This window comes from Actinomadura litoris (genome assembly GCF_009733595.1).
GTDB lineage: Bacteria > Actinomycetota > Actinomycetes > Streptosporangiales > Streptosporangiaceae > Spirillospora > Spirillospora litoris.
The window spans coordinates 56,349-513,352 of the sequence record NZ_WOFH01000006.1; the positions used below are offsets into that span (position 1 = coordinate 56,349).

Genomic DNA, 457,004 nt, shown 5'->3' on the forward strand with positions numbered 1-457,004 from the left:
GGACGATCCGGTTGTCGGTCGAGGAGGTGTAGTAGGCGTAGACGTAGCCGTCCTTCGCGTAGTCGGGCGAGACCGCGAGGCCGAGCAGGCCGCCCTCGCCCGTGGACGCGACGCCCGACAGCTTCGCCACCTCGGTCGGCGTCGTCGAGCCGGAGGTCACCTTGAGGATGCGGGCGGTCGTCCGCTCCGAGACCAGCGCGCTGCCGTCGGGCAGGAACGCGAGGCCCCACGGCACCGTGAGGTTCGTCGCGGCGGTCTGCGGCTTGGAGAAGTCGAACGCGGGATTGGCCCGCGCGGCTTTGTGGGGGGAGACCTGCGGCGTCGCCGACGCCGGTGCCGCGACCAGGGACGCGGCGGTGAAGACCGCGATCGGGAAGGCCATCGCGCGTGTTTTCCGGGGCATTTTCCACTCCATGTCGCTTGGTGCTGCCGGTTGCCCCCGGTTACGCCTCCGCAGTGGCGAAATGATCGGATCCAGATCACTCCGTATCGCCTTGTAACGTACCTGTCCCACTGTCCGCTGTGAAGGTTCGATTTTTCACCTTTAACAGCAAGGCCCCTCAAATGAATCAGAAACGACCGCGATGACCAGCGTCATCAACCGTGCCTTGGCGGCCCTTCATCAAGATCAACTCTTGGCCGCGCATTGCGCGCCTCCAATGCCGCCGAACACCGGTGGCAGTGGTCAGCGGGCGGACGGGCCGGTCGAGTCGAGGCTCATGACGGCCGCGTGCAGGGACGTCCGGACGTCCGCCGATTCGAGGCTGACGCCGAGGACGCGCTCGATCGCCGCGAGCCGCTGGTACAGGCTCTGGCGCGACAGGTGCGCGGCGGCGGCCGCCTCGGACTTGTTGCCGCCGTGCGCGACATAGGCGCGCAGCGTCTCCAGCAGGTTCGTGCCGTGCCGGTTGTCGTGGTCGAGCAGCGGCCCGAGGGTGCGCTCGACGAACGCCTGCAACCGGGGGTCGTCGCCGAGGATGTAGAGCAGGCCGCGCAGCTGGATGTCGGGGAGTTCGTAGTAGGGGCGGTGGTGCCCGGTCCCCGGCGGCGGGGCCGCGTCGGCGACCTGGTGGGCCTCGGCGAACGAGCGCCGGACCTCGGCCAGGTCGCGGGCCGTCGTCCCGGCCGCGACCGTCGCGGGGCGGCCGAGCCGCTCGTGCACGCCCCGCGCGAACCGGTCCAGCACCCCGGGGCGCCCCGCCGGGCCCGGCAGCGCCAGCAGCGCCCCGACGCGCCGCCCGTCGAGCGCCCCGACCAGCGCCCGCGCCCCGGCGGCGCGGGCCGCCGCCGCGACGGGCTCGGCGGCCAGCGGCCCGGCCGCGAGCGGGCCGACCGGCTCGTCCGGCCCGTGCTCGGGCTCGACGATGACCGCGACCAGCGCGCTCTGGTCGATCGGGACGCCGAGCGCGGCGGTGCGCGCCGCGATGTCCTGCGGTGAGGCGTAGCGGCCGTCGATGATGTCCGACAGCGTCGAGCGGTGCGCCTGCCGCTCCAGGCTCTCCCGGTTGCGCTCCAGCAGCCGGTTCAGGGTGAGCGCCGTCGCGCCGCGCTCCAGCACCAGCAGCTGGATCTGGGACGGCTCGCCGGACGGCAGCAGCACCAGCCGCCCCCACGCCTCGCCGCGCGCCTCCACGTCGGTGACCGCCCAGCGCTCGTCGCCGCAGACCGCCGTCCGGCCGTCGGCGCGGGCCATCCGGGAGCGGGCCTCCCAGTTGCGCAGCAGGTCGTCCACCGGCATGTCGGCCGCCGCGTGCGCGACGACGCGGTGCATGAGGTCCTCGAAGATCACCGGGCAGCCGGCCAGGTCCGCGACCTCGGCGACGATCTCCGCCGGGGACGCGCCCCGGACGCACAGCGCCGTGAACCGCTCGTGCGCCCGCTCGGACGCGCGCAGCACCTCGAACTGCTGCTCGACGATCCAGGTGTGGATCGCCTCGGTGATCCGGACGAAGCGCACCTCGCGGTGCAGCGCGACCAGGGGCAGGTTGCCGCGTTCCATCGCCTGGACGAGCGGCGGCGGCAACCGCCGGAACCGGCGCCCGAGCTCCACCACCAGCCCGGCGGCGCCCGCCTCGACCAGCCCGGCGGCGTAGCGGCGCAGCTCGTCGTCGCCGTCGGGCAGCCCGATGCCGGTGGACAGGATCAGCTCGCCGCCGAGCAGCAGCCCGGCGATGTCGGGGATCTCGCCGACGTGCACCCACCGGACCCGCCGGTCCAGGTGCTCGCCCCCGGCGAGGACCTCGGGCCGCCCGACCCGCAGCGCGGGCAGCTCCAGCGCCTCGGCGACGGTCGGCAGCGCCACCCGGACGAGCGGGCCGTCGCCCTCGTCACCCATCCGTGCTCCCTCCGCCTGTCCGCGATCTCCGAAGAACCTGGTCAGGTCCATTGTCGGTGAACAAAGTGTCAGCGGAGAACACCGAGCGTGGGCAGTCTGCTCGTTGTCCCGGCGGCCCCCGGTGCGCACACTCGGTGTCACCGCCGGGGACACCCCGCGCGGGCGCCGAACCGCCACCCGCCACCGACGAGCCGCGGAGCCCGCCGACCGCGCGGGTCCTCACCGCCATGTGGGGTGTCTGGTTGCACGCGGACGGTGGGCGCGGTACGGCTGGTATCCGACCTTCGTGCCCGTCGTGTCGCCCGCCCCGGCGGCCGGCCCTCCACCGGCGCGGGCCGTCGCCGCCGGCCGCCCGCCGACCTCCACCCGTTCCTAGGGAGTGCCATGTCGATGACCGCCATCAGCGCGCCGGGGATCCCCGCCTTCACCTCGCTCGACCCGGCGGGTCCCGTATGAGCCGGGCGGAGGGCGCCCGCCACCCGCTGCGCCTCGTGCGGGCGAGCCGCGTCATCACCATGGACGGCGCGTCCGACTCCAGGGGCGGCGTCGACGCGTTCGTGACCCTGGGCGAGCGCGTCATCGCGGTGGGCGACGCCGGCGACCTGCGCGGCCGGTTCCCGGAGGCCGAGACGGTCGACCTGGGCGGCGGCGTGGTCGTGCCCGGGTTCAACGACGCGCACGCCCACCCGTCGCTGCTGGCCGACGGCGGCCTCTACATGGACCTCGCGCCCGCGGTGACGCGCAGCGCCGAGGACGTGCGGCGGGCGCTGGCCGAGCGCGCCGCACGCACGCCGGACGGCGGGTGGGTCGTCGGCCACAACTTCGACGTCTCCCGCACCGAGGACGGCGGCGCGGTCGACCGCGCCCTCCTGGACCGGGTCTCCGCCCGCCACCCCGTGCTGATCATCCACTACTCCTACCACGGCGCGGTCGCCAACTCCGCCGCGCTCGCCGCCGCCGGATACGACGAGCACACCCCCGACCCCGTGGGCGGCGAGCTGGTCCGCGACGGCGGGCGGCTGACCGGCGTCGTCTGGGAGCGGGCCTGGATGGAGGGGTTCCTCGGGCACGGCTCGCGGCCGCCGCTCGTCCCCGCCCCGACGACGGAGGCGCGGGTCGGGTCGCTGCGGCGGGTGATCGGGGAGATGAACGCGGCGGGCATCACCTCGATCTGCGACGCGATGGTCCACCCGCACGACTGGAAGCTGTACCAGACCGCCCGCGACCAGGGCGTGCTCACCGCCCGCGTCGGCATGCTGCTCTGGTACGAGTTCTTCGACCCGGCCCCGGGCCCGGCCACCGGTTTCGGCGACGAGTGGCTGCGGTTCACCGGCGTGAAGATGATGAGCGACGGCGCGGTCTCCGGCGGCACCTGCCTGTGCTCGCGTCCCTACCGGGGCGCCCGGGGCGAGCCGACCGGCGGCATCCAGGTCATGCCGGACGAGGAGATCACCGACGTGGTCCACCGGGTGCACGCGGCGGGCGCCAGGCTCGCCGTCCACGCCAACGGCGACCTCGCCATCGCCAAGGTGCTGGACGCGATGGAACGCGCCACCGCCGCGACGCCGCCGCGTCCCGGCCAGGCGCACCGCATCGAGCACTGCTCGGTGGTGGACGGGCGGCTCGTGCGGCGCATCCGGGACCTCGGCGTGATCCCCGTCCCCTTCGGCGCCTTCGTCCGCTACCACGGGCGCAACCTGCTCGACCACTACGGCCCCGAGCGCGCGGCGCGGATCAGCCCGCACCGCACGTTCCGGGAGGCGGGGATCACCGTGGCGGGTTCGTCCGACCACCCGTGCGGCCCGCCCGAGCCGCTGTACGCGCTCCAGTCGCTGACGACCCGCCGCAGCCTGGACGGCACCGTCCTCGGCGAGGAGGAGCGGCTGACCCCCTACGAGGCGCTGGAGGTCTACACGGTCGGGTCGGCCGCCGCGTCCGGCGAGGAGCATGTCAAGGGCCGTATCGCGCCCGGCTACCTGGCCGACTTCACCGTGCTCGCCGAGGACCCGCTGCGCGCCGACCCCGAGCGCCTGGCCGAGGTGCCCGTGACGGGCACGTGGGTCGGCGGCCGTCCGGTCTGGGGCGGCTGACCCGTTCGGTCCGGCGCGCACGGCGGACCGGGGGCACGGGCCGTCCGTCCGGCGTCCAGCTCATCGCCCCGCATCACGGTGAACGCGGCCTCCTTTCCTCGCCGCCGCCCTGGCGGCCCGGGGAAACTGAGTTCGCGATAATCGCCTGCATTAGCGGCCGATCCGGCAATTGGGGTGTCGATCGGCAACAATCGCTGCTATCTGTTAATCAGCGTCACTTTCTGGCGGCTTCCGGGGACGAGGGCGATGGCGGCAGGCGGTTCGGCGGGCGAGCGGGGGCGGCGGGCGCGCGAGCAGGCGCTGGAGTTGGCGCGGCGCTCGCGCGAGGCGTACGCGGTGGCGGCGCGGTGGGAGGCCGGTGCCGAGGCCGAGCGGGTGGTCGCGGCCTCGCTCGTCAGCCTGACCGCCGTCGGCTGGCGGTTACTGGTGGACCGGCACTGGCCCGGCACCCGCGCCGCGAACATCGACATGATCCTCATCGGGCCGGGCGGCGTGTTCGTCATCGACGTCAAGCGCTGGCGCGAGCCCCCGGCCGTCGCCGACGACCACCTGACCACCGGCGGCGAGAACCGGGACGGCGAGGTCGCCAAGCTGCTGGCGATGACGCGGACGGCCGACGAGCAGGTCGCCTCGCTCGGGATGTCGCCGGTCGCGCTGCGCCCGCTGATGGTGTTCGCGGGGCACCGCATCGACGCGCGCCTCGGCCGGGTGCGCCTGCTGGGCCATCCCGATCTCGTCCACGCGCTGGTCGCCGAGCCGAAACGGCTGACCCCGGCCCTCGTGGGCATTGTCGGCGACCATCTGGCCCAGGTGTTCCCGGCCTACGATTCCGCCGCGCTCAAGGAGGACGCCGCCGCCGCGCCCGCCGCGCCCGTGGAAATCGAGGGCGGCGCCCTTTTCCAGACCGAGGACGTCGAGAAGGCGGCGATGGAATCGCTGCTGCACGCGCCGATCGAGCAGTGGATGACCTTTCTCGACCCCGACCAGGTGGGCCTCGCGCGCCGCGACTGGAGCGGCCCGGCGCGCATCACCGGCCCGGCCGGAACGGGGAAGACCGTCGTCGGGCTGCACCGCGCCGCCCATCTCGCCGGACGCTCCTCGGGCCGCATCCTCTACGTCACGTTCGTCAACAATCTGCCGCGCGTACAGAAGAACCTCTTCGCCCGGATGGCCTCCACGTTCCTCGACCGCGTCGAATTCCGCAGCCTGCACGGCTGGGCGTCGGCGTTCCTCGCCGAACGCGGCGCCGGCCTGACGTTGAACCCGCCGCGCGCCGACGACGCGTTCTCGCGCGCCTGGTTGACGGTCGGCCGCGACAGCGCGCTCGCCGAGATCGACCCGAGCCCCGGCTACTGGCGCGAGGAGATCGACCACGTCATCAAGGGGCGCGGGCTGACCTCCCTGGAGGAGTACCGCACGGTCGCCAGGCACGGGCGGCGCACCGCGCTCCAGCCCGCGCACCGCGAGGCCGCCTGGCTGCTCTACGAGGAATACGAGATGCTGCGCGAAGCGCGCGGCGTCGGCGACTTCAACGACGTGCTGCTCGCGGCCCTGGAGGAACTGCGCGAAAGGCCCGCCGACCCGCCCTATTCCGCCGTGATCGTGGACGAGGTGCAGGATCTCACGCTCATCGGCGTCCGGCTGCTGCACGCCCTTTCCGGCGACGGCCCGAACGGCCTGCTGCTCATCGGCGACGGGCAGCAGGCGGTCTATCCGGGCGGATTCCGGCTCGCGGACGCCGGGATCGCCGTGAAGGGCCGGGGCGCCGTGCTGCGCACCAACTACCGCAACGCCGCGCGCATTCTCGAAGCGGCGATGGAGGTCGTCTCCGACGACCCCTTCGACGACCTGGACGGCCCCAACCCGAACGGCCGCCGCGCCGTCGATCTCACCTATCACGAGGGCGAGGTGCTCCGGGTCGACGCGGCCGGCGCGGAGGAGCACGACCGCCGCCTCGTCGAGGCGATCAGGGCGCTTCCCGAGCGCGACGGGGGCGGCGCCACCGCGCTCGCGGACTCGGTCGTGCTGTGCCGCTCGCGCCGCGAGATCGAGCAGTACCACCGCCTGTTCGCCCGCGAGGGGATCCCCGTCCTGCGCCTGGAGAGCTACGACGGGCGCCCGGTCGAGGCGATCAAACTCGGCACCTACCGCCGCGCCAAGGGCCTGGAATTCAAGAACGTCTTCCTGCCGCACCACGACCACGACCTTTCGCCCGGTCTGGAAAAGGGCGCGGGCGCCGCCGAGGGGGAACGCGCGGAACTGGCCCGGCGGCAGTTGTTCGTCGCGATGACCCGGGCCCGCGACCTGCTCTGGCTCGGTTCCGCCGACAAGATCCACGAACCCGGGCGAACGGCGGACAACACGGAGCTATAGTGCACGGCGATAGGGGTTGGCCGAAACAGCGGTTCCCGGCAACCCGCGAGCGAGAGGCAGGATTCCCGACATGTCGGACGCCCCGCAGGGACGACGCCCCGACCAGCAGGAACGGCTCGACCAGACCGATCTCCAGACCGACCGGCCGCATTCGGCGCGCGTCTACGACTACATCATGGGCGGCAAGGACAACTTCGTCGCCGACCGGGAGACCGCCGCGACCGTCCTGGCCGACTGGCCGGGCCTGCGCACCTCGATGCTCGCCAACCGCGCCTGCATGCACCGCATGGCCCGCCACCTCGCCGACCTGGGGATACGGCAGTTCATCGACGTCGGCACCGGCATCCCGTCCTCGCCGAACCTGCACGAGGTGGTGCAGGAGGCGGCACCCGACGCGCGCGTCGTCTACGTCGACAACGACCCGATCGTCCTGGCCCATGCCCGGGCCCTGCTGGTCGGCTCACCCGAGGGCCGGACCGCCTACATCCAGGCCGACATGCGCTCGCCTGGAACGCTCCTGGAGGACCCGGCGCTCGCCGCGACCCTCGACCTGACCCGCCCGGTCGCGCTCACGCTGATCGCCGTCCTCCAGTTCGTGGAGGACGCGCAGTCGCTGGTGGAGGCGCTCGTCGAGCCGCTCCCGTCTGGCAGCTACCTCGCGCTCACCATCCCCACCGGCGACCTCGCGCCCGAGTCCGCGCACCTCGCCGGCGAGTACACCCGCCGGGGCATCCCCATGTACCTGCGCGACCGCGCGCAGGTGGAACGGCTGATCACCGGACTGGAACCGCTGGAGCCGGGTGTCGTCCCGATGCCGCGCTGGCACCCCGCCCCGGGCGAGGAGATCCTCCCCGACACCGCCACCAACATGTACGCCGTCGCCGCCCGCAAGCCGTAGCCGATGTGCGCCCGGGGCGCTTCCGGGCATGAAGGCATCGCGGTCACTGGAACAGCCGAAACGCGGGAGAGCTCCGACATGCGCGGCAACGGCATTACCCCCTCGCAGATCCCCGGGCCGTCCACGGAGGGCGACGGCGCGCAGGCCATCCTCGACGCGGGCGGGCTGCACACCTACCAGCTCGGCCTGCATGCCGAGTACGGGCCGGTGGTGCGCTTCCCCCTGCCCGGCGCGGGCCTGGCGGTCTCGATCGCCGACCCGGTGCTGCTGGAGGCCACCGCCAAGATCAACAAACGGCCGGAGAAGCTGTTCGAGTTCCTCGCCCCGCTCCAGGAGTCGGGCAACCTCCAGACGCTCCCGGCCGACGAGCACGGCCCGTGGCGCCGGGTGATGCTGTCGGTGCTGGCCGGACGCCCCTCCCACGAGGCCCACTTCGCGCACTTCACCGCGCTCGCGACCGACCTGGCCGACGCCTGGCAGGCCCGCGCCGCCTCCGGGCCTGCTTCCGGTGGGGGGACGACCCCCCACACCCCCCAAAACAGCACCGTGACCTCCCAGAAGGACCTGAGCGAACTCTCCCTGCGCATGATCTGCCGGTACGCGCTGGGCAGCGGCCTGACCCCCGAGGAGTCCGCACGGGTCGTCGCCGCGTTCGAGGCCGTCCTCACCGAGCACCTGGGCCGCCTCTACCAGCCCGACGCCCCCGACACCTCGGACGAAGCGGAGGAGGGCCTCGCCTACCTGCGCGCCACCGTCGACCGGGTCCTCGCGGCCCACCGCGAGAGCACCGGGCGCAGCGACATGATCGCCGCACTGGCCGAGTCGGGCGCGTCCCCCGCACGGATCCGCGACTCGGTGCTGATGGCCATGCTCGCCGCCCACCACACGACCGGCGTCGCGATCTCCTGGGTGCTGTACACGCTGTCCCAGCACCCGGACGCGGCCGCGCGCGTCGCCGCCGAACTCGACGAGGTCCTCGGGGACCGCGCCGCCCCCGACTACGCCGACCTGAGGAGGCTGACGTACCTGGACAGGGTCCTCAGGGAGACGATGCGCCTCTACCCGCCGGGCCCCTACGGCGCCCGCGAGGCCACCGAGGACATCACGGTCGGCGACTACGAGATCCCGGCCGGGACGACCATCTTCTACCCCTTCTGGGCCGTTCACATGAACCCCCGCTACTGGCCCGACCCGCACGTCTTCGACCCCGACCGGTTCACCCCGGAGGCGTCGGCGGGCCGCCCCCGGCTCGCCTACATCCCGTTCGGGATCGGCCCCCGTAGCTGCGAGGGCGCCGCGCTCGCGATGGTCGAGGCGGAACTCGTCCTCGCCGTCCTGCTGAAGCGTTTCGAGTTCCGCCTCACCCCAGGCCGGCCGGTGACCCCCACAGAACGCTTCGTCCTATGGGCGGCCAACGACATTCACCTGGACATCACCCTCCGCGAATGACCCCGAGGAACGGTGCCCTCGCGCTTATCGGCTGAAGACGGCCGGGCGGACCCCACCGCCGGTGCGGGCGCCGTCCTGGTGCCCGAAGAGGGACGGGCCGCCCGCCGCTCCGGCCGGTTCCGTTGTTCCCGGTCCCCCGTCCGAGGGACCCGGGGTGTTTCTGGAGTACACACTGCCGGAAGCGTCGTCGCCGTTTCTTCGTCACCCCGCGAAGAACGCGCGGGCGGTCCCTGTGAGACCTCACAGGGGGCGGGACGCGTCCGCATGAGGCCAGGGGCGCGGGTCATCCGCGCGGCCACGGCACGCGAACAAGGGGGTGACGGCGCGTTCGCGCCGCAGGGGGGAAGCGCCATGGGGGACCTGTTCAAGCTGCTGGAAAGCCGGATCTGCGCCAACGCCCGGCGCTCGGTGGAGGTCTACGCGCGCGAGGTGCCCGAGTTCCGCGCCGTGGCCGCCACGGGGCCGCAGCGGGACGCGCTGGTCGAGTTCGCGGTGCTGCTGCGGCGCCGGACCGTCGAGCTGGCCGCCGACGAGCGGCCCCTCGGCGGCGACGACCTGGCGCGCATCGTCGCCGCCGGACGCGAGCGCGCCCTGGCGGGCATGTCGCTGGCGTCCCATGACCACGTCCTCGGCCTGCACTCCGCCCTGGCGGTGCAGGAGCTGCACGAGGCGGCCGGGCCGGGGGAGGCGGACGCGCTCATGCGGCTCCTCGGCTGGCTCGGCCCCCAGGGCACGGCGGCCAAGGACGCCTACACCCACGGGTTCCTGGACGGGCAGGGCAACGTCCTGACGTTCACCCACCGCGTCCAGCAGCTCGCCACGGCCCTGCTGGGCGGCGACCCCGTCGCCGCGGGGCTGGCCGAGGTCCTCGGCATGACGCTCGCCCCCCGCTACACGGTGACGGTCGTCCGGATCGCCGAACGCGGCGCCCCGCCGCCCGCCGGGGAGCGCGAGCGGATCGTCGGCGCCCTCACCGCCGAGCGCCCGGTGCCGCTGCGGTGGCGCGAGCCGCTGGAACTCGTCGCGCTCGTGCCCGGCGACAGCGCCCAGGCACGCGTCCGGCGGCGCGCCCTCGACCTCGCCCGCGCGGTGGCGTCCGCGGTCGGCCGGCCCTGCGCCGTCGGGGCGTCGAGCGCGAACCGGCACGCGCTGCCCGACGCGCTGGCCATGGCCCGGCGGATCAGCGCGGCCGCGCCGCTGCGCGCCGTCCCGCGCGAGGTCAGCACGCTGCAGGACGTCTTCGTCGAGCTGGGCGCGGGCCGGTTGCCCGAGGTCGAGCGCTGGCTGCGCCAGGTGGCCCAGCAGCTCGCCCGCGGGCCCGACCTGGTCGCCACCCTGGACGCCTACTACCGGCACGACATGAACCGGCTGGCCACCGCGTCCCACCTGCACATCCACCCCCGCACCGTCGACTACCGGCTGCACCGGGCCCGCGAGCTGACCGGCATCGCGCCCGCCACCGCGCACGGCGTGCGCGTGCTGACCGCCGCGGTGGCGCGCGTCCTCGCCGTCAGCGCGTGATGGCCTCGATGATCCGGGGCCGCAGCTCGGCGGCGCCGATCACGGCGTCGACCGAGCCGACCTCGACCGCGCGCCGGATGTCGTGGATGCGGTCGAACTCGGCGGCCACCTCGTTGAGCTTCTCCGTCCGCACCGACGAGCGCAGCTCGTCCAGCTCGGCGGTCAGCGACGCCCGGTCGGCGCCCGAGGCGGCCGTCACGCGGGCCTCCAGGTCGCGGACGCGGGGGTCGGCGGCCGTGCGGGCGTTGACCTCACCGGCGAACACCGCCGCGGCGGCGGGCGCGCCGCCGAGCACGGACGCGAACGAGCCCTCCAGCGCGAGCACCGTCATGTTCGGGTTCAGCGCCTTGGAGAACACCACGAACGCGCCGCCGTGGTACCGCGAGATCACGCAGAACACGATGGGCCCGCGGAAGTTCACGATCGCGCGGCCGATCTCGGCGCCGTACTCCAGCTGGAGCTTGCGCATCGACTCCGGCGACCCGTCGAAGCCCGACAGGTTCGCCAGCACCACCAGCGGACGGTTCCCGCTGGCCGCGTTGATCGCGCGGGCGGCCTTCTTCGACGACTGCGGGAACAGCGTGCCCGCGGTGTAGCTGTCGGGGCCGTTGGTGGGCGGGAACCCGCGCCGGGGCACCGCCTGCGACTCGATGCCGAGCAGGCACGCGGGCCGCCCGCCGAGGTGGACGTCCTGGACGACCGCCGTCTCGGCGTCGGCCATGCCCGCCCAGCGCTCCAGCACCGGGTGGTCCTGGTCCGACAGCGCCCGCATGACGGTCCGGATGTCGAACGGCTTCTTGCGGTCCGGGTTGGCCTCGGCGGAGAAGATCTCCCCGACCGTGGCGAAGTCGCTGCCCGCCACCGTGTGCGGGAAGGACGACACGTCCCGGTCGACCGGGTCGGTCGTGCTCGCCCGGCGCGGCCCGTCCTCGCCCGGCGCGACGTAGGTGTGGTCGTAGTGCGCCATCAGCACGTCGCGCGCGGCGGCCAGGTTCGGCGCCCAGTACTGCGCCTGCCCGTTCGGGCCCATCACCCGGTCGTAGCCGCCGATGCCGAAGTTGTCCTCGGCCGACACGCCGCCGGAGAAGTCGAGCGCCTGCTTGCCGGTCAGCACCATCGCCGAGTCCGGTGTCATCACGAGGATGCCCTTGGTGTGCATGAGCATCGTCGCCTCGGCGTTCCAGTACGGCTGGGCGCCGACGTTGATGCCCGCGACGACGATGTTGATCTCGCCGCCGTCCTGGGTGAACTCGACGATCCGCTTGAGCGCGGCGGCGACCCAGTCCATGTTCTCGGTGCCCGACTCCATCGAGACCCGGGCGCCCGACGACAGCGCGTACCACTCCAGCGGCACCCGCATCCGCTCCGCGAGGTCCAGCGCGGCGATCACGCGGCGGCACTCCGGCTCCGACAGCGCGCCGAGCGACTTGGTCGGGTCGCCGAGCAGCACGACCCGGCTGACGCCCTGCGGGTGCAGCGCGGTCCGCGTGGTGACGACGCCCGCGACCATCGCGGCGGTGTTGCGCCCCTTCGGGCGGTCGACCGGCACCAGCGCGTGCGCGTCGTCGAGGTCGTGCTCGACGAAGTCGCCGAGCAGGCCCGTCAGCTCGTAGGGGTAGACGGTGCCCCGGCTGCTCGCGCGCAGCACCTTCTGCCGGTAGCCGTCGATCGGCTCGACCGGCGCGTCGGACGGCTCGCCGATGTGCAGTTCGCTGCGTCCGGCCGCGTCGAAGGTGACCCGGACGGCGATCTTGCGCAGCGCGCCGGTCGCCTCGTCGCGGCGCCGGGCGATGAACAGCATCTCCTCCAGGCCCGCGCCCGCCGCCGTCGGCAGTACGCGGCCGGCGATCATCTCCAGCTCGGCGCGGGTCATGGGGCTCGGCGGCCAGACGTAGATCACGATCCGGTTGGTGGGGAACAGCTTCTTGGACGGCCGCCGCGACCGCGCCCGGCGGATCGAGTCCAGGCACGCGGCGATCGTGTCCTCCGCGGTCGGCAGCGCGACCAGCCTGCCGTCCAGGTCGCGCAGCTCGGTCAGGTCGCGGACCTGCGCGAACGCCACCAGCCTGTCATCGGAGGGGTTGCCCCGCGCCACCGCCCGGAAGAGGTAGACCTCCTCGTCGGAGGACGGCAGCCGGGTCAGGTCGAACTCGCTGAGCCGCTCCAGCTGCATCCGGTGCGCGATGTAGGGGTGCAGGCCGCGGATCAGCCGCTCCTCGGCCATCCCGCCCTCGGACGGCCGGAACGTGAAGTGGTGGTGCATGACCGCGCCGCCGGAGCCCGCGACGGTCGCGGTCACCCGCCGGACCCGCTCGGGCAGCGGGTGGGCGTCGATGACCTCCTGGAGCGCCTCGGCCATCGCGCCGAAGTCCTCCGGCTGCCGCTCCCAGGCGAGGTAGATGTCGGCGTCGAGGTCGTCCTCGCCGCGCGCCAGCTCGGCGAGGCCGTCCAGCGCGCCGCCCAGCGCCTCGAAGCCCACCGCCGCCGACACCACCGACGAGCCCGCGCGCTCGGCGACGACGAACGTGCAGCCCGCGGCCTCGCGGGTGCGGACGCCGGTGATCCCCTTGTTGCCGTAGTAGCGGCGGGTCAACACCTCCAGCAGGATCGAGTTGTCCCGCCCGTCGCGGCCGAGCCGCTGGCCGAGCAGCCGCACGAGCGGCTCGGTGCTGCGGACCATCTCGGCGATGCGCTCGCCGCGCTCCGGCGCGTCCGGGTTGGCGTCCAGGTGCCGCAGGTGCTTGCGGACCTCCGCGTAGACGCGGGCGCGGTTGCGGCGCAGCAGCGGCTGCGCGAACCAGGCGAACACCACGCCGCGCGCGAGGTCGCACACGGCGGGGAAGCGCACCTGCGTCGCCGCGACCAGCCGCTCCAGCGCGAGGCCCACGTCCTCGCGCAGCGTCAGGTCGGGCGGCGGCTCCCGCAGCCACGTCCGCAGCAGCGCCAGGATCACCGCGGTGTCGGCGGCCGCGCGCTGCTGGGACAGGAAGATCCGGAAGACCGCCGCGTCCAGCTCGGGCGAGCGCTCCAGCTCGGTGACGCCGTAGTGGCCGAGGGCCTTGGCGAGCTTGGCCTGGAACGCCTCGGGCAGCCCGGCCCGCTCGACGTCCAGGCTCTGGAGGTAGGTGTGGAAGTACTCGCGGGCGCTGTGGACGTGGCCGCCGTCGGTGCCGTCGCCCTGCTCGGGGCGGTCGCGGCTCAGCTCGGCGAGGTCGGCGAACACCTCGACCAGGCGCAGCTCACCGGCGAGCGGCTGGTGGCCCTCCCGCTCGGCCGCCTGCCGCGCGCCCAGGTAGTCGTCCAGGACGCGGCGCTCGTCATGCGGGTCGACGTCGAAGCCCAGCAGCAGGCTGCGCAGGTCCTCCTGGCCGCGGACGGCGCGGGTCCGCGCCGGGACCGCGCCGGGCGCGGCGGGCAGGTCCAGCTCGACGGCGTCGCCGTCCGCGGAGCCCTCCTCCCGCGCGCCGTCGGCGAGCGGCTCCAGCCGCAGCAGCGGCGCGCCGGTCTCCACCTGGCTCCCGACGGACACGACGCATTCCTTCAGCCGCGCCCGGAACGGCGCCCGCAGCACCGTCTCCATCTTCATGCTCTCCAGCACCAGCACCGGCGCGCCCGCCTCGACCTCGTCGCCCGCCTTCAGCGGGGTCGCGACGACCAGCGCGGGCGCGGGGGAGCGGACGACGCCGCCCTCGTCCCGGCTGACGCGGTGCGCCACGCCGTCCACCTCGACGAGGTGGATCGGCCCGTGCGTGCCGGTGAGCAGCCGGTACCGGACGCCGTTGACGGCGATCTGCCCGGTGTGCCTGCTGAAGCGGTCGAGCTCGACGTCGGCGGTGCGGACGTCCTCGCCCACCTCGAAGCCGACCCGGAACCGGTGCGCGCCGACCCGCGCGACCCGCAGCCGGTAGCCGACGCCGCGCAGCTTGAGGTCCAGCGGGCGGCCGCTCTCGTGCCGCGCCTGCGGGCGCCCGCCGAACGCCGTGGACAGCAGCCGCTGCCGCTCGGCGCGCTCCTCCTCCTCGTAGGCCTCGATGGCGGCGGCGGCCAGCGCGACCGCCGAGTGGCGGTGCGAGACCAGCCCGCCCTCGCCGCGCACCCGGTCGATCCAGCCGGTGTCGGCGCTGCCGTCGATCACCTCGGGCCGGTCGAGCAGGTCCAGCACGAAGCTCTTGTTCGTCGCGCCGCCCTCGATGATCACGGTGGTCTCGGTCATCGCGCGGCGCAGCCGGCCGAGCGCCTCGTCCCGGTCGCGGCCGTAGGCGATGATCTTGGCGATCATCGAGTCGAAGTCGGCGGGGATCGTGTCGCCCTCGCGGACTCCGGTGTCGACCCGGACGCCGGGCCCGGCGGGCAGGTCGAGCCGCGCGATCCGGCCGGGGGAGGGGGCGAAGTCGCGGTCGGGGTCCTCGGCGTTCAGCCGCGCCTCGACGGCGTGCCCGCGCTCGACCGGCGGCGCGCCGTCGAGCCGTCCGCCGGAGGCCACGTGCAGCTGGGCCTTGACCAGGTCGAACCCGGTGGTGGACTCGGTGATCGGGTGCTCGACCTGGAGCCGGGTGTTGACCTCCAGGAACGCGAACAGCCGCTCGCCCGGGTGGTAGAGGAACTCCACGGTCGCCGCGCCCCGGTAGCCGACCTTGAGGGCCAGCCGCTCGGCGGAGGACTTCAGCTCGGCCGCCTGCTCGGCGCTCAGCACCGGCGAGGCCGACTCCTCGATGACCTTCTGGTTGCGCCGCTGCACGGAGCAGTCGCGGACGCCGAGCGCCCACGCCGTGCCCTGCCCGTCGGCGATCACCTGCACCTCGACGTGCCGCGCGCCGGTGACCAGCCGCTCCAGGAACACGATGCCGCTGCCGAACGCCCGCGCGGCCTCCTGGCCGGTGCGCTCGTAGGCGTCCTCCAGCTCGGCCGGGTTCGTGACGACGCGGATGCCGCGCCCGCCGCCGCCCGCCGTCGCCTTCAGCATCAGCGGGTAGCCGATCTCCGCCGCCGACGCCAGGGCGTCCTCCAGCGTCTCGACGGCCCCCCGGCTCCACGGCGCGACCGGGACCCCGACCTCCTCGGCGATCAGCTTCGCGCCGATCTTGTCGCCGAGCTTGCGCATGGCCTCCGGGCTCGGGCCGACGAAGGTCACCCCGACGCGCTCGCACAGCTCCGCGAAGGCCGGGTCCTCCGCGACGAAGCCCCAGCCGACCCACGCCGCGTCCGCGCCGGTCTCCACCAGCGCGCGCTCCAGCACCTTCAGGTCGAGATACGGGCGCGCGGACGCGGGGCCGAGATCATAGGACCGGTCGGCCTCCCGCACGAACGCCGCCGCGCGGTCGACGTCGGTGTGCAGGGCGACGGTCTCGATCCGGGTCCCGGTCTCCGCGGCGAGGTCCCGCACGGCGTGGATGAGCCGCATCGCGGCCTCACCACGGTTGACGATGGCGACACGACTGAACACCGTCCGAACCCTCCTCTGGACCACCGATGTGCGCGCCGTGGACATGGTCGGCCCCCGGCCATGCTCACCCTTCCGCCTCCGGGGCGGCAGCGCCATGCCGCTGACAGGGCAGGCTGGGCGCCCCCAATTTGTGGGAAACATCCAAAAGCCGCCGCCCACCTGCGCACCCCCCGAGCATGCACGGCCCTGGCAGTGGCAGGCTTGTCCCTGCCTAAAGCCGCGGCTCTGACCAGGCGAAACGCCCGCTTGACAAGGGGTTTCGGGGGTTCGGGCAAGGTGGGCCAAGGGTGGCCGCCGCGCACGGGGCCCGCCCGCCGGAGCCCTGCGCGCACGAACCGTCGCGGACCGTGCCCGGCGTGCGTCCGCCGCGTTCCGCGCCGCCGGGACCCGGGGGCGGCGCGCGCACTCCGACGCTGGCGGGCGGAAGTTTTTCGCGCCGGTGGGCATAACCGCTGAGCTATCCCCTTGAATGGTCGAACAGGACCCATCCGCGCCATCGGAAATGCCGCCTCAGCTTGCCCTTGCGCAAACGTTGCCGATTGCCGCCGGGACGCTGGTCAGGTATCAACGAATTTGGGATGCCGCGGGCTGGTCCGGTCGCTGAACTGCGCTGGTCTATTACGCTGCGAATCGGCGGCGCCGGATCGGCACTTGCCCGCTATTCGGAGCGGCGGCTATCGTATAGCAAATCCGATAGGAAGATTTCCTGTCGGACGAAAGCAATGCCCCGCCCCCCGCTCCCCGCTCCCCGCCATGGACGCGGCCGCCGACGAGAGTCGCGGCCCCACCGTCCAGGACCACATGGCTCCGCAACGCCATGCCCGACCGCCCACCCCTAGCCCGGGCGGTCGCGACGAAAGCTCGCCTCCAGGGCCCGGAGGCGGCCTTCGTCTCCTGACGAACCCGCCATCGCGGGGTCGCGTACCCGCCCTGCTCCGGTCCCGAGAGCAGGGCTGGGGGTCGTCGGCGGCATGACGCCGATTGGAGAAACTGCCATGCGCAAGCTGATGCAAGCGACGCTGGGCGCGTGCGCCCTCGCCCTTGCGATGGGTGGCGCGACCGCCGCGAACGCGGCCCAGCCCCCCGCCCCCAGCGGTCCCGCGCCCATCATCGGCGGGCACAACGCGACCGAGACCTACCCCTGGATGGTGGCGCTCAGCAACGGCTGCGGCGGCAGCCTCGTCGCGCCCCAGTGGATCGTGACGGCGAACCACTGCGGCTCCGCGTCCTCGGGCCGGATCGGCTCGAACAGCAAGAACTCCGGCGGCGAGGTCCGCTCGATCGACCGGCGGACCACCCGCTCGGGCACCGACCTCACGCTGATGCACCTGTCCACGCCCGCGACGGGCACGCCGGTGAAGATGGCGCAGAGCCAGCCCGCCGCGAACACCCCCGTCCGGCTGCTGGGCTTCGGCTGCATGAGCTGGCCGAGCTGCCGCAACGCCACGACGCTCCAGGAGATCGACCTCACGATCCTGCCGAGCAGCAGCTGCGCGGCCGGCGGCGGCACCGCCAACGACGTCTGCGTCTCGGGCGACCGCGGCCACTCGGCCTGCCACGGCGACTCCGGCGGCCCGGCGGTCACCGGCACCCGCGGCGACTGGACGCTCGTCGGCGAGACCCACGGCCCGGGCGACAACCGCGGCGAGTGCGCGACCAGCACCCTCTACACCGGCATCGCGCCCTACCTGTCCTGGATCAACCAGCAGATCGGCCGCTGACCCAGGCTCCCCTCACCCGTAGGAGTTCCGATGTCCTTCCGCAAGATCATGATGACGCTCGCCGTCACCCTCGGCCTCGCGATGCTGCTGCCGGCGCTGGTCGTCGACACCGCGTCCGCCGCGGCCCCGGCGGCCGTCCGCACGATCTACTACGACGCCAGCGCGTCGCAGGAGTTCAAGGCCGCCGTGGACGAGGGCGCAGAGGCGTGGAACGTGGCCGTGCCCACGATCAAGCTCGTCGCCGCCACCGGCGGCCAGGCGACCATCCGGATCTACGCCGACAACGGCTGGCCCCGCACGATCTCCAACGGCTTCGGCCGGGGCACGATCTACATGGGCCGCCAGGCCGTCCAGGACGGCTTCTACCCGCCGCGGATCGCCGCGCACGAGCTCGGCCACGCGCTCGGCCTGCCCGACAACCGCAACGGCCGCTGTGACTACCTGATGTCTGGCCACAGCTCGCCGACCTCGTGCAAGGTCACCGCCCCGCACGCGACCGAGGCCGCCACGGTCCGCCGCAACGCGGGCGGCGGCTGGGTCACCACCCTCACCAGGCAGCACGCCTACGCGGACTGCTACACCTTCTAGTCCGCTGGACCCCGCACCGCGGGCACGAGCCAAGCCGTGCCCGCGGTGCGGCCCGTCCGCGCTCAGGCGGCGGGCTGCTCCATCGCGTGGTCCAGGTGGGTGATGACCGCGGGCACGTCGTGGCTCTCGGTGGCGCGGATCAGCTCCAGCGCCGGACGGACGAGGCCGCCGGGCCGCGCGATCAGCCGGGCCAGCACGGCCGCGCGCACGTCCATGCGCTCGATCGTCGCCTCGCGCCCGGCGTCGTCCTGGCCCGCGAGCAGGACGGCGTTGTGCCACGCCTCCTCGCGCGACCGCCGGATGCTGAAGTCCAGGATCTGCTCGTCACCGCGCCCGCCGACCTGGTCCAGGAGCCACAGCAGCGGTGAGACGTCGCCGACCGCCGCCTGCACCGCCAGCACGACGCGCGCCAGGATGTCGTTGATCAGCAGGAAGTCGCGGCGCAGCGCCTGGATCTCCGCCCCCGGGCTCGTGCGCGCGGCGGCGACGGCCAGGTCGAGGCCGATGTGCGCGTTCACGCCGAGGATCAGGTGCGCGACGATGACCGTGTCGCCGTCGGGCAGCAGGCCGAACGTCTCGCGCCAGCAGCGGGGCCCGCTCCGGTCGCGCCGCCAGGCGGCGTGGGCCTCGAAGTAGCGGTTGCCGAAATGGGTGTCGAAGCGGTCCATGCGCGGGCCGTCGTCGAACCGCCCCTCGTGGATCGCCCGGCGGACCTCGACGGTCACCTGCCGGTACAGCGCGGCGAAGTACCCGACCCGGTCGCCGGTCTGGACGGCCCTCGCGACGATCTCGGCGAGTCCGGCGATGACGTCGTCGATGTTCTCCGCGGCCATGTGCCACCTCCTCAGAAAGGCGTCGACAAGAGCGTCAATTGACTCCCGGCGGGCGGGAGCCGAAGAACCATCCGCCCTCTTTCATGCGATCGCGAATAGGCGCGAATTCGAGGACCTTGGCCCTGTCGTCTTTCGACAGCGAGTTGTTGAAGGCGCCGAGGAAGACGACGTAGCCGATGGCGACGGCGATGAGGACCGCGATTCCCAGGCCGGTCAGGCCGGCCGCGAGGGCGCCGATGCCGAGGGCGGCGCCCCCGGCCGCCGTCCCGAAGGCGGAGCCGTGGATCCTCACCCGCCGCTTCCCGTGCCCCGACCGGCAGGACGCGCAGCGCGGCACGTTCACCGTGAACACCTGCCACGCGACGCGGCCCACCTGGTGCTGGATGTCGCCGCTGAGCTTCAGTTCGAGGAAGCTCCCCTCGTCCGACGGCTGCTCCTCGCAGAACAGGCAGGTCCCGCGGGCGAGGTTGCCCTTGGCGATGTCGAGGTTGTCGGAGAGGTGCTCGCGCACGGCGGTCGTGGCGGCGACGGGGAGGGCGCGTTCGAGCACCCGGACCGCGGGCGGCCAGTCGTCGGTCGCGTTGGCGTAGGGGATGACGCAGCCGAGCACGCGGTTCGCGACGTCGTCGCGGGCGCCGCGCAGGACCGGGCCGTCCTGCGGATGGGCGAGCGCCAGGACGTCCAGCAGCGGCGCCGCCTGGTCGAGGAGGCGTTCGGCGGCCTCGGCGCCCCGGGCCGGGTCGGCGTCGGCGGTGTGCTCCGCGTGCTCCCCGATCGTCCGGAGCCGGGCCGCGTCGGGCTCCACCGCGCGGCGCAGGGCCTCGGTGCCGTCGAGCCGGTCGAACCCCGAGCCCGTCATGGCGGCGACCTGGGCCTCGGCCTCGGCGCGGCGGCCGTCCCGGAGCGCGGTCACCGCGAGGCGCGCGTTGATGGTCAGCAGGGCCTCGGGGAGGTCGTCGCGGATCCGGGCGGCGGTGCCGGGGCCCAGGCGCGGGTCCGCGAGGTCGCGGGCGCGGGCCTCCAGCAGCGGCCAGAACTCCTCGTCGTGGACGACCCGCAGCCACGCCGCGAACGCCTCCGGCCAGGGCGCGGCGCCGGAGTCGTCGAGCGCGCGGGCGTGGGCGAGGACCGCCAGGTTGTGCCTGCCCGCGGGGGACGCGGCGTCCGTCCAGACGCGCTCGGCCTCGCCCAGGTCGCCGCGCCGCACCGCCGCGACCGCCTGGTCGGGACGCCCCGGCTGGAGCGGCCAGAACCAGAACAGCTCGTCGAGCAGGCGCCGGGCCGGGTCGCGCAGCCGCTGCGCCGCCTGCCGGGCCTCGGTGGCGTCGGGAGCCGCGCCGAACAGGGCGCTCCCGGCTGCGCTCTCGGATGCGCTCCCGGATGCGGACTCGGCTGCGGACTCGGCCCCGAAGCGGCTCGCGACCCGCAGCTTCTCCGCGTGCCGCCGGATGTCGCGGGCGCTCGCGTGCACCCCTAACCCGGTGACGCGGAACGCGTTCTCGCGGTACAGGTCGGGGCCCAACTCGTCCAGGAGGGGGCCGATCACGTCCTCGGTCATGGTGCTCACTCCTGACCGGCCGGGGAGATCCGCAGGCCGACGGTCCGGTTCCGGGCGGGGGAGCGGTCGCCGCCGAGGGCGGATGCGGCGCCGAGGCTCGACACCGTGAACCTGCCGGTCGGTATCCCCGCGCGGTCATGGAGGAGTTCGCGGACGACCATCGCCCGCAGCGTGCCGAGCTCGGTGTTGGTAGCGTACCCGCGGCCGGGCGGCACCGGACGGTCGTCCGTGTGCCCGATCACGGCCACCGAGATCCGCGTCGCGTAGGGACGCAGCCGCGCACCGAGCGCGGACAGGACCGCGCGCCCGTCCCGCGACAGGCGCACCCCGTCCTGGAACAGGCCCTGCCTGAAGCTGACGGAGATCTCCCCCTGGCGGCGCCGCGCGACCGCGCCCGGCACCCCGAGGTCCATCCCGGCCGGCACGTCCGGCGCGGGCGACGGGCGCGCGGGCGCCGGAGCGGCCGGAACCGTCCGCACCACCACCGGCGCGGACCTGTCGCCCTCCTCCCCGGTACCCACGACGACGAGGACGGCGACCGCCGGCGCCACCACCGCCACGGCCGCCGCGTAAGGCCAGGCCGGACGGGTCGACCGGCGGGCGCGGGCCTTGGCGACGCGGCGGCGGCACTCGGCGATCTCCGGGCTGCCCGGGGCGAGGTGCTCGGCCTCGTCCCAGGCCGCGTCCGCCTCGTCCAGCCGCCCCTGCTGGGCGTGGACGCGGGCGAGCAGGTCCAGCAGCGGGACGCTCGGGTCGGCGTCGCGCCCCGCGTCCGTCAAGATCGCCTCGGCCTCGGCGTAGCGGCCGTGCCGGGCCAGCGTGCGGGCCTGCGCCAGCGCCAGCTCGCGGGCCGCGAGCGGCAGCGCCGCCCGATCGGCCCCGTCAGCCCTGTCGGCCCCGTCGGCCATCAGACCTTCCTCACCGTGCTCAGCAGGTCGAGGCCCGCGCGGTCGTCGGGCAGCAGGTCGGCGAGGACGCGGTTGATGTCGCGCAGCGTCCCGGCGTCGCCCTTGGCCGCCGCGCGGCGGCCCGCCGCGATGAGGTCGCGGGCCTCGTCCGGGTCGCGCATGTCCGACCGGTGGGCGCACAGGTTCTCGAAGATGATGAACGGCAGGTCGCCCGACTCGTCCAGCACCCGCATCGCCAGCGTGCGCAGGTCCTCGATCCGCTGCCGCAGCAGCGGCGCGTCCCGCGCGGCGCGCGCGGCCTGCACCGACGACTCGGCGATCGACAGCGACCGCCGGTGGTCGCCGTTCCCCTTCTCCCGGACGACGTCCTGGACGACGGCCAGCAGCTCCTGCGACTCCCTGACCAGCTCGGGCCATTCGAGCGCGTCCTCGATGTCGTCGACCGCCGCCCGCAGGACGAGGATCAGCTTGCCGCCCTCGATCGCCTCGGTGGTGTCGCCGCGCGCCGCCTCCACCTTCGACTCCACGTCCCGGACGAGCCGGTCCCGGTCGATCCGCAGCAGCAGCTCCGTCGCCCGCGCGTCGCCGATCTCCGTCAGCCGCCGCCGCACGGTCTCCAGCCGGTGCTTCTCGGCCTTGGAGTCGCGGACCAGGTCCTCGTGCTTCGGGACGGTCTCGGTCCGCATGTTGATGACGTGCTCGAACTCCTCGTCCAGCAGCGGGACGTAGGCGCGCGCGACGACCAGGCGCGACTCGTCCACCACGATGGTGAAGTCGACCGCGCTGCCCTCCGGCACGTCCCGCCGCACCTGGTTCGGCTCGACCACCAGGCGGCCGATGCGCAGGTTGCGGTCGGCGCGGTCGTGCTCGCCCTCCATGACGGGGATGCGGATCATCCCCTCCCCGGTGCCCCGGTTGACGGCGACCGTCGTGCGCATCTCGACGTTCCGCCGCGCCGGAAGCGGGGTGTTGCGCGGGAGCAGCGGAAGGAACTCGTTGCCGTCCAGCCCGACCCCGAGCGTCTGCTGGAGCAGCGGCTGCGTCTCGACCGCGCCGACCGTGTAGTCGAGCCGGTCCGGGCTCACCCCCAGGGCGGTGCCGGACGCGTCGGTCAGCTCGATGCCGAAGGTGTTCCGGCGCCCCCGCTCCGCCCAGAGCGTGGCGGTGAAGGTGCCCTCGTCCGACAGCGGGATCCGGCCGCTGCGCCAGGCGGGCCTCGCCTCGGCGTTCACGAACTCGACCGCGAGCCCCGCCGCCTCCGGCCCGGTCACCCTCCCGCCGACGAACGGCTCGGTCTCCGGCCCGGTCGGGCTGTACTCCAGCTCGATCGAGTAGGCGCCCGGGTCCGGCCGCGCCGGGGAGGGCCGGGCCTCCAGCCGCTTGGACCCGGCGAAGATCGCCGCGCCCTTGGCGACCACGGTGAGCGGGTCCTGGCTCTGGTCGATCGCGATCCCGAGCCCCTCCCGCGGGTCGGCGATGCGTTCGCGCAGGTACGGCGACAGCGTGGTCCCGCCGACCAGCAGCACCTTCTCGACGTCGCCGGGCCCGAGCCCGCTCTCCTTCAGGGCCCGGCGGCACAGGTCCACCGACCGCGCGATGTAAGGTTCGGCGATCCGCTCGACGTCCCCGCGCCGCAGGTCGAAGTCGAACTCGAAGCGCTGCTCCCGCGCGTCCACCAGCACGACGTCGATGTCGACCGACTCCCGCCGCGACAACTGGATCTTGGCGGCCTCGGCGGCGAGCTTGAGCGTGTTGACGGCGGCGGGCCAGCGCGGGTTCCCCCGGGTGAAGTCGGCGAAGCCGTACCGCTGCACCACCGCCGGGATCAGCAGCGTCTCGACGATCTTCCAGTCGATGAGCTTGCCGCCGAGCAGGTTGTCGCCCCGGTGGTTGACGACGTTGAACTCGCCGTCGCGCATGTTGACCACGGCCGCGTCGAAGGTCCCGCCGCCGAAGTCGTAGACCAGCCAGAAGGCGTTCTCCACCTCCGCCTGGAACCCGTAGGCGAGCGCCGCCGCCGTCGGCTCCTGGAGCAGCGGGGCCTGCGCCAGCCCCGCCAGCTCGGCGGCCCGCTTCGTCGCCTCGCACGCGCTCAGCTCGAACGCGGCCGGGACGGTGATGACGGCGGCGGCCACCTCGTCCCCGACGCTCTCCACGTCGCGCTTGAGGGATTTGAGGACCTCGGCGGAGAGCTCCTCGGGCTCCATGGACCGCCCCGCGTCCCGGAAGACCTTGGGCCGGCCGGTCGTCCCCATCCGGAGCTTGAACTCGACGCAGGTGTTCTCCGGGTCCTGCTCGCTGCGCTCCTTCGCCTCGCGCCCGACATAGAGCCGGTTCCGCTGGTCGACCCGCACCGCCGACGGCGTCGTCTCGCTGCCGTCGACGTTCTTGAACACCTTGGCGTCCACGCCGCCGAGCACGGCGATCGCGCTGTTGGTCGTGCCGAGGTCGATCCCGAAGTCGATCGTGGTCCTGGTCATGGACGCTGCTCCCTCGCTCCCTCGCGCGGCGGCATCTGGTCGGCGGAGTCCGGGGTGCCCACGATGACCTCGGCCATCTGGATCCGCCGGTCACCGAAGTAGACACTCGGCCGGATGGTCTCGATCACCCGTTCGCGCTCCAGCCCCGGCGTGGGCTGGAACGCGACGACGCTGATGCTCAGCCCCGAGTCGAAGGGCTCGCCGAGGTGATCCTTGATCTCGACCCCGGCCTGGACGAGCGTGTCCCACGCCTTCTCGACCTGCCGGGTGGTGGAGCGCATCGCCTCGGGCAGGCTCGCGGTCCGGACGTGGAGCCGCCACACCGACGTCGCCACGTCCGCGAGCGACCGTCCCGCCAGCCCGGGGGCCTGGTCGGGCACGGGCGGAGGCGGCTCGGCGTCGGCCGCCGCGGGCGGCGGCTCGGCGGAGGCGGTCAGGTCGGCGAAGGCGGCCAGGATGTCGTCCGGCCACTGCGCCCGGTGGATCCGGAACTCCCGGGGCCAGCGCCACTGGCGCAGCGCCGCCCCGGCCTCCCCGGCCCGTCGTCCCCTCACGACCGGACGGTTCGGTCGGCGCGGACGGTGGACGAGGGTTCGGGAGGCATGGGGCCGAACCTAGACACAGCCCAGCGGGACCGGTCCCGGACCGAATATGAAAGGCCCTGTCCCTAATCCCCGAGGACCCGCGCGGCGACCGTGCTCGCCGTGTGGACGAACCCGGCCAGGGCCTGCGAGCGGCGGTGCCGGGGCCACGCCAGGACCATCGGGGTGTGCGGGGCGTCCTCGACCGGGACGTGGGCCAGGTCGGCCCGGATCTGCCCGCGCACGGAGGAGGGGACCACGGCGACGAGCCGTCCGAGGGCGATGAGCTGCATCAACTCGCCGACGTCCCGCGCCGCCGGGCGCTCGTCCCGGCCCGCCTGCCAGCGGGGCAGCGTCTCGTCCTTGAGGTCGGCCAGGGTGAGGCTCGTCCGGCCGGCGAGCCGGTGCCGCCGGGGCAGGACCGCGATCTGGGATTCGACGAGGAGTTCGGCGGTGTCGAGACCGTGCAGGTCGGCGAGCGAACCGTGCAACAGGCTGACGTCCGCCCGGCCGTCGCGCAGGACGGCGGTGCGCTCGTGGATCCCGCACATGACGACGTCGACCGGGACCGCGTCCGCCCGCGCCTCGTACGCGGCGAGGATCTCGGGCAGGAGGCCGCCGTCGCTGCCGGGCTTCAGTGCGAGGGCCAGGCGGGGGACGCGCCGTCCGGCCCGCCGGGTGCGGCGCTCCGCCGCCGTGACCGCCTCCAGCGCCTTCCTGCCCTCGGAGAGCAGGACCTCACCCGGCTCCGTGAGCGCGACCCTCCGGCTGCTGCGCTCGAACAGGACCACGCCGAGCCGCCGTTCGAGCCGCCTGATCGCCCTGGACAGCGGCGGCTGCGCGATCCCGAGGCGATCCGCCGCCCGACCGAAATGCAGTTCCTCGGCCACGGCGACGAAATAGACGAGTTCCCGTGTTTCCAAGCGATCCACATTCCGAGGGTATACGGCTCAGCGGTATCCATACCGGCGAGGTATCGGCCGATGTCGCGAACGTCATTGCCGACCCCTGCCCGCTGCGCTCGAATATGCGCGAGACCGGGTGATCGGAAGGTGTCGTCAATGATCGTTCTTGTGACCGGCGCGAACAAGGGGATCGGCCGTGCGGTCGCCGAGGAGTTCGCGGCCCGGGGCCACACCGTGCTGGTCGGCTCGCGGGATCCCGAGCGGGGGAGCCGGACCGTCGACGAACTGCGGATGCCGGGCCGTGACGTGCGCCTGGTCGTCCTCGACGTCACCGACGGGAAGTCCGCGCGCGAGGCCGCCCGCTCCATCGGGACCGACGTCGGCGGGCTCGACGTCCTGGTGAACAACGCCGGGATGACCGGCGACCTCACGCGCCAGGCCCCGGCCGAGGCCGACCTGGACGTCGTCCGCCAGGTGTTCGAGACCAATGTCTTCGGCGTCATCGCGGTCACCAACGCCATGCTCCCGCTGCTGCGGCGCTCGCCCGCTCCGAGGATCGTCAACATGTCGAGCAGCGTGGGCTCGCTGAGCAGAATGTCGGATCCCGCTCACTACCTGGCCGAGATGCCGGGCTACGCGGCCTATCCGACCTCGAAGACGGCGCTCAACTCATTGACGGTGCAGTACGCCAAGGACCTGCGTCACGAAGGCATTCTGGTCAACGCCGCCGACCCCGGCGCCTGCGACACCGACCTGACCCGCCCCCTCGGGCGCCCCATTCTCCGCACCGCGGCGGACGGGGCCGCCATCGTGGTCGAGCTGGCGTCGCTCGGCCCGGACGGCCCGACCGGCGGACTGTTCAACGACGACGGCCCGGTTCCCTGGTGACGGCTCAGTCCTCCCGGCGCGTGGCGCCCTGCGCGAGCAGCTCGCGGACGGCCTTCTCCGGATAGCGCCGGTGCCCGCCGAGCGTCCAGACGTAGGGGATCTTCTCCAGTTTCGCCCACCGCGTGACGGTTTTGGCGTCCACGCGGAACATCGTGGCGACCTCCGCCGGGGTAAGGAGAACTTCGTATTCGGGTGCCTGTCGTGGCATTGGGGGATCTCCTGTGCTGTCTTGGGGGGTGACCTCCGGGCACACCGGCGGGGCCCCGTTACGCGAACTCCCCAGCCGCCTGTAACGGACGCGGTGTGCCCGGAGGAACTCATGGGAGGTCGGGCCGCCGGACCGACGAGATGCGCAGAACGGCCCAGACCGTCTTCCCGCTGTGCTCCGTCCGCACGCCGTGATCCTTGGAAAGGGCCTCCACGATGCCCATGCCCCACCCATGCGGATCGGGCGCGTCATCGGGCACCGGCTCGGTGGGCATGGCCAGATCGGGCACGCCCTTCCTGGGCCTTTTCCTGGAAAGGTCGCGGACCTCGATGTGGAAGCCGTCCTTGGAGACGAACATCCGCAACATGATCGGCTTGCCCGTGGCCCGGATCGCGTTGGTGACCAGTTCGACGGCGACGAGCACGGCGTCCTCGGTGGTCTCGGCGCCGATGTTGTAATTGACCGCCGCCGCCCTCACCAGGCACCGGACGTCCGGGACCACACTCGGCGTAGCGGCCAGTTTGTGCCGCACCGCCACCGCTGTCTGGGCTCGCAATGCCTTCGGGATCGCGGTCATGTCCGGCCCCCGGGCGGGCGGTACGCCGGTAGGGGATCGGTGTGACTGATTCGCGGGCTTTTGGGAGACCTGTCAACGCTCATGGGACCGGATCGCTTTCGCTTTGTCCTTCTGTTTGAACCCCAGATTGGCCCCGCGGTCGTATTCTGGGCTAGACGTGCCCCCGGTACTTCACGAAATACCAGCCACGGAGGATGGCATATGCCCCCTTCTGCCCCCATAGATCCGTGCCAGAGCATGAGGGCCCAGCTCGCCTACACGCTTCGCCTGATGAGAGAGGCGAAGGGGCTGAGCCAGGACGCCCTGGCCAAGGAGCTGTACTCGACCCGCGAGTCGGTCGCGGCCTACGAGTCCCAGCGCAACTTCCCCAACAAGGAGTTCTGCAAGAAACTGGATGAATTCTTCGAAACCGGCGAGCTGTTCCAGGGGCTCCGCCATCACGCCCAGCGCGAGCATCTCCACGAGTGGTTCGAGGCGTACGTCGCGCACGAGAACGAGTCGTCGGAGATCCGCAGCGTCCAGCCGCTCTACATCCCTGGCCTGCTCCAGACCGAGGGTTACATGAGAGCAGCGTCCCCCAAGGGTCGGGTGGACGAGGAGCAGATCCGCCAGCGACTGGCGCGACGAGAAATCCTGACGCGGGCCGAGAACCAGCCGCACCTGTTCGTGGTGCTCGACGAAGCCGCGATCCTCCGCCGTAGCTCCGACGAGAGCATCATGCGCGAGCAGCTTCAGTATCTACTCGACGCAGGCGAGCTGCCTCGGATACATATCCAGGCGATGCGCATCACCGATGGTTGGCACCCAGGGCTCGACGGAGCGCTGGTCGTCCTCACCAAGTCCGACCGAGACCGAGTGGGGTATGTCGAGGCCCAGTTCGGTGGGAGACTTGTCCAGGATCCAGCCGAGGTCACTCGGCTGGGCCTTCTGTTCGATGAGATCAGGGGCCATGCGCTGTCGGAAGAGGACACTCGGGCCCTGATCCAGAAGACGATGGAGGCGATGCAGCATGATCCAGTGGCGTAAGAGCAGCCACAGCCAGGGCGGCCAGGGTGAATGCGTCGAGGTCTCGACCAACACCGTGGACACCCTGATCCGGGACTCCAAGAACCCAGATGGCCCCCGTCTATCCCTCAGCCACACCGGCCTGACCGCGCTCCTCCACCAGATCAAGGCCGGAGACCTGGACCTGAGCTAGCTCCTTCGGCTCCGATCGTTCAACGATGGAGAGGATGCAGCATGATCCAGTGGCGCAAGAGCAGCTACACCGGCCAGGAGGGTGGCAACTGCGTCGAGCTGGCCTCCCTGGACAGCTCGGTCGGCATCCGTGACAGCAAGGATCCCCAAGGCCCCCACATCAGCGTTGGTCGCGAGGCCCTGACCGTGCTCCTCGGTCAGATCAAGGCCGGTGACCTGGACCTCTAGTCCGCACAGAGAAGCCCCCCGACGCGCGTCGGGGGGCTTCTCGCTGCGGTCGGTTCGCCGCACACGCCATCGGCGCGAGGTTCACCAACTGACCTTGGCCGCCACCGGGCGGTGGTCGCTGCCGGTCGCCGGCAGCACCCATGAGCTTCTCGGCTGCATCCCGCGAACCAGGATCTGGTCGATCCGCACCATCGGGAAGGACGCGGGCCAGGTGAAGCCGAAGCCGTCCCCGGCCACGTCCTGCGCCGAGCGCATCCGCGAGGTGATGTCGTTGAACGCGCGGTCGGCCACGGAGCCGTTCATGTCGCCGAGCAGCACCACCCGCTTGTTGCGCTCGGCGGTGACGGCCTCCGCGAGCGCCTGCACGCCCCTGTCCCGCTGGGCCGTTCCGAAGCCCGCCCTCGGATTCACCCGCACGGACGCCAGGTGGGCGACGTACACCACCAGCGGTCCATGATCCGTTTTCACGGTGGCGCGCAGCGTCCGGTTCTCATCCAGCCTGGGCTCGGCCTGCTTGGTCTTCGCCAGCGGCCCGTAGTCCATCCTGATGTCCACCGGCCGGACGTCCGACACCGGCAGCTTGCTCCACAGCCCGGCCGTCCCCTGCACCGCGTGGTACGGGTACGCCTTCGCGAGCCCCTTCTCGTAGATGCCCTTGGCCTCCTGGCTCAGCTCCTGCAACGCCAGCACGTCCGCCCCCGACGCGGCCAACTCGCGGGCGGTGCCCGCCGGGTCGCGGTTGGCGGCGCCGACGTTGTGGCTGGCCAGCATGAGGTCTCCGCCCGAGTGGGACTTGCCGCCGAGCGTCCCGCCGAAGAGGCTCAGCCACACCAGGACCGGCACCAGCAGCGCCACCGCCGCGGACGCGGACCGGCGCGCCAGCGCCCCGACCAGCAGCACCGGAACGCCCAGGCCGAACCACGGCAGGAACGTGTCCACCAGGCTGCCGAGGTTCCCGACCTGGTTGGGGACGAACGAGTGCAGCATCATGAACAGGCCCAGCGCCAGCGCCAGGGCCGCGAGCACGAGCCCGCGCCGCCACGGCCCCGGCCACGAGCCGATCACCCGGCGCACGCCCGTGCGCGAGGTGTCGGCGCGGTCGGGGAGCCCCCGACCGGCCACCACCGTGTCCACCCGCGTCATCGTCGATCCCGACTCACTGCCCGTCACACCGGTCCCATTTCCCTCACGGCCACGCACCGATCTGGCCCCCTACCGCAATTGAAGCCGGACGGGCGTCGCGGTGGCGTATGCGGTTTTCGATACGCCCGCAATACACCCGATCCGCTACCCTTCCCAGGTGGCGTACCTCTGACCGGCTCCGGCCTCCTGGCTCGGGCGTCTCCGTGATAGGAGAAGGTCATGCGTCGTTTCTCATCGGTGTTAGCCCTTGCCAGTTCGGCGGCCATTCTGATCAGTGCGCTGACCGCCGCGCCCGCGCACGCCTCGCGGACCGCGCAGTCCCCGCCCGGCACGGAGTGCGTGCAGGTGGTCCCCAACGCTTGGATCGCCCTGGTCTGCATGGTCGTCAGGGACGGCCAGGCGCAGGGGACGCTCATCTTCATCAACCCCGCGAATGTGAGGGGGGCGAAGTACTACGTGACCGAATGCGCGAACGGGAATTGCACCCGGATCGACGGTCCGGGCAGCGGGATCATCGTCCCCGCCGTGCCCGGGAGGACCTACGCGACCTGCGGCGGCGTCCTTCTCAGCGGCCAGCGTTTTGACGCCTGCACGCAGCCGGTGACCGCATAATCCCCTGACCGCCGGTCTTCACTGGGCGGAGCGTCCGGGCCCAAGGCGGGATGCTCCGTTCAGTGACCAGAAGGCCGAAGCGGGCGGTTTTCGATACGCCCGCAATACACCCGATCCGCTACCCTTCCCAGGTGGCGTACCTCTGACCGGCTCCGGCCTCCTGGCTCGGGCGTCTCCGTGATAGGAGAAGGTCATGCGTCGTTTCTCATCGGTGTTAGCCCTTGCCGGTTCAGCCGTCACCCTGGTCGGTGCGCTCAGCGCCGCGCCCGCGTACGCCTCGTCGATGAGCGGCACGCAGTGCGCGCAGGTGGTCCCCGGCCGCTCCGTCGCCCTGATCTGCATGAGCGTCGCGAACGGCAACGCGCGGGGGACCTTCTACTTCATCAATCCCGCGGATGTGACGGGGTCGAGTTTCTACGTGAACGAGTGCGCGAACCAGAACTGCACCGTCATCCAGGGTTCGGGCGGTGAGATCAACGTCCCGGCGGTGGCCGGGAGGACCTACGCGACCTGCGGCGGCGTCCTCCTGCGAGGCCAGCCCTGGAACGCCTGCACGCAGCCGGTCGCCGCATAGCCCCTCACCGGAGACCGTCCTCGGCGAGTGCCGCGGTCGACGGCGGTCCGCTCAGGCGGGGGCGGGGAGGCCGAGGGACCTGATGAGGTCGATGATCTCGTCGCGGTAGATGGCGGCGGACTCGTGGGTGAGGCCGCGCAGGTGGCCGTAGATCTCCAGGGCCATCAGGCCGTGCATGCGGCCCCACACGCGGAGCGAGAGCGCGACGGCGGCCGGGGGAAGGCCGGGGAACTTCACCTTCACGTTGGCGACCAGGCCGGAATCGAAGTCGTCCCACGAGTAGCGGCGCAGGTCCCGGTGCAGGGGCTCGGCCTGCGGCCAGGCCGCGGCGACGAGGCCGGTCAGGCCGGTGCAGGCGCGCTGCTCTGCCTCGTGCGCGGGCCCCTCGGCGGGCGCCTGGTAGCCCGACACGGGATCGCCGTAGATCAGCCGAAAGCCCTCCGGATTGGCCAGGGCCCACTCGCGGACGGCCTGGGCCCACGCCAGGATGCGTCCGCCGGGGTCGCCCGCGGGCACGGCGTCGCGGGCGGCCTCCGCGGTCTCCACCAGCGAGGTGTACACGTCGCTGATCAGCGTCGTGACCAGGTCGTCGCGGGTGGCGAAGTAGCTGTAGATCGCGCCCGCCGTCATGCCCATCTCGCGTGCGATGGCCCGCAGCGAGATGGCGTCGGGGCCGCCCTCGGCCATCAGCTTGAGCGCGATCGCCTTGATCTCCGAGCTGGCCTGCGCGCGCAGCCGGTCGCGTCGGCTCGTCGTCTGGTCCTTCACCCTTGACACTCTACAGCGTTGCAGTACTGTTCGCCGTGGCTAGTTTGAACGGCGTGTAGTAAATCAACGCTGTATAGGAGATCTTGTGGAACGGACCGCCTCCGGACCGCCGTCCCGTACCGGCCCCCGGCTGGTGCTGCTGGCGTTCACCCAGCTCATCATTGCTCTCGACTACAACATCGTTTACGTGGCGCTGCCCGACATCACCCGCACTCTGGGCTTCACCGCCGCCTCGGCGCAGTGGGTGGTCAGCGCGTACGCCGTCGGCCTCGGCGGGCTGCTGCTGTTCGGCGGACGCGCCGTGGACCGGCTCGGCGCGCGCCGCATGTTCATGCTCGGGCTGGTGCTGTACGGGGCCGCCTCCCTCGTCGGCGGCCTCGCGCCGACCGCCGGTGCGCTGGTCGCCGCGCGCGCCGTCCAGGGAGCGGGCGGCGCGCTGCTCACCCCGGCGACGCTCGCGCTGATCTACCGGGGGTTCGCCGAAGGCCCCGAACGCAACCGGGCGCTGGGCGCGTGGGGCATGGCGGGCAGCGCGGGCCTGGCGGCCGGGTCGCTGCTCGGCGGCGTCCTGACCAACTACTGGGGCTGGGAGTGGGTCTTCTTCGTCAACCTCCCGCTGGCGGTGGGCGCCGCCGTGGCCGCGCTGCGGCTGCTCGCCGCCGATCCGCCCCGCACCTCCGGCCTGGGCGGGTTCGACCTGCCGGGCGCCGTGCTGGCGACGGCCGGTTCGGTCCTGCTGGTGTTCGGCCTGGCGAGCGCGCCGGAGCACGGTTGGACGTCGCTCCGCGCCGCCGGTGCGCTGGCCGCCGGGGTCGCCCTGATGGGCGTGCTGCTCGCCGTCGAGTCGCGCACCCGCGACCCGCTGATCCCGCTCCGGCTCCTGCGCAACCGCAGCCTGGTCACGACGATGGTGGTGATCGCCATGTTCCAGGGCACGCTGGGCGGCGGCTACTACGTGCTCACCTCCTACCTGCAACCCGTCCTCGGCTACAGCGTCCTGGAGGCGGGACTGTCCTTCCTGCCCCTCACCGTCGTGTGCATGGCCGCGGCCGTGAGACTCGCCCCGGCGATGCTCGGCCGGTGGGGCGTCCGCACGACGCTCAGCATCGGGATGTTCGGCGCCGCGGCCGGGATCGCCGTCCTGGTCGCCGGGATGCCGTCCGGCGGCGGCTTCTGGACGCTCGTGCCCGGCAGCGTCCTGTGGGGCACCTTCGGCGGCGTCGCCTTCGTCTCGCTGTTCGTCTCGGCCGGTGCCGGGACCGCGCCCCACGAGCAGGGCGTCGCCTCGGGCCTGGCCACCACGGCCAAGGAGGTCGGCGGCGCCATGGGCCTGGCCGTCTTCGTCGCCCTCGCCACCACGGGCCTCCGGGCCGCGCCCGCCGCGTCCGACGTCCTGGACGGCCTGCACACCGCGGGATGGGTCGCCGCCGCCGTCACCGCCGCCGGCGGGTTCATCGCCCTCGCACTGAAAATCCCCGCGGCGAACACCGCGCCGCGAGAAGAATCCGATTCCGCAATTCTGGAGGAAGTCACCCCATGAGCACGGTCAACGACCTGATCCAGCGGTACATCGCCGTCTGGAACGAGCGGGACTCCGCCGCCCGCACCGCCCTGATCGCGGCCGCCCTCACCGAGGACTCGGTCTACAGCGACCCCGACCACGCCGCGCTCCGGGGCCACGCGGAACTGTCCTCCGTGGTCGCCCAGGCCCGGGAGAGGTTCGGCGACCTGGTGTTCACCCTCGGCACCGTGATCAACGTCCACCACGACGTGGCGCTCTTCACCTGGAGGCTGGGCGCGCCGGACGGTGGGAACCCCGTGGCCACCGGCTACGACTTCGTGGAGATCGCCGGTGACCGCATCCGAAGGGTGGTCGGCTTCTTCGAATAGCACCCGGAGTAGGGCCGTCCGTCCCTGGACGGGCGGCCGCTCACCATTGGGACGCGCGGGTGTCCAGGCTCGACACCCTCAGGCTCGCATAGCTCGTCGATCCGTCCTTGTGCCGCTGTTCCAGGGAGATCTCTCCGCCGTCCGACATACTGATCCAGCGGTTCTCCTCGCCCGGGACGAACTGCCGCTGGTAAATACCGGACTCCGCGAACACGGCGCCGATCCGGGGGACGTCGAAGTTCCCATTGCATACCTGGAGGCCGCCTTCGGGGAAGGTGATCCATCCCGCGCGGGTGGCCGTTCCCTGGACCCGGTCGGCGTACACCCGCTCGGCGACGACCGAGAAGGACTGGGCCACCCCGCGGGTGCCGGTGTTGCTGAAGACGTCTATCCCGACGGAGGTGAAGGTGAGGGCCCCGGTGTTCCCGATCCCCTGGACCCGGAGGGCGTGGACACCGTTCTCGAAGGTGGGCGTGCGCACCTGGACGGTGGTGGTCAGGAAATGCTTCTGCCCTGTGCCGGGGTCGGTGGCGACGAGGGTGTAGGTGCTGTCGCGTTTCGGGCCGGTGCCGGGTGCGGGCTTCCATTCGAGCGGCCCCGGAATGGTGACGGGCGCGCTCGTGCCGTCCGGCAGGCTGATCGTGTAGGCCCAGTCGGCGGGCCCGTCCCAGCACAGGACGACGGCGTCCCCGTTCTCCACCATGGCCGGGACGGGGCGGAAGTTGCCGGGTGCCGAAGCCGGTTTCGCGGCGGTCTTGACCAGCGGCACCACCGCGACGCCGGTCGTCGGATTGGCGTTCGCCGTCCTGGCGGCGATCTCCTTCACCTTCAGCACCGCCAGCCCGGCGGCCGCGGCGACCGGTACGCCCTCCAGTTTCAGCACGAGATGGTCACCGGCGGCAAAGGCGATCTTCTTGCCGGACGGATCGGTGACCACGAAGGGGCCGGTGGCGGCAGGGGGCTGGACCTTCAGCTTCCGGGCGGCGCCCGTTTTCAGATCGTGGAACGTGGCCGTCGCGGTGACCTTGGAAAGGTCGGGGGTGAGGTCGTCGGCGCCGTCGCCGACGGGCACCGCCACCTCGTTCCTCGACCAGTGCGCCGCGGTCGGCCCGGTGTTGGTGACCATCAGGTACACCGTGCCCGTGCTCCGGGCCTGCCCGGCCGCCGAGGCCGCCAACGGCGCCGGGTCGCTGAGCAGGGCGTAGGTCAGCATGGTCACGGTCACCACTCCTCGGCCGGGAGAACGGAGAATCTTGGAACGTGCCCCCGGCGGCGCCCGTCGAAGATCACCCCCTAGATACAACCGAACCCAGCAAACCGCGCCAAGAGCCTCATAGAGCCCATAAAGGGGCGATCCGGCAATGAAGTCGTCATCTTGACAACCGGCCGAACCGCCAGTGACGGCGGGGGAATGGTCGTTCCCGCCCGTATTGGCGAGCCTGCGGAGGGGAGGGCGTCGGCGGGGCCGCTGCCCTCCCCGGCAACTAGATCGCCGCTTCCACCAGGTGCAGGTAGGAGTTCACGGGCTGCCTGTTGACGATGCGCAGGTCCGCGTTCTTCACCACCGCGGTGATGGTCTCCGCCGTGTGCTTGCGGCCGTCGGAGTTCAGCAGGAACAGAAGGTCGGTGCCGGTGGTGAACTTGATCTCCGGGCTGCCGTCGATCATGTTGGTGATGATGAAGATGCGGCTGTCCTTGTGGCCCGCCTTGGCGGCGTTCCGCAGGGCCCTCACCGACTTCTCGTCCGCCCATTCGAGGATGTTCTTGAACAGGTAGACGTCGGCCTGGACGGGGATCTCCTGAAGGCAGTCGCCGCCGACGATGCGGGCGCGGGAGGCGAACTCGCCGCCCTCGCGCAGCCGCGGGTCGGCGTCGGCGACGACGGGCGGGAGGTCGAACAGGATGCCGTTCAGGTCCCGGTTCTTCGCCAGCAGGGACGTCAGCGTGTAGCCGTGGCCGCCGGCGATGTCGACCAGCGAGCCGACACCGCGCAGGTCGAGCGCGGCGGCGACGGCGTTGTTGGCGAGCCTGCTCAGCTCGGTCTGCGCCTTGTTGAACACCTCCGCCGACTCCGGCCACATGGCGTGCAGGTAGGAGAAGAAGTCCGTGCCGTACTTCTCCTCGAACCCGCCGCGGCCGTTGCGGACGGCCTCCTCAAGGTGCGGCCACAGCTCCCAGGTCCAGGGCTCGGTGACCCACAGGACGTAGTACTTGAGGCTGTTGGGGTCGCCCTCCCTGAGCAGGCGGGACGTGGAGGTGTGCGCGTACCCCCGCGGCGTCTCGTTGAAGACGCCGTGCTGCGTCAGCGCGCGCAGGAGCCTCGCCAGCATCTCGGCGTTGACGTTGAGCGCCTTGGCCAGGTCCGCCGGCGACTTCGGGTCGTCCTCCAGCACCTCGGCGACGCCGATGCGTACGGCGGCCCGGAGCGCCGCGGCGCCCGCGGCGCTGAGCGCGAGCTCCCGCACGCCGATGACCGCGCCGTGATCGGCGATGTCCTTCTCCTGGATCGTCATCGCTCTCTCCATTCGACAATCTTCGTTTTCTGGCCTCCGCAGGTTTCACGGTAGAGGGGCACCCCTCAAGGAGCGCTGGAGAAATCTTTGAATGGGCCGCCGGTGATCATTTGACTTGACCGCTCAAGGCGTCCTCAGCAGCAATTCAAGGCGAGCACCGGACGATGGAGGACAGAAACCAACACGACCACCCAGGAGAACACATGGCAAAGGAACTCGGACGTGTCGCTCTGGTCACCGGCGCCACGAGCGGGATCGGGCTGGCCATCGCCAATCGGCTGGCCCGCGCCGGGCACCGGGTGTTCATCTGCAGCCGGGACGCCGCCGCCGTCAAGGAAACGGTGGAGGAGCTGCGCGCCAATGGCCACGAGGCCGACGGCATCGCGTGCGACGTCACCGACGTCGCACAGATCGAGCAGCTGGTCAAGGCCACCACGGACACCTTCGGGCCCATCTCCGTGCTGGTGAACAACGCCGGCCGCAGCGGCGGCGGCCCGACGGCGAAGGTCCCGGACGAGCTGTGGTTCGACGTGATCAACGTCAATCTCAACAGCGTCTTCCTGACGACCAAGCGCGTCCTGTCGGACGGCGGAATGCTCGAACTCGGGCGCGGCCGGATCATCAACATCGCCTCCACTGGAGGAAAGCAGGGCGTTGTCTTCGGCGCGCCCTATTCGGCGTCCAAGCACGGCGTCGTCGGCTTCACCAAGGCCCTCGGCCTGGAGCTCGCGCGGACGGGCGTCACCGTCAACGCCGTCTGCCCCGGCTATGTCGAGACCCCGATGGCCCAGCGGGTGCGCGAGGTCTACGCCAATATCTGGGACATCTCCGAGGACGCGGTGCTCGACAAGTTCAACACGAAGATCCCCATGGGCCGGTACGGCGACCCGGAGGAGGTCGCCGCGATGGTCGACTATCTGGCCGGCGACGACGCGGCCGTGGTGACGGCGCAGGCGATGAACGTGTGCGGAGGGCTCGGCAACTACTAGGCCCCGCGACCACCAGGCCCCGGCCCCCGAGCCGTGGGCCGCCGGGCCGCCGACCGTGGTGCCTGGACCTCGCCGGTGGGAGCGACACCCTCCGGTGAGGACCAGGCCCGCTGGTCACGATTCGCTCGTCGGATCCGCGGCCCCGCCGAACCAGGCCGCCGGGAGCGCGGCCGCCGTTCAGGAAGCAGGCCCGCCTGTCAGAACTCGCCGGTCGGGAGCGACTCGCCCGCCCACTAACAGGGCCGGCCGGGCGACGGCGACACGCTTATGGAAAAGCGTTCGGGTGGTCATTCCCTCTGGTGGTTCATGACATTTCGAACTGCATTCCGAACCTGCCGGCGGCGGTCTCGTGCGTCCGCCTTCGATCCACGCGCCAGTCCCCGTCCAAGGACGGTTGGGGCGCCGGATCATCCGGCGCTCAGTTCGTCGAGAGCCGGTGCCCCGTCCAGGGCGGGAGCGCCGTCGAGCAGGGCGTGGTGCAGCCTTTGCAGACGGGGTGACGGCTCCAGACCGAGTTCGTCCCTCATCCACTTGCGCAGGCTTCGGTAACGCTCCAGTGCCTTGCTCCGCCGGCCCGCCCGGTAGAGCGCCAGCATGTACAGGGCGTGCAGGTTCTCGTTGTCGTCGTAGCGTGCGGTCAGCGAGGCGAGCTCGCTGAGCGACTGGCGGTGCCGGCCGCGCCGCAGCTCGGTCTCAAGGCGACACTCCACGACCGTCAGGCGCGACTGTTCGAGCCTGGCGACCTCGGGCTCAAGAACGCGCCCGAGTTCGACGTCGGCGAGGGCCCTTCCGCGCCACAACGCCAACGCCTTGTCGAAGATGTGGACCGCGCTTTCGTGGTCCCGTGCCTCGAAGGCCGCCATCCCGGCCTGTTCCAGCGACTTGTACTCGTACAGGTCGACATCGGCGTCCCGCAGCAGGAGCATGTATCCGCCGTTCCGGGTCAGCAGCACACTGCTGGCGACCTCGGCGGCGGGAATCTGAAGTGCCTTCGCGAGGTGTTTGCGTACCTGGACCACATAGGTCTGCAATGTGGTCTGCACGCTCTTGGGTGGTTGCGTGTCCCAGATCTCGCTGATCAACGAGTTCGTCGACACGACGTCACCCTCGTTCAGCAGCAGGAGCGAAAGCAGTTGGCGCGGCTTGCGCGCCGACGGTGTGGCATCGCGATTGTTATGCGATACCGTAAGTGGTCCCAGAATTCGAACGTCCATCCGTGGCTCCAGATCTCGTGCGCGAATCGAACCCTTCCGGCAGGAGGCGCGTATCGAAGGCGCGGCCCTCCTCGACCCATGGAACGAAGAACGGGGGTGCCACCACATTGCGAAAGACTCATTCCCGGCCACGACCATCACACCGTGTTCGTGGTGATATACGCCGCGCAATTGAGTACAGGCAGGGGTGCCCTCAACCCGCGACCGGTGGCCAGGTACGGCCATTTCTGCCAAACGATGTCAGTGTGGCACGTTGAGCGCGCCGGCGATGGCCGTCAACAACGTCGTCTCCTCACTGAACTCCCCCCTAAGTGCGTCCTGGCCTCGGCAAACTAATGCCGATAATTCATGTTACATGAGCATCCCTGCGAACTGTGGTATCGCTGGGAGGGATGTTGACGTTGCAACTGAACGTGTTCCCAGCGTCATGAACGGCTTTGAGTGCCGCCAGCCTCTCGAAGGCGGCGGGCTCGTAGCATTCCCGGGCCAGCTCGGCCGCGCCCTGGTCGCCCTGGACGAACCCCGGCGCGCGGCCGACCGTCCACGGCTTCACCGCGCCGATCACGCGGTCGGCCGTCTCGTGCGCCGCGTCGCGTCCGGGCCCCTGCGGCAGGGTGACCAGGCGCAGCACGTGTGAGGCGTCCCGGTGGCCCACCGCGTTCGCGACCTCCGGCGGCCGGGGCAGCACGCCGCCGAGGTGGTTGACCTGCACGACCCCGAAGACCCCGGAGCCGGGGCCGACCAGGTCGAGAATGGCGTCCGGCGCCGCGGCGTCGAATTCGCTCAGCATCGCGTTGGTGCAGAGGAAGTTCCGCGGCTGCTTCGGCTCGTTGTGAATGGTCCCCGAGGCCGTGAAGGGCATTTCCCCGAGGGTGTCCACGATGCGCGGGCCGAGCGCGCGCAGCGGTTCGACCAGCCGCTCCCCGTTCTGGACGGTTCCGACATAGGCGATCCGGACGTGCGCGAGATGCCGTCCGCGCAGCGGCGCGGGCACGGCCGGGACGTCCGGCATCGGAATGAGGCCGATGCTCGACCCCATCGAGTCCGGCACCGTCGCGGTCCATTCCCGGTAGGTCCTGAACACCGCCGGGAGCAGATCCGTGTCGAAGTACAGGCCGCCGCCGAACAAACGGTCGACCGGGAACAGGTCGAACTCGATTCCGGTGACGACGCCGAAGTTCCCCCCGCCGCCCCGCAGCGCCCAGAACAGGTCGTCGCCGGGCGCCACCGTCGCGCACTCGCCGTCGGCGGTGACCACCTCGATCCGCCGGACGTGGTCGGCCGCGTAGCCGAAGGTGCGGCTGAGCAGGCCGAGCCCGCCGCTGAGGATGTAGCCGACCACGCCGACGTCGGGGGAGGACCCGCTGAGCGGCGCCAGCCCGTGCTCGCCCGCGGCGTCGATCACCTTCTCCCAGCGGGTCCCCGCCCCCGCCCACGCGGTCCGGGCCGCCGGGTCGACCCGGACGCCGGACATCCGCGAGGTGTCGATCAGCACGCCGCCCTCGGTCGGGACGTTCAGCCCGTGCCCGGTCGCCTGGACCGCGACGGCCAGGCCGTGCTCGACCGCGTGCCGGACGGCGCGCACGACGTCGGCGACGCCCTCGGCCCGCACGATCACCGAGGGGCGGTGCAGGTAGGTGCGCTGGACGCCGCTGCGGGCCTCGTCGTAGCCGGTGTCCCCCGGACCCAGCGCGACGCCGTCCAGCCCGTTCATCAGTTTCATCAGCCCCCGCAGCGTCATCAGGCGCTCCCGGCCTTCGATTTCGCGAGCAGGTCGTCGCGCGTGACGGTGCGGTACCGGACGAGCAGTCTCCCGTCCAGGTCGAGCAGTTCGTCGCGCATCACCGTGCTCGTGGTGAGGGTCGTGACGCCGTCGATGGTGTCGAACACCGGGACGTAACACGTCGTCCACAGACTTCCGCCCGGAGCGGGCTCGACGATGACGTTGAAAACGAAATGGCGCCGAATGGCGCCCTGCTCGTCGAGCCGGGCCACGGCCCCGCTGCCGAGCGCGGTCAGCCCTTCCCGGCCCTCGACCGGATCGGGCAGGCCGTTGGAGACGAAGACGCCGTCCTCGGTGAAGGTGTCGACCCACGCGGCGATGTCGCCGTCGTCCAGGGCCTGCATCTGCACCGCGTAGAACTGGTCGATCCGGGAGTAGATCTCGGCGGAAACGGTCGTGTTGGCGGTTTGGACTCTCTGGCTCATGGCTCCTTCTCTCAACCTAGGGGCACGTTCTGCGGCGCGGCGTTGCGGCCGAGGTCGTCCCGCTCGATCTCGCGGGACATCACCCGCCAGGTGGTGCCGTGCCGGCGCAGGACGTCGGAGATCATCGCCGCCGACTGGAGGCAGGAGCCCCGCTCGGCGTCGATGACCAGGAACAGGCCGTAGAACCGCGACACCACGAGGTCGTCGCGTTTGGTGAAGGTGAAGGACTGCACGCAGTGGCGGCGCTGGATCCCCTTCTCGTGGAAGGACGCGTCGAGCTTCCAGACCTGGGGGACGAAGTCGCTCTTCTTCACCGGCGTGCTGCCGTCGCCGATCACCTTGGTGGTGATCGTCGCGTCGTCGTCGAAGACGTCCAGCCAGACCTGGGTGTCGCCGCGGTCGCGGGCGTCCAGCTGGTCGAGGTAGAACCTCCTCAGTTCGTAGTAGGTGTCCAGGGAGACGGTGTCTCCCCGGTGGGAGCCGACCGGTGTCATTGTTCGCTCCTCCTCGAATTTCCCGTTCCAATCACCGCGCCGCTCACGCCAGGCACGTCGGCAGGCCGCCGTTGTACTCGATCACCTCGTTGAAGACGGCGTTGACGTCCACCTCGGCGCCGAGCGGAAGGTCCGGCCGCCGCACCTCCAGAAAGGCGCGGTGCAGGTTCGCGGCGAGCCGTTCGGAGTCGAGCCATTCGGCGAATTCGCCGGGCCCGTGCTCGCGGGCGGCCTGGAGCGGGGTGATCCCCGCCGCCACGCCCTCCTCCGCGATGGCGAGGATCCGCCGCATGTAGCGCTCGGTCTGGTCGAAGACCTCGGGGCCGCTGACCCGGCCGTGCCCGCCGACCACCGTCTCGGCCCCGAAGCCGCGGAGCCGGTCGAGCGTGAGGAGGGTGCCGCGGATCGAGCCCATCATGCAGAACGGGGTGCAGCCCGGCAGCGCCACGTCGCCGACGAACAGCACCCGCGCGTCCGGCACCCAGACGACGGTGTCGTTGGTGCTGTGCGCGGGGCCGAGGTGGTGCAGCTCGACCGTCCGGCTCCCGACCCGCAGCGACATGCTCCGCGCGAACGTGACCGTCGGCTTGGCGAGGGACAGCTCGCCCCACTCGACGTCCGGCCAGATCTTCGTCAGCCCCATCCCGATCGCCTCGACCTCCGCCCCGAGCAGCTCGTGGGCGATGATCGTGGCGGACGGCGCGAACACGCAGTTGCCGAAGACGTGGTCGCCGTGGCTGTGGGTGTTGACGACCGACCGCACCGGCCCGTGCCCGAGCCCCTCGGCCTGCTCCCGCAGCGCCTCGGCCCGCGCGCGGGTCGCGGCCGTGTCGATCAGCAGCAGCCCGTCGGGCCCGGCGATCACCCCGGCGTTGTTGAGGCACCAGGTGCCCGGGGGCTGCAAGAAGGCGTGGACGCCGTCCGCCACCTCGTGCAGCCGCCCGAGCGGGGCGCGGACCGCCGTGCTCATCGCGCCGCGCCGATCGACGCGGAGTACAGCGACGCGTGCTCCATCGTGACCCGGCTGTTGGCCGACAGCGCGGCGCGGACGCGGCTCGCCGCCTCGTGCGCCGTGACGTCCGGCCCGTACACCTCGGCGACCCCGGCGGGGTCGAGCAGGAAGGTGTGCGTGGAGCTGATCGAGGCGCCCGACCGGTCGGAGCGGAACTCCCACCGGCCGCTGTGCCCGAGCAGCACCTTCGGCGGCTGGGTCTGCTTGTAGACGATCGAGCCGTCCGACAGCATCACCCGGATCGAGCGGGTGGTGTGGACGGCGCCGTCGGGCGCGCGGGTCCCCATCGTCATGTCCTGGACGCCGCCCGGCTTCTCGATCAGCTCCAGGTCGTTGACGTGGGGGAGCCGCTCGGGCCAGCGGCCCGCGTCCCAGACGAACTCCCGCGCCGCCTTCGCCGAGCCGGCCAGCTCGATCGTCTCGTCGAAGGTGAGCAGCCAGGGCTCGACGCCGCCGGGCAGCGCCGCGACGGTCCGCAGCGCCTCCAGCTCCTGGGCGCCGTTGTGGTCCAGCTCCCGGGCGATCCGGTCCCGGGCGTCGGCCTGGTCCGGCGGCGGGTTGAAGCGGTGTTCGAGGACCACCCGCGTCCGGTCGCCGTCGAGCGGGGCGCAGGTCCAGCCGCCGCCCATGAGGCCGAACAGCGGATTGTCGTGGTCCTGCCTGAACGACACCCGCCGCGCGGCCGCGTCGAACGCGCGGCGGGAGCGCCAGGTGTTCACCTCGCCGTTCGACACGGTCGCCCAGATCTCGAACCGGTCGCCCTCCGCCGAGCGCTCCAGCACCCGCGTGTGGACGGTGGGACGGAAGATCACGGGCCACAGCGCGACATTCGTGATCAGTTCGTACACCGTCGACGGCGGCGCCTCTATCTCGGTCTCATGGTGCGCGTTGATCTCCGCAGCGGTCATTTCGCACTCGCCCTCATGTGGTCGCGGTCGGATTTTCCGTCAGGTGGTCGCCTCGATCGAGGAGTTCACCCTGCCGAGGATGAGCCGGAAGGTGCGTAGATCGGTCACCTCCTCGTCGGGGATGTCCACCGCGAAACGCTGCTGGATTCGGGCGGCCACCTCCATCAGCGCGAGCGAGTCGTAGCCGAGGTCGTAGAGGTCGGTGTCGATGATCTCCTGCTCCCGGTCCATTCCCTCGACCGCGCCGGCGGCCTCGATGAGAATCGAGCGCAGATCGTCGTAGTTCATCTGGTCAGCCATGTTCTCCCCGTGCTTTCCCTTCGCTTCGGCCCTGGTCGAGCGGGCGCTCAGGCGGCGACGGCGACGACGACGCTGGACGGCGAGGCCAGCCCGACGGTCTCCGACAGGCGCAGCCCGGCCTTCTCGAAGACCTCGACGAATTCGAACTCCGTGCGGTCCCGGCCCTCGCTCAGCGCCATCATCGTGATGTCCATGAACTTCCCGGGGTGCGGAGCGTCGCCCTCGGGAATGAGCGGGTCGATGATCAGCACCCGCGCGCCCGGTGCCATCACCTTGCGGATGTTCGTGAGAATGGTGATCGCGTCGTTGTCGCTGAGCTGGTGCAGGACGTGGGAGATGGTGTAGACGTCGCCGCCCGCCGGCACCTCCCGCAGATAGCTGCCGCCGACCAGTTCGGCCCGGTCGAAGACGCCCGCCTCGGTCAGCACCTTCTCCGCGCCCGGGACGACGTGCGGCTGGTCGAAGACCACACCCCGCATTTCCGGGTACTTGCTCAGAATCGCGGACATCAGATGCCCGTGCGCCCCGCCGATGTCGACCAGCTTGCGCACTCCGGTGAGGTCATAGGCCGCGATGGCGGCCTGCTGGGTGTCCCCGGCGGCGTTTCCCATCGCGCCGCTGAAGAGCTTGTTCATCTCCGGGTGCTTGGCGAGGTAGGCGAACATCTCCTCGCCGTTCACATAGTCGAAGGCGGGCTTCCCGGTGCGAATGCAGTAGCCGATCTCCGCGTAGGAGTTCCGCATGAAGTCCTTGCCCTGGAGCCGGAAGACGTCGCGCATCGAGCCCGGCGAGTCCGACCGCAGGATGTCCGCCAGCGGGGTGAGGCCGAAGGTGCGGCGCGACACCTCGGTGAAGACGCCCTTGCTGGCCATGGCCCTGAGCACCCGGTACAGGGAGTCCGCATGGCTCCCGGTGCGCGCGGCCAGCTCGTCCGCCGACAGCGGGCCGTCCGCGAGGTGGTCGGCGACGCCGATCTCCGCGATGGCCGACAGCATGAATCCCATCCGCAGGCCGCTGTGGAAGTCCCACATCGCGCGGCGCAGCGCCTCGGTCTCTTCGCTCGTGGTGCTCACAGTTTTCTCGGACATCTCCGGTCCTTCCTCGAATCGGGTGGCGCCACGAATCAGGCGGGCAGTGCGATGATCACGCTCGACGGGAGAGCGCGGCCGGAGATGACGTCCAGCCGCAGGCCCGCCTTCTCGAAGAGCTCGGCGAACTCGGCCTCGGTGCGGTCCTTGATCGGCCCCATCAGGAGCATGGTGGCGTCCAGGACCTTCGCCAGGTGCGGGACGTCGCCCTCGGGCAGCACGGGGTCGATGACCACGACCTTGCTGGTCGGCGACATCGCCTGGCGGATGTTCTTCAGAAGGGCGAGCCCCTCGGCGTCGCTGATCCGGTGCAGGACCTGCGGAAGCAGATAGGCGTCGGCCTCCGGCGGCACGGACTCCAGGTAGTTCGCGCCGATGATCTCGGCCCGGTCGGCGACGCCCGCGCCACCGAGGATCTTCTCCGCGACCGGCGCCATGAAGGGCAGGTCGACGTAGACGCCGTGCAGTTCCGGGTACCGCTTCAGAACACCCGCGAGCAGGCTCCCGTTCATCTCGCCGATGTCGACGATCGTCCGCACCCCGGTCAGGTCGTAGGTCTCCAGGGCGGCGTTCTGGATGCGCCGGGCGGCGGCGCCGGTGAAGGAGTCGAACAGCGGCTTCTTCTCGGCGTTGCGCGCGAAGTACTGGAACATCGGCGCGCCGTTCACGTGGTCGAACGCCGGCTGCCCGGTGCGCAGCGTGTGCCGGACGGAGGTGAAGGTGTCCCGCATCTCCTGCTGCGCGTGCATCCGGAACGCGTCCCGCAGCGAGTTCGGCTGGTCGGACCGGAGGATCTGCCCGAGCTGGGTCAGGCCGAAGACGCGGTGCGCGACCTCGGTGAACACGCCCCTGGTCGACACGCCCCGCAGGATCCGGTAGAGGGCGTCGGCGTCGCTCTCGGTGCGGCGCGCCAGCTCCTCCACCGAGAGCGGGCCGTCCACCAGTTCGTCGGCGATGCCGAGTTCCGCGATCGCCTGGAGCATGCACGCGAGCGGCATTCCGCTGAGCAGCCAGATCATCTCGCTGAACAGCGAGTCGCTGTGCAGTTCCGCCGCGTTGCTCGTCGCCGGCGCCGTTCCGGCGCCGTTGGCGGCCGCACGCGTTGCCTGTTCGGTCATGATGACTCTCCGCTTCTGTCGTATGGGTGTTCTCGGTACCGGTCCGCCGGCCCCCCGATCCGCCGACCGGGCGGGCCGCCGGTCCGCTGGTCCGCCGGTCAGGCGGTGATCACTACCGCGGAGTTGAAACCGCCCCGGCCGCGCGCCAGCACCACGGCGACCTCGACCTCGGCCTCCCGCGGCGCGACGACCACGTCCAGGCCGTACCCGTGCGGAACCGCGCGGGTGTGCGGGGTCGGCGGGATCACACCGTCCCGGATGCTCAGCAGCGCGGTGACCACGTCCAGCGGCCCCCCGCCCGCGAGAAGGCGCCCCACCCCCGCCTTGGGGACGGTGACCGGAACCCCCCTCGGCCCGAACACCTCGGTGATGGCCCGCGCCTCACTCCGGTCGCGTTCCGGGACGCCGGCGCCGTCGGCGAAGACGACGTCCACCCGGCCGGGCTCGACGCCCGCGTCCGCCAGCGCGAGCCGCAGGGCCCGCCCCAGGTTGGACGGGCGGCCGCTGCCGGGCGGCGGGTCGAACGTCGAGGCGTACCCCGCGACCCGCCCGTACCGCTTGGCGGACGGGGCGACCGCGTCACCGCGCTCGACCACCAGCATCGCGCCGCCCTCGCCCGGGATGTAGCCGTGGGCGTCGGCGTCGAAGGGCAGGTAGGCGTGCGCGGCGTCCTCGGCGATGCTGACCTCGCCGCCGGAGATGTGCGAGAGCCACCCCCACGGGTCGAACGCGGAGTCCATGCCGCCGGTCACCATGAGCTTGGCGCCCCGGCGCAGGTTGCGGCGGGCCTGGCCGATCGCGTCCAGCCCCCCGGCCTGGTCGGCCACCAGCACGCCGCTGGCGGCGCGCAGCCCGTTGCGGATGGAGATCTGGCCGGTGTTCGCCGCGTAGAACCAGGCGAACGACTCGTACACGCTGACCTTCTCCGGCCCCTCCGTCCACAGCTTCTTGAACTCGTGGTGGGTGAACTCCCAGCCCGCCGAGGCGTTGGACGTGACGACCCCCATCTCGAAGTCGTCGTAGCCGCGGCCGGAGAACGCCGCGTCGGCCAGCGCCTGGTCGCTGGCGACGAGCGCGAGCTGCGTCACCCGGTCGGTCTGCGGGATGAGGCGGCTCGGCAGGTGCTCCGTCACGTCGAAGCCGACGATCTGGCCGGCCAGCCGCGCGCTGTAGCGCGAGGCGTCGTACCGCTGGATCGGCCGGATCCAGGACCGGCCCTCAAGGACGCCCTTCCAGTGCTCCTCGATGCCGGTGCCGTCCCCGACCATCGTCCCGATCCCGGTCACGACGGCAGACGCGGTGCCGCCCGCCTCGCCGACCGCCTCGGCCTCGCTGGGTGCGTTGGCGGGGGCGCTCATGCCGCGAGCTCTGGAGATCGCAACACGACGGCGCTCTGGAAGCCGCCGAAACCGCTGCCCACCGACAGGACCGTGTTCACCGGGACCTCGCGGGCCTCCAGCGGGACGTAGTCCAGGTCGCACTCGGGGTCCGGCTCGTGCAGGTTCGCGGTCGGCGGGATCACGTCGTTGTCGATGGCCAGCGCGCACGCGGCCACCTCGATCGAGCCGATCGCGCCCAGCGAGTGACCGATCATCGACTTGATCGAGCTGACCGGCGTCCGGTAGGCGTGCGCCCCGAGCGCGTCCTTGAACGCGGCCGTCTCGTGGCGGTCGTTCTGCCTGGTGCCGGAGCCGTGCGCGTTGACGTAGTCGATGGACTCGGGCGCGCACCGGGCGTCGGCCAGCGCGTGCCTGATCGCCTCGGCCATCTCCCGGCCGTCCGGCCGCAGCCCCGTCATGTGGTAGGCGTTGCAGCGGGTCGCGTGGCTCGCGACCTCGGCGTAGATCCGCGCGCCGCGCGCCATGGCGTGCTCGCGCTCCTCCAGCACCATGACCGCCGCGCCCTCGGCGAGGACGAACCCGTTCCGTGTCGCGTCGAACGGGCGGGAGGCGTGCTCGGCGTCGTCGTTGCGCGGCGTCGTCGCCTTGATCGCGTCGAAGCACGCGACCACGATCGGCGAGACCGGGGTGTCGGTGGCGCCCGCGAACATCACGTCGGCGCTGCCGTCCATGATCTTCTCGTAGGCGCGTCCGACCGCGTCCAGGCCGGCGGTGCACCCGGTCGCGACCATCGCGACCGGCCCCTCCGCACCGGTCCGCCACGCGACCTCGGCGGCCGCCGCGCTCGGCACCATGTAGTCGTACATGTGCGGGGAGAGGTGGCCCTCGTCCATCAGCCACTCGCGCCCGCTGTCGGAGAGCACGAGGTACTCGCGCTCGATGCTGGTCGTCGCCCCGACCGCGCTGCCGAGGCTCACCCCGACGCGGGTGGGGTCGACCGTGCCCATGTCGAGGCCGCTGTCGGCTAGGGACTCGCTGGCGCACGTCACAGCGAACTGTGTGGCGCGATCCATTCTCCGGATCTCGCGCGGCTGCAAGCCCACCGAAGCGGGGTTGAAATCACATTCGCCCGCAATTCGCGAACGAAATGCACTGGGATCGAAAAAGGAAATGTCCCTGGTCGCGGTGCGGCCCGAGGTGAGCAGATTCCAAAACTCTTTCTTGCCTACCCCCCCTGGCGCGATCACGTCGATACCAGTGATCACTACTGCCCGGTTCACAAGCACTCCTCTGGAGTCCGCCAGCCACCGCTCTTTCCGATGGCAATACTTCAACAGCGGACTTGAGAGCACCTTGAACGATACTAGACCGAGCAGGTTGGAATTTGATCTTAGATGACGTCGGCGCAGGTCACAGGTCGAGGCGGTCGCAAGCGCCGTCGCCGGCGGGCGAGTCGAACACCGGGCGCGCCTGCGAACTCGGCTGGATCAGTCCCGTTTCGTAGGCGATGACCACGAGTTGGGCGCGGTCGTGCGCGTCGAGTTTGGTGAGCAGTCGGCTGACGTGTGTCTTGACAGTGGCGACGCTGATGTGCAGCCGTCCGGCGATGTCGCCGTTGGAGCGGCCCGAGGCGACATGGACGAGGATCTCCCTCTCGCGCTCGGTCAGCGGGTCGAGCAGGGAGGGCAGCGCGCGGGGGACGGCGGCGGGGCGGTTGACGAAGTCGCGGATGAGACGGCGTGTCACGCTCGGGGCGAGGAGCGCGTCCCCGGCGGCGACGGTGCGGATCCCGGCCAGCAGCAGCTCGGGCGGGGTGTCCTTGAGCAGGAACCCGCTGGCGCCGGCCTTGAGTGCACCAAAGACGTAACTGTCCAGATCGAAAGTGGTCAGGATCAGGCTGCGGATGGACTTGGTCGCCGGGTCGTCAAGGAGCTGCCTGGTGGCCTCGATTCCGTCCATGGTGGGCATTCGGATGTCCATCAGGATGACATCCGGCAAATGGCGGCGCCCGGCGGCGACGGCGTCCGGGCCGGTTCCGGCTTCGGCGACGACCTCCATATCCGTCGCCGCGTTGACGAGGACGCTGAATCCGGCGCGCACGAGAACCTGGTCGTCGGCGATGACCACGCGGATGGTCATGTGCGCCCCCCGCGCGCCGATCCGGAATCTGAATCCGGTTCGATCTCGGAATCTGAATCGGATCCGGTCGGGATTGGCGCCGGGAATGATCTTGGCTCCGGCCTGGAGACCGGGGCCGCGGACGCCCCGTCGGCGGGCGGCGCGGTGCCGTTGGTCAGGTGGCTGGATTCGTCCGTCCGGAGCATCGCCCGGACGCGGAAGCCGTCGCCGTGATGGTCGGCGCGCAGGTAACCGCCGTAAAGGGCCGCGCGTTCCCGCATGCCGATGAGCCCGTGCCCGGCGGGGGCGCGGGGCGCCTCGGCGGGGTCGGGGTCGAGGGTGGGGTGGAGGTTGACGGCGGTGTGGGTGTCGGGATGGATGACGGCGTGGATGGTGGATCTCCGGCGGGGTTCGGCGGGGGCGGCGTTGGTGACCTCGATGAGCACGTCGTCGTCGCGGTACTCGATGCGGAGCGTGGCGGGGACCGGGCCCGCGTGGCGGACGACGTTGGTGAGCGCCTCCTGGGCGATGCGGTAGGCGGACAGGTCGACCCCGGGGGGCAGCGGACGCGCCGTCCCGCGGATGTCGAGGCTCAACTCGACGCCCGCGGTGCGGACCTGGTCGGCGAGCGTGGCGATGTCGCCGAGCCCGGGGGTGGGGGCGAGCGTGGGGTCCACGGCGTCCTCGTGCCGCAGCACCTGGACGAGCAGCCGCATCTCGTGCAGCGCCTGGCGGGTGGTGGTCTCGACGATGCCGAGCGTCTCGCGCGCCTGGCCGGGATCGGTGTTCATCACCATCCGCGCGACCCCGGCGCGCACCGCGATGACGCTCATCGAGTGCGCGACGATGTCGTGCAGCTCGCGGGCGATCACCAGCCGCTCGTCGATCGCGGCCTGCCGGAGGCCGGCCTCGTGCTGGCGCTCGCGCTCGGTGCGCTGCTCGTCGATCGCGGCGAGCCGCTTGCGGTGCTCGCGGGCGGCGAGGCCGGCGAACCAGCCGACGCAGATGATCGCGACGTTGGCCATCAGCACGGCCTCCCAGCTCGTCGCGACGCGTCCGATGCCGATCCCGGCGGCGGTGATCAGGCTGGCGGCGCCCGGACGCGCCCACCAGAACACGAACCCGCCCGTCTCGGCGACCGTGTAGGCGGTGACGGCGACGCAGATCGACACCTGCGGCGCGCCGCCCACCGCGGACACCACGAAAGCGCAAAGTGTCGCGACGGCGAAGGCCAGGCGCGGGCGCAGCCGGCGGACCGCGACGGTGACCGAGGCGAGGACGATCCCCCCGGCCCGCAGCGCGGACTCGGCGGCGGGCGCGTCGTGCAGGCCGCTGCGGGCGTCGGCCATGAGGAGGCCGACGCACAGCAGGGCGGCGACGGCGATGTCGAGCAGGACCAGAGGGTGCGGGTGCCTGGTGACGAATCGCCGTATCGGTCGCGTGAGCGCGGTGCCGGACACGCCATCAGGCTACCCACGGTGGGGATCCCCAGTCGTCACGTCACGGTCGGGTCGGCCGCGTACATCCAGCGCTGTACGCGGCGGGTAGGTACCGCTGTGGGCGGACGCCGATTCCATCCCCGAGCCTGACGACCGAGGCGTCCGATGACCGCCAGTCTTGGTGGAGCGGAGTCCCGCCCGTTGTACGAGTGGCCGCGTCAGCGCGAAGCGCGGCCACTCGTACCTGGGCGAACCGCTGAACGCCGCTGTGCGCGCGGCCCCGCGCGCGGGCGTTCCGCAACGCGGGCGTTTCGAAATCCCGCCCCGTTCCTCGACCACAATCCGTTCCAGTCCATGGGGGGACCCGATGAGCGTGATCGCTCGATGGTGCTTCCGGCACCACTTCATCGTCATCGGTGCCTGGCTGTTGACCCTGGCGGTCCTCGGGGGGACCGCCGTCTCGGCCGGCGCGATGTTCTCCGACCGGTACTCGCTGCCGGGCACCGAGTCCACCCGGGCCGCCGACCTGCTGGAGACCCAGTTCCAGCGCAGCTCGGGCGACCGGACCACGATCGTGCTGCACACGACGAACGGCAAGGTCACCGACCCGGCCGTGCAGGGCAAGGTCAACGCGATGCTCGCCGAGGTCGCGAAGGTGCCCGAGGTCGGCGCGGTCGTCAGCCCGTTCAGCTCGCGGGGCGCGGCGCAGATCAGCCCCGACCGGCAGACCGCCTACGCGACGATCACGTTCACCAAGCAGAGCCAGAGCCTCGACACCGGGAACATCCAGAAGGTCGTGGACCTCGGCTCGGACCTGCGCGGCGACGCGCTGGAGGTCGAGTTCGGCGGCGCGGCGATGGCCCAGCTGGAGAAGCCCTCGACGTCCACCGCGGAACTGGTCGGCATCGTGGCCGCCGCCATCGTCATGCTGTTCGCGTTCGCGTCCGTGCTGGCGACGGCCATCCCGCTCATCGCCGCCATCCTCGCGCTCGGCAACGCGCTCTTCTGCATCGACCTGCTCACCCACGTGATGGACATCGGCACCACCGCGCCGATCATCGCCGCGTTCGTCGGCCTCGGCGTCGGCATCGACTACGCGCTGTTCGTGGTCGCCCGGTACCGCAACGGGATCATCTCCGGGCTCACGGCGGAGGAGGCGGCCGTCGAGGCCATGAACACCTCCGGCCGCGCGATCGTGTTCGCGGGCGGGACGGTCGCGGTCGCGATGCTCGGGCTGCTCGTCCTCGGCATCAGCGTGCTGTCCGGCATCGGGCTGGCCGCCGCGATCATGGTGGCGTTCGCCGTCGCGGTCGCCGCGACCCTGCTGCCGGCGCTGTTCGGGATCTTCGGCACCCGGGTGCTCAGCCGCCGCCAGCGCGCCCGCCTGAAGAACGAGGGGCCGCGCGGCGCCAGCGCGTCCGACGCCTGGGCCCGCTGGGCCGGGTTCGTGCAGAAGCGGCCGGTCACGCTGACGCTGGCCGCGACGCTGGTCATGGTGGTGCTGACCGTCCCGTTCTTCTCGATGCGGCTCGGCGCCGCCGACGCGGGCAACAACGCGCCCGACACCACGACCCGCAAGGCCTACGACCTGCTCGCCGAGGGGTTCGGGCCCGGCTACAACGGCCCGCTGCTGCTGGTGGCGAAGGTCCCGGCCGGGGGAGCGGCCGAGGCCGACCTCGGACGGCTGGAGCAGAACCTCCGGAGCGTCCCGGGCGTCGCCTCGGTGCAGCCGGGGCCGGTCGCGCCGGGCGCGACGGTGCGGACGCTCCAGGTCACGCCCACGACGGCGCCCGACACCAAGGAGACCGCCGACCTCATCGACACGCTGCGCGACCGGGTGATCCCGAGCTATGAGAAGGACGGGCTCGTCGTCCACGTGGGCGGCCAGACCGCCGTCTTCAAGGACTTCGCGTCCGTGGTCGGCGGGAAGATGCCGCTGTTCGTCGCGATCGTCGTCGCCTTCGGGTGCGTGCTGCTGATGCTCGCGTTCCGCAGCCTCGTCATCCCGCTCACGGCGGCGGTGATGAACCTGCTCTCGACCGGCGCCGGGTTCGGCGTCGTGGTCGCGGTGTTCCAGTGGGGCTGGGGCGCCTCCGCCCTCGGCGCGGGCTCGGCCGGTCCGGTGGAGTCGTTCCTGCCCGCGATGATGCTGGCGGTGCTGTTCGGCCTGTCGATGGACTACGAGGTGTTCCTGGTCAGCCGCATCCACGAGGAATGGCTGCACACCGGCGACAACGACCTCGCCGTCCGGCGCGGGCAGGCCGCGACCGGCCGGATCATCACCGCCGCCGCGATCATCATGATCTGCGTGTTCATGGCGTTCGTGTTCGCGGGGATGCGCACCATCGCCGAGTTCGGGCTCGGCGTGGCCGTCGCCATCCTGCTGGACGCCCTGGTGGTGCGGACCATCCTCGTCCCGGCCGTCATGCAGCTGTGCGGCAGGTGGAACTGGTACCTGCCGAAGGCGATCGACAAGGTGCTGCCGCACGTCTCGGTCGAGGGGCCGTCCAAGCCCGCCGCCAGCCGGAAGCCGGAACTCCAGGGGGTGGACGGCCGCACCTGACGCCCGCGCGACAGTAGCCCCCTTCGTGCCCCCCTTTGCCGCCGGATCGGGCCATGTCCGGCGGCAAAGGTGTGTTCTCCGACGTCCGGGAGACCACGCGGCGGCGCCAACGGGGCAGGGCCCGGGACCCCTCCCGTCCTCCGGAGAGGACCATCTGCCCGGTCGACCGCCCCGGACCGTGCCGGACCCCCGGGCACGGACGAGGGCCGCGATCTCAGGGAGGTTCCGATGTCGTGGACCCGCATGGCCTCGTTGGCGCCGCTCGTCTCCTTACTCCTCTTACCGGGCCCGGTCTCCACGGCCGAGTCGCCCGCATCGCCCGCCGCGAAGGGGATCGCCTGGAAGCCGTGCCCCGAGGATCCGTGGGCGCAGTGCGGCAAGGTGCCGGTCCCGGTCGACTGGGCCCGGCCCGCGGGCGCCAAGATCGATCTCGCGGTGGCCCGGCGCCCGGCCCTCGACCCGCGAAAGCGGATCGGATCGCTGTTCCTGCTGCCCGGCGGCCCAGGCGGCTCCGGTGTCGGTTTCGTGCTCTTCGGCGCCGACGATCTCGACCCCCAGATCCTGCAGCGGTTCGACGTCATCGGAGTCGACGCGCGGGGAATCGGCGATAGCCGGCCCTTGAGGTGCCCTCCCATTTCCGACTCCCCATCGGAGTACCCGCGGGACGCCAAGGCGTATGCGCAATTGCTGCAATGGCACAAGAAGCGCGCCGATGAATGCCGGCGGCTGACCGGGCCGGTGTTCGACCACGTCGACACCCGCAGCAACGCCCGCGACGTCGACGCCGTCCGCGCGGCACTGGGCGAACGCCGGATCTCCCTGTACGGGGAGTCCTACGGGACGCTGCTGGGCCAGCAGTACGCCGAGGAGCACCCCGGCCGCGTCCGCGCGCTGGCGCTCGACGGCAACATGAACCACAGCGCCACCGACGTCCGCCGCTATCTGCTCACCGGATCGACCGGCCTGGAGCGGCTCTACCGGCGGTTCGCAGCCTGGTGCGAGGAGAGCCCGCGCTGCGCGCTGCGCGGGCAGGACGCGTTCAAGGTCCTGGACGGCCTGCTGGCCAGGGCGGACCGGGGAGAGCTGAAGGATCCCGCGGGGACCGTGATCACGTCCATCGACCTGGTGGAAACGATACGCGAGGCGATGTACGGGCCGAACTCCAGGAGCGGCTGGCCGGCCCTGTCCGTCTATCTCACCCGCCTACAGGCGCAAAAGCCGGTACGGCTGACGGAGGATTTCGGGGACACCTTCCAGCCGATCTTCTGCACCGATTTCAGCTTTCCGGTACGCGACTTCGCGCATCTGCGAAGCCTCATGGCCGCCTCCCGGCACGCGGCGCCGCACACCCGGGTCGACAATCTGCGCTGGATCGCCGTCGCCGGCTGCCAGGGCTACCTGCCCCGGGCCCGCAACCCCCAACGCCCCTACCGGATCAAAGGCGTCCCGCCGGTCCTGCTGGTCAACAGCCGCTACGACGTCTCCACGCCGTACTCGGACGCCGAGAGCGTGGCCCGCCAGATCCCCGGGTCCGTACTGCTCACCTATGACGGGATCGGCCACACGTCCTACACCCGCAACCCCTGCACCACCGCGGCCATCGACCGCTACCTGCTGACGCTGCGCACCCCGCCCCCCGACACGCACTGCCCGGCCGAGCCGGCACCGCTCACCGAAACGAAGCTCGAACCGGACACCCGCCAGCCTCAATGGCTCTGGTGAGCCGCTCCCGAGGGCGGCGGCGACGCCGCCCTCGGGCCCCCTCCTCAGCGGCGGGTCTCGACCCTCATGCCGCCACGTGTCTGGGCGCGGCCGAAGTCGCCGGCCAGGAATTCGTGCGGGACGCCGAGACCGGTCGCGCTGACCTCGTCCAGGCGGGCCAGTTGGGCGGCGGTGAACTCGACCTCCAACGCGCCCAGGTTGTCCTCCAGCTGCGCGGGGGTGCGGGCGCCGATGATCGGCGCCGCGACGCCCGGCTGCCGGAGCGTCCACGCGAGCCCCACCTGCGCGGCTGTGCGGCCCAGTTCCGCGGCGGTCTCCTTCACCACGTCCGCGATGGCGAGGCTGCGTTCGGTGAGCCAGCCCAGGGACAGGTTGAGGTCGCGGCGGGCACCGCCGCCGGACGGCTCATTCGCGCCGTCCAGGTCGTCGCGGCTGTACTTGCCGGTGAGCACCCCGCCGGCGAGCGGCGAATACGGGACCACCCCGAGGCCCATCTCGCGCGCCATCGGGATCAGGTCGCGCTCCCCGGTGCGCTCGGCCAGGTTGTACTCGATCTGCAGGGCGACCAGCGGTGACCAGCCGCGCAGGTCGGCGATCGCCTGCATCCGCGACACCTGCCACGCCGGGGTGTTGGAGATCGCCACGTAGAGGACCTTGCCCTGCCGCACGAGGTCGTCCATACCGCGCAGGATCTCCTCGACCGGCGTCGTGAAATCCCAGACGTGGAGGTAGAGCAGGTCGAGATAATCCGTGCCCAACCGGCGCAGGCTGGTCTCCACCGAAGCGAAAAGGTTCTTGCGGTGGCCGCCCCCGGAATTCGGATCCCCTTCGCGGCGCAGCGTCGTGTACTTCGTCGCCAGCACCAGCCGCTCGCGCTCGGCACGGGCGAACTCCCCCAGCAGACGCTCGGAACTCCCATCGGTATAGGTGACGGCGGTGTCGATGAAATTGCCGCCGCGCTCGACGTAGAGGTCGAACAGCTTGCGCGCCTCGTCCCGCTCGGCGCCCCAGCCCCACTCGGTGCCGAAAGTGGCCGCGCCCAGGGCCAGCGGCGAGATCCGGAGGCCGGACCGCCCCAGCAGCCGGTAGGTGTCAAGGGTGAGGGACATCGTTTCCTCCCGTGCTCATGATGCGTTGTCACGAGAAGCCTGCGACCAGCGCGGGCCGCGGAAAAGGGAAAGAAGTGCCTGGGAACGCCAGTCCCACCCTGCTATAGAATCGGACGCGATGATCCGGGCCCTGGACACGACACAGGAGCTGGCCGCGTTCCTGCGGAGCCGCCGCGAGCGCTTGGACCCGCACGATTTCGACCTGCCGACGCGCCGCCGGACCCGGCGGACCCCGGGCCTGCGCCGCGAGGAGGTCGCCGAGCTCGCCGGGATCAGCATCGACTACATCGTCCGGCTGGAACAGGCCCGCGGCCTGCGCCCCTCGGCGGAGGTGCTGGGGTCACTCGCCCAGGCCCTGCGCCTGACCTCCGCCGAACGCGCCTACCTGTTCGACCTGGCCCGGCAGCGTCCGACCACCCCCGGCAGGCCCGCCGCCGCGGCGGCCCCGCCCCTGGCCCGCCTGGTCGCCGACCTGTCGCCGCTGCCCGCCATGCTGACGAACCACCGCTACGACATTTTGGCGTGGAACACCGAAATGTCGAGGCTGCTCCTGGACTTCGACACGCTCCCGCCCCACCAACGCAATTCGATGTGGCTGTGCCTGATGCGCCCGGAGATGCGCGACTTCTACGTCGACCGCGAACGCATCGTGCGGGAGGGGATCGCCCACCTCCGCACCGTGTGGGCGGCGCACCCGGAGGACGAGGCGCTCTCCGCCCTCATCGCCGAATTCGCCACCGACCCGGACTTCGCGCGGCTCTGGGACGAACGCGACGTGAAGGTGCACGGCCGGGGCCGCAAGCAGATGCGCCACCCCGAGGCCGGCCTGGTCGCCGTGGACTTCGAAACGCTCACCCCACTGGACGACCCCGACCTGCAACTGGTGATCTTCCGTGCCGCGGACGGCGAAAGCCAGTCGGCACTCGACCGGTTGAACGCCGGATAGGCTCCCGGCCGAGCGCCGGAACCCTCGCGGGTCAGCCCTGGAGGCGCCTGGCGAGCATTTCCTTGCTCTGCTCCGCGCCCTTGCGGCTCTCGGTCTGCGCGCGGCGGAAGAAGTCGGCGAGCTGCGAGTCGCCCGCGCGCTCCGCGTCGGCGATGTAGACCTCCAGGCGCAGCGCGTTGCTCAGGCACTGCTCGGCGAACCAGATGAGGTTGTAGTCCTTGTCCTTGGTCCCGGTGACCTCGCCGGTCTCCGGATGCGCCGCCACCATGACGACCTCCCTGCTGGTCGGATCGGTTTCGTCGCCCTGCTACCCGACGTTCCGGCGCTCATGCGGACCCGGGGACCCGAAGGCGGCGCGCCGCACGTCGCGGTGATGACGTCCGCCCCCTGCGGCCTGGCACCTCGCGGCAGCGGGAGCCCCGGCCCCGGTGCTCCCACCGGCGGGAAAGTTGGACAAACATGGAAAAAGGCTGGCGTATAGGACGCGTTTTGGCGGGTACCGAAACCGGACGCTCGCAAGGTCACGGAGGAGATATGACCGTAGGACACGTCCCGGGCCGCACCGCCGAGCGGCCCTCGGAGCGGGCGAGGACCCCGGCGCCGCCCCCTTCCCGCGGCCTGCTCTCACGCACGGTCGCCGACGCGCTGGCGGGGGGCCCACCGGGCACGTTCGTCCGCTCGCCCGACCTCTTCGCCGCCGTGGTGTCCGCCGATCCGTTCGGCGACGACCTCCAACTGGCCCTGCACATGTGCCACGAGCTGCACTACCGCGGGTTCGCCGGGGTCGACGCGGACTGGGAGTGGGACGCGGGGCTGCTGCGGCTGCGCGGCGAGATGGAGTCGGTCTTCCTGGACGCGCTGCGCCGGGAGACCGTCCCCGGCACCGACGTCGAGGCTGCGCTGGAGGACCTGCTGGTCGAGCCGGTCGACGGGGAGGGCGTCAGCCACCATCTGCGCGACGCCGGTGAGCGCTGGCAGCTGCTGGAGCACGCCGCCCTGCGGGCGGTCTACCACCTCAAGGAGGCCGACCCGCACGCGTTCGTGGTGCCGCGGCTGCGGGGCCGGGCCAAGACGGCGCTGGTCGCGGTGGAGAACGACGAGTTCGGCGGCGGCCGCCCCGAGATGATCCACCAGGACCTCTACGCCGGCCTGCTGGACGACCTGGGGCTGGACCCGTCCTACGGCGCCTACGTGGACGCGGCGCCCGCCGCGATGCTGGCGACCGTGAACATGATGTCGCTGTTCGGGCTGCGGCGGTCGCTGCGCGGCGCGATGGTGGGCCACTTCGCGGCGGCGGAGATCACCACGGCGCCGTCCGCGCGGCGGATGGTGGCGGCGCTGGAGCGGCTCGGCGGCGGCCCGCGGGCCCGCCTGTTCTACACCGAGCACGTCGAGGCCGACGCCGTCCACGAGCAGGTGCTGCGCCACGACGTGATCGGCGGGCTGCTCGCCGACGAGCCCGAGCTGGCCGCCGACGTGGTGTTCGGCGTGCGGGCCACGGTCCTGCTGGAGGACCGCCTCGGCGACCACCTGCTGGAGTCCTGGCGATCAGGCCGCTCCGCGCTGCGCCGACCGGTGACGGAGGGACGATGATGCTGCTGCGCCCGCCGGGCGTCTACCGCCCGCAGTCCGACACGCACCTGCTGACGTCGGCGCTGCGCGCCGCCGCCGTCCCGCCGGGCGCCCGGGTGCTGGAACTGGGTACCGGAGCGGGCGCGGTCGCCATTTCGGCCGCCCGGAAGGGCTGCGAGGTCGTCGCGGTGGACGTGTCGCCCTGGGCGGTCCTCACGGCGCGGATGAACGCGCGGGTGCGGGGCCTGCCGATGCGGGTGCTGCGCGGCGACCTGTTCGCGCCGGTGGCCGGTGAGAGGTTCGACGTGATCCTCGCGAACCCGCCGTACGTCCCCGGCGACGTCGACCCGGCGGCGGCGCGGGGCCGGGCGCGCGCCTGGGAGGCGGGCCCGGAGGGCCGGATACTGCTGGACCGGATCTGCCGGGCGGCCCCGCGCCATCTGACGCCCTCGGGGACCCTGCTCATGGTGCATTCGGCGCTGAACGGGGTGGCGGCCACGCTGGTGGCGCTGCGCCGGGAGGGCATGGACGCCTCGGTGGTGGCGCGGCACCGCGAGCCGTTCGGCCCGGTGATGCGTGGGCGCGCCGAGTCGCTGGCGGCCCGGGGCCTCCTGGACCCCGGGCAGGCGCACGAGGACCTGGTCGTCGTACGCGCCGGCCATGTCGCGGAGGGGCGGGGACATGAGCGCGGCAGCCGAGCGGCCTGAGCCCCGCCCCGCCCGGGAGCCACGTCCCGCCCGGGAGCCGCGGCGGGTGCGGATCGTCCCGGGCGGCCCGATGCTGGTGGAGGGCCCGGTCGAGATCGTCCTGGAGGACGGCTCGACGGTCGCCTCCGACCGCTTCCAAGTGGCGCTGTGCACCTGCCGCCGCAGCGCCGCCTACCCCTTCTGCGACACCAGCCACCGCCGCCGCACCCGCCCGCGCCGCCGCGGCGCCGAGGAGTGAGCCGCCGCCCCCCATCGCCGAAGGCCGGGCGAAAGTCCGAGCGCTGGGAGGGCGCCGCGGCTTCGGCCGCGCCGCGGTGATGACGCGCTGACCGATGGCGACGCCCCGCCATTCGGGATACGCGCGCGGGCTCTTCCGGCCGGGTGACCGGGCGAATTCGAAGCGATATCATTCGCCTCCGGACGAAAAGCGAAGGCGCCGAAATCGTCGACCCCCGGCTTTGCCTTGCGCTTGGCCAGGCAACTCCCGGATGGCCATGTGCGGCCAAAACCGACGATGGTCAGGTCTTGTTTCGGCGTGCCACACTTCAGGCGGCTTATCCAAAGGATCATGAGGGCCGGATCCTGGCCGGGTTGAGGGAGCATTCTTCGCCCGCGGAGCCGGCCCTTCGGTGTTCGGTCCGTGACATGTAGTTGTTTGCAATCCTCCGATGGACAGTGCGAGATCTTCTGTTCTTCGGCGGTGCGGCGCCGCTGGTCGCCCCATGCCCAATGGCGCCTGCCTCCCGGTGGCGCCGCCGCTCACATCCCCCGATTGCAAGGAGCTCCATTGAGATCTCGAAGAACGGCCTATGGCGCGGTCGCCATAGGCGCCGCGTCGGTGGTGGTCGCCGGGCTGCTGCCGGGCGCCGCCGACGCCGCCCCGCGACCCGTCCAGCAAAGGGAACCGGTTCGATCCGCCGGCGCGGACGATGGGCAGCGCTCGATCGCCCCCGCCCAACGGAACTCCTTAATGGGAAAAGGATGGGAGAGGTCCCGGGATCGCGCGTGGACCACCTCCGGCGACGCCCAGGGCTTTCATCTCCTCGTCGCCGACGGAAGGTCGGGATACGCCTGGCGCACCGCCGCGTCACTGTCGGAGCCGGGTTTCGACGCCGACGCCTGGATCGGGAACGCATGCGTGACCGGATCGGGCAGGCGGGCCCTGGTGGCGTACGCGCCGCGCACTTTTACCAACAAGGCCGAACTAATGGCGCGCGGCGCGTTCGCCGCCGTGGTCGACCTTAAGACCGGCAAGGTGACCAAGCTGAACCGGCAGGTTTCCCTGGCCTATTTCAGCCCGGGGTGCGGCACCGGTGAGACAGGGGTGTTCACCCAGGCGGGAGGCGAGAGCAGGAACGCCACCCGGCTGATCACGGTGGACGCCGTCTCCGGCAGGCCCGCCAAGCCGATCACGCTCAAGGGACAGGTGACCTCGGCGGTACCGGTGGGGGACGACGTCGTCGCCGCCGATTCCGCACGCCTGGTGCGGATCGACCGTTCGGGCCGGCGGACGGTGCTGGCCCGCACCGACCAGGTCCCCTTCCAACTCAAGCCGGACGCCGACGGCGGTGTCGTATTCCTGGACCGTCCCGCGGTCGGCTCGTCCGGCGAGCCGCAAGGGCAGGTCAAGCGGCTTGCATTAGGAAAGGGAAATGCAAAAGCGCCCGCACCGCAAGTGCTGGCCCAAGGGCCGCTGACGAAACTGGACCTGTCCGCCAGCGCTACGGGACAGGTGTTCGTCACCGGCCAGGCCAAGCCCGTCGCCGCGCTGCCCCGTATCGTCCAGATGCGCCCGCACATCCCCATGGACGCCGTCGCCACCACCCGAGGCGAGGCCATGGTCACCAGGACCATGTGGGCGGACGGCAAGGATTCACGGATCGGCCCGCGCGAGGCCACCGACGTCCGGCCAGTGAAGATCGGCCTGCGAATTCTGAGCACCGGCAAGGACACCGAATTCCAGGTCAAGCCGGGCGACCAGGCCATCGCCAGGGGGGTGCAGGGCACCCGGCGCTCCCCGGCGCTCCCGGCGCCGTCCACCGCCCGGAAACAGAGGCGCCAGGCCACCGGGACGGTGGAACCGGACCGGACCTGCTCGGTGCCGCGCAACGACCCCGGAAAGCAAGCAATGCAGCCCAAGCCGCGGCAGGTCGAATGGGCCGTGGACCAGGCGATCACCGGGAACCTCAACAAGCACATCTCCCGGCCCGCGAACTGGAAGAACCTGGGAATGGGCGCCTACCAGCCGCAGACCCTGTTCCCCTTGCAGGGGCTGAGCGGCGGCGGCCGGATTCCGGCGCAGATCATGCTCGGGGTCACCGCCCAGGAATCCAACATGTGGCAGGCGTCGCGCACCGTGGTCCCCGGCGTCACCGGAAACCCGCTGATCGGCAACTACTACGGGATCCACTACACCCCTGACGGCCAGCAGACCGACCCCTGGGCCATCGACTGGTCCAAGGCCGACTGCGGCTACGGCATCGCGCAGGTCACCGACGGCATGCGGATGCACGGCAAGGAGAAGGACCACGAAGAACCCAAGACCGACCTCCAGCAGCAGGCCGTCGCGCTCGACTACACCGCCAACATCGCCGCCGGGGTCAACATCCTGGTGGAGAAATGGAACCAGACCCGCGCCGACGGGCTGATCATCGACAACGGCAAGCCCGAACATCTGGAGAACTGGTTCTTCGCCCTGTGGGCGTACAACTCCGGCTACCACACCAAGGGCGAGGCCCCCGGCAACGGCGGCACCTGGGGGCTGGGCTGGACCAACAACCCCGCCGATCCGCTGTGGAAGGCCAACCGGCCGCCTTTCCTGGAAGGTGCGAACGGCGGGGACGACTACACCCACGCCAAGAACCCCCAGGACTGGCCCTATCAGGAGAAGGTCCTGGGCTGGGCCGCGCGTCCGCTGGAGGGTTTGGAATCACCCGGCAAGACGGTCGCGGGATATCGCGCGGCCTGGTGGACCAACAACGACCTGCGGCACAACATCAAGCCGCCCGAAGGGCTGTTCTGCACCTCGGCGAACCAGTGCGACCCCGGCAAGATCAGCAACAGCAACAGCAACGACCCGGGAATGGGCCCCTGCGGCCGCGCCGACCTGCACTGCTGGTGGACCCAGCCGGCGTCCTGGCAGATCTGCAACCTCGGCCGCTGCGGGCACGAGATCCTGCGCTTCGACAGCACCTATGCCGAGGAGGCCGACGGGACCGCCTATCCGCCCAACTGCACCACCGCCGGACTGCCGGCCGGGTCGCTCATCGTCGACGACCTCCCCTCCGGAACACCGGTGCACCGCCCCGGCTGCGGCGGCCCGGCGTCCACGGGCAGTTTCACCCTGGACTTCGCCACCGCGTCGTCCAGAATCGACCTCCACCAACTCGGCGCTGGGCTGGGCGGCCATTTCTGGTTCTCGCACACCCGGAGTACCACGACCCATCCGGACGGGAACCGGATGAAGACCACCGGCACCTGGAACCTGGGTCAGAACATCGGCGGATGGGCCCGCGTCATGGTCCACCTGCCCGACCACGGCGCCCACACCCGCCAGGCCGCCTACACCGTCCACGGAACCGATTCCAGCAGCCCGGTCCGGGTGCGTCCCCAGCGCATCATGGCCAACCGCTGGGTCAGCCTCGGGGTATTCCGCTTCACCGGGGCCCCGAAGGTCTCCCTGTCCACCGACACACCCGACGGAAACGGCGACGAGGACATCGCCTGGGACGCCGTCGCCTTCCACAAACTGTCCGGCAAACCGCGCCACTCCGTTGTCGCCATGGGCGACTCCTACTCATCTGGTGAGGGCGCCTCGGTCAGCGGCGGGGGCGACTACTACCGGGAGACCGACATCGACGGCGGACGAGGCTACTGGCGCGACGCCTGCCACCGCTCCCGCCACGCCTGGTCCCGCCGCGCCACCCTCAACGACTCGGGAACCTCGATCGGACAACGCGCCGACGACTGGGACCCCTCCCTCGACTACCAGTTCATCGCCTGCTCCGGCGCCAGAACCAAGAACATCCTGCCCGTGTCGGTCGACGGCCCGCGCGGATCAGGGCAGTCGGAATTCGGTGAACCCCCGCAGCTCGACCAGGGCTACCTCGACAACAACACCACCCTCGTCACCCTTTCCATCGGCGGCAACGACGCGGAGTTCTCCAATATCGTCCAGAAATGCATCTACGGCTCGTTGGGCCTCTGCCAGGACTCGACGCTCGACGGGGACGACAAGCCGCTCAAAGACGCCGAACCGGAACGCATCAACGGCAGCGTCCGGAATTCGATCGAGGTGGTGCTGAGTACCGTCCACAGATACGCGCCCAATGCTAAAATCGTCCTTATGGGGTACCCGCGTCTGCTGGACGGCAACGGCCAGTGCATCCCCGGAATCGGGACCTCCGAGGCGCCGTGGATGAACGAGATGGCCGACGTCCTGGCGGGAGCGATGAAGACCGCCTCCGAGAACGCCACCAGGTCCGGCGCGCCCACCTGGTTCTCCGACCCCCGCGCCAGGTTCGCCGGCCGGGCGATCTGCGGCGACCCCGAGACCATCCACGGAATCGTCCTGGACAAGACACCCGGTGACGATCCGTCCCCGCTTCCGCCCAACTCCAACCAGTCGTTCCACCCGAAGATCGAAGGAACGGCCCACTACGCCGAGGCGCTGAACGCGACCCTGCGCCAGATGGGCCTGTAGCCGATGACGCGGCCCAGGGCGTTAGCGGGCATCCTGTCGATCCTGCTCACCAGCGCCCTGGGCGCCGGCTGCGGCGGCGCCCAGGACAAGGCCGTAGAGGACGCCGCCGACCGGGCCCGCGACGCGGCGACCGAGCTGAAGCAGACGATCGGACTTCGCCTCAGCCGCTCACCGGACCACCGGAGCGCCTACGACGGGCTGCTGGCAGGGCTTCCCCGCTACACCCCCCAGCGGGGCGGGTTGCTCCTGAGAAGCGACCTCGCAGCAGACCAGGCATGGTTCGACATCACCGTGGTCAAGACCGCGACCGCCTCTGGCGGATTCAGCCACGAGACCCGCACCGTACGGCTCTGCGCCCACATCACCGTCAGATTCCCCGCCGGTCAGCGCCCCGCGTCCAGCATGACCGATCTCAACTGCCCCGGCGACCTCGCCAAGACCGACCCGCAATTGGGAACGATCGACAAAGTAGTCCGCCTGGGCTCCTGAAAAACAGCATTCCGGCCGCAGCGATATTACGCGGCGGCCTTGGTGACGCACGCCCTGACGAGCACGAGCCGATGACCGGATACGGACGCCAAAGATCAATTGACGAAGACCATTCATCGTGATCAACCTTCAATAAGAGGTTCACTTCGCAACCTCGTCGTCCGCGCATCAATCCAGGAGTAGCCCATGAAAAGGATCCGTCGTCGAATGCTGAAAAAGGCCCTGCTGCTGGGATTCCTGACCCCGGTGTCCTTCGTCCTGCTCGGCGCCGCCGGCCAGACCGGCGCCTACGCCGACGGCAAGTTCACCTGGAAGAACATCTACGTCAACCGGCATCTGGAGGTCTACTCGTCGAGCAAGGCGAACGGGGCGTATGTCGGAACGTGGCCGTGGAACGGGACAGCCACGCAGTACTGGTACGCGAGCAAGCAGAGCGACGGTTACTTCCGGATGGACAACTACAACAGCTGGAAGGCGCTGGACCGCTGGGACAGCGGAAGCTGCGACGCCACCCAATGGTCCTGGTGGGGCGGCTCCCAGCAGCGCTGGAAGGTCCTCCAGAACAACAACTGGACCAAGGAGTACGGAACGCTCTACGAACTGATCAACAAGAAGGGGTGCCGCGGGGACGCCTACCACGACCACCTCGCGGCGAACCAGAACCGGAACATCTACCAGGCCTACCTGTGGCCGGACTCCGTCTGCGGCGGCGGGCGCCAGTTCCTGGACACGAAGTGCTTCTGGAAATAGGACGGACGTGATGGCTACCATGAAACCCCGGTTCTCCAAGAAATGGCGGCTGCCCCTCGCCGGTCTCGCCGTGACCGGCACGACCCTGGCGGGCGTCGCCGCCGTGGGCCTGCTCCCGGAGCCCGTGCATTCGGCGGCGGAGAGCGCCGGCACACCGAGCCCCGAAGTGCCGGTGACCGTGTCCCCGGGCCCGCACGACCCCGGCCCGCCCCCGACCACCCAGCCTGAACCACCGCTCGGCGAGATCCCCAAGGTCGTCAGCGCGGAAAGAATCCGAATGCCGCTGGACGCCTACATGACCTCGGCGGGCGATGTGCAACTCATCGAGCAGGCCGGCAACGTCGCCGCGGGCCTGTGCATGAAGCGCCTCGGCTTCACCGGCTGGAACGCGCGAACCCTGGCCACCCCGTCCAGCAACCCGGCCGCAGACGGTGACGTCCTGGAGTACCTCGACCCCGAAAAGGCCGCGTCAACGGGATATCCTCCCACCGCGCAACCCAAGCCGTCCTCGATGATCTCCCGGCCCGGCATGACCGCCGACGAGAGAAACGCCTTCTACGGATACGCGCCGCGTACCCGATCGGGCGAGGACGTCCCCAAGGGCGGCTGCCAGCGCGCCGGCGACACGACGATCCTCACGGGCGAGATGCCGTCCGACCCCCGCGCCCTCTCGGCCGACGCCAGAGTCCTGGCCCTCCGCGACAGCCGCGTGGTCGACGTCTTCGGCGCATGGAGCCGGTGCATGGCGGCCCGCGGGCTGACCTACGACATCCCGCTGAGCGCCCCCATCGACCCCCGCTGGGGACAACGCGACCCGGGCGCCCCGCCTTCCGAGGCCGAACAGAAAACAGCGGCCAGCGACGCCGAATGCCAAGCATCGGTCAACGTGGTAGGCGTGTACAAAGCCGCGAAATCCGCCTACGAGACCCAACTGATCGAGCAGAACAACTCGCAACTCACCAAGGGCCTCGAAGTGTTCAAACAATGGGTAGAGAACGCCCAGAACCTCATCAACGAGAACTCGTGACGCCGTCGGCCCGTACCGACCCCTAACGCGACGAACCAGTTCCTCCGTGCGGCCCTCCCGCTCTCGCAACCATTCGGGAGCGGGAGGGCTACAGGCGGCCTTCGCGTGCTACGCGCCCACATGAATGAACGCCCATAGCTCAGGATGCCCCGGCCAGCGGTCGCGCAGCCGGTGCATGGTCGCGTGCAGCGCGCGGGCGGTATGCCCGTCCCCTCCGCGGCGATCGCCTCGTAGACTCCTCAAGCGAAACGAACGGCTGGACGGTCGGCGACCGGCCACAGGGTTCCGATGACGCCGCGGTATCCGGCGAGCTGGAACGCGGCGGCCAGGTGGATCGCCTCGTCGGCGAGGGCCCCCACCCGTTCGGGCGGTCGAGCAGGCGGAAAGGTAGGCGGGTTCCGCGTCCTCCAGCCGCAGGCCCGCGATGTCCAGCACGGTCAGTGGCCGTTCCGCGTGGTCGCCGAGCAGCAGGTGGCTCGTGGACGGGTGGTCGGAGTCGCTGAAGGCGTGGCAGGCGAAGTGCGCCACCTCGTGGCGGGGGAGTTCCGCCAGCACCCGCCCTCGCCGAGCGCCGCCCTGAATACCGGCCGCCATCGCACCCCGCGGTGAGCACCGTTGTGTGACCGGCGCGGGGCCCGCGATGTCGTTCCGCGGTGTGGCCGACCTCAATGAAGCGAGCTTACGGCGCTGGGAGCGGAGTCGCCCGGAATCGTCCTCCAGATGGGGACGGCTCATCCACGGTCGACACGGAAGACCTCGTGCGCGGACGAGCATGCGGGGCGATCGACGTGATCCCTATCCCCGTCGCGGTCTCGCGGTCACCGAGTTCCTCCGACGCCCGGGAAGCGGCATCGACAGCCCTTGGACCGGCGGCACACTGGTCGCGGGCGTTCGCCCGTCCTGAACTCGGCTCATGGGCGACGCGATCGGACGGTTTCGGCGATCCTCGTTGCGGCCTTGAGCACATCCTCGTGTTCCCAGACACGTATCACCTGCCAGCCCGCCTCGCCGAGCAGGCGATCGGTCTCGGCGTCACGTTCCTGGTTGCGGGTGACCTTCTCCGCCCAGTAGTCGGCGTTGGTACGGGCCTTGGTGTGGTGTTGGGGGCAGCCATGCCAAAAGCAGCCGTCGAGGAACACCGCGACCTTGGCCTTTGTGAAGACCAGGTCGGCCGTCCTGCGGACGGGCGTCAGCGGACGCATCGACACGCGGTAGCGCAGTCCCAGTGCGTGGACCGCACGTCGCAGGGCGAGTTCGGGTTTGGTGTCACGCCCCTTGTTCGCTTGCATGCTCTTGCGGACGCCCTCGCTGGACGCTCCGACCGGTCTGACCGCTCCCATGCTCCAACCGTATGGGGGTTGGACTTTTCCTGCTGCCCGAACAGGAAGATCCTTGATCACGTGATGAGACTCGACCCGATCGTCGGACGTTACGGATAATGTCCGTCAGGACGGAGGGGGAGACAGTGGCCAGGTTGACCAGTCTGGAGATCTGCGCGGGGGGCGGAGGACAGGCGCTGGGCCTGGAAAGCGCCGGCTTCGATCCGGTGATGCTCATCGACAATGATCCGGACGCCTACGCGACCCTGCGGAGCAACCGTCCGAACTGGGATGTGAGACAAGGCGATCTTCTGAGCTTCGCCGGTAATGATCATCCACAGGTTCTGGACGTCGACCTCCTCGCCGGCGGTCCCCCCAGGCTGCCCTATTCCGTCGCCGGCAACCGGAAGGGACCGGAGAGCGACCGCCGTGATCTGCTGCGGGCGGCCGTGTGGCTCGCGACGGAGGTCCAGCCACGGGCACTGATGTTGGAGAACGTCCCCGCCCTGGTGAAGGAGCCCAGGTTCGTCAAGACGCGGAGCTTTGTGGAAGAGGAGTTGAAGAACGCCGGTTACGAGGTCCGGTGGAAGATCCTCGATGCTCAAGACTTCGGTGTCCCGCAGCGACGGGAACACGGTGTGATCGTGGCGATGCGTCCCGATGATATGAACCGGTTCGAGTGGCCTGAGCCCACCGGCGGTGCCATCACGGTGGGTGAGGCGCTCTGGCGGTCGATGGCGAGTCGTGGCTGGGGTGGTGCGGCCGAGTGGCGGCTGATGGCGAATGAGGTCGCACCGACGATCGTCGGAGGCTCGAAGGACCGGGGCGGCGCCGACCTCGGCCCGTCGAGGACGAAGCGGATCTGGGCCAGGTTGGGCGTCAACGGTGGCAGCCTCGCCGACGAGGTTCCCGGGCCGGAGTTCGTCCTGGACCCGGAGGGGGAGGGCGGGCTTCCCAAACTGACCGTTCCGCAAGCGGCCGTCCTGCAGGCATTCCCCGACGACTGGACGTTCGCCGGACGGAAGACCTCCCGCTACCGGCAGATCGCCCAGGCCATACCACCACCCTTGGCGGCCGCTCTGGGGCGGCGTATCGCGCAGGCCATCGCGACCTGACGCCCTCGATTCAGTTCCAAGATCCTCGCTCACGGCCGGATTGGCCCCGGCCCGCGGCCATGCCCCGATAGGGTGACCATCCATGACCACCAGTCCCACCGGCACCATCAACGTGATCGACCTTTTCGCCGGCTGTGGTGGTTTCACGCAGGGTTTCCGAGGGCTCAGCACGACTCCGCGGCGCTCCTCGTCACCGTTCCGAACCGTCGGCGCGGTGGAGTTGGACGTCGCCGCCGCATCGACGTACGCGGCCAACTTCGCGGATGAGGCGGGGGGCACGGACCATATCTTCTCCGGTAAGGAGAACGGGGACATCACCAAATGGGACCCGGGCCAGGTCAATGCCGACGTCGACGTGATTCTCGGCGGCCCCCCTTGTCAGGGGTTCTCGGGCCTTGGGAAGGAGGATGAGGACGACCCGCGCAACAGGCTCTGGCGAGAGTACATGCGCGTGGTCAATGCCCTGCACCCCAAGATATTCGTGATGGAGAACGTCGACCGGTTCTCCAAATCACGTGAATACACGGAACTGCGTCAGGCACTGAAGAACGCGGTCGAGCGGCCGGACGGGCAGCTCCGTGACTACCATTTGGAATCCATGGTGCTGAACGCCGCCGACTACGGGGTGCCTCAGGCGCGCAGGCGTACGATCATCCTCGCCACCAGGCGCGACCTGATCGACAAGCACCCGGAGAAGAAGCCTCTGACGCACCCCGTGGCCACCCATCGGAAGCCCGAGAAGGTCCGCAGCGGTTCGCTCATCGACGTCGATGAGATCTTTCCACCGTGGGTTCCCGCGAGCACGGTCTTCGAAACGACACCCAAGAACACCGCGACCACCGAGCTTCCTGAACGGAGGATCTCCCCTTTGGGGACCGAGCTCCCTGGCGCGTTCAAGACCATGGACCTGCATATCGGACGCAATCCCATGGCGTTGTCCTTGGCCAGGTACGAGGCCATCCCGCCTGGCGGCAACCGTCACGACCTGCCCCGCGCTCTCTCCACGGAGAGCTGGTGGAACCATCACAAGGGCAGCGGGGACGTCATGGGCCGGATGCACTGGGACCAGCCTTCGGTGACCATCAGGACCGAGTTCTTCAAGCCGGAGAAGGGACGTTACCTTCATCCCTTTGAGAACCGTCCGATCACACATCTTGAGGCGGCCCTGCTCCAGGGCTTTCCACCTGATTTCCTCTGGTGCGGGAGCAAGATCCAGATCGCCCGCCAGATCGGGAACGCCGTTCCCGTCGGCCTTGCCCGTGCCATAGCGAATCAGGTATATGCCTACCTCAAGGCCACCGGCCAGGTGGAACAGCCCATACGCAGGTCCGCCTGAACCGCGCAGAGCGAACCGATCAAGAGTCTTTGGCCTCCTTCTGCTCCTTGCCGCGGACGGGGGCCTCGGCGAACAACCGTTTGAAGATCGGTACAAGGGTGTTCACGGCGCCCAGGGGCGCACGGCCGTCGTCCGGGCCATCCGGCATCCCATCCAGCGGTACCAGCGTGCTGTCGAGGGCCTCGATCCAGGCCAGGTAGGCGTCCGGATCGGGTTCCGCGTCGGGTGCGAGCGCCTCGAAGAACAGGGTCGTGCCGGCCGTGTTGACCGCCTGTGCGAGCGCGTTGACGTCTCGACCGGTTCGTAGGGTCCCGTCGGCCAGGAGCTTGAGCATCGCCTGTGCGGTGGGCCGGTGGAGGATGACTTCGAGACGGAGCACCGTGTTGAGGACGTCCTGATTTTCGCAGGCCAGGACGACAGGCGCATAGTCGTAGCCGTCGCGGAACAATTCGGCGGCCCACCACAGTCGGGCGAAGGCGTGAGAGTAGAAGGCGCCGGAGAAGCGGCTCCTGTTGACCGTGGGGATCGGTTGCGTCTTCGTCGCTCGGCCCATGTGGCGCCAGAAGACGTAGTCCGGGGCGATGCGCAGCGCCAAGTGGTTCCACATCCGGTTGTCCGCCGCCTCACCCCGCGTGATGCGCAGTGTGGAGTGGAGGCGCGTGGAGAGCCAGGCATCGGCCTCGGTTCGCGGCCCGTCGAAGCGTTTCATGGCCTCGTCGACCAGTTCACGGATGGGCTCGGCGGACCACCTGAGTTCGTGGGGAAGGGCCTCGCACGCCTGGTCGATCGCCGCCACGGGCAACGGCTCGCGGTCCTGGAGCACGGGCGTGGTCAGGAACCTGGCCGAGGCCTCGTCCGGTAGCAGCGCGAGACGTTCCGGTGCGGTGCTCATTCGTTCTCCTGCCCCGATCGGCGAACCGTACGAATGAAGGCGCCGAGGTTGCGCGGTAGTCGTGCCTGTTTAGCGGCGGCGTGCAGCAGACGTGTCTGGAGGTCGCTTCCTCCGTCCCCGGTCCTTCTCCGGTTCGCGAGTTCGGCCAGCGCGTCGTCCGGGGAACGGTCGGGAAAGACGTCGGAGAGCAGTCGCTTGAGCACGGACTCCTGCCATCCGCCAGGCCAGTCGGGAGGCCCGGACTCGAAATCTATCGCGTAGACCGCCGAGTTGAAGAGTGAGGTCCACACGTCCTGGGCGATCTGAGCCGAGACCGCGTCACGTGCGGCGCGGTCAACCGACCGGCTGCTTTCGAGCATCGTACTGAGACCCTCGAACCCCTTGTTGAGGTAGAGGACGGGCTCCTCCCCGACGGACTCGACCGTCCAGGGGTCCGCGCTGAACGGACGCAGGCGAGCGTTGCCCTCGTCACCGAAGTCGGCCCAGACGGTCCTGATCGTGGTGCTCTTGACCGGCGTGCGCGCCTTGAGATCGATCGTCCATGTCTCGTCCGCCGTGCCGATCTGCCGCCCCGCGGTGCCGTCGACGGTCGCGACCACGTGGCCGGTCAACTGAACACGACCGACGTGCCGGTCCCGGTGCACTACGACGTCACCGGTCCAGATGCCCGGTTCCTCCTGATGAAGGCGTGCGGTGGTCCGTACGTTGGTCCGCCGTTCGGACAACACCGCGTAGCAGCCCTCGTCCCTCCAGGGCCCGGACGCCAGCTCCTGGCGCGGCGTGCGGAGCCGTACCGAGAGCCGGGCGGTCTCCCAGCGCTCGCGTTCGACCTGGTGGAGCGCCACCATCCGTTGCGGGACGGAGATCATGGCGAAGGGGAGGGAGATGTCATCGAGCCGCGCCTCCCGGACCTCCAGGGAGACGTCGCCCACGAGGACGGGGTACGGGGTCAGCCGCTTCATCGGATCTCGTCCTTCGCCTGGGCCAGATCGACCTCGATCACGGACATGTCCGCAGCCACCGGGTGTTCGGCCACGTCGCTCACACAGGAGAACGCCGCCGTGCGCGCACCCGCGGTGAACAGCAGCCGGTTGTCATCGGTCACCTCGCAGTTGGATTCGGCGGTGACCTCGGCCCAGCCGGCCTGAGGGCGGGGGCCGGAACGGGTGGCGAACCGTAGTATCGGGCGCACCGACCAGGGATCCTCCCGCTCAGGCAACCGGACCTCGACGCGCACGCGCCAGGCTCCGTCGGTGTCGAGCGTGCCGGTCGCGCTCTTGACCGTCGGGAAGCCCGGACTGCGGGGCGTCGAGGGCGGATCGAGGCGAAGCAGGTCTCGCAGGGAGGGGGGCGTCTCGTCGACCTTCACCTCGGGCGGTTTGACCACGGCGCGGACCTGGTCGAGCATCGCCCGTCGGAACTCTCGGATCCGAGAGGCCGCCCCCCTGGCGTAGGTGGCGGTCAGGTCGTCGGTCTGTTTCCAGTCGTTGTGCTCGGGGGGTTCGGCGGTCCGTAGGAAGTTCTCGGCCAGTTCGGCGTCCTCGGCTTTCGAGCCGGTGGCCTGACCGGCGAGCAGGACGGCCTGGAACGGCGGGGAGCCCAAGGGAACGTCGCTGACGGGGCGTTCCACGACCACCATGTGGCTGCCCCGCATGCACACCAGCCGGTTGGGACCTTCATCGTCGGACGCAGGGGTCACCAGCAGTATCGCCTGGTGAACGACGGCATCGGGGCGGCCGACCTCCTTCAGCGGTGGCACGGTCAGCGGGACCGTCGCGGACACGACCCCCTCCGCGTCGGTCATCTCGGTGACGGTCTCGCCGTCCAGGAACGCTCGTACGGCTCGGGACCGTGCGGGCTCGTAGCGGTGTGGATCGACCCGTTCTTCGGCGACGACCGTCCGTCCGTCGCGCAGTGCCTCGACGGACGCCTCCAGCATGGGAGCCGAGTCGCGTCCGGAGACCATGCATGCCCAGAAACTCTCGGCGAGACTGCGAACCAGAACGGTGTGCATCGATTCCAGATCGGTGGCCTCTCCGGCCGGGTCATGGACCCCGACGATGAGGAAGGAGGTGCCGGGGTCGCCGCTGCCCCGGGTCAGGTAGAGGTCGTTGATCGTCCGTTCGTCCGCCCACCAGGAGCGGGGGGCTCCGTCTCGCCGCGGGTCGGCTTCACCCAGCCATGCCGGCCCGGCGTACTGCCGCCCCTCGACCTCGCGCCAGGGCAGGTCCAGCCGTCCGATCAACCGTCGTTCACGTCGTTCTTCGAAGGGCTCCGACAGCGTGCTGTGCATCATCACCAGGCCGAACTGGCTCGCCGCCCACAAGGTCGCCTTCCCCAGCCCGTACGAGCCGCCCGCCGTTCCGCTCTTTCGGCTGTCGAGTTGCCGCCGGACGACGGCCGCGAACTTGCCGTCGTCGTACTCGGGGCCGGTGAGGCCGGAGGCGTTGTAGTCGTCCACGCGAAGAAGGAGGAGACCGCCCGCCTCCTTGAGCTCCCGCAGACCATTTCGAAGGACACGTCCGACCTTCTGCCTACCGTCCGCCGCTGCCTCGAAGTGAGGTTGTAGGTCGTTCCAGCGCACGGCGTTGAAGAACCGGTGCAACCGCTCCCCGGTGATCTCGTGCAACACGTATCGAACCCGGACCGGCCTGCTGGAGTCGAACCGCTCGTCCAGGCTGTTCTGTGTCGCCTCCCTGGCGAGGACGGCCAGATCGGAGTCGAAGGCGAAGGCCGCGGCGTTGCCCAGTTCCCGGCCGCCGTCAGCATAGGCCAGCCGGTGGTGCCATTCGACATTGCCCGAAGAGTCCGGAATGTCTGTTCCTGTCATGGACGCCCCGGAGGCGAGTCCGAGAATCCGCTCGATCTCCTTGATCTTCTCCATGCGAGGTTCGGCTCGACCCGTGATCCAGGCGGAGACGGCCGCGCGGGTGACGTCCAGTTCGTTGGCCAACTCGACCTGACTCATCCCCTTCCGCCGCAGTTGCCGGCCCAGCCAGGGGCCGAACTCCTTGATCTCTTCACTCACCGAGAGTCACCTCGTCTTCGGTTCGGCTCAGAACGCTCGCTCCGGACGCCTTTGACAGCCTAGGGTATGTCAAAGCCTGTTTGACGCCCCCTCTGGGGAGACCGGCTCCTATGTGGCGCTCGACCCGGGCTGTAGTGGAGAGGGGGTGGGAGCGTCCATGAGACCAGAATCTGTAAGGGCATTGCGCGACGAGTGAGCGGTGTGCTCAACTTGACGGGCCTTGACGCGAAGGTGGACAAACGTCTCGAATTCGCGCTGCAGCAGCATGCTCGAATGTGGCCGAGAGCGGACACTCAAGGAGGCCGCTGCGAGCATATCCGCTGGTCAGGGCCCTTGGAATGTCCGGGCAAAAAAGATCTACATCGGCCTGGAGTGTGTGTCGTGCGCGCGTTATGGCGGCATGCATTAATCTTCAACATCAACAAATGAACCCCCGCGCGGCATGGAGAAGACAACGGCCGTGAGCCCCTCTGAAGAACGCAGCGTCCTACAAGTCGTGCTCGAGCAGACCAAGCGTGTCCTCGAGACCTACCGGATCGACCGCGGGCTCATCCAGGAGCACGCCAACGGCGAGCGCCGGATCACCCAGGGCGGCTACGGCGACCGTCAGCTGTACGAGCTCGTACAGAACGGCGCCGACGAGCTGCTCAACGATGACGGCGGTGAGATCGCCCTCGTCCTCACCAAGACCCACCTCTATTGCGCCAACCAGGGCTCCCCGATGACCCCGGTGGGAGCCGACACCATCCTGCGCATGGGGGTCTCCCGCAAACGCGGCGGTCAGATCGGTCGCTTCGGGGTCGGCGTGAAGTCCGTCCTGAGCGTCACGGACTCTCCGCAGTTCTTCAGCAGGGAGGACGGGAAGAGCTTCGGCTTCGATCGGGATTGGGCGGCAGAGCAGATCAGGGCCGTCCAGCCCACCGCCGATGAGATCCCCGTGCTCCGAATGGCGCAGCCGCTCGACCGGGACAAGGCCATGGCGGCGGACCCCATTCTGGCGGGGCTGTTGAGGTGGGCCACCACGGTCGTCCGACTGCCGCTCAAGCCCAGCCAGGTGAACCGCCTGGCCGCGGACCTGGAGAACTTCCCGATCCAGTTCCCGCTCTTCTCGCCGCAAGTCGGCACGCTCACGCTCGAAGATCGGCGTGGTACGAAGGTCGTCAAGCGACAGATCTTTCACAAGCACGATGGAGACCGTCGCACCCTCCAGGTGGACCGGACCACGGGCGGCAGCACGAGTGAGGACTGGCGCGTCTTCACCAGGTCGCATCGACCGTCCGCGAAGGCTCTTGGCGAGGCCGGAGAGCTGCACGACCGTCCGGAGATCGACGTCTCCTGGGCCGTCCCGGATAGGAGCGGTCGGGAGGCGAGGCTCGGTCGGTTCTGGGCGTACTTCCCCACCAATTTCACCACGACCCTGCGGGGGATCGTCAACGCTCCTTGGAAGACCAGTGAGGACAGGCAGAACCTTTACGACGCCAACTCCTTCAACAAGGAACTGATCGAGGTGGCCGCCGAGTTGGTGGTGGACTCGCTGGAGTCGTTGTCGCATCCCGAGGACCCCTGTGCGCATCTCGACCACGTCCCGGCGCGTGGACGAGAGGAGCCGCAGTTCGCGGCCACCGAGCTCGTCAAGAAGATCTGGGAGATCGCGGCCCACAAACCGGCCCTGCCCGACCAGGACGGACGATTCGGCGCCGTGGCCGAGATCAGACTCCACCCCGAAGGACTGAGGCCCGAGTGGCGGGAGCTGTGGGGCGGGTACGCGGACCGGCCGAGGAACTGGTGCCACCACTCGGTGGAGAAGACGCCTCACCGCAGGGACAGCGCCGAACGAGCCCTCACCACCGCGGGCGTGCCGGTCGCCTCGGTGCGGGAGTGGCTGGAGGCGCTCGTCCAGGACGAATCCCCCGAAGCGTCCGCACGGGCGATCATGATCGTGGCCGACATGCAGCGGCACAAGCCCGCGTTGGCCGAGGATGCGAGGAAGGCCAGGGTCATCCTGACCGAGAACCTCGGCCTCGTCGCGCCTTCGCCCAACGTCTTCCGCCGTAGCTCGACGGACCGGCTGGCGGACAAGATGATCTATGTTGACGACAGGGTGACCGCCGAAGAGGACGCCGTCCTTCGAGCGCTCGATGAGCTGGGCGTGCACGAGGCCGATGCCGCAGGCCGGTTCGCCTCCGTCCTGGAGAAGGGTTTTCTCGGCTACGGAGACGACCAGTGGACCGCCTTCTGGGTGCTGGCCCGTCAGGCCGGGCCCGCAGGCACCCTGGCCGCCGTACGCGAGAGCGACATCGACACCAGCGTGCAGTTCAAGGTACGGACGGTCTCCGGCGAGTTCAGGCGCGTCAATGACTGCCTGCTACCCGGCAGGGTCGTTCCGGGCGACGGCTCGCGGGACGCCAGGATCGCCGTGGACATGGAGTTCCACGACCCGGATCGTTCGATCCTTCGTGACGTCGGTCTTCGCGAGGGACCCGCCATGGGCGTCGACCCGCGTGAAGAGCCCTGGTTCGAGGAGTACGCCGAGTACAACCACCGGCGCTACTGCAGGTCTTTGCCGGCGAGCGCATCTCGCCCGCAGCTCAAGACCATGCGCTTCGACGGTTCGAAGCCGGCGGGTCCGCTGCGTTTCCTGACCGAACTCTCGGACGAGGGACGGGCGACCTTCCTCCGTGAGCTTCCGCCACATGGCCTGGTCACCACGTGGCGGATGCAGGTCGGGGCACAGAATTCGACCCAGACCAACATCATGTCGCCGCTCAAGTGGATGGCGCTCAAGCACGGTCGCCTGGAGACCTCGCGTGGTCTGCGGCGAGCGACCAGGGCCGTGAGCCCATTGCTCCGTGCCAACGCCGATGTTCTCCCCGTAGCCGACGGGCCGACCGCGGTCGCGGAGGTACTGGGACTGCCCGCCACTCTCTCCGATATCACCGAGCGGATCTGGACGGACCTCGTCGGTGAGGCGGAGACCAGCGAGGACGATCGATTTCCAGGGAAGGTCTACGCCCTCCTCTTCGAGGCCGGAGCGGACTGGCCGGAGGGCGCACGCACTCGCTGTCGGGTCGGCGACGTTTGGAGTTGCGAGCCGGAGGACGATGAGATCGTCGTGACCGCGAGCCAGGCGGAGTACGACGCCCTGGTCCGCGAACGCGTGCCGGCGCTGCTCGCCCCGTCCGACGAGGCCGCCGAGCAGATGCGCGAGACGTGGCGGATGCGCTCGCCCGGCGACGTGATCCAGAAGGAGATCCGGCCGGTCCCACAAGGGGAGCCGGTCCTGCTGACCGAGGAGTTCCCACACCTGAGGTCGGTGCGACGTAATCAGGTCGAGGGCTGGACCTTGGTGCGCTGCAGTGAACTGGAGGAGATCACCCGCACCCCCAATGGGATCCGCACCTCGTCCATCGGTGCCGCGTCACAGGGACCGGAACGGACCGTGTTCGTTCGCGCCCCCAAGGACGACCTGGCCGCGCTCACGATGGTGGACCGGGAGCTCAAGCTCGGACTGGGAACCGCGAACTGTCGGGGCGTCCTGGACAGGCGCGAGAAGCAGCGCAACAACGAGAAGCTTCGGCGCGCCCGCAAGGCGACCGATGCCGCGGGCAAGGTCCTGGAACTCGTCGGCGCCGACGCTCTGAAGAAGGGCCTGCCCCAGGGTCTGGTGGAGAGCGACGAGATCGAGCGAGGCAAGGCCGCCGATGATCGTCGCGTCGCCGAACTCGCGGCCAACGCCTACGGCAACGGGGTGTTGCGTCAGTACCGCAAGGACATCGAGGCCAACGTCCCTGACATGGTCGCGAGCTTCCGAGGAGACTCCAACTCGCTTCGGTTGGTGAGCGAGCTCGGCCTCTCAGAATCGTTCGCGGGCACCAGAGGCGAGGCCCTGAGCCCTGTTGTGACCGTGCCGGGGCCCACCGCGTATCCGCGTCTGCACGACTACCAGGAGAAGTTGGCGGGCAAGATGTTCGACCTGCTCACCCGGTACCGCGCGCCCAGGGCGATGCTCTGCCTGCCGACGGGGGCCGGTAAGACGCGGGTCGCCGCCGAGGCCGTCATCCGGATGATCAAGGAGCGCGGGCTTCAAGGACGGCCGGTGCTGTGGATCGCGCAGTCGTCCGAGCTCTGCGAGCAGGCCGTGCAGAGTTGGTCCTTCGTGTGGTCGAAGGTCGGGCCGGCCGAGCGGCTCACCGTGAATCGGTTGTGGGGCGGCAGGGAGGCGACGGTGGTCAAGGAAACGCCGCACCTGGTGGTCGCGACCGACGCTCAGCTCGAATCGTGTCTGGACCGTGAGGAGTACGCCTGGCTACGGGATGCGGCGCTGGTCATCGTCGATGAGGCGCACACCTCGATCACGCCCCGGTACACCAAACTGCTCACCTCACTCGGCATCACCCACCGCTCGGCGGCGCGGCCTCTCATCGGCCTCACCGCGACCCCGTTCCGGGGCTTCAACGAAGCGGAGACGCGCCGGCTGGTGGACAGGTACGGCAAAACCCGCCTGGACGAAGGAATCTTCGACGGCGACCCGTATACGGAGCTACAGCAGCTCGGAGTGCTGGCCAAGGTCGAGCACCGCAGGCTGGAGGGCACGACCTTGGCGCTGACCTCGGATGAGCTTGAGCGGGCGACCGGTTTCCAGGGACGCCTGCCCGGGTCGGCCGAGGAGCGCCTCGGCCAGGACAATGAGCGCAACCGCATGCTGCTGAGCGAGATCGAGCAACTGCCGAAGGACAACAAGATCCTTCTGTTCGCCACCTCCGTCGGCCACGCGAAGCTGATGGCGGCCAAGCTGAACGACCGGGGCATCAAGGCCGCGTCCATCGAGTCGTCCACGCCCGACGTCGAGCGCCGGAACCTCATCGAGGACTTCCGCCTCGGCAGGATCCGGGTGCTCACGAACCACGGTGTACTGGCCCAGGGCTTCGATGCGCCGGCGACCGAAACCGTCATCGTGGCCCGACCGACATACAGCCCGAACAGCTACCAGCAGATGATCGGCCGGGGGCTGCGCGGTCCTAAGAACGGCGGCAAGGAGATGTGTCTGATCCTCGATGTGGCGGACAACATCACCAACTACGACAAGAAGCTCGCCTTCACCGACTTCGAGCACCTATGGAGCCGATGATGAGCGACGTTCGCGTCGATGGTCCACCGCTCACCGCCCAGCAGCAGGAGGTGGTGGAGCAACCGTCCGACGCCAAGGTCCTGGTCACCGCGGGCGCCGGTGCGGGCAAGACGCACACTCTGGTCCGCCGTCTGGACTTTCTCGTCGCCGAGGAAGGGCTGAGCGCCGGAGAGGTCTTGGTGCTCACCTTCTCTCGCGCCGCCGTCCGTGAACTGCGCGACCGCCTGGCCGCGCAGGGGGAGTCGGCTCGCCACGTACGAGCGCAGACTTTCGACTCGTGGGCTCTCGATCTGCTGATGCAGGTCGACGCCAACGGGGAATGGCAGCTGCGGTCGTTCGAGGAGAGGATCGCCGGGGCGTGTGACGCGATCGCGAGGGGACTCGCCGAGGAACTGTACGGTGACGACCTTCTGCACGTCGTCATCGATGAGGTCCAGGATCTGGTCGGCAGGCGCAGGGAAATGGTCGAGCTGCTGCTCGATGAGTTCGACCCCGGCTTCACCGTGGTCGGCGACCCGGCGCAGTCGATCTACGGGTTCACCTTGAAGGACGACCAGGACCGTGCCGGCGAGACGAACCGGTTCTTCGTCTGGCTTCGGAACAGCTTCGATGGGGACCTGATCGAGCTGGAACTCACCGAGAACTTTCGGGCCGGCACGGACGAGGCCAGGACCGCGCTGCCCTATGGTCCCCGGTTGCGGCGGATCGCGGAGACCACCGGCCCCGGCGACCGGGATCTGTACGGCGACCTACGTGGCGAGCTGCACCGTAACCTCACCTTCGGCCAGATCGACGAGTTCACGGCATCGGCGCTGACCGAGTACGACGGCACCACGGCCGTCCTCTGTCGCACCAATGGGCAGGCGTTGCTGATCTCGGAACTGCTCGCCTCCTACGGGGTCGAGCATCGGCTGCAACGGTCGGCCCGCGACCGCGCGGCGCCCGCCTGGGTCGGCCTGCTGTTTCGAACGATCGACGGCGGCCATCTGACCCGGACGCGATTCGACGAACTGGCGCCGTCACTGCCTCTCCCACCCGGTGCGGGGCCCGATCGGCTCTGGTCCCTTCTGCAACGTACCGGTACCGGACGCGGGAACGATCGCGGCCTCGACCTAAGCGGAATACGTCGGGCCTTGGCCACCGGACGGCTCCCGGACGAACTCACGGCCCAACCGTCCGCCCCGCTGGTCGTCTCGTCCTTCCACCGGGCCAAGGGTTTGGAATTCGACCGCGTCGTGGTCGTCGACCCCGGACCGCTCCTGGAGGACTCGAAGGAGCGAGAAAGGTCCGGTGGCCGGGCCAGGAACAGACGAAAGGTGGACGTGGACGAAGAGACACGACTTCTCTACGTCGCGATGACCCGCCCCCGTCAGGACCTCCTATGGATCGACCGGCTGGAGACCAGGTTCATCAGGAACGACCTGGAGATCGGACGGTGGGCGCGCTACTCCTATAAAGTCTGGGCTCGGCTCGGACTTGAGCTGTGCGGCGGCGACGTCCATGCCGAGCAGCCCGCAGGGATGCGCGACTTCACGGGCGACCCCCTGGACCTCCAGGACTATCTGGCGGTCGAGGTCGATCCAGGCGATGACGTCGTTCTGGAACGCCTGTACCCGGACGCGATCGGTCTTTCGGACAGTCCGCCTTACCTGGTCGTGCACTCCGGGCGCCCCATCGGAGTGACGTCCGACCGGTTTCGCTCCGACCTCTACCGTCATTTGAAGTTGAACCGGGGCTACGAGCCGCAGAACTGGCCGCGGCGCATCACCGGTGGCCGCATCGACGCCATCGAGACGGTCGCAGGCAGCGAGGCGGCCGGAACCCAGGTCGGCCTCGGCCCGCATGGCGTCTGGCTCGCACCCAGGCTCATGGGTCTCAGCCGATTCACCTATGACTCGAGAACACTGCGGGAGGAAGAATTCGGTGTCGCCTCACAGTGAGCACTACCGGTTCCGAGCCGAGCTCGTCGAACGCCTTCAGCGCGACCTGCTCGGACCGGTCGGCGGGGACGAGGAGGTCATCTCCGATGCCCCTGTCACGACCTACGCCGCAGGAGTGCTGTACCCCCGGCGTGCCAACGAAGAACGGACGCTCGTCGACGCGGCCGAGCGGGATATCGACCTTGCCGAGGCGTCTCTCTCGGTGGACGAGATCCCCGATACAGGCGTCTCGATGGCGAACCTGCAGAGTCCGTCCTCCATGGGGATCACCTTCGCGGTGAACCCCGACATCGCCCGAACCGTCACGATCACGATCACTGCGGCGATGTACGACCCGATCGACACCGACGGTCACCCGGTCGAGGCGAAGCGGGCAGAACAGCGAAGCACCGGCGAGCACGATCTGTGCTGGCGGCGTAGGCCTATGGATATCAAGCCGGTCACGGTTGACGTGACCACGCCGGATTCTTACAAGGAAATGCTCGCGCCGAACCTGGAGCTCAGGCTTCGAATCCGGGAGCCCAACGGTGAGGGGTCGGCGGTCGCCGTCACGGCCGCACTCGTGAACGTCGATGAAATCGGCGCCTACGACCTTCAGGACGCGCACTGCTTCTTCCAACCGAGTATCCGCGTGGCCGGTCCCGAAGGTGCCAATGCCCTGGTCGAGCGTCCCGTGCCGGTCGGCGCCGACGAGGACGAGATCCGCGTCAACAAGCTGCTTTACAGGCACGCGCCGACCTTCGCCGTCGGACACGGCTGCGCCGCCGACTGGGACTGGCGCCCGCCCGCGCCGCGTGACGACGCGCTGCTCAGCGGAGAGCCGGCCGCGGTATCGGAGGTAGGGACTGCCTTCGTCCCGACGACCGAGGTCCTGTTGACCGATTCCAATCCTCACATCGACGCGTCCGGACTGGAGATGCGTCGTCTCGCCGAGGGCTCTGATGACGAGGTTCTCCGGGCACTGCGTCGCCTCACGAAGGGCTACCGGGAATGGATCGCCGAGCGTTCCGAAGAGGCCAGGTTGCTCCAGGCGACCGAATACGGCTGGGCCGCGGAGCGACAAATCGAGCAGTGCGGCCTTGCCTGCGACCGGATGGAATCCGGGATCGACCTCCTGCGTGAACGACCGGATGTGATGAGGGCCTTCCGTCTAGCCAACCGTGCGATGGCGCTGCAACGCGGTCGTACCGTCTGGATCAGATCGGGACGGAAGGGTGAGCCGCACCTGGACAGCCGTTGGCGCCCCTTCCAGATCGCATTCCTGCTGCTGTGCCTGGACGGTATCCACGACCCGGATCACGAGGACCGCAAGCTGGCCGATCTGCTGTGGTTCCCGACCGGTGGTGGGAAGACGGAGGCGTATCTCGGCATCATCGCCTTCACCATCTTTCTGCGTCGCATGCGCAAGGGACCCCAGGGCGGGGGCGTGACCGCCATCATGCGCTATACCCTTCGATTGCTCACCCTGCAGCAATTCGAACGGGCGGCTACGCTGATCTGCGCCATGGAGGTCATGCGGCGAGAGAAGCCGCGTGAGTTGGGAGACGAGACGATCTCCTTGGGCATGTGGGTGGGCCGCGCGGCCACGCCCAACAAGGTCCAGGAGGCCGCGAAGAGCATTAAGAAACTGCGTGAGGGCAAGGACCTCCAGGAGGAGAATCCCGTACAATTGCGCCTCTGCCCGTGGTGCGGCACCGCCATGGACGCCTGGAACTACGAGGTGGACGCCACGACCACCGACATGCGGACGTTCTGTTCCTCCGAGGAGTGCGACTTCCACGGCGCACTGCCCGTCCATGTCGTGGACGACGTGATCTACCAGGTACGGCCGACGCTCATCATCGCCACCATCGACAAGTTCGCGCAGATCGCCTGGCGAGACCAGGTCGCCGCTCTGTTCAACCGTAGCGGAGCCTTGGAGGGCACGCCCCCTCCGGAACTGATCGTCCAGGACGAACTCCACCTGATCTCCGGACCGCTCGGTAGCCTTGCCGGGTTGTACGAGACCGCGATCGACATCGCGGCGGACGAACCCAAGGTCATCGCTTCCACCGCAACGATCCGACGCGCCGACCACCAGGTACGGCGCCTGTTCAACAGGGAGGTGCGCCAGTTCCCACCGGCCGGACTGGACGCCCGCGACTCGTGGTTCGCGATCGAGACCCCGGCCGAGGAAAAGGCGTCCCGCCGGTACGTGGGTCTGCTCACCCCCAATACCAGCCAGGCGACGCTGCTGGTCCGCGCGTATGCGGCTCTCCTACACCATGCGGCGTGGATAGGCGGTGACGACGCGGTACGCGATGCGTACTGGACGCTCATCGGCTACTTCAACAGCCTCAGGCTGCTCGCCGCCGCCGAACTTCAGTTCTTCGACGACGTTCAGGACCGACTCAAACTGCTGGCCGACAGGGACGGCACCGACCAGCGTCCCGCCGAGCTGCTCGCCGAACTGACCAGCCGCGTGAAGTCCAGCGACATCCCGCAGCGTCTGAAGGACCTGGAGCGAGGGCTTCCGGACGAGGACACCTTCGACACCGTTCTCGCGACCAACATGATCTCCGTGGGCGTCGACGTCGACCGACTCGGCCTCATGGCGATCATGGGACAACCACAGACCACCGCCGAGTACATCCAGTCCAGCAGCCGGGTCGGCCGGCAGCACCCTGGGCTGGTGGCCGTGCTGTTCAACGCCTCCCGATCACGCGACCGCTCCCACTACGAGAGCTTCACCTCGTATCACTCGGCGCTCTACCGCCAGGTCGAATCCACGAGCGTGACCCCGTTCTCGTCAAGAGCACGTGATCGTGCCCTGCATGCGGTGCTCGTGGGGGCGGCTCGCCTCCTCTATCCCGAGGCCAGACCCAACCACGCCGCTGGGAACGTGGCCGCCTTCGAGAACCGCCTCGACGAACTGAGAGAGCTCATCCTCGCTCGCGTCAAGGCGGTCATGCCGGAAGCACCCGACCAGCTACACGGCACCGATACCGACCTGCAGGACTTCATCGAACGCTGGAGTGAGCTCGCGGCCGAAAATCCGAAACTGGTCTACGAGGCGCCGCCGAACTTCAAACGGAGCGAACAACGCAATCCTGACACCGCGTTGCTGTGCACCCACTCCGACGAAGACCTGGGCTACGCCCAACCGACCTTGTGGAGCCTGCGGGACGTCGACGTCGAATCCGACCTTTACCTGGAGCGATGAGCATGGCAATGGGGGAGAGAAGAAACCGACGCGCTCGCGGCGACGGTGGGGAACGACTCCGGGAAGCCTCGCGGACGCCGCTGGGCGGTGTCCGACGAGCGCAAATGATCACGACCTACGGCGTCGGATCGATGGTGGCGATCGGCGACCAGTCGTACATCATCAGCGGCCTCGACACGTGGAACGTCGATGGCTCGGAGGCCATCTACGAGCCCCGGCTGGAACGATGGCTCGGCGTGCAGGGCTTCCAGCCACCGCCTGCCGCCAACCCGCCCTCTGGTGACGGTGTCCGGGTGAGACTGTTCCCGGAGTTCTATTCGTGCGCCAACTGTCACGACCTGAAGCAGTTCCGCAAGTTCGGTTCACCGCGAGGCAAGAGCCAGTGCGGCGCATGCGAGAAACCGCTCACCCCCTCAAGGTTCGTGATTGCGTGTGAGAACGGCCACTTGGACGACTTCCCCTACTTCGATTGGGTTCATAAGCGGACCGATGCGGCCGGTTCTTCGCAGACCTCCAGGCACGACCTCAGCCTTCACAGTACGGGGCGTACCGCCTCACTGCGTTCTGTGGTCATCCGCTGCTCCTGCCAAAAGGAAGCGTCCCTGGAGGGTGCCTTTGGACGTCGGGCCCTCCAAAATTTGGGAATCAAATGCCAAGGAAACCGCCCATGGCTCGGTCGTGGAGCCGAGCAGGCGGGATGCGAAGCCACCCCGCGAACCCTGCAGCGCGGTTCCTCTGCGGCGTGGTTTCCGATCAATCGCTCAGCGCTGTCCATCCCGCCCTGGTCGGAGACCCTTCAGAAGCGGATCCACCCTCACTACAAGATGCTCAAGACGCTCCTGGAACAACAGGTCGGCGACGACGTCGCCATGGAGGTGATCAAAGGCAGTGGAATTCTGCCCGGCTCCAACTTCACCCCCCAGGAAGTCCTCGAAGCGGTTCGCCGCCGATGGCGGTTGGAGGAAAGCGAACAGCCCGACCCCCACGGACATGAAATGTTCGAGTCCGCGAGCAGACTGCGCCGCGAGGAGTACGAGAAGCTCACGTACGGCACCGCGACCGTCGATCGAGGAGACGACTTCGAGTGCACCAAGCCTCCAGAGGATCCGGACTCGCCACTTCCGATCGGCGTAGGCCGCACCATGCAGGTCCAGCGACTAAGGGAGGTACGTGCGCTGGAGTCGTTCACGCGGGTCGAGGCACCCGATCCCGCGACGGTGGAGCATAGGAAGGCCGCGGTGGCCAGGGCCGCCACGGGCTGGCTTCCGGCCATCGAGGTCAGCGGTGAAGGGGTGTTCCTGACCCTGGACATGCAGAGGCTGCATGACTGGGAGACGCGGGAAGAAGTGCTCCTCAGGGCGAATCGGATTCGAGACAACCACACCGCTGCACTCCGACGCCGCGCGATGGCCACGGCCGGCTCCGATGAGATCAAGAAGATCGAATCACCGGTGAGCGCCCGCTATTTGTTGCTTCACACCCTCGGACACGCACTCATCAACGAGTGGAGCCTGGAAGCGGGCTACCCCGCCGCGTCGCTACGGGAACGGCTTTACGTCTCCGGCGAGATGGCAGGCCTGTTGATATACACGGCCACCAGTGATTCTGCGGGCAGCCTGGGCGGGGTCGTGGCCCAGGGGGAGTACAAGCGCATACGCGAATCCTTGAAGTCCGCGATGAACCGGGTCTCCTGGTGTTCACAGGACCCTCCGTGCATGGAGACCGACACCGGTGGCGTCGACGGCCTGAACCTCGCCGCCTGCTACGCGTGCGTGCTTCTGCCCGAGACGAGCTGCGAAGTGAACAACATCTTCCTCGACCGGGCCATGCTCATCGGTGCTTCCGAGGACGACTCGATGGGCTACTTCACCTCCGGAGCCTGACAAGGCCACCCCCGGGACCCGTCTCCCCAGACGGAGTCCCGGGGGCCGCCGTCCGGTAATTCCGGCTCCGGCTCACCGGGTGAACGGAATCACCATCGTGTACGACCGGAACCGACTGAAAAGATATCGGGCCCTGATCGCGCCTTGAAGGGACGACCGTGGCGAGGCTAGGCATTCACCGCGACTTCCTCGAAGACCTGATCAATCTGGAGCGTCCCGTCCAGAAGAAGGTCGTCAACGCCATCCGCAAATTCGAAGAGTCTACTCATGCGGGAATCCACCTAGAAAAGATCTCGGACGCACGCGACGAACGTCTGAAAAGCATCAGGATTGACAGGTCAATTCGCGGTATCGTTCTGGCCCCAGATGTAGGTGACCAGTTCATCCTCATGAAGGTCCTGCCCCATGACAGGGCATATTCGTGGGCGTCGCGTCGCCAGGTATCGGTCAATGCCGCGAGTGGTCATATCGAGATCCGTGACTCCATCGCGATCGACACGGCCACCGAGGAACTGGCCCGGACCACCGTGGCTCCTGCGCCCGAACGACTCTTCGCTCAGGTGGCGGACGAAGATCTGAACAGGCTCGGCGTCGACGAGCAGATACGCTGCTTCGCCCGCCTGCTGACCGGGATCGAGCCGCTCGAAGCAGTCAAAGACTACCTACCGGGCACACAGCACGACGTCCTCATCGGTCTCGCCGCGGGCTTCTCGGCCGGCGAACTCATGCGTGAACTCGACTTCACGACCGATGCCGAGGCCATCGACACCGATGACCTCGGAGGTGCCATCGAACGGACGCCGTCCAAGGTCACGTTCGTCGACGGCCCTGAAGAGCTGATGGACCTGTTCGAGAAGCCCTTTGCGCTGTGGCGTGTTTATCTCCATCCCACCCAACGGCAGGTCGCCTACGGAACGTACTCCGGACCCGCACAGGTCACCGGCGGCCCCGGTACCGGAAAGACGGTGGTCACACTCCACCGGGCTCGACACCTCGCCGCCGAAGGCGGACGCGTACTGCTCACCACCTTCACGTCGACCTTGGCCGAGTCGCTGCTCGATGCCTTGCATCAGTTGGAGACGAACGAGGAGGTACTTGAACGCATCGACGTCCGCCACATCGACCGGGTCGCCGCCCAGATCGTCCGGGAACGACACGGGCCCTACGCCATCCTCATGGATACCGAAGAGCAGCGACAATGGCGGCGCGCCGTCCGAAAGCGCGATGTGCGCTACAACGAGACCTTCCTCGCCGAGGAATGGCGGCAGGTCGTCCTCGCGCAAGACCTACGTACATTGGACGACTACCTGGCCGTACGTCGACGCGGCCGAGGCAGGCGCCTCGGAGCCCTAGATCGCACTCAGGTTTGGCATGTGATGACCGAGTTCGAGCGAGGGCTCGTTGAGCGGAACGTGCGAACGTACGAGACCGTATGCACGGAGGCCACCCGGATCCTCTCCGACCGGACCGATAAGCCGTACGACCATGTGATCGTGGACGAGGCACAGGATCTGCATCCCGTCCGCTGGAGACTCCTCAGGGCCCTCGTTCCCGAGGGAGGGGACGACCTGTTCATCGCGGGTGACACCCACCAGCGCATCTACGACAACCGAGTTTCTCTACGGTCGGTCGGGATCCAGGTCGCCGGTCGCTCGACCCGCTTGAAGATCAGCTACAGGACCACGTCTGAGATCCTCGAATGGAGCCACGGAGTACTGTCCGGTGAGGAAATCGAGGATCTCGACGGTGGGGGAGACTCGCGGAGAGGCTTGCGCTCGGAGACGCACGGTCCTGTCCCAGAGTTCGGCCCGAGCGCCACCAAGACCGATGAACTGCGGAAGCTGACCGCGAAGGTCCTGACATGGTTGCACGCGGGGGTGGAACCGGACGAGATCGGTGTGGCCGCCCGCTCGGGACCGTTCGCCCAGGAGGCGACCCGAGCACTTGAGCAGGCGGGAGTTCCGGTCGTTCACCTTTCTCGCGGGCACGGCTCCGGCAGGGCCGTGTTCAGACGATGACCATGCACCGTATGAAGGGACTGGAATTCCGCTGCGTTGCCGTTATCGGCGTCGGCGAGAACCAGTTGCCCGATCCAAGATCCGTGCGTGCGGTAGAAGAGGACGAGCTCGCCCACGCCCACGACATCCAGCGGGAACTCTGCACCTTGTACGTGGCGTCCACCCGGGCTCGCGAGCTCCTGTACATCTCCTGGCATGGCCCCCCGAGCCGCTTCCTGTCGGGTATGACGAGCTGAGATGAGAGAACCCCCCGGAGCGACGGCCTTTGACTTGGGCCGCGACACGTCTTGCAGTACGGTCGCTTGTCCGAGCACACGGCCGCCGTATGGCCATGAGGCGCAGGGTGGGCTGCATCGGCCTTCACCGCACGGATCAGGTCAGCCCTCGACCTGCTGGGCCCAATGGTCGACCACCGTCCTGATCTCGCGCTCGGTGACGGCACTGCATCGAACCTTGCACGGTTCGTCCAGGCCCTTCGGCAGGAACAGGGCCTCGCCATCGGACAGGCTCTCCGCTCCTCCTTGGTCGATCACCAACTCGCTCTCCTCGCCCGAGGCCACCGCGAGGGCAAGCCGAGACGGGATGTTGGTTCTGATCCTGCGGGGGAGCACCCGGTCGGTAACCCGCTGAGCCCCGAGCACGAGATGGATGCCGACGGCCCGTGCCAGTCGCGCCAGTCGTGCGATCAGGCCCTCGGTCTCCTGGGGGGCGACGGCCATGAGATCGGAGAGCTCCGCTACCACCACGACGATGTACGGATAGGTCGTGGCGTCGCCGTTCTTGTGATTCGGTCGTTCGATCCGACCCGAGCGTACGGACTCGTTGTAGTCGTCGAGGCGGCGGAGCCCATGCGCGGCGAGGTCGTCGTAGCGACGTTCCATCTCTTCTTCGGTCCAGGCCAACATGCCGATGGCGCTCCCAGGGTCGGTGACCGCGGGCGTGAGGAGGTGGGGGAGATCCGCGTAGATCGACAACTCGGTAAGCGCGGAGTCCGCCAGGAGCATCCGAACCTGGTCCGGTCCCGCGTGCATGAGCATCGAGGTCATGATCGAGTGGATCGCCATCGATTTCGCCGCAGGGTGGATACCCGCGATCAACAGATGCGCGAGGCGCGCCAAGTCGGTCACGATGGCGCCATCAGGTCCCTCACCGATCCCGACGGTGAGCGGGTGAACCCCATCCCTGTCCAGGGCGGAACGTAGAACCGTGTCGAGCCGGACGTAGTGGGTCTCGGGAGCGGTAGCGAACCGATCGCCGGCAGCGAGCAATGACCTCCGCGGTGGCTCCAACCGCTTCTGCGATCTCGGTTCCGCCGCCGGATCCGACCGATCACTCTCGGGAACGGAGACGGCGAAACCTCCTCCGGCCGCGACGTTCCGGAGCATCCGCCGGATAGCTCGGAGCCGCTGCCTGACCGAGGAGGCATCCGGGGGACGCTTCCCCGCGTCCTTTTCGAGGAGGCTCATCACCAGGGCGCCGAGCTCCGCAGGGACGTCCGAGCGGAGCGAGGCCACCGGGGGTGGGGCTTCGTGCGTGTGCTTGCGCATCAACTCCGTGGGTGACCCTTGGAAGGGGGCACATCCGGTCAGCGCCTCGTAGAGCACGCAGCCGAGAGAGTAGAGATCAGCGGATGCGCCCGCTCGGCCCCCGAACTGCTCGGGCGCGGTGTACAAAGGCGTTCCGACGCCGACGGTCCCTGTTTCGCCGCCGATCTGTTCCACAATGCGGGCGACGCCGAAGTCGCAGATCTTCACGCGGTCGAACACGGTCACCATGATGTTCGCCGGCTTGATGTCCCGGTGCACGACGCCGTGTCGGTGGGCCGTCTCCAAGGCGTCCGTGAGTTGGACGCCGAAGTGCACCACCCGCTCGATGGGCAGGCCCGAAGGGACCTCGCGGATGACCTTGGCCAGGTCTTCGCCCTTGAGGTACTCCATGACGAAGTAGAGCAGACCCTTGTGCTCTCCCACATCGTGCACGACGGTGATGCCGGGATGCTGAAGGCCCGCAGCGATTTGCGCCTCCTGCCGAAACCGGTCGACCCGAGCCGCCACGCCTCTTTGGGAAGCCGGAAGGATCTTCACGGCGACCGGCCGGTTGAGGCGGCGATCCAGAGCCCGCCATACCTCCCCCATCGCGCCACGGCCGATGCATTCCTCCAGGAGGTAACGACCGCTGAATTCCATACCGCCGTACAACGATGGGCCCTCCCGGTCCTTGTCACCACCACCGGCGCTCACGATCCTGCCGTAACCTACGGCGCTACGTCCGTCACGGCGGCGGCCCCCAGCATCGAGCCCGGAGCCGGCTCGGATCCAATGGCCTATCCGGGGTGAGGACGAGGACATGAAATCGTGCCGAGGCGAAGCCCTTCGGTAAACCCCCAACACGTCATCGAGGATCGCGGAATCGACAGATGGACGATCACCGATCGCCACCGTCGCGGAACTCGTCTCCGACGCCTGCGCAGCCGACACGAACCGGTTTCGGGTAGGGCTCCGTGACCATGTCGGATACGGCGCGAAGACCCACGCCGGCGACGACCGTGAGGGGCTGACCTCACCGCCGGTGTCATGAACGCTACCTGAAGTCGGCTACGCCCGTCGGCTCGGCCGTGATCCCGAAACGACGTCCGACGGCAGACCGACAGGGGCGATGAGGTCGACCATATCGAGCAGGCGGTTGTCGCCCCAGGCAAGCCGATGATGGGACGGCTGCGCCCTCGGTCGTTAGGGCCGTAGTGGACAGGGGTGGCGATGGGGCGGAGCGCTTGTGAAGCGGGCCGGTGCTCCCGTTCGGCTCGGAGTCGGCCGGTCCTGTGAGGTGGTCGGCCCCGCCGATGGCCGTCCCGCTGTAATGCCTGAGATGCTCCACCCAGGGCATGTCCTGGTCGCTTTGCCAGAGCGGCCGGGCTTGGCCGCTCTGGCGATGAGCAAGGCCGTGAGGCAGGGGACCGGCCGGCGATGCCGGCGGTCGGCGCCACGCGAAAAGGGCGAGCCGAGGTGAAGTCAGTGGCTGTCTGAGCGCCCCACGGGGCCGGCCGTTCCGGGCGGGGCGGGGAAGGGCCGACCGCACCGCCGGCGATCGCGGACGGAACCGGGGCTGGGACAGCGTTGATCAGAGACGAGGAACGTTCAGGCGCCGTCCGGCGCCTGGCCTTGTCTACGACCAACGACATCCAAAGGGTGTGCTCGCCCCGGTCGGTCGGGATGCGGTAGGGCAGGCACCGCATCGGTCCCGCGCGATCGAGGCCACCGTCGTGTCCATTTTCACAAGGGGCGAGCAGCATAAAAGGCGCTTCTCGCGACCGAGAAGCGCCCTAGCCGAGTAACGTCACGGGTGCGCCGTCAGGGACTTGAACCCCGAACCCGCGGATTAAGAGTCCGCTGCTCTGCCAATTGAGCTAACGGCGCCTGTCAGATGGGGGCTCCGGCCTTGGCCGGTGTCCCTCGCGACAGGAAGAACAGTACCAGGGGCCGTGGACCTGTGCGAATCGGTTAGTCCTTGGCCGGGAGGACGCTCATCATGCCGCGCCAGAGGGCGATGGCGGTGGCGCGGGAGCTGACGCCCAGCTTGGCGTAGATCCGGTTGACGTGGTTCTTGACGGTCTTCTCGCTGAGGAAGAGCTGACGGGCGATCTCGCCGTTGGACCGGCCGGTCGCGATGAGGTCCATCACCTCGGACTCGCGGGCCGACAGGCCGAGGGAGACGCGCGACGCGTCCCGGACACCCCGGATCAGGTCGCGGACGGTGAACACGCCGGGTACGAGGTGGCCGCAGGCGCCGCCGCGGATGGCGACCTCGACGCACTGGTCCCCCGGGGAGGCCAGGACGAAGACCCTGGAGGCTCGGCTCAGGGGCGTGGCGTGGCCGGTGCGGGCGGAGTCGGCGTCCAGCAGAACGATGTCAGGACGCAGGCGTTCAGCCAGCTCGACGGCGTCACCGGCCGTGGCGGTCTGTGCGATGACCTCAAGCTCGTCGCTGTCGTCGAGCAGAGCGACGACGTCCGCGCGAACGCGGGGGTCGCCGTCCACCACGAGGACGCGCAGTGGGGCCGTTTCGTCGACACTCATCCGTTGCCCTTGGGGTGTCGTTGGGCGTTTATAAGGACGGAGCATAACCGGCCGATCATCCTGAGTCGATGAACCGCGCCACGAAGAAGCCCGTGGCCGGGCGACCAGGGCTGGTTTCGGGTGATACGTCCTTGACCTCAGGCCGTACGGACCAAGATCCCAAAGCGTCGGATACGGCTCCATACGCGGGGGAGGCGCCGCACGTATGAAAGGCCGAGGGCACCGCCGTAGCCGATCGGTTCACCAGCCGAACCAGGGACACGACCTCACGCCCGCCTTGGCGCAGCCGTCAGCCGATGGCGTAAGCAACCACTTGCAGAGCCGCTGAGCCCGGCGGGAACCGGCTACGAGCACGCTCGCCCGCTGGCAATCCAAAGAAGAACCGAACGAGGTTCGGGGCCTCCGCAGAGGAGCCCCACGAGATCGGTCGGCGATTCTCCAGGACGGCCGACCCCGAACCGGCCCTGCTCTGCGTCGAAGCCGAGCAGGCAAGCCGCCACCGCGACATTTCGGCCAAGGCCGTCGCATCCGAGATGCCGCACAAGCATCACGAACGTCCGCTGTCGCTCGCCCACATGGAAAGATGGCCTCCCTTTCTGGGACGCGTATTCCCTCGAAGGACCTGTACCGCATTTGTCGCGCAGTTTCGGCGCCCGGCCGGTCTCGCTGCCTTCGTTTTTCTCGCCGCTCGGCTCCGAACGGGCCGTTGAGCCCATCGGCCTCATCCAGGTCGTCCGATTGCCGACGACTGCTGGGCGGCATCGGTTCGAACATCATCCTGGGCGGTACCGGCGCGACTGCCAGGCGCCGGCCTCGGTCATAAGGATCCGGGACATGGGTCGGCGCGGCTTCACCTCATGGGTGGTGGAGCTTACCCGGGACACCGGAAAGCCCTGGTCATCATCTGCGATGACCAGGGCTGTTCGTCGGGGTGAGTGAGGGGACTTGAATCGCCGACATCTTGGACCACCGGACGCGCCTGCCTACCAGGGTTTCGGCATGTCGGACACCTGGGCACGCCCAGGATGACGCGGCCTGGCGTCCATGATCGTCCCACGGCTTCCGAGGCGAAGCAGGCCCCGCTCGACGGCCCGGCGTCGGAGCGGGGTCTCTCGCTCTGCGGGCGTTCGACCAAGGGAAGGCTTGGACGCTTCGGGCTACCGGTCGCCGGCAGCGGTCTCTGCCGAAATTCTGATCAGAGGTAGCACATCGATCATTGAGGCCGCCTTTGTGAGGTGAACAGGTCCGAGCTTGGATCGCCTGAGGCCTCTCGACCGCCTGGGGCAGAGCGCCGAGCAGCGGCCCTTTTACCAGGGGATCTACCGACTCGCAGCACGCGCGGCCGGATCTGGACGGCCATCCTGCCATCGGTGTGCGATCACCGCAGGTTACGGAAGTGCGCCTCTGTGAACACCTTCCGTAATCACCCATTATGCACTCTCGGTAATCATATGAACACAAATAATCATGGAAACGGGCTGTGACATCACGGACACTTCTCGTGTCGACCCTTGCTGGGTTCCCCACCGCCCGCTCCCCCCGGGATCCGCGCGTCCCGACTGTGTCCTGGGAACCGGCGGCGTGGAACCATCGCCGAAGGAGAGCACATGGCATCGATGAAGACCACCGCCCTGGCCCTGGCCGCGACCACCGCCGCGACCTGCCTGGTCACGGCCGGAGTCGCCCACGCCTACACCACCGCCGCCCCCGCCACTACGCAGGCAGTCGCCCTGCCCCCCGGCTACCAGATCGTCACCCTGCCCAACGCCACCGTCCCCAACTTCCAGCGCCGCACGCTGCTCTGCCCCGGCACCAAGCACGTCCTGGGAGGCGGAGCCGAAGCCCAGGGCAACGGCGCCATCCTGGTCGGCTCCTTCCCCACCGGTGACGGCCGCGGCTGGATCGCTCTCGGCCGCCAGATCGGCTACAACGACGTCGGCATCAGCGTCTACGCCATCTGCGCTGACTGAGCGACCCGCCTCTTCCACCGGTCCCGGCCGCCTCGGCGGCCGGGACCGGCTCCATGAACACGACCGCGCGTCGCGTTCGCGACCGCATACGGCCGCGATTGAGCCGCCTAGCCACGCCCGTCCCCAGCCACATGTGCGACCCCTCTGGAGGAGCGCGGCCACCCGCAGCCCCTGGCGGCCACCGACCCGTCCCCGGGCTGCCACACCGGCGACTTTCGCGCCCCTGCATCCGGTGCCCCGTATCTGGACCTGAGCCGAGGGGTCGCGAGCCTGTGCCCCGCAGGTGCGTCCCCTCGGGGGCTGTGGGGCGACGGTGATCATGGGCTGGTGTCTCCTTTCGGAAGGCCCCGAGCCGGTGGGGGCGGGGGAGCGCTCCCGGTCGCGTATCCGGCCCGGGGGCTGGACGTCAGCGGCGCTCGGCGCCGCCGGTCGGGCGCATCAGCCGCCGGTGCGACGTGGACGAGGTAGTCGGTGATCGTGCGCTCGGCCGACCTCGGAACATGGCGTCGAGGGTCTCGCGGACGGGCGCGTCCTCCTCGACGGGCCACGGTCGGCGATGGCTAGAGCGGTCCGGGCTAACGGGCGCGAGCGTTCCTGACGGCAAACCGCTCGGTGTCGCCGCACACGATCCGCCACGGCTTCACGACCGTCTCGGTGAGCGACCGTCCGTCGTGGCTGTTCATCGCGGCGACAGGTACTGATCGACAAGCGGATGGGACACGAGGACGGGTCACGCAGGCGATGCGGAGCGAGTTGCTGGAGCGCTCGGAAGCATTCTCGGACGCCCGGCTCGCGTTCTCACATCCTCGCCGGTGGCCGCTCTGGATGAGGCTCGGCAGCGGAAAAAGGGAAAGGGACGATCCGGAGATCGTCCCACAGAATTCCCACAGGAGGACGTCTCCGCCCTCCATGCGAAGCCCCGAAAAGGGGGCCTGAGCTTGGGGTGAGTGAGGGGACTTGAACCCCCGACATCTTGGACCACAACCAAGTGCTCTGCCAGCTGAGCTACACCCACCGTGGCCGGGAGCGCGTCCCGGCTTTCAGTAGTGTAGCGGGTTCTGCCGGGTGGGTCAGCCGGTGACGCCGGACGCCAGGGTGCGGGCGGTCTCGGAGTCGGGGCCGGGCTGGGGGACGAAGACGGCGGCGCGGTAGTAGCGGAGTTCCTGGATGCTCTCGGTGATGTCGGCGAGGGCGCGGTGGCCGCCCTTCTTCTCCGGGCTGGCGAAGTAGACGCGGGGGTACCAGCGGCGGGCCAGTTCCTTGATGGAGGAGACGTCCACCATGCGGTAGTGGAGGTGGCCGTCGAGGGCGGGCATGTCGCGGGCCAGGAACGAGCGGTCGGTGGCGATGGAGTTGCCGCAGAGGGGGGCCTTCTTGGCGTCCTTGACGTGGGTGCGGATGTAGGTGAGGACGGTGTCCTCGGCCTCGGTCAGGGTGACGCCGCCGGGGAGGGCCTCCAGCAGGCCGGACGTGGTGTGCATGTCCCGGACGACCTTGGTCATCTGGGTGATCGACTCCGGCGGGGGTTTGATGATGACGTCCACGCCCTCGTCGAGGATGTTGAGTTCGCTGTCGGTCACCAGCGCGGCTATCTCGATGAGCGCGTCGTGACGCAGGTCGAGTCCTGTCATTTCGCAATCAATCCAGACCAGCCGCTCGTTCATGGGTTCACCCTACGACCATGAACGACTGCGCGGGGCATCGAGCCGGGCCGATTTACGAGGTCGGAGCCGTTTCGGTACCGCGGGCGGCGATGTGCGGGGGGACGGGGACACCGGTGTGGAGCAATGGGTCGGGGGACGGGGTGCCGAAGGTCTGGCTTACGGGGACCACTCCGGCCCAGACGTCGAGCGCGTAGTCCTCCTCGTCGTCTCCGGGTGGACCCTGGCGGGTCTTGACGGACGCCTCGTCAAGGGAGAGGGCGAGGACGGTGGTGGCGGCCAGCTCCTTGCGGGTGGGCTGGCGGGCGACGTCCCACTGGCCGGGGGCGAGGCGGTCCACGATCGCGCGGAGGCCGGCGAGCTTCTCGTCGCCGGTGGTGAGGCGCGGGGTGCCGTAGATCACCGCGCTGCGGTAGTTGATCGAGTGGTGGAACAGGGAGCGGGCGATGACGAGGCCGTCCAGGTGGGTGACGGTGACGCAGATCTCCTGGGACGGGGCGGTCATGAGGCTGCGCGCGCCGGTGGAGCCGTGGAGGTAGAGGGTGTCGCCGGAGCGGCCGTAGCCGGTGGGCAGGACGCGGGGCGCGCCGTCCACGATGACGCCGAGGTGGCAGATCATGCCGTCGTCGAGGATCGAGTACAGGACGGAGCGGTCGTCGCTGGAGCGCTCCGGGAGGCGGCCGAGGCGGGTGCGGTCGGTTGCGGACAGTGGGGTCATGTCCGTTTACGCTAGGAGGAGAGTGGCCTGGTCGGTAGGGCCACTTGGGGCCGATAGCGGGAGACCAGTTTGTCGATAGACCTGCCGCTCGTCGTCGACCGGCACGCCGAGGAGCCGATGAACGCCCAGCTCGTGGCGCAGTTGCGGGCGGCGATGCGGGACGGACGGCTCGCCGCGGGGGAGCGGTTGCCCGGCAGCCGCGCGCTGGCGGGGCTGCTCGGCGTGAGCCGGACGGTGGTGACGGAGGCGTACGAGCAACTGCACGCGGAAGGCTGGCTGGAGGGGCGGCACGGCTCCGGGACGTATGTGACCGACGGCGTCGCCCCCGTGCCGCTGCCCAAGCCGATCGTGGACCAGGCCGTCTACCGGACGTCGGTGCCGGGGATGCTCGATCTGCGCGCGGGGGTCGCGTGGGTCGGGGCGCTGGACACGCCCGCGTGGCGGCGGGCGTGGCGGATCGCGGCGGGGATGCCGCCGCAGGAGCGGCAGGAGCCGCACGGGATGGCGGAGTTGCGGGTGGCGCTGGCCGACTACACGCGGCGCAGCCGGGGGGTGAGCTGCCCGGCCGAGGGGCTGCTGGTCACGCGGGGGGCGACCAGCGGGCTCGATCTGCTGGCGGCGACCGTGCTGCGGCCGGGCGACCGGGTCGGGATCGAGGAGCCGGGGTGGCCGCGGGCGTGGACGGTGCTGGCGGGACGCGGCGCCGTGCCGGTGCCGTGCCCGGTGGACGAGCACGGGCTGGTCGTCGACGGGCTCCCGGACGACCTGCGGCTGATCTACACGACGCCCTCGCACCAGTTCCCGCTGGGCGGGGTGCTGCCCGTCCGGCGGAGGCAGGCGCTGCTGGCGTGGGCGCGGCGCACCGGGGCGCTGGTGGTGGAGGACGACTACGACGGCGAGTTCCGCTACGACGTCGCGCCGCTGCCCGCGCTGTACGGCCTGGACCCGGACGTCGTCGTCTACCTGGGCACCACCGCGAAGATCCTCACCGCGGACATGGGGGTCGGCTGGCTGGTGGGGCGCCCGGAGCTGGTCGCGGCGATCGCCGGCCGGCGGGAGGAGCTGAACGACCGGACGGCGGTGGTGCCGCAGCACGCGCTGACGCTGCTCCTCGAACGCGGCGACCTGGACCGCTACGTCCGGCGGATGCGGGCGGAGTACGCGCGGCGGCGGGAGGCGGTCGTCGGGGCGCTGGACGGGCTGCGCCTGCGCGGCGACACCGCGGGCCTGCACCTGGTCGTGGACGTGCCGGGCCCGGTCGCGGACCGGGTCGTCGAGGAGGCGGCCGGTCACCGCATCCTGGTGGAGACGCTCGGCCGCTGCCACCGCGGCCCGGGCGACCCGTTCACCGGTCTGGTGATCGGTTACGGGTCCGCCCCGGGGCTCGCCGAGCTGCGGTGGGGGTGCGGAGTCGTCCGCGACCTCGTCTTGGAGAGCGGTTAGTTCGACATCGCGCGGGGGCGCGCGCCGGGGGCGGCCAGGTGGTCGGGCGGCGCGGCGACCGGGAGGGGGCTCGGACGGGCCGGGACGGGGGAGGGCCCCGGCGGCGTGTGGTCGGGGCCCTGCCGGGGGGCGTCGCCGAGGCGGGACGGGCGCGGCACCAGCCGGGCACCGGCCGGTTCGGGGATCGGCGCGCGCGTCGTGGGCAGCGGCGCGACCGGGGTGTTCGGGCCGGTGATGCGGCGGATGTCGATGCCGCCCGGGTCGGGACGGTCGGCGACCGGGACCTGCGAGGCGCCGAAGTGGCCGCCGCGCGCCCAGTCCTTGCGGGCGCGCAGGGAGTGGTAGGACTGCGGGGAGGGCAGCGGCGGGCCCGCGGGCCAGCGGCGCTCGACGCCCCAGGTGTCCAGCCAGCCGACGATCGCCTCGACGCCGATCATGAGGGCGGCGGTGAAGGGGACGCGGGCCTGGCCGATCACGACGACCTGGAGGCAGGCGCGGCCCTCGCGGCTGACGGGGTCGCCGAGCAGCCGGGCGGCGCGGGTGGCGGGCAGCGTCTGGATGATCTCGCCGGTGCCGGGGTGCCACACCAGGTGCGCGGGCCGGTCCTCCTTGACCATGTCGGCGGCGACCGAGCGTGCCGAGACGGTACGGGGGTCGGACTCGCTGGCGAACCAGACGACCCGGGGAGCGCCTCCTCCCAGTCTTCCCCCGTCCTGTCGCGCCGGCATACGGCCGGCTCCCGGCAGCCATGCGTCTGCCACGGTGTGTCCCCCCAATCGGGCGGTCTAGCCCCGAGTGGTCTAGTCCCTGTAGTAGCCCAGCGGGACACAAAAGTCCAGCTTGCCGCCATGGGCCGGATATGGCGGCTTACGACCTCCATGCCGGAAGAGGTCCACTCTGCTCGGGTGTCGTCGCAGATGCGTACCCCGGCCGTCCTCCGAATCCACCTTGTGGTCGGGGATTCCTGGGGAAGTTTCATGTCCTGTGGTGGGGTACAGGGTACGTAGCCCCAGGTCAGCCCTAAAACCGGGGGGATGCTGAAGGTTGCCTGCATGGCGGCCGGAAGTGGCCTGCCGCCGCGGTATCCGTACCGGTCGCGCCGCGCGTCCAGCGGTCATCGCCGCAGATCACACGGGGTTCGCACGGAGAAAAGCGGCGCCGTTCACCGACGGTGCGGCAGACGGGGACGCGCGCCCGTGGCCCGCCACGAGCGCGCGTCCTGTCCGCGACGATCCTCAGCAGTGGTAGGAGACGCCCGCGGAGCCGCCGGGGGAGAACGACACCGATCCGCTGCGGTTGCCGAGGCAGAGGCCGCCCTCGCGCCACACCCGCACGCTCGTCGACTGGCCCGCCGACAGCTGCCCGGAGCCGCCCGCCTCCACGGGGCCGTCGGTGCCGGTGACGCGCCAGGACACGGGGCCTCCGACGGCGGTGATCCGGACGGTGCACGAGTCGTCGTAGCCCATGCTGCACCCCTGCGCCGACAGCGTGCCGGGCTGCGAGGGCGGAGGCGGGTCGTCGTGGTCCTTCGGCGGCGGCGTCTTCGAGGGGGTCTTGGACGGCGTCTTGGACGGCGACTTCGACGGCGACGCGGACGGGGACTTCGACGGCGACGCCGACGACCGCGAGGGGGACGGGCTGGTCGGCGAGGGGTCCGCGCTCGTCCCGGTCGGGGAGCCGCTGCCGCTGTCACCCGGCGCCGGGCCGGACGCGCCGGCCTGGGGGGTGGAGCCGCCGCCGTCCTCCTCGCCGCCGAACGCCGACATCGCGCCGACCAGCACCACGACCGCGGCGACCGCGGCGGCGGCGACGCCGATCAGCGGGCCGCGGCGGCGGCGCGACTCGCGGTCGCGGGCGCGCGAGGGGGCGGGCTCGTAGGGGAGCGGCCAGCCGTACTCGTCGAACGGCTCGGTCCAGGCGGCGATGGCGCGCCGGTTGTCGGCGCGGTCGGCGGCGGTCGCGGCGGTCAGCACGTCCAGCCGCAGGTCGGCGGGGATCGCCGCGATCGGCAGCACCGACAGGAGCCGGTCGGGCGGCAGCGGCGGGGTGTCGCGCGCCCCGCACACCGGGCAGCTCGCGACGTGCCGGACGAGGGACGCCGAGGTCTGCGGCGACAGCGGCCACGACTCGGTCAGCGCCGAGACGCTGGGGCAGTCCTTCCAGTGGTTCTGCGCGATGAGGGCCGCGTGCAGGGCGGCGGCGAGGTCCTCGCGGGACTTCTCCACCAGCTCCAGGGTCTCCTCCAGCGGCATCCCGAACACGCCGGACAGGTCGACCTCGTCCAGCTCGTGCCGCACCGACAGATCGATGGCCTCGCGCTGGCGCCCGGACAGCGCGGCGAGCGCGCTGTGGGCGAGCAGGCGCCGCTCCTCGCGGCGGGCGAGCTGGTCGTCGGTGAGGTCGTCGTCGGCCTCCGGCGCCTCCTGGCCGGTGTGCCGGTTCGGGCTGTCGCGCCGCCGCATGCACTCCTTGCGCGCGATCGCGTACAGCCAGCCGCGCAGCCGGTCGGGCTCGTTGAGCCGTCCGACGTGCTCGCGGGCCGCGATGACGCAGTTGCGCAGCGCCCCGGCGGCCTCGACGCGGTCGCGCAGCAGGCCGTGGCAGTAGTCGTAGAGGAACGGCGCGTAGGTGTCGTAGACCTCGGTCAGCGCGATGACGTCGCCGTCGCGGAGTGCCTCCGCGAGCCTGATGTCGTCGGACTGACCGGGCCCTGGCTCACCGGCCACGGGATCCCTCCAGATGAGTCGGTGTCGTTGATCGTGCGCCCGGGGAGGGGGTCCCCGAGCGAGCGCCGACGCCTGACCGCCCGCACTGGTTGCCCGATCTTGCCACCAAGTTCCTGGATTTTCTCCCCTATGTGCGGATTTATGTGACCAGCACGGTACGCCCCGTGGCCGTCTGGCCTTGTAGAGCCGGGGTTTCGCCCCTGAATGTGATGTGGATCACTCTTGACTTTCGGGGTGCCGTCAGCCTTGTTCGGGGCACGTCAGAGTGATCGACGCGGCGCCGCCGGGCGAGAAGCTCACCGATCCCGTTCCGCCGCCCGGCGGGCACCCGCCGTTGAGCGTCACGGTGACGGGCCGCGAGCCTCCGGCGGGGACCCGTCCGCCGCCCGGGCTGACGCTGAGGAAGGGCGAGTGGCTCGCGACATGCCAGTTCACAGGCCCGCCGGACGCCGTCAACGTCACCGTGCAACTGCCACCGGGCCCGGCGATGGCGCACCCGCTCGCCGAGAGCGTCCCCGGCCGCGACTGGGTGGGGGTCGACCGCGGCGGACGGGACGAGGGGTGCCGCGTCGGCGTCCGGGTGGGCGTCGGGGTGGTCGGCGACGGCGTCGTCGGCGTGGGCGTCGGCGTGCCGCTCTCCGTCGGCGTGGGCGAGTCCGAGGGCTCCTCGCTCTCGCTGGGCGACTCCGACGGGTCGTCCACCGATGCCGACAGGCTCCCGCCGGGGCCGGTCGCGCTCGTCGGCTTCTTGGACGAGTCGGGCATCAGGAAGAACGCCCCGGCGACGATGAGGACGACCGCCGCGGCGGCCGCGAGGGCCGGCCAGAGCGCACGCGGCGTCCGCCGGGACGGCTCCTCCGGCGGCGCCGTCTCGCCCGCCGCCATCGGCCAGCCCCGGTCGTCGAACGGCCCGGCGCGGTGCGCGATCGCGCCGAGGTCGGCGGCCAGCGCCGGGTCGGTGGCGGTCGCGAGGACGAGGCCGCGCAGGTCCGTCGGCATCATCGCGACCGGCAGCACCTGGAGCAGCCGCGGCGCCGACAGCCGCTCGCGCCGGACGTGGCAGACAGGGCAGCGGCCTATGTGCTCGGCGACCCGTGCCGCGAGCGGCGGCGGCAGCGGCCACGGGGCGTCGCCGACGAGCGCGGCGAGGTCCGGGCAGTCGCCGCGCCCGGTGCGGGCGACGAACGCGACGGCGAGCGCGTCGTCGAGGCGGGCGCGGGCCTCGGCCACCAGCGCCGTCGCCTCCTGGCCGTCCATGCCGAGGACGCCGGAGACCTCCAGCGGGTCGAGGCCGTGCCGCAGCACGAGGTCGAGGGACTCGCGCTCGCGCCCGCGCAGGCCCGCCAGCGCGCCGTGGACGAGCTGCCGCGCCTCCTGCCGCCGGGCGCGCTCCGCCTCGTCCACGAAGCCGTCCTCGACCTCCGGGGCCTCATGCCGCCCGGCCGGCCGGTCTGGATCCCGCAGCCGGCGCAGGCACTCGCCTCGGACGAGCGTGTACAGCCAGGCGCGGAACCACTCCGGCTCGCGCAGGGCGGGCACGTGCGCGTACGCGGCGATGAGCGCGTCGTGCAGGGCCCCGGCGGCGAGCTCCTGGTCGCGCAGCAGCGCGTGGCAGTAGTCGTAGAGCCGCGCCGCGTAGCGGTCCATCACCTGGATGAGCGCGCCGGGATCGCCGGCGGCGAGCGCCCGCGCGAGCCTTTCGTCGTCGGCGCGGTCGAGGCTGGGCCAACCGGACACGAGGGCCTCCCGAGCTTGGGTGAAGCGATCCCCGGCGGACGGTCCACCGGGGATTCCAGCCGTTCGATGGGGGATACTCGCCCGGGGCCGGGGTCGGCCTGCACACCCGTGGCGGGCGGGGCGTCCCGCGACGGCGGGACGTCCTGCGAAAGGGGGCCTTCCGCGAGAGCGGGGGGCCTGCGGAAAGTGGATCCGCTTCCCTGTGAAGGGGATCCTTTTCCAGGGCCGGGGCACCGCCCCGGGCCGGAGCCGACCGGTCGGGACCGGTGGGCCGGAACCACTCCCCGTCACCGGCAGGGAGGGAAGAGGTCGGAGGCCCGACGGCCCCGCTCCCCGTCGGGCCTCCACCTAGAATGACGGGTGGTTCCGGCGTCCGGTTGACACCGATCGTGGGGAAAAATCGAGAACTTCGAACCGTGTCCGGAAGATCACGAAGTGATGCGCCGGGACAGCATCTTGAGGAAGATCTTGGAGATCTCCTGCGGCGTCATCGCGATCTGGACGTTACCGCCCGTGGCCGCCGCGATCTGCTCCAGCTCGGCGCGGTCCACGCCCTTCCCGAAGCCGATCATGTTGACCTGGATCGGCTTGTTCGGGTCCTGCATGCCGCGCAGCTCGGCCAGCGCCTCCTTCAGCGACGGACCGCCCGGGTCGTCGTTCCTGCCGTCGGTCATCAGCAGGATCGAGTTCCCGAACTCCGGCTTGTAGGACCTGTTCATCGCCTTGTAGGCGGCGAGCATCGTGCGGTAGAGGCCGGTGTCGCCGTCCGGCTTCGGCTTCATCTGGTTCAGCCACGACAGGACGAGGCCGCGCCGCGTGTTGGACCCGACGCGCTCGCCGAGCGGCCCGACCGGCACCGTCTCCCGGTAGGGCAGGCCGCCCCGCATGTTCGTCGAGAACAGCCACTGCCCGAGCTCGGTGTCGTTCGACATCATGCTGAGCCCGCCCTGCGACACCTGCGCGATCGCCTGGAGCCGGTTCGTGTGCGGGGCGACCTCCTCGGCCATCGACCCCGACACGTCGACCAGCGTGAGGATGCGCAGCCCCAGCGACAGCTTCGACCACGCCTGCATCACCTGCGTGACCTCGGCGGCCTGCGGCATCGGCAGCTGCCGCGGGCGGGCCGGGCTGACGCCGGTCCTCTCACCGAACGTCGCCGGCGCCTTCCCGTCCGGCGAGCGGAACCCGGCGTCGCGGACGTCGCTCTTGGTCGCCTCGGTGCTCATCGCCTCCTCCAGCGCGCGGGCCGCCTTCGCCCGGTCGCCGTCGCCGGTGGTGATCGTGAACGGGTAGTCCATCGACAGCGTGCCCTCAAGCGGGTACAGCGCGACGGCGGGCTCGGCCGGACCGCCCCTGTCGTACTTCCACAGCGCCTGCTCCGACGACAGCGAGATGGGCTGCTTGCCCGTCCGGTCCTTGCGGAAGTGCGTGAACTGCTCCTCGACGTCCGGGACGATGCTCTCCCGCACGGTCCGGACGATCCCGGTGAAGATCGACTCCTTGTTCGGGTCGTTCGCCAGCAGCGCGCTGGTGATCATCAGGGAGCCCATCCCGGCCGCGTTGCGCGTCGGGTCGGGGACGAGCAGCCGCACCGACCCGGCCGGGATCATCTGGTTCTTCGTCACCGCGCCGCCAGCGACACCGCCCGCGGCCTTCAGCAGGTTGTCCCAGGACGGGGCGGCCGTCACACCCGACCGCTTCAGCTGCGCCGCGAGCGTCCGCGGCAGCCCGACCACGATCGGGCTGGTCGCCACCGATGTCCTCGTCAGCGTGACCGCGCCCTTCTGCCCGGCCGCGCCGCCCTGCCCCTGGGCGAGGGAGGGCCACAGGGAGGAGTCGGGGATCCACACGTCCGGACGCTGGTTGGAGCCGCTCGCGACGCCCTGCCCGGACAGCAGCGTCGCCACCGAGGCGGGCTCGGCGCTCCGCACGTTCGCGCGGACGCACCGGTCGCCGACCTTCTCCTTGCCGTCGTTGAAGCGCTCCGCAGCCTTGGTCACGACCGGCGCGATGTCGGGCGCCGCCGCGACCGACAGGCTCAGCGCGTCGCCGCCGCAGTCCGTGCCGCTCTCGGCGAACGCGTACACGCCGACGCCGAGCAGCAGCGCGAGCCCGATCGCTCCGGCCATCGGGCCGATCAGCGCCGCGATGCTCCGCTTGTGTCCGCGCCGCCCGTACTCGCCGCTGCCGGATCCGCGCGGGCCGTCCGGCCGGCCGGGTCCGCCGGGTCCGCTGCCGCCGCCGCCGAAGAAGCCGGTCGGCCTCTCGGCGGAGCTGCGGAGCACGTCGTACCCGCCGGGCGGCGGGGCGCTGCCGGGGTGGCCGCCCGGCGACGCCGCGGGTTCGGACGGATACGGACCCGGGCGTCCCGCCGCGGGGTCCCTCGGCTCCTCGGCGGCGGGCGCGCCGCCGGGCCCGGCGCCGTAGACGCCGTACCCTCCCGGGCCGTAGACGGGTTCCTCGGACGATCGTCGCGGCGTGAACCACGACGGGGTCTCCCCGGACCCGGGGGGAGGCCCCTGGGGCATCTGAGGGCCTTGCGGGGATTGCGAGCCTTGCGGGGGGAGCGGGCTGTGAGGCTCCGGCGGGCTCTGAGGCTCCGGCGGGAGCGGCGTCCGCCGGCTGTCCCGGGTTCCGAACCAGTCCGATGACCCGTCGTTGGCGGGACCGAAAACGGGGGAGCCGGGGTCGTTCCCGTCCTCGCCGTTCCCTTCGGGGAAGTCATCGCGATGACGTCCGCTCATGGCTGCCCTCGATTCGCCAGATACCCGCCGATGTCATGCGGCACTGTAGTAGTACGAACTGAAGGTTACAAAGAACTCAAAACCGATGATGACGCAGGTCATGAGCGTGCGGCCCGGTCACCTCGGCGCCTTCGCGGCCTCGTGACCGCCCGCGATCGGAACGGCACTCCACGGCGCGGAATACGATCACTCCCGCCAATCAAGATCAAATTAAGCCGGGTTTCCGAGGCGCCGGGCATTGCCGTTTCCCGCGCGTACGGGGCACGCCGCGGCCCCCGGCACAATTGGGGGATGGCCAGCCTGGTACCCGTCTCCGACCCCGCCGACCCGCGCCTCGCCGACTACGTCCGGCTGCGGGACGTGAACCTGCGCAAGAGCCTGGAGGCCGAGCACGGGCTGTTCGTCGCCGAGGGGGAGAAGGTGATCCGCCGCGCCGTCGGCGCCGGGCACCCCGTCCGCTCGCTGCTCATGGCGCGCCGCTGGGCCGAGCCCCTCTCCGACGTCCTGGACGGCCTGGACGCCCCCGTCTACATCGCCGACGACGCCACGATGGAGGGGCTCGTGGGCTTCCAGGTCCACCGGGGCGCGCTCGCGTCGCTGGAGCGGCTGCCGCTGCCCCCGGTCGAGGCCGTGCTGGGCGACGCGCGCCGCGTCCTCGTCCTGGAGGACCTGGTCGACCACGGCAACGTCGGCGCCATCTTCCGCTGCGCCGCCGCGCTCGGCGTGGACGCCGTCGTCCTGTCGCCGCGCTGCGCCGACCCGCTCTACCGCCGCTCCGTGAAGGTGTCCATGGGCGCGGTGTTCGCGATCCCCTACGCGCGCATGACCGGCCGGCACGACGGCCTCGCCCGGCTTCGCGGCGCGGGCTTCACGCTGCTCGCCCTCACGCCCGACGCCGCGGCCGTCCCGCTCGACAAGGCGCCGATGACCGGACGCGTCGCGCTGATGCTCGGCTCCGAGGGCGACGGGCTGTCCTCGCACTGGATCCACGAGGCGGACGAGGCCGTCCGCATCCCGATGAGCCCGGACGCCATGTCCGCCGGGGTCGACTCGCTCAACGTCGTCGCCGCGGCGGCCATCGCCTGCCACACCCTCGTCGGCGCGGCGGACGCCCCGTAGCGCTCCCTACTTGGCGAAGGTGCCGCGCCGGGTGCGGCGGTGCAGGCCCCGTGCGCGCCGCGCCGCCTCGGCGGCCGCCGCGCTCGGCGTGCTCTTGCGCCCGAGGCGGAGCTGCGTCAGCAGCAGCGAGAACACCACGAGCAGCGCCGCCAGCCACGCGATCTGCGTGCTGGCCATCCGCTCGAACGTGAGGTCCTGCGCGACCGGCGTCTTGTTGTTGCGCAACCGGCTGACCGGCGTCGCGTCGGCGGGGTTCGGCGCGATCTGCGGGCTCGGCGCCGCGATCGGCGGCAGCGCCACCTGCGGGCTCTTGGAGTCGAAGTTCGGCGTGGGCGGGACGTAGGTCCCGTTCCCGGAACTCGACCCGGTGCCTGTGCCTGTGCCCGTGCCGGTCCCGGTGCTGCCGCTGCCCGTACCGCCCGTCCCGGAGCCGCCGCTGCCACTGGAGCCGCTGCCGCCGCTGCTGCCGCTGCCCGAACCGTGGTCCTTGCCGGACGACCCCTTACCGCCCTTGCCCTTGTCGTCCTTGTCCTTGCCCGGATTCGCCTTGGGCGCCTTGAACGTCACCGTGGCCGGTTCGGACTTGACGTCCTTGATGTCCTTGCCGCTTGCCGTCACGGTGAGCGTCACCTTGACGTCCTTCTTGATCTCGGAGGCCAGGCTCACCCAGGAGCTCATGGGTAGGCGATGGTTGTCGACCGTCCCCACCTTGCATCCCGCCGATGTGAACGGGCTCGGGCAGTCGCCCCCCACCTTCGTCTTCAGCTTCGCCCCGAGCTTCGAGGTCACCTCGATCTTGGTGACCTTCACGTTCTCGACGGATCCGCCTTCCGCCAGGAAGTAGACGTTCAGGTACCCCTTCACGCCGGCTTTCAGCTCATCTTTGATCGGGCTGACGTTCACCGTGAGCGTCCCGGGCTTGGCCGGTGTCTCGCCCGGTGTCTCGCCCGGGGTTCCACCCGGCGTCGACGAGGGGGGCGGAGAGGGATCCTCGTACGCGAAAGCGACCGCGGAGCCGGTGCCCGCGGCGAGCACCGCCGCCGTCCCGAGCCCTACGAAGATCGGTTTTACCGCCGATCGGGAGACCACCGCCGCCGCACCTCCGCCGCGTCGCCATTGAGCGCCTGAGCCCCGGAACTCTACCCGGGGAGTCCACACCGGAATCATGCGAACACGGAACTACCGTTCAAATCAACCCCGGTTGAGCGTTGCCGTCGATCAGATGAACTCCTCGCGCACGTCCTCGATCTCCGAACTCGGCGCCCAAGCCTGCCAGATGCCCTGGTCGACGCGGTCGAGCCCGAGCCTCTCGGCCGTCGTGGCGCGGCCACCGGCGTACTCGACCCGCAGCCAGGTTTCATGCTCTCCGACGATCACGAAGCGTTCACCGCGCCACGCGCACGTCGTCCGGACATAGCGCAGGTCCTCGATCTCCGACGCCGGGACGATCCGCCGGAACCGTCCCGGACGCAGCTCCTCGAACCCGTCGGTGGGCTCGGGCGCGTACAGGCGGACCTCGCCGTCCGCGCCCGGCGCGGCCTCGAAGTCGCGGCCGAGCCAGCGCGCGACGTACCCGTCCCGGATCACTGCGCCGCCTCCGATCGCCCGTCCCAGCCGTCGGGGCCGGTCGCCGCGTCCGGCCGCAGCCAGGCGAGCCTGTCGGGGTCGTACATGGCGACGAAGCGCTCGGACCGGTCGTGGCCGAGATAGTACATCTCCGCGCCGTAGGGCAGCCGGACGCTGTCGACCTTGTACTCGCGGATCGACCCCGCGCTGCCCGGCGCGAACCCGGTGCCGAGGAACGGCGCCCGCTCGATCACCCATCCGGCCTCGCCCCACGCCGCGAGTTCCGCCTCGTCCTGACCTCCGAACGGGGTCCGGTACAGGTCCGGGCAGTACGCGGGCCACCGGATGACGTACACGCCCTCGTCGGTGGGGGAGAACGACGTGTCCTCGTACAGCAGGCCCAGCGCCTCGTACAGCTGGACGGGTGTCTGTAGCTCCGTCACGTCCCCGGTCGGGTGGACGAACCCGCCGACGCGGTCGTACCCCTGGTCCAGGTACCAGCCGACGTGACCGTGCGGGACGACCTTCTGCATGATGGTCGGCTGCATGACCCGGTCGCCCTCGAAGTAGGGCTCCGGCTGCCGCGCCACCTCCTGCGGGACGTCCTCGACGGCGACCGGCGGTGGCAACTCGCGCACCACGTCGTGCGCCGTGACCAGCGGAGACGGCTCGGGCGGCGGCAGCGGCGCCTCGGGCCGCGCCGGGACCAGCCCGACCCGCACCGCCCACTCGCTCAGCGCCCGCACCTGGTCGCCGCGCAGCGACGCGCCGATCCGCGTGCCCGGGTTGAGCAGCATCGCCCAGTCCTCGCGGGGCCACGCCGCGATCAGCTCCCGGAAGTCCGCGTACACGAACCGCGCCTCCGGCAGGACCTCGCGCAGCCGCACCAGCGAGGTGAACACCTGCACGGACGTCGCGTCCTGGAGCGCCGCGTCCCACCGGAACTCGTTCTGCACCGGAGTGACCTCCAGCGGCGCGTCCGCCGGGATGGGCACCAGCACGTTCGCGTTGAGCAGCACCCGCAGGAACGCGTCGGAGTCGCCGCCGAGCGTCGCCTCGTACAACTCCTGGTCGATGCGGTTGCCCGGCTCGAACTCGGGCTCGGCCGGCCGCGGCTCCGGGGGCGCCTCGGTGACCTCCGGCGTCACGGCCTCGGGCGCGGGGACGTCCTCCCTGGGCTGCCCGCTCAGCGCCCGCACCTGCTCGCCCGGCATGGTCGCGTCGATCGGCGTGCCCGGGTTGAGGACCAGCGTCCACGCCACGTCCGGCCACGCCGACACCATCTCCAGCAGCGTCGGCATGACGAACCGCGATGACCCGATCGCCTCGTTCATCCACTTCAGCGACGTGAACAGCTGGACGCACACCTCGCCGTGCACGGGCACCGGCCGCCACGGGAAGTCCGGGTCGTCCGGCGCGATGCCCCACGGCGTCTCCGGCTCCGCCGGGACCAGCACCTGCGCGCCCAGCAGCACCTTGAAGAACGCGTCGGTGTCCCGCCGCGCCGCCGCCTCGAACAGCCGCTGCTCGACGTCGTTCTGCGGCTCGAACCCGTCCGCCATCCGCTGGACGGCCCGCTGGTCGGCCCACCGCGCGAGCCCCGGCAACTGCTGCGCCAGGATCGTTCCGCCCGCCGGGGACCCGGAGTTGATCGCCAGCGGCCACCCCTGGTCGGGCCAGTAGCGCAGCACGACCGTGAACGGCACCTTGATGTACTCGTTCCCCGTCCCGGCCGCCCGCGCCGCCTCGATCAGCCGCTCGGGCGAGGTGAACACCGGGACCACGGTCGCCCCGTCCACCTCCCGCGTCTGCCACGGGAACCCGGCGCGTCCGGGCCGCAGCGTGTAGTCCATGTCCTCGGGCGTGGGCAGCAGCACCTCCGCCCCGGCCATCGTCTGGAGGAAAAGGTCATGGTCGTTGTTCGCGGCGGCGCGCAGCAACTCCCGCTCGACCTCGTTGGCGGGCTGGAACGCCGGACGCGCCCCTTCACGCTGCAACCCCCGATGCTGGGCCTGCAACTCCTCCCACTCACCCGCGTCCCCCTGCGGGGAGACCTCGTCACCCTGCGAGGCATACGGCACCTGCCCGGGAACGGCATGCTGCCCCGGCGGCCCGACCAGGGCGCCTGGCGCCGCATGCTGCGCCTGCTCGGAGCCTTCGTCACGCGCACCCGACTGCTCCGGCGCACGCGCCTCGTCCCGCACGGCCTCCGGCTCCACCACACCGGGCGCCTCCTGCGCGGCGGACGGCCCCTGCACGGCGTACGGTCCCGGCACGGTGTGCTGTTCCGACGCGCTGTGCTGACCCTGCGCGGGGGGCGGCCCCTGCGCGAGGTGTTGCCCTTGCGTGGTCTGCTGCTCCGGCGCGCCGGGTGGCCCCTGCGCGGGGGACGGCCCTTGCGCGGCGTGCTGTTCCGGCGTGGGGGACGGCCCCTGCGCGGTGTGTTGCCCTTGCGTGGTCTGCTGCTCTGGCGCGGTGGGCTGCCCCTGTGCGGGGGACGGCCCTTGCGCGGGGTGCTGTTCCGGCGTGGGGGACGGCCCCTGCGCGGTGTGTTGCCCTTGCGCGGTCCGCTGCTCCGGCGCGGTGTGTTGTCCCTGTGCGCTCTGCTGCTCTGGCGCGGTGGGCTGCCCCTGTGCCGGGGACGGCCCTTGCGCGGCGTGCTGCTCCGGCGCGCTGGACGGCCGCTGCGCGGGGGACGGTCCTTGCGCGGTGTGTTGTCCCTGTGCGGTGTGCTGTTCCGGCGCGCCGGGTTGCCCCTGCGTGGGGGACGGCTCTTGCGCGGCGTGCTGCTCCGGCGCGGCGTGCTGCTCCGGCGCGGCGTGCTGCTCCGGCGCGGGGGGCTGCTCCGGCGCGGTGGGCTGTGCCCGCGTGGTGGACGGCCCTTGCGCGGTGTGTTGCCCTTGCGCGGTCTGCTGCTCTGGCGCGGGGGGCTGCTCTGGCGCGGTGGGCTGTGCCCGCGTGGTGGATGGTCCCTGCGCGAGGTGTTGTCCCTGCGCGGTGTGCTGTTCCGGCGCGCTGGACGGCCGCTGCGCGGGGGACGGCTCTTGCGCGGTGTGCTGCTCTTGCGCGGTGGGCTCTGCCTGCGCGATGGAGGGCCTCTGCGCGGTGGGCTGCCCCTGTGTGGGGGACGGGCCTTGCGTCGTGTGCTGCTCCGGCGCGCTGGTCGGCGCCTGCGTAATGGGTGGTCCCTGTGCGGGGGACGGCTCCTGCGCGGTGTGCTGGTCCGGGGGGTTGAGCTGTCCCTGGGGGGTGGACGGTCCTGGCGTGCTGGGGCCGTCCTGCGTGGGTGGTTGCTCCGGCGCTATCGGGGGGGCTTGCGCGGCGTGCTGCGCTGGCGCGGGGACGTTGCCGTGCGCGTCGGGCTTCTCCTGCGAAGCTGCTTCCTCCCGCGCGCCGATTCGTGCCTGCCTGGTGGGAGGCTCGACGGGCCTGGTGTGGGGAGTCGGCGGGGCGGGTCGCTCCAGGGCGACTGGTTCCGCCTGTGCGGCGTGCTCGCCCCGCGTGCTCGACTCGACCTGCGCCGCGTGCGGTGCCTGCGCGGGGTGTTGGTCCGGGGCGCTGGGCTCGCCTCCTGCGGCGTGCGGGCTCGGTGCGCCAGGCCGCTCCTGCGCGGCGTGCCGCGCCGGTGCGGGGACACTGCGGTGCGCGTCGGGCTCTGGCTGGACGGGGCGGCCCACCTGGGGTGGGCGGACGTCGCCTTCGGCCACCTGGCGGATGAACCAGGCGGGCATGCGGGCCTCGATGGGGAGGGGGGCGCCGTGCCCGGCGGGGATGTCCACCGCGAGCCACCAGCGGGAGTCCGGCCAGGCTTCCGCGAGGTCGCGGAAGCGCAGCGTCATGAAGTGCCGGTGGGTCTGGCCAAGGCAGGCGTGCATCGCCGCGGGCGAGGTGTAGACCAGCACGTGGACGCGGCCCTCCTCCTCCTGGACGGGCCAGGACGGGTGGGACGTGTTCGCCAGCAGGTCGTCGACCGCGCCCGGCGGGACGGGGACGAGAAGTTCACTGTCGGCCAGGAGACGGAAGTAGCCCTCCTGGTCCCCGGTCCGGACGCTGTCCTGAAGTCGGCGCTCCAACTCCGACGTGGGTCGCCAGGCGTCGGCCACGGTCGGCACCCCCTGTTTCTGTCTTGCTGTCCCCGACCCGCGGCAGCGGGAAGCCGCGCGACTGCCTACGCTACATGGGTGAACAGGACCAATCGCCCGCGTCGGAGAGTTCGCTGGTCAGACGGGTGAGCGCGGCGAGCAGCCGGTCGATGTGCCCGGTCGTCGTACCGACCCCGAAGCTCGCACGGACGGCGGATCCGTCACCCGTCGCGCCGTCGGCCGACAGCAGGTGCCGGACGAACGGGTGCGCGCAGAACTTGCCGTCGCGGACGCCGATGCCGTGCCGTGCCGACAGGGCCAGCGACACCTCGCGGGCGGCGAGGCCGTCCACGGTGAAGGAGACGATGCCGACGCGCGGGCCGCCGCCCCACAGCGTGAGTTCGCGGACGCCGGGGATCGCGGCGAGGCCGGTGCGCAGCCGGGTGAGGAGGCGCTCCTCGTGGGCGGCGAGGTCGCTCCAGTGCGGGGCGAGGGCCTCGCAGGCGGCGGCGAGGGCGATGGCGCCGAGGACGTTGGGGGTGCCCGCCTCGTGGCGCTGCTCGGCGGAGGACGCCCAGCGGACGGTGGAGGTGACCGACGCGCTGGCGCCGCCGCCCTTCAGGTAGGGCTCGGCGGCGCGCAGCCAGTCGGCGCGTCCGGCGAGGACGCCCGCGCCGAACGGCGCGTAGAGCTTGTGGCCGGAGAACGCGACGTAGTCGAGGTCGAGCGCGGTCATGTCGAGGGGGCGGTGCGGGACGAGTTGCGCCGCGTCCACGGCGATGCGGGCGCCGTGCCCGCGCGCGACGCGGGCGAGTTCGCCGATCGGCCACAGCTCGCCGGTGACGTTGGACGCGGCGGTGACGACGAGCAGCCGGGGGCCGGTGGGCGCGGCGGCGAGGGCGCGGTCGGCGAGCGCGACGGCCTCGGCGGGCGTCGCCGGGGCGGGCAGCCGGACGGGCCGCCGCCACGGCAGCAGCGACGCGTGGTGCTCGGTCTCGAACGTGACGACGGTCGTGCCGGGCGGCACGGCGTGCGCGAGGAGGTTCATCGCGTCGGTGGTGTTGCGGGTGAACACGACGGCGGCGCGGCGCCACGCGCCGAGGAACCCGCGGACCGTCTCGCGTGCGTTCTCGTACGCCTCGGTCGTCACCTGGGACGCGTGGCCCGCGCCGCGGTGGACGCTGCTGTAGTAGGGCAGCGCGCGGGTGACGGCCTCGTGCACCGCCTCCAGGCAGGGGGCGGACGCGGCGTAGTCGAGGTTGGCGTAGGGGACGCGGCGTCCGTCGTCCAGCGGGACGAGGGAGTCGGCGCCGATCACATTGGGTCGAACCCCGACCCCCGAACGAGGCGTCACAGAGAGCGTCGGACGGACGGGAGCGGGGGTGAGCGTGGGCACAGGAGACCTTCCGGGGTCAGGGACCCCGCGAAGGGTGGGGTCCGCGCTTGCCGGGACGCGTTCTCGCGCTCGGCCAGGTCTTCACCCGGGGCACCCCATCGCGGACGAAGGGTTGCCGGCCAGCGAGCCGGGGCTTGGCGCTGGCGCTCATGACCTAATGCGGAAGTATATGCGGAGCCTTACGGGGATCAAAGGGGAGGGTGCGATGCGGTACCGGGTGGGTGGGGTGCTGGCCGCGGTGCTGCTCGGCGCGTCGAGCGCGTGCGGGGTGCTGAGCGGCGGCGGCGACACCGGCAAGGTGTGCGCCGACACCAGGCAGGCGTTCCAGCAGTACGTGACGCGGGTGCGGAGCGTGTCGGCGGCCGAACCCGGCCAGTGGCGGGAGGCCACCGGGCAGCTCGCCGGACGCCTGGACGGGCTGGCGGGCAAGACCGACGACGCCGCGCTGAAGAAGGCGCTGAAGGCGGAGGCGGACCGGCTGCGTTCGGCGGCCACGGCCCTCGGCACCGGCGACGCGTCCCAGCTGAACGCCGCGATGACCGAGGCGCCCGCCCAGATCGGCAAGGCCTGCGACTGACCCGGGAACGGGGCCCGGCCGTGCGGGCCGGGCCCCGTTCCGGGTCAGGAGTTCAACCCCGGACGGTTCGGACCGCCTCCGCCGCCGTCCCCGCCGCCGGGGCCACCGCCGCCGCCGTCCCCGCCGTCGCCCCCTCCGGGGCCGCCGCCGTCCCCGCCGCCCGGCGGCTCGGGATCGTGCGTCGGCAGGCGGGTGGGCGGAACCGGGATCTCGGGGGTGTCGGGCCTGGTGGTCGGCGTCTCGCGGGGCTGGACGGGCGTGCGCGGGACCTGCGGCAGGCCCGGGGTCGGGATGACCGGGCCGCCGTCACCGCCGCCCGGCGTCTCCGAGGGCGAGCCGAACTCCTTCTGCTCGTATCCCTTGATGTTGACCGCGTCGCTCATGTAGGAGTTCCAGATCTGCGCGGGGAGCTGGCCCCCGTACGCGCCGTACCCGGGAATGTTGAGCGGCTTGTTGTCGGCCCGGAACATCGCGACCGACGTCGCCATCTGCGGGATGAACCCGTTGAACCAGATCGCGCGGCCCTCGTTGGTGGTGCCGGTCTTGCCCGCGACCTCGCGGCCGTCGGGGAGCTGCGCGGCGCGTCCCGTGCCGCCCTGGACGACCTGCTGCATCGCGTAGGTCGCGTCCCGCGCGGTGCGGGTGCTGAACGCCCGGTCGCCCTTCTCGGTGAACGTGCGCTTCTCGCCCTCGTCGTCGGTCACCGACTTGACCACGTAGGGCGCCTTGTGGACGCCCTCGGCCGCGAACGTCGCGTACACCCCCGCCTGCTGGACGGGGTGCAGCGACACCACCCCGAGCGGGAAGGAGGGCGCGGCGCGCTGCGCGGGCGACATCTGCGCGGCGGGGATGCCCATCTTCTCGGCCATCTCGGCGATCCGGCGGGTACCGATGTCCTGGCCGAGGTTGACGTAGGCGGTGTTGATCGAGTGCTCGGTGGCGGTGACGAGGTCGACCTGCCCGAAGTTCTCGCCGCTGTCGTTCTCGATGGGGTGGCCGTTGTAGTACTGCGGTGAGCTGCCGTCGTAGGAGCTGCTCAGGCTCTTGCCGTCCTCCAGCGCGGCGGCGAGCGCGATGGGCTTGAAGCCCGACCCGACCTGCGCGGTGTCGTAGAAGGCGCTGCTGGCCATCTCCGAGAGGTAGTCGCGGCCGCCGTAGAACGCCAGCACCTGCCCGGTGGAGGGGTCGACCGACACGACCGCCGTGCGGATGCGCTTGCTCATCCCGTCGGGGGTGTTGGCCGTCACCGCGCGGCGGGTCGCGTCCATCAGCCTCCGGTCGAAGGTCGTGGTGATCTTGAGCCCGGAGCGGTTGATCTCGTCCTCGCTGTAGCCGCGGCGCTCGATGAGCTCCTTCTTGGCCACGTTGACCATGTAGCCCTTCTGGCCCTTGAGGATGTCGGTGATCTTCTGGTTGACCGGCGCGGGGAAGCGCATCGCGGCGGCCTGCGCGGGCGTCACCGCGCCGTCCCGGACCATGTTCGCGACGACCGCGTGCCAGCGCTGCTCGGCGTAGGCGCGCCGCGCGCCGCTCGGGTCGGAGAAGTTGCTCGGCTGCTGGATCGCGGCGGCGAGGTAGGCGCCCTCGGCCGGGGTCAGCTCGGAGACGTCCTTGTTGTAGTACGCCTTGGCGGCGGCCTGCACCCCGTAGGCGTCGCGTCCGAAGTAGATGGTGTTGAGGTACTGCTCCAGGATCCAGTTCTTCGACTTCTCCCGGCCGACCTTCAGGGAGACCATGATCTCCTTGAGCTTGCGGGTGACGGACCGCTCCTTGCCGATGCCGCCGTAGTAGTTGCGGACCATCTGCTGGGTGATCGTCGACCCGCCCTGCAACTGCTCGCCGGTCACCGTGGACCAGAACGCGCGCCCCGTCCCCTGCACCGAGACGCCCGGGTCCTCGTAGAAGCTGCGGTTCTCGGCCGCGATCACCGCGTTCCGCACGCCCGGCGGGATCTTGTCGAGGGTGACGGCGTCGCGGTTGACGCCCGTCTTGGCGATCATCGTCTTGCCGTCGGAGTAGTAGAACGCCGGGCCCTGCGCGACGGCCTGCTCCTGCGGCGAGGGCACGGGCGTGAACAGGTAGGCGACGGCGAACGCGCCGATGAGGAACCCGATGAGCCCGAGCAGGGTGAACAGGATCCGCCGCGTGTAGCGGGCCTTGCGGCTGCGCGTCTTCTTGGGCCTGCGGCCGCCGCCCTTTCCTCCCTTGCCGCCGCGTGCGCGCGGCGGGGGGCCGGCGCGTCCGGCGGCCGGGGCGGGCGGCCCGGCGCGTCCGGGCGTTTCCGACATGGCGGCTGTCTCCTCGGGCACCTTCTCGGACCTGCGGGGTTCGTCGGACTCCTCGGACGGCTCGCCGTCCGCGTCCTCGGGGTCGGCGGCCGCGTCCTCCGGCTCGGCGTCCGCCGCTTCGGGCTCGCCGGTCGCGCCTTCGGGCTCGGCGGCCGGTTCGTCGGGTGACTTGTGGTGGTCCAGGGGCGTTTCTGGGACGGCGGTTTCGACGCCGTCCTCGTCCGCGGCGGGGGTTTCGGCCGCCTTGTGTCCGTTTCGAGATATGTGGTCGTCGCCGGAAATCGCGTCGCCGCCGGACGAATCGCCGTCGCGCTGCTCCCGGTCACGGGCGGTGGTCGCCACGCCGGCGCCGCCCTCTTCCGGCGGTGCGGCCGCGCTGTCGTCACGATTGATTTCGCCCGGCCCGCCGGGCTCGTCGCCCTCAGGACCCTTTCTGCCGATGCTCACAAGCCCCCCGTGATTATTGCGTTACAGACGATACCCGAGGGCGTCCATGCGTCGGGCGGCTCCGTTCCAAGGCGGTCGCGGCACACGCTCGGGTTCCCGTCGCTCCATTAGGAGGACGACCGGTGAGCCCGCGAGGTTGTCGTGACGGACGTCGCAAAAGCCGTGAGAACGCCGTTCCCGGCCCTATCTGGCACGGGGGAGAACGCCGGACGACACCGGGGTGAACGCGTCCTCAGGCCGCCCTGAAGCCTTCCTGAACGCGGGGACCCCGAACGCCGGGGCCCTGGAACCGAAAGAGCGGCGGGGCCCCTTCCGGGTGCCCCGCCGCTCTCGGATGGTCCGCCGGGCGGCCTACTTCACGACCTTGGCGAGGATGTCGACGATGAACACCAGCGTGTCGGTGCCCTTGATCCCGGCCTGGGTGTTGCCCTTCTTGCCGTAGCCCTCCTCGGGCGGCAGGACGAGCATCAGGCGGCTGCCGACCTTCGCGCCGGTCAGGCCCTTGTCGAAGCCGGGGACGGTGCCGCCGGTGCCGATCGGGAACTTGGCGGGCTGGCCGTTGGTGAAGCTGGAGTCGAAGACCTTACCGCCGTCCCAGAGCTGCCCCTGGTAGTTGACGATCGCCTCGTCGCCCTTGGCGAGCGCCGGGCCCGTGCCCTGGACGAGGGTCTTGACCTGGAGCTTGGACGGCGCGTCCTCCTTGGGCATCGTGACCTTCGGGGCCTTGCCCGCGCCCTGGTCCTCGACCTTGGGGAGCTTCTTGTCGTCGAGCTTCTGCGCCGCGCCCTGCGGGGCTTGGTTCTTGTGGATCGTGGCCTGCACGTCCACGACGAACACGACCGAGTCGTCCTTGCCGAGGCCGAGCTGGGTGCCCTGCTCGCCGAAGCCCATCGCCGGCGGGATCTCCAGGATCACGCGGCTGCCGACGGTCTGCCCGAGCAGGCCCTTGTCGAGGCCCTTGACGCCGCTCTTGCCGACGACCAGCGGCCGGTCGGGCTGGCCCTGCTGCTGCTGGTAGGACGAGCCGAGCTGCTTGCTGGTGCTCTTGTCCTTGGAGTCTTCGGAGGAGGCCGCCTTCGACCACTGGTAGAAGACGTACTTGACGTACATGCTGTCGCCGTCGGCGATCGCGGGCCCGGTGCCCTTGATCGCGGTGGTCACCTTGAGCTCGTCCGCCGGTTCGAGGCTCTTGGGGATCTTCACCTTCGGCTCGGACGCGAACTTGCCGCTCACCGACAGCTCGGGGCCGGGGCGGGTGACCCAGTAGGCGGTGCCGCCGACGACCAGGGCCAGCGCGACGACGACGCCGGCGGCCGCCGCGAACCGCCGCTTGCGGGCCTGCGCCGCGGTCAGCCCCGACGGGCGGGAGGGGCCGCTGCCGCGCCCCGCGCTGATGCCGTGCGGGGTGAACTCCGGGCTGCGGATGCTCTTGGCTGCCGGGATCTTCGCCTTCGCCTTGACCGCCGGCTCGCCCCGGGGCTTGTCATCCTCGGACATGTTTCCTCACTCGCTCCGGGTTCGACGACATCACGAACTGTGCCACCCTTCCACCACCGGTCTAAGCACAGCGTGAAAACCGAGCAAAGGCGGCCGACCCGCAATCTACCGGTCAAAACCATGGCCGGTGCTGGTCCGGGAGGGCGCATGGCAGGGGAACGGAGCCGTCAGGATACTCGCGTCGGACGGTTCCCTCACGTCCCCGGATGAGCGCCCGCGGTGGCGATCAAGGGCGTGCGCCTCGCGACGTGGGCTTGTCCGCGCCCCGGGGCGTCCTTCGCCTACGGAATATCACACACGGTCATCGAGCGACACCCCCTGACCCGTCGGCGCGGCGGGCGAGGAGGCGGCGCTTGCCGCCGGGCACGTCGTGCTGGTCCAGAACCGCGAACCCGGCGGGCAGCAGCGCGGCGGGCTCCCCCTCGGCCAGGCACCACTCGGCGGGCAGCGACGGACGGGCGCGCCGCGCGTCCGAGGTGAACGCCTCCCAGGCCAGCAGCCCGCCCGGCGCGACGGCCCGCGCGGCGGGTCCGAGCAGCGCGCGGTCCCAGTAGCCGGTGCACAGGACGAGCGCGAAGGCGTCCGGCGGGGGCCGCCACACCTCCAGGTCGGCCTCCTCGACCGAGATCCGGCCGGAGAGGCCGTCCCGGCGGGCCGCGGCGGTGAGCCGGGCGAGCGCGACGCCGGAGATGTCCACGGCGAGGACGTCGCGGCCGCCGCGCGCGGCCAGCAGCGCGCTCCCGGACGGCCCGGAGGCGAGATCGAGCACCGGGCCGTCCGGCAGCGGCGAGGTCAGCGCCCGCTCCGCCAGCGGATGCGCCGCCGCCGGTTCCGCGGCGCCCTCGTACTTCGCGTTCCACCGCTCCCGGTCCGCGTCCCCCACACCGCGACCCTACAAGGGGGCCGCACGGGGCCGCCGGTCAGCGGCGCTCGGCGGTGAGGAGGATGAACATGGCGCTCGGGAAGCCCTTGTGCCACCAGGGGTCGTGGTCGAGCTGCTCTTCCGTCGGGTGCGGCTCGCGGAGGTCGGTGATGACGAAACCGGCGTCCCGGAGCGTTCCAGAGTAGTACTCCAGCGGCCGGAGCCAGGATGTGATCATCGAAGGGGAGACCATGCCGTCCACCACGAAGTGCTGGTCGACGCCCCGGGTCACGAAGTACTGGGCGGCGGGCACGGAGGTCAGCGCGCCCAGCTCGGAGTCCTTCACGTAGAAGCAGGGGTGCAGGGTCAGGATGATCAGCCGCCCGCCGGGCCGCAGCACCCGCCCGAACTCCTTGATCGCGCCCGTCGGGTCGTGCAGGTGGCTGAACAGGTGGTTGCAGACGACGAGGTCGAACAGGCCGTCGGCCAGGGGCATGTCGTCGACGCTCGCGCAGGTGAACGACAGCGACCCGCCGGGCGCGGCGGACGGCGGGCTCCCGGCGGCGTCGACCAGCCCCCACGCCGCGTCGATCAGGCCCTGGCACACGTCGACGCCGACGACCCGCGCGCCGCGGGCGGCCAGCGTCCGCGCGAGGTAGCCCTCGCCGCACCCGGCGTCCAGGACCCGCTCCCCGGCGCACTCGCCGACCGCCTCCAGGACGGCGCGGTCGGTCAGCTCGGTGCGGTACCTGTCCCGGCCCTCCCGGATGACCTTCACCCAGTACGCGGAGTTGTTCTCCCATCGTCTTCGCGTCATGTCCGCGATCGCTCGCGCCCGGTCGTCCACCAGTTCCCCTTCCCACGGCATGGGATCAGGCCATGCCCTTGAGCCGCCGCACCAGCTGGTTGACGGTGCCGCGGATGCGTCTGTCCCGGCAGTCGGCGCAGCGCAGCTCCAGCGCGAGGATCAGCTCGGTGAGCTTCCCCCCGAACGTGGGGTCGCGTTTCAGCGCCAGCGGGATGTAGGTCGACGCCAGGTAGTACACATAGGCGTCGTTGTAGGTCGTGATCTCCCGCAGGACCTCCCGCGCCGTGTTGCGCAGCGGAAGGGAACTGGGCAGCGTGAAGTCGGAGCTGAGCCGCCCGTCCCGCGAATAGGTGGGGAACGACCATTCCTCCAGCGCCGCGTAGACGGGCATCGCCTCAAGCTGCCGCCGGTACCGCTCGGCGAGGTCGAAGTCGCCCGTGCTGATGAGCGCGCCCATCACGACGCCGCGCATCATGAACGCCGCCTGGCGGCCGGGGACCTCGAAGCCGAGTTCGGCGTCCATGGTCCCGGTCACCTTGCTGACCTGGTGCGTGAGGATGTTCAGCGCCAGGATCGAGTGGAAGGAGTAGGTCTTGCGGTTCAGCCTCGGCGCCAGTTCGACCGACGACTCGAACAAAGGCTGCGGGTCGGTGAGGAGCCCGTGCCCCGGTTCGACCGAGTAGAGCGACTCCAGGGCGCGGTCCTGCTCGCGGCCCCAGAAGCGGGCGATGAACGAGGAGACCTTCTGGGTCGCCTCGCCGCGCACGATGTGCAGCGCCGCCTCAAGGGCGTTCAGCAGGTGCTGCTGGGCGACCGTGGACGACTCGAACGTGTCGAGGTCGACGGTGAGGCCCTCGGCGCTCAGGTCGGCGACCAGGACGTCGCGGCGTTTCCGGATGGCGTGCGCCATCGAGTACTCCGCGATTCCCGGCACCGACGACATGAGGCTCTGCAAGGACCGGCCGCTGACCCGGTCGAGCCATTCGGTGTTGTCCCACAGCCGGAATATCGTGCTCTCGTCCAGCCCGGAGAAGGCCGCGACGTCGGACATGTTGAGGCCCATGTCCTTGGTGATCTCCGAGAGGGACTTCGGCGCGCCGTCCGGTGCCATCACTCGCCCTACAGCCTGGACTTGGTGGAACTCCGATCGTAGCGAAGCGCCAGGCAAGCCGAACGGCTCGGCGGAGTATGCCTCCGGCGGGTGTTCCGGTCCCGGGTCCGGTCCTGGGTCCGGTGCCGGTGTCGAGTGATGCGGCGGCAGGAGGAGGCCGCCCGCCGCGGGGCGGTGGGGACTCCCGGGTGCCGCGCACGTCCCCTCGTCGGCGGCGGGCAAGGCCCGCCCATGCGCGACCACCACGGGATCCACCCCGGCGCCGCCCGGCCCACGAGGCCCGGTGCCGCCGGTTCCGCCGCCGGTGACGGGGTCGCCCGTCCCGGCGGCGCGCGGGGTCATGGCAACCGCCACCCTTCCCGCACCGCCATGCCGAACCAGAACGTGGACGTCCCGTTGCGGTTGCGGTGGGTGCCGTGGTCGACGGAGAGCGCGCGGATCAGAACGAGGCCCCGCCCGTGGTTCTGGAGCGGTTCCTCGGGGGCGCGCTGGGGGCCGGGCTGGCCGCCGCCGTCGGTGACCTCGATCCGGACGAACCGGTCGATGTGCAGGGCCGACAGCATGACGGTCCCGTCCCGGCGCGGCCGCGCGTACAGGACCGAGTTGGTGAGGGCCTCGCTGGTCAGCAGCTCCAGGTCGGCGAGGTCGGAGCGGTCCGCGCCGAAGTACTGGCCGACCAGCTCGCGGATGTAGGAGCGGCCGAGCCGGACGGCGGCCGGTGTCGCGGCGAGGTCCAGCTCGCCGAGGAGGCGCCCGAACGACTTTCCGTTGTTCCAGGCGGACGAGGATGCGAGCTCCAGCGAGGGAGCGGGTGCCGGGGCCGGTGCCAGGACCGGCGTCCCCGACCACGCGTCTGGTGCGTTCATGGCAGCGACGGCTTCACGTCTCCGTGTCGGGCTGTAAGCGAACATGTGTCCAATGGCCTGTTGTGTGATGGCCTGCTGGGTGTCGGACATCGGCCTTGCGCTCGCGGGCCGGGCGACCGGCGCCCGCCCCGCATGCCAGTCACCCTGGCGCACCGTCCCCCGTCCGGTCACCGACGCTTGCACGCGTGCAAGGGCCTTGCGCCACGCTGCTGAGGGTCACTCCACGTCGTTGATCCGCGACGTGGCGCCCATCCGCCGTGTCGCCCGGACGCGGCGCCGCGCCATGCCGCACCCATGTCGCGCCGTGCCCGCGCCGTGCCCGCGCCGTGCCCGCGCCATGCCGCCCCGCCGCACGTCGCGGAGATGTCCGGAGTCGCTGAGCTGGGGTTTCGGACAACCCCCCGGCCCCGTAGACCTGATGCCGGGCCGGTGCGGTGCCGGTCCGGGACGAGGGGAGCGGCCGTGAGGTTCAGCGTGCTGGGGACGCTGGAGGCGCGGGACGATGACGGGGCGGTCGAGCTGTCGCCGAAGCTGCGGGACCTGCTCGCGCTCCTGCTGTGCGCGCCGAACGCGGCGGTCGGCACCGAGCGGCTGGTCGACGGGCTGTGGGGCGAGGCGGCGCCGCGCTCGGCGCGCACGACGCTGCGCGGCTACGCCAGCCATCTGCGCCGGGCGTTGGGTGAGGAACGCCTTACCTTCCGGTCAGGGGGTTATGTCCTCCTCGTCCAAGACGGGGAGCTCGACGCCGCGCGCTTCACCGACCTCGCCGGGACCGGGCGCCGGGCCCTCGCGGCCGGCGACCACGAGCGCGGCGCCGCGCTGCTGCGGGAGGCGGCGGCGCTGTGGCGCGGCGTCCCCTTCGACGGGCAGGACCATCTCGCCGCCGTCCGGCGGGAGGCGGTGCGGCTCGGCGAGCTCCGGCTCGCCGCGACCGAGGCCCGGATCGACGCCGACCTCGCCCTCGGACGCCACGCCGACCTCGTCGGGGAGCTGCGCTGCGTCGTGGTCGACGACCCGTTCCGCGAGCGTCCCCGCGCGCAGCTGATGCTCGCCCTCTACCGCCTCGGCCGGGCCGCCGAGGCGCTGGAGGTGCTCCGGGAGACGCGCGCGCTGTTCGCCGCCGAGCTGGGGCTGGACGTCAGCCCGTCGCTGCGGGCGCTGGAGCGCGCGATCCTCAGCCACCATCCCGCCCTCAACCTCGGCCACGGTCTCGGCCACGGTCTGGCGCTCAGCCCCGCACCCGGTACACGCTGAGCGCCGCCGCGCCGTCCGGGCCGGGCGTGGTCAGGACGGCGAGGCCGCCGCCGAGCGCGAGCGGGGCGCCGGGCAGGTCCTCGGCGAGCGTGCGGCCCGCCGCGTCCAGAAGCGGGAAGGCCGGCCTCCCGCCGCCGGGCGCCGCCGGACGGGTCGCGGTGAGCCACGGCCCGAGCGCGCGGAACGCGGTGAGCCCGGCGGTCCGGGGCAGGTCGTTGATCCGGGCGGTGCCGTCGCCGATCTCGATGGTGACGGCGTGCTCGCCCGCCCCGCCCACGTCGCCCTCCCCGGTGCGGCACACGACGAGCGCGCCGGTGCCGCCGCAGCCGCCCAGCCGCGCGCCGGTCCGCGCCAGCTCGCGCCCGGTGGCCCGGTCGAGAACGGCGGCGCCGTCGCCCACCGTCACGACGAGCGCGCGCCCGCCCGCGAACTGGAGCCTCGGGTCGCGGTAGCGGCCGCCGGTGTGCCACCGCTGCCTCCCGTCGGACGCGCCGTAGGCGATGAGGTCGGTGTGCGGCTCCACCCCGTACCTCTCCGCCTTCCCGAGCCGCGCCGCGATCACGAGGTCACCCGCGGGGTCGAGTTCGGGCACGACCCCGCTCCGCCGCCACAGCTCGCGCCGCGTGGACGTCGCGAACGCGACCGTCCGCTCGCGCTCGCCGCCGCCCCCGGCGCCCGCGCCGTAGTCCGTCACCCGGACGGCGAACGTCGCGTCGCCGACCGCGTAGAGGTTCACGCCGTCGCCGGCCACGGCCTTCTTCCAGCGGACGCGGCCGTCCCGCAGGGACAGCGCCGCGATCCCCTGCGAGCCCTGCCCCTCGTATTTGACGAGGCTCAACGTCTCGCCGCCCACGTGCGCGAGGCGGGGGAGGCCGAGCGAGGCGACGCGGTCGCCGCCGCCGAGGGAGTCGCCGGCGCGCCTCGTCCAGCGGGTCTCGCCGGTCCGCGCGTCCGCGACGACGTGGCGGCGGTCGTCGGAGCCGCCGGGGCCGGTGCCGGAGATCAGGACGGCGTCGCCGTCCAGCACCGCGCTCGACACGCCGCGGATCGTGTCCGCCTTCGCGGTCCAGAGCGGGCGCGCCTCGACGCGCAGCGGCTTCTGTGAGGAGGGCGCCGGGGCGGGCTCCTCCGGCTTGCCGGTCTCGGACGCGCCGTACACCGCGAGCCCGTCGTACAGCCCGCGCCTGACGAGGAGCGCGGCGAAGCGGTCGGAGAGCGCGGCGGGCCGTCCGGGCGGCGTCGCGCCGAGGCCGTTCGCGGCGCGGTCGGCGACGGCGCCCGCGCGGCGGTTCCCGTCGAGCGCGCGGCTCGCGAGCACGCGGTCGCGCCACACCAGGTCCGGCTCGACCGACGACGCGCCCTTGAACAGCGGCTTCTTCGCGGTGAACGGGCGGCCCCCCGGACGGATCGTCACCAGCCGCCCCGAGTAGGCGGCGCAGGCGATCAACGTCCGGCGGTCGTCCACGCAGCCGAGGACGGGGCCGGGGGTGCCGGCGGCCTCCTCCGCCTCCAGCGAGGCGACCTGGACGCGTCCGGTCGCCGAGTCGAGCGCCATCGTCCGGAACCGCGTGGACGGCCCGCCCGCGATCCGCTCCCGCACGGTCACCGCGGCGGTGCCGCCGGCCGCCGCCTGGACGTGCGCGCCCTCGAAGGCGCCCGCGAGGTCCCAGCGCTTGCGCCCCGTCATCAGGTCGAGGCCGAAGACGGCGGCGCCGTCCCGCACCTCCCTCGGCCGCCACGGCTCGCCAGCGGCGCTCTCGCCGAGCACGGTGCCGCCGTCGATCCGGAACGCCCAGCCGTCCTGGTGCTCCCAGAGCCTGCGTCCCGCCGCCGCGTCGAACGCGACCGTCCGCAGGCGAAGCCGCCCGGTTGAGCGCACACCGGCCAGGACGACGCGCCCGTCGGCGGCGAGCAGCCTGGTCTCCTGCTCGCGGTCGTCGTCGGCGCCGCGGAACAGGGCCTGCTTCCACAGGACGCGCCCGTCCTCGCCCGACAGCGCGGCCACCCCGCGCTCCTCGCCGCCGGCGCCCTTCGCGTACTGGACGATCACCGACCAGCCCCCGGGAGAGGTGTCCGCGTCGACGAGCACGGGCCCGCCGGACAGGCCCCGCACGCCCTCGGCTTCCGGCGGCCCGTCGTAGGCGAGCGCGCCGTCCCCGCCGAGGAGCGGGTCGCCGCCGTCGGCCGACCAGCGGATCGTCCCGGTCCGGGCGTCGGCCACCACCAGCCGTCCCGCCGAGGCCGACCGCCCGGTGACGACGGCCGCGCCCCCGCGCAGTTCGGCCCCGTCGACGTCCGTCATCCCGAGCGTCCGCTCGTCCCACAGGGGGTTCCGTCCGAACGCGAGGGACCGGGGATGCGCCTCCCCCCTCGGAAGTGCCGCCGTGGCGGGGCCGTCCCCCCGCGACCTCACCACGACGATCACCGTGAGCAGCAGCAGGGCCGCCGCGACCGCGCCGACCGCGCCCGCCCGTCCCCGCAACCGCCCTCGGCTCATCCCCGGTTCCCTCCCGATCTCCCGGGATTCTGGCACGAACCCGTTGGAACGGGATGGGAACCGGGTTGGGGCGGCCGTTACCCGAGCAGCACAGCGACCGCGGCCGAGGTTTCGGGATGCCGGACGAGCAGCGCCCCCGCCGCACCGCTAGCGGACGCGGTCTCCGTCCAGCCGCCCGGGTAGCCGAGCAGCGCGGCGACGGCGTCGCAGGTGTCCGGACGCGCGGCCAGCAGCTCCGACACCGGCCCTCCGGCCGGCGCGGCGGCTCCCGCGCCCGCCCCCGGGGCGGACGCCTCCCACGGCGGCGCCCACGCGTCCACCGCCCCGAGCGTCGCCGGGAACGTGCGGCCCGCCTCGCGGACGAGCACCGGCACCAGCTCGCGCGCGTGCTCGCGCAGCGTCGTGATCAGGCCGGGCAGCCACGGCAGCAGCACCGCGTCGGGCAGCCGCGCGAACGCCTTCGACATCACCTCGACGACGAGCGCCGCCAGCGCGGGGAACGGCACGAGCGCCTGCACGAACCCGCTCATGTACAGCGGGAACGACGGGATCACCAGCGGGTTGGCGAGCAGCTCGTCGCACCGCTCCCGCAGCTCCGCGAGCGAGGCCATGCCGAGCTGCGACCGCGCCGCCCACAGCAGCGCGACCTTCGCGGGCGCCTCCGGATGCGACTGCCGGACCGCCAGTTCGAGCTGGGCGTGGTCGCAGCCGAGCGACAGCGCCAGGCTCTCCATCCCGAACAGGAACCCGAGCATCGCCCCGACCTGCCGGACACCGGTGTCCTCGTCGGTGAACGCGGTCGGCAGCAGCGTGCAGTAGTGCGCGTAGCCCTCGGTCACGAACGCCTCGCACCACGCCGGAAGCTCCGGCTCGCTCGCGCGGTAGTAGGCGAGCAGCCGCCGGACGCGCCGCAGCACCTCCGGCGCGTCGTCCACCGTCCGCTCGGCCGCGAGCAGCTCCACCGCGCGCGCCCCGAGCTCGTCGGCGAACCGGCGCCCGCCCAGGTAGAGCGTGGCGTCCTCCACCGCCTCCAGCGCGATCGCGGCGGTCGCCTTCGGATCCCACACCGCGCGCCGCAGCCGCTGCTCCAGCACCTGCTCGACGGTGACGCCCTCGTAGCCCAGCTCCACGATCGAGCGCTGGTTGCGGCCGATCGCGAGGTCCCAGCTCTCCTGGATCGACCGCTCGCCCAGCTCGCGCGACCCCATGATCGGACGGACCGCGTCGTCCGGCAGCAGCCGCCGCAGGATCCACAGCAGCCGCGAGCACGACGCCAGCGCCGGGTCGGCGTCCAGGTCGAGCAGCGCCCGCTGGATCGTGCGCTTGGTCAGGTCGAGGCCGAGCGGCTCCAGCCGGTCCAGGACGTCGCGCGCCAGCGGCGGCAGCGACTCATAGCCGACCGAGCCGACCCGGTCGCCGCCGAGCAGGATCTCGCACAGCCGCCGCACGTCCCGGCGGCCGGGCACGGAGTCCTTCTCGATGCAGGTGACCGCCGCGTCCTGGAAGTCGTAGGGCGTCGGCCGCGCCCGCCCGCGCATCCCCGCCAGCAGGATCGAGGTCTCGAACACCGCGATCGCGTCCGCCGTGCTCGACAGGTACCCGTTGCGCCGCGCCAGCCGGACGATGTCGACGCACCAGCCGAGCAGCTCCGACTCGTCCAGGCCGTCCAGGACGGGCGGGCTCGCCAGATACCCCGACAGCCGGTCGGTCGCGGGCTCGGCCGCGGGGGCCCTGGACGGCTTGGGGGCCTTCCGCTTCGCGGCGCCCTTCTGGCCCTCCAGCCGGAACGGCGTCACGCCGCCGCGCTTCAGCGCCTTCGCGAACGTCGCCGCCGCGATCGACACCGACCCGGGCGCGAGCCCGAACTGCGCCTCGATCGCCGAGTGGCTGGAGGGGATGAGCCCGTAGCTCCAGCGCGTCCCGGTCCGCGGCGTGATCTCGTAGGGCTCGGCGTCCGCGGACAGCCCGAACTGCTCCACCCGGCTCGCCGCGTGGAACGCGCCGCACACGTACAGGCACTCGGACGGGTCGGCGCCGGTGGCCGCGAGGTGCTCGCGCATCCGCGTCCACATGTAGCGCTCGCGGTCCTCGTCGCGGCGGTCCCGGCCCGGCCGCTCGGGGCGCAGCCGCCGGAACAGGCTGCCGATCAGCACCATCACCTGCCGGTAGGTGGCGTAGTCGGCGCCCGCCAGCGGCTGCTCGACGTACTGGTCCCACCATTCCGACCAGTGCCGCACCTTCCCGTGGTGCAGCAGGTGCTCCTCCAGCTCGGCGAAGCCGGGACGCAGGTCGCCGATCTCGATGCCGACCGCGTCGCCGTGCAGCGCCGCGTCGTCCTCGTCCTCGCCCTCCTCGGGCTCCTTCCGCTCGGCGGACGGCTCCTCGCGGGGCTCCCACTGGAACACGTGGTCCGTCGACCGGTCGACCAGGACGACCTCGACGCCCGGCGTGTCCAGCGCGTAGGCGATCGCCTGGTACTCCGCCGACGCCTCGGTGATCGGCGCGATCACGCTCAGCGGCGCCCACGCCGCCGGGAAGCCGTCCAGCTCGCTCGCGAACGCCTGGAGCGCCACCGGCAGCCGGCAGTTGCGCAGCTCCTCCAGCAGCGGCGCGAGGTCCTCGCACAGCTCCAGGTAGATCACCGACGGCCGCTTGTCGCGCAGCCGCCGCGCCATCGCCAGCGCCGACGCGGGCGAGTGGTGGCACACCGGGAAGATCTCCGGCTCCTCGCCGAGCGCCCGGCCGACGTCGTCGACCATGCCCGACAGGATCCCGGCCACCGCGTCCCGCGCGCCGAACGCGCGCGCGGCCTCCTCCAGCTGCTCCCGCAGCGCCTCGAAGGTGCTCACGACAGCGTCGAGATCGCCTGGCGGCCGCCCTCAAGGAAGCCCTCCCAGGGGCCGCCCTTGTCCTTCTTGCTGCGCGGCTCGACGACGCCGTGCCAGAACTTGTTCAGGATCGCGAGGTCCTCCGGGCTGCGCCGGGCCAGCGACCCGACCAGCGAACCGCCCAGCGTCTCCGGCCGCAGCGTCGCGTCCCCGAAGAACCGGCTGTGCAGGATCGCGTCCTCCAGCACGCCGATCTGCTCGGCGGTCGACAGCGCCGACTCCAGCTTCTCGTCGTCGCTGGTCGCCGACGCGGCCGCGGCGCGCAGGTCGGCGAAGCTCTGGAGCAGGACGTCCAGCAGCGTCGGCGGCAGCTCCAGCTCGATCTGGTGGCGGCGCAGCAGCTCCTCGGTCCGGAACCGGACGATCTCGGCCTCGCTGCGCTTGTTCGTCACCACCGGGATCCGGACGAAGTTGAACCGCCGCTTCAGCGCCGAGGACAGGTCGTTGACGCCCCGGTCCCGGCTGTTGGCCGTCGCGATGATCGAGAAGCCGGGCTTGGCGAACACGATGTTGTCGTCGTCCAGCTCGGGGATCGACACGTACTTCTCCGACAGGATGGAGATCAGCGCGTCCTGGACGTCGCTGGTCGAGCGGGTCAGCTCCTCGAACCGGCCGATCACCCCCGCCTCCATCGCCGTCATGATCGGCGAGGGGATCATCGACTCCCGGGACTGCCCCTTGGCGATCACCATGGACACGTTCCACGAGTACTTGATGTGGTCCTCGGTGGTGCCCGCCGTGCCCTGCACGACCAGCGTCGAGTTCCGCGAGACCGCCGCCGACAGCAGCTCGGCGAGCCAGCTCTTGCCCGTCCCCGGGTCGCCGATCAGCAGCAGCCCGCGGTCGGAGGCCAGCGTCACGATCGCGCGCTCGACGAAGCTGCGGTCGCCGAACCACTTCTGCTTGACCTCGCGGTCCAGGCCGTCGGCGCGCTCGGAGCCGAGCACGAACAGCCGCACCATCCGCGGGCTCAGCCGCCACGAGAACGGCTTGGGGGAGTCGTCGATCGACTCCAGCCAGTCCAGCTCCTCGGCGTACTTCACCTCGGCCGGGGCGCGCAGCATGCCATCGGTCATGATGTCTCCTAAAAGATCAGTGGAACGTCGTCCGGGGGACGCGTCAGGCGAGGAAGTTCTTCAGCTCGGCCACGAGCTTGCGGATGTGCCCGGAGATGACGGGCGTCCCGAGGTTCCTGAACCGCTCCCGGAACCAGGGGTTCACGATCTGGGTGCCGGAGCTGTTCACGGACCCGACCGGGATGAACTTCACCCCCGAGCGGTGCACGGCCTGGATCCCGTCCAGCAGCGGCTGCGACCGGTCGAACTCGTAGAAGTCGGAGATCCACACCATCACGGTGTTGCTCGGGTCGGAGATCTTCGGCCGCGCCATCTCCATGGCCACCGGGCCGTCGTTGCCGCCGCCGAGGTTCGTGCGCAGCAGCACCTCGAACGGGTCGTTCACCCACGGCGTCAGGTCGAGCGCCCGCGTGTCGTAGGCGATCAGGTGCACGTCGACCTTCGGCAGCCCCGCGAAGATCGACGCGAGGATCGTGCAGTTCACCATCGAGTCGACCATCGAGCCCGACTGGTCGACCACCACGATCATCTTCGCGGGCGTCGTCCGCTTCGCGGTGTGCCGGTAGAACAACCGGTCGACGTAGAGCCGCTCGTCCTCGGGGCTCCAGTTCGTGAGGTTCTTCCAGATCGTCCGTTCGAGGTCGAGGTTGCGGAACACCCGCTTCGGCGGGACGGAGCGGTCGAGCGTCCCCGCGCTCGTCTGCTGCACCTGCGTCCGCAGCACCTCCGCGACCTCGTCGACGAACCTGCGGATCAGCGCCTTGGCGTTGGCCAGCGCCACCCCCGACAGGTTCGCCTTGTCGCGCAGCAGCTGCTCGATGAGCGACATGCTCGGCGTCAGCCTGCTCGCGAGCCTCGGATCGGCCAGCACCTCCCGCAGCCGCATCCGCCGGACGAGGTCGCCCTCCACCTCGGTGAGCACGCCCGCGGTCGCCCCCGCGCCCTCCTCGCCGAGCGCCTGCTTCAGCCACCCCGCGTCCTGCTGCCACCCGGCGAGCTGCTGCGCGCTGACGTTGCCGCTCCCGGTGCAGAACACGTTCAGCAGCAGCTTCGACACCAGCGCCGCCCGCCGCACCCGCTCCCCGGAGTCCTCTGGCGGAGCGTCCGCCTCGCTCGCCGTATCGGCTGTATCGGCTGTATCGGCGGCGGGCGGGGGCCTCATCAGGTCGGCCAGCTCGGCGGCCAGCTCCGGGAAGCGCTGGACGACGTTGTCGACCGACACCCCCGGGTCGAGGAGGGAGGCGGGCAGGCCGAGGTCGTCGACGATCGCGACGCTCGCGGCCTCCAGGGACGGCTGCTCCTCGGGGTCGAACACCCGCGCCAGCAGCCGCCAGTAGAGCACCTGCCGCCGCGTGTCGTCCGCGCTCTGCCCGGTCTCGAATTCGATGGTCATTTGCGCAGCAACCGTCCCGCCCGCTCGCGCAGCACGGTGACGACGTCGCCGGACTTCGCCACCGCCTTCACCACCTTCGGATCGGTCGGGCCGAGCGCCCAGTCGCCGGTGTGCGCCTCGACGGGCTTCTTCTTCACCGTCGCCTGGACGGCGAGCGGTTGCAGCCGCCATCGGCCGCCGTCCCAGCGCAGGAGCCCGATACAGGACGTGGACGCCGCCACCAGCGCGGGGGTCAGCGGCCCGCAGGAGGGGAGCCGCTCGACGTCCACCTCGATCTCGTGGCCGTCCAGCGACCAGGTGGTGCCGTTCACGGTGTGGCCCTCCACCAGCACGGGCTCGGAGATCCGGACCGGGTGCCGCTCCAGCGGCGGGACGGCGGGGGCGACCGACCCGGCGAGCATCAGCCGCGCGGTCGCGAACGGGTCGGCGGCCTCCGCGAGCGTGGCCCTCGCGTCGTCCCACCGGAGATGGCCGGCGCTCAGGGGAAGGTCCTGGACGGTGACGCTCCGCCGCTCCGCCAGCGCCGCCATCAGCACGGGGTGCCCGCCGAGCAGCTGCCAGACGGCCGGGCCGACGATCGTGTCGACCTTCGGCGCGGCGACGCCGGTCCGCACCAGGCGCGTGCCGCCGGACGACTCCAGGACGCCGTGCACCTCGATCTGGACGGCCGTCCCGTGCTCGTGCACGTCCACGCCCAGGGGGAGCAGCCGCCCCGACACGGTCTCGGGGGCGCCGCCGCCGGGCAGGCCGGGCTGCGCCAGCAGCACGCCGCGCGCCCACAGGTCGGCCCACCGCCGGACGGGCAGCCGGTCCATCGTCGCGACCGGGCACGAGGCCCGCAGCTCGGCGGCCAGGCCGTCCAGCAGCACGCCGAGCCGCCGCAGCCGGGGTTCGGCGAGCACCGCCTCCAGCGTCTGGTCGGACGCCGAGACCAGGTCGTGGTCGACGCCCCGCCAGCCCGCGATCGCCAGCTCGTTCAACCAGGACCGGCAGCCGCTGAGCAGGTTCGCCGGGACGTCTCCGCCGCCCGTCCCGGCGGGCTCCTCCCAGGCGGCGCGTTCGCGTCCGAGCGCCGCGTCGAGCCGCGCGAGCAGCGCGTCGTGTACCGCGCCGAACACCGCGGCCCGCGCCCCGGCCAGCGCCGCGATCTGCTCGTCGGCGACCGAGCCGGCCGCCAGCTTCCCGGTCGCCTCGCTCACCGGGCGGCCGAGCGGCGAGCCCTCCAGCGCCCCGGCCAGCGCGGCGAGCGCCGCCGCGCGCTGCTCACCGAGCCGCCCGAGCCCGTGCACGAGCGCGTCGTCGAGGCCGTCGGCGAGGCCGAGCGCCTCCTCCACTCCCGCCGGTGTTCCGACCAGCGCGGCCAGCTGCACCCCGAGCATCAGCGCACCCCCGCCGACGAGGACGGGAACCAGTGCATCTCCGGCAGCGGTTCCACGGTCTCGGGCAGCTCCAGGTAGGCCAGGTGCCGCAGGAACCGGCTGAAGACCACGGCTGCCGGGGCGGGCTCCCGTCTGCCCTTCATGCGGTCGATGAGGTTCTCGCCCTCACCGACCTCGACGCGCAGGTACCGCGCGACCCGGTCGAGCCCGTACTGGCGCACCGCCTCGTCGGCCAGCGCCTGGAGGTGCTTGCAGGTGTAGTACCCGCTCAGCCCGCCGCACGGCCGGTTGTTGTTGGTGCTGCAACTGAACCCGTAGGTGCTCGCCGTGATGGACGAGACGTACACGCGGGCGGCGTCCGAGCCGCTGGACACCACCCCCTGCAGCCGTCCGTCCGCCAGCTCGACGAATGGTACTTTCGCGAGCTTGCGCGGTTCGACGGGCGGCACCACCCGCGCCGCGCTGTGCTGTTCCCACGCGGCGGTATCCGCGTTCATCGACTCTCGACCCCCACCCAAACGGACGATCATGAACCGGAAAGCTACCGGGACCCGAACCCCGTACGGGCCCGAATCCCTCAGCCGCCAGAACACTCTCAGTAAGGTCCGACAGTCCGAGTCCTGCCTGCTCAGCCCGCCGGATGGAGGACGGTCGTGCTCCAGCGGCCCCAGTCGAGCTGCGCCTCCTGCCGCTTGGCGAGACCGATCGCAGCCTCCAGCGCGGCCTGCAACTCGCTCTCCCCGGCCCGCCCGCCCGCCAGCCCGTCCAACTGCGACAGGACGTGCGGGTAGAGGACGGCGGCATGACCGGTCGGCACCGGCCCGTCGCAGCCGAGGAAGGCCACCGGCCGGTCGAGGCTCCGCCGCAGCGCCCTGGTGTGGGCCGCCGCCGCACCGTCCTGGCACCCGAGGACGATCACCCGCGCGGCCAGCCCGTCGCCGCCGCCCCCGCGCAACCCGGCGAGGTCCAGGCCGCCGACCAGCGGACGCGTCCCGGCTTCGACACAGTGATCGTCCAGCAGCACGACCTGCGCCGCCCGGAGGGCCTCCCGCCGCCGCTCGGCACTGTCGGCGACGCACAGCCGGACGTCGAGCCCGCCGAGGCCCGAGCACAGCGCGTCCACCTCCCGCAGCCGCCGCGCGATCCCGGTGGTGCGGCTCCGCGTGACCAGCGCGACCGCCAACGGCCGAGGCAGCACCCCGTTCGGCGCCCGCGACGCCCCGAGCGAGGGGACCAGCGCGGGCAGATGCGGCAATAGCCGCTCCGCCTCAGGATCGTGGACCTTCACGTTCATCGACCCCGACCCGTCGGCCCTGACCTCGCACTCGATGGACAGGATGATGTCGGCGAGCGGGTCTCCGGATTCCCGCTCCTCGGCGAGTTCCCGGTTCCCCTCGATCACGCCGCCGACCGTCCCGGTCAGAGCGGTGATCGTGCCGACCGTGACCCATGCCAGCAGGTTGCCCTGGAGGTCGGTGGCGACATTGACCGCGACACCGAGCGCGGAGGCCGAGACGGCGCTGACGAGGCCGACGAGGTACGGCCGGAGCTTGCGGCTCATGCCCGCCCCGCCTTGGCGAGCCCTTCACGCGCCCGCGCGATGATCGCCTCCGACGAGGTTCCGGCGGCGAGGACGTCCTCGAACAGCGCCGCCGCCGCCTCCCGGTCGCCGTCCCGCAGATGCAGGAATCCGAGGTTGTTGACCGCCTTGAGGGTCGCGGGGTGGCCGGGGCCGAGCTTGCGGGTCCGGACGTCGTGGACCTCCCGCAGACGCGCGAGGGCCTCGTCCCGCCGTCCGATATCCGCGAGCACCGCCGCGAGTCCGGACTGCGCGTCCAGCGTCCGCGCGTTCTCTCCGCCGAGGACGACGCGGCACCGCTCGAAGGTCTCCCGCAGCATCCGCTCGGCGGTCCTGAGTTCCCCGGCGTCGCGGAGCACGGCCCCCAGGTTGGCTTGCAGCACCAGCGTCCGAGGACTGTCGGGCCCGTAGTACGCGAGGGCCTCGTTCAGCGCCTCGTGGGCCTCCTCCGCGGCCTCGTCGAACCGTCCCGACCCGTGCAGTGCCACGGCCAGATTCCCGCGAACGACCCCGGACGCTCCGTGTTTCCCGGGGACACTCGTCCGCCGGACCAGGGGGAGGCTCACCCGCAGGGCCTCCGGGCCGCCGACGCCGCGCTCGTACTGGAGGGCGGCCATGTTCGCCTGGACGCGTTCCCGCACCTCGGGGGAGGAACGCCGCACGGCGTCCTCCAAGGCGGCGTGGGCGGCGTCGACCTCTCCGAGGCCGTGCAGGGCGACACCCAGGTTGTTGCGCGCGATCACCGCCTGCGGGTCGTCCGGCGGAAGGGACTCCAGGATCCGCCGCAGCGCCGCCGCCGCCGACCTGTGGTGCCCGCCGCGGATCAGCCGCGCCGCCTCGGCGTTCAGCGGCCCGGCCCGGCGCCGCGCGGCCAGCCGCCGCCACCGCCGGAGCTGCACGAGGAGGATCACGACGAGCGAGGCCACCGCAAGCCACGCGCCCAGGCCGAGCCCGATCACAAGCGCGTCACGGCCGGCCTTGAGCGCCCAGGCGACCGGTATCACGGCCAGTAAAAGCGCGGCCATGACGAGCCTCCAGACGGCGGGCCACTCGAACGGCGCCCCCTTGGGCGACGGGTGAGCGGCGGCCGCCGGGAGCCACTCCGGACCCGGAGTGGCTGGGTCCGGCGCGAAGGCGCCTTTGACCCGCTTGGCCCTGGCGCGTTTGGGCGGCTCCAGGTTCGCGGTCATGGCGGCGGGCGTGGGGCGGGTGGACGGTTCTCTGGCCAGCGCCGATTCCAGCAAGACGGCGAGCCATGCCGGCACGCGGCTCAGATCGGGCGCCGAGCCGTCGATCTCGTCGATGAGCCCGGCCGGCGAGTCGGCCTGGAATGGCGGACGTCCGGTGGCCGCGTAATAAAGGACGCAACCCAGGGCGTACGTGTCCGCCTGGGCCGTAGGTTGCCCGCCCTGGAGGAGTTCGGGCGCTATGTATGCGGCATCACCGGTCACGGCCCCGGTGATGCCGAAGTCCACCAGCGCGGGCACTCCACCGGCCAGGACGACATTCGACGGCTCGACGCTCGGACGAGGCGCATCCGTCCTGTGCGCCGCCAGCGCCGACGCCAATCCTCTGCCCAGCCGCCGCAGCTCCTCCTCCTGGAGCGGGCCTGACTCCTCGACCATCTCCCTCAGCGTCCGCCCGGACGGATACGGGGTGGCGATATACGGCTGCGCCGCCGCCACATCGACGGTGTGGAAAGTGACGACGAAGCCGGGAATCCGGACGGCGGCGCGCAGTTCCCGCTCCAGCCGCCGCCGCGACGCCGTGTCCATCTCGGGCGGCAGGAGGCGGAGCGTCACCTCGCGGCCTTCGGGGTCCGTCGCGCGGTATACGGAGCCCTCTCCGTCCCGGTCGAGGGGTTCGTGCACCGTGTAGCCGTCGATATTCATGACGGGATCCCTTAAACACCTGGTGATGGGGAGGTCTACTTCACGTTAGCGCTTCTCATGCGGGGCCGGGCGGAGCAGAATGAAAACCACGGCAGGTCCGAAAAGCCCTCGCTCCCACGCCCGTTAAAGCCCGCGCCCCCACAGGGAGGCCGCAGGCGGAGAAGGGGAGGGACATGACCTCCACGCACATCGCCGCGATCCCCACCGGCTTCGAGGGCGACGTCCTGACGCCGGACGGCCCCGGCTACGACGACGCCAGAACCGTTTTCAACGCGATGGTCGACCGGCGTCCGGCGGTGATCGCGCAATGCCGGAGTGACGCGGACGTCCAGCGCGCCGTACGGATGGCCCGCGCGCACGGAACGGAGATCGCCGTGCGCTGCGGCGGGCACGATGTCGCGGGCAACGCGCTCAGCGACGGCGGCCTCGTCATCGATCTGCGCCGGATGGACGACGTCGAGGTCGACCAGGAGGCGATGACCGTCCGGGTCGGCGGCGGCGCGACCACGTCGGCCCTGGATCGCGCCACCCAGCCGTACGGGTTGATGACGCCCGGGTCCAGGGCCTCCACGACGGGAGTGGGCGGGTTCACGCTGGGCGGCGGCTCGGGATGGCTGGAACGCAAGTACGGCCTCGCATGCGACAACCTCCTCGAAGCCGAGCTGGTGACGGCGGCGGGCGAGAAGGTGAAGGCCGGTGAGGACCGCAACCCGGATCTGTTCTGGGCCCTGCACGGCGGCGGAGGCAACTTCGGCGTGGTCACCTCGTTCACGTTCCGGCTGCACGAACTGCCGGAGGTGACCCTCGCCCTCCTGCTCTGGCCCGCCGAGGCGGGCGAGGAGATCGCCCTGGCTTACCGCGACCTCATGGAAACGGCTCCGGACGAGCTGGGCGGCACCGCGCTCTACCTCACGCCACCGCGCGAGGAGTTCGTCCCGGAGGAGATGCTGGGCAGGCAGGCGTTCGCCACCCTGCTCGCCTACGCCGGGACGGGTCCGGACGCCGACGCGGCGATCGCGCCCATGCTCGGCCTGGGCCACACCGGGGGAGTCGTCCTCGACAGGCCCTACGCGGACATGCAGGGCATGCTGGACGAGCCCGCCGGGCTGCGGAACCACTGGTCCGCGGAGCACCTGCACGACTGCCCCGACGCGGCGGTCGCGGCCTACAGCGCGCGGGCCGCCGGGATGATCGTCCCGTCGCCGTCGCTGCACACGCTGATCCCGGGCGGCGGCGCGCTGGCCGATCCCGGGGCGCGCTACCCCGTCCCGTGGCGGAACGCGGCGTGGACCGTCCACCCCATCGCCCTCTGGGAGGACGCGGCGGACGACGAGCGCGCCATCGCCTGGGTGCGAGCCGTCCGCGCCGACATGAAGCCCTACTCGACCGGTGACGTCTACCTGAACTTCATCGGCGACGAGGGACGCGGCCGGGTCGAGGCGGGGTTCGGCGCGGAGAACCACCGGCGGCTCGCGGAGGTGAAGGCGCGCTACGACCCCGGCAACCTCTTCCACCTCAACCAGAACATCAGGCCGGCTTGAGCGGTCGCGGTTAGTCTCGGGACATGACACGGCTACCACCGAATCCGGCTCTGATACAGCTTGAGGTCCTGGTGGGGGAATGGGACGTCGAGGTCCCGGAGATCCCGGGGGCGCGGGGGAAGGCCACCATCACCTGGATCGAGGGCGGCGCGTTCCTGCGGTTCCACACCGAGGCGCCCGATCCCGCCCCCGACGCGACGCTGATCATCGGGCGGGACGATTCGACCGATGAGTACACGTTGTTCCACTACGACTCGCGCGGGGTGTCCCGCGTCTATGGAATGGGATTCGACAACGGGCGGTGGCGGATGTGGCGCGACGCGCAGGGCTTCCACCAGCGCTTCGAGGGCACGGTCGCGCCCGACGGCACCACGATCCGGGGTGCCTGGGAGAAGTCGCCCGACGGCGCCGAGTGGCAGCGTGACCTCACGCTCGTCTACACAAAACGGCCATGAGGGATTTCAGGTCGCCGGATCGTTCGGTAATCTCGGGGACAGGCCGAGAGGCGCTGCAACGGGCTCATGCCCGCCACGCTCGGCTCGGGACGGTCCGCGCCGTCCTCACCCTTCACTCTGCAAACAAGGGCGCCTCCCAGAAACGGGAGGTGGCCAGTGCAGAAAAACGATGACGCGCTCCGGAGTCTGCTGGACCGGAGGATCGCGATCCTCGACGGCGCGTGGGGCACGATGCTCCAGGGCGCCGGCCTCACCCCCGCCGACTACAGCGGCGACCGGTTCGCCGACCATCCGCGCGACGTCGCGGGCGACCCCGACCTGCTGAACCTGACCCGGCCCGACGTGATCCTGGACGTCCACCGGCAGTACCTCGCGGCGGGTGCCGACATCACCACGACCAACACCTTCACCGCGACGAGCATCGCCCAGGCCGACTACGGCCTCGAAGCGCACGCCCGCGAGATGAACCTGCGCGGCGCGCGGCTCGCCCGCCAGGCGGCCGACGAGGCCGAGGGGCGGCGGTTCGTCGCCGGGTCCGTCGGCCCGCTGAACGTGACGCTGTCGCTGTCGCCCCGGGTGGACGACCCCGCCTACCGCGCGGTCACCTTCGACCAGGTCAAGGCGTCCTACGCCGAGCAGATCGCCGGGCTCGCCGAGGGCGGCGTCGACGTCCTGCTGATCGAGACGATCTTCGACACGCTGAACGCGAAGGCCGCGATCGCCGCCGCCCGCGAGGTGGCCCCGCAGCTGCCGCTGTGGATCTCGGTGACGATCACCGACCTGAGCGGCCGGACGCTGTCGGGCCAGACCGTCGAGGCGTTCTGGCGCTCGGTCGAGCACGCCGAGCCGCTGCTGGTCGGCCTGAACTGCGCGCTCGGCGCCGAGGAGCTGCGCCCGCACGCGACCGAGCTGGCCCGGCTCGCGGGCACCTACACCGCCTGCTACCCCAACGCCGGGCTGCCCAACGCGTTCGGCGGCTACGACCAGACGCCCGACGAGATGAGCCGGATGCTCGGCGAGTTCGCCGCGTCCGGCATGGTCAACGCCGTCGGCGGCTGCTGCGGGACGAGCCCCGAGCACATCGCGCGGATCGCCGCGGCCGTCGCCGACTCGGCGCCGCGCCCGGTGGCGCCCGAGCCGAAGGCCACCCGCTTCAGCGGCCTGGAGCCGTTCGCGATCGGCCCCGACACCGGCTTCGTCATGATCGGCGAGCGCACCAACGTGACCGGCTCCGCGCGGTTCCGCAAGCTCATCGAGGCCGGCGACCACCAGGCCGCCGTGGAGGTGGCGCTGGAGCAGGTCCGCGGCGGCGCCAACCTGCTGGACGTCAACATGGACGCCGACCTGCTCGACAGCGAGCGGGAGATGACGACGTTCCTCAACCTCGTCGCGACCGAGCCGGAGGCCGCCCGCATCCCGATCATGGTCGACAGCTCGCGCTGGAGCGTGCTGGAGGCCGGGCTGAAGACCGTCCAGGGCAAGGGCGTCGTCAACTCGATCAGCCTCAAGGAGGGCGAGGAGGTCTTCCTGGAGCAGGCCCGCCGCATCCGCGACTACGGCGCGGGCGTGGTCGTCATGGCCTTCGACGAGCGCGGCCAGGCCGACACGACCGAGCGCAAGGTCGAGATCTGCGGCCGCGCCTACGACCTGCTCACCCAGAAGGCGGGCTTCCCCGCCGAGGACATCATCTTCGACCCGAACGTCCTCGCCGTCGCGACCGGCATCTCCGAGCACAACGGCTACGCCAAGGCGTTCATCGACGCGCTCCCGCTGATCAAGGAGCGCTGCCCCGGCGTCCGCACCAGCGGCGGCATCTCGAACCTCTCGTTCTCCTTCCGGGGCAACGACGTCGTCCGCGAGGCGATGCACTCGGCGTTCCTGCTGCACGCCGTCCGCGCCGGCCTCGACATGGGCATCGTCAACGCCGGGCAGCTCGCCGTCTACGAGGACATCCCCGCCGACCTGCTCGAACTCGTCGAGGACGTGCTGTTCGACCGCCGTCCCGACGCCACCGACCGGCTCGTCTCCTTCGCCGAGAACGTCACCGGCAAGGGCAAGCAGCGCGAGGTCGACCTGTCCTGGCGGGACGCGCCGGTCGAGAAGCGGCTCGCGCACGCGCTCGTCCACGGGATCATCGACTTCATCGAGGACGACACCGAGGAGGCCCGGCAGACGCTGCCCCGCCCCCTGGACGTCATCGAGGGCCCGCTGATGGACGGCATGAAGATCGTCGGTGACCTGTTCGGCTCCGGCAAGATGTTCCTGCCGCAGGTCGTCAAGAGCGCCCGCGTCATGAAGCGCTCGGTCGCCTACCTCGAACCCTTCATGGACGCCGAGAAGGAGGAGAACCAGCAGAGCCGCGGCCAGGGCAAGATCGTGCTCGCGACGGTCAAGGGCGACGTCCACGACATCGGCAAGAACATCGTCGGCGTCGTCCTCGGCTGCAACAACTACGACGTCGTCGACCTCGGCGTCATGGTCCCCGCCGCCCGCATCCTGGACACCGCGATCGCCGAGGGCGCCGACGCCATCGGCCTGTCCGGCCTGATCACCCCGTCGCTGGACGAGATGGTCTCGGTCGCCACCGAGATGGAGCGGCGCGGCCTGCGGCTGCCGCTGCTGATCGGCGGCGCGACCACGTCCCGCCAGCACACCGCCGTCCGCATCGCGCCCGCCTACGACTCGACGACCGTCCACGTCCTGGACGCCTCCCGCGTCGTCGGCGTCGTGTCCAACCTGCTCGACCCGGCCCGCGCCGCCGAGCTGGACACGACCAACCGCGCCGAGCAGCAGCGGCTGCGCGAGGAGCACGAGAACAAGCGCCGCCAGCCGATGCTGACGATCGAGCAGGCCCGCGCCAACCGCGAGCAGGTCGACTTCGCCGACCTCCCGGTGCCCGCGTTCACCGGCGCCCGCGTCGTCCGGCCGAGCCTGACCACGCTCCGCGAGATGATCGACTGGCAGTTCTTCTTCCTGGCCTGGGAGCTGAAGGGCAAGTACCCGGCGATCCTCGACCAGCCCGTCGCGCGCGAGCTGTTCGACGACGGCAACCAGCTCCTGGACCAGATCATCGAGGCCGGGACGCTCCAGGCGCACGGCGCCTACGGGTTCTGGCCCGCCCACTCCGAGGGCGACGACATCGTCCTGGAGAACGGCGTGCGGTTCCCGATGCTGCGGCAGCAGACCGCCAAGCCCGCGGGCCGCCCCAACCGCTGCCTCGCCGACTACATCGCCCCGTCCGGCGACCACCTCGGCGGCTTCGCGGTGACGATCCAGGGCGCCGACGACCTCGCGGCCGGTTTCGAGGAGAACAACGACGACTACCGCGCCATCATGGTGAAGGCCCTCGCCGACCGCCTCGCCGAGGCGTTCGCCGAGTACGTCCACCTGGAGGCCCGCCGCGCCTGGTTCGAGCCCGGCTCCGAACCCGACCTGGCCGACCTGCACGCCGAGCGGTTCCGGGGCATCCGTCCCGCGCTCGGCTACCCGGCGAGCCCCGACCACAGCGAGAAGGGCATGCTCTTCGACCTGCTGGACGCGGGCACCCTCGGCATGAAGCTCACCGAGTCGTTCGCGATGACCCCCGCCGCCAGCGTCAGCGGCCTGATCTTCGCCCACCCCGACTCGCACTACTTCACCGTCGGCCGCATCGGCCGCGACCAGACCGAGGACTACGCCGCCCGCCGGGGCGCCCCCCTCGCCGACATCGAACGCTGGCTCCGCCCCAACCTCGCCTACGACCCGGAATAACTTTCACCCTCTCTCAGGAGGGCCCGCGCTTAGCGGGCCCTCCTGATCATTTGTGCGCGAGAACGAATTCACTGCCTCCGCAACGAAACGCTCCCCGACCATGCGATTGTGCTGTACCTGTCCTGGGGGCAAGGCTCGTCGGGAACTCACCCCTGAATGTGGACACCTTGGAGACTGGATCTTGAGGTCCAGGGGAAGAGATGTCGCTGATGGCTTTGAAGAATTACCCGGAGGAGTTCAAGGCCGACGCCGTGGCCTTGTATCTGTCGGACCCGTCCAAGACCTACAAGCAGGTCGCTGAGGATCTGGGGATCAACCGGGCGACGCTGCGGGAGTGGGTGCTGGCAGCGCAGCGTAACGGCACCGCGGGCCTCACGCCGCGCAGGGCCGGCAAGTCGGCTGCTGGGGGCCAGGTAGCCTTGCCGGACGTGTTGGAAGAGGAGAACAAGCAGCTCAAGGCCCGGATCGAGGAGCTGGAGCTGGAACGCGACATCCTGCGGAAAGCCGCGAAGTTTTTCGCGGGCGAGACGAACTGGTGAGCCGTTTCGAGTTCGTTGAGGACCACAAGCACGCCTACGGCGTGAAGCGGCTGTGCCGGGTACTGGAGATTGCTCGGTCGTCGTTCTACCGGTGGCTGGCCGCCGCCCCGGCCCGGCTGGCCCGCCGCAAGGCCGACGACGACCTGGCGGCGAAGATCCGGAAGATCCACCAGGCCGAGAACGGCACGTACGGGTCCCCTCGGCTGACCGCCGAGCTGCACGACCAGGGGCTGCGGGTGAACCACAAGCGGGTCGCCCGGGTGATGCGCGAACGCGGCATCGTCGGGCTGCACTTGCGCAAGAGGTCCGCACCACCGTGCCCGAGCCATCGGCGACGCCGGTCCCGGACCTGCTGCGGCGCGACTTCACCGCCGAGCAGCCGAACCACAAGTACGTCGGCGACATCACGTATCTGCCGATCGGGGACGGGAAGTTCCTCTACCTCGCCACGGTCCTGGACCTGGGATCACGCCGGTTGGCGGGCTGGTCGATCGCCGACCACATGCGCACCGAACTCGTCGTGGACGCACTCGATGCCGCCGCCCGCACCCGCGGCGGCACCCTGGCCGGGGCGATCTTCCATAGCGACAACGGCGCGCAGTACTGCAGTCAGGAGTTCGAGGAGGCATGCCGCCGCCTGGGCGTCACCCGTTCCCGCGGCGCGGTCGGCACGAGCGCCGACAACGCCGCCGCCGAGGCCTTCAACGCCACGCTGAAGCGCGAGACGCTGCAAGGCGCGCACCGATGGACCTCGGCCCGCGACGCCCGCCTGGCCGTGTTCGGGTGGATCACGAGATACAACACCCGGCGCCGCCACTCGGCACTCGGCCAGATGTCACCAATCAACTACGAGAAAATCGCAGGTAGCCTGGATACCGCTGCCTGAGATCGGTGTCCACATTCAGGAGCGAACCCCCTCGCGGCTTTGCCCGAGGGCGTCGGCATCCGCGACAGCAAACACCTCAACGCCGGATGTATCACTCTTGACCGGGACGCCTTCCTGGCCCTGCTGGCCCACATCAAGGGCTGATCCCCCGGTCGTTTCAAGACCCGTGAGGTGGGCTCGATCAGCGGGCCATCGGGTGCCGGGCGTCCGGAACGTGAGTAGTAAGCGGAAGGTCGGCGGTTCACCCGCGCCCGTCAGGTGTGTTCTTGGGGATCCTCGGTTTGGGCTCGGAACGAGCGCAGGTGGGCGAACGCGGCGTCGAGGGCGATGCGGAGCGGTTCGATGTTTTTGTGGGTCTTGGCGAGAAGCAGCCCGCCTTGGAGACCGGCGAATACCACCGTGGCCAGTTGCTCGGGGTCGGCGTCCGGGACGAGCTGACCGCGTGCTCGCATGCTCTCCAGGCCCTTCACCAGATACTGCTCCCACGTCGAGAAACAGCCGGCGAGGTCGGCTCGGGCCGCTTCGTCGCGGGCGGCGAGCTCGCCGGCGAGGGTGCCGATGGGGCACCCGGGGAGGTCGTGCACCTGGTTCTCGGTGACGAACATGTCGAGCCAGCGGCGGATCCCCGCCCAGCTGCCGAGGTCGGTGAGCATGGACATCTGCGCGTCCAGCACACGCTCGAAGCGGTCCGCTATCACGGCACGGACCAGGTCGTCCTTGCCGGAGAAGAAGTGGTACAGCTGGCTCTTGCTCACCCGGGCCCGGGCGATGATCCGGTCGACGCCCGCGCCTCTGACGCCCTGGTCGTCGATCAGCGCGTCGGCCGCCTCGACGATCCGGTCGCGGCTGCGCCGCCCGCGGTCGGTGGTCGGTTCGTGAGCCATGGTCGCCACTGTAATCGGACTGGACGGATCCGTCCAGTCCGATTACAGTGGACGAATCCGTCCAGTCCGTGCGGGATGACTGTTCCCTGCCCGGCCACAGGCGGTATCTCACCGGCAACCGAACCATGGAGTATCGACGTGACCACAGCCAGCTCGCCCCGCACCGCTCTCATCACCGGCGGTACGACCGGTATCGGCCTGGCCACGGCCCGTGTGTTGCGCGATGAAGGGTTCGCCGTGGTCGTCACCGGCCAGAACCCCGACACCCTGGCCGCCGCTGAAAAGACACTGGGCGACGGTGTCATCGTCCGGCGCGCCGATGCCCGCCGCCCCGAGGACGGCCACGCCCTCGCCACCGAGGTCAAGGATCGGTTCGGCAAACTGGACCTGGTGTTCCTCAACGCGGGCATCGGCCGGTTCGCGCCGATCGAGATCCTCGACGAGGCGTTCTACGACGAGCACTTCGACGTCAACGTCAAAGGACAGCTCTTCACGCTCCAGCATGTGCTTCCCCTGCTCGGCCGCGGTAGCGCGGTGATCTTCAACAGTGCGCTGGGGGCGGAACTCGGCCAGGCCAACTGGTCGGTCTACAGCGCCACGAAGGGGGCTTTGGTCTCCCTGGCCCGCACCCTGGCGGTCGAGCTGGCACCCCGGGGCATCCGCGTCAACGCCATCGGCCCGGGCCCGGTGGACACGCCCGCCTTCGGCAAGCTCGGCCTGCCGACCGGTGCGCTCGACGGATTCCGGACGGACATGGCGTCCCGGATACCGCTGGGCCGCATCGGCACCGACGAGGACGTGGCCCGCACGGTCGCCTTCCTGGCCTCGCCCGCGGCCGGCTTCATCACCGGGGTGAACCTTCTAGTGGACGGCGGCCTGGCCGCGAGCGCCTGAACACCATCCTGCAGCCCAACCGCATCATCTGGCGATCAAGAAACCAAGGAGAGCGAAATGGCCCGAGCAACATCCCGTCCGGTCGCGCTCATCACCGGCGGTACGACCGGTATCGGCCTGGCCACGGCCCGCGTGTTGCGCGATGAAGGGTTCGCCGTGGTCGTCACCGGCCAGAACCCCGACACCCTGGCCGCCGCCGAGAAGACACTGGGCGACGGTGTCATCGTCCGGCGCGCCGACGCCCGCTGCCCCGCCGATGCCCACACCCTCGCCGCCGAGGTCGAAGACCGATTCGGAAAACTGGACCTGGTGTTCCTCAACGCGGCCGTGGCGCGATCCGCGCCGCTCGAAGCCGTCGACATGGCGTTCTACGACGAGCACTTCGATGTCAACGTCAAAGGACAGTTCTTCACCCTGCAGCGTGTCCTGCCCATGCTCGGCGCGGAGAGCAGCGTGCTTTTCAGTAGTTCACGCATCGCCACGCGCGCCTTTCCCGACTGGTCGGTCTACAGCGCGACCAAGGGTGCCTTGCTGGCGCTGGCACGGGCGCTGGCGATCGAGCTCGCCCCTCGGGGTATCCGGGTCAACACCATCAGCCCCGGGCCCATAGACACCCCCGCCCTGAGCAAGCAAGGACTGCCCCCGGAAGCGGTCGACGGCTTCCGGGCGGACATGGCGTCCCGTGTGCCGCTGGGCCGCATCGGGTCCGATGACGAAGTGGCCCGCACGGTCGCCTTCCTGGCCTCCCCTTCCGCCGGCTACATCACCGGAGCGGAGATCGTCGTCGACGGAGGCATGTTCGCGGGCCTTTCCGCCGCTTGAAACCCCAGCACGCTTCGGCCTACTCCGCAGGGGGAAATCGACATGGACAAGCACGAACTGGACGCCCAGAACAGCCAGGTCATCAAGGAATTCAGAGCACGGGACGGCAAAGTCGGGGGCATGTTCGAAGGGATGCCGTTGCTCCTGCTCCACCATGTGGGCGCCAAGACAGGCGCGCAGCGGACCAACCCAATGACGTACCAGCGGCTCGATGACACCAGTTTCGCCGTGTTCGGCTCCAACGACGCCGCACCCGCTCATCCAAACTGGTACCACAACCTTCGCACCCATCCCAGAGTGACCATCGAAGTGGGAAGCCAGACGATCGACGTCCTCGCCCGTGTCGCCGAGGGAGCCGAGCGCGAAAGGATCTGGTCGAGGCAAAAAGAACTCAACCCGCTCTTCGCCGAGTTCGAACGGCGCACAACGCGAGAAATCCCAGTCGTCGTACTCGACGCATTCTGACTACAGTGAGTCGTGTCGGGCCGTCTCTATTTGGTCCGGCACGACGGGGCGGCGTCGAGGTCGGGTGGCGGCCGGCCTCGTCAACGGCCGGACGGCCTTGACCTCGATGCCGCTCGGGCGCTGCAGTGCGAAGATGACGTAGTGGAGTCTTACGTTGAGCGTCCGCCGTTGCCGAAATTGGCGGGGGTGGTGCGGACGGTCTGGATCCAGCACACGGGTGAGGCGGCGTACGTACAACGGCACCTGCCCACAGGCGGGGTCGAGATCCACTTTCCGATCGGTGGCCGTCCTCAGCTGGTCGGTCCGCTGACCGGTCCGGAGATCGAGGTCATTCCGGCGCACACCACGATCGTGGGTGTGCGGTTCCAGCCGGGGACGGCACCGCCCCTAAATCGCAGGTAGCCTGGCTACCGCTGCCTGAGATCGGTGTCCACATTCAGGGGCGAACCCCCCTCAAGCGTCACCCCGAGAGGTAGCCATGTCTGTGCATTGGCGTAAGAGTTCCTACAGCGGCGGGGCGGACGACCAGCACTGCGTTGAGTTGGGACGTCTCTCCTCCGGTGTCGGGGTGCGTGACTCCAAGGACCCTGCGGGTGGGCACATCAGGCTGACGCCCGTGCGGTTCGCCGTCCTCGTGGCGCGGCTCAAGGGGTAGGGCAGGGGACCTAGGACGATTTACCCCGGACGCTGGGACCGGTGGCCGACGCGCGCGTGCGGGGCCGGAAACCAGCATGGGGGGCATGACCGCACTCCAAGATCCTGAGTCCGCCGTCCGGACGGCTGGACCCCGTGCCGGGGGCACGCCCGGGTGGGCCGCCGTGCTCGCCGCGAGCATCGGGCAGTTCCTCGTCGTCCTGGACATCTCCGTCGTCAACGTCGCCCTGCCCGACATGCGCTCGGGGCTCGACCTCGGCGCGACCGCGCTGCAGTGGGTCGTCAACGCCTACTCCCTGACCTTCGCCGGGTTCCTCCTGCTCGGCGGGCGCGCCGCCGACCTGTTCGGGCGCAAGCTCGTGTTCCTGCTGGGCGTCGGGCTGTTCTTCGTCGCGAGCCTGGCGGGCGGCCTCGCCACCGACGGCTGGACGCTCATCGCCGCCCGCGCCGTCCAGGGGCTGGGCGCCGCGATCATCGCGCCGGTGACGCTGTCGCTGATCACCGGAACGTTCCCGGCCGGGCCCGCGCGGACGAAGGCGATCGCGATGTGGACGGCCGTCGGCACCGCGGGGGGCGCCACGGGCGGCCTGGTCGGCGGGCTGCTCACCGACTACCTCGACTGGCGCTGGGTGCTGCTCATCAACGTCCCGGTCGGCATCGTGGTCGCCGTGATCGCCCTGCTGTGGCTGCACGACGAGGCCGCCGAGGGGCCGCGTCCGCGCCTGGACCTCCCCGGGGCCGTGCTGGTCACCGCCGGGGTGGGGGCGCTCGCGTTCGGCATCGGGCAGACCGAGGGCCACGGCTGGACGTCGGCCGCCTCGCTCGTCCCGCTCGTCGCGGGCCCGGTGCTGCTGGCGCTGTTCGTCGCGGTCGAGGCGCGGGTGCGCGAGCCGCTCGTCCAACTGCGGCTGTTCCGGCTGCGGAGCGTCTCGGTCGGCAACCTCGCCACGCTGGTCAGCATGATGGGCGGCTTCGCGCTCTGGTACTTCCTGTCGCTCTACATGCAGAACGTCCTGCACTACAGCGCCGTCCGGACGGGTGTGTCCTTCCTCCCGCACACCGCCGGGATCATCATCGGCTCCAAGCTGGCCCCGCCGCTCATGGCCCGCATGGACGCGCGGCTGCTGGCCGGGATCGGCGGCCTGCTCGCGGCGGCCGGGTTCGGCTGGCAGAGCGCCGTGCTCGACGCCGACGGCACCTTCCTCACCGCGATCCTCGGCCCCGGCCTGGTGATGGCGTTCGGCTTCGGTCTGCTGATGACGCCGCTGGTCGAGGCGTCCACGTTCGGCGCGGACGCCTCCGAGGCGGGCGCGGTCGCGGGCGTCGTCAACACCTCCCGCACGATCGGCGGCGCGATCGGCCTCACCGTCCTCGCGACGGCGGCGAGCAGGTCCGGCGACGACCTGGCCGCCGGGTACTCGACGGCGTTCTGGGTCGCCGCCGCCATCACCGCGGTCGGCACCGCGCTGGTCGTCTTCCTGCCCCGGCCTCAGGGGGACACGAGCCCGGTCTCGTAGGCGATGATCACCAGGTGGACGCGGTCGCGGGCGCCCAGTTTGGTCAGGAGGCGGGCGACGTGGGCTTTCGCGGTGGCGGCGCTGATGAACAGGGCGGTGGCGATCTCGGCGTTGGACATGCCGCGGCCCACGAGGGTGAGCACCTCCCGTTCGCGGTCGGTGACGGCGTCCAGCCGGTCTGTCGCGGGGGCGCGGCGGGGCGCCGGACCGGCCGCGAAGTGCTCGATCAGGCGGCGGGTGACGCTCGGGGCGATCAGCGCGTCGCCGGCGGCGACGACGCGGATCGCGCCGAGGATGTCCTCCAGGGCCATGTCCTTGACGAGGAAGCCGCTCGCGCCCGCCTGGAGCGAGGCGTAGACGTACTCGTCGTCGTCGAAGGTGGTGAGCATGACGACGTGCGGCGCGGGGGGTTCGGCGGTGATCCGGCGGGTCGCCTCGATGCCGTCCAGGCCGGGCATGCGGATGTCCATCACGATGACGTCCGGGCGCAGCTCGCGGGCCAGCACGATGGCCTCGGCGCCCGTCTCGCCCTCCCCGGCGAGGGTGAGGTCGGGGTGGTCGGCCAGCAGGACGCGGAGCCCGGCGCGGATGAGGGGCTGGTCGTCCACGAGGACGACGCGGACGGTCACCGCGCCTCCAGCGGCAGCCGCGCCGCGACGCGGAAGCCGCCGCCGGGACGGGGGCCCGCGGTGAGGTCGCCCTTCAGCAGGCCCGCCCGCTCCCGCATGCCGACCAGGCCGTATCCGGCGCCGGGGTCGGCGACGCCGATGCCGTCGTCGACGATCTCGACCGACAGCTCGTCGTCGAGATAGCCGACGCGCACCTCGCAGTCGGACGTGCCCGCGTGCCGGACGACGTTGGTGAGGGCCTCCTGGATGATGCGGAACGCCGACAGGTCGATGTCCGGGGGCAGCGGCCGCCGCTCGCCCCGCCAGCGGAGGTCGACGCGGACGCCCGCGTCGGCGGTGGCGGCGACGAGGCGGTCGAGGTCGGCCAGGCCGGGGGCGGGGTCGAGCGGCGCGGTGCCCGGCTCGTCGGCGCGGCGGAGGGCGCCGAGCATCCGGCGCAGGCCGGAGAGGGCCTCGCGGCTGGTCGCCTCGATGGCGTCGAGCGCGTTGCGGGCCTCGCCGGGCTGGGTGTCGATGACGCGGCTGCCGACGCCCGCCTGGATCGCGATGATCCCGATGCTGTGGGCGACCATGTCGTGCAGTTCGCGGGCGATGCGCAGCCGCTCGGCGGTGACGGCCTGCGCGGTGGCCCGCTCCGACAGCTCCCGCGCGTGCTCGCGGCGCTCGCGGGCCGAGTTGCCGACCGTCCAGGCGGCGACCAGCGCGACCAGGATGAGGACGCCCCGGGACGCGACGTCGGTGCCGGGGAACAGGCCGATGGTCGCGACCTGCGTGCAGAAGGCCATAGCGGCGGCGGTCAGGGACGTCCGGCGCGGGTGGTGGACCGCGACGTAGCCGACGGCGAGGTCGGTGGTCAGCATCTCCACGAGCGCGACGGCCACGGTGCCAGCGACCAGGCACGCGGCGCCCCAGGCGACGAGCAGCACCGTGACCGCGGGCAGCGGGTGGCGGCGCAGGAGGCTCGCGACCACGAGCGTGAGGGCGGCCGCCGGGACGATCTCGATGCGGGTCAGGCCCGGCGCCCCGTAGCCCACCACCAGGTTCAGGACGGCGGGATAGAGGGCGGCGCCGCACCAGGCCAGGATCGTCCAGAGGGAGGGGCGCGACCGCCTGAGCAGGGGAGTGGTGCGCGTGGCGACCATAGGAAGATCGTAACCGGCGGGCTCGCGGCCCGGTATTGGCCCTGAGGCGTACGCCCGGAGGCCACCGCGATGTGGCCGGTGGCCCGATGCCCCGGCGCGTCCGCCCGGGGACCGTTGATCGAATCCGATATTCGACGGCGGACGGAGCGCGCGTGCGCAAACACTGGGTCTACGGTGTGCTGGCTGTGGAGCTCACGGCGGTTCTGGTGTTCGCCGTCCTGTACGACTCCCTGGACTTCCGCATCTACATGCTCGGCGGGCACGCCATCGAGGGCGGCTCGCGCCTGTACCTGGAGCAGCTCTCCCACCACTGGTACACCAACACGCCGTTCATGGCCGCGCTGTTCATTCCGCTGTCGGCCGTTCCGCTGACGATCGCCCGGGTCGCCTGGCAACTGGCGTCGGTCGCCGCGTTCGCGTGGGCCTGCGCCAGCTCGATGCGGCTCGCCGGATACCGGACGACGCGCCGGACGGTCGCCATCGCCGTCGTCGCCGGAATGGTCCTGGAGCCGATGTGGCATTCCATTTTCCTCGGCCAGGTCAACATGTTCCTGATGGCGCTGGTCATGGCCGACATCTGGCGGGTGTCGCAACGGCGACCGGCGGGGATCGGGATCGGGATCGCGGCCGCCATCAAGATCACACCGGCCATCTTCGTCGTCCTGCTGCTGGTCACGGGACGGATCAAGGCGGCCGTGACCGCGTCGGTGACGTTCGCGGTCTGCTCGCTCGCCGCGTTCGCGATCGCGCCGGACGCCTCACGCCTCTACTGGCGGCACACCTTCTACGACACCTCCCGGGTCGGTGTCACCTACATCAGCAACCAGTCGCCGTTCGGCGCCGCCGCGCGGATCATGAAGGGCGTCGACAACGTCGGCGGGTGGTACCAGGCGATCCCGCTGACGGTCGCCGTCCTCGGCCTGGCGCTCGCGGTGTCGTGGGCGAGGCGGAACGACTGGCTGGCCGCCGCCGCCGTCACGGGGGTCACCGGCCTGCTCGTCTCGCCGATCTCCTGGGCGCACCACTGGGTGTGGGTCGCGCCCGCGCTGCTGGTGCTCCTGCGCGATGGCAGCCGGGTCATCGCGGGCTGCGGCTACGTGCTCTTCGTGCTGTCGCCGCTCTGGTGGACGCCCCACGGCGGAGCCCCCCTGCAATACGGCTTCCACGGCCCGCTGACGATGGTCGCGAACTGCTATCTGGTGGCGGGTGCGTGCTTCCTCGCCCACATGGCCCTCCGGCTGAGGGACGAGCCCGGCGCCGCGGCGCCCGAGCCGCTGCCCGAGCCGGAGTCGAGGCGTCCGGCGCTGCTCTGACCTTCCGGAACGAAAAGGCCAGGGCGTCCACCCGGCAAGAGGGTGGACGCCCTGGGATCGCCGGTTCAGCGGCCGTTGCGGCGGCTGACTCTGTGGTCGGCGGCGGCGGGGGGCCTCAGATGGGAGGACGCCCGGCGTGACGGCGGGGTGGCGCCGTTCTCTGCGATCCCGCTCGACCTCGGCGATCTCGGCGGCGTCCGGTCTCTCCGGAGGATCAGCGGGCCGCGCCCGAGCCGATCCCCAGGGAGACCTGGGAGCGGGACGCCGTGACGTCGTGTGGGGGTCTTCTCATGTGCGAGGTCTTCTCATGTGCGGGTCTTCTTCCTTTCACGCCGCGGGGAAGCGTGCCGACCGCAGGGCCCTGCCGTCGCCGGCGGGGCGACGCATGCGGGGGGAGCGGGACGCGCCGCCTGCCGGTGCTCTGCACTATTGACCATGCGGCTGGAAATTTCCATTTCCGGATTGGTGTGAATCGGTGCACTAGAAGGGCCTGCGCGGGGAATCGGGGACCCGACCTGCGAACACTCCAGGCCGGGCCCCTCCTAACTGAATTATCGGCGGATTTTCAAACGCCGGACGATCGGGCCTTGGGGAGAAGGGCGCGGCCTGCGCCGGGGGGCGGCTCGGCGCAGGCCGCGCCATGGGGAGGGGCTAGAAGCCAGCCGTGATCTTGCTGAACTCCCACGGCTGCTGGTCGGTGCCGCTGCACGTCTCAGAGGTGCCGCCGCCGGGGCACGGACGGTCCCGGTTGACCGACCAGAAGGTGAACCGGACCAGACCCTTGGACTTCGCCCAGTCGCGGATCTTCGTCCAGGTCGCGGTCGAGGTCAGCTCCTTCTGGTCCGACATACCGTTCATGCCGGAGATGCCCATGTGGCCGTACGCCTGCGCGTCCGTCCAGCCGTAGGCCGACTTGAGGGTGTTCTTCAGGCCCTCGCTGGCGCTGACGGTGTTGCCGTACATGTCGGCGCCGCCGTTGAAGTCGAACGGCATGATCGTGAACACGTCCACGTCGGCCTGCAGGGCCTTGGACTGGTCGATGAGCCGCTTGCCCCAGCTGTTCGGGCCGCTGGTGAAGGTGCCGAACGTGAGGATCGTCTGGATGCCGGGGTTCTTCTGCTTGATGATCTTCAGGGCGCCGAGGATGCGGTCCTGGACGGCCGCGCTCTCGAACTCGTCGGTGTTCTCGATGTCGATGTCGATCGCCTTGAGGTTGAAGGCGTCGATCACCTTCTGGTACGCACCGGCGAGCGCCTCGGGCGAGTTGCAGTTCGGGCCGAGCTTGTTGCCCGACCAGCCGCCGATGGACGGCAGCACGTCGCCGCCGGCCGCGCGGATCTTCGCGATCGCCTGGGCGTCCACACCGCCGGTGAGCGGCCGCTGGCCGTCCCAGCTCGGGTTGCAGCCGCCGCCCGAGAGGATGAACGCCATCGTGAACCACTTGACCCCGCTGGCCTTCATGACCGTGGTCGGGTCAGGAGGGTTGCCCCAGCCCATGTACAGGTACGGGGCGGCCTTGCCGACGGCGGGGGTGGTGCAGCCGGTGGTCGTCCCGGACACGGCCTGGCTCGCGGGGGACTCGCCCACCGCGTTGTAGGCCTTGATCACGTAGGTGTGCGACGAGCACGTCTCCAGGCCGGAGATCGTCGTGCTGGTCCCGCTGGTGGTGGCGCGGACGTCCGAGCCCTCGTAGACCCGGTAGCCGGTGACGTCGCCGCCGGGCGCCGTCCACGACAGCGTCAGCGAGGTGTCGGTGCGCTCGGACACGCTCGGCGAGTTCGGTGCCTTGGGAGCGCCGGGGGTCCCGGTGTCGGTGCAGCCCGCACCGTTCAGCGTGCAGTTCTCCGGCGTGCCCGTGCCGTTCACGAGGAAGCCGAAGGTCACCTTGGCGCCGTCGCCGATGGTGGTGTTGTACTCACGGTTGGTGAAGGTGGCGTGCTGCCCGGACTTGGTCAGCACCGCGTCCCAGTAGGAGCCGATGGACGCGCCGGCGGGCAGGTCGAACTCCACCTTCCAACCGGAGATCTGGGAGCCGGTGGTGTTGGTGATCGTGTACTTGCCCTCGTAGCCCGAGCCCCAGTCGGAGGCCTTGGCGAACGTCGCGGTCGCCGACGCGGTGGCGTTGGCCGGGACGGGGACCAGCAGGGCGATGACGAGTGCGCTGAGCGCGGTGAGCAGTGGGAGAAGTCTTCTCAATTTTCGCTCCCGGGTAGGAGACGCGGACACGCAGGAATCCCCCGAACCCCGAGTCGTTGACATGGCATGCCGGAGTAACGCGGGCGGGGAGCGGGCCACAACCGACCTCGAATCATTAGGAAAGTTTCCTATCAGTCGGATGTACGGTAACCACCGCGTCGCCCACCGGCAACCCCTCGCGGCGCGCGCCTCCGTTTCGCCTTTCAACCACCCCAGCTAAAGGACCGAACCAGCCCGCCCACCACGAATATCGGCACCATCTGCCAACGAATACGCGCGTCCCTTGGCAGGGGACGCGCAGAACCGCCGTTCATGCCCCTTCACGGGAACGGACACGGGCGAACGGACGGGATGAAAGCAGACGGCGAGCGCGGGTGCACGGCAACGGGCACACGGGCCCCCGCCCGGAGGCGGAGGCCCGTGATCGCCGAGACCTCCCGTATCGGTTCTCCCCTGTCAGTCCTCCTTCGACGTGGGCAGCTTCGCGGAGATGAGGTCCATCACCGACGAGTCCTGAAGCGTGGTCACATCGCCCAGCGACCGGTTCTCCGCGACGTCCCGGAGCAGCCGCCGCATGATCTTGCCGGAGCGCGTCTTCGGCAGTTCCGGGACGACGAGGATCTGCCGCGGCTTGGCGATCGGCCCGATCTCGCGCGCCACGTGGTCGCGCAGCTCGGCGGCCAGCTCGGGGCCCTTGTCGGCGGCGCCGCCGCGCAGGATGACGAACGCGACGATGCCCTGCCCGGTCGTCGGGTCGGTCGCGCCGACCACCGCCGCCTCGGCCACCTGCGGGTTGGACACCAGGGCCGACTCCACCTCGGTCGTGGAGATGCGGTGCCCGGAGACGTTCATGACGTCGTCCACGCGGCCGAGCAGCCACAGGTCGCCGTCGCCGTCCTTCTTGGCGCCGTCCCCGGCGAAGTAGAAGCCCTGCCCGGCGAACCGCGACCAGTAGGTGTCGGCGTAGCGCTCCGGGTCGCCCCAGATCCCGCGCAGCATCGACGGCCACGGCTCGGTCAGGACGAGGTAGCCGCCGCCGCCGTCCGGCACCGGGACGCCGTCGCCGTCCACCACGTCCGCCGCGATCCCCGGCAGCGCCACCTGCGCCGACCCGGGCTTGGCCGCGGTCACGCCCGGCAGCGGGCTGATCATGATCGCGCCGGTCTCGGTCTGCCACCAGGTGTCCACGACCGGCGTGCGGCCGCCGCCGATCGTGTCGCGGTACCAGATCCACGCCTCGGGGTTGATCGGCTCGCCGACCGACCCGAGCAGCCGCAGCGACGACAGGTCGTACTTCGCGGGGACGTCCTCGCCCCACTTCATGAACGTGCGGATCACCGTCGGCGCCGTGTAGAGCAGCGTGACCCCGTACTTCTGGATGATCTCCCAGAACCGGCCCCGGTGCGGCGTGTCGGGCGTCCCCTCGTACATCACCTGGGTCGCGCGGTTGGCGAGCGGCCCGTACACGATGTAGGTGTGGCCCGTCACCCAGCCGATGTCGGCCGCGCACCAGTACACGTCGGTGTCCGGCTTCAGGTCGAACACGGCGTGGTGGGTGTAGGCGGCCTGGGTCAGGTAGCCGCCCGAGGTGTGCAGGATGCCCTTCGGCTTGGCCGTCGTCCCCGAGGTGTAGAGGATGAACAGCGGCTGCTCGGCGTCGAAGTAGTCCGGCGTGTGCGCCGCGGACTGCCGGTCGACGAGGTCGTGCCACCACACGTCGCGCCCCTCGGTGAACGGCACGGTCTCACCCGTCCGCCGGACGACCAGGACCCGCTCGATGCCGGTGCCCTCCGCCGCCTCGTCCGCCGCCGGCTTCAGCGCGTTCGGCCTGCCGCGCCGGAACCCGCCGTCGGCCGTGATCAGGACGCGGGCCCGCGCGTCCTCGATGCGGTTGCGCAGCGCCTCGGCGGAGAAGCCGCCGAACACCACCGAGTGCGGGGCGCCGAGCCGGGCGCAGGCCAGCATCGCGAACACGGCCTCGGGGATCATCGGGAGGTAGATCATCACCCGGTCGCCGGCCCGGACGCCGAGTTCGACGAGCGCGTTCGCGGCCTTGCAGACCTCGTCCTTGAGCTGGGCGTAGGTGATCGTGCGGGTGTCGCCCGGCTCGCCCTCCCAGTGGATGGCGACCTGGTCGCCGTGCCCGGCGTCCACGTGCCGGTCGACGGCGTTGACCGCCACGTTGAGCAGCCCGCCCTCGAACCACCTGGCGAACGGCGGCTCCCATTCGAGGGCGTTCGTCCAGGGGCGCCCCCAGTCGAGCCGCCGCGCCTGCTCCTCCCAGAACGCGATCCGGTCGGACGCGGCGTCCGCGTAGGCGGCGGCGGTGACGTTGGCCTCGGCGGCCAGCCCCGACGGCGGCGGGAACCGCCGGTCCTCGTGCATCAGGTTGGACAGGGTGTCCTTCGACGGCGGCGCCGGAGGTGTCTCGCTCACGGTCGCGCTCCTCTCACTCGTCCGTCAGGGCGTCAGCCGATGGGCCAGGTGGGCATGACCGTGCGCTTCCAGGTCGAGTTCGTGACCGTGGCGAAGGAGGTGTACCAGGCCAGCACGGCGGTGAGCAGGCCGAGGTAGCCGCCGACCTTGGTCATGTTCTCGTTGACCGTCAGGTCGCCGATCGTGAGGAACACGAACGTCGCGGTCAGGAACACGAACACGGCCGCGACCGCGCCGCTCACCCGCAGCGAGGCGATCGTCATGTACGCGGTGAAGATGGTCCAGCCGAGCAGGAAGACGCCGACCGCGTGGGTCGCCTGGTCGGCGGTCGCCCCGGTCGGCTTGTAGAAGAACAGGATTCCCGCGAAGGCGAGCCAGAAGGCGCCATAGGAAGTGAACGCGAGGGCGCCGAAGGTGTTGTCCTTCCGGAACTCCCACATTCCGGCGGCGAATTGCGCGAGCCCGCCGTAGAAGAGGGCGAGCCCGAGCACGACGCTCTTCGTGCCCACTTCGAGGATGCCCGCGTTGACGCAGCTCAGGACGAACGTCGTCAGGGCGAAAGCGGCGAGCCCGAGCGGCCCGGGGTCGGCGATCCCCCCTGCCGGGGCGATCCGCTCCGGGGCCCTGACCGGTAGCCTGCCCGCTTCGGTATCGGCCATTCGATTTCCCTCCCGTCGCGCGTCTCGCGACGCGAACAAGCGCTGATGAGGCGAACATAGGCCCGCGAACTCGGGCGAAATAGAGCAGTTCGGGGTTGATCGACCAATGGCGACACCCGGGCGATGGCGTGCGCCCGCGTCCGAGCGAACGGTCGATCCCCGGCGACCAGCGGTTCGCCGATCCGCTACGACCAGCGGTTCGCCCGCGGCGTGTCGCCCGTGTCGGGTCCGGTGGGGCGCACCGACTCGGGCGCGTGCATGCGCACCATCACCGAGGCGATGTCCGGGCGCAGCCGTCCCCGGGTCAGCCGCGACACCACGAACATCACCAGGAACGCGATCGGGACGGTCAGCGCCGACGGCTCGGCCAGCAGCTCGCGCGGCCAGCCGTCCAGCGCGGGCGCGAGGGTCGAGACGATCACCGCGGCGGTGGCGAGGCCGCCGCCCGCGACCAGGCCCGCGGCGGCGCCCGCCGAGGTCAGCCCGCGCCACCAGATCCCGAGCAGCAGCAGCGGGCAGAACGAGGACGCGGCGACCGCGAACGGCAGCCCGACCGCCCGCGCGATCGGCACCCCGCCCGTCGACAGCGCGACCGCGAACGGGACGCAGATCGCCACCACGGTGCCGATCCGGAACGGGTGGAAGCGCCGCATGCGGCCGCCGGAGCGTCCGCCCAGCATGTCCTGCGCGAGCACCCCGGCGACCGACATCGTCAGCCCCGACGAGGTCGACAGGAACGCCGCGAACGCCCCCGCCGTGACCAGCGCGCCGAGCAGCCGCCCGGCCGTGCCGGGCACGAGATGGCCCGGCAGCAGCAGCACGATCGCGTCGGAGTCGCCGGTCGCCAGCAGCTCGGGCGCGTAGAGCCGGCCGAGCGCGCCGTAGGCGGTGGGCAGCAGGTAGAAGCCGCCGAGCAGGGCGAGGACGGCCAGCGCCGTGCGCCGGGCCGCCCGCCCGTCGGGGTTGGTGTAGAAGCGGACCAGAATGTGCGGCAGCCCCATCGTCCCGAGGAACGTCGCGATGACCAGCGAATACGTCGCGTACAGCGGATGGCCGTGCCCGCCGCCGCCGTTGAGCGGCGACGCCCACGCGTGGTTGCCCGCGATCGCCGAGCCGGCCATGACGGGCGCCGCCGACCCGGCCGGGAACCCCAGCCGGGTCTCGTCGGCGACCGTGTGCCGCCCGGCGGCCAGGGGGAGCGGCGCGTCGACGCGCCGCCCGTCCACGACGCCGCGCGCGGCCACCGTCACCGGGACGCGCACGTCGACGCGCGTGGCGGTGTCGAACCGCACGGTCGTGGCCTCCGCGAACTCCGGCGTGTCGTGCGCGGTCACCGGCGGCGCGCCCCGGCTCGACCAGACGAACCCGATGAACAGCAGCGGGATCGTGATCGCCGTGATCTTCACGCAGTACTGGAACGCCTGCACGGCGGTGATGCTGCGCATCCCGCCGACCGACACGCTCGCGACCACCACGACCACGATGATCAGCGCGCCCAGCCACGGCGGCGCGCCGGTGATCACGTGCAGGGTCAGCGAGGCGCCGCGCAGCTGCGGGACGAGGTAGAGCCACCCGACGACGATCACCAGCACGCTCGACATCCGCCGCACCACCGGCGACCCGAGCCGCGCCTCGGCGAAGTCGGGCAGCGTGTAGGCGCCCGAGCGCCGCAGCGGCGCCGCCACCAGCAGCAGCAGGACGAGGTACCCGGCGGTGTAGCCGACCGGGTACCAGAGCATGTCGGCGCCGTAGGCCATGACCAGCCCCGCGACGCCGAGGAAGGAGGCCGCCGACAGGTACTCCCCGCTGATCGCCGAGGCGTTCCAGATCGGCGAGACCGTGCGGGAGGCGACGTAGAAGTCCGACGTCGTCCGCGACCGGCGCAGGCCGCGGCTGCCGATCAGGACGGTGACCACGGTGACGACCGCGATCGCGACGACCGCGTACGGCGAGCTCACGAACGGTCGACCAGGTCCTCGAACTCGTGCTCGTTGCGCTCGGCCTGGCGCACGTAGAGCACCGCGCCCGCGACCAGGCCGGGGTAGACCAGCACGCCGAGCAGCAGCCACGGCAGCGGCAGCCCCGCGACGTTCAGGTCCCGCACCTGCGGCACGAACGCGAACACCAGCGGCAGCGCGCCGAGCAGCCCCCCGAACAGCGCGCACACCCGGATCGCCAGGTGCAGCTGGACGCGCATCAGCGACCTGATCATCAGGTCGCCGAGCTGGGTCTGCTCGTGCAGGTCGCGCCGTCCGCCCGCGCCGGGCCGCAGCCGGGTGGCCCGGCCGCCGCCGCGCTGCACCCGCACGCGCCTCGGCGGCCCGCCGGGTTCGCCGGGCCCGGTCACGGCCGGTGCGCCCCGGGCCGGGCGTGCCGGACGAGCCGGTCCCGCAGCGCGCGCGTGTTGCGGCGGCTGACCGGCAGCCGCATGTCGCCGACCCGCACCGCGCACCGTCCCGACTCGATGTACATCTCGTCGATGTAGGCGAGCGCGACCAGGTGCGAGCGGTGCACCCGGACGAACCCGGCGTCGCTCCACGCCTCCTCCAGCGCGGTCAGCGACGTGCGGACGAGGTAGCTCTCCCGCTGCGTGTGCAGGCGCGCGTAGTCGCCGTGCGCCTCGGCGTAGCGCACCTCCGACCGCCGGACGAACCGGGTCACCCCGACCAGCTCGACCGGGATCATCTCGTCCTCGGGGGCCACCTCGCGGGCCGTCCGTCCCGAGACGGCCTCCACGACGCGGCGCACGGCCTCGGCGAGCCGCTCCTGGCCGACCGGTTTGAGCAGGTAGTCCACGGCGCCCAGCTCGAAGGCGTCCACCGCGTGGGTCTCGTAGGCGGTCACGAACACGATCTTCGGCGGGCGCTCGAAGTGCGCGAGCACCCGCGCGAGGTCGAGGCCCGACAGCCCCGGCATCCGGATGTCGAGGAACAGCGCCGCGACCGCCCCGTCCTCCAGGGCGCGCAGCGCGGCGGCGCCCGTGGCCGCCCGCGACACCCGGCACACCCGGTCGTCGGCGGCCAGCATGTAGGCCAGGTCCTCGATCGCGGGCAGTTCGTCGTCCACGACGAGGACGTGCAGGCCCTCCTCGACGCTCTCCTCGGCCAGACTGGTCAAGAGACGCTCACCCCCGCCTTGTACTTCGGGATCCGCAGGCTCACCTTCGTGCCCGCCCCCGGCCCGGTCTCGATGACCAGGCCGAACGCGGTGCCGTACACCTGGCGCAGCCGCTCGTCGACGTTGACGAGGCCGACCGAGTCGCCGCCGGGCTGCTCGCCGTCCAGCGCCCGCCGGACGTGCTCGGGGTCCATGCCGACGCCGTCGTCCTCCACGCTGAGCAGGCACTCCTGCCCGGCGTCCTCGGCCACGATCGTGACGTGCCCGACCCCGGTCTTGCGCTCCAGCCCGTGCCGGACGGCGTTCTCCACCAGCGGCTGGACGCACAGGAACGGCACCGCGACCGGCAGCACCTCCGGCGCGATCCGCAGGCTGACCCGCAGCCGGTCGCCGAACCGGGCGTGCTCCAGCAGCAGGTACCGGTCGATCGAGCGCAGCTCCTCGGCGAGCGTCGTGAACTCGCCGTGGTTGCGGAAGGAGTACCGGGTGAAGTGCGCGAACTCCAGCAGCAGCTCGCGGGCGCGGTCGGGCTGCGTGCGGACGAACGCGGCGATCGTCGTCAGCGAGTTGTAGATGAAGTGCGGCGAGATCTGCGCGCGCAGCGCCCGCACCTCCATCTCCGCGAGGCGGGTGCGGGAGCGGTCCAGCTCGGCGAGTTCGAGCTGCGTGGACACCCAGCGGGCGGTCTCGCCGACCGCGCGCACGAGGCCCGCCGTGGCGGCCGAGTCGTAGGCGGCGAGCGTCCCGACGACGTGGTCGCCCGCCGTCAGCGGCGCGATCACCGCGTGCACGAGCGGGCAGTCGGGGTCCTCGCAGGCGACCTGGTCGGCCTTGAGCACCACGCTGCGCCCGGTGCCGACGGGGTGCCGCGCGTGCCGGACGGCGTCGCCCGCGTGCGCCTCGCCGGTGCCGTCCCAGGCGAGCAGGGCGCGGCCGTCGGTGACCGCGACCGCCTGGCAGCCGAGCAGGGCCCGCAGGTGCCGCGCGGCGCGTCCGGCGCCCTGGGCGTCCAGGCCGCCGCGCAGGGTGCGCGCCGCGACCGAGACCGTGTGCAGCGTCTGGTAGGTCGCCTGCTCCGCCGGGCCGCCGAGGTAGCGGCGCGATCGGGTCATCACCCGCAGCAGGACCCCGATGGCGAGGATCACGCCGGTGATGGCGAGGGTGGCCAGTGTCGTCTGCATCCGCACGCCCTTGATCGCAACTGCCGCAACTATGACACGCCCGTTTCGGGCATATCAATGGCGAGTTTCGGTCAAAGAACGGGCGACTGAACCGTGGGATCCCCTGTCAGGGACCCCACGGTCAGCCTCGCGTCTCAGCGCGTGAGCGGCTCAGCGTCGGAGCGCGCTCCGCGCCCGCCGCCGGATCAGTTGTTGAAGGGGGTGAGCGCGTTCCAGAACCCGCAGTGGTGCTGCTTGCCGATCTCGGTGGTCAGCTCGCTGGTCCCGGCGGGCGCCATCGACAGCACGTTCGGGTTGCGCTTGGTGAACTTCGGCCAGTACGGCGCGCCGGGCACGGTCGGGTCGCCGGTGCGGGCGAAGCCCGTCCACTGGTTGGTGATCTGGTTGCCGAGCGCCTGCTGGTTCGGGTTCGGCGGGACGGGGCCGGGCGCGAGGAACTGGTTCTCCCCGACGTGGAACGACCCGTTCGGCTTGGTCTTGTCGAGCCAGGACGCGGGCGGGGCGTCGGCGTTGTCGGTCTGGTAGGCGAACACGGTCAGGTGCCTGGCGAGCCGCTGGTCGTTGAGCAGCGCCGGGCACACGGAGTTGGAGTCGGCGACGATCGTCCGGTAGGCGATGAACGCCGACGGCTCGGGGAAGCGCTCCAGCGGGTACAGGTCGAACACGGCGCTCGCGTGCGGCCCGTACTGCTGCCGGACGAGGCGCCGGTAGTCGGCCGGGGTCTCGGCGTTCTCCAGCTGGGTCTCGTCGCGGTCGACGCCGTGCATCAGCGTGACGTCGTTGACCTTGCCCTTCTTGAACGCCTCGGCGGGCGACATCGGCAGGGTCTTCCCGTCGGCGATCGGCGCTATCGTCCCCTTGTCGGGGCCGAGCCCGTCACCGGACTTGTCCAGCAGCGTCTGCACCGGCACCTTGCGCAGGCAGGCGGCCTTGTCGGCGGCGCCCTCGCAGCCGAGGACCTTGGAGAACCGCGCGCCCGCCTGCTGCGCCTGCTTCTCGGTCGGCAGCTGCGACTTGCAGTCGCCGGGCTGCCAGGAGGTGTTGACGGTGCCGCCGCGCAGCGAGTTGTACTCGCCGCTCTGCGCGATGCCCTTCTGGAACAGGCCCTTCGCGGTCGGCGACACGGTGTTGGAGCAGACGCTCGCGCCACCGGCCGACGCGCCGTAGATGGTCACGTTGTCCGGGTCGCCGCCGAACCTCGCGATGTTGCGCTTCACCCAGCGCAGCGACTCCTGCTGGTCCTGGATGGCCCAGTTGCCGGAGTGGTCGCCGAGCGAGGCGTGCGCCATGAACCCGAAGATGCCGAGCCGGTAGTTGACCCCGACCTGGATGAGGTTGCCCGCCTTGGCGAGGTGGCTGCCGTCGGCCGGCCTGCCGAGCAGCCAGCCGCCGCCGTGGAACTCCACCATGACCGGCAGCTTCTTGCCGCGCGGGTTCTCCGGCGCCCGGACGTTGACGTTGAGGCAGTCCTCGTTGGTCGACCCCGCCCCGAGCGCGGCCGACTGCGGACAGGTCGGCCCGTTCTCGGTCGCGGGCAGCGTCGAGCTCCAGGCCGGCCTCTTCCGCGGCGCGGCCCAGCGCAGGTTCCCGACCGGCGCCGCCGCGTAGGGCACGCCGAGCCAGGACCTGACGCCGTCCTTGACGACGCCGCACACCGCACCGGTGTCGGTCTGGACGGTCGTCCCGTCCGCGCAGTCGACCGCGGCCGCCTGGACCGTGGTGCCGGACGCGGCGGGGATCGCGCCGGTCAGCGATGTCATGAGTAGGGCGACCGAGGTCGCGGCGGCGGCCAGCACTGACGTGGTGACCGGATTTCGGAGACGCGTCGGCCTCATGCGGTTGCTCCTTGTCATGGACGACGGAGCGGTCGTCGTCACCGAGTGGAAAGCGCGTGACGTGCAAGGGTCTAGATCGGCGAACCGAACGATAAGGCGGCCGGGACGCGCCGGACAGCCCCCGGAAGGTCACCTTCGGCAAACGGTGAGACCGGGTCGGCCGCGAGCAGGGCGCCCCCGATGAACGGTTGATTCACCGCGATGAACGCCTTTTCGCGACAAGTCACGGCATGTCGGGCGGCTCACTGACTCTCGTCCGGCGGGCGCCGGGCTCCCCGAGCCGGAGGGACGAATTATGGAAAAGCACCATAAGACGTCCGTCCATCGCACGTTTTGGACCGTTCGCCCGCCGGGGACGAGGCGCTCGGCGCACGGAACCGGCTGCTCGACGCAGCGTCGGCGCACGCGTCTTCGCGGCGCCGTCCGATCATGGCACGCTCCGGGCCTGCACCGCATCGAGCAGGAGGGACCCTGTGACATGAGAAGACGGCGCGAATCCAGAGAGCGGCGCGGCGCGGGCCGCGCGTCCAGGCCGGTCGGGCGGGGCCGGGTCCGGCTGGCGGTGCTCGGCACCGCGGCGCTCGCGCTGGGCGGCACCGCGGCGGTCCCCGGGGCCCCGGCCTCCGCCGCGCCCGGCGCGGCGGAGCACTGCGACTTCACCGAGCAGAAGGACGTCGGCACGAAGATGCGCGACGGCACCGTGCTGCGCTCGAACGTGTTCACGCCGAAGGGCGGCGGCGACCACCCCGTCATCCTGATGCGCCTGCCCTACAACAAGGAACGCGCCGAGGACATCTTCTACGACCGGCCGACCCGCTACGCCTCGGCCTGCTACGTCGTCGTGGTGCAGGACGTCCGCGGCCAGTACAAGTCGGACGGCGACTTCTACCCCTACCGCAGCGAGGGCACCGACGGCTACGACACGATCGAGTGGGCCGCCCGCCTGCCGCACTCCAACGGCAAGGTCGGGATGTACGGGTTCTCCTATCCCGGCCTGACCCAGTGGATGCCCGCGACGATGCGCCCGCCGCACCTCGTCACGATCATCCCGGCGTTCACCTCGTCGGACTACTACGACGGCTGGACGTACGAGGGCGGAGCGATGTACCAGTCGTTCACCCAGTCGTGGCCGCTCAGCTCGCTCGCCAACAGCTCCGTCCGCAAGTACCCCGACGGCGCGAAGCTGGACGCCGAGATGAACAAGGCGGGCCAGCAGCTGTTCAGCAAGTGGTACTGGTCGCTGCCGCTGAAGAAGTTCCCGCCGCTGTACCCCAAGGACGAGCGGGTCGCCCCGTACTACTACGACTGGATCAAGCACCCGAGCAACGACGACTACTGGCAGCGCTGGAGCATCCGCACCCGGTATCCGCAGGTCACGGTCCCCTCCTTCAACTTCGGCGGCTGGTACGACATCTTCCTGGACGGCACCGCCGAGAACTTCGCCGGGATGCGCGCCAAGGGCGGTTCGCCCGCCGCCCGGCAGGGCAGCACGCTGATGCTCGGCCCGTGGACCCACGGCGGCCACGGCAGCCGGGCGGGCGCGCTCGACTTCGGCCCCGACGCCGCCGTCGACGTCGACGCGCTCCAGCTCCGCTGGTTCGACCACTGGCTCAAGGGCGCCGAGAACGGCGTCGAGAAGGACCCGGCCGTCAAGGTCTTCGTGATGGGCGCCAACAAGTGGCGCACCGCGAACGCCTGGCCGATCCCCGGCACCGTGAACACGAAGTACTACCTGAACAGCGAGGGAAGCGCGAACACGATCACCGGTGACGGCACGCTGAGCACGGCCCCGCCGTCCGGCCGCCGCGAGCCCGACCGCTACCGCTACGACCCCGACAACCCGGTGCCGAGCTTCGGCGGGCGGTTCCAGCAGTCGGTGCCCGGCGGCCCGCAGGACCAGCGGCTCATCGAGCAGCGCCCCGACGTCCTCGTCTACAGCACCCCGGCGCTGGAGAAGGACACCGAGGTCACCGGGCCGATCTCGGTCACGCTCTACGCGTCCTCCTCGGCGAAGGACACCGACTTCACGGCCAAGCTCACCGACGTCGCCGAGGACGGCACCTCGATGCTGATCCAGTACGGCATCCAGCGCGCCCGCTACCGCGACTCGCTGGAGCACCCCTCGCTGATCAAGCCCGGCAAGGTCTACAAGTACACGATCAAGATCTGGCCGACCGGCAACGTCTTCAAGGCCGGGCACAGGCTCCGCCTGGAGATCTCCAGCAGCAACTTCCCGATGTACGACCGCAACCCGAACACCGGCAAGGAGTTCGGCTCCGACCGCCACACCCGCGTCGCGGACCAGACGATCTACCACGACGCCGAGCACCCCTCCTCGATCGAACTCCCGATCCAGCCGACCCCCATCGGCTGACCCGGAACCAGGCGGGCGCCCCCCTTCCCCCCGGGGGGCGCCCGCCCTCGTGCGCAAACGGTTTGTCGAGGGGCGCGGCGGGTGAATAGCGTCGCCGTATGGGAGAGGGTGTTTCCGGGGTCAACCGGGCTCATTGGGACGTGTGGGCCGCCGCGCACGGGCAGGACGCGTACTACGACACGGCCGGGCTGGTGGCGGGCGCCGACTCGCTCACCGATGTGGAGCGCGGGGCCGTCGGCGAGGTGGAGGGGCTGGACGTGCTGCACGTCCAGTGCCATATCGGGTTCGACGCGATCTCGCTGGCACGTTCCGGCGCGCGGGTGACGGGCGTCGACTTCTCGCCGGTGGCGCTGGAGAAGGGGCGGGCGCTCGCGGAGCGGTGCGGGGTGGACGTGCGGTTCGTCGAGGCGGACGCCACCGACCTGCCCGAGCGGATGCGCGGCCGGTTCGACCTCGCCTACGCGGCCTACGGGATCCTCTGCTGGATCGCCGACGTGGACGCCTGGATGCGCTCGGTCGCCGCGACGCTCCGGCCCGGCGGACGGCTGGTCCTCGTCGACTTCCATCCGCTGCTCCAGATGGTGGAGACCGTGGAGCCGCTCGTCCTGGACTTCCCCTACGCCTTCGACGGGCCGCACGAGTACGCCTCGTCGGGGTCGTACGCGACCGAGACCGGGCCGACCACGTCGGTGGAGTTCGCGCACTCGCTCGGCGAGATCGTCACCGCCGCCGCGGCGGCGGGGCTGCGCGTCACCCGGCTGGACGAGCGCCTCGACTCGGCGCTGGACCTCGGCCGGGGCACCCCGGTCGGGCCGGACGGCCGCCACCGCTTCCCGGTGGACGGCCGGAACCTGCCCGTCCTCTACGCGCTCACCGCGACCCGGTGACGGGGGGTCTGGACGGGATGATCGACATTCGTTAGCTTGCGTCGCATGAAGCCGATGCTCGCGCTCGCGTGGAAGATGTCGCTCGCCGGGGTGTGCGGGGTGATGGTCGCGACGCCGCTGTCCGCGCCCGTCGCGCAGGCCGCGCCCGCCGTCCGGCAGGTGGCGCGGCCCGGCCTCGGATGGCAGGTCACCCCGACCGGGACCGGCGCGCGGTTCCGCGGGCTCGCGGCGGTCAGCCGGAAGACCGCCTGGCTGGCGGGCACCGGCGGGACCGTCCTGCGGACCACCGACGCGGGCCGCACCTGGCGCGGCGTCGGGCCGCCGGACGCGGCGGGCCTGGAGTTCCGCGACGTCGAGGCGTTCGACGAGCGGCGGGCCGTGGTGCTGGCGATCGGCGAGGGCGACGCGTCCCGCGTTTACCAGACCTCCGACGGCGGCCGGACGTGGACGCTCGGCTTCCGCAACGACGAGCCGCGCGCCTTCTACGACTGCATGACGTTCTTCGACTCGCGGCACGGGCTCGCCGTCAGCGATCCCGTGGACGGGCGCTTCCGGATCATCTCCACCAGCGACGCCGGGCGCAGCTGGCGGGTGCTGCCCAACAAGGGGATGCCCGACGCGCTCCCGGGCGAGGCCGCGTTCGCCGCCAGCGGGCAGTGCCTGGTGAGCCACGGCGGCCGGGACGTGTGGCTCGCGACCGGCGGCGCGTCCAAGGCGCGGGTGTTCCACTCCCGCGACCGCGGGCTGACCTGGACCGTGGCCGACACGCCGCTGCCGAGCTCCGCGTCCCAGGGGGTGTTCGCGGTGGCGTTCCGCGACACCCGCCACGGCGTCGCGGTCGGCGGCGACTACCGGCCAGGGGAGCCGTCCCCGGCGGCGGCCGCGACCACGAGCGACGGCGGCCGGACGTGGCGCCCGGCGCCGCGTCCTCCGGCGGAGTACCGGTCGGGCGTGGTGTGGCCGACCTATACCGGCCCGGCGGCGCTCGCGGTCGGTCCCACCGGCAGCGACGGCACCCTGAACGCGGGCCGCTCGTGGACGCGGTTCGACACCGGCAGCTTCGACACCGTGGACTGCGCGTCCGACGGCGGCTGCTGGGCCGCGGGCGAGAAGGGCCGCGCCGGGCGGCTCACGATCAGGGCAGCCCGCTAGGCGCCTCCCGCTCGGTGGCCAGGTGGTCGGTCAGCCGCCGGGCCAGCCGGGCGGGGTCGGGCCAGCGCACGTCGTGCGCCCAGCCGAGGCGCTCGAAGCCGCGGATCAGCAGGGCGCTGGCGTCGAACTGGCCCTTCAGGACGCCGTGCCGCGCGGACGTCGGCTCGGCGTGGTGCCAGTTGTGCCAGCCCTCCCCGAACGTCAGCAGCGCGACCCAGCGGACGTTGGTCGAGCGGTCGCGGGTGTCGAAGGCGCGCCCGCCGAAGCTGTGCGCGACGGAGTTGACCGACCAGGTCACATGGTGGACGACGGCGTAGCGCACCAGCCCGCCCCAGAACAGCGCGGACCACATCCCGGCCCACGACATCGTGGCCAGCCCGCCCGCGAGGGCGGGCAGCGCGAACGACAGCAGCACGACGGCGGGGTAGGCGGCGTCCATCCGCCGCACGACGGGGTCGGCCAGCAGGTCGGGGACCCAGTGCCTCCGGACGGAGCGCCGCCGCGCGGTGTAGAACCAGCCGACCTGCGCATGCAGCAGGCCCCGCGCCAGCGACGGCAGCGACTCGCCGTAGGCCCAGGGGGAGTGCGGGTCGCCGGGGCGGTCGGCGTACTTGTGGTGGCGGCGGTGCTCGGCCGCCCACAGCGAGGCCGGGCCTTCGAGGGCGAGCCCGCCGGCCAGCGTCAGCGCGAGGAATAAGGGGCGGCGGCACCGGAACGAGCGGTGGGTCAGCATCCGGTGGTAGCCGACGCTGATGCCGAAGATGCTCACCGCGTACATGACCGCGAAGATCACCAGGTCGGCCGGGCCGACGCCGTGCCCCCAGACCGCGACGACGGCCGCCGCCAGGGCCAGCACCGGCAGCACGACCAGCGTGATCAGGTAGGCGTCACGGCGGACGTGCGAGACGGCGGCGGTGCCGGTGGACTCCGGCTCCGTCCAGCGCTGTCGCGAACCCATGAGGCCTCCTCTTTTCCCGCAGTGAACGACACCGGGCCAGTCCCGCAACAGTGGCCTGAAGGCCAACAAATCATTACTTTGCGCATCTGTTCTCTAACTCTATGTGGCGAAGTGCGTGGAATCTGGTTACCTTTGGTGCTCGTCCGGCTGCGCGTGTCGTGGCAGGTCTGCCGTGGCCCCCCGAGGCCGACGGCACCCATCGACCCCCGAGGTGGCCGCCGCATGAACCCTCCCGAGCAGACGTCCGCGCAGGTGGACGCGCAGTTGAGCACCTCAGGGCGGGCGGGCGCCGGCGGCTACCTCGACCGGTACGAGGCCGCCGCCGGGAAGGACCCCGCCGACGCCCTCGCGCTCCTGGCGGGCTGGCTGCGCACCGACTGGCGGCCCCTCTTCGCCGAGCTGCGCGCGCACCGTCCCGTCCTGGCCACCCCGGTGTTCACGATCGTGACGCGCTTCGCCGACGTCACCGAGGTGCTCTCGCGCGGGGAGGTGTTCACCGTCGCCGGGTACGCGGCGCGCCTCGACCCCGCGCTCGGCGGCCCGGTCATGCTGACCAGGGACGGCACGCCGCTGAACCGGCGGGAGAAGGGCCTGATGCAGGTCATGCTCCCGCCCGAGGACGTGCCGCGGGTCCGGGGGCTGGTGGCCGAGGTCGCCGACGCGGTGCTCGACGCCGCCCTGCCGCACGGGCGCGTCGAGGTCGTCGGAGATCTGTTCCGGCACGTCTGCGCGGAGGTGTCCGGGCGCTACTTCGGCTTCCCCGGCCCCGACCGGCCGACGCTGTCGCGCTGGTCGAGGGCCGTGATGACCGACGTCACCGCCAACCTCGCCGGCGACCCGGGCATCCACGCGGCGTCGCTGAGCGCGGGCGCGGAGATGATGGACTACCTGCGCGCCCTGCTCGCCGAGCGCCGGATGGCCGTCGCGGCCGACGCGGCGCGCGCCCCACAGGACATCCTGTCCCGGCTGCTGCGCACGCGGCTGCCCCGCGAGCTGTCCCTGGAGGACGAGCGCCTCCTCGTCAACGTCGCGGGCCTGCTGCTGGGGTTCATGGAGAACGCGTCGGGCTCCATGGTGCACGTGGTCCAGCAGGTCCTCGGGCGTCCGGAACTGCGGGAGGCCGTCACCGAGGCGGCCGCCGAGGACGACACCGCCGCCTTCGACCGGCACGTGTGGGAGGCGCTGCGGTTCGACCCGTTCCTCAAGCTCATCGCGCGCACGTGCGAGCGCGACCACGTGCTGGCGCGCGGCACCCCGCACGAGACGCGGGTGCCGGCCGGTTCGCTGGTGCTGGCCGCGGTCGCCTCGGCGATGTTCGACGAGACCGCCGTCCCGGCGCCGGACGCCTTCCGCCTCGACCGGCCGCTCCACACCTCGCTGCACTTCGGCCACGGCCCGCACGCGTGCCTGGGCGCCGACCCGGGCGCGGCCGTGATCTGCGAGACGCTGCGCCGCCTGTTCCGCCGCCCCGGCGTGCGGCTGCTCCCGCCCCCGGAGGGGACGGTCCTGCGCGACAGGGGCGTCTTCCCCGACCGGTTCACGCTCGGCCTCGGCCAGGAAGAGGAGTGAGGATGCCGCTCAGCCCGATGTCGCCGCTCAGCCCGATGAGAGCACGCCGCGTCAAGGCGCGGAGCATCGCGACCGACGGTGCGGCCAACCGGCTGCGCTACCTGGCGCTCACCCGCGGGCGCCCGCTGTGGAGCCTCGCCGAGTCGGTCCGCCCGGTGCGGCGGCGCCTCAACGCGTTCCTCATCGACAGCGCCGTCCGCGAGATGCCGGCCCGCCCCGAACCGCTGAGCACCAGGTCCGACTACACCTCGTGGGCCTCGCTCACCGACCGGACCTACCTGGGCCGCCACCTCCCGCCGACGCCGTCGCGGGCCGGGGCCAGGCCCACCCCGGAGCAGGCGTCCGACCTGTTCACACGCGGGGACGAGATGATCCCCTGCCCGCGCTCGACCGTGCTGTTCGCCTACTTCGCCCAATGGTTCACCGACGGGTTCCTGCGCGGCGACGTCAACGTGCCGCGCGACCCCCGCCGCAACTCCTCCAACCACGAGATCGACGTCAACCCCCTCTACGGGCTGAACGAGGAGGCGACCGGCGCCGTCCGCGCCTTCGACGGGGGCCTGCTGAAGAGCCAGCTCGTCGACGGCGGCGAGTTCCCGCCCTACCTGTGCGAGCAGGGCGCCGTCAAGCCGGAGTTCCGGGCGCTGAGCATGGCCGACTTCGACCGGCTCGACACCGCGCAGCGCGACACCCTGTTCGCGACCGGGGGCGACCGGGGCAACGTGCAGATCGGCTTCACGATGTTCACGGTGCTGTTCCTGCGCGAGCACAACCGGGTGGCGCGGCTGCTCGCCGAGGAGAACCCGCGCTGGGACGACGAGCGCCTCTTCCAGACCGCGCGCAACATCGTGACCGCGCAGGTCATCAGGCTCGTGGTCGAGGAGTACGTCAACCACATCACGCCCTACCACTTCCGCTTCCTGCTCGACCCCAGGCTGGGCGCCACGCTCGCCCGCGTGCCGTGGCACCGGCAGAACTGGGCGTCGGTGGAGTTCAACCTCGTCTACCGCTGGCACAGCCTGATCCCGTCCAGGCTCGTCGTCGGCGACGCCGAGGTGCCGCTGCACGCCACGCTGTTCGGCGGCCCGCTCATCCCCAAGGCGGGCCTCGGGCGCCTCTTCGAGGACGCCTCCGAGCAGCGCGCCGGGCGCATCGGCCTGTTCAACACCGACCCCGCGCTCCGCGAGGTCGACCGGACCTCGATCGAGCATTCGCGCGCGCTCGACCTGGCCCCCTACAACGACTACCGCGCGCACTGCCGCTTCCCCCGCGTGCGGCGGTTCGAGCAGATCTCCGGCGACCCCCGGGTGAGCGACGCGCTCCGCGGCCTCTACGACACGGTGGACGACATCGACCTGTACGTCGGCCTGTTCGCCGAGGAGCCCGGATCGGCGCGGGCGATCCTGCCGCCGCTGCTCACCAAGATCATCGCGATCGACGCGTTCTCGCAGGCGCTGACCAACCCGCTGCTGGCGCCGCGCGTGCTGAACCCCGCCACGTTCACCTCGCTCGGCATGCGGATCATCGGCGCCACCCGCACGGTGTCGGACGTCCTGCACCGCAACATCCCCGAGGACCCGAGACCCCGTTTCGTGAGCATGACCTGGCGCGGCGCCCTCTAGGGCGCCCTCCGGCACGCGCGGCCCCGACATCGGTGAGGAGGACAGGTGACCACGGACGACCCCTCTGACGACATTCCCCCGACCGGCCCCTCGCTCGCCGATCCGGAGACCGCGCGGACGCTGCGCGCCGCCGCGCGCGAGCTGGCCGACATCGCGGGGGTCATGCGGGAGGTGTCCGTCCACGCGACCGGCGCCCTCACCGCCGGTGCCGTCCCGGGCGCCCTGCACCGGGCGCCCGGCGCCGCGCTGCGCGCCGAGCAGGCCCTGCTGCACGCGGTGACCAACCGCAAGGGCCTCGGCTACGCCCTGGCCGGGGGCCCGGCGGGGACGGTCGGCGCCAAGCTCGGCAGCGTGCTCGGCGCGCGCAGCCTCGCCGTCTCGGTCATGACGACCTCGCTGCGGCTGCGGATCGCCGCCGTCACGCTCGACAACCCCGAACTGGCCGCCGACCCGGTGCTGGCGCGGCTGAACGAGGCCGTCGCCGCCGACCGCGAGATCGAGGCCGCGCGCGCCCTGTACGCGCTGGTGAAGGACCGGGGCGCCGCGCGGGCGCTGACCGCGATCGCGCCGGTGTTCGGGGAGATCCTCGCGCTGCGCGCGCTGCTGGACGAGAACCCGCTGAACGACCACACCGCCTGGATGATCGCGAGCGGCTCGGCCGCCGCCACCGCCGACCCGGTCAGCGGCGTGAGCAACCTGGCGATCGCGCTGCTGGACGTGGGCGGCGGCGCGGCCCGCCGCGTCCAGGCCGACCCGCCCGAGCGGCGGCGGCTGCGCGAGACGGGCTCGCTGCTGGACTTCCTCACCAACATCGGCGTCGTCGGCACCACCGGACGCGTCCTGATCCAGACCGTCACCGGCCCGGACGGCGTCGAGCGGCACGTCGTCCAGGCGCCGGGCATGCGGCCCGGCAACCCCGACAACGACTCGCCGGGCGACCTGCTCGGCGCGTTCAGCAGCACGCTGCTCGACAGCGCGCCCTACAGCCGCTCGCTGGCCAAGGCCGTCGCCGACTACGGCATCCCCGAGGGGGCCGAGATCGCGCTGGTCGGGCACAGCGCCGGGGGATCGGCGGTGATGACCCTCGCGCAGGACCCGGCCTTCGCGTCCCGCTACACCATCACCCACGTGGTCGTGGTCGGCTCGCCGGTCGACTTCAAGCGCCCCGCCACCGAGACCACCTGGGTCGCCAGCGTCGCCAACCAGCACGACATCATCCCCAGCCTGGACGGCCAGGGCGCCGGGAACTGCTTCGACCTGCACCCCGACTGGTACGTCGTCGACTACACCGACCCCACCCACGAGTTCCCCGCCTGCCATGCCGTCGAGCACTACACCGCCAACCTCGCGGTCGACCTGCCCGAGGCGCGCGAGCACATCGACGCGAAGCTGCGCCCCTACCACGGCCCGGCCACGCGCTCGCAGCTCTACCGGCTCTACGACGACGAGCCGGTACCGGAGGTCGTGCGCCGCGGCGTCGCCGTGGCCCCGGCCGTGACGCGGGCGGCGACCGCGAGCGGGCCGGTGGAGCTGCCCGTCCGCTGCGACGACGGCTACGCGCTCACCGCCTACTTCGTCGCCGACGCCCAGGCGGCGGCGGGGCTGCTCGGCGGCCGGGCGTCCGCCGTGCGCCTGGGGGGCCGCGCGGTCGTCGCGATCCACGTGTCCGACAACCGGCGGACGAGCCTCGGCGCCTACGCGGAGGTCGGGCTCGCCGTCCTCGTCGCCCCGCCGGGCGGCCGGGGCACGCCGCGGCCACCGTCCTGGCGCGCCCTGCTCCCGCGCTCGCCGCGCGCCGACCGCGTCGGCAGCCGCTTCACCGACGTGCTCGTGAACACCGAGCTGTCGCGCGCCGTGGCCGAGGAGGTCTTCGGACACGCGGCGTCCCTCGGCACGGTGCGGGTGGAGGCGGGCGCGGGGGCCGCGCGGGTGGAGGCCGTCGCCGGCGGCGAGCCGGTCATGTCGCTGGCCGGAACGCTCGGCCCCGGTCTCCCGGTGGCAGCCCCGGTCGCCGGGCGGAGCCTGGTCGTCTACTCCGACCGCGACGGCGTCCCGGTGCGCTCCAGCCTCCAGTGGCGCGGGACGCGGCGCGCGCACCCCTCCCCCCGGCTCCGGCTCGCCGTCGCGCGGTCGGAGCACCCGTTCGCCCGGCACCTGCGCGACCTCGGGCTGGACGGCGCCCGCCCGATCCTCTGCCTGGTCGCCCCGGCCCGCCGCAGCCGCCGCGGCGCGGCCGTCCCGCTCACGCTCCCCGCCCCGCCCGCGGACCCGCCCGCAGACCCGCCCACCGATCCGTCCGCGGACCCGCCCACCGATCCGTCCGCTTCCGCCGCCGCTCCCGACGCGTCCTCCGACGTCAGCGAAGGCCCCTGAGGGCCCCGATTCCCCGGGAGAACCGATGCCCGCACATCAGCGCGTGATCGCGGCCCACGCGGAGGCCCTCGACGCCGACGCCGAGGCGCTCACCGGATGCGCCGCGCGGCTGCACGCGCTCGCCGCCCGGCTGCGCTCGGACGCGGCCGCCCCGCCCTGGCTGTTCGACACGCTGAACGCCCACATCACCGCGTGCGTGGTCGCCTCCGCCGACCTCGCCGAGGTCGCGACCCGGCTGCACGTCTACGCCGACCTGCTCGGCGACGAGGAGCACTGACCGCCCGCCGGTCCGAAACCTCCGCCGCGAGCCGGATCACGCGAGAGATCCCCAGGTCATCGCCGAAACAACCGTCCCCCGAATCGCCCACGCAACGATTCCGGGCATTCACCCGGTATTGACATCAAAACGGTACGGAGCGAGAATCGGTTGAATAGGAAACTTTCCTATTAGATTTGGCCTGGTCACGCCCCGGAGTCCCCATGGAGGCCCGTGCCCCACCCGCCCCGCTGAGCCCACCGAGCCGAGAACAGCCCCCCGCAATGGCCGTCCGAGCGGCCATACCCTGAGATTCGGAGCTCCCATGAAGAAAAGGCTCATCGCCGCCGCCTCAAGTGTGGCGCTCACCCCCGCCATCCTCGTCGCCCTCCCCGGCACCGCCAGCGCCCACGGCTACGTCAACGCCCCGCCGAGCCGCCAGGCGCAGTGCGCCGCGCGCACCGTCCAGTGCGGCTCGATCAAGTACGAGCCGCAGAGCGTCGAGGGCCCCAAGGGCCAGCGGTCCTGCAACGGCGGCAACGGCGCCTTCGCCGAGCTGAACGACGACAGCAAGGGCTGGAAGGCCGCCTCCGTCGGCCGGTCGGCCACCTTCACCTGGAAGTTCACCGCCCGCCACCGCACCACCAACTGGGAGTACTACATCGGTGGCACGCGCGTCGGCAACGTGAGCGGCAACAACGCCCAGCCGCCCGAGACGGTCTCCCACAACATCAACCTCGGCAACTTCTCCGGCCGCCAGAAGGTCCTGGCGATCTGGAACATCGCCGACACGGGCAACGCCTTCTACGCCTGCATCGACGTGCAGATCGGCTGACCCGCGCGGTAACCCCGACGACGACCGGGGGCCCGTGCACGCCATGATCCCGAGTGGCGCGCACGGGCCCCCAGGCCGTTCGCGCCCCACACCAGCCCGGCCCGTTTTCGCCTATGCCGCTCCGTGGATAGGCAAATGTGGTGGAAGTGTTGAGTTGGGCTTTGTGGCCCTCGCGGTAGGGGACGGGTGACCGGGGCGGCCCGCGCGCGGCCGCCGCCCGTCCGGCGACCGGCAGGGGGCGATGGTGGTGGGGCAGCGCGGCGAGGACCCGGGCGGCATCAAGGTCGAACCCGGTGACCTGCGGTATCCCGCGCTCCGCCGCGGCTACAACCCGCGCTGGTACGCCGACCCGGAGTACGTGCGGCTCGTCGCGAGCCCGCACGAGGCCAAGGAGGCGCTCCAGCAGGCTGTCGACGAGGCGGGCCGCGCATCCGGCGAGGGCGCCGTGCGCGACCGGATCACCGTCCGGTCGGGCGGGCACTGCTACGAGAACTTCGTGTGCTCCGAGGACGTCCGGGTGATCATCGACGTGTCGCTGATGGATGGCATCTACCCCGACCCGGAGATGGACGCGATCTGCGTCGAGGCCGGGGCCACCAACGCCGACCTGCGCAAACGGCTGTTCCTGAAGACCGGCAAGGTGCTGCCGGGCGGGTCGTGCGCCACGGTGGGGGTCGGCGGCCACGTCCCGGCGGGCGGGTTCGGGCTGCTGTCGCGGCAGTTCGGCCTCACCGTCGACTACCTGTACGCGGTCGAGGTCGCCGTCGTGGACGACACGGGCAGGGTCCGCCTGGTCACCGCGACCGCCGACAGCGCCGGAGCGCTCGGCGACCTGTGGTGGGCGCACACCGGCGGGGGCGGCGGCAACTTCGGCGTGCTGACGCGGCTGTGGTTCCGGCGCCTCCCGGACGCGCCGCGCCATGTCCTGCTGACGGCGGGCGGCTGGAAGTGGGACTCGATCGAGCCTGAGTCCTTCGCCCAGATCATCGCGAACTTCGGCGGCTTCTTCGACCGGCACCGCGGCGGGGAGGACGACCCGTTCGCGGCGCTGTTCGGGATCCTGCTGCTGACCCACCGGAGCCAGGACACGATCGGCCTCATCGCCCAACTCGACGCCGACCTCCCGCACGCCGAGGAGCTGATGGCCCGGTTCCTGAAGGAGGTCGGCCGGGATCTCGGCGTCGAGCGGCACGCCCTGACCCGGTCCTACGGCGAGTATCCGGCGCTCGTCGGCCTGCACGCGCCGACGCCGCTCCCGTGGGACCAGGTGGACAAGCTCTTCGGCGGCACCGACAACACCCGCGCGGGCAAGCACAAGTCCGCCTACATGCGCGGGCCGCTGCCGAAACGGCATGTCGAGGCGCTGTGGACGGCGCTGGCCGAGGAGCATCCCGCGATCACACGGGACGCCGTCGTCCAGATCGACTCCTACGGCTCGGCGATCAACCGGGTCGCCGCCGGGGAGACCGCCGTCTCCCAGCGCGACTCGATCCTCAAGCTCCAGCACCAGGTGTACTGGCCCGCGTCCGTCAACGGCGCCGACCAGCTGCGCTGGATCCGCGAGCTGTACCGCGACATGTACCGCGACACCGGCGGCGTCCCCGTGAACGCCCCGTACGCGGGCGCGCCCACCGACGGCTGCTACATCGGCTACCCCGACGTCGATCTCAGCGACCCGGTGTGGAACACCTCCGAGGTCCCCTGGTCGACGCTCTACTACGGCGCCGACTACGCACGCCTCCAGGACGCGAAGCGGGTCTGGGATCCGCGGAACGTGTTCCGGCACCGCCAGTCCGTCCGGATCTGAGGGCATCCCGCCGCCCCGTCCGCCGCGCCGGGGGTGGACGATGGGGGGCAGGAGGTGCGATGGAACAGGACACGACACGGGACACGCCGCGCTACCCCGGTGCCGAGACGGTCGAGGACTTCGCCCGCAACGTCGCGGCGGTCCGGGCGCGGATGGCCGCCGCCGCCGAGCGCGCCGGACGGGACGCCGCGGACGTCCGCCTGCTCCCGGTGAGCAAGACCGTCCCGGAGGAGCGGCTGCGCCTGGCCGTGCGGGCGGGCTGCGACGTGCTCGGCGAGAACAAGGTGCAGGAGGCCAAGCGCAAGGCGGAGAACCTGGCCGACCTGGACGTGTCGTGGTCGGTCATCGGGCACCTCCAGACGAACAAGGCGCGGTTCGTCGCCGCCTTCGCCTCGGAGTTCCAGGCGCTGGACAGCCTGCGCGTGGCCGAGGCGCTCGACCGCAGGCTCCAGGCCGACGGCCGGGGCCTCGACGTGTTCGTCCAGGTCAACACCTCCGCCGAGGACAGCAAGTACGGCCTGCCGCCCGAGGAGGTGCCCGGCTTCCTCGCCGAGCTGCCGCGCTACGGCGCGCTCAGGGTCAGGGGCCTGATGACGCTGGCGCTGCTCACCGGCGACACCGACCGGGTCAGGGAGTGCTTCGTCACGCTGCGCACGATCCGCGACCGCGCCCGCCAGGACGCCCCCGAGGGGATCGGCCTGGACGAGCTGTCGATGGGCATGTCCGGCGACTACGAGATCGCCATCGAGGAGGGCGCGACCGTCGTGCGCGTCGGGCAGGCCATCTTCGGCGCCCGCGCGACGACCGACCAGCGCTACTGGCCCGGTTGATGAAGCCCCGGCCCACCGCCCTCGCCTGGCGGCTGTGTTCATGAAGTCCCGGCCCAAGGCGCTCGCCTGGCGGCTCGTGCCTTGACCGTGCCTCGGCGGGCGCGGCATCGCTTCGCGATCTTCCCGGTGGGGGCTCGCCTCCGGCGTCGCCCCCACCGGTCAGCCACGCGCCCGCGTGACGGCCGAGGTCGTCGTGCTAGGTGCTCTGGCCTCGGGCCGCGTTCACGGTCTGGATCAGGGCGTCGATGTGGGCGGGCGTGGTGCGGTGGCTGATGACGCAGGCGCGCAGGGCCGCGCGTCCGGCGAGCTTCACCGGGCTGATCCACGCGCCGCCGCCCTCGACGACCGTCCGCGCGAGGGCCGCGTGGTGCTCCCACGCCGGGTTCGCGGGGTCGGCGAAGCACACGACCGGGAGCGGCGTGTCGTTGACCACGTCCCAGCCCGCGTCCGACAGCCCGGCGCGGAGCGCGTCGGCGAGGTCCGCGTCGTGATCGATCTGCTCGGCGTACCCGTCGCGGCCCGCGACGGCGAGGCTGAGGAACAGCTTCAGGCCGGTGAAGCGGCGCGACCACTGCTGGCTCGTGGTGTAGGGGTCGACGGTGCCGTGGACGTCGGCGGGCATGTAGGACGTGGTGACCCGGAACGTCTCCGCGAGCCCCTCGGCGTCGGTGGTCAGCAGCGCCCCCGCGCCCATCGGGACGCTCAGCCACTTGTGCGCGTCCACCGTGATCGAGTCGGCGCGCTCGATGCCCGCGAGCGCGGGCCGCAGCCGGTCCGAGAGCGCCGCCGCGCCGCCGTAGGCCGCGTCGACGTGGAACCGCAGCCCGAGGTCGGCGCACAGGTCGGCCAGCTCGGGCAGCGGGTCGATCACCCCGGCGCCGGTGGTCCCGGCGGTGGCGACGACCAGGAACGGCAGGTCGCCCGCCGCGCGGTCGGCCTCGATCCGGGCGGCGAGCGCCGCCGGGTCCAGCTTCAGCGACGGCCCGGTCGGCACGAGCCGGACGGCGTCGCGCCCGATGCCGGTCCCGTGCGCGATCTTCAACCAGGCGAGGTGGCTCTCCGCCGACGCGTACAGCACGGGACGGCCGGGCAGCGCCCGCAGCCCCTCGGTGCCGTACTCCGGCCACGTCCGGGTCAGCGCCAGCAGCACGGCGGTGAGGTTCGCCTCCGCGCCGCCGCTGGTGAACGACCCGGCGACGGACCCGGCGGGGTAGCCGAGCCGGCCGCCGAGGAAGCGCAGCAGGTGCGCCTCGATCTCCGCCGCCGCCGGGGCGTGCGACCAGGCGGCGAGCTGCGGGTTGAAGGCGGCGGTGAGCGCGTCGCCGACCACGCCGAGGTGGGTCGGCGTCGGGTTGAACAGCCCGAAGTAGCCGGGGTGGGTGGTGTGCACGGTCCCCGTCCGCAGCAGCGCCGCGACCTCGTCGACCGCCGTCTCGGCGCGGACCGGGGCGCCGAAGTCGTAGCCCGCGACGGCCGCCCGCAGGGCCGGCACGTCCACCGGCGGGGTGACCGACCGGTCAGGGACGCGCTCGCGCTCGTCCTCCAGCAGCTCGGTGACGTGCCGCCACAGCTCCAGCGCCGCGTCCGGCGGCGGCGCGAACGAGGCGCGCCCGGTGGGGAAATGGTCCATGACCAGGATCGTTGCGGCCGGACGCGACCCCGCGCAAGGCGCGAATCGGACGAAGATCGCCAGATTCGCGCCACCCCCGGATCAGGACGAGCCGGACGGCGCGCGGCTCAGGTCCACGACGCAGAACAGGTTGCCGTCGGGGTCGGCGAGGACGACGAAGTCGGGCTTCGGCGGATACAGCTCCCAGTCGACCCTGCTCGCGCCGAGGCCGACCAGGCGCTCGACCTCCGCCTCCTGCTCGGCCGTGGTGTCCACGAGCAGGTCCAGGTGCAGGCGGGGGCGCGGCTCGGCGGGCGACTCGCTGTACATCAGGCCGAGCGCCTGGCCCGAGCCGTCGGCGTGCGCGAGCGTCCGCCAGGTCGGGCTCTCCCACCGGGGCACCGAGACCAGGTCGAGCGCGGACGTCCAGAACGCGACGGCACGGGGGATGTCGGTCACGCCGACCACCGGGAATCCGAGTCTGAGCATGCACGGCAGTGTAGGGGCGGCCCTTGGCGCGGGTACGGTCCTGATCATGGATGATGAGGACGGCTACTTCGGGGAGCCCGTGGCGGCGACCTACGACGAGACGTCGGCGGACATGTTCGCGCCGGAGGCCCTCGACCCGGCGGTCGACCTGCTGGCCGGGCTGGCGGGCGGCGGCCGGGCGCTGGAGTTCGCCGTCGGCACCGGCCGCGTCGCGCTGCCGCTGGCCGCGCGCGGCGTCCCGGTGCACGGCATCGACATGTCGCGGGCCATGGTCGCCCGGCTGCGCGCCAAGCCCGGCGGCGACGCGGTCGGCGTGACGATCGGCGACATCGCCACCACCCGGGTCGAGGGCGCGTTCACGCTCGCCTACCTGGTGTTCAACACGATCAACAACCTGACGACGCAGGACGCGCAGGTCGACTGCTTCCGCAACGCGGCCGCCCACCTGGAGCCCGGCGGCCGCTTCGTGATCGAGGTCGGCGTCCCGAACCTGCGGCTGCTCCCGCCCGGCCAGAACGCCGTGCCGTTCCAGGTGGGCGGGGGCCGCTGGGCCTACGACCTCCTCGACACCTCCACGCAGGCGATGAGCTCGAACTACGTCGAGGTCGTGGACGGCGAGCACCGCTTCCAGAGCTTCCCCTTCCGCTACGTCTGGCCCTCCGAACTCGACCTGATGGCGCGCATCGCGGGGCTCCGCTTCGCCGACCGCTGGGAGGACTGGACGCGCGCCCCCTTCACCCACGAGAGCCGCCGCCACGTCTCGGTCTGGGAGAAGCCCCCCGGCGGGGCGGCGTGAACGTCTCCGAGTTCGACCTGAGGCTGGACGGCTGCCGGACCCTGCACGTCTACGACACCGCCCCGGAGGCCACCGACGCCCTGACGATCTTCTGGCAGCACGGCACGCCGAACCTCGGCGCGCCGCCGCGCCCGCTGGTCGCGGCGTCGGAGCGGCTCGGCCTCCGCTGGGTGTCCTACGACCGGCCCGGGTACGGGGGCTCGACCCCCGTCCCGGGGCGGGACGTGGCGTCCGCCGCCTTCTACGTCTCCGCCGTCGCCGACGCCCTCGGCATCGGGCGGTTCGCGGTCGTGGGCCACTCCGGCGGCGGCTCGCACGCCCTGGCCTGCGGCGTGTCCCCGGCCGGCCGGGTGCTGGGCGTGGTCGCCGTCGCGGCCCTGGCGCCCTACGACGCGGCGGGCCTGGACTGGTTCGCGGGCATGGCGGACGGCGGCGCGGCGTCCCTGCGCGCCGCCGCCCGCGGCCGCGCGGCCAAGGAGCGGCACGAGGCGGAGGCCGGGTTCGACCCGGAGATGTTCACCCCCGCCGACCACGCCGCGCTCGCCGCCGAGTGGTCCTGGTTCGACGAGGTCGTCGACCCGGCCGTCGCGCAGGGGCCCGGCGGGCTCATCGACGACGACCTCGCCTACGTCGCGCCGTGGGGGTTCGACCCGTCCGGGATCACCGTGCCCGTCCTGCTGCTGCACGGGGGCCAGGACCGGATCGTGCCCGCCGCGCATGCCCGGTGGCTCGCGCGCCACTGCCCCACGGCGACGGCGCGGCTGTCGCCGGACGACGGGCACATCTCCGTGCTGCGGTCCGCCGCCCCGGCCCTGGAGTGGCTGCACTCCCTGGCCGGGGCGGCGTCCTAGCCCCCGGCGGAGAGGGCCGGGGTCAGGTCCGCTCCAGGTCGGGGCGCGGCAGCGGGGGCAGCGCCTGCTCGACCGCCTCGGCGACGGCCAGCAGCCGGGCGTCGGACGCGTCGGGCCCGACCAGCTCCAGGCCGATCGGCAGGCCGTCGCCCGACAGCCCGGACGGGACCGACAGGCACGGCAGGCCCGCGTTGCTCGCCGGGTCGGTGTTGCGGATGTAGGTGAGGAAGGTGTCGACGTCGCGGCCGTTCAGCTCGACCGTCCGGTCCGCGCCCGGCGGGCGGTGCGCCCGCGCGGGCAGCGGCGTCGTCGGGATGAGCAGCGCGTCCACCTCGTGCTCGGCGAAGTACCGGGCGTAGGCCGCGCGCAGCGCCGGGCGGTGCACGGTGAGCGCCTCCCGGTGGTCGGCGGCGGTGACCTGGTCCTCGTCCAGGACCGAGGCGAGCAGGTCGCGGACGTGGTCGGTGGCCGCCTCCTCCGCGAGCCCGCGCAGCGCCACCGGCGCCGCGTGCTGGTACAGGTACGCCGACAGCTCGCGGCCCACCTCGTACAGGACGAGCGCGAAGCTGACCGCCTCGTTGAGGCGCGCCAGGTCCGGCACGTCCTGCTCGACCAGCACCGCGCCCTGGGACGCGAGCTTGCCCAGCGCCTGCTCGGTCACGGTGGCGACGTCCGGGTCGAGGTCCTCGTAGAAGAACACCGACGGGACGCCGAGCCGCAGCCCGGCCAGGTCGACGGTGAGGTCCGGGTCCGCGCCGGACGGGGCGCAGATCGCGTCCACCAGCCGGACGTCCGCCACCGAGCGCGCGATCGGGCCCGCCGTGTCGCGGGTCGAGGAGATCGGGACCATCCCGCGCCCGTCGTAGCGCCCGTGCGTCGGGCGGAACCCCACGCACCCGCACAGCGCGGCCGGGATGCGCAGGGACCCGCCGGTGTCGCCGCCGAGCCCGAACGGGACCAGCCCCGCCGCGACCCCGGCGGCGGTGCCGCCGCTGCTGCCGCCTGGAATGTGCCCGGCGTTGTAGGGGTTGCCGATCGGGCCGTAGGCGGGGTTGTTGCCCGTGATGTCCAGGGACAGCTCGCCCAGCGTCTGCTTGCCCATCAGCGTGCCGCCCGCGTCCAGGAGCCGCCGCGCGAGCGGCGCGTCGCGGCGGGGGCGCCAGCCGCGCAGCGCCGGGGTCGCGGCGGAGGTGGGGAGGTCGGCGGTGTCGTAGACGTCCTTGAGCGCGAACGGCAGCCCGTACAGCGGGCCGCCGCGCGGCCCGTCCGCGACCGCCCGCCGGATGCGGTCGGGGTCGTGCGTGACGTAGGTGTTCAGCCGGGTCAGCCGGGCCGTCCGGTCGATCAGCGCCTCGACGTACTCGGCGAGGTCCAATCCGCCCTCGCGGAGCAGCCGGACGGCGTCGACCGCCGACAGCCAGTGCAGCTCGTCCATCCCGCCTCCTACGACGCGACCGTGAGGGTGAGAACGGCGATGTCGGTCATGGTGTGCTCCCTTGCTGTGCGGGGGTGTTATCGGTCAGCCACGCGTCGGCCCTGGCGAGCGTCGCGGCGCGGTCGAAGGTGTTGATCTGCTGGAGGACGTTCGTCGCGAGGAAGGCGGTCAGGTCGACGGGCTCGTCGAGCACGTCGGATTCGAGGAGGAGGTTCTGGGCGTTGGACCAGCGCGCGGGCCTGATCTCGCCGAAGGTACGGCCGTCGTAGGGGGTGAGGGTCCTGGAGAGTGCCGCGAGCAGGCCCCGGGCCTTCTCCGGTTCGGCCCACTCCTCGGGCGCCGCCTGCCGCGCGGCGGCCTCGGCGACCCTCGGGCGTTGGAGGCCGGCGTAGGTCCCCCGGGCCAGGGCACGGAAGAACCTCACCGGCACGTCGCTGTTCTCAAGTGTGCGCGCCCTCACAACGTAGCCTCCGACCGGCAGTTCTTCGAGGCCGGAGGGGGTGATGTCCCGAACCGGGAGCCCGGCGTCGTCGAAGGCGAAGAAGTCGGTGAGGGTCCCGGCGTAGGCCGCGATCCGTCCGGACTCCAGCGTCCGCGCCACCGCCGCGCTGCCCGGCCCGACCGTCGTCGTCTCGACGTCGTCGATCGACAGGCCCGCCTTCTTCAGCGCGGCGGTGAGGTAGGCGCGGTCCTGGTCGGGGGAGGCGAGGCCGATGTTCCCGCCCCTGAGGTCGGCGACGGTCCGCACCGCGCTCCGCTCCGGGACGACGAGGCCGACGAGGAAGCCGTTGCCGCCCGTCCGCTCGTCGTAGGGGACGCGCAGGTCGGGCGTCCTGAGGGCCGCCGTCAGCGCGTCGCTCGCGGCGACGAGGCCGATGTCGGCCTTGCGCCCCTGGACCAGGCCCGCGATCGGGACGCTGTCGGCCACCGGGGCGATCTTCACGCGCAGGCCCTCGTCGGCGAAGAAGCCGAGCCGGTCCGCCAGCACCTCGTTGAAGGTGAACAGCGAGTTCGGCGCGGGGGTGGCGAGCGTGAGCGTCCCGTCCGCGCCGCCGGAGGTGGTGCCCGCGCCGCACGCGGTCAGCGCGACCGCCGTCAGCGCGGCGGTGAGTGCGCGCCTCATGAGGTGCTCCTGTCCGCGGCCGCCAGGCGCCGCCGGACGCGCCGCTCCCGCGCCCTCGACCCGGCCGGGAGCCGCCCGGCGTGCCGCCAGAAGACGATCACGCGGTCCGCGCAGCCGACCGCGCCGTAGAGCAGCAGGCCCATCCCGGTGACGACGGCGACCACGGCGAACGCGTCGTCCTGGTTGAGCTGCGAGCTGTAGCGCTGGACGAGGAACCCGAGCCCCTCCTGCGCGGACACGATCTCGGCGACGACCGCGCCCGCGAGCGCCAGCGTCAGCCCGATCCGCAGCCCCGCGAAGATCATCGGCGCGGCGGTGGGGAGCAGCAGGCCGGTGAAGGTCCGCCGCCGTCCGGCGCGCAGGGAGCGGAACAGCTCCTCGGCGTCGGCGTCCGGGTCGAGCATCCCGGTCAGGGTGTTCACGAAGACCGGGAAGAAGGCGACCAGCGCGGCGATCACGATCTTGGCGGTGGCGCCGAAGCCGAACGCGGAGATCAGGATCGGCGCGACCGACAGCATCGGGAGCACCTGGAGCGTGACCGCGTACGGGTAGACCATCCGCCGGACCACCGCCGACGCCCCGGCCGCGAGGGCCGTGCCGACGCCGAGCGCGGCGGCCAGGCCGAACCCGGCCAGCGTCTCGTAGAGCGTGGCCCGGAGGTGGCCCCAGACCAGGCCGGAGGCGAACAGGTCGCGGGTCGCGGCCGCGACGTCGAGCGGGCGGGGCAGGATCAGGTCGCTGACCCAGTGCCGGGTGTTCGCGAGATCCCAGAGGAGGAGGACGGCGGCGCCGAGCGCGGTCGGGGCGGTGATCCGGCCGAGTCCCGGGGCCGGAATCCTGGACGGTCGGGTCATGACGGCCGTCCTCCTTCGCTCCCGGACGGGCCGAGCGCGCGCCGCACGGTCAGCGCGAGCTCCTGGAACCGCTGCGAGTAGGCCATCTCGGGCGAGCGGGGCCGCTCCAGCGGGATCGGCACCTCGGCCGCGACCGTCCCCGGCCGGGACGTCATCACGATGACCCGGTCGGACATCAGCACGGCCTCGGAGATCGTGTGCGTGACCAGCACCGTCGCCGACGCCGTCCGCTCGTGGACCCGCAGCAGGTGCAGGTTGAGCGTCTCCCGGGTCAGCTCGTCGACCGCGCCGAACGGCTCGTCCAGCAGGCGGACGCCGGCCCCGGTCATCATCAGCCGCGCCAGCGCGACGCGCTGCCGCATTCCGCCGGAGAGCTGGGAGGGGAAACCGTGCTCGAAACCTTCAAGATCGAACAGGGTGAGCAGCCGCATCGCCTCACGGACGTCGTCGTGGGTGATCCTGCGGCGGACGCGGATGGGGAGTAACACGTTCTCCAGCGACGTCTTCCAGGGGAGCAGCGCGGGCCGCTGGAACATCAGCCCGACGTCCTCGCGCGGCCCGGTGACCGGCTCGCCGTGGACCTCGACGGTGCCCTCCGAACCGGGGACGAGCCCGGCGATGACGCGCAGCAGCGTCGACTTCCCGCAGCCGGACGCCCCGACGATCGAGACGAACTCGCCCGGCGCCACGGAGAGGTCGAGGTCGCGCATCGCCTCGACGCCGCCGTCGAAGCGTTTGCCGACCCCGCGCAGCCGCACCGCGGCCCTCTCCACCGTCGCCGGCCGAGTCGCCGGTTCAGCCGAAGATGTCGGAGACACGGGCGTGGTCCTCCTCACCGAGCCGGATCGCCATGGCGTCGTGGACCGCGTCCCACTGCGCGAACGTGCGCGGCGCGACGATCGGCGCCGTCACCGCCGGGTGGTCGCGGAGCCAGGCCAGCGCGAGCCCCGAGACGCTGGTCGAGCGCTCCCACGCGATGTCGCGGAGCGCGGCGACCTTCGCCAGGTTCTCCGGGGAATGGAACCCCTTGTAGTAGAGGTCTCCGGCCACCGCGATCCGGCTTCCGGCCTCGGGGGCGTTGCCGTCCAGATAGCGCTCGGAGAGCACGCCGCCCGCCAGCGGGGAGAACGGCGTGTATCCGATTCCCTCCCTTCTCACCAGGGGGAGGAGTTCGGCCTCGTCCGCGCGGTCGAGGAGGTTCAGCCTGTTCTCGACCAGGGCGGGCCGGTGCAGTCCCCGCTCGTCCGCGATCCGCAGGACGGCCTCCAGCTTCGCGCGGTCCACGTTGCTGACCCCGTAGGCGCGGATCCGCCCTTCGTCCTGCGCCCGGCTGAACGCCTCGACGGTCTCCTCGACCGGCGTGACCGGGTCGGGGACGTGGGACAGGAACAGGTCCACGCGGCCGAGGCGCTCGATGCTGCGCGCCAGCCGCTTCTCGATGTGGCCCCGGGAGAGGTCGACGCCGCGCGACCCGTCCGGCCTGCTGATCAGGCCCACCTTCGTGGAGACGACCACGCCCTCGGGGCGGCGGTCGTGCAGCCAGCGCCCGACGGTCTTCTCGCTCTCGCCGCCGCCGTAGGAGTCGGCGGTGTCGATCGTGTCGATGCCGAGGTCCCATGCCTCGTCGAGGCGCTGGAGGCCCTGCTCGGGGGTCAGCCCGTGCCCGCGGGTGCTCGCGGACGCGCCGACGCCCCCGATGGAGCCGGCGCCGAACACGAACTCGCTGATCCGGATCCCGGACGTGCCGAGGGGGAGCGTGCGCATGATCCTTGTTCCTCTCTTCCGTGGCGTTCTCAGTCGATCGTCGAGAGCGTCTCGACGGCGGCGGCGTGCAGCGCGGGCGCGGCGGCGAGGAAGTCGGCGCTGCCCGGGGTCCACGGCCGGCCGCGGGTGTCGGTGACGACGCCGCCCGCCTCGGCGACCAGCAGCGCGCCCGCGAGCAGGCCGGAGCGCACCTGGCTGAACTGCCAGAACGCGTCCATCCGCCCGGCCGCGACGTGCAGGAGCTGGAGCGTCGCGGGCACCGAGACCCGGACCACCATCGCGGTGTCGAGCATCGCCGTGACCGACGCGCCGATGCGGGCGAAGGTCTCGGCGCTCTCGCCCGGCCTGGCCTGGCCGGTGCCGACGAGCGCGCCGTCCAGGCGCCGCTTGGGGGAGGGCCGCAGCGGCGCGCCGTCGCGGAACGCGCCGCCCGACCGGACGGCGGTGTAGGTCTCGCCGCTCGGCGGCAGGTGCACGGCGGTGAGGACGGGGACGTTGTCGCGCACCAGCGTCGCGGTGACGCCCCAGTCGGCGATCCCGTGGACGTGGTTGACGTTGCCCTCGACCGGGTCGGTCACCCACCACTCGCCGCCGGGCAGCGGGCCGCCCTCCAACTCGTCCTCGACCCATCCGGCGCCCGGTCGCAGCCGCGTCAGCTCCGGCCGCAGGATCGCCAGCGCCGCCTCGTCGTTGGCGTGGATCCCGGCCACCACCTCCTCGCGCCCCGCGAGGTGGGCGGTCGTGTCGAAGCGCCCGGCCAGGTGCGCCCCCGCCGCCTGGACGGCCGCCGCGACCTGCGCCACCAGCGCCCGGTCCTCCTCGTACGCGGCGGTCCCGCCTGCCGCCGGTTGTTCGATCCGCATGTCCCACTCCTTCGTTCGGGTCGGTGAGCCCGACAGTAGGAGCGGTTCGCGGCTGTGACCAGTGCATGTTTGGTAGGGCTAGATTTACTCCGGTGCACTTGGATCTGAATCTGCTGACCGCGCTGGACGCCCTGCTGGAGGAGAACAGCGTCGCCGCCGCGGCCGAACGGCTGAACCTCTCCGCGCCCGCCATGAGCCGCACGCTCGGCCGGATCAGGCGCGTCACCGGCGACCAGATCCTCGTCCGCACCGGCCGGACGATGATCCCGACACCGCACGCGCTGGCGATCCGCGCCGAGGTCCACGACCTCGTCCAGCGGGCGCGCGGCGTCCTGGAACCCGAGCGCGAACTCGACCTCGCGAACCTCTCGCGGGTCTTCACCGTGCGGGGGCACGACGCGGTCATGACGGCGATCGCGCCCGACCTGCTCGGCACCGTCCGCGAGCGGGCCCCCGGCGTCGCGGTCCGGCTGCTCGGCGAGGCGGCCGGCGACACCAGCGACCTGCGGCACGGGCGGGTCGACCTGGAGATCGGCGCCGCCGAGCCCGACCCGCCCGAGATCACCCATGTGACCGTCGGGCACGACCGGCTCGTCGCGGTGCTCGGCCCCGGCCACCCGGCCGGGGAGGGCGAGCTGACGCCCGCGCGGTTCGCGGGGGCCGACCACGTCCTCGTGTCGCGGCGGGGCAGGCTCCGCGACCCCGTCGACCGGGTCCTGGAGGAGCGGGGGCTGCGCCGCCGCGTCGTCGCGTCCGTGCCGACGAGCACGGCGGCGCTGTACCTGGTCGCGCGCAGCGAGCTGGTCGTCGCGGTGCCCGAGCGGATGTGCCGCCCGACGCTGCGCGTCCTCGGGCTCCGCACCCGGCCGCTGCCGTTCGACCTGCCGCCGGTGCCGATCGTCCTGGCCTGGCACCAGCGCTACGACAACGACCGGGCGCACGCGTGGCTGCGCGCCAGCATCCGCGAGGCGCTGGCCTTCTACGACCGCGCTAGCGGGTGATGCTCTCCCGGACGCGGCGCGCCGCCGCCACCAGGTTCCGCAGCGACGCCTCCGCCTCCGGGTAGGCGCGGGTCTTCAGCCCGCAGTCGGGGTTCACCCACAAGCGGCCGGGCTCCACGACTCGCAGCGCGCGCCGCAGGTTCTCCTCCATCTCCTCGGCCGACGGGACGCGCGGCGAGTGGATGTCGTAGACGCCCGGCCCGATGCCGTTCGCGTATCCGGCGGCGCGCAGGTCGGCGACCAGCTCCATGTGGGAGCGGGCCGCCTCGACGCTGGTCACGTCCGCGTCCAGCGCGCCGATCGCCTCGATGATCTCGCCGAACTCCGCGTAGCACATGTGCGTGTGGATCTGGGTGGCGTCCGCGACGCCCGAGGTCGCGAGCCGGAACGCGCCGACCGCCCAGTCCAGGTAGGCGTCGTGGTCGGCGCGGCGCGGCGGCAGCAGCTCGCGCAGCGCGGGCTCGTCGACCTGGATGATCCCGATCCCGGCGGCCTCCAGGTCGGCGACCTCGTCGCGCAGCGCCAGCGCGACCTGCCGGGCGGTATCGGCGAGCGGCTGGTCGTCGCGGACGAACGACCAGGCCAGCATCGTGACCGGGCCCGTCAGCATGCCCTTCACCGGCCGGTCCGTCAGCGACTGCGCGTAGGCGGCCCACTCCACCGTCATCGGACGCGGCCGGGCGACGTCGCCGTGCAGGATCGGCGGCCGGACGCAGCGCGTCCCGTAGGACTGCACCCAGCCGTGCTCGGTCGCGGCGTACCCGTCGAGCTGCTCGGCGAAGTACTGCACCATGTCGTTGCGCTCGGGCTCGCCGTGCACGAGCACGTCCAGGCCCAGCTCCTCCTGCAACGCGATGACGTGCGCGATCTCCTCGCGCATCGCCGCGGTGTAGGCGGCCGCGGACAGCCGCCCGGCGCGGCGGTCGGCGCGGGCCCGGCGGATGCTCGCGGTCTGCGGGAACGACCCGATCGTGGTCGTCGCCAGCTCGGGCAGGCCGAGCGCGTCCCGCTGGGCGGCGAAGCGCGCGGCGCGGTCGCCCCGGCGCGCCTCCGCGAGACCGCTCGCGAGCCCGTCCAGGCGCTCGCGGACGCGGGGGTCGGCCGCCGCCGGGGCCCGCCCGCCGCTCTCGTCCGGGACGTGCTCGCGCAGCGCCCGGCCGAGCGCGACGACCTCGCCGACCTTCTGCCGGGCGAACGCGAGCCGCTCCCGGACGTCCGGCGCGAGCGCCTCCTCAGCGTCCAGGTCGAGCGGGACGTGCAGCAGCGAGCACGACGTGCCCACCACGACCCGGTCGCACAGCCCGAGCAGCGCCGCGCAGACGGCCTTGGCCCGGCGCCGGTCGGCGCGCCACACGTTGCGGCCGTCCACGACGCCCGCGACGACGGTCTTGCGCGGCAGCCCGGCGACCGAGGCGAGCACGTCCAGGTTCTCCGGGCCCGCGACGAAGTCCAGGCCGACGGCCTCGACGCGGGACCCGGCCAGGGCGCGCAGCGACGCGGCGCCGACCGTCCCGAAGTAGGTCGCCACCAGCAGGCGCGGCCGGCTGGGCAGCGCGCCGAGCCGCTCGTAGACGCGGGCCAGCGCGGCGACCTCCTCCTCGCTCCGGTCGGCGACCAGGGCGGGCTCGTCGAGCTGCACCCACGCCGCCCCCGCACCCGACAGCCGCTCCAGCAGCTCCGCGTAGACCTCGACCAGGTCGTCCAGCAGGTCGAGCGGGCGGAACCCCTCCGGCGCGTCCGGCGCGGCCTTGGCCAGCAGCAGGTAGGTCAGCGGCCCGACCAGCACCGGCCGCGTCTCGATGCCGAGTTCCCTGGCCTCCCGGTACTCCGCGACCGGCTTGGCGGCGGGCCCGTTGGCCAGCCGGAACCGGGTGCCGAGCCCCACCTCGGGGACGATGAAGTGGTAGTTGGTGTCGAACCACTTGGTCATCTCCAGCGCCGGGAGGTCCCGCGCGCCGCGCGCCATCGCGAAGTACCGGTCGAGGCCGGACAGGTGCCGGTAGCGGTCCGGGACGGCGTCGACCAGCACGCTCGTGTCGAGCACCTGGTCGTAGAAGGAGAACGTGTTGGAGGGGACCGCGTCGAGCCCGGCGTCGCGCAGCGTCCGCCACGTCCGGGCGCGCAGGTCGGCGCCGGCGCGCTCCAGGGCGGCGGCGTCGAGGCGCCCGGCCCAGTGCTCCTCGGTGGCGAACTTCAGCTCGCGCCGCTCACCGATGCGCGGGTATCCGAGGATCGTCGTGTTCATGGCAGCTTCCCTCGCTGAGCCACAGTGCGGAGACGCGAAGGGGGGACGGCCAGGTGCGCGCGCCGCCGGCCCTCCCGCGAGGCCGCAGACCACCGCGCGCCGGGCGGCGCGCGGGTGGAGGCAGGTCTTCGGACTCGCGGGCGCCGCTTCCCTGAGGAAGCGCCCTACTGGCCGTCGCTTCCCAGGCCCGGAGGCCCAGTGCGTGTTGACGGCGGTCGTTCCCGCTCACCGCTGCGGGGCAGTCCCGGATTCGCACCGGGTTCCCTCTTGCGACGCTCGCACCCGTGCGGGGACGAGCGAACCATCCACGTTCCCGAGTGTAGCCAGAAGAGGGGCGGCCCTCATGCTCGTGGGCCGCCCCTCCTGCGCCGCGCCGCGGCTCAGTAGGCGATGCAGGTGGCCATCGCGTTGGTCGCGGTTCCGGCGATGATCAGCGCCGTGGTGATCCCGGTCATGACGGCGAGACGCGTCTTGCGCATGCGGTGCCCCTTCGTTGTTGATCTTGGTATTTCATGATCATTCTTGGCGGCGGCGCCCGTCAAGGGGTATCCGCGGGCGTTGACTTCGGGCGGGGGCGGGCACAGGATCGACGGGATGGCTGAGCCGGTGCGGCTGCTGGTGGTGGGCAGCGTCAACATGGACCTGACGGTCACCGTGCCGCGGCTGCCCGGGTGCGGCGAGACCGTGCTGGGCTTCGAGGCGACCCACGGGCCCGGCGGGAAGGGCGCGAACCAGGCGGTGGCCGCGCGGCGGCTCGGCGCCGCCGTCCGCATGGCCGGGCTGGTGGGCGACGACGCGCACGGCGCGGAGCTGCGCGCGGCCCTCGCCGCCGAGGGCGTCGACGCGTCCGGCGTCGGCGTCGCCCCCGGGGCGGCGACCGGCATCGCCATGATCATGGTCAGGCCGGACGGCGACAACGCGATCGCGGTCGCGCCCGGCGCCAACGCGGCGCTCGGCCCCGACGTGCGCCAGGCCGTGGCGGGCGGCGGGTCCGCGCTGCTCCTGCAACTGGAGATCCCGGTGGCGGCCTGCGAGGCCGCCGCCGAGGAGGCGCGGCGGCACGGCATGCTCGTGGCGCTGAACGCGGCGCCCGCCCCGGCGGTCGTGGACGCGCCGGTGGCGCGGCTGCTCCGGCTGGTGGACCTGCTGATCGTCAACGAGGGCGAGGCGGCCGCGCTGGGCGGGGACGGGACCGCCGCCGGGCTGCGGCGGCTCGGCCCTGACCGGGTGGTCGTGACCCTCGGCGCGGACGGTGCCGCCGGGGCCGACGCCGAGGGCGCGTTCCAGGTCGCGGCGTTCCCGGTGCCGGCGGTCGACGCGGTCGGCGCCGGCGACGCCTTCTGCGCCGCGCTGACCGTGGGGGTCGCGGCGGGCCTGCCGCTGCGCGCGGCCGCGCGGCGGGCGTGCGCGGCGGGCGCCCTCGCCGTGACGCGGCGCGGCGCGCAGGGCTCGCTGCCGCGCGCCGCCGACGTCGACGCGCTGCTCGACCGAAGTTGATCTTGATATGCTCGAAGGAGCCGTTCGCGCACGTGGCGTGGGCGCCGCTCCCGGCCCCCGCCATCGCCCGCCGGAGGGGGACCGATGAGAGCGCTGCCCTACGTCCCCTTCGGCCCCGGTCTCGACGACCGGCCGCACGTGTTCGTCGACGGGCTCCGCACCCCGCGCACCGTCCTGGAACTCAGCCACTGGCCGGGCAACCGGACCCCCGCCCACCTGAAGGACGACGTCAGCACCCAGTCCGTCCTGCGCCTGCTCGGGCTGCCGGAGGCCGAGCGGGCGGAACTGCTCGCGGACGCGAGCGCGGTCACCTGCGACCACTACGACGTGGACGGCCTCCTGAGCGTCCTGTGCCTGGTCAGCCCCGACTTCACGGCCCGGCACCGCGACCTGCTCGCGCGGACGGCACTGTGCGGCGACTTCGACGTCCACACCGGCGAGGAGCCCGTGCGCGCGTGCCTGGCGCTGCTGGCGGCCGAGCGCGAGATCAGCGCCGCGACGGAGTTCCGGTCGGTCGGGCAGGCCACGACGGCGCTGTTCGCCGGGATGCTGGAGGTCGCCGAGGAGTGCCTGCTCGACCCCGGTGCCTGGCGCGACGGCTGGGCCGCCGAGTGGGAGGACGTGGAACGTTCGATGCGCTCACCGGTCGAGATCGAGGAACGGGGCGACCTGGCGGTCTTCGAGGACACCGCCGAGCCGCTGCACGAGTACGCCGTCCACGCGCGCACGGACGCGGGCCACGTGCTGCGGCTCCGCGCCGACGGCCGGCACAGCCTCCGCTTCCGGTACGAGAACTTCGTCGATCTGCGGTCGCGGCGTCCCGGTCCGCGTGTCCGGGGTGATCTCCTCGCGCGCGAACTCAACATGTTGGAACGTGACGGGACCTGGTTCTGCGAGTCACCGGCCACCGCGACGCCGCTGCTCCAGCTGTACTCGCCCGCCGAGGTCCCCGCGCCGAGCAGCCTCGGCATGGACGAGGTCCGCCGCGTGGTCCTCGCCTTCTTCGACGCCGCCCGCACGGACGGCTCGCTGCTGTGGCGCTCGCACGCGGGCTGGCTGGACGAGGCGCCCGGCACCCCGCCGTCCAAGGAGACCGCATGAGGGTGGAAGGGCTGCGCGGACGGCTGGCCGAGGAGGGCGTCGTGCGGTTGGACACCGCGCGCGGGCCCTACGTCGCCCGGCTGGCCGGGGGGCGGCCGGTGGTCCACGGCGCGCTGTGCCCGCACCGCGGCGGCCCCCTCGAAGACGCCTACCTGGTCGAGGGGATGCTGATCTGCTCCTGGCACCGCTCGACCTTCCGTGCCGGGGACGGCCGCGCGGTCTACGGGCCCGCCTGCGCGGACCTCGACGTCGTCCCGGCGCGGTTCGACGGCGACGACCTGGTCGTCGAGTGGCCGGAGGGGCCGTCCGGTGCCTGACCCGGCGGTGGCGCGGATGGCGGGGCTCGCCGACCGCGCGGCGGCGGAGCGCGCCCCGGCCTGGCTCGACCTCGTCCGCCGCTACGGCGAGTGGGAGCTGGCGGAGGCGGCGGAGGCCGCCGTCCGCGTCCTGCGGTCGGCTGACCCCGGGGCGGAGACACGGGTGCACCGCGCGCTGCTGACCCCGCCTCCGGCCAGGCCCGACGCGGGAGGCGTCGTCCGGCTGCTGCTGTGCTGCGCCGCCGCGTCCGACGTGCGCGACCTGAGCGGCCTGCCCGGCGAACCGGCGCTCGGCGACGTCGCCGTGATCGAGCCGCTCGTCCAGCTCCAGTGCTACGCCGGCGACCTCCTCGGCGGCCGCGATCCCGTCGCGGTGCTCGGCGGGGTGCCGGAGTGATCGGCCGGTGGCGGGACGTCCGCGCGCAGGGCCGGGCCGTCGCGCTCGGGCTCCTCGGCGTCCGCCCGCGCGGCGGCCTCGCGGCGGCGTTCGGCGGCGACCCCCGGGAGCTGTTCGAGTTCCTCCTCGGGTTGCGCCTCGCGCTCCCGCTGACCGGCCGGGACGCGGCGGCGCTCGCCGACCTGCTGGGCGTGCTGAACGTCCGGCTCGCCGCGCGGCTGAGCGTCGTCCGCGCGCCGGACGGCACGCTGACCGCCCGCGACGAGCACCCGGTCGGCCTCCGCTGGACGGGCGCGGCGCGCGGTGTCTCGCCCGCCGAGTACGCGCTGCTGGCGGGGCGCCCGCCACGGGAGCGGTCCCGGCTCGGCGCGGAGCCGCTGATCGTCCTGCCCACGGCGGGACGGGCCGCCGACGTCCGCGCCGCCCTCGCCGCGCACTGCGAGGTCATGCTGCGCCACGGCCACGGCGGCCTGCGGATCGTCGTCGCCGACGACGCGCCCACCCCGGACGCGGCGCGCGAACTGGACGCCGTCTGCGCTCGGGCGCGGCGCGAGTCCGGGTTCCGGGTGACGCGGTTCGGGGAGTGGAACGCGGACGGCCGCTTCGGGGCGAAACAGGTGTTCCGCCGCCGCATGGCCGTCCACGGCGCCCCGCGGGCGTGCGCCGAGCGCACGTTCGCCCCGGGGCTGCCCGGCACCGCGAACGCGGTCTTCGCCGCGTTCGCGGGCCGCGACATCGTCTGGCTCGAACAGGACGCGACGCCCTGGGCGCCGACGACCCCCGCCCGGCCCGGCGGCGGCCCGCGCCCGTTCGTCGACGTCATGGACGGCGCGTCCGCGCCGGTCAGACCGCAGCCCGTGGACGTCCTGCACGTGATCGACCGGCTCGCCCACGCGGCGCCCCTGGAGGCCAGGCCGCACGAGACCCACACGGTCACCTACGAGGACACCGACTTCACCCATCTCGGCCCGGCCTCGTCCGCGAGCCACCCGCTCCCGGGGATGGTGCACTTCCACACCTGCGGGCACCCCGACTTCCGGGCGCGCGCGAGCCACCACCTCGCGCTCGACCCCGGCACCCCGGAGCCCGCTCGGCGGAGCCTGCTGTCGGGCGGGCTGCCGATGCGGCGCCTGCTCGCCGACCCGCCGCCGACGGTGTCGCTGCGGCGCTGGACGTCGGCGTTCGGAACGGTCCTCGGGCTGCCCGCCCGCCGCACGCCGGGCCCGCCGACGATGTGGGCGACCTCGGCGCGGCTGGTCGACATCGCGGTCGGCGACCTGATGGCCGCGCTCGGCGTCCCCGGCTGCGTCGCCGGGACGGGCCTGTGGCACGACCGGGGCGAGGTCACCGACTCCGGACGCGGCGAGCTGTCGTCCTACCTCTTCCGCGAGGAGCTGCTGTGGCCGCTGCTGCACGCGTCCCGGGAGGCGCTCGGCGAGGTCGGCGCGGCGCCCGGCGATCCCGCATACCCCGGCTACCCGGCCTGGCTGCGCGCCGCCGGTGACGCGGTGGCCGGACGCGCCGGACGCGGCGGCATCGTCCCGCCCGCGCTCGGGCACGCCCTGTGGGCGGAGCTGCGCGCCGACGTCCGCCGGGCGCGCCGGTCCCCGCACGCGGAGATCCGCGCCTACGGCGACGCCCTCGCCGAGCGGGCGGGGGAGACCCTCCGTCGCACCTGGCGGGAGCACCACGCGCGGATGGAGGCGGCGGCCGTGGCCGAGCTGGTCCACTACGCCGACCAGCTCCGGTTCTGGTCCGCGCTCGCCGAGCGGGGCCCGGACCGCGCGGACGGCGGCGCCGCGGGCGACGACGATCGGACCGAGGACGTGAGGACGGTGCCCGGATGAGCCCCGACGTGCAGGCCCGCGTGCTGGTGGTCAGCCCGCACCGCGACGACGAGGCGATCGGCTGCGGCGGGACGATCAGCCTGCACGCCGACCGGGGCGACCTCGTCCACGTCGTCCACCTGAGCGGGCTCGGCGGCGCGAGCCTCGCGGAGGCGCGGGAGGCCGGGCGGCGGCTCGGGGTCGCGGGCATCTCCACGCTGTCGGCGCCCGAGACGCAGCTCACCGCCGACCGCGCGCTGCTGACCGAGCTGGTCGCGGTGTTCCGCGAGTTCCGTCCCGGCATCGTGTACGCGCCGCACGCGGACGAGGACGACCCGGCGCACCGCGTGGCGGCCGAGCTGGCCCGCGAGGCCCGGTGGATCTCCGCCTACCCGATCCTGCCGGAGGCCGGGCCCGCGCTGGAGGAGCCGCCCGCCGTCGTCTACGAGTTCGAGGTGTGGACGCCGATCGCGCGCCCGTCGGTCTTCGTCGACATCACGGCCGTCCGCGACCGGAAGGCCGGCGCGCTCGCCGCCTACGCCTCGCAGCTCGCGCACAACGAGTGGATCGACGGGGCCCTCGGCCTCAACCGGTACCGGGGCGTGACGTCGGGACACGGCGAGTTCGTCGAGGCGTTCTCCGTGCTCCGCACGACCCATTCCCGCCTCTGATCGCGATTTCCCTGGTCAAAGGCGGAGGGCGGTGGCCGGGAACGGCCGCGAACGCGGACGTACCGGGCAGAGGGTTGACGTCGGAAGATCTGATAGTAAAGTTTCCTATAAGAAGGTCGCTCCGCGCCCCGCCCCCCGCCCTCGCTCCACACGCGGACCGCCCCGCCGCGTGAATCCCCCGAAGGACGTGATCAGGTGCGCCGATTCCTGGCACCGCTCGCCGCCCTCTCGCTCGCGGCCGGAATGCAGTTGGCCGCCCCGCAGCTCGCCTCGGCCTCCGCCGCGCAGTGCGCGACCCCCTGGAACTCCTCGGCCGTCTACACCGGCGGCGCCGGGGTGTCCTACAACGGACACAACTGGAAGGCCAAATGGTGGACGCAGAACCAGGCGCCCGGCCAGGACATGGTCTGGGCCGACCAGGGCGCCTGCGGCGGAACGCAGGAACCCCCGCAGACCGGTGACTTCGTGGTCGGCCAGACGCAGTTCGAGCAGATGTTCCCGAGCCGCAATTCCTTCTACACCTACAGCGGCCTGACCACCGCCGCCAAGGCATATCCCGCGTTCGCGGGAACCGGCAGCGACACCGTCAAGAAGCAGGAGGCCGCCGCCTTCCTGGCCAATGTGAACCACGAGACGGGCGGCCTCGTCTACATCGTCGAGCAGAACACCGGGAACTACCCGCACTACTGCGACAGGAGCCAGCCCTACGGCTGCCCCGCCGGCCAGGCCGCCTACTACGGGCGCGGCCCCATCCAGCTCAGCTGGAACTTCAACTACAAGGCCGCCGGCGACGCGCTCGGCATCGACCTGCTGAACAACCCCTACCTGGTGGAGCGGGACGCGGCGGTGGCCTGGAAGACCGCGCTCTGGTACTGGATGACCCAGGACGGCCCCGGCACGATGACCCCGCACGAGGCGATGGTCAACGGCCGCGGCTTCGGTGAGACGATCCGCAGCATCAACGGCGGCCTGGAATGCAACGGCGGCAATCCAGGCCAGGTGGAAAGCAGGGTGAACGCCTACAAGAAGTTCACCCAGCTCCTCAACGTCCCGCCGGGCGACAACCTGTACTGCTGACCACAGGCAGACGGGATTAACCGTTCCCGGTGGCGGACCCCTCGTCCGCCACCGGGAACTGTTCTTCTCCGTTCAGCCGGTCATCCGGGGTCGGCCGTCGATGCGCGGGAATGACGCCGCGGCCACGGTCATGGCGGCGTCGACGAACGCGGCGACCGGCCTGGAACGGCAGTCGCGCGGCCAGGCGATGTGGAGTTCGGACGGCGCGAGGTCGGCGACCGTCCGGTACGCGATGCCCGGCCGGGGGTAGCGCCGCGCGAGCGACACGGGCAGGAACCAGATGATGTCGCCCAGCTCGACCAGGTTGAAGATCTGCGCCAGGTCCCACGAGCGGGCCCCGCGCGGCGGCGACATCCCGGCCCCCTCCCGGCCGGACGGGCGGCCCTCCATGTCGGCGAACGTGCCGTCGGGGAGCGACCGGCCCGCGAGGTCGGCCAGGCGCAGGGACGCGCGGGCGGCCAGCGGGTCGCCCGCCGCCATCGCGACCAGGCGGGGCTCGGTCAGCAGCGGCTCGGAGTCCAGGCCGTGCCGGTCGAAGGGGGCGGGCAGGATCGCGACGTCCGCGCGGCCGTCGCGGAGCGCGGGGTCCTGGTCGCCGCGCCCGCCCAGCGTCAGCTCCACCGGCAGCGCCGCCTCGTGCGGCTGGTACGCGGCGAGGATCAGGGGCAGCAGCCCAGCGTCGTAGTCGGCCTTGAGCGCGAGGCGCAGGCTCGGCGCGGGGCGCCCGGCGTTGCGGGCGCGCCGGTCGGCCGCCGCGACCGCGTCGAGCGCCGTCCGGGCGTCGCGGAGCAGCGCCTCCCCGGCGGGGGTCAGCTCGACCCTGCGCGTGGTGCGCTCCAGCAGCCGCACGTCGAGATGGCGCTCCAGGGTCCGGATCGCGCGCGACAGCGGCGGCTGCGCCATGCCGAGCCGGTCGGCCGCGCGCCCGAAGTGCAGCTCCTCGGCCACGGCGACGAAGTAGCGGAGCTGCCGCACCTCCAGATCACTCATATCGCCAGGGTATCAATCGCGATCGGATCGGTCCTTCAGGTCGGCCGCGCCGCCGGGTTGACTGGCCTTGCCTTTCCACGGGATCGCCATTCCATGCGATGGCAGTTCCGAAATGGCAATTATCCTTTCACCCCTCGGAGGTAATCGTGATCGTGGTGACGGCGCCGACCGGCCAGATCGGGCGGCAGCTCATCGACCTTCTCCTTTCCGCCGGCGAGCCGGTGCGCGTGATCGCGCGCGACCCGTCCCGCCTGGCGCCGCGGGTCCGCGCCCGCGTCGAGGTCGTGGCGGGCTCGCACGGCGACCGCGATGTCGTCGATCGGGCGTTCACGGGCGCCGACTCGGTCTTCTGGCTCGTACCGCCGGACTATCGCACCGAAAGCCTCGCCGCCGCCTATCTGGATTTCACCCGTCCGGCGTGCGAGGCGATCGTGGCGCGAGGCGTCCGGCGCGTGGTGGGGGTGTCGGCCCTCGGACGCGGCGTCACCGGCAAGGCCGGGCTCGTGTCCGCGTCGCTGGCGATGGACGACCTCATCGCTTCCACCGGCGTCGCCTACCGCGCGCTCGCGATGCCCTCGTTCATGGACAACCTGCTCCGCGACGCGGAGTCGATCGCCGGCCGGGGAGTGTTCTCCGGAATGGCGCTGGGCGACCGCAAGGTCCCGGCCTGCGCCACCCGCGACATCGCCGCCGTCGCCGCCGGGCTGCTGCGCGACACCACCTGGACCGGCGATGCGGACGTTCCCGTCCTCGGCCCCGAGGATCTGACCATGCACGACATGGCGCGGATCATGTCCGAGGTGCTGGGGCGGCCCGTCCGCTACGAGGAGGTCCCGGCGGAGACGTTCCGGGCCGGGCTGCTCGCGCACGGGATGTCCGAGGCGATGGCCGAGGGCATGGTCGAGATGATGGCGGCCAAGAACGCGGGCCTCGACAACGCCGCGCCGCGCACGCCCGGCTCGTCCACCCCCACGACCTTCCGCCAGTGGTGCGAGGAGGTTCTGAAGCCGGCCGTGGAGGGTGTCGGCGCCCGGCCGTAGTGTCGGGGTATGTCGCGGCGACGGTTCGATCAGGCCATGCAGCTCATGCGCAAGAGTGACCCCCAGGTCAGCGAGGACGCGTTCGACTTCCTGCGCGAGCACGCCGATGCCTATGTCGAGGAGCTGATCGCCGAGTTCGCGGCCGAGCGCGACGACCACGGCCTGCGCTGCTGGCTGCTGGAGCTGATCGCCGAGGCCCGCTCGCCGAGCGCGCTGCGGGTGTTCCGCGACGAGTTGGAGAGCATGGACGAGTCGCTGCGCTTCTGGGCCGTCCGCGGCCTGGAGATGCTCGACACCCGCGAGGGGGAGCGCGTGCTCGACGAGGCGCGCGAGAACGGCTGGATCTCCTGACGGCCACCGCCCATGACCGGCCTGCCGGCCCGCGCGGCCGGGAGGCCGTCATGCGCGGTCAGGTGCCGCTGATCTCCTTGGAGAGTTCGCAGCAGCACCTCCCGCCGTCAGAGCAGTCGCGGCCGTGCTTCCCGGCGCCCGCGAACGCGGCGGGCGCCGCGCCCGCGGCGGGCCGTTCGTAGACGACCCGGCCGCCGAGCAGCGTCGTGGTGACCGGGAGGTCGGCGAGGTCGTGCGGGTCGACCCGAAGGACGTCGCCGCCGAGGACGCAGACGTCGGCGGCCATGCCCGGTTCGAGCGTGCCCTTCCAGCGCTCCGCGTGGTCCTGCCACGCCGCCTCGCGGGTGTAGGTGGCGAGGCCCTGCGGGACCGTGATCCGCTCGGCCTGCCCCGCGACGCTTCCGTCCGCGCCCTCGCGCAGGGCGGCCGTCATCACCCCGCGCAGCCAGTGCGGCTCCACGACCGGCGCGTCCGACCCGGACGTGACATGCACGCCCGAGCCGATCGCGCTGCGGTAGGGCCACTGGTACTCGGTCAGCTCGCGGCCGATGATCGTTTCGAGGACGCGGCCCTGGAGGTAGAGGATCTCCGCGTTCAGGTTCGCGCCGATGTCGTGGCGCGCCATCGTCCGCAGCGTCCTGGCCGACGGGAAGTTGCAGTGGATCACGTAGTGGCGCAGGTCGGCGCGGTGCCGCGTTGATCTGACGTACCTGGCGACGACCGCGTCGGTGGTGGCGTCGCCGCACGAGTGCGTGCCGACCTGGAGGCCCGCGCGCGAGGCCAGCCCGATCATCTCGTGCAGGTTCGCGAGCTGCTCGCCGGCGGTCGCGCCGTCGATGGTGAGGCGCCCGTTGGAGCCGTCGAGGTAGGGCTTGTTCATCCACGCGGTCCGGAACCGGGGGATGCCGTCGGCGAAGATCTTCACGCCCGCGACGCGCAGCACGCGGGGATCGACGTCCCGCGACGGCCGGTACCGGTCGAGGACGTCGCGGAGCGTCCGCGGCCCGGTGCCGCTGCCGAGCAGCGCGGTGATCCGCATCGGCAGCCCGCCCGCGCGCGCCTTCTCCGCGTAGAGCGCGAGCGTGTCGAGGTCGATGCCCGGCTCGGTGAGGCTCGTGACGCCCCTGGAGTGCAACCGGGCGATGGCCGCGTCGATGGCCGTCGAGCGCTCGTCGCGGGTGAACGGCGGTACCACGTTCCGGACGAGGCCCTGCGCCGTCTCCCGCAGGACGCCCGTCGGCTCCCCGTTCGCGTCCCTGTCGATGACCCCGCCCGGCGGCGGGACGGTGTCGCGGGTGATGCCCGCCTTGCGCAGGACGGCGGTGTTCACCGAGGTCGCGTGCCCCGAGAAGTCGTTGAGGATCACCGGATGGCCGCCCGAGACCGGGTCGATGTCGGCGGCGACCGGGGCGCGGGGCAGCACGAGCTCCTGCCAGCCGCGCCCGCGGATCCACGAGTCCGGCGTGGACGCCGCGCCCGCGGCGGCGCGGATGGCGGCGACCAGTTCCTCGATCGTCCTCGTGTCCACGTCGACGTTGAACGGCGGGACGCTCAGCCCGTGCGAGCCCAGGTGCAGGTGCGAGTCGTTGATCCCCGGCAGGACCGTGCCGCCGCCCGCGTCGAGCAGCCGCGTCCGGCGGCCGGTGTGGCGGCGCATGTCCCGGGCCCGCCCGACGGCGAGGATCCGCCCGTCCCGGATGGCGACCGCCTCGGCCTCGCGGAGGTGCTCGTCGAGCACGAGCACCTTCCCGTTGTGGATGACGAGGTCGGCGTCGCCGCTCCGCTCGCCGTCCGCGTGCGCGGTCCCGGCGGGCAGCACTCCTACGGCGGCCGTTCCGGCGGCCACGGCCGCGGCTCCGTGCAGGACCTGGCGGCGGTCGATTCCAGGGGTCATGTCGGGCTTCTCCTTAGGGCAGGGGTCGATGACCTCAGAGCGCTCCCGTAGGGGGTGGGGCGGTCTCGGCGGAGAGGGGCCGAGCCGTGGGATGAGCCGGTGCGGGGTGGGCCGACGGGGCGGGTCGACAGGGTGGGGCCGGTAGAAGCCGGTGGGGCCGGTGGGGTTAGGCGCGGGGGCGCGACGCGCCCGCGCGCGGCGGCGCGGGGGAGACCGGTGGGGGTGTCGAGGGCGGCATGTCCGGGACCTCCCTGAGCGGATGATCGCGGCGGGTGAGCACAGTCTCCTTACTGCTGTTGATGAAGTCAACAGTTGACTTCCGGCCCTCCTTCACGGCGGCCGGTGGGCGCCCGATCGGCCATGTCGCCGTGAGAGCGGATCGAGCTGGGGAAATGCCCCCAGGGTCGTCCGGTTCGGGGGACCCGAAAAGGTGCCGGTCAGACGGTTCGCGACTAGGTGTTGTCATCGTCATCAAACGCGCGCACCATGCGAGGTGGGGGCGGCGCTTTCGCGTCCGGGGCGGGCGCACCCCCTTGACCGCCCCTGCTCGGTCATGCACACTCGCTTCAACTGGCGCACAAACGTGCGACAGGCGAACCTTCCTTCCCTGACATCCGTCCGGCTGAAACGAGTCCCATGACCTCCCATGAGGCGGCGCGGGGCGGCAGGAGGCTCGCCGCCCCGCCGCATCCGAACCCCACGGCTCCCGTTCTGGCGCTGCCGCCGCTGAGCTGCGACGCGCACTGCCACATCTTCGGGCCCGGCGACGTCTTCCCCTACCCGGAGGACCGGGCGTACGACACGCCCGACGTCACCAAGGAGGACCTGCGCCGCAGGCACGACCTGATGGGGGTCGAGCGGGCGCTCATCGTCCAGTCCGCCGCGCACGGGACCGACCACGCCGCCCTGCTCGACGCGCTGCGCGGCGACCCCGACCGGTACCGGGGCGTCGCGCTGCTGACCGCGAGCTCCACCTCCGCCGAGGTCGCGGGCCTGCACGAGGCGGGGGTGCGCGGCGTCCGGCTCCAGTTCATGCCGCACCTCGGGCCGAGCCCGACGCCGGACGAGGTGCGCGCGGTGGCGGGCCTCGTCCGCCCGCACGGCTGGCACATGGCGTTCCACATCGCGGGCGACACGGTCGTGGACCTGTTCGACACGCTCCGCGCCGGCGGCCCGCCCGTGGTGATCGACCACATGGCGCGGGTCGACCTGCGCACCGGGCTGGACGGCCCGCAGGTGGGCGCGCTGCGGCGGCTCCTCGACACCGGGAACGTGTGGGTCAAGCTCAGCGCGCCCGACCGGCTCTCGGCCGGGGGCCCGCCCTACGACGACGCGGTCGGGTTGGCCGCGCTGCTCGCCGCGCAGGCGCCCGAGCGCTGCCTGTGGGGGAGTGACTTCCCGCATCCGAACGTCCGCGAGATGCCCGACGACGGGGTGCTGGTCGACCTGATCGCGCGGATCGCGCCGGACGAGAAGACCCGGCACCGGATCCTCGTCGCCAACCCCGCCGAGCTGTTCGGCTTCCCGCTGGAGGGCGAATGACCTCCGGCGAGCGGACGGGCGGGCCGACGAGGCTGCATCCGCGCGGCACGGTGTTCACCCGGGCGCCGCGTCCGGGCGAGGAGGTCCTGCGCGCCTACGACGACCTGGCCGTGGCGTCGGTGCACGAGGCGATGGGGCAGCGCAACCTGCTGCGCGGGGTGCGCCCGCTGGCGCCCGGCACCCGCGCGGTCGGCCGCGCGGTCACCGCGCTCGACCTGTCCGGCAGCAACCTCACGCTGCACGCGATGCTGGAGGTGGCGGGGCCGGGCGACTTCCTCGTGTGGACGTCCCAGCACGGGCCCGTGGACTCGGCCGTGTGGGGCGCCAACGTCAGCGAGTCCGCCGCCGCGCGGGGGCTCGCGGGCGCGGTGATCGAGGGGCACGCCCGCGACATCGCCGACATCGAGCGGGTCGGGTTCCCGCTGTGGGCGCTCGGCGTCACCCCGGCCGCGACCGGCAAGACGCGCACCGGGTGGGGCAACGTCCCGGTCGTGTGCGGCGGCGCCTACGTCCGGCCCGGCGACCTGGTCGTGGCCGACGGCGACGGCGTCGCGGTCGTCCCGCTGGAGGACGCCGCCCGCGTCGCCGAGGCCGCCGCCGCCCGCGACCTGCGCGAGGCCACGACGCTGACCCCGCGCGTGCGCGCGGGCGCCTCGCTGTTCGCGGTGCGCGACTGGAGCCAGAACTTCCCCGCCGACGGCGGTCGTTTCGTCGACGCCGCGTGGGACCGAGCCGACGAGAGATGACGAGAGGAACGGAGCGCGCATGAAGGCCATCGTCGCCAGGGAGACCGGACCGCCCAGCGTCATGACGTGGACGGACATGGAGCCGCCCAGGCCCGCGCCCGACGAGTGCGTGGTGAAGGTCGAGGCGTGCGGCGCGTGCATGCACGAGGTGCTCGTCCGCCGGGGCGACCGTGCGCAGGGCACCGGCTTCCCGATCATCCCCGGGCACGAGGTCGTCGGCGAGGTCGTCGAGATCGGCGCCGCCGTCGTGGACTTCGCGGTCGGCGACCGGGTCGTCGCCAACCAGCGGCAGCGCGTGTGCGGCAAGTGCCGCGAGTGCCGGACGGGCCGCGAGACCCGCTGCCCGCGCAAGGTGTTCCTCGGCGACATCGGGCTGAACGGCGGCTACGCCGAGCTGGTCGCGGTGTCGGACGGCAGCCTCGTGAAGGTGCCGCCGGGCATCACCTCCCCGCACGTCGCGATCGCGTCCTGCGCCATCGGCACCCAGCTCAACGCGCTGCGCGACGTCGCGCACCTGGAGATCGGCGAGACCGTGCTGGTCACCGGCGCGGGCGGCGGCGTGGGGCTGCACGCGATCCAGCTCGCCAAGGCCTCCGGCGCGCGGGTCGTCGCGCAGACGACCTCGCCGGAGAAGGTCGAGGCGGTCCGGCAGGCGGGCGCGGACGAGATCCTGCTGGTCGAGCGGGGCGCCGACTACAGCAAGGACGTCATGGAGGCCACCGCCGGCCGGGGCTGCGACATCGTCCTGGAGAACGTCGGCGCCGCCTCGTTCCTGTCGAGCATCAAGACCGTGGCGCTGCACGGCCGGCTCGTGCTGGTCGGCGAGGTGCAGAAGGTGCCGCCGCCGGTGGAGGTCGACCTCGTCGGCTGGCGCGGCCGCGACATCACGATCCACTCCGCCGCCAGCACCACGCGGCGGCAGCTCGAAGACGTGCTGACGCTCATCGAACGGGGCCTGGTGACCCCGGTGGTGACCGACACGCTGCCGATGTCGGAGGCGGCGCGGGCCCACGAGATCCTGGAGAGCGGCTCGGCCACCGGGCGGATTCTCCTGGTCCCCGACACCGCGGCCTGAACTGTGGAAGGAAGACGACGATGAGACGTCGTAGGTCGGGCTCTCTTGCGTTTCGCGTGGCGCTTCCGCTGGTCGCCGCCGCGCTCGTGGCGGCCGGCTGCGGCGGCGGCGACTCGGGTTCCAAGGAGAAGGGCGAGAACCTGCGCACCGTGAAGGTCGCGCTCGCCATCAAGGCGATGAACTCCAGTTTCGCCGCCATTCCCGTGGCCCGCTATCTCGGCTATTTCAAGGAGGAGGGCCTGAAGGTCGAGACGACGTTCACGCCCGGTTCGACCCAGGCGATCCAGGCCGTCGCCGCCGGGCAGTTGGACATCGCCGCGCCGGTGCCGCAGTCGCTCATCCCCGACGCGGTGACGAACAGGTCCGACCAGCGGATGTTCTTCAACTGGGCGCGGTCGCAGGTGGCGAGCTTCGCCGTCGAGGACGCCGGCCCGATCCGGGGCTGGCAGGACTTCAAGGGCAAGAAGATCGGCGCGCAGAGCCTCGGCAGCGGCACGATCCCGCTGGCCAAGGCGCTGCTGCGGGAGCAGGGCCTCGACCCCGACAAGGACGTGCAGTTCGTGTCGGTCGGGCTGGAGGCCGCCGCCTACCACGCGATGCAGAGCAAGCGCATCGACGCGCTGATGCTGTTCGACTCGCAGTACGCGGCGATGGAGAACCTCGGCGCGAAGCTCCGCTACTTCAACTCCCCGCTGGGGAAGCGGCTGTTCTCCACCGGATTCTCCGCGAAGCAGTCGTTCATGCAGGCCAACCCGAAGGTGATCGAGGGATTCGGGCGGGCGATGGCCAAGGCGAACGTCTTCGCCACCGCCAACCCCGAGGCCGCCATCAAGATGATGTACAAGATCTATCCGAAGACGAACGTCCCCGGCGTCCCCGAGAAGAAGAAGATCGCCGACAACAAGCGCATCCTCGCGCTGCGCACCACCTATCTCACGAGCGGCGACCCGTCCGGCCACAAGAACTGGGGATCCTTCCCCGAGGACGGGGTGAAGGCGTGGAGCGACTTCTCGGTCACCACGAAACTCACGCCGAGCGCTTTCAAGGCCGACCAGATCGTCACGAACCAGTTCGTGCCGGCGTTCAACGCTTTCGACGCCCAGCAGATCACGAACGCGGCCAAGACCTACGAGTTCGGAGGCTGAGATGGCGACGACAGGGCACGCCGTCGAGCTCGCCGGCCTGCGGCACGTGTTCGCGGGCCGGGGCCGCGGCCGGCGGGCCGTGCACGGGGTCGAGGCGGTCAAGGGCGTCGACCTGACCGTCGAGCCCGGCGAGTTCGTGAGCATCGTCGGGCCGAGCGGCTGCGGCAAGAGCACGATCCTGAAGATGATCGCGGGCCTGCTGCGCCCCGCCGAGGGCGCCGTGCGCGTCTGGGGCGAGCCGGTCACCGGGCCGCGCCGCGACATCGGCATCGCGCTCCAGGACGCCACGCTGCTGCCGTGGCGGGACGTGATGTCCAACTGCCTGTTCCCGGTCGAGCTGCACGGCAAGGTCACCGCCGAGGCCCGCGAGCGGGTGACCGGGCTGCTGGAGCGGGCCGGGCTCGCGGGCTTCGAGTCCCGCCGTCCGAAGGAGCTGTCGGGCGGCATGCGGCAGCGCGTCGCGATCTGCCGGGCCCTCGCCGACGACCCCCGGCTGCTGCTGCTCGACGAGCCGTTCGGCTCCCTGGACGCGCTGACCAGGGAGCAGATGAACATCGACCTGAACCGCATCTGGCGGGAGTCGGGCAAGACCGCGATCCTCATCACCCACGGCATCGACGAGGCGGTGCTGCTGTCCACCCGGGTGGTCATCCTGTCCGAGCGTCCGGGCACCGTCGTGGAGGTCGTCACCCCGCCCTTCCCGAAGGCGCGGACCAAGGAGCTGATGGCGACGCCGGAGTTCGCCGAGGTGTGCGGGCGGATCCGCGACCGGCTGTTCGCCTCCGAGCAGAGGGTCGGCGGATGACCGCCCCGGCCCCCGCCGCGAACCTGGGGGCGGCGGCGCGCTGGGGCGGGCTGGTCGCGGTCACCGCCGCGCTGCTGCTGGCCTGGCAGATCCTCCCGTCGGACGTGCAGGGCGACGGCAGTTCGGTGCCGAAGCTGGACGCGGTGCTGAAGGCGCTCGGCCCGTCCGGCGAGTGGGGCGCCTACCTGAAGGCGCTGCGCGTCACGCTCGGCGAGGCGTTCTTCGGGCTGCTGATCGGCTTCGCGGCCGGGGTGGTGCTCGGGGTGCTGCTGGGCGAGTCGCGGATCCTGCGGCAGGGCTTCTACCCCTACGCGCTCGCCCTCCAGGCGCTGCCGCCGATCGCGCTCGCGCCGATCTTCGTGATCTGGTTCGGGCTCGGCATGCAGTCCAAGATCGGGCTGGTCGCGGCGGCGACGCTGTTCCCCGTCCTGGTGAGCACGATGGCTGGCGTCGCCGAGACCGACCGCGGCCGGATCGAGATGGCGACCGCGTTCGGCGCGTCCAAGTCCCAGATCCGGCTCCGGATCGTCTTCCCCGGGCTGGTGGTGCCGATCTTCTCCGGGCTGGAGATCTCGGTGGTGCTGTCGTTCCTGGCCGCGATCGCCGGGGAGCTGATCAGCGCCAACGCCGGAATCGGCGTGATCTTGCAGGTCTACCAGCGCGACTACCGGCTGGCCGAGGAGTTCGCCGTGCTGATGATCCTGGTCGTGGTCGGGCTGGCGCTCGCGCTGCTGGTGCGGCTCGCCCGGCGTCTCGTACTGGAGCGCATGCCCAATGAATAAGGTGACCGAGGCGCCGGACGAACGCGTCAGGCCGCGACGCGATCTCGAACCGAGGCGCTCACCGCTGGCCGGGCCGCTCGGAGCGGCCGCCTTCGTGCTGCTGCCGCCCCTGCTGGTCGGCCTCGCCGGGGTGCTGGCGATCCAGCTCGTGATCTCCCGCTTCGAGATCAGCGGGGTCGTGATCCCCAAGCCGACCGAGGTCTGGGAGATCATGAGCTCGGACCTGTTCCTCGACCAGGTCGGGCAGAGCGCCTGGGAGACCTGGAAGGCCACGCTCATCGGGTTCGCGCTGGGCGCGGGGGCGGGCGTCGCGCTCGGCGTGCTGATGGCCGAGTCCCGGACGGCGCGGTTCATCCTCTACCCCTACGTCGTCGCGTTCCAGTCCCTCCCCAAGATCGCGCTCGCACCGGTGTGCGCGCTGTGGCTCGGGTTCGGGCTGACGATGAAGTTCAGCTTCGCGGCGATGCTGGCGTTCTTCCCCGTGCTGATCGCGACGCTGTCGGCGCTGTCGACCGTGTCGGAGACGCGGCTGGAGATGGCGACGGCGTTCCACGCGGGACGCTGGCAGCGGTTCCGCCGGATCTCGCTGCCCTCGGCGGTGCCGGGCATCGTGTCCGGGCTGGAGATCAGCATGGCGTTCGCGCTGATCGGCGCGATCGTCGGCGAGTTCGTCGCGCCGTCGGCGGGCGGGCTCGGGCAGCTCCTGCTCACCTACAGCGAGGCCATCAACGTGGCCGCCGAGTTCTCCGTGCTGGTCGTGCTGATGCTGCTCGGCGTCCTCCAGAACAAGATCCTGTTCGGGCTCGTCCGGCTGGGCACGCGAAGGTTCTTCGAGTCCTCCCGATGACGGGCCCGGTCTATGACCTGCTGGTCAGGGGCGGCCGGGTGCTCGACCCGGGCGAGGGCCTGGACGGGTGCCGCGACGTCGGGGTCCGCGGCGGTGTGATCGCCGCCGTGGAGCCCGCCCTCGATCCCGCGTCGGCGGCGCGGGTGCTGGACGCGCGGGGCGCGCTCGTGTGCCCCGGGCTGGTGGACGCGCACGCGCACGTCTACTGGGGCGCGACGTCGATCGGCGCCTGGCCGGACGAGGTGTGCGCGGGCGGCGGCGTCACGACCGTCGCCGACGGCGGCAGCAGCGGCACCGACACGTTCGCGGGCTTCCGGCGCTGGATCGCGGGCGGCTCGCGCACCCGCGTCCTGTGCCACCTCAACCTCGCGCGGATCGGGCTGACCGGGCTGGTGGGGGAGTTGCGCCCCGACCTTGTGGATCCGGACGGCGTGGCGCGGCTGATCCACGAGCACCCCGACCTCGTGGTCGGGATCAAGCTGCGGCTGTCGGCGACGATCACCGGCGGGCCGTGCCGTCCCATGCTGGAGTTGGGCGCGCGCGTCTCCGCCGAGACCGGCACGCCGCTGCACGTCCACATCGGCGGCACCGCCGAGCCGCTCTCCGAACTGCTGCCGCTGCTGTCGCCCGGCGACATGGTGACCCACTACCAGACACCGCGGCCGAACGGCCTGCTGGACGGCGCCGGTGCGCTGCTGCCCGCCGCGCGCGAGGCCCGCGAACGCGGCGTGCTCTTCGACTGCGGCCACGGCATGAGCCACTTCGGCTTCGCCGTCGCCGAGGCCCTGCTCGCCCAGGACTTCCCGCCCGACACCATCAGCAGCGACCTCAGCCGCCGCTCCTTCCCCGCCCTCGCGCCCGGCCTGCTCACCGTCATGAACAAGTGGCTGGCCCTCGGGATGCCGCTCGCCGACGTGGTGCGCGCCGCCACCGCGTCCCCGGCCGCCGCGCTCGGCTGGGCGGGACGGATCGGCGCACTCCGCCCCGGCGCCGAGGCCGACATCGCGGTCCTGGACTGGGAGGAGGGGAGCTTCACCTACGCCGACGCCCTGGGCGAGCACCGCCCGGCCCGCCGGCGGCTGGTCCCGGTGGCGACCATCCGGCGAGGAACGATCTCATCAGCGGGACCAGGACGTCGGGACGGTCCAGCGGGATGATGTGGCCGCAGTCCTCGACCACGTGGCCGGTGAGGTCGTCGGTGAGGGGCCGCAACTGGCGTTCGAGGACGTCTCCGACCGGATGCGCGCCGACGGCCATCGTGGGCACGGTGAGGCGGTGCGCGTCCGCCGCGTCCTGGATCTGGCGGGCGCTCGCGGGCAGCGCGCGGTAATAGGAGAACGCGCAGCGCAGGGCGTCCGGGCCGGTGTAGGCGGAGACGAACGCGTCCCTGATCGGACGCGGCACGTCCCGGGCGCGCGTGCCGGAGTCGAGGAACCAGTCGACGTACTCGGCCTCATGGCCGGCCAGGACGGTCTCGGCGAGACCCGGGACGGAATGGAAGCCGAACCACCAGGGCGCGGGGAGGCCCTCGGCGCTGGGCAGCCGTCCGAGCAGCGACTCCATGAGGACGAGCCGCCGCACGCGCTCGGGCCGCCGCATGGCCAGCAGGAACGCCGGCGGGGCGCCCGCGTCGATCCCGGCCACCGCCGCCGCGGGCTCGCCGAGCGCGTCGAGGAGCGCCTCGGCGTCGGCGGCGAGGGTGGCGGCGTCGTACCCGTCCGGTGCCCTGGCGGTGCCGCCGGTGCCGCGCATGTCCGGGGCGATGACGCGGTGGCGGCCGGCGAGCGCGGCGATGACCTCCGTCCAGAGCCGCCAGGTGTGCGGGAAGCCGTGCAGCAGCAGGACGGCGGGCCCGTGCCCCGCCACCGCCACGTTGAACTCGATGCCGTTGGCGGCGACCCGCCGCGTCGCGGGGAGTGAGGCCATGCCGAGCCCTTCGGGGTAACCAATGGTGACAAGCTGACCATAGGTAACCTGTGTCGCAGGTCCAAGAAGGCACTTTCGCGACAGGTGGTGAGTTCCAGGTGACCCCCTCCCCGAGGAGCGGCGCGCGCGGCGACCTCTTCGACCCGCTGTGCCCGACCCGGCGGCTGCTGGACCGCATCGGCACGAAGTGGACGTCGATGGCGGTGAAGGTGCTGGCCTCGGCCGCCCCGGGCGAGCTGCGCTTCGCCGAACTCCAGCGGCGGATGCCCGGCGTCTCCCAGAAGATGCTGTCGGTGACGTTGCGGAACCTGGCGCGGGACGGCCTGGTCGTCCGGCGGGTGGAGCCGACCGTGCCGCCGCGCGTCCACTACCGGCTCACCGACCTGGGCCTGTCGCTGGAGGAGGTGCTGGCCGCCGTCCGCGACTGGGCCGAGGAGCACATGGCCGAGATCGACGCGTCCGGCGCAGGGTAGCCCCGCTCGGCGCCGATCGGCGCGCGTTGTTCATTCAATGGACAACGTTCACATGTCGCGGATCCTGGTTCCGGGGCGCCAGCCGAGCATGCGGGAGATGCCGAGGCCGCTGGCGATCACCGGTGGCAGCACCGCGCGGGGGTTCACCGAGCCCGCCCGCACCACCACCGACAGCGCGGCGACGACCTGCCCGTCGCCGTCCACGATCCGGGTCGCGATCGAGTCGGCGCCGGGGGTCAGCTCGCCGCGCACGCTCGCGTTGCCGGTGCGGCGGCAGTCGGCCAGTTCCGCGCGCAGGGCGCCCGGGTCGACGGTGGTCTCGGGCGTGAACCTGCGCAGCGGGCCCGACAGCACCCGGTCGATCAGGTCGGCGCCGCCGTGCGCGAGGACGACCTTGCCGACCCCCGAGCAGTGCAGCGGCAGCCGCCCGCCCACCTGGGAGACCAGCTCGGGCGCCTGCGGCGCGGACAGCCGCTCGATGATCACGGCCTCGGTCCCCTCCAGCACCGCGAGCTGCACGTGCTGGTGCAGCGCGGCGTAGAGGTCCTCCATGAACGGCTGGGCCTGCGTGCGCAGCGACTCGGTGAGCGGCGCCAGCGTGCCGAGCTGCCACAGCCGCAGGCCGATCGTGAAGCGGCCGTCGTGCCGGCGGGTCAGCGCGCCGGCGTCGGTCAGCTCCATGGCCAGGCGGCGGACGGTCGCGTGCGGGAGGCCCGTCCTGCGGACCAGGTCGGCGAGGCTCAGCACGCTCTGGCCCGGCCGGAACGCGAACAGCACCTCCAGGAGGCGGGAGCTGACGCTCCGGCCCGGCTCGCTGGTGCGCGGCATGGCGCGGCCCTCCTCTCGTTGACCCGCGAGGATAGCCGACGGTGTCCATAGGATGACCAGCCGCGCGCCCTGGGAGGGGCCGCCGGGGCAGCATGGCGTCGTCAGCACGCAGGCGACGACCGTGGGAGTCCAGGAGATGCTCGGGCCGGACGGCGGGACACCGGAGATCGCGATCATCGGCGGCGGGATCGGCGGCCTCGCGGCCGCCGCGTTCCTGCGCCGCGCGGGTCTCCGCGGCACGGTGTACGAGCAGGCACCCGAACTGCGCGAGGTCGGCGCCGGGCTCGTGGTGGCGCCCAACGCCGCCCGGCTCCTGCGCAGGCTCGGCGTCCTCGGGCCGCTGCTGGAGCGCGCCGTCCGGCTGGAGGTCGGGTGGGAGTTCCGGCGCTGGCGGGACGGGAGGGTGCTGTCCGCCGAGGACCTCGCGACGGCCTGCGAGCGCCTCTACGGCGAGCACACCTACACGGTGCACCGCGCCGACCTGCTGGAGGCCCTCGGGCGCGCCGTCCCGCCGGGCGCGGTCAGACTGGGCGCGCAATGTGTCGCACTCGACGTCCGGGGCGAGCGCGTGGCGCTGCGGTTCGCGGACGGCGCGGTCGCCGAGGCGGACGTGGTCGTGGGTGCCGACGGGGTCCACTCGGTGGTCCGCGCCGCCGTCGCCGGGCCGCGGGACATCGCCGACTCCGGCCTGTGCGCGTTCCGCGCCCTGGTGCCGGGCGAGCGCGCACCCTCGTTCGCGCGGCGGCGCGCGCAGACGCTCTGGATCGGACCGGGCCACCACCTGGTGCACTACCCGATCTCCGGCGGGCGGTTCGTGAACCTCGTGGCGTTCGCCCCGGCGGGCGGCGACTCGGTGGAGTCGTGGACGGCGGGCGCGACCGTCGAGGAGTTCCTCGCCGAGTTCGACGGCTGGGACCCCCGGCTCGTCGGCCTCATCCGCGCCGCCCGGGCACCGGGGCGCTGGGCGCTGCTGGACCGCGCGCCGCTGCCCGCGTGGAGCCGGGGGCCGGTCACGCTCCTCGGCGACGCCGCGCACCCCATGTTCCCGTTCTTCGCGCAGGGCGCCGCGCAGGCCGTCGAGGACGCGGCGGTCCTGGCGCGCTGCCTCGCCGAGGACGCCGCCGACCCGTCCCGGGCGCTGCGGCGCTACGAGGCGCTGCGCCTGCCCCGCACGACCCGGTTGCAGGAGGTCAGCCACGCGCGGTCGGAGGTCAACCACCTCCCGGACGGCCCGGACCAGCGCGCCCGCGACGCGTCCTTCACCGCGACCGACCCGCTGGTCGACAACGGCTGGATCTACGAGTACGACCCCGAATCCCCGGACCACCAAGGAGTGACGCCATGAAGGTCTTCGACGTACGGGAGATCACCACCGGGGTGGACGCGGCGCTCGCCGTGGTCGAGAACCCGAGGCACCGGCACATGCTGAAGAACTACCGCAGGCACGCGCTGCTGGAGGTGTCGGGTTTCTGGGAGGACATCCTCGTCCCCGAGATGACCGTCGACCACCCCCTCTACCGGCTCACCGAGCGCGGGCGGACGCACGTGTGCGACGGTATGAAGGAGGTCCGAGAGTTCTACCGCGAGATCGTCGACAACGGCGTGAACGTGTTCGGCGCGCTCGACGAGCAGGTCGCCGTCTCCGATTACGGAATCTTCATCGAGGCCGTTTTCGCGCAGGTCGTGCGAGGAACCGACGCCGCGCTCGCGGGCGAGGACGTCGATCCTGACGGCACTTATCAGATCTCGCATCGGTTCGCCGCCGCCTGGCCCTACCGCGAGGGGCGGCTGGCGGGCGAGTTCATCTACGACGACACCGGCAGCTGGCGGTTCGACGAGGTCGACCCGTCCGCGCTCATGTCCCCGGCCGAGGCCCGCGAGGCCCTGGCGCCCCTTCTGGCGCAGAGCCCGCTCGCCGAGATCGAGAACGGTCTGCGCCTGTTCAGGGCCTGAGCCTGAAAGGAGGGCGGGATGCCGCCGCTCAACGGCCGCTACATCGACGTCCACGCGCATTTCACGCCGCCGTCCACGGAGGACGAGCGCGTGCGCGGCTGGCAGGCGATGCTGGCCAAGGGAATCTATTTCCGCGAGCCTCATCTTTGGTCGCCGGAACGGACCCTGGCGTACATGGACGCGTCAGGAACCGCGATGCAGATGCTCAGCAATATTCCCGCTGAATTGCGGAGGCTCCGCGCGTCGAACGACTACGGCGCGTCGCTCGTGCGGCGCCACCCGTCAAGGTTCGGCCTTCTGGCGGCGCTTCCCACCGACGACCCACCGGCCGCCGCGGACGAGGCGACGCGGGCCCGCGACGCCCTCGACGCCGACGGGTTCGCGGTGACGACGCACTACAACGGCGTCCATCTGGGCGACGCCTCGCTCGATCCGCTGTGGGAGCGGCTCGACGACTGGGCGGCGGTGGTCTTCGTCCATCCCGACGCGCGCCTCCCGCCGACGCTCGACCACCCCGCGCCGCTCTACGAGGTGGCCTTCGACACCGCGCGGACGGTGTTCGACATGGTCTTCCGCAAGACGTTCGCGCGCTTCCGGAACATCACCTTCGTGATCGCCCACTGCGGCGGCGCCTTCCCCGCCCTCACCGGACGGCTCGGGCTGCTGGGGAACGAGTCATGGGTCCCGCAGGGAGTGACGGCGGACGACGTCGAAGCGCAGACCTCCTCGCTCTATGTCGACACCGCGGCGACGGCGTTCCCGCATTCCCTGCTGCCGGCGGTGGCGACGGTCGGAGCCGGCCGCATCGTCTACGGCAGCGACTGGGGCGCGCCCTGCACGACTGAGTCAACGGCCGAGACGAACCGCAGAAGCCTCGGGGAATGCGGCGCGCTGACCCCCGAGCAGGCGGCCGCCATCGGCGGCCGGGCGCTCGACCTCTTCCCCCGCGCGGCACGGCGCATGGCCGACGCCGAGTAGAACCGCCGCGCCGCACAGCTCCCCCCACCGCGAAGCGCCCTCTTCGGCGCGCCCGCACTTGTCCCGGTCCAACCCATGGGGAGTCTTTTCATGTCCGCCATCAGGCGTGTCCATCGGCAGAACACCCTCGTCCTCATCATGTTCTTCGCGGCCGGGATCGTCTTCCTCGACCGCTTCGGCATCACCTTCCTCTTCCCGCAGATCGGCGAGGAGTTGCACCTGAGCAACAGCCGCCTCGGGGCACTGGTCTCGGTCACGGCGGTGGCGTGGGCGGTCTCCAGCCTCATCTTCTCCGCCGTCTCCGACCGGCTCGGCGGCAGGACGAAATGGATGATCGTCGCGAGCCTGGTGCTGTTCTCCTGCTCGGTCGGGCTGATCGGGCTCGCCCCGAACTACGGGACGATGCTGCTGCTCCGCGCGCTCATCGGCTTCTGCGAGGGTCCCGCCCTGCCCCTGATCCAGGGCGCGGTCGCCCGGTCGTCCCCGCCGGAGCGGCGCGGGCGCGACATGGGCGTGGTCATCGCCGGGACGCTGCTCATCGGCAGCGCGCTGGCGCCCGGCATCATGATCGGACTCGCCGCCGCATGGGGCTGGCGGCTCGCGTTCCCGCTGGTCGCCGTCCCGGGCCTCGCGGTCGCGGCCCTCATCGCGGTCTTCATGCGCGAGGGCGGCCCGTCCGGCGAGGACGCCCCGCGCGTCAGGGCGCGCGACTTCCGGCGCCTGTTCGCCGACCGCAACGTCCCGCTGACCCTCCTCGGCTCGACCGTCTGCATCGGCTCCAGCATCGGGTTCGGCACGTTCGCGCCCTCCTACCTCCACGACGAGGGGCTCTCCCGGGGCGCCGCGACGCTCGTCCTCACCGCCTACGGCTGCGCCATCGCGCTCGGCAGCGTCCTCGCCCCGGCCGTGTCGGACCGCGTCGGACGCAGACCGGCGCTGTTCGCCGCCGCCATCGCCAGTGGGCTCGTGCCGGTGTGCTTCGTGGTGTTCGCCCATTCGGTGCCGATGCTCCTGGTGTCGCTGGTCGTCGGGCTGGTGGCGGGCGGGTCGCTGACGCTCGTCACCTACGTGGTGCCCGGCGAGTCGGTGCCGCGCGAGCTGATGGCCACGGCGTTCGCCCTCCAGATCGCCGTGGGCGAGACGGTGGGCGGGGCGCTCGGACCGCAGATCGGCGGCGCGGTCGCCGACGCGACCGGCGACCTCGCGGACGCCCTGCTGCTGTACGGCGCGGCGCCGCTGGTGCTCGCCGCGGTGGCCCTGCTGATCCGCGAGACCGCCCCCCGCGCGGCCGGGGCGGCGGCCGCGCGGGACGCTCCGGAGGCGGGCGGCGAGGCCGTCCTCCCCTGACCAGCGCGAAGGCCCGCCCCCTCAGGGGGCGGGCCTTCGGTGTTCCGGGTCAGCCGAGCAGGTCTCCGAGGAGCCCGGTCAGCTCGGAGACGGCCGCGTCGGCGGCGGGGGACAGGCCCGGCATGCCGAAGAACGGGTGGATGAGGCCCGGGTAGACGCGCAGCGCGGTGGGGACGCCCGCCTCCAGGAGCCGCGCCGCGTACACGGTGCCGTCGTCGCGGAGCGGGTCGAAGCCCGCCACCCCGACCACCGCCGGGGCGGCGCCGGACAGGTCGGGTGCCAGGGCCGGGGACACCCGCGGGTCGGCGGCGAGCGCCTCGTCGCCGCCGAGGTAGAGGGTTCTGATGACGTCCAGGTCGTCGCGCGTCAGGAAGTAGCCGTCGGCGTTCTGGTCGACGGAGGGGTACCGGGCCGCGAGGTTCGTCACCGGCGAGGCGAGCAACTGGCCCGCGACCGGGAGTCCCTCCCCGCGCGCCCGCAGCGCCGTGACCGCCGCGAGGTTGGCGCCCGAACTCTCCCCGGCGAGACCGACCCGCGCGGGATCGCCGCCGAGGTCGCCGATCGACTCGTGGACCCAGCGCAGCGCGGCCGCCGCGTCCCGCACCGCGGCCGGGAACGGGTTCTCCGGCGCGAGACGGTAGCCGACGGAGACCACGCAGGCGCCGAGGTCGTACGAGAGGCGCCGCGCGACGTCCTGCATGAGGTGGGTGCTGCCCGTGATGAAGCCGCCGGGGTGGAAGTACAGGACGGTCGGGACGGGCTCTCGCCCGTCCGCGACCGGCCGGACGACCTTGAGGCGCAGCCCGGCGACGGCCACGTCGTCGACGCTCCCCACGGGGGCGAACCGCGCGGGGTCCCAGTTCCCCTCGATCGCGGCGCGCATGCGCTCGCGCATCTCGGCGGGGGTGCCGGCGAAGCCGGGCGGCGCGCCGGCGGAGCGCAGCGCGGACAGGAACCCTGCGACGGCGGGGTCGAGTGACATGGCGGCCTTTCGGAGCGGAACGGGTGGGAGGGTCAGCCGAGGAGGCGGCGCTGGGAGGCCAGCGCCAGCTCCCGGGCGCGGTCGTAGCGGTCGCCGGTGAGCGCGCCGGCCCGCTTGCGGACGACGCCGTCCACGAGGACGGTGTCGACGTTGCCGGGGTGCGCGGCGGTGACCAGCGCGGCCACCGGATCGGTGACGGGGAACAGGTTGGGGTCGCCCGCGCGGACGAGGATGACGTCGGCGCGCTTGCCGGGGGTCAGGCTGCCGACGCGGTCGCCGAGCCCGAGCGTGTCGGCGCCGCCCTGGGTCGCCATCGCGAAGACCTCGGCGACGGTGAACGGCCCGACCCGGTCGGCGAACCGCGAGCGGCCCTCGGCGAGCTGGTTGCGGTGCGCGGCGAGGGCCGCCCGCATCTGCGTGAACAGGTCGGCGGCCCCGGCGGTCTCGGTGTCGGTGCTCAGCCCGGCCGTGATCGCGAACGCGCGCACCCGGTCGATCGGGGTGTGGCCGATGCCGGGGAGGGCCTGCTCGTGCTGCGGCGCGAGCGCGACCGTCCCGCCGCTGTCCGCGATCATCGCGAACTCGTCGTCGGACGACTCGCCGCAGTGCACGAAGTTCAGGTCCGGGCCGAGCAGCCCCGCCCGCTCCATCTGCGCGATGGCCGCCATGGCGCCGAACTCCCGCCCGCACCCCATGTGGATCGAGACGCGGATGCCGAGGTCGCGCGCCATCGCGAGGTCGGCGCGGGTCGCCGCGAGCGTGGAGAGCTCGGGCCCGCGCCCGGCGAGGTGCAGGGTGACCAGGCCGTCGTCGTCCGGCAGCAGTTCGCGGCGGATCCGCCGGACGTCGCCGGTGTGCGGGCGGTCGCTGCCCGAGATCCACGCCGGGAGGTCCACGAGCGGCCAGCCGTGCCCGAAGACCGCGCGGATCCCGCTGTCGCGCAGCGCCGCGACGGCCCGGTCGCCATGCTCGGGCGAGTTCTGGACGTGGGACCAGTCCATCAGCGTGGTCGTGCCCGCGTCGATGGCCGACAGCGCGCCGAGCAGGTTCCCGGCGTAGACGTCCTCGGGCCGGTACAGCGGGCCGAGCCGTCCGAACATCTCCCCGAAGTAGGCGGGCAGGTCGAGTTCGGCGCACCGGTGCCGGACGGCGGACTGCCACGTGTGCTTGTGCGTGTCGACCAGCCCGGGGAACACGAGCATGCCGCCCGCGTCGATCACCTCGGGCTCCGCGCGCCCGCGCAGCCCGGGGCCGACGGCGCTGATCAGGCCGTCCTCGACCAGGACGTCGCAGCCCGCGACCGTGCCGAGCGCCGGGTCGCCGGTGACGACCCAGCCGTTCTCGATGAGGAGGCGCCCGCTCATGCCCGCTCCCGCTCCGGTCGCGTCGCCGCGCCGTAGGCGGCGGCGACCTCCTCGTCGCCGGGCCGCTCGGCCCAGGCCCGCGCCACGTAGGCGTCGGGACGGATCAGCACCGCCGCCGCGCCGAAGCTCCGCGCGAGGTCGGCGGCGGACGCGGTCACGGCGGTGATCCCGGCGGGCAGCGACCGCGGCGCGCCGGGCACGTCGGCGAGGACGAAACCGGAGTCCTGGGCGACGCGGGTGTAGGTCGCCTCCGCGGGGGAGACGAGCGGGAAGTCGCTCACGCGGGTTCCGTCGGCAGCGTGGGCGTCGGCGTCGCGGTGGTAGGACGTGCCGAAACCGCTCAGCCGGTTCCGCAGCACGGCGTTGACCTCGGGGATCGGCACCAGCTCCCGCTCGACGAGGTCCTTCAGCGCCATCCCGGCGGGGGAGAAGTCGAAGTGCAGGGCGCACTGGGCGGCGACGTCGTCCATCAGGGCCCGCAGCACCGGGTGCCGCTCGTCGTGGTAGGTGTCCAGCAGCGCGTCGGACGCGCGGCCCGTCGCGGCCCAGCCGAGTTTCCAGCCCAGGTTGAACGCGTCCTGGATGCAGTAGTTCATCCCGATGCCGCTGGCCGGATAGTGCACGCGGGTCGCCTCACCGGCGAGCAGGACCCGCCCGCGCCGGAACCCGGGGACCATGCGGTGCGCGTCGCCGTAGCGCGACAGCCACCGCGCCGAGGCCACCCCGAAGTCGCTCCCGAAGATCAGCCGCAGCGACTCCCGGACCTCCTCCATCGTGACCGGCTCGGTCTTGTGGACGTTCCGGCGGTGCTCGGCGACGATGATGAACCGGGTGATCCCCCGGCCGAAGGGATAGGCGAGCACCCAGCCGTGCCCGTTGCGCTTCATCCGCATCGACGCCTCCCAGGGGAAGGGCAGGTCCGCGTCCACCGCGACGGCGGTCATCGCCGTCTTGCGGCCCTCGAACGGGATGCCGGTCGTGTCGCGGACGAGGCTGCGCGCCCCGTCGGCCCCCACCAGGTAGGACGCGGTGAGTTCGAGGGTGCCGCCGTCGGCGTCCAGGGCGGTGACCACGACGCCGTCGCCGGTGTCGGTGTGCCCGGTGTAGTCGACGCCCCGGCGCAGGTCGGCGCCCTGCTCCACGGCCCATTCCGCGAGCAGGCGCTCGGTGGTCGTCTGCGGCAGGATCAGCGCGTAGGGGAACCTGCTGTCCAGCAGGTCGTAGCGCAGCCCGCTCAGCCCCGCGTAGATGTAGCGCGGCACCTCGAAGTCGGGCCGCCACCGCTGCGCCGCCGCCCGGAACCGGCCCATCAGCCCGCGGGCGTCGAACAGCTCCAGCACGCGCGGCTGGATCACCCCGGCCCGCGAATGGGTGTCGCCCGTGCGGCGTTCCACCACGATGACGCGGGCCCCGGCGCGCGCGGCCTCGGCCGCGACCGTCAGGCCCGCGGGTCCGCCGCCGATGACGACGACGTCGGCGGACGTGGCGCTGTTCGACATGTACTGCCTCCACTGGAGCGACCGTTGTACGGCTGATCGACCGGCATGCGGTCATCACCGCCGCGTGCCCGCAGCATCGGACGGGGGACGGCGCCGGTCAATCGGGTCGTTCATTGAATGCTCATGCACTTGAACTGCGAGAATGTCGGCGGCATAGTCGGCGTTGCGAATACGGGCGCCCGACCGGACAGCGGTCGGGCCCGCACCCCGGCCGGAAGGGAGCCCCATGCCGCGCGAGGACGCCGGCCCGGACTTCGTCGAGGCCCTGGCGCGCGGCCTCGACGTCCTCAGATGCTTCGGCTCGCGCCCCGTGCCGATGTCGCTCACCGAGATCGCCACCGCGACCGGGCTCGCCCGGCCGACCGCGCGCCGCATCGTGCGCACGCTCGAAACCCTGGGGTACGCGCGCACGTCGCCCGAGGGGGTCGTGCTGACGCCGCGCGTCCTGGAGCTCGGCGTCGCCTACACGCTCTCGTCCGGGCTGTGGGAGGTCGCGCTCCCGCACCTGCGCGAGCTCGTGGAGCGCACCGACCAGGCGGCGTCCGTCGCCGAGCTGGACGGGTCCGACATCATCTACGTCGCGCGCGTCGAGGTCCCGAAGGTGGTCGCGGTCAACATCAAGGTGGGCATGCGCCTCCCGGCGGCGAGCACGGCGCTCGGCAAGGTGCTCCTCGCGTCCCTGGGCGACGGCGCCCTGCGGGCGGCGCTGCGCACCGAGACCCGGTCACCGCACCGGGCGCACCGCCGGAGACCGGTGGCGGAGGTCGAGGCCGAGCTGCGGGAGGTGCGCGCCCGGGGCTGGGCGTCGACCGACGGGGAGGTGGCGCCCGGGATCCGCTCGGTCGCCGCGCCCCTGCGCGACGGCGACGGCCGGACGGTCGCGGCCGTCAACGTCGCGGCGCTGGCCGCCGAGGTCGGCCCGCGCGAGCTGGTCGAGGACCTGCTGCCGCTGCTGCTGCGGGCGACCGGTGCGATCGGGCGCGACTACGAGCTGATCCACGCCGCGCCGCAGCGGTCCGTCCGCCGGACGTGACCGGGCCCGCGCCCTACTCGAAAGGTGATCATGGATTCGGCGGAGTTGTTCAGTGAGGGGCGGTCGGCGGAGGTGGTGGCGGCCAGCTTCGAGGCGACGCCCGATCCGCGGCTGCGGCACGTGCTCGGCTCGCTCGTCCGGCATCTGCACGACTTCGTCAAGGACGTCGGGTTGACCGAGGAGGAGTGGGCGGCGGCGGTCGGGTTCCTCACCGAGACCGGGCAGGCGTGCACGGACACCCGGCAGGAGTTCATCCTGCTCTCCGACGTCCTCGGCGTCTCGATGCTGGTCGAGACGATCAACAACCGGGCGGGCGGCGGGCTCACCGAGTCCACGGTCGAGGGCCCCTTCCACATGGTCGCCTCGCCGCCGCGCGAGCCGGGCGCCGACATCGCCGAGGACGGGAAGGGCACGCCGTGCCTGGTCACGGGCAGCGTGACCGGCGCGGACGGGCGCCCGGTCCCCGGTGCCACCGTCGATGTGTGGCAGGCCAACGACGAGGGCTACTACGACGTTCAGCAGCCGGACGTCCAGCCCCCGCTGAACCTGCGCGGCCTGTTCACGGCCGACGCGGAGGGGCGGTTCCGATTCCGCTCGATCGTCCCGCGCCACTACCCGATCCCGCAGGACGGCCCGGTCGGCAGGCTGCTGGAGGCGACGGCGCGGCATCCGAACCGTCCGGCGCACATCCACTTCGAGGTGTCGGCGCCCGGATACCGGACGCTGACCACCCACCTGTTCGTCGCGGACACGCCCTACATAGGCTCCGACGCGGTGTTCGGGGTCAAGCCCAGCCTGGTCCGCGAGTTCCCCGTGGTCGACGACCCGGAGCGCGCGGCGCGGGCGGGGCTGCCCAACCCGTTCCGGACGGTGAACTTCGACGTCGTCCTCCGCCCCGATGACGCTCACGCACAGGAAGACTGACCCATGTTCCAGACGTCCTTCTCCTACGACGCCCTGCCGATGCGGGTGCGGTTCGGCTCCGGCTCCCTCGCGTCCCTGCCGGACGAGGTCGACCGGCTGGGGGCCCGCCGCGCCCTCGTGCTCTGCTCGCCCAGGCGGCCCGGGGAGGGGCGGGCCGTCGCGGACGCGCTGGGCGACCGGGCCGCCGGGGTGCTCGCCGAGGCGCGCATGCACGTCCCGGTGGAGGTGGCGCGGCGGGCCCGCGACGAGGCCGCGCGGCTCGGCGCGGACTGCTGCGTGGCCGTCGGCGGCGGGTCGGCGATCGGGCTCGGGAAGGCCGTCGCGCTGGAGCACGGCCTGCCGGTGGTCGCGGTCCCGACGACGTACTCGGGCTCGGAGATGACCCCCGGGTGGGGCCTCACCGAGAACGGCCGCAAGCGGACCGGCAGCGACGCGCGGGTGCTGCCCAAAAGCGTCCTGTACGACCCGGACCTGACCTTCGACCTGCCGGTCGAGGTGTCGGTGACCAGCGGTTTCAACGCCGTCGCGCACGCGGTCGAGGCGCTGTACGCGCCCGACCGGTCGCCGCTGACCTCGCTGATGGCGGTGGAGGGCGTGCGGGCGATGGCGGGCGCGCTGCCCGGGGTCGCCGCGGACGGCGCCGACCTCGACGCCCGGACGCGGGCGCTGTACGCGTCGTGGCTGTGCGGGGCGTGCCTCGCCGGCACGACGACGGGGCTGCACCACAAGGTGTGCCACGCGCTCGGCGGGACGCTCGACCTCCCGCACGCGCCGACCCACACGGTCGTCCTGCCGTACGCGCTCGCCTACAACCGGGGTTCGGCGCCCGAGGCGGTCGAGGCGCTGTCGCGGGCGCTGGACTCCGCGGACCCCGCGCGCCGCCTCCACGATCTGGCGGGCTCGCTCGGCGCGCCGCGCTCGCTGCGTGAGCTGGGCATGGCGGAGGGCGACATCGAGCCCATCGCCGCGCAGGTCGTGGACGCCCGGCCCGCCAACCCCGCGCCCCTCACCCTCGACGGCGTGACGCGCCTGCTCCGCGCCGCCTGGAGCGGCGAGGCCCCCTAGGTCTCCCGGTACATCGCCAGCAGCGCGGCCCGCACGCGCGCCACCAGCGGCGACGCCTCGCCGTCCCGGGTGGCGACGGCCAGCTCCACATGCACGGGGCTGCCGGTCAGCGGGCGGAACACCACGCCGGGAAGCGGCAGGTACCGCACCGACTCCGGGACCAGCGCGACCCCGAGCCCGGCGGCGACGAAGACGAGCAGCGTCGAGGTCTCCGCGACCTCCTGCACCAGGCGTGGCCGGTAGCCCGCGCGGCGGCACGCCTCCAGCACCGCGTCGCGGATCACCGACCGGTGCCGGGACGGGTAGCTCAGGAAGTGGTCCTCGCGCAGGTTCCGCAGATCGACGTCGGTTCCGTCGGCGAGCGGATGGCCCTCGGGCAGCGCGACGATCAGCCGTTCGCGGCGCAAGGGGCGCACGTCCAGCTCGGTGCCCGGGAGCGGCGTCCGGACGACGGCGAGGTCGAGCCTGCCCTCGCGCAGCGCGTCGGCCTGGTCGGGGGTGAGCATCTCGCCCTTGAGGTCCAGCTCGACGCCCGGCAGCTCGGCGCGCAGCCGGCGGGCGAGCGCGGGCAGCATCGCGTAGGTCGCGGTCCCGATGAAGCCGATCGACACGCGCCCGACCTCGCCCGCCGCGACCCGGACGGCCTCGGCCCGCGCGTCGTCCACCGAGGCCAGGATCGCCCTCGCGCGCCCCAGGAACCGCTCACCCGCCGGGGTGAGCGCCACCCGCCGGGTCGAGCGGTCGAGCAGCGTCACGCCGACCTCGCCCTCCAGCTTCTTGATCTGGAGGGACAGCGGCGGCTGCGCGATGTGCAGCCGCTCGGCCGCCCGCCCGAAGTGGCCCTCGTCCGCGACGGCTACGAAGTACCGCAGGCGCCGCAGCTCCATCCGGACCTCCTGATCAAGACCGATTGCATATCACACGACTAACGTATTTATATTGGAACATATGAATCAAGCGGCCTAGGGTCGGGGCCATGGACAAGGTGATCGCGACCGCGGCGGAGGCCGTCGCCGACGTCCCGTCCGGCGCGAGCGTGGCGGTCGGCGGGTTCGGCCTCGCGGGCATCCCGCGCTTCCTCATCGAGGCGCTGCTGGAGCAGGGCGCCGACGGGCTCACGATCGTGTCGAACAACTGCGGCGTGGACGGCGCGGGCCTCGGCCTGCTGCTGGAGAAGCGACGGATCAGCCGCGTGGTCGCGTCCTACATCGGGGAGAACCGCGAGTTCGGCCGCCAGTTCCTCGCGGGCGAGCTGGAGGTCGAGCTGACCCCGCAGGGCACGCTCGCCGAGCGGCTGCGCGCGGGCGGCGCCGGGATCGGCGCCTTCTACACCCCCGCCGGGGTCGGCACGGTGGTCGCCGACGGCGGCCTGCCGCTGCGCTACCACCCGGACGGGACGCCCGCCGTGACCTCGCGCCCGAAGGAGGTGCGGGTCTTCGGCGGCCGGGAGATGGTCCTTGAGGAGGGGATCGTCACCGACGTCGCGCTCGTCCGCGCGGCGGTCGCCGACCGGCACGGCAACGCGGTCTTCCACGCCGCCGCCCGCAACTTCAACCCCGCCGCCGCGATGGCCGGGCGGCTCACCGTGCTGGAGACCGAGCGGCTCGTCGAGCCCGGCGAGATCGGCCCCGACGCGGTGCACCTCCCCGGCGTGTTCGTCGACCGCGTCGTCGCGCTCACCCCGGCCCAGGCGGCCGAGAAGTCGATCGAGAAGCGGACCGTCCGCCCCCGCCCCGCAGGAGGATGACCATGCCGTGGACCCATGAGCAGATGGCGGCGCGCGCCGCGGCCGAACTGCGCGACGGCCAGTACGTGAACCTCGGCATCGGGCTGCCGACCCTCATCCCCAACCACCTCCCGGACGGGCACGGCGTCGTCCTGCACGCCGAGAACGGCATCCTCGGCACCGGCCCCTACCCCTACGACGACGAGGCCGACCCCGACCTGATCAACGCGGGCAAGGAGACCGTCACCGTGCTGCCCGGCGCGGCGTTCTTCGACTCCCCGACCAGCTTCGCGATGATCCGGGGCGGGCGCATCGACGTCGCCGTGCTCGGCGCGATGCAGGTGTCCGCGCGCGGCGACCTCGCCAACTGGATGATCCCCGGCCGGATGGTCAAGGGCATGGGCGGCGCGATGGACCTCGTGCACGGCGCGAAGCGCGTCCTCGCGCTGATGGAGCACCGCGCGAAGGACGGCTCGCCCAAGCTCGTCGCGGACTGCGCGATGCCGCTGACCGGCCGCGCGGTCGTGTCCCGCGTGATCACCGACCTGGCCGTGCTGGACGTGGCCGACGGCGCGTTCGCGCTGGTCGAGACGGCGCCCGGGGTGAGCGCCCGGGACGTCCGGGACGCGACCGGTGCCCCGCTGACCGGGGCCGGTCTCCTGCGGGGGGACGACCCCCGCACCCCCCGGAACGGCCCAAGCTCCCGATAGGCTGAGCGCCCACGACGCACGGGGGTCGGCGGGTGCACTCCGAGCAGGCATCACCGGACGGCGCGCTCGACGAGGCCGCCGCCGCGTTCGCCGCGCTGCGCCCGCACCTGTTCGGCATCGCCTACCGCGTGCTCGGGAGCGTGGTCGAGGCCGAGGACGTCGTCCAGGAGACCTGGGTCCGGTGGCAGGGCACCGACCGCTCCGTCGTGCTCGACCCCGCGGGCTTCCTCGCGCGGACCACGACCCGGCTCGCGATCAACGTCGCGCGGTCCGCCCGGTCGCGCCGCGAGACCTATGTCGGGCCGTGGCTGCCCGAGCCCGTCGACACCAGCCATGACCCGGCGGTGGGCGCCGAGCGGGCCGAGGCGCTGGAGCTCGCCGTCCTGCTCCTGCTGGAGAAGCTGACCCCGACCGAGCGCGCCGCCTACGTCCTGCGCGAGGCGTTCGACTACCCCTACGCGCAGATCGCCGAGATCCTCCGGCTCACCCAGGCCAACACCCGGCAGATCGTCAGCCGGGCCCGCAAGCGGCTGGCGGCGCGGCGGCGCGAGCGGGTCGGCCGCGCCGAGCACCGCCGCCTGCTGGAGGCGTTCGTCGCGGCGGCGCAGCGCGGCGACGTCGCCGCGCTGGAGAGCATGCTGACCGCCGACGCCGTCAGCCACGCCGACGGCGACGGCGCCAGGGGCGCCGCCCGGACCCCGGTGGCCGGCGCCGAGCGCGTGGCGGCGCTGTGCTCGGCGCTGCCCCGGTTCTGGCCGGACGCCGACGCCGAGGCCGTCGAGGTCAACGGCGCGCCGGGGGTGCTGCTCTCCCGGGAGGGCACCGACCTCCTGCTGGTGACGTCGTCGGTCTCGGACGAGGGCATCTATGAGTTGCTGTGGGTCATGAACCCCGCCAAGCTCGCCGCCTTCGCCCGTTCCCGGCGGCGTTTCGACCTCTGACCTGCGGTTAGGGCGACCCCGGCGGGGCTTGCCGCGGAAATGTCCGCGGAGCTGTCACAGGGCGGCGGGCTGCCCGGTCGTATCTGGCGACCGGGGAGCGACCGGGCCCCGGCGGACGGAAGGGCACCAACATGAAGATCGTGATCATCGGCGGTACCGGGCTGATCGGCACCAAGCTCGCGGCGCGGCTCCGCGAGCACGGCCACGAGGCGGTGCGGGCGGCGCCGAGCACCGGCGTCGACGCGCTCACCGGCGAGGGGCTCGCCGACGTCCTGGCGGGCGCGGACACGGTGGTCGACGTGGCGAACTCCCCGTCGTTCGAGGACGCCGCCGTGCTGGAGTTCTTCACCACCGCCACCGGCAACCTGCTCGCGGCCGAGCAGGCGGCGGGGGTCGGCCACCATGTCGCGCTGTCGGTGGTGGGCACCGAGCGGCTGCCGGGCAGCGGCTACCTGCGCGCGAAGGTCGCGCAGGAGGACCTGATCGCCAAGTCGCCGATCCCGTACTCGATCGTGCACGCGACCCAGTTCTACGAGTTCACCAGGATGATCGCCGACAACGCCACCGAGGACGGCGCCGTCCGGGTCGCGCCGGTGTCCTTCCAGCCGATCGCGGGCGACGACGTCGCGGCGGCCGTCGGCCGGGTCGCGGCCGGGACGCCGCTGAACGGCCGCGTCGAGATCGCCGGGCCCGACCGCTACCGCATGGACGAGTTCTTCCGCGAGGCCCTCGCCGCCTGGGACGACCCGCGCGAGGTGGTCACCGACCCGCACGCCCGCTACTTCGGGACCGAGCTGGAGGAGCTGTCGCTGGTGCCGAACGGCGACGCCGTCCTCGGCGAGGTCCACTACGCCGACTGGCCGGGCCGCGGGTAGAACCGCGGCGGACGGCGGGCACGAGCCCGCCGCCCGCGCGCCTCACCAGGTGACCTCAAGCTCCTTCGGGCGCCGGACGAACCGCTCGACCAGCCAGTCGACCTCGCCGGCGGGCCGGGCGAGCCGCAGGTCGGGCAGCCGCCGGGTCAGCGTGGCCAGCGCCACCTGGAGCTCCATCCGCGCCAGCGACGCCCCCACGCAGCGGTGCAGGCCGTGCCCGAAGGCGATGTGCGGGTTGTCCTTGCGGCCGAGGTCCAGCGTCTCGGGGTCGGCGAAGGCGTCCGGGTCGCGGTTGGCCGCGGCCAGCTCGATGAGCACCTGGTCGCCGGCGCGCAGGAGCGTTCCGCCGACCTCGACGTCGGTCAGCACGAAGCGCGCCAGCGAGCCCTGCGTGAGCAGCGGCGTGAAGCGCAGCAGCTCGTCCACCGCCGTCCGCACCAGCTCCGGCCGGTCGACGAGCGCCGTGTAGCCGCCGCCGGTCAGCAGCAGGTAGACGAAGTTGGGGATCTGCGAGGCGGTGGTCTCGTGCCCGGCGCCGAGCAGGATGCGCAGCAGGTTCGTGATCTCGTCGTCGCTGAGCCGGTCGCCCTCGACCCGCGCCCGCACCAGGGCGCCGATGAGGTCGTCGGTCGGCTGCCGCCGCCGCAGGGCGGCCTGCCCGGCCAGGTAGGCGTTCATCTGCTCGACGCTCTCCGCCGCGCGTTCGGGCGTCCCCTCCGAGAGCAGCACGCCCTCCGTCCAGTGGGTGAAACGTTCCCGGTCGGAGCTGGGCACGCCCAGCAGGTTGCAGATGACCTCCACCGGCAGGATCAGCCCGAACCGCTTGTAGAGGTCGAGCGGCGGCCCCTTCTCGGCCATCTCGCCGACGAGCCGGTCGGCGATCTCCTGGGTGCCCGGCCGCAGGGCCTCCACCCGGTTCGGGGTGAAGGTGCGGTAGATGAAGCGGCGCAGGCGCGTGTGGTCGGGCGGGTCCTGCGCGGCGAAGGTGCCGCTGGTCACCTCCATGGGCGTGACCCGGGCCACGTCCTCGGGGCTGATCCCGACGCGCTCGCGGTCACGGCTGAACGCGGGGCTGCTCATGACGAAACGCGCCTCCTCGTACCGGGTCACGAGCCAGCACGGCGCCCCGTAACGGGGCTGGATGCGGATCGGCCCCTGGTTCAGGCGGGCCTCGGCGAGTTCGGTGGCCGGATGCAGCGCGTGGTCGGCCAGGAAAGGGAAGGCGGGAGGAGCGACAGGCATGACGGACTCCGAACAGAGAATGTGGGTGTATGCCCAGCGATGCCCGAAATATCCATATCTAATATCACCCTTGCGTCACTCTCGGCTGACGCGAACACCAGGTGCGATTTACCTGCCGGGTATCGCTTTCATGACCCTATGTACATCTCTTCGCCGCAATGTTCGCGTCCACGGGAATTGGCACGGTATAACGTGGATCGCCGCCGAAATACTTGCTTCCGGAACATGTGAGCGAACCCGCGCCGACGCGGACGGCTGAACGCATATCGGTTAACTCTACCTCCGAATACGGCCTTTCCTGAATGTCCTTCATGGAAATCCCCCGAGGGGGTCTCCTCCCCGGCCGGCAGGCCCCGGACGGCGGGAACGGCGAGCGCGGCCAGCATCGCGACGACCTGGACGGTGCCCGTCGGCCCCAGCGCCCGATGAACCCCGATCCCCGCCGCCGGCGGCCGGCGGCGGCGCGCCCGAAGCCGGGCGAGCGGCGCGGCGCCGGCGGCGATGGCCCACCCGGGGTAGGCCGCCGCGACCAGGACGCCGGCCAGCGCGGGCCCGGCGATGTTGCCCGTGGACACGGCGAGTCCGCGCCGCCTGGGCGACGAAGAAGCGGCGGCGGTCGCGCCGGGCGAGCGCGGATGGCCTTTAGCGGAAGTCTCAGCGATCGCTTTCGGCCTTAAGGTCTACTTATGCTGGATACGGTGCGGCTGAAGATCCTGGTCACGGCGGACGAGAAGGGCACGATCGCGGGCACCGCCCAGGCGCTCCGGTACACGCCGTCCGCCGTCTCGCAGCAGCTCGCCAAGCTGGAGCGGGAGGTCGGCGCGACGCTGGCGATCCGCACCCGCACGGGCATCGTGCTCACCACCGAGGGGCAGGAGCTCGTCAAGCGGGCCAGGGACATCCTGCGGCGGCTGGAGGAGGCCGAGCAGGCGGTCGCGGACGTGGGCCAGCTGCGCAGGGGGGCGGTGCGCGTCGGCAGCTTCACCACGGCGGCGCTGACGCTGGTCACGCCCGCGATCACCCGGATGCGCGCCGAGCACCCCGGGCCCCGGATCTCGCTCGCGGACGTCGAGCCCCCGGGCGGGCACGACGATGTGCTGACCGGCGGGCTCGACATCCTGGTCAGCCACGCCTACCCCGGCGTCCCGCTCCCCGAGGTGTCCGGGCTGCTGCGGACGCCGCTGATGAAGGACGCCTTCGTCGCCATCGTCCCGGCCCGGGACGCCAAGGAGCTCGGCCGGGGGCCGGTGACGCTCGAACGCCTCGCCGACCTGCCGCTGATCTCGGGCCGGGCCGGGGACGTGCACCGGGTCGCCTTCGACCGGGGCTTCGAGCGGTCGGCGGCCGAGCCGCGGGTCGAGTTCGAGACGCGCGACTACGCGGTCACGCTGGCGCTGGTGGCGGCCGGGGCCGGGGCCTCGATCGTGCCGCGCTCGCTCGTGCGCAGGCCCGACCCGGGCGTCCGGGTGCTCCCCCTGGAGCCCGCCGAGCATCGGACGATCTTCGCCCTGCACCGGGAGACCTCGCGGAACCCCGCGCTGTTCGCCTTCCTGAAGTTCCTCCAGGACGCCGCGGCGGCGCTCAGCGGGGCGACGGGGACAGCCGTAACGGCACGGCATTAAGTACCTCTAACGGAAAAAACCGTCGGCCACCACCGTGACTGATGTTGCCGCAGGCATACTGAGGAGTGCTGCGGCGGGTTCCCCGGCCCTCGTCGCGAGGGGGCCGGACGGGGAGGCGGTGGGCCCGGACCAGGAGATCGGGTCCACCGCCATGCTCACGACCACATCACGAGGTCGCTCCGGCAGCCGAACCCCAGGAAGAACGCCACCGCCAGGCGGCGCCCACCGGTGCTCGGGTCGACGGCGTGGAAGTTCCGCGAGTCGAACAGGAGCGCGTCGCCGCGTCCCATCGCCACCTCGACGCACTGCTCGCCCGCGACGACGCGCTCGTCGAACCCGTATCCCTTGCGCAGGGGCGCGTCGCCGGGCCGCCACCGCCGCCGCCAGACCCGCGTCGTGCCGCCCTCGGGCGCCGTGGAGATCCAGGCGTTGAAGGCGAGCTGCGCGATCGGCGGCCCGCCGTCGAACAGGTGCGGGCCGTACTCGCGGAGCACGTCGTCGCAGTGGACGAGGGCGCCGTCGTTGATCTCGCGCAGCGTCCCCGCGAAGAACGGGCGGCCCTGGTTGCGCGCGGGAGCGGGCGGGCGTCCCCACGCCCGGGTCAGCCCGGCGACCGCCGCGCCGAAGGGGTCGACGCGGCCCAGCGCGGCGCGCCGGACCTGCCGCGCGCGCCGCGCCTGCGTCCAGTAGGCGGCGGCGGGCCGGTCGCCCTCGCGGAAGTCGTTGAGTGCCGGGCCGAAGCGGGCGACGGGCGGGTGCACCCGGCGCCGGTCGTAGCTGTCGAGGGCGAGCGCGCCGGCGTCGAGCCGTGCCATGGCCTCGGCGCAGAGCAGCGGCGAGAGCAGCCGCCTGATCCCGACGGCCGCGACCGTGCCGCTGAGCAGGGCGCAGATGTCGCCGCGGTCGAATCGGTCGGCCTCGACGAAACGCGTTCGGAAATACTCGTCGCCGCCGTGGAGCGAACCTGGCGCCGGGTCGGTGTTCACCTGCATGATGGCCCCCAAAGAGCATCGGATTTCCAGCGCATCGTGATCGGAATCGGTGTCGATCACCCGATTCGATGCTGCCGACGGGGCATTCCCGGTGGGAAGCGGTCATGCGTCGCCCGGCGTTCGGGGCGACGGGAAACCCGGCGTGGGAATTCCACCGGCGAGGAGGCGGTTTCCCGTCTCCTCCGGGGTGTGCCACGGGCAACTCCTTGGACCCGGTCCGAGCGCCGACCAGGCTGGTCGCAACACCAGGTCGAAGCCGCGCTGCGAAGGGGTGCTCATGGACCGGGGAAGGTTGCGGACGGCGGTCGGGGCCCGGATCCGGTCCATGGCATCGGCGCACTCCCGGCGGCGCGTGCTCGCCCGCCTGATGGCGCGGACGATGGTGGGCACGACGGTCCGCGCGCAGGGGGCGATCGCGCTGGTCCTCCAGTTCGACGCGGCGGCGCGGATCTCGGTGGCCGGGGGCACCGCCCTCGGGATCGCCGCCGCCCTCGCGGTGATGCTCGCGGTGCTCTGGGCCAGGCCGGACGGCGGCCCCGGCGCGTCCGGAGGGGAGGGGGAGTGAGGGCGGCGGGTCAGGCGGCGCCGGTGTGCAGCGCGGCGATGAGGCGCGGATACAGCTCGCGCACCGAGCCCTGCCCCTGCCAGCGGATCAGCGTGCGGGCCAGGCGGCGCAGGTCGGTGCGGATCGTCGCCGAGTCCACCACGTCCACCTGCTCCAGGATCTCGGCGCCGAGCAGGCAGGCCTGGTCGATCTCGCCCGCCGAGGCGTGCGCGAGGGCGCGCCGCGCGCCGAAGCGCAGCCGCGCCCGCAGCGCGGTCGCGGGGATCAGCGGCACCTCGCGGTCGAGCAGGTCCGCCGCGTCCTCCGAGCGGCCCAACTCGTGCAGGCACCAGGCGGTGACGACGACGTTGAGGTTGGCGACCGTGGAGGAGCCGATGACCGGCTCGTGCGGCCCGTCCGCCGGGGGCGCGGCGAGCAGTTCGGCCGCCTGGTCGAGGGTGCGGCGGCAGCCGTCGTGGTCGCCGTACAGGGCGTGGCCCTGCGCCTCCCGCTGGGCCGCCAGGCCCCGGATGCGGGCGGGGACGCCGGGCCGCGCCCGCGCCCGCCGCGCCAGCTCGATCACCTGGACGGCGTCGTCGTGATACAGCGCGATCTCGGCCCTGCGGACCAGCGAGTACGCCTCCAGGACGGTGCTCCCCGTGGGCGCCGCCATCCGTACGGACTCGCGCGTCCACCACAGGGCCGCCCGGTCGTCGCTCGCCTCCTGCGCCATCCAGCCGACGAACTCCGCGCAGCGGGCGGCGAGGTAGAGCAGCTCGCCGCGCTCGGGCTCGCGGGCCGCGGCCGCGAGCCCCCGCAGCGTGTGCGTCTGCGTGATCACCGTGGGCAGCACGGCGGCCGGGGGCGCCCACTGCCCGAGCCGCCTGGCCTGGTCGAACTGGGCGCGGAACGCCGTCAGCGCCCGTGCCGCGTGGTCCTCCCGGACGGCCGCGCCCATCCCCTTGCCGCCCGGCCCGAGGTACAGCGGCGTGGTGTCGTCGGCCGCGCCGGTCGCGGGGAGGAAGCGGCACTCCCCGTCCGGGGCGAGCCGGATGTGCCAGGTCTCACCGCCGGCGCCGTCCTCCGCCTCGGCGGCGGGCGGCGGCCTGCTGACCAGCGCGGAGAGTTCGCCCTCCGCGTCCAGGACGGCGTCGCAGCGCCGCGCGAGGTCGGGGCCGGGCGGCTTGTGCCCCGTCTCGATCTTGCTCAGATAGCCCTTGGTGTAGTGCGTCCGGGCGGCGAGCTGCGCCTGCGAGAGCCCCGCCGCCACCCGCCGCCGGCGAAGCTCCGGCCCGAACGCCGTCTCCTGCCCGGTCATGCTGCCCCCGCTCGGTCGGCGGACGTGTGCCCGGTGGGCGGCCCGGAACGGGGCGCGTCGGCACCCGCGAGCGGCGGCCCACGCGGCCGACGGTACGAGGGTCCGCCCCGCGACTCTGTGTCGTCCAACCCAGGGCCACAATGGCGTCACCATCCGGCCAGTGCGTTCTGCCCTCCGCGCTCAGTTGTCGGCGAGCGCCTCCGCGAGCATGCCGAGCGTCGCCCAGTCGACGAGGCGCGCCGTCCGGATCTCCCGGTACGTCGCGATCTCGATCCAGGTGCGCTCGGAGTCGCCGTGGACCCCGTAGGGGCGCCCCCGCATGGCGCGGAGCCGGTCGAGCTCGTCCTGCGTGATCTCGGCGGAGAACAGGTGCGCGTGGTGGGCGGAGACGGTCGCGGCGACCTGGCGGCTGCCGTGCGCGCGGAGCCGGTTCGCGTCGACCGCGAGCCCGATCTCCTCCGCGACCTCGTCCGCCGCCTGCTCCAGCGGGCTCACCGGGCGCAGCGTGGAACCGCCGGGCAGTTCGTGCACGTTGCCGTCCGGCGTGGACGCGGGGCTGCGGAACTCCCGGACGAGCACGACCGTCGTCTCGTCCAGCGAGGGCCCGCGCCGGTAGAGCGCGACGGAGGAGATGTCGGGCCGGGAGACCACGATCTCGTTGTCCTTGACCCTGTCCTCCGCGACCACGCGCACCCGCACATGCAGGGCCCAGAAGAAGATGGCGCCGAGGCCGGGCCCGGCGCGCGACGTCCACACCAGGCGGGCGCCCTCAAGGATGTTGCCGACCCTCCGCTGCGCCCGGTACCAGCGCTGGAAGCTCGCGGTCCCCCAGATCTCGGGCGGGACCTCGGTCTCGCCGCCGACGCGCGTCCCGCCGTCCACCCTGGGGGGAGCCCAGGGAAAAGGGGACCCGCCGCCCCTCCGCACCGCAGTGATCTCCTCGGCCACCGGTCCACCTCCAGCGCCCTCCACCCTAGGCGGACGGCTCTTCGACGACATGCCGGCCGACACGTCCTCTCCCAGCTTCCCTCATGAGTACGCCGGCGGCGCCCGGATGAGTAGCCGTACTCATCTGTCCAAAGGGTGCGGGCCATAGCGTGGGTCGCGGCGGCAGCGGAGCCCAGTGAGGAACATTCATGAGCGGATCGGGCAGGACGAGGATGCGGACGTCGGCGCTGAGCTCGTGTGTCGCGCTCGTCGCGCTGCTGGCCGGGGGATGCGCGGTGGGGACCGGCGACGACAGGAAGCGCGCGGGCGAACTCGCCGAGCGCCTTTATCCGGGGCAACTGCGAGTGCTCGGCGCGCGAACGCTGTTTCCGCAGACCACAGGATCCGAGGTCACCTTCGCCGTCAAGGACGACCCCGACGCGGTCGTGCGGCTGCGCGTCGACGGCGAGAACAAGACGTGCGAGCGCAAGTCCTGCGAGGACGCGCTGGTCAAGGCCGTCGCGCAGGGCCGGAGGCAGGCCGCCGAGTTCCGGCTGCTGCGCGCCTCCCTCGAACGGTGCGGCCATCAGATCATCGCTCTGGGGCCGACGGCCGGCGAGCCGTGGATCGTGATGTCGCTGTCGAACGAGAACGTGACCGCCGTGCTCGACGAGCTGGGACGGTGCGCCGCGCGGTGGTCGAAGGCCCTCACGGCGAACGGGTCGCCGCCCGCCTCCGACGGCTCCTACGGCCTGCCGGCCGGCAGCCGCGCGCTGCGCGTGCGGATCGTCCGGCCGGACGTGGCGCGGGGCCGCCCGGCGGAGGGTTCCGGTCCCACCATGGCCCGGCTGACCTCGACCAGACTCCAGGCGGCCCTCGCCAAGAAGACCTACTTCACCGCCGCCTTCACCGTCCGCGACGACCGCGACGAGCCGGTCACCTCCGGGCTCGCCGTCTCGCGCTCCTACGAGGACCGGGAGGCGTTCGGCCGCCGGGTCCAGGCCGCCGTCGGCGAGCGGCTGCGCGCCGAGCGGCCGAACGCCAAGGTCACCGACTACGTCGGCGTGTGGCGCCTGGAGCCCGGCCGGATCGACCGCCTCACCGGCTACGTCCTGTTCTGCGAGGGGCCCGAGCAGGGCCGCACCTGCCTCGGCGACCACGCCGTCCGCGTGACCGTCGACGAGCGGGGCACCCCGGTGAGCGGCCTCACGATCGTCGAGAACGTGCGCGAGGGCAACGGCCCGCTCCGGCTGCCGCAGAACTGACGTCTTCTACTGCGCCTCTCCCGTGTTCGAGATCCGGACGATCGCGTGCTGGTCCAGGTCGTCGCCCGACAGCCGGGCGGCGACCCGGCCCCGGTGGAACACGAGGACGCGCTCGCAGATCGCCGCGAGCTCCTCCACGTCGGTCGAGGCCAGCAGGACGACCGCGCCGTCCGCCGCCGCGCCCCGGATCAGGTCGTGGATCTCGGCCTTGGCGCCCACGTCCACGCCGCGCGTCGGGTCGTCGAGCAGCAGCACGGTGGGCGCGGCGTCCAGCCACTTGGCCAGCACCACCTTCTGCTGGTTCCCGCCGGACAGCAGGCCCGCCCGCTGCTCGATGTCGCGGCACCGGATGCGCAGCCGCTCGACGTGCCCGCGCGCCCGCTCCCGCAGCGCCTTGCGGCGGACGACGATCCCGTCGCGCCGCAGCCCGATCGCGCGCACCTGCCCGATGTTCTCCCAGATCGGCTGGTCGAGCATCAGCCCGCGCCCGCGCCGGTCGCCCGAGACCACCGCGACGCCCGCCGCGATCGCCCGGCGCAGGCCGCGCGGCACCGGACGGTCGCCGGGCAGCCGCACGCTCCCGCGCGACGGGCGGCGCAGCCCCGCGACGAGTTCGAGCACCGCGAGGTGGCCCGCGCCGGCCAGCCCCGCGACACCGACGATCTCGCCCGCCGGGACCCGCAGGTCGACGTCGCTCATCACGCCGTCCACCGACACCGAGTCCAGCCGCAGCTCCTTGGCCTGGGCGTCCGGTCTCCGCGCCGGCGCGGGCGGCGCCGCCTCCCGGGCGGGCCGGGGGCCGAGCATCGCCGACACGATGTCGTCGATGCCGAGGCTCGCCCGGTCCGCGCCGAGCAGCACCGCGCGGCCGTCCCGCAGCACGGTGACCACGTCGCAGAGCTGCATGACCTCTTCGAGGATGTGCGAGACGAACACGACGCCGACCTGGCGCTCGCGCAGCACCTGGAGGATGCCGAGCAGCCGGTCCGAGCCGTCCTGGTCGAGGGCCGAGGTCGGCTCGTCCAGGACGAGGACGCGCGGCTCGGTCAGCAGCGCCCGCGCGATCTCCACGAGCTGCCGCTGCCCGAGCGAGAGGTCGCCGACCCGCGTGCGCGGGTCCACCTTCAGCCCGAGCTGCGCCAGGATCGGACGCGCGGCCTCGGCCATCGCGCGCCGGTCCAGGAACGGCCCCCGGCGCGGCTCGCGCAGCGGGTAGAGGTTCGCGAGGACGTCGAGGTCGGGGAACAGGTTCAGCTCCTGCGACACCACCGCGACCCCGTGCCGGACGGCGTCGGCGGTGTCGTGGAAGGCGACGGGCTCGCCGTCCAGGTTCAGGGTCCCCGAGTCCGGGCGGATCGCCCCGGACAGCACCTTCACCATGGTCGACTTCCCGGCGCCGTTCTCCCCGAGGAGCGCGTGCACCGAGCCCGCCTCCACGCTGATCGTGCCGGCCGCCAGCGCCGTGACGCCGCCGTAGGTCTTGGTGATGTCGCGTGCCTGGAGTACCGTCATGGCGCTCAGTCGGCCTGGGAGAGCGGCTTGAGGTACTTGCCCGGGTTCGCGAGCTGCTCCTGCGTGATCGTCTTGAAGTAGGCGGTCCGGCTCTGCTCGTTGACCTGCCGCGCCAGCACCTGGTCGATGTTGGCGGAGTTGATGACGAGCGTTCCGGGGTTCCACCAGCCCTCGGGCAGCTTCGTCCCCTTGCGCTGGTGGTCGATCATGAGTTGCAGCGCCACGTAGCCCTTCAGCCAGTGCTCGGGCGAGGACAGCGCGAACAGCGACCCGTCCTTCACCGCCTTCAGCGCGGCCGGGTCGATGTCGCAGGACCCGGCGAGGAACTTGCGCCCGGTCTGCTTCTGGATCAGCGGCAGCGACACGCCGTCCTGGCCGCCGACGCCGAGGAACGCGATCGCCTTCGGGTTGGCCTTCACGATCGAGTTCCAGGCGTTGTAGTTGTCGGTCGGCTCGGACTTGGAGTCGAACGGCCCCTTGATCGTCAGCTCCGGCCGCTCCTTCTTGATGACCGAGGTCAGCCCGTCGATGCGCTGCGAGAGCAGCCGCAGCCCGGGGATGTCGTTGCCGATCACGACCTCGCCCCGGGTGCCCTTCGGGACGTGCTTGATGAACTCCTCGCCGAGCGCCCGCCCGACCTCGGTGTTGCTGTTGCCGATGAACAGCTTGGTCTTGGTGCCCTTGGGCGGCGCCGCGTCCACCGCGACGGTCGGGATGCCGTCGTCGTCCGCCTGGACGAGCGGGCGCACGAACAGGTCGGGCGCGAGGCTCTGCAGCGCGAGCCCGTCCTTGGAGTTGCGGATCGCCGAGCGGAACAGCTGCACCTGCGCGGGCCCGTTGACCCCCGTCGGCGCGGACGCGTTCAGCGTGACCTTGCCGTCGGCGGCCGCGGCGGCCTTGGCGCCGAACGCCATCTCCTGGAACGGGTTCTGCGTCGTCGTCGCGTACACGAAGCCGAGCTTCAGCTTCCCGGTCTTCTTCTTGCCCGACCCGCCCGAGTCGCTGGTGCACCCGGTCAGCGCGACCGCGCCGATCAGCAGCGTGGTCAAGGCGAACGATCTGATCCTCACGTGTGCCCTCCTCAGAGCCGTTCAGAGTCCCAGCAGGGCGTCGTCTCGCCGCCGCCTGCGCCGGACGAGGCTGTCGAGCGCGACCGCCGCGAGGATGACCCCGCCGGTCGCGAACGCACTCCAGTTGGCGGGGATGTTGAAGTACTGCAGCGCGCTGGTGACCACGCTCAGCAGCACGGCGCCGAGGCAGGCGCCGATGACGGTGGCGCTGCCGCCGCGCAGCGGCGTGCCGCCGATGATGGCGGCGGCGATCGCCTGGAGCTCGAACCCGGTGCCGATGTTCGGGTCACCGGAGGTGAAGAAGGCCAGGCCGAGCACGCCCGACACACCCGCGAGCAGCCCGACGAGCACGAGCGCCTGGAGCCGGACGCGCGGTATCGAGATCCCGGAGAAGGACGCCGCGTCCGGGTTGGAGCCGATCGAGCGCACCCGGTACCCGAACGGGGTGAACCGCAGCACCAGCGTCAGCAGCACCGCGACCAGCACGAGGATCCACACGCTCGTCGGGACGCCGAGCGTCTTGCCGCCGAGCAGCGTGAAGAAGGAGCTCTCCAGCGGCATCTCGGTCACCTGCTGGCCGCCGCTCATCGCGAGCGCGAGCCCGCGGTAGACCGACATCGTCGCGAGCGTCGCGACGATCGCCGGGATCGCGATGTACTGGACGATCAGCGCGTTGCCGAGCCCGAGCGCCGCGCCGAGCAGGATGCCGAGCCCGGCCGCGGGCCACGGCGGCACGCCGTGCTTCATCATCAGCCCGGTCGCGATCACCGTCAGCCCGAACGTCGAGCCCACCGACAGGTCGATCTCGCGCATCGACAGCAGGTAGGCCATGCCGCAGGCGAGGAGCCCGACGTACACCGACGACTGGAGGGTGTCCAGCAGCTGCCCCGGCCGCAGGAAGTCCGGGTGGAGAATGCTGGTGAAAATCACCAGTACGATGGTGGCGATCAGCACGCTGGTCGCCTCGCCGCGTCCGGCCCTGACGGCCAGCACGGGGATCCGGCCGAGCGCCGTCGGGGCGGCCCGTTCCTCGCTCCGGGGTGTCGATTCGACCTTGTCGTCGACCCCGGACTGGTGGTCCGCTGCCACGGCGGCCCCCTTCCTCGTCCGCTCTGGACGCTTCGGGCAAAGTTCACCGCCTTCACAGCCCGCGTACTTGCCTGTGTCGGAACAGTGCTTGTCTGTCCCGGAACGGCTCGGTGTCGATCATGCGTTGACCGGGTAGCCGCGAACCACGGGAGACCGCGCGGCCCCGGGTCCCCGACCGAAAGGATCTCCATGACCTCCACGACGCGGCGCGACCTCATCGGCAGGGCCGAGCCCCCGCGCGACGTCCCGGAGCGGCTCGCGTCCCAGATCGCGTTCATCGCCGAGGTGGACCGGCTGAAGACCGTCGTGCGGCGCAGCCCGCTGCTGGCCGCCGACCGGCGCGAGAACGACGCCGAGCACTCCTGGCACCTCGCGTTGATGGTCACCGTGCTCGCCGAGTACGCCGACGAGCCGATCGACGTCGCGCGGACGCTGCGGCTCGTCCTGGTGCACGACCTCGTGGAGATCTACGCGGGCGACACCTTCCTCTACGACGAGGCCGCGTCGGCCGACCAGGCCGAGCGGGAGGAGGCCGCGGCCGACGAGCTGTTCGCGCTGCTGCCGCCCGACCAGGCCGGGGCGTTCCGCGCGCTGTGGGACGAGTTCGAGGCCCGCGCGACCCCGGAGGCGCGGTTCGCCAAGGCCATGGACCGCCTCCAGCCGCTGCTGCTCAACTTCGGCAACGAGGGCGGCACCTGGCACACCCCGGGCGTCACCGAGGCCGACGTCCGCCGCCGCAAGTCGGTGATCGGCGACGCGTCCGCGGAGCTGGGCGCCTACGCGAGCAAGCTCATCGACCTGGGCGCCCAGCGCGGCTGGCTCCGCCGCGACGGCGGCGGGGACGGCGTGGGTTCCTGACGCCGGCCGGGCGCCGATCCTCCTGGGTGGTCGAGACCTTCAGCCCATGCCCCCGGGTGACCGGGCATGGTTCGGTGGGCCCTGACACGGACTCGGCCGAAGGAGCGGACCATTACGCGGCAAGGAAAATGGGATCGATGAAGGGGAAAGGCGGGCCCGGAGCGCCGGTGGACTCCGACGTCCGCGTGGCGGTGTGCGGTGCGGGGCTGCGCGTCTGGTTCCCCTGGCCGGCACGCGCGTGCAGCGTCGTCGACGTGCGCGGGCTCCCCGCTCGGGCGAGCGTCGGGAAGGGCCTGACCATCGGGCTGGACGGGCTCCCGGAAAACGTCATGGGCCTGCTGGCGCGGGTGGAGACGCGGGCCGCGGAAATCGATGTCGCCGGCGCGGCGCTGCGGGTTCACGTGCCCGGCGGACACGCGGAATTCCAGATGGAAGGCGAGTCCACGGTCGCGCTGCGGCTTTGCGGCCGGGAACTCGTGGGCATCGACGTCCGCTTCCTTGGAAGGCCGTGACCATTCGTCCACCGGCGGTTCGGCCTGCCGTACGATCCGGCACGACGGGGCGCCGAACGGGGAGGCCGATGGACCGGCGGGAGAAGAACGGCAAGGTCGCCTGGGAACTGACGGCGGGAATCGAGGAGGAGCGGCAGCGGCTGCGGCGCGAGATCCACGACCAGATGGCGCCCGCCCTCGCGGCGTTGCGGCTGCGCTTCGACCTGGCGCGGGAGGTCGTCGCCGACGGCGCCGGCGGTCCGGACCCGCTCGATTCGCTGGATTCGGTGGACGAGGCGATCCGCAATTTGGGTGAGGCGCTCTCGGGCCTCCTCGCCGCCATCGACGGCGCGTTTCCCGCCGAGTTGGCGAGGCTCGGCCTCATCGGCGCGCTCGCCGATCTGGGCGCCTTCCTCTCCCTGGCCGATCTGCGCATCGAGGCCGACGAGAACGAACTGCTGGAGATGTCGCCGGCCTGCGAGGTGGCGGCCTACAAGATAGCCGCCGAGGCGCTCACCAACGCGCGCAAATACTCCTCCGACCGCAGTGCCGTGGTGCGAATCGACCGGCAGGACGGGGACATCGTCCTCCAGGTCAGCAGCGCCATCGGCAGCGAGCGCGAGCGCCACCCCTCCTACGGCGTCGGATTCCGCTCCATGCGCGAGCGGGCCGCCGCCCTCGGCGGCAAATGCAACGTCCGCGCGACCGACGAGGGAATGGTCGTCCGGGCCCGGATCCCGTCGCGGCCGGCATGAGCGTTCCCGTTCTCATCGTCGAGGACCACCCGCTCTATCTCGGCGCGCTGCGCGCGCTCTTCGAGCGCGGCGACGGATTCGAGGTGGTCGCGGAGGCCGCCACCGGCGCGGCCGCGCTGGAGGCGCTGGAGGGCCCGCGCGGCGCGCGACCGCGCGTGATCACCCTCGACCTCCACCTCCCGGACGGCTCGGGCACCGCGCTGGCGCAGCGCGTCCTGGCCGCCCATCCCCAGGTGCGGGTGCTGGTCATCAGCGCGCTGACCGACCGGGCGGCGGTGCTGTCGGCGCTGCGCGCCGGGGTGCACGGCTACCTGACCAAGGACGCCGGCAGCGAGGAGATCCGGCACGCGGTGCGGCTGGTCGCGGCCGGCGGGACGGCCTTCGGCGAGCCGATCGCCGTGCTGCTGCGCGACTGGCTGAAGGCCGACGCCGGCGCGTCCGCGAGGACGCACTTCCCGACGCTCACCGGACGCGAGACGCAGGTGCTCGACCTGCTCGCCGGGGGCCGGGAGTACGCGCAGATCGCCAGGGAGCTGGGGATCTCGGAGAAGACGGTGCGCAACCACCTCTCCAACCTGTTCGTGAAGCTGGAGGTGAACAACCGGGCGCAGGCGATCCTGGTGGCGCGCCGGGCGGGCATGGGCACCTCCTGAGCGGCCCTCCGGCGGGGCCGCCCGCGCGTCGGTCAGCGCTTTCGCGGGTCACGCCGGCGGCGTCCAGCGCGGGTCGCGGCCGAGCAGGGCGACGATGGTGTCGATCGCGGAACGGCCGGAGTCCTCGGGGAGGGGCGGGAGGTAGACGCCGCCCGGCCCGTTGAGGACGCTGCCGGGGGCGGTGTTGGCGCGGGCGAGCGGCAGCGCGGCCCGGAGCAGCCCGGCCGGTGTGTCGAGCGCGGTGCCCAGCGCGCGGGCCAGGTCCCAGCGGTGGACCAGCATGTCGACGACGTGGACGCCGAGCACCCATTCGGTCGGCGCCGGGCCCCGCCATGGGAGGTCCACGGTCGCCCCCGTCCGGTCGAGGGCCGTGAGCGAGCGCCCGGCGACGCGGGCGAAGTCGTCCCGGGGGTCCTCGCCCGGTTCGAGAGGCGGCAGCACCGTCCGGGCGAGGGCCTCGTGCCGCTCGTTCATGTGGTGGAGCAGATCCGCCACCGTCCATCCCTCGCAGGGGGTCGGGTCCGCCATCGCGGCGTCGGGGATCAGCGCCACGTCGTGCCCGATCAGGGCGAGCGCCGTGGCGTCCAGGCGGAACAGGTCGGTCATGGGGGCTCCCGGTAATAGCGAACGATCGTACGCCAAAACTATAACGTACGGTCGTTCGCTATGATGGGCCCGTGTCTCCTCGCCACTCGATCGCCGAAGCGGCCCGGACGCGCGACCGGATCGTGCGGGCCGCGGTGCGGGACGCCTCGCGCCTCGGCCTGGAGGGGCTGACGGTCGGCTCGCTCGCGCGCCGGCTCGGCATGAGCAAGGCGGGCCTGATCGGCCCCTTCGGATCCCGCGAGGCGCTGCTGGCGGCGGCGCTCGACCATGCCGTGCAGATCTTCCAGGCGGCGGTCATCGCCCCGCTGGAACAGCGGCCCCCCGGCGCGGAACGGCTGGAACTGCTCATCGACCGGTGGGTGGCCTACCTGGCCGACTGCCCGTTCCCCGGCGGCTGCTTCGTGACGGCCGCCTCGTCCGAACTCGACGGCCGCCCGGGGCCGCTGCGCGACCGGCTGCGCGAGGGCGTGGCCTCCTGGCGCGCGCGGATCGCCGCCGAGGTCGCCGCGGCGCAGGCCGAGCTCCCGGGCCCGCACCGTCCCGCGGAGGAGGTCGCCGTGACCCTGGTCGGCCTCTCGATGGCCCTCAACCAGGAGGTCCAGCTGCTGGAGGACCGCGAGGCCGCCCCCCGCGCCCGCGCGGCCATGCGGCATGCCGCGGGGCTGCGTCCCTGAGCGCCGGAGAACCGCGAAACCCGCGAGAGTAACGCGGGCCGGAGTGGTCCGAAACCCCCCAATATTTGGGGATGGGCCGGGGGAGTCGTCCGGAACAGGATGTGCGTCATTCGGATCCGCATCATCCGACCAAGGGAAGCGAAATGAAACGGACGACTCGCGTGTTGGGGGCGGCGCTGGCGTTGCTTTTCGTCGGTGTCGGCAACGGCACGGCGTTCGCGCAGCCGGCGCAACCCGCACAGCCCGCACAGCCCGCACAGCCCGCGAAGACCACCCGGACCGCGAAGGCCGCCGACGCGAAGATCCTGGCGGTACGGCACTTCTACAACGACCGGTTCCAGCGGTGCCTGGACGCCGACACCAACACCGGGGGCAACGGCGGCATCGTCCAGCTGTGGGACTGCGGCCCCTGGAACCAGCAGGACTGGGAGGTCTGGCCGGACGGCCACATCTACAACTCGCGCTTCCAGAAGTGCCTGGACGCCGACACCAACACCGGGGGCAACGGCGGCAAGGTCCAGCTCTGGGGCTGCGGCCCCTGGAACCAGCAATGGTGGGACATCTGGCCCGACGGCCACCTCTACAACAGGCGTTTCCAGCGGTGCCTGGACGCCGACACCAACACCGGCGGCAACGGCGGCATCGTCCAGTTGTGGGACTGCGGTCCCTGGAACCAGCAGTGGTGGCGATAAGCGGGGTCGCGAGGCAACCGGGAACTATCCGCCCCGGATGTTCCCCCGCCCGGCGCGGTGGGGCACAGTACCTCTCGACACTGCCAGTCACGCAGAGTTAGGGAGCGAGTGCAATGGGCTGTGAGGTATACCGCTGCGGTCCCAACATCGCCGTCGGCGAGCTGACCGCCGAGGAGGCGGAACGCCTCCAGCGGATGGAGCGGCCTCAGGCCGAGGACGAGTCGGCCAGTTGACCGCGCAGGACAGGTACCAACGGAGCGGTCCCCTCCCCCGGGAGGGGGCCCTCTGGTGCGCGGACCACTTCCGCGGCGCCCGCGGTTTCCGGGCCGCCGCGCCGCACGCCGGAGAACGCGCGTTCCCGCTGCCGCGCGCCAGGGCCCTGATCGAGGCGGCGCTGGACGAGGCGGCGCTGCGCCCCCGGCTGACCGATCTTCGCGGCGCCTGGCGCTGCCACCTCTCCCATCCCGACGGCACCCCCGTCCGCGACGGGGTGGGCGCGGGGAAGGGAGACCCGCAGTCCGCGCAGGTCGGGGCCCTGTACGAGGCGCTGGAGCACCACCGCGGCGCCGCCCTCCCCGCGCGCGGCGAACCGGTCGAGCTGCTCACCGCCGCCCAACTCGCCGGTACCGACCTGGCGCGGGACCCGGCCCTGGAGCCGCTCGCCGCGTCCGGCGGGCCGGGGGCGGCGGCGTGCCGGCGCTACACCGCGCTGGACCACTCCGGCCGCACGCTCCCGGTGCCGGTGTTCCTCACCAACCCCGCCTACCTGGAATGCCCGGCCGACCGCCGCCACGAGCTGGGGGACGTCCTCGACTACGCCCCGCTGAGCCGGTTCAGCACCAACAGCGGCACCGCGATCGGCGCGACCCGCGACGAGGCCCTGGTGCACGCCCTGGCCGAGGCGGTGGAACGTGACGCCTTCTCCTTGCTGCTGGCCGGAACGTTCCTGCTCGCCCGCCCGTCGCCGCTGCGGCTGGTGCGTCCGGCGAGCCTGCCCGACCACCTCCAGGAGCTCTACCTGAGCGCCGGATGGCACGCCGGAGGCTCGGTCGCGTTGATCGACATGACCAGCGACCTGGGCGTTCCGGCGTTCTGCGCGCACACCTCCCGCGACGGGAGGGCGGCGCAGGGGCAGGGCGCGTCGCTGTCGGCCGAGCACGCGGTGCGGCGGGCGCTGAACGAGCTGATCCAGGTCGTCGCGATCCGGCGCGGCGAGCGGAACCCGCCGGCGGACCTCCGCGCGGTGGAAAGCCACCCGCGCCTGCTGGAGGCGGCACGCGCCGACTTCGACCCGCATCTGGCCGGTGCCCGCCCGCGCGACTTCCTCCCGACCGGCGCGCCCGCCGCGCCCCGCGAGCACCTCCAGCGCCTCACGGCCACGCTCACCGGCTACGGGTACCGCCCCTACGGCCGGGTCCTGCGCACCGAGCCCAACGGCGTGACCACGGTGTCGGTGTTCGTGCCCGGTCTGGAACGCTTCTTCGCGGTCACCGCCGGTGCCTGCGTCGTCCCCGGCCCGCGCGGCCGCGCCCTCGGCCCCGGATGACCTCCCACGACGTGGTCGTCGTCGGCGGCGGGCCCGCCGGGCTCAGCGCCGCGCTGGTGCTGGCCCGCGCGTGCCGCGCCGTGGCCGTCGTCGACGCCGGGCGGCCCCGCAACGCCGCGTCCGCCCACGTCCACGGCGTGCTGGGGCTTCCCGACCTGTCGCCGCAGGTCCTTCTGGAGGTGGGCCGCGCGCAGGTCCTCGCCTACGGCGTCGACGTGCTGGAGGGGACGGCCCGCACGGCGCGGCCGCGTCCCGAGGGCGGGTTCGCCGTCACCCTGTCCGACGGCAGGGTCCTCGCCGGGGCGCATCTGCTGCTCGCCACCGGCACCGTCGACGAGCTGCCCGACATTCCCGGCCTGGCCCCGCGCTGGGGGCGCGACGCCGTCGCCTGCCCGCACTGCCACGGCTGGGAACTGCGCGGCCGCGCGATCGCGATCCTGGGCGGTGGCCGCGCGGACGCCCGCCGGGCCCTGATGTGGCGGCAGTGGACCCCGAACCTCACCCTGATCACCGCCCCCGACCACCCGCTCGCCCCGTCCGACCTCGAACGGCTGGGCGCGCGGGGCATCACCGTCCTCGACGGCCCCGTCACCGAGGTGATCGCCGCCGCCGACCGGCTCTGCGGGGTGCGGCTGCGCGACGGGACGTCCGTCCCGATCCGCGCCCTGGTGGTGGCCCCGTGCTTCCGGGCCCGCGCCGACCTGCTGGACGGCCTCGGCCTGCGCCCCACCGAGCTGACGGTCGGCGGCCGGGTCGTCGGCACCGTCATCGCGACCGACGGCGCCGGACGCACCGCCGTGCCGGGGGTCTGGGCCGCCGGGGACGGCGCGTCCCCGCTGGAGCGGGTCGTCGCGGTCACCGCCGACGGCGCGGCGGTCGCGTCCGCGATCAACGCGGCCCTCACCGACGGGTCGCACCCGGAGCACTCCGCTGGGGAGCCGTGACCTCCGCATGGGCCGACATGCGTTTTCTTAATGATCTGCCGTGCATATTCCCATGGAACAGGTAATGGGCCGCTCCCGCCCCGAGTTCGTGGTCCCATGAGTTCGGAGAAGGAGATCACCGGGGAATTCGCGCAGAAAGAATCGACGATATGAGACATGGGTTGATTCGCGTGGTCGCGTCGATCGGGGCCGTGCTGGCCGTCGCGTCGACCGGGCACGCCGTGGCCGCGCCCGCGGGCCCGGGGCCGGTCCTGGTGGACGAGCCGTTCACCCGCGCCACCGCCGACTCGCGCTTCATCGGATACGGCGCCGCCTGCCTGACGGGCGCCGCGCGGGGGAACGCGCCGCAGGAGGGCGCGAACCACGCGCTCTCGGGCTGCCGCCGGGATCCGGCCGGTCCGGTGCCGCCGGGCGGCGCCGCGCCGCGCGGATACCTCCAGCTCACCGACGCCCACCCCGAGGTGACCGGCGCCGTGATGTTCGACTCGCCCGTCCCGGCGCGGGACGGGCTGGAGGTGACCTTCGAGCAGTGGCAGTACGGCAACACCACCCGGGCGCCCGCCGACGGCATCTCGTTCTTCCTCACCGACGGCGCGCGGTCGCTGCACACTCCGGGCGCGTTCGGCGGAAGCCTCGGATATGCGCAGAAACTGCCGGGCGGCAGGTCGGACGCGCACTTCGTCCCCGGCGTCAGCGGCGGATACCTCGGCCTCGGATTCGACGTGCTGGGGGAGTACTTCGGCGACGGGGAAAGGCGCGGGAACGGCTGCGAGCGGCGTTCCCCGGCCGGGACGGAGTTCCGCGCGCCCGCTCCCGGGCCCAACATCGTGACCGCGCGCGGCCCCGGGAACGGCATCGACGGCTACTGCCTGCTCGACGCCACGACGAGCAACAGGTCGTCCACCGGCCCCTGGACGTCGAGCCTGCCCGGACGCCTGCACGGCGACCTGAGGACGATGCCCGCCAGGGTCACCGCGAAGAAGGCCGAGGGCCTGCTGGAGCCGGTGAAGCGGGTCGTCCGCGTCGTCGTGACGCCCGCGCCGAACCCGGTGGTCACGGTCGACATCGACTTCCAGGACGACGAGGGCTTCCAGCGGGTCCTGCGGTTCCCGGCCCCGCAGCCGGTCCCGGCGGCCTACCGGTTCGGGTTCGCCGCGTCCACCGGGCCGCTCACCGATGTGCAGCTCATCCGGAAGGTCGTCCTGCGCGCCCAGCGCCCGGCCGGAGACGAGGAGCCGTCCGAGTCCGAGGACGAATGAGCGGGCCGGGCCGGCCGCGCACGCGCGGCCGGCCCGGTCCGCCGGTGGGGCCGCGGCTCAGAGGCGGAGGTCGCCCAGGTCGCCGCGGTAGTGGCCGGGGTCACGGCGGTGGGCCCGGAGCGCGGTGACCTTCGTCCCGAGCATGTCGCGCGCCCTCGGCAGGCGCTGGGCCGGGAACTCGGTCGGGGTGTCGTGGTCGGGGACGAGCCGCGGGGTGGTGCCCCGGTCGGCGATCCGCGCCGAGGTGATCGTGAGTTCGTAGTGGGCCCACACCATGGCGGCGCCGGGCAGCCTGCGGGCCGTGGCATGGACGAGGTAGACGTCGGACAGGGCGGTGACGATCAGCAGCGCGGGCGCGTCGCGGTCGAGGTTGACCGCGGTGGGGTCGGTCGGCCAGACCGACACCCGCAGGTGCCGGTCGCCGACGACGCGCAGTTCGCCCCAGTCCGGGACGCAGACCTGGGGCAGCCCGTCGGCGCCACAGGTGATCATGACGACGGGACGTTGCCGGGACGGGGAGTTGGTGATCGCTTTGACGGCGGCTGGGAGCACCTCGGGTGAGAACGACATCGGTGTGTCCGCCCTTACGTCGAAGGTCCGCCGGCCCGGCGTGCGGCCGAGCCGGTCTTGCTATGAATCCTTCCCGATATTGTTCGATCATACATTCGAGAGTGCTAACGATCACACGGCTTTTTCCGAGTGGCGCCACGCGTGGGGCGCACGTTTACCCTGGTGCTGCATGGCCCAAACCACAGCCGGGCCCACTACCGGGGCCGTTGTGAAACGGCGCCGATCGTGGGCCCGGCTGTTCGATTGAGGGTCAGCCGACCGCCCGCTTCACAAGGTCGCTGATCACGGCCTCGTTCGCGGCGTCCAGGGCCGTCAGCGCGTAGGTCGTCGGCCACAGCGTGCCGTCGTCGAGCGCGGCCACGTCGCTGAAGCCGAGCGTCGCGTACCGCGACTTGAACTTCTGCGCGCTCTGGAAGAAGCACAGCACCTTGCCGTCCTTGGCGTAGGCGGGCATCCCGTACCAGGTCCGCGGGACGAGGCCCGGCGCGACCGAGGCGATGATCTCGTGCAGCCGCTCGGCGAGCACCCGGTCGGCCTCCGGCATCTCGGCGATCTTCTCGCGGACGTCGCGCTCCCCCTCCTCCCTGGCCTTGGCCTCGGACGCGCTGCGCCGCGCGGCCTTCTTCAGCTCCTTGGCGTGCTCCTTCATCGCGGCCCGCTCGTCCTCGGAGAACCCGTCGAAGTTCTTGCCGGTCGCGGCGTCGCCCTTGGCGGCCTTCGGTGTCTCGCTCATGATGGGAATCCCCTTCTCTCGGTTTCTCGCTGGCGGGCCCTCGGCGGAGGGCCGTCCTTCTGGTCTGGTTATCCCCAGGCCCCGGCGATCTGCCGGGTGGTGGCGTTGAGCCGGTTGAACAGGTTGGTGAGCGCGATCATGAGGACGATCGCGGCGAGCTGCTTCTCGTCGTAGTAGGTGGCGGCGGCGTCCCAGGTCTCGTCGTCCACCGCGTCCGGGCGGTCGGCCAGCCGCGTCGCGGCCTCGGCCAGCGCCAGCGCCGCCCGCTCCTCGTCGGTGAAGTAGGGGGCCTCGCGCCAGGCGGCGACCAGGGCCAGCTTGTCGTCGCCCACGCCGGCCTTGCGGGCCGACTTGACGCCGCTGTCGACGCACGGGCTGCACCCGTTGATCTGGCTGGCCCGCAGGTGCACCAGCTCCAGCGTCTGCTGGTCCACCCCGCCGGAGTGCGCGGCCTTGAACAGGTCCTGGATCGGCCGCATCGCACCGGTCAGGACGGCGGCGGGGTTCTGCATCCGGGACTGCATCTCGGTGTTCTCCTTCGTGTGATCGGCCGCCCCGTTCTCTCGGGGCATGGCTCCATCACAGCGGGACGGGCCGCGCATGCCGATGGCCGTGGGACACCGTGGGACAGTCGAAACACCCCTGAGCAGGGCTAATCTATCCAGAAGAGTTGTACCGGCATGGGACAGGGAGGCACCGGGCGGATGACCGTGGAACACCGGACACCGCAGGCCGGCCCGCGCGCGGACCCCCGGGACGAGCTGGCCGCCCGGCTGCGCCTGCTCCAGGAGGTGTCCGAGCGCGGCGTCCGCGCCCTCGCGCGCGACGCCGGCCTCAGCTCGTCGTCGCTGTCGCGCTACCTCGGCGGCCAGACCGTGCCGCCCTGGCCCGCCGTGATCGCGCTGTGCCGCCTCGTCCAGCGCGACCCGCGCCCGCTGCGCCCGCTCTGGGAGCGCGCGGCGAACCCGCTGCCCGCGCCGCCGAAGACGAGCCGCCAGGTCCAGCCGCCGTCGCCGCCCGCCGGGGCGCCGCGCCCGCCCCGCAACGACCTGCCGCGCGACCTGCCCGACTTCACCGGGCGCGAGGCCGAGCTGGCCGCCGTCCTCGCCGCCGTGGAGGCCGACCGGGTCGTCGCGCTCGACGGCATGGCGGGCGTCGGCAAGACCTGCCTCGCGGTGCGCGCCGCGCACCGGCTCGCCGCCGCCTACCCCGACGCCCAGCTCTACGTCGACCTGCACGGGTTCACCGCCGGGCGCGAGCCGCTCGACCCCGACGCCGCGCTGCGGACGCTGCTCGCCGCCCTCGACGTCCCGTCCGAGAAGATCCCGCAGGAGGGCGGCATCGAGCCGCTGGCCGCGTGCTGGCGCTCGGAGCTGGCGCACCGGCGGGCCGTCGTGGTGCTCGACAACGCCGCGGGCGCCGAGCAGGTCCGGCCGCTGCTGCCGGGCGCCGGGCCGTCGGTCGCGCTGATCACCAGCCGCAACCGCCTGCTGGGCCTGGACGAGGTGCCCCCGGTGTCGCTGGACGTGCTCTCCCCGCGCGAGAGCGCCGAGCTGCTGGCCCGCGCCAGCGGCGACCCGGGCGGGGCCGAGGGGCGGCTGGCCCGCGACCCGGAGTCGGCCGCCGAGGTGCTGCGGCTGTGCGGGCACCTCCCGCTGGCCCTGCGGCTGGCCGCCGCGCGGCTGCGGCACCGCCCCGGCTGGACGGTGGGCGTCCTCGTCGAGCGGCTGGCGGAGGGCGCGTCGGAGTTCGACACCGCGTTCGCCATGTCGGTCCGGCAGCTCGACCGGGCGCGGCGCCGCTTCTTCCTGCTGCTGGGGCTGGTGCCCGGCTCCTCCTTCGACGAGTACGTCGCGGCGGCGCTCGCGGACCTGCCGGTGCGCGACGCACGGGAGATGCTGGAGGATCTGCTGGACGCGCACCTCGTCCAGCAGCCCGCGGCGGGCCGCTACCGGCTGCACGACCTGGTGCGCCAGCACGCGCGCCGCGCCGCGTCCGAGCATGACGATCAGCTTGCCGGTGGGGGGACGACCCCCCACACCCCCCGGAACAGCCAGTTCTCCGGTGGGGGGACGACCCCCCACGCCCCCCGGAACAGCTTTTTGGAGTCCGAGCGCGCACTCACCCGCGTCCTCGACTACTACGTGCACGCGGCGGCCGCCGCGGACGCCGCGATGTCGCACGCGGTGCCCGGCCGCGCGGCCTCGGCGAGCCGCCCCCCGGCCGACCTGCCCCGCTTCGCGGGCAAGCACGCCGCGCTGTTCTGGTTCGGCACCGAATACACCAACCTGATGGCCGTCTTCGAGACGGCGGTCGCCACCGGGGCCGACCGGCACGTCTGCGAGCTGCCGCGCGTCATGCGCGCGTTCTTCGCGCGGCGCTGCGGCACCACGCACCTCAACGTCCTGTTCGAGCGCTCGCTGATCGCCGCGCGGCGGCTGGGCGACCCGCGGCTGCTCGCCGACGCGCACAGCGACCTCGGCTTCGCCCGCTACAACGCGGGCCGGATGGCGGAGGCGGGCGCGGCCTACGAGGCGGCGGCGCCGCTGGTGACGGAGTCGGGGGACGCCTGGGCGGAGGCCGAGCTGACCATGCGGCTCGGCTACCTGAGGTGGGACGAGGGGCACGTCGAGGAGCCGCTCGGCCTGTTCCGGCGGGCGGGCGAGCTGTACGGCGCCGCCGGCTGCCCGGCGGGCCGGACCCACGCGATCGCCTACGAGGCGTGGGCGCTGCTCCAGCTCGGGCAGCGCGAGGAGGCGGCGCGGCTGGCCCGCGGGGCGCTGGACGTCCCGCACGCCGACCCCGCCTGGCCGCCGACGCTCACCGCCCGGATCACCCTCGGCGTGGCCATCGCCCAGGAGTGCCCGGACGAGGCGTCCGAGCACCTGCGCCAGGCCCTGGAGCTGGCCCGCGAGGACGGGCACAAGCACAACGAGGCGTGGTGCCTCAACTGCCTGGGCGTCGCGCTGCGCCAGATGGGCCGCCACGAGGAGGCCCTCGCCAGCCACCGGCAGGCGTTCGCCCTGCTGGAGGAGCTGTTCGAGGAGCACTGGAAGATCCACTTCCTCGACGCCTACGGCGAGACGTGCCGCCTGGCGGGCCTGCCCGAGCAGGCGCTGCGGCTGCACCGCGAGGCGCTCGACCTGGCCCCGAAGGTCGGCTCCCGGCACAAGGAGGCGCGGGCCCACGAGGGGATCGCCGCCGTCCTCGCCGAGACCGACCCGGGCGCCGCCGCCGAGCACCGCGCCGCCGGCCAGGCCATCCTGCGCGAACTGGCGGCGGACGCCCCGTCCTAGGGTTTTAGGGCTGGCCGCGTTCTCAGGGTTCTGAGAGTGGGCCGCGCAGCGACCTCAACCTTCACGCGAGTGCGTGACCTGACCGGTGGGGCGAAGCCGGAGGCGAGCCCCGCCGGGAAGATCGCGAAGCGATGCCGCACTCGCCGAAGGCGCGGTCACACCGCGAGCCGCCAGGCGAGTGGTGTGGGCCGGGACTTCATGAACACAGACGCAGGATCGGGTCGAGCAGGCCGGGGAAGCGGTCGCCGAGGTCGCCGTAGCGCGGCCGGATCCGCCGGTGCCGCCCGTCGACGAGCACGCTGACCAGCCCGGCCTCGCGGAGGATCCGCCAGTGGTTGGTCATCGTGGACAGCGGCACGTTCATGCCCTCGGCGAGGGCGGAGCAGTGCGAGTCGGGACTGGCCCACGCGCGCCGCACCAGCTCCAGCCGCACCGGATCGCCGAGCGCGTGCAGCACCGGCGGCAGCGTCATCGACTCGCGGGCGGGCTCGGGTAGCAGTCGCATGGCTCGACGATACCCCATGGTTCGACAGTACGAGATTATCGAACTATGTTGTGGGACGGCACTTCGCCTCACGAAGGGAACAGCGTTGTCCGCACCCGAAAACGCATCACCCGCAGGCGGAGGAATTCCCCTGAAACGGGGCGTGCTGCTCGCCGTCGCCTGCCTCGGACAGTTCATGGTGCTGCTCGACAGCACGATCGTCGGCGCCGCCCTGCCCGACATGCAGGAGCGGCTGCACACGCGGTTGAGCGGCCTGCAATGGATCGTCGACTCCTACGTCCTGCTGGTCGCGATGCTGCTGCTGTCGGGCGGCGTGTTCGCCGACCGGTTCGGCCGCAAGAGCGTGTTCCTCGCGGGTGTGGCGGTGTTCACCGCCGCGTCCGTGCTGTGCTCGGCCGCGCCCACGCTCGGCTGGCTGATCGCCGGACGGGTGCTCCAGGGCGTCGGCGCCGCCGCGCTGAGCCCCGCCTCACTGGCCCTGCTCGCCGCCGCCTATCCCGTCCCGCAGGAACGGGTGAGGGCGATCGGACTGTGGGCCGGATTCAGCGGAATCGGCCTCGCCGCCGGGCCGCTGGCCGGTGGCATTCTGGTGGACGCCTTCAGCTGGCCCGCCATTTTCCTCGTCAATGTCCCGATCGGCGCGATCCTTCTCCTGGCCGGTCTCCGCGTCCTGGCGGAGTCGCGCAACCCGGGCGCGCCGGCGATCGACGTCCCGGGGACGGTCCTGTCCGTGCTCGGGGTGGGCGTGCTGACCTACGGGCTGATCGAGGGCGGCTCCCGGGGCTGGACCTCGCCGCCGATCCTCGGCTCCTTCGCCGCCGGGGTCGTGCTGCTGGCCGCCTTCGTCGCGGTCGAGGCGCGCACCGCGACGCCGATGCTGCCGCTGCGGCTGTTCCGGCAGCGGCTGTTCACCGTCGCCAACACCGCGATGGTCGTAGTCGGCTTCGCGCTCATGGGGTCGGCGTTCTTCTTCTCGCAGTTCTTCGTCTACGTCCAGGGGGCGTCGATCCTGCGCGCCGGGCTCCAGACCCTGCCCAGCTCCCTCGCGATGGTGGTCGTCAGCCCGTTCGCGGGACGGCTCGCCGCCAGGTACGGCTTCCGGATCGTCGTCACCGCCGGCCTGGTGCTGGCCGGGCTGGGACTGCTGACGATGGGTTTCGCCCACGCGGACACCGCGTATGCGAACGTGTGGTGGCGGTTGGCCGTCGTCGGCGTCGGGTTCGCGCTGACCATGTCGCCGCTGACCGGCGCCGCCATCCAGGCGGTCGGCCCGCGGGAGGGCGGGCTCGCGTCCGGCATCAGCAGCACCACCCGGCAGATCGGCGCGGTGCTGGGCGTGGCGGTGCTCGGCGCCGTCGTCCGCGCCCGGGAGTCCGGCGGCGCGTCGTTCGGGGCCGGGCTCGACAGCGCGTTCCTCACGGCCGGGGCGGTCACCCTGGTCAGCGCGGTGTTCACCGGGCTGTGGCTGGTCAGGTCGAAGCCCGCGCGGCCCCGGCCGCCGCGGCAGGAGGCCGCCGAGTCGTCCGCGGCCACGTCGTCCTCCTGACCCGCAGGGCCATCAGGACATTACTCTTCGACCATGCCAAGCCGACCGTGAGGGCAGTGTCACCCTGCGGTGATGGGGGGACCACGGAAAGGTGGCGACCCCCTTTCAGCGAGACAAGGTCCGGCTGGTCTTCGACGCCCTGGACGGCGACGGCGACGGCACCCTCCGCGAGTCCGACTTCGAGGACCTCGCCCGCCGGTGGGCGGCGACCCGGGTCGCGGGCGACGAGGAGCGCCTGCTGGCGGCGATGCGCGGCTGGTGGACGACGCTGGCCGCGCACTCCCGGGCGTCCGACGCGGTCGCGATCGAGGACGTGCTGACCGTCGTGGACCTGCTCACCACCATGTCCGAGGCGGTCACCACGACCGCCTCGCTCATGTTCGAGGCCGTGGACGAGAACGGCGACGGCCGCATCTCGCCGGCGGAGTACCGGCGGATGATCGAGGCGTGGAGCGGCGGCCGCGCCGACGTCGCCGACACCTTCGCCCTGCTCGACACCGACGGCGACGGCGTGATCTCCCGCGAGGAGTTCGCCGCCCACTGGTTCGAGTTCTGGGCCGGGGACGACCCCGCCGCCCCGGGCAGCCGGGTCTTCGGCCGCGTCCCGGGCTGACCTCCCGGCGCTCCGGCGGCCCCCGGCCCGCTACCTCGTGAACCGCACCGTGACGCAGAGGCCGCCCTCGGGGCGGGCGGTGGTGGTCAGGGCGGCGTGGTGGGCCTGGGCGACGGCGTTGACGATGGCGAGGCCGAGACCGTGGCCGTGCCGGTCGGGCGACCCCTTCTGGAAGGTCTGGAAGAGCCGCTCGACCTGGTCGCCGGGGACGACCGGCCCGCTGTTGGCGACGGTGAGGGCCGCCTCCGCGCCGTGCGTCCGGGTGGTGACCCGCACCCACCCGCCCGCGTGGTTGTGGCGGACGGCGTTGTCGACGAGGTTCGCGACGAGGCTCTCGACCAGCCTCGGGTCTCCGGCGGCCGCCGCGGGCGCCAGGCTCGCGGTGACCTCGATGCCCGCCTCCGCCGCCTGGGCCCGCCGGGAGGCGAGGACGTTCTCCGCGGTTCCGGCGAGGTCCAGCCCGTCCCGGCAGGTGACGCCGCGCTCGCCGGTGGCCAGCACGAGCAGCGCCTGGACGAGCCGCTCCTGGTGCCCGCCCAGGTCGAGGGCCTCCCGGCAGGCCGAGCGGAGCGTGGCGGCGTCGGCGTCCGGATCGGCGAGGGTCACCTCAAGGAGGGTGCGCAGGCCCGCGAGCGGGGTGCGCAGCTCGTGCGAGGCGTTCGCGACGAAATGGCGCTGCGCGTCGAAGGACGCCTGGAGCCGCGCGAACAGGTCGTCGAGGGTGTGCCCCAGCTCGGTCAGCTCGTCCACCGGTCCGCCGAGGTCCAGGCGCCGGTGCAGGTCCCCGGCGGAGATCACCTTGGCGGTGGCGGTGATCGCGCGCAGCGGCCGCAGGAACCGTCCGGCGACGAACCAGCCGAGCACCAGCGCGACCGGGACCAGGACGGCCAGCGCGACGGCCGAGCCCGCGAGCAGGCGGGGGAGGCCGACGCCCGCTCCGGTGCCGGTCGGCGCCGGAGCACCGTCCCTGGTCTCGGTCGACCGGACGCTCGCGAGCGGCACGGCGACCATGACGACCACGAGGAACCCGGCCGCGTAGACGCCCGCCGCGTAGGCGAGCGCGAGCCGGGTCCGCAGCGGGCGCCGCGCGGTCACGCCGGTCCGATGCGGTAGCCGCCCTCGCGGACGGTCTCGATCACGGGCGGTTCGCCGAGCTTGGCCCGCAGCCGGTGCACGGCGTGCTTGACCGCGCTGCTGAACGGGTCGGCCGCCTCGTCCCAGACGCGTTCGAGCAGTTCCTCGGCCGACAGGACGAGCCCCGGCACGGCGAGCAGGCATTCGAGCAGCGCGAACTCCCGGGGGCTCAGCGCCAGCCGCCGCCCGGCCCGCGTCGCGACCCGGCGGGCCGGGTCGAGTGTGATGTCCCCGCAGGTCAGGACCGGCGGCAGCGGCGGGGTGGCGCGGCGGGCCAGCGCGCGGACGCGGGCGACCAGTTCGGCGAACGCGAACGGCTTCGGCAGGTAGTCGTCGGCGCCGAGGGCGAGCCCGCCGACGCGGTCCTCGATCGTGCCGGACGCGGTGAGCATCAGCACGCGGGTCCCGTCGCGGCCGTGGGCGAGGCGGCGGCAGATCTCGTCCCCGTGGACGCCGGGCAGGTCGCGGTCGAGGACCACCACCTCGTAGCGGGTGGCGGCGAGTCGTTCGAGCGCGGCCGTCCCGTCCAGCACGACGTCGACGGCCATGCCCTCGCGGCGCAGCCCGGTCCCGAGCGAGCGGGCGAGGATCTCGAAGTCCTCCACGACGAGGACCCTCATCGCCGCCCGCCGGGGCCGCCTGGTCGAAATGCCATGCGGTGCACGATGCCAGATCCCCGGTTCCAGCCGGGTCGCGGCCGCCGCGACGCGGGCGGAACCGGGCGCCGCGTACAACCGTCGCCATGAGTCCAACCGGAATCGTCGTCGCCGGTCTGCGCAAGCGCTACGGCGCGGCCCCGGCCCTCGACGGCATGTCCTTCTCCGTCCGCCCGGGGGTGGTGACCGGCTTCGTCGGCCCGAACGGGGCAGGAAAATCCACCACGATGCGCGTGATCCTCGGCCTGGACGCGGTCGAGGCGGGCGCCGCGCTCGTCGACGGGCGGCCCTACCGCTCGCTCCGGCGCCCGCTGAACCGTGTCGGCTCGCTGCTGGACGCGGCGGCGCCGCACCCCGGCCGCAGCGGGCGCGACCACCTGCTGTGGCTCGCGCACGCGCAGGGCCTGGCGTCGCGCCGCGTGGACCAGGTGATCGAGCAGGTCGGCCTCGCCCCTGCGGCGCGCCGCAGGGGCGGCGCCTACTCGCTCGGCATGCGCCAGCGGCTCGGGATCGCCGCCGCGCTGCTCGGGGACCCGCCGATCCTCATGCTGGACGAGCCGTTCAACGGCATGGACCCCGACGGCATCATCTGGATGCGCGCGTTCCTGCGGTCGCTGGCCGCCCAGGGGCGCGCCGTGCTCGTCTCCAGCCACCTGATGAGCGAGGTGCAGGACGTGGCCGACCACCTCGTCGTGGCCGGGCGCGGCCGGGCCCTCGCCGACGCCGCCGTGGACGACCTGGTCGCCGCCGTCTCCGAGGGCCGGGTGACGCTGCGGACCACGGCGGCCCCGCACGCGACGGCGGTGCTCGTCCGCGCCGGTGCGAGCGTGGTGGCGGGCGGCCGCGACACCGTGACCGTCTCGGGGCTGCCCGCCGACCGGATCGCGGCGCTGCTCGGCGCGGGCGCGGTGCCGTTCTCCGAGGTCTCGGCGCACCGCGCCACCCTGGAGGACGTTTACCTGGAACTCACCCGCGAGGCGGTCGAGTACCGCGCGGCGACCTCCACGGAGGTGCGGCGGTGACGCGCGACCGGTACGGCTTCCTCCTCCTGCTGCATGCGGAGTGGACCAAGTTCCGGACCGTCCGGGGCTGGGTCACGGGTACCGTGGCGGCCGCGCTGCTGGTCGTGCTGTTCGCCGTGCTCGCCGGGATCGGCGGCGGCGACGGCGGGCCGGACGTCCCGGTCGGGCCGGACGGCGGGCCCGTCACCGACAGCTTCTACCTCGTCCACCGCCCGTTGACCGGGGACGGCAGCGTCACCGCCGCCGTCTCCGCGCCGCGCAGCAGCCTGCCCAGGGGCCTCGCCGACCTGCGTCCCGGGCGCGTGCCGTGGTCGAAGGCCGGGCTCATCATCAAGGCGGGCACCCGCCAGGGGTCGCCCTACGCGGCGATCATGCTGACCGGCGGGCACGGTGTGCGGATGCAGGACGGCTACACCCGCGACACGGCGGGCCCCGCCGGTGCGGCCCCGCGCTGGCTGCGGCTGGACCGCTCGGGCGAGGAGGTCACCGGCCTCGCCTCCGCCGACGGGACGCACTGGACCAGGGTCGGCACCGTCCGCGTGCGGGGGCTCGGGACGACCGTCCTGGGCGGGCCGTTCGTCGCGTCCCCGCCGGCCGTGCGGGGCATGGGCACGAGCGGCAGCGTGTCCACGGCCGTCTTCGAGGATCTCCACGCCGAGGGAGGCTGGGCGGACGGGAAATGGAAAGGCGAGCAGGTCGGTCCGCGATCTCCCACGTTCTCCGGCTATCCGCGGAACGTCGCGGGTTCGGTCGCGGAGGAGGGCGGCCGTCTCACGGTGACCGGCGCGGGCGACATCGCGCCCGCCGTCCGCGCGAGCCTGCCGACCGGCGGCACCCTCGGCGAGATCCTCACCGGCGCGTTCGCCGCGCTGGTCGCCGTGGTCGTCATCGGGACGCAGTTCATCACGAGCGAGTACCGCGGGAGCCTGATCCACCTCACGCTCGCCGCCGCCCCGCGCCGCGGCCGGGTGCTGGCGGCCAAGGCGATCGTGCTGTGGACCGTCACGTTCGCCGCCGGGCTCGTCGGAGCGGCCGTCGCGGTACCGGTCGGTGGGCGGCTCGCGCGGGCGAGCGGCGTCTACGTCTTCCCGGTGGCGTTCGCGACCGAACTGCGGGTGGTGGCCGGGATCGCGGCGCTGCTCGCGACCGCCTCGGTGCTGGCCCTCGCCGTCGGTGCCGTCCTCCGGCACGGCGCGGGCGCGGTCAGCGCCGTCGTCGTGGGGATCGTGCTGCCCTACGTCCTCGTCGCGATCCCGTTCATGCCCGCGGGCGTGTCGAACTGGGCGGCCCGGGTGACCCCGGCGGCGGCGTTCGCCGTCCAGCAGACGCTCGTGCCCTACGACCAGGTCGCGAGCGTCTACACGCCGTACGAGGGCTACTATCCGCTGCCGCCGTGGGCCGGGCTGGGCGTGCTGGCGGGGTACGCGGCGGCGGCCCTCGCCGTCGCGGCCGTCCTCCTGCACAGGAGGGACGCGTGAGAGCGGCCCTGCATGCGGAATGGACCAAGCTGCGGACGGTGGCCGCCCCCCGGTGGCTGCTGCTCGGCGCGATCGCCGCGACCGCGGCCCTCGGCGCCGGGGCGGCCTGGGCGGCGGCGTCCGTGGACGGCGGCGCCACGACCGTCCCGAGCCTCATCGGGGTCCGGCTCGGCCAGGCGCCGGTGGCCGTCCTCGGCGTCCTGGTGATCGGCGGCGAGTACGGCACCGGCATGATCCGCGCCACGCTGGCGGCGACGCCGCGCCGGACCGCCGTGCTGGCGGCGAAGGCCGTCGTCCTCACCGGCGCCGTGGCCCCGGCCGGTGCCGTCGCGGTCCTCGGCTCGGCGGCGGCCGAGAGGCTCATCCTGCCCGCCGCCGACGGCCCGACGCCGCGCGCGATCGGCGGATCGGTCCTCTACCTGGTCCTGATCGCCCTGCTCGGCCTGGGCGTCGCCGCCATCGTGCGGGACGCGGCGTCCGGCGCCGGCGCCGTCCTCGCCCTGCTCTACCTCCTCCCGGTCCTCACCCGGGCGATCGGCGGCCCGCGGTGGCTCCAGCGGATCGGGCCGGCGGGCCCCGACGGACCCTGGACCGGCCTCGGCGTCACCGCCGGATGGGCCGCCGCGGCGCTGCTGGTCGGCGGCCTGCTCCTGCACGTCCGCGACGCCTAGCCGGGAGGGGCGGATGTCACCCGACGGCGGTGCCCTCAAGCTCGACCATCAGCCCGGGGATCGCCAGCCGCGTCACCCCGAGCATCGTGGTGGTCGGCGCGGCACCGGCGGCGCCGAGCCGCCCCGCCAGCACCCCGTAGTGCTCGAACAGCAGGTCCACGTCGGTGGTGTAGACGTTGAGCCGGACGAGGTCCGCGAGCGACATGCCCGCCTCGGCGAGGACGGCCTCCAGGTTGTCCAGGGTCAGCGCCAGCTGCGCCGCCATGTCGTCCGGGTGCTGGGGCTCGCCCGCGCCGCTCATCGCGGTCTGCCCGGAGCAGTACAGGGTCCGGGTGTGCCCGGAGACGATCTCGCCCTGGTCGTAGCCCATCTGCGCCGACCACGGCCACGGGTTGACCGCCGTTCGCTCCACAGCCATATCTGCTCCATCCTTGACTGGTTGATGTCGAGGTCAGAGCGTCGCAGGGCATACACGACATCCTGTGTCGTGTATTTCGTAGAGTTCCCTTATGCGCGCCGATCGGTTGGTCTCGCTGGTCCTGCTGCTGCGCCGGCACGGCCGGCTGTCGGCGGCCAGGCTGGCCCGCGAGCTGGAGGTGTCCACGCGCACCGTCCTGCGCGACATCGAGGCGCTGTCGGCGGCGGGCGTCCCGGTCTACGCCGAGCGCGGGCGGCACGGCGGGTTCGCGCTGCTGCCCGGCTTCCAGACCGAGCTGACCGGGCTGAACCACGACGAGGCGCTCGCGCTGCTGGTCGCCGGGTCGCGGCGCGGCGCACAGGTGTTCGGCCTCGGCTCCGCGCTCGCCTCGGCGATGCTCAAGGTGGCCGACGCGCTGCCCGAGGGCCACCGGGACATCGCGGCCGGGGCGGCGCGGCGGCTGCTCATCGAGCCGGAGACCGACCTGCTCTCGCGGCGTGCGCCCGCCGAGGAGGTGCCCGACGCCGTGGCGGCCGAGATCCGGCGCGCGGTGTTCGCCGGGCACCGGCTGCGCATCCGCTACGCGGCCGTGGACCAGGCCCCGAAGTGGCGGACGGTCGACCCGATCGGCCTGGTCACCGCGCGCGGCCAGGGCTACCTGCTGGCCGCGAGGTCGGGCGAGGACCGCACCTACCGGCTGTCGCGCGTCCTCGCCGCCGAGGAGCTCGACGAACCCGCGGAGCGTCCGGACGACGTCGATCTCGACCGGGCCTGGCAGGAGCGCAGCACGCGGTTCCGGACCGGCGGCGACCAGGTCGTGGTGCTGGTCAGGATGAACCCGGCCCGGCGCAAGGAACTGGTGGACACCGCGCTCGCCGTCCTCGCCGAGGAGAGCGACGAGGACGGGCGGCTGCGGCTGGAGGTCAGCTTCCAGGACGCGCGGCACGCCGTGTGGGCGCTGTGGCAGCTCGGCGTGAGCGCGGAGGCCCTGGCACCGGAGTGGCTGCGCGCCTCGCTGCGCGACCGGGCGGTCGCGATCGCCGCTCGCTACGAGACCTGACGGCGGCCCCGACGGCCCCGGCGGCTTCGGCGGCCGGGGCGGCTCAGCGGCCGGTCGCGCCGTCGATCAGCTCGCGCAGGATGTCCGCGTGGCCCGCGTGGCGCCCGGTCTCCTCGATCATGTGCGCGAGGGCCCAGCGGACGCTCGGCGCCGGACGTCCCGGCCGGGGCCGGGGGAGCGGCGCGTCGAGGTCGGCGCACCCGTCGAGCACCTCGTTCGCGCGCTCGACCGCCTCCTCGTAGCGGGCGAGGACGTCGGCCACGCTCGCCGCCGGCGCGGCCCGGAACGTCGCCTGCCAGTCGGCGACCTCCTCGCCGAGGAACATCGCGCGCTCGACGAACGCCAGGTGGTTGACCAGGCCGAGCAGGTTCGTGCCCGAGGGCACCGCCGCCTCCCGCACCCGCGGTTCCGGCGCGCCGGCGACCTTCGCGGCGACCGACGTCCTGAGGTAGTCGAGGAAACCGCGCAGGACGTCGGCCTCACCGCGTCCGGTCCGGGGCGGCGGCGTGTCGGTGCGGCGCCTGGGCATGATGGCCTCCTCCTGGTCGGAACGCTCCCAGTCTCACCGCCACCCCCTCGATCTGGCACGAAATCTTGCCGTTCTGGCAAGCTGGCCCTATGGACCATGGGACGGAGGACGTCCTCGACGCGGTCGGCCCGCGCCTGCGCGCCCTGCGCCGCGAACGCCGCATCACGCTCGCCGACCTCGCGGCGACGACCGGGATCTCCGAGAGCACGCTGTCGCGGCTGGAGAGCGGGCGGCGGCGCGCGACGCTGGAGCTGCTGCTGCCGCTGGCCCGCGTCTACGACGTCCCGCTGGACGACCTGGTCGGCGCCCCGCGCACCGGCGACCCGCGCATCCACCTGAAGCCGATCCACCGGTTCGGCATGACGTTCGTCCCGCTGTCGCGGCGGCCGGGCGGCACGCACGCGTTCAAGATGATCATCCCGGCCCGGCCGGAGCCGCCGGAGCCGGTGCCGCGGACGCACGAGGGCGTCGAATGGCTGTACGTGCTCAGCGGGCGGCTGCGGCTCGTGCTCGGCGAGCGCGACCTGACGCTGCCGCCCGGCGAGGCGGCCGAGTTCGACACCTCGCTGCCGCACTGGCTGGGCAGCGCCGACGGCGGCGCGGTCGAACTGCTCATCCTGTTCGGCCAGCAGGGCGTCCGCTCACACGTGCGCGCGACCCCGCACGGGCCGTTCCCGGGGTAGGACGCGGGTCAGCGCCCCTGGGCCGGCGCCGCCAGCGCCGCCAACTCGCGCCACTCGTCCGTCGGCGCGACCGACGGGTCGGCCGTGAGCACCTGGAGGCACACGTGGTCGGCCCCCGCGTCGAAATGCGCCTGGACGCGCTCGGCGACGGCGTCGAACGACTTGGGCCCGCCGCCCGCGACCAGCGCGTCCACGACCCGGTCGGACGGGGTGCCGGTCAGCTCCTCCTCCGTGAAGCCGAAGCGCAGCTTGTCCTTGCTCTGCGCGCCCTTCATCCTGAGGTAGCCGGCGACATGCGCCCGCGCGGTCTCGCGGGCCCGGTCGGCGTCGGGGTCCAGGACGACGGCCTGCTCGACGGCCAGCACCGCGTCCGGGCCGAGCCGGGGCCGGGCGTCCTCGGTGTGGGCGACCGGCACGAGGTAGGTCAGCGCGCCGCTGGTCCGCTCGGCGGACAGCGCCAGCATCTTCGGCCCGAGCACGCCGAGCACGCGGTGGTTCGGGACGGACGGGGCCGGGCTCTGGAGCGGCACCGCGTCCATCGCGTCGAGGTAGGCGCCCATGGTCTCGACGGCGCGCCCGCCGGACGGGATGCGGTACCCCAGGTGGATCAGGGGGCGGTCGTCGGTCCGGTGCCCGCCGAGGCCGAGCACGAACCGTCCGGGATGGGCCTCGGCCAGCGTGCGCTCCCCGGCGGCCATCGCGATCGGGTCGCGGAGGTAGACGTTGGCGATCCCGGTGCCGACCACGAGGTTCTCCGTCGCGTCGAGCAGCATCCCCGCCTGCGTCAGCGCGTTGCGGCCGAACCCCTCGCCGACCCACAGCGCGCCGTACCCGAGCTCCTCGATCTCGGCGGCCAGCTCCCTGACCCGGGTGGCGGGCTGGGTGTCCAGGGCGAACGTCCACAGGCCCAGGCGGCCGGCAGCGATGTCCATGCGTCCTCCAGTAGGATGAGTGCCTCTCACCTTACGATAGTGAGGGGTGCTCATCTTGTCGAGGAGGCCGGGTGCCCGAACCGAAGGCGATGCGCGCCGACGCGCGCCACAACCGCGAGCGGCTGCTGAGGATCGCGGATGAGACCTTCCGGCGCGAGGGGGTGCACGCCTCGCTGGCGGAGATCGCGCGGACCTGCGGGATCGCCATCGGCACCCTCTACCGGCACTTCCCGACCCGCGAGTCCCTGCTGCTGGCGCTGATCCACGACCAGGTCACGAGCCTGCGGGAGAGCGCGGAGCGGCTCGCCGCCGCGCCCGCCGCCGACGAGGCGCTCATCGAGTGGCTGCAGGAGTTCGGGCGGTGCGCGTCGGGCTACCGCGGCCTGGCGGAATCGATACTGACCGCCGCCGGCGCCGAGGGATCGGACCTGAACGCAGGCGTCGAGAGCATGCGGGCCGCCGCCGGCGTGCTGCTGGCCAGGGCGCAGGAGGCCGGTGCCGTCCGCGCCGACGTCTCGCGCGTCGAGGTGTTCGCGCTGGCCTGCGGCGCGGGCACCGCGAGCCAGTACACCGGCGCCGATCCCGACCGTCTGCTGCGGCTCGTCGTCGAGGGCCTCGCCCCGCGCTGAGCGCTCGCCACCGGCGGCCGCGCGACCGCAGGCCCATCGTTCGGCGGCCTAGGGTCGTGGAGGTGACGATCACCTATGAGTGGCGGGGCGAGTTCGAGAACGCGCCTCTCAACGCGTTGCACGCGGAAGGCTTCGACCACCCCGTGCTGGACATCGACTGGCGGGCGCAACTCCACCGGCACAGCCTCGGCTGGGTCTGCGCCCGCGACGGCGGCGACCTCGTCGGCTTCGTGAACGTCGCCTGGGACGGCGGCGTCCACGCGTTCGTCCTCGACACCCTGGTCCGGGCCGACCACCGGCACCGGGGGATCGGCGCCGCGCTCGTCGCCGCGGCGGTCGAGGGCGCCCGGGCCGCGCGCTGCGAATGGCTGCACGTCGACTTCGACGACGAACTGCGGGAGTTCTACTTCGACGCCTGCGGATTCCGCTCCACGGAAGCGGGCCTCATCGCCCTGTGACCGGGCTTCGACACTTCGACGGCCATCGAGATTCACCGGCCCTAACGTGACCTGCGGCCCTGAACACCACCGACCGGGAGGCACCGATGTCCGAAGAGGTTCCGATCACCGACGAGCGCGACCCGGCGCTTGTCGTGACCGCGATGGTCGACCACGTCCTCGGCCTCGCCGCCACGTGGACGGCGTGGGACGGCCGGCCGGTCCCCGCCGACGACGACCGCGTCTTCACCCCGCACAAGGCCCTCCGCCGCGTCGCCGACCACATGGTCGACCACCTGGCCGAGATGGAGGCGCGGCTGGCCGGGCGGCCCACGATCCCCGACCACTGGCACGCGTCGGCGATCACGACGCCCGCCGATCTGGCACCCTTCACCGAACAGGACCTGGAGGAGGCCCGCAGCCGCCTCCCGCGCCTCGGCCGGATCTGGGCCGACAGGCTGACCGAGCTCACCACCGCCCAACTCGACCGGTCGCCCGGCGAGGGCTGGACGTTCCGCCAGATCGCGTTCCACGTGGGCGAGTCGACGTACTACGCCGACTGCGTCGGCGACCTGTCGGCCGCCGGTACGCCTCCGGAGAGCGGGCAGGGGGAAGTGGTCCGAACAGGCTCTTGACCCCGGAGTCAAGCGCTCTTACGTTCTGGGGATGCGATCGATCGACGGCGACGGCGGGCGCTGAATGCCCGCGGCCCCGGGGTGGGATCCGGAGCGTTTCCGGACGCTGTTCCCCGGCCTCGCGGGCGAGGGCTCACCGGGCGGGATCGTCCATCTCGCGAGCTGCAGCCAGGGCGCCCTGTCGCGGCCGGTGGCCGCGGCGCTGGAGGAGTTCGCCGCGTCCGCGCGCGACCTCGGGGCGCCGTGGGACCTCTGGACGCGGCGGGTCGACCTGGCGCGGGAGCGGTTCGCCGCGCTGATCGGCGCCCGCGCCGAGGAGGTCGCGGTGGTCCCGAACGCGTCCGTGGGCGCCTACCAGGTGGCCTCGACGATCGACTGGACGCGGCGTCCCGGCCTGACCACCACCGTGCTGGAGTTCCCGTCGATCGCGCACGTGTGGCTGGCGCAGCGGCCCGCCGGCGCCGAGGTCAGCTACGACGACTTCGCGCGGAGCGGTCGGTCCACGGGCCTGGTGTCGGTGCCGCTGGTCTCCTACCGCGACGGCGCCCGACTGCCGGCCGCGGACATCGCGCGGACGGCGCGCCGCGCCGGCGCGCGCGTGTTCGTCGACGCCTACCAGGCGGTCGGGGTGCTGCCCGTCGACGTCGGTGAGCTCGGCTGCGACTACCTGGTGGCGGGGGCGCTCAAGTATCTGCTGGGCGTCCCCGGAATCGCGTTCCTCTACGTCCGGGACGGCGTGCGGGACGAGTGCCCGCCCCGGCTGACCGGCTGGTTCGGCCGCGTCGACCCCTACGCCTTCGACCCGCGCACGCTCGACTTCGCCCCCGGCGCGCGGCGCTACGAGACCGGGACCCCGGCGATCCCCGCCGCGTACGCGGCCGCCGCCGCGCTGGAGCTGGTCGGCGGCCTCGACCTCGCGGCGGTCGAGGAGCACGTCTCGGGACTGGTCGGCGAACTGCACGAGCGGCTCGCGGCGGCGGGGGAGCGGCTGATGTCGCCGCCCGCCTCGCGGGTGCGCGGGCCGATGGCCGCGCTCCACGACCCCGACCCCGAGCGGCTCGGCGCCTGGCTGGCGGCGCGCGGCATCGTGGTCGCGCCGCGCGGACGCGCCGTCCGGCTGTCGCTGCACTACTACAACACGCTCGCCGACGTGGAGGCGGTCTGCGCCGCGGTCGCGGAGTACCGGGCCCGCCACTAGGAGGCGCCGGACGGCCCACCGGCACCGGCTGCTCTCCCGCCGCCGGTTCGGCTCCGACCTGATCGCGCTGGAGCGGGCTGATCACAATCAGGTCGGCGGCACTTCCGGTCCGTGAGCCGGCGTGGTTGTGTGCCCCTGTGACACGGGACGCGGGAAGAGTCGTGATCGGCCGCTACCGGCTGGTGGAGGTGCTGGGCGAGGGCGGAATGGGCGCCGTCTGGCGCGCGCATGACGAGCGGATGCGCCGGGACGTGGCGCTCAAGCAGCTCAAACTCCCCCCGGGCCTGGACGTCGGCGAGCGCGAGCATCTCGTGGCGCGGATGGAGCGGGAGGCGCGGTCGGTCGGGACGCTCCAGCACCCCGACGTCATCACCGTCCACGACCAGTTCCACGACGAGGACGGCCTGCCCTGGATCGTCATGGAACTCGTGCGCGGCCGCTCGCTCGCCGCCGTCATCGGCGACGAGGGCCCGCTGGACGAGGCGCGCGTCGCCCGCGTCGGTGCCCGGATCGCCTCCGCGCTCGCCGCCGCGCACCAGGCCGGGATCGTGCACCGCGACATCAAGCCCGCCAACGTCCTGCTGGAGGACGAGCGGGTCGTCGTCACCGATTTCGGGATCGCCGCCGTCGCGGGGGAGACGACCCTCACCGCGAGCGGCGCCTTGGTGGGCACCCCCGCGTATCTGGCACCCGAACAGGTGAACGGCGGCGAGGCCACCGCCGCGTCCGATGTCTGGTCGCTCGGTGCCACTCTCTACGCCGCAGTGGAGGGCCGTCCCGCGTTCACCGGCGGCACTCTCGCCGCGCTTCTTCTGGCCGTTTCGCGGGGCGAACCCGCACCCGCCCAGCGCGCTCGGCGGCTGGCGCCCGTGCTGCGCGACCTGCTGCGTCGCGACCCCGCGCGACGTCCCACCGCCGAGGCCGCCGCCGCGACCCTGACCGCACTGGCCGATCCGGCACCCGCTCCCGCGCCGGACATGCCGGCGTTCCCGCAGCCCACGCGCCGCGCCTTTCTCGTCTCCGGGGCCGCCGCCCTGGCGGCGCTCTCCATTCCGGTCGGCTTCGTTCTCAGGCGCCACCAGCGGACCGCCCCGCGCCGCGCCATGTCGACCCCCGCGTCCTCGCGGTCCGCCGGGCGCCCCCTCATCGGCCACACCGGTCCCCTCACCGCGCTCGCGTTCAGCCCCGATGGAAGGACGCTCGCCACCGCCGGCGAGGACAGGACGGTGCGGTTGTGGGACCTGGCCACTCGCGCCCCCACCGGCAGGCCCTTCGTCGGCCATTCCGGCGCGGTCCGGTCGCTGGCCTTCAGCCCCGACGGGAAGACCCTGGCCACCGGGAGCGACGACAAGACGGTGCGCCGATGGGACATGGCGACCCGCTTCCCGATCGGCGAGCCTTTCGCCGAGCACACCGATGCCGTCCGGTCGCTGGCCTACAGCCCCGACGGGAAGACCCTGGCGGCAGCGGGGCAACTGGTGTTCCTGTGCGACGCGGACACGCTCAAGATCGTCGGCGACCCGTTGGTGACCAGCGGTCTCGTCGGCACGGTCGCCTACAGCCCCGACGGCAGGACCCTGGTCACCGCGAGCAACGACAACATCGTGCGGCTGTGGGACGTCACGGCGCGCACCCCCCTCTTCCGGCGGCTCAAGGGCGACACCAACGCCGTCGGCGCGGTCGCGTTCACCCCCGACGGCAAGACCCTGGCCACCGCGGGCCACTCCTGGGCCGTGCGGTTGTGGAACATGCGCACGCGCGTCCCCGCCGGCGAGCCGCTGGTGTCCAGGGACGCCGCCGGCGCGGTCGCGTTCAGCCCTGACGGGAGGACGCTCGCCACCGCGAGCCGGGACAACACGGTGCGGCTGTGGGACGCGCGCGCCCGCACCCCCCTCGGCCCGTCCCTCACCGGCCACACCGGCGCGATCACCGCGCTGGCGTTCAGCCCCGACGGCAGGACGCTCGCCAGCGCGAGCGACGACCGCGTCGCACGCCTGTGGAACGTACCCCCCACGCCCCACCGGACCCCCGCCCGGACCGGCGGCTAGGTCGTCGCGCACGCGGTGGCCGGGAGCGGGTCCTCGGCCGCGCGCAGGGGTTCCCGGCCCAGCCGCCTGATCGGCCCGACCAGCAGCAGCGCCGCCACGATGCCCGCCGTGACCAGCGCCGACATCCCCATGAAGGCGCGCGGCTCGACCACCGTCGTGACCGGGCCGGCCACCGCCTGCCCGACCGCCATGCCCGCCACCGAACCGGCCACCTGATAGGCGTTGACGCGGTTGAGCACGTCCGGCGCCACCTGGGTCTGGACGCTCGTCGACCACATCACCGACCAGAACGCCATCGCGCAGCCGCCGAGCAGGTGCCCGGCCATCAGCGCCGGCAGCGGAGCGCCGAGCGCGACCGTCAGCGGCGCGGGCACGTAGCCGACCAGCGCCACCGCCCCGGCCGCCAGCGGCCTGCGCGGCCGGAGCCTGATCGCCACCAGCCCGCCGAGCACGGTGCCGAGGCCGAGGGCCGCCATCACCCAGCCGTAGTCCGACCCGATGACCTGCGAGGCCAGCGGCACCGACGGGCCGATCACGAGGACGCCCCAGAAGACCCAGACCAGGATCACCGACCACATCCACGTCCTGGCCCTGAACTCCTCCCAGCCCCGGCGCAGGTCGCTGAGCACGTCGGAGGGTTCCGGCGTGGGCACCGCGACCCGGACCAGCAGCAGGCACACCCCGCTGACCAGGAACGTCGCCGCGTCCACGGCGTAGACGACGACGGGGCCGGTGAGGGTGATCAGCACCCCGGCCAGCGCGGGCCCGGTCAGCTGCGTGACGGCCTCCGCGATCTTCAGCGTCGCGTTGGCGCGCTGCGGGTCGTCCGAGACGAGCGGGACCATGCCGTAGACGCCCGGCTCGAACACCCCGGCGGCCATGCCCGACAGCACCGCCATGACCAGCAGCAGCGCGTACGGGGGAGCGCCGCCCACGAAGGCGACGGCGATGGTGCCCTGGGTGAGCACGCGGACCGCGTCCGCGCCGATCATCAGGCGGCGGGCGCCGATCCGGTCGGCGACGACCCCGCCGAACAGCATGACCAGCACGGCCGACGCCGTCCAGAGCGCGAGGACGTAGCCGACGCCCGCGATCCCGTAGTACTCACCGATCGCCAGCGCCGAGGCGACGGGCATCATCGCGTCGCCGAGCAGCGAGACCGTGCGGGCCCCGAAGTAGAGGCTGAAGCTCCTCGTCCACATGAGCCCCAAGTCTGGATTTCTCCAGCTCAGTTCGCCGGTGTCCTAAATGACATCATTAGGTACATTTGCGCCATGCCCCTCGACTGCCCGGAGACACCGCCGGCACCCGCCGACCCGCATCGCGTGGTCGCCCTGGTCGCCCCTCACCAGGAACTTTATCCGGTCACCTCCGCCTCGGCCGTCTTCGGCTACCACGGCCCGGACATCCCCCAGCACTACAGCTTCCGCCTGTGCGCGGAGCACCCCGGCTCGCTGTCCACGACCCTGGGCGCGCCCATCCAGGTGGACGGCGGCCTCGACGCCCTCGACGAGGCCGACACCGTGCTCATCGCGGGCTGGACGTTCACCCCGTCGCCCGCCGTGCTCGACGCCGTGGCGCGGGCGCACGCCCGGGGCGCCCGCGTCGTCGCCGTCGCCGCCGGGATCTTCATCCCCGCCGCGCTCGGCATCCTGGACGGCCGCCGTGTCTCCGTCCACTGGGAGCTGGCCGCCGACCTCGCCGAACGCCACCCCCGCGTCGTCCCCGACGGCACCGTCATCTACGTCGACGACGGCGACGTCGCCACCGCCGGGGCCTCGGCCGCCACCCTCGACCTGTGCCTGCACCAGGTCCTCCAGGAGCACGGCGCCGCCTACGCCATGCGCGTCGGCCGCCAGCTCGCGGCCGGGCCGCACCGCGAGGGCTGCCAGCGCCAGTACCCCCCGCTCCCCACCGCCGGCCCCATGCCCGACTCGCTGGCGCCCCTGCTCGAATGGCTGCTGACCCGGCTGCCCGAGCAGATCACCGTCGAGGACATGGCCGCCCGCTCGGGCGTCTCGCCGCGCACCCTCACCCGCCAGTTCGCCGACCAGCTCGGCGTCCCGCCCGGCCGCTGGCTGCTGGAGCGCCGCCTCGCCGCGAGCCGCGCCCTGCTGGAGGAGACCGACCTGCCCGTCGAGACCATCGCCACCCGCGTCGGCCTCTCCTCGGCCGTCAACCTCCGCCGCCGCTTCCACACCGCGCTGCGCACCACCCCGGCCGCCTACCGCCGCTCGTTCCGCTGAGAGCGCCGGGCGGGTCGCACGCCCCGCCCGGCGCCCTCACCGGCTCAGGTCACCGCGTCCCGAGCAGGACGGAGGACGGCAGCCGCGTCGCCACCGCCGGCAGCTTCGCGCCGTGCCCGGCGGCCATCGCGCTCGCGTCCGCCTGGCCCCGCGGCTTGAGCGCCGCCCCGGGGTCCTTCGCGAACGGCTGGACGTCGCCGACGCACACCTTGCCCGCCGGGGGCAGCTTCCCGCTGACGAGGTAGGTCTCGACCGCCCCCGTCACGCACGCCGACGTGCCGTAGGCGGTGTGCCCCCAGCTGTCGCTGGACAGCAGCCGGCTGCCGGGCAGCAGCTTGCTGGAGGAGACCGCGTCGTCGTAGTTGGTCGCCGGGTCGTAGTAGTCGCCGACGAACAGCACGGGCGCGCTCGTCCGCCGGTTGAACGGGCCGGTGTAGGCGTCCTCGTCGCGCACCGTCCACCCGTCGCGGGCGCACTGGACGGTGCTCCAGCCCCAGCCGCTTCCGAAGTAGGGGGCCCGCTTGTCGGACGCCGCCGTCAGCGCGGGCCAGTCCCCGGCCTTCCTCGGGTGCGCGCCGTCGGTGCACAGGACGCCGCTGAGCGCGTCGAGGCCGTTGTCGTAGGGGAAGCCCTTGGCCAGGACGTTCGCCGCCGACTTCTTCTGCTGCGCGACCTCGGCCCGGCGCTGCGCGATGCGGGTCGCGAGGGCGTGGCGCGCGGCCTCGGCCTCCTTCGCCTCCACCTTCGGCGAGGTCGCCTTCCACAGGTCGGTGAGCGAGGGGTCGACGGACAGGTAGCCGTCGGGGTAGTAGAGCAGGCCGAGGATCCCGGCGACGAGGTCGGCGTAGGTGATCTTCGCGCCCTCGATCTCGACGGGCTTGGCCTTCAGCCGCTTGGCGAGGACGTCGAAGTTCTTGACCGGATCCCCGTACGCCGCGAACGAGCACCGCTTCTTGCCCGCCTTGCCGCAGCGGACGAGCATTTCCTTCAGCGCCTTGTAGGAGCCGTCGGCGGACTTCAGCCGGTCGTCCAGAAGCTGCCCCCCGGTGGCGCGGGTGCCGGCCCAGGAAACGGGGTTGAGGACGCCGTCGGCCACCATGACCCGCAGCCGGTCGGGGAACATGTTCGCGTAGTACTGCGCGAGCGCCGTACCGTAGCTGAACCCCAGATAGGACAGTTTCTTGTCACCGACCGCGCGGCGCAGGACGTCCATGTCCCGCGCGGCCTCGGCGGTGGACATCGACCCCGACAGCGGCTTCCCGGTCGTCGAGCACCCCTTGCCGAGGGCCTTGCCCGACTTGATGTAGGCCGCCTGCTCCTTCGCGCCGACCGGGAACGGCACCTGCATCCCCGTCATCGCGAGCGTCTGCTCCCTGGCGGACTTGAAGCAGGTGACGTTCGAGCTGAACCCGACGCCGCGCGGGTCGAACCCGACGACGTCGAAGCGGTCGAGGACGTCCGCGCCGAAGATGTCGGGCGCTCCGTAGGCCAGCGCGGTGCCCTGGCCGCCGGGCCCGCCCGGATTGACGAACAGGCTGCCGATCCGCTTCTTGGCGTTCCGCGCCTTCACCCGCAGAACGGCGATCTCGGTGGTCGCGCCTTTCGGGTCGTCGTAGTCCAGCGGCAGCCGGACGGTCGCGCATTCCGCGTAGTCGTAGCACTTGTACCAGCCGAGCTTCGGGGTGGGCACCCGGTCGACGCGCTTCGCCTCGACCGGGCTCGTCGTGTCGCCGACCTGGGCCCTGCCGGTGCCCGGGTCGGCGAGTGCGCTGACAGTTAAGGCGGGGACGAGTGCCGCGGCGACCACGCCGGCCACGAGAATCCTGGGTCCGAAGCGCATGCGATTCCCTTCGGGGGGATGGAGGCCTTTTCCGCGAGAGAAGCGGATTGGTGCACCGATTCTCTTTCGTCCACCGGCACCGCGTGATCCACCACGGGGACTCGTCCACCGCCCCCAAAGATCACCCCGATGACTGATTGACGCGCACCCCGGAGCGGCGTAGCGGGACCTCGGCCCGGACGGCGGCCCTGCGCCGGTGGTAGGCGAGCGTCGCGAGCGCGAGCAGCGGCCCCCAGACCAGCATGGGGACGTAGGTGAGGCTCATCACGACCGCCGCCGTGCCCTCGGGGAAGTTCGGATCGGCGTCGGCCCCGCCCAGCACCCGGACGATCTTGAGGGCGAACGCGACGCCGAACGCGGTCAGGAGCACCGAGGCGGTCGCCGCCGGGACGATGGCCGCATATGGACGGACCGTCCTGCCGCCGATGAAGGGAATCCACCGGGGCGCGCGCTCTCCCCACGGACGCACCAGCCCCAGCGCCAGGAGCGCGCATCCCTCGGCGACGAGGCTCAGCAGGATCGGCCATACCGAGCCCTTTCCAGGAATGTCGGCCCGGTCCAGCCACTCCTGGTCGAATCCCACGGGAATCCCGGTCGCCATGGCGATCCGCCAAAGACCGGCCGGGGCGGGTGCGAGTGCTGCGGCGTGGGCCGTCCAGACGGCCCAGCGAGGTGGTGTCTTCATGCCCTCAACACTCGGCGGCGCGCCCCGCCCGCCACCAGATGCCGTTCGGCCCCGTCCCACCCGGTGAAAGGGTGCCGATCGGCACGGTCCGGACGCCGGCGCGACGACCTAGGATCGGCGCCATGCACGTCCGCCACCTCTGGCCTCTGGGGCTCGCCCTGGGCTCCGGCCTGGCCGTCCCCGCCCTCGGCTGGACGGCCGTGACCGCCGGCCTGGCCGGGTCGTCCGCCGTGCTCGGCGTCCGGCCCGAAACCAGGCCGAGCACGCTGTGGAGCGCGGGCGCGGCGGCGGCCGCCTCTCTCGCCGCCAGCGCGGCGTTCCTGCGGACCGGCGCCCCCGAGCCCGTGCCCGCGCTCGGATACGCGGAGATGGCGGCGCTCACGGCCCTGGTCTTCGGGCTCGCCCGCCGGGCGCCGCTCCGGTCGGCGGTCGCGCTGACGGCGGCGACCTGCGCGGCCGTCGCCGCACTCGTCCTCAGGCTCATCGAGGCGAGCACCGACGTCCCGCCGGTGACGGCGGCGATCGCCTGCGCGATCTTCCTGACGGGCCCCGCCGTCGCCGCGGCCTCCGGCACCTACCTCCGCCTCCTGGACGCGCGCCGCCGCCGCGCGGTGACCGACGCGCGCCGCGACCAGCGCCTGGCCCTCGCCCAGGACCTCCACGACTTCGTCGCCCACGACGTCAGCGCCATCGTCGCCCAGGCCCAGGCCGGTCAGGTGGTCGCCGCGGGCGACCCGGCCCGCGCCGCCGCCCTGTTCGCGGCCGTCGAACAGGCCGGGCTGCGCGCCCTCGCCTCGATGGACCGCGCCGTCGACGCCCTCCACCCCGACCGGCGCCTGGCGCCCATGCCCGGCCTCGCCGAACTGCCCGAACTGGCCGCCGGATACTCGGCGGCGGGCGCACAGGTGCACCTGGCCCTGGACCCCGGCCTCGCGGTCCCCCGGGAGGTGGGCGCCGTCGCCTACCGGGTCGTCGTGGAGGCGCTCACGAACGTGCGCCGGCACGCGTCCGCCACGCGGGTGGACGTGCGCGTCCGCCGCGTCCGGGACGACGTGCTGGTCAGCGTCACCAACGACGGCACCCGCCGGCGCGTCCCCTTCGCGCGCGCCACCGGCGGCGGGCTGGGCCTGCAAGGTCTGACCGAACGCGTGCGGGCCCTCGGCGGCACGCTGACCGCGGGCCCCCACGAGCAGGGCTGGCGCGTCCAGGCGACACTGCCCGACCGGGGGGCGGACGCGTGATCGACGTTCTGCTCGCCGACGACCAGCAGGAGATCCGCGGCGCGTTCCGCCTCATCCTGGAGGCGCAGCCCGACATCCGGGTCGTCGCCGAGGCCGCGGACGGCGCCGAGGCGATCGAGCTGGCGCGGCGCCACCGCCCCGACGTCGTCCTCACCGACATCCGCATGCCCGTCATGGACGGCCTGGCCGTGACCCGGGCCCTGGCGGGCGAAGGCGTCCGCGTCGTCGTGGTCACCGTCTTCGACCTGGACGAGTACGTCGACACGGCGCTCCGCGAGGGCGCCTGCGGCTTCCTGCTCAAGCGCTCCAGCCCCACGCTGCTGGTCGAGGCCGTCCGCGCCGCCGTCGCCGGCGACGCCCTGATCAGCCCGCAGATCACCGTCCGCATGCTGAGCCGCCTCGCCCGTCCGCGCCCCGCGAAACCGGCGACCGAGCCGCTGACCCCCCGTGAGGCCGACATCGCCCGCGGCGTCGCCGCCGGCCAGACCAACGCCGAGATCGCCGCGGCCCTCCACCTGGCCCCCGGCACGGTCAAGAACCACATAGCGACGATCCAACGCAAACTGAACGCCCGCAACCGCGTAGGCATAGCCACCTGGACCTGGGACCACACCCCGCCCCCTCCCTAGCCCCTCCACGCGGGACGCAGCGTGCGGGCGAAGTGGGCCGCCGCCGCGTCCGCCGCCGTGGTGACCTGCGGTTCCTGGTCGTAGAAGGCGAACTGGTCGCCGCCGGTCCAGATGAACTCCTTCGGCCCGGCCAGCGCGGCGTGGAACCGCCGCGCCCCGTCCGGGATGGCGGCGTCCTCGCTGTGGACGAGCAGGACGGGCTGGGAGAGGCGGGGAGCGAGCGACAGCGAGTCGTAGCCGAGCCAGTCCGGCCATGCCATCACCGCGAAGCGGTTGGGCCACTGCGGCAGGCCGCCGCGCTCGGGATTGAGGTAGAAGTCGATGTCGAAGGGCATGGCGGCGCGGGGGTCGGAACCGCTGACGACCGGCACGTACTCGACCTCGCCGGTGGCCTCGTACCTCGCCCGCGCCCGCGCGGCCTCGGCGAGCCTGCCCTCGACCCCCTCCTCCCCGCCGTACACCTCCCGGCAGATCCCGGGGTCGTGCAGCCAGGGCGCGATGAGCGCCAGCGACCGGACGCGGGGGTCGTCGGCCGCGTTCCCGCTCATGTACATCGCGGCGGCGCAGACGCCGAGGGCGCCGAGCCGGTCGGCGTCCACGGCGGGATGGCCGGCGAGGAAGCCCACCGCGTGGTTGATGTCACGGACCTTGAGCTCCGGCACCTCGCAGTCGCGGGGCTCGCCCCCGGACTCCCCGTAGCCGGTGAAGTCGAAGGACAGGGCGGCGAGACCGCGGTCGGCGAGCCGTTCGGCGTACCGGTCGGCCATCAGCTCCTTGACGCTCGTCCACGTGCCCGCGACCACGATCCCCGGCGCCGGCCCGGCGGCGTCGGGCAGGAAGAGGTTCCCGGTCAGCGTCACGTCGCCTGCGGCGAATTTCACCTTCGTCACGGTGGTCATGAACGTTCGCTCCTTCGAGGAGTGCGCATGGGGCGGTTCGGCCTGGGGGTCTCGGGCGGCGAGGCGGCTCGGCCCCGGTTCAGCGGAAGTCGTCCGTGTGGGCCTGGGCCCATTGTTCGAAGGTCCGGGGGGCGCGGCCGGTGACGTCGCGGACGGTGGAGCGGACGATCGACTCGTCCAGCGTGCCTTTCACGTAGAAGTCGAAGAAGGCGTCCACGTACTCGGGGGGTGTGGTGGCGAGCAGGTCGGCGCGCGCCTCCTCGTCGGTGAGGCCGACGAACTCCAGGTCGCGGCCGAGGGCCTCGGCCAGCACGGCGACCTGCTCGGCGGGCAGCATCGCGACCGGGCCGGTCGGCTGGAGGATCTCGCCCCGGTGGTCGTCGGACAGCAGCGCGCGGGCGGCGACGGCGCCGATGTCGTGCGGGTCGACGCTCGCCACCCGGACGTCCGGGAACGGGACCCGCACCCGGTCGCCGGACCGGAGTTGCGGCAGCCAGCGCAGCGCGTTGGACATGAACGCGCTCGGACGCAGGAACGTCCACGGCAGCCCCGAGTCGCGCACGGCCGCCTCGGACGCGGCCATGAAACGGGTCACCGCGTTGGACATGTCGCCGCTCGCGGCCGAGCCGCCGGACAGCAGCACGACCCGTTCCACTCCGGCGCGCCGCGCCTCGGCCGCCAGGCCCGGCATGTCCGCGTATCCGGGGAGGAGGAAGGCCGCGCGTGTCCCCTTCAGGGCGGCGGTCATGGTCTCCGGCCGGTCGAGGTCGCCCGCGGCCGGCTCGACGCCGTCCGGTAGCCGCGCGGTGTCCGGGTTCCGCACCAGCGCCCGGACGGGTTCGCCCGCCGCGACCAGGGCCCGGACCACCTCGGCGCCGACGTTGCCCGTCGCGCCCGTCACCAAGATCATTTCATCGTCCTCACGTGCTTCACCAGGGGAGGGGGCGGCCGTCGCGGAAGAACCCGCCGGTCGGGCCGTCGTCGGGCAGCGTGGCCGCCCAGAGGATGCCGGCCGCGCCCTCGGCGACCGGACGCCCGCCGGGGCCTCCCATGTCCGTCGCGACCCAGCCCGGGCAGATCGCGTTCACGAGGACGCCGTCGTTGCGGAGCTCGGCCGCCAGCATGCGGGTCAACGCGTTCAGGGCCACCTTGGTCGTGCCGTAGGCCGGGGTGCCGCCGCCCATGTTGGTCAGCGACGCGGCCTCGCTGGACACGTTGACGATCCGGGGGTGCGCGCTCTCGCGCAGCAGCGGCAGCAGCTCCTGGACCAGCCGCCAGGGGCCGTACAGGTTCGTCTCGGCGGCCGCGCGGACGACCTCCAGGTCGGCGGACGCGGCGCCCTGCCAGGTGTCGTAGGTGATGGCGGCGTTGTTGACCAGGACGTCCAGGTGCCCGTGGCGCTCGGTCACCAGGGCCGCCGCGTCCACCACGTCCCGCTCGGAGGTGACGTCCAGCCGCACCGGGACGACGTCGCCGCCGATCTCCTCGGCCGCCGCCGTGGCCGCCTCCAGCGACCGGGCGGTCAGCAGGACCGTGTGCCCGCGTTCCGCCAGCCCGCGGCAGACCTCCCGGCCGATTCCGCGGTTGCCGCCGGTGACGAGCGCGATCACCGGTCGCCGGCCGCGGGCGCCGGCGGGTTCCGGTTGCCGTCGGCCCAGGTGGCGGTCATGACCAGGCCGCGGATCCGCCACGCGCCGTCCGTCCGGACGAGGTCGAAGCGGTAGTTCCCGCCCAGCGTCCACAGCGGCGAGCCGAAGGGGTCGGCGAGGCGGTGCGTGGCCTGGAACGCCGCCGTGCAGACCGCGGTGTCGCCCTCGACGGTCACCAGGTGGTTCGTGATCAGATGCTGCGTGGCCTCGAACGCGCCGAGCGCGCCCGCCCACGCGTCGACGATCTGCGCCGGGGCCAGCACGGCGGGCTCGCCGCCGTTCAGGCTCGTGTAGTCGAGGGTCACCGCGTCCGCGAAGACCTCGCGCAGGCGGTCCCACTCGCGCTGGTCGGCGTGCCACGCCATCCGGGTGCAGGTCTCGATGATCGCCAGGCGATCCTCCGTGGTGCTCATCCCGCGATCATTGTGTCGATCGGCGGGCGCGTCCAATATCCGCTGTGATAACCAATGGTTATGGATGCTCATCTGCGCGACCTCAGGTACTTCGCCGCCGTGGCGGAGGAGCTGAGCTTCACCCGCGCGGCCGAGCGCCTGTTCATCTCCCAACCGGCGCTCAGCAAGCAGGTGCGGCAGCTCGAAACGCAGCTGCGGGTGCGGCTGCTCGACCGCGACCGGCGCGCGGTGCGGCTCACCGCGGCGGGCGAGGCGCTGCTGCCCGCGGCCCGCGACCTGCTCCAGCGGTGGGACGAGGCCCAGCGCGCGGTCGGCGACGCCGCCGGGGCCTCGCGGCTGACCGTGGGCATGTCGACCAGCGTCGGACGCGGCCTCCTCCGAACGCTGCGGGACCGGTTCGCCGCGCGCCGTCCGGCCTGTGAACTGCGGCTGCGCCAGGTCAACTGGACCGACCCCACGGCGGGCCTGGCCGACGGCGAGGTCGACGCGGCGTTCGTCTGGCTGCCCTTCCCCGGGCAGGACGACCTCAACGTCCACGTGGTGGCCCGCGAACCGCGCTGGGTCGCCTTCCGGGACGACCACCGGCTGTCCGGGCGGGACGAGGTCGAATTCGCCGAACTCCTGGACGAGAAGTTCCTGGCGCTCCCCGAAAGCGCCGGCCCGCTCCGCGACCACTGGCTCGCCACCGACGAGCGCGGCGGACGCCCACCGCTGGTCTGCGCCACCGTGACGAACGCCGAGGAGACCTTCGCGGCGCTCGAAAGCGGCATCGGCGTCGTCCTGCTCGCGGCCGGAAACGCCGAGATCTACCGGCGGCCGGGCATCAGGACCATTCCGGTCACGGACCTCTCGCCGACCGAACTGGCCCTGGCCTGGCGCCCCGGCGACCACCGGAGCACCATCCGGGCCCTCCTCGAATCACTTCCCCCTGGCCTTTAGCCCCCCGGAGAATTGCCAATGCGAATCGCTCGGTTTCCGGCTCCAGGCCGGGCGCCTGCCTCGCGCGTCCATAATCTTTCCGGCCAGCGCAACCCTTCCCGGATCGTCTTCCTGGCGGATTAGAATTTGCGATCGTCCAAGCATGCGATGGCCGGGCAGAGGAGAACGTCATGCGCAAGGTAGCGGTGGTCTTATTGGCGGGGGTCGCCCTGAGCGCCGGTGCCTGCGGCGCCGATCCGGACGGACGGGCCGTGGACGCCTGCGCACTCGTCGACCCCGACCTCGCCGCGTCCCTCGTCGGCGACCGCACCGGTGAGCCCGTCGAGTCCAGCCGCCGCGCCTACTCCGCGTGCATGTGGGAAGGCGGCGACGAACTCGATTCCGACAGACTCACCGTCGACGCCGCCACCTACGACCGAGACGACGGCGAGGCCGCTTCCCGGGATTACCGCTACCTCTCCACGACCTGGAAATGCACCGCCGCCGTCACCGTCCAGAAGGCCGCCGGGTCATCGGCCTGTCGCTACCAAGCCGAACTGAACACCGGCATCGTTCTCAACCATCACGGAACCGTCGCGCGCATCGCCTATAGGGGACCCAAAACCCCTCAGCACGATCCAGCTCGCCAGGCCGCGATCGCCGACCAACTGGCCGCCAGGGCATTCTCGGTTCTGTAGGCCCACGGCTTCGGCGCCTCGGGTGGTCGATCCGTCCACGCGCGGAGGTCAGGGGTCGCCTGGTGAGCGGGGGGCGTCCGCCTCGTCGCCGAGGCTGAGCAGGAGGGACCGCAGGATCGCGGCGAGTTCGTCCTGCTGGTGCGGGTCGAGTGCCGCGAGGATGCGGCGTTCGTTGTCGAGGTGGGCGGCGACGGCGCGGTCGATGAGGTCGCGGCCGGCGGGTGTGAGCGCGACGATGACCGTGCGCCGGTTGGCGGGGTCGAGGTCGCGCGTGACATAGCCCTTGGCGACGAGGCGGTCGAGCCGGTTGGTGACGGCCCCCGACGTCACCATCGACGAACGGGCCAGCATGCCCGCCGTCAGACCGTCCGGGGAGCCGCTGCGTCGCAGGGTGGCGAGGACGTCGAACTCGCCCCGTTCGAGACCGAACTCGCTGAAGAGCGATTTGAGTTCGCGCTCGGCCAGCCGCGTCGCCCGGGAGAGGCGTCCGAGAACGCTCATGGGCGACGGATCGAGGTCGGGACGGGCGCGGGCCCACTGCTCCAACACGAGGTCGACGGCGTCACGCGCCACGGCCGCACCTTTCAACGCTGAACTGTTTGACATCAAGTTAGCACCGGACCTACCGTCCTCAGCGTTGAACATTTCAGCGTTGAAAGGTTGCTCATGTACCGTCCCGCACTCTCCGCCATGCTGGTGTTCGGGCTCGCCGCCGGGATGGGAGCCCCGGCACGGGCGTCCGCCGACGCTCCCCGCCCCGGTGCGGCGGTGTTCCCGGCCACGATCCGGCTGCCGAACGGGTTCCAGCCCGAAGGCATCGCGACCGGACCCGGCCCGGTCGCCTACATCGGCTCCATGGCCGACGGCTCCGTCTACCGTGCGGACCTGCGCACCGGCGGCGGCGCGATCCTCAGCCGAGGAACGGGCACGCAGGCCCTCGGTCTCAAGTCCGACCCGAGCGGACGGCTCTTCGTGGCGGGCGGGACGGGCGGCGACGCCCGGGTCCTCGACACCCGCACCGGCCGGGTGCTGGCCTCCTACCGGCTGGCCGCCGGCCCCGCCTTCGTGAACGACGTCGTCCTCACCCAGGACGCCGCATGGTTCACCGACTCCACCAACCCGGTGCTGTACAAACTGCCGCTACACGGTGGGCGGCTGCCCTCCGCGGCCGTCCCGATCCCGCTCACCGGCGACCTCGTGTACCAGGGCGGCGAGGGCAGCGCCGCCTTCAACGCCAACGGCATCACCCCGACGCCGGACGGCCGCGGCCTGGTCGTCGTCCAGTCGAACACCGGCGGACTGTTCCGCGTCGACCCGGCGACCGGCGCGACCCGCCGCGTCGACCTGCACGGCGAGTCGCTGCCGGAAGGCGACGGCCTGCTGCTGCGCGGCCGGACGCTGTTCGCGGTGCAGAACCGCTTCGACACCGTGGCCGTCCTGCGACTGAACGCGGCGGGGACCGAAGGCCGCGTCCTGCGGCGGGTGAAGGACGCACGGCTCGACCTGCCGACGACCGTGGCCGCCTTCGGCTCCCGGCTCTACCTCCCCAACATCCGGTTCTTCGCCAGCGGACCGACCCCGCACATCTCCTACAACGCCGTCGCGATCCCTCGTCCCTGAGCGCTGCGCCGTCCGAGGTTCCACCCGTCGCCGGGATTATTTACCCCTAGGGGGTATGTTACGGTCTCGCACATACCCCCTACGGGTAAGTCTCAGGAAGGGTGAACCCTCATGTCCGCAGATCCGAGGCGCTGGTGGGCGCTCGCCGTGCTCGCCACCGCCCAGTTCATGGTCATCATGGACACCTCGATCATCGGGGTCGCGCTCCCCGACATGCAGCGCGACCTCGGCTTCTCCCAGGGCGGCCTCCAGTGGGTGTTCAACGCCTACGTCGTCGCGCTCGGGGGTCTGCTGCTGCTCGGCGGCAAGCTGTCGGACCTGTTCGGGGCGCGGCGCGTCTTCGCGGCGGGGTGGACGGTGCTGATCGGCGGCTCGGTGGTCGCGGCGGCCGCCACGGGCGCCGAGGTCGAGATCATCGGCCGCGCGGTCCAGGGCGTCGGCTCCGCGCTGATCGCGCCGTCGGCGCTGACGCTGCTCATGGTCCTGTTCTCGGCGCGGCCCAGGGAACTGGCCAAGGCGATGGCCTTCTACGGCGCCGCGGCCCCGGCGGGCGGCACCGCCGGCGTGTTCCTCGGCGGCGTCATCACCGAGTGGCTGAGCTGGCCCTGGGTGTTCATCATCTACATCCCGATCGGCCTGGCCACGCTGGCCGCGGTTCCGGCCGTCCTGCCGAACGTCCCCGGCCGCCGCACCGGCCTGGACGTGCTGGGCGCGCTCGCCGTCACGGCGGGGCTGGCCCTCGCCGTCTACGCGATCGTCCAGGCACCCGGGCGGGGCTGGGACGCCCCGGCGACCGCCCTCCAACTCGGCGGCGCCGTCCTGCTGCTGGCCGCGTTCGTCGGCGTCCAGCGGATCACCCGCAGCCCGCTGATGCCGCTGTCGGTGTGGCGCACCCCGAACCTGGCCGGCGCCAACGTGGCGATGACACTCCTGGGCGCCGCCTGGATCCCGATGTGGTACTTCCTCAACCTCTACCTCCAGCAGGTCCTGGGCTACGGGGCGTTCCCGAGCGGCGCGGCCCTGCTTCCGATGACGGCGCTGATGATGGTGCTGATGGTCGGGGTCACCGGACGGCTCATCGCCCGGTTCGGCACCAAGCCGCTCATCGTCACCGGCCTCGTGGTCCTCGCGGGCGGCCTGGCCGTCCTGTCGACGATCGACGCGGGCGGAGACTTCGTCACCGACGTGCTGCCCGGGTCGCTGATCTCGGCGGTCGGCATGTCGCTGGTGTTCATCCCCGCCACGATGGCGGCGCTGGGCGGCGTCGCACCCGAGCAGGCCGGACTGGCGTCCGGCATCGTCAACACCACCTACCAGGTCGGCTCGGCGATCGGGTTGGCGGCGATGACCGCGGTCGCCACCTCGCAGGGCGCGGACAGGCTCGGCGACCTGCCCAGCCTGACCGACGGCTTCCAGGCCGCCTTCGTCGGCGCCGCCGCCGTCGCCCTGGCGGGCGCCGTCCTGGCCCTGGTCACCCTGCGAACCCCAACCGCCCCGGCGGACGCGGACGAGCCCGTGAAGGAGAGCGTCTAGGCATGATCGGCTGTACCGGACCCGCCGCCCAGGCCACCAGCCTGGGCGGCACAACCTGTCCAGGGAGTTGCCGTCCTCGAAGGGCCGGAAGAAGCAGACGCCGAGACAGATCCGTGCCGCACAAGCGAACCGCGAGACGGGCGGGAGCGTCAGCTACCAGCGGCGCAGCAGTCCGAACGAGAGTGGAGCGCCTCACGGCCTCGGCTTGGGCCCGCCCTTGCGGCGCTCCACGCCGCGCTCGCGGAGCTTCTTGCGGATGTAGCCGGCGGTGAAGGTCTCGGGTTTGGCGAGCTGGTCGGCGGTACGGCCGGCGTTGGCGGCGTCCACGTAGGCGGAGAAGAGGTCGTTGAGGCGGGTGTCGGCTTCCTCTTTGGCTTGGAGGTACCTGGTCTCGGCGAGTTCCACTCGGGCGTCGGCTTCCTCAGGCGTCATGCGACACAGAGTACCGGCACGGGGTAGCGTCACTCAATGCCACAACACGCCCGCCACATGTGGAGGCGGACATCGCCATCAAGAAGGTCGCGGTCCACCTCGGGCACGCCACGGACCGGTACACCCATGTCCGGCGCGCGGCCGAGGCGGCGGAACGGGAGAACTTGGTCGAGCATCCTCAGGGGCCGCGTGGACGCAGATTCGTGGCGGCGTGGTCGCCCTTTGTCGCCGGATGCGATGAGGAGTCTATGCAGGTGGGGGTGGCGCGCCCGGCAGGATTCGAACCCGCGACCGTCGGTTTAGAAGACCGATTCTGATCCACGCTGCTCTTTCCTCTCTGACCTGCGTCGGAACCCCGCCGGTGGTGGCCCGGCTCGGTGATCATTCCGCGCTCATTCCGTGGCGTCCTGTTGTCGTTCATTCGGAGAGGGCCTTCTCGATGCGTTGGTTGGCGACGTCGCGCTGCCCGTCGATGCACTTGGCGTAGACGCGCAGCAGCACTTCAACGCTGTGTCCGGCGCGCTCGGCGACCTCGGGGGCGTGGACGCCGGCGTTAAGCCACGTCGACACGCTCGCGTGCCGGAGGTCGTACGGCCGTCCCGCCAGCGGAGACTCGACCTGGGCGGGAAGGAGCGCGTACGTGCGCGCTTCCCTCCACACGGCGGCGTACGCCGATCCCGAGAACGTGCCACCACCTCGTGTGTAGAACAGCCGACCATCGGGAGCGGTGCCGAAGGCCTCGATGTGGGCCCGCAGGATCGCGACCAGCTCGGGCGGGATCGGGACCGGCCGGTCCTCGTCCTCCTCGCGATGCTTCAGGCCCCGTTCGTCGAAGGTCCGGCGCGAGTCGGTGTACCGCTTGTTGGCTTGGGGCCTCGTCTTGGTGACGGTGATCTGGCCCCACCCCTCCTCTGGCAGGACGCAGTCCTGTTCGCGCAAGCCCGCCGCCTCCGCTGGACGCAGCGCGGCGAAGTACATGCACGCGAACATCGCGACCAGCATGGGGCCGCGCGTGCGACCGACATAGCTCACGGCCGTCAGGAGTTCGCGGGCCTGCCGGGGGTTGACCACAACCCGCCGATCGACGGCGTTGCTCTGCCTGGTCGGCTTCCACTTGATCCGATCCAGGGGATTGGCCGCCAGTTCACCGAGTTCGACGGCGTATTCGAGAGCGTGATGGAAGACCGCCCACTTACGCCGGAAGGTCGACGTCGCGGCCGCCTTTCCGTCGAGAAGGACCGCGAGCGCCTCCACAGCGGCACGGGCGTGGCGCGGCTCTTCCAGGTCTCTCATCGGCAGCGAGGCTTCCTCAAGCCAGCGCAGCGCTGCGGCACCTTCATGGCCCGGCTCGGAGCAGCGATCCTCTGGGAGGAACACGTGGTCGCGAAGCGTCCGGCGCAGGACGTCGACACTGGGACGGCCCCTGCGGTCGGTCACCAGCACGGGTGTAACCGCGGTCAGTGACTCGGTGGCGGCTTGTCGGGACGTGGCAGCCTGATGCGGCCATCTGATGCGGACGTAGGCGGTCGCGAACTCCAGCCAAGTACGTGCGTTCTTGGCCTTGAGCATGGATTCCGGCAGCCCGGTCACCGTGTCGAACCACTCGCCCCGCTTGGCGGCCTGCCGAAGATCAGACAGGTAGTTCTTCGCCAGTTCCGAGCCGCGGATCGTGGTGGACTGCTTCTCGCCACCGACCACCCACCGCACGACGTACGAGGGCTGCTTGCTGGACGCGTTCCGCTTGATCTTCCAGAACTTGACGTCGTAGGACTTCACGCGTCGACCTCGTGGTCGGCGAGCCACGCGTCGAGGACGGACCTGCGGACCCGGTACTCCCCGTTGGGGAGCCTGACCATGGGCTTGGGCGTTCGGCCGAGGGCGTGCCAGCGCTGCCACGTACGGCGGGGAATCGCCAGCTCTTCGAGGATTTCCGGGACGGTGAGCCATCCCGGACCCGTGCGACGTGCCATGGTGGGGGTGCTCCTTTCGCTAGGGGCACGCGGTCCCGGCGCTCGATGCTTGGCGGTGTTGGCGCCGGGACCGCCTGTTAGAGGCGGATCTCGATGTAGACGAAGACCTGGCGGCTCTGGCCGCGCAGCGGCCGGTAGGCCGAGATGTCGATGACGTCGAAGAGCTGCTTGAGGCGTTCGGTGGCCTGGTCGACCTCGTCCGGCAGGCCCATCAGACGGATCTTCATGGCGTGTCTCCGTCCGGGCGGTCTCGCCAGCCGCGAGTGAGGATGTGCCTGGCCTTGGCGCGCCAGGCGGCGTCGAGGTCGATGTTCAGGACGTGGGCGGTGACGTAGGCCGTGATGACGACGTCGGCCAGCTCGTCCTGGACGTCGGAGAAGTCGCCGGTGCGCCGCGCCATACCGGCCCAGCGGCGGTAGGCGCCAACGAACTCGCCGGCCTCCTCGGCGAGCGCGAGGACCTGGCGGTGCCGTTCCTCCTCGACCGGGAAGTGCTTCCGGATGTGCTCGGCGACTACAGCGCCGGGCTCGGTGAGGGTGTGCGGCGTCGTTTCATCGGCGGGCTGAGCGTCAGGGTGGGGCATGAGAGGTGTTCCCTTCTGGTGTCCGGTGCGGTGACGGCGGTCGGTCGTCACGGGCCGGGGCTTGCCGCCTTCGTCCGGTGGGTCGTCGGGGTGGGGCCAGAGCCCGGCCCCGTGGGTGGTGACCCACGGGGTCATGAGGGCGCGGTAGGCGGTGGTGCTCCAGCCTGGGACGGTGCCGATCAGGTCTCTTGCGGCCAGCGCCACCAATTCGCCGCCATCTGCGCAGGTGGCTTGAGAGCGCCACCACTGGACATCGGCGCCGACGGCCACCAGCGCGGCCAAGGCGGCGTCCAGGTAGGCCGTCTTCATCGCGGCGCGGTAGTGGTCGTAGCGGAGGGCCGTCGGATCGTGCGTTGGGGCGGCCTTCATCGCCGCTGCCAGGGTGATGAGCTGCTCCGCTTGCGGGCCCAGGATCTCGGCGACCGGCCGGTGCCCTGTCACCACCCACCCGTCCGCGCAGGAGTACCGTCCTGCGTTCTCGCGCACGGCCGGGGTGCGCGGGGCGACCTGGGCCAGCGTCGCCTTCTGGTCGGCGGTGAGCTGGTCAATGGTGACCCTGATGGGGATCTCGTACACCTGGTCGGTGATCGTGGTGTAGGCGTCACTGATCAGGACCCGGCGTGCGTCGTCGACGGTCACGAGGTTGCGGCTCTCGTCCCCGATCAGGACGTCCCCGAGCTTGGCGGCGCGCGGGGCCAGCATGACGAGCGGGGGAAGATCGCGGTGGCGCAGTTCGCCGGTCGTGGCGTTGATGTGCGGCGTGTGCCCGGCAGCGGGGGCGACGCGGTCGTACGTCTTTGTCGTGCGTGGTGCCAAGTAGGTCATCGGTCGCTGCGTCTTTCGCTGGTGGCGTTGTGGTCAAGTCCGGCGGGGTCCTGCTCGCCGTGACAGCGCCGGTGTCACGGGCGGGGGCTGGGGGAGGGAGTTACAGGTCAGAGGGCGCGTAATACCCGTGACACCGCGCCCGTGACACCTGCGTGACAGGTGGGCGTGACGCCCGCGTGACAAGATCATCCGGGCGGGCGCGGACGCTCCCACGCGCAGCCGTATGTGCGCGAGGGCGCAGGATGGCCGCGCCGCGGACCCGCGTGTGGGCGTTCACGCGGCGCGGCCGAGGCCGGGGTCGTCCAAGGGCGTCAAGTCGGCGATGGTGAACGTGGTGGCTGATCCTGTTTCGTTCTTGGTGAGGACGCCGTCGTCGACCAGCCGCTTGAGGGCCTTGTAGATCCAGGGTCGCTTGCGTCCGGCCTTGGTGCGGATGGTGTGCAGTTCGTCCTCACCGGCGGTGAAGGTCGGTTGCCCGATGGCGTGGCGATGGCGGAGCCAGTCGCAGACCAGGCCGAACGCTTCGTCCGGCGGCATCTGTCGCTGCGGTCGGCCGTCCTCGGAGGTCTGGAAGCGCTCGGCCTCCTCGTCGGTGAGGTGGATCGGGTCCTTGGGCCCGGCGGTCACGCTCGGGTCCGGGTCGTCGGTGCGCAGGTACTCGCTGACCGCGTCGCCTTCGCGGCGGAGCCTCTCGACTACGGCCTGGGCCGCCTGGGCGTCGTCGGCCGGTACCAGTACTCGCCTGCTGTCGTCGGTGCCTTTGCGGGGGCCGATGATGCCCTTGCGCTCCAGGGCTTCCAGGACGCGCAGGCACTGGACGTGGGACAGACGGAGCTTGCGCTGCAGCATCGCCGCCGAGGCGAACTGTGTGCTAATGACCAGCTCGGCTGCGTCGCCGAGGAGCTCGCCGAAGTCGTCGCGTGCCTCGGTAGGACGGTCGCTCGGTTCGTCGTTGTGGCCGTCGACGGTGGCGGCCTGGCCCTCGTTGTCGTCCTCCCACTGGGCATCAGCCCAACGGCCGGAGGGGGCGGCGGCCGCAGTGGCGGCAGCGGGCATCGGGATTGCCTTGCCGTCTGCCGGGCCGGACGCTGTGGCGCCGGAGGGGGCGGCCAAGCGCTGGGTGAACTCGTCTCCGGGGCGGTCGCTGGCGGGGTAGGCGGCGGCGTGTGCGCGCATCGCGGTGTTGGCGGCGTTGTTGGTCTTGCCCCAGGAGAAGGTGCGCAGTGGCATGGCGTAGTGGGTGGGCCGGATGGACTTGGCGTCCAGGTAGGCCATGCCGGGGTAGAAGTCCTCCCACTCGTGCGGGTGCACTCCGGCCTTGCGCTGACGTGCCGAGACGCCGTACTTGACGTCCTCGGGGTCGGAGAGGCCGAAGCACATCTTGGCCATCTGGGAGCGGATCAGGGTGGGGATCTGGGTGTAGTCGGCGCGCTGCAGGCTCAGGAACAGCGACCCGCCCGCCGAGCGGATCTCCTTGACGATCTCCTCCAGCTTCTCGGCGTCCTCGCCGGACAGCTCGCTGAACAGCTTGGCGACCTCTTCGATGTGCAGATACCAGTAGGTCAATCCGCAACCGGGCTCCCACGCCTGGTAGCCGCGGGCGGCCAGCCACTTGGTCCGCTCGGGGATCTCGGCGTGCATCTTGCGGATCAGGTCGACGGCGCCGGCCTTGGTGGTCTCGAACCGGTGCAGCGCTGGACGGAGCGGCCCCATGGTCTGGTCGTCTTTGGAGATGTCGATGCAGAACACGGCGGCGTCGCGGCGGGTGATGATCTCGGCGACGTAGTTCCACGCTCCGCCGATCGACTTGCCGGATCCGGTCCGGCCCATGACCTGCAGGTGGTGGCCGGTGAAGCGGTGCTCGACGTAGTCGCCGTCCTGGTAGACGGCGACTCGGAGCGGTTCGCCCACCGAGGCGCCCGGGCGGGACGGTCCGGGCCAGGCGATCGGCTGCTTGATCCGGCGGGGGTCGGAGAAGGTGATGTGCGCTTGGGAGGCGTCGTCCTCGTCTTGGGCGACGATCACGCTGCCGGGCGGCAGTTTCATGCCCGATTCCATGTGGTCGGTGTTCTTGATCGCGTCCTCTGCGGTCTTCTCACCGGCGGGCAGCGCCATCTTGCCCTTGACCTTGTGCTCGGTGACCTCGGTCGTCCGGACCTTGGCGCCCTTGAGCCCGAACGAGGCTTTGGCCTGGTCGAACAGCATCGCCAGCGGGTCACCGCTGTGCGCGGCGTCCGATGGCGTCTGCCGGATGACGGCGCGGATGTTCCAGCCGATGGCCAGGGTGGCACCGCCGAAGGCCAGCAGCATGAGCGTGACCTGCTGGGTGATCCCGGTGATGGTGGCGATGGTGAACCACAGCCCCGCGCCGAAGGTCGTCAGCGTCGAATGGGTGCGGCCCAGCAGACCGCGCTGATGGGAGACGGCCCAGGTCAGGCCCGTGAGGGTGACGGTGGACAGGGTCCCGGCCATCGTCGCCCACGTCACCGCCGGCGGCGCTCCCCAGACGGTGTGCGCGATCGTCGCGGCGACGGTCAGCAGGCCCAGCAGGACCCACGGCGGGACGAGGACGCCCACTTTCGACACTGCCGAGACGGCGATGCGCTCCATGGTGGCGTCCTGTGCGATCTGCAGGGTCGGGGTCTTGCGCGCCATCACAGATCGACCCTTCCGGTGTAGCGGCCGCCGCGTCGGCCGCGCAGGTCTGCGGGGCCGACGGCGAGGAACTCCTGGCGGTACTGGACGTGGAACTTCACCGACTCGGCGCTGATGGCCAGCGCCAACTCGCTGGCCTTGCGCAACTTCCCGGCGACCCGAGCGGCCTGCAGCTTGACGTCGAGGCCGAACAGCAGCGGATGTCCCTCCAACTGCTTCATCGCGGCTTCGGCGGCAGCGGCGGCGTTGTCCAGCTCGTAGGCCAGGTCATGGCCGAACCGCTGGGTCGCCCTCGCGTACTCGGCGACATGCTTGCCGACCTTGCCGCGGAACTCGATGTCGCCGATCCGGTCGATCATCTGTTCACCGGTTCCCATGACTGACCTCCTCAGATAGCGGTGTGACAGCCCGGGGAGTCGGCCGGGTGGACGACTCCCCGCGGCGTGTGATCACTCTTCGGCCGCCTCGGCGTCCTTCTCGGCGTCCTCGATGGCCTTCTCGACGTCCTCGCGGTGCGCGGCATCGGAGAATTGGCGGCGGTAGGCGCGGTGGAATTTCTCGCCCTGCTCGGCCAGCCCGGCGGCCAGGTCCTGGGCCCGCTGCAGCCGCTTGGCCACGCGCCGAGCCCGGACGCGTGAGTCCAGCCCGAACAGCAGGAGATGTCCGCGCAGCCCCTCCATCGCCGCCCGCGAGTCGGTCGTGGCGGCTCCCAGCTCGAACTTCCACCGGTTGGCCAGCGACTCCAGTTGCTTGCCGTAGCTCTGGAACGCCTCCCCCAAGCGGCCCTCGAACTCGACGTTCGCCAGTTCGGTGATCTTGCGGTGTGCCATCAGGCGCTCCTTCGGCGGGACGTCCGGTCGTCCCGGACGTCGTCCTCGATGACCTCGGCCTCGACCGCTCCGGCCCGGCCCGCCCGGAACTCATCGCCGAGGACCTGGCCGACCCTGCGCATCCGGGGCGCCAGCGGCCCGGTGCCGACGAACGCGGTGATCAGCGCGTCGAGTGCGGTCGCCAGCAGAACCAGCACCGCCCACGCGCCGCGCAGGAAGGGGCCGAAGCGCTCCCATATCCCCGGCTCGGGCGGTGGCAGGAGCCGGAAATGGGTCGACAGGTCAGCGCGGCCTTCGGTGCCCCGGCCGGGGACGGTGCCGCTCATAGCCGCCTCCGGTCGGTGAAAGGGCGCCGGAAGCGGTGTGCGGCCCATCCCGCCGCCAGGGCTGAGACCAGGCACTTGGCGTCGCCGTACATGCCCGTCCACACCGTCAACGCCGTCCACACGGCCAGGAACACCACCACGAACAGCAGCACGGCCGCGCTGAGCGAACGTCGCGTCGGGTACTTGGTCCGCGCACTCATTGGCCCGACTCCTCGTGACCGTTGACCGGAGCGCTGTCGCAGCGGCGCCCGGCCGAGGAGCGGTTCGGGACGCCGGTGCGGTGGCGGTCGGCCAGCCACAGCGCGGCATACGCGCCGACCAGCACGGCCACCCCCAGCCCGAGCCGCTCCCCACCGGCCAGCCCAGGGACCACCACCGTGGCGGCGAGCAGGCAGAACACGGTCAACACCGCCAGCCGCGGCGGCAGGAACCACGGCTCACGCCAGCCGCCGTCCCCGGCCGCCAGGCGCTCTTCGCTGACAGCGAGTCGGGTCAGGGCCTCGGCCGCAGTCGGGTCGATGTGCTCGGCGACCAAGGCGGCCAGGTTCCGCAGGTGGACGGCGCGCTGCGCGGGCTCGGCGGTCGCGGTCAGCAGCGTCCACTCGCGCAGCTCCGGTGCCCGGTCGATGGTGGCGTGGTCCCAGCCGATCCACTCCGGGAACGCGCCGATCACCGCGCGTTCGGTCGCGGCGGCCATCCGCAGCAGCGACGCCGCGGTGGTCAGCGACACCGCCATCGGACGCCCGGCGGCGTCCTCCTCGCGGCCCCAGCACTCGGTGTGCAGTCGGCCCAGCTCGCCAGTGGCGTCGGCGGCGAACTCGATCAAGATCGCGCGGCGATCCCGGTCGCTGGTGCGCGAGAGGTCGTCGAGCGTCTCGCTCAGCGCGCCGGACCAGTCAATGTAGCTGCGCCGGGCCGCTCTGCGCGCCAGACGGCTCGTGATGATCGTGGGAAGGAAGAGCATGGGGGTGACCTCCTCAAAGGGAGAGGGAGAAAGATCAAGTCGTGGTGCGGTGGGGGCGCTGAGCAGACCCGGGCCGCGCAGGACGCAGCGGCAGGTGGTTCGGCTCCGGGAGCCCCGCGAGCACGGCGGACGGGTGGCGGCGGCAGCGCGAGCCCGGCGAGTACGGGTGCACCTTTTGCGCGTTCCGGCACGTGCCGGTATCCGCGGCCCAGAGCCCGCACACCGATGCCAGCCGCCGTGCTCGCGGGACGCCATCAGTCCGCGCTCCGATCAGTGATGTGCGCCGACGGGCTCGACACGACAGCTCCGACCGAGCGGGGAAGATCGACCCAGATGCGGCGGCCGCCGCCGGTGCAGACAAGGCTCAGCGCGCCGAGCTGGGCGCAGATCCACAGCCCTCGCCCGGACTCGCCTCCGCCGAGCCGGACGTCAGGAGCGTGCGCGGCGCCCTGGTCGACCACCTCGACATGCGCATGGTCGCTGTGCACCTGAAGGAGGACCTGGTACGTGCCGCCCTGGTCGCCCGAGCGGGTGTGCCGGGCGGCATTGGTGGCCAGCTCCGACACGCACGTCAGTGCATCGCACACCGTGTCCTCGGCCAGCCCAGAGGCGGTCAGAGTCCGCCGGGCCCAGCGCCGCGCCTCGGCCACCGTCCGCACGTCGTCACCGGCGAACGCGGCCACGAAACGCTCCGGCATCATGACCGGCCCCCGTCCCGATGCAGAGGCGTCACCGACGCCAACCTCGGCGCGGCAGTACCGGCCTCGACACTGCCCGGCGCGGCGGCCTGGCCCTCGTTGCCACTCACCTCGCTCCGCGGCGCGGACAGTCGTATGCGCGGGCGGAACCTGCTGGTCAGCCGCCGCCACCAAGGCCGCCGGACTGCGGTGATGGTCTCGGTCAGCTCGCGCATGTCATCCGCCATAGCGCTGAGCTGGTCGGCCACGTCCGAACTGGTCTGCGCCAGTTGCGCGCGGACGGCCAGCACGGCGAACCCGATCCCGACCAGCGCATGCTCACCTGGGCTCATCGCCTCGACGTTGGAGGCGGCATCGGTCAGCGCACACTCGGCACCGTGCGCGAGCGCGTGCGCCAGGTCGTCCGACAGAGCGGCCTGCCAATCGAAGAACTCGTTGTCGTGCGTCACAGCGCACCTCCGAACTGCCGGTCGACCTCGGCCGTGCGAGCGAACGCCTCGGCGACCAGCCGCGAGGCCGACACCCCGTCGGGCGGAAGCTGCCCGCGCTCCTCCAGGAACCCGGCCAGGTGCACGAGCGGGTCCAGTTCGCCATCACGGGCGGCGGCCACCGCCGCGCGCACGTGCGCCAGCAGCTCGGCGTACTCGACGTTCACCAGCGCCAATTCCTGTCGAAGCGAGGCCTCCGTCTGAGAGGTGTGCAGGGTCGTCGCCATCACCGCTCACCCCCGCCCGCACCGGCCAGCGCCGGCTCCGCATCCACGCGCTCCGCGCGGCCCGCGCTCTGCGAGGCGGCATCCTCATCCGCAGACTCGGCCTCGGTCCGCACCGGCCTGTCCGTGCGCGCCAAGCCGAACCCCTCAGCCCGCGCGGGCATCTCGTCCGCACCGGGACCCGTGCGCAATGCGGTGTTGCGGGCCTGCGACACCACGCCCTCACACCACCGGCGCTTACGACCGGTCTGCGCCATCAGCGCCGGATAGTCCGGAGACCACTTGCCACCGGCCTCGACGGCAGCGAGGATCTCGCTGGTCAACTCAGCCACGACCGCATCACGGTCGACCGGCTCACCGGCGCCCGGCGCGGCCCCGCGCATCCCGCGAACTAGACGCGGACCGGACGAACCCGCATCCGCACCCCGCACCGTGCGGACCGACGCGACCGAACGATGCGGGCCCCGCACGCCACTGTGCGGAACACCGTTCGCGGTACCCTCCGCACCGTCCCCACCCGTGCGTGCGGACGGCACCACGGCCAGCGACCGAGCGACCGGCTCAGGCGCCATCGCCCGCAACGCGGCCGCGCGCTCGGCGGCTTGGCGGTGCGCGACGGTGACCGCCTCAGTGATCCGCTGCCGGATCGTCACCACGGCCTCGGCCGCGCAGAACACCATCGCCGGCGGCACCGAGTGCAGCAGGATCGCCGCCGGATCCAACGCCGCCCACGCCGACCAGGTGTTCATCGCATACGTGCAGCCCAACGCGACCCACTTGGTCGTCCGGACCCACCGGCCAGCGTCCAGACCATGCCGGTTGATGAGCTGCTCACCCATCAACACCCCGATCAGGACCAGCGACACCATCGGGTCCAGCAGCCACGCCGTGACCCACACCAGCGACCCCAGCGGCGCCCCGTCCGCAGCGAAGCGCGCGACGTTGGCCATGGTGAACAGCAGCCCCAGAACCATCCCGGTCCAGATCAGCCGGTCCACCCAGCCCCGCACCCGCTCCACACGCAGCGCCACCACGTCCGGATCGGTCTGGTACGCCCGCACCTGCGCAGCCGCGTCCGCAGCGGCCTTGAGCTTGGCGGCCTTGCCCGTCATCGCAACCGCCCCCCATCGAGCTCCTCCAGCACCGGCCCGACCAGAGCGTTCAGCTTCGCGACCAGCGCCGAGACCATCGCGCGAGCGGCCCACTCGACGCCATCGCGTGGCCCGCAGGGAACCGCGGGAAGCCGATGCATCGGCACCGGAAAACTCAGCGCAACACTGGCCTGCAGGAACGGGCGCCGAGTCACGTCCTCCTCGGTCGGGTGGGCGTACTCATAGCCCTCCCCGCGCAGCTCGGTGGGCCAGTCCCGCCAGGAGAGGTCCCCCTGCCACTGGTAGGAGCGCAGGAGCCGCTCCGGCCAGGGAGCGACCAGGCTGACCGAGCCGATCAGCGACCCGTCCCATGCGCTGCGCTGCACCTGGGCGTCGAGGACGCGGGTGTGCGAGCGGACGTACCCGGGCGCCATCACCGGCCCCGACGCCGTCCGCCAGGAGGCCGAAGCGAATTCGGCCAGCCGGACGCCCGGGGAGTCCCCGAAGTCCTCCCAGCACTCGGCGAACGAGCTGTTCAGCCGGTCACGGACGTACGCTCCGAACCGAGACACACCATCGCTGGCGTACTCACGGTCGTAGTCCTCATCGACCCAGAACGGCCTAGAAGAGGCGGCCATCAGAGACCACCGCCCGCCGCGGCCGACTCCTCGGCCAGGAGCGCCCGGACCTCCGACTCGCGGAAGCGCCGGTGTCCGCCCAGGGTCTTGAAGGAAGGCAGCTTGCCGGCCTGGGCCCAACGAGTGACCGTCTTCGGGTCGACGCGGAACGCTGCCGCGACCTCGGCGGACGTCAGCAGTCGCTCCGGCTCGAACGGTTTGGCTACGGTTGGCATGGGTCGATCTCCTCTCGCTAGGGGGCTCAGTTCGACCCGATCGGCGGCTCCGGTGTGCCAGCACCGGAGCCGCTCTCATCTGCGGTGATTAGGGTGCGCTGACCGCGTCAGCGAGGCAGTCGGCCTGCTGAGCTGTGCACTCCACCTGGACGCGGAAATCCATGTAGCCGTACTCGACGGCATACGCGTTGTAGCCCTGCGGGCCAGGCCAACGAAGCTCCAGAGCCTTGGTAAGCCGCTCGACCGCTCGACGAGCGGCGTCGCGTGCCTCAGCGTGTGGACGCCAAAGACCGACGACCCGCGAGAGCGCGCCGGTCCACTCCTCGCTGCCACGTCCCTCGTAGACGAGCGACCCGCCCTCGGCTCGGATAGCCCGCACCGCGCGAAGCGGCTCGTCCGGCCGGTGCCATGGCTTGAGGGCGTACAGCTCGCCAGCCTCGATGTCCTTGCCCTTCACGATGACCTCCAAGGCAGAAACCAGACGAACGCCCCATACGCCCCAAGGTGGAGTAGCCACACCAGAGCGGTACCTCACTAGTGAGGTGGGGAGCATGGCGGCACCGTAACCCGCCCTCGGCATCCGGGTCAACAACCTCGCTAGTGAGGTTGCGTAGGATGGGGAGATGATCGACCCGACGGACCCTCGGTCACCTTCACGGCAGATTGCGGATGACCTGCGCAAAGAGATCCGAGACGGGGTCTTGGCCCCAGGCGCTCGGCTGCCGTCGGAACGCGAACTCGTCGAGCGTTACGGCACGTCGCCACAGACCGCGCGGCAAGCTGTATCTCACCTAAAAGGCGAGGGCTTGGTCGTTGGTATGCCAGGCCGCGGGGTGTTCGTTCGCGAACGTCCGCCAGTGCTCCGAGTCGGCTCGGATCGCTACGCGCGTTGGCGCCGCGTTCAGGGCAAGGCGCCGCTACAGGCCGAGGTCGAAGAGCTCGGACTCAAGTGGCGTCAAGAGGTCCTGGAGCTCGCCGAAGTCCCCTCGCCAGATTGGGTCGCCAGCTGGTACGAGGTCGAACCTGACACCCCCTTGTTCGTGAGGCGCCGACGGTTCTGGATCGACGGCAACCCGTCACAGCTAGCAGACAGCTACTACCTCTTGGACCTGGTGAAGGGCACGCGCATCACGGAGGAGAACACCGGGCCAGGCGGCGGCTACCGAGTCCTTGAGGAGCTCGGCTACCCGCTGACGCGTGTACGCGAGGAGGTCGCGATCAGGATGCCGACGCCCGACGAAGTTCGCGCGCTTCGGCTTGAGCCTGGGACACCAGTCGCTGAACTGCATAGGGTCTCATTCTCGGGAGACAAGCCGATTGAGGTGCTGCAAGGCATCCTCGCCGGTGATCGATACGTCTTCTGCTACGACATGCCGGTTAACGACTGACGGGGGAGCGCATGGTGCGTCACGCCTGGATGGGCGCTGAGGCGTGATGGTGCCGGTACGCGTTTGCACTGCGGAGCGCCCTGGCGATGACGGCTGCTCGGAGGATCGTGTCTTCGCGCGGCCTAACGCGGTGGTCGTCCTTGACGGCGTCAGCCCCCTACGGCCAGAAGGCCCCCGAGACGGTTGGTACCCGGATGCCCTCGGGCGGCGCATCCTCGACCTCCTGGACAGTGATCCCTCCGCAGACCTGCCCGATGTGCTCGCTACGGCTATCGATCACGTCTCAGCAAAGCACTCGCTCGTGCCCGGCGAATCACCGGCCAGCACAGTGGCGATCCTCAGGTGGGATGACCAGCACATCGACGGCCTCGTCCTCGGGGACAGTCCGATCGTCGTCTTCGGCCAAGACGGTGGCGTGGACGTCCTACGCGACGGCCGCCATGAGGCCGTCGTCGCCGAGCTGCGGCGCGCAGCTCGCCAGACCACCGAGGGCTTCGACACGCTCGACGACCTCATCCGAGCGACCCGGCCCGCGAAGCTGGCCCGCATGAACCACGATGGCGGCTACTGGATAGCAGAGGCGATGCCTGAGGCCGGCCATCACGCCATCCTCCGCCGATGGCCGATCAACAGCGTTCACGCCGTGGCAGCCATGACCGACGGCGTCAGCTGTGGTGTGGACGACTACGGCCTTCCTCCGTCGTGGCCAGCCGCCCTCACGCTCGCCCTGAACGACGGATTGCAGGCTCTCCTAGCCGTCATCCACGAGGCCGAGGCGACTGACAAGGACCGCCAACGCTGGCCACGCCCAAAGACACACGATGACAAGGCAGCCGCACTCGTAGTCTTCCCACAAGCAGACATGACCCGGAATGACGAGCAATGACCGCTCTTCCACGGCATTCAGTGGCGGTCGCCGGCGTCGTCATCGACGACCAAGACCGGGCCCTCCTCATCCGACGTCTGGAGAACGGCCGCTGGGAGCCGCCAGGCGGAGTCCTCGAACTCGGAGAGACCTTCGCCGAGGGCGTGCGCCGCGAGGTCAAAGAAGAGACCGGTCTTGGCGTGGAACCAGGAGCGCTCACCGGGGTCTATAAGAACATGGCCCATGGCATCGTGACCTTGGCCTTCCGCTGCCACGTACTCGGCGGCACGCTGATGACAAACCCTGAGGCAGACGCGTTCCGTTGGGCTACTGCAGACGAAGTCGCCTACCTGACGAACGAGGTCTTCACCTACCGCATCCTCGACGCATACCGCGACGATCTGCGGCCAGCCCTCCGAGAGCACGACGGTGTCAATCTGGCCAGGTCATAGATCAACGCAAATTCGAGATCACTAATCGAAGGGCCGACCATGGAACTCGTGCACAGCGGCAAGGTCAGAGACGTCTACGCCGACGGCGACGACCTGATTCTGGTGGCGTCGGACCGGGTCAGCGTCTACGACGTCGTGCTCCCCACGAAGATCCCCGACAAGGGGAAGATCCTCACTCAGCTATCACTGTGGTGGTTCGACCAACTCGCGGACGTGGTGCCCAACCACGTCATCTCGGCGACTGACGTTCCGGAGGAATGGGCAGGCCGGGCGGTGCGGTGCCAGCGCCTCGAAATGTTGCCGGTGGAATGGATCGCCCGCGGCTATCTGGCCGGGTTGGGCTTGAAGGAGTACGAGCGGGACGGCGCGGTCTCCGGCATCGAGCTACCGGTCGGGCTCGTCGAGGGCTCCAAGCTGCCCGAGCCCATCTTCACGCCGACCACCAAAGCGACCGAAGGCCATGACGAGTTCATGACCTACGACGACGTGGTGAACGAGATCGGAGCCGATACCGCCGAACGGCTGCGCAAGGTCACCCTGGAGGTCTATCAACGCGGTGCCGACCTGGCGGCCGAGCGCGGCGTCATCATCGCCGACACCAAACTGGAGTTCGGCCGCGCGCCCGACGGCGAGCTGGTCCTGGCGGACGAGATCCTGACGTCAGACTCGTCTCGCTTCTGGCCGGCCGACCAGTGGAAGCCTGGAGGCCCTCAGTACGCGATGGACAAGCAGTTCGTCCGCGACTGGTCGTCCACCATCACCGACTGGGACCGCACCCCACCCGGCCCCGAAATCCCCCAGGACATCGTCGAGGCCACCCGAGCCCGCTACGTCGAGGTCTACGAGCGCATCACCGGCCAGACCTGGAAGGGGTGACCATGGAACCCAGGTACGACGTCGACCGCTTCCTACGCGAGGTCAAGGAACTGCTGCGCATCGCAGATGTCGAGACCTCGAAGCCACTAGGGGCCGATCATCCGAACCCACAGGTAGCAGCCGCCCTGCTGCTGCGCTCCCTAGGCATCAGGCCTGTCGCCGACCCGGTGGCAACGCTGCAGCGCACGATGGACGATCCGTGGGTAGATCGCGACGACCGCTCAAGATAGTGCAGCTCCGCCTCACGAAGGCCCGGCCACACGGCCGGGCCTTCGTCATCGAGACCTAGTCCGGCCACGACGCTTCTTCTGCCTCTGCGACGGGGTACACCTCCCGGCGTGAACGCTCCCCGGATAGTCGTCGATCCCGATCTTCCCGAGGATGTACGCACCCTGCTTACGGAGTGGGAGAACGCCAAAGTCAAGCTCTACGACTTGCGAGATCTTCGCCCCTTGTCCGAGGGCGAGGACAAACGCCTACCACTCGTCAGCGGCAAGACCATGGCCACCGTGGCCGGCGGGGTGGCACTAGATGTGCTCCTGACCCTCACCATCGGCTGGGGGCTCGTAGGCTTCTTGCTGCTGTTCATCGTCCCGATGCTGGTAGGGGCAGGCATGGTCCTGTGGGGGCTGACGCCGCGATACTGGCGCGACCAGAAACTGACTCTTCGTCGAGCCCACGGGCGGTACGTCTTGGCTACGGACCTGGACGAGGAATCCCGCACGTTGCTGGCACGCACACACCGGGCGATCTCCACAGTGCTCCGATCCCAAGTGCATGCCGACGGAACACTGGACCACATCCGTAATGAGGTCGTGCTTCCGCGCATGGAATGGGAGATCGCCTCAGCCCTGCGTGGGGTCTCGGAGTTGAGGCGCCGCCACCCAGAACTCCGCCAGTCCTCGGCCAACGACGCCGGTCGCACTCTCGCGGCGACATTGACTGCTCTCAGGCAGCGGATTGCAGCATTGGAGGAGTATGCAGAACAAACAAAGAAGGCCGACGCTGCCGCTCTACTCCCAGGCGACCATGCTGCAGCCGACCTCGACGCCCTCACAGCCCAGGCCCGAGCGGCCACAGCCAACTAACACCGATCGCCCAGAAGCCTGTTAGGCGTCCATTCGGTTGCTTTGGATATGTTGCTGGCTTTTCCGTGCACGATCCGCGACGTCAGCGAGAGCAGATCTGTAATGCTTCCTCTCAAGTTTCTCGCCTAGTAGGACGCGGTCGAAAGTTTGTGGCGAGACAAGCTCATTTCCTGTACGAATGCACGCTTCGATGAGATCGCTCAGCAATTGCCAGGATTCGGACGCGGTGATTACCAGCTCTTTTTGGGGCATATGTGCGCCGTGTACAGCTTTGGAGCGCCTCGTGTACAGGCGCTTGAATTGCTTTTGGAAATTTGCACGCTCATCGAGAACATCGGAGTAGAGTACGGCAGCATACATGGACAAGCGATAGCTTAGCTCTTGTTGAACATCAAACAAAGCTTCGATGCCTGCCCAGGTTCTCGCGATGGAGGTGCGAACATCGGTTAGAAATGGAGCTTCGCCGGCAGAGTTGAATGCAAGGTGAAAAGACGGGAGGCTATTTAGTGCGAGGATCCGGGTCCCGGCAAGAAGGAGCCACTCGAGATCTTCGCATGTTACGTTTGACTTATCGTCCTCCCATTTGGGTCGCCCGACAGGCTCCAGCAAGTGCATTTCGAGTGTCCCTGGCGCGCATGCCATCTGATTCCAGGATATATTGGAGATCCCTACGGCGCGAAATTGGTTCCCAGTTCTTATTCGCAAGGCATAAATTGCCACCTGTGCAAATTTGAGTGCGTCTTGCCTGGTGTTGGCCATTGCTTGGGGAATGAATAGTTCATGTTTCACGACATGAACGTGATGCCCATACAAAGCAAAATAGCCCCTTAGCTCTGGAGTTAGCGCCTTAGTTAGATGCGCGATATTTGGGGCATTGTCTACAATGGAGATATTAAAAGCAGACTCGGTGAATACCTCTGACCCAAGAGAGTGGATCTGAAGGGTGTTGGCATCCTTGGCAAGTTCGTTCAATTCGCGTGAGCGGAAATTTTCTAGGCCAATAAAATGGCCGCTTCGAGCGTCTATCTCGGCGTACTCTTTGGCTTGATTGATCCCATGATGGACCTCTTCTGACAATTTACGAAGACGGGTCGCCGCAGTACGCAACTCGTCGACAGGAGACTGATCTGAAGTCGTTGGATCTTCCATCTGCTGCCCTTTCTGTCGCAGGTAGCATCTTCAGGGTATAGGCATCGGGAGACAAAAGCTGCGGGTTTTCGTGAGCTGCTACCGACCTGATGAGCTGGCATCGAAGTTGCTGGAGAGGGCCACAGCTGACGGGCGGATTCTCGGAGCGAGGTCATGCTGGGTGGGCTTGTGCCTGATGAGCTGTGATGAGGGCCTCGCGCTCGGCGGGGTCTCGGACCCGAAGGAGACTGCGGGCCAGCGCAGCGTGGTGCCGTCCGTCGATCCGTTTGCTCGCGGCCGCCGAGGTTGCGACGGAATGCTGGGATAGCCGCCAGGCTTCTTCGTCAACCCGGCTGGTCGGCAGCGTAGGCGACGGCGGAGGGCCCGCCGGAACACTGGCGACTCTGGCCTGTTCGGGGGCCCGTAGGGTGCATCCCTTGCACGGGGCGTTCAGGTCTAGTTGGTGGCCGTCTTCGCAGCGAACGTCTGGGCAGTGGCGGCCTTGCCGGATGAGGCGGGTTGCGAGTGCTACGGGGTCGCGGATGGGGTCGGCGTTGGTGATGCGGTAGCGCCAGTGGTCCCAGTTGCGGATGATGCGGTCGGCCAGTTCGGCTGGAGTGCGGTGCTGCAGCTCGGCGGCGATGGCCTTCAGGACGCGTTGGGAGCCGTGCTCGGGGATCTGGTGGGTTAGGTCGGGCGGCAGGGCCCGGTAGAGGTCGATGGCGGCTCGGGGCATGCGCGTCGGTGGTCGGCGGCTTGGGCGGCTTTGACGGTGGTGGGTGGGCTTCCCGGCTTTGCCGGCTGGTTGTGTTCGCGGGCGCTGGTTGCTGTAGGCGCCTGCGGCGGGAAGCGGCGGTGGCTCCTCAGGGGGTGAATAGGTGGGGGGTGTCTCCTGTGGAGTGCCGGTTGTTGCGAGGGGTGTGTGCCGGGTTTTGCGCGGGGTGAGTGCCGCTGTGTGGGAGGGGTCCCGGTGGGGTGTGGTGTGGCAGCGGCCGTGGTGGGCGTGGTGCTCGGCGGTCTGGGTGGCGTCTTCTTCGTCCAGGACGGCGCGGAGGGAGAGCCAGCCTCCTGGGCGTGTGGTTGCCTCGATGAGGCCGGCTATCTCCAGTTCGGCCAGGCGGCGTCTGGCGGTTGGTTGTGAGGTGTTCAGGGCGGCTGCTAGGCGAGCTGTGGTGGTGTCGAAGGGGGTTGGTTTGCCGTTGCGGTGGGCTCGGTCGACGGCAGCGGTGTAGAGGCGCCAGGCTTCGGGGGAGATGGTGCCGGTGGGGCGGTGGCGTCCGGCCCAGATCATGTCGAGGGTCCAGGTGGGGACGGGGGCGTAGCGTTCGCCGGTTTCGCGGGGGTGGCGCAGGGCAGCGTGCAGGACGCTGCGTTTGGCGCCTCGGGGGGTGGAGCGGGAGAGGTAGGGGCCGTCCTGGGTGGGGGCCAGGAGTTGGCGGCGGGCGTTGTCTAGGGCGGTGGTGGAGGTGTTGGCGCGGTCGGCTAGGAAGCTGCGGCGGGCTATGGCGGGGGCGCGGGTGCCGTTTAGGGCGTGGGGCATGAGGGTCTCGTACATTGCCCACGTCCAGACGGCCAGGGCGCTGTGGGTGGGGGAGTAGATCAGGGAGCGCGGGATCTGGACGTGGCCGCGGGGTGCCGCGGTCATCGGGGGTGCCTTTGATCATTCCGCGGGTATTCCGTGGGCGGTGGCGTTCGGTGGCGGGTGCTGGCCTGCCGTGGCACACGGTGAGGGGCTGTTTGCGGGGTGTTTGGGCAGGTGGGGGTGGTGATCGGGGTGGTGGGGGTGGCGCGCCCGGCAGGATTCGAACCCGCGACCGTCGGTTTAGAAGACCGATGCTCTATCCAGCTGAGCTACGGGCGCTCGGCGGCCCGGGAGGGCGCCGGGTGACAGTGTAAGGGGGGTGGTCGCTGGGCTCCACCTCTAAAACGGTCGTTACGGGCGGAGGTGGTGGCCGGGGGGTCATATCTTGGGGTGCTGTGGCGGTGGACAGGGAGATGCCGCTCTCCGGCGGGGACGTGACGGAGGGCGTGGTGCGGGTCGGGGACACGGTGCGGAGGCCCCTGCGGGCGCACAGTCCGGCGGTGCACGGGCTGCTCCGGCATCTGGAGTCGGTCGGGTTCGAGGCGCCGAGGGTGCTCGGGGTGGACGAGGGGGGGCGGGAGATCCTCAGCTGGGTGCCCGGGGAGGCGGCGCTGCGGCCGTTGGCGCCGCATGTGGTGACGGAAGGCGCGCTGGAGGGGGTGGCGCGGCTGCTGCGGGGGTACCACGAGGCGGTCGCGGGCTATGTCGCGCCGGACGGGGCGCCGTGGGAGTCGGAGGCGTCCAACCTGGACGGGGCGCCGGAGATCATCGGGCACTGCGACGTGACGCCGGAGAACGTGGTCTTCCGGGACGGGGTGCCGGTCGCTTTGATCGACTTCGATCTGGCGCGGCCCACGACGCGGCTGTACGACGTGGTGACGGCGCTGCGGCACTGGGCGCCGATCGCGGACCCGGCGGATCGGGACGCGCTGCTCTACCGGGCGGACGTGGGTCGGCGGCTCCGGGTGTTCTGCGACGCATACGGCTTGGACCGGGAGGAGCGGAGGCAGGTGCTACCGGCGGCCCGGGTGAGGTTCGAGCGGTCGTATCTGGCGATGGAGTCGAAGGCCCGGCGCGGCGGCGGGTGGGCACGGATCTGGCAGGGTGGGGCGGGGCCGCGGATCAGGCGGGCCCAGGATTGGCTGGAGCGGCACTGGGATGAACTTGACGCGCGTCTCTCCTGAGGGATTGCTTCTCGGGGCGGGATTGGACCATTTGCTGGGCGATCCGAGGCGGGGGCATCCGGTGGCCGGATTCGGCCGCGCCGCCTCGTGGGTGGAACGGCGGGTCTATAAGGACTCGCGTGCGCGGGGCGTTGTCTTTGTTGGGATTGTGGTCGGTGGGGCCCTTGGTGTCGGGGTGGTTTTGGATCGGGTGGGGAAGGGCGCGGTTTCGCGTGCGGTTGTGACCGGTGTTGTCACCTGGTCCGTGGTCGGTGGGACGTCGTTGGGGCGCGAGGGGCTTTTCATGGCCTCGGCCTTGGAGCGCGGGGATCTGGAGGCCGCTCGGGGGCGGTTGTCCCATTTGTGCGCTCGGGATCCCAAGGGGCTGGAGAGCGCGGAGTTGGCGCGGGCGACCGTCGAGTCGGTGGCGGAGAACACCTCTGACGCCGCTGTCGCGCCGTTGTTCTGGGGGGCCGTCGCGGGGGTTCCCGGGCTCGTCGTCTATCGGGCCGTCAATACGCTCGACGCGATGGTGGGATATCGGAACGCGCGTTATGAACGGTTCGGGTGGGCGGCGGCGAAGCTCGACGATGTGGCCAACTGGATTCCGGCGAGGGTGACGGGGTTGCTGACGGTGGCGTGTTCGGGGAGCGCGGACGCCTGGCGGGTTCTGCGGAGGGACGGGGCGAACCATCCGAGTCCGAATGCGGGGCGGTGCGAGGCCGCGTTCGCCGGGGCGCTCGGGGTGCGGTTGGGCGGCGCCAACTCGTACGGGGGAGAGGTCGAGCGCCGGCCCGAGATGGGGGACGGGCGGGCCCCCGAGGTGCGGGACGTGCGGCGCGCCGTGCGGTTGTCGAAAAGGGTCGGGCTCGCCGCCGCGGGAACGGCGGCCCTGGTTGCGTGGAGGTTGCGATGAGCGGGGCCCTGCTGGTGGCGGGGACGACGTCCGACGCGGGAAAGAGCGTGGTCACGGCGGGGATCTGCCGGTGGCTGGCGCGGCGGGGGGTGCGGGTCGCGCCGTTCAAGGCGCAGAACATGTCGCTGAACTCGATGGTGACGGTGGACGGCGCGGAGATCGGGCGCGCGCAATACATGCAGGCGCAGGCGGCGGGGGTCGAGGCGCGGGCCGTGATGAATCCCGTGCTGCTCAAGCCGGGGAGCGACCGGCGTAGTCAGGTCGTGGTCCTGGGGCGGCCCGTCGCGGAGGTGGACGCGCTGGGTTACGGCGCTCACAAGGAACGGCTCCGGGGGGTCGTTCAGGAGAGCCTCGCCGAACTGCGGGACGAGTTCGACGTGGTCGTCTGCGAGGGCGCGGGGAGCCCGGCGGAGATCAACCTGCGGGCCGGCGACATCGTCAACATGGGGCTCGCGCGGGCCGCCGACATTCCCGTCGTGGTGGTGGCGGACATCGACCGGGGTGGTGTCTTCGCCTCCCTTTTCGGGACGGTCGCCCTCTTGGAGGAGAAGGACCAGGCGCTCGTGGCGGGTTTCGTCATCAACAAGTTCCGGGGCGCGCGGGAGTTGCTGGAGCCTGGCCTGGAGCAGTTGCGGGCGTTGACGGGACGGCCGACGCTCGGTGTTCTGCCTTGGCGGTTGGGGTTGTACCTGGATACGGAGGACACGCTTTCGCTGGACGCGCCGCGCCCGCAGGCGAGGGGCCCCCACGGGCGGGAGACGCTGCGGATCGCGGTGGTGCGGTTCCCGAGGATCTCCAATTTCACCGATCTGGACGCGCTCGCGTGCGAGCCCGGAGTGGTGGTGCGCTATGCCGCCTCCGCCGGGGACCTGGCGGAGGCGGACCTGGTGATCCTGCCGGGGAGCCGCGCGACCGTGAGCGATCTGGCGTGGCTGCGGGAAAGGGGAATGGCCGACGAGGTGCTGCGCCGCGTGAACGAGGGACGGCCCGTCCTCGGAATCTGCGGCGGTTACCAGATGCTCGCGCAGGAGATCGAGGACTCCGTGGAATCCGGTGCCGGACGGGTCGAGGGCCTGGGGGTTCTTCCGGCTCGGGTCGTCTTCGGGAAGGAGAAGACGCTCGGACGGCCGGAAGGGCGCGCCTACGGCGAGGACGTCCTGGCCTATGAGATCCACCACGGGATCGCGGAAAGGGAGGGCGGGGAACCCTTCCTCGACGGGTGCCGGCAGGGCGCCGTGTGGGGGACGACCTGGCACGGGGCATGGGAGAACGACGGTTTCCGCCGCGCCTTCCTGAGGGAGGTCGCCGAGGTCGCGGGGCGTGATTTCACCCCCGCGCCCGACGTGTCGTTCGCGGCGCTGCGGGAGGCCACCCTGGACGTCCTCGGCGATCTCGTCGAGGAGCACCTCGACACCGGGGCCTTGTGGCGGCTCATCGAGGGCGGGGCGCCGCAGGGGCTGCCCGTGGTCCCTCCGGCCGGGCCGCCGTCCGCTACCTGACCAGGCCCTGGGCGCGCATCCAGTCGCGGGCGACGAACGCCGGGTCCTCGCCGTCCATGTCGACCTTGCTGTTCAGGTCGCGCATCGTGGCGGTGGTGAGCCTGGGGCTGATGCCGGCGAACAGGGCGGTCAGTTCGGGGTGCTCCCGCAGTACCTGCTCCCGGACCATGATCGCCGGGTTGTAGTTCGGGAAGAAGTGCCGCGAGTCCGACAGGACGGTCAGGCCGTTCGCCTCGATCCGGGCGTCGGTGGAGGTGACCTCGCCGAGCACACACCGGTTCTCGGTGACGCCCTGGTAGATGACGCCCTCGGTCATCACCCGGAAGTTCTTCGCGGGCACTCCCGAGCCGTAGGGAATTCCATACGCCTTCAGCATTCCGCGTATCCCGTCATTGCGGGCGAGGAATTCGGGCGCGATGCAGAACGTCCGCTGTCCGACGGGCAGTTTGGCGATGTCGCCGAGGTCGCGCAGCCCATATTTCCGCTGCGTCTGCACTTTGACGGCCAGCGCGTAGGTGTTGTTGTAGGGCGCGGGCGGCGCGAGCCAGGCGATCCGGTTCTCGCGCAGGTCGAGGTCGCGGACGGCGTCGAACTGCGCGCGCGGGTCGGTCAGCGGGTCCTCGCGGCCGAGGTAGGTGATCCAGGCGGTGCCGGTGTACTCCCAGCCGAGGTCGTTGTCGCCGCTGGTGATGGACTTGCGGAAGGTGACGCTGCCCTGCGCGCCGGTGTGGTCGACGACGTCGGCCCCGGCGGCCTTCAGCGCCAGCACCGCGATCTTGCCGAGGATGAGCTGCTCGGTGAACTCCTTGGAGGAGACGCGGACGCGGGCGTCCCGCAGGCCCGGGATCGGCCGGATCGAGCCCGGCTCGACGGCGGGGATGAACGCCGAGGCGGGCTTCAGGCCGCACGCGCCGAGGGCGAGCAGCACCGGGCACAGCAGCGCCGCGAGCGCCCGGCGCCCCGTCCGACCGCCGCGTGCCATCACAGCCCCTTCGGCGCGAGGAGGCGGGTCGCCACGCCGCCCAGCCAGTCGATCAGCAGGGCGAGCAGGCCGATGAGGACGCAGCCGGTCAGCAGCACCGGCGTCCGCTGGGTGGTGACGCCGGTGGTGATCATGTCGCCGAGGCCGCCGCCGCTGATGAAGGAGGCGATGCTGGCCGTGCCGACCATCAGCACGAGCGTGGTGCGGATCCCGGCGAGGATGACCGGGGCGGCGAGCGGCAGTTCGACGCGTCCGAGGACCCGGGCGGGCGACATCCCGATGCCCCGGCCCGCGTCGGTCAGGTCCGGGTCGACCTGCTGGAGGCCGACCATGGTGTTGCGGAGCGCGGGCAGTACCCCGTAGGCGACGAGCGCGACGATCGTCGTCCAGAACCCGATGCCGAGCAGGACGGCGAGCAGCACCACGACGCCGATCGCGGGCGCGGACTGCCCGATGTTGGCGACGGCGAGCACGAACGGCGTCGCCGGGCGCGCCCACGCGCGGCTCAGCACGATCCCGAGCGGGACGGCGATCAGCAGCACGATCAGCGTGGACACCAGCGTCAGCTCGATGTGCTCCCAGGTCTTCTGCCACACGTAGCGGGGCTTGAGGCTGCGCTCCTCGATGCTGTCGAGGTCGGAGGTCTCCACGTACAGCATCCACGCGGCGCCGACGACGAGGATCACGACCGGTTCGAGGAGCATCCGCCATGACCGGCCGGTCGGCGCGTGCAGGGCGGCGGCCGGCTCCGCCGCGTCCGTGCGCGAGGCGGCCCGGATCTCCGGGGACGGCGCGCTCACGCGTCCGCCGTTCCCCGGCGCCGGACGCGGCCGCGGTCCTTCATCTCCCTGAGCGCGTTCTGCAGGGTGCCGAGCGTGACGGTGCCCTGGTAGACGTCGCGCGGGCCGACGACCGGGACCCAGTCGTGCTCGATCTGGATCAGCCGTTCGAGGGCCTGCTGGAGCGTGGAGCGGGCGCGGATCGGGGTGGCCGTCGCCATGCCGCGGGTGCCGATCGGGCCGGTGACGCCGTCGAGGTCCTCCGGGTGGATCCAGCGGACGGGGCGCCGCCGCTCGTCCAGGACGATCCCGAAGCCGGTCTTCCCGGCCCGGATCCGCGCCAGGACGTCGGCCGCGTCGTCCCGCGGCGCGGCCTCGGGGACCGATTGCAGCGGCACGTCCGCGACCCGGCTGACCTGGAGCAGGCGCATCATCTGCCCGCCGCTGACGAACTGCTCCACGTACGCGTCGGCGGGATCGAGCAGGATCTCCTTCGGCGTCGCGTACTGCGCGATGCGCGAGCCCTCGTCGAGGATCGCGATCCGGTCGCCGAGCTTGAGCGCCTCGTCGATGTCGTGGGTGACGAAGACGATCGTCTTGCCCAGCTCCTCCTGGAGCCGGAGGAGGGAGTCCTGGAGGTGCTCGCGGGTGATCGGGTCGAGCGCGCCGAACGGCTCGTCCATCAGCATGGCGGGCGGGTCGGCGGCGAGCGCGCGGGCCACGCCGACGCGCTGCTGCTGGCCGCCCGACAGCTCCCTCGGGTAGCGGCCGCGGAACGTCGCCGGGTCCATGTCGACGAGTTCGAGCAGCTCGTCGACGCGGGCGGCGATGCGGTCGCGGTCCCACTTCAGCATCTGCGGGACGAGCCCGACGTTCGTCGCGACCGTCATGTGCGGAAATAATCCGGCGTTCTGGATGACGTAGCCGATGTGGCGGCGCAGTTCGGTGGGGTTCAGGCCGAGCGTGTCCCGCCCGGCCACGATGATCTTGCCGGAGGTCGGCTCGATCAGCCGGTTGATCAGCCGCATCATCGTGGTCTTGCCGCTGCCGGACGGGCCGAGCAGCACGACGATCTCGCCGCCGGGGATCGTCATCGTGACGTCGTCCACGGCGGGCGTCCGCTGGCCGGGGTAGCGCTTGGTGACGTTGATCAGCTCGATGCCGCGGGAGTCGTCGGCGGCGGGCGGGCCGGCCGCGGTGGCGCCGCCGGGCGGAGGGTCGGAGCGGGCCTCAGACACGGATGCCTCTCGGGGTGGTCAGGCGGCCGATCAGCACGAAGCAGCCGTCGAACAGCAGGGCGAGCAGGACGATGCCGAGGGTCCCGGCGAGCGTCATGTTGATCGCGTTGGCGCCGCCGAGCCGGGCGAGCCCGGAGAAGATCTGCTCGCCGAGCCCGGGGCCGTTGACGTAGGCGGCGATGGCGCCGATGCCCATGGCGAGCTGGGTGCTGACCCGCGCGCCGGTCAGGATCACCGGCCAGGCGAGCGGCAGCTCGATCCGCAGCAGGATCGCGGCGCGGGTCATGCCGATGCCGCGCGCCGCGTCCACCAGCGTGCGGTCGACCCCGGCCAGCCCGACGACCGTGTTCCGGACGATCGGCAGCAGCGAGTACAGCGTCAGCGCGACGACGCTCGGCGCCACCCCGAGCCCGAGCGGGGTGATGAGCAGGCCGAGCAGCGCGAGGGAGGGGACGGTGAAGAACACGCCGGCCGCGCTGGTCGCGAACGCCGACAGCCGCGCGCTGCGGTAGACGGCGACGCCGATCAGGACCCCGAGCACCAGGGCGACCAGGACGGTCTGGAACACCATGCTGGCGTGCTGCCAGGTCTCGAAGACGAGACGCTCACGCCTGCTGCCCAGATACTCCCAGAAACTCACGGTTCCCTCCGGGGAGATCATTACCCCCTCCCCACCACGGAACACACATGTACGGGTCACGGATTCGGCGTCCGGACCCGCCGCGGCGGTAGTGTGATCCACTCTGGAAGGCGCACGGGGGCCCGTGCCGGCGGCCGTGTCGGACGCCGCGCGCGAGCCCCGTGGAACATCGTGCGCGAGCCGTGTGGAACATCGTGCGGAAGCCATCAGGAGGAACGCCCCGTGACCGAGCCGCGGTCCAGTCTCATCGTCCCGCTGATGAAGGCCCGGGTGCCCGCCGAGGTCCAACTTGAGTTCCCGCTGCCGCCGGAGGAGGAGCCGGTCCGCGACCCGTTCGCCGGTGACCTCTATGTCACCTACGCGCTGGAGGTCGCGGACGAGGCCGCCCCGCTCGGCCGCCGCTACGAGCATGTCGCGCGGCGGCACTGCGCGGAGCTGGGCGTGGTGGCGGGCGAGCTGCGCCGCCTCGCGACGATCAACCTGCGGAACCGGCGTCCCGACCTGAGCCTGAGCTGGTACCCCGACGTCCGCGCGGTGACCGTGACGCTCGGCGACGGCGGCCCCGCCGCGGCGCCCGCGGGCCCGCAGGGCGGGCGGCGGGCGCGGCAGGGCGGCCTGGAGGCGGCCCTCCTGCTGGACGAGGGTTTCCTGGAGAAGCTCGCGCAGGACGTGGAGGGCGACCTCGTCGTCGCGGCGCCCGCGCGGGACGTGTTCGTCGCGTCCGGTACCGGACACCCCGACGGCGTCGACAAGCTCCGCTGGGCCGTCGCGCAGGTGTGGGCGCAGGACCGCGGCGACGGCGCCGACCCCGCGTGGGACGTCCCCGCGGGGAGCCTGCTCACGCACGAGTTGATGGTGCGGCGCGGCGCGACCTGGGAGACGCTGGCCGGCTGACACGGCCCGGACGCCCGACCGTGCGGAAAAATCGGTAGGTAACCGGCGCGACCCCCGCATAGCGTGCGGGCCATGGTGTCGACGCAACAACTCCTGGGCTTCGCCGCGATGGCGCTGGCCATCATCGTGATACCCGGCCCCACGGTGCTGTTCGTGGTGGGACGCGCGCTCGCGCACGGCCGCGCCACCGCGCTGACCAGCGTGGTCGGCAACGAGCTGGGCGTCGTCGTGCTGACGGCGGCGGTCGCGTTCGGGGTCGGCTCGATCGTCGAGCGCTCCGTCGTCGTGTTCACCGCGCTGAAGCTCGCGGGCGCGGCCTACATCGTCTACCTCGGGGCGCAGGCGTTCCGGCACCGGCACGCCCTGCACGAGGCGATGGGGCGGCCCGCCGAGGCCGACCCGGGACGCGCCAGGGAGCTGTGGCAGGGCTTCGTGGTCGGCGTGACCAACCCCAAGACCACGGTGTTCTTCGCCGCCGTGCTGCCCCAGTTCGTCGACCGCGACCTCGGGCACGTGCCGTTGCAGATGATGGTGTTCGGGCTGGTCTTCGCCGTGATCGCGCTGCTGTGCGACAGCGTCTGGGGCCTCGCGGCGGGCACGGCGCGGGCGTGGTTCGCCCGCTCGCCCCGCCGGCTCGCGGCGGTCGGCGGCACCGGCGGGCTCATGATGATCGGGCTCGGCTTCGCGATCGCCACGACCGGCCGCAAGGACTGAGCCCTCTACGCTGGGGTCCCGGACGGAGGAGGGGCCACCAACGTGATGCCAGACGCGACGCCGGACGTGCTCGGCGACGGCTACGAGGCGATCGAGCTGCCGATGGGCCGCGACGAGGAGGGCGAGGTCGTCGCGACGCTCGTCCGGCGGCGCGGCGCCGGGGCGTCCCGGGACCGCGCGGTGCTCTACCTGCACGGGTTCGTCGACTACTTCTTCCAGCGGCACCTCGCCGACTTCTACGTCGAGCTCGGCTTCGACTTCTACGCGCTCGACCTGCGCAAATACGGGCGGTCGCTGCGCCCGCACCAGACCCCGAACCTCATCGGCAGCCTGTCGGAGTACTTCCCGGAGATCGACGAGGCCGTCCGGATCGTCCGGGACGTGGACGGGCACGGCACGCTGCTGCTCAACGGCCACTCGACCGGCGGCCTGATCGCCGCGCTGTGGGCCGACCGCGTGCGCGGCCGGGGGCGCGTGGACGGCCTGTTCCTCAACAGCCCGTTCCTGGACCTCCCCGAGCCGCTCGTCACGCGCAAGCTCGGCGCGGGCCTGGCGCGGGTGCTGCGCTCCCGGTTCCCGAAGGCGCCGCTGCCCGCCAAGGTGTCCGACCTGTATCCGCGCAGCCTCCACCGCGACCACGACGGCGAATGGGAGTTCGACCTGGAGTGGAAGCCGCTGCTCGGGTTCCCGGTGCGGGCGGCGTGGCTCGCGGCGGTCCGGCGCGGGCAGCTCCGCCTGCACCGGGGCCTCGACATCGACGTGCCGGTGCTGGTGATGGCCTCGGCGCGCAGCGTCCGCCCGACGCGCCGGGCGCCGGACGTGACGGGCGCCGACGCCGTCCTGGACGTCGAGCACATGGCCCGCTGGGCGCCCCGGCTCGGCCGGACCGTCACGCTCGTAAGGATCGACGGGGGCCTGCACGACCTGGTGCTGTCCGCCGAGCCCGTGCGGGGGCGGGTGCTTGAGGAGCTGGCCCGCTGGACCGGCGGCTACCTCCCCGCGCCCTGACCGCGTCCTAGCGCAGGATCTTCGACATGTCGAAGTCGTCGAAGTCGGCGACGATCTGCTGCGCCGGGTTGCCGCCCCGCTCGACCCCGAGCCCGACCCAGCCCGCGCCGAGCGGCCGGTCGGCGTCGGTCGCGTCGATGACCCGCGCGCCGTTCACCCAGAGCCGCAGCCGCACCCGCTTGCCGCCGTCCCGGCTCTCGCAGGCGATCTGGACCCGGTTCGGCCCCGTGCGCTCGAACCCCGGGACGGAGTCGGGGGCCGCCAGCTCCTTGCTCCCCTGGTTGCCGTTGGCCTTGCGGAGCTGCGCGCCCTTGCCGTCGTTGCGGACGAGGAAGGCGTAACCGCGCTCGCCGTTGTCGTTCGCGCGGCACACCATCCCGAACCGGCTCTCGGGCGCCCCCTGCCGGACGCCGACCGTCACGGTGGCGAACACCGGGTCGGGGTTGTCCTCCGCCTTCTCCAGCGGCACCCACTGCTCGCGGGCGTCGCTGCCGGCGTCGGTCTCCATCCGGTACTTGCCGTCCTTGTAGCCGTTCTGGCTGGTGAAGTTGCCGCCGCTCCAGCCGGAGTCGGTGCGGGAGAAGTCGTCGCCGAAGACGGTGGCGACCTTGCCGGGCGGGCCGTCCGAGCCGCGCATGGTGAACCCGACCGCCGCGAGGGCGGCCACCGCGACGACGACCGCGGCACCGATGATCAGCGGGACGCGCGGGGGCCTCCGCCCCCGCGGCCCCCCGGTCTCGGGGGGCGGGGGAGTGTCGCCGCGCGTCGCGTCGGGGCCGAGCAGCGCGGTCGCGGTGGCCCGCGCGGGCGCACCCTGTGCCGCGACCGCCGGCGAGGCGCCCTCCCGGTCCGCGGCGCCGTGCCAGCCCGCCTGGACGGTCTCGGCCAGCTCGGCCGGGTCGGCCCGCCGGTGGCCGACGAGCCGTTCGAGGAGGTCCTGCACGCTCGGACGGCGGCGCGGGTCCTTGTCGAGCGCGGCGGCGACGACGTCGCGCAGGGCCGGGTCGAGGCCGTCCAGCGTCGGCTCGCCGTGCGCGACGCGGTAGAAGATCTCCGGGACGGTCGCGCCGGCGAACGGCGCGCTGCCCGTCCCGGCGTAGGCGACCACGCAGCCCCAGGAGAACACGTCGGAGGCGGGCGTCACCGGCTCGCCGCGCAGCAGCTCCGGCGGCAGGTAGCTCGGGGTGCCGACGAACTGGCCGGTGCGGGTCGGGCCGTCGGCCGCGTCCAGCGCGCGGGCGATGCCGAAGTCGATGACGCGCGGGCCGGTGGCCGACAGCAGCACGTTCGCGGGCTTGAGGTCGCGGTGCACGATCCCGGCGCCGTGGACGGCGGCGAGCGCGGTCGCGACACCGACCGCGAGGCCCTCCAGGTCGGAGCCGGGCAGCGGGCCGCGCTCGGCGACCGCGCGCTCCAGGCTCGGGCCCTCGATGTACTCGGTGACGACGTAGAGCGGGTCGCGGTCGAGCTCGGCGTCCAGCACCGGCGCCGTGCAGAACCGCCGGACCCGCCCGGCGGCGGTCACCTCGCGCCGGAACCGCTCCCGGAACGCGCCCTCCCCGGCCAGCTCCCGGTTGATCACCTTGACGGCGACGCGGCGTCCCGTCCGGTCCTCGCCCAGGTAGACCGTGCCCATGCCGCCGCGTCCGAGCCGCCCGAGCAGCCGGTAGGGGCCGAGCTCCCCGGGGTCCTCGGGGCTCAGCGCCTCGCCGTTGTCTCCTGCGCGCGTGGTCATGGTGATCCTGGGAAATCGGGGGGTTCTCTCCGATGAAACCCTAGCGGGCCCCAGGAAACGAGATGTTCGGGACGAGGAGGTCAGCGGCGCGCGCGCCGCGCCCGCGGGAGCGTCCGGAACGGCGGCAGCGTCTCGGCGGTGAGCCCGAACGCGTACGCCACCACCCGGCTCGACCAGCGCTGGCAGCCGACGACGAGCCGGTAGAGCGAGCGCGGGTAGGCACCGGTGAACGGGATGAGCAGGGCGCTCGGCACCATCACGAGCACCAGCAGCGTGTACATGACGAGCATCACGATCAGGTGCGGGATCACGAGCACGCCGCGCAGCAGGCTGAACCAGCGCTTCGGTCCGCGCCACGCCTCCGGGTAGGGCAGGTCGACGAGCACGGTCTGCTCGTCGGTCGGCAGCGCCGGGGGCTTGGCCTCGGCGGCGGGGGGCGGCGCGGCGGCGCGCTCGTCCCCGGGGGCCTCGGCCGTCGCCGGCGGCGGCGGGACGGTCGCGGCGGGCGCCGGGGCCGCGCCGTTCGCGCTCGTGCGGTCGCGGTCCGCGCGGTGCCAGGTCGCCGAGACCGACTCCGCGATCCGCTCCGGGTCGGCCTCCTCCTGCCCGACGAGCCGCGCGAGCAGCGCCCGCGCCGTCGGACGGGCGGCCGGGTCCTTCGCGAGCGCCGCCGCGACGATCGCGCGCAGCCGGGGGTCGAGCCCGTCCAGCACCGGCTCGGCGGCCCCGATCCGCTCGAACGTCTCCGCGACCGTCCTGCCCAGGAACGGGGGGCGCCCCGTCCCGGCGTAGGCGACGACGCAGGCCCAGGAGAACACGTCGGACGCCTGCTCGACCGGCGCGCCGCGCAGCACCTCGGGCGCGATGTAGGCGGGCGTGCCGACGAACTGGCCCGTGCGGGTCGGGCCGTCCGGGGCGTCCAGCGCGCGGGCGATGCCGAAGTCGATGACGCGCGGGCCGGTGGAGGACAGCAGCACGTTGGACGGCTTGAGGTCGCGGTGCACGATCCCGGCGCCGTGGATGGCGGTGAGCGCGGTCGCGACGCCGACCGCGAGGCCCTCCAGGTCGGAGCCGGGCAGCGGGCCGCGCTCCAGGACGGCCTTCTCCAGGCTCGGCCCGTCGATGTACTCGGTGACGATGTAGGGCGGGTCCTGGTCGAGCTCGGCGTCCAGCACGGGCGCGGTGCAGAACCGGTGGACGCGGCGCGCCGCGGTGACCTCGCGGCGGAACCGGGCGAGGAACTCCGGCTCGCCGGCCAACTCCCGGTTCACCACCTTCACCGCGACCCTGCGGCCGGTGGACTCGGCTCCGAGGTAGACCGTTCCCATCCCGCCCCGCCCAAGGCGGCCGAGCAGCCGGTAGGGGCCGAGGACGCGGGGTTCGTCATGCTGGAGCGGTCCGGCGGCGTACGTCGTCATGGGTGCTCGGGCTCCTTGATGATCTGTCTCTCCCGCGCACAGCCTAAGGGAGCCGGGGCCCCCGGTCCCCCGAACGAAGGATCGGGGGCCGGGGGCGGACGGACCATGGTGTAAGGAGCGATCAGGGGATCAGCAGCAGCTTGCCGGTGGTCCGGCGCGCCTCCAGGTCGGCGTGCGCGGTGCCCGCCTCGCCCAGGTCGTAGCGGTGCCCGACGTGCACGTCCAGCTCGCCCGAGGCCACCCACCGGTACACGTCGGACGCGCGTTCGAGCAGCTCGGCGCGGCCGACCGTGTAGTCCGTGAGGTTCGGGCGGGCCAGGTACACCGACCCGGCCGAGTTGAGCCGCTGCGGGTCGAACGGCGGCACCTGCCCGCCCGCCCCCCCGTACAGCGCGAGGACGCCGCGCCGCCGCAGGCTCGCGAGGCTCCCGTCGAAGGTGGGCGCGCCGACGCCGTCGTAGACCGCCGCGACGCCCTCGCCGCCGGTCAGCTCCCGCACCCGGTCGGCGAAGCCGTCGTAGCCGAGCACCTCGTCGGCGCCCGCGTCCCGCGCGAGCTTCTCCTTCTCCGCCGTGGACGCCGTCCCGATCACGCGGGCGCCGCGCGCCTTGGCGACCTGGGTGAGCAGCAGGCCCATCCCGCCCGCCGCCGCGTGCACGAGGACGGTGTCGCCCTGCCGGACCTCATACGTCGAGTGCGTCAGGTAATGCGCGGTCATGCCCTGGAGGAGGGTGGCCGCCGCGTCCTCCAGGCTCACCGCGTCCGGGACGGGGACGAGCCGCTCGGCCGGGACCGCCGCCCGCGCCGCGTAGGCGCCCTGCACGTTCGCCCAGGCCACGCGGTCGCCCACGGCGAGGCCGGTGACGCCGTCGCCGAGCGCCGCCACCGTGCCCGCCGCCTCCACGCCCGGGACGGCGGGCAGGTCGAGCGGATAGGTGCCCGTTCGGAAGTACACGTCGACGAAGTTGACCCCGCTCGCCGCGACGTCCACCAGCGCCTCGCCGGGACCGGGCACCGGGTCCGGCCGTTCCGCCTCGCGCAGGACCTCGGGTCCGCCCGTCTCGGTCACGACGATCGCACGCATACGCAACTCCTCAGGTCTGATTTCTCAGCGGCAACCCGGCCCCCCGGCGTCCTATTCCGGCCAGGTCCCGCCGCCCAGGTCGAGTTCGCGTCGTTCACCGGCGTCGCCCCCGGTCAGACCCATTCGCGCATGGTCGCCACGGCGAGCGCGAGGGACTCCTCGACGCGCGCCGCGACCGTCTCCGGGTCCCAGATATCGTTCCGCGCGCAGTCCTCGAAGGCCACCCGCGCCGCCGCCGTGTGGAACGCGACGATGAAATGGGGCCGCAGGTCGTCGGCGGCGTCGACGCCCTCGCGGCGGGCGATCTCGGCGGCGAGGGTCTTCTCCGCCGCCGAGTACCGGGCCGTCTGCGCGGCCTCCAGCGCCGGCGTCGACTTCAGCACCTGCCGGATGCGGCGGAACCTGTCGCTGTCGCCGCCGCCGGTGGCCGCGCTCGTCCGCAGCATCACGCGCAGCGACTCCAGCAGCGCGGTGAAGGGCCGCTCGTGCGCCGGACGCGCGGCCAGCGCCTCGGCCATCAGCTTGTCGTACTCGCCGAGGAAGGCGGTGACCACGTCCTCCTTGGTGGCGAAGTAGCGGAAGAACGTCCGCTGCGACACCTCCACCGCGGCGACGATCTCGTCGATCGTCGTCGCGTCGTAGCCCTTCTCAAGGAACAGGTCCAGGGCCGCGTCGATGAGCGCCAGCCGCGTGCGCCGCTTCTTGCGCTCGCGCAGCCCGGCGATCTCGCGCCGCTCCTCCACCGCGCAGGGGTGCGCCGTGCAGCGGGCGCCGTCCACGGGACCGTGAACGTCGCCGTCGGGGGCGGCGGTCATCGCTGGCTCCTTCGACCTCTCGCGGACGCCGGGCGCGGGCCCGGCGTCCCTGGGCTTTCCCTGAGGTTCTTCCCCTGGCTTCTATCATGACGCCGATCCGGCTACCGGAACCGGGTTCCAGCGTGTGAGAAAGCCCGCGCGGAGGCGCCCGGGGCCCTTCCGGAGGCCGGGCGGGGACCTGATTGGCGCGGCCGGGCGGGGCGCGTCCGCGGCGCCGTCCGGGTCCATCCCTGGAGGACCGCGAAATCCCCGCCATACTCTCCGGGTTTCCCCTGCACAGCAGCGGTTCTCGGGTCATGCTTGAACCCGGTCACCAGTTGTCGCCACGCGATCGCCCATGGTCATGGAACGGGCATGCCACCACCATGGCGCGGTGCCGGCATGGCGGCCCGACCCGGTGCTGAGGCGGCTGATCAAGTGTCTGTAGTCGATGGGCGGGAGATCCCGGAGGTGCGGCGGCGGCACCTCGCGGCGCTCGCGTACGAGGTCGAGGCGCGCGGCCTGTCCTGGCGGTTCGCCGGGCCCGCGGAGTCGGTGCTGAGCGTGCTCGGCCCGCGGACGCGGCGCCAGGTCATGGTGGTCGCGACACCGGTCGCGGCGGGCTGGTCCTACCTGTGGCCGGGCGGCGGGATGGCCGACGTGGCCGAGGTCACCCACGTCGCTGACCAGCTCTTTCGCCTGCTGAGGTAGCCCCGGGCGGGAACCTTGGGCCGGAGCGGGGGCCCGCCTTGCCTCCGGGTCTCGTGCTTCCCTAGACTCCCCCGCGAACGTATGTTCGAATCTTCCGCATGTCTTCCCCCGTGCGGTGAACATGAGGGGGAGGCAGATGACGCGCGTGTTCGGCGATCCGGTGGACGTCTGGGTGAGTGACGGGCGTCCGGTCCGGTTCGTCTGGCGTGGCCGGCTCCACACCGTGCGGCGGGTGCTGGAGCACTGGGTCACGACCCGCGACTGGTGGCAGGAGCGACCTGACGGCGAGGCCACCGGGGAGCGGGAGTTCTGGCGGGTCGAGGCGACCCCCGACCGGGAGGTCGGGGTGTACGAGCTGCGCTATGACGGCGCGTCCGAAACCTGGCTGCTTTCCCGGGTATGGGACTGATTGTGCACCTTCATGTCGCTTCGGGGTATTCGCTCAGGTACGGCGCGGCGTCGCCCGCCGCGCTGGCCGGGCGCGCCGCGGCCCTCGGCATGGAGACGCTGGCGCTGACCGACCGCGACGGCCTGTACGGCGCGGTCCGGCACGTCCGGGCCTGCCGGGACGCGGGCCTCGGCGCCGCCCTCGGCGCCGACCTGCGCCTCGGCCCCGAGGGCGGGGACCGGGTGGTCGTCCTGGCGGAGGGCCGGGCCGGATGGCGGTCGCTGTGCCGGCTGGTGACGGCGGCGCACGCGGCGGGGGAGCGGGGGCACCCGTTCGTCACCCGGGAGGTGATCGCCGATCACGCGGAGGGCCTGGTGGTGCTGCTCGGCCCCGCGTCCGACGTGGGACGGGCCGTCGCGGCGCGCCGTCCCGACCTGGCGGCCCGGCGCCTGGCCGCCTGGCGCGCCGCCGCCGAGACCGTGATCGAGATCGTCGACCACCACGACCGGGGCGACGGGCACCGCGCCGCGCGGATGCTCGCCCTGGCCCGCGAGGCGGGGGTGGCCGCGGTGCTCGGCAACGCCGTCCGCTACCTGGAGGCCGCCGACCACCCGGTCGCGCAGGTGCTGGACGCGGCGCGCCGCCTCGCTCCGCTGGACAGGCGGCACCTGGACGACCGGACCGGCCAGTCCTACCTGAAGTCGCCGCCCGAGATGCGCCGCGTCGCCGAGGGGGTCGCCGGCCCCGGGGCGGGCGGGCTGCTCGACGCGACGCGGCGGCTGTCGGAGCGCTGCGTCCTCGACCCGGCCGACCTCGGCATGGACGGCGTGCACCTGCCCGCCGTCGAGGGCGACCCGCACGCCGGGCTCGTGGCGCGCTGCGCGGACGGCCTGGCCCGCCGGGGCCTGGAGGGGTCGCGCGCGGCGGCCGACCGGCTCGCGACCGAGCTCGGCGTGATCGCCCGCAAGGGCCTGGCCGCCTACTTCCTCACGGTCGCGGACGCCGCCGCGCTGATCCGCGAGCGCGGCATCCGGTGCGCGATCCGCGGCTCGGGCGCGGGCAGCCTGGTCAACCACCTGCTCGGCATCGGCGACCTCGACCCGCTCCGCCACGACCTGCTCATGGAGCGGTTCCTCGCCGACAGCCGCGAGGGCCTGCCCGACATCGACCTCGACGTGGAGTCGGCGCGCCGCCTGGAGGCCTACGAGGCGCTGTTCGCCCGGTTCGGCGCGGACGGCACGGCGTGCGTGTCGATGATGGAGACCTACCGGGCGCGCAGCGCGCTGCGCGATGTCGGCGCCGCTCTCGGGCTGCCGCCGCACGAGATCGACGTGGTCGCCAAGGCGTTCCCGCAGATCCGGGCGAGCCAGATCGGCGCCGCGCTGGAGGAGCTGCCCGAGCTGCGGCAGAGCGGCCTCGCGACCGCGCGGCTGGAGGTGCTGTTCCGGATCGCCGAGCGGCTGGACGGCCTGCCCCGCCACATCGCGATGCACCCGTGCGGCGTCCTGCTGTCGGACGCGACGCTCCGCGACCGCACGCCGGTCGAGACCAGCGCGGTCGGCTTCCCGATGAGCCAGTTCGACAAGGACGACGTCGAGGCGATGGGCCTGCTGAAGCTCGACGTCATCGGGGTGCGGATGCAGTCGGCGATGGCGCACGCCGTCGCCGAGGCCGCCCGCGCGTCCGGCGCGGAGATCGACCTGGAGGCGGTCCCGCGCGACGACCCGGCGACGTTCGAGCTGATCCGCACGTCCCGGACGCTCGGCTGCTTCCAGATCGAGTCGCCCGGCCAGCGCGAGCTGATCGGCCGGCTCCAGCCCCGCGACCTCGGCGACCTCGTCATCGACATCTCGCTGTTCCGGCCGGGCCCGGTGAACTCCGACATGGTGTCGCCGTTCCTCGCCGCCCGCGCCGGGACGCGCGAGCCCGAGTACCCGCACCCCGACCTGGAGCCCGTGCTGCGCGAGAGCCTCGGCGTGGTCGTCTTCCACGAGCAGGTGCTGCGGATCTTCGACGTGATGACGGGCTGCGGCCTCTCCAAGGCCGAGGCGGCGCGGCGGAACCTGAACCACGAGCAGGGCCAGGCCGTGGTGGGCGCGTGGTTCCGGGAGCGGGCCCTCGCGCGCGGCTACGACGGGCCGTCGGTCGAGCGGGTCTGGCGGACGCTGACCGCGTTCGGGGCGTTCGGCTTCTGCAAGGCCCACGCCGCATCATTCGCTCTGCCCACCTACCAGTCGGCGTGGCTGAAACGGCACCACACCGCCGCCTTCTACGCCGGGGTCCTCACCCACGACCCCGGCATGTACCCCAAGCGCGTCATCCTCGACGACGCCCGCCACTTCGGCGTCCCGATCCTGCCGCTGGACGTCAACCGGTCGGCGGCGGCCTGGCACGCCGAGCCGGTGTCGCGGGGCGGGCCGTCCGGCATCCGCGTCGCGCTGAGCGAGGTCAGGGGGATCAGCGACGCGGAGGTCGGCCGCATCGTGGAGGGGCGCCCGTACGCGTCGCTGACCGACTTCTGGCGCCGCGCCCGGGTGTCGCGGCCGGTCGCGGAGCGGCTCGTCCTGGCCGGGGGGTTCGACGCGCTGTACCGGGATCCGCCGGTGCCGCGCCGCGACCTGCTCTGCCGGGTCGGCGCGCTGCACCGCACCGGCCGCGCCGACCGCGCCGTCCCCGAGGGGCAGCTCCCGCTCGGGAGCCCCGAGGGCCTGGACCTCGCCGAGGACGTCCCGCTGGGCGAGCTGCCGCCGATGACGGCCGCCGAGATCGTCGAGGCGGAGCTGGACGTCCTCGGCATGGACGTCAGCCGCCACGTCCTCACCTTCTACGACGGGCTGCTCGGCGACCTCGGCGTCGTCCGCGCGGGCGCGCTGCCGGGCCGTCCCGACAGGAGCGAGGTGCTGGTCGCCGGGGTCAAGGTCGCGACGCAGACGCCGGCGGTCAGGTCGGGGCAGCGCGTCATCTTCGCGACGCTGGACGACGGGTCGGGCCCGGTCGACCTCACGTTCTTCGAGTCGGTGCAGGAGCGGTGCGCCGCGACCGTGTTCGGGTCGTGGCTGCTGGTCGCCCGGGGCCGGCTGCGGCGGGCGGGCGAGCGCGCCTTCTCGATCACCGCCACCGCCTGCTGGGACCTCGCCGCCCTGCACGAGGTCTGGCGGCGGGACGGCCTGGACGAGGTCCGCGCCGTGATGGCCCGCCCGGGACCGGTCGCCCGCCCGGTGGGGCGCCGGATCGTCCAGCCGACGGGCTTCGCCATGTCCCGCTACTCCGACATCGGCCCGGCGGGGCCCGCCGTCAGGCGCCCGCCCCCGGCACGCCTCTGGCACGCCAGCCGGGGCAGTTCGGGCTGACGCGCGTTCCGAAGCGACCTCGGAACACCGCTACGTACCGCGGGCGACCTGGAGGCGGGTGATCTGGAAGACGCTGGCCATGCACAGCGCGGCGGCGAGGGCCTGGAACGCGGCGGCCGCGACGCCGACGTGGACGTCGAAGCGGGCCTCGGCGAGCGTCTCGACACTGCCCGCGGTGAACACGCGGGCGAGCAGGACGCCGAGCAGGACGCACGTCCACCAGGCGGCGACCACCAGCCCCGCCGCCTGCCGCTCGGCCGTCCGGTACCGGCCACTGTTCACCCACACCTCGTAGACCAGGCGGGGCGGCAGCCACAGGTTGACGATCGGGCAGAGCCAGCCGAGGACCACCCACGCGCGGTGGTGCCGGTGCGGGCCGGGCGACTGCCGGTAGGCGCGCCACAGCCAGCCGAGGTACAGCAGCCCGGTGACCGCGGCCATGATCGAGCAGATCAGGAACACGTCGCTGTAGGGGGCGAGCGCCCGGTCGGTGGCGCCCGGGTCGTAGGTGTCGTGGGTCGCGCCGCGCAGCGGCCGCGCCATCCTGAGCAGGCTGATCCCCGAGCCCAGCGCGATGAACGCGTTGAAGCCGAGCAGCATGAACACCGCGACGCCGACGGCCCGGAAGTCGCGGCGCCGGGCCCAGGCGCCGCAGGCCGGGCAGCGGGCCACCTCGGTCGGGATGATGTCGCCGCACAGCGCACACGGCATGCTCCACCTCCGAGGGTTCGAGCCGTTCCGGGGGGACGTGGGGCCGCCCCCACACGGGACCGGCCCGCATCGGCCATCCGTCGCTTCGGATACTACGTACGTTTGACCGACGTCGCGCAACGCGGGTTCGTGCGCCAGGCCGGGTTTCTCACAGGACCAGGTGGCCCGCGAGGAGCGTCCCGGCGGCGGCCGCGGCGGCCCACGCCGCGAGCCTCCCGAGCCCGCCCGCGGCGACCAGCCGCTCCGGCCGCAGCCCGGTGACCAGCAGCAGCGCCCACCACTCGGCGGTCAGCACGATCACCGACTGGAGCGAGCCGAACCCGACGAGCGAGCACAGCAGGATCGTGGACGCCGGGGTCAGCGTGTGCGTGAACAGCGCGGGCCCCCGCGCCGGCCCGCGCAGGCCGCGCCGCAGCGTGAGGTAGACCGCGCCCCACCCGAGGGCGCACATCACCCACACGATCAGGACGGCCGTGGGCAGCCCGTTCATCGACTCCGGTGCCAGTGCCGTCCCCCCGTCGCTTCCTCCATCGTGCCCGTGCGCGGCCCGGCGGGGTCAGGCCATGAGGCCCGACTCCCACGCCCAGGCGGCCGACTCGACCCGGTTCCGGGTGCCGAGCTTGCGGTGGATGCTGCCGAGGTGCGTCTTGACCGTGGACAGCGACACGAACAGCTCGCCCGCGATCTCCTCGTTCGTCCGGCCGCGCGCGACGAGCCGGACGACCTCCAGCTCGCGGTCGGTGAGCGCCTCGCGGGGCAGCGTCGGCGCGGGCGGCGGCGTCGCCAGGTGCTCCAGCAGCCGGACGGTGATCGACGGCGACACCAGCGCCTCCCCGTTCGCGGCGGCGCGCACCGCCTCGACCAGCAGCGCGGGTCCGCTGTCCTTGAGTAGGAAGCCGGCCGCGCCGCCGCGCAGCGCCCCGTACACGTACTCGTCCATGTCGAACGTCGTGACGATCACCACGTGCAGCGGGTCGGCGACCGAGGGGCCGGCCAGCAGCCGGGTCGCCTCCAGGCCGTCCATGCGGGGCATCCGGATGTCGAACAGGCACACGTCGGGACGCAGCCGCCGGGCGAGCGCGACGGCCTCGGCGCCGTCGGCGGCCTCGCCGACCACCTCCATGTCGGGCTGCGAGTCGACGATCATCCGGAACCCGGTCCGGACCATCTGCTGGTCGTCGGCGATCAGTACGCGGATGGTCACGTCGCCGATTCTCTCAGGCCCGCCGGGCGCCGTGGACGGGGAGGACGGCGACGACCTCCCAGCCGCCCTCGGGGCGCGGGCCCGCGCTCAGCCGCCCGCCGAGGGCGTCCACCCGCTCGCCGAGCCCCGACAGCCCGAACCCGCTGGAGGGCAGCCGGCGGCCGCGCCCCTGGCCGTCGTCGCGGACGCAGACCTCGACCGACCCGTCCCCGAGCCGCGCGACGCTCACCTGGACGGACGTCGCGTCGGCGGCGTGCTTGCGGACGTTGGTCAGCGCCTCCTGCACGACGCGGTGCACCGACGTCGCGACCTCGGGCGGCAGCGAGCCGAGGTCGGGCGCCCGCGCGAGGACGGCCCGCGGATGCGTGAACCCCTCGACGAGCCGCTCCAACTGCGCGAGGTCGCCGACGGGCCGGGTGGCCGAGCCCCGATCGTCCGACAGGCCGCCGGACCCGCCGCCGGATCCCGGGGCCGCGCCGCCGAACGCCTCGCCGTCCGCCGCGCCGCCGTGCTGCGCGTCCCGCAGCAGCCCGACCATCCGGCGCATGGACGTGAGCGCCTCGGTGCCCGCCTGCTCGATGCCCTCGAACATCGTGTCGAGCTGCTCGGGGGACTGCCCCGCGCCCGACCGCGTCGCGAACCGCGCCGCCTGCGCCTGGACGACGATGCCGGTCACGTGGTGGGCGACGAAGTCGTGCAGGTCGCGGGCCAGCTCCAGCCGCTCGTCGCGGCGCGCGGCGGCCAGCGACCTGGACCGGCGGGCGTCCACCGCCCGCAGGTAGAGCCCGGCGCCGAGCGCGATCGCCACGCAGATGCCGAGCGGCGCGGTGAACAGCACGGCGCCGACCACCGACCAGCGCAGCGGGACGATCAGCACCGCGACGGCGAGGGTGACCGTGATCCAGACGAGCAGCCTGCGCGGGGCCCGCCAGACCACCCGGGCGATGACGATGAGCAGGCCGCCGATCTCGGCGAACATGCTCGGGTTGCCGAGGTCCGGCCCGATCACCGGCGCGATCAGCAGCGTGCTGAGCGCCGAGGCCAGCGCCGCCGCCACCGCCCACGCCAGCGGGAACCGGATCGTCACGGCGGCGACGTTGACGACCGCCGCCACCGCGATCAGCCACATGCTCGTCCCGGTCTTCGGGGTGCCGAGCAGGCAGGCCAGCAGGTACAGGGCCGCGAAGCCGCCGTAGGCGCCGCGCACCAGGCAGCCGCCCACGGAGTGGATGCGGTCCAGCCGCGCGCCCGGGTCGTTCCGGGGTGTCCGGCGGGCCAGGTCGCTCATGGAACACGAGGCTACGACCCGCAGCCGACCCCGGGATCGACCGTTCGGCCGATGCCGCCGCCCAGGGCCTGTCCCCGCGCCCGATGCCGCCGGACGCGGCCCCGGCGCACGCTGGAGCCATGGAACTCATCTATGTGCCGCTGTTCATCGCGTTCGTCGTGTTCGTCGTCTACGGCGGGGTCGTGCTGCCCGCCCGGGAGATCGTCGACTCCGTCCGGAAGCCCCGCCCGTGAGCCTGCCCGCCCCGCCGGAGGCCGTGCTCTCGGGGCACGGCCTCGTGAAGCGCTTCGGCGCGACCGTCGCGCTGGACGGCGTGGACCTCGCGGTCGGCCGCGCCGAGGCCGTCGCGATCATGGGCCCGAGCGGGTCCGGGAAGTCCACGCTGCTGCACTGCCTCGCCGGGATCACCCGTCCGGACGCGGGGGAGGTGCGGCTGCTCGGCCAGCGCGTCGACACCCTCGGCGAGCGGCGCCGCAGCGCGCTGCGCCGGTCCCGCTTCGGATTCGTGTTCCAGTTCGGGGAGCTGCTGCCCGAACTGCCCGCCGAGGAGAACGTGGCGCTGCCGCTCATGCTGGGCGGCACGTCCCGGCGCGAGGCCGTGCAGGCGGCCCGGTCGTGGCTCGGCCCGCTCGGCCTCGACGGGATGGGGCACCGCCGCCCCGGCGAGCTGTCGGGCGGGCAGGCGCAGCGGGTCGCGATCGCCCGCGCGCTCGTGCCGCGCCCGGCCGTGGTGTTCGCCGACGAGCCGACCGGCGCCCTCGACCAGGCGACCGGCCACGACACGATGCGGCTGCTCGTGGAGGCGACCAAGCACAACGACGCCTCGCTGGTCGTTGTCACCCACGACCCCTCGGTGGCGGCCTGGTGCGACCGGGTGGCCGAGGTGCGCGACGGCCGCGTCCAGAGGATCCGGTGATGCCCGCGACACTCGCGCTCGCCTGGCGGCTGCTGCGCGGCGGAGGCGGCCGCGGGCTGCTCGGCTCCGCGCTCACGCTCGCCGCCGTCGCCGTCTCGACCGGGCTGCTGCTGTTCGCGATCGGCGCGAACCACGCGTTCCAGCAGCGCTCGCAGGCCGACGCCTGGCGGCACCCGGAGAAGGCCGCCGCGGCGCCGGCGGCGATCGAGGCGCTGTCGACCGACTACGTCCGGGGCAGGCCGATCTCGGTGGTCGACCTCGCGGCGCTGAACGGCTCCGCGCCGGTCCCGCCGGGCATGCCGCACTTCCCGAAGCCCGGCGAGGCGTGGACCTCGCCCGCCCTCGGCCGCCTGATGAAGGACCTGCCCGCCGACCGGCTCGCCGCGCGGTTCCCCGCGTCCGCCGGGACGCTCGGGCGGGACGCGCTCGTGTACCCGGGCGAACTCGTCATCGTGATCGGGCGCGCTCCCGCCGATCCCGCCATGACGGTGGACCGGAACGCCTCCGAGTCGCTGGAGACCACCGCCGGGCCCGTCCGGATCGACCGGTTCCCGACGGCCGGGTCCTCGCTCTCGGGCGCCTACCGGGTGCTGATGGCGATCGCGTCGGTGCTGATGGTCGCGCCGCTGCTGGTGTTCGGCGGCGCGGCGGCCCGGCTCACGGTCGCGCGCCGCGACCGGCGGCTCGCCGCGCTGCGGCTGGTCGGCGCGACCCCGGGGCAGGTCGTCGCGATCACCGTCGCCGAGGCGGTGCTGACCGCCGCCGCGGGCGCGGTCGCGGGCCTGCTGCTGTACGCGGCGGCGACCCCGGCGCTCGTCCACATCCAGATCGCGGGCGGCGGCTGGTTCGCCGCCCACCTGTGGCCCGGTCCGCTCACGGTCCTCGGCGTGCTCGCGGCGGTGCCCGTGCTCGTCGGCGTCAGCGCGGTCGTCGGGCTCCGCCGCGTCGTCGTCAGCCCGCTGGGCGTGGCGCGCCGCGAGACCCCGCCGCGGCTGCGCGCGGTCCGGCTCGGCGCGCTCGTCGCCGTGCTGGTCTCCTTCGGCGCCGTGAGCGGCTCGCTGATGAGCCTCGGCCGGGCGGCGCTGGTCGTCCTGCTGGTCTTCCTCGCGCTGGCCTTCCTCACGATCAACCTCGCGGGGCCGTGGGTGGTCGCGCTGATCGGCCGCGCGACCGTGCTGACCGCGCGGGGCCCGGCGCGGCTGCTCGCCGGGCGCCGCCTGCTGGACGACCCGCGCGCCGCCTGGCGGACGGTCGCGGGCGTCGCGCTCACCGGCTTCGTCGCGGGCTTCCTCGCGCTGCTGAACGCGCCGCCGTCGCTGTCGGTGGACGGCACGCGCGACCCGCACGCGCTGCGGCTGAACCTCCCGCCGGCGCGGGCGGCCGAGGTCGCCGAGCAGGCGCGGCACCGGCTCGCCGGGACGGGCGCCACGGTCGCGGTCAAGGAAATCAAGGCGGAGGACGACCCGCTGGCGGAGCACGGCACGGTGACACGGAAGGGCGTCGTCACGATCACGGTTCCGGGGGGCGCCGCGCCCACCGACCGCGCCCGGACGGCGCTGGCCGGCCTCGTCCCCGGCAAGGTCGCCACCAGCCAGGCCGACGAGGACGTCTATGGCAACCGGCTGCTCGGCGACCTGCGGACGGGCGCGCTCACCGTCCTGTTCGTGTCCTTCCTCATCGCCGTGACCAGCGCGGGGATCACGGGCGCGTCCGCCGTCCTCGACCGCAGGCAGACGTATGCGATGCTGCGCCTGGCCGGTACACCGCTGGGGGTGCTCGACCGCGCGCGGCGGCAGGAGACGCTGATCCCGCTCGCCGTCATGGGCGGCGGCTCGCTGCTGACCGGCCTGTTCTTCGCCGCGCCGTTCGCCACCGGCTTCGGGACGCCCGGCCTCCTCACACTCGTCGTGTTCGTCGTCGCGGGGTTCGGGGGCGTGCTCGGGGCGAGCGCGCTCAGCCGCCCGCTGCTGCGCTCGGTCACGACGGACCCGGCGCCGCGTCCGGACTGACGGAGGGCCCGGCCGGGGGTCCGGCCAGGGACTCCGGCCGAGCGAAAACCTGTTCGAAAATGTCAGTGGTGGTGCGTAGCGTGAGCGCTGTGATCTCGGAGACATCCGGGAACAGGCGACGAACCAAGTGGCTTGTACACGCGTACTAACGGGTATGTGACAACCGGTGGTACCCGCAGGTGATGGGGCCACCGGGCTTCAAGGAAGGGGTGTTGGCAGTGAGCGAGACGACCGGCACATTCCATCTCTCCCACCCGCGGCTGGGCGGGCCCGCCGAGCGGACCGTCGTGCAGCCGTGGCTCACCGAACTCACCCACGTGACGCTGAACGCCTACGCCGAGACCGCGCCCGCGCTGGCCGTGGTCGAGGCGCTTCCCGTCCATACCCCCGTCCCCACTCCCGTCCGCGCTCCGATGCCGGAGCGCCGGATCGCGCTGGCCGCCTGACACCCGGCCCCCAACAAGACCGGCAGCGAGACCGAAGGCGAGGCCGGGGCGTGACGCCCCGGCCTCGTTCCCTGTCCGGCCGTCTTGCATTATGAGACATGATTCTCATTTATTGAGAACCGGCGTAGGGTTGGCGGACCCGCACGGAGAGGTGATGTCCGATGACCGCCGACGCGTCCTACACCCACGGCCACCACGGCAGCGTGCTCAGCTCGCACCAGTGGCGGACGGTCGAGAACTCCGCCGCCTACCTGATCGACCACCTGCGTCCCGGCCTCTCGGTGCTGGACGTCGGCTGCGGCCCCGGCACGATCACCGCCGGGTTCGCCCGCCGCGTCGCCCCCGGCCCGGTCACCGGCGCCGACGCGGCCGAGGCCGTCCTGGACGAGGCGCGCCGGAGCACCGAGGGCCTCGGCAACGTCGCCTTCACCGTCGCCGACGTCCACGCGCTGCGCTTCGCCGACGACACCTTCGACATCGTCCACGCGCACCAGGTGCTGCAGCACGTCGCCGACCCCGTGCTCGCCCTGCGCGAGATGCGGCGGGTCGCGAAGCCCGGCGGGATCGTCGCCGCCCGCGACGCCGACTTCGGCAGCATGGTCTGGTACCCCGACCCGCCCGGAATGGACTCCTGGCTGCCCGTCTACTACAAGGTGGCGCGCGGCAACGGCGGCGAGCCCGACGGCGGGCGCCGCCTGGTGTCCTGGGCGCGCGCGGCGGGGTTCACCGACGTCACCGCCTCCGCGTCGAGCTGGTGCTTCTCCACCCCGCGGGAGCGCGAGTGGTGGAGCGAGTCCTGGGGCGGGCGGCTGCGCGACTCCTCGGTCGCCGACAAGGCCGTCGCCGGAGGCCACGCCACCCGCGAGGAGCTGCGGCGCTTCTACGAGGGCTGGAAGGCGTGGGCCGCCGCCGAGGACGGCTGGTACTCCGTCACCCACGGCGAGATCATCTGCCGCGCCTGACCCCGGGGCTCACACCCGGGGCTCACACCCGGGGTTCACATGGCCCACCGGCGGAAGCCGCCCTCGGAGTTGATGACCTGACCGGTGATCCAGCGGCCCTCGTCGGAGACCAGCCACCGGACCAGCCGCGCGACGTCGTCCGGCGCGCCCCACCGGCCGAACGGCAGCGCCCCGACGACCTTGGCGGTCAGCTCCTCGTCGGCCCAGCCGGTGTCCACCGGCCCCGGGTTGACGGTGTTGACCGTGATGCCCCGGTCGGCGAGCGCGTCGGCGAGCGTCAGCGTCATCTGCTGGATCGCGCCCTTGCTGATCGCGTACGGGATCTCCCGCCGCATCGGCCCGAGATGCTGGCCCGAGGTGAACAGCACGATCCGCCCGCCCGGCCGCGCGTCGTCGTGCACGGCCGCGAACTCCTGCGCGAGCAGCGCGCTGGCCCGCGCGTTCACCGCCCAGCACATGTCCAGCTCGGCGGCCGTCAGCTCGCCGAGCCCCTGCAGCGAGCTGCGCGCGTGGTTCGCGACGAGGACGTCGATCGCGCCGAACGTCTCCACCGCGTACTGGACGACGCGTCCGGGCGTCTCCGGCGCGGCGAAGTCGGCCGCGAGGTAGGCCAGCCGGGGGCCGGTCCCGCCGAGCGCCTCCAGTACCCCGTCGATCCCGGCGGGATCGGAGCCCCACGGCTGCTCGTCGTCGTGCGGCGTCCACGACTGCACCAGCACGCTCGCGCCCGCCGCGAGCAGGTCCCGGGCGATCGCGAACCCGATCCCCGCCCGCCGTCCCGCCCCCGTCACCACCGCCACGCGCCCGGCGAGGGGCCCGTCACCGTTGCTCCCCATGCCGCCAGGTTAGGGCCAGGACCCACCGGACATTTGTGTCAGCGGCCATGGCGCGCGCGGCGTGCCCGTGTCAGAACGGATCCGTGAGCTCCCCCAGCTTGTCGGTGAGGCGGAGGTTGTGCGAGTAGTCGACCGGCACGGTGATGACCGAGACCGCGTCGTCGGCGAGCGCCTTGCGCAGCGTCGGCAGCAGTTCGCCCGCCGAGCCGACCCGGTAGCCGCGCGCGCCGAAGCTCTCGGCGTACTTCACGAAGTCGGGGTTGCCGAACTTCACGTGCGAGCTCGTCCCCATGTCGAGGTCCATCTTCCACTCGATCAGCCCGTAGGCGGAGTCGTCCCAGATCAGGACGGTGATCGGGATGTTCTCGCGGACGGCGGTCTCCAGCTCCTGCGAGTTCATCAGGAACGCGCCGTCGCCGGTCGCCGCGAGCACCCGCCGGTCGGGGCGGGCGAGCTTGGCGGCGATCGCGCCCGGCACCGCGAACCCCATGGACGACAGCCCGTTCGACACCAGCAGCGTGTTCGGCTCGTAGGTCGGGTACATGCGCGCCATCCACATCTTCACCGCGCCGGTGTCGGCGAGCACGATGTCGTCGCGTCCCATGGCGGCGCGGACGTCGGCGACGATGCGGCGCGGCGAGAGCGGGAACCCGTCCTCGACCGCGCCCTCGGCCAGCTCCTCGCTCATCAGCCGGCGGATCTCGCGGCCCGTCCCGTTGACGTCGAAGCGGCGGTGGACGGCCTCGGCGAGCGCGTGCAGCGAGCGCGAGAGGTCGCCCTGGATGCCGACCTCGACCGGGTAGTGGTCGTCGACCTCGGCGGGGAACTGGTGGATGTGGATGATCTTCTTGTCGGCGGCCGGGTTGATCTTGACCGGGTCGAACTCCTGGAGCTCGTAGCCCACGGCGATCAGCACGTCCGCCTCGTCGAAGCCGAAGTTCACATAGTCGTGCCGCATGAACCCGACGGCGCCGAGCGCGTGCCGGTGGTCGTCGGGGAACACGCCCTTGCCGTTGAACGTGGTCGCGACCGGCAGCCCGAGCAGCTCGGAGAAGTGCACGAGCGCCTCGCCCGCGCCCGCGCGGGCCGCGCCGTGCCCGGCGAGGATGATCGGCTGCCGGGCGAGCGCGATCACGTCCGCCGCCCGCGCGATCTGGGACGCCGACGGCTCCTGCGGGCGGACGACGTTGACCTTCAGCGGCTTGAGGTCGGCGGCGACCTTCGCGGACTCCACGTCCTCGGGGATCGCCAGGTACACCGCGCCGGGACGCTCGGTCTGCGCCGTCTTGAACGCCTTGCGCACCATCTCGGGCAGCGCCTCGGCCGTCGGCGCCAGCTCCGACCACTTGGTGATCGGGCGGAACAGGGACACGAGGTCGACGATCTGGTGCGACTCCTTGTAGATCCGGTCCAGCCCCACCTGGGCGGAGATCGCGACGACCGGGGTGCTGTTGGTGGTCGCGTCCGCGACGCCGAGTTGCAGGTTGATCGCGCCGGGCCCGAGCGTGGCCGAGGCGACCCCCGCCCGGCCGGTCAGCCGCCCGTAGATCTCGGCCATGAACGCCGCGCCCTGCTCGTGCCGGACGAGCACGTACCGGATGGAGGACTCGTTCAGCGCGTGGACGAAGTGGATGTTCTCCTCACCCGGGATGCCGAAGACGTACTCGACCCCCTCCGCCTCCAGGGTCCTGACGAGCAGCCGGGCCGCGTCCTGCTGCTCCGGCGCGCCCTCCGGGCCGTCCGCTCCGGACGCGGAAACCCCTTCCCCTGCGGATCCGGCTTCCCCTACGGGCGTGGTCTCCCGTACGGACGCGGCTTGCTCAGCGGACATCGTGTGCCCATCTCCACTCTCTGATCGCTATCCGGGAAGCCGGGTTTCCCGCTCCCCAAAGGGTCAGCCCCCGGCCCGTCCCTCCCATTCCTCTCCGCACTGTGCGATCCCTCACGTGCCATTTCGAGCGGGCCGAAAAGGGGGCGGGCAGGCCGAGGGGCCGCGGCGTACGCCGCGGCCCCTCGGGTCGTGCTCGCTGCTGCTATGCCTCCCGGAGCGAGGTGAGCAGGGTCCGCCAGGCGGCCTGCGTCAGCACCAGCGCGGGCCCGGCGGGGTCCTTGGAGTCGCGGACCGCGCGCAGGTCACTGGCCAGGGTGGCCACCTCGACGCACTGGTCTCCGCTGCCGCTGTGGGACGACTTGCGCCAGCACGCTCCGGTGAGTTCGCGCTGCAGGTTGGTCACGGGCTGCTCCTTGCTGCCTCGGCGATGAGGTGCGCGGAATCCTCGGGGGACAGGGCCTCCGCCTCGATCCGATCGAAGCGGTCCCTATGTTTTGCTATTTCCTCGGCGCTCTCAAGGTAAACGTCGCCCATGGTGCCCTCGACGTAGGCGATATCGGGGTCCGCGGCGTTCGGATACGACAATATGGTGAAACGTCCGTCAAGGCCCGCATGCTCCTGCGCTGTATAAGGAAGTACCTGAACGCACACGGATGGGCGAGTTTCCGCGGCCAGGTTGAGCGCCTCCAACTGGGCGCGCATGACCTCGGGCCCGCCGATCTGCCGGTGCAGCACCGACTCATCGAAGATCACGTGCAGCTTCGGCGCGTTCTCGCGGTCCAGCAGCGCCTGCCGGATCGTGCGCGCGGAGATCCGCCGCTCGATCTCCTCCTGCGCGGGCAGCAGCCGCCCGGCGGTGATGACGGCGCGGGAGTACTGCTCGATCTGGAGCAGCCCGTGGATGAGCTGCGGATCCCAGGTGCGGATGTGCGACGCCTCGTCCTCCAGCGCGACGTAGCTGCCGGTGAAGACGTCCTGGTACGCGGTCCACCAGCCGCGCTGGCCCGCCTGCCGGGCGAGCGTGATGAGCGCGTCCCTGGCCGGGCTTGGGACCCCGTACAGGTCGAGGATGTCGGCGATGTCGCCGGGACGCGGCCGGGTCTGGCTCGTCTCCAGCCGGGACACGGTGGCCCGCGACCAGTCGAGCCGGTCCGCGACCTCCTGCAGGGTCAGCCGCTGCTCCTCGCGCAGCTTTCGCAGTTCCCGGGCCAGCCGGCGGCCACGAACCGTTGGTCGGTAGGTCATGAGAGTGGAGTCTCCCCACTCTGGCGCCGCCCCACAACGCGAATGGCGAACCCGGAGCCCCGGGCAGAGCAATCTCCTCAAGGCGGTTGCGAACGTGAGATTCTCACGGGAGTCTGGACGCTGTGACCAACCGGGGACTTAAAGTAACCGACGAAGGTCGCGCGTTCCCGAGCGCGTAGACCACGGGAGGACCCGTGAAGACCTCGCCCGACATCACCGGCGGCACCATCCCCGCGGCGCCGCCGTCCCGGACGCCCGCCGGCGCGAGACCCGGCCGGGCGTGGGCGCTGCCCCGCGGCCCCGGCTGCGCCGGGCACGCGCGCCGCGTCCTCGCCGGCGCACTCGCCGCGGTGGGCGCGACCCGCGACGTGGTCGCCGACGCCCGGCTCATGGTCAGCGAGCTGGCCACCAACGCCTACCAGCACGCCGGCGACCACGGCCCGCACGAGCTGTGGCTCGACCACGACGGCCTGGGGGAGGCCCGCTGCGCGGTCTTCGACGCCTACGCCGAGGCGTTCTCCGCCGCCCCCGCCGACGCGTTCGCCGATCCCCTCACCGACCCGCTCTCCGACACGCGGCTGCCCGGCTACTCCTGGACGTCCGGCGACTGCGGGCGGGGGCTCAGCATCGTCCGGGAGCTGTCGGAGGGCCGCTGGGGCATGCAGCGGGCGCTGTCGCGGCTCGGGCCGCCCGTCCGGGGCAAGGCCGTCTGGTTCGCGGTGCCCGCGCGCGGGCCCGGCGGCCCGTCCCTCCTCGGCACCTGACCCGCGCGGGGGGCGCCCGGCGGGCGCGATCCGCTCGGGTGTGCGATCCTGTGCCTTGCGACGGAAGCGGAGGAACCCGGTGCGAATCCGGGGCTGTCCCGCAACTGTGACCAGGGGAGTTCCCCCTCGCTCGCGCCACGGCCGCCCCCCGGGACGGCTGGAAGGCCGAGGGGGAGCCGTGATCCGGGAGCCAGGAGACTCCGGCCGTCGGACAGGAACCGCCACGGGCGTGGACACCCGAGGAAAGGACGACCAGGCATGCCCCCTGCCGAAGCGACGCCGCCCCGCGAGCGCGGCCGCGCCGCGCGCTACCCCTTCTCCGCCGTGGTCGGAATGGCCGACCTCAAGCTCGCGCTGCTGATCAACGCCGTGTCCCCGGGCGTCGGCGGCGTGCTGGTGCGCGGTGAGAAGGGCACCGCCAAGTCGACGATCGTCCGCGCGCTGGCCGCGCTGCTGCCGCCGGTCGCGGTCGCCGACGGCTGCCGGTTCTCCTGCGACCCGCGGGCGTCCGATCCGGGCTGCCCCGACGCCCCGCACGGCGGCGCCGGGCGGGCGCGGGCGGCGCGGCTGGTCGAGTTGCCGGTGGGCGCCTCGGAGGACCGGCTCACCGGGTCGCTGGACATCGAGCGCGCGCTGACCGAGGGCGTGAAGGCGTTCGAGCCGGGCCTGCTCGCGGCGGCGCACCGGGGCGTCCTGTACGTGGACGAGGTGAACCTGCTGCACGACCACCTGGTCGACCTGCTGCTGGACGCGGCGGCGATGGGCGAGTCCCATGTGGAGCGCGAGGGCGTGTCGGTGCGGCACGCGGCGCGGTTCCTGCTGGTCGGGACCATGAACCCGGAGGAGGGCGAGCTGCGCCCGCAGCTCCTCGACCGGTTCGGGCTGACGGTCGAGGTGGCCGCGACCCGCGATCCCGCCGAGCGCGCGGAGGTCGTCCGGCGGCGGCTGCGCTTCGAGGACGACCCGGAGGGCTTCGCCGCGGGCTGGGCCGGGGAGGAGGCCGCGCTGGCCGGGCGGATCGCCGCCGCCCGCGACCGGCTGCCCGGCGTCGAGCTGACCGACACGGCGCTCCGCCAGATCACGGCGGTGTGCGCCTCGTTCGAGGTGGACGGGCTGCGCGCCGACCTAGTCACGGCGCGGGCGGCGATCGCGCTGGCCGCCTGGCACGGCCGGGCCGCGGTCGACGCCGACGACGTGCGGACCGCCGCGCGCCTCGCCCTGCCGCACCGCCGCCGCCGCGACCCGTTCGACGCGCCCGGCCTCGACCGGCAGAAGCTCGACGAGGTCCTGGACGAGCACGGCGACCCCGACCCAGACCCCGACCCAGAGCCGCCGGACGACGGCCCCGACGGTCCCGACGGATCGGGTGGGCCTGACGGGCCGGGCGGGGGAGCGCCCGGGGACGACCTCTCCCAAGAAGGCGGGGAGCCGTCGGAGCCGTCGGAGCCGTCCGTGGGGAGCGGCCAGGGACGGTCGTCGGACACCGAGCCCGCCCCGGCCGACGCCGCCTACAGGCCCCGCCTGTTCACCGTGCCCGGGGTGGGCGCGGGCGCTCCGGGTCGCCGCTCCAAGGCGCGCAGTCCGTACGGACGCGTGTCCGGTGCCCGTCCGGGAGCGCGCGGGCTGCACCTCACCGCGACGCTCCGGGCCGCCGCACCGCACCAGGTCGCGCGCGGGCGCGCCGGCCGGGGGCTGGTCGTGACTTCGGACGACCTGAGGGAGGCGGTCCGGGACGGCCGCGAGGGCAACCTCGTGCTGTTCGTCGTGGACGCGAGCGGGTCGATGGCGGCGCGCAAGCGGATGCGCGCGGTCAAGGGCGCGGTGCTCAGCCTGCTCCTGGACGCCTACCAGCGGCGCGACAAGGTCGGGCTCATCACGTTCCGGGGCGCGGACGCGGAGCTGGCGCTGCCGCCGACGTCCTCGGTCGAGGCCGGGGCGCGGCGGCTGGAGCGGCTGCCGACCGGCGGCCGGACGCCGCTGTCGGCCGGCCTGCTGCGCGCCGCCGAGGTGCTGCGGGTGGAGCGGCTGCGCGACCCGGCCCGCCGTCCGCTGCTGGTCGTGGTCACCGACGGGCGCGCCACGCACGGACCGGACCCGGCCAGGACCGCGGGCCTGCTCGCGGGCGCGCTCGGCGGCGGGGCGTCGGTCGTCGTCGACTGCGAGTCGGGGCCGGTGCGGCTCGGGCTCGCGGGCGCGCTCGGCGCGCGGCTCGGCGCGGAGGTCGTGCACCTCGACCGGCTGGGCGCGGACGCGCTCGCCGGGGTCGTCCGGGACGCGCGGAGCGTCGCGTGAGTGTCGCGTGATTGTCATGGGCCACCGGATGAAGGGCGGGGACTGAGATGCCGCAGGGCAGGCCGGAGTACGTGCCGAAGGACGGGATGACGACGCGGGAGCGCCGCAACCGTCCGCTGGTGATGGTCCACACGGGGCCGGGCAAGGGCAAGTCGACCGCCGCGTTCGGGCTCGCGCTGCGGGCGTGGAACCAGGGCTGGCCGATCGGGGTGTTCCAGTTCGTCAAGTCGGCGAAGTGGCGCATCGGCGAGGAGAACGCGCTGCTCGCGCTGGGCCGCCTGCACGCCGAGACCGGCGAGGGCGGGCCGGTGTTCTGGACGAAGATGGGCGAGGGCTGGTCGTGGATCCAGCGGCCCGGCGCCGAGGCCGACCACGAGGCCGACGCGCGCGAGGGCTGGGAGCAGATCAAGCGCGACCTCGCCGCCGAGACCTACCGCCTCTACGTCCTGGACGAGTTCACCTACCCGATGAAGTGGGGCTGGGTCGATGTCGAGGACGTCGTCGCCGCGCTCCGCGACCGGCCCGGCAACCAGCACGTCGTGATCACCGGCCGGGACGCCGACCCGAGGCTGGTGGAGTTCGCCGACCTCGTCACCGAGATGGGCAAGGTCCGGCACCCGATGGACCGGGGCCAGAAGGGCCAGAAGGGCATCGAGTGGTGATCGGGTGGTGAGCGCGGTCCCGCGGATCGTCGTCGCCGCGCCCTCGTCGGGGAGCGGCAAGACGACCGTGGCGACCGGGCTGATGGCCGCGTTCACCGCGCGCGGCCTCGCGGTGTCCCCGCACAAGGTGGGCCCGGACTACATCGACCCCGGGTACCACGCGCTCGCCACGGGCCGCCCCGGGCGCAACCTCGATCCGTGGCTGACGTCCGAGGAGCTGGTCGTCCCGCTGTTCCTGCACGGCGCGGCGGGCGCGGGCCTCGCGGTCGTCGAGGGCGTGATGGGCCTGTACGACGGCGCCGCCGGGCCGGCGACGTCGGGCTCGCCGGGCGGCGGGGACTACGCGTCCACCGCGCACGTCGCGACACTGCTGGACGCCCCGGTCGTGCTGGTCGTGGACGCCTCGGCGGCGGCCGGGCGCTCGGTCGCGGCGCTCGTGCACGGGTTCCGCTCGTTCGGGACGGCCCGGGTCGGCGGCGTGATCCTCAACCGGCTCGGCTCGGACGGGCACGAGCGGATGTGCCGCGACGCCGTCGAGGAGCTCGGGCTGCCGGTGCTGGGCGCGCTGCGGCGGCACGGGGACGCGGCGACGCCGTCCCGGCACCTGGGGCTCGTCCCGGCCGCCGAGCGGAGGCCGGACGCGGTGGAGAGCGTCCGCCGAATGGGCGAGATGGTCGCCTCGTCCTGCGACCTGGACGCGGTGCTGGCGCTGGCCCGCGACGTCCCCGCGCTGAGCGCCGAGCCCTGGGACCCGGCCGCGGAGGTGGACCCGCCGCCGAGCGAGAGGCCGCGGATCGCCGTCGCCGGTGGGCCCGCGTTCACCTTCGGCTACGCGGAGAACGAGGAGCTGCTGGACGCGGCGGGCGCCGACGTCGTCCGGTTCGATCCGCTGCGGGACGAGGCGCTCCCCGAGGGGACGCGCGGTGTCGTCATCGGCGGCGGGTTCCCCGAGGTGTACGCGGCGGAGCTGTCCGCGAACGAGCCGCTGCGCAGGGACCTGGCCGCGTTCGCGAAATCGTCGCGTCCCCTCTACGCGGAATGCGCGGGACTCCTCTACCTCGCCCAGGAACTGGACGGCGCGCCGATGTGCGGCGTCCTGGACGGGGTCAGGGCGACCATGGCCCCGCGCCTGACACTGGGCTATCGTGCCGCGGTGGCGGTGGCCGACTCGGTCGTCGCCCGGACGGGGGAGCGGCTGCGCGGCCACGAGTTCCACCGCACGGTCACGGAACCGGGCCACGGGGCGGCGCGGGACGGCGCCGCGGGGGAGTGGCGGGCGGCGTGGCAGTGGTCCACGTCCGGTCCGGAGGGTTTCGTGAAGGGCGAGTGTGTCGCGTCCTACCTGCATCTGCACTGGGCCGGGTCGCCGCGGCTCGCGAGCAGGATGGTGAGGGCCGGCGGAGGGGACCGTCAGTGAGGGCCTTCAAGGAGATCGAGCGCCTGGAGGGCGGGCGGCTCGTCCTGCGCCCGTTCGGGCTCGACGACGCCGCCGACGTGATCGAGGTGATCCGCGACGGTGAGGACTTCCTCCCACCCAACTTCCCGACCGTGCTGGAGGCCGAGCCGATCGCCTGGTTCCTCCAGGAGGGCGTCCACAACGTGCAGCGCCTCGGGCTCGCCCTGCACCTCGCCGTGGCCGACCGGGAGTCGGGCCGCCTGCTCGGGACGATCGGGCTCTTCCGCGTCGACTGGAACCACCTCACCTGCGAGGTCGGCTACGGCGTCCGGCCGGGCGCACGCGGGAACGGCTACGCCACGGAGGCGCTGTCGCTCGTCTCCCGGTGGGCGCTGCGCGAATGCGGCCTGTTCCGGGTGGAGTTGCGCGCGCTGGTCAGCAACCACGCCTCGATCCGTGTCGCGGAGAAGGGCGGCTACCGGCGCGAGGGGATAGCGCGGGGCGCCGAGCGCCGCCCCGACGGCGTGAACGAGGACATGGTCGTCTTCAGCATGCTCGCCACCGACCTGCTCCCGGGCCACCTCGGAAACCTCGTCGACCAGGGGGAGCGGCGGACATGACGGCGGCGGACGCGGCGTCGCGCGGCGAGACGACCCTGGTGCTGTACGGGGAGGGCGCGGGCGAGGCCGCCCGGCGGATGCTCCCGGCGCTTCCGGACGCCTGCTTCACCCCGGTGGACCTGGACGAGCTGACCGCCGCCGTCGAGCACGGCCTCGCCCAGGTCGTGCTGGTCGCGGGCCTGGACGAGCAGGCCGCGCTCGCGCCCGCCGGCTCCGACGTCCTCGGCTCGATCACGCGGGACATGGACGGCGGGCCCGCGCTGTCCGCCGAGGTCGCCGGTGCCCCCCGGCGCGCCTACGAGCTGTGGGAGGCGGCCGGGAAGCTCGGCCCCTGCGGCCGCGAGCTGTGCCGCCGCACCGCCGGTGAGCTGGAGCGGCGCGCCGCGCGGGCGGCGGGCTCGGCCGAGAGCCCGATCGCGGCGCAGGTCGTGCTGGTCGACTCCACCGGGCAGCGCATGGTCGGCATGTTCGGGCGGATGGCGCGATGACCCGCGCCGCCTTGGCGGGCCTGGCGTTCGCGCGGGCCGGGCTGTCGCCGGACGGCGCGCTCGTCGTGTCGGCGCACGAGCTGCGGCGGGCGGTGAACGTGTGCCGCGCCCACCCGAAGGTCGCGGTGCTGACGGGCCCCGGCGCGGGCCCGGCGGAGCTGGGGCGCGCGCTGTTCCCGCAGACCCCGCGCGCGTTCGTCGTCTGCGAGGGCCTGGACGGGCCGGAGGAGCGCATCGTGCACGTCCGTCCGGCCGAGGCGACGACGCGGCCGTGGACGAACCCGGACGTGGTCCTCGTCCTGGACGACCGGCGTCCGCCGGAGGAAGCGGGCTGGATCTCCGGTGCGGCTCTGGGGCCGTCCGAGTGGGCCCTGCCGCGGGAGGCGTTCGGTGACGCGGCGGCCCTGGAACCGGGGATTCGCGCGTTCGTCCTGGCGAAACTGGGGCCGCGCCTGGGCGACATGGTCTGGGACGTGGGTTCCGGCGACGGTTCCGTGGGAATCGAGTGCGCGCGCTTCGGCGCCGCCGTGGTCGCCGTCGAACGCGACAAGGCCGGCTACGAGCGCGTGCGGGAGAACGTCCGCGCGCACGGGGTGAGGGTGGCGGTGTCGCGGGGAGAGGTGCCGTCCGTCCTCGACCATCTGCCGGAGCCGGACGCCGTGTTCGGCGGGCACGGCGGTCCCGAGACCCTCGCGGCCTGCGCCGGGCGGGCGCTGAGCCGGGTCGCCGCCGTCGCGTCGGACGAGGAGGCCCCCGCGATGCTGGAGGTCCTGACCGGGCAGGGGTTCACCGCCGGGGCGGTCGCGCTCCAGGCGACCCCGATGCCCGCGCCGGTGACGGTCGTCTGGGGGCGGCGCGGCGGGCCCGCCGCGCGGCCGCGCCCGTCCAGGGACGTCCGGCGGGTCGAGACGATCCCGATCGGGGACCTCGGGCCATGACGTGCGCGGTGGTGGGGGTCGGCGCGTCCAGCGGAGCCGGCGCCGCCGAGGTCGCCGAGCTGATCGGCGGCGTGCTGGACGAGGCGGGCCTGGAGCCGGGCGCGGTCTGGTGCGTGGCGACCGCCGAGGGCCGGGCCGCCGAGCCCGTCCTGCGCGCCGCCGCCGCACGGCGCGGGCTGCCCCTCGTCGCCTACCCCGTGGAGGTGCTGGCGCGGGTGGAGGTGCCTTCCCCGTCCGGCGCGGTGCGGGCGCGGACGGGCACCGCGAGCGTCGCGGAGGCCGCCGCCCTGCACGCCGCCCTGCACGCCGCCCTGCACGCCGCCCTGAAGGCGCCCGGTTCGGGCGGGGGCGTCCGGCTCGTGGTGCGCAAGCGCAGATCGGCCCGCGCCACCGCGGCGGTCGCCAGGACCGCATCGATAGCCGAAATAGGCGGTCAGGCTCGACTATTTCTAGACAAGTCAGGCGGAGACTGTACGGGGGCGTGATGTCCGGCCCCGCATCCCCGGCGACAGCGAGGAACACCATGATCAGCCTGGAGGCTCAGTGAGCGTACGCCAGCCCCATCCGATCGAGCTCCGGTCGTATGAGATCCTGCGCTCCCGCGTGGACCTGTCCGCGCTGCCCCCGCTGTCGCGGGCCGTCGCCGAGCGCGTGATCCACGCCACCGGCGACCTGGCGTACGCCGACGACCTGGTCACCGAGGAGGAGTCGCTCCGGCAGGGCTGGGCCGCGCTGCGCACCGGGGCGCCGATCGTCACCGACGAGGGCATGGTCGCGGCCGGGATCAGCGCCCGCGAGACGCTCTGCCACGCCACCGACCCCGCCGCCGCCCGGATGGCCCGCGCCGCCGGCGTCACGCGCTCGGCCGCCGCCGTCCGGCTGTCCTACTCCGAGGTCGGGCCGGGCGCGGTGTGGGCGATCGGGTCGGCGCACGAGGCGATCACCGAGATCATCGAGCGGCGGGTGCGGCCCGCGCTGGTGGTGGGCGTCCCGGCGGGCTTCGTCGGCGCGTCCGAGGCCAAGGAGGCGCTGCGCGCCAGCGGGCTGCCGCAGCTCAGCAACGTCTCGGAGAAGGGCGGCTCGGTGGTCGCGGCGGCGGCGGTCAACGCGCTGCTCTACCACGAGCCGGCCGCCTCCTGACGGCCGCGGAGCACGGCATGCGAGAACGACGAGAACGACGGACGCGGGCGGACGACCGAGCAGGGGGTTCAGTGGTGAACGGGACCACGGGGCACGCCGAGGCGGCGGCGCCGGACGAGGTGGATCTGCGGCACCACGGCGACACGGAGGTCGGCGACGGGCTCGCCGACTTCGCCGTCAACGTGCGCACCGGGACGCCTCCGCCGTGGCTGGCCGAGCGGCTGCGCGCGTCCGTCGCGGGCCTGGCCGCCTACCCCGACCCGCGCCCCGCCCGCCGGGCGGTCGCGCGGCGGCACGCCAGGGCGGCGGAGGAGGTGCTGCTCACCTCGGGCGCCGCCGAGGCGTTCGTGCTGCTCGCGCGGGTCCTCGCCCCGCGCCGGGCGATCGTGGTGCACCCGCAGTTCACCGAGCCGGAGGCCGCTCTGCGGGCGGCCGGGCACCCGGTGGGGCGGGTCGTCCTCGGCAAGGACTTCACCCTCGACCCCGCCGCCGTCCCGGACGACGCCGACCTCGTCGTGGTCGGGAACCCGACCAACCCGACGTCCGTCCTGCACCCGGCCGGCGCGGTCGCGGCGCTGGCCAGGCCCGGCCGGACGGTCGTCGTCGACGAGGCGTTCATGGACTGCGTCCCGGGCGAGCCGGAGACGCTCGCCACGCGCCTGCCGTCCGGCGTCGCCGTGATCCGCAGCCTCACCAAGACGTGGGGGCTCGCCGGGCTGCGCGCCGGATACGTGCTGGCCGCCCCCGGGCTGGTCGCGCGGCTGGCCGAGGCGCAGCCGCTCTGGGCCGTCTCCACGCCCGCGCTCGTGGCGATCGAGGCGTGCTCCGCGCCGGACGCGGTCGCCGAGGCGGAGCGGTGGGCCGTCCTGCTCGCGGCGGAACGGGACCGGCTCGCGGCGGAGTTCGCCGCGCGCGGGCTCTACGTCGTCCCGGAGGCGCGGGCGTCGTTCCTGTGCCTGCGCGTACCGGACGCCCTCGGTATCAGGGCGCTCCTGCGCCAGCGCGGCTACGCCGTCCGCCGGGGCGACACGTTCCCAGGGCTCGGCCCGGACTGGCTCCGGATAGCGGTCCGCGACCGCGCGTCCAACGACGCCCTTCTGGAGGTGCTCGGTGAACTGGGCATCTGACGACATGTCCGGCGACGTTTCCAGTGCGCCCTGGGACGAGGCCGAGCGCGAGGCCGTCTACCGGGTCATCACCGAACGACGCGACATGCGCGAGGGCTTCCTCCCGGACCCCGTGGACGACGCCGTCCTCACGCGCGTCCTGGAGGCAGCCCACAGGGCCCCCTCGGTCGGGCTGACCCAGCCCTGGGACTTCCTCATCGTCCGGGACGAGGCCAAGCGCCGCCGCATCCGCGACCTCGCCGAGCGGCAGCGCGCCGTCTACGCGGCGAGCCTGCCGCCCGCGCGCGCCGCCGGCCTCGACCGCCTCAAGGTGGAGGCCATCCGCGAGGCGCCCGTCAACATCGTCGTGACCTGCGACCCCACCCGGGGCGGCCGGAACCCGCTCGGACGCCACGTCCAGCCGAGGACGGCCCACTACTCGGTCGCCTGCGCCGTCGAGAACCTGTGGCTCGCGGCCCGCGCCGAGGGGCTCGGCGCCGGCTGGGTGAGCTTCTTCGACGAACGCGAACTGGCCGCCGAGCTGGGCCTCCCCGCCCACATCGAGATCATCGCCTACCTGTGCGTGGGACGCGTCGCCGCGTTCCCGCCCGCCCCCCTGCTCGCGCTCACCGGCTGGGCGCGGCGCCGCCCCCTCGCGTGGGCGGTGCACGACGAGGAGTACGGGCGGCGCGCGCTGCCCGGAGAGGACATCGTGAACCCGATCGAGCAGACCGTCGCCGCGATCCGCCCGCTGGACGAGGCCGCGATGCGCGACGCCCGCGACCACCAGGCCCGCCTCACCAAGCCGCCGGGGTCGCTCGGCGTGCTGGAGGAGCTGTCGGTCCGGCTCTGCGGACTGGCCGGGCGGTGCCCGCCGCCGCTCCCCGAACCCGCGTCGGTCGCGGTCTTCGCCGCCGACCACGGCGTCCACGCGCAGGGCGTGACCCCCTGGCCGCAGGAGGTCACCGCGCAGATGGTGGCCAACTTCCTGGCCGGGGGAGCGGTCGTCAACGCGTTCGCCGCGCAGGTCGGCGCCGAGGTCAGCGTCGTGGACGTCGGCGTCGCCGCCGACCTCGACCCCGCGCCCGGCCTGCTGCCCCGCAAGATCGCCCCCGGCACCGCCGACATGACCCGCGGGCCCGCGATGACCATGGACGAGGCCCGCCGCGCCGTCGAGACCGGCATCGAGGTCGCCCGCGACCTGGTCTCCTCCGGGGCCCGCTGCCTGGTCACCGGCGACATGGGCATCGCCAACACCACCGCGTCCGCCGCGCTCGTCGCCGCGTTCACCGGACTGCCGCCCGAGCAGGTCACCGGGCGCGGCACCGGCATCGACGACGCCACCCACGCCCACAAGATCGAGATCGTCCGGGCGGCGCTGGACCGGCACGGCCTCCCGGGCCGCGCGGACCCGCTGGAGGTGCTCGCGGCGGTCGGCGGGCTGGAGCACGCCGCCATCGCCGGGTTCGTCCTCGGCGGGGCGGCGCTGCGGGTCCCCGTCGTCCTGGACGGGGTGATCGCCGGATCCGCCGCGCTCGCAGCCGCCGCGCTGTGCCCCGACGCGCTCGGCGCCTGCGTCGCCGGGCACCGCTCCGCCGAGCCGGGCCACACCGCCGCGATCGCCGCGCTGGGCCTGCGCCCGCTGGTCGACCTGGAGCTGCGGCTCGGCGAGGGGACCGGCGCCCTGCTGGCGTTGCCGCTGGTCCAGGGCGCCGTGCGGGTCCTGCACGAGGTCGCCACGTTCGACTCGGCCGGGGTCAGCGGCAAGGACGCCGGGCGGCGTAACGACGCGATCACGGAATGAGTCACGCTCGGCTATCGACTCGCCCGCGGACCTCTCCATGAGCTCGCCAACCCGAGTACCGTTGTTCCACAAAGACAGGCGCCGGTCACCGGCGCCCGCGAGAAACGACTCCGGACACCCGATCGAGAGATTCACCACGTGCCCCCGTACCTGCTAGGCCTGCGACTCGGCGGGCGACGCGTCCTCGTCGTCGGCGGGGGGCGGGTCGCCCAGCGCCGCGTGCCGGCCCTGCTGGCCGCCGGGGCGGCCGTGGTGCTCGTCTCCCCGCAGGTCACCGCCTCCCTCGAAGGGCTGATCGAGGCCGGGCGCCTGGAGTGGCGGCCCCGCCGCTACGAGCGCGGCGACTGCGCGGGCGCGTGGCTCGTCCAGGCCGTCACCGACGACGCCAAGGTCAACGCCGCCGTGGTCGCCGAGGCCGAGGCCGCGCGGATCTGGGCGGTGCGGGCCGACGACGCCGAGTCCTCCCCGGCCTGGACGCCCGCGAGCGGCCAGGCGGGCGACGCGACCGTCGGCGTCCTGCTCGGCGGCGACCCCCGGCGCGCCGCGGGCATCCGCGACGCCGTGGTCGACGGCCTGCGCTCGGGCGGCCTGGAGTCCCGGCACTCCCGGCGCAAGCCCGCCGGGGTCGCGCTCGTCGGCGGCGGACCGGGCGACCCCGGGCTGATCACCGTGCGCGGGCGGCAGCTACTGGCGATGGCCGACGTCGTCGTCACCGACCGGCTCGCCCCGGGCTCGCTGCTGGACGAGCTGGCCGACGACGTCGAGGTCATCGACGCCGCCAAGATCCCCTACGGCCGCACCGTCACCCAGGAGCGCATCAACGACCACCTGGTCGAGCAGGCCGGGCAGGGCAAGTTCGTCGTGCGGCTCAAGGGCGGCGACCCCTTCGTGTTCGGCCGCGGCGGCGAGGAGGCCCTGCACTGCGCCCGGCACGGCATCCCGGTCATCGTCGTCCCCGGCATCACCAGCGCGGTCGCCGTGCCGTCCGCCGCCGGCATCCCGGTCACCCACCGCGGCGTCGCGCAGGAGTTCCACGTCGTCTCCGCGCACGTCCCGCCCGGCCACGCCGAGTCCACCGTCGACTGGGAGGCGCTCGGCCGCGCGAACGGCACCCTCGTCCTGCTCATGGCGGTCGAGCGGATGGCGCTCATCGCGGCCGCCCTCATGCGCTATGGTCGGTCGTCCGACACCCCGGTCGCCGTGATCCAGGACGGCACCCTCCCCGGCCAGCGGACGCTGACGGCGACGCTGGGCTCGGTGGCCGGGGAGATGGCCGCCGCGGGAGTCCGGCCCCCGGCGATCGTGGTCGTCGGCGACGTGGTCGGCGTGGCACGAGAGATCGAACTGATTCGAGCCGACATGGGACGGGATCCGTGACACCCCCGGCAGAGCAGAGCGCGGTTCACGACGAGGAGGCGGGCACCGGCCCCGGACGCGCGGGCGAGACCCCGGGCACGTCCGGCGGCGCGTCGGCGCCCGCACCCGCCGTGCCCGCCGAGGACGCGGCGCCCCCGGCCGAGACCGAGACGCCCGAACCCGCCAAGCCCGCTTCGGGCAAGGGACGGTCGCGCAGAGGCCGCCGCCGCTCCACGAAGGGCGCGCCCGCACCGTCCAAGAAGGCGACACCCGCTCCCGAGGAACCGCAGGCGGAGCAGCCCGCGGAGGTCGTGGAGGTCGTGGAGGCCCCCGCGGCCGAGCCCGCCGAGGCCGCGCCCCAGCCCAAGGGCCTGCGCGGTGACGCCTCCAGGGCGTCCGGCGGCACCCGCACCGCGCCCCGCACCGGCGGCGGGACCGCGCGCCAGGGCGAGCTGATCCGCGCGCTCACCCTGCTCCGCGACCAGCTCGGCACGTTCGATTTCGTCCTGGACGTCCCGGACGTCGAGGAGGCCCGCGAGGCCCGCACCGAGCTGCGCAACCAGCTCGACGACTACGTCCTGCCACGCGTCCAGGCGGCGGGCACCCCGCTGCTCGTGGTCCTCGGCGGATCCACCGGCGCGGGCAAGTCGACGCTGGTCAACACCCTCGTCGGCGCCCGCGTCAGCGCCACCGGCGTGCTGCGCCCGACCACCAGCAGCCCGATCCTCGTCTGCCACCCCGACCACGTCGCCTGGTTCATGGAGGGGCCGATGCTGCCCGGCATGGGCCGGGTGCGCGGGCCCGCGCCCGACGCCATCGCCGGCGACCAGCTCGTCATCATCGCGAGCGACGCGCTGCCGCCCGGCCTCGCGCTGCTCGACAGCCCCGACTTCGACTCGGTCTTCGAGGACCACTACGAGTTCGCGACCAAGCTGATGGCCGCCGCCGACCTGTGGCTGTGCGTCACCACCGCCGCCCGGTACGCCGACGCCCAGGTGTGGCAGATGCTCCAGCGCGCCAAGGAGAACGGCGCCACGATCGGCGTCGTGCTCTCCCGCATCCCGCAGAGCGAGGGGCGCGGCGACCGCTCCGGCGAGACCGGCTGGGGCGGCGCCGAGGTCGCCGAGCACTTCGGCGAGATGCTGGACGAGCACGAGGTCGGCGACGCGCGGCGCTTCACCGTCCCCGAGACCCGGATCGAGGAGAGCCGCCTCCCCGAGGACGTCGTCGCGGACATCCGCGCCTGGCTCGTCGGCGTCGCCGAGGACACCGACGGGCGCGAGATCGTCGTCAGCGACACCCTCGCCGCCGTCCTGGACAGCTTCCGCACCCGCGTCCCCGAACTGGCGCGGCACGTCGAGGCGCAGGTCGCCCAGCGGGCCGAGCTGGCCCAGCAGGTCGAGGGCGCCTACGCCACCGTCCTCGCCGAACTCGACGAGGCCACCCGCAACGGCTCCCTCCTGCGCGGCGAGGTCCTCGCCCGCTGGCAGGAGTTCGCCGGGACCGGCGACCTGCTGCGCGCCCTGCACGTCCAGCGGCCGCGCCGGGGACGCTCGGCCGGTCGCCGCCACCGCAGCCCCGCCCGCGTCCGCGCGCTGAAGTCCGCGCTGCGCGACGCCCTCGAATCGCTGATCATGTCGTCCGCCGAGCACGGCGCCGAGGAGGTCCTCGCCCGCTGGCGGGCGCACCCGGCGGGCGGCCACGTCATGTCCGGCCCGGCCGCGACGCTCGGCGGCGTCTCCCCCGAGCTGTCGCGCCGCGCCACCCGCGCCGTCAGCTCCTGGCAGGACCACGTCCAGGAGCTGATCCGCACCGAGGGCGTCACCAAGCGCTCGGTCGCCAAGCTGGTCTCCTTCGACACCGAGGCGGTCTCGCTCGTCCTGATGATCGGCCTGCTCGGCTACGGCACCTCCGAGGTCGCGGTCGAGGGCGGCAACAGCGCCGTCCCGCAGCGGCTCCTGAAGGCCCTGTTCGGCGCCGAGTCGCTGCGCGGCATGGGCGCCAAGGCCCGCGCCGACCTGCGCAGCCGCATCGGAATGCTGTTCGACGAGGAGGCGATCAGATACGGGCAGGCGCTCGACGCCGCCGGAATCCCCGACGAGACCGTCCCCGTCCAGCTGTACCAGGCCACCTACAATCTTGAGGTTGCCCGATGACCACCTCGGCCATCCCCGCGAGCTCGCTCGGCACCCCGGTCTACCCGCCGCCGGCCCCGCCCGAGCCCACCCCGCTGCCCGAGCGGCTCGACGGCCTCGACCGGCTCGTCCAGGCCGGGACGGGACGCCTCGACCAGCCGCTCCTCGACGACGCCGGCGCCCTGCTCGACCGCGCCGGGCAGCGGCTGCGGCTGTCGGGCGACCACACGGTCGTGACGCTCGCGGGCGGGACGGGCAGCGGCAAGTCCTCGCTGTTCAACGCCATCTGCGGCCTCGAACTCTCGCCCACCGGCATCCGCCGCCCGATGACCTCGCAGGCCCACGCCTGCGTCTGGGGGCTGGACGGCGCCGGGCCGCTCCTGGACTGGCTCGACGTCGACAAGCGCCACCGCTACGCCCGCGCCAGCGCGCTCGACCTCGAACGCCCCGACACCTCCCTCCAGGGCCTCGTCCTGCTCGACCTGCCCGACCACGACTCCATCCAGGCCCTGCACCGCGCCGAGGTCGACCGGTTCGTCACCATCGCCGACCTCCTCGTCTGGGTCGTGGACCCGCAGAAGTACGCCGACGCCGCCCTGCACCGCAACTACATCGTCCCGTTCGCCCGGCACGCGGGCGTCACGCTGATCGTCCTCAACCAGGTCGACCGCCTCGGCCCCGACGAGATCGACGACTGCGTCGCCGACCTGCGCCGCCTGCTGGAGGCCGAGGGCCTCGCCCACCCGCGCATCGTCACCACGTCCGCGGTCAGCGACGAGGGCGTCACCGGCTTCCGCGACATCCTCGTCGACACCGTCGCCGCCCGCCGCGCCCGCGGCGAGCGCCTGTCCGCCGACATCGACAAGGTCGCCGAGCGCTTCGCCGTCCACCGCTACACCGCCGACCCGCCCACCACCGTCGAGGACGACCGCCGCCAGGACCTCGTCCAGGCCCTCACCGACGCCGCCGGCGCCACCGCCGTCGCCGACGCCATGGAGAGCGCCTACGAACTGCGCGCCGCCGACTTCGTCGGCTGGCCGGTCACCGCCCTCATCACCCGCCTCCGCTCCGACCCGCTCCGCCGCATGCGCCTCACCGAACTGCGCGAGGAGCTCCGCGACGCCTTCACCGGCCCCATCGGCGCCCAGCAGGGCGACGTCGACAACGCCCTGCACACCGTCACCGCGGGCGTGGCCGCCGAACTCCCGCCCCCCTGGGCCCGCTCCGTCCGCGCCGCCGCCCGCACCCACGCCGTCGAGATCCCCGAGGCCCTCGGCGAGTCCCTCAAGGACGCCCTGCCCAGCTTCAACCAGGTGCCCCGCTGGTGGTGGCTGATCAAGACCTGGCAGTACTTCCTCATCCTGGTCGCCGTCCTGAGCGTCGCCTGGATCGGCCTCCTCGTCGCCTACGGGCTCCTGGACGCGGGCCAGAACCCGCCCGACCTCGTCGGCGAGGCGGGCCTCATCCCCTACGTCGCCGTCCTGGCCGTCTGCACCCTCGGCATGGGCCTGCTCACCGCGTCCGCCTGCCGGAACCTGGTGGCCCTCTCGTCCGCCAAACACGGCGACAAGATGGAGGAGCACATGCGCGAGGGCATCGAACGCGTGGCCGACGAGAAGGTCATCACCCCCATCACCGCGGAACTGGAGCGCTACGCCCGCTACCGCGAAGACGTGACCAAAGCGCTAGGCGACTGACACCCAACGCGCGATCTCCCCGAACCCCCCACCCAGGCCAAAGACCACGCCCACCAGACCCCGAAGCTCAGAGCCTCCCGCCCGCCCGGTTATCCACAATCGCCACCACCCCTTCCGCCCCCTCCCACTCCTCAGCCACCGTTGTACTCATCACTCAGAGCAACAACGGAGGAACCCATGAACGAAGCGCACATCACGATCATCGGCTGGATCGCCGCCGAGCCCTACTACACCGTGACGACCAACGGCACCTCGTTCCTGTCGATCAGGGTCGGCTGCACGCCGCGCCGCTACGACCGCGAGACCGGCCAGTGGCAGGACGTCGACACCCTGTTCGTCACCGTCAACTGCTGGCGCGGCCTGGCGGACAACGTCAACGCCTCCGAGTTCCAGCGCGGGCACCCCGTCCTGGTCACCGGCCGCCTCCGCATCCGCCAGTACGAACGCGACGGCCAGTGGCGCTTCTCCGCAGAGATCGAGGCCACCACCGTCGGCCACGACCTGAGCCGGGGCACCGCCGACTTCCGTCCCGTCCAGCGCGGCGGAGCGCTGACCGAGGAAGACCGCCAGCAGGCCCGAGAAGTGGCCGACCAGTGGGCCCTGACACCCGTCACCGAGGGCGAAACAGAGAAAGCGGCCTGAACCCCCGCCCACAACCCCACACAAGAAAGCCACCCGAACCAACCCAGCACCCAAAACCCAGCCTCGCCACGACCATGGTTCAGGCCCCCTTGGACCGGGCCCGTTAGGCCAGGTCCAACGAGCCAGTAAGGCCCACGAGCCCCATCGAAGCCGCCAGATTCTCACGGCCCTCCGGGCCCCCAAGGCCGGGTTCGTAAGGCCGTGAGGCCAGGCCCGCCAGGCGCATGAGACCCATCGGGGCGGTCAGGTTCTCGCGGTCTTCTGGGTCCATGAGGTCGGGCTTGTGAGGCCGTGAGGCCAGGTCCGTCGGGCTGATGGGGCCGGTCGGGGCCGTCAAGGTCCTCACGGCCTTCCGGGCCCAGGAGGCCGGGGCCTATGAGGCTGTGAGGCCAGGTCCCTCGGGCCGAATAGGCCCGTCAGGCGTATGAGGCCTGTCGGGGTGGTCAGGTTCTCGCGGTCTTCTAGGCCCATGAGGTCGGGCTTGTGAGGCCGTGAGGCCAGGTCCGTCGGGCCGATGAGGCCCGTCAGGCGCATGAGACCCGTCCGGGCCGTCAGGTTCTTATCGCCTGACGGGCTCGTGAGGCCAGGCCCGTCAGACATGTGAGGCCAGGGCTGGAGAGGCCAGGCCTTCAGGGAAGTCAGGCCGGGCCCGTCTGGGCAAGCCCATCAGGCGGGGCCCTGAGGCCAGGGCCGTCGGGGACGTCAGGCGGGGGCGGTCAGGTGGGCTCCGAAGCATTCCCATAGATCGATCGGCGAAGGGAGGGGAGGCGGCACCAGCGGGCCCTGAGGCGGCGGCTCGCGCGGACAGGGGCTGGGCATGCGACACCCCGTGCACCTGCCCTAGACACCTGCACTAGGCACCCGCCATGGCGCCCAGTGGCGACCGTCACCGGTACGTTCGCCACGGTCGGCGGGCTGGCGAAGGCGCTGCCCGCGGCGGCGGCGACCAGCTCGCCCGCCGACCGCGCGGCCCCGCCCGGCGGCGTCGAAGCACCGGCGCCGCGAGTGCCGCGTCGCGACGCTGGTCCCGGGATGCCGGCGCTGGCGATGCGGCGGCTCGGTGACAACAGGGCCTCGCCCAGGTGTCGAAGTTCTACCGTCCGGACGCCCAGAACAAGAACGAGCTGCCCGAATCCGCCTCGACTGGATCATGGCCCCGAGTGGCCATGACAGGTACGAATCCGGCGAAATCCGCGCATGAAGGCAACCCCTTACTGTGCGCCAAGCCGTCGAAGCCCGGTCCTAACAAGCCCCTTGGCCTGGAGGAGGTTGCCTGAACGGTCACCCTCATGTGCGCTCTCGAACGTACTGGTTTCCTGCCCACTCCGCACACGTCGCAACTATTGTGTTACACAACGTGATGCGCGTAAGGGGGAAGGATGACGGCAGTGCAGTCGTCCGCCGAGGACCGTGGTGGGGAACTGGCCCACAGGCCCCGGCGCCGTACGTTCCCAGGGCGCAGGTCCCTGCTCATGATCTACGTGCCGGCCGTGGTCGCCGTCCACGCGGGGCTGATCATCGCTGGGCTCGTCACCACTTCTCCGGAGGTCGATGACTTACTGACGTTCGTTGCGCTGCTGGCCTGCGGTGCGGTGTGCATCGAGGCGACGCGGCGGCTGGGCATTCCGGCTGGTGTCGGCCGTGACCTGCTGTCGGCCTGGTGGCTGCCGGTGGCGCTGCTGCTGCCCCCGTTGTACGCGCTGCTGATGCCGATTCCGCTCCAGGCGCTGTTGCAGTTCCGCGTGCTCCGGACGCTCGTCCACCGCCGGGTGCTCGTCGCCTCGGCGCTCGGCATCGCGGGGGCGTGTGCGTCGGTGGTGTTCCACCTCGTCGTGAAGGATCCGCTGGACGCGGCGCCGGGCTGGGTCGTGGACGTCTACCCCGGAGTGCCGGCGGCGGTCGGCTGCGCGGCCCTGTTCACGGTGGTGAACACGGTGCTGGTGGCGGTTGCCGCACATGCCGCCAACCCGGAGAGCCGCTGGCGGGACGTCCTGTGGACACGCGAGAGCCTGCTGCTGGACGTGGTGGACCTGTGCGTCGGCATCCTCGTGGCGATCACGAGTTCGCTGACACTGGGCCTTCTCCTCCTGGCGCTGCCGCCCGTGATGCTGCTGCAACGCAGCCTGATGCACCAGCAACTCCAGGCCGCCGCGAGGACGGACGCCAAGACCGGCCTGCTCAACGCGGCGGCCTGGCAACGGGAGGCCGCCACGGAACTGGCCCGAGCGCTGCGCACCCACGACCCCCTCGCGGTGCTGCTGATCGACATCGACCACTTCAAGCGCGTGAACGACACCCACGGACACCTGATCGGCGACGAGGTGCTGGTCGGCGTGGCCAACACACTGGACCACCAGCTACGCGACTACGACCTGGTCGGACGGTTCGGCGGAGAGGAGTTCGTCGCCCTGCTACCGGGCACCGACACCGTCGAGGCATGCCGGGTGGCCGAACGCCTCCGTGGCCGGGTGCGCAGGCTGGCCGTGCCCACCGAGGATGGAACGGTCGTCGTCACGGTGTCCATCGGCGTCTCCCTGTACCGGACGCACGGAGAAGACCTCATAGAACTCATGGCCGCCGCCGACCTGGCGCTCTACCGAGCGAAGGCGTCCGGCCGCGATCGCGTCTGCCTCCCCGCCCTGGAGGGCCCCAAGGCACCCGGCAAATAAACCCCCACAACCACCCCCGGCATCAGCTGCAACGACCAAGCAGCGCAACCCAACCCCACCCGCCCCCCTCCACAACTCGACCCCCGACAACCATTACGCCCCCGACCACAACTGCTACGCGACTACCAACTACTCTCCTCGGCTTCTGCGAGCTAAGGCACTCCACCCTGGCGGTCCTAGCGACTGCCGTACGACCCGTACGACCCCGGCCCCCCAGGGAGATGGCCGTGGCTGTGGCCACTGAACGCCGCGGCCCGGCCATCACCGAGGGACAACCCGAAGTTGGCCGGCCCCCAAGCAGCTGCGCTCAGCCCACCCCGCGCCCTGACCAGACAATCGCGCCCTGGGCACAGACGCGACACAGGCTGCAAGCAGCCCCACGACCCGAGCCCCCACACGGGTCCCCACGGCGGGTCCCCCACAGCGGGTCCCCCCACCGGCGGGGGCCTATGGCGGGTCCCCCACGGCGGGTCCCCTCCACGGCGGGCCCCCACGGCGGGTCCCCCCGCCGACGGGCGCCTGTGGCGGGTGCCCCATGGCCGGGTCTCGCGGCGGGTCCCCTCCACGGCGGGTCCTCTCCATGGCGGGTGCTCTCACGGCGGGTCCTCTCCATGGCGGGTGCTCTCACGGCGGGTCCCCTCCACGGTGGGCGTTCTCACGGCGGGTCCCACGGTGGGCGCTCCCACAGTGGGCGCTTCTATGGCGGGGCGCTCCCCGTGACAGAGCGCTTCCATGGTGGATAGGTGCCCTCGTGGTCGGCGTGCCCCCACGGTGCGGTTGAGGTGATTCGCAGCCGCCTGAAGGGCGCGGCCGGTCCCTTCGCTGGGCGCCGGTGAACGGCGGCACCGCGCAGCTCGCGCAGCTCACGGGGCTCACGAGCTCACGCAGCTCACGCAGCTCACGCGGCTCACGCAGCTCACGCGGCTCACGCAGCTCACGGGGCTCGCGCAACTCACGTGGCTCACGGGGCTCACGCGGCGCATGCCGGGGCGCTGGACTGGCTGCGCCTGGTCTGCGCGGGTTGAGTAGCCCGGCCGGGAAAGAGACGGCGAATGGCCTGGGCGGCCGGGTGCCCCTCGCTGAGCTGCGGCACTTGCGCGCGGGTAAAGCGTTGTTGGACGTCGGAGCCGTCGAGCTTGGATAGTCCGAGGTGCGGTCCTCGCTGCGTGATGTGGGACGCGTTTGCTGGACGTCGCAGTCGTCCAACCCGGGCGGTTCTCGCGGCGGCACCTGCTGGCGCCCCGGCCCCGGGCGCCACATCCGCCGCGCGCCGCACCCCGTTTACCGCAGAGGACGGTCCCGGGCTGGCGGAGCAGGAGCGGGTGCGGGTGCGGATGCCGGTTCTTTGACCCGCATCGCCTGAGCGCGCCTAGGCGCAGGTGGGGCTGGGGGCGTTGCGAGCGTGGCGGGCTCGGTTGCCTGCCACGTTCTGTGGTTTTAGCTGGTTGGCGTCGCGACTCGCCGGGAGGGGGTGTGTGGGGTGGGCTAATTCGGTTGTTCGGTGTTCTGGTGCGGCATTACGTTGCCGAAGTGGACCTCTTCTCACGTTCTTGGACGGCATTGCGCGCGGCGGTCGACGGCCTTTCCGGGGAGGACTGGGAGCGGCCGTCCGGCTGTTCCGGGTGGCTTGTGCGGGACCTGGTGTGCCACCTGATCATCGACGCGCAGGACGTCCTGATCACGCTGGTCACCCCCACCGACGCCGAGCCGACCGTGGACGCGGCCACCTACTGGGACCTCGTCGATCCTCCGACCGGTGAGGACCCGCTGGACGCGCTGATCCCCCGGCTGGCCGCCGCCTACGGCGAGCCGAGGTGGCTCAAGTTCCACTTCGACGACATCGGCTCCGCCGCCGGACGTGCCGCCGACCTCGCCGACCCGGAAGTCCGCGTCAGCACCCAGGACAAGGTGCTGACGACCGGGGACTACCTGTCCGCCTACGTCATGGAATGGACGCTGCACCACCTCGACCTGATCGTGAACCTTCCCTCGGCCGCCGAACCGCCCGCCGAGACCCTCGCCGCCGCTCGCGCGTCCCTGGAGAAGATCGCCGGAGTGTCCATTCCGGCGACGTTCTCCGACACCGACGCCCTGCGGATCGGGACCGGGCGCCGTCCGCCGACGGAGGAGGAGAAGGCCGCGCTCGGCGAGCTGGCCGCGCGGATTCCCTTCGTGCTGGGCTGACGTGCCCGGCCGCGCTCGTCCCGTCTGGGAGTTCGGTGCCGCTGTGTAGGTGCCCCAACGATGTTCCGGGCCGGGACGACGGCGCTGGGTCCGGTTCGCGGGCGGCCGTTCCTTCGCCCCGCGCCGCTGTTCGATGCGGTGCGGGGTGAGCCGCCAGCGAGTTGCCGCCGAGGGTCCTCCGCTGCGCCTGGGTGGGGGGCGGGGGCCTGTGGTGGGGGTGGGATCTGCGGGGTGGTCGGCTGAGGGGACGTCGTGGCGGGTGGGGAGGGGAACTGCGGCGAAACGGCGCCGTGGACCCCCTACCCTTGTGAATATGGCCGAGTACATCTACACGATGCAGCGCGTGCGCAAGGCACATGGAGACAAGGTCGTCCTGGACGACGTCACCCTGCACTTTCTGCCGGGCGCCAAGATCGGCGTCCTGGGGCCGAACGGCACCGGTAAGTCGACGCTGCTGCGGATGATGGCCGGTCTGGAGCAGCCGTCCAACGGCGACGCGCGGCTGATGCCGGGCTTCACCGTCGGGATGCTGCAGCAGGAGCCGCCGCTGAACGAGGAGAAGACCGTCCTCGGGAACGTGGAGGAGGGCGTCGCCGAGACCAAGGCGATGGTCGACCGGTTCAACGAGATCGCCGAGAAGATGGCGACGGACTACTCCGACGAGCTGATGGAGGAGATGGGCAAGCTGCAGGAGCAGCTCGACCATCGCAACGCCTGGGACCTCCAGAGCCAGCTCGAACAGGCGATGGACGCGCTGCGCTGCCCTCCGGGCGACGCCGAGGTGACCAAGCTGTCGGGGGGTGAGCGCCGCCGGGTCGCGCTGTGCAAGCTGCTGCTGGAGGCGCCCGACCTGCTGCTGCTGGACGAGCCCACCAACCACCTGGACGCCGAGAGCGTGCAGTGGCTGGAGCAGTTCCTCGCCAAGTACGAGGGGACCGTCCTGGCCGTCACCCACGACCGGTACTTCCTCGACAACGTGGCCACCTGGATCCTGGAGCTGGACCGGGGCCGCTGCTTTCCTTACGAGGGTAACTACTCCACCTACCTAGAGAAGAAGGCCGACCGGCTGAAGGTCGAGGGCAACAAGGACGCCAAGCGCAAGAAGCGCCTCCAGGACGAGCTGGAGTGGGTCCGGTCGAACCCCAAGGCGCGGCAGACCAAGTCCAAGGCCCGCCTGGAGCGGTACGAGGAGATGGCGGCGGAGGCCGCCAAGACCCGCAAGCTGGACTTCGAGGAGATCCAGATCCCGCCGGGCCCGCGCCTGGGCAACACGGTGATCGTGGCCGACAAGCTGACCAAGGGCTTCGACGACCGCCTTCTGATGGACGACCTGTCCTTCAACCTGCCGCCGAACGGCATCGTCGGCGTGATCGGTCCGAACGGCGTCGGCAAGACCACGCTGTTCCGGATGATCGTCGGCGAGGAGCAGCCGGACGGCGGTGAGCTGCGGCTCGGCGAGACCGTGCAGGTCTCCTACGTCGACCAGGGACGCGGCGGCATCGACCCGAAGAAGACGGTCTGGCAGGTCGTGTCGGACGGGCTCGACCACATCAACGTGGGCCAGGTCGAGATGCCCTCCCGCGCCTATGTCGCGGCGTTCGGGTTCAAGGGGCCCGACCAGCAGAAGCCGTCCGGGGTACTGTCGGGCGGCGAGCGCAACCGGCTCAACCTGGCGATGACGCTCAAGCAGGGCGGCAACGTCCTGCTGCTGGACGAGCCCACCAACGACCTCGACACCGAGACCCTGTCGAGCCTGGAGAACGCCCTGCTGGAGTTCCCCGGCTGCGCCGTGATCACCTCGCACGACCGGTGGTTCCTCGACCGGATCGCCACGCACATCCTCGCGTGGGAGGAGGGCTCGAACTGGTTCTGGTTCGAGGGCAACTTCGCCGACTACGAGAAGAACAAGATCGAGCGTCTCGGCGCCGACGCCGCCCGTCCGCACCGGGTCACGCACCGCAAGCTCACCCGCGACTAGTCCGCCTCGGACGGCCGTGTGACCACCACCGGGTGGTCACACGGCCGTTCTGTTCGTGGACGGTCCGTGTGTTCCGGTGTGTTCTCCGTCTCGGTGCCGCGCGGGGGCGCACTCGGCTGGCCTGCTGTTTCTGGTGTTTCGTCCGGCTGGTCGTCGGGCGCGTAGATCCGCTCCGGGTAGCATCGGGCGAACGGCGGAGCCCCCGTGACCCGACCCCCAGGCGAGGACATGCAGCAGACCGACCTGCCCGAGGCCGAGTACCGGCACGTCTACGAGTTCTACCTCCGTTTCGGGGACATCGACTCCCAGGGCCATGTGAACAACGTGAAGTTCCTCGGTTACCTGGAGGACGCGCGCATGGAGATGTTCCACGGCGGTCCGGTGCGCAAGGGGGAGCAGCCCGTCCGGGGCATGGTGATCTCCCGGCACGAGATCGACTACCGGTTGCCGCTGCTGCCGACGGTCCATCCCGTCCGCGTGGAGTCGTGGGTCACCGAGGCCCGCGTCGCGTCGTTCAAGCTGGCCTACGAGGTGCGCGACGACGAGAACGTCTACGCCGTCGCGACGTCGACGCTGGTGGCGTTCGACGCGTCCACGAACCGGTTGCGCCGGTTCACCGAGGAGGAACGGGAGTTCATCGGCCGCTACCTCGCCCCCGGGGCATGACGGCGGTCGCGGGCCACGCGCTCGGTGACGGCCCCCGCGACCCGCTGCCCGGTCTCGGTATCGGACGCGGCGTCGCGCTGCGGCTCGCCGCGGACGCGGACGCGGAGGCGCTCGCCGTCCTGTGCCGGGAGAACCGCGAGTACCTGCGGCCGTGGGAGCCGGAGCGGGCCGACTCCTATTTCACCGTCGAGGGCCAGCGGGCCAATCTGCACGCCCTGCTGGACGCCTACGACGCGGGGGAGATGTGGCCCGCCGTCATCCTCGTGGACGGCGCGGTCGTCGGGCGCATCACGCTCAACAACATCCTGCGCGGCCCCCTCCAGAGCTGTTTCGTCGGGTACTGGGTGGCACGCGCGCACTCCGGACGCGGCGTCGCCACCGAGGCCGTCCGGCAGGTGCTGGACGTGGCGTTCGACGAGCTGCTCCTCCACCGGGTGGAGGCGTTCACCAGGATCGACAACCGCGCGTCCCAGCGCGTCCTGGAGCGCAACGGCTTCACGGTCGTCGGGACGGCCCGCCACCACATCCACGTGGACGGCCGCTGGCACGACGAGCGCTTCTTCGAGCGGCTCGCGCCCTGGGACGACGGGATCGCGCCGCTCCCTCCGGCGTAGCGATCATTCTTGCCGGGTATTACCGGTAAGAATGAGTCTTCTGAATCGAGACGCCATGTCCCCCTATCTCGCCGCCTGGATTCTCTGGGTCCTGATGTTCCTCGCCATCGAGCTGCCCGCCGTGTTCAACCGGCAGGAGGGCGACACGCTCTCCGAACTGGTGTGGAGCGTGTTCGCCATCCGCGGCAAGCCGGTCGGCTGGCAGCTGCGCCGCCTCGCCCTGGTCGCCGGGCTCGGCTGGCTCGTCGCCCACTTCCTCACCGGCGGCGCCGTCTAGCGGCGGTTCAGCGCGAGGCCAGCCACGGATCCTTGAGGTCCAGGTAGGTGAAGTCCCCCTCGTAGAACCGCCCCATCTCCTCCATCGCGGCCTTCATCTCCGGAGTCGGCGCCTGGGACTCGCCCGCGCGCGCCTCCGCCTCCGACCTGAAGTAGACGGCCTCGGTCATGCCGCCGTCCCCGTGCGCCGCCCAGACGCCGCCGAGGATGTCGGGGCGGTTCCGGGTGAGGACGCCGTAGTCCGCGTGCTCCATCCACGCGCGGAGCCCGTCCAGGTCGCGGACGCGGCTGTGCATGATCTGGACGAATCCGGCGTCGTCGGAGCCGCCGGACATCCAGGTGCCGGTGGCGGCGCAGTCGTGGAAGGTCACCTCGCCGGCGAACAGCTTGGACAGCTCGGTCCACCACTGCTCCTGCTCCTGGCGGTGGCTGTTGCGGCGGGCCGCCTCCTGCGACTCGAAGCGGGCCAGCGCGACGAACGTGTCGTCGTCGGTGACGCCCGCGGTGCTGCCGAGCCAGCCGACGGATCCGGGCGCGAGGTCGCGGACCCAGCGGTCCATCGCGTCCCTGACCTCGTCGCGGTCGGTGATCTTTCCCTGGATGACCTGGATGAACATCGCGCACCTCCTCGTATGGGATCGCCTGGGGCCACCGCGCGGACCGGCCGTCCGGGGTCGCTTGAGAGGGCCTGGACCGGGTGTTCGCCCCGGTTCCGGATGACCGTCCCCCGATGGTCCCCTGAGACCGACGTTACGCCTGGAGCCGGGTGTTGACCACCGAGCCGTCACGGGTCGGTAACAAGCCCAGCAGGAAACCGTTTTTGTCGGGCTTATCCCTCTAAGGTCGCTTCGCGAAATGTGGAGATCCCACGTGGAAGGGGCATGATGCGGCGCGTCTCAACAGGAGCGATGGCACTGCTGCTGGCCGCGGGAGTGAGCGGGGCCGGCGCCACGGCGGCGCGGGCGGCGGTCACGGCGGGCCCGGCCCAGGCCGGACAGGCTCAGGCCGGCGACATCCTCGCCCAGCTCAAGGCCATCCCCGGCATGCAGGTGACGGAGAAGACCTCGACGTTGCCCGGCTACCGGTGGTTCTGGCTCACCTACCGCCAGCCGGTCGACCACCGCAACCCGAAGGGGAAGTGGTTCGAGCAGCGGATCATGTTGCAGCACAGGTCGGCGGACCGGCCGATGGTGCTGTACACCAGCGGCTACAACACGCCCGAGACCATGTTCACCTCCGAGCCGACCGCGCTCGTCGACGGGAACCAGATCTCCGTCGAGTACCGGTACTTCACCCCGTCCCGTCCCGAGCCCGCGGACTGGCGCAAGGACACGATCTGGCAGGCCGCCACCGACGAGCACCGGCTGGTCGGCGCGCTGAAGAGGATCTACAAGGCCCGGTGGATCTCGACGGGCGCCAGCAAGGGCGGCATGACCGCCGTCTACCACAAGCGGTTCTACCCGCGTGACGTGGACGGCAGCGTCGTGTACGTGGCGCCGAACGACGTGAACAACAACGACGACCGCGCCTACGACAAGTTCTTCCAGACGGTCGGCACCGACGCGCAGTGCCGCGCGCACGTCAAGGCGCTCGCGCGGGAGTTCCTGAAGCGCCGTCCGGCGATGCTGGCGCGCTTCAAGGACGCGGCGGCCAAGAACGGCTGGACGTTCGACATCCTCCGCTCGCCCGACCGCGCGTTCGAGAACTCGGTGATGGACTACGAGTGGGCGTTCTGGCAGTACAGCCTCCAGGCCGACTGCCCGTCGCTGCCCGCCGTGGACGCCTCCGACGACGAGATCTACGGATCGCTCGACGCGATCTCGGGCCTGTCGTTCTACACCGACCAGGGCCTCCAGCAGTACATCCCGTACTACTACCAGGCGGGTACGCAGCTCGGCTGGCCGACGCCGCAGTTCACGAGCCTGCGCCCGCTGCTGCGCTACGAGGACAGCTACCAGCCCCGCACCTACGTGCCGCGTGACATCCCGATGCGGTTCGATGGGGGCGAGGCCATGCGGGACGTGGACCGCTGGGTCCGCGACCACGGCAGCCGGCTGCTGTTCGTGTACGGCGGCAACGACCCGTGGGGCTCCGAGCGGTTCCGGCTCGGGCACGGCAGCCGCGACTCGGCCGTCTACACCGCGCCCGGCATGAACCACAGCGGACGGCTCATCGCCAGGCTGACCGACCAGGACAAGGCGAAGGCGACCGCCGACCTGCTGCGCTGGGCGAACGTCCAGCCCTCGGCGAAGACGCTGACGACCGGTCCGGCGGCGGACGACCCGCTCCAGCTCCAGCGGCCCCCGCTGTAGCGCCGCCCGATCCGCGGGCGGGCCGTCCCACGACGGCCCGCCGCGGGTCAAAGGGTGGCCAGCCAGGCGGCGGAGTTGCCCGGGAGCAGGTCGCCGTACAGGGGGATGCTGGTCAGCAGCGGACGCCCCGCCGGGAGCCGGACGGGGTTCTCCCCGCAGTTCAGCGCGAAGGTCAGCCGCCCGCGCCGGAAGAACAGCGCGGGCTCGGAGGAGTCCAGCCACTCCAGGCTCTCGGGCAGGCCGCCGGCCAGGTCGCGGCGGAGTGTCAGCGCCCTGCGGTAGAAACTCAGTGTCGAGGACGGATCGGACCGCTGCGCCTCGGCGGTCAGCGACGCCCAGTCCCGCGGCATCGGCAGCCACGGGCGGGCGCCGTCCGGCGAGAACCCGAACGGCTCGGCGCGGCCCGACCAGGGGAGCGGCACGCGGCAGCCGTCCCGCCCCCGGCCGCCGCCGCGCTTGAAGATCGGGTCCTGCCGCGCCTCGTCCGGGAGGTCGGTGACCTCGGGCAGGCCCAGCTCCTCGCCCTGGTAGAGGTACGCCGACCCGGGCAGCGCGAGGAGCAGCAGCAGCGCGGCCCTCGCGCGCGCCAGTTCGATCCCCGGGACGCCCCCGGGCCGCTCGTAGCGCGTCACGTGCCGGACGGAGTCGTGGCTCGACAGCACCCACGTCGGCGCCGACCCGGTCGGCGCGACGGCCGCCAGCGCCGCCGCCACCACGTCCCGGAACGCGGTGGCCGACCAGGGCGCGAGCTGGAGGTCGAACTGGAACACCTGGTGCAGCTCGTCCGGGCGGAGGTAGAGCGCGAGGTCCTCGGGGCCGTCCGTCCATACCTCGCCGATCGCCATGCGGTCGCCGTCGTAGCCGTCCAGGACGCGGCGCCACCTGCGGTAGATCTCGTGGACCTCGGGGCGGTTGTAGATCGGCCCGTTCGCCGTGCGCCGCCCGCGCCCGGCGAGGTCGCAGAACGTCTCGTCCTTGACGAGCCCGGCGGCGACGTCGACGCGGAAGCCGTCGACGCCGCGGTCCAGCCAGAACCGCAGGATGTCCTCGAACTCGTGCCGCACCTCGGTGTTGCGCCAGTTCAGGTCGGGCTGCTCGGGCGCGTACAGGTGCAGGTACCACTCGCCGCAGGGCAGCCGCGTCCAGGCGGGGCCGCCGAACGAGGACGGCCAGTCGTTCGGCGGGTCCTCCTCACCGGGCCCGGGCCCCGGCCTGCCCCGCCGGAAGATGTAGCGGTCGCGCGCGGGCGACCCCGGCGGCGCGGCCACCGCCTCCCGGAACCAGCGGTGCCGGTCGGAGGTGTGGTTCGGGACGATGTCCACGATCAGCCGCAGCCCGTGCGCGTGCGCGTCGGAGACCAGGTCGTCGAAGTCGCCGAGCGTTCCGAACCGGGGGTCCACGTCGCGGTAGTCGGCCACGTCGTAGCCGCCGTCCGCGAGGGGGGAGGGGTAGAACGGCGTGAGCCACAGCGCGTCCACGCCGAGGTCGCGCAGGTGGCCGAGGCGGGACCGGATCCCCCGGAGGTCGCCCTCGCCGTCCCCGTCGGAATCGGCGAAACTGCGGACGTAGACCTCGTACACGACGGCACTGCGCCACCAGGGGGATCGCGTCATACACGCCGATCTACCCTTAAGTCGGGGCGTTCACCATCAATGCGGGGCGTTCACCATGCTGCGCGCGGCCATCGTGAAGTAGTCCCAGAGCGTCTTCTCCAGGTCCGCGGGGAGCCCGAGCTCGTCCACGGCGTCGCGCATGTGCCGCAGCCACGCCACCCGCTCGGCCTCGCCGATCACGAACGGCACGTGCCGCATCCGCAGCCTCGGGTGCCCGCGCTGCTGGCTGTAGGTGGTCGGACCGCCCCAGTACTGGACGAGGAAGAGCCGGAGCCGCTCCTCGGCGGGGCCGAGGTCCTCCTCGGGGTAGAGGGCGCGCAGGTCGGGGTCTTCAGCGACCCCCTGGTAGAAGCGGTGCACCAGCCTGTGGAAGGTCTCCTCGCCGCCGACCGCTTCGTAAAAGGTCACCTTGTCAGTCATCGCGCCCCCAGCCTATGTGATCAGGCGGTCGGGGCGGGGGTGGCGACCGACACCCCCGCCGCGTCGAACGCGCGCTTGACCCGCTCGCGCAGCTCGCGGGCGACGTCGGCCTGCTTGCCCGGCGCGGTCTTCAGCACGACGCGGATCACCAGCGCGTCCCCGGCCAGGGCCTGCACGCCCCACACCGACGGCTGCTCAAGGATCACGTCCTGCCAGGTGGAGTCGGCGGCCAGCTCGTCGGCGGCGGTCTGGAGGATCTCCTTGACCTTCTCGGTGTCCTCGTGGATGTCGACCGGGATGTCGAGGACGGCGCGCCCCCAGTTCTGCGACTCGTTCCCGACCTTCTTGATCTCCCCGTTCGGGACGTACCAGACGACGCCGTTGACGTCGCGCATCCGGGTGACGCGCAGGGTGACGGCCTCGACCGTCCCCTTGGCGCTGCCGACGTCGATGACGTCGCCGACGCCGTACTGGTCCTCCAGCAGCATGAACAGCCCGGCGAGGAAGTCCTTCACGATGTTCTGCGCGCCGAAGCCGACCGCGACGCCGATCACGCTCGCGCTGGCGAGGATCGGCGCGAGGTTGAGCCCGAGCGAGCCGAGGATGCTGAACGCCGCCGTCCCCATGATCAGGATGGAGGCGACCGAGCGCAGCACCGAGCCGAGCGTCTTGGCGCGCTGGGCCCGCCGCTGGTTGAGCAGCGTGGGGCTGCCGTCGAAGACCGTCCGGGACCGTTCCCTGACCTTCTCCGACATCGTGCCCTCGGCCATCCGCACGGTGACCTTGGTGATCATGCGGTGCGCGATGTTCTTCACGATCAGCGCGACCACGAAGGTGACGATGACCATGAACAGGGTCGCGAGCGGCTTGTCGAGCCAGTTGGAGTAGAACGTGGTGAAGTCGGTGCTGTGGGAGATGTTCCAGACCAGCCGGCACGCCGTCGTCGGCGTCCTGTCGCTCTCGGCGGACGCCCGGCAGGCGTTCTCCACCGTCCCCGACTGGGCCCAGGGCAGCAGCGTGTCGGCGGCCAGTGACATCGGCGGACCCTCCCCGGTCGTCTCGTGGATGTCGCGACACCCCGCCGTGGACCAGCGGCGGGCACGAGCCCGATCGTAGGGGACGGGGACGACCGATTCGTACCGCGCCGGGCGGACTGGCGCGACCCGGCCGGGGAGGGCCGGCCGACGAACGCGCCCCGCGGACCGGTGGCTGCCGCGCCGTTCCGGCCACGGCCCGCGGGGCGCGCCCGGCTCTAGGCGCGGCCCACCGGCCGCGCGTGTGTTTCCCGACACAGAGGCTGCAGGACGTGCGCCAGCTTCAGCGCGGCGCCGCCCGGATCGTCCACGCGGTGCATCCGCTCGCCCCAGGACCACCAGTAGTAGTGGTCGTGCGACTCGGGCACGGGCGCGCAGGTGACGTCCTCGGCGAGGCTCGCCGCCTCCGGGTTCACCACGCGCAGGAACGCCGGGCCCGAGCGGGTCCGGACGACACGGGCAACGAGCCCGCGCGTGTCGAGTTCGCGCTCCAGCTCCTCCAGGTAGTCGACGCGCATGTCGCTGACCACCCGCCCCACCCCCTCCAGTTGTCGTGCGAGGACGGCATCGCCTGATATCGCCTGATCCCGTGTGCCTGCCACGAGCGAGCCCGCCGCTCCGGTCGACTCTCCGGATCGGTTCGTTCACTCGCCGCGAGAATTGCAACTCTTCGGGCGCCCGGTCAAGGCCCCGGTCAGGTGGCGAAGAACCGGATTACCCCACCTCGGGGCAAGTTTCCTCCGCCCCGGAGGAAGAATCTCTACCCTGAGAGCCGGGGACGCGTTCCCGGCCCGCAGACTTCCCCGGAACCGCTTGGCCTGCGACGGTGTCAGGGTTACGCTGCGTGCGCGAGAGATTATCTGTCGTGGTCAACAAAGTTACCGGTCGCCGTGCGGGGAGACCGGCCTCTCCCCCCGGGGAGCCGGCCCCCGCCCAGCGGTGAGGAGGCCGGAACCACAATGTCGGACACCCCTCGGCGAGAGACCGACGCCGCCCGCAGGATCCGCGCGCACGGCCTCGCCAGGGGGCGCGGCGCCGTGGACATCGCGCACGACATCCACGAGCAGTGCGGGCCGCTGTTCGGCACCAGCCGGGTGAAGGCGCATCGCCTCGCCCACGGTGTCGCGCTGTCCGACATCGTGGCCCAGGTCAGGGCCCTGTACGAGGTCGACGGCAAACCGGTGCCCAAGCTGGGGGAGACGCTGCTGTCGGCCTACGAGAGCGGATACAAGAGACCCGGTCCCGAGTATCTGCACTACCTCTGTGCCGTCTACCGGGTGGAACCCGACGTCCTCGGCTTCCAGGGTCCCTGCATCTGCGGCCGCGGCCACGGGACCCGCCCGAGCGTCGCCGCCGTCCCCCAGCAGCGGACGCCCGACCGGCACGCGACCCACGAGACCGACGGTCCGCTCGTCGGGTCGATCATGCCCAGGGCGCAGGAGCGGCCCTGGGTCACCGTCAACGACCTGCGGGGCCCCGACCGCGCCGAAGGCCCCCTGTCCATTGATGTGGGAGAGGAGGACATCGTGCTTCGTAGAACCCTTCTGCAACTCCTGGCCGGAGCGGGCGTGGCGGTCGACGGCCAGTTCCTTGGGGCGGTCGACGGACTTCGCCGCAAGATGGACGACACGCTGGTCGGCGCGACGGTCTCGCCGACGATGCTCGACCAGTGGGAGGAGACGACCTACGGCTACGGCCAGCAGTACCAGGCCACCCCGTCCCTGCGGATGCTCTGCGACGTGCTGCTGGACTTCAGCGAGGTGCGGCGCATGTGCGACAAGCGCCAGCCGGTCGAGCTCCAGGAGCGGCTGTGCCGGATCGCGGCGCAGCTGTCCGGGCTGTCCGGCCTGATCATGATCAACCTCGGCGACCACCGGCTGGCCCGGTCGTTCTTCCGCACCGCGCGCACCGCCGCCGACGAGACCGGCGACCGGCAGCTGCGCGCGTGGGTGACCGTCCGCGAGGCGCTCGTGCCGATGTACTACGGCGACCCGCGCGAGGCGCTGCACCTGGCCCGCAAGGCGCAGGACCTCGCCGGCCGCACCCCCGGTGTGGCCGCCGCGATGGCGCCCGCCGTCGAGGCGCGCGCGCTCGGCATGCTCGCCATGCGCGGCCGCGGGGACGCCGCCCCGAGCGCCCGCCGCGCCCTGGTGCGCGGCCGCGCGGTCTTCGACCAGTTGTCCAAGACCGACACCGGCGACCTGGTGTTCGGCTTCACCGACCGGCAGATGGCCTTCTACGAGGGCGACACCTTCACCAACCTCGGCGACCACAGGCACGGCGACGAGGTGCTCAGCCACGCGCTGACCCTCTACGCGCCCACCGACCGTGTGGACCTCACGCTCGTCCGGCTCGACCGGGCGACCTGCAAGCTGCACGCCGGGCATCCGGACGCGGCGCTGACCGCCGGACAGGAGGCCATCCTCGAACTGCCGCCCGACCACCGCTCCGACATCCTCGTCCACCGGGCCCGCCAGATCGGCGCGGCCGTCGTCGCCAAGCACGGCACGAGCCCGGCGACGAAGGAGTTCTTCGAGGCGCTCGCGGGGCCGTGGGTCACCAGCCCCACCGACGAACGGTCCGGTCCCCTGTGGGGGGCCGACCCTCCGCGGTCCCCGGAACGGCCCGTCCCCCCGGCCGAGCAGGTCTGACCGGGCCATGGCCACGGCAGACGGCCCCCCGGGGCACGACGCCCCGAAGCACGACGATCCCGCGGGCGCGCGGACGCTCGTCCGGCTCCAGTGGGAACCCCCCGAATGGGGCTACGCCGAACTCCGGCTCCGCCGGTACCGGCCCTCCGACCACGCCACCGTCCTCGCGCTGCACCGGGAGGGGCTGGCCCAGGTCGGCCTGCGCCCCGGCGACGGCGTCTACTACGACCACGACTTCTTCCGGATGGAGGACATCTACCTCCGCAACGACGGCGAGTTCCTCGTCGGCGAGGCCGACGGGCGGGTCGTCGCGATGGGCGGGCTCCGCCGCGCCGACCTCGTCCCGGGCGGCAGCGCACGCGCCTACGGCGGGTTCGCCCTCGGCACCCCCGCCCTCGACGCGGTCGAGATGGTGCGGCTGCGGGTCCGGCCCGCCGTCCAGCGCCGGGGGTACGGCACCGCGCTGGTGCGGGCCCTCGAAGGGCGCGCCAGGGAGTACGGCTACCGGGTCCTGCGCGCCGACACCACCGAACTCCAGGAGCCGGCGCTCACCCTCTACCGCAAGCACGGCTGGACGGAGACGCGCCGCGAGACGATCGGCGGCATCGCCAACATCTACATCGAGAAACGGCTGGGATAGGGCCCGCGGACTCCGCCTCCGGGGGCGCCCCGGAGGCGGAGGCGCGCCCGCGTCAGGAGCGCTGCCCGGCGACCAGTTGCATGAGGGGGTAGCGGCGGCGCCTGACGCCGGTGAACCCGCGCTCGGTGAGGGCGCCGGTCACCTGGGAGTCGCCGAAGACGGTGATGCCGGTGAGGTCCCCGGCGCGGCGCCGCACCTCGCGTCCGAGGGGGCCGGCGGGCACCGTGAACGGGCGCCGGGAGGTCAGGATGATCAGCCGTCCGCCCGGCCTGAGCACGCGGGTCATCCCGTCCACGGCCCGCCACGGGTCGTCGAACAGGTACAGCGCCCCGAAGCAGCAGACGGCGTCGAACGCCGCGTCGCGGAACGGCAGGTCGACGGCGTTGCCGCGCACGTAGCAGACGGGCGCCTCACCGGACCCGGCGGCGGGGGTGTCGGAGACGGCGCGGCCGAGCATGGTCGCGGAGGCGTCCAGGCCGACGACCAGGCCGTCCGCGCCGACGCCCGCCGCGAGGGCGCGGGTGACGTTGCCGGGCCCGCACGCCACGTCCAGGACGTTCAGCGCGGGCCGCTCGGTCTCGCCGGGCTGCCCGAGGCCGAGCCAGTCGCGCGCCATGGCGTGCTCGGCGGCGGTGTCCGGCCCGATCGGCCAGCCCTTCATCAGGTTGAACCCGGCGGGCCGCCACACCTTCTCGTAGATCTGCGGCAGGAACGCCGACCGCATCGCCGACTGCGCGAGCGAGGGCGGCGGCTCGGTCGCGGGGCCGAGGAGGTTCACGTATCCGGCGGACAGGTCGGGGTCGTCCGGCGGGTCGGCGAGCAGCCCGACGACCCGCTCGGCGAGGGTTCGCACCGAAGTACTCACGCCCTCCATGAGATCATCCATCCGCCCGGCTGTCACCGCCCGACATGATCTTGTCACCGTCGGGGAGGAGGCTCAGGCCGGTCTGGGACGCCAGGAACGACAGCGTGTCGGTCATCAGGTCGACCGACCGGCTCACCGACCGGGTCGAGTGCCCGACCTCCGCCTCGTCGCGGAGCAGGACCGGCGCGTCCGACACGTCCGACGCGGTCGCGTGCTGGAGCGCGGCGCACATCTTGCGGGCGTGTAGCGGGTCGACGCGGGTGTCGCTGCCGAACGTCGTGAACAGCGTGGCGGGATAGGCCGTCCCGGCGCGGACGCGGTGGTAGGGGGAGTAGCCGAGGAGCCAGCCGAACTCCTCGGGGTCCTCGGCCGTCCCGTACTCGTCGTTCCAGGTCTGGCCGAGGCCGAACCGCTCGTAGCGGACCATGTCGAGCAGCGGCGCCGAGCAGACCACCGCGCGGTACAGCTCGGGGCGCTGGGTGAGCGCAGCGCCGACCAGCAGGCCGCCGTTCGAGCCGCCGGAGATCGCGAGCCGGGACGGGGTGGTCAGCCCGTCGGCGACCAGCTTCTCGGCGGCGGCGTGGAAGTCGTCGAACACGTTCTGCTTGCGCTCGCGCATGCCCGCGCGGTGCCACTCCTCGCCCTCCTCCGACCCGCCGCGCAGGTTCGCGACCGCGTAGACGCCGCCCGCCTCGACCCACGCGAGGATGCTCGCCGAGTACGCGGGGGTCAGCGAGATGTTGAAGCCCCCGTACCCGTACAGGATCGCCGGGCGCGGCCCCGAGAGGCCGGGGCGCGCGGCCACCAGCATCCGCACCTCGGTGCCGTCCGCCGAGGCGTAGGAGACCTGGCGGGTCTCGATCTCGGGGACCTCGACCGACCCCGGCGCGGCCGCCCACAGCGTCGTCTCGCCGGTGCGGGCGTCGAAGCGCATCACCGAGGACGGCGTGACGTGGTCGGTGTAGCCGAACCACGCCTCGTGCCCGCCCTCCGGCCGCTCGATGATCCCGCCGATCGAGCCCAGCCCGGGCAGCGGGACGGCGCCGATCCGCTCGCCCGTCCCGAGGTCGTGGACGGTGATCTCGCTGATCGCGTGCCGCGTCCACCCCGCCAGCAGCACGGGCCGGTCCAGGTCGTCCAGGATCGCGAAGTCGCTCAGCACCGCCTCGGGGTCCTCGGGGACCAGGTCGCGCCACGTCTCGAACCCGGGGTCGGCCGGGTCGGTGACGCACAGCCGCGACCGGGGCGCGCCACGGTCGGTGAAGACGTAGGCGCGCCCGTCGCGGCCGACGTACAGGCCGGTCTCGGCGTCCACGCCCTCCTGGACGACCCGCAGCGCGGGCCGCTCCGGCGGCGACGCGGACAGGTCTGCGATCCACAGGTCGTTGCGCGGCGCGGTCCCCTGCGACGAGGACAGCGTCAGCCACCGCCCGTCGCGGCTCACCCCGACCCCGTAGTAGTCGGTCTTGTCGCGCCCCTCGCCGAAGACCAGCACGTCGTCGGCCTCGGGGTCGGCGCCGACCCGGTGCAGGTAGACGCGGCGGTGGTACCGCTCCTCGCCGTCCGGGACGTCCCGCGCCGGGAGCCGCCGCACGTAGTAGTACGCCTCCCCGCCGGGCAGCCAGGCCACCGAGGAGTCGCGGGCGCGGTCGATCGGGCCCTCGACCCGCTCGCCGGTCGCGATGTCCAAGACGTACAGCAGGGACTCCTCGTCCCCGCCGGTCGAGACCTTGTAGGCGAGGCGGCGGCCCTCCTTGTCGGGCTGCCAGCCGTCCAGCGTGGTGGTGCCGGCCGGGTCGAGCGCCGTGGGGTCCACCAGGACGCGCTCGGCGCCGTCCGCGCCGGCCGTGTACAGGACGGGGTGCTCCTGGCCCGCCGTCCGGCGGGTGAAGAACCGCCGCCCGCCCCGCCACACCGGGGATCCGACGCTCCCGGCGCCGAGCAGTTCGGCGAGCCGCCGCCGCAGCGCCTCGCGCCCCGGCAGGGCGTCGGTGGCCTTGTGGAACAGCTCGTCCTGCGCGGCGAGCCACCGCCTGGTCGCCTCGTCGTCGGCGTCCTCCAGCCAGCGGTAGGGGTCGGCGACCCGGTGACCGTGGATCTCCTCGACGATGTCCTCGCGGCGCGCGGGCGGATACGGCGTCATGGATGCACTGTATTGCCCGTGATGAGGGGAACCCGACCGACCCCGCGACGCGCCCGGAACCGCCCGGGGAGCCGTCCCCACAGCGGTTTCAGAGGTCCCGGGGTGTGTTTTTGCGTTCGATCACGCACGTGGTGGGGGATTATTGGGGTAGCGGACGGGCTCCTCAGACGCCACACTGATGCCGGGTCGGTTCGCCCCTGAGGAGGACCTCATGGCGAGTGCGCAGGTGCCGGAGACAATAATCGGGCCTCGGTGGGAGGCGCGCTCAGCCGCGCCCGCCGAGGCCAACGGAACGCACTATCCCCGAACGCATCGCCCCAGAACCAGGGCCCGGCCGCCCGGAGCGCGGCGTGCCGCCTCCCGGCGCGCGGCGGAGGGCGTCTGATGCGACAGGTCCTCCTGCTGAACGCGACATACGAACCGCTCACCACGCTCCCGCTGCGGCGGGCCGTCTGCCTCGTGCTGCGGGAGAAGGCGGAGATCGTCCACCACGACACCTCCGGCGCGGTGCTGCACTCGGCGACGATGGCCGTCGAGGTGCCCTCGGTCATCCGCCTGCGCCGCTACGTGCGGATCCCGTTCCGCACCCGCGTGCCCCTGACCCGCGCGGCCCTGATGCGCCGCGACAGCTTCCGCTGCGTGTACTGCGGCCGGCGCGCGGAGACGATCGACCACGTCCACCCGCGCAGCCGGGGCGGCAAGCACGTCTGGGAGAACTGCGTCGCGTCGTGCATGACCTGCAACCACCGCAAGGCCGACCGGCTGCTGGAGGAGCTGGGCTGGACGCTCAGCATCACCCCCGGCGTGCCCCGGGGCGCCCACTGGCGGCTCATCGGCATCGTCCACGACGGCGACCCCCAGTGGGCCGCGTACGTGTCGGAACCGGCCGCCTGACCCCGCCCTCCGGCGGCGAGCCGTATCCTGGGCTCGTGCCACGCTACGACTACCGCTGCCGCGCGTGCGGGTCGACCTTCGAGGTCTCCCGCCCGATGATCAACGCCTCGGATCCGGCGCCGTGCCCGGACGGCCACGACGACACGGTGAAGCTGCTGTCCACGGTCGCCGTCACGGGCGCCGCCGGGGCCCGCAGGCCCCCGCCGCGCGCCGGGGGCGGGGGCTGCTGCGGCGGCGCCTGCTGCTCCTGACGGCGCCGTCCCGCACGGGTCAGAGGGCGGGGCGCTCCAGCTGCGAGACGTCGCGCGCCGCGCCCGTCGAGGCGGACGTGGCCATGGCCGCGTAGGCGCGCAGCGCGGCGCTGACCGGGCGCTGCCGGTCGCGCGGCCGGTAGCCGCCGAGGTCGGCCAGCAGCTTCTCGCGGCGGATCTCCAGCTCGTCGGCGGGGACGTCCAGCTCCAGCGTCCGGTTCGGGATGTCGATCACGACGCGGTCGCCGTCCTCGACGAGGGCGATGATCCCGCCGCCCGCCGCCTCGGGGGAGGCGTGCCCGATCGACAGCCCGGACGTGCCGCCGGAGAACCGCCCGTCGGTGATCAGCGCGCAGTCCTTGCCGAGCCCCCGGCCCTTCAGGAAGCTCGTCGGGTACAGCATCTCCTGCATGCCGGGGCCGCCCTTCGGGCCCTCGTAGCGGATCACGACGACGTCGCCCGCCTTGACCCTGCCGCCGAGGATGCCCTCGACGGCGTCGTCCTGGCTCTCGAAGACGACGGCGGGGCCGGTGAAGGTCCACAGCTCCTCGTCCACCCCGGCGGTCTTCACGATCGCGCCGTCGGGGGCGATGTTGCCGCGCAGCACGGCGAGGCCGCCGTCGGCGGTGTAGGCGTGCTCGGCGTCGCGGATGCAGCCCTGCTCGCGGTCGAGGTCGAGGCTCTCCCAGCGGGCGCTCTGGCTGAACGCGGAGGTCGTGCGGACGCCGCCGGGCGCCGCGTGGAACAGCTCCACGGCCTCGGGCAGGACACCGGGGGAGCGCACGTCCCACTTGGCGAGGAACTCCTCCAGCGACGCGGAGTGGACCGAGTGGGTCGCCTCGTGCAGCAGCCCGGCGCGGTGCAGCTCGCCGAGCAGCGCGGGGATGCCGCCGGCGCGGTGGCAGTCCTCGACGTGGTACTTGGCGGTGGCCGGGGCGAGCTTGCAGATGCAGGGGACGCGGCGCGACAGCGCGTCGATCTCGGTGAGGCCGAAGTCGACGCCGCCCTCGTAGGCCGCCGCGAGCAGGTGCAGGATCGTGTTGGTGGACCCGCCCATGGCGATGTCGAGCACCATCGCGTTCTCGAACGCCTCGCGGGTGGCGATGCTCAGCGGCAGGACGGACTCGTCGTCGCCGTCGTAGTAGCGGCGCGCGACCTCGACCACGGTGCGGCCCGCGTCCTCGTAGAGGCGGCGGCGGGCGGTGTGGGTGGCGAGCACGGTGCCGTTGCCGGGCAGCGCGAGCCCGATCGCCTCGGTGAGGCAGTTCATGGAGTTGGCGGTGAACATGCCCGAGCAGGACCCGCAGGTCGGGCAGGCGCTCTCCTCCATGGCCAGCAGCGTCTCCTCGCCGACCGAGCCGTCGGCGGAGGCGATGATCGGGTCGATCAGGTCGAGCTTGTTGCCGCCCATGACGCCCTCGACGGGCTTGCCGGCCTCCATCGGCCCGCCGGAGACGAACACGGTGGGGATGTTCAGCCGCAGCGCCGCCAGCAGCATCCCGGGCGTGATCTTGTCGCAGTTGGAGACGCAGACCAGGGCGTCGGCGCAGTGCGCGTTGACCATGTACTCGATGGCGTCGGCGATCACCTCGCGGGACGGCAGCGAGTACAGCATGCCGTCGTGGCCCATGGCGATGCCGTCGTCCACGGCGATCGTGTTGAACTCGCGGGGCACGCCCCCGGCCTCGCGGACGGCGCCCGCGACGACCTTGCCGACCTCGTCGAGGTGGACGTGGCCGGGCACGAACTGGGTGAAGCTGTTGGCGACCGCGACGATCGGCTTGCCGAAGTCCTCGCGCTGGACGCCGCTGGCCCGCATGAGCGCGCGGGCGCCCGCCATGTTCCTGCCGTGCGTGACCGTGCGTGACCTGAGGGCGGGCATCTCGGACCTCTCCTGTTCCAGACCTGTGACGTGCCGTGACACCGATCGTACGTCCGCGCCCGCGCCGGTCGGGCGGTTCGGGCGGACGTCCGGGGTGCGCACCTGAACGGACGCGGTGTCCACCTGGGTGGCGGTGTGCGCCCGCGTGTCCCTGGTGTCCGCGGCGGCGGATCGCGGCGCCGCGCGGCCGGCTCAGCGGAGGTCGCGCGAGCACCGGCCGGTCTCCCATGGTACTCGCGGGGGGCATGAGAGGAGCCGGGCGCGTGACGGCCCGGCTCTGGGGTCCGGTTCGGGGCCGGCTCGGGGGCCGGCTCGGTGCCGGTTCAGGGAGGCGGCGCGGCTCGGGGTGGCGGAGGCGGCACCTCGGCCGCGGTGCGGGTGAGGCGCCCTCCGCGCCGGCGGTCCGGCGCGGCCGCTCGGGGCTCGCCGTTAAGCCCGATGTTCCGGTGAGCACGGTGTTCCTACGAGCGCGGTGTTCCGGCGAGCCCGTTTACCGGTGAGTCTGGTGTGCCTGCCGTGCAGGGGGAGACGGAGGCGGCCCTGGGGAAGGCTGGGCCGCCCGGTCCGTTGCTCAGTCGGGGTACTTCGGCGGGAGCGCCTCCTCGGCCGCCGTGAAGATCCGCTGGACGTCGGTGTCGGTCAGGATCTTCGGACGGCGCCGCAGGTAGGCGCGGGCCCGGTTGCCGGCGTAGACGTCCACGTCCCGCACCCGCATGACCTTCCACGGGATGGACGGGCCGTAGATCGCCACCGACGGCTGCACCGGCACCTCGAAGCCGACGCGTCCGGCGATGATCCGGCTCGCCTGCTCGGCCTCCCAGCGCGCCTCGTCCAGCCGGTCCTTCTTGTTGAAGGGGCCGTGGAAGAGCTTGAGGTGTGACTGGGTGCGCACCGGCAGGCGCTTGTCCCACTTCTCGGAGTCGATGGCGTAGACGCCGCTCGGTCCGATGACCAGGTGGTCGATCCGGCCGTCGCTGACGCCCTCGTCGTCGCGGGGCACGGCGCGCGCGTGCAGCACCCGGTACCCGTTGCGCTGGAGTGACTTCAGCTGCTTCTCGGTGCGCCGCTCGGCGGCCGAGGACTTCTTCCAGGCCGCGACGCTGGAGTCCTTGCGGGAGGCGCGGACCGAGTCGACCACGACCACCAGCACCGCCGCGGCGATGCCGAGGCGGACACCGAGGGCGACCGACAGGACGGCGCCGACGACGACCGCGATGCCGACCCGCCACGCCCACTGGCGGATCTGGGGGTCGCCGAGCAGTGCCGCCGCGCCTCGCGGCTCCTCCTCCGCCGCCGCCTGCGCGGCGGCCTCCGCGGCGGCGTCCTCCGCGGCCGCATCCTCGGCCGTGACCTGCGCCGTGGTCTGCGCGGTGGACTGCGCGGCCTCCTCCGCCGACTCCCGCAGCGGATTCACCGGAGCCTCGTGCTGATCTTCACGTGACCGCTCCGTCTCTTCCCCGGGCTGGCCCCGGGCCCCCTGCCCTTTGCCCCGCTCCGTGATCGCCATGAGTGACGCTCCGTATTCCTTTCCCATCGGGGGCATGATCCTCCGTGCGCAGAGTAATCATTCCGAAGGTTGGCGACTAGTCATGCCGGGTTAATACTTATGTCGCCATCGGTAGGTGATTCACTGCCGTCGCGGACGGGTACCATGGTATTCATTTTCCTCTTGTCCGGATACCGGCGGCGGCGTGTCAGATGCCCCGCCTTCTCCGCCGGCCTTCTCCACGGGCCTCTCCGCCCGCCTTCTCCGCGGGCCTTTGCCGCCCGGCGGGCGGGCGTCTAGCGTTCGCCCATGTGACACATACCCACGACCTCAGCGTCATGCGGATGGCCGCCGCCGTCCGCTCCGGCGAGTTGTCGCCGGTCGAGCTCACCGACCACTACCTCGACCGCATCGAGCGGCTCGACGCGCGGGTCGGCGCCTTCGCGACGGTGACCGCCGACCTGGCGCGCGACCAGGCGCGGCGGGCGGAGAAGGCGGTGGCGGACGCGCCGGACCGGGCCGCGCTGCCGCCGCTGCACGGGGTGCCGGTGCCGGTCAAGGACCTGAACATGGTCGCGGGCGTCCGGGCGGCGTTCGGGTCGGCCGCGTTCGCCGACCTGACCGGCTTCGCCGACGACCACGTCGTGACGCTGCTGCGGCGGGCGGGGTCGGTGCTGCTCGGCAAGACCGCGACCCCCGAGTTCGGCCTGCCCTGCTACACCGAGGGCGACGTGTCGCCCCCGGCGCGGACGCCGTGGGACCTCACCCGGTCGGCGGGCGGTTCGAGCGGCGGCGCGGCCGCCGCCGTGGCCGCCGGGCTCGCCCCGGCCGCGCAGGGCAGCGACGGCGGCGGCTCGATCCGCATCCCGGCCAGCGTCTGCGGGCTGTTCGGCATCAAGCCCACCCGGGGCCGGATCTCGCAGGGGCCGCTCAAGGCCGACCTCTTCGGGCTGGCCACGAACGGCCCGATCGCGCGGACCGTCCGGGACGCGGCGCTCCTCCTGGACGTGATGGCGGGCCCGGTGCCCGGCGACCTGTACACGGCGCCGCCCGTCGAGGGAACGTTCCTCTCCCACGCCGACCGGCCGCCGGGGCGGCTGCGCGTCGCGCGGAGCCGGACGCCCGCCGTCCCCGGCGTCGAGGTGCATCCGGACTGCGTCGCCGCCTACGAGGAGGCGTCCGCGCTGCTGGAGGAGCTGGGGCACGAGGTCGTGGAGCTGCCGCCGGTGCTCGGCGCCGACGTCGTCCCGCACTTCGAGCTGCTGTGGGGCGTGATGGCGACGATGACGCCCGTCCCGCCCGAGCGCGAGCACCTGCTCCAGCCGCTCACCCGCTGGCTCCGCGAGCGCGGGCGCGCGACGACGGCGACGCAGGTGCTCCAGGCGCACGCCGCGTTGCAGGCCGCGTTGCGCACCGCGTTCCCCGTGATGGAGGGGTTCGACGCGATCCTGCACCCCACGCTGGCGCTGCCGCCCGTCCCCATCGGCCACTTCCATGATCAGGAACCGGAGGAGAACTTCCGGCGCCAGACGCAATTCACGCCGTTCGCGGCCGCCTACAACATCTCGGGCCAACCCGCCGTTAACGTGCCACTTCATCAGAATGCGGATGGATTGCCGATCGGGATCATGCTCGCCGGACGGTTGGGCGGCGAGGGGACGCTGATCTCGCTTTCCGCCCAACTTGAGCAAGCTCGTCCCTGGATCGGGCGCAAGCCTCCTATCTGGCACGACTAGCCCGATTGATCCCGCTTTTCGGGTCGCGCTGAAGGGGCATGCCCCAGGCGTGATCGAGGACGAACTGAGCATGCTCGCCGGACGGTACGGCGTCGCGCCCCGCTACACCGACTGGAAGGGCGAGGAGGTCGGAGTGGGCCGCGAGACGCTGGTCGCCGTCCTCGGCGCGCTGGGCGTGGACGCGTCGTCCCCGGCCGCCGTCCGGGACGAACTGGCCCGCGCTCCCGCCCCCGCGCAGCCCTACGGCGACCCGGGGAGGATGCTGCCGCCGGTCGTCGTCCTGCGGCGGGGCGTCCCGGCGCCGTTCGTGCGGGCGCGTCCGGGCGAGCCGCTGGACCTCGCGGTGGAGCTGGACTCCGGCGAGACGATCCCGCTCGTCCAGGACCCGTTCGCCCAGGACGAGGTGCCGCTGGGGTGGCATCTCCTGCACGCCCGGCAGGGCGACGCGCACGAGACCGCGCCGTTCCTGCTCGCCCCGAGGGCGCTGGAGCCGCCGCCGAGGATGTGGGGGTTCACCGCGCAGCTCTACTCGGTGCGGTCCCGGGCGTCCTGGGGGATGGGCGACCTGCGCGACCTCGCCGACCTGGCCGCCTGGAGCGGGCACGAGCTGGGCGCGGGCTTCACGCTGATCAACCCGCTGCACGCGGCCGAGCCCGTCCCGCCGGTCGGCGCGTCCCCCTACTCGCCGATGAGCCGCCGCTTCGCCGCGCCGATCTACCTGCGGATCGAGGACCTCCCCGAGTACGGCGCCCTGCCCGCGGGCGACCGCGAACGGCTCGCCGCCCTCGCCGCGCCGCTGCGCGCGCCGCACGACCGGATCGACCGCGACCGGGTGTGGACGGCCAAGCTGCGGGCCCTGGAGCTGCTGTACGGCGTCCCGCGCGACGCCGGGGCACGGCACCGGTTCGAGGGGTTCCGCCGCCGCGAGGGCGAGGCCCTGACGGCGTTCGCCATCTGGTGCGCGCTCGCGGAGGAGCACGGCGCCGACTGGCGGCGCTGGCCCGCGGAGCTGCGCGACGCGCGGGGCCGCGCCGTCGCCGAGGCCGCCGGACGGCTCAGGGAACGCGTCGACTTCCACGCCTGGCTGCAATGGCGCCTGGACGAGCAGCTCGGCGGCGCCCAGCGCGCCGCCAGGGACGCGGGGATGCAGGTCGGGATCGTCCACGACCTGGCGGTCGGCGTCGCGCACGGCAGCGCGGACTCCTGGATCTACCGGGACCTGATGGCGCCCGGCATGAGCGTCGGCGCGCCGCCGGACGAGTTCAACCAGCGCGGCCAGGACTGGGGCCAGCCCCCCTGGCATCCGCGCCGCCTCGCGGACGCCGCCTACGTGCCGTTCCGCGAGATGGCGGCCGCCGCGTTCCGGCACGGCGGCGGGCTGCGCCTGGACCACGCGATGCAGGTGTCGCGGCTGTGGTGGGTCCCCGAGGGCGGCTCCCCGGCGGAGGGCACCTACGTCCGCTACGACCGCGGCGCCCTGCTCGGCTGCCTCACCTGGGAGGCGGCGCGGGTGGGCGCGGTGGTCGTGGGGGAGGACCTCGGCACGGTCGAGCCGGAGGTCCGCGACGACCTCGCCGCCCGGGGGATCCTCGGCACGTCCCTGCTGTGGTTCGAGCAGGACGGCCAGGGCCGCCCGAAGCCCCCGGACCGGTGGCGGGAGCTGTCGCTCGCGACCGTCGGCACCCACGACATGCCTCCGATCACGGGCTACCTGCACGGCGACCACACCGCGCTCCGCGACCGGCTCGGCCTCCTCACCCGTCCGGCGGCCGAGGAGGCGGACGAGCACCGGCGGCGCCTCGCGGACTGGCTGCGGCTCCTGCACGAGCACGACCTGCTGGACGTCCCGCCCGGGGAGGTCCTGCGCGCGCTCTCGAACGGCTCGACCGCCTACGACGAGCGGCTGGTGGAGGCTTTGCACGCCTTCCTCGCGCGCACCCCGGCCCGCCTCGTCGGCGTCGCGCTCGCCGACGCCGTCGGGGAGCGCCGCACCCAGAACCAGCCCGGCACGATCGACGAGTACCCGAACTGGCGCGTCCCGCTGGCCGATGCCGGCGGGACGCCCGTCCTGCTGGAGGACCTGCGGACGGACCGGCGGGTGCGGGCCGCGCTGCGGGGCCTGCCGGTCAGCCGAGCGTCGCGGTGATCCGCGTGCTGACGTCGTGCAGGAGCGTGTCGGGGACGAGCGTCGCGTCCGCGATCTTGGAGAACAGCGCGGGCAGGCCGGGCAGCGGGTAGTGGTCCTTGTCCGCGTCCTGGAGCGCGGCGCGGCCGAGGGGCTGGTGCGCCAGGGACTTGCGGGCGCGGGCCCACGCCGCCTGCACCTCCTCCGGCGAGGGGACGCCGAAGCCGTGCCCGACCGGCGCCGCGTGCCGGAGCTTGACCAGGGCGCTGTCGGTGAAGTCGGCCGCGAGCCTGCACCGCTCGCTCAGCCTCGCGCGGACGCCGTCCTCCAGCCGGGTCATGACCGTGCAGGGGGTGCGGCAGCGGGCGGCGCAGTCGCCGAGCGCGGAGGCGACCTGGCTGTGCTGCCGGTCGAGGTAGGCGCGCCACCCGGGCGGCGGCTCGGTGGAGACCCGCAGCGTCCGCTCGCAGGCGGCGCGCTCGGGACGGGTGTGGTCGCACACCCGCGCCGACCCCGGCTCGACCGGCACCCCGAACCGGCTGCCCTCGCCGTTCACCGCCGGGCCGATCCGCGCCGGGTCGCCCGCGTGGCCGAGGACGGGCTCCCAGGCGAGCATCGCGAGGTACTCGCTGGCGATGTGCACGGCCGCGACCAGCGCCGCCATGTCGCGCCGGTACCAGCGGATCGAGATGACCTCCAGCAGCAGCCGGTAGGCGGGCCGCAGGCTCGCGAGCGCGCCGCGCGGCTGCTCCCGCGGCGCCTGCGGCATCCGGCTGGCCCGCGCGCGGTCGAGGAGGTCGTGCGGGACGTCGCCGACCGCCTCGGGCATGCCGAAGTCCTCCGCGTCCAGGTCGAGGACCCGCTGGCCGAACGCGCACAGCGCCGCCACGCCGTCGGCCCGGCCGTTCGGCGCGAGCGTCCCCCGCGTGATCAGCGCCTCCAGGTCGCCGAAGGCGTACCGATGCGCGAGTGCCTTCAGAACGTCCTGTGCTGTCCGCACGCGCCCACCTTCCCACCTGTCACGATTTCCACCCCGCGTCGCATCCGGCTCCCCGTGATGCTTTCCGCGATGATTTCACCTCTCAAGGCCAATGCGCCCCGTGACCATGCATTCCGTCCGGTATGGAGGTATCCGGATCCGGTCACACGGCCACGGGGCGCCGGTCGTACCGAGCGGGGGCGCCGTCAGGCGGCGGAGCCGTCCTTGGCGCGGGCGCGCAGGGCGCGGGCCACGCCGTCGCGCCCCTCCGACAGCAGCCGGACGAGCGCCGCCGGGGGCCGCTGCTCGGCGATGTAGGACTCGGTCCGGTCGACCGTGGACTGCTCGATCACCAGGAACGGGTAGGCGACCTCCGCGAACGTCTGGGACATGTCGCTGCTCCACTCCTTCCAGATCCGCCCGACCTCGGCGAAGTAGGCGTCCACGTAGGGGAGCAGCAGCGCGGTCTGCTCGGGCTCGACGAACCCGCCGAGCGTCGCCCGGAACACCGCGTTCGGGAGCTTGCCGGAGACGATCCGCTCCCACGCCGCCGCCTTGGCCTCCGCCGAGGGGGCGGCGGCCTTGCAGGCGGCGGCGTGCCGTTCGCCCGCGGCGGTGCGGTCCCGCTCGTGCTCGGCGTCGATCTCGGCCTCGCCCGCCTCGCCGGTGACGACCAGGCGGCGCAGCAGGGCCCAGCGCAGCTCGGTGTCGACCTTGAGCCCCTCCAGGGACTGCGACCCGTCCAGCAGGCCCCGGACGAACCCCAGGTGGTCGGCGCCGACGGCGGACGCCGAGAACGCCTGCACGTAGGCGAGCTGGAAGTCCGAGCCCGGCTCGGACTCCCGCGCCAGCTCCGCCAGCGCGTCCGCCATCAGGCGCACGCCCTCGTCCCGCCACGCCGGGTCCGCGTACTGGTGGACGGCCGTGCGCGCCTGCCGCAGCAGCGTCTGCGTGACGGAGATGTCGGTGACGCCGCGGATGCCCCGCATCACCAGCCGGACGTAGTCGCGGGTCGCCATCTCGGCGTCGCGCGTCATGTCCCAGGCCGCCGACCAGCACAGCGCCAGCGGCAGGCCCTCCTTGATGTCGCCGATGCCCTCGACCAGCGTCTTCTGCGAGTGCGCGTCCAGCCGGATCTTCGCGTAGGTGAGGTCGTCGTCGTTGACCAGGACGAGGTCGGGCCGCTTCCTGCCGACCAGCTCGGGCACCTCGGTGCGGGCGCCGACGACGTCCAGCTCGACCCGCTCCCGCCGGACGATCCCCTCGCCGGTGCGGTCGTACAGGCCGATCGCGACGCGGTGGGAGCGCAGCGTCGGGTAGTCGGCCTTGGCCTCCTGCGAGACCGCGAACGAGGAGAAGTTCCCGTCGCCGTCCACCTCGTACTCGGCGCGCAGCGTGTTGACCCCGGCCGTCTCCAGCCACTCCTTCGACCAGGCCGCCAGGTCGCGGCCGGACGTCTCCTCCAGCGCGCCCAGCAGGTCGGTCAGCACGGTGTTGCCCCACGCGTGCCGGTCGAAGTAGCGCCGCACGCCCTCCAGGAAGTTGTCGCGGCCCACGTAGGCGACGAGCTGCTTCAGCACGCTCGCGCCCTTGGCGTAGGTGATCCCGTCGAAGTTGACCTCCACCGCGCGGATGTCGGGGATGTCGGCGGAGATCGGGTGGGTGGAGGGCAGCTGGTCCTGCCGGTAGGCCCACGCCTTCATCAGGTTCGCGAACGTCGTCCAGGACGCCGTCCACTTGGTGGCCTCGGCCTGGCACAGCACGCTCATGTACGTGGCGAACGACTCGTTCAGCCACAGGTCGTCCCACCAGCGCATGGTGACGAGGTCGCCGAACCACATGTGCGCCATCTCGTGCAGGATCGTCTCGGCGCGCCGCTCGTAGGCCGCGTCGGTGACCCGGGAACGGAAGACGTAGTCCTCCAGGAACGTGACCGCGCCCGCGTTCTCCATCGCGCCCGCGTTGAACTCCGGCACGAAGAGCTGGTCGTACTTGGCGAACGGGTACGGGCGGCCGAACACCTTCTCGAAGTAGGTGAAGCCCTGGCGGGTCACGTCCACGATCGCGTCCGCGTCCAGGTGCTCGGCGAGCGAGGCGCGGCAGTACACCCCGAGCGGGATCACGGTGCCGTCCTCGCGGCGGTACTCGTCGCGGACGACGTGGTAGGGGCCCGCGATCAGCGCCGTGATGTAGGTCGAGATCTGCGGGGTCGGCGGGAAGTGCCAGGTCCCGCCCTCGGCGCGGTCGGCCGCCTCGTTGGTGACGACCTCGAAGTCCTCGGGCGCGCGCACCTCCAGCTCGAACGTCGCCTTGAGGTCGGGCTGGTCGAAGCAGGTGAACATGCGGTGCGCGTCGGCCGTCTCGAACTGCGTGTACAGGTACACGCTCTGGTCGACCGGGTCGACGAACCGGTGCAGGCCCTCGCCCGAGCGCGAGTACGCGCAGTCGGCGACGACCCGGAGCTCGTTGTCGGCCGCGAGGTCCGGCAGCGGGATCCGGCCCTTCTCGGCGTCGTAGGACGCGGGGTCCAGGTCACGCCCGTTCAGCGTCACCTCCCGCACGAGCGCGCCATGCAGGTCGATGAAGGTCGAGGCGCCCGGCTCGGCGCTGTCGAACCTCGCCACAGTGGTGGAGCGGAACCGGTCCTCACCCGTGGTGAGGTCGAGCTCGACCGCGTACGACCGCGCGGTGAGCAGCCGGGCCCGTTCCCGCGCCTCATCGCGCGTGAGGTTGCCTGCCACATGAACTCCTTGGTCGGCTTATCTGCCTTGTGCCCCCCATGTTTACCAACCGGTCGGTGCACGGGTCCCGGCGCCACGGCCTTCGGTCGCCGCAGACCGACCGGAATCGGCACGAATCGGCGGGGAATCCGCGCGGACCGGCCCGGGTTGTCGTCTGTGGAAGCCTGGCGGGGAACCCGTGCCCCCTGGTGGGCGCCCTGTTCCGCCCCCGTTTCATGCGTTTGTGTTCGTTCCCTGAGGAGGCCGACGTTGCCGAACGACGCTGTGACACCTGTGGACTTCTGGTTCGACCCGCTCTGCCCGTGGGCGTGGATGACCTCGCGATGGATCATCGAGGTCGAGCGGCAGCGTCCGATCGAGGTGCGCTGGCATGTGATGAGCCTGTCCGTCCTCAACGAGGACAAGGACGTCTCCGAGAAGTACCGCCGGATGCTCGACGCGGGCTGGGGCCCGGTGCGGGTCGCGATCGCCGTGGAGCAGAAGTACGGGGCGGACGCGCTCGGCCCCTTCTACACCGAGATCGGGACGCGCCGCCACCATGACCGGCGCGAGTTCGGCCGGGAGCTGTACGAGGAGGCGCTGACCGCCGCCGGGCTCGACCCGGAGCTCGCGTCCGCCGCCGACTCCACCACCTACGACGACGCCGTGCGGGCCTCCCACAAGGACGGCATCGACCGGGTGGGCCAGGAGGTCGGCACGCCCGTGATCGAGGTCGAGGGGCACGCGTTCTTCGGCCCGGTCGTGACGCCCGCGCCGCGCGGGGAGGCGGCGCTGAAGCTGTTCGACGGCGTGCTCGCGGTCGCCTCCACCGACGGTTTCTTCGAGCTGAAGCGCACCCGCACCCGCGAGCCGATCATCGACTGAGAGCCCGGCCGGACGGGGCCACGCGAAGGCTAGGTAGTTGCGACCGTATTGCAACTACCAGGGATGCGCCCCCAAACTGGTCCTACAGCCAGTAACAGGTAGGACGGTGAGGGACGTGCACGTACCGGACGGGTTCATCAATGCTCCGGTCTCGATCGCGGCGGGCGCGGTCGCGGTGGCGGGGGTCGGAGTGGCGCTGCGCGGCGCCCGGCGCGAGCTGGACGACCGCACCGCCCCGCTCGCGGGGCTGACCGCCGCGTTCGTGTTCGCCGCGCAGATGCTCAACTTCCCCGTCGCCTCGGGGACCAGCGGGCACCTGCTCGGCGGCACGCTCGCGGCCATCCTGGTCGGCCCCTACACCGGCGTGCTCTGCGTCTCGGTCGTCCTGCTCATGCAGGGGCTGCTGTTCGCGGACGGCGGCCTCACCGCGCTCGGCGTCAACATCACCACGATGGCGCTGGCCACGGTCCTGGTCGGGTACGGGCTGTTCCGGGTGCTGCTGCGGGTGCTGCCGAAGACCCGGGCCTTCGTCGCCGGGGCCTCCTTCGCGGCCGCCGTGGTCTCGGTCCCGGCCGCCGCCGTCGCGTTCACGCTGATCTACGCCGCCGGCGGCACCACCGACGTGTCGGTGGGCAAGGTCGCCGCCGCGATGATCGGCGTGCACGTGCTGATCGGCATCGGCGAGGCGCTGATCACCGCCGTGACGGTCTCCAGCGTCCTCGCCGTCCGCCCCGACCTCGTGTACGGGGCGCGCGACATGATCAAGCCGCTCCAGCTGCGGCCCGCCGGCGCCGACGGCTCGGCCGAGCCGTCCCGCGCCTGAGCCCGGACCTGAAGGAGGACCATGAACATCAAGCGCTTCTTCGTCGGGTTCCTGCTCGTCTCGCTCGTGCTCGCCGGGGTGGTGAGCTACTACGCCAGCTCCAGCCCCGACGGCCTGGAGAAGGTCGCCGCCGACAAGGGCATCGACTCCAAGGAGAAGGACCACTCCCTCAAGGACTCCCCGCTCGGCGACTACGGGGTCAAGGGGGTCGGCGACGCCCGGCTGTCCGGCGGCCTCGCGGGGGTGATCGGCGTCGGCGTCGTGCTGCTCGCCGGCGGCGGCCTGTTCTGGGTGATGCGGCGCCGCGAGCCCTCCTCCGGCCCGTCCCGGGACGCCTCCTAGTGGGCGCTGGGCACGCCCACCGCCTCTACGTCCCGCGCGCGTCGCCGGTGCACCGGCTGCCGCCGCAGTGCAAGATCGTCGCCGTGCTGGCGTTCGTGCTGCTGGTGGTGGCGACGCCGCGGGAGCGGCTGTGGGCCTTCGGCGCGTACGCGGTGCTGCTCGCGGCCGTCGCCGCCACGGCCCGGGTGCCGTTCGGCACGATCGCGCGGCGGATCGTCATCGAGCTGCCGTTCGTCGCGTTCGCGTTCCTGATGCCGTTCGTGGCGAACGGCGAGAAGGTCACCGTGCTCGGGCTGCGGCTCAGCGAGAGCGGGCTGTGGGGCGCCTGGAACGTCCTCGCCAAGGGGAGCCTCGGCGTCGTCGCGTCCATCCTGCTCGCCGCGACCACCGAGCCCCGGCTGCTGCTGCTCGGCATCGAGCGGCTCCGGATGCCGCAGCTGATCACGCAGATCGCCACGTTCATGCTCCGCTACGGCGACGTCGTCACGGCCGAGCTGGGCCGGATGCGGGTCGCGCGGGCCTCGCGCGGGTTCGAGGCGCGCGACCTGCGGGCGACCCGCGTGCTCGCCAAGTCGGTCGGGGCGCTGTTCCTGCGCTCCTACGAGCGGGGCGAGCGCGTCCACCTGGCCATGGTGAGCCGGGGCTACGACGGCCGGATGCCCGCCCTGTACGACGTGGGCGCGACCTCCGCGCAGTGGACGGCCGCCGCCGCGCTCCCCCTGGCCGCCGCCCTGGTGACCGCGGCCGCTTGGATGCTGTCATGACCTCCTCGCCGCAAGGCCCACCGCCCGACGCGTCCTCGCCTGAGGTGCCTTCCCTTGAGGTGCCCTCACTTGAGGTGCGGGGCCTCGCCTACGCCTATCCGGACGGCACGCAGGCCCTCTTCGGCGTGGACGTGACGATCGGACGCGGCGAGCGCGTCGCGCTGCTCGGGCCCAACGGCGCGGGCAAGACCACGCTCGTCCTGCACCTGAACGGCATCCTGCACGGCGGCCTCGGCGAGGTGCGCGTCGGCGGCCTCGCGGTCGACCCGAAGGACCGGGCGTCGCTGCGGGAGATCCGGCGCCGCGTCGGCATCGTCTTCCAGGACCCCGACGACCAGCTCTTCATGCCGACCGTCCGCGAGGACGTCGCGTTCGGCCCCGTCAACCTCGGCCTGCGCGGCGCCGAACTCGACGCCCGCGTGCACGACGCGCTGACCCGGGTCGGCATGGCGAACGTCGCCGACCGCCCTCCGCAGCACCTCAGCTTCGGCCAGCGCCGCCGCGTCGCGGTGGCCACGGTCCTGGCGATGGAACCGGAGATCCTCGTCCTGGACGAGCCGTCCTCCAACCTCGACCCGGCCAGCCGCCGCGAGCTGGCCGAGATCCTGCTGGGCCTGGACGTGACCGTCCTGATGGTCACGCACGACCTCCCCTACGCGGCGGAGCTGTGCCCGCGCTCGGTGATCCTGTCCGGCGGCGTGATCGCCGCCGACGCGCCCACCCGCGACCTGCTCACCGACGCCGACCTGCTCCGGGCGCACCGGCTGGAGCTGCCGTTCGGCTTCGACCCCGCCGCCGCCCTCCGCTGAGGCGCGGCGCCGGCGACGGGCGCGTTCACATGGGGTGAATTTTCGGTTCGGGGTTTCTGCTTGCGCGCGCCCCCGAGGCTTGCCACACTCGTGCCGACATTGAAAGTGGCAACGGTTTTCATCTCCGAATTGAGGCATTCGTGAAGGTTGCGTTCGTCGGCAAGGGCGGCAGCGGCAAGACGACCCTGTCGTCGCTGTTCGTGCGGCACCTGGCCCGGCGCGGGCTGCCGGTCGTGGCCATCGACGCCGACATCAACCAGCACCTCGGCGTGGCGCTCGGGCTCGACGAGGAGCGCGCCGCCCGGGTCCCGGCCCTCGGTGACCACCTGGACGCCATCAAAGACCATCTGCGCGGTGACAACCCGCGGATCACCTCCACCGCCGCGATGGTCAAGACGACGCCGCCCGGCGCCGGGTCGCGGCTGCTGCGGCTGCGCGGCGACGACCCCGTGCACGCGCTCGGCCACGAGGTGGACGGCATCACGCTGCTGGCCACCGGCCCCTTCAACGACGACGACCTCGGCGTGGCCTGCTACCACTCCAAGACCGGCGCGGTCGAGCTCTACCTCAACCACCTGGTCGACGAGCCCGGCGAGTACGTCGTGGTGGACATGACCGCCGGGGCCGACACGTTCGCGTCCGGCCTGTTCACGCGGTTCGACCTCATGTTCCTGGTGGCCGAGCCCACCCGCAAGGGCGTCGGCGTCTACCGCCAGTACACCGACCACGCCCGCGATTATGACGTCGCCATCCGCGTCGTCGGCAACAAGGTGCAGGACGACGAGGACGTCGCCTACCTGCGCGCCCACGTCGGCGACGACCTGCTCACCTACGTCGGCCAGTCCTCGGCCGTCCGGGCGCTGGACCAGGGGCGCAGCGGCGTCGTGCTGGAGGAGCGCAACGAGAGCGCCCTCGACCTGATGCTCGCCGAGGTGGACGCCCGCGCCAAGGACTGGGACGCCTTCCAGCGGCAGGCCGTCGAGTTCCACGTCAAGAACGCGCGGAGCTGGGCGAACCGCGCGGTGGGCGAGGACCTGGAGAAGCAGGTCGATCCCGGGTTCCGGTTCCCCGTCGCGTACGCGCGGTGATGAGGGCCCTACCGGCGGACGGAGATCTTCACTAACCTGCCCGCCATGACGACGCGGCGGATGTTCGTGATGGCGGGCGGCGCGCTCGCGCCCGTGCTCCTGCTCGCCCTGCTGTTCGACAACCAGTGGGTGGTCGACGCGACCCGCGAGAGCGACTTCGACTTCCAGAAGGGGATCGGGCCGCTCGTCAGCTGGTCGCAGTACCCGCAGTGGCGTCTCACCGGCGGTGAGCAGCACTTCCCCGCCAAGTTCATCCTCGCGCTCGACTTCAGCCTGCTGGTGTTCTTCGCCCTGCTGGCCCTGTTCGCGCTCGCCGCGGTCCGGGCGGTCGATCCGCGCCGCGGCGCGTTCGGCGTGGTCATCGGCGGATGGTGGGCCACGGTCGCCGCGGGCGGGCTGTCCGGTTTCGTCGCCGGCCCCCTCCTGCACTGGAGCCTGGACATGTCCGGCCAGCCGATGAGCCGGGCCCTGTGGAGCCTCGTGGGCGACGGGGCGAGCTTCGGCCTGATGTTCGGCTGGCTGGCCGGGCTCGGCGCGCTGGCCGCCTTCATGGTCACCCGCACGCCGGAGGAGCGCCTCGCCCGGCAGATGGCGCACGCGGCCCCGCACCTCGGCGGCCCGCTGCCGCCCGCCGGCGCCCTGCCCCCCGGCGGCCCGATCCCGCAGGGCGGCCACATGCAGCCGGGCGCCCCGATGCAGCCGGGCCAGATGTACCCCGGGCAGATGCAGCAGGCCCCCGGCCAGCCGGGGCAGATGTATCCGGGGCACCCCGGGCAGATGCAGCAGCAGCCGATGGTGCCGCCGCAGGCGCAGGGCGGCCAGGGGCTTCCTCCGCAGCACCCGGCCGCCGTCCCCTACGTGCCGCCGGGCGGCCCCCAGCAGCCGCAGTGGGGCGCCGCGCCCGTCCCGCCGCAGGGCGGGCAGTACCCGGGCGGCCCCGTCCCGCAGCCGCCCGCGCAGCCGCCCGTGCCCCGGCAGCCCGCGCAGGCGCCGGTACCGGCCGTCCCGCCGCCGACCCCTCCCGCGGACGAGGCCGCCGCCGAGCGCCCCGGGGACGAGACCGTCGGCGACGAGGAGCCCGAGGCCGCGCCGCCGAGCGAGGACGCGCCGCCGAAGGGCCCGGCGGAGGAGACGATGCTCGACGGCAGGCCCGGAGACGACACGCTCCCCCCGCCCCGGTGAACTGATGACCGGTGACCTGATGACGGGTGACCCGATGACGGGGTGACCCGGGCGCGCGCCGTCCCCGCCCGCCTGCGAGAATCGGGCGCATGCGCGTCTTTCTTGGCACCGACCACGCCGGTTACGAGCTGAAGGAGCACCTCGTCTCCTGGCTGAAGGCGAACGGGCACGAGCCCGTCGACTGCGGCGCGTTCGAGTACGACGCCGTCGACGACTACCCCCCGTTCGTGCTGCGCGCCGCCCAGCGGACCGCGGCCGAGCCGGGGACGCTCGGCATCGTGCTGGGCGGGTCGGGCAACGGCGAGGCGATCGCGGCGAACAAGGTGAAGGGCGTCCGCGCGGCCCTGGTCTGGAACGAGGAGATCGCGAGGCTCGCCCGCCAGCACAACGACGCGAACGTCATCAGCCTCGGCGCGCGGCAGCACGACGCCGAGACCGCGACCCGGTTCGTCGAGGTGTTCCTGGAGACGCCCTACTCGCAGGAGGACCGGCACACCCGCCGCATCACGATGCTCAGCGAGTTCGAGACCACGGGCGAGCTGCCGCCGGAGACGTCCGGGGCCTGACCCGGGCGCCGGATCCCGAGCACCGGCCTCAGGCGCCCGGCTCCGGTGACGGTCTGCGACCGGTGCCGCCGCGCTTGCCGAGGCGGCGCCGCTCGTTCTTGGCGGCCTTCGTGGTCCTGGAGGCGTTCGCGCGCCGCGCGGGCTCACCCGGCCGCGCGGCGGCGCCAGAACCCGGTGGCGCGGCCGCCAGTGAATCCTCACCCTCCGGCAGCGGCGGTGAGACGTCCCGCGCCCGCATCGCCGCGTCCAGCGTGATCCGCATGCCCGGCTGACTCATCCGCCGCCTCCTCGCCGCACGTCCGAAGAACCGTCCGGGGGGAACGATCCCGCCCCGCCCATTGGACACACCGCCCCCGGATCAGGCAAGACCTTCGATGTCACCGGGTGGTCGAAGTCACGTGGCTGGAGCGCTGCAAGCAGGCACCCCTGGCGCGGATGGGCGACCGCCGCCGCCGATGCTCGGTACAGTGCCGGAGTCATGCTTCAACGACTGGTGCACCTCATGCCGCCGGGAGTGCGCGCCGTCCTGCGCAGGATCCCGCTGCTGGTGGCGCTGTACCGGTGGCTCCGCAGAGGGCGGCTGACCAGGGAGCGGTACGTGTTCGCCGCGCTCGCCGTCCTCGCGATCGTGATCGGCGTGACGGCGGCGACCGACACCCGCGGGCTGGCGCCGTCCGGCGCGCTGGTGCTGATCGTGCTCGGCGGCGGCCTGCTGCTGCGGGTGCGCAGCCTCGTCGCGCTGCTGGTGGTGGTCGTGGCGATGGTGTCCTACGACGCCTGGCACGACATCGCGGCGATCGGCCCGGGCATGATCGCGACGCTGGCGATCACGACGGTGCTCGCGCTGACGCTGGCGCGGACCCGGCAGCAGCTCGGTGTGCAGGGCCTGCGCGGCGACTCGATGCTGCTGGAGCTGCGCGACCGGCTGCGCCGCCAGAGCGAGATGCCCGAGCTGCCGGGCGGCTGGGCCTCGCAGGTCGTGATGCTCCAGGCGGGCGGCTCCTCCTTCGGCGGCGACTTCGTCGTCTCCACCTGCGACGGCTCGAAGCTGGAGGTCGCGCTGGTCGACGTCTCCGGGAAGGGGACCGACGCCGGTACGCGGGCGCTGATGCTGTCCGGCGCGTTCGGTGGCCTGCTTGGATCGATCCAACCTGATCGCTTCCTGCCCGCCTGCAACGGCTATCTGCAACGCCAGCGGTGGGAGGAGGGGTTCGTCACGGCGGTGCACGTCGTCGTCGACCTGAAGACCGGCGAGTACGTCGTGGAGTCGGCCGGGCACCCGCCCGCCGTCCAGTTCGACGCGGCGACGGGGGAGTGGAAGGTGAGCCCCGCCAAGGGCGTCGTGCTCGGCGTCGTCCCCGACCTGCGCTGCGTGCCCGAGAGCGGGCAGCTCGGACGCGGCGACGCGCTCCTGCTCTACACCGACGGCCTGGTCGAGTCGCCCGGCAGCGACCTGGACGCCGGGATCGACCGCCTGCTCGGCGAGGCGGAGCGGCTCGTCCCGCGCGGGTTCGGCCAGGGCGCGAAGGAGCTGGTGGAGACGATGGCGGCGGCCCGCGACGACGACTGCGCGCTCGTCATCGTCTGGCGCCCCTGACCCCGTGCCGGGCGCCGATCCTGCCGAGGACGACCGCGCCGACCAGGATCGTCCCCGCCCCGGCCAGCAGCCGTGTGCGCGAGGACGACAGGAACTCCGCCACGCTCAGCCCCATCGGTGTGAACGCCTTCGTCGCGCTGCCGGGCTCGTTCGGCTGCTCCGGTCGGCGCGGGGCGCCACCCTCCCTCCAGAGACCGGCCCTGTTCTCCGTGCCCGCCGCGCGCCCGCCGTCACCTCCCTGCTCGACCAGGGCCAGCAGGAGGTCGGGCGCGGACGGGCGGTCGCGCGGATCCCTCGCCAGCGCCGCGCGGACGCAGGGCAGCAGCGCGTCGGGAAGCCCCGCGAGGTCGGGTTCGCCGAGCGCGCCCCGGGTCGCGGCGAGGTCGTCGCCGAAGGGGAGCCGCCCGGTGCCCGCGTGGGCGATGAGGCAGCCCCAGGCGAAGATGTCGGCGGCCGGGGTCGCGGGCCCGCCGCGCAGCACCTCGGGCGCCATCCAGCCCGGCGTGCCGAACACCCTGCCGTTGGCGGCGGTGCGGCCGGGCGGGTCCTGCCCGTGCGACCGCTCCGCGGGCGGTCGCTGACCGCGTGCACCCGGCCCGCGCGAGCTACCCCCGTGCGAGGTGGGGCCGAGCGAGGTGGAGCCGTGCGGGTTGGAGCCGTGTGAGGCGGGGCCGCGCGCGACGCTGCGCGCGATGCCGAAGTCGATGACGCGGCAGCCGGACAGCGTCAGCATCACGTTGCCGGGCTTGAGGTCGCGGTGCACGAGCCCGGCGGCGTGGATCGCCGCCAGCGCCGAGGCCACGCCCACGGCCACGCCGTGCAGGTCGGCGGGCGGCAGCGGGCCGTCCCCGCCGAGCCGGTGGTGCAGCGACACGCCGCCGACGTAGTCGGTGACGAGGTAGGGCCGACCGTCCTCCTCGCCGTGCGCGAGGACCCGCGCGGTGCAGAACGAGGCGACGCGGCCCGCGAGCGCCGCCTCGTCGCGGAACCGGCGGCGGTAGGACGGGTCGCCCGCCAGATGCGGGTGGATGGTCTTGACCGCGACGCGTCCCCCCGACACCGGGTCGGTCCCGAGGTAGACGGTGCCCATGCCGCCCGAGCCGAGCCGGCCGAGCAGGCGGTGCCCGCCGACCTCGCGCGGGTCCGCGGGTTCGAGCGGTCGGATGTCTCCGTCCATGAGGAAATCCTGAATCCGGTGTATCTGGCGCCCCTCCGACCCGTCTCTCCCCGTTTGTCGGCAAAGTATGGCGCCTTCCTGCACGAACAGAGGAAACGCGTTCGTCACGTCGATGTGGCTCCCAGTGCATCCGCGGGGTGCAGAGTGGGAGGCGTTCCGCAGCGAAGGCCGGTCCGCGGGTGGACCAGGCGGCTGGCGGCACCGAGAACGATGTCCGCGCGGATCGGCACCCCAGGGGTGGGAGGAGCCGACTCGCGCGGACATCGAGCTTTCCAGCCCCTCTCCGGACGGTTTCCCGACATAACCTATTGACTTAGTAGGAGATAGCCACCACGATGGAGATCGCGAGTTCCGCGCTCGCCGTCCCCGCTGTTCGGGGCGCTCTTACGGCGGGGACCCGCCGGGTGACCGGGATGGTGCGGCACGGCCTGTCCCGGTCACCGGCGACCTCGGTCCGCCCGAGGTTTCACGGGCCGCCGCCGGGCAAGAACCACTTTTGCGCAGGTCCCCCGACGCGCGACGGGCAGGGGAGGGCGCCGGAGTGCGGATCGTCGCGGACGGGCTGTCGCCCTCGTGCTGGTCGGTGCGGACACGGGTGACCGTCACCGCGACGGTGATCGTCGCGCTGCTGCTGATCGTCGGCGTGGCCGTGTTCTACCAGGCCGTCCGGCACACCGTGCTCCAGGATCTGCGCGCCCGCGGGGTGCTGGCCGCCGCCGACGTGGTCACGATCGTCCGCAACGAGGACCCGCGCGGCATGCTGGCGGTCCAGGACGCCGACTTCCCCCTCCTCCAGGTCGTGGACGACCGGGGCCGCGTGCTCGCCTCCAGCGAGGCGCTGCGCGGCCGCGGCGCGCTGGACGTGCCGCGCCCGCCCGCCTCCGGGCGGCCCGAGGTGCACACCGTGCACGTGCCGGGCGTGTCCGCCGACGTGTACGTGGTCAGCGAGCGGACGTCCAGCCCCTACGGGTTCCGGACCGTGCACGCGGGCGCCCCGATCACCGAGCTGACCCGCAACAGGCGGTTCTTCGTCGCGGCGCTCGCGGCGGCGGTGCTGCTCGCGACGGCGGCCGTGGCGTGGATCGTCGCGCTGTCGGTGCGGCGGGCGCTGAGCCCGGTGCGGGTGATGAGCGCGGAGCTGGCCGACATCACCGACATCGAGGGCGGCGAGGGCGAGCGCCGGGTGACCGTCCCGGACCCGGTCGACGAGGTCTCCGACCTGGCCCGCTCGGTGAACCTGACGCTCCACCGGCTGGAGGACGTCCTGCTCCGCCAGCGCGCGTTCGTCGCGGACGTCTCGCACGAGCTGCGCAGCCCCCTCACCGGCCTGCGCGCCCAGTTGGAGGTGGCGCTGGAGCATCCCGGGGACGAGGACTGGCCGGCGGTCGCGCGGTCCGCGCTGGCCGACGCCGACCGGCTCCAGGGCATCGTCACGGACCTGCTGATCCTGGCCCGGCTGGGCGCGGGCGTCCCCGCCGGACGGGAGCGGGTGGACCTCGGCGGGCTGGTCCGAGAGGAGGTGGCGCGGCGGCCGCGGCGGGTCCCGGTCGAGACCGACCTCCAGGAGGGCGTCGTCGTCTGGGTCACCGGCGACCACCTCGTCCGGGTGCTGACGAACCTGCTCGACAACGCCGAGCGGCACGCCCGCTCCCGCGTCCGCGTGAGCGTGGCCTCCGAGCGGGGGGACGCGGTGCTGGTGGTCGCCGACGACGGCGCGGGCATCCCGCCCGAGGACCGCGAGCGCGTCTTCCGGCGCTTCCACCGCCTCGCCGAGGGGCGCCGGCGCGACCGCGGCGGCACCGGCCTCGGCCTGACGATCTCCCGCGACATCGCCCACGCGCACGGCGGCAGCCTCGTCGCCGAGGGCGGCGGCATCACCGGCACCGGCGGTGCCACGAACGCCGCGCACGGCGGTGCCCGGCTGGTCCTCCGGCTCCCGCTGGCGTCATGACCCCCGGCGCGGGCTCACAGCGGAGGGCGGCGGAGGCCGTGCCCGGTGGCCTGCTCGAAGGCGTGCCCGATCCGCAGGACGGCGAGGTCGGCGCGGTGCGGGCCGACGATCTGGAGGCCGACCGGCAGCCCGCCGGAGGTGAACCCGGCGGGCACCGACAGCGCGGGGCAGCCGGTCGCCGAGACGAGGAAGCAGGAGCGCATCCACTCCAGGTAGTCGGGCATGGGCCGCCCGGCGACCTCGCCCGGGTACTCCAGCGACGCCTCGAACGGCGGGACCTGGCTGACCGGCAGCAGCAGGGCGTCGTAGCGCTCGAAGAACGCGCGGACGCGGTGGAACAGCGCCGTGTGCAGCACCTCCGCCCGCCCGACGTCGGCGCCGGACAGGGCGCGCCCGGCGGCGATGTTCTCCCGGAGCGACGGCTTGATGTCGTCCGGGCGCGCGTCCAGCAGCGGGCCGAGCGACAGCTCCCACTGCCAGGCGCGCAGCGTGCGGAACACCTCGTCCGCGCCGGAGAGGTCGGGGCACGCCTCCTCGACGACGCAGCCGAGGTCGGTGAAGACCTTCACCGCGGGTTCCAGGACGCCGGTGACCGCCGGGTCGACCGGGACCATCCCGCCGAGGTCGGGCGACCAGGCCAGCCGCAGGCCCGCGGGGTCGCGCGCCAGCGGCGCGGCGAACGTCCCGCCGGGCGTGTCCAGCGCGATCGGGCTGCGCGGGTCGGGGCCGGCGAGCACCGACAGCAGCAGCGCGACGTCGGCGACCTCGCGCGCCATCGGGCCCTGCACGCCCATCGTCGCCCAGCCCGCCGGGACCGGCCACGCCGGCACGCGGCCCGGCGAGGGCCGGAACCCCACGACGTTGCAGAACGAGGCGGGGTTGCGCAGCGAGCCGCCCATGTCGCTGCCGTCCGCGAGCGGATGCATCCCGCAGGCGAGCGCCGCCGCCGCGCCGCCGCTGCTCCCGCCCGCCGACCGCGACAGGTCGTAGGGGTTGCGGGTGACGCCGAAGAGCGTGTTGAACGTGTGCGAACCGGCCGCGAACTCCGGCACGTTCGTCTTGCCGACCGCGATCGCCCCGGCGGCCCGCATCCGCTCGATCACCAGCTCGTCGGTGTCGGGCACGTGGTCGGCGAAGACCGGCGACCCGGACGTCGTCCTGATCCCGGCGGTGGCGTGGGTGTCCTTGTGCGCGACCGGCAGCCCGTGCAGGGGGCCGGGCTCGGCGCCCGCCGCCAGCCGCTCGTCGGCCCGCGCGGCCTCCCGGAGCGCCCGCTCGGCCTCCACCGTGACCACGGCGTTGACCTGCGGGTTCACCGCCTCGATCCGGTCGAGATGGGCCTGCACGACCTCCCGCGCCGACAGCTCCCGGTCCCGGACGCGGCGTGCCAGCTCACGGGCCGAGGCGAAGTGGATCTCTGGCGACAAGGCGTTCCCCTCCCGGCGCGGCGTGTTCTACGAGGTCATCATGCAGGGAGGGCGCCGCACAAGGCGAGGGAGGAGGCCGCGTGACCGGGACGGCCGAGCGGCCGGGCGCGCGCGAGCTGCTGCGCCGCGTCCTGGACGGCGGATGGACGTCCTGGGACGCCCCGATCGGCGCGGGCGAGAGCGAGGAGCTCGCCGCCGCCCGCGTGCGCAGCGGCTGCGACGAGTCCGTGCTCACCGGCGCGGGCCTCCTGCGGGGGCGCCGCGTCGCGTTCGTGGTGTCGGAGTTCCGCTTCCTCGCGGGCTCGATCGGCCGCGCCACCGCCGACCGGATCGTCGCCGCCGTCGAGCGCGCCACCGCCGAGCGCCTCCCGCTGCTCGCGGCGCCGTGCTCCGGCGGGACGCGCATGCAGGAGGGCACGGCGGCGTTCGTGGAGATGGCGCGGATCACCGCCGCCGTCATGGCGCACCGCGCCGCCGGGCTGCCCTACCTCGTCCACCTGCGCCACCCCACCACCGGCGGCGTGTTCGCGTCGTGGGGCTCCCTCGGCCACGTGACCTCCGCCGAACCGGGCGCGCTGATCGGCTTCCTCGGCCCGCGCGTCCACGAGGGGCTGCGCGGCGAGCCGTTCCCGGCGGGGGTCCAGGTCGCCGAGAACCTCGCCGCGAAGGGCCTGCTGGACGTCGTGGTCGGCGTCGACGGCCTGGCGGACGCCGTGTCCCGCGCCCTGGACGTCCTGTGCGCGAGGCCGCCCGCCGCCGAGGTGCCGGAGCCGCCGTCCGCGGTCGCGGACGATCCCGTGTGGGACTCGGTCGTCCGGTCGCGGGCCCCGAACCGTCCGGGTGCGCGCGACCTGATCCACCACGGCGCGACCCTGGTCACCCCGCTCTCGGGCACGGCCGACGCGGCGCCGGGCCTCGTCCTCGCCCTGGCCCGCTTCGGAGCCGCGCCCTGCGTCCTGGTCGCCCAGGACCGCGCGGGCCAGCGCGGCGGCCACCCCCTCGGGCCCGCCGGTCTGCGTGTCGCCCGCCGGGGCATGCGCCTGGCCGCCGAACTCGCGCTGCCGCTGGTCACGGTCGTGGACACCCCCGGCGCCGCCCTGTCGGCCGAGGCCGAGGAGGGCGGTCTGGGCGGTGAGATCGCCCGCTGCCTCGCCGAGATCGTCACCCTTCCCGCTCCCACGCTGAGCCTCCTGCTGGGCGAGGGCGCCGGCGGCGCCGCGCTGGCCCTCCTCCCGGCCGACCGCGTGCTCGCCGCCCGGCACGCCTGGCTCGCCCCGCTGCCGCCCGAGGGCGCGTCGGTGATCGTCCACCGCACCCCGGACCGCGCCGCCGAACTGGCGGCCGACCAGGGCGTCCGCGCGGCGGACCTGCTCCGCGACGGCATCGTGGACGCGATCGTCGACGAGCGCCCCGACGCCTCCGCCGAACCGGCCGCGTTCTGCCGCCGCGCCGCGCGGGCGGTCGAGCGCGGGCTGTCGGGCCTCGCCCCCGGCACGGCCGCCGCCCGCCTGACCCGCCGCCGTTGACCATATTTCGTTTGGGTACGTACGATTTGGGGTCAACGTTCCAAGGAGGTTCCGTGCGCGCCCTGCTCATCCACCACGACCACCTGTCGATCCCCGGCCCGGTGGGCGAGCGCCTGACCGAGCACGGGTGGGACCTCGAAGAGCGCCTGATCGTCCCCGCCGACCTCCACCACGCCCCGGGCGTGGACTTCGAGTTCCCCGACCCGCTCGCGTGGGACCTGATCATCCCCATGGGCTCCCCGTGGTCGGTCAACGACGCGGTCGTCGCCTCCTGGGTGGCGCCCGAGCTGGCCATGCTCGGCAAGGCGCACGCGGCGGGCGTCCCGGTCCTCGGCATCTGCTTCGGCGGCCAGGCGCTCGCGGCGGCGCTCGGCGGCACCGTCGAACGCGCGCCGCGTCCGGAGATGGGCTGGGTGGAGGTCGAGACCGACGACCCGTCGCTGGTCGGGCCGGGCCCCTGGTTCCAGTTCCACTACGACCGCTGGACGCTGCCGCCCGGCGCCGTCGAGATCGCCCGCTCGGCCGCCGGTTCCCAGGCCTTCGTCCTCGGGCGCTCGCTGGGCCTCCAGTTCCACCCGGAGATCACCGCCGCCGAGCTGGAGTCGTGGCTGGTCAACGGCGGGGACGCGCACATGCGCGCCGAGGGCGTCGACCCCGGCGCCGTCCTGGCCGAGGTCCGCCGGACCGAGGCCGCCTCCGCCGCCCGCACCCACGCCCTCGTGGACGCCTTCCTCACCAAGGTGGCCACCGTCTGATCAGGGGTCGAGGAGGCCGGCGCGGTGCGCGAGGATCGCGGCCTGGACCCGGTTGCCGAGGGAGAGCTTGGCGAGGATCCGGCTGACGTGGGTCTTCGCGGTCGCCTCGCTCATCGCCAGCCGGGCCGCGACGTCGGTGTTGGAGAGCCCGCCGCCGACCGCGGCGAGCACCTCGCGCTCCTTGGGGGTGAGGACGTCCAGCCGGCTCCGCGCCTCGGAGCGCCCGGTGCCGGCGAGGTCGCGGAGCAGCCGCCGTGTGATCTTGGGGGAGAGCATCGCGTCGCCGCGGGCGGCGCTGCGGACGGCGGTGAGCATCTCCTGCGCCGTGGCGTCCTTCAGCAGGAACCCGACCGCGCCGTCGGCGAGCGCCGTCCGAACGTAGTCGTCCAGGTCGAAGGTGGTCAGGACCACGACGCGGTGGCGGCCCGCGAGCCGCCTGGTGGCGGTCAGGCCGTCGTGGCGGGGCATGCGGATGTCCATCAGGACGACGTCCGGACGGTGGGCGGCGGCCCGCTCGACCGCCTCGCCGCCGTCGGCGGCCTCGCCCACCACGGTCATGTCGGGCGCGGTCTCCATGATGGTGCGGAGCATGGCCCGGACCATCCACTCGTCGTCCACGATCAGCACCCGGATCACAGCGGCACCTCGGCCCTGACCTCGAAACCGCCCTGCGGCGTGGCGCCGGTGGTCAGCTCCCCGCCGAGGAGCCGGATCCGCTCCGCGATCCCCAGCAGGCCGAACCCGCCATCGGGGAGGCCGCCGCCCGGCGGTCCGCCGCCGCGCGCGGCCTGCGGGCTCGCGCCGTTGGCGACGCGCAGCCGCAGGACGCCGGGCCTCTGAACGACGCGCACCTCGACGCCCGCGCCGCGGGCGTGCTTGTGGGCGTTGGTCAGCGCCTCCTGCACGACCCGGTAGACGGCGTGCTCGACGAGCGCCGACGGCGCGGACCCCGGCTCGGCCACCGCCTCGAACCTGACCGGCGTGCCGAGGCGGCGCGTGTCGGAGATCAGGGCGGCCAGGTCGGCGAGGCCGGGCTGCGGCGCCAGCGGCGCCTCGCCGTCGGCGCGCAGGACCTCGACCAGCGAGCGGAGTTCGCCGAGGGCCTCGCGTCCGATGTCCCCGATCCGGCGGCCCGCCGCGACGGCGTCGCGCCCCTCGGCGGCCTCCAGGGCGGTGGCGTTCAGCACCATGAGCGACACCCGGTGGGTGACGACGTCGTGCATGTCCCGGGCGATCCGGGCGCGCTCGTCGGCGCGGGCCTGCCGGACGCGCCGGTGCTGCTCGCGTTCGAGGCGGTCGGCGCGCTCCCGGACGCGGGCGATCAGCTCGCGCCGGGTCCCGACGTAGAGGCCGAGCAGCGCGGGGGCCAGGCAGATCGCGGCGGTCAGCGGCGCCGCCGCGTCCGGGCCGCCGAGGCGCCAGAGCGGTACGCCGAGGACCAGCACCGCGACCAGGGTCGCGGCGGCGGTCCGGCGCCGGGACCGCGTCCGCTCCGCGAGCCGGTACTGCGCGACCATGACGGCGACGAACGCGGCGAGCGTCGTCCAGGCGAGGAGGGCGAGCGCGAGCGGCACCTCGGGACGGCGGCTCCGGAGCAGCGCGGCGCCGACCAGCAGGCCGAGGGGCACCGCGAGCCAGAGCGGCGGGTCGAGGCGGGCGATCGTGTGCTCGCCGAGCGAGCGTCCGACGCCGAGGTCGCCGGACGCGGTGCTCACGGCGACGCCGAGCGCCACCGCCAGGTTCACCGCCCTCATGGACGCTCACGCTATAGCGGTGCCGAAAGGCGGTCATCCATAGAAAGTCGTACGGCGATGACGAAGGCGAGTCGTTCCCTGCCGGGTCAGCGGGCCAGGGCCGGCACCGGCGCCGGGCCCGGTGCCGTGCGGCGGCGCGAGCCCCGGCGGTGGCGCCCACCGCGCGGGACGAGCGCCACCAGGGCCGTCGCCGCGACGCCCGCCAGGACCGCGCCCAGCATGATCTTGAAGCCCCTGCACAGCCCGGCCTTGTCCGCCATAACGTTAGGTGTCCTGTCTTGGGGTTTATCTCGCCTTTCTTGCGTTACATTCTGTCAGGAACTCGCTACGCACCGCATCGTGGCAAACCCTTACAGTGCGTGGCGGCCCCCGCTCGCCGCCCGGACCAACGCGGCGAAAAGGGACTGCTGCGCGCGGTCGGTCGCGGCGGTGTCCTCCGGATGCCACTGGACGGCGAGGAACCACCCGCCGGAGGGTTCGGCGAGTTCGGCGGCCTCGATCGTCCCGTCCGCGGACCGGGCGGTCGGCCGGAGGCCCGGGGCCAGCGTCGCGACCGCCTGGTGGTGGTAGCAGGAGGCGACCGTCTCCTCGGCGTCGAGGGTCTTGGCCAGCAGGGTGCCGGGGGAGACGGCCACGGGGTGGACGTGGTGGCGGTGGTCGCGCTCCATGTGCTGGTCGAGCGTGCCGCCGAGCACCGCGTTCACGACCTGGAACCCCCGGCAGACCGCGAGCGTGGGCAGCCCGCTCTCCAGGACGTGGGACGCGAGCGCCAGGTCGAACTCGTCCTGGAGGTCGTCCACGTCGTAGAGGGTCTCGTGCTCGGACGTGGCCCCGTAGTGCCGGGGGTGGAGGTCGCCGCCGCCCGGCAGCAGCACGCCGTCGCAGCGCGCCAGCCGGGACGCCTCGAACGGCGCGGCCGGGTGCATGACGAACGGCTCGCCGCCCGCCCGGTGGACGGCCTCCACCAGCGCCCGCGCCGCGACCTCCGCCGCGTACCGCAGGGCGGAGGCGCCCGCCGAGAACCGGGCCGGGATCGCGATGAGGGGCCTGGCGGCGGTCACAGCTCGATCCAGGTGGTCTTGAGGTCGGTGTACTTGTCGAGCGCGTGCAGCGACTTGTCGCGGCCGTGGCCGGACTGCTTCACGCCGCCGAAGGGCACGCTCATGTCGCCCTCCTCGTAGCAGTTGACCCAGACCGTCCCCGCGCGCAGGGCGCGCGACACCCGGTGCGCGGTGGACAGGTCCGATGTCCACACGGCGGCGGCGAGCCCGTAGTCGCTGTCGTTGGCGATCGCGAGCGCCTCCTCCACCTCGTCGAACTCCAGCACGGCGAGGACCGGCCCGAAGATCTCGTCGCGCGCCACCGGCATCGACGGCTTGACCCGGTCGAAGACCGTCGGCGCGAGGTAGAAGCCGTCGCCCTCGGGAAGGGCGCCGCCGCCGGCGCGCAGCCGGGCGCCCGAGCCGAGCGCGGCCTCGACGTGCGAGGCCACCCGGCCCCGGTGGGCGGCCGAGACGAGCGGCCCCATCTCGGTGGCCGGGTCGAGCGGGTCGCCGACGCGCAGCGACTCGGCGCGGGCCGTGATCCGGTCGAGCACCCGGTCCGCGACGGAGCGGTGGACGAGCAGCCGGGACGGGGCGCTGCACATCTCCCCGGCGTTGAAGAAGATGCCCCAGGCGGCGGTGTCGGCGGCGGCGTCCAGGTCCGGGGCGTCCGGCAGGATGATGTTGGGGGACTTGCCGCCCAGCTCCAGCCAGACGCGCTTCAGGTTGGACCCGGCCGCGTAGCGCAGGAAGTGCCGGCCGACCTCGGTGGAGCCGGTGAAGGCCAGCACGTCCACGCCGGGGTGCTCGCCGAGGGCGCGCCCGGCGACCTCGCCCGGCCCGTTGACGACGTTGAACACCCCCGGCGGGAGCCCCGCCTCGGCGGCGAGCGCGGCCAGGTGCAGCGCCGACAGCGGCGACTCCTCGGCGGGCTTCAGCACGACCGTGCAGCCCGCGGCGAGCGCCGGGGCGATCTTCCAGGCCGCCATCGTCAGCGGGAAGTTCCACGGGACGACCGCCGCCACCACGCCCGCCGGCTCCCGGGTGATCAGCGCGAGCGACGAGCCGGACGTGCGGGGCGACTCGTCCAGCTGCTTGTCGGCGGCCTCGGCGTACCAGCGCAGGCAGTTGATCAGGGCGCGCAGCTCGATCCCGAAGGTGTCCTTGATCGGCTTGCCCATCTCCAGGCTGACCAGGAGCGCGAGGCTCTCGCGGTCCCGCTCGACGAGATCGGCCCAGCGCAGCATCGCGGCCTTGCGCTCGGCGGGCGCGAGGCGCGGCCAGGGGCCGAGGTCGAAGGCGCCGCGGGCGGCGGCGACGGCGTCCCCGGCGCGGGCGGCGTCGGCGGAGGCGACGTGCGCGATCGTCCGCCCGTCGCGCGGGGAGACGACGGGAAAGCTCCCCGGGCCGTCGACGAACGCGCCGTCGATGTGGTGTCCGGTGTGGGGGACGAGCCCGGCGGCACGGCTGCGCCACTCCTCGTACGGGACGTCGGTCACGGAGGCCCCTCCTCGCGCTAATGTTCGTTTGAACCCAAACATTAGCGTCGGCGGGTTGACCGCCGCCATCCCCGCTTCCTAGATTATTTGGGACCAAACAAACTGGAGGTGCACAGCGATGGCAACAGTCGCGGGCGTCGCCGTCGATACCGGGCACTGGATCGGAGGTGAGCGCGTCCCCGCCGGGGGCGGCGCGACGTTCACCGACGTCTCGCCGATCGACGAGCGGCCGATCGCCGAGATCGCGCGCGGCGGGGCCGCGGAGGCGGAGGCGGCGGTGGCCGCCGCGCACCGGGCCTTCCCCTCCTGGTCCCGGACGAGCCGGGAGGAGCGGGCGCGGATCCTGCACGCGGTCGCCGACGGCGTCGAGAAGCGGATCGAGGAGCTGGCGCAGGTCGAGACCGCCGACAACGGCGCGCTGATCCGCTCCCACCGGCGCGGCGTCATGCCCCGGGTCGCCCACAACTTCCGGTTCTTCGCCGACTGGCTGCTGAACCTCGGCCACGACGACTTCGAGACGCGCGGCCACACCAACCACGTCAGCTGGGACCCGGCGGGCGTCTGCGCGCTGATCACCCCGTGGAACGCCCCGCTGATGCTGGCCACCTGGAAGATCGCGCCCGCGCTGGCGGCCGGGAACACGGTCGTGCTCAAGCCCGCCGAGTGGACGCCGCTGACCGCCTCCCTCCTCGCCGACATCGCGGCCGAGGCCGGGCTGCCGGACGGGGTGTTCAACGTCGTCCAAGGCTACGGCGCCGAGGTCGGCGGCCCGCTGACCGCGCACCCCGACGTCAGGCGGATCAGCTTCACCGGCTCGGTGCCGACCGCGCGGACGATCGCCGCCGCGGCGGCCCCCAACCTGACGCCGCTGTCGCTGGAGCTGGGCGGCAAGTCGCCGCTGATCGTCTTCGCGGACGCCGACCTCGACCTCGCCGTCGACCTCGCCGTGGAGCAGTACGACAACGCCGGGCAGGTCTGCCTCGCCGCGACGCGGCTGCTCGTGGAGTCCTCGATCGCCGAGGAGTTCACCCGGCGGTTCCTGGAGAAGGCGGGCCGGCTCACGCAGGGCGACCCGCGCGACGAGGCGACCGATATCGGCCCGCAGATCCACCGCCGCCACCTGGAGCGCGTCGACGGCTTCGTCCGGCGCGCCAGGGACGCGGGCGCCCGCGCGCTGATCGGCGGCGGCCCCAACGAGGACCTCGGCGGCCTGTACTACCGCCCGACCCTCTTCGCGGACGCCCCGGAGGGCGCGGAGATCCTCACCGAGGAGGTCTTCGGGCCCGTCCTGACGCTCCAGACCTTCGAAACCGAGGAGCAGGCCGTCGCGATGGCGAACGGCACCCGCTTCGGCCTCGCCGCGACGCTCGCGACGGGCGACCGGGAGCGCGCGCGGCGCGTCACCGAGCGGCTCGTGGCCGGGACGGTCTGGGTGAACTGCTTCTTCGTCCGCGACCTGAAGGCGCCGTTCGGCGGCGCCCGGCAGTCCGGCGTGGGACGCGAGGGCGGCGACTGGAGCTTCGACTTCTACTGCGACCTCAAGAACACGGTGACGGCGCCATGGGCGAGGTAGTCGGCGCGGGGCTGCTCGCGCACGTCCCGACGATCGTGCTCCCCGAGGTGACGCGGCGCGAGCTGAACCACGGCGAGGACACCACGCTCGTCCCGGGCCTGAAGCGGCTGCGCGCGGACGTCTTCGAGCGCGACGACTACGACACCGTCGTCGTCCTGGACTCGCACTGGGCCACGACCGTCGAGTTCGTCACCACGGCGCACGACCGGCGCGCGGGGCTCTACACCTCCGAGGAGCTGCCGCGGGGCATGTCCCGCATGCCCTACGACTTCCCGGGCGACCCCGAGCTGGCCCGCGCCGTCGCCGACTACGCCGGCAAGCACGGGACCTACATCACCCCGATCGACGACCCGTACCTGCCGATCTACTACGCGACCGTCAACCTGTGGACGCACCTCGGCGTCCGCGACGACCCCTACCTGGGCGACCCCGGCCGCCGGTGGATCTCGATCGGCGTCTGCCAGACCGCCGACACCGAGGACTTCCTGCGCCTCGGCCGCGCCCTCGGCGACGCGATCGCGGCCGTGGACCGCCGCGTGCTGCTGATCGCGTCGGGCGCGCTGTCGCACACGTTCTGGCCGCTGCGCGTGATCCGCGACCACGAGGCGGCCGGACCGGAGCACATCTTCACCCCCGAGGCCCGCGCGGCCGACGAGGAGCGCATCGGCTGGCTTGAGGCGGGCGACCACGCCCGCGTCCTGGACACCATGCCGGAGTTCCTCAAGTTCAAGCCCGAGGCCCGCTTCGGCCACTACCTCATGATGATCGGGGCGCTCGGGGAGCACGCCTGCACGGCCCCCGGCCGCCTCTACAGCGAGTACGAGAACTCCGTCGGTACCGGCCAGGTGCACATCTGGTTCGACCGCCCCGAGCATGGATGGACCAGCTGACGTGACCGAATACCGGAGGATCCTCCTCGACGGCGCCGCGACCCAGGTCGTGCGGGACGGAGAGGAGCTGGTCGGCGCGGACGGGCGCCGCGTCCGCGCCGACGAGGCCGTGCACCTGCCGCCGTGCGAGCCGTCCAAGGTCATCGCGGTGCACCTCAACCACCGCAGCCGCGTGGAGGAGTTCCAGACCAGCCTGCCGCCCGCGCCCACGTTCTTCCACAAGCCGATCTCGGCGCTGAACGCGCACGGCGGCGCGGTCGTCCGCCCGGAGCGGTGCAAGTACCTCAACTACGAGGGCGAGATCGCGATCGTCATCGGCCGGACGGCGCGCAACGTGTCGCCGAAGGAGGCGGGCGAGTACATCGCGGGCTACACCGTCGCCAACGACTACGGCCTGCACGACTTCCGCGACACCGACGCCGGGTCGATGCTGCGGGTCAAGGGCTCGGACACGCTGTGCCCGCTCGGCCCCGGCCTCGTCACCGGCTGGGACTTCCACGGCAAGTACCTGCGCACCTACGTCAACGGCGAGCTGGTGCAGGACGGCAGCACCGACGAGATGGAGTGGGACATGCACTACCTCGTCGCCGACATCGCCCGCACGATCACCCTCTACCCCGGGGACGTGCTGCTGTCGGGCACCCCGGCCAACTCGCGGCCCGTCCAGCCGGGCGACGTCGTCGAGGTCGAGGCCGAGGGCCTCGGACGGCTCCGCAACCACATCGTCGCCGGTCCCGTCCCGATCCGGGACGACTGCGGCGCGCAGCCGACCGAGTCCGAGGAGGTCATCTCGACCACGTTCGGCGGCGACTGGGAGTTCCGGGGCATCCGCGCCCCCCGCCGCTGACAGGCTCCCTCCCAGACGCCCTCAGCGTCCCCGCGCCCCTTCCGGACGGCCGTCCGGAAGGGGCGCCTCCGTGTATCGCGGACTTATCGTTTCCCGCATACGCCGTGGCAACAGCCTTCCGTCTTCAGTGGAGGCATGCACCGCAGCGCGAATCCACCTCTGGCGATCAAGGCGCGTGTCCTCGCGTCCCTCACCCGGCTCGTCGCCGTGTCGCTGGTCCCGGTCGCCTTCTGCCGCGCACCGGGCCGCGCCCGCTTCACGGCCTGCCAATGGGCCCTGGCCCTGCGCTTCCCGGCCGAGGACCTGCGCGGGCTGGCGCCGCAGACGCTCGCGGCGTTCACCCACGCGCGGGCCGAGGCGTTCTGGCGCGACAAGCAGCTGATCGGCCTCACCTCCGGATACCGCGACCCGGCGGAGCAGCACCGGATCTTCGCCGCGGAGGTGGCGCGCACCGGCTCGGTGGCCGCCGCGCGGCTCCGGGTGCTGCCGCCGGAGGAGTCCGGCCACGTGCGGGGGCTCGCCCTCGACGTCCGTCCCACCGAGGGCGCGCTGTGGCTCGAACGGCACGGCTGGCGGTACGGCCTCTACCGCATCTACGACAACGAGTGGTGGCACTTCGAGTACCGCACGGTCGCGCCCGTCCGGCTGCCGAGCCCGGCCGCCGCGCGGTGGCCGCGCCGCACCCACGGCGACGAGCCCTGGCGCCGCGCGCCGCGTCCCGACGGCGGCCGCCCACCGTACATGAACGCGACCGCGGGACCGGCGGCGTGAAAGGGAGTGTCGGAATGATCAGGGAGCACCGGGTGAACGGGGAGCGGCGGATGGCGCGGCGGGTCGCGGTGATCGGCGGCGGGGAGAACGCCGAGCACGAGGTGTCGCTGGCCACGGCGGCGGGGATCGCGGGGGCGCTCCGCCGCGGCGGGTTCGACGTCGACGAGCTGACCATCGACCGCGACGGGACGTGGCGGCGCGGCACGGAGGTGCTCGGGGCGCGGGCCGCCGGCTCGGTGGCGGCGGCGCTGGGCGTGATGGAGCGCGCCGACGCCGTCTTCCCCGCGGTCCACGGCCCGCGCGGCGAGGACGGGACGCTGGCGGCGCTGTGCGCGCTGGCCCACACGCCGATGGTGGGCTCCGGCGTGCGCGCCGGCGCGGTCGGCATGGACAAGTGGACGACCAAGCTCGTCGCCGACGCCGTCGGGATCCGCACCGCCCCCGCCCGGCTGGTGGACGCGGCGGACATCGCGGACATCGAGTTCGAGGTCCCCGTGGTGGTCAAGCCCGCCTCGGCCGGGTCGAGCCACGGCGTCGCCCTGGCCCGCGACGCGGCCGGCCTCCGCGAGGCGCTGCGCGAGGCGGCCCGCTACGACGACCGGATCCTGGTGGAGCGCCTCGTCGCGGGCCGGGAGATCGATCTGGCCGTGCTGCGGGAGGCGGGCGGCCGCCGGTGGGCGGCGCCGCCGCTGGAGATCCACACCGACGGGCTGTTCGACACCGAGACCAAGTACGACGGCTCCGCCCGGTTCTCCGTGCCCGCCGAGATCTCCGACGCGGAGCGGGAGGCCCTGACCGGCGCGGCGGTACGGATGTTCGACGCCCTCGGCTGCGCGGGCCTCGCCCGCGTCGACTTCTTCCTCACCGACCAGGGGCCCGTGCTCAACGAGATCAACACGATGCCGGGGATGACCGCCGAGTCCCAGGTGCCGAGGATGTTCGCCGCCGCCGGGCTGTCCTACGAGGAGCTGGTCGCGCGCATGGTCGACGCCGCGACCGTGCCCGGCCCGGCGCACCCGGTCCTGAGCGTGTGAGGCGGCGGGGCGTCCCCGGGACGCCCCGCCTCGTACCTGTACGCCCCGTCTCAGGACCCGTCTCAGGACATGAGCGCGTCGGTGCGCTTCACCACCTCGCGGCAGAAGGCGCCGACCCCGTCGGGGTCGTCGGTGAACTGGGACGGCTTGATGCAGAACGTCGTGAACCCCTGCGCGACCTGCTCGGGGATGCTCTCCAGCGCCGGTGCGAGCGGCGAGACCGAGTGGTCGTCGGGGAACACCGGGCGGCAGCCGCCGATCCGCTCCAGGTCGGCGAGGTCGCGCCCGGCGGCCGACATCGCGGCGGAGAGCGTCTCCAGCTCCTCCGGCGTCGGACGGCCCAGCGGGTGGAAGCCGTGGGCGTACTTGACGATCCGGTCCAGGAGCCTCGGGTGCAGGTGCTGGCCGCCGAACCACATGCGCGGCCCGTCCGGGCGGTAGGCGCGCGGCTCGAAGTAGACGTCCTCGAAGGAGAAGTGCTCGCCGCTGTAGGAGACGGGGGAGCCGCGCCAGAGCAGGTCCCAGATCTCCAGCTGCTCGTCGAGGATGGCGCCGCGCTTGGTGAAGGGGACCTGCATCGCCGCGTACTCGTCCCGGCTCCAGCTCACCGTCGGCTGGACGACGAGCCGCCCCTCCGACAGCAGGTCGAGCGTGCCGATGTCGCGGGCGAGCGCGAGCGGGTGCCTGAGCGGGGCGAGGATCGCGGCGGCGGCCAGCCGGATCCGGGTGGTGACCGAGGCGATGGCGCCGAGCAGCATCAGCGAGCCGGGCCAGGGCGTGAACGGGTCCTGGTTGCCGGGCAGCGCGTACTCGCGCGGGTTGCCCATCACGCCGTCCGCGCCCGCGTCCGGGCCGAGGACGACGTGCTCGCTGACCATCACGGCGTCGAACCCCGCGTCCTCGGCCTCCCGCGCCCAGCGGACGAGCGTGGGCAGGTCACGGCCGGTGGTCAGCGTCCAGTTCTCGCTCAGCACGAGTACGAAGCGTGGCGTCATCCGGTCATCGTACGGGCCCAAACGATCGCCGGGCAAGGCTCTCCGGCGGCCGTCCTCAGGAGCGGGGGCGGCGGCCCGAGCGGCGCGGCGGGGGCGGCGGGGAGTCGGCCCGCAGCGCCGCCCGCCGCTCGTCGCCCTCCTCCTCCAGGTGCTCGACGACCGACCGGAGCGTCTGCGCGAGCGCCCGGTTCTCCTCCCCGTCCAGCCGCTCGACCACGAACGCCTCCTCGGCGTTGAAGGCCGGGAACAGCGTCCGCATGAGGTCCTGCCCCTTGTCGGTCAGCCGCAGCAGGACGAGCCGCCCGTCGCGCGCGTGCGCGCCGCGCTCGATCAGCCCGCGCCCCTCCAGCGTCTTCACGACCCCCGTGAGCGTCCCCTTGGAGATGCCCGCCTCCTCGGCGACGTGGCGGGTCTCCATCTCCTCCCAGATCCACACCACCCAGAGCACGACGAACGAGGTCCAGGTGAGGTCGGCGCCGCGCAGCACCGAGCTCTCGAAGTGCTGCCGGATCGCGGCGGCCGCGCGGTAGATGTTGGAGACCGCCATCATCGCGTCGTGGCGCAGGGGCACGTCGCCGAGCCGCCGCTGGATCGCCTGCTCGGTCTCTTGCAGTGTGTGATGCCCGGTCACGTACGTCCTCCCCTGGAGCCCTGCGTAGTCGAATACTCGCGGGCCGAAAGGTGAATCTACTCTTGTCCGTCATTGTTCGGGCCCGTACGATCTCCCGCAATCCGCATCTCGTGCGGGCCCAAACGAATATTCCCCGAGGGTCCGCACCGGCACTGGAGCTGCCCATGGCGATCCCGGAAGCCGCGCCCCCCTCGTCCCCGTCGCCCCCCTCGTCCGGCGCGTCCGGACGGCGCCGCATCGGCGCCCCCGAGATCGTATTCTTCGTCGTCGCCGCGTCCGCCCCGCTGACCGTCGCCGCCGGCGGCCTGCCGACCTCCTTCGCCGTCACCGGGGTGACCGGAATCCCGCTGCTGTACGTCGTGCTGGCGGTGCTGCTCACCGTTTTCACCGGCGGCTACGCGGCGATGAGCCGCTCGGTCGCGAACGCGGGCGCGTTCTACGCCTACGTGACCCACGGCCTCGGGCGCGTCGCCGGCGTCGGCGCCGCGTTCGTGGCCCTCATCTCCTACAACACCATGCAGATCGGCCTGTACGGCCTGTTCGGCTTCACCACCGCCGACTTCCTCAGGACCAAGACCGACCTCGACCCGCCCTGGTGGGCGGTCGCGCTCGCCGGGGTCGCGGTGGTCGCGGTCCTCGGCTTCCGCCGCGTCGATCTCAACGCCCGCGTCCTCGGCGTGTTGCTCGCCGTCGAGTTCCTGACCGTCCTTGTGTTCGACGCCGCCCAACTCGCGGACGCGCCGGACGGCGTGTCGGCCGCCCCGCTCGGCCTCGACGCCGCCACCACCGGCGCGACCGGGGCCGCGTTCTGCTTCGCGATGGCGAGCTTCATGGGCTTCGAGGCCGCCGCCCTCTACAGCGAGGAGTGCCGCGACCCGCGCCGGACCGTCGGCCGCGCCACCTACGTCGCCGTCGCCGTGATCGGCGTGTTCTACGCGTTCACCGCGTGGGCGATGACCGTGGGGACCGGCTCGTCCCAGATCATCGCGCGGGCGCGGAAGGACGGGCCCGCGCTCGTGTTCGTCCTGGCCGAGGAGCACGTCGGCGGGCTCTTCTCCGACCTCGCGCAGATCTTCCTGATCACGAGCCTGTTCGCGGCGCTGCTGTCGTTCCACAACGCCGTCGCGCGCTACTTCTTCTCACTCGGACGCGAGGGCGTGCTGCCGTCCCCGCTCAGCCGCACCCACGCCCGGCACGGGTCCCCGCACGTCGGCTCGGCGACCCAGACCGCCCTGGCGGCAGGGGTGGTCGCGGTGTTCGCGCTCGCGGGCGAGGACCCGGTGCTGAGCCTGTTCAACTGGTTCACCAACCTCGGCGCCCTCGGCGTGATCGCGCTGCTGGCCCTCACCTCGGCCTCGGTGGTCGGCTACTTCGCGCGCGACCACCGGGGCGAGAACACCTGGAACCGCCTCGCGGCGCCCGCGCTGGCCTTCCTCGGCCTGGGCGCCGTCTTCGTCGTCAGCCTGCTCAACTTCGACGCGCTGCTCGGCGCCGAGAAGGGCTCGCCGCTCACCTGGGTGCTGCCGGGGCTGATCTTCGTCGCCGCCGCGCTGGGCGCGGCGTTCGCCGCGTACCTGCGCGCCGCCCGCCCCGACGCCTACGCCCGCATCGGCGCGGGAGCCTAGGCGAGGCGGCGGCCGCCGTTCCAGACCACGCCGACCTGGCGGTAGTAGGCGCCGATGACCTCCTCCACCGCGAGGTCGGTCAGCTCCTCGGTGGGGGAGTCGAACAGGCGGAGGTCGGCCTCGCCCCTCCAGGCGGGGCCGGCCTCGAACGACGCGGCGCCCGACTCGACCAGCTCGTCCAGCGCGGGCGGCTGACCGGGCTCGATCGAGGGCAGGAAGCGGTGGTGCGCCATCGGGTGCCCGTTGACGAACCCGTTGGTCTCCGACGGCTCGCGCAGCGTCACGACGGCCTCGGCGAGGCGGCGGTCGGCGGCGGCGAGCGTCGCGCCGAACCGGCCGCCGGCGGCGATGCGGGGCGCGCCCCGCCCGTAGGGGTGGGGGCGGGTCTGGTGGATCGAGCCGAGCTTCTTCGGGTAGCCCTGGTGCAGGCCGCGCCCGATGGCGAAGTCCTTGTCGACCCAGATGTAGACGCAGCGGGAGTACGTCCGGCCCTCGAACGAGCAGCGGACCACGACGAAGCACTCCTTGTACTGCGCCCGGACGGGGTCGAGCAGCTCCTCGCCGGACTCCGAGCACGACTGCCAGTCGGCCCAGATGATCGCGACGGCGCCCGGGTCCTCGGGGGCCGGGGACAGGGGCGCGGGCAGCAGCGCGGCGACGCGGGCCGGGTCGGTGCGGTACTCGACGGTGAGCAGGTCGCCCGAGTAGTGCCACGGCGGGTTCGGGATCAGCGACGACCGGCCTGTCGCGGTCTTCGGGAACAGGAAACCTCGGACGGATGCCACCGCGCTCCTCCTGGAATGTCGTTTGGGTCCGTACGATAGGCCCTGCGGTGCGGTTTCGCCACCCGGCCACTGGTGATCAGTACCCGTGGCCGGGGAGTCTTGTCACAGACCCCGGGCCGCCATATGGTTTGAGCCCAAACGAAAGCCCGTCGAGAGGGAGAGCCCGGCGTGAGTCGACAGGACCCCGCAGCAGACCGCGACGTCCACCAGGTGGTGGAACGGCTCACCGCGCACGGCGTCGACGTCGTCCGCGTCTCCTTCACCGACCTGATCGGCGTCGAACGCGCGCGGGACGTGCTCGTGGAGCGGCTGCCGTCGGTGATGGAGCACGGCCTGTCGTTCTGCCGGGCGATCTACCACACGACCCCCCGGGGCGACACGGTCGAGGTCGCGGGCGGGCTCGACGCGGGCCTGCCGGACATCTGCATCCGCCCCGACCTGTCGACGCTGGTGACCATGCCGTGGGAGGAGGGCGTCGCGTCCTGCCTGGGCGACGCCTTCGAGCCGGACGGCGCCGAGCCCGCCGCCGAGGCGCCGCGCGAGGTGCTGCGCCGCGCCATCGACAAGATCGCCGAACTCGGGCTCGACCCGGTCGTCGGGCCCGAGCTGGAGTACTACGTCTGCGAGCCCGACCCCTCCGCGCCGTCCGGCTGGCGCCGCTACAGCGACGCGCCCGGGAACGTCTACACCGCCGGACGCAAGGGCGACACCGGCGGGCACCTGCTGCGCACCCTGCGCCACCTGCGCGACCTCGGGCTCGGCGTCACGATGGGCAACCACGAGTTCGGCGGCGGCCAGTTCGAGATCAACCTCGACCACTCCGCCGCGCTGGACGCCGCCGACCGCGCGTTCCGGTTCAAGGCCGCCGTCCAGGAGCTCGCGCGGGCCGACGGCCTGCTCGCCACGTTCATGGCCAAGCCGTTCAACGACGAGGGCGGCTCCGGCTTCCACGTCCACCTGTCGTGCCTGGACGCCGAGGGCCGCAACCTCTTCCAGGGCGAGGGCCCCGACGGCCTGTCCGAGACCGCGCACCAGGCCATCGCGGGCGTCCTGGAGCACGCGCCCGCGCTCGCCGCGCTGTTCAACCCGACGATCAACTCCTACAAGCGGTTCGGCCCCGACTCGCTCGCGCCCTGGCTGATCGACTGGGGCCTGGACAACCGCAGCGCGATGGTGCGGATCCCGCCCGAGCGCGGCGCCGCGTCCCGCCTGGAGGTCCGCCTCGGGGACGCCTCCGCCAACCCCTACCTCGGCATCGCGGGCCTGCTCGCCGCCGTCTACCTGGGCGTCCGCGACAAGCTCAGCGCGCCCGCGCCGCTCGAAGGCTACGGCTACGACGCCACCAAGGCCCCCGTCCTGCCCGGCGACCTGCCGACCGCGCTGGACGCCCTCGCCGCCGACACCGCCCTGGTCGAGGTGCTCGGCGAGGAGTTCGTCTCGGCGTTCCTCACCTACAAGCGCGACGAGGTCGCCCGCTTCCACCGCCACGTGACCGACTGGGAGTTCGGCGAGTACGCCTACCACCTGTGACCCCCGGACAAGGAGCCCCCCGTTGCCGATCGACACCTTCGTCGACCTCGCCGACCCCGACCACTTCCTGGACGACGAGACCCCCTGGCGGATGTTCGAGACGCTGCGCCGCTCCGCGCCCGTCCACTGGAACCCCGAGGAGGACGGCGGCGGCTTCTGGTCGCTGACCCGGCACGCCGACATCGTCGCCGCCGACCGCGACCAGGCCACCTTCACCTCGGAGAGGTTCGTCAACCTCGAAGAGGTGGACGAGCGGCAGGCCGCGATCCGCCGCTCGATGCTGGAGACCGACGGCCCCCGCCACCTGGCGCTCCGCCGGATCCTGTCCCGCGAGTTCACCCCCCGCGCCGTCGCCGGCTACGAGACGTTCCTGCGCGGCCTCACCGCCCGCACCCTCGACAGGGCGCTGGCCAAGGGCACCTTCGACTTCGTCGAGGAGGTCGCGGCCGACTTCCCGATCAACGTCCTGGCCCGCATGCTGGACGTCCCGGACGGCGACACCCAGCGCCTCATCGACTGGGGCAACCGGATCATCGCCAACACCGACCCCGACTACGCCGACGTCCTGCTGCACAGCGCCGAGAGCGAGCGCTACCGCGACCTGCCCTTCCGCAGCCCCGCGTCGCTGGAGGTCTTCGAATACGGCCGCGAGCTGGCCGCCCGGCGGCGCGGCGGCGCGGCCACCGACCTCGTCAGCCGCCTGGTCAACCAGGCCCCGATCGACGGCGAGCCCCTCTCGGCCCGCGACTTCGACAACTACTTCCTGCTGCTGGTCGTCGCGGGCAACGAGACCACCCGGCACGCCATCACCCACACCATGCGCGCGCTGATCGACCACCCCGACCAGGCGGACCTGCTGCGCGCCGACCTCGCCCGGATGCCCACCGCCGTGGAGGAGTTCCTCCGCTGGTCCTCGCCCGTCTACCACTTCCGCCGCACCGCGACCCGCGACACCGAGGTGAACGGCACCGCGATCCGCGAGGGCGACAAGGTCGTCCTGTGGTTCGCCTCCGGCAACCGCGACGAGGACGTCTTCGCGGACGCCGGCCGGTTCGACGTCACCCGCACCCCGAACGACCACATCACGTTCGGGAAGGGCGGCCCGCACTACTGCATGGGCGCCGCGCTGGCCCGCCTGGAGATGCGCGTGATGTTCGAGGAGCTGCTGCCCCGCCTGGCCGGCATCAGCCTCGCGGGGGACGTCCGCCGCGTCCGCTCCAACTTCGTGAACGGCATCAAGGAGATGCCGGTGACCGTGACCCTCGCCTGAACAGACGAAAGCGGGGCCCTGTACGGGCCCCGCGTCCGGCGTTTCAGAGGGGGAGGCCGGTGAAGATCAGGACCTTCTCCTCCGTGTAGTCGGCCATGGCGGAGCGGAGGCCCTCGCGGCCCACGCCCGAGTCCTTGACGCCGCCGTAGGGCATCTGGTCGGCGCGGTAGGACGGCACGTCGCCGATGACGACGCCGCCGACCTCCAGCTCGCGGTGGGCGCGGAACGCGATGTCGAGGCTCCGGGTGAACACGCCCGCCTGGAGGCCGAACTTGGAGTCGTTGACCAGCGCGAACGCCTCGTCGACACCGTCCACGGGCTGGACGACCATGACCGGGCCGAAGATCTCCTCGCGCGACACCTTGGCGTCGGCGGGGACGTCGGTGAGGACGGTCGGCGCGTAGGCCGCGCCCTCGCGGGTGCCGCCGGCCAGGATCTTCGCCCCGGCGGCGACGGCCTCGTCCACCCAGGACTCGACGCGCTCGGCGGCGTCCTGGCTGACCAGCGGGCCGACCTGGGTCTTGTCGTCCCACGGGTCGCCGGTGACCAGGCCGCCGACGGTCTCGACCAGCTTCGGCAGGAACGCCTCGTAGACGGAGCGGTCCACGTAGACGCGCTGGACGGCGATGCAGCTCTGCCCGGCCTGGTAGTTGGAGAACAGGCCGATCCGCTTGGCGGCCCAGTCGAGGTCGGCGTCGGGCAGGACGACCGCCGCGCCGTTGCCGCCGAGTTCGAGCGTGACGTGCTTGCGGGGCACCTGGTCGTTGATCGCCCAGCCGACGGGCACCGAGCCGGTGAACGACACGATCGGCAGGCGCGGGTCGTCCACGAGCGCGGCGGCGCGGTCGTTCGGGACGGTCAGGACGGAGAACATCCCGGCGGGCAGGTCGGTCTCGGCGAGCAGCTCGCCGAGCAGGAGCGCCGACAGCGGCGTCGCGGGGGCGGGCTTCAGCACGATCGGCGTGCCCACCGCGATCGCCGGGGCGATCTTGTGCGCGGCCAGGTTGAGCGGGAAGTTGAACGGGGAGATGCCGAGCACCGGGCCCTTGGGGACGCGGGTGATGTAGGCCATCCGCCCCTCGGCCGCGGGGTCGGTGTCGAGCCGCTGGGTGGTGGCGCTGAACCGGCGGGTCTCCTCGGCCGCGAACCGGAACGTGGAGACCGCGCGGGCCACCTCGCCGCGCGCCCACAGCAGCGGCTTGCCGTTCTCGGCGGTGATCAGCCGGGCGACCTCGTCGGCGCGCTCGGCGAGCCGCGCCGACACGTGCGCGAGGGCCTCGGCGCGGACGTGCAGGGGCAGCGCCGCCGCCTCGGCGCGGACCGCGTCGGCCGCCGCCAGCGCCTCCTCCACCTGCTCCGGCGTCGGCACGGCGACGGTCCCGACCACCCGGCCGTCGTAGGGGTGCGTCACGGTCAGCTCGCCGGCACCGGTCTCGGCCCGGCCGGCCAGCCAGAATGGGGTCACGTTCATGCGCTCACGCTATCTCCGGCGGGCCGGAACGCGAGGCTCCAGGATGTCCAATCCGGTCGTCCTCGCTGGACGCCACGGCCAGCGCGATCCACAGCTCAGCGCGGACGGCCGGGTCGTCGGGGTCGCGGTCGAGGAGCTCGGCGGCCTTGCGCATCCGCGCCCGCAGCGTGTGCCGGTGGACGCCGAGCGCCCGCGCCGCCGCCTCGCCCTGCCCGTTCGCCGCGACGTAGGCCCGCAGCGTCTCCACCAGGCCCTCCGCGCGCAGCGGCGCGAGCAGGCCGGTTGCGAAGCCGCGGGCCGCGCCGGGGTCGAGCAGGCCGAGCAGCCCCTGGCCGGGGAGGTCGGCGTAGCGGAGCACGGGCCTTCCGTGGCGCCGGGCCGCGCTCCGCGCCTCCTCCGCCTGCTGGAGGGCGGTCTCCAGCTCGCCGCCCCGCGCGGTCGCCATGGTGACCGGGTCGCTCACCCCGACCGGGCCGGTGACGGCCGGGGGGCTTGAGGTCGGCGCGGTCGAGGTCGGCGCGGTCGAGGCCGGTGGCGCCGACACCGGCGGGGCTGACGCCGGTGGCGCCGACGCCGGTGGGGGCGGGGCCAGGAGCGAGGTGACGGCGTCGGTCAGGTCGTCGGGGACGATGACGGCGGTCCGGCGGCCGGGGCCAGGCAGCGGGACGGCCAGGCAGCGCTCGCCGGACGGGTCGGAGTCCAGCGCGTCCAGGACGGGGCCCGCGCACGCCAGCACGCGGACGGGCCCGCGCGGCACGGCCGGGCCCGCCGGGGGCAGCCCGAGCAGCAGCGCGCCGAGCGCCGCCCGGGTCTCGCGGCCCGTACGCGGCGCCTCGGACTGGAGGGTCAGCAGCGCGACGGCCGCGCCCACGATCGTGTGCGCGACATGGGGGAGGGGCGCCTCGGTGCCCACCGCGAGGAAGCCGCGCGGCCTGCCGCTCAGCCCGACCCGCTGCAAAACGATGTTCTCACCCGGCACCGACAGCGCGACGCTCGCCAGCGCGCCGTCGGCGGGGCGGGCGTTCGGGCCGCGCAGCCGCGCCAGGTCGGCGGCCAGGGCCCCGGCGCGGTCGCGGGCGGCGGCGGGCTCGGCGTGCCGGACGGCGCCGGACGGGTCGAGCAGCAGCGCCCAGCCGTCGAGCAGCCGCGCGAGGCGGGCGACGAGGGGGCCGGGCCCGGCGAGCGCGGCGCGGGTCAGCTCGCGCTGGGCCCCGAAGGCGCGGGTGACGTCCTCGTACCACTCGGCCGCCAGCATGCGGGACACGGCCTTGCCGACCGCGATGAACGGGGTCGGGCGCGGCACCTCCAGCAGCACGAGGCCGCGGTCGCGGGCGGCGGCGAGCAGCTCGGGCGGGACCTCGGCGTGGATCACCCCGACCGCGAAGCCGAGCCCGGCGACACCGCGCCCGACCAGCCGGTCGACGTAGCGGGCGGCGCCCGCCGGGGTCAGCCGCATTCCGGTGGTGAGCACCAGCTCGCCGCCCTCCAGGAAGGGCGTCGGGTCCTCCAGCTCGCTGACCGCGACCCAGACGACCGGCGTGTCGGGGACGCGCGGGCCGGTGAGCACCCGCAGGCCGAGCTGCGGCAGCGCGGCCACGGCGGCGAGGGTGGGCGGCATCGCGGTTCCTTAGTCCGGCGGTTCTGTGCAGGGTGTCCATCCGGGCGGGCGGATTTCGCCGTCCCGTACGGTTCATCGTAGGCGCGGTCCGGCTTATGTTCGCGCCATGACCAGCCAGGATTCCGGCGGTTCGAGCCGCCTGCCGCAGGAGCGCCGCGTCGTGACCGAGATCCCGGGGCCGCGCTCCCGGGAGTTGCAGGAGCGCCGCGCCGCGGCGGTGCCGCCGGGGGTCGGCAGCGTCCTGCCGGTCTACGTGACGGACGCGGGCGGCGGCGTGGTCGTCGACGCGGACGGCAACAGCCTGATCGACTTCGGCTCGGGCATCGCGGTGACCGGCGTCGGCAACGCCAACCCGCGCGTCGCCGAGCGGGTCAAGGCGCAGGCGGACCGGTTCACGCACACGTGCTTCATGGTCGCGCCCTACGAGTCCTACGTGCGGGTCTGCGAGAACCTCAACCGGATCACGCCCGGCGACCACGAGAAGCGGTCGTTCCTGGTCAACAGCGGCGCGGAGGCGGTGGAGAACGCCGTCAAGATCGCGCGGTACGCGACCGGGCGGCAGGCCGTGGTGGTGTTCGACCACGGCTACCACGGCCGGACGCTGCTGACGATGACGCTGACCGCCAAGAGCATGCCCTACAAGCACGGGTTCGGCCCGTACGCGCCCGAGGTGTACCGGATGCCGCTGGCGTACCCGTTCCGGTGGCCGTCCGGGCCGGAGAACTGCGGCCCGGAGGCGGCGGCGCAGGCGATCGACCAGATCTCCAAGCAGATCGGCGCGCGGAGCGTGGCGGCGGTCGTGGTGGAGCCGATCCAGGGCGAGGGCGGGTTCATCGAGCCCGCGCCCGGGTTCCTGCCCGCGATCGCGGAGTTCTGCCGGGCCAACGGCATCGTGTTCGTCGCCGACGAGGTGCAGACCGGGTTCGCGCGGACGGGCGACCTGTTCGCCTGCGAGCACGAGGGGATCGTCCCCGACCTCGTCGTGACGGCGAAGGGCATCGCGGGCGGGCTGCCGCTGGCGGGCGTCACCGGCCGCGCCGAGATCATGGACAGCGTGCACGGCGGCGGCCTCGGCGGCACCTACGGCGGCAACCCGCTGGCCTGCGAGGCGGCGCTGGCCGTCCTGGAGGAGATCGAGGAGGGCAAGCTCACCGAGCGGGCCCGCCGGATCGGCGAGGTCATGCTGCCCCGGCTCCGCGCGCTGGCGGGACGGTACGGCGCGATCGGCGACGTGCGCGGGCGCGGCGCGATGGTGGCGATCGAACTCGTCCGGGAGGGCACCAAGGAGCCCGACCCGGCGCTCACCGCCGAGATCGCCCGCCGCTGCCACGCGAAGGGGCTGCTCGTGCTCACGGCCGGGACGTACGGGAACGTCCTGAGGTTCCTGCCGCCGCTCGTCATCCCGGAGCACCTGCTGCTGGAGGGCCTCGACGTCCTTGAGGAGGCGTTCGCGGGCTGACCTGCGCAAACGCCGGCCACCGGCCCCCGGTAGGGGGACCGGTGGCCTTATGCTGCCCAGTGGGAAGTGAAGTGCGTCACTCTGTTATAGGTTCGTGATTGACCGTTCATCGTTTGGCCCCATACGTTCGCCATACGTTTGGGCCCAAATTAAGGAGCAGGGGCGCACATGAACCACTCCCCGGACCTGGTGCTACTGGACGGCGAGGTCCTCACGGCCGACGCGCGGTTCTCGGTGGCGCAGGCTGTGGCCATCACCGGCGGGAAGATCACAGCGGTCGGTTCGACCGAGGACGTACGCGCGCTGGCCGGCCCCCGCACCCAGGTCGTCGACCTGCGCGGGCGCACGGCCCTGCCCGGCATCAACGACTCGCACCTGCACGGCTGCGCGTTCGGCGTCAACCGCCCGCCGCTCGCCCTGGACGTGGCGCACCCGGCGGTCCTCTCGATCGCCGACATCGTCGCCACCGTGAAGGAGGCGGCGTCCCGCACCCCCGAGGGCGAGTGGATCCGCGGGAACGGCTGGGACCCCGGCTACCTGACCGAGTGCCTCGACGGCGGGCGGATGCCGAACCGCACCGACCTCGACGCGGTCGCCCCGTCCCACCCCGTGTACCTCCAGGACTTCAGCGGCCACCTCACCTGGGCCAACACGCGGGCGCTGGAACTCGCCGGGATCACCGCCGACAGCGAGTCGCCGGAGGGCGGCCGCATCCACGTGGACGGCGCCGGCAACCCGACCGGCCTGCTCGCCGAGGGCGCGCAGGACCTCCTCCAGCGGCACCTGCCCGCCTACACCCGCGCCCAGATCGAGCAGGCGATCCGCGAGGCGGTGGGCGCCCTCCAGCGGGAGGGCATCACCAGCTACACCGAGCCGGGCCTCGGTCCGGGCGGCAAGAGCCTGTTCGCGGGCGCCGCGAGCCAGCTCACCCTGGACGTCTACGGCGACCTCGCCCGCGCCGGCGACCTCGGCGCGCGCGTCAGCGTCCTGCTGCTGCTGACCGGGATGAGCGGCTCGGCCGCCGAGATCGCCGAGGGGCTCGCGAACGCGAAGACCCCGCAGGACGTCGACCCGCGCATCCTCAACGTCATCGGCGTGAAGCTGTTCGCCGACGGCATCCCGCCCAACGAGACCGCGTGGATGCGCGACCAGTACCCCGGCGGCGACTTCGGCTGCCTGTGCGTGCACGGCGCCGCCGACGCGCTGCGCACCCGCGAGCTGAACGAGATGATCCGGCTCGCGCACGTCGCCGGCCACCAGCTCGGCGTGCACGTCACCGGGGACCGTGCCATCGACGCCGTCGTGGACGCCTTCGAGGCCGCGCAGGCCGAGCACCCCCGCGACGACCCGCGCCACTACGTGATCCACGCCGACCTGCTCGGGCCGCAGAGCATGCGCAAGCTCGCCCGGCACGGCTTCGGCGCGAACATGAACCCGGCGATCAAATGGATGATCGTTGACATGCTGGAGGAGCAGCTCGGCCATGAGCGGGCGGCCTACCAGTATCCCGTCCGATCGGCGATCGAGGCCGGTATCCCGGTCACCGCCAGCTCGGACGCGCCCGTCGCCTCGCCCAACTGGCGGCAGGGCGTGGCGGCGATGCTGCTGCGCGAGTCCAAGGCCAGCGGCCGGACGTTCGGCCCCGAGCAGCGCGTCGGGCTGCCGGAGGCCGTCCGCGCCTACACCGTGAACGCCGCCTGGCAGGACTTCGCCGAGGACTGGAAGGGCACCCTCGAACCCGGCAAGGCCGCCGACGTCACCGTCCTGGACGGGACGCTCACCGCCCTCGACCCCCACGACCTCCCGGACGTCCCCGTCGCCCTGACCGTCTTCGACGGCGGGATCGTCCACAGCACCGAAGGTCTCTGACATGCGAATCGCACCTCTCCTCGCCGCGGCCGTCCTGGTCGCGCCCCTGGCGGCATGCGCGGACGACAGCTCCGGCTCCGCCTCCGGGCCCATCAACATCGGCTCGGTCTCGACGCTGAGCGGCCCGGTCACCTTTCCCGAGGCGTCCCAGGCCGCCCGCGCCGTGTTCGACGACGTCAACGCGAACGGCGGCATCAACGGCCGCAAGATCGCCTACACCGCCGCCGACGACAAGGGCGACCCGGCCAGCGCCGCGCTCGCCGCCCGCGACGTCATCCAGAACAAGAAGGCCGTCGCGCTCGCGGGCGGCGCGAGCCTCGTCGACTGCCAGGTCAACGGCCCGCTCTACAAGCGCAACAAGATCACCGACGTGCGCGGCATCGGGGTGGACCCCGGCTGCTTCACCTCGCCGAACATCTCGCCGGTCAACACCGGCCCGTTCTTCGGCTCGACCGTGACGCTGTACTACGCGTCCGAGAAGCTGAAGCTGAACAAGATCTGCGCGTTCTTCTCCATCATCGGCAGCACCGCGAACGCCTACCGCGAGGGCGTCGACCGCTGGTCCAAGATCACCGGTAAGAAGCTGCTGGTCAACGACCTGAGCCTGTCGGCCTCCACCACCGACTTCACCCCCTACGTGCTGCGCGCCCGCAGCGCCGGCTGCGAGGCCGTGCTGTTCAACGGCGTCGAGCCGATGTCGATCGGCTGGGTCAAGGCCGCGCAGGCGCAGAAGATCAACAACATCAAGTGGCTGTTCCTCGCCTCCACCTACACGGTCGAGGCGTCCAAGGCCCTCGGCCCGGCGGGCAAGAACGTCGTGGCGCTGTCGGAGTTCGAGCCCTACACCGACGAGCAGTCCGCCGCGAACAAGGACTGGCGGGCGACGATGACCAAGCACAAGGTGCCCCTCACCGCGTTCGCGCAGGGCGGCTACCTCGCGGCCCAGCACCTGGTCACGGTGCTGCGCTCGATCAAGGGCGACATCACCCGCGAGAAGGTCACCAAGGCGATGGAGGACCTCAAGCCGCTGCCCTCGGGCATGACGGGCATGCCGTTCGCGTTCGGCACCGGCGACGCGCACGCCTCCAACCTCGCCGCCAAGTTCGTGAAGCCGGACGCGAAGGGCGGTTGGAGCGTCCTGACGCCCGAGTGGGTCAAGCTGCCCAATGCTTGAGGGAGCGATCGCCGGACTCGCCGGCGGCGGCGCCTACGCCGCACTCGGGCTCTGCCTCACGCTCATGTTCCGCCTGGTCAGGGTCGTCAACTTCGCCCAGGTCGCGATCGGCGTGATCGGCGTCTACACGATGGCGATCGCCTCCGAGCACGGCTGGCCCTACGGGGCCGCCGCGCTCGCGGGGCTGCTCGCCGCGACGCTGGTCGCCGCCGTGCTCGGCTGGGTGATGGGCAAGTGGTTCGGGGAGGCGGGCGCCGACCAGCGCTCGGCGATCTCCATCGCGTTCCTCGTCGGCCTGCTCGCCGTCTCCTACCTGGTGTTCGGCACCGACCCGCGCCGGATGCCCGGCAAGTTCGGCGGCTCGCTGTTCACCGTGGACGGCATCACGGTCACGCAGGCGGCGGCCGTCTGCGCGGTCGGCTCGGTGGTGGTCGCGGGCGCGGCGTGGCTCGTCCTCACCCGGACGGTCCTCGGGCTGCGGCTGCGGGCACTGTCGGAGCGGCCGACGACCGCCGAGCTGCACGCGATCCCCTCCCGCCGCCTCGGCGTCGGGATGTGGGCGGTCACCGGGCTGCTCGCGGCGGCCGTGCTGCTGGTCGTCGCGCCGCAGCAGACCAGTGACCAGACGTCGCTGGCGCTGATGGTGATCCCGGCGGGCGCCGCGGCGCTGGTCGGCGGCTTCACCAGCCTCGGCCGGACGGTCGCGGGCGGCCTCGGGCTCGGCGCGCTCCAGGGCGCGCTGGCCCACGTCACCGAGTTGCAGCAGTACCGCGACACGGTGCCGTTCCTGGCGATCCTCGCCATCTTGATCTGGTCCCAGAGGCGGGAGGTGTGGGATGCGGCTCGCTGACAAGCAGGCCAACCCGGCCGCGTCGGTGCTCGGCCCGCTCGCCCAGCCGGCCGTCGCGCTGCTGGTCATCGCGGTCGCGGCGGCGGTCGTCCCGCAGTACTGGCTGTTCCTCGCGACGTCGGTGCTGGTGTCGGCGGTCGCGCTGCTCGGCCTCGGCATCGTCGGACGCGCCGGGATGAACTCGCTGTGCCAACTCGCGTTCGCGGCGGTCGGCGCGTGGACGGTCGCCCAGCTCAACGTCTGGCAGGCGCCGGGCGGGCTGATCGTCTGGACGATCGCGGGCGGTGTCGCCGCGATGCCGTTCGGCGTGCTGATCGGGCTTCCGGCGCTGCGGCTGCGGGGGGTCCACCTCGCGGTCGTCACGCTCGGGTTCGCGGCGGCCGCCGACGTGGTGATCGCGGCGGTCAACTTCCCCGGCGTGGAGACGTTCGAGCAGGTCGAGCGGCCGATGTTCATCGCCACCGACCGGCAGTACTTCGTCTACGCGGGCGTGCTGTTCGTCGTCGCCGCGATCGGCGTCGAGTGGCTCGGCCGCACCCGGATGGGCGCCGCGTGGCGCGCCGTCCGGTTCTCCGAGCGCGCGACCGCCGCGTCCGGGACGAGCGTCGCCCGCGCCAAGCTGTCGGCGTTCGCGCTGAGCGCGTTCGGCGCGGGCCTGGCGGGCGGGCTGCTCGCCGGGCAGGTCGGCATGATCACGGCGCAGAACTTCACCACGATCAGCTCGCTGGCGCTGTTCGTCGTCGCCGTCATGGCGGGCAGCGAGTACGTGGGCGGCGCGCTGTTCGGCGGCGTCCTGATCGCGTTCGTGCCGGAGATCTTCCGCCGCGCCGGGATCAACCAGGACTGGGCGAACGTGCTGTTCGGCGTCGGCGCCGTCCAGGCGCTCTCGCAGGGCAGCAGCGTCAGCGAGGGGCTGGCCCGCAGGCTGCGGGCGCGCAGACCCGCGCGCGTCCCCGAACCCCGGCCGTCGCAGGACGTCGGCGCGCCGCCGCTGGGGACCAGGCCGCTGCTGGAGGTCGAGGGCCTCGGCGTCCGGTTCGGGCAGGTCGTCGCGCTGGAGAACGTGGACCTCGTCGTCCCCGAGGGCACCGTCATGGGGCTGATCGGGCCGAACGGCGCGGGCAAGTCCACGCTCACCGACGCGCTGTCGGGGTTCCTCACGTCCGCGACGGGGTCGGTCACGCTCGACGGCCGCAAGCTGGACGGGATGCCCGTGCACCGCCGCGCCGCCGCCGGGCTGCGCCGCACCTTCCAGCAGGACCGCGTCCCGACCGGCCTCACCGTCGGCGCCTACCTGCGCTTCGCCGCGCACCGCTCGGTCACCCGGGAGGAACTGGAGGAGGTCCGCACGTTCCTCGGCTGCCCGGCCCTGAACGCGCACGTCTTCGACCTGGACGTCGGCAGCCGCCGCCTGCTGGAGGTGGCCGCCGCGCTGCTGGCCCGGCCGAAGCTGATCATCCTGGACGAGCCCGCCGCCGGCCTCGCGCACGCCGAGTCGCTCGCCCTCGCCGACCGGCTCGTGGAGGTGCCCGCCCGGTTCGGCGCGTCCGTGCTGCTGATCGAGCACGACCTCGACATGGTCCGGCGGGCCTGCGCGAGCGTCGTCGTCCTCGACTTCGGCTCGGTCATCGCCTCGGGACCGCCCGCCGAGGTGCTCGCCAGGCCCGAGGTCGCCCGCGCCTACCTGGGAGACGAGGTGGCACTCACGTGAAGGAACTGAAGCTGGAGGACGTCGCGGTCGCGCGCGGCGCCGCACCGATCGTCCGCGACGTGACGCTCACCGTGCCCGCCGGGGAGGTGACCGTCCTGCTCGGCCCGAACGGCGCCGGGAAGACGACGCTGCTGGAGGCGGTGGCGGGCGTGCTGCCGATCGCCTCGGGCCGGCTGACCGGCGACGGCGACGACCTCGCCGGGCTCGACCGGGTCGCGCGGGCCCGGCGCGGCATCGCGCTCGTCGAGCAGGGCCGGACGGTGTTCACCCAGCTCACCGTCGCCGAGAACCTGCGGGTCGTGCGGCGCGGCGGCGGCCCCGACCGGACCGCCGAGCTGTTCCCCGAGCTGGACAAGCGGATGGACGTCCCGGCCGGGCTGCTGTCGGGCGGCGAGCAGCAGATGGTCGTGCTCGCCCGCGCGCTCGCGATGTCGCCGTCGGTGCTGCTGATCGACGAGATGTCGCTCGGCCTCGCCCCGGTGATCGTGAAGCGGCTGCTGCCCGCCGTCCGGCAGCTCGCCGACGAGGGCGTCGCGGTGCTGCTCGTCGAGCAGTTCGCGACGCTCGCGCTGGAGATCGCCGACACCGCGCACGTGCTGGCGGGCGGCCGGGTCACCCACAGCGGCCCGGCGGCCCCGCTGCGCAAGTCGCCGGAGCTCCTGCACGCCGCCTACCTGGGCGAACCTGGCCGAGTCGATGAAGAGGGAGCGTGAGATGGGACGGGTGCTGATCGTCACCGGCGGCGGCAGCGGGATCGGGGCGGCCGTCGCGCGCGGCGCCGCCGCGGACGACCACGTGGTGATCTGCGGGCGCCGCAAGGAGGCGCTGGAGCGGGTCGCGGCCGACAGCGGCGCCGAGCCGCGGGTCTGCGACGTCGCCTCCCCGGGCGCGGTCGCCGAGCTGGTCGAGGACGTCGTCGCCGCGCACGGACGGCTGGACGGCGTCGTCGCCAACGCGGGCGCGCTGCGCAACGGCGCCGTGCTCGACCTCTCGCCGCAGGACTGGCAGCTCACCATCGACACCAACCTGACGTCGGTGTTCCTGCTGGCCAAGGCCGCGCTGCCGCACCTGATCGAGGCGCGCGGGTCGCTGGTCGCGGTCTCCTCGGTGGCGGCGCTGCGGGTCCCGACGGGCGTCGCCGCGTATGCGACGTCCAAGGCGGGGCTGACCATGCTCACCCAGACCATCGCGGCGGACTACGGGCCGCGCGGCGTCCGCGCGAACGTGGTGTGCCCCGGCTGGATCCGCACCGAGATGTCCGACCGGGAGATGGAGGAGTTCGGCGCGCCGCACGGCATCGGGCGCGAGGAAGCCTACGAGGAGGTCACCCGGCTCGTCCCGCAGCGCAGGGCGGGCACGCCCGAGGAGGCCGCGGCGGCGGTGCTGTGGCTGCTCGGGCCCGAGGCGTCCTACGTCAACGGCGCCGTGCTGAGCGTCGACGGCGGCACCGCGCTCCCCGACCCGGGCACGGTGCCGTTCGAGTTCCAGATCCGTCCGCGTTAGCCCCGGGCTAGGCGGGGCTAGGCGGGGCTCGGCGCCAGGGCGTCCTGGTACAGCTCCGCGAGGATGTCATAGGAGCGCAGGCGGTCGGCGTGGTCGTACACCATCGTGGTGACCATGACCTCGTCGACCGCCGTCCGCTCGATGAGCGCGTCCATCTGCCGGCGGACGGTCTCCGGGCCGCCGATCACCTGGTCGGCGAGCCGCGCGTCGATCATCTGGCGCTCCAGCGGCGTGTAGGGGTGCGCGGCGGTCTCCTCGGGCGTCGGCATCAGCCCCGGGTTCCCCTGCCGCAGCCGCAGGAACGCGAGCGCCTGCGGGGCGGCCATCTCGCGGGCCGCCTCGTCGGTCTCGGCGGCGGTGACCGAGACGCCGATCATCGAGTACGGCTCCCGCAGCGCGCCCGGCCGGAACGACTCGCGGTACAGCGCCAGCGCGGGCACCGTGTTCTCGGCGCTGAAGTGGTGCGCGAACGCGAACGGCAGCCCGAGCAGCCCGGCCAGCCGCGCGCTGTAGCCGCTGGACCCGAGCAGCCAGACCGGCGGCTCGTTGCCCGCGGCGGGGGTCACCTTGCTCGCGGCGTCGAAGTAGGCGCGCAGCTCGACGACCTGCTCGGGGAAGTCGTCCACCGAGAGCGCGTCGGGGGAGCGGCGCAGGGCCCGCGCGGTCGCCTGGTCGGTGCCGGGGGCACGGCCGAGGCCGAGGTCGATGCGTCCCGGGAACAGGGCCTCAAGCGTCCCGAACTGCTCGGCCACCACCATCGGCGCGTGGTTCGGCAGCATGATCCCGCCCGATCCGACCCGGAGCGCCGACGTGGCCGCCGCGACCTGCCCGATCAGCACGGCGGTCGCGGAGCTGGCGATCCCCGGCATCGCGTGGTGCTCGGCGAGCCAGTAGCGGTGGAAGCCGAGCCGCTCGGCGTGCCGGGCCAGGTCGAGGGTGTTGCGCAGGGCCTGGCCGGACGTGGAGCCGCTGACGACGGGGGTCAGGTCGAGAACGGAGAAGGGGACGCTCATAACGGGTGACAACCCGCCCGGCGGCCGTCCTCTTCCCGTTCCGAACCACCCGGTCCGCTCCGGCCTACCCGACGAGCATGGCGACCGCGGCCAGCGCCCCGCCGACGAGGGCGAGGGCGGGCAGCGGCGTGATGCACACCCACGACCACATCACCAGCCGGCGTCCGCGCTCCACCTCGCCCGAGGCGAACCGCTCCTCGGCGCGGGTGTAGAGCAGCGCGGCGACCACGATCAGGGGGAAGAAGAGGAGCATCGTGAGCACGCCGAGCAGGAACGCGGCGACCTGGCCGCCGAGCGTGTAGGTGCCGTCCGCGCCGACGCCGAGCGCGAGGTGGTCAGAGGCGGCGGGGCGGTAGACGGGCTGCTGGGGGACGGCCTCGTACATGTGCACACCGATCTGGTCGTCGGAAATGTGACCCAGATCATACGCTCGGTCACCGTCGTTCGCGAGACCCGCACGTCCTCTTTCCGGTAACTGGAAGCGGGCTGTGGTAACGGCCTGCGAAACGGGGGCGTGTCCAGCGTCGATTACCGGCCGGGGACGCGTCGCGAGGGCGCTGCGAGGGCGCGCCCAGAAGGAGGGCCGTGACCGAGTCGCCGGTCGGATCCGAGTACGCCCGTCCCCGGGACATCGTCGCCGCGTCCGCCGTCCTGCTGGTCTACGTGGTGGTGCTGGTGGTCGTGCTGGTGCAGGCGTGGCCGTCCGCGCCCGGCATCGGGCCGGACGGGCGGGTGCGCCCCCAGCCGGAGACGGTCGCCGTCCACCTGCCGGGCTGGACGCCGCACCTGACGCGGGAGGCGAGCCTGTTCGTCGTGGTGATGGCCGCCGGGGCGCTCGGCTCGGTCGTGCACGCGCTGCGCTCGCTGTACTGGTATGTCGGGAACCGCGCGCTGCGCCGGAGCTGGCTGATGATGTACCTGTTCCTGCCGCTGGTCGGCGCGCTGCTCGGGCTGGTGGTGTACCTCGTGCTGCGCGGCGGGCTGACGAGCCCGGTGGGCGGGTCGGCCGAGATCAACCCCTACGGCGTCGCGGCGATCGCCGCGCTGGTCGGGTTGTTCTCCCGGGAGACGGCGGAGAAGCTGCGGGCGGTCTTCGCGACGCTGTTCGCCCCCGCCCAGCCCGGCCGCGACCAGGCGCTGCCGCCCCGGATCACCCGGATCGAGCCGGGGTCGGGGCCGGTCGGGACCGTCGTCACGGTCCACGGCACGGGCCTCGGGGCGGCGACCGGCGTCCGGTTCGGCGACGCGGACGCGGCCGCCACCGACGTCACCGACACGCTGCTGCGGGCGAGGGTGCCGGAGGGCGCCACGACCGGCCGCGTCGTCGTCCACACCCCCGGCGGCCCGGCCACCGCCCCCGGCACCTTCACGGTGGGCTGATGCGTTACTGAGCCGCTACTTCGTGCCGGGCAGGTGCGCGTGCCAGACGTCGTAGGCGGCGCCGGGCAGGACGCGGGGCAGCTCGGCGGTCGCGAGCCTGCCCAGCTCGGCGCCCGTGCTGGCGCTGCCGAACTGGAGCTCGGTCCCGTAGGCGGCGCGCTCCAGGTCGGCGGGGCCGGCGACCAGGCAGGTGTGGCGGGTGCCCTGGAGGTCCTCGTCCGGGATCGCCGCGCCGACGGCCAGGCTGTTGGACACCACGACCCAGCTGCCGAGGCCCGACACCTGCCGCTCGGCGCCCTGCTGCTCCCAGCGGTACTCGATGATCGGCTTGGAGAAGATCGGGACGAGCAGGTGCGACACCCCGCACGCCTGCACCTCGCGCTCCCAGCCGATCGAGCGGCTGAGGTCCTCGCAGATCAGCGTGGCCAGCCGGCCGAGGGAGGAGTCGAGCACGGCGACCCGGGTGCCGGTCGCGGTGTACTCCTCGGCGGTGCCCTCCCGCGGCGCGTCCGGCAGCCGCCACAGCCGCATCTGCGCCGCGTCCAGCGTGAAGCCCGACAGCTTGTCCTGGACGAGCAGCTCCCGGCCCGTCCAGCGGTCGATGAGCACGGCGCGGTTCGGGGGCGGGTCGCCGCCGCCGACCGGGCCGGTGCCGACCAGCAGGAACCGCAGCGGATGCCGGTCGCGGTCGCGCCCGGCGGTGTCGAAGGCGACCTCCTTCCAGTGCTCCAGCAGCGCCTCCGACAGCGAGGACTCGGGCATCACCGCGAGCTGCGCGCCCGACTCGTCCAGCCGCCGGACGATCGCCTTGATGCGGGAGCGGATCCCGGCCGAGTCCATCGGGCGGAGCCGGTAGACGGTCATGCCGAGCCGTTCCTCGAACTCGATCTCGATGTCGTCGAAGGTCTCCAGCACCGGCGCGCAGCCGACCGGGACCGGCGCGTCCCGGGAGAAGTGCGGGTCGTGGACGGCGGGCAGCACCCGGTGGTCGATCCGCTCCCACTCGGCCTGCGGGACGCGGTGGACGCCGAAGAACTCGGCCTTGGAGCGGCGCCCGAGCGGGCGGCCGGGGAAGGCGCAGCGGGGCAGCAGCGCGCCGGAGGTCTCCGGCCCGTTCAGCCTGCCCTCGGTCAGGTAGGTGACCAGGAGCCCGGTCAGCCGGGGGGCGTCGTAGTAGGGCCCGTAGGGGCTGGCGTGCGCGAGCGCGATGTCGAGCCCGAGCAGCAGCACGAACCGGCCGAGGTCGCCGCGCTCGGTGATGGTCTCCTCGACCTGCCCGGGGGGCAGTGAGCCGGTGTCGAGGACGGTCGAGGCGATGCGCTCCGCCTCCTGCCGGATCTGCGGGTCCTCGTACCAGCGGGTGGCCGTCCAGTCCTGGAAGACGCCGTCGCCGATGGCGTCGTACAGCAGGACGAACAGGTCGGCCGGTCCGATGGTGCGAGCGGATTCCGGCACATGGTCGGTCATAGGCGGCCCCCGGGGACGGCGTGCGTGTGTCACGAACGGTGGCCCGATCGTAACTCCGGTGACCGCCGCCTTTCAGTGGCATTCGCTACAGAGTCATGTGGCCGGTGGGGGAGCGTGCCCAGCATCACTTGACAGTCACTTGGCATCGAGCGCACCCTGAAGGGGTCCGGTTTCTGTTCAGCGACCGAGGAGCCGCCGTGAGCACTGGGGACGACCGCCGGGCCGAGGTCCGGCGTCTCATCGACGCGATGGAGCACAACAAGATCATCAGTGACGGCCACTTCAGCGCGCTCGGCATGCTGATCACCGACGCCTCGCTCAGCGCCGACGAGCCCGCCCTGGTCGAATGCCAGGACGGGCTCCAGTGGCTGCACCGCCACTACCTCGACGTGGAGGCGCTGGACGGCCCGCAGCGCGAGCAGCGCGGGCGCATCCTCGGCCTGATCGACGTCGTGCACTGGGCGCTGCGGCGGCTGCCGTCCGGTCTCCAGCTCGCGCTCCAGCCGGGCGGTCACGCGGCCCGCTTCCTCGTCGCGGTCGCGCGCCGGCAGGGCCTGTCGAACCAGCAGCTCGCCGCCGAACTCGGCACCGACGAGACCGAGATCAGCCGGGTGGGCCGCAGGCTGCTGTCGGCCGGCGTCGTGTGGCGCCGCAAGGAATGGCGCCACAACGCGTGGGACATCACACCCCGGGGCCGCCAGTACCTGGAGAGCTCCGGCCTGCTCCCGAACGCCCCCGCCTAGCCCTTCCCGGTTTCGAGGAGCGGGATCAGGCGGTGGAGGCCGTCGGCGCCGTGGCCGTCGGCGACGGCGCGGTCGAGGAGGTCGCGCATCGGCAGCAGCGGCGCGGGGTCCACGCCCTGCCGGACGCTCGTCTCGATGAGGGTGGGGAAGGCGATCTGGCTGGTCGCGACGCTGGAGACGTCGGTGCCGAACTCGCCCGCGTCCAGCGCCCGCGCCTGCTCGGGGAACGCGTGCATCATCGCCGCGAGCCAGTCGGTGATCATCGGTGTGGACTCCGACGCCGTGACGCCCCCGGAGCGGGCGAGCGCGATCGCGTGGTAGACGCCCGCGTACATCCCGTACATCGCGTCCAGCAGCGCGAAGTCGAGCAGCGGCGCGAGGCCGGGGTCGGCGCCCACGTGGCGCGCCTCGCCGAACGCGGCGAGGACGTCCTTGTGGCGGGTGAAGGCGTCCTCGTCGCCGGAGTACAGGATCAGCGCGCCGGGGCCCCCGATCATCTGCGGGACGGCCATGATCCCGCCGTCGAGGTAGCGGGCGCCGCGCCCGGTGACCAGGCCCGCCATCGCGCGGGCCTGGTCGGGCGCGCCGCTGGTGAGCTGGACGACCGTGCGCCCCGCGAGGGCGTCGCTCGCGAGGATCTCCTCCGCGTTCGCATAGACGGACAGGCACACGACCACCAGCGGGCTCGCCGCGATCGCCGCACCGGCGTCCGGGGCCTGGACGGCGCCCTTCGCGACCAGCGGCGCCGCCTTGGCGGCGGAGCGGTTCCAGACCGTGACCGTGTGGCCGTCCCTCAGCAGGGCCTCGGCCAGCGCCGCTCCCATCAGGCCCAGCCCGAGAACCGTCACCGACGTCGTTCGAGTTTGCATATCGGGTCTCCCTTTCGTTGTCGCCCCCAGCCTGGGACGGCGCGCTTCGGGAACCCTTCGGGCGGCATTACGGTGGCGGTATGCGCTTCGGGGTGCTCGGTCCGCTGGAGGTGCGGACCGGGGAGGGCGTGCCGGTCCGGGTCGCCGACCTCAAGGTGCGCGCGCTGCTGGCGGATCTGCTCGCGCACGCGGGACGGGTCGTCCCGTCCGCGCGGCTGATCGACGACCTGTGGGGGGACGCGCTGCCCGCCAATCCGGCGGCGACGCTCCAGGCGCGCGTCTCCCAGCTCCGCCGCGCCCTGGAGGACGCCGAGCCCGGCGCCCGCGCGCTGGTGGAGTCGCGGCCGCCCGGCTACCGGCTGGACGCCCGCGCCGGCGACGCGGCGCGGTTCGAGGAGCTGGTGGCGCGGAGCCGGGAGGCGGCGGAGCCGTCCGTCCGCGCCGCGCTGCTGGACGAGGCGCTCGGGCTGTGGCGCGGGCCCGCCTACGCCGGGTTCGAGGACGCGGCGTTCGCCGCCCCCGAGGTCGCGCGGCTGGACGAGCTGCGCCTCTCGGCCGTGGAAGGCCGGGCCGAGGCGCGGCTGGACCTCGGCGGGCACGAGGCCCTGGCCGCCGAGCTGCGCCCGCTGGTGGCGGAGCATCCGCTGCGCGAACGGCTCCGCGCCGCCCACATGCGCGCCCTGTACCGGACGGGCCGTCCCGCCGAGGCGCTCGCGGCCTTCGAGGAGCACCGCCGCAGGCTGCGCGACGACCTCGGCGCCGACCCCGGCCCCGGGCTCACCGCCCTGCACCGCGCGATCCTGCGGCAGGACGACGAGGCGCCGGGGGCGGCGGCGTTCAACCTGCCCGCCGAGGTGAGCCCGCTCATCGGCCGCGACGCGGACGTGCGGGACGTCGCCGGCCTGCTGGGCGCCGCGCGGCTGGTGACGCTGCACGGCCCCGGCGGCGTCGGCAAGACGCGGCTGGCGGTCGCGGCGGCGCGGCGGCACCCCGGCGCGGCCTGGCTGGTCGCGCTGGACGAGGGGGCCGCGTCCGGCGCGTCGGCCGAGGAGATCGCCACGCTGGTCGCGGGCGTGCTGGGGCTGCGCGAGGACGCGGGCATCCCGGGCGGCCCGGCGGGGCGGCTCGCCGGGGCGCTGCGCGGCAGGCGGGCGCTGCTCGTCCTGGACAACTGCGAGCATGTGGTCGAGGCGGTGGCGGGGCTGGCGGCGGCGCTGCTGCGCGACGTCCCCGACCTGCGGATACTCGCGACGAGCCGGGAGCCGCTCGGGATCGGCGGCGAGCGGCTGCGCGCGGTCGCGCCGCTGCCCGCCGAGGCGGCGGCGGAGCTGTTCACGGCGCGCGCCGGGCTCACCGAGAGATCGGCGGCGGTCGCGGTGATCTGCGCGCGGCTCGACGGGGTCCCGCTGGCGCTGGAGCTGGCGGCCACCCGCGTGCGGGCGCTCGGCGTGGAGGAGCTGGCGCGGCGGCTGGACGACCGGTTCCGGCTGCTGTCCTCGGGCGCCCGGGACGCCCCCGCCCGGCAGCGGACGCTGCGCGCGGTCATCGACTGGAGCTACGAGCCGCTCGCCGAGGCCGAGCGGGCGATGCTGCGCCGCCTCGCCGTCCACACGGGCGGCGCGTCGCTCGACGCGGCCCTGCGCGTGAGCGCCCAGAGCGGTGTCGAGGTCCTGGCGCGGCTCGTGGACCGGTCGCTGGTCGTGGTCGGGGAGGGCCCGCGCTACCGCATGCTGGAGTCGGTCGCCGCGTACTGCGTCGAGCGGCTGCGGGAGGCGGGCGAGTACGAGGAGACGCGGCGCCGCCACGTCCGCTACTACACGGCGCTCGCCGAAGAGGCCGAGACCCGCCTGCGCGGCGCGGACCAGCGGCAGGCCCTCACCCGGATGCGCATGGAGACGGGCAACCTCAGGACCGCGCTGGACACGGCCGTCCACGAGGGCGACGCCGATTCCGCGCTGCGGCTCGTGAACGCCATGGGATGGTGCTGGTTCCTGTGGGGCCGTCCGAGCGAGGCGTGCCGCGCGCTGGCGCAGGCCCTGGCCGTCCCGGGAGGGGCGCCCGCCGCGCTGGCCAGGGCGCGGACCTGGCACGCCGGCTTCACCATGCTCGACGGCGACGGCTCCGACCGCGACGCGCGCTGCCGGGCCGCGCTCGCCGCCTACGACGCCGCCGACGCCGACGGCGGCGTGGACGGCGGCGGCGTGGACGATCCGTGGGGGAGGGCCTGGGCGCACTGGTTCCTCGGCTTCGCCCGGACCGGGTTCGGCGACCTCGCGGTGATCGACGATCTGACCGGCGTCGCGCTGGAGGGGTTCCGGTCGCTCGGCGACGGCTGGGGCGAGGCGGCGGCGCTCGCGACCCGCGCCGCGCAGGCGGTCGCCGGGGGCGATCCCGGCGCGGCGGCCCGCGACGGCGCGCGCGCCCTGGAGCTGTTCGGCGCGGAAGGCGACCGCTGGGGGCGCCTCCAGGTCTCCGACACGCTCGGCCTGATCGCGGAGGCGACCGGCGACTACGCCCGCGCCGCCGCGCTGCACGAGGACGCGCTGCGCGACGCCGAGGGGCTCGGCCTGTGGACCGAGGCGTCCGTGCGGCTCTCCCGCCTCGGCCGGATCGCGCTGCTCACCGGCGACCATGAACGCGCCGACGACCTGCACGAGCGCGGCCGGAGGCTGGCCGTGCGCGAGTCGCACCGGCGGGCGGAGCACTTCGCCGACATCGGGCTGGCGCTCGCGGAACGGCGGCGCGGACGGCTGGAGGAGGCCGAGACCCGGCTGCGCGGCTGGCTCGACTGGTGCCGCGCCATCGACGGCGCGCCCGGCCTGGCGTTCCTGCTCGCCGAACTCGGGTTCATCGCCGAGCTGCGCGGCGACGCGGACGCGGCCCTCGCGCTGCACGCCGAGGGGCTCGCGGCGGCCCGCGCCACCGGCCACCCGCGCGCGGTCGCGCTCGCCCTCGAAGGCACGGCCGGGGCGCACGCGCTCGCCGGGCGTGTCGAGGACGCCGCCGAGGCGCTGGACGCCGCGTCCGCCGCCCGCGCCGCCGCCGGGGCACCGCTGCCCCCGGGCGAGCGCGGCGACGTCCAGCGCATCGCGCGGCGCATCGAGCAGCGCGTCGAGGCCCGGGTCAGGAGCGGCGGACCACCAGCGGGAGCGTGAGCAGCATGAGCACGCCGGTCAGCAGGAACGCGGGCGGGTAGCCGGTCTGCGCGGCGACCAGCCCGAACCCGGTGCCGCCGACGCCCATCCCGCCGTCGAAGGCGAGGTTCCACACGGCGCTGACGGTCCCGTACCCGGAGAGCGGCACCTGGTCGTACATGACGGCGAGGCTCGCGTTCTGCATGACGCCGAAGCCCGCGCCGAACAGCGCCATCGCGGCCACGACCAGGGCGGGGCTGTCGGTGGCGGCGAGCCCGGCCATGCCCGTGCCCGCGGCCAGCAGCCCGGGGACGAGGAGCCGCCGGGAGCCGTGCCGGTCCCCGACCCGTCCGGCCCACCAGCGCGACAGCGTCGCGGCCGCCGCCTGGACGAGCAGCGCCGCCGCCGCGACGCCCCCGACGGCCGTCGGCAGAAACGTGACAACGATCCCCGCGCCCATCGCGGCCGCGGCGAACACGATCCCCATGCGGCGCAGCACCGGGGACCGCAGCCCGGCCAGCATCCCGAACACCTCCTCCCGCGCCTCCCCGCCGGAGGGGCGGCCGGGCAGCGCGAGCAGCGGCGGCAGCGCGGCCAGCGCCGCGACCGCGCCCGCCGCGAACACGCAGGTGTAGCCGACGTGCCCGGCGAGCCAGACGCCGAGCGGCAGCGCGCACACCGCCGGGACGCCGACGACGATCCCGGACACGCCGAGGCCCTCGGCGCGCCGCTCCGCCGGGACCAGCGACGCCACCAGCGCGCCCGTCACCACGACCATCACCGCGAAGCCCAGCCCGCGCACCAGGCTGACCGTGAGCACCGTGGGCAGGCCCGCCGAGGCCGGCAGCGCGAGCGCGGGCGGACCGAGCAGCACCAGGCCGACCGCCAGGACCCGCCGGGGGCCGTACCGGAGGACGAGTCCGGGCGTGACCAGCTCGGCCGCCACGGTCGACAGCATCAGCGCGCCGGTCGCCAGCCCGGCCGCGACGCCGTTCTCGCCGTCCCCCGCCCCGCCGGACGCCGCGTACATGGGGACGACCGAGAACAGCAGGTGGAAGCTCGTCGTCGCGCAGAAGGTGGAGACGAACAAGAGGGCCAGCGGCCTGCTGACGAGTGGGGGGCGGGTGACCGGAGCCCCCCGGGCGGGCCGGACCTGCTCGCTCATGCCGCTGACCGTAAGGGGTGAATGATCTCCTGTATAACCAATTTTTATGGCGCTCGGGTGGGCCGGTTCGCGGCCGCCGAACCGGTGCGCCGCTAAGGGCCCGGCAGCGTCAACAGGACGACGGCGGAACCCGCGCCGACGAGGCCGGCCGCCTGCGCGGCCGAGAGGCGCTCGCGCAGGGCGGTGACGCCGAGCAGCACCGGCACCACCGGGTACAGCGACGACAGCACGACCGCGACGACGACGAGCTGCTGCCGCGTGGCCAGCAGGTAGAGGACGAGCGCCGCCGCCGCGATCCCGCCGGTCAGCGCCGAACCGGCCGCGACCCGGCCCGCCGGGAACCGCCGCGCGTCCTCCGCGCCCCGGACGTCCGGCCAGGCGGCGGGGGCGATCGCGAGGACCGCGGCGACCCGTCCGATCGCGACGGGCCAGATCCCGGCGTCCGCGCCCGTCCGGGCGAGCGCGAGGTACTGCACGCCGATCCCGGCTCCCGCGAGGAGCCCGTTCACGACCGCCGGGCGGGTGGTCCCCTCGCCGTCCGGCGCCGACCGCGACACCAGCCACAGCGCGGGCAGCACCACGGCGATCCCCGTCCAGGCCGCCGCCGTCGGGCGGTCGCCGAGGAAGGCCACCCCGGCGGCGACCGGCAGCGCCACCCCGCCGACCGCGCTGACCGGCACCGTCACGCTCATGTGCCCCCGGCTGAGCCCCCGGTAGAGGAACACCATGCCGAAGCCCGTCCCGACGCCGGAGAGCGCGCCCCAGCCGAGGTCGGCGGCGGTGACGCCCGGCGCGGGCACGAGCAGCGCGGCGACCAGCGCGCAGGCGAGGCCGCCGAGCTGGCCGAGCAGCGCGACGCCCGCGAACCCCGCGCGCCGCGACAGCAGCCCGCCCGCCACGTCGGCGACGCCGTAGGCGAACGCCGAGCCCAGCGCGGCCCAGGCTCCCGTCACCGTTCCGCCGCGTCGCGTTCGGCCTGGCCGACGGGGCAGACGGCGCCCTCGGTGCAGCAGGCCCGGTCGCACATGCGGCACAGGACATCGGCGTCGCCGATCTGCCCGTACAGGCGGGTGAGCAGCTTCGACAGCAGCGCGGTCAGCGCCTCGCGCTCGTCGTCCCCAAGGACCGTGAGCGTTCCGGCGAGCGGGGCGGCGCGGGCGCCGAGCATCCGCGCCGCCGCCTCCTCGCCCCGCCGGGTGAGGCGGACGTGGACCGCGCGCCCCCCGGACCGGCGGCGTTCGGCGAGGCCCGCCGCCTCCAGCCCGTCCACCATGCGCGCGGCGGCGGACTGGGTGAGGCCGACCCGCCGCCCGAGTTCGGTGACGCCGAGGCCGGGCGCGGCCGACAGCACGATCAGCGCCGCGGCGCCGCTCGCGCTCACCCCGGCCGCCTCGGTGGCCTCGGCGAGCACGAGGTCGGTCACCGCCAGCGCGGTGGCCCCGAGCAGGTTCGCCAGGCGTTCATGCATGACTCATGCATAACAAGCGGGCCGGGTGGAACGCAACCCGCGCGTCCGGGCGTGCGATGCTGGCGGCATGGAGCGTGAGGCACCGGTCACTCCCGGAGACGGACGGCGGCGCATCCCCCGCACCGACGTGCTGCTCGCCGACCCGCGCCTCACCGCCGCGGCCGGCCGGCTCGGCCGCGGCGTCGTGAAGGCGGCCGTGGTCACCGCGCAGCGGCGGGCGCGGGCGGGCGAGATCCCGGTGGACACCGTGGCGGACGCGGCGGTCGCGGCGCTGCCGGGCACCGCGTCGGGGCTGCGGGCCGTGGTCAACGCGACCGGCGTCCTGCTGCACACCAACCTCGGGCGGGCGCCGCTGTCGGCGGCGGCGCGGGAGGCCGTCCTGCTCGCCTCCGGCGCGACCGACGTCGAACTCGACCTGGCGACCGGGACGCGGGCGCGGCGCGGCCGGTCGGCGCTGGCCGCGCTGCTGGAGCGGGTGCCGCCCGCCGGGGCGGCGCACATCGTCAACAACGGCGCGGCGGCGCTCGTGCTGGCCGCGACCGCGCTCGCCCCCGGCCGGGAGATCATCGTCAGCCGGGGCGAGCTGGTGGAGATCGGCGACGGCTTCCGCATCCCCGAACTGCTCGCCGCGACCGGCGCGCGGCTGCGGGAGGTCGGCACCACCAACCGCACCTCGCCCGAGGACTACGCGGCGGCGGTCGGCGCCGAGACGGGCTTCGTGCTGAAGGTCCACCCGTCCAACTTCCGGATGACCGGGTTCACGCGCGAGGCCGAGGTGGCGGAGCTGACCGGCCTCGGCGTCCCGGTCGTCGTCGACATCGGCTCCGGGCTGCTCGCCCCCGACCCGCTGCTGCCGGACGAGCCCGACGCCTCCGGACGGCTCGCGGCGGGCGCCGACCTCGTCACGGCCTCGGGCGACAAGCTGCTCGGCGGCCCGCAGTGCGGGATCGTCCTCGGCCGCGACGACCTCGTGCGGCGGATGGCGCGGCATCCGCTGGCGCGGGCGCTGCGCGTCGACAAGATGACGCTTGCGGCGCTGGAGGCGACGCTCCGGGGCCCGCGCACGCCCACCGCCGAGGCCCTGCACGCCGACGCCGCCGTGCTGCGCGACCGGGCGGAGCGGCTCGCCGCCGCGCTCCGCGACGAGGGCGTGGACGCGCGCGCCGTGGCCAGCGAGGCCGCCGTCGGCGGCGGCGGCGCGCCGGGCGTCGTGCTGCCGAGCGCGGCGGTGTCGCTGCCGGAGCCCTACGCGGCGCGGCTCCGCCGGGGCGACCCGGCGGTCATGGGACGGGTGGAGGACGGCCGGTGCCTGCTCGACCTGCGCGCCGTCCCCGAAGCGCGGGACACCGACATCCACGCGGCGGTGAGCGCCCGGAAAGGGATCTGAATGCATGTCGTCGCCACCGCCGGCCACGTCGACCACGGCAAGTCGACGCTGGTCAGGGCGCTCACCGGGATGGAGCCCGACCGGCTGGAGGAGGAGCGGCGCCGCGGCCTGACGATCGAGCTGGGCTTCGCCTGGACCGAACTCGCCGGTGCGCCGCTCGCGTTCGTGGACGTGCCGGGGCACGAGCGGCTCGTCACCACGATGCTCGCGGGCGTCGGGCCCGTCCCGGCGGTGATGTTCGTGGTCGCCGCCGACCAGGGCTGGCAGCGGCAGTCCACCGAGCACCTGGAGGTGCTGGACGCGCTCGGCGTGCGGCACGGGCTGCTCGTCGTCTCGCGCGCGGACCTCGCCGAACCGGGCGCCGCCGCCCGCGTCCGCGACGACGCGCTGTCCCGGATCGCCGCCACATCCCTCGGCGAGGTCGAGGACGCGGCGGTCAGCGGCGTCACCGGCCACGGCATGGACGGCCTGCGCGCCGCCCTCCACCGGCTGACCGGCGCGCTGCCCCCGCCCGACGCCGGCGCGGACGTGCGCCTCTGGGTGGACCGGGTGTTCACCGTCCAGGGCCGGGGCACGGTCGTGACCGGCACGCTCGGCGCCGGAACGATCCGCGTCGGCGACCGCCTCGCGTCCGCGACCGGCGGCGGCCGCTACCGCGTGCGGGGCCTGCAAAGCCTCAAACGCGACCGGGACGAGGTCGGCGGCGTCGCCCGCGTCGCCGTCAACCTGCACGGCGGCGCCGACGGGCTGCGGCGCGGCGACGCGCTCCTGGCGCCGGAGCGCTGGCTCACCGCCGACGTGATCGACGTCCGGCTGCGCGGCGACGCGTCCCCCGACCTGCCGAGGGAGCTGACGCTGCACGTGGGGACGGCGGCCGTGCCGGTGCGCGTCCGCCCGCTCGGCGGCGACACGGCGCGGCTGACGCTCGCCCGGCCGCTGCCTCTGCGCGTCGGCGACGCCGCGTTGCTGCGCGACCCGGGGCGGCACCGCGTCCCGGCGGGCGTCACGGTGCTGGACGTCCGGCCGGGCCGGTTCGCGCGGCGCGGCGCGGCGGCGGCGCGGGCGCGCGAGCTGGCGGCCATGACCGGCGTCCCCGACGGGGCGGACGAGCTGCGCCGCCGCGGCCTGGTCCGCCGCCCCGACCTGGTCGCGATGGGCGTCCCGGCGCCGTCGGAGCCGGTCGCGGGGGACTGGCTCGCCGACCCCGGCCACTGGGCCGCGCTCGGCGACCGGCTCGCCGCGGTCGTCGAGGAGCACGCGGCCCGCCACCCGACCGACCCTGGGATGCCCGCCGACGCCGCCCGCCACGCGCTCGGCCTGCCCGACCGCGCCCTCGTCGAGGCGCTGGCCGCACGGGCCGCGCTGCGGACGCGCGGCGGCCGGATCTACGGCAGCGCCACCGCGCCCGCGCTGCCGCCGCCCGTCCAGGCGGCGGTGGACGCCGTCCGGCGCGACCTCGCGGACGACCCGTTCCGCGCGCCCGACGCGGGCCGGCTCGCCGACCTCGGTCTCACCCCGAAGCTGCTCGCGGCGGCGGCAGCGGCGGGCGCGCTGCTGCGGATCGCCGACGGGATCGTGCTGCTGCCGGGCGCGGACGAGCGGGCCGCCGGGATCCTCGCGGGACTGGGCCGGCCCTTCACGGTCAGTGACGCTCGGCGCACGCTGGGTACCACTCGTCGCGTCGCCGTCCCGCTCATGGAGCATCTCGACGCGCGCGGGTACACCGTACGGGTGGACGACCTCCGGCGGCGTTGCCGCGTTCACCCCGAAAGGACACCATGACGACGATCGACCATCAGCGGCTCACCGGCTACGCGAGCGGCGGGGGCTGCGCCTCCAAGATCCCGCCGGGCGAGCTGGAGGAGGTCGTGGGCCGCCTCGCCGCGCTCGCCTCCCCCGCCCCCCGGGCGGAGCTGCTGATCGGGTTCGACACCGGCGACGACGCGGCCGTGGTCCGGCTGCCGGGCGCCGCGGACGGCCTCGCCGCCGTCGCCACCGCCGACTTCTTCACCCCCGTCGTCGACGACCCCTACGACTGGGGGCGGATCGCCGCCGCCAACGCGCTCTCCGACGTGTACGCGGTCGGCGGCCGCCCGCTCGTCGCGGTGAACCTGCTCGCCTGGCCGCGCGACACGCTCCCCTTCGAGCTGGCCCGCGAGGTGCTGCGCGGCGGCCTGCACGTCGCGACCGAGGCGGGCTGCCTGGTCGGCGGCGGCCACAGCGTGGACGACGTCGAGCCGAAGTACGGGATGGCGGTGACCGGCGTCGCCGACCCCGACCTGCTGCTCCGCAACGACCGGGGCCGGCCGGGGATGCCGCTGACGCTGACCAAGCCGCTCGGCGTCGGCGTCCTGAACAACCGCCACAAGGCGACCGGCGAGGTGTTCGAGCACGCCGTGGAGACGATGGCCGAGCTGAACCGGGCCGCCTGCGCGGCCGCGCTCGACGCGGGCGCCGTCTGCGCCACCGACGTCACCGGGTTCGGGCTGCTCGGGCACCTGTACAAGCTGGCCCGCGCGTCCGGGGTGACCGCCGTGCTCGACTCCGCCGCCGTCCCCTACCTGCACGGGGCGCGCGAGTCCGCCCGCGCGGGCTACGTCAGCGGCGGCACCCGCCGCAACCTCGACTGGGTCGCCCCGCACACCGACTTCGGCGCGGCCGACGAGGTCACGCGGCTGCTGCTCGCCGACGCCCAGACCTCCGGCGGCCTGCTCGTCGCGGGCGAGATCCCCGGCGCGCCCGTCATCGGCGAGCTGGTGCCCGCCGGTGAGCACGCCATCGTGGTCCGCTGATTCGTGGTCCGCCGACTCGTGGTCCGCTGACCCGCGCCCGGGTCACATCCGCGTGCCGGTCCGGTCGGTGATCCCGGCGCGCTCGCGGTAGGCGCGCAGGAGCGCGAGGGCGTCCGGCCCGCGCGGGCGGCGCCCCGGCCGGATGTCGCAGGCGAGCGCCTTCGCCTCCTGGATGTGGGTGTTCGGGTCCAGGACGAGGTGCAGCAGCTCGTTGGCGGCGTCGCCGGTGCTGAGGCCGTTCGGCCCCCAGTGGTAGGGCAGGCCGACCTGGTGCAGCGTCCGGCCGTCCACGGTGAGCGGCGCCATCCGCGCGGTGACCATGACCCGCGCCTCGATCACGCCGCGCGCCGACACGATCGTGGCCCAGCCGCCGTGCTCCAGGCCCCGCTCGTCCGCCAGCCCGGGCGAGACCTCGCAGAAGAACTCCGGTTGCAGCTCGGCCAGGTAGGGCTGCCAGCGCGACATGCCGCCCGCCGTGTGGTGCTCGGTCAGCCGGTAGGTCGTCGCCACGTACGGGAACACCTCCGAGCCGGGGTCGGCGCCGCTCGGCGCCGACCGGTCGTCGGGATGCGGTTTCAGCAGGTGCCGGACGGGGTTGCGCTGCTGCCCGTACAGCGGGTTCGTGAACGGCGACTCCTGCGGCTCGTAGTGCGCGGGGAGCGGCCCGTCCACGAGGCCCGCCGGGACGTGCAGCCACGCCTTGCCGTCGGCCTGCATGATGAACGGGTCGTCGCCGGCGAGGGCGTCCGGCCCCCGCGCGCCCGGCGGCGGCCGGTAGTCGGGCGGGCGGTCGGCGACGAAGTCGGGCACGTCGTGGCCCGTCCACCTGCCCTGCTCGGCGTCCCACCAGATGAGCGCCTTGCGTTCGCTCCACGGTCTGCCGTCGGGGTCGGCGGACGCGCGGTTGTACAGGACGCGCCGGTTCGCGGGCCACGCCCAGCCCCACTCGGGCGCCACCCAGCTCTGGTCGCGGCCGGGCTTGCGGCGCGCGGCCTGGTTGACGCCGTCCGCGTACACGCCCGCGTAGATCCAGCACCCGCACGAGGTGGACCCGTCGGGCTTCAGCTGGGTGTAGGCCGAGATCGGCCTCCCCTCCGCGTCCCGGCCGTTGATCTCGGCGAGCACGGCCTCGGCGTCCGGCTCGGCGAGGTCGCCGTGCGTGGGGTAGTCCCAGGTCAGGTCCAGCAGGGGACGGTCCATCTCGTCCTCGGACCCGGCGAGCTTCTCCCGGATGATCCGGCCGAGGTGGTAGGTGAACCACAGGTCGCTGCGGATGTCCCCGGCCGGTTCGACGGCCTGGCTGTGCCACTGGAGCATCCGCTGGGTGTTGGTGAAGCTGCCGTCCTTCTCGGTGTGCGCGGCGGCGGGCAGGAAGAACACCTCGGTGCCGATGTCCTCGGGCCGCGTCTCGCCGGTCTCTACCTCGGGGCCGTCCTGCCACCACGTCGCGGACTCGATCAGCGAGAAGTCGCGGACGACCAGCCAGTCCAGGTTCGCCATGCCGAGCCGCTGGATCTTGGCGTTGGCCGACCCGACCGCCGGGTTCTCGCCCAGCAGGAAGTAGCCCTTGCACACCCCGTCGATCTGCGCCATCGCGGTCTCGTAGGTGCTGTGGGTGCCGGTCAGCCGGGGCAGGTAGTCGAACCGGAAGTCGTTGTCGGCCGTGGCCGCGTCGCCCCAGTACGACTTGAGCAGGCTCACGAAGTAGGAGCGCATGTCGCCCCAGAAGCCCTTGTGCGCCGCCTCCGCCTCGATGAACGCGTCCAGGTTCTCGTTGGTGTGCGCGTGCGGCATCGGGATGTACCCGGGCAGCAGGTTGAACAGCGTCGGGATGTCGGTCGAGCCCTGGATGGACGCGTGCCCGCGCAGCGCCAGGATCCCTCCGCCGGGGCGCCCGATGTTGCCGAGCAGCGTCTGCAGGATCGACGCCGCCCGGATGTACTGGACGCCCACCGTGTGCTGCGTCCAGCCGACCGCGTAGGCGAACGCGGTCGTCCGGTCGCGCCCGGAGTTCTCGCTGACGAGGTCGCACACCTGCTGGAACAGCGCGGGCGGGACGCCGCAGATCCGCTCCACCATCTCCGGCGTGTAGCGGGCGAAGTGCCGCTTCAGCACCTGGAACACGCAGCGCGGATGCTCCAGCGTCAGGTCGCGCTCCGGCTCGCCCTCGCCGATGTCCGCGCCGCCCGAACCGTGCGCCTCGCCGCGTCCGGCCTCCGCGACCGCCTCGACGCGGTCCTCGTACTCCTCGTCGCGCTCCCCGGCGGCCGACTGGACCTCCAGGCCCGCGTACTGCCACGTGCTCGGGTCGTAGCTGCGCGAGTCCGGGTGCAGGCCGGAGAACACTCCGTCCAGGTCCTCGGTGTCGCGGAACTCCTCGGAGAGGATCATCGGCGCGTTCGTGTAGGCCACCACGTAGTCGCGGAAGTACTTCTGGTTCTTGAGGACGTGGTTGATGATCCCGCCGAGGAACGCGATGTCACTGCCCGCGCGCAGCGGGACGTGGACGTCCGCGACCGCGCTCGTGCGGGTGAACCGGGGGTCGACGTGGATCAGCTTGGCGCCGCGCGCCTTCGCCTCCATCACCCACTGGAACCCGACCGGATGGCACTCGGCCATGTTCGAGCCCTGCACGACGATGCAGTCGGAGTTGCGCAGATCCTGCTGGAAGGTGGTCGCGCCGCCGCGTCCGAACGAGGTTCCCAGACCGGGAACGGTGGAGGAGTGTCAAATACGGGCCTGGTTCTCGATCTGCACCGCGCCGAGCGCGGTGAACAGCTTCTTGATCAGGTAGTTCTCCTCGTTGTCGAGGGTGGCGCCGCCGAGGCTCGCGAGGCCGAGCGTCCGCCGGACGCGGACCCCGTCGTCCTCCCACTGCCATCCCTCGCGCCGGGCCGCGATCACCCGGTCGGCGATCATGTCCATCGCCTCGTCGAGGTCGAGCGGCTCCCACTCGGTGCCGTGCGGGCGCCGGTAGAGCACCTTCCGCTCCCGCGCCGGGCCGGTCGTCAGCTGGAGGCTCGCCGAGCCCTTCGGGCACAGCCGCCCCCGGCTCACCGGGGAGTCGGGGTCGCCCTCGATCTGGGTGACCTTCCCGTCCTGGACGTACACGTTCTGGCCGCAGCCGACCGCGCAGTAGGGGCAGACGGACTTCACGACCCGGTCGGCGGTGCTCACCCGCGCGGTCAGCCGCTCGCTGCCCGCGCTCTTGGCGGCGGCGCCGCGGCCGAGCGGATCGGACCCGGTGGCCTGCCGGTAGACGGGCCACGACCCGATCCAGCGGCGAACGCCCATGCCCCGCCCTCCCACCCGACTCCGTGGACGCGCGCCTCCTACCCGGCGCCCTGACCATGAAACACACGCGGGGACGCCGCCGACCCACCCTCGACCTCATCGAACAAGGCGGCCGTGCGCCGGGCGGACTCCCGGGCGCGGCGTCCGGTACTGAGCAGGCACAGGGCCACGAGCCCGACCCCGAGCCCGGTAACCAGCCACCACACCCCGCGCTCCGCATGCGTGAACGACGCCCCGCCACCCGCGACGGACGACCCCACGATCGTCCCGGAGATCGCGACGCCGAGCGTCGTGCCGACCTGCCGCCCGGTGGAGGACAGCGAGGCCGCCACGCCCGCCATCGAGCGCGGCATTCCCGACACCGCCGTATTGGTGATCGGCGGGTTGACCGTCCCGAGGAACACCCCGAACAGCACGGAGACCCCGAGCACCGCCGGGATCGGCGTGGCCGGGCCGAGCCGCAGCGAGGCGGCGCCGCCGAGCGCGAGCGCGGTCCCGGCGACCAGCAGCGGGAGGCGGGGGCCGCGCGCCCCGACGAGCCGTCCGCTGCGCGGCGACAGCACCATCGTCAGCGCCCCGACCGGGAGCAGGCACAGCCCGGTCGCGAGCGCCGACATGCCCCGCACGTCCTGGAGGTACTGGGTGGTGACGAACAGGAACGCGTTGAACCCGCACAGCGCGAACAGCGCCATCACGATCGCCGCGCCGAACGGCACGCCGCGGAACAGGCGCAGCTCCAGCAGCGGATCGGCGCGGCGCGGCTCGAAGGCGAGCAGGCCCAGCACGCCGAGGACCGCGACCGCGAGCAGCGCGAGGATCACCGGCGAGCCCCAGCCCAGCCGCCGCGACTCGATGATCGCGTAGACGAGGGCGCCCAACGTGAGGACCACCAGGAACTGGCCGACGGGATCGAAGCGGCGCGCCCGCGCGGCACGCGACTCCGGGACGAACAGCGCCGAGCACACGATCGCGGCGGCCGCGATCGGCACGTTGACCCAGAAGACCGAGCGCCAGCCGAGGCCGTCGACCAGCGCGCCGCCGGCGATCGGCCCGAGCGCCAGCGCCAGCCCCGACACCGAGCCGAACACGCCGATCGCCCGCGCCCGCTCGGCCGGCTCGGGGAACGTCGCGGCGACGATCGCCATCGCGACCGGGTTGAGCATCGTCCCGCCGACGGCCTGGAGCGCGCGTGCCGCGATCAGCCAGCCGATGCCCGGCGCGAGGCCGCACAGCAGCGAGCCGAGCCCGAACACCGCGAGCCCGGCCTGGAAGACGCGCCGCCGCCCGATCCGGTCGGCCGTGGACCCGGCGAGCAGCAGGAATCCGGCCAGCACCAGCGTGTAGGCGTCGACCGTCCACTGGAGGCCGGTCACCGAGGCGTGCAGGTCGCGGCGGATCGAGGGCAGCGCGACGTTGACGATGGAGATGTCCATCACCACGACGAGCATGCCGGCGCAGCAGATCGCGAGGACGAGGAGGCGCCGGCGGCGGTCGGACGCGCCGCCGGGGGTCGGTGGGTTCATGACCCCGGACGCTAGAATTTAGAGCGTGCTCGAAGTCAACCGGAAGCCCGACATCCCCGAGGAGGGGCTCGCCATCGCGGAGGCCGCCCGCCGCACCGGCGTCAGCGTCCACACCCTGCGCTACTACGAGCGCGCGGGCCTGGTCGTCACCACGCTCGACCGCACCGCCGGCGGCTGGCGCCGCTACCACCGGCTCGACCTCGACTGGATCCTCGTCTGCACGCGGCTCCGCGCGACCGGCATGCCGATCAGGTCCATCCGCCGCTACGCCGAACTCGTCGCCGCCGGGCGCGGCAACGAGGAGGAGCGGCTCGCGCTCCTGGAGGCCCACCGCGCCGAGGTGACCGCGCGCCTCGCCGAGATCCAGAGCAACCTGGCGCTCATCGACCACAAGATCGACGTCTACCGGGGCCGGCTGGCCGCCGGTGACGCCGATCAACTGTGGGCTCCGACCCCTCCCGGCTAGCGGACGACCGGCCCGGCGGGCGGCCCCCGAACTCGCCGGATCCCGGGGGGCCGTCCCTCGCCCTCCGGAGGACCGCACCCGCCTGACGGCATGAGCGGGGTCTGAAGCACCTGACGGCGGGCTCACACGGTTCCCCGGAGAGTGCAACCGTGTGAGCGCCTATCCACGCAGTGGCCAAGGGGGCTGAACCCACCACGCGGAGGTCTGTTCGCGGTCTTCCGCTCCGGTCGGACGAGCCGCCGCGCCTCCCGCACCGACCCCGATTCGCCCGCAGGGCGACCTCGGAGCGTGACCGGCCGCCAGCGCATCGCACGGCAATAGTCCTGGCAGCGGGCGAAGCCCACGCACGTTCAGCCCAGTGCAAGAAGGGAATCAGAACTCGACGCCGAGGCTGAAACGGACACCACGGCAACAATGGACCAATGGACGCGTAGGTCGGGCGCTGGTGATAACTCGATCTTGGTCGAGCGGGCGGATTTCACGCGAAGTTACATAGCTGCCGCGACTGGAGCGCTGGCATACTCTTTCGCAAGGCCAAAGAAATGGCTTCGCCAATCCGAGGAGATTTCATGCGACGTCCGCTCTCTGGGCGCGTGCCCAGCGCGTCCTCAACCATCAAGCCGTTAGTCGTCATGGCAGCGGCCAGTGCCGCTCTCTTCGCCGCGCCGGCAGTGGCATCCGCCGCGCAGACCGGCACGGTCACGCCGGGTGCCCGGGACCAGGGCGCCACCTCCATCTCGGGCACCGCGAGCAGTGCGCGCTCCGGGGCCGGCATCGCCGCCGTCTTCAACTGCCGGTACTTCGGCCGTCCCCCGTACCAGGAGCTCCAGTTCAACTGCTTGGTGCGGTCCGGTCGCCTCCAGGTGGTCCTTAATTGCGTCGACGGACGGCGGATCTCCGGCCCCATCTTGGTGCCGACCGGCTACTACCAGCCCTTCAGTATCAGCTGCGCGCCCGCCCAGTACTCCACCTTCGACTACTACGGGAGCGACTGACATATTCCAGAAAGCCCGGCAGAACCGCAGCCCCGCACGGGCTACCGCCAGTGCCGCAGCTGGCAACGCGGGTCTCCGAATTCAGGAGCGAGCGCGGATAGGTGCGGTGGGGGCATCGGCAGAAGAACGGGCACAGGTCCTGGTGGTCATAAGTCGTAACGCCCTGTGATCACTGGCGGGGCCTGTGCCCGCGCTGCGGCGAGCGCGACGCCCCCTGACACTCCGAGACGCTCGGCCGGGGAATCCCCGGCCGAGCGTCTGGCGTTGTCGGGCCGTCCGGTCAGGGGACGAGGGCGCCGGAGCGGGCGACTACGCGGCCGTCCTTCATCACCAGGGTCCGCTCGGGGGGTGTCACGACGATCTCGCCGAGTGCCTCGCCGGGGAGGACGACGAGGTCGGCGACGTCTCCCTCCTTGAGGTCGCAGCGGGGCGCGCCGAGGACGGCGCGGCCCAGCGTCGTGCCCATGCTCAGCGCGAACTCCAGGTCGTCGTCGGTGCGCCAGTACCGCTTGTAGGCCATGAACATCGCGCGGGCGAGGATGTCGCCCTCGCCCCACGGCGACCAGCGGCTCCGGGCGGAGTCGGAGCCGAGGCACATCCGCACGCCCATCGCGTGCAGGGCCTTGACGTCCGGCACCGGGAGGAGGCCGTGGACGCCGACGGCGACCGCGATGTCGGCCTCCGCGAGCACCGAGCCGAGGTGCGCGAGCTGCGCGGGCGTCGGCTCGGCCAGGCTGAACACGTCGCACAGGCTGACCTTGCCCTGCATGCCGAGCGCCTTGACCCGCTCGGCGATCCGCTCGATGAGCCAGATGCCGAGCTCGCCGGACTCGTGCGCGTGGAAGTCCACCGACACCTGGTAGCGCTCGGCGAGGCCGAAGACGATGTCGAGCTGGCGCGCGGCGTCGCCGTCCACGCCCGCCGGGTCCAGCCCGCCGACCGCGTCGGCCCCGAGCCGCAGCGCCTCCTCCAGCAGCTCCGCGGTGCCCGGCTTGCGCAGGATGCCGAGCTGCGGGAACGCCACGATCTGCAGGTCGGTGAGGCCGGTCATCTCCTCGCGCACCTGGAACATGCCCTGGATGCCGTCGAGCCCGATCTCCGGCGCCACGTCCACGAAGGTCCTGATCGACGTCGAGCCGTAGGCGACGCACTTGTCGAGGAAGGCCCGCGCCCGCTTCGCGACGGGCGTCGTGGTCTCCGCCCACTGCTGGAGCATGTCGTCGAACATCTGGTCCATCGTGATCGGCTCGGACGTCCGCCGGATCCACGGCTCGCCCCACAGGCTCTTGTCGGCGTGGGCGTGGCCGTCGACGAAGCCGGGCAGGACGATCTGCCCGCCGAGGTCCTCGACGCGGTCGGCCGGGCCGAGGTCGGTCGGCGCGGCGCCGACGGACACGATCCTGCCGTTCGCGACCGTGACGGCCTGCGGGTCGCCCACGCCGTTCACGCGGACGTTGGACAGCACAATTCTGGACATGATCTGCCTTCTCGTGTTTCCCGGCCATCCGGGAGAACCTGCGGTGTTCCTTGGATCGCCTATTCGAGGCGGCCGATCGCGGCGTCCTCCAGCGCCCCGGCCAGGCGGTAGGCCATGAGCGAGGCGAGCAGCACGATCGCGACGCCGCCCCAGACGAAGTCGTAGTCCGACAGCGTCGCGGCGACCGTCATCGACGCGCCGAGCCCGTAGCCGGTGGCGAGCCACTCCGCGACCATCGCCGCGCCGATGGACAGCGGCAGCGCGATCTTGACCGAGGCCAGCAGCGCGGGCAGCGCGTAGGGGATGAGCAGTTTGGTGATGTGGTGCCTGCGCTTCGCCCCGACGGCGTTGAGCAGGTCGCCCGCGCTGCGGGGGACGGCCCGCATCGCCAGCAGGACGTTGACGAGGATCGGGAAGAACGTCATCACCGCGATCAGGACGGTGACGGCCGCGATCCCGCGTCCGAACATCAGCGCCAGCAGCGGCATCGCGGCCACGATCGGGATCGAGCGCAGCGCGATCGAGATCGGCATCAGCACCCGCTCGATCACCGGGAACTCGTGCGCGACCACGGCCATCGCCACCGCGAGGACGAGCCCCACGAGGAAGCCGACCCCGGCGTCCCCGATGGTGCGCAGCAGCGACGACAGCATGTACGGCAGCGGGTCCTCCGCCTCGCCGGACGCGGTCACGAGCTGGGTGTCGCCGTTCAGGAAGTAGCGCCCGACCTCCCACGGGCCCCGGGCCACCGCGCTCCCGCCGGGCACGACGAGGACGAGCAGCCACCAGCCCAGCACGACGCCGCCGACCGTCGCGGCCACCGAGAGCACGGCGCGCCGGACGCGGGCGAGCGGGCGGGTGTCGCGGCGGCCGAGCCGGGCGGCCCGCGCGCCGAGGACGGTGTCCATCGAGCGCGTCCACGGCAGCGCCGTCCGCACGACCAGCGGCAGCGCCAGGAACGCCGCGGCGGCCAGCAGCGAGGTCACGATCGCGAGGCCCCAGGCGCGGGGGATGTCGAACGCGCCCTGCGCCTGCACCATCGCGACGCCGAGGCCCTCCGAGCCGCCCATGTACTCCCCGATGATCGCGCCGAGGATGGCGCCGGGCGCGGCGACCTGTAGTCCCGCGACCAGGCTCGGGATCGCGGCGGGCAGCCGCACCCGGCGGATCACCGTCCACTCCGAGCCGCCGGAGGCGCGCACCACGTCGACCGAGGTGCGGTCCACGCCGGTGAGGCCGAGGATCGCGGCGACCAGCGTGGTGAACACGACCGCCTGCGCGGCGAGGATCACGCTCGGCATGCTGCCCCGGAAGGCGATCGCCAGCAGCGGCGCGACGGCGATGAGCGGCAGCGCGATCGCGCCGACCGCGACCCGCTCGAACAGCGCCTGGACGCGGGGGAACGGCAGCGTGCACAGCGCCAGCGCGATCGCGATGCCGTTGCCCCACAGGTACCCCTGGAGCGCCGAGGCCATCGTGACCGACACGTTCGGGCCGTAGTAGTCGGCGTCGTCGCGCATCTGGCCGAGCACCTCGGCGGGCTTCGGCACCAGCGACCCGAACGCGCCGGTCGCCATCACCTGCCACGCGACGGCCAGGACCAGCACGGTCAGCAGCGGCGGGACGAGGTCGCGCAGGCGCGCGGCGAGCGGCCGGGCGAAGGGCCGGGCGGTGGCGGTCACCGGGCCGCCCGCCCGCTGCCGCTGAACAGCTTCTCCGACAGCTCGTCGCAGATCGCGTGGAACGCCGCGTCGTGGAGGATCTCGGGCGTGCGCGGCCGGGGGAGGTCGACCTTGACGACGTCCAGGATCGTTCCAGGACGCGGCGACATCAGCACGACCGTGTCGGAGAGCAGCACGGCCTCCCCGATGCCGTGGGTGACCAGCACCGTGGTCGTGCCGCGCTCGGCCCAGATCCGCTGCAGCTCGAAGTTGAGCCGCTGGCGGGTGAGGTCGTCCAGGGCGCCGAACGGCTCGTCCAGCAGGAGGAGCTCGGGGTCGGTGACCAGCGACCGGGCCAGCGACACGCGCTGGCGCATGCCGCCCGACAGCTGCGACGGGCGGGCCTTCTCGAACCCCTTCAGCCCGACGAGCCGGATCAGCTCGGCGACGGCCGCGGGGTCCTTGCGTCCCGCCACCTCCAGCGGCAGCCGGATGTTGGCCTCCACGCTCCGCCACGGCAGCAGGCCCGCGTCCTGGAACGCGATCCCGACGCCGTGCCCCTCGCGCAGCTCGCGCGGGGTGCGGCCGTGGACGGTGACCGTCCCGGCGGTGGGGCTCTCCAGGTCGGCCAGCGTCCGCAGGACGGTGGACTTCCCGCAGCCCGACGGGCCGAGCAGCCCGACGAACTCGCCCCGGCGGGAGTCGAAGGTGAACTCGCGCAGCGCCTCGACCGACGTCCCCTTGGCGTCGAAGACCTTCCGCAGCCCGCTCGTGTGGATCCCGTCGGCGGCTGGCACGGTCCGCGTCGCCGCCTTCTCGGAAGCGCCCGTCTGATCCGCCTGTGTCTGATCTGCCTGTGTCTGCTTCGCCGGTGTCTGCTTTGTCATGGCGCGCTCAGCCCCCGAGCAGTTCGTTGGTGAACAGCGACCGGTCGAGCTTGATGCCGATGCTGGTCAGGCTCGTGATCGTCTCTTCGATGAGCGCGTCGGACATCCAGAACAACCCCTCGCTTCCAGGGGCGGCGCTCGCCTTCGATCCGCCGCCGGCGCCCACATAGGGCGCGATGGCGGCGAGCGACTTGGCCTGCTCGTTCGGCTTCAGGCCGAGCTTGGCGCCGTACTTCTCCATGATCACGTCGGTGGCGTGCCGCTGGTCGCGCAGCGCCGCCTCCCAGCCCTGCCTGCTGCCCGCCATGAACTTGCGGGCGCGCTCACGGGCGGCCCGGTCGCTCAGCGTCTTCTCCGAGACGAAGAAGACGCTCTGCATCCGGTTGAACCCGAAGTCGGCGAGCGGCATCACATACGTCTTGATGCCGCGCAGTTCCAGCGAGACGGGCTGGTTCGAGGCGAATCCCCAGATCGCGTCCACCTCCCGCGCCGCGAGCGGCGCGGGGTCGAACTGGATCGGCACGAGTTTCACCTTGCCGACATCGACGCCGTTGCGCTTCATGAACACCAGGGCGGTGTTCTTTCCCGCCAGCGTGATGCCGAGCTTCTTGCCCTCGATGTCCTTGGGGTGCTTCACCGGACGGTCGGCGAGCGAGATCCACGATTCCGGGCTCTTGCGCAGCCCGGCGCCGACGATCTTCAGTTTCGCGCCGCGCGCGACGGCGGTGGCGACGTTCTCCGGGATCGCCTCGACGCCGATGTTCACCCGGTTCGTCGTGACCATGGGGACGACCGCGGAGTTCGGCCCGCCGGGCAGGATGTCGACGTTCAGGCCCTGCTTGCCGTAGAGGCCGTCCTGCGCCCCGACGAAGATGCCCGCGTACTCGGCGTTCGGGATCCAGGCGAGCTTCACCGTCAGCCGGCCGCCGCCCGAGCCGCCGTCGGCCGAACCCGTGCCGCACCCCGACAGCCACGGGACGGCGGAGCCGGCCGTCAGGAGCGCGGCGCCCTGGCCGGTCATCCGGAGGAAGGAGCGCCGGCCCATTCGAGGCGGCGTGTTGATATGGGTCATGCGTGCTCCCGAAAAGGGTCGTCCGCGCTCCCGAAAGAGTCGTCGTGATAGTTGCGTGATATGAGGTTCCGCGCTACGCGAGATCGATCTCGGCGAGCAGCGTGTGAATGACGTGAGCGTTTCCGCTGTTCGCGAACTGCTCGGTCTCGCGGATCATTCCGTCGAGGTGCACGACCATGAGCCGCTCGGCGCCGTCGGCATCCCGGTCGGAGATGCTCGCGACGATGTCGCGGTGCTCCTGGTCCCAGCGGGCCAGCGCGTCCTGCTTGACGCCGATCATCATGAGCAGGCGTTCGAGCAGTTCGAGCCGGTCGTCGAACAGCGAGGTGGTGATCGCCTGGATCTGCTTGTTGTGCGAGGCGTGGCCGATCGTCTTGTGGAAGGCGAGCCGTTCCCGCCAGCGCGCCTCACCGCCCGTCTCGACCATCGCGCGCAGGTCGGCGAGTTCCTCCGGCCGCGCCCGCAGCGCGGCGGCGCGCGCCGCCTCCCGCTCGATCCCGCGCCGTCCGGCCAGGTGGTCGACCAGGTCGTGGACGTCGCGCAGGTTCAGCGCGTCGGCGAAGTAGGAGGCGCGCTCGCTGTCGAGCTGCTGGTTGGCCGCGACGCGGACGCCCTCCTCGGTGAGGATCCGGCCCTTCTTGCCGAGCGAGCGGGTGAGGGCCCGCTCGTCCAGGTCGGTGAGCAGCCGGCTCACGGTCGACTCGCTGACGTCGAAGCCGCGTTCCCGCAGGTACCGGGCGGCGGCGCGCGCCCCCACCGGCCCCTGGTGATCGCTCATGACCGCCAGGATCGCTGACTCCATCGCCGGCGTGTGCCGCACGGTTGCCTCCTCGTCCGGCTGCGCTCGCCGGACCTCGCTCCTCGGGCGGCGCCACCTCGTCAGGCGACGCCGCAGGTCCGGGGTACCGGACCGTTCCCGGAACCGTAAGCGCCATGTCGGTGTATGTCAATAGTGACGAACGTGGTCGGTATATGACACTGTTTGACCGCAATTGAACGACGAAAGGAAACGGATGAGCACCGACCAACTCGCGCACCACCTGCACCTACGCGGAGACGACGTCGGCCGGTACGCGCTGCTGCCCAGCAACCCCGACCAGGTCGCGCCGCTCGCCGCGCTGATGGACGCCCCCGAGTTCGTCGCCCGCAACCGCGAGTTCGAGACCTGGCGCGGCACGGTGGACGGCGAGACCGTCGTCGTGACCTCCACCGGCGTGGGCGGCCCGTCCACGGCGCTCGCGGTCGAGGAACTGGCCGCGCTCGGGGTCGACACGATGATCCGGGTCGGGGTGTCCGGCTCGATGCGGCCCGACACCCGGAACGGCGAACTGGCCGTCCTCACGGGGGCGATCCGCGACGAGGGCACCACCCGCCAGTACATGCCGGTCGAGTTCCCGGCGATCGCGTCGATCGAGGTCGTGCTCGCCCTCCAGGACGCCGCGAACCGCGCCGGGGCGACCTACCGGTGCGGGCTCGCCCACACCAAGGACTCCTACTACGGCGAGACGGAACCGGCCCGCATGCCGATGGCGGCCGCGCTCACCGAGCGCTTCGAGACCTGGCGCCGGGGCGGGGCGATCTGCTCGGAGATGGAGACCGCGGCCGCGCTCGTCGTCGGCAGCGTGCTCGACGTCCGGATGGGCGGCGTCGTGCTGATGTGGAGCCGGGAGGCCATCGACACCGGCGCCGCCCCGCCCGCCGAGCCGCTCTACGCGACCGCCGTCGGCGCGGTGCGCACGCTGGTCGCGGCGGGCGCGCGGACGGCGCGGGACGCGTGAGGACCCCGGCCCGCGGTCGCCTCGGAGCGGCGAGGTGACCACGAACCGTCCTCCGCTGGAGGCCGCCGGGGACCCGTCCGGCGCCGAGGCCGCGGGGGAGGCGCGTGCGCGCGGCGCGCCGGGCCGCCCGGCGCTCGTGCTGGTCGCCGTCGTGCTCGTCGCCGTGAACCTGCGCGTCGCGGTGACGAGCCTCGGCGCGGTGCTGGACGAGGCGCGGGGCGACCTCGGGATGTCCACGCTCGCCGCGTCCACCGCCGCGACCCTGCCCGTCGTGTGCTTCGGGGGCATCGCGCTGGTGACGCCCCGGCTCATCCGGCGGGTGGGCGCGACGGCCGGGCTCGGGCTGGCCCTCGGCCTGCTGCTGGTCGGGCTGCTGGTCCGCGTCGCGGGCGGCGAGGCCACGCTCCTCACCGGGACGTTCGTCGCCTGCGCGGGCATCGCCGCGGGCAACGTGCTGCTCCCGGTGATCGTCAAGATCGAGTTCCCGGGCCGGATCGGCGAGGTGACCGGCGCCTACAGCGCGGCGATGTCGGGCGGGGCCGCGATCGGCGCCGCGGCGACCGTGCCGCTCGGCGACGTGCTCGGCGGCTGGCGGGGCGGGCTCGCGGCCTGGGCCGCGCTCGCCGCCGCGACCCTGCTGCTCTGGCTGCCCCGCGTCCGGCGGACGCCGCCGCCCGCGCGGGCCGGGGCGGGCGCGGCGGGCATGGCGGGCATGGCGCGCAGCCCGGTCGCCTGGGCGGTCACGCTGCTGTTCGCGACGCAGTCCGTGCTCGCGTTCGTCGTGATGGCCTGGCTGCCGACCGTCTACACCGACGCGGGATACGCGCCAGGGGAGGCCGGGACGCTCCTGGCCGTCGCGCTCCTGGTCGGCGTCCCGGTGTACTTCGCCGTCCCGATCCTGGCGGCGCGGCTGCGGCGGCAGGGGGCGCTCGGCGCGGGGATGACCGCCGCGCAGATCGTCGGGCTGGCCGGCCTCCTGCTGTATCCGGGGTCGGTCCCCTGGCTCTGGGCGGTGCTCATCGGCATCGGCGGCGGGGTGTTCCCGCTGACGCTGGCGCTGTTCAGCATGCGCACCCGCACCGCGACGGACACGGCCGCCCTCTCGGCGATGGCGCAGAGCGTCGGCTACCTCCTCGCCGCCCTCGGCCCGTTCACCGTCGGCGTCCTGCGCGACGCCACCGGCTCCTGGACCACGCCGATCTCGATGCTCATCGCGATCTGCGTCGTCCAGACGGCCCTGTCGTTCGGCGCCGGAAGGCCGCGCCTGATCGACACCTCCGGCCCGGGCTAGCCGGGACGCGGCGCCAGGCGAGCCGCGCGCGCCCGCAGGTAGCGCTGCTCGGGGAGGCTGAGCGTGAGCCGGGCCGCGCGCGAGTAGTTCTCCCGCGCGGCGTCGCCGTCGCCCGCCAGTTCCTGGAGATGCCCTCGGACGGCGTACAGGCGATGGTGCCGGGCCATCCTCGGGTCGTCGTCCAGCGGCTCCAGCAGGTCGAGGCCCGCACGGGGACCCCGGGTCATCGCGACCGCGACGGCGTGGTTGAGGGTGACCATCGGGTTCGGCGCGATCCGTCCGAGGATCCCGTACAGCACGCGGATCTGCTCCCAGTCGGTGTCCTCGACCCGCGGCGCGCGGTCGTGCAGCGCGGCGACCGCCGCCTGGAGCTGGTAGGGGCCGAGAGGCGAGGTCGCCATCGCCTGGGAGACCAGCGCGGTGCCCTCGTCGATGGCGGCGGAGTCCCACCGGGCGCGGTCCTGCTCGGCCAGCGGCACGAACGTGCCGTCCGGGCCGACGCGGGCGGCACGGCGCGCGTCGGTGAGCAGCATCAGCGCCAGCAGCCCGGCGACCTCACCGTCGCCGGGCAGCGCCCGGTGCACCGCGCGGGTCAGCCGGATCGCCTCGGCGGTCAGCTCGCGGCGGTGCAGGTCGGGCCCGGAACTGGCGGCATAGCCCTCGTTGAAGATCAGGTAGAGGACGTGCAGGACGGCGCCGAGCCGCTCGGTCCACTCCCGCGCGTCCGGCCGCGCGAACGGCGCGCCCGACGCCTTGATCCGCCGCTTGGCGCGGCTGATCCGCGGCGCCATCGTGGCCTCGGGCACCAGGAACGCCTGCGCGATCTCGGCGGTGGTGAGGCCGCCGACCGCGCGCAGCGTCAGCGCCACCTGCGAGGCGGGCGTCAGCGCGGGATGGCAGCACAGGAACAGCAGCGTGAGCGTGTCGTCGCGGTCGCCCGGGTTCTCCTCGCCGGGCGCGGCGGCGACATCGGCGTCCGGAACCTCCCGCGCCGCCGCCGCGGCCTCCCGGCGGCGGCGCGCCTGCTCGCTGCGCACCTGGTCCACCAGGCGGCGGGACGCGACGGTGACCAGCCACGACCGCGGGCTCTCGGGCATCCCGTCCGCCGGCCACCGCGTCGCGGCGGCGAGCAGCGCGTCCTGGACGGCCTCCTCGCACTCCTCGAACCCGCCGTACCGGCGCAGCAGCACGCCGAGGACCTGCGGCGCCAGCTCGCGCAGCAGGTCCCCGAACCGGTCGGGCGCGGTCACATCTCCATCCCGCCCGCGTCCATCAGCGGCCACACCTCGACGCCCCCGGGCCAGCCGGCCGCCGACAGGGCGGCCAGCTCGACGGCGCGGTCCAGGCTCGGGCAGTCCAGCAGGTACTGGCCCGTCAGCGGCTCGGCGGCCCGCAGGTAGGGCCCCTCGGACACCTCCGCCGCCCCGGCCCGCGCCCGCACGACGACGCTGACGGACGGGTCGGCGAGCACATGCCCGCCGATCAGCTCCCCGGCCTCGCGCGCCACGGCCAGGAACTCCTCGCGGCCGCTCCCGGGCCCGGGGGCGGCCTCCGGGCTCAGATAGAGGTTCACGACGAACTTCATCGCGCCGCGGCTCAGCTTCCCGGCGCGTCCTGGTAGATCACCGGGCGCACCTCGATCCCGAGCCCCTCGACCCGGGCGTCGGGGATCATTCCGGCCAGCTCCAGGGCGCGCTCCCTGCTCTCGCACTCGACCAGGTAGTAGCCGCCGAGGAACTCCTTGGCCTCCAGGTAGGGGCCGTCGGTCACCACCGGGACGCCGCCCCGGGTCCGGGCCACCGCGCTCTCGGACGGGTCGGCCAGCACGACCGTGCTGATCATCTCGCCGGACGCCTTGATCTTCTCGACGAACGGCGCGTGACCGCTCATCACCTCCTTGCGCTCGAACTCGGTCAGCGCGTCCCAGACCGCGGGGTTCACATGCATGAGCAGCAAGAACTGCACGTCGTCTCCTCCTTGTCCGGCGCGCCCGGTGGGCGCGGCTCACAGGTGAGTCGGAGCCGGATTCCCGGTTTTGACATCCCGGGCGGCACGAACCGCAAGAATCCGGTCGCCGCTCCGACCTACCTCCGAACGGCGCCCCCACCTGGGCGTTCACCATATTGGAGGACATGTATGGATCTGCCGCGCATCGGTGTGACGCTCCAGCACTTCGGCCGGTACGCCGGTCCGGAGGGCATCGCGACCCTGGCGGTCGCGGCCGAGCGGCTCGGCTTCCACAGCCTGTCGGTCAGCGAGCGGCTGCTGATCCCCGTCGGACCGCACTGGACCAACGACGCGGGCCTGCCCGAGGACCCCTGCTGGGACTCCCTGGAGGTGCTGACCTGGGCCGCCGCGCACACCCGGCGGATCCGGCTGTGCACCGGCATCCTGAACACGATCTTCCAGCCGCCGGTCGTGCTGGCCCGTAAGCTCGCCACCCTCGACCGGCTCTCGCACGGGCGGCTGGACGTCGGGATCGGGCAGGGCGGCGGCACCCGGCTCCCCCCGTACTACATCCCCGAGGAGTTCACGGCGGCGGGCGTCCCGGTCGCGCGCCGGGGCGCCGGGTTCGCCGAGCACGTCGCCGCGATGCGCGCCTGCTGGGCCCCCGACCCCGTCGAGTTCCACGGCGAGCACTACACGATCCCGGCGTCCAAGGTCGGGCCCAAGCCGCACGGGCGGATCCCCCTGCTGTTCGGGGCGATCACCCGTCCGACGATCGAGCGGGCGGCCCGCATCGGGGACGGCTTCGTCCTCGTCGCGGTGGACTGGGACGCCGCCCGCCGGCAGATCCGCTGGTACCGCGAGGCCGGCGGCACCGGCACCGTCATGCTGAGCGCGTTCCCCACGCCACCGGGCACCGACCCGGCGGACGCCGACTTCACCGACGCCGTGCTGGCCGACCTCGACCGCGCCGCCGACGC

At 72.6% G+C, this 457,004-nt stretch carries 396 protein-coding genes, 3 tRNA genes, 4 pseudogenes and 4 riboswitches (2 of these 407 cut by a window edge); of the genes and pseudogenes, 208 read left to right on the top strand and 195 right to left on the bottom strand.

What is annotated here, in order from left to right:
• Both GNZ18_RS17990 and GNZ18_RS17995 read right to left on the bottom strand, forming a co-directional pair.
• Positions 1-403, bottom strand: the 5' end (the start) of a protein-coding gene (locus tag GNZ18_RS17990) for a PQQ-dependent sugar dehydrogenase (protein ID WP_156217674.1). It extends 698 nt beyond the left edge of the window; only the first 403 of its 1,101 coding nucleotides appear in the window; it begins with the start codon at positions 401-403; its stop codon lies beyond the left edge, outside the window.
• Between the two features lie 282 nt (positions 404-685).
• On the bottom strand, positions 686-2,335 hold the full coding sequence (locus GNZ18_RS17995; RefSeq protein WP_156217675.1) for a PucR family transcriptional regulator: 1,650 nt from the start codon (positions 2,333-2,335) through the stop codon (positions 686-688).
• Between the two features lie 452 nt (positions 2,336-2,787).
• On the opposite strand from GNZ18_RS17995, the gene GNZ18_RS18000 reads away from it, so the two are divergent.
• The 5 genes from GNZ18_RS18000 to GNZ18_RS18020 all read left to right on the top strand — a co-directional run bounded on the left by GNZ18_RS18000 (position 2,788) and on the right by GNZ18_RS18020 (position 10,666).
• Positions 2,788-4,425 (top strand): amidohydrolase, encoded by a 1,638-nt coding sequence (locus tag GNZ18_RS18000; protein WP_156217676.1) that lies wholly within the window; start codon positions 2,788-2,790, stop codon positions 4,423-4,425.
• A gap of 246 nt (positions 4,426-4,671) precedes the next feature.
• Positions 4,672-6,798, top strand: a complete 2,127-nt coding sequence (locus tag GNZ18_RS18005; RefSeq protein ID WP_156217677.1) for a nuclease-related domain-containing DEAD/DEAH box helicase — start codon at positions 4,672-4,674, stop codon at positions 6,796-6,798.
• A 70-nt stretch (positions 6,799-6,868) separates the two neighbouring features.
• Positions 6,869-7,696: an SAM-dependent methyltransferase gene (locus tag GNZ18_RS18010; protein ID WP_156217678.1), complete on the top strand. Its 828-nt coding sequence runs from the start codon at positions 6,869-6,871 to the stop codon at positions 7,694-7,696.
• A gap of 78 nt (positions 7,697-7,774) precedes the next feature.
• Entirely contained in the window at positions 7,775-9,145 is a 1,371-nt protein-coding gene (locus GNZ18_RS18015) for a cytochrome P450 (protein WP_156217679.1), read from the top strand.
• Positions 9,146-9,496: 351 nt separating this feature from the next.
• Positions 9,497-10,666 (top strand): PucR family transcriptional regulator, encoded by a 1,170-nt coding sequence (locus tag GNZ18_RS18020; RefSeq protein WP_156217680.1) that lies wholly within the window; start codon positions 9,497-9,499, stop codon positions 10,664-10,666.
• On the opposite strand, the gene GNZ18_RS18025 is transcribed toward GNZ18_RS18020, so the two are convergent.
• On the bottom strand, positions 10,656-16,109 hold the full coding sequence (locus tag GNZ18_RS18025) for an ATP-binding protein (RefSeq protein ID WP_312874590.1): 5,454 nt from the start codon (positions 16,107-16,109) through the stop codon (positions 10,656-10,658). The genes GNZ18_RS18020 and GNZ18_RS18025 overlap by 11 nt on opposite strands.
• 995 nt (positions 16,110-17,104) lie before the next feature.
• Here GNZ18_RS18025 and GNZ18_RS18030 point away from each other — a divergent pair.
• Both GNZ18_RS18030 and GNZ18_RS18035 read left to right on the top strand, forming a co-directional pair.
• Complete coding sequence (locus GNZ18_RS18030) at positions 17,105-17,830, top strand: S1 family peptidase (RefSeq protein WP_156217682.1); 726 nt, start codon at positions 17,105-17,107, stop codon at positions 17,828-17,830.
• A 30-nt stretch (positions 17,831-17,860) separates the two neighbouring features.
• Positions 17,861-18,418, top strand: coding sequence for a snapalysin family zinc-dependent metalloprotease (locus GNZ18_RS18035; RefSeq protein WP_156217683.1), 558 nt, complete (start codon positions 17,861-17,863; stop codon positions 18,416-18,418).
• A gap of 62 nt (positions 18,419-18,480) precedes the next feature.
• Here GNZ18_RS18035 and GNZ18_RS18040 read toward each other — a convergent pair whose 3' ends face one another.
• The 6 genes from GNZ18_RS18040 to GNZ18_RS18065 form a co-directional block, all read right to left on the bottom strand.
• Positions 18,481-19,251: a DUF5995 family protein gene (locus GNZ18_RS18040; RefSeq protein ID WP_156217684.1), complete on the bottom strand. Its 771-nt coding sequence runs from the start codon at positions 19,249-19,251 to the stop codon at positions 18,481-18,483.
• 34 nt (positions 19,252-19,285) lie between these two features.
• The gene (locus tag GNZ18_RS18045) at positions 19,286-20,809 is read right to left on the bottom strand and encodes an FUSC family protein (RefSeq protein WP_156217685.1); all 1,524 of its coding nucleotides are present in this window, start codon (positions 20,807-20,809) and stop codon (positions 19,286-19,288) included.
• 5 nt (positions 20,810-20,814) lie between these two features.
• Positions 20,815-21,717 (bottom strand): OmpA family protein, encoded by a 903-nt coding sequence (locus GNZ18_RS18050; RefSeq protein WP_156217686.1) that lies wholly within the window; start codon positions 21,715-21,717, stop codon positions 20,815-20,817.
• The gene (locus GNZ18_RS18055) at positions 21,717-24,197 is read right to left on the bottom strand and encodes an Hsp70 family protein (RefSeq protein ID WP_156217687.1); all 2,481 of its coding nucleotides are present in this window, start codon (positions 24,195-24,197) and stop codon (positions 21,717-21,719) included. The genes GNZ18_RS18050 and GNZ18_RS18055 overlap by 1 nt, the downstream gene beginning before the upstream one ends.
• Positions 24,194-24,751, bottom strand: a complete 558-nt coding sequence (locus GNZ18_RS18060) for a nucleotide exchange factor GrpE (RefSeq protein ID WP_216651347.1) — start codon at positions 24,749-24,751, stop codon at positions 24,194-24,196. Before GNZ18_RS18060 ends, GNZ18_RS18055 begins: the two co-directional genes overlap by 4 nt.
• Before the next feature lie 113 nt (positions 24,752-24,864).
• A complete protein-coding gene (locus GNZ18_RS18065) occupies positions 24,865-25,710 on the bottom strand; it encodes a LysR family transcriptional regulator (protein WP_312874591.1) in 846 nt (281 codons plus the stop codon).
• A gap of 129 nt (positions 25,711-25,839) precedes the next feature.
• Here GNZ18_RS18065 and GNZ18_RS18070 point away from each other — a divergent pair, with 129 nt between their 5' ends.
• The gene (locus GNZ18_RS18070) at positions 25,840-26,571 is read left to right on the top strand and encodes an SDR family NAD(P)-dependent oxidoreductase (RefSeq protein ID WP_156217688.1); all 732 of its coding nucleotides are present in this window, start codon (positions 25,840-25,842) and stop codon (positions 26,569-26,571) included.
• Between the two features lie 4 nt (positions 26,572-26,575).
• On the opposite strand, the gene GNZ18_RS18075 is transcribed toward GNZ18_RS18070, so the two are convergent.
• Both GNZ18_RS18075 and GNZ18_RS18080 read right to left on the bottom strand, forming a co-directional pair.
• On the bottom strand, positions 26,576-26,779 hold the full coding sequence (locus GNZ18_RS18075) for a BldC family transcriptional regulator (RefSeq protein ID WP_156217689.1): 204 nt from the start codon (positions 26,777-26,779) through the stop codon (positions 26,576-26,578).
• 109 nt (positions 26,780-26,888) lie between these two features.
• Positions 26,889-27,356: an ATP-binding protein gene (locus GNZ18_RS18080; RefSeq protein WP_156217690.1), complete on the bottom strand. Its 468-nt coding sequence runs from the start codon at positions 27,354-27,356 to the stop codon at positions 26,889-26,891.
• Positions 27,357-27,626: 270 nt separating this feature from the next.
• Between GNZ18_RS18080 and GNZ18_RS18085 the strand changes: the two genes are divergently transcribed.
• Genes GNZ18_RS18085 through GNZ18_RS18095 form a run of 3 tightly spaced genes read left to right on the top strand, consistent with a single transcriptional unit; the run spans position 27,627 to position 28,781 of the window.
• Positions 27,627-28,382: a helix-turn-helix domain-containing protein gene (locus tag GNZ18_RS18085; protein ID WP_173390808.1), complete on the top strand. Its 756-nt coding sequence runs from the start codon at positions 27,627-27,629 to the stop codon at positions 28,380-28,382.
• Positions 28,366-28,554, top strand: a complete 189-nt coding sequence (locus GNZ18_RS18090; RefSeq protein ID WP_156217692.1) for a DUF397 domain-containing protein — start codon at positions 28,366-28,368, stop codon at positions 28,552-28,554. The genes GNZ18_RS18085 and GNZ18_RS18090 overlap by 17 nt, the downstream gene beginning before the upstream one ends.
• A gap of 41 nt (positions 28,555-28,595) precedes the next feature.
• Positions 28,596-28,781 carry a DUF397 domain-containing protein gene (locus GNZ18_RS18095; protein ID WP_156217693.1) on the top strand — a complete coding sequence of 62 codons (186 nt, stop codon included), beginning with the start codon at positions 28,596-28,598 and terminating at the stop codon, positions 28,779-28,781.
• 81 nt (positions 28,782-28,862) lie between these two features.
• Here the strand turns inward: GNZ18_RS18095 and GNZ18_RS18100 are convergent, their stop codons facing one another.
• Positions 28,863-29,924, bottom strand: a complete 1,062-nt coding sequence (locus GNZ18_RS18100) for an endonuclease/exonuclease/phosphatase family protein (protein WP_156217694.1) — start codon at positions 29,922-29,924, stop codon at positions 28,863-28,865.
• A gap of 219 nt (positions 29,925-30,143) precedes the next feature.
• Here GNZ18_RS18100 and GNZ18_RS18105 point away from each other — a divergent pair, with 219 nt between their 5' ends.
• Positions 30,144-30,536, top strand: a complete 393-nt coding sequence (locus GNZ18_RS18105) for a hypothetical protein (protein ID WP_156217695.1) — start codon at positions 30,144-30,146, stop codon at positions 30,534-30,536.
• Between the two features lie 193 nt (positions 30,537-30,729).
• Positions 30,730-31,110 (top strand): hypothetical protein, encoded by a 381-nt coding sequence (locus GNZ18_RS18110; protein WP_173390809.1) that lies wholly within the window; start codon positions 30,730-30,732, stop codon positions 31,108-31,110.
• A 51-nt stretch (positions 31,111-31,161) separates the two neighbouring features.
• Here GNZ18_RS18110 and GNZ18_RS18115 read toward each other — a convergent pair whose 3' ends face one another.
• Positions 31,162-31,878 carry a TetR/AcrR family transcriptional regulator gene (locus GNZ18_RS18115; RefSeq protein WP_308165983.1) on the bottom strand — a complete coding sequence of 239 codons (717 nt, stop codon included), beginning with the start codon at positions 31,876-31,878 and terminating at the stop codon, positions 31,162-31,164.
• An 85-nt stretch (positions 31,879-31,963) separates the two neighbouring features.
• Here GNZ18_RS18115 and GNZ18_RS18120 point away from each other — a divergent pair, with 85 nt between their 5' ends.
• Positions 31,964-33,418, top strand: a complete 1,455-nt coding sequence (locus tag GNZ18_RS18120; RefSeq protein WP_312874592.1) for an MFS transporter — start codon at positions 31,964-31,966, stop codon at positions 33,416-33,418.
• Positions 33,415-33,768, top strand: coding sequence for a nuclear transport factor 2 family protein (locus GNZ18_RS18125; RefSeq protein WP_173390810.1), 354 nt, complete (start codon positions 33,415-33,417; stop codon positions 33,766-33,768). Before GNZ18_RS18120 ends, GNZ18_RS18125 begins: the two co-directional genes overlap by 4 nt.
• Positions 33,769-33,808: 40 nt before the next feature.
• Here GNZ18_RS18125 and GNZ18_RS18130 read toward each other — a convergent pair whose 3' ends face one another.
• The gene (locus GNZ18_RS18130) at positions 33,809-34,987 is read right to left on the bottom strand and encodes a hypothetical protein (RefSeq protein ID WP_156217698.1); all 1,179 of its coding nucleotides are present in this window, start codon (positions 34,985-34,987) and stop codon (positions 33,809-33,811) included.
• A gap of 265 nt (positions 34,988-35,252) precedes the next feature.
• On the bottom strand, positions 35,253-36,281 hold the full coding sequence (locus GNZ18_RS18135) for a methyltransferase (RefSeq protein WP_156217699.1): 1,029 nt from the start codon (positions 36,279-36,281) through the stop codon (positions 35,253-35,255).
• A 203-nt stretch (positions 36,282-36,484) separates the two neighbouring features.
• Here GNZ18_RS18135 and fabG point away from each other — a divergent pair, with 203 nt between their 5' ends.
• On the top strand, positions 36,485-37,270 hold the full coding sequence (gene fabG / locus GNZ18_RS18140) for a 3-oxoacyl-ACP reductase FabG (protein ID WP_156217700.1): 786 nt from the start codon (positions 36,485-36,487) through the stop codon (positions 37,268-37,270).
• Positions 37,271-37,677: 407 nt separating this feature from the next.
• On the opposite strand, the gene GNZ18_RS18145 is transcribed toward fabG, so the two are convergent.
• The 13 genes from GNZ18_RS18145 to GNZ18_RS42265 form a co-directional block, all read right to left on the bottom strand.
• Complete coding sequence (locus tag GNZ18_RS18145; protein ID WP_173390811.1) at positions 37,678-38,484, bottom strand: AfsR/SARP family transcriptional regulator; 807 nt, start codon at positions 38,482-38,484, stop codon at positions 37,678-37,680.
• A gap of 346 nt (positions 38,485-38,830) precedes the next feature.
• Positions 38,831-40,225: an FAD-binding oxidoreductase gene (locus GNZ18_RS18150; protein ID WP_216651348.1), complete on the bottom strand. Its 1,395-nt coding sequence runs from the start codon at positions 40,223-40,225 to the stop codon at positions 38,831-38,833.
• A complete protein-coding gene (locus tag GNZ18_RS18155; RefSeq protein WP_156217702.1) occupies positions 40,225-40,692 on the bottom strand; it encodes a nuclear transport factor 2 family protein in 468 nt (155 codons plus the stop codon). Before GNZ18_RS18155 ends, GNZ18_RS18150 begins: the two co-directional genes overlap by 1 nt.
• Positions 40,693-40,703: 11 nt before the next feature.
• Positions 40,704-41,186 carry a nuclear transport factor 2 family protein gene (locus tag GNZ18_RS18160; protein ID WP_156217703.1) on the bottom strand — a complete coding sequence of 161 codons (483 nt, stop codon included), beginning with the start codon at positions 41,184-41,186 and terminating at the stop codon, positions 40,704-40,706.
• Positions 41,187-41,229: 43 nt separating this feature from the next.
• On the bottom strand, positions 41,230-42,156 hold the full coding sequence (locus GNZ18_RS18165; RefSeq protein ID WP_156217704.1) for an MBL fold metallo-hydrolase: 927 nt from the start codon (positions 42,154-42,156) through the stop codon (positions 41,230-41,232).
• Positions 42,153-43,106 carry an aromatase/cyclase gene (locus tag GNZ18_RS18170; RefSeq protein WP_156217705.1) on the bottom strand — a complete coding sequence of 318 codons (954 nt, stop codon included), beginning with the start codon at positions 43,104-43,106 and terminating at the stop codon, positions 42,153-42,155. The genes GNZ18_RS18165 and GNZ18_RS18170 overlap by 4 nt, the downstream gene beginning before the upstream one ends.
• A 39-nt stretch (positions 43,107-43,145) precedes the next feature.
• Entirely contained in the window at positions 43,146-43,406 is a 261-nt protein-coding gene (locus tag GNZ18_RS18175; RefSeq protein WP_214617056.1) for an acyl carrier protein, read from the bottom strand.
• 47 nt (positions 43,407-43,453) lie between these two features.
• Positions 43,454-44,494 carry a methyltransferase gene (locus GNZ18_RS18180; RefSeq protein ID WP_156217706.1) on the bottom strand — a complete coding sequence of 347 codons (1,041 nt, stop codon included), beginning with the start codon at positions 44,492-44,494 and terminating at the stop codon, positions 43,454-43,456.
• A 35-nt stretch (positions 44,495-44,529) separates the two neighbouring features.
• Positions 44,530-45,612 carry a methyltransferase gene (locus GNZ18_RS18185; RefSeq protein ID WP_156217707.1) on the bottom strand — a complete coding sequence of 361 codons (1,083 nt, stop codon included), beginning with the start codon at positions 45,610-45,612 and terminating at the stop codon, positions 44,530-44,532.
• A 98-nt stretch (positions 45,613-45,710) separates the two neighbouring features.
• The gene (locus tag GNZ18_RS18190; RefSeq protein WP_156217708.1) at positions 45,711-46,970 is read right to left on the bottom strand and encodes a ketosynthase chain-length factor; all 1,260 of its coding nucleotides are present in this window, start codon (positions 46,968-46,970) and stop codon (positions 45,711-45,713) included.
• Positions 46,967-48,232 (bottom strand): beta-ketoacyl-[acyl-carrier-protein] synthase family protein, encoded by a 1,266-nt coding sequence (locus GNZ18_RS18195; RefSeq protein ID WP_308165982.1) that lies wholly within the window; start codon positions 48,230-48,232, stop codon positions 46,967-46,969. Before GNZ18_RS18195 ends, GNZ18_RS18190 begins: the two co-directional genes overlap by 4 nt.
• Positions 48,233-48,362: 130 nt before the next feature.
• Complete coding sequence (locus GNZ18_RS18200) at positions 48,363-49,091, bottom strand: response regulator (RefSeq protein WP_156217709.1); 729 nt, start codon at positions 49,089-49,091, stop codon at positions 48,363-48,365.
• Positions 49,088-50,530: a sensor histidine kinase gene (locus GNZ18_RS42265; protein ID WP_156217710.1), complete on the bottom strand. Its 1,443-nt coding sequence runs from the start codon at positions 50,528-50,530 to the stop codon at positions 49,088-49,090. The genes GNZ18_RS18200 and GNZ18_RS42265 overlap by 4 nt, the downstream gene beginning before the upstream one ends.
• Positions 50,531-50,876: 346 nt before the next feature.
• Between GNZ18_RS42265 and GNZ18_RS18210 the strand changes: the two genes are divergently transcribed.
• Both GNZ18_RS18210 and GNZ18_RS18215 read left to right on the top strand, forming a co-directional pair.
• Positions 50,877-53,072 carry an MMPL family transporter gene (locus tag GNZ18_RS18210; protein ID WP_156217711.1) on the top strand — a complete coding sequence of 732 codons (2,196 nt, stop codon included), beginning with the start codon at positions 50,877-50,879 and terminating at the stop codon, positions 53,070-53,072.
• Between the two features lie 228 nt (positions 53,073-53,300).
• Entirely contained in the window at positions 53,301-54,794 is a 1,494-nt protein-coding gene (locus GNZ18_RS18215) for an alpha/beta hydrolase (protein WP_156217712.1), read from the top strand.
• A gap of 44 nt (positions 54,795-54,838) precedes the next feature.
• Here GNZ18_RS18215 and GNZ18_RS18220 read toward each other — a convergent pair whose 3' ends face one another.
• Entirely contained in the window at positions 54,839-55,903 is a 1,065-nt protein-coding gene (locus GNZ18_RS18220) for an aldo/keto reductase (protein WP_156217713.1), read from the bottom strand.
• A 118-nt stretch (positions 55,904-56,021) separates the two neighbouring features.
• Between GNZ18_RS18220 and GNZ18_RS18225 the strand changes: the two genes are divergently transcribed.
• On the top strand, positions 56,022-56,849 hold the full coding sequence (locus tag GNZ18_RS18225; RefSeq protein WP_156217714.1) for a helix-turn-helix transcriptional regulator: 828 nt from the start codon (positions 56,022-56,024) through the stop codon (positions 56,847-56,849).
• A gap of 31 nt (positions 56,850-56,880) precedes the next feature.
• Here the strand turns inward: GNZ18_RS18225 and GNZ18_RS18230 are convergent, their stop codons facing one another.
• Complete coding sequence (locus tag GNZ18_RS18230; RefSeq protein ID WP_156217715.1) at positions 56,881-57,117, bottom strand: hypothetical protein; 237 nt, start codon at positions 57,115-57,117, stop codon at positions 56,881-56,883.
• A 266-nt stretch (positions 57,118-57,383) separates the two neighbouring features.
• On the opposite strand from GNZ18_RS18230, the gene GNZ18_RS18235 reads away from it, so the two are divergent.
• The 7 genes from GNZ18_RS18235 to GNZ18_RS18265 all read left to right on the top strand — a co-directional run bounded on the left by GNZ18_RS18235 (position 57,384) and on the right by GNZ18_RS18265 (position 66,096).
• A complete protein-coding gene (locus GNZ18_RS18235; protein ID WP_156217716.1) occupies positions 57,384-58,442 on the top strand; it encodes an iron-containing redox enzyme family protein in 1,059 nt (352 codons plus the stop codon).
• A complete protein-coding gene (locus GNZ18_RS18240) occupies positions 58,439-59,128 on the top strand; it encodes a HemK2/MTQ2 family protein methyltransferase (protein WP_156217717.1) in 690 nt (229 codons plus the stop codon). Before GNZ18_RS18235 ends, GNZ18_RS18240 begins: the two co-directional genes overlap by 4 nt.
• Complete coding sequence (locus GNZ18_RS18245; protein ID WP_173390812.1) at positions 59,103-59,366, top strand: CDGSH iron-sulfur domain-containing protein; 264 nt, start codon at positions 59,103-59,105, stop codon at positions 59,364-59,366. Before GNZ18_RS18240 ends, GNZ18_RS18245 begins: the two co-directional genes overlap by 26 nt.
• 732 nt (positions 59,367-60,098) lie before the next feature.
• Positions 60,099-63,830 (top strand): golvesin C-terminal-like domain-containing protein, encoded by a 3,732-nt coding sequence (locus tag GNZ18_RS18250; RefSeq protein ID WP_216651349.1) that lies wholly within the window; start codon positions 60,099-60,101, stop codon positions 63,828-63,830.
• Between the two features lie 3 nt (positions 63,831-63,833).
• On the top strand, positions 63,834-64,319 hold the full coding sequence (locus GNZ18_RS18255; RefSeq protein WP_156217720.1) for a hypothetical protein: 486 nt from the start codon (positions 63,834-63,836) through the stop codon (positions 64,317-64,319).
• 207 nt (positions 64,320-64,526) lie between these two features.
• Positions 64,527-65,069 (top strand): RICIN domain-containing protein, encoded by a 543-nt coding sequence (locus GNZ18_RS18260; RefSeq protein ID WP_173390813.1) that lies wholly within the window; start codon positions 64,527-64,529, stop codon positions 65,067-65,069.
• Between the two features lie 70 nt (positions 65,070-65,139).
• Positions 65,140-66,096, top strand: a complete 957-nt coding sequence (locus GNZ18_RS18265; RefSeq protein WP_156217722.1) for a hypothetical protein — start codon at positions 65,140-65,142, stop codon at positions 66,094-66,096.
• Positions 66,097-66,335: 239 nt separating this feature from the next.
• Here GNZ18_RS18265 and GNZ18_RS44020 read toward each other — a convergent pair whose 3' ends face one another.
• The 3 genes and pseudogenes from GNZ18_RS44020 to GNZ18_RS18275 all read right to left on the bottom strand — a co-directional run bounded on the left by GNZ18_RS44020 (position 66,336) and on the right by GNZ18_RS18275 (position 67,436).
• Positions 66,336-66,455, bottom strand: a complete 120-nt coding sequence (locus GNZ18_RS44020) for a CHAT domain-containing protein (protein ID WP_216651350.1) — start codon at positions 66,453-66,455, stop codon at positions 66,336-66,338.
• 16 nt (positions 66,456-66,471) lie between these two features.
• Positions 66,472-66,870: pseudogene (locus GNZ18_RS44025) on the bottom strand (CHAT domain-containing protein); the annotation flags it as partial.
• A 137-nt stretch (positions 66,871-67,007) separates the two neighbouring features.
• Positions 67,008-67,436 (bottom strand): very short patch repair endonuclease, encoded by a 429-nt coding sequence (locus GNZ18_RS18275; RefSeq protein WP_156217723.1) that lies wholly within the window; start codon positions 67,434-67,436, stop codon positions 67,008-67,010.
• 134 nt (positions 67,437-67,570) lie between these two features.
• On the opposite strand from GNZ18_RS18275, the gene GNZ18_RS18280 reads away from it, so the two are divergent.
• Positions 67,571-68,530, top strand: a complete 960-nt coding sequence (locus GNZ18_RS18280; RefSeq protein WP_246249965.1) for a DNA cytosine methyltransferase — start codon at positions 67,571-67,573, stop codon at positions 68,528-68,530.
• 82 nt (positions 68,531-68,612) lie between these two features.
• Positions 68,613-69,866, top strand: a complete 1,254-nt coding sequence (locus tag GNZ18_RS18285) for a DNA cytosine methyltransferase (RefSeq protein ID WP_156217725.1) — start codon at positions 68,613-68,615, stop codon at positions 69,864-69,866.
• Between the two features lie 19 nt (positions 69,867-69,885).
• Here GNZ18_RS18285 and GNZ18_RS18290 read toward each other — a convergent pair whose 3' ends face one another.
• The 3 genes from GNZ18_RS18290 to GNZ18_RS18300 are packed head-to-tail and all read right to left on the bottom strand — an operon-like array spanning position 69,886 to position 73,786.
• Positions 69,886-70,758, bottom strand: a complete 873-nt coding sequence (locus GNZ18_RS18290) for a DUF6339 family protein (RefSeq protein ID WP_156217726.1) — start codon at positions 70,756-70,758, stop codon at positions 69,886-69,888.
• On the bottom strand, positions 70,755-71,720 hold the full coding sequence (locus tag GNZ18_RS18295; protein WP_156217727.1) for a hypothetical protein: 966 nt from the start codon (positions 71,718-71,720) through the stop codon (positions 70,755-70,757). The genes GNZ18_RS18290 and GNZ18_RS18295 overlap by 4 nt, the downstream gene beginning before the upstream one ends.
• Positions 71,717-73,786, bottom strand: coding sequence for a helix-turn-helix transcriptional regulator (locus GNZ18_RS18300; RefSeq protein ID WP_312874593.1), 2,070 nt, complete (start codon positions 73,784-73,786; stop codon positions 71,717-71,719). The genes GNZ18_RS18295 and GNZ18_RS18300 overlap by 4 nt, the downstream gene beginning before the upstream one ends.
• Positions 73,787-74,282: 496 nt before the next feature.
• Here GNZ18_RS18300 and GNZ18_RS18305 point away from each other — a divergent pair, with 496 nt between their 5' ends.
• The 5 genes and pseudogenes from GNZ18_RS18305 (at position 74,283) to GNZ18_RS18325 (ending at position 88,193) form a co-directional block, all read left to right on the top strand.
• Positions 74,283-78,914, top strand: a complete 4,632-nt coding sequence (locus tag GNZ18_RS18305) for a DEAD/DEAH box helicase family protein (protein WP_312874594.1) — start codon at positions 74,283-74,285, stop codon at positions 78,912-78,914.
• Positions 78,914-80,854: an ATP-dependent helicase gene (locus tag GNZ18_RS18310; RefSeq protein ID WP_156217729.1), complete on the top strand. Its 1,941-nt coding sequence runs from the start codon at positions 78,914-78,916 to the stop codon at positions 80,852-80,854. The genes GNZ18_RS18305 and GNZ18_RS18310 overlap by 1 nt, the downstream gene beginning before the upstream one ends.
• Positions 80,838-84,056, top strand: a complete 3,219-nt coding sequence (locus GNZ18_RS18315; protein WP_312874595.1) for a helicase-related protein — start codon at positions 80,838-80,840, stop codon at positions 84,054-84,056. The genes GNZ18_RS18310 and GNZ18_RS18315 overlap by 17 nt, the downstream gene beginning before the upstream one ends.
• 8 nt (positions 84,057-84,064) lie before the next feature.
• Positions 84,065-85,939 (top strand): MrfA Zn-binding domain-containing protein, encoded by a 1,875-nt coding sequence (gene drmB, locus GNZ18_RS18320; RefSeq protein ID WP_216651372.1) that lies wholly within the window; start codon positions 84,065-84,067, stop codon positions 85,937-85,939.
• A gap of 158 nt (positions 85,940-86,097) precedes the next feature.
• Positions 86,098-88,193 (top strand): annotated as a pseudogene (locus GNZ18_RS18325) (UvrD-helicase domain-containing protein).
• A 141-nt stretch (positions 88,194-88,334) separates the two neighbouring features.
• Here the strand turns inward: GNZ18_RS18325 and GNZ18_RS18330 are convergent.
• From GNZ18_RS18330 to GNZ18_RS18340, 3 genes are all read right to left on the bottom strand, one after another.
• Positions 88,335-90,197, bottom strand: a complete 1,863-nt coding sequence (locus GNZ18_RS18330) for a serine/threonine protein kinase (protein ID WP_173390814.1) — start codon at positions 90,195-90,197, stop codon at positions 88,335-88,337.
• A gap of 1,100 nt (positions 90,198-91,297) precedes the next feature.
• A tRNA-Lys gene (locus tag GNZ18_RS18335) sits at positions 91,298-91,370 on the bottom strand.
• Between the two features lie 84 nt (positions 91,371-91,454).
• On the bottom strand, positions 91,455-92,030 hold the full coding sequence (locus GNZ18_RS18340) for a response regulator transcription factor (protein ID WP_156217733.1): 576 nt from the start codon (positions 92,028-92,030) through the stop codon (positions 91,455-91,457).
• A gap of 1,607 nt (positions 92,031-93,637) precedes the next feature.
• On the opposite strand from GNZ18_RS18340, the gene GNZ18_RS18345 reads away from it, so the two are divergent.
• Positions 93,638-94,000 (top strand): hypothetical protein, encoded by a 363-nt coding sequence (locus GNZ18_RS18345; protein ID WP_173390815.1) that lies wholly within the window; start codon positions 93,638-93,640, stop codon positions 93,998-94,000.
• Positions 94,001-94,939: 939 nt separating this feature from the next.
• Here GNZ18_RS18345 and GNZ18_RS18350 read toward each other — a convergent pair.
• The 3 genes from GNZ18_RS18350 to GNZ18_RS18360 all read right to left on the bottom strand — a co-directional run bounded on the left by GNZ18_RS18350 (position 94,940) and on the right by GNZ18_RS18360 (position 96,379).
• Positions 94,940-95,015, bottom strand: a tRNA-His gene (locus GNZ18_RS18350).
• A 55-nt stretch (positions 95,016-95,070) separates the two neighbouring features.
• A complete protein-coding gene (gene orn / locus GNZ18_RS18355) occupies positions 95,071-95,664 on the bottom strand; it encodes an oligoribonuclease (protein WP_156217734.1) in 594 nt (197 codons plus the stop codon).
• A gap of 52 nt (positions 95,665-95,716) precedes the next feature.
• Positions 95,717-96,379, bottom strand: coding sequence for a pyridoxamine 5'-phosphate oxidase family protein (locus GNZ18_RS18360; protein ID WP_156217735.1), 663 nt, complete (start codon positions 96,377-96,379; stop codon positions 95,717-95,719).
• Between the two features lie 69 nt (positions 96,380-96,448).
• Between GNZ18_RS18360 and pdxR the strand changes: the two genes are divergently transcribed.
• On the top strand, positions 96,449-97,822 hold the full coding sequence (gene pdxR / locus GNZ18_RS18365) for a MocR-like pyridoxine biosynthesis transcription factor PdxR (RefSeq protein WP_246249966.1): 1,374 nt from the start codon (positions 96,449-96,451) through the stop codon (positions 97,820-97,822).
• On the opposite strand, the gene GNZ18_RS18370 is transcribed toward pdxR, so the two are convergent.
• The 4 genes from GNZ18_RS18370 to GNZ18_RS18385 form a co-directional block, all read right to left on the bottom strand.
• A complete protein-coding gene (locus GNZ18_RS18370) occupies positions 97,819-98,550 on the bottom strand; it encodes a hypothetical protein (protein WP_214617036.1) in 732 nt (243 codons plus the stop codon). The genes pdxR and GNZ18_RS18370 overlap by 4 nt on opposite strands.
• Positions 98,551-99,057: 507 nt before the next feature.
• Positions 99,058-100,548 (bottom strand): RNA polymerase sigma factor, encoded by a 1,491-nt coding sequence (locus GNZ18_RS18375; protein ID WP_156217736.1) that lies wholly within the window; start codon positions 100,546-100,548, stop codon positions 99,058-99,060.
• A gap of 240 nt (positions 100,549-100,788) precedes the next feature.
• Positions 100,789-102,285, bottom strand: coding sequence for a sigma-70 family RNA polymerase sigma factor (locus GNZ18_RS18380; RefSeq protein WP_156217737.1), 1,497 nt, complete (start codon positions 102,283-102,285; stop codon positions 100,789-100,791).
• Positions 102,286-102,713: 428 nt separating this feature from the next.
• Entirely contained in the window at positions 102,714-104,813 is a 2,100-nt protein-coding gene (locus GNZ18_RS18385; RefSeq protein ID WP_246249967.1) for a substrate-binding domain-containing protein, read from the bottom strand.
• Between the two features lie 507 nt (positions 104,814-105,320).
• On the opposite strand from GNZ18_RS18385, the gene GNZ18_RS18390 reads away from it, so the two are divergent.
• A complete protein-coding gene (locus GNZ18_RS18390) occupies positions 105,321-106,148 on the top strand; it encodes a TrmH family RNA methyltransferase (RefSeq protein WP_156217739.1) in 828 nt (275 codons plus the stop codon).
• A gap of 6 nt (positions 106,149-106,154) precedes the next feature.
• Here GNZ18_RS18390 and GNZ18_RS18395 read toward each other — a convergent pair whose 3' ends face one another.
• The 4 genes from GNZ18_RS18395 to GNZ18_RS18410 all read right to left on the bottom strand — a co-directional run bounded on the left by GNZ18_RS18395 (position 106,155) and on the right by GNZ18_RS18410 (position 113,114).
• Positions 106,155-107,051, bottom strand: a complete 897-nt coding sequence (locus GNZ18_RS18395; RefSeq protein ID WP_156217740.1) for a hypothetical protein — start codon at positions 107,049-107,051, stop codon at positions 106,155-106,157.
• A gap of 315 nt (positions 107,052-107,366) precedes the next feature.
• Positions 107,367-107,735 carry a UCP033725 family protein gene (locus GNZ18_RS18400; protein WP_214617031.1) on the bottom strand — a complete coding sequence of 123 codons (369 nt, stop codon included), beginning with the start codon at positions 107,733-107,735 and terminating at the stop codon, positions 107,367-107,369.
• Positions 107,732-111,826: an SseB family protein gene (locus GNZ18_RS18405; protein WP_156217741.1), complete on the bottom strand. Its 4,095-nt coding sequence runs from the start codon at positions 111,824-111,826 to the stop codon at positions 107,732-107,734. Before GNZ18_RS18405 ends, GNZ18_RS18400 begins: the two co-directional genes overlap by 4 nt.
• A gap of 61 nt (positions 111,827-111,887) precedes the next feature.
• Positions 111,888-113,114, bottom strand: coding sequence for an aminotransferase class V-fold PLP-dependent enzyme (locus tag GNZ18_RS18410; RefSeq protein WP_312874598.1), 1,227 nt, complete (start codon positions 113,112-113,114; stop codon positions 111,888-111,890).
• A 116-nt stretch (positions 113,115-113,230) separates the two neighbouring features.
• Positions 113,231-113,347: riboswitch (SAM riboswitch) on the bottom strand.
• 50 nt (positions 113,348-113,397) lie between these two features.
• Here GNZ18_RS18410 and GNZ18_RS18415 point away from each other — a divergent pair.
• Positions 113,398-113,769, top strand: a complete 372-nt coding sequence (locus tag GNZ18_RS18415; RefSeq protein WP_156217742.1) for a DUF8711 family protein — start codon at positions 113,398-113,400, stop codon at positions 113,767-113,769.
• Between the two features lie 44 nt (positions 113,770-113,813).
• Here GNZ18_RS18415 and GNZ18_RS18420 read toward each other — a convergent pair whose 3' ends face one another.
• From GNZ18_RS18420 to GNZ18_RS18445, 6 genes are all read right to left on the bottom strand, one after another.
• Positions 113,814-116,504: a transglycosylase domain-containing protein gene (locus tag GNZ18_RS18420; RefSeq protein WP_216651351.1), complete on the bottom strand. Its 2,691-nt coding sequence runs from the start codon at positions 116,502-116,504 to the stop codon at positions 113,814-113,816.
• A gap of 351 nt (positions 116,505-116,855) precedes the next feature.
• Complete coding sequence (locus tag GNZ18_RS18425; protein WP_156217743.1) at positions 116,856-118,001, bottom strand: FKBP-type peptidyl-prolyl cis-trans isomerase; 1,146 nt, start codon at positions 117,999-118,001, stop codon at positions 116,856-116,858.
• A gap of 301 nt (positions 118,002-118,302) precedes the next feature.
• The gene (locus tag GNZ18_RS18430) at positions 118,303-118,884 is read right to left on the bottom strand and encodes a methyltransferase domain-containing protein (RefSeq protein WP_156217744.1); all 582 of its coding nucleotides are present in this window, start codon (positions 118,882-118,884) and stop codon (positions 118,303-118,305) included.
• Positions 118,885-118,921: 37 nt separating this feature from the next.
• Positions 118,922-119,680, bottom strand: coding sequence for a class I SAM-dependent methyltransferase (locus GNZ18_RS18435; RefSeq protein ID WP_173390816.1), 759 nt, complete (start codon positions 119,678-119,680; stop codon positions 118,922-118,924).
• A gap of 55 nt (positions 119,681-119,735) precedes the next feature.
• The gene (locus GNZ18_RS18440; RefSeq protein ID WP_156217746.1) at positions 119,736-120,782 is read right to left on the bottom strand and encodes a hypothetical protein; all 1,047 of its coding nucleotides are present in this window, start codon (positions 120,780-120,782) and stop codon (positions 119,736-119,738) included.
• A gap of 338 nt (positions 120,783-121,120) precedes the next feature.
• Complete coding sequence (locus GNZ18_RS18445; RefSeq protein ID WP_173390817.1) at positions 121,121-121,648, bottom strand: ATP-binding protein; 528 nt, start codon at positions 121,646-121,648, stop codon at positions 121,121-121,123.
• Between the two features lie 462 nt (positions 121,649-122,110).
• On the opposite strand from GNZ18_RS18445, the gene GNZ18_RS18450 reads away from it, so the two are divergent.
• The gene (locus GNZ18_RS18450) at positions 122,111-122,902 is read left to right on the top strand and encodes an AfsR/SARP family transcriptional regulator (protein WP_173390818.1); all 792 of its coding nucleotides are present in this window, start codon (positions 122,111-122,113) and stop codon (positions 122,900-122,902) included.
• Here the strand turns inward: GNZ18_RS18450 and GNZ18_RS18455 are convergent.
• From GNZ18_RS18455 to GNZ18_RS18490, 8 genes are all read right to left on the bottom strand, one after another.
• Positions 122,877-125,399, bottom strand: a complete 2,523-nt coding sequence (locus GNZ18_RS18455) for an outer membrane protein assembly factor BamB family protein (protein WP_156217749.1) — start codon at positions 125,397-125,399, stop codon at positions 122,877-122,879. The two genes, GNZ18_RS18450 and GNZ18_RS18455, sit on opposite strands and share 26 nt — an antisense overlap.
• Positions 125,400-125,476: 77 nt before the next feature.
• Positions 125,477-128,248 (bottom strand): DUF5682 family protein, encoded by a 2,772-nt coding sequence (locus GNZ18_RS18460; RefSeq protein WP_312874599.1) that lies wholly within the window; start codon positions 128,246-128,248, stop codon positions 125,477-125,479.
• On the bottom strand, positions 128,245-129,363 hold the full coding sequence (locus tag GNZ18_RS18465) for an ATP-binding protein (protein ID WP_156217750.1): 1,119 nt from the start codon (positions 129,361-129,363) through the stop codon (positions 128,245-128,247). The genes GNZ18_RS18460 and GNZ18_RS18465 overlap by 4 nt, the downstream gene beginning before the upstream one ends.
• A gap of 43 nt (positions 129,364-129,406) precedes the next feature.
• Positions 129,407-130,756 (bottom strand): vWA domain-containing protein, encoded by a 1,350-nt coding sequence (locus GNZ18_RS18470; RefSeq protein ID WP_156217751.1) that lies wholly within the window; start codon positions 130,754-130,756, stop codon positions 129,407-129,409.
• Positions 130,753-132,135: a hypothetical protein gene (locus GNZ18_RS18475; protein ID WP_156217752.1), complete on the bottom strand. Its 1,383-nt coding sequence runs from the start codon at positions 132,133-132,135 to the stop codon at positions 130,753-130,755. The genes GNZ18_RS18470 and GNZ18_RS18475 overlap by 4 nt, the downstream gene beginning before the upstream one ends.
• Positions 132,135-132,632, bottom strand: a complete 498-nt coding sequence (locus tag GNZ18_RS18480) for a hypothetical protein (RefSeq protein WP_156217753.1) — start codon at positions 132,630-132,632, stop codon at positions 132,135-132,137. The genes GNZ18_RS18475 and GNZ18_RS18480 overlap by 1 nt, the downstream gene beginning before the upstream one ends.
• A gap of 131 nt (positions 132,633-132,763) precedes the next feature.
• On the bottom strand, positions 132,764-133,696 hold the full coding sequence (locus tag GNZ18_RS18485; RefSeq protein WP_156217754.1) for a hypothetical protein: 933 nt from the start codon (positions 133,694-133,696) through the stop codon (positions 132,764-132,766).
• Positions 133,693-135,606, bottom strand: a complete 1,914-nt coding sequence (locus tag GNZ18_RS18490) for a serine/threonine-protein kinase (protein ID WP_156217755.1) — start codon at positions 135,604-135,606, stop codon at positions 133,693-133,695. The genes GNZ18_RS18485 and GNZ18_RS18490 overlap by 4 nt, the downstream gene beginning before the upstream one ends.
• Positions 135,607-135,779: 173 nt before the next feature.
• Here GNZ18_RS18490 and GNZ18_RS18495 point away from each other — a divergent pair, with 173 nt between their 5' ends.
• The 4 genes and pseudogenes from GNZ18_RS18495 to GNZ18_RS18510 all read left to right on the top strand — a co-directional run bounded on the left by GNZ18_RS18495 (position 135,780) and on the right by GNZ18_RS18510 (position 142,777).
• The gene (locus GNZ18_RS18495) at positions 135,780-137,147 is read left to right on the top strand and encodes an FAD-binding oxidoreductase (protein WP_156217756.1); all 1,368 of its coding nucleotides are present in this window, start codon (positions 135,780-135,782) and stop codon (positions 137,145-137,147) included.
• A 23-nt stretch (positions 137,148-137,170) separates the two neighbouring features.
• Positions 137,171-137,602 carry a hypothetical protein gene (locus GNZ18_RS18500; protein ID WP_156217757.1) on the top strand — a complete coding sequence of 144 codons (432 nt, stop codon included), beginning with the start codon at positions 137,171-137,173 and terminating at the stop codon, positions 137,600-137,602.
• A gap of 39 nt (positions 137,603-137,641) precedes the next feature.
• A riboswitch (S-adenosyl-L-homocysteine riboswitch) is annotated at positions 137,642-137,744 on the top strand.
• 14 nt (positions 137,745-137,758) lie between these two features.
• Complete coding sequence (gene metH, locus GNZ18_RS18505; RefSeq protein ID WP_308165979.1) at positions 137,759-141,352, top strand: methionine synthase; 3,594 nt, start codon at positions 137,759-137,761, stop codon at positions 141,350-141,352.
• Between the two features lie 209 nt (positions 141,353-141,561).
• Positions 141,562-142,777, top strand: a pseudogene (locus GNZ18_RS18510) (IS3 family transposase).
• Positions 142,778-143,031: 254 nt separating this feature from the next.
• Here the strand turns inward: GNZ18_RS18510 and GNZ18_RS18520 are convergent.
• A complete protein-coding gene (locus tag GNZ18_RS18520; RefSeq protein WP_156217760.1) occupies positions 143,032-143,661 on the bottom strand; it encodes a TetR/AcrR family transcriptional regulator in 630 nt (209 codons plus the stop codon).
• Between the two features lie 138 nt (positions 143,662-143,799).
• Between GNZ18_RS18520 and GNZ18_RS18525 the strand changes: the two genes are divergently transcribed.
• The 6 genes from GNZ18_RS18525 (at position 143,800) to GNZ18_RS18545 (ending at position 148,013) form a co-directional block, all read left to right on the top strand.
• Positions 143,800-144,555 (top strand): SDR family oxidoreductase, encoded by a 756-nt coding sequence (locus GNZ18_RS18525; protein WP_214617018.1) that lies wholly within the window; start codon positions 143,800-143,802, stop codon positions 144,553-144,555.
• A 57-nt stretch (positions 144,556-144,612) separates the two neighbouring features.
• Entirely contained in the window at positions 144,613-145,377 is a 765-nt protein-coding gene (locus tag GNZ18_RS18530) for an SDR family oxidoreductase (protein ID WP_156217761.1), read from the top strand.
• 42 nt (positions 145,378-145,419) lie between these two features.
• Complete coding sequence (locus GNZ18_RS18535; RefSeq protein ID WP_214617017.1) at positions 145,420-145,842, top strand: nitroreductase family deazaflavin-dependent oxidoreductase; 423 nt, start codon at positions 145,420-145,422, stop codon at positions 145,840-145,842.
• 141 nt (positions 145,843-145,983) lie between these two features.
• On the top strand, positions 145,984-146,244 hold the full coding sequence (locus GNZ18_RS44030) for a DUF6597 domain-containing transcriptional factor (RefSeq protein ID WP_376766273.1): 261 nt from the start codon (positions 145,984-145,986) through the stop codon (positions 146,242-146,244).
• 76 nt (positions 146,245-146,320) lie between these two features.
• A complete protein-coding gene (locus tag GNZ18_RS18540; RefSeq protein WP_156217762.1) occupies positions 146,321-146,497 on the top strand; it encodes a DUF397 domain-containing protein in 177 nt (58 codons plus the stop codon).
• 85 nt (positions 146,498-146,582) lie between these two features.
• On the top strand, positions 146,583-148,013 hold the full coding sequence (locus GNZ18_RS18545) for an MFS transporter (protein WP_156217763.1): 1,431 nt from the start codon (positions 146,583-146,585) through the stop codon (positions 148,011-148,013).
• On the opposite strand, the gene GNZ18_RS18550 is transcribed toward GNZ18_RS18545, so the two are convergent.
• Together GNZ18_RS18550 and GNZ18_RS42270 are read right to left on the bottom strand one after the other, a co-directional pair.
• Complete coding sequence (locus GNZ18_RS18550) at positions 147,986-148,642, bottom strand: response regulator (RefSeq protein WP_312874600.1); 657 nt, start codon at positions 148,640-148,642, stop codon at positions 147,986-147,988. The genes GNZ18_RS18545 and GNZ18_RS18550 overlap by 28 nt on opposite strands.
• Complete coding sequence (locus GNZ18_RS42270) at positions 148,639-149,784, bottom strand: sensor histidine kinase (protein WP_156217764.1); 1,146 nt, start codon at positions 149,782-149,784, stop codon at positions 148,639-148,641. The genes GNZ18_RS18550 and GNZ18_RS42270 overlap by 4 nt, the downstream gene beginning before the upstream one ends.
• A 152-nt stretch (positions 149,785-149,936) precedes the next feature.
• On the opposite strand from GNZ18_RS42270, the gene GNZ18_RS18560 reads away from it, so the two are divergent.
• Positions 149,937-151,097 (top strand): glycosyltransferase 87 family protein, encoded by a 1,161-nt coding sequence (locus tag GNZ18_RS18560; RefSeq protein WP_173390819.1) that lies wholly within the window; start codon positions 149,937-149,939, stop codon positions 151,095-151,097.
• A gap of 651 nt (positions 151,098-151,748) precedes the next feature.
• On the opposite strand, the gene GNZ18_RS18565 is transcribed toward GNZ18_RS18560, so the two are convergent.
• From GNZ18_RS18565 to GNZ18_RS18600, 8 genes are all read right to left on the bottom strand, one after another.
• Complete coding sequence (locus GNZ18_RS18565; protein ID WP_216651352.1) at positions 151,749-153,293, bottom strand: cellulose binding domain-containing protein; 1,545 nt, start codon at positions 153,291-153,293, stop codon at positions 151,749-151,751.
• A 456-nt stretch (positions 153,294-153,749) separates the two neighbouring features.
• Positions 153,750-155,678, bottom strand: a complete 1,929-nt coding sequence (acs, locus tag GNZ18_RS18570) for an acetate--CoA ligase (protein WP_156218079.1) — start codon at positions 155,676-155,678, stop codon at positions 153,750-153,752.
• A gap of 83 nt (positions 155,679-155,761) precedes the next feature.
• A complete protein-coding gene (locus GNZ18_RS18575) occupies positions 155,762-156,388 on the bottom strand; it encodes an acetate uptake transporter (RefSeq protein ID WP_156217767.1) in 627 nt (208 codons plus the stop codon).
• A gap of 185 nt (positions 156,389-156,573) precedes the next feature.
• Complete coding sequence (locus tag GNZ18_RS18580; protein ID WP_312874601.1) at positions 156,574-158,346, bottom strand: sodium/solute symporter; 1,773 nt, start codon at positions 158,344-158,346, stop codon at positions 156,574-156,576.
• Positions 158,343-158,735, bottom strand: a complete 393-nt coding sequence (locus GNZ18_RS18585) for a hypothetical protein (protein ID WP_156217768.1) — start codon at positions 158,733-158,735, stop codon at positions 158,343-158,345. Before GNZ18_RS18585 ends, GNZ18_RS18580 begins: the two co-directional genes overlap by 4 nt.
• The gene (locus GNZ18_RS18590) at positions 158,732-159,505 is read right to left on the bottom strand and encodes a LytR/AlgR family response regulator transcription factor (RefSeq protein ID WP_156217769.1); all 774 of its coding nucleotides are present in this window, start codon (positions 159,503-159,505) and stop codon (positions 158,732-158,734) included. The genes GNZ18_RS18585 and GNZ18_RS18590 overlap by 4 nt, the downstream gene beginning before the upstream one ends.
• Positions 159,502-160,686: a histidine kinase gene (locus GNZ18_RS18595; RefSeq protein WP_156217770.1), complete on the bottom strand. Its 1,185-nt coding sequence runs from the start codon at positions 160,684-160,686 to the stop codon at positions 159,502-159,504. The genes GNZ18_RS18590 and GNZ18_RS18595 overlap by 4 nt, the downstream gene beginning before the upstream one ends.
• Positions 160,687-160,871: 185 nt before the next feature.
• Positions 160,872-162,521 (bottom strand): carboxylesterase/lipase family protein, encoded by a 1,650-nt coding sequence (locus GNZ18_RS18600; RefSeq protein ID WP_156217771.1) that lies wholly within the window; start codon positions 162,519-162,521, stop codon positions 160,872-160,874.
• A gap of 478 nt (positions 162,522-162,999) precedes the next feature.
• Here GNZ18_RS18600 and GNZ18_RS18605 point away from each other — a divergent pair, with 478 nt between their 5' ends.
• The 3 genes from GNZ18_RS18605 (at position 163,000) to GNZ18_RS18615 (ending at position 166,934) form a co-directional block, all read left to right on the top strand.
• Entirely contained in the window at positions 163,000-164,895 is a 1,896-nt protein-coding gene (locus tag GNZ18_RS18605; protein ID WP_156217772.1) for a CocE/NonD family hydrolase, read from the top strand.
• Positions 164,896-164,993: 98 nt separating this feature from the next.
• Positions 164,994-165,782, top strand: a complete 789-nt coding sequence (locus GNZ18_RS18610; RefSeq protein ID WP_156217773.1) for a class I SAM-dependent methyltransferase — start codon at positions 164,994-164,996, stop codon at positions 165,780-165,782.
• A 45-nt stretch (positions 165,783-165,827) separates the two neighbouring features.
• On the top strand, positions 165,828-166,934 hold the full coding sequence (locus tag GNZ18_RS18615) for a WD40/YVTN/BNR-like repeat-containing protein (RefSeq protein WP_216651353.1): 1,107 nt from the start codon (positions 165,828-165,830) through the stop codon (positions 166,932-166,934).
• Here the strand turns inward: GNZ18_RS18615 and GNZ18_RS18620 are convergent.
• Positions 166,918-167,892, bottom strand: a complete 975-nt coding sequence (locus tag GNZ18_RS18620; RefSeq protein WP_156217774.1) for an acyl-CoA desaturase — start codon at positions 167,890-167,892, stop codon at positions 166,918-166,920. The genes GNZ18_RS18615 and GNZ18_RS18620 overlap by 17 nt on opposite strands.
• A 222-nt stretch (positions 167,893-168,114) precedes the next feature.
• On the opposite strand from GNZ18_RS18620, the gene GNZ18_RS18625 reads away from it, so the two are divergent.
• The 7 genes from GNZ18_RS18625 to GNZ18_RS18655 all read left to right on the top strand — a co-directional run bounded on the left by GNZ18_RS18625 (position 168,115) and on the right by GNZ18_RS18655 (position 177,184).
• On the top strand, positions 168,115-169,461 hold the full coding sequence (locus GNZ18_RS18625; protein ID WP_156217775.1) for a cytochrome P450: 1,347 nt from the start codon (positions 168,115-168,117) through the stop codon (positions 169,459-169,461).
• A 2-nt stretch (positions 169,462-169,463) separates the two neighbouring features.
• On the top strand, positions 169,464-171,083 hold the full coding sequence (locus GNZ18_RS18630) for a peroxidase family protein (protein WP_246249969.1): 1,620 nt from the start codon (positions 169,464-169,466) through the stop codon (positions 171,081-171,083).
• Positions 171,084-171,128: 45 nt separating this feature from the next.
• Entirely contained in the window at positions 171,129-173,456 is a 2,328-nt protein-coding gene (locus tag GNZ18_RS18635) for a hypothetical protein (RefSeq protein ID WP_216651354.1), read from the top strand.
• Positions 173,457-173,481: 25 nt separating this feature from the next.
• The gene (locus GNZ18_RS18640) at positions 173,482-173,733 is read left to right on the top strand and encodes a hypothetical protein (protein ID WP_156217776.1); all 252 of its coding nucleotides are present in this window, start codon (positions 173,482-173,484) and stop codon (positions 173,731-173,733) included.
• A 304-nt stretch (positions 173,734-174,037) separates the two neighbouring features.
• On the top strand, positions 174,038-174,547 hold the full coding sequence (locus GNZ18_RS18645; RefSeq protein ID WP_156217777.1) for a lytic polysaccharide monooxygenase auxiliary activity family 9 protein: 510 nt from the start codon (positions 174,038-174,040) through the stop codon (positions 174,545-174,547).
• Positions 174,548-174,788: 241 nt separating this feature from the next.
• The gene (locus GNZ18_RS18650) at positions 174,789-176,354 is read left to right on the top strand and encodes an FAD-binding oxidoreductase (RefSeq protein WP_156217778.1); all 1,566 of its coding nucleotides are present in this window, start codon (positions 174,789-174,791) and stop codon (positions 176,352-176,354) included.
• 59 nt (positions 176,355-176,413) lie between these two features.
• Positions 176,414-177,184, top strand: coding sequence for a YggS family pyridoxal phosphate-dependent enzyme (locus GNZ18_RS18655; protein ID WP_156217779.1), 771 nt, complete (start codon positions 176,414-176,416; stop codon positions 177,182-177,184).
• Positions 177,185-177,380: 196 nt separating this feature from the next.
• Here the strand turns inward: GNZ18_RS18655 and GNZ18_RS18660 are convergent, their stop codons facing one another.
• Entirely contained in the window at positions 177,381-178,814 is a 1,434-nt protein-coding gene (locus GNZ18_RS18660) for a pyridoxal phosphate-dependent decarboxylase family protein (RefSeq protein WP_156217780.1), read from the bottom strand.
• Between the two features lie 81 nt (positions 178,815-178,895).
• Complete coding sequence (locus GNZ18_RS18665; protein ID WP_156217781.1) at positions 178,896-179,282, bottom strand: VOC family protein; 387 nt, start codon at positions 179,280-179,282, stop codon at positions 178,896-178,898.
• 46 nt (positions 179,283-179,328) lie between these two features.
• Here GNZ18_RS18665 and GNZ18_RS18670 point away from each other — a divergent pair, with 46 nt between their 5' ends.
• Positions 179,329-180,078 (top strand): class I SAM-dependent DNA methyltransferase, encoded by a 750-nt coding sequence (locus tag GNZ18_RS18670; RefSeq protein WP_156217782.1) that lies wholly within the window; start codon positions 179,329-179,331, stop codon positions 180,076-180,078.
• Positions 180,075-180,929, top strand: a complete 855-nt coding sequence (locus GNZ18_RS18675; RefSeq protein WP_216651355.1) for an alpha/beta fold hydrolase — start codon at positions 180,075-180,077, stop codon at positions 180,927-180,929. The genes GNZ18_RS18670 and GNZ18_RS18675 overlap by 4 nt, the downstream gene beginning before the upstream one ends.
• Before the next feature lie 22 nt (positions 180,930-180,951).
• On the opposite strand, the gene GNZ18_RS18680 is transcribed toward GNZ18_RS18675, so the two are convergent.
• The 6 genes from GNZ18_RS18680 to GNZ18_RS18705 are packed head-to-tail and all read right to left on the bottom strand — an operon-like array spanning position 180,952 to position 186,968.
• Positions 180,952-182,364, bottom strand: coding sequence for an amidase family protein (locus GNZ18_RS18680; protein ID WP_156217783.1), 1,413 nt, complete (start codon positions 182,362-182,364; stop codon positions 180,952-180,954).
• Positions 182,365-182,410: 46 nt separating this feature from the next.
• Positions 182,411-183,487 carry an ABC transporter substrate-binding protein gene (locus GNZ18_RS18685; RefSeq protein ID WP_156217784.1) on the bottom strand — a complete coding sequence of 359 codons (1,077 nt, stop codon included), beginning with the start codon at positions 183,485-183,487 and terminating at the stop codon, positions 182,411-182,413.
• Positions 183,484-184,341, bottom strand: coding sequence for an ABC transporter permease (locus tag GNZ18_RS18690; protein WP_156217785.1), 858 nt, complete (start codon positions 184,339-184,341; stop codon positions 183,484-183,486). Before GNZ18_RS18690 ends, GNZ18_RS18685 begins: the two co-directional genes overlap by 4 nt.
• The gene (locus GNZ18_RS18695) at positions 184,338-185,114 is read right to left on the bottom strand and encodes an ABC transporter ATP-binding protein (RefSeq protein WP_156217786.1); all 777 of its coding nucleotides are present in this window, start codon (positions 185,112-185,114) and stop codon (positions 184,338-184,340) included. The genes GNZ18_RS18690 and GNZ18_RS18695 overlap by 4 nt, the downstream gene beginning before the upstream one ends.
• 22 nt (positions 185,115-185,136) lie before the next feature.
• A complete protein-coding gene (locus GNZ18_RS18700; RefSeq protein WP_156217787.1) occupies positions 185,137-186,105 on the bottom strand; it encodes an aldo/keto reductase in 969 nt (322 codons plus the stop codon).
• A gap of 29 nt (positions 186,106-186,134) precedes the next feature.
• Complete coding sequence (locus GNZ18_RS18705) at positions 186,135-186,968, bottom strand: inositol monophosphatase family protein (protein WP_156217788.1); 834 nt, start codon at positions 186,966-186,968, stop codon at positions 186,135-186,137.
• 92 nt (positions 186,969-187,060) lie between these two features.
• On the opposite strand from GNZ18_RS18705, the gene GNZ18_RS18710 reads away from it, so the two are divergent.
• Positions 187,061-187,969, top strand: coding sequence for a LysR family transcriptional regulator (locus tag GNZ18_RS18710; RefSeq protein ID WP_216651356.1), 909 nt, complete (start codon positions 187,061-187,063; stop codon positions 187,967-187,969).
• Here the strand turns inward: GNZ18_RS18710 and metE are convergent.
• Complete coding sequence (gene metE / locus GNZ18_RS18715; protein WP_156217789.1) at positions 187,959-190,214, bottom strand: 5-methyltetrahydropteroyltriglutamate--homocysteine S-methyltransferase; 2,256 nt, start codon at positions 190,212-190,214, stop codon at positions 187,959-187,961. The two genes, GNZ18_RS18710 and metE, sit on opposite strands and share 11 nt — an antisense overlap.
• A 102-nt stretch (positions 190,215-190,316) precedes the next feature.
• Positions 190,317-190,536, bottom strand: a riboswitch (cobalamin riboswitch).
• Between the two features lie 272 nt (positions 190,537-190,808).
• Between metE and GNZ18_RS18720 the strand changes: the two genes are divergently transcribed.
• From GNZ18_RS18720 to GNZ18_RS18750, 7 genes are all read left to right on the top strand, one after another.
• On the top strand, positions 190,809-191,711 hold the full coding sequence (locus GNZ18_RS18720; RefSeq protein WP_156217790.1) for a ribokinase: 903 nt from the start codon (positions 190,809-190,811) through the stop codon (positions 191,709-191,711).
• A gap of 84 nt (positions 191,712-191,795) precedes the next feature.
• Positions 191,796-192,812 (top strand): DUF6687 family protein, encoded by a 1,017-nt coding sequence (locus tag GNZ18_RS18725; protein WP_156217791.1) that lies wholly within the window; start codon positions 191,796-191,798, stop codon positions 192,810-192,812.
• On the top strand, positions 192,809-193,129 hold the full coding sequence (locus tag GNZ18_RS18730) for a Rieske (2Fe-2S) protein (RefSeq protein WP_156217792.1): 321 nt from the start codon (positions 192,809-192,811) through the stop codon (positions 193,127-193,129). The genes GNZ18_RS18725 and GNZ18_RS18730 overlap by 4 nt, the downstream gene beginning before the upstream one ends.
• Positions 193,122-193,526, top strand: a complete 405-nt coding sequence (locus GNZ18_RS18735) for a hypothetical protein (protein WP_156217793.1) — start codon at positions 193,122-193,124, stop codon at positions 193,524-193,526. Before GNZ18_RS18730 ends, GNZ18_RS18735 begins: the two co-directional genes overlap by 8 nt.
• Positions 193,523-195,373 (top strand): hypothetical protein, encoded by a 1,851-nt coding sequence (locus GNZ18_RS18740; RefSeq protein WP_156217794.1) that lies wholly within the window; start codon positions 193,523-193,525, stop codon positions 195,371-195,373. The genes GNZ18_RS18735 and GNZ18_RS18740 overlap by 4 nt, the downstream gene beginning before the upstream one ends.
• Positions 195,370-196,023 (top strand): PIG-L deacetylase family protein, encoded by a 654-nt coding sequence (locus GNZ18_RS18745; RefSeq protein ID WP_156217795.1) that lies wholly within the window; start codon positions 195,370-195,372, stop codon positions 196,021-196,023. The genes GNZ18_RS18740 and GNZ18_RS18745 overlap by 4 nt, the downstream gene beginning before the upstream one ends.
• Before the next feature lie 195 nt (positions 196,024-196,218).
• A complete protein-coding gene (locus GNZ18_RS18750; RefSeq protein WP_312874602.1) occupies positions 196,219-197,100 on the top strand; it encodes a glycoside hydrolase family 19 protein in 882 nt (293 codons plus the stop codon).
• Positions 197,101-197,172: 72 nt separating this feature from the next.
• Here GNZ18_RS18750 and GNZ18_RS18755 read toward each other — a convergent pair whose 3' ends face one another.
• A complete protein-coding gene (locus GNZ18_RS18755) occupies positions 197,173-198,090 on the bottom strand; it encodes a LysR family transcriptional regulator (protein WP_156217796.1) in 918 nt (305 codons plus the stop codon).
• Between the two features lie 146 nt (positions 198,091-198,236).
• Here GNZ18_RS18755 and GNZ18_RS18760 point away from each other — a divergent pair, with 146 nt between their 5' ends.
• Both GNZ18_RS18760 and GNZ18_RS18765 read left to right on the top strand, forming a co-directional pair.
• Positions 198,237-199,130 (top strand): NmrA family NAD(P)-binding protein, encoded by an 894-nt coding sequence (locus tag GNZ18_RS18760; RefSeq protein WP_216651357.1) that lies wholly within the window; start codon positions 198,237-198,239, stop codon positions 199,128-199,130.
• A 9-nt stretch (positions 199,131-199,139) separates the two neighbouring features.
• Positions 199,140-199,481, top strand: a complete 342-nt coding sequence (locus tag GNZ18_RS18765; RefSeq protein WP_216651358.1) for a HEAT repeat domain-containing protein — start codon at positions 199,140-199,142, stop codon at positions 199,479-199,481.
• Positions 199,482-199,539: 58 nt separating this feature from the next.
• Here the strand turns inward: GNZ18_RS18765 and GNZ18_RS18770 are convergent, their stop codons facing one another.
• On the bottom strand, positions 199,540-201,375 hold the full coding sequence (locus GNZ18_RS18770) for an amidohydrolase (protein ID WP_156217798.1): 1,836 nt from the start codon (positions 201,373-201,375) through the stop codon (positions 199,540-199,542).
• Positions 201,376-202,011: 636 nt separating this feature from the next.
• On the opposite strand from GNZ18_RS18770, the gene GNZ18_RS18775 reads away from it, so the two are divergent.
• Genes GNZ18_RS18775 through GNZ18_RS41280 form a run of 8 tightly spaced genes read left to right on the top strand, consistent with a single transcriptional unit; the run spans position 202,012 to position 209,474 of the window.
• Positions 202,012-202,917 carry an amidohydrolase family protein gene (locus tag GNZ18_RS18775; protein ID WP_156217799.1) on the top strand — a complete coding sequence of 302 codons (906 nt, stop codon included), beginning with the start codon at positions 202,012-202,014 and terminating at the stop codon, positions 202,915-202,917.
• Positions 202,914-203,663 (top strand): RraA family protein, encoded by a 750-nt coding sequence (locus tag GNZ18_RS18780; protein ID WP_156217800.1) that lies wholly within the window; start codon positions 202,914-202,916, stop codon positions 203,661-203,663. The genes GNZ18_RS18775 and GNZ18_RS18780 overlap by 4 nt, the downstream gene beginning before the upstream one ends.
• Before the next feature lie 19 nt (positions 203,664-203,682).
• Positions 203,683-204,738, top strand: a complete 1,056-nt coding sequence (locus tag GNZ18_RS18785) for an alcohol dehydrogenase catalytic domain-containing protein (RefSeq protein ID WP_156217801.1) — start codon at positions 203,683-203,685, stop codon at positions 204,736-204,738.
• Between the two features lie 56 nt (positions 204,739-204,794).
• On the top strand, positions 204,795-205,883 hold the full coding sequence (locus GNZ18_RS18790; protein WP_173390820.1) for an ABC transporter substrate-binding protein: 1,089 nt from the start codon (positions 204,795-204,797) through the stop codon (positions 205,881-205,883).
• Position 205,884: 1 nt separating this feature from the next.
• Positions 205,885-206,688 (top strand): ABC transporter ATP-binding protein, encoded by an 804-nt coding sequence (locus tag GNZ18_RS18795; protein WP_156217803.1) that lies wholly within the window; start codon positions 205,885-205,887, stop codon positions 206,686-206,688.
• On the top strand, positions 206,685-207,470 hold the full coding sequence (locus GNZ18_RS18800) for an ABC transporter permease (RefSeq protein WP_156217804.1): 786 nt from the start codon (positions 206,685-206,687) through the stop codon (positions 207,468-207,470). The genes GNZ18_RS18795 and GNZ18_RS18800 overlap by 4 nt, the downstream gene beginning before the upstream one ends.
• Positions 207,463-208,317 (top strand): ABC transporter permease, encoded by an 855-nt coding sequence (locus tag GNZ18_RS18805; protein ID WP_156217805.1) that lies wholly within the window; start codon positions 207,463-207,465, stop codon positions 208,315-208,317. Before GNZ18_RS18800 ends, GNZ18_RS18805 begins: the two co-directional genes overlap by 8 nt.
• A complete protein-coding gene (locus GNZ18_RS41280; RefSeq protein WP_156217806.1) occupies positions 208,314-209,474 on the top strand; it encodes an amidohydrolase family protein in 1,161 nt (386 codons plus the stop codon). The genes GNZ18_RS18805 and GNZ18_RS41280 overlap by 4 nt, the downstream gene beginning before the upstream one ends.
• A gap of 28 nt (positions 209,475-209,502) precedes the next feature.
• Here GNZ18_RS41280 and GNZ18_RS42275 read toward each other — a convergent pair.
• Positions 209,503-210,243: pseudogene (locus GNZ18_RS42275) on the bottom strand (alpha/beta fold hydrolase); the annotation flags it as partial.
• A gap of 98 nt (positions 210,244-210,341) precedes the next feature.
• On the opposite strand from GNZ18_RS42275, the gene GNZ18_RS18820 reads away from it, so the two are divergent.
• Positions 210,342-210,716: a winged helix-turn-helix transcriptional regulator gene (locus GNZ18_RS18820; protein ID WP_312874603.1), complete on the top strand. Its 375-nt coding sequence runs from the start codon at positions 210,342-210,344 to the stop codon at positions 210,714-210,716.
• A 48-nt stretch (positions 210,717-210,764) separates the two neighbouring features.
• On the opposite strand, the gene GNZ18_RS18825 is transcribed toward GNZ18_RS18820, so the two are convergent.
• Positions 210,765-211,544: an IclR family transcriptional regulator gene (locus GNZ18_RS18825; protein WP_156217808.1), complete on the bottom strand. Its 780-nt coding sequence runs from the start codon at positions 211,542-211,544 to the stop codon at positions 210,765-210,767.
• A gap of 52 nt (positions 211,545-211,596) precedes the next feature.
• On the opposite strand from GNZ18_RS18825, the gene GNZ18_RS18830 reads away from it, so the two are divergent.
• From GNZ18_RS18830 to GNZ18_RS18845, 4 genes are all read left to right on the top strand, one after another.
• Positions 211,597-212,889 (top strand): FAD-dependent monooxygenase, encoded by a 1,293-nt coding sequence (locus tag GNZ18_RS18830; RefSeq protein WP_246249970.1) that lies wholly within the window; start codon positions 211,597-211,599, stop codon positions 212,887-212,889.
• Entirely contained in the window at positions 212,886-213,497 is a 612-nt protein-coding gene (locus GNZ18_RS18835) for a hypothetical protein (protein ID WP_156217809.1), read from the top strand. Before GNZ18_RS18830 ends, GNZ18_RS18835 begins: the two co-directional genes overlap by 4 nt.
• 18 nt (positions 213,498-213,515) lie before the next feature.
• Positions 213,516-214,475, top strand: coding sequence for an amidohydrolase family protein (locus GNZ18_RS18840; RefSeq protein WP_156217810.1), 960 nt, complete (start codon positions 213,516-213,518; stop codon positions 214,473-214,475).
• A gap of 90 nt (positions 214,476-214,565) precedes the next feature.
• Positions 214,566-215,822 carry an MFS transporter gene (locus tag GNZ18_RS18845; RefSeq protein WP_173390821.1) on the top strand — a complete coding sequence of 419 codons (1,257 nt, stop codon included), beginning with the start codon at positions 214,566-214,568 and terminating at the stop codon, positions 215,820-215,822.
• Positions 215,823-215,871: 49 nt separating this feature from the next.
• Here GNZ18_RS18845 and GNZ18_RS18850 read toward each other — a convergent pair whose 3' ends face one another.
• From GNZ18_RS18850 to GNZ18_RS18860, 3 genes are read right to left on the bottom strand one after another with little or no spacing between them, the layout of a single operon-like run.
• Positions 215,872-216,804 (bottom strand): alpha/beta hydrolase, encoded by a 933-nt coding sequence (locus GNZ18_RS18850; RefSeq protein ID WP_156217812.1) that lies wholly within the window; start codon positions 216,802-216,804, stop codon positions 215,872-215,874.
• Positions 216,805-216,836: 32 nt separating this feature from the next.
• A complete protein-coding gene (locus GNZ18_RS18855; protein WP_156217813.1) occupies positions 216,837-218,168 on the bottom strand; it encodes an amidohydrolase family protein in 1,332 nt (443 codons plus the stop codon).
• Positions 218,165-219,667 carry an FAD-dependent oxidoreductase gene (locus GNZ18_RS18860; RefSeq protein WP_156217814.1) on the bottom strand — a complete coding sequence of 501 codons (1,503 nt, stop codon included), beginning with the start codon at positions 219,665-219,667 and terminating at the stop codon, positions 218,165-218,167. Before GNZ18_RS18860 ends, GNZ18_RS18855 begins: the two co-directional genes overlap by 4 nt.
• A gap of 226 nt (positions 219,668-219,893) precedes the next feature.
• On the opposite strand from GNZ18_RS18860, the gene GNZ18_RS18865 reads away from it, so the two are divergent.
• From GNZ18_RS18865 to GNZ18_RS18875, 3 genes are read left to right on the top strand one after another with little or no spacing between them, the layout of a single operon-like run.
• Positions 219,894-220,700, top strand: coding sequence for an IclR family transcriptional regulator domain-containing protein (locus tag GNZ18_RS18865; RefSeq protein ID WP_156217815.1), 807 nt, complete (start codon positions 219,894-219,896; stop codon positions 220,698-220,700).
• 30 nt (positions 220,701-220,730) lie between these two features.
• The gene (locus GNZ18_RS18870) at positions 220,731-221,624 is read left to right on the top strand and encodes an intradiol ring-cleavage dioxygenase (RefSeq protein ID WP_156217816.1); all 894 of its coding nucleotides are present in this window, start codon (positions 220,731-220,733) and stop codon (positions 221,622-221,624) included.
• A 3-nt stretch (positions 221,625-221,627) separates the two neighbouring features.
• Positions 221,628-222,689 carry a maleylacetate reductase gene (locus GNZ18_RS18875; protein WP_156217817.1) on the top strand — a complete coding sequence of 354 codons (1,062 nt, stop codon included), beginning with the start codon at positions 221,628-221,630 and terminating at the stop codon, positions 222,687-222,689.
• On the opposite strand, the gene GNZ18_RS18880 is transcribed toward GNZ18_RS18875, so the two are convergent.
• A complete protein-coding gene (locus tag GNZ18_RS18880) occupies positions 222,686-223,576 on the bottom strand; it encodes a LysR family transcriptional regulator (RefSeq protein ID WP_156217818.1) in 891 nt (296 codons plus the stop codon). The two genes, GNZ18_RS18875 and GNZ18_RS18880, sit on opposite strands and share 4 nt — an antisense overlap.
• Before the next feature lie 89 nt (positions 223,577-223,665).
• Here GNZ18_RS18880 and GNZ18_RS18885 point away from each other — a divergent pair, with 89 nt between their 5' ends.
• The 4 genes from GNZ18_RS18885 (at position 223,666) to GNZ18_RS18900 (ending at position 226,941) form a co-directional block, all read left to right on the top strand.
• Positions 223,666-224,436, top strand: a complete 771-nt coding sequence (locus GNZ18_RS18885) for a CoA transferase subunit A (protein WP_156217819.1) — start codon at positions 223,666-223,668, stop codon at positions 224,434-224,436.
• Positions 224,437-224,438: 2 nt separating this feature from the next.
• The gene (locus GNZ18_RS18890; RefSeq protein WP_156217820.1) at positions 224,439-225,125 is read left to right on the top strand and encodes a 3-oxoacid CoA-transferase subunit B; all 687 of its coding nucleotides are present in this window, start codon (positions 224,439-224,441) and stop codon (positions 225,123-225,125) included.
• A 32-nt stretch (positions 225,126-225,157) separates the two neighbouring features.
• On the top strand, positions 225,158-226,066 hold the full coding sequence (locus GNZ18_RS18895) for an RNA polymerase sigma-70 factor (protein WP_312874604.1): 909 nt from the start codon (positions 225,158-225,160) through the stop codon (positions 226,064-226,066).
• Between the two features lie 131 nt (positions 226,067-226,197).
• The gene (locus tag GNZ18_RS18900) at positions 226,198-226,941 is read left to right on the top strand and encodes an SDR family oxidoreductase (protein ID WP_156217821.1); all 744 of its coding nucleotides are present in this window, start codon (positions 226,198-226,200) and stop codon (positions 226,939-226,941) included.
• A 42-nt stretch (positions 226,942-226,983) separates the two neighbouring features.
• Here GNZ18_RS18900 and GNZ18_RS18905 read toward each other — a convergent pair whose 3' ends face one another.
• Positions 226,984-228,183 carry a cytochrome P450 gene (locus GNZ18_RS18905; protein WP_156217822.1) on the bottom strand — a complete coding sequence of 400 codons (1,200 nt, stop codon included), beginning with the start codon at positions 228,181-228,183 and terminating at the stop codon, positions 226,984-226,986.
• A 686-nt stretch (positions 228,184-228,869) separates the two neighbouring features.
• Here GNZ18_RS18905 and GNZ18_RS18910 point away from each other — a divergent pair.
• Entirely contained in the window at positions 228,870-229,805 is a 936-nt protein-coding gene (locus GNZ18_RS18910) for a LysR family transcriptional regulator (RefSeq protein WP_156217823.1), read from the top strand.
• Between the two features lie 155 nt (positions 229,806-229,960).
• On the opposite strand, the gene GNZ18_RS18915 is transcribed toward GNZ18_RS18910, so the two are convergent.
• Positions 229,961-230,797 carry a 2OG-Fe(II) oxygenase family protein gene (locus tag GNZ18_RS18915; RefSeq protein ID WP_156217824.1) on the bottom strand — a complete coding sequence of 279 codons (837 nt, stop codon included), beginning with the start codon at positions 230,795-230,797 and terminating at the stop codon, positions 229,961-229,963.
• A 325-nt stretch (positions 230,798-231,122) separates the two neighbouring features.
• On the opposite strand from GNZ18_RS18915, the gene GNZ18_RS18920 reads away from it, so the two are divergent.
• The gene (locus GNZ18_RS18920; protein ID WP_156217825.1) at positions 231,123-231,362 is read left to right on the top strand and encodes a hypothetical protein; all 240 of its coding nucleotides are present in this window, start codon (positions 231,123-231,125) and stop codon (positions 231,360-231,362) included.
• Between the two features lie 10 nt (positions 231,363-231,372).
• On the opposite strand, the gene GNZ18_RS18925 is transcribed toward GNZ18_RS18920, so the two are convergent.
• Positions 231,373-232,659 carry a helix-turn-helix domain-containing protein gene (locus GNZ18_RS18925; RefSeq protein WP_156217826.1) on the bottom strand — a complete coding sequence of 429 codons (1,287 nt, stop codon included), beginning with the start codon at positions 232,657-232,659 and terminating at the stop codon, positions 231,373-231,375.
• A 180-nt stretch (positions 232,660-232,839) separates the two neighbouring features.
• Positions 232,840-233,607, bottom strand: a complete 768-nt coding sequence (locus tag GNZ18_RS18930) for an NUDIX hydrolase (protein ID WP_156217827.1) — start codon at positions 233,605-233,607, stop codon at positions 232,840-232,842.
• 188 nt (positions 233,608-233,795) lie between these two features.
• On the opposite strand from GNZ18_RS18930, the gene GNZ18_RS18935 reads away from it, so the two are divergent.
• On the top strand, positions 233,796-234,851 hold the full coding sequence (locus GNZ18_RS18935; RefSeq protein ID WP_216651359.1) for an SCO7460 family lipoprotein: 1,056 nt from the start codon (positions 233,796-233,798) through the stop codon (positions 234,849-234,851).
• A gap of 6 nt (positions 234,852-234,857) precedes the next feature.
• Here GNZ18_RS18935 and GNZ18_RS18940 read toward each other — a convergent pair whose 3' ends face one another.
• From GNZ18_RS18940 to GNZ18_RS18950, 3 genes are read right to left on the bottom strand one after another with little or no spacing between them, the layout of a single operon-like run.
• On the bottom strand, positions 234,858-236,363 hold the full coding sequence (locus GNZ18_RS18940; RefSeq protein ID WP_156217828.1) for a sugar ABC transporter ATP-binding protein: 1,506 nt from the start codon (positions 236,361-236,363) through the stop codon (positions 234,858-234,860).
• Positions 236,364-236,368: 5 nt separating this feature from the next.
• On the bottom strand, positions 236,369-237,433 hold the full coding sequence (locus GNZ18_RS18945) for a sugar ABC transporter substrate-binding protein (protein ID WP_214616967.1): 1,065 nt from the start codon (positions 237,431-237,433) through the stop codon (positions 236,369-236,371).
• A 21-nt stretch (positions 237,434-237,454) separates the two neighbouring features.
• Entirely contained in the window at positions 237,455-238,522 is a 1,068-nt protein-coding gene (locus GNZ18_RS18950; protein ID WP_214616966.1) for an ABC transporter permease, read from the bottom strand.
• 189 nt (positions 238,523-238,711) lie between these two features.
• On the opposite strand from GNZ18_RS18950, the gene GNZ18_RS18955 reads away from it, so the two are divergent.
• The 4 genes from GNZ18_RS18955 to GNZ18_RS18970 all read left to right on the top strand — a co-directional run bounded on the left by GNZ18_RS18955 (position 238,712) and on the right by GNZ18_RS18970 (position 241,279).
• A complete protein-coding gene (locus tag GNZ18_RS18955; protein WP_156217829.1) occupies positions 238,712-239,380 on the top strand; it encodes an HD domain-containing protein in 669 nt (222 codons plus the stop codon).
• Between the two features lie 167 nt (positions 239,381-239,547).
• Positions 239,548-239,892 (top strand): hypothetical protein, encoded by a 345-nt coding sequence (locus GNZ18_RS18960; RefSeq protein WP_156217830.1) that lies wholly within the window; start codon positions 239,548-239,550, stop codon positions 239,890-239,892.
• 68 nt (positions 239,893-239,960) lie between these two features.
• The gene (locus GNZ18_RS18965; RefSeq protein ID WP_156217831.1) at positions 239,961-240,626 is read left to right on the top strand and encodes a sensor histidine kinase; all 666 of its coding nucleotides are present in this window, start codon (positions 239,961-239,963) and stop codon (positions 240,624-240,626) included.
• Entirely contained in the window at positions 240,623-241,279 is a 657-nt protein-coding gene (locus GNZ18_RS18970; RefSeq protein ID WP_173390822.1) for a response regulator transcription factor, read from the top strand. The genes GNZ18_RS18965 and GNZ18_RS18970 overlap by 4 nt, the downstream gene beginning before the upstream one ends.
• Positions 241,280-241,327: 48 nt before the next feature.
• Here the strand turns inward: GNZ18_RS18970 and GNZ18_RS18975 are convergent, their stop codons facing one another.
• On the bottom strand, positions 241,328-241,885 hold the full coding sequence (locus GNZ18_RS18975; protein ID WP_156217833.1) for a TIGR03086 family metal-binding protein: 558 nt from the start codon (positions 241,883-241,885) through the stop codon (positions 241,328-241,330).
• Positions 241,886-241,956: 71 nt separating this feature from the next.
• On the opposite strand from GNZ18_RS18975, the gene GNZ18_RS18980 reads away from it, so the two are divergent.
• From GNZ18_RS18980 to GNZ18_RS19000, 5 genes are all read left to right on the top strand, one after another.
• The gene (locus GNZ18_RS18980) at positions 241,957-242,559 is read left to right on the top strand and encodes a TetR/AcrR family transcriptional regulator (protein ID WP_308165975.1); all 603 of its coding nucleotides are present in this window, start codon (positions 241,957-241,959) and stop codon (positions 242,557-242,559) included.
• 143 nt (positions 242,560-242,702) lie between these two features.
• Positions 242,703-243,251: an RICIN domain-containing protein gene (locus tag GNZ18_RS18985; RefSeq protein WP_173390823.1), complete on the top strand. Its 549-nt coding sequence runs from the start codon at positions 242,703-242,705 to the stop codon at positions 243,249-243,251.
• Between the two features lie 229 nt (positions 243,252-243,480).
• Complete coding sequence (locus GNZ18_RS18990; RefSeq protein ID WP_173390824.1) at positions 243,481-244,797, top strand: YcaO-like family protein; 1,317 nt, start codon at positions 243,481-243,483, stop codon at positions 244,795-244,797.
• Complete coding sequence (locus tag GNZ18_RS18995; protein WP_156217836.1) at positions 244,794-245,741, top strand: NAD(P)/FAD-dependent oxidoreductase; 948 nt, start codon at positions 244,794-244,796, stop codon at positions 245,739-245,741. The genes GNZ18_RS18990 and GNZ18_RS18995 overlap by 4 nt, the downstream gene beginning before the upstream one ends.
• Before the next feature lie 149 nt (positions 245,742-245,890).
• Positions 245,891-247,000 (top strand): L-type lectin family protein, encoded by a 1,110-nt coding sequence (locus tag GNZ18_RS19000; protein WP_156217837.1) that lies wholly within the window; start codon positions 245,891-245,893, stop codon positions 246,998-247,000.
• A 57-nt stretch (positions 247,001-247,057) separates the two neighbouring features.
• Here GNZ18_RS19000 and GNZ18_RS19005 read toward each other — a convergent pair whose 3' ends face one another.
• The 3 genes from GNZ18_RS19005 to GNZ18_RS19015 form a co-directional block, all read right to left on the bottom strand.
• Positions 247,058-247,570: a hypothetical protein gene (locus tag GNZ18_RS19005; RefSeq protein WP_156217838.1), complete on the bottom strand. Its 513-nt coding sequence runs from the start codon at positions 247,568-247,570 to the stop codon at positions 247,058-247,060.
• 250 nt (positions 247,571-247,820) lie between these two features.
• The gene (locus GNZ18_RS19010; RefSeq protein ID WP_156217839.1) at positions 247,821-248,303 is read right to left on the bottom strand and encodes an iron chaperone; all 483 of its coding nucleotides are present in this window, start codon (positions 248,301-248,303) and stop codon (positions 247,821-247,823) included.
• 68 nt (positions 248,304-248,371) lie between these two features.
• Positions 248,372-248,875, bottom strand: coding sequence for a carboxymuconolactone decarboxylase family protein (locus GNZ18_RS19015; protein WP_512698845.1), 504 nt, complete (start codon positions 248,873-248,875; stop codon positions 248,372-248,374).
• Between the two features lie 132 nt (positions 248,876-249,007).
• Between GNZ18_RS19015 and GNZ18_RS19020 the strand changes: the two genes are divergently transcribed.
• Positions 249,008-251,599, top strand: a complete 2,592-nt coding sequence (locus GNZ18_RS19020) for a tetratricopeptide repeat protein (protein WP_156217840.1) — start codon at positions 249,008-249,010, stop codon at positions 251,597-251,599.
• 196 nt (positions 251,600-251,795) lie between these two features.
• On the opposite strand, the gene GNZ18_RS19025 is transcribed toward GNZ18_RS19020, so the two are convergent.
• Complete coding sequence (locus GNZ18_RS19025) at positions 251,796-252,104, bottom strand: ArsR/SmtB family transcription factor (protein ID WP_156217841.1); 309 nt, start codon at positions 252,102-252,104, stop codon at positions 251,796-251,798.
• A gap of 142 nt (positions 252,105-252,246) precedes the next feature.
• Between GNZ18_RS19025 and GNZ18_RS19030 the strand changes: the two genes are divergently transcribed.
• Both GNZ18_RS19030 and GNZ18_RS19035 read left to right on the top strand, forming a co-directional pair.
• Positions 252,247-253,650 carry a DHA2 family efflux MFS transporter permease subunit gene (locus GNZ18_RS19030; protein WP_216651360.1) on the top strand — a complete coding sequence of 468 codons (1,404 nt, stop codon included), beginning with the start codon at positions 252,247-252,249 and terminating at the stop codon, positions 253,648-253,650.
• Positions 253,651-253,741: 91 nt separating this feature from the next.
• Entirely contained in the window at positions 253,742-254,263 is a 522-nt protein-coding gene (locus GNZ18_RS19035) for an EF-hand domain-containing protein (protein ID WP_312874605.1), read from the top strand.
• A gap of 30 nt (positions 254,264-254,293) precedes the next feature.
• Here the strand turns inward: GNZ18_RS19035 and GNZ18_RS19040 are convergent, their stop codons facing one another.
• Both GNZ18_RS19040 and GNZ18_RS19045 read right to left on the bottom strand, forming a co-directional pair.
• Positions 254,294-255,358: a sensor histidine kinase gene (locus GNZ18_RS19040; RefSeq protein WP_312874606.1), complete on the bottom strand. Its 1,065-nt coding sequence runs from the start codon at positions 255,356-255,358 to the stop codon at positions 254,294-254,296.
• Complete coding sequence (locus GNZ18_RS19045; RefSeq protein WP_156217843.1) at positions 255,355-256,017, bottom strand: response regulator transcription factor; 663 nt, start codon at positions 256,015-256,017, stop codon at positions 255,355-255,357. The genes GNZ18_RS19040 and GNZ18_RS19045 overlap by 4 nt, the downstream gene beginning before the upstream one ends.
• A gap of 122 nt (positions 256,018-256,139) precedes the next feature.
• Between GNZ18_RS19045 and GNZ18_RS19050 the strand changes: the two genes are divergently transcribed.
• Genes GNZ18_RS19050 through GNZ18_RS19060 form a run of 3 tightly spaced genes read left to right on the top strand, consistent with a single transcriptional unit; the run spans position 256,140 to position 259,224 of the window.
• Positions 256,140-257,075 carry an ATP-binding cassette domain-containing protein gene (locus tag GNZ18_RS19050; protein ID WP_156217844.1) on the top strand — a complete coding sequence of 312 codons (936 nt, stop codon included), beginning with the start codon at positions 256,140-256,142 and terminating at the stop codon, positions 257,073-257,075.
• On the top strand, positions 257,072-258,553 hold the full coding sequence (locus tag GNZ18_RS19055) for an ABC transporter permease subunit (RefSeq protein ID WP_312874607.1): 1,482 nt from the start codon (positions 257,072-257,074) through the stop codon (positions 258,551-258,553). Before GNZ18_RS19050 ends, GNZ18_RS19055 begins: the two co-directional genes overlap by 4 nt.
• Positions 258,550-259,224: an ABC transporter permease gene (locus GNZ18_RS19060; protein WP_312874608.1), complete on the top strand. Its 675-nt coding sequence runs from the start codon at positions 258,550-258,552 to the stop codon at positions 259,222-259,224. The genes GNZ18_RS19055 and GNZ18_RS19060 overlap by 4 nt, the downstream gene beginning before the upstream one ends.
• Before the next feature lie 16 nt (positions 259,225-259,240).
• On the opposite strand, the gene GNZ18_RS19065 is transcribed toward GNZ18_RS19060, so the two are convergent.
• Complete coding sequence (locus tag GNZ18_RS19065) at positions 259,241-259,636, bottom strand: RidA family protein (RefSeq protein ID WP_312874640.1); 396 nt, start codon at positions 259,634-259,636, stop codon at positions 259,241-259,243.
• 97 nt (positions 259,637-259,733) lie between these two features.
• Between GNZ18_RS19065 and GNZ18_RS19070 the strand changes: the two genes are divergently transcribed.
• Complete coding sequence (locus tag GNZ18_RS19070; RefSeq protein ID WP_156217846.1) at positions 259,734-260,702, top strand: helix-turn-helix transcriptional regulator; 969 nt, start codon at positions 259,734-259,736, stop codon at positions 260,700-260,702.
• A gap of 43 nt (positions 260,703-260,745) precedes the next feature.
• Here the strand turns inward: GNZ18_RS19070 and GNZ18_RS19075 are convergent, their stop codons facing one another.
• Complete coding sequence (locus GNZ18_RS19075; protein ID WP_156217847.1) at positions 260,746-261,231, bottom strand: DinB family protein; 486 nt, start codon at positions 261,229-261,231, stop codon at positions 260,746-260,748.
• An 89-nt stretch (positions 261,232-261,320) separates the two neighbouring features.
• Between GNZ18_RS19075 and GNZ18_RS19080 the strand changes: the two genes are divergently transcribed.
• Positions 261,321-261,914, top strand: coding sequence for a helix-turn-helix domain-containing protein (locus tag GNZ18_RS19080; RefSeq protein ID WP_156217848.1), 594 nt, complete (start codon positions 261,321-261,323; stop codon positions 261,912-261,914).
• A gap of 8 nt (positions 261,915-261,922) precedes the next feature.
• Here GNZ18_RS19080 and GNZ18_RS19085 read toward each other — a convergent pair whose 3' ends face one another.
• Positions 261,923-262,846, bottom strand: coding sequence for a TIGR03620 family F420-dependent LLM class oxidoreductase (locus GNZ18_RS19085; RefSeq protein WP_156217849.1), 924 nt, complete (start codon positions 262,844-262,846; stop codon positions 261,923-261,925).
• Positions 262,847-262,917: 71 nt separating this feature from the next.
• On the opposite strand from GNZ18_RS19085, the gene GNZ18_RS19090 reads away from it, so the two are divergent.
• The 5 genes from GNZ18_RS19090 (at position 262,918) to GNZ18_RS19110 (ending at position 267,793) form a co-directional block, all read left to right on the top strand.
• The gene (locus GNZ18_RS19090) at positions 262,918-263,475 is read left to right on the top strand and encodes a TetR/AcrR family transcriptional regulator (protein ID WP_156217850.1); all 558 of its coding nucleotides are present in this window, start codon (positions 262,918-262,920) and stop codon (positions 263,473-263,475) included.
• Between the two features lie 62 nt (positions 263,476-263,537).
• Positions 263,538-263,933 (top strand): GNAT family N-acetyltransferase, encoded by a 396-nt coding sequence (locus tag GNZ18_RS19095; protein WP_214616947.1) that lies wholly within the window; start codon positions 263,538-263,540, stop codon positions 263,931-263,933.
• An 86-nt stretch (positions 263,934-264,019) separates the two neighbouring features.
• Positions 264,020-264,547, top strand: coding sequence for a hypothetical protein (locus GNZ18_RS19100; protein WP_156217851.1), 528 nt, complete (start codon positions 264,020-264,022; stop codon positions 264,545-264,547).
• 64 nt (positions 264,548-264,611) lie between these two features.
• Complete coding sequence (locus GNZ18_RS19105) at positions 264,612-265,745, top strand: aminotransferase class V-fold PLP-dependent enzyme (protein WP_216651361.1); 1,134 nt, start codon at positions 264,612-264,614, stop codon at positions 265,743-265,745.
• A 161-nt stretch (positions 265,746-265,906) separates the two neighbouring features.
• The gene (locus GNZ18_RS19110; protein ID WP_156217852.1) at positions 265,907-267,793 is read left to right on the top strand and encodes a WD40 repeat domain-containing serine/threonine protein kinase; all 1,887 of its coding nucleotides are present in this window, start codon (positions 265,907-265,909) and stop codon (positions 267,791-267,793) included.
• On the opposite strand, the gene GNZ18_RS19115 is transcribed toward GNZ18_RS19110, so the two are convergent.
• The gene (locus GNZ18_RS19115; protein WP_156217853.1) at positions 267,790-268,995 is read right to left on the bottom strand and encodes an MFS transporter; all 1,206 of its coding nucleotides are present in this window, start codon (positions 268,993-268,995) and stop codon (positions 267,790-267,792) included. The genes GNZ18_RS19110 and GNZ18_RS19115 overlap by 4 nt on opposite strands.
• A gap of 72 nt (positions 268,996-269,067) precedes the next feature.
• Between GNZ18_RS19115 and GNZ18_RS19120 the strand changes: the two genes are divergently transcribed.
• Positions 269,068-270,039, top strand: a complete 972-nt coding sequence (locus GNZ18_RS19120; protein WP_156217854.1) for a GlxA family transcriptional regulator — start codon at positions 269,068-269,070, stop codon at positions 270,037-270,039.
• Positions 270,040-270,088: 49 nt separating this feature from the next.
• Here GNZ18_RS19120 and GNZ18_RS19125 read toward each other — a convergent pair whose 3' ends face one another.
• Complete coding sequence (locus GNZ18_RS19125; RefSeq protein WP_156217855.1) at positions 270,089-271,879, bottom strand: alpha/beta hydrolase; 1,791 nt, start codon at positions 271,877-271,879, stop codon at positions 270,089-270,091.
• A gap of 121 nt (positions 271,880-272,000) precedes the next feature.
• Positions 272,001-272,564, bottom strand: coding sequence for a hypothetical protein (locus GNZ18_RS19130; RefSeq protein WP_156217856.1), 564 nt, complete (start codon positions 272,562-272,564; stop codon positions 272,001-272,003).
• Between the two features lie 122 nt (positions 272,565-272,686).
• Here GNZ18_RS19130 and GNZ18_RS19135 point away from each other — a divergent pair, with 122 nt between their 5' ends.
• Entirely contained in the window at positions 272,687-273,805 is a 1,119-nt protein-coding gene (locus tag GNZ18_RS19135) for a sensor histidine kinase (protein WP_156217857.1), read from the top strand.
• On the top strand, positions 273,802-274,434 hold the full coding sequence (locus GNZ18_RS19140; protein WP_312874609.1) for a response regulator: 633 nt from the start codon (positions 273,802-273,804) through the stop codon (positions 274,432-274,434). Before GNZ18_RS19135 ends, GNZ18_RS19140 begins: the two co-directional genes overlap by 4 nt.
• Here the strand turns inward: GNZ18_RS19140 and GNZ18_RS19145 are convergent.
• The 4 genes from GNZ18_RS19145 to GNZ18_RS19160 all read right to left on the bottom strand — a co-directional run bounded on the left by GNZ18_RS19145 (position 274,431) and on the right by GNZ18_RS19160 (position 277,395).
• Positions 274,431-275,333 (bottom strand): alpha/beta fold hydrolase, encoded by a 903-nt coding sequence (locus GNZ18_RS19145; protein ID WP_156217858.1) that lies wholly within the window; start codon positions 275,331-275,333, stop codon positions 274,431-274,433. The two genes, GNZ18_RS19140 and GNZ18_RS19145, sit on opposite strands and share 4 nt — an antisense overlap.
• A 79-nt stretch (positions 275,334-275,412) precedes the next feature.
• On the bottom strand, positions 275,413-276,243 hold the full coding sequence (locus GNZ18_RS19150; protein ID WP_156217859.1) for an NAD(P)H-binding protein: 831 nt from the start codon (positions 276,241-276,243) through the stop codon (positions 275,413-275,415).
• A 19-nt stretch (positions 276,244-276,262) separates the two neighbouring features.
• Entirely contained in the window at positions 276,263-276,943 is a 681-nt protein-coding gene (locus tag GNZ18_RS19155) for an SDR family NAD(P)-dependent oxidoreductase (RefSeq protein ID WP_308165973.1), read from the bottom strand.
• The gene (locus GNZ18_RS19160) at positions 276,940-277,395 is read right to left on the bottom strand and encodes a nuclear transport factor 2 family protein (protein ID WP_156217860.1); all 456 of its coding nucleotides are present in this window, start codon (positions 277,393-277,395) and stop codon (positions 276,940-276,942) included. Before GNZ18_RS19160 ends, GNZ18_RS19155 begins: the two co-directional genes overlap by 4 nt.
• 60 nt (positions 277,396-277,455) lie before the next feature.
• On the opposite strand from GNZ18_RS19160, the gene GNZ18_RS19165 reads away from it, so the two are divergent.
• Positions 277,456-278,334, top strand: a complete 879-nt coding sequence (locus tag GNZ18_RS19165) for a LysR family transcriptional regulator (protein WP_156217861.1) — start codon at positions 277,456-277,458, stop codon at positions 278,332-278,334.
• Positions 278,335-278,504: 170 nt separating this feature from the next.
• Positions 278,505-279,011 carry a DUF3558 domain-containing protein gene (locus GNZ18_RS19170; protein ID WP_156217862.1) on the top strand — a complete coding sequence of 169 codons (507 nt, stop codon included), beginning with the start codon at positions 278,505-278,507 and terminating at the stop codon, positions 279,009-279,011.
• A gap of 48 nt (positions 279,012-279,059) precedes the next feature.
• Here the strand turns inward: GNZ18_RS19170 and GNZ18_RS19175 are convergent, their stop codons facing one another.
• Positions 279,060-279,584: a MarR family winged helix-turn-helix transcriptional regulator gene (locus tag GNZ18_RS19175; RefSeq protein ID WP_308165972.1), complete on the bottom strand. Its 525-nt coding sequence runs from the start codon at positions 279,582-279,584 to the stop codon at positions 279,060-279,062.
• A gap of 93 nt (positions 279,585-279,677) precedes the next feature.
• On the opposite strand from GNZ18_RS19175, the gene GNZ18_RS19180 reads away from it, so the two are divergent.
• On the top strand, positions 279,678-280,631 hold the full coding sequence (locus GNZ18_RS19180) for an NHL repeat-containing protein (protein WP_156217864.1): 954 nt from the start codon (positions 279,678-279,680) through the stop codon (positions 280,629-280,631).
• A gap of 111 nt (positions 280,632-280,742) precedes the next feature.
• Positions 280,743-282,164: an MFS transporter gene (locus GNZ18_RS19185; protein ID WP_156217865.1), complete on the top strand. Its 1,422-nt coding sequence runs from the start codon at positions 280,743-280,745 to the stop codon at positions 282,162-282,164.
• A gap of 192 nt (positions 282,165-282,356) precedes the next feature.
• Here the strand turns inward: GNZ18_RS19185 and GNZ18_RS19190 are convergent, their stop codons facing one another.
• The 18 genes from GNZ18_RS19190 to GNZ18_RS19275 all read right to left on the bottom strand — a co-directional run bounded on the left by GNZ18_RS19190 (position 282,357) and on the right by GNZ18_RS19275 (position 294,572).
• The gene (locus GNZ18_RS19190; protein WP_156217866.1) at positions 282,357-282,596 is read right to left on the bottom strand and encodes a hypothetical protein; all 240 of its coding nucleotides are present in this window, start codon (positions 282,594-282,596) and stop codon (positions 282,357-282,359) included.
• Between the two features lie 417 nt (positions 282,597-283,013).
• Positions 283,014-284,372 carry a tyrosine-type recombinase/integrase gene (locus GNZ18_RS19195; RefSeq protein ID WP_312874610.1) on the bottom strand — a complete coding sequence of 453 codons (1,359 nt, stop codon included), beginning with the start codon at positions 284,370-284,372 and terminating at the stop codon, positions 283,014-283,016.
• Positions 284,369-284,566, bottom strand: a complete 198-nt coding sequence (locus GNZ18_RS19200) for a helix-turn-helix transcriptional regulator (protein WP_156217867.1) — start codon at positions 284,564-284,566, stop codon at positions 284,369-284,371. The genes GNZ18_RS19195 and GNZ18_RS19200 overlap by 4 nt, the downstream gene beginning before the upstream one ends.
• A gap of 77 nt (positions 284,567-284,643) precedes the next feature.
• A complete protein-coding gene (locus tag GNZ18_RS19205) occupies positions 284,644-284,793 on the bottom strand; it encodes a hypothetical protein (RefSeq protein ID WP_156217868.1) in 150 nt (49 codons plus the stop codon).
• Positions 284,790-285,974: a hypothetical protein gene (locus tag GNZ18_RS19210; protein ID WP_156217869.1), complete on the bottom strand. Its 1,185-nt coding sequence runs from the start codon at positions 285,972-285,974 to the stop codon at positions 284,790-284,792. The genes GNZ18_RS19205 and GNZ18_RS19210 overlap by 4 nt, the downstream gene beginning before the upstream one ends.
• Positions 285,975-286,247: 273 nt before the next feature.
• Positions 286,248-288,629: a DNA translocase FtsK gene (locus GNZ18_RS19215; protein WP_156217870.1), complete on the bottom strand. Its 2,382-nt coding sequence runs from the start codon at positions 288,627-288,629 to the stop codon at positions 286,248-286,250.
• Positions 288,629-289,006, bottom strand: a complete 378-nt coding sequence (locus GNZ18_RS19220) for a hypothetical protein (RefSeq protein WP_156217871.1) — start codon at positions 289,004-289,006, stop codon at positions 288,629-288,631. The genes GNZ18_RS19215 and GNZ18_RS19220 overlap by 1 nt, the downstream gene beginning before the upstream one ends.
• A gap of 72 nt (positions 289,007-289,078) precedes the next feature.
• Positions 289,079-289,459, bottom strand: coding sequence for a hypothetical protein (locus GNZ18_RS19225; protein ID WP_214616917.1), 381 nt, complete (start codon positions 289,457-289,459; stop codon positions 289,079-289,081).
• Complete coding sequence (locus GNZ18_RS19230) at positions 289,459-289,785, bottom strand: hypothetical protein (RefSeq protein ID WP_156217872.1); 327 nt, start codon at positions 289,783-289,785, stop codon at positions 289,459-289,461. The genes GNZ18_RS19225 and GNZ18_RS19230 overlap by 1 nt, the downstream gene beginning before the upstream one ends.
• Positions 289,782-289,985 carry a hypothetical protein gene (locus GNZ18_RS19235; RefSeq protein WP_156217873.1) on the bottom strand — a complete coding sequence of 68 codons (204 nt, stop codon included), beginning with the start codon at positions 289,983-289,985 and terminating at the stop codon, positions 289,782-289,784. Before GNZ18_RS19235 ends, GNZ18_RS19230 begins: the two co-directional genes overlap by 4 nt.
• The gene (locus GNZ18_RS19240) at positions 289,982-290,749 is read right to left on the bottom strand and encodes a hypothetical protein (protein ID WP_156217874.1); all 768 of its coding nucleotides are present in this window, start codon (positions 290,747-290,749) and stop codon (positions 289,982-289,984) included. Before GNZ18_RS19240 ends, GNZ18_RS19235 begins: the two co-directional genes overlap by 4 nt.
• A 254-nt stretch (positions 290,750-291,003) precedes the next feature.
• A complete protein-coding gene (locus tag GNZ18_RS19245) occupies positions 291,004-291,450 on the bottom strand; it encodes an ATP-binding protein (protein ID WP_156217875.1) in 447 nt (148 codons plus the stop codon).
• A complete protein-coding gene (locus GNZ18_RS19250; protein WP_156217876.1) occupies positions 291,447-291,896 on the bottom strand; it encodes a hypothetical protein in 450 nt (149 codons plus the stop codon). Before GNZ18_RS19250 ends, GNZ18_RS19245 begins: the two co-directional genes overlap by 4 nt.
• The gene (locus tag GNZ18_RS19255) at positions 291,893-292,162 is read right to left on the bottom strand and encodes a hypothetical protein (protein ID WP_156217877.1); all 270 of its coding nucleotides are present in this window, start codon (positions 292,160-292,162) and stop codon (positions 291,893-291,895) included. The genes GNZ18_RS19250 and GNZ18_RS19255 overlap by 4 nt, the downstream gene beginning before the upstream one ends.
• A complete protein-coding gene (locus GNZ18_RS19260) occupies positions 292,162-293,271 on the bottom strand; it encodes a hypothetical protein (protein ID WP_156217878.1) in 1,110 nt (369 codons plus the stop codon). Before GNZ18_RS19260 ends, GNZ18_RS19255 begins: the two co-directional genes overlap by 1 nt.
• The gene (locus GNZ18_RS19265; protein WP_173390825.1) at positions 293,268-293,822 is read right to left on the bottom strand and encodes a hypothetical protein; all 555 of its coding nucleotides are present in this window, start codon (positions 293,820-293,822) and stop codon (positions 293,268-293,270) included. Before GNZ18_RS19265 ends, GNZ18_RS19260 begins: the two co-directional genes overlap by 4 nt.
• A gap of 65 nt (positions 293,823-293,887) precedes the next feature.
• Positions 293,888-294,103, bottom strand: a complete 216-nt coding sequence (locus GNZ18_RS19270) for a BldC family transcriptional regulator (RefSeq protein WP_156217880.1) — start codon at positions 294,101-294,103, stop codon at positions 293,888-293,890.
• Between the two features lie 88 nt (positions 294,104-294,191).
• The gene (locus GNZ18_RS19275; RefSeq protein WP_156217881.1) at positions 294,192-294,572 is read right to left on the bottom strand and encodes a hypothetical protein; all 381 of its coding nucleotides are present in this window, start codon (positions 294,570-294,572) and stop codon (positions 294,192-294,194) included.
• A gap of 154 nt (positions 294,573-294,726) precedes the next feature.
• On the opposite strand from GNZ18_RS19275, the gene GNZ18_RS19280 reads away from it, so the two are divergent.
• The 6 genes from GNZ18_RS19280 (at position 294,727) to GNZ18_RS19305 (ending at position 298,772) form a co-directional block, all read left to right on the top strand.
• Positions 294,727-295,491 carry a GntR family transcriptional regulator gene (locus GNZ18_RS19280; protein ID WP_156217882.1) on the top strand — a complete coding sequence of 255 codons (765 nt, stop codon included), beginning with the start codon at positions 294,727-294,729 and terminating at the stop codon, positions 295,489-295,491.
• Positions 295,492-295,621: 130 nt separating this feature from the next.
• Entirely contained in the window at positions 295,622-296,377 is a 756-nt protein-coding gene (locus tag GNZ18_RS19285) for a protein phosphatase 2C domain-containing protein (RefSeq protein ID WP_216651362.1), read from the top strand.
• Positions 296,374-296,808, top strand: a complete 435-nt coding sequence (locus GNZ18_RS19290; RefSeq protein ID WP_156217884.1) for an NUDIX hydrolase — start codon at positions 296,374-296,376, stop codon at positions 296,806-296,808. Before GNZ18_RS19285 ends, GNZ18_RS19290 begins: the two co-directional genes overlap by 4 nt.
• 39 nt (positions 296,809-296,847) lie before the next feature.
• Entirely contained in the window at positions 296,848-297,684 is an 837-nt protein-coding gene (locus GNZ18_RS19295) for a phosphoribosylaminoimidazolesuccinocarboxamide synthase (RefSeq protein ID WP_156217885.1), read from the top strand.
• A gap of 2 nt (positions 297,685-297,686) precedes the next feature.
• A complete protein-coding gene (locus tag GNZ18_RS19300; protein ID WP_156217886.1) occupies positions 297,687-297,914 on the top strand; it encodes a hypothetical protein in 228 nt (75 codons plus the stop codon).
• Positions 297,915-298,022: 108 nt separating this feature from the next.
• Positions 298,023-298,772 carry a hypothetical protein gene (locus tag GNZ18_RS19305; RefSeq protein WP_156217887.1) on the top strand — a complete coding sequence of 250 codons (750 nt, stop codon included), beginning with the start codon at positions 298,023-298,025 and terminating at the stop codon, positions 298,770-298,772.
• A 21-nt stretch (positions 298,773-298,793) separates the two neighbouring features.
• Here GNZ18_RS19305 and GNZ18_RS19310 read toward each other — a convergent pair whose 3' ends face one another.
• Both GNZ18_RS19310 and GNZ18_RS19315 read right to left on the bottom strand, forming a co-directional pair.
• Entirely contained in the window at positions 298,794-299,921 is a 1,128-nt protein-coding gene (locus GNZ18_RS19310) for a HEPN domain-containing protein (RefSeq protein WP_156217888.1), read from the bottom strand.
• A 1,763-nt stretch (positions 299,922-301,684) separates the two neighbouring features.
• Positions 301,685-301,761: transfer RNA gene (locus tag GNZ18_RS19315), tRNA-Arg, on the bottom strand.
• A gap of 116 nt (positions 301,762-301,877) precedes the next feature.
• Between GNZ18_RS19315 and GNZ18_RS19320 the strand changes: the two genes are divergently transcribed.
• The 3 genes from GNZ18_RS19320 to GNZ18_RS19330 are packed head-to-tail and all read left to right on the top strand — an operon-like array spanning position 301,878 to position 305,060.
• Positions 301,878-302,666 (top strand): phosphotransferase, encoded by a 789-nt coding sequence (locus GNZ18_RS19320; protein ID WP_312874611.1) that lies wholly within the window; start codon positions 301,878-301,880, stop codon positions 302,664-302,666.
• Entirely contained in the window at positions 302,641-303,561 is a 921-nt protein-coding gene (locus tag GNZ18_RS19325) for a cobalamin biosynthesis protein (protein ID WP_156217889.1), read from the top strand. Before GNZ18_RS19320 ends, GNZ18_RS19325 begins: the two co-directional genes overlap by 26 nt.
• On the top strand, positions 303,558-305,060 hold the full coding sequence (locus GNZ18_RS19330) for a cobyric acid synthase (RefSeq protein WP_156217890.1): 1,503 nt from the start codon (positions 303,558-303,560) through the stop codon (positions 305,058-305,060). The genes GNZ18_RS19325 and GNZ18_RS19330 overlap by 4 nt, the downstream gene beginning before the upstream one ends.
• Here GNZ18_RS19330 and GNZ18_RS19335 read toward each other — a convergent pair.
• The 4 genes from GNZ18_RS19335 to GNZ18_RS19350 are packed head-to-tail and all read right to left on the bottom strand — an operon-like array spanning position 305,053 to position 308,699.
• Positions 305,053-306,042, bottom strand: a complete 990-nt coding sequence (locus tag GNZ18_RS19335) for a glycine betaine ABC transporter substrate-binding protein (protein WP_156217891.1) — start codon at positions 306,040-306,042, stop codon at positions 305,053-305,055. The two genes, GNZ18_RS19330 and GNZ18_RS19335, sit on opposite strands and share 8 nt — an antisense overlap.
• Entirely contained in the window at positions 306,042-306,842 is an 801-nt protein-coding gene (locus tag GNZ18_RS19340) for an ABC transporter permease (RefSeq protein ID WP_312874612.1), read from the bottom strand. The genes GNZ18_RS19335 and GNZ18_RS19340 overlap by 1 nt, the downstream gene beginning before the upstream one ends.
• Positions 306,839-308,059, bottom strand: coding sequence for an ATP-binding cassette domain-containing protein (locus GNZ18_RS19345; RefSeq protein ID WP_312874613.1), 1,221 nt, complete (start codon positions 308,057-308,059; stop codon positions 306,839-306,841). The genes GNZ18_RS19340 and GNZ18_RS19345 overlap by 4 nt, the downstream gene beginning before the upstream one ends.
• Complete coding sequence (locus tag GNZ18_RS19350; RefSeq protein WP_214616898.1) at positions 308,052-308,699, bottom strand: ABC transporter permease; 648 nt, start codon at positions 308,697-308,699, stop codon at positions 308,052-308,054. The genes GNZ18_RS19345 and GNZ18_RS19350 overlap by 8 nt, the downstream gene beginning before the upstream one ends.
• 222 nt (positions 308,700-308,921) lie before the next feature.
• Between GNZ18_RS19350 and GNZ18_RS19355 the strand changes: the two genes are divergently transcribed.
• From GNZ18_RS19355 to GNZ18_RS19365, 3 genes are all read left to right on the top strand, one after another.
• The gene (locus GNZ18_RS19355) at positions 308,922-309,593 is read left to right on the top strand and encodes a DUF1444 domain-containing protein (protein ID WP_242884068.1); all 672 of its coding nucleotides are present in this window, start codon (positions 308,922-308,924) and stop codon (positions 309,591-309,593) included.
• Between the two features lie 72 nt (positions 309,594-309,665).
• Entirely contained in the window at positions 309,666-310,307 is a 642-nt protein-coding gene (locus tag GNZ18_RS19360) for a LysE family translocator (RefSeq protein WP_156217893.1), read from the top strand.
• A gap of 45 nt (positions 310,308-310,352) precedes the next feature.
• The gene (locus GNZ18_RS19365) at positions 310,353-311,315 is read left to right on the top strand and encodes an alpha/beta hydrolase (protein WP_156217894.1); all 963 of its coding nucleotides are present in this window, start codon (positions 310,353-310,355) and stop codon (positions 311,313-311,315) included.
• A gap of 7 nt (positions 311,316-311,322) precedes the next feature.
• On the opposite strand, the gene GNZ18_RS41285 is transcribed toward GNZ18_RS19365, so the two are convergent.
• From GNZ18_RS41285 to GNZ18_RS19385, 4 genes are all read right to left on the bottom strand, one after another.
• Positions 311,323-313,050 (bottom strand): serine/threonine-protein kinase, encoded by a 1,728-nt coding sequence (locus GNZ18_RS41285; RefSeq protein ID WP_216651363.1) that lies wholly within the window; start codon positions 313,048-313,050, stop codon positions 311,323-311,325.
• Between the two features lie 80 nt (positions 313,051-313,130).
• The gene (locus GNZ18_RS19375) at positions 313,131-314,468 is read right to left on the bottom strand and encodes a DUF4389 domain-containing protein (protein ID WP_156217895.1); all 1,338 of its coding nucleotides are present in this window, start codon (positions 314,466-314,468) and stop codon (positions 313,131-313,133) included.
• A 121-nt stretch (positions 314,469-314,589) separates the two neighbouring features.
• On the bottom strand, positions 314,590-315,552 hold the full coding sequence (locus GNZ18_RS19380; protein WP_156217896.1) for a quinone oxidoreductase family protein: 963 nt from the start codon (positions 315,550-315,552) through the stop codon (positions 314,590-314,592).
• Between the two features lie 113 nt (positions 315,553-315,665).
• Positions 315,666-316,367 carry a TetR family transcriptional regulator gene (locus tag GNZ18_RS19385; protein WP_156217897.1) on the bottom strand — a complete coding sequence of 234 codons (702 nt, stop codon included), beginning with the start codon at positions 316,365-316,367 and terminating at the stop codon, positions 315,666-315,668.
• A gap of 417 nt (positions 316,368-316,784) precedes the next feature.
• Here GNZ18_RS19385 and GNZ18_RS42280 point away from each other — a divergent pair, with 417 nt between their 5' ends.
• From GNZ18_RS42280 to GNZ18_RS19400, 3 genes are all read left to right on the top strand, one after another.
• Positions 316,785-317,057: a hypothetical protein gene (locus GNZ18_RS42280; protein WP_312874614.1), complete on the top strand. Its 273-nt coding sequence runs from the start codon at positions 316,785-316,787 to the stop codon at positions 317,055-317,057.
• Between the two features lie 136 nt (positions 317,058-317,193).
• Positions 317,194-317,466 carry a DUF6504 family protein gene (locus GNZ18_RS19395; RefSeq protein WP_156217898.1) on the top strand — a complete coding sequence of 91 codons (273 nt, stop codon included), beginning with the start codon at positions 317,194-317,196 and terminating at the stop codon, positions 317,464-317,466.
• Entirely contained in the window at positions 317,457-320,795 is a 3,339-nt protein-coding gene (locus GNZ18_RS19400; protein ID WP_156217899.1) for a DNA polymerase III subunit alpha, read from the top strand. The genes GNZ18_RS19395 and GNZ18_RS19400 overlap by 10 nt, the downstream gene beginning before the upstream one ends.
• Positions 320,796-320,825: 30 nt before the next feature.
• On the opposite strand, the gene GNZ18_RS19405 is transcribed toward GNZ18_RS19400, so the two are convergent.
• The 4 genes from GNZ18_RS19405 to GNZ18_RS19420 all read right to left on the bottom strand — a co-directional run bounded on the left by GNZ18_RS19405 (position 320,826) and on the right by GNZ18_RS19420 (position 323,998).
• A complete protein-coding gene (locus GNZ18_RS19405; protein WP_156217900.1) occupies positions 320,826-321,506 on the bottom strand; it encodes a DUF4328 domain-containing protein in 681 nt (226 codons plus the stop codon).
• 148 nt (positions 321,507-321,654) lie between these two features.
• Entirely contained in the window at positions 321,655-321,996 is a 342-nt protein-coding gene (locus GNZ18_RS19410; RefSeq protein ID WP_246249972.1) for a hypothetical protein, read from the bottom strand.
• Between the two features lie 66 nt (positions 321,997-322,062).
• Positions 322,063-322,710 (bottom strand): response regulator, encoded by a 648-nt coding sequence (locus tag GNZ18_RS19415; protein WP_214616891.1) that lies wholly within the window; start codon positions 322,708-322,710, stop codon positions 322,063-322,065.
• Between the two features lie 13 nt (positions 322,711-322,723).
• On the bottom strand, positions 322,724-323,998 hold the full coding sequence (locus GNZ18_RS19420) for a sensor histidine kinase (RefSeq protein ID WP_156217902.1): 1,275 nt from the start codon (positions 323,996-323,998) through the stop codon (positions 322,724-322,726).
• A gap of 229 nt (positions 323,999-324,227) precedes the next feature.
• Here GNZ18_RS19420 and GNZ18_RS19425 point away from each other — a divergent pair, with 229 nt between their 5' ends.
• From GNZ18_RS19425 to GNZ18_RS19440, 4 genes are all read left to right on the top strand, one after another.
• Positions 324,228-324,914 carry an ABC transporter ATP-binding protein gene (locus tag GNZ18_RS19425; RefSeq protein ID WP_312874615.1) on the top strand — a complete coding sequence of 229 codons (687 nt, stop codon included), beginning with the start codon at positions 324,228-324,230 and terminating at the stop codon, positions 324,912-324,914.
• The gene (locus tag GNZ18_RS19430; RefSeq protein ID WP_156217903.1) at positions 324,914-326,923 is read left to right on the top strand and encodes an FtsX-like permease family protein; all 2,010 of its coding nucleotides are present in this window, start codon (positions 324,914-324,916) and stop codon (positions 326,921-326,923) included. The genes GNZ18_RS19425 and GNZ18_RS19430 overlap by 1 nt, the downstream gene beginning before the upstream one ends.
• A gap of 218 nt (positions 326,924-327,141) precedes the next feature.
• Complete coding sequence (locus GNZ18_RS19435; protein WP_156217904.1) at positions 327,142-327,369, top strand: hypothetical protein; 228 nt, start codon at positions 327,142-327,144, stop codon at positions 327,367-327,369.
• A gap of 161 nt (positions 327,370-327,530) precedes the next feature.
• Positions 327,531-328,331, top strand: a complete 801-nt coding sequence (locus GNZ18_RS19440) for a methyltransferase domain-containing protein (protein ID WP_156217905.1) — start codon at positions 327,531-327,533, stop codon at positions 328,329-328,331.
• 35 nt (positions 328,332-328,366) lie between these two features.
• Here GNZ18_RS19440 and GNZ18_RS19445 read toward each other — a convergent pair whose 3' ends face one another.
• The 4 genes from GNZ18_RS19445 to GNZ18_RS19460 form a co-directional block, all read right to left on the bottom strand.
• The gene (locus GNZ18_RS19445; RefSeq protein WP_156217906.1) at positions 328,367-329,167 is read right to left on the bottom strand and encodes an SDR family oxidoreductase; all 801 of its coding nucleotides are present in this window, start codon (positions 329,165-329,167) and stop codon (positions 328,367-328,369) included.
• Positions 329,168-329,237: 70 nt separating this feature from the next.
• Positions 329,238-330,998, bottom strand: coding sequence for an acetolactate synthase large subunit (locus GNZ18_RS19450; RefSeq protein ID WP_156217907.1), 1,761 nt, complete (start codon positions 330,996-330,998; stop codon positions 329,238-329,240).
• Positions 330,999-331,200: 202 nt separating this feature from the next.
• A complete protein-coding gene (locus GNZ18_RS19455) occupies positions 331,201-331,401 on the bottom strand; it encodes a DUF397 domain-containing protein (protein ID WP_214616887.1) in 201 nt (66 codons plus the stop codon).
• Positions 331,398-332,243 carry a helix-turn-helix domain-containing protein gene (locus GNZ18_RS19460; protein ID WP_156217908.1) on the bottom strand — a complete coding sequence of 282 codons (846 nt, stop codon included), beginning with the start codon at positions 332,241-332,243 and terminating at the stop codon, positions 331,398-331,400. The genes GNZ18_RS19455 and GNZ18_RS19460 overlap by 4 nt, the downstream gene beginning before the upstream one ends.
• A gap of 194 nt (positions 332,244-332,437) precedes the next feature.
• Here GNZ18_RS19460 and GNZ18_RS19465 point away from each other — a divergent pair, with 194 nt between their 5' ends.
• The 21 genes from GNZ18_RS19465 (at position 332,438) to GNZ18_RS19565 (ending at position 357,671) form a co-directional block, all read left to right on the top strand.
• Positions 332,438-333,007, top strand: coding sequence for an ATP-binding protein (locus GNZ18_RS19465; RefSeq protein WP_308165965.1), 570 nt, complete (start codon positions 332,438-332,440; stop codon positions 333,005-333,007).
• A gap of 70 nt (positions 333,008-333,077) precedes the next feature.
• Positions 333,078-333,207, top strand: a riboswitch (cobalamin riboswitch).
• A 58-nt stretch (positions 333,208-333,265) separates the two neighbouring features.
• Positions 333,266-335,299, top strand: coding sequence for a putative cobaltochelatase (locus GNZ18_RS19470; RefSeq protein WP_156217909.1), 2,034 nt, complete (start codon positions 333,266-333,268; stop codon positions 335,297-335,299).
• A 47-nt stretch (positions 335,300-335,346) separates the two neighbouring features.
• Complete coding sequence (cobO, locus tag GNZ18_RS19475; RefSeq protein WP_156217910.1) at positions 335,347-335,961, top strand: cob(I)yrinic acid a,c-diamide adenosyltransferase; 615 nt, start codon at positions 335,347-335,349, stop codon at positions 335,959-335,961.
• Between the two features lie 7 nt (positions 335,962-335,968).
• Positions 335,969-337,378 (top strand): cobyrinic acid a,c-diamide synthase CobB, encoded by a 1,410-nt coding sequence (locus tag GNZ18_RS19480; RefSeq protein WP_312874616.1) that lies wholly within the window; start codon positions 335,969-335,971, stop codon positions 337,376-337,378.
• Positions 337,375-337,977, top strand: a complete 603-nt coding sequence (locus GNZ18_RS19485) for a GNAT family N-acetyltransferase (RefSeq protein ID WP_214616884.1) — start codon at positions 337,375-337,377, stop codon at positions 337,975-337,977. Before GNZ18_RS19480 ends, GNZ18_RS19485 begins: the two co-directional genes overlap by 4 nt.
• A complete protein-coding gene (locus GNZ18_RS19490; RefSeq protein WP_156217911.1) occupies positions 337,974-338,465 on the top strand; it encodes a hypothetical protein in 492 nt (163 codons plus the stop codon). The genes GNZ18_RS19485 and GNZ18_RS19490 overlap by 4 nt, the downstream gene beginning before the upstream one ends.
• The gene (locus tag GNZ18_RS19495; protein WP_156217912.1) at positions 338,462-339,403 is read left to right on the top strand and encodes a cobalamin biosynthesis bifunctional protein CbiET; all 942 of its coding nucleotides are present in this window, start codon (positions 338,462-338,464) and stop codon (positions 339,401-339,403) included. Before GNZ18_RS19490 ends, GNZ18_RS19495 begins: the two co-directional genes overlap by 4 nt.
• Positions 339,400-339,888, top strand: coding sequence for a cobalamin biosynthesis protein (locus GNZ18_RS19500; protein ID WP_156217913.1), 489 nt, complete (start codon positions 339,400-339,402; stop codon positions 339,886-339,888). The genes GNZ18_RS19495 and GNZ18_RS19500 overlap by 4 nt, the downstream gene beginning before the upstream one ends.
• A gap of 58 nt (positions 339,889-339,946) precedes the next feature.
• Positions 339,947-340,543 carry a precorrin-8X methylmutase gene (locus tag GNZ18_RS19505; protein ID WP_214616881.1) on the top strand — a complete coding sequence of 199 codons (597 nt, stop codon included), beginning with the start codon at positions 339,947-339,949 and terminating at the stop codon, positions 340,541-340,543.
• Between the two features lie 74 nt (positions 340,544-340,617).
• Positions 340,618-341,670: an Rv2231c family histidinol phosphate aminotransferase CobC gene (cobC, locus tag GNZ18_RS19510; protein ID WP_312874617.1), complete on the top strand. Its 1,053-nt coding sequence runs from the start codon at positions 340,618-340,620 to the stop codon at positions 341,668-341,670.
• A complete protein-coding gene (gene cobT / locus GNZ18_RS19515) occupies positions 341,654-343,453 on the top strand; it encodes a nicotinate-nucleotide--dimethylbenzimidazole phosphoribosyltransferase (RefSeq protein ID WP_312874618.1) in 1,800 nt (599 codons plus the stop codon). The genes cobC and cobT overlap by 17 nt, the downstream gene beginning before the upstream one ends.
• Positions 343,454-343,591: 138 nt before the next feature.
• Positions 343,592-344,830, top strand: coding sequence for a uroporphyrinogen-III C-methyltransferase (gene cobA, locus GNZ18_RS19520; protein ID WP_214616879.1), 1,239 nt, complete (start codon positions 343,592-343,594; stop codon positions 344,828-344,830).
• Positions 344,827-346,965, top strand: coding sequence for a GTPase family protein (locus tag GNZ18_RS19525; protein ID WP_312874619.1), 2,139 nt, complete (start codon positions 344,827-344,829; stop codon positions 346,963-346,965). Before cobA ends, GNZ18_RS19525 begins: the two co-directional genes overlap by 4 nt.
• A complete protein-coding gene (locus GNZ18_RS19530) occupies positions 346,962-348,641 on the top strand; it encodes a GTPase family protein (protein ID WP_156217915.1) in 1,680 nt (559 codons plus the stop codon). The genes GNZ18_RS19525 and GNZ18_RS19530 overlap by 4 nt, the downstream gene beginning before the upstream one ends.
• A gap of 177 nt (positions 348,642-348,818) precedes the next feature.
• Positions 348,819-349,283, top strand: a complete 465-nt coding sequence (locus tag GNZ18_RS19535) for a single-stranded DNA-binding protein (RefSeq protein WP_156217916.1) — start codon at positions 348,819-348,821, stop codon at positions 349,281-349,283.
• Positions 349,284-350,755: 1,472 nt separating this feature from the next.
• A complete protein-coding gene (locus GNZ18_RS19540) occupies positions 350,756-351,952 on the top strand; it encodes a GGDEF domain-containing protein (RefSeq protein WP_246249974.1) in 1,197 nt (398 codons plus the stop codon).
• 1,530 nt (positions 351,953-353,482) lie between these two features.
• Entirely contained in the window at positions 353,483-354,136 is a 654-nt protein-coding gene (locus GNZ18_RS19545) for a maleylpyruvate isomerase N-terminal domain-containing protein (protein ID WP_312874620.1), read from the top strand.
• Between the two features lie 313 nt (positions 354,137-354,449).
• On the top strand, positions 354,450-356,114 hold the full coding sequence (ettA, locus tag GNZ18_RS19550) for an energy-dependent translational throttle protein EttA (protein ID WP_156217917.1): 1,665 nt from the start codon (positions 354,450-354,452) through the stop codon (positions 356,112-356,114).
• A gap of 228 nt (positions 356,115-356,342) precedes the next feature.
• Positions 356,343-356,780: an acyl-CoA thioesterase gene (locus tag GNZ18_RS19555; protein ID WP_156218119.1), complete on the top strand. Its 438-nt coding sequence runs from the start codon at positions 356,343-356,345 to the stop codon at positions 356,778-356,780.
• Entirely contained in the window at positions 356,777-357,394 is a 618-nt protein-coding gene (locus GNZ18_RS19560; protein ID WP_156217918.1) for a GNAT family N-acetyltransferase, read from the top strand. Before GNZ18_RS19555 ends, GNZ18_RS19560 begins: the two co-directional genes overlap by 4 nt.
• Before the next feature lie 55 nt (positions 357,395-357,449).
• On the top strand, positions 357,450-357,671 hold the full coding sequence (locus GNZ18_RS19565) for a hypothetical protein (protein ID WP_156217919.1): 222 nt from the start codon (positions 357,450-357,452) through the stop codon (positions 357,669-357,671).
• Positions 357,672-357,678: 7 nt separating this feature from the next.
• On the opposite strand, the gene GNZ18_RS19570 is transcribed toward GNZ18_RS19565, so the two are convergent.
• A complete protein-coding gene (locus GNZ18_RS19570; protein WP_156217920.1) occupies positions 357,679-358,287 on the bottom strand; it encodes a hypothetical protein in 609 nt (202 codons plus the stop codon).
• Between the two features lie 291 nt (positions 358,288-358,578).
• On the opposite strand from GNZ18_RS19570, the gene GNZ18_RS19575 reads away from it, so the two are divergent.
• A complete protein-coding gene (locus GNZ18_RS19575; RefSeq protein ID WP_214620480.1) occupies positions 358,579-359,982 on the top strand; it encodes a S28 family serine protease in 1,404 nt (467 codons plus the stop codon).
• Positions 359,983-360,029: 47 nt separating this feature from the next.
• On the opposite strand, the gene GNZ18_RS19580 is transcribed toward GNZ18_RS19575, so the two are convergent.
• The 4 genes from GNZ18_RS19580 to GNZ18_RS19595 form a co-directional block, all read right to left on the bottom strand.
• Entirely contained in the window at positions 360,030-361,595 is a 1,566-nt protein-coding gene (locus GNZ18_RS19580) for a glycoside hydrolase family 13 protein (RefSeq protein WP_156217922.1), read from the bottom strand.
• Between the two features lie 36 nt (positions 361,596-361,631).
• Positions 361,632-362,015, bottom strand: a complete 384-nt coding sequence (locus GNZ18_RS19585; protein ID WP_156217923.1) for a globin — start codon at positions 362,013-362,015, stop codon at positions 361,632-361,634.
• Between the two features lie 20 nt (positions 362,016-362,035).
• On the bottom strand, positions 362,036-363,052 hold the full coding sequence (locus GNZ18_RS19590) for a mechanosensitive ion channel family protein (protein WP_156217924.1): 1,017 nt from the start codon (positions 363,050-363,052) through the stop codon (positions 362,036-362,038).
• A gap of 215 nt (positions 363,053-363,267) precedes the next feature.
• Positions 363,268-363,579 carry a hypothetical protein gene (locus tag GNZ18_RS19595; RefSeq protein WP_214620483.1) on the bottom strand — a complete coding sequence of 104 codons (312 nt, stop codon included), beginning with the start codon at positions 363,577-363,579 and terminating at the stop codon, positions 363,268-363,270.
• A 429-nt stretch (positions 363,580-364,008) separates the two neighbouring features.
• Between GNZ18_RS19595 and GNZ18_RS19600 the strand changes: the two genes are divergently transcribed.
• Positions 364,009-365,700 carry an NsdA family TPR-like regulatory protein gene (locus GNZ18_RS19600; protein ID WP_246249976.1) on the top strand — a complete coding sequence of 564 codons (1,692 nt, stop codon included), beginning with the start codon at positions 364,009-364,011 and terminating at the stop codon, positions 365,698-365,700.
• Between the two features lie 7 nt (positions 365,701-365,707).
• On the top strand, positions 365,708-366,340 hold the full coding sequence (locus GNZ18_RS19605) for a GNAT family N-acetyltransferase (protein ID WP_156217925.1): 633 nt from the start codon (positions 365,708-365,710) through the stop codon (positions 366,338-366,340).
• A 52-nt stretch (positions 366,341-366,392) separates the two neighbouring features.
• On the opposite strand, the gene GNZ18_RS19610 is transcribed toward GNZ18_RS19605, so the two are convergent.
• Both GNZ18_RS19610 and GNZ18_RS19615 read right to left on the bottom strand, forming a co-directional pair.
• On the bottom strand, positions 366,393-367,205 hold the full coding sequence (locus GNZ18_RS19610) for a methyltransferase domain-containing protein (RefSeq protein WP_312874621.1): 813 nt from the start codon (positions 367,203-367,205) through the stop codon (positions 366,393-366,395).
• 13 nt (positions 367,206-367,218) lie between these two features.
• Entirely contained in the window at positions 367,219-369,348 is a 2,130-nt protein-coding gene (locus GNZ18_RS19615; RefSeq protein ID WP_156217926.1) for a prolyl oligopeptidase family serine peptidase, read from the bottom strand.
• 384 nt (positions 369,349-369,732) lie between these two features.
• Here GNZ18_RS19615 and GNZ18_RS19620 point away from each other — a divergent pair, with 384 nt between their 5' ends.
• Both GNZ18_RS19620 and GNZ18_RS19625 read left to right on the top strand, forming a co-directional pair.
• The gene (locus tag GNZ18_RS19620; protein ID WP_156217927.1) at positions 369,733-370,242 is read left to right on the top strand and encodes an HNH endonuclease; all 510 of its coding nucleotides are present in this window, start codon (positions 369,733-369,735) and stop codon (positions 370,240-370,242) included.
• Between the two features lie 35 nt (positions 370,243-370,277).
• Complete coding sequence (locus tag GNZ18_RS19625; RefSeq protein WP_214620486.1) at positions 370,278-370,493, top strand: FmdB family zinc ribbon protein; 216 nt, start codon at positions 370,278-370,280, stop codon at positions 370,491-370,493.
• A gap of 19 nt (positions 370,494-370,512) precedes the next feature.
• On the opposite strand, the gene ilvD is transcribed toward GNZ18_RS19625, so the two are convergent.
• Positions 370,513-372,375 carry a dihydroxy-acid dehydratase gene (gene ilvD / locus GNZ18_RS19630; RefSeq protein ID WP_156217928.1) on the bottom strand — a complete coding sequence of 621 codons (1,863 nt, stop codon included), beginning with the start codon at positions 372,373-372,375 and terminating at the stop codon, positions 370,513-370,515.
• Between the two features lie 571 nt (positions 372,376-372,946).
• Positions 372,947-373,789, bottom strand: coding sequence for a nuclease-related domain-containing protein (locus tag GNZ18_RS19635; protein ID WP_308166449.1), 843 nt, complete (start codon positions 373,787-373,789; stop codon positions 372,947-372,949).
• Positions 373,790-374,172: 383 nt separating this feature from the next.
• On the opposite strand from GNZ18_RS19635, the gene GNZ18_RS19640 reads away from it, so the two are divergent.
• The gene (locus GNZ18_RS19640) at positions 374,173-375,597 is read left to right on the top strand and encodes an amidase (RefSeq protein WP_312874622.1); all 1,425 of its coding nucleotides are present in this window, start codon (positions 374,173-374,175) and stop codon (positions 375,595-375,597) included.
• Between the two features lie 49 nt (positions 375,598-375,646).
• Positions 375,647-377,743, top strand: a complete 2,097-nt coding sequence (gene malQ / locus GNZ18_RS19645) for a 4-alpha-glucanotransferase (protein ID WP_312874623.1) — start codon at positions 375,647-375,649, stop codon at positions 377,741-377,743.
• Here the strand turns inward: malQ and GNZ18_RS19650 are convergent.
• Entirely contained in the window at positions 377,724-378,722 is a 999-nt protein-coding gene (locus GNZ18_RS19650) for a hypothetical protein (protein WP_214620490.1), read from the bottom strand. The genes malQ and GNZ18_RS19650 overlap by 20 nt on opposite strands.
• A gap of 185 nt (positions 378,723-378,907) precedes the next feature.
• Complete coding sequence (gene pepN / locus GNZ18_RS19655) at positions 378,908-381,442, bottom strand: aminopeptidase N (RefSeq protein ID WP_214620491.1); 2,535 nt, start codon at positions 381,440-381,442, stop codon at positions 378,908-378,910.
• A gap of 312 nt (positions 381,443-381,754) precedes the next feature.
• Between pepN and GNZ18_RS19660 the strand changes: the two genes are divergently transcribed.
• The 8 genes from GNZ18_RS19660 (at position 381,755) to GNZ18_RS19690 (ending at position 387,880) form a co-directional block, all read left to right on the top strand.
• Complete coding sequence (locus GNZ18_RS19660; RefSeq protein ID WP_156218127.1) at positions 381,755-382,306, top strand: mycothiol-dependent nitroreductase Rv2466c family protein; 552 nt, start codon at positions 381,755-381,757, stop codon at positions 382,304-382,306.
• Between the two features lie 115 nt (positions 382,307-382,421).
• The gene (locus GNZ18_RS19665) at positions 382,422-383,129 is read left to right on the top strand and encodes an energy-coupling factor ABC transporter permease (RefSeq protein WP_214620492.1); all 708 of its coding nucleotides are present in this window, start codon (positions 382,422-382,424) and stop codon (positions 383,127-383,129) included.
• A 21-nt stretch (positions 383,130-383,150) separates the two neighbouring features.
• Positions 383,151-383,471, top strand: a complete 321-nt coding sequence (locus GNZ18_RS41290) for a PDGLE domain-containing protein (protein WP_214620493.1) — start codon at positions 383,151-383,153, stop codon at positions 383,469-383,471.
• Positions 383,471-384,235, top strand: coding sequence for a cobalt ECF transporter T component CbiQ (gene cbiQ / locus GNZ18_RS19670; RefSeq protein ID WP_214620494.1), 765 nt, complete (start codon positions 383,471-383,473; stop codon positions 384,233-384,235). The genes GNZ18_RS41290 and cbiQ overlap by 1 nt, the downstream gene beginning before the upstream one ends.
• Before the next feature lie 59 nt (positions 384,236-384,294).
• Complete coding sequence (locus GNZ18_RS19675; protein WP_312874624.1) at positions 384,295-385,044, top strand: energy-coupling factor ABC transporter ATP-binding protein; 750 nt, start codon at positions 384,295-384,297, stop codon at positions 385,042-385,044.
• A gap of 140 nt (positions 385,045-385,184) precedes the next feature.
• Positions 385,185-386,132, top strand: a complete 948-nt coding sequence (locus GNZ18_RS19680) for an ATP-binding protein (RefSeq protein WP_312874625.1) — start codon at positions 385,185-385,187, stop codon at positions 386,130-386,132.
• 45 nt (positions 386,133-386,177) lie between these two features.
• Positions 386,178-387,314 (top strand): hypothetical protein, encoded by a 1,137-nt coding sequence (locus GNZ18_RS19685; RefSeq protein WP_156217933.1) that lies wholly within the window; start codon positions 386,178-386,180, stop codon positions 387,312-387,314.
• An 89-nt stretch (positions 387,315-387,403) separates the two neighbouring features.
• The gene (locus tag GNZ18_RS19690) at positions 387,404-387,880 is read left to right on the top strand and encodes a ribose-5-phosphate isomerase (protein WP_156217934.1); all 477 of its coding nucleotides are present in this window, start codon (positions 387,404-387,406) and stop codon (positions 387,878-387,880) included.
• 28 nt (positions 387,881-387,908) lie between these two features.
• On the opposite strand, the gene GNZ18_RS19695 is transcribed toward GNZ18_RS19690, so the two are convergent.
• Positions 387,909-388,157, bottom strand: a complete 249-nt coding sequence (locus GNZ18_RS19695) for a hypothetical protein (protein WP_156217935.1) — start codon at positions 388,155-388,157, stop codon at positions 387,909-387,911.
• A 201-nt stretch (positions 388,158-388,358) separates the two neighbouring features.
• Here GNZ18_RS19695 and GNZ18_RS19700 point away from each other — a divergent pair, with 201 nt between their 5' ends.
• Complete coding sequence (locus GNZ18_RS19700; protein WP_156217936.1) at positions 388,359-389,477, top strand: PP2C family protein-serine/threonine phosphatase; 1,119 nt, start codon at positions 388,359-388,361, stop codon at positions 389,475-389,477.
• Here GNZ18_RS19700 and GNZ18_RS19705 read toward each other — a convergent pair.
• Positions 389,458-390,654 (bottom strand): serine/threonine-protein kinase, encoded by a 1,197-nt coding sequence (locus GNZ18_RS19705; RefSeq protein ID WP_156217937.1) that lies wholly within the window; start codon positions 390,652-390,654, stop codon positions 389,458-389,460. The genes GNZ18_RS19700 and GNZ18_RS19705 overlap by 20 nt on opposite strands.
• Positions 390,655-391,195: 541 nt before the next feature.
• Here GNZ18_RS19705 and GNZ18_RS42285 point away from each other — a divergent pair.
• Positions 391,196-392,605, top strand: a complete 1,410-nt coding sequence (locus tag GNZ18_RS42285) for a sensor histidine kinase (protein WP_156217938.1) — start codon at positions 391,196-391,198, stop codon at positions 392,603-392,605.
• A 14-nt stretch (positions 392,606-392,619) separates the two neighbouring features.
• On the opposite strand, the gene GNZ18_RS19715 is transcribed toward GNZ18_RS42285, so the two are convergent.
• Positions 392,620-394,032 carry an amidase gene (locus GNZ18_RS19715; RefSeq protein WP_156217939.1) on the bottom strand — a complete coding sequence of 471 codons (1,413 nt, stop codon included), beginning with the start codon at positions 394,030-394,032 and terminating at the stop codon, positions 392,620-392,622.
• Positions 394,033-394,112: 80 nt separating this feature from the next.
• Here GNZ18_RS19715 and GNZ18_RS19720 point away from each other — a divergent pair, with 80 nt between their 5' ends.
• Positions 394,113-395,558, top strand: coding sequence for a carboxyl transferase domain-containing protein (locus GNZ18_RS19720; RefSeq protein ID WP_312874626.1), 1,446 nt, complete (start codon positions 394,113-394,115; stop codon positions 395,556-395,558).
• 53 nt (positions 395,559-395,611) lie between these two features.
• Positions 395,612-396,313 carry a type 1 glutamine amidotransferase gene (locus GNZ18_RS19725; protein ID WP_214620499.1) on the top strand — a complete coding sequence of 234 codons (702 nt, stop codon included), beginning with the start codon at positions 395,612-395,614 and terminating at the stop codon, positions 396,311-396,313.
• Here GNZ18_RS19725 and GNZ18_RS19730 read toward each other — a convergent pair whose 3' ends face one another.
• The 5 genes from GNZ18_RS19730 to GNZ18_RS19750 all read right to left on the bottom strand — a co-directional run bounded on the left by GNZ18_RS19730 (position 396,314) and on the right by GNZ18_RS19750 (position 400,609).
• Complete coding sequence (locus GNZ18_RS19730; protein ID WP_312874627.1) at positions 396,314-396,949, bottom strand: response regulator; 636 nt, start codon at positions 396,947-396,949, stop codon at positions 396,314-396,316.
• Positions 396,946-398,067: a sensor histidine kinase gene (locus GNZ18_RS19735; RefSeq protein ID WP_156217940.1), complete on the bottom strand. Its 1,122-nt coding sequence runs from the start codon at positions 398,065-398,067 to the stop codon at positions 396,946-396,948. The genes GNZ18_RS19730 and GNZ18_RS19735 overlap by 4 nt, the downstream gene beginning before the upstream one ends.
• A gap of 86 nt (positions 398,068-398,153) precedes the next feature.
• Positions 398,154-398,327, bottom strand: coding sequence for a hypothetical protein (locus GNZ18_RS19740; RefSeq protein ID WP_156217941.1), 174 nt, complete (start codon positions 398,325-398,327; stop codon positions 398,154-398,156).
• Between the two features lie 90 nt (positions 398,328-398,417).
• Positions 398,418-399,128 (bottom strand): gamma-glutamyl-gamma-aminobutyrate hydrolase family protein, encoded by a 711-nt coding sequence (locus GNZ18_RS19745; RefSeq protein ID WP_214620502.1) that lies wholly within the window; start codon positions 399,126-399,128, stop codon positions 398,418-398,420.
• Positions 399,125-400,609 carry an aldehyde dehydrogenase family protein gene (locus tag GNZ18_RS19750; protein WP_312874628.1) on the bottom strand — a complete coding sequence of 495 codons (1,485 nt, stop codon included), beginning with the start codon at positions 400,607-400,609 and terminating at the stop codon, positions 399,125-399,127. Before GNZ18_RS19750 ends, GNZ18_RS19745 begins: the two co-directional genes overlap by 4 nt.
• 118 nt (positions 400,610-400,727) lie before the next feature.
• Here GNZ18_RS19750 and GNZ18_RS19755 point away from each other — a divergent pair, with 118 nt between their 5' ends.
• The 5 genes from GNZ18_RS19755 to GNZ18_RS19775 all read left to right on the top strand — a co-directional run bounded on the left by GNZ18_RS19755 (position 400,728) and on the right by GNZ18_RS19775 (position 405,724).
• Positions 400,728-402,182, top strand: coding sequence for an aldehyde dehydrogenase (locus GNZ18_RS19755; protein ID WP_156217942.1), 1,455 nt, complete (start codon positions 400,728-400,730; stop codon positions 402,180-402,182).
• Positions 402,170-403,072 (top strand): DODA-type extradiol aromatic ring-opening family dioxygenase, encoded by a 903-nt coding sequence (locus GNZ18_RS19760; RefSeq protein WP_156217943.1) that lies wholly within the window; start codon positions 402,170-402,172, stop codon positions 403,070-403,072. Before GNZ18_RS19755 ends, GNZ18_RS19760 begins: the two co-directional genes overlap by 13 nt.
• A 1-nt stretch (position 403,073) precedes the next feature.
• On the top strand, positions 403,074-403,919 hold the full coding sequence (locus GNZ18_RS19765) for a fumarylacetoacetate hydrolase family protein (protein ID WP_214620504.1): 846 nt from the start codon (positions 403,074-403,076) through the stop codon (positions 403,917-403,919).
• Between the two features lie 135 nt (positions 403,920-404,054).
• Positions 404,055-404,690, top strand: a complete 636-nt coding sequence (locus GNZ18_RS19770) for a M15 family metallopeptidase (protein ID WP_156217945.1) — start codon at positions 404,055-404,057, stop codon at positions 404,688-404,690.
• A gap of 14 nt (positions 404,691-404,704) precedes the next feature.
• Complete coding sequence (locus GNZ18_RS19775) at positions 404,705-405,724, top strand: D-alanine--D-alanine ligase family protein (RefSeq protein ID WP_216651364.1); 1,020 nt, start codon at positions 404,705-404,707, stop codon at positions 405,722-405,724.
• 62 nt (positions 405,725-405,786) lie between these two features.
• Here the strand turns inward: GNZ18_RS19775 and GNZ18_RS19780 are convergent, their stop codons facing one another.
• Positions 405,787-406,719: a TIGR03619 family F420-dependent LLM class oxidoreductase gene (locus tag GNZ18_RS19780; protein ID WP_156217946.1), complete on the bottom strand. Its 933-nt coding sequence runs from the start codon at positions 406,717-406,719 to the stop codon at positions 405,787-405,789.
• Between the two features lie 55 nt (positions 406,720-406,774).
• Positions 406,775-407,350, bottom strand: coding sequence for a MarR family winged helix-turn-helix transcriptional regulator (locus GNZ18_RS19785; protein WP_214620506.1), 576 nt, complete (start codon positions 407,348-407,350; stop codon positions 406,775-406,777).
• Between the two features lie 164 nt (positions 407,351-407,514).
• Between GNZ18_RS19785 and GNZ18_RS19790 the strand changes: the two genes are divergently transcribed.
• Positions 407,515-408,975: an APC family permease gene (locus GNZ18_RS19790; RefSeq protein ID WP_156217947.1), complete on the top strand. Its 1,461-nt coding sequence runs from the start codon at positions 407,515-407,517 to the stop codon at positions 408,973-408,975.
• Here the strand turns inward: GNZ18_RS19790 and GNZ18_RS19795 are convergent.
• Positions 408,972-409,760, bottom strand: coding sequence for an acetoacetate decarboxylase family protein (locus tag GNZ18_RS19795; RefSeq protein ID WP_312874629.1), 789 nt, complete (start codon positions 409,758-409,760; stop codon positions 408,972-408,974). The two genes, GNZ18_RS19790 and GNZ18_RS19795, sit on opposite strands and share 4 nt — an antisense overlap.
• 168 nt (positions 409,761-409,928) lie before the next feature.
• Between GNZ18_RS19795 and GNZ18_RS19800 the strand changes: the two genes are divergently transcribed.
• Both GNZ18_RS19800 and GNZ18_RS19805 read left to right on the top strand, forming a co-directional pair.
• The gene (locus GNZ18_RS19800; protein WP_312874630.1) at positions 409,929-411,290 is read left to right on the top strand and encodes a glutamine synthetase family protein; all 1,362 of its coding nucleotides are present in this window, start codon (positions 409,929-409,931) and stop codon (positions 411,288-411,290) included.
• Between the two features lie 22 nt (positions 411,291-411,312).
• Positions 411,313-412,560 (top strand): cytochrome P450, encoded by a 1,248-nt coding sequence (locus GNZ18_RS19805; RefSeq protein WP_156217948.1) that lies wholly within the window; start codon positions 411,313-411,315, stop codon positions 412,558-412,560.
• 43 nt (positions 412,561-412,603) lie between these two features.
• Here GNZ18_RS19805 and GNZ18_RS19810 read toward each other — a convergent pair whose 3' ends face one another.
• Both GNZ18_RS19810 and GNZ18_RS19815 read right to left on the bottom strand, forming a co-directional pair.
• Positions 412,604-414,031 carry an aldehyde dehydrogenase family protein gene (locus GNZ18_RS19810; RefSeq protein ID WP_156217949.1) on the bottom strand — a complete coding sequence of 476 codons (1,428 nt, stop codon included), beginning with the start codon at positions 414,029-414,031 and terminating at the stop codon, positions 412,604-412,606.
• A gap of 4 nt (positions 414,032-414,035) precedes the next feature.
• Entirely contained in the window at positions 414,036-415,649 is a 1,614-nt protein-coding gene (locus tag GNZ18_RS19815; protein WP_156217950.1) for a PucR family transcriptional regulator, read from the bottom strand.
• Positions 415,650-415,755: 106 nt separating this feature from the next.
• Between GNZ18_RS19815 and gabT the strand changes: the two genes are divergently transcribed.
• The 7 genes from gabT to GNZ18_RS19850 all read left to right on the top strand — a co-directional run bounded on the left by gabT (position 415,756) and on the right by GNZ18_RS19850 (position 424,215).
• Positions 415,756-417,108: a 4-aminobutyrate--2-oxoglutarate transaminase gene (gene gabT, locus GNZ18_RS19820; RefSeq protein ID WP_156217951.1), complete on the top strand. Its 1,353-nt coding sequence runs from the start codon at positions 415,756-415,758 to the stop codon at positions 417,106-417,108.
• A 168-nt stretch (positions 417,109-417,276) separates the two neighbouring features.
• Positions 417,277-418,977, top strand: a complete 1,701-nt coding sequence (locus GNZ18_RS19825) for an amidohydrolase (protein WP_156217952.1) — start codon at positions 417,277-417,279, stop codon at positions 418,975-418,977.
• 1 nt (position 418,978) lies between these two features.
• Positions 418,979-420,151, top strand: a complete 1,173-nt coding sequence (locus GNZ18_RS19830; protein WP_156217953.1) for an ABC transporter substrate-binding protein — start codon at positions 418,979-418,981, stop codon at positions 420,149-420,151.
• Positions 420,144-421,001: an ABC transporter permease subunit gene (locus tag GNZ18_RS19835; protein ID WP_156217954.1), complete on the top strand. Its 858-nt coding sequence runs from the start codon at positions 420,144-420,146 to the stop codon at positions 420,999-421,001. Before GNZ18_RS19830 ends, GNZ18_RS19835 begins: the two co-directional genes overlap by 8 nt.
• Positions 420,988-422,712 (top strand): branched-chain amino acid ABC transporter ATP-binding protein/permease, encoded by a 1,725-nt coding sequence (locus GNZ18_RS19840; protein ID WP_156217955.1) that lies wholly within the window; start codon positions 420,988-420,990, stop codon positions 422,710-422,712. Before GNZ18_RS19835 ends, GNZ18_RS19840 begins: the two co-directional genes overlap by 14 nt.
• Positions 422,709-423,425, top strand: a complete 717-nt coding sequence (locus GNZ18_RS19845; protein ID WP_308166454.1) for an ABC transporter ATP-binding protein — start codon at positions 422,709-422,711, stop codon at positions 423,423-423,425. The genes GNZ18_RS19840 and GNZ18_RS19845 overlap by 4 nt, the downstream gene beginning before the upstream one ends.
• A gap of 1 nt (position 423,426) precedes the next feature.
• Positions 423,427-424,215 carry an SDR family NAD(P)-dependent oxidoreductase gene (locus tag GNZ18_RS19850; RefSeq protein ID WP_156217956.1) on the top strand — a complete coding sequence of 263 codons (789 nt, stop codon included), beginning with the start codon at positions 423,427-423,429 and terminating at the stop codon, positions 424,213-424,215.
• A 17-nt stretch (positions 424,216-424,232) separates the two neighbouring features.
• Here GNZ18_RS19850 and GNZ18_RS19855 read toward each other — a convergent pair whose 3' ends face one another.
• Complete coding sequence (locus tag GNZ18_RS19855; protein WP_156217957.1) at positions 424,233-425,228, bottom strand: LLM class flavin-dependent oxidoreductase; 996 nt, start codon at positions 425,226-425,228, stop codon at positions 424,233-424,235.
• Positions 425,229-425,292: 64 nt separating this feature from the next.
• The gene (locus GNZ18_RS19860) at positions 425,293-425,613 is read right to left on the bottom strand and encodes a hypothetical protein (protein ID WP_156217958.1); all 321 of its coding nucleotides are present in this window, start codon (positions 425,611-425,613) and stop codon (positions 425,293-425,295) included.
• 200 nt (positions 425,614-425,813) lie between these two features.
• On the opposite strand from GNZ18_RS19860, the gene GNZ18_RS43715 reads away from it, so the two are divergent.
• The gene (locus tag GNZ18_RS43715) at positions 425,814-426,608 is read left to right on the top strand and encodes an IPT/TIG domain-containing protein (RefSeq protein WP_156217959.1); all 795 of its coding nucleotides are present in this window, start codon (positions 425,814-425,816) and stop codon (positions 426,606-426,608) included.
• A 15-nt stretch (positions 426,609-426,623) separates the two neighbouring features.
• On the opposite strand, the gene GNZ18_RS19870 is transcribed toward GNZ18_RS43715, so the two are convergent.
• A complete protein-coding gene (locus tag GNZ18_RS19870) occupies positions 426,624-428,063 on the bottom strand; it encodes a carbon-nitrogen hydrolase family protein (protein WP_156217960.1) in 1,440 nt (479 codons plus the stop codon).
• A gap of 209 nt (positions 428,064-428,272) precedes the next feature.
• Here GNZ18_RS19870 and GNZ18_RS19875 point away from each other — a divergent pair, with 209 nt between their 5' ends.
• Positions 428,273-428,818: a helix-turn-helix domain-containing protein gene (locus tag GNZ18_RS19875; protein ID WP_156217961.1), complete on the top strand. Its 546-nt coding sequence runs from the start codon at positions 428,273-428,275 to the stop codon at positions 428,816-428,818.
• Here the strand turns inward: GNZ18_RS19875 and GNZ18_RS19880 are convergent.
• Positions 428,815-429,687: an NAD(P)-dependent oxidoreductase gene (locus GNZ18_RS19880; RefSeq protein WP_156217962.1), complete on the bottom strand. Its 873-nt coding sequence runs from the start codon at positions 429,685-429,687 to the stop codon at positions 428,815-428,817. The genes GNZ18_RS19875 and GNZ18_RS19880 overlap by 4 nt on opposite strands.
• An 80-nt stretch (positions 429,688-429,767) precedes the next feature.
• On the opposite strand from GNZ18_RS19880, the gene GNZ18_RS19885 reads away from it, so the two are divergent.
• Complete coding sequence (locus GNZ18_RS19885) at positions 429,768-432,842, top strand: AfsR/SARP family transcriptional regulator (RefSeq protein WP_156217963.1); 3,075 nt, start codon at positions 429,768-429,770, stop codon at positions 432,840-432,842.
• Here the strand turns inward: GNZ18_RS19885 and GNZ18_RS19890 are convergent.
• The 3 genes from GNZ18_RS19890 to GNZ18_RS19900 all read right to left on the bottom strand — a co-directional run bounded on the left by GNZ18_RS19890 (position 432,811) and on the right by GNZ18_RS19900 (position 435,454).
• Positions 432,811-433,986 carry an MFS transporter gene (locus GNZ18_RS19890; RefSeq protein ID WP_156217964.1) on the bottom strand — a complete coding sequence of 392 codons (1,176 nt, stop codon included), beginning with the start codon at positions 433,984-433,986 and terminating at the stop codon, positions 432,811-432,813. The genes GNZ18_RS19885 and GNZ18_RS19890 overlap by 32 nt on opposite strands.
• A gap of 92 nt (positions 433,987-434,078) precedes the next feature.
• Positions 434,079-434,939, bottom strand: a complete 861-nt coding sequence (locus GNZ18_RS19895) for an EamA family transporter (RefSeq protein ID WP_216651365.1) — start codon at positions 434,937-434,939, stop codon at positions 434,079-434,081.
• Entirely contained in the window at positions 434,936-435,454 is a 519-nt protein-coding gene (locus GNZ18_RS19900) for a MarR family winged helix-turn-helix transcriptional regulator (RefSeq protein WP_156217965.1), read from the bottom strand. The genes GNZ18_RS19895 and GNZ18_RS19900 overlap by 4 nt, the downstream gene beginning before the upstream one ends.
• Positions 435,455-435,521: 67 nt before the next feature.
• Here GNZ18_RS19900 and selA point away from each other — a divergent pair, with 67 nt between their 5' ends.
• From selA to selD, 3 genes are read left to right on the top strand one after another with little or no spacing between them, the layout of a single operon-like run.
• Positions 435,522-436,841: an L-seryl-tRNA(Sec) selenium transferase gene (selA, locus tag GNZ18_RS19905; protein ID WP_156217966.1), complete on the top strand. Its 1,320-nt coding sequence runs from the start codon at positions 435,522-435,524 to the stop codon at positions 436,839-436,841.
• On the top strand, positions 436,842-438,623 hold the full coding sequence (locus tag GNZ18_RS19910) for a selenocysteine-specific translation elongation factor (protein WP_156217967.1): 1,782 nt from the start codon (positions 436,842-436,844) through the stop codon (positions 438,621-438,623).
• Positions 438,620-439,633: a selenide, water dikinase SelD gene (selD, locus tag GNZ18_RS19915; protein WP_156217968.1), complete on the top strand. Its 1,014-nt coding sequence runs from the start codon at positions 438,620-438,622 to the stop codon at positions 439,631-439,633. The genes GNZ18_RS19910 and selD overlap by 4 nt, the downstream gene beginning before the upstream one ends.
• A gap of 42 nt (positions 439,634-439,675) precedes the next feature.
• Here selD and fdh read toward each other — a convergent pair whose 3' ends face one another.
• Positions 439,676-442,927, bottom strand: coding sequence for a formate dehydrogenase (gene fdh, locus GNZ18_RS19920; RefSeq protein ID WP_173390829.1), 3,252 nt, complete (start codon positions 442,925-442,927; stop codon positions 439,676-439,678).
• 38 nt (positions 442,928-442,965) lie between these two features.
• Positions 442,966-444,450 carry a DHA2 family efflux MFS transporter permease subunit gene (locus GNZ18_RS19930; RefSeq protein ID WP_156217971.1) on the bottom strand — a complete coding sequence of 495 codons (1,485 nt, stop codon included), beginning with the start codon at positions 444,448-444,450 and terminating at the stop codon, positions 442,966-442,968.
• Positions 444,451-444,475: 25 nt separating this feature from the next.
• On the opposite strand from GNZ18_RS19930, the gene GNZ18_RS19935 reads away from it, so the two are divergent.
• Positions 444,476-444,916, top strand: coding sequence for a MerR family transcriptional regulator (locus tag GNZ18_RS19935; protein WP_312874631.1), 441 nt, complete (start codon positions 444,476-444,478; stop codon positions 444,914-444,916).
• 671 nt (positions 444,917-445,587) lie between these two features.
• Positions 445,588-445,911 (top strand): hypothetical protein, encoded by a 324-nt coding sequence (locus GNZ18_RS19940; RefSeq protein WP_173390830.1) that lies wholly within the window; start codon positions 445,588-445,590, stop codon positions 445,909-445,911.
• A 280-nt stretch (positions 445,912-446,191) separates the two neighbouring features.
• Here the strand turns inward: GNZ18_RS19940 and GNZ18_RS19945 are convergent, their stop codons facing one another.
• The 5 genes from GNZ18_RS19945 to GNZ18_RS19965 all read right to left on the bottom strand — a co-directional run bounded on the left by GNZ18_RS19945 (position 446,192) and on the right by GNZ18_RS19965 (position 451,810).
• The gene (locus tag GNZ18_RS19945; RefSeq protein ID WP_156217973.1) at positions 446,192-447,388 is read right to left on the bottom strand and encodes an amidohydrolase; all 1,197 of its coding nucleotides are present in this window, start codon (positions 447,386-447,388) and stop codon (positions 446,192-446,194) included.
• Positions 447,389-447,447: 59 nt separating this feature from the next.
• A complete protein-coding gene (locus tag GNZ18_RS19950) occupies positions 447,448-449,070 on the bottom strand; it encodes an ABC transporter permease (RefSeq protein ID WP_156217974.1) in 1,623 nt (540 codons plus the stop codon).
• Positions 449,067-449,846 carry an ABC transporter ATP-binding protein gene (locus GNZ18_RS19955; protein ID WP_308166456.1) on the bottom strand — a complete coding sequence of 260 codons (780 nt, stop codon included), beginning with the start codon at positions 449,844-449,846 and terminating at the stop codon, positions 449,067-449,069. The genes GNZ18_RS19950 and GNZ18_RS19955 overlap by 4 nt, the downstream gene beginning before the upstream one ends.
• Before the next feature lie 97 nt (positions 449,847-449,943).
• Entirely contained in the window at positions 449,944-451,008 is a 1,065-nt protein-coding gene (locus tag GNZ18_RS19960) for an ABC transporter substrate-binding protein (RefSeq protein WP_156217976.1), read from the bottom strand.
• A gap of 73 nt (positions 451,009-451,081) precedes the next feature.
• Entirely contained in the window at positions 451,082-451,810 is a 729-nt protein-coding gene (locus tag GNZ18_RS19965; protein WP_281378056.1) for an FCD domain-containing protein, read from the bottom strand.
• A gap of 211 nt (positions 451,811-452,021) precedes the next feature.
• On the opposite strand from GNZ18_RS19965, the gene GNZ18_RS19970 reads away from it, so the two are divergent.
• Both GNZ18_RS19970 and GNZ18_RS19975 read left to right on the top strand, forming a co-directional pair.
• The gene (locus GNZ18_RS19970; protein WP_156217978.1) at positions 452,022-452,786 is read left to right on the top strand and encodes a nucleoside phosphorylase; all 765 of its coding nucleotides are present in this window, start codon (positions 452,022-452,024) and stop codon (positions 452,784-452,786) included.
• Between the two features lie 34 nt (positions 452,787-452,820).
• Complete coding sequence (locus tag GNZ18_RS19975) at positions 452,821-454,077, top strand: MFS transporter (RefSeq protein ID WP_156217979.1); 1,257 nt, start codon at positions 452,821-452,823, stop codon at positions 454,075-454,077.
• Here GNZ18_RS19975 and GNZ18_RS19980 read toward each other — a convergent pair.
• Genes GNZ18_RS19980 through GNZ18_RS19990 form a run of 3 tightly spaced genes read right to left on the bottom strand, consistent with a single transcriptional unit; the run spans position 454,074 to position 456,042 of the window.
• Positions 454,074-455,327 (bottom strand): sigma-70 family RNA polymerase sigma factor, encoded by a 1,254-nt coding sequence (locus GNZ18_RS19980; protein ID WP_312874632.1) that lies wholly within the window; start codon positions 455,325-455,327, stop codon positions 454,074-454,076. The genes GNZ18_RS19975 and GNZ18_RS19980 overlap by 4 nt on opposite strands.
• Positions 455,324-455,662, bottom strand: a complete 339-nt coding sequence (locus tag GNZ18_RS19985) for a YciI family protein (protein ID WP_156217981.1) — start codon at positions 455,660-455,662, stop codon at positions 455,324-455,326. The genes GNZ18_RS19980 and GNZ18_RS19985 overlap by 4 nt, the downstream gene beginning before the upstream one ends.
• 11 nt (positions 455,663-455,673) lie before the next feature.
• A complete protein-coding gene (locus GNZ18_RS19990) occupies positions 455,674-456,042 on the bottom strand; it encodes a YciI family protein (protein ID WP_214620532.1) in 369 nt (122 codons plus the stop codon).
• A gap of 171 nt (positions 456,043-456,213) precedes the next feature.
• Between GNZ18_RS19990 and GNZ18_RS19995 the strand changes: the two genes are divergently transcribed.
• Positions 456,214-457,004: the 5' portion of a TIGR03619 family F420-dependent LLM class oxidoreductase gene (locus GNZ18_RS19995; protein WP_156217982.1), read on the top strand. Its footprint extends 100 nt past the window's final position; the window shows 791 of its 891 coding nt (coding positions 1-791); its start codon is at positions 456,214-456,216; its stop codon lies off the right edge, out of view.

Excerpts from the sequence above, each read along its gene's own strand:
- GNZ18_RS17995 (WP_156217675.1), bottom strand. The coding sequence starts at position 2,335 with ATGGGTGACGAGGGCGACGGCCCGCTCGTCCGGGTGGCGCTGCCGACC.
- GNZ18_RS18000 (WP_156217676.1), top strand. The coding sequence starts at position 2,788 with ATGAGCCGGGCGGAGGGCGCCCGCCACCCGCTGCGCCTCGTGCGGGCG.
- GNZ18_RS18005 (WP_156217677.1), top strand. The coding sequence starts at position 4,672 with ATGGCGGCAGGCGGTTCGGCGGGCGAGCGGGGGCGGCGGGCGCGCGAG.
- GNZ18_RS18010 (WP_156217678.1), top strand. The coding sequence starts at position 6,869 with ATGTCGGACGCCCCGCAGGGACGACGCCCCGACCAGCAGGAACGGCTC.
- GNZ18_RS18015 (WP_156217679.1), top strand. The coding sequence starts at position 7,775 with ATGCGCGGCAACGGCATTACCCCCTCGCAGATCCCCGGGCCGTCCACG.
- GNZ18_RS18020 (WP_156217680.1), top strand. The coding sequence starts at position 9,497 with ATGGGGGACCTGTTCAAGCTGCTGGAAAGCCGGATCTGCGCCAACGCC.
- GNZ18_RS18030 (WP_156217682.1), top strand. The coding sequence starts at position 17,105 with ATGCGCAAGCTGATGCAAGCGACGCTGGGCGCGTGCGCCCTCGCCCTT.
- GNZ18_RS18035 (WP_156217683.1), top strand. The coding sequence starts at position 17,861 with ATGTCCTTCCGCAAGATCATGATGACGCTCGCCGTCACCCTCGGCCTC.
- GNZ18_RS18040 (WP_156217684.1), bottom strand. The coding sequence starts at position 19,251 with ATGGCCGCGGAGAACATCGACGACGTCATCGCCGGACTCGCCGAGATC.
- GNZ18_RS18045 (WP_156217685.1), bottom strand. The coding sequence starts at position 20,809 with ATGACCGAGGACGTGATCGGCCCCCTCCTGGACGAGTTGGGCCCCGAC.
- GNZ18_RS18050 (WP_156217686.1), bottom strand. The coding sequence starts at position 21,717 with ATGGCCGACGGGGCCGACAGGGCTGACGGGGCCGATCGGGCGGCGCTG.
- GNZ18_RS18055 (WP_156217687.1), bottom strand. The coding sequence starts at position 24,197 with ATGACCAGGACCACGATCGACTTCGGGATCGACCTCGGCACGACCAAC.
- GNZ18_RS18070 (WP_156217688.1), top strand. The coding sequence starts at position 25,840 with ATGATCGTTCTTGTGACCGGCGCGAACAAGGGGATCGGCCGTGCGGTC.
- GNZ18_RS18075 (WP_156217689.1), bottom strand. The coding sequence starts at position 26,779 with ATGCCACGACAGGCACCCGAATACGAAGTTCTCCTTACCCCGGCGGAG.
- GNZ18_RS18080 (WP_156217690.1), bottom strand. The coding sequence starts at position 27,356 with ATGACCGCGATCCCGAAGGCATTGCGAGCCCAGACAGCGGTGGCGGTG.
- GNZ18_RS18085 (WP_173390808.1), top strand. The coding sequence starts at position 27,627 with ATGAGAGAGGCGAAGGGGCTGAGCCAGGACGCCCTGGCCAAGGAGCTG.
- GNZ18_RS18090 (WP_156217692.1), top strand. The coding sequence starts at position 28,366 with ATGATCCAGTGGCGTAAGAGCAGCCACAGCCAGGGCGGCCAGGGTGAA.
- GNZ18_RS18095 (WP_156217693.1), top strand. The coding sequence starts at position 28,596 with ATGATCCAGTGGCGCAAGAGCAGCTACACCGGCCAGGAGGGTGGCAAC.
- GNZ18_RS18100 (WP_156217694.1), bottom strand. The coding sequence starts at position 29,924 with ATGACGCGGGTGGACACGGTGGTGGCCGGTCGGGGGCTCCCCGACCGC.
- GNZ18_RS18105 (WP_156217695.1), top strand. The coding sequence starts at position 30,144 with ATGCGTCGTTTCTCATCGGTGTTAGCCCTTGCCAGTTCGGCGGCCATT.
- GNZ18_RS18110 (WP_173390809.1), top strand. The coding sequence starts at position 30,730 with ATGCGTCGTTTCTCATCGGTGTTAGCCCTTGCCGGTTCAGCCGTCACC.
- GNZ18_RS18125 (WP_173390810.1), top strand. The coding sequence starts at position 33,415 with ATGAGCACGGTCAACGACCTGATCCAGCGGTACATCGCCGTCTGGAAC.
- GNZ18_RS18135 (WP_156217699.1), bottom strand. The coding sequence starts at position 36,281 with ATGACGATCCAGGAGAAGGACATCGCCGATCACGGCGCGGTCATCGGC.
- fabG (WP_156217700.1), top strand. The coding sequence starts at position 36,485 with ATGGCAAAGGAACTCGGACGTGTCGCTCTGGTCACCGGCGCCACGAGC.
- GNZ18_RS18145 (WP_173390811.1), bottom strand. The coding sequence starts at position 38,484 with ATGGACGTTCGAATTCTGGGACCACTTACGGTATCGCATAACAATCGC.
- GNZ18_RS18150 (WP_216651348.1), bottom strand. The coding sequence starts at position 40,225 with ATGACGCTGCGGGGGCTGATGAAACTGATGAACGGGCTGGACGGCGTC.
- GNZ18_RS18155 (WP_156217702.1), bottom strand. The coding sequence starts at position 40,692 with ATGAGCCAGAGAGTCCAAACCGCCAACACGACCGTTTCCGCCGAGATC.
- GNZ18_RS18160 (WP_156217703.1), bottom strand. The coding sequence starts at position 41,186 with ATGACACCGGTCGGCTCCCACCGGGGAGACACCGTCTCCCTGGACACC.
- GNZ18_RS18165 (WP_156217704.1), bottom strand. The coding sequence starts at position 42,156 with ATGAGCACGGCGGTCCGCGCCCCGCTCGGGCGGCTGCACGAGGTGGCG.
- GNZ18_RS18170 (WP_156217705.1), bottom strand. The coding sequence starts at position 43,106 with ATGACCGCTGCGGAGATCAACGCGCACCATGAGACCGAGATAGAGGCG.
- GNZ18_RS18175 (WP_214617056.1), bottom strand. The coding sequence starts at position 43,406 with ATGGCTGACCAGATGAACTACGACGATCTGCGCTCGATTCTCATCGAG.
- GNZ18_RS18180 (WP_156217706.1), bottom strand. The coding sequence starts at position 44,494 with ATGTCCGAGAAAACTGTGAGCACCACGAGCGAAGAGACCGAGGCGCTG.
- GNZ18_RS18185 (WP_156217707.1), bottom strand. The coding sequence starts at position 45,612 with ATGACCGAACAGGCAACGCGTGCGGCCGCCAACGGCGCCGGAACGGCG.
- GNZ18_RS18190 (WP_156217708.1), bottom strand. The coding sequence starts at position 46,970 with ATGAGCGCCCCCGCCAACGCACCCAGCGAGGCCGAGGCGGTCGGCGAG.
- GNZ18_RS18200 (WP_156217709.1), bottom strand. The coding sequence starts at position 49,091 with ATGACCATCCGCGTGGTCATCGCCGACGACCAGGTTCTCGTGCGCGCC.
- GNZ18_RS18210 (WP_156217711.1), top strand. The coding sequence starts at position 50,877 with ATGAGCGTGATCGCTCGATGGTGCTTCCGGCACCACTTCATCGTCATC.
- GNZ18_RS18215 (WP_156217712.1), top strand. The coding sequence starts at position 53,301 with ATGTCGTGGACCCGCATGGCCTCGTTGGCGCCGCTCGTCTCCTTACTC.
- GNZ18_RS18220 (WP_156217713.1), bottom strand. The coding sequence starts at position 55,903 with ATGTCCCTCACCCTTGACACCTACCGGCTGCTGGGGCGGTCCGGCCTC.
- GNZ18_RS18225 (WP_156217714.1), top strand. The coding sequence starts at position 56,022 with ATGATCCGGGCCCTGGACACGACACAGGAGCTGGCCGCGTTCCTGCGG.
- GNZ18_RS18230 (WP_156217715.1), bottom strand. The coding sequence starts at position 57,117 with ATGGTGGCGGCGCATCCGGAGACCGGCGAGGTCACCGGGACCAAGGAC.
- GNZ18_RS18235 (WP_156217716.1), top strand. The coding sequence starts at position 57,384 with ATGACCGTAGGACACGTCCCGGGCCGCACCGCCGAGCGGCCCTCGGAG.
- GNZ18_RS18240 (WP_156217717.1), top strand. The coding sequence starts at position 58,439 with ATGATGCTGCTGCGCCCGCCGGGCGTCTACCGCCCGCAGTCCGACACG.
- GNZ18_RS18245 (WP_173390812.1), top strand. The coding sequence starts at position 59,103 with ATGAGCGCGGCAGCCGAGCGGCCTGAGCCCCGCCCCGCCCGGGAGCCA.
- GNZ18_RS18250 (WP_216651349.1), top strand. The coding sequence starts at position 60,099 with ATGGGAAAAGGATGGGAGAGGTCCCGGGATCGCGCGTGGACCACCTCC.
- GNZ18_RS18255 (WP_156217720.1), top strand. The coding sequence starts at position 63,834 with ATGACGCGGCCCAGGGCGTTAGCGGGCATCCTGTCGATCCTGCTCACC.
- GNZ18_RS18260 (WP_173390813.1), top strand. The coding sequence starts at position 64,527 with ATGCTGAAAAAGGCCCTGCTGCTGGGATTCCTGACCCCGGTGTCCTTC.
- GNZ18_RS18275 (WP_156217723.1), bottom strand. The coding sequence starts at position 67,436 with ATGGGAGCGGTCAGACCGGTCGGAGCGTCCAGCGAGGGCGTCCGCAAG.
- GNZ18_RS18285 (WP_156217725.1), top strand. The coding sequence starts at position 68,613 with ATGACCACCAGTCCCACCGGCACCATCAACGTGATCGACCTTTTCGCC.
- GNZ18_RS18290 (WP_156217726.1), bottom strand. The coding sequence starts at position 70,758 with ATGAGCACCGCACCGGAACGTCTCGCGCTGCTACCGGACGAGGCCTCG.
- GNZ18_RS18295 (WP_156217727.1), bottom strand. The coding sequence starts at position 71,720 with ATGAAGCGGCTGACCCCGTACCCCGTCCTCGTGGGCGACGTCTCCCTG.
- GNZ18_RS18310 (WP_156217729.1), top strand. The coding sequence starts at position 78,914 with ATGAGCGACGTTCGCGTCGATGGTCCACCGCTCACCGCCCAGCAGCAG.
- drmB (WP_216651372.1), top strand. The coding sequence starts at position 84,065 with ATGGGGGAGAGAAGAAACCGACGCGCTCGCGGCGACGGTGGGGAACGA.
- GNZ18_RS18340 (WP_156217733.1), bottom strand. The coding sequence starts at position 92,030 with ATGAGTGTCGACGAAACGGCCCCACTGCGCGTCCTCGTGGTGGACGGC.
- GNZ18_RS18345 (WP_173390815.1), top strand. The coding sequence starts at position 93,638 with ATGGCATCGATGAAGACCACCGCCCTGGCCCTGGCCGCGACCACCGCC.
- orn (WP_156217734.1), bottom strand. The coding sequence starts at position 95,664 with ATGAACGAGCGGCTGGTCTGGATTGATTGCGAAATGACAGGACTCGAC.
- GNZ18_RS18360 (WP_156217735.1), bottom strand. The coding sequence starts at position 96,379 with ATGACCCCACTGTCCGCAACCGACCGCACCCGCCTCGGCCGCCTCCCG.
- GNZ18_RS18370 (WP_214617036.1), bottom strand. The coding sequence starts at position 98,550 with ATGCCGGCGCGACAGGACGGGGGAAGACTGGGAGGAGGCGCTCCCCGG.
- GNZ18_RS18385 (WP_246249967.1), bottom strand. The coding sequence starts at position 104,813 with ATGCCCCAGGGGCCTCCCCCCGGGTCCGGGGAGACCCCGTCGTGGTTC.
- GNZ18_RS18390 (WP_156217739.1), top strand. The coding sequence starts at position 105,321 with ATGGCCAGCCTGGTACCCGTCTCCGACCCCGCCGACCCGCGCCTCGCC.
- GNZ18_RS18415 (WP_156217742.1), top strand. The coding sequence starts at position 113,398 with ATGCGGTACCGGGTGGGTGGGGTGCTGGCCGCGGTGCTGCTCGGCGCG.
- GNZ18_RS18425 (WP_156217743.1), bottom strand. The coding sequence starts at position 118,001 with ATGTCCGAGGATGACAAGCCCCGGGGCGAGCCGGCGGTCAAGGCGAAG.
- GNZ18_RS18435 (WP_173390816.1), bottom strand. The coding sequence starts at position 119,680 with ATGACGCGAAGACGATGGGAGAACAACTCCGCGTACTGGGTGAAGGTC.
- GNZ18_RS18440 (WP_156217746.1), bottom strand. The coding sequence starts at position 120,782 with ATGGCACCGGACGGCGCGCCGAAGTCCCTCTCGGAGATCACCAAGGAC.
- GNZ18_RS18445 (WP_173390817.1), bottom strand. The coding sequence starts at position 121,648 with ATGAACGCACCAGACGCGTGGTCGGGGACGCCGGTCCTGGCACCGGCC.
- GNZ18_RS18455 (WP_156217749.1), bottom strand. The coding sequence starts at position 125,399 with ATGAGCCGAGGGCGGTTGCGGGGACGGGCGGGCGCGGTCGGCGCGGTC.
- GNZ18_RS18465 (WP_156217750.1), bottom strand. The coding sequence starts at position 129,363 with ATGACCGATGGCATGCTGCGCGCCCCGGCCGAGGTGAAGTACGCCGAG.
- GNZ18_RS18470 (WP_156217751.1), bottom strand. The coding sequence starts at position 130,756 with ATGACCATCGAATTCGAGACCGGGCAGAGCGCGGACGACACGCGGCGG.
- GNZ18_RS18475 (WP_156217752.1), bottom strand. The coding sequence starts at position 132,135 with ATGCTCGGGGTGCAGCTGGCCGCGCTGGTCGGAACACCGGCGGGAGTG.
- GNZ18_RS18480 (WP_156217753.1), bottom strand. The coding sequence starts at position 132,632 with ATGAACGCGGATACCGCCGCGTGGGAACAGCACAGCGCGGCGCGGGTG.
- GNZ18_RS18485 (WP_156217754.1), bottom strand. The coding sequence starts at position 133,696 with ATGAGCCGCAAGCTCCGGCCGTACCTCGTCGGCCTCGTCAGCGCCGTC.
- GNZ18_RS18490 (WP_156217755.1), bottom strand. The coding sequence starts at position 135,606 with ATGAATATCGACGGCTACACGGTGCACGAACCCCTCGACCGGGACGGA.
- GNZ18_RS18495 (WP_156217756.1), top strand. The coding sequence starts at position 135,780 with ATGACCTCCACGCACATCGCCGCGATCCCCACCGGCTTCGAGGGCGAC.
- GNZ18_RS18500 (WP_156217757.1), top strand. The coding sequence starts at position 137,171 with ATGACACGGCTACCACCGAATCCGGCTCTGATACAGCTTGAGGTCCTG.
- GNZ18_RS18520 (WP_156217760.1), bottom strand. The coding sequence starts at position 143,661 with ATGGCTCACGAACCGACCACCGACCGCGGGCGGCGCAGCCGCGACCGG.
- GNZ18_RS18530 (WP_156217761.1), top strand. The coding sequence starts at position 144,613 with ATGGCCCGAGCAACATCCCGTCCGGTCGCGCTCATCACCGGCGGTACG.
- GNZ18_RS18535 (WP_214617017.1), top strand. The coding sequence starts at position 145,420 with ATGGACAAGCACGAACTGGACGCCCAGAACAGCCAGGTCATCAAGGAA.
- GNZ18_RS18540 (WP_156217762.1), top strand. The coding sequence starts at position 146,321 with ATGTCTGTGCATTGGCGTAAGAGTTCCTACAGCGGCGGGGCGGACGAC.
- GNZ18_RS18545 (WP_156217763.1), top strand. The coding sequence starts at position 146,583 with ATGACCGCACTCCAAGATCCTGAGTCCGCCGTCCGGACGGCTGGACCC.
- GNZ18_RS42270 (WP_156217764.1), bottom strand. The coding sequence starts at position 149,784 with ATGGTCGCCACGCGCACCACTCCCCTGCTCAGGCGGTCGCGCCCCTCC.
- acs (WP_156218079.1), bottom strand. The coding sequence starts at position 155,678 with ATGCACGAGGACCGGCGGTTCCCGCCGCCGTCGGGGCTGGCCGCCGAG.
- GNZ18_RS18575 (WP_156217767.1), bottom strand. The coding sequence starts at position 156,388 with ATGGCCGATACCGAAGCGGGCAGGCTACCGGTCAGGGCCCCGGAGCGG.
- GNZ18_RS18595 (WP_156217770.1), bottom strand. The coding sequence starts at position 160,686 with ATGCAGACGACACTGGCCACCCTCGCCATCACCGGCGTGATCCTCGCC.
- GNZ18_RS18600 (WP_156217771.1), bottom strand. The coding sequence starts at position 162,521 with ATGAGGCCGACGCGTCTCCGAAATCCGGTCACCACGTCAGTGCTGGCC.
- GNZ18_RS18605 (WP_156217772.1), top strand. The coding sequence starts at position 163,000 with ATGAGAAGACGGCGCGAATCCAGAGAGCGGCGCGGCGCGGGCCGCGCG.
- GNZ18_RS18610 (WP_156217773.1), top strand. The coding sequence starts at position 164,994 with ATGGGAGAGGGTGTTTCCGGGGTCAACCGGGCTCATTGGGACGTGTGG.
- GNZ18_RS18615 (WP_216651353.1), top strand. The coding sequence starts at position 165,828 with ATGAAGCCGATGCTCGCGCTCGCGTGGAAGATGTCGCTCGCCGGGGTG.
- GNZ18_RS18620 (WP_156217774.1), bottom strand. The coding sequence starts at position 167,892 with ATGGGTTCGCGACAGCGCTGGACGGAGCCGGAGTCCACCGGCACCGCC.
- GNZ18_RS18625 (WP_156217775.1), top strand. The coding sequence starts at position 168,115 with ATGAACCCTCCCGAGCAGACGTCCGCGCAGGTGGACGCGCAGTTGAGC.
- GNZ18_RS18630 (WP_246249969.1), top strand. The coding sequence starts at position 169,464 with ATGCCGCTCAGCCCGATGTCGCCGCTCAGCCCGATGAGAGCACGCCGC.
- GNZ18_RS18640 (WP_156217776.1), top strand. The coding sequence starts at position 173,482 with ATGCCCGCACATCAGCGCGTGATCGCGGCCCACGCGGAGGCCCTCGAC.
- GNZ18_RS18645 (WP_156217777.1), top strand. The coding sequence starts at position 174,038 with ATGAAGAAAAGGCTCATCGCCGCCGCCTCAAGTGTGGCGCTCACCCCC.
- GNZ18_RS18650 (WP_156217778.1), top strand. The coding sequence starts at position 174,789 with ATGGTGGTGGGGCAGCGCGGCGAGGACCCGGGCGGCATCAAGGTCGAA.
- GNZ18_RS18655 (WP_156217779.1), top strand. The coding sequence starts at position 176,414 with ATGGAACAGGACACGACACGGGACACGCCGCGCTACCCCGGTGCCGAG.
- GNZ18_RS18660 (WP_156217780.1), bottom strand. The coding sequence starts at position 178,814 with ATGGACCATTTCCCCACCGGGCGCGCCTCGTTCGCGCCGCCGCCGGAC.
- GNZ18_RS18665 (WP_156217781.1), bottom strand. The coding sequence starts at position 179,282 with ATGCTCAGACTCGGATTCCCGGTGGTCGGCGTGACCGACATCCCCCGT.
- GNZ18_RS18670 (WP_156217782.1), top strand. The coding sequence starts at position 179,329 with ATGGATGATGAGGACGGCTACTTCGGGGAGCCCGTGGCGGCGACCTAC.
- GNZ18_RS18680 (WP_156217783.1), bottom strand. The coding sequence starts at position 182,364 with ATGGACGAGCTGCACTGGCTGTCGGCGGTCGACGCCGTCCGGCTGCTC.
- GNZ18_RS18685 (WP_156217784.1), bottom strand. The coding sequence starts at position 183,487 with ATGAGGCGCGCACTCACCGCCGCGCTGACGGCGGTCGCGCTGACCGCG.
- GNZ18_RS18690 (WP_156217785.1), bottom strand. The coding sequence starts at position 184,341 with ATGACCCGACCGTCCAGGATTCCGGCCCCGGGACTCGGCCGGATCACC.
- GNZ18_RS18700 (WP_156217787.1), bottom strand. The coding sequence starts at position 186,105 with ATGCGCACGCTCCCCCTCGGCACGTCCGGGATCCGGATCAGCGAGTTC.
- GNZ18_RS18705 (WP_156217788.1), bottom strand. The coding sequence starts at position 186,968 with ATGCGGATCGAACAACCGGCGGCAGGCGGGACCGCCGCGTACGAGGAG.
- metE (WP_156217789.1), bottom strand. The coding sequence starts at position 190,214 with ATGAACACGACGATCCTCGGATACCCGCGCATCGGTGAGCGGCGCGAG.
- GNZ18_RS18720 (WP_156217790.1), top strand. The coding sequence starts at position 190,809 with ATGGCTGAGCCGGTGCGGCTGCTGGTGGTGGGCAGCGTCAACATGGAC.
- GNZ18_RS18725 (WP_156217791.1), top strand. The coding sequence starts at position 191,796 with ATGAGAGCGCTGCCCTACGTCCCCTTCGGCCCCGGTCTCGACGACCGG.
- GNZ18_RS18730 (WP_156217792.1), top strand. The coding sequence starts at position 192,809 with ATGAGGGTGGAAGGGCTGCGCGGACGGCTGGCCGAGGAGGGCGTCGTG.
- GNZ18_RS18745 (WP_156217795.1), top strand. The coding sequence starts at position 195,370 with ATGAGCCCCGACGTGCAGGCCCGCGTGCTGGTGGTCAGCCCGCACCGC.
- GNZ18_RS18755 (WP_156217796.1), bottom strand. The coding sequence starts at position 198,090 with ATGAGTGATCTGGAGGTGCGGCAGCTCCGCTACTTCGTCGCCGTGGCC.
- GNZ18_RS18765 (WP_216651358.1), top strand. The coding sequence starts at position 199,140 with ATGTCGCGGCGACGGTTCGATCAGGCCATGCAGCTCATGCGCAAGAGT.
- GNZ18_RS18770 (WP_156217798.1), bottom strand. The coding sequence starts at position 201,375 with ATGACCCCTGGAATCGACCGCCGCCAGGTCCTGCACGGAGCCGCGGCC.
- GNZ18_RS18775 (WP_156217799.1), top strand. The coding sequence starts at position 202,012 with ATGACCTCCCATGAGGCGGCGCGGGGCGGCAGGAGGCTCGCCGCCCCG.
- GNZ18_RS18780 (WP_156217800.1), top strand. The coding sequence starts at position 202,914 with ATGACCTCCGGCGAGCGGACGGGCGGGCCGACGAGGCTGCATCCGCGC.
- GNZ18_RS18785 (WP_156217801.1), top strand. The coding sequence starts at position 203,683 with ATGAAGGCCATCGTCGCCAGGGAGACCGGACCGCCCAGCGTCATGACG.
- GNZ18_RS18795 (WP_156217803.1), top strand. The coding sequence starts at position 205,885 with ATGGCGACGACAGGGCACGCCGTCGAGCTCGCCGGCCTGCGGCACGTG.
- GNZ18_RS18800 (WP_156217804.1), top strand. The coding sequence starts at position 206,685 with ATGACCGCCCCGGCCCCCGCCGCGAACCTGGGGGCGGCGGCGCGCTGG.
- GNZ18_RS18805 (WP_156217805.1), top strand. The coding sequence starts at position 207,463 with ATGAATAAGGTGACCGAGGCGCCGGACGAACGCGTCAGGCCGCGACGC.
- GNZ18_RS41280 (WP_156217806.1), top strand. The coding sequence starts at position 208,314 with ATGACGGGCCCGGTCTATGACCTGCTGGTCAGGGGCGGCCGGGTGCTC.
- GNZ18_RS18825 (WP_156217808.1), bottom strand. The coding sequence starts at position 211,544 with ATGCCGCGCACCAGCGAGCCGGGCCGGAGCGTCAGCTCCCGCCTCCTG.
- GNZ18_RS18830 (WP_246249970.1), top strand. The coding sequence starts at position 211,597 with ATGACCAGCCGCGCGCCCTGGGAGGGGCCGCCGGGGCAGCATGGCGTC.
- GNZ18_RS18835 (WP_156217809.1), top strand. The coding sequence starts at position 212,886 with ATGAAGGTCTTCGACGTACGGGAGATCACCACCGGGGTGGACGCGGCG.
- GNZ18_RS18840 (WP_156217810.1), top strand. The coding sequence starts at position 213,516 with ATGCCGCCGCTCAACGGCCGCTACATCGACGTCCACGCGCATTTCACG.
- GNZ18_RS18845 (WP_173390821.1), top strand. The coding sequence starts at position 214,566 with ATGTCCGCCATCAGGCGTGTCCATCGGCAGAACACCCTCGTCCTCATC.
- GNZ18_RS18850 (WP_156217812.1), bottom strand. The coding sequence starts at position 216,804 with ATGTCACTCGACCCCGCCGTCGCAGGGTTCCTGTCCGCGCTGCGCTCC.
- GNZ18_RS18855 (WP_156217813.1), bottom strand. The coding sequence starts at position 218,168 with ATGAGCGGGCGCCTCCTCATCGAGAACGGCTGGGTCGTCACCGGCGAC.
- GNZ18_RS18860 (WP_156217814.1), bottom strand. The coding sequence starts at position 219,667 with ATGTCGAACAGCGCCACGTCCGCCGACGTCGTCGTCATCGGCGGCGGA.
- GNZ18_RS18865 (WP_156217815.1), top strand. The coding sequence starts at position 219,894 with ATGCCGCGCGAGGACGCCGGCCCGGACTTCGTCGAGGCCCTGGCGCGC.
- GNZ18_RS18870 (WP_156217816.1), top strand. The coding sequence starts at position 220,731 with ATGGATTCGGCGGAGTTGTTCAGTGAGGGGCGGTCGGCGGAGGTGGTG.
- GNZ18_RS18875 (WP_156217817.1), top strand. The coding sequence starts at position 221,628 with ATGTTCCAGACGTCCTTCTCCTACGACGCCCTGCCGATGCGGGTGCGG.
- GNZ18_RS18880 (WP_156217818.1), bottom strand. The coding sequence starts at position 223,576 with ATGGAGCTGCGGCGCCTGCGGTACTTCGTAGCCGTCGCGGACGAGGGC.
- GNZ18_RS18885 (WP_156217819.1), top strand. The coding sequence starts at position 223,666 with ATGGACAAGGTGATCGCGACCGCGGCGGAGGCCGTCGCCGACGTCCCG.
- GNZ18_RS18890 (WP_156217820.1), top strand. The coding sequence starts at position 224,439 with ATGCCGTGGACCCATGAGCAGATGGCGGCGCGCGCCGCGGCCGAACTG.
- GNZ18_RS18900 (WP_156217821.1), top strand. The coding sequence starts at position 226,198 with ATGAAGATCGTGATCATCGGCGGTACCGGGCTGATCGGCACCAAGCTC.
- GNZ18_RS18905 (WP_156217822.1), bottom strand. The coding sequence starts at position 228,183 with ATGCCTGTCGCTCCTCCCGCCTTCCCTTTCCTGGCCGACCACGCGCTG.
- GNZ18_RS18910 (WP_156217823.1), top strand. The coding sequence starts at position 228,870 with ATGCTGGATACGGTGCGGCTGAAGATCCTGGTCACGGCGGACGAGAAG.
- GNZ18_RS18915 (WP_156217824.1), bottom strand. The coding sequence starts at position 230,797 with ATGCAGGTGAACACCGACCCGGCGCCAGGTTCGCTCCACGGCGGCGAC.
- GNZ18_RS18920 (WP_156217825.1), top strand. The coding sequence starts at position 231,123 with ATGGCATCGGCGCACTCCCGGCGGCGCGTGCTCGCCCGCCTGATGGCG.
- GNZ18_RS18925 (WP_156217826.1), bottom strand. The coding sequence starts at position 232,659 with ATGACCGGGCAGGAGACGGCGTTCGGGCCGGAGCTTCGCCGGCGGCGG.
- GNZ18_RS18935 (WP_216651359.1), top strand. The coding sequence starts at position 233,796 with ATGAGCGGATCGGGCAGGACGAGGATGCGGACGTCGGCGCTGAGCTCG.
- GNZ18_RS18940 (WP_156217828.1), bottom strand. The coding sequence starts at position 236,363 with ATGACGGTACTCCAGGCACGCGACATCACCAAGACCTACGGCGGCGTC.
- GNZ18_RS18955 (WP_156217829.1), top strand. The coding sequence starts at position 238,712 with ATGACCTCCACGACGCGGCGCGACCTCATCGGCAGGGCCGAGCCCCCG.
- GNZ18_RS18965 (WP_156217831.1), top strand. The coding sequence starts at position 239,961 with ATGGACCGGCGGGAGAAGAACGGCAAGGTCGCCTGGGAACTGACGGCG.
- GNZ18_RS18970 (WP_173390822.1), top strand. The coding sequence starts at position 240,623 with ATGAGCGTTCCCGTTCTCATCGTCGAGGACCACCCGCTCTATCTCGGC.
- GNZ18_RS18975 (WP_156217833.1), bottom strand. The coding sequence starts at position 241,885 with ATGACCGACCTGTTCCGCCTGGACGCCACGGCGCTCGCCCTGATCGGG.
- GNZ18_RS18985 (WP_173390823.1), top strand. The coding sequence starts at position 242,703 with ATGAAACGGACGACTCGCGTGTTGGGGGCGGCGCTGGCGTTGCTTTTC.
- GNZ18_RS18995 (WP_156217836.1), top strand. The coding sequence starts at position 244,794 with ATGACCTCCCACGACGTGGTCGTCGTCGGCGGCGGGCCCGCCGGGCTC.
- GNZ18_RS19000 (WP_156217837.1), top strand. The coding sequence starts at position 245,891 with ATGAGACATGGGTTGATTCGCGTGGTCGCGTCGATCGGGGCCGTGCTG.
- GNZ18_RS19005 (WP_156217838.1), bottom strand. The coding sequence starts at position 247,570 with ATGTCGTTCTCACCCGAGGTGCTCCCAGCCGCCGTCAAAGCGATCACC.
- GNZ18_RS19010 (WP_156217839.1), bottom strand. The coding sequence starts at position 248,303 with ATGAGCGAGACACCGAAGGCCGCCAAGGGCGACGCCGCGACCGGCAAG.
- GNZ18_RS19015 (WP_512698845.1), bottom strand. The coding sequence starts at position 248,875 with ATGCCCCGAGAGAACGGGGCGGCCGATCACACGAAGGAGAACACCGAG.
- GNZ18_RS19020 (WP_156217840.1), top strand. The coding sequence starts at position 249,008 with ATGACCGTGGAACACCGGACACCGCAGGCCGGCCCGCGCGCGGACCCC.
- GNZ18_RS19025 (WP_156217841.1), bottom strand. The coding sequence starts at position 252,104 with ATGCGACTGCTACCCGAGCCCGCCCGCGAGTCGATGACGCTGCCGCCG.
- GNZ18_RS19045 (WP_156217843.1), bottom strand. The coding sequence starts at position 256,017 with ATGAGGGTCCTCGTCGTGGAGGACTTCGAGATCCTCGCCCGCTCGCTC.
- GNZ18_RS19050 (WP_156217844.1), top strand. The coding sequence starts at position 256,140 with ATGAGTCCAACCGGAATCGTCGTCGCCGGTCTGCGCAAGCGCTACGGC.
- GNZ18_RS19070 (WP_156217846.1), top strand. The coding sequence starts at position 259,734 with ATGCGCGCCGATCGGTTGGTCTCGCTGGTCCTGCTGCTGCGCCGGCAC.
- GNZ18_RS19075 (WP_156217847.1), bottom strand. The coding sequence starts at position 261,231 with ATGCCCAGGCGCCGCACCGACACGCCGCCGCCCCGGACCGGACGCGGT.
- GNZ18_RS19080 (WP_156217848.1), top strand. The coding sequence starts at position 261,321 with ATGGACCATGGGACGGAGGACGTCCTCGACGCGGTCGGCCCGCGCCTG.
- GNZ18_RS19085 (WP_156217849.1), bottom strand. The coding sequence starts at position 262,846 with ATGGACATCGCTGCCGGCCGCCTGGGCCTGTGGACGTTCGCCCTGGAC.
- GNZ18_RS19100 (WP_156217851.1), top strand. The coding sequence starts at position 264,020 with ATGTCCGAAGAGGTTCCGATCACCGACGAGCGCGACCCGGCGCTTGTC.
- GNZ18_RS19105 (WP_216651361.1), top strand. The coding sequence starts at position 264,612 with ATGCCCGCGGCCCCGGGGTGGGATCCGGAGCGTTTCCGGACGCTGTTC.
- GNZ18_RS19115 (WP_156217853.1), bottom strand. The coding sequence starts at position 268,995 with ATGTGGACGAGGAGCTTCAGCCTCTACTTCGGGGCCCGCACGGTCTCG.
- GNZ18_RS19120 (WP_156217854.1), top strand. The coding sequence starts at position 269,068 with ATGCCCCTCGACTGCCCGGAGACACCGCCGGCACCCGCCGACCCGCAT.
- GNZ18_RS19125 (WP_156217855.1), bottom strand. The coding sequence starts at position 271,879 with ATGCGCTTCGGACCCAGGATTCTCGTGGCCGGCGTGGTCGCCGCGGCA.
- GNZ18_RS19130 (WP_156217856.1), bottom strand. The coding sequence starts at position 272,564 with ATGAAGACACCACCTCGCTGGGCCGTCTGGACGGCCCACGCCGCAGCA.
- GNZ18_RS19135 (WP_156217857.1), top strand. The coding sequence starts at position 272,687 with ATGCACGTCCGCCACCTCTGGCCTCTGGGGCTCGCCCTGGGCTCCGGC.
- GNZ18_RS19145 (WP_156217858.1), bottom strand. The coding sequence starts at position 275,333 with ATGACCACCGTGACGAAGGTGAAATTCGCCGCAGGCGACGTGACGCTG.
- GNZ18_RS19150 (WP_156217859.1), bottom strand. The coding sequence starts at position 276,243 with ATGATCTTGGTGACGGGCGCGACGGGCAACGTCGGCGCCGAGGTGGTC.
- GNZ18_RS19160 (WP_156217860.1), bottom strand. The coding sequence starts at position 277,395 with ATGAGCACCACGGAGGATCGCCTGGCGATCATCGAGACCTGCACCCGG.
- GNZ18_RS19165 (WP_156217861.1), top strand. The coding sequence starts at position 277,456 with ATGGATGCTCATCTGCGCGACCTCAGGTACTTCGCCGCCGTGGCGGAG.
- GNZ18_RS19170 (WP_156217862.1), top strand. The coding sequence starts at position 278,505 with ATGCGCAAGGTAGCGGTGGTCTTATTGGCGGGGGTCGCCCTGAGCGCC.
- GNZ18_RS19180 (WP_156217864.1), top strand. The coding sequence starts at position 279,678 with ATGTACCGTCCCGCACTCTCCGCCATGCTGGTGTTCGGGCTCGCCGCC.
- GNZ18_RS19185 (WP_156217865.1), top strand. The coding sequence starts at position 280,743 with ATGTCCGCAGATCCGAGGCGCTGGTGGGCGCTCGCCGTGCTCGCCACC.
- GNZ18_RS19190 (WP_156217866.1), bottom strand. The coding sequence starts at position 282,596 with ATGACGCCTGAGGAAGCCGACGCCCGAGTGGAACTCGCCGAGACCAGG.
- GNZ18_RS19200 (WP_156217867.1), bottom strand. The coding sequence starts at position 284,566 with ATGGCACGTCGCACGGGTCCGGGATGGCTCACCGTCCCGGAAATCCTC.
- GNZ18_RS19205 (WP_156217868.1), bottom strand. The coding sequence starts at position 284,793 with ATGAAGATCCGTCTGATGGGCCTGCCGGACGAGGTCGACCAGGCCACC.
- GNZ18_RS19210 (WP_156217869.1), bottom strand. The coding sequence starts at position 285,974 with ATGACCTACTTGGCACCACGCACGACAAAGACGTACGACCGCGTCGCC.
- GNZ18_RS19215 (WP_156217870.1), bottom strand. The coding sequence starts at position 288,629 with ATGGCGCGCAAGACCCCGACCCTGCAGATCGCACAGGACGCCACCATG.
- GNZ18_RS19220 (WP_156217871.1), bottom strand. The coding sequence starts at position 289,006 with ATGGGAACCGGTGAACAGATGATCGACCGGATCGGCGACATCGAGTTC.
- GNZ18_RS19225 (WP_214616917.1), bottom strand. The coding sequence starts at position 289,459 with ATGGCACACCGCAAGATCACCGAACTGGCGAACGTCGAGTTCGAGGGC.
- GNZ18_RS19230 (WP_156217872.1), bottom strand. The coding sequence starts at position 289,785 with ATGAGCGGCACCGTCCCCGGCCGGGGCACCGAAGGCCGCGCTGACCTG.
- GNZ18_RS19235 (WP_156217873.1), bottom strand. The coding sequence starts at position 289,985 with ATGAGTGCGCGGACCAAGTACCCGACGCGACGTTCGCTCAGCGCGGCC.
- GNZ18_RS19240 (WP_156217874.1), bottom strand. The coding sequence starts at position 290,749 with ATGCTCTTCCTTCCCACGATCATCACGAGCCGTCTGGCGCGCAGAGCG.
- GNZ18_RS19245 (WP_156217875.1), bottom strand. The coding sequence starts at position 291,450 with ATGATGCCGGAGCGTTTCGTGGCCGCGTTCGCCGGTGACGACGTGCGG.
- GNZ18_RS19255 (WP_156217877.1), bottom strand. The coding sequence starts at position 292,162 with ATGGCGACGACCCTGCACACCTCTCAGACGGAGGCCTCGCTTCGACAG.
- GNZ18_RS19260 (WP_156217878.1), bottom strand. The coding sequence starts at position 293,271 with ATGACGGGCAAGGCCGCCAAGCTCAAGGCCGCTGCGGACGCGGCTGCG.
- GNZ18_RS19270 (WP_156217880.1), bottom strand. The coding sequence starts at position 294,103 with ATGCCAACCGTAGCCAAACCGTTCGAGCCGGAGCGACTGCTGACGTCC.
- GNZ18_RS19280 (WP_156217882.1), top strand. The coding sequence starts at position 294,727 with ATGATCGACCCGACGGACCCTCGGTCACCTTCACGGCAGATTGCGGAT.
- GNZ18_RS19290 (WP_156217884.1), top strand. The coding sequence starts at position 296,374 with ATGACCGCTCTTCCACGGCATTCAGTGGCGGTCGCCGGCGTCGTCATC.
- GNZ18_RS19295 (WP_156217885.1), top strand. The coding sequence starts at position 296,848 with ATGGAACTCGTGCACAGCGGCAAGGTCAGAGACGTCTACGCCGACGGC.
- GNZ18_RS19300 (WP_156217886.1), top strand. The coding sequence starts at position 297,687 with ATGGAACCCAGGTACGACGTCGACCGCTTCCTACGCGAGGTCAAGGAA.
- GNZ18_RS19310 (WP_156217888.1), bottom strand. The coding sequence starts at position 299,921 with ATGGAAGATCCAACGACTTCAGATCAGTCTCCTGTCGACGAGTTGCGT.
- GNZ18_RS19325 (WP_156217889.1), top strand. The coding sequence starts at position 302,641 with ATGAACTTGACGCGCGTCTCTCCTGAGGGATTGCTTCTCGGGGCGGGA.
- GNZ18_RS19330 (WP_156217890.1), top strand. The coding sequence starts at position 303,558 with ATGAGCGGGGCCCTGCTGGTGGCGGGGACGACGTCCGACGCGGGAAAG.
- GNZ18_RS19335 (WP_156217891.1), bottom strand. The coding sequence starts at position 306,042 with ATGGCACGCGGCGGTCGGACGGGGCGCCGGGCGCTCGCGGCGCTGCTG.
- GNZ18_RS19360 (WP_156217893.1), top strand. The coding sequence starts at position 309,666 with ATGGTGTCGACGCAACAACTCCTGGGCTTCGCCGCGATGGCGCTGGCC.
- GNZ18_RS19365 (WP_156217894.1), top strand. The coding sequence starts at position 310,353 with ATGCCAGACGCGACGCCGGACGTGCTCGGCGACGGCTACGAGGCGATC.
- GNZ18_RS41285 (WP_216651363.1), bottom strand. The coding sequence starts at position 313,050 with ATGACCACGCGCGCAGGAGACAACGGCGAGGCGCTGAGCCCCGAGGAC.
- GNZ18_RS19375 (WP_156217895.1), bottom strand. The coding sequence starts at position 314,468 with ATGACGACGTACGCCGCCGGACCGCTCCAGCATGACGAACCCCGCGTC.
- GNZ18_RS19380 (WP_156217896.1), bottom strand. The coding sequence starts at position 315,552 with ATGCGTGCGATCGTCGTGACCGAGACGGGCGGACCCGAGGTCCTGCGC.
- GNZ18_RS19385 (WP_156217897.1), bottom strand. The coding sequence starts at position 316,367 with ATGACCGCCGCCCCCGACGGCGACGTTCACGGTCCCGTGGACGGCGCC.
- GNZ18_RS19395 (WP_156217898.1), top strand. The coding sequence starts at position 317,194 with ATGACGCGCGTGTTCGGCGATCCGGTGGACGTCTGGGTGAGTGACGGG.
- GNZ18_RS19400 (WP_156217899.1), top strand. The coding sequence starts at position 317,457 with ATGGGACTGATTGTGCACCTTCATGTCGCTTCGGGGTATTCGCTCAGG.
- GNZ18_RS19405 (WP_156217900.1), bottom strand. The coding sequence starts at position 321,506 with ATGCCGTGTGCGCTGTGCGGCGACATCATCCCGACCGAGGTGGCCCGC.
- GNZ18_RS19410 (WP_246249972.1), bottom strand. The coding sequence starts at position 321,996 with ATGAACGGGCTGCCCACGGCCGTCCTGATCGTGTGGGTGATGTGCGCC.
- GNZ18_RS19420 (WP_156217902.1), bottom strand. The coding sequence starts at position 323,998 with ATGAGCGACCTGGCCCGCCGGACACCCCGGAACGACCCGGGCGCGCGG.
- GNZ18_RS19430 (WP_156217903.1), top strand. The coding sequence starts at position 324,914 with ATGCCCGCGACACTCGCGCTCGCCTGGCGGCTGCTGCGCGGCGGAGGC.
- GNZ18_RS19440 (WP_156217905.1), top strand. The coding sequence starts at position 327,531 with ATGACCGCCGACGCGTCCTACACCCACGGCCACCACGGCAGCGTGCTC.
- GNZ18_RS19445 (WP_156217906.1), bottom strand. The coding sequence starts at position 329,167 with ATGGGGAGCAACGGTGACGGGCCCCTCGCCGGGCGCGTGGCGGTGGTG.
- GNZ18_RS19450 (WP_156217907.1), bottom strand. The coding sequence starts at position 330,998 with ATGTCCGCTGAGCAAGCCGCGTCCGTACGGGAGACCACGCCCGTAGGG.
- GNZ18_RS19460 (WP_156217908.1), bottom strand. The coding sequence starts at position 332,243 with ATGACCTACCGACCAACGGTTCGTGGCCGCCGGCTGGCCCGGGAACTG.
- GNZ18_RS19470 (WP_156217909.1), top strand. The coding sequence starts at position 333,266 with ATGCCCCCTGCCGAAGCGACGCCGCCCCGCGAGCGCGGCCGCGCCGCG.
- cobO (WP_156217910.1), top strand. The coding sequence starts at position 335,347 with ATGCCGCAGGGCAGGCCGGAGTACGTGCCGAAGGACGGGATGACGACG.
- GNZ18_RS19490 (WP_156217911.1), top strand. The coding sequence starts at position 337,974 with ATGACGGCGGCGGACGCGGCGTCGCGCGGCGAGACGACCCTGGTGCTG.
- GNZ18_RS19495 (WP_156217912.1), top strand. The coding sequence starts at position 338,462 with ATGACCCGCGCCGCCTTGGCGGGCCTGGCGTTCGCGCGGGCCGGGCTG.
- GNZ18_RS19500 (WP_156217913.1), top strand. The coding sequence starts at position 339,400 with ATGACGTGCGCGGTGGTGGGGGTCGGCGCGTCCAGCGGAGCCGGCGCC.
- GNZ18_RS19530 (WP_156217915.1), top strand. The coding sequence starts at position 346,962 with ATGACCACCTCGGCCATCCCCGCGAGCTCGCTCGGCACCCCGGTCTAC.
- GNZ18_RS19535 (WP_156217916.1), top strand. The coding sequence starts at position 348,819 with ATGAACGAAGCGCACATCACGATCATCGGCTGGATCGCCGCCGAGCCC.
- GNZ18_RS19540 (WP_246249974.1), top strand. The coding sequence starts at position 350,756 with ATGATCTACGTGCCGGCCGTGGTCGCCGTCCACGCGGGGCTGATCATC.
- ettA (WP_156217917.1), top strand. The coding sequence starts at position 354,450 with ATGGCCGAGTACATCTACACGATGCAGCGCGTGCGCAAGGCACATGGA.
- GNZ18_RS19555 (WP_156218119.1), top strand. The coding sequence starts at position 356,343 with ATGCAGCAGACCGACCTGCCCGAGGCCGAGTACCGGCACGTCTACGAG.
- GNZ18_RS19560 (WP_156217918.1), top strand. The coding sequence starts at position 356,777 with ATGACGGCGGTCGCGGGCCACGCGCTCGGTGACGGCCCCCGCGACCCG.
- GNZ18_RS19565 (WP_156217919.1), top strand. The coding sequence starts at position 357,450 with ATGTCCCCCTATCTCGCCGCCTGGATTCTCTGGGTCCTGATGTTCCTC.
- GNZ18_RS19570 (WP_156217920.1), bottom strand. The coding sequence starts at position 358,287 with ATGTTCATCCAGGTCATCCAGGGAAAGATCACCGACCGCGACGAGGTC.
- GNZ18_RS19575 (WP_214620480.1), top strand. The coding sequence starts at position 358,579 with ATGGCACTGCTGCTGGCCGCGGGAGTGAGCGGGGCCGGCGCCACGGCG.
- GNZ18_RS19580 (WP_156217922.1), bottom strand. The coding sequence starts at position 361,595 with ATGACGCGATCCCCCTGGTGGCGCAGTGCCGTCGTGTACGAGGTCTAC.
- GNZ18_RS19585 (WP_156217923.1), bottom strand. The coding sequence starts at position 362,015 with ATGACTGACAAGGTGACCTTTTACGAAGCGGTCGGCGGCGAGGAGACC.
- GNZ18_RS19590 (WP_156217924.1), bottom strand. The coding sequence starts at position 363,052 with ATGTCACTGGCCGCCGACACGCTGCTGCCCTGGGCCCAGTCGGGGACG.
- GNZ18_RS19600 (WP_246249976.1), top strand. The coding sequence starts at position 364,009 with ATGTCGGACACCCCTCGGCGAGAGACCGACGCCGCCCGCAGGATCCGC.
- GNZ18_RS19605 (WP_156217925.1), top strand. The coding sequence starts at position 365,708 with ATGGCCACGGCAGACGGCCCCCCGGGGCACGACGCCCCGAAGCACGAC.
- GNZ18_RS19615 (WP_156217926.1), bottom strand. The coding sequence starts at position 369,348 with ATGACGCCGTATCCGCCCGCGCGCCGCGAGGACATCGTCGAGGAGATC.
- GNZ18_RS19620 (WP_156217927.1), top strand. The coding sequence starts at position 369,733 with ATGCGACAGGTCCTCCTGCTGAACGCGACATACGAACCGCTCACCACG.
- ilvD (WP_156217928.1), bottom strand. The coding sequence starts at position 372,375 with ATGCCCGCCCTCAGGTCACGCACGGTCACGCACGGCAGGAACATGGCG.
- GNZ18_RS19660 (WP_156218127.1), top strand. The coding sequence starts at position 381,755 with ATGACCTCGCGATGGATCATCGAGGTCGAGCGGCAGCGTCCGATCGAG.
- GNZ18_RS41290 (WP_214620493.1), top strand. The coding sequence starts at position 383,151 with ATGAACATCAAGCGCTTCTTCGTCGGGTTCCTGCTCGTCTCGCTCGTG.
- GNZ18_RS19685 (WP_156217933.1), top strand. The coding sequence starts at position 386,178 with ATGACGACGCGGCGGATGTTCGTGATGGCGGGCGGCGCGCTCGCGCCC.
- GNZ18_RS19690 (WP_156217934.1), top strand. The coding sequence starts at position 387,404 with ATGCGCGTCTTTCTTGGCACCGACCACGCCGGTTACGAGCTGAAGGAG.
- GNZ18_RS19695 (WP_156217935.1), bottom strand. The coding sequence starts at position 388,157 with ATGAGTCAGCCGGGCATGCGGATCACGCTGGACGCGGCGATGCGGGCG.
- GNZ18_RS19700 (WP_156217936.1), top strand. The coding sequence starts at position 388,359 with ATGCTTCAACGACTGGTGCACCTCATGCCGCCGGGAGTGCGCGCCGTC.
- GNZ18_RS19705 (WP_156217937.1), bottom strand. The coding sequence starts at position 390,654 with ATGGACGGAGACATCCGACCGCTCGAACCCGCGGACCCGCGCGAGGTC.
- GNZ18_RS19735 (WP_156217940.1), bottom strand. The coding sequence starts at position 398,067 with ATGAGGGCGGTGAACCTGGCGGTGGCGCTCGGCGTCGCCGTGAGCACC.
- GNZ18_RS19740 (WP_156217941.1), bottom strand. The coding sequence starts at position 398,327 with ATGGCGGACAAGGCCGGGCTGTGCAGGGGCTTCAAGATCATGCTGGGC.
- GNZ18_RS19755 (WP_156217942.1), top strand. The coding sequence starts at position 400,728 with ATGGCAACAGTCGCGGGCGTCGCCGTCGATACCGGGCACTGGATCGGA.
- GNZ18_RS19760 (WP_156217943.1), top strand. The coding sequence starts at position 402,170 with ATGGGCGAGGTAGTCGGCGCGGGGCTGCTCGCGCACGTCCCGACGATC.
- GNZ18_RS19770 (WP_156217945.1), top strand. The coding sequence starts at position 404,055 with ATGCACCGCAGCGCGAATCCACCTCTGGCGATCAAGGCGCGTGTCCTC.
- GNZ18_RS19775 (WP_216651364.1), top strand. The coding sequence starts at position 404,705 with ATGATCAGGGAGCACCGGGTGAACGGGGAGCGGCGGATGGCGCGGCGG.
- GNZ18_RS19780 (WP_156217946.1), bottom strand. The coding sequence starts at position 406,719 with ATGACGCCACGCTTCGTACTCGTGCTGAGCGAGAACTGGACGCTGACC.
- GNZ18_RS19790 (WP_156217947.1), top strand. The coding sequence starts at position 407,515 with ATGGCGATCCCGGAAGCCGCGCCCCCCTCGTCCCCGTCGCCCCCCTCG.
- GNZ18_RS19810 (WP_156217949.1), bottom strand. The coding sequence starts at position 414,031 with ATGAACGTGACCCCATTCTGGCTGGCCGGCCGGGCCGAGACCGGTGCC.
- GNZ18_RS19815 (WP_156217950.1), bottom strand. The coding sequence starts at position 415,649 with ATGCCGCCCACCCTCGCCGCCGTGGCCGCGCTGCCGCAGCTCGGCCTG.
- gabT (WP_156217951.1), top strand. The coding sequence starts at position 415,756 with ATGACCAGCCAGGATTCCGGCGGTTCGAGCCGCCTGCCGCAGGAGCGC.
- GNZ18_RS19825 (WP_156217952.1), top strand. The coding sequence starts at position 417,277 with ATGAACCACTCCCCGGACCTGGTGCTACTGGACGGCGAGGTCCTCACG.
- GNZ18_RS19830 (WP_156217953.1), top strand. The coding sequence starts at position 418,979 with ATGCGAATCGCACCTCTCCTCGCCGCGGCCGTCCTGGTCGCGCCCCTG.
- GNZ18_RS19835 (WP_156217954.1), top strand. The coding sequence starts at position 420,144 with ATGCTTGAGGGAGCGATCGCCGGACTCGCCGGCGGCGGCGCCTACGCC.
- GNZ18_RS19840 (WP_156217955.1), top strand. The coding sequence starts at position 420,988 with ATGCGGCTCGCTGACAAGCAGGCCAACCCGGCCGCGTCGGTGCTCGGC.
- GNZ18_RS19850 (WP_156217956.1), top strand. The coding sequence starts at position 423,427 with ATGGGACGGGTGCTGATCGTCACCGGCGGCGGCAGCGGGATCGGGGCG.
- GNZ18_RS19855 (WP_156217957.1), bottom strand. The coding sequence starts at position 425,228 with ATGAGCGTCCCCTTCTCCGTTCTCGACCTGACCCCCGTCGTCAGCGGC.
- GNZ18_RS19860 (WP_156217958.1), bottom strand. The coding sequence starts at position 425,613 with ATGTACGAGGCCGTCCCCCAGCAGCCCGTCTACCGCCCCGCCGCCTCT.
- GNZ18_RS19880 (WP_156217962.1), bottom strand. The coding sequence starts at position 429,687 with ATGCAAACTCGAACGACGTCGGTGACGGTTCTCGGGCTGGGCCTGATG.
- GNZ18_RS19885 (WP_156217963.1), top strand. The coding sequence starts at position 429,768 with ATGCGCTTCGGGGTGCTCGGTCCGCTGGAGGTGCGGACCGGGGAGGGC.
- GNZ18_RS19890 (WP_156217964.1), bottom strand. The coding sequence starts at position 433,986 with ATGAGCGAGCAGGTCCGGCCCGCCCGGGGGGCTCCGGTCACCCGCCCC.
- GNZ18_RS19900 (WP_156217965.1), bottom strand. The coding sequence starts at position 435,454 with ATGCATGAACGCCTGGCGAACCTGCTCGGGGCCACCGCGCTGGCGGTG.
- selA (WP_156217966.1), top strand. The coding sequence starts at position 435,522 with ATGGAGCGTGAGGCACCGGTCACTCCCGGAGACGGACGGCGGCGCATC.
- GNZ18_RS19910 (WP_156217967.1), top strand. The coding sequence starts at position 436,842 with ATGCATGTCGTCGCCACCGCCGGCCACGTCGACCACGGCAAGTCGACG.
- selD (WP_156217968.1), top strand. The coding sequence starts at position 438,620 with ATGACGACGATCGACCATCAGCGGCTCACCGGCTACGCGAGCGGCGGG.
- GNZ18_RS19930 (WP_156217971.1), bottom strand. The coding sequence starts at position 444,450 with ATGAACCCACCGACCCCCGGCGGCGCGTCCGACCGCCGCCGGCGCCTC.
- GNZ18_RS19945 (WP_156217973.1), bottom strand. The coding sequence starts at position 447,388 with ATGTCCAGAATTGTGCTGTCCAACGTCCGCGTGAACGGCGTGGGCGAC.
- GNZ18_RS19960 (WP_156217976.1), bottom strand. The coding sequence starts at position 451,008 with ATGACCCATATCAACACGCCGCCTCGAATGGGCCGGCGCTCCTTCCTC.
- GNZ18_RS19965 (WP_281378056.1), bottom strand. The coding sequence starts at position 451,810 with ATGGAGTCAGCGATCCTGGCGGTCATGAGCGATCACCAGGGGCCGGTG.
- GNZ18_RS19970 (WP_156217978.1), top strand. The coding sequence starts at position 452,022 with ATGAGCACCGACCAACTCGCGCACCACCTGCACCTACGCGGAGACGAC.
- GNZ18_RS19985 (WP_156217981.1), bottom strand. The coding sequence starts at position 455,662 with ATGAAGTTCGTCGTGAACCTCTATCTGAGCCCGGAGGCCGCCCCCGGG.